General features: G+C 55.1%; 388 protein-coding genes, 1 tRNA gene, 6 pseudogenes and 3 riboswitches (2 of these 398 cut by a window edge). Of the genes and pseudogenes, 114 read left to right on the top strand and 281 right to left on the bottom strand.

Going from position 1 to position 461373, the window contains the following annotated elements; genetic code table 11:
• Nucleotides 1-40, bottom strand: partial view of a hypothetical protein gene (locus tag L6439_RS02770; protein WP_213470061.1) — the beginning only. The gene continues 494 nt to the left of window position 1, outside the view; 40 of the gene's 534 nt are visible here — the first part of the coding sequence; the start codon lies at nt 38-40; its stop codon lies beyond the left edge, outside the window.
• Nucleotides 41-322: 282 nt separating this feature from the next.
• On the opposite strand from L6439_RS02770, the gene L6439_RS02765 reads away from it, so the two are divergent.
• Complete coding sequence (locus tag L6439_RS02765; protein WP_213470060.1) at nt 323-1591, top strand: stalk domain-containing protein; 1269 nt, start codon at nt 323-325, stop codon at nt 1589-1591.
• Between the two features lie 38 nt (nt 1592-1629).
• Here the strand turns inward: L6439_RS02765 and L6439_RS02760 are convergent, their stop codons facing one another.
• The 5 genes from L6439_RS02760 to L6439_RS02740 all read right to left on the bottom strand — a co-directional run bounded on the left by L6439_RS02760 (nt 1630) and on the right by L6439_RS02740 (nt 6668).
• Nucleotides 1630-2832: an MFS transporter gene (locus tag L6439_RS02760; protein ID WP_213470058.1), complete on the bottom strand. Its 1203-nt coding sequence runs from the start codon at nt 2830-2832 to the stop codon at nt 1630-1632.
• Entirely contained in the window at nt 2829-3356 is a 528-nt protein-coding gene (locus L6439_RS02755; RefSeq protein ID WP_213470056.1) for a MarR family transcriptional regulator, read from the bottom strand. Before L6439_RS02755 ends, L6439_RS02760 begins: the two co-directional genes overlap by 4 nt.
• A gap of 125 nt (nt 3357-3481) precedes the next feature.
• On the bottom strand, nt 3482-4465 hold the full coding sequence (locus tag L6439_RS02750; RefSeq protein WP_237096726.1) for a GNAT family N-acetyltransferase: 984 nt from the start codon (nt 4463-4465) through the stop codon (nt 3482-3484).
• A gap of 65 nt (nt 4466-4530) precedes the next feature.
• Nucleotides 4531-5970 carry a sensor histidine kinase gene (locus tag L6439_RS02745; protein WP_213470054.1) on the bottom strand — a complete coding sequence of 480 codons (1440 nt, stop codon included), beginning with the start codon at nt 5968-5970 and terminating at the stop codon, nt 4531-4533.
• Nucleotides 5967-6668 carry a response regulator transcription factor gene (locus L6439_RS02740; RefSeq protein ID WP_213470052.1) on the bottom strand — a complete coding sequence of 234 codons (702 nt, stop codon included), beginning with the start codon at nt 6666-6668 and terminating at the stop codon, nt 5967-5969. Before L6439_RS02740 ends, L6439_RS02745 begins: the two co-directional genes overlap by 4 nt.
• Before the next feature lie 135 nt (nt 6669-6803).
• Here L6439_RS02740 and L6439_RS02735 point away from each other — a divergent pair, with 135 nt between their 5' ends.
• Entirely contained in the window at nt 6804-7685 is an 882-nt protein-coding gene (locus L6439_RS02735) for a CPBP family intramembrane glutamic endopeptidase (protein ID WP_213470050.1), read from the top strand.
• Between the two features lie 93 nt (nt 7686-7778).
• Here L6439_RS02735 and L6439_RS02730 read toward each other — a convergent pair whose 3' ends face one another.
• From L6439_RS02730 to L6439_RS02675, 12 genes are all read right to left on the bottom strand, one after another.
• The gene (locus L6439_RS02730; protein WP_213470048.1) at nt 7779-9062 is read right to left on the bottom strand and encodes an ACP S-malonyltransferase; all 1284 of its coding nucleotides are present in this window, start codon (nt 9060-9062) and stop codon (nt 7779-7781) included.
• Between the two features lie 143 nt (nt 9063-9205).
• The gene (locus tag L6439_RS02725; protein WP_168177879.1) at nt 9206-10375 is read right to left on the bottom strand and encodes an acyl-CoA dehydrogenase family protein; all 1170 of its coding nucleotides are present in this window, start codon (nt 10373-10375) and stop codon (nt 9206-9208) included.
• A 26-nt stretch (nt 10376-10401) separates the two neighbouring features.
• Complete coding sequence (locus L6439_RS02720) at nt 10402-10653, bottom strand: acyl carrier protein (protein WP_213470165.1); 252 nt, start codon at nt 10651-10653, stop codon at nt 10402-10404.
• A gap of 51 nt (nt 10654-10704) precedes the next feature.
• Nucleotides 10705-11550: a 3-hydroxyacyl-CoA dehydrogenase family protein gene (locus tag L6439_RS02715; RefSeq protein WP_168177881.1), complete on the bottom strand. Its 846-nt coding sequence runs from the start codon at nt 11548-11550 to the stop codon at nt 10705-10707.
• A 401-nt stretch (nt 11551-11951) separates the two neighbouring features.
• Nucleotides 11952-13568, bottom strand: coding sequence for a serine hydrolase domain-containing protein (locus L6439_RS02710; protein WP_213470047.1), 1617 nt, complete (start codon nt 13566-13568; stop codon nt 11952-11954).
• Nucleotides 13565-14287, bottom strand: a complete 723-nt coding sequence (locus L6439_RS02705) for a thioesterase II family protein (RefSeq protein ID WP_213470045.1) — start codon at nt 14285-14287, stop codon at nt 13565-13567. The genes L6439_RS02710 and L6439_RS02705 overlap by 4 nt, the downstream gene beginning before the upstream one ends.
• Nucleotides 14288-14322: 35 nt before the next feature.
• Complete coding sequence (locus L6439_RS02700; protein WP_213470044.1) at nt 14323-18843, bottom strand: non-ribosomal peptide synthetase; 4521 nt, start codon at nt 18841-18843, stop codon at nt 14323-14325.
• 4 nt (nt 18844-18847) lie between these two features.
• Nucleotides 18848-19561 carry a thioesterase II family protein gene (locus L6439_RS02695; RefSeq protein ID WP_213470043.1) on the bottom strand — a complete coding sequence of 238 codons (714 nt, stop codon included), beginning with the start codon at nt 19559-19561 and terminating at the stop codon, nt 18848-18850.
• Nucleotides 19554-29186, bottom strand: a complete 9633-nt coding sequence (locus L6439_RS02690; RefSeq protein WP_213470042.1) for a non-ribosomal peptide synthetase — start codon at nt 29184-29186, stop codon at nt 19554-19556. The genes L6439_RS02695 and L6439_RS02690 overlap by 8 nt, the downstream gene beginning before the upstream one ends.
• 31 nt (nt 29187-29217) lie before the next feature.
• Complete coding sequence (locus L6439_RS02685) at nt 29218-40506, bottom strand: non-ribosomal peptide synthetase (RefSeq protein WP_213470041.1); 11289 nt, start codon at nt 40504-40506, stop codon at nt 29218-29220.
• A 74-nt stretch (nt 40507-40580) separates the two neighbouring features.
• Complete coding sequence (locus L6439_RS02680) at nt 40581-49460, bottom strand: non-ribosomal peptide synthetase (RefSeq protein WP_213470040.1); 8880 nt, start codon at nt 49458-49460, stop codon at nt 40581-40583.
• 19 nt (nt 49461-49479) lie between these two features.
• The gene (locus L6439_RS02675; RefSeq protein WP_213470039.1) at nt 49480-53967 is read right to left on the bottom strand and encodes a non-ribosomal peptide synthetase; all 4488 of its coding nucleotides are present in this window, start codon (nt 53965-53967) and stop codon (nt 49480-49482) included.
• A 314-nt stretch (nt 53968-54281) separates the two neighbouring features.
• On the opposite strand from L6439_RS02675, the gene L6439_RS02670 reads away from it, so the two are divergent.
• The gene (locus tag L6439_RS02670; RefSeq protein WP_213470038.1) at nt 54282-55331 is read left to right on the top strand and encodes a phosphotransferase enzyme family protein; all 1050 of its coding nucleotides are present in this window, start codon (nt 54282-54284) and stop codon (nt 55329-55331) included.
• Between the two features lie 125 nt (nt 55332-55456).
• Here the strand turns inward: L6439_RS02670 and L6439_RS02665 are convergent, their stop codons facing one another.
• Nucleotides 55457-56122: an amino acid ABC transporter permease gene (locus L6439_RS02665; RefSeq protein WP_168179721.1), complete on the bottom strand. Its 666-nt coding sequence runs from the start codon at nt 56120-56122 to the stop codon at nt 55457-55459.
• Between the two features lie 14 nt (nt 56123-56136).
• Nucleotides 56137-56968 (bottom strand): annotated as a pseudogene (locus tag L6439_RS02660) (amino acid ABC transporter substrate-binding protein).
• A 299-nt stretch (nt 56969-57267) separates the two neighbouring features.
• Here L6439_RS02660 and L6439_RS02655 point away from each other — a divergent pair.
• From L6439_RS02655 to L6439_RS02645, 3 genes are all read left to right on the top strand, one after another.
• Entirely contained in the window at nt 57268-58128 is an 861-nt protein-coding gene (locus tag L6439_RS02655; RefSeq protein ID WP_213470036.1) for a helix-turn-helix domain-containing protein, read from the top strand.
• The gene (locus L6439_RS02650) at nt 58088-58795 is read left to right on the top strand and encodes a transglutaminase-like domain-containing protein (RefSeq protein ID WP_168179724.1); all 708 of its coding nucleotides are present in this window, start codon (nt 58088-58090) and stop codon (nt 58793-58795) included. The genes L6439_RS02655 and L6439_RS02650 overlap by 41 nt, the downstream gene beginning before the upstream one ends.
• Before the next feature lie 139 nt (nt 58796-58934).
• Nucleotides 58935-59774 (top strand): hypothetical protein, encoded by an 840-nt coding sequence (locus tag L6439_RS02645; protein ID WP_213470035.1) that lies wholly within the window; start codon nt 58935-58937, stop codon nt 59772-59774.
• An 87-nt stretch (nt 59775-59861) separates the two neighbouring features.
• Here L6439_RS02645 and L6439_RS02640 read toward each other — a convergent pair whose 3' ends face one another.
• The 3 genes from L6439_RS02640 to L6439_RS02630 form a co-directional block, all read right to left on the bottom strand.
• Nucleotides 59862-60464, bottom strand: a complete 603-nt coding sequence (locus L6439_RS02640; RefSeq protein WP_213470034.1) for an AAA family ATPase — start codon at nt 60462-60464, stop codon at nt 59862-59864.
• A 24-nt stretch (nt 60465-60488) separates the two neighbouring features.
• Complete coding sequence (locus tag L6439_RS02635; RefSeq protein ID WP_213470033.1) at nt 60489-60914, bottom strand: GNAT family N-acetyltransferase; 426 nt, start codon at nt 60912-60914, stop codon at nt 60489-60491.
• Between the two features lie 530 nt (nt 60915-61444).
• Nucleotides 61445-61729 (bottom strand): hypothetical protein, encoded by a 285-nt coding sequence (locus L6439_RS02630; RefSeq protein ID WP_213470032.1) that lies wholly within the window; start codon nt 61727-61729, stop codon nt 61445-61447.
• A 467-nt stretch (nt 61730-62196) separates the two neighbouring features.
• On the opposite strand from L6439_RS02630, the gene L6439_RS02625 reads away from it, so the two are divergent.
• The 5 genes from L6439_RS02625 (at nt 62197) to L6439_RS02605 (ending at nt 67826) form a co-directional block, all read left to right on the top strand.
• Nucleotides 62197-63204: an ABC transporter ATP-binding protein gene (locus L6439_RS02625; RefSeq protein ID WP_168179728.1), complete on the top strand. Its 1008-nt coding sequence runs from the start codon at nt 62197-62199 to the stop codon at nt 63202-63204.
• A complete protein-coding gene (locus L6439_RS02620; protein ID WP_168179729.1) occupies nt 63179-64168 on the top strand; it encodes an ABC transporter ATP-binding protein in 990 nt (329 codons plus the stop codon). The genes L6439_RS02625 and L6439_RS02620 overlap by 26 nt, the downstream gene beginning before the upstream one ends.
• Before the next feature lie 27 nt (nt 64169-64195).
• A complete protein-coding gene (locus tag L6439_RS02615; protein WP_213470031.1) occupies nt 64196-65791 on the top strand; it encodes an ABC transporter substrate-binding protein in 1596 nt (531 codons plus the stop codon).
• 115 nt (nt 65792-65906) lie between these two features.
• A complete protein-coding gene (locus tag L6439_RS02610) occupies nt 65907-66911 on the top strand; it encodes an ABC transporter permease (RefSeq protein ID WP_213470029.1) in 1005 nt (334 codons plus the stop codon).
• A 12-nt stretch (nt 66912-66923) separates the two neighbouring features.
• The gene (locus L6439_RS02605) at nt 66924-67826 is read left to right on the top strand and encodes an ABC transporter permease (RefSeq protein ID WP_213470027.1); all 903 of its coding nucleotides are present in this window, start codon (nt 66924-66926) and stop codon (nt 67824-67826) included.
• Between the two features lie 58 nt (nt 67827-67884).
• Here L6439_RS02605 and L6439_RS02600 read toward each other — a convergent pair whose 3' ends face one another.
• The 9 genes from L6439_RS02600 to L6439_RS02560 form a co-directional block, all read right to left on the bottom strand.
• Complete coding sequence (locus L6439_RS02600; protein WP_168179733.1) at nt 67885-68256, bottom strand: iron chaperone; 372 nt, start codon at nt 68254-68256, stop codon at nt 67885-67887.
• Nucleotides 68257-68366: 110 nt separating this feature from the next.
• On the bottom strand, nt 68367-68828 hold the full coding sequence (locus L6439_RS02595; protein ID WP_213470025.1) for an NUDIX hydrolase: 462 nt from the start codon (nt 68826-68828) through the stop codon (nt 68367-68369).
• Complete coding sequence (locus tag L6439_RS02590) at nt 68822-69700, bottom strand: phosphotransferase (protein ID WP_213470023.1); 879 nt, start codon at nt 69698-69700, stop codon at nt 68822-68824. The genes L6439_RS02595 and L6439_RS02590 overlap by 7 nt, the downstream gene beginning before the upstream one ends.
• Before the next feature lie 206 nt (nt 69701-69906).
• Entirely contained in the window at nt 69907-71373 is a 1467-nt protein-coding gene (locus L6439_RS02585; protein ID WP_168179736.1) for a PH domain-containing protein, read from the bottom strand.
• Nucleotides 71366-71842: a PH domain-containing protein gene (locus L6439_RS02580; RefSeq protein WP_168179737.1), complete on the bottom strand. Its 477-nt coding sequence runs from the start codon at nt 71840-71842 to the stop codon at nt 71366-71368. Before L6439_RS02580 ends, L6439_RS02585 begins: the two co-directional genes overlap by 8 nt.
• A 32-nt stretch (nt 71843-71874) precedes the next feature.
• Nucleotides 71875-72939 (bottom strand): LolA family protein, encoded by a 1065-nt coding sequence (locus tag L6439_RS02575; protein ID WP_168179738.1) that lies wholly within the window; start codon nt 72937-72939, stop codon nt 71875-71877.
• A 15-nt stretch (nt 72940-72954) separates the two neighbouring features.
• A complete protein-coding gene (locus L6439_RS02570) occupies nt 72955-74412 on the bottom strand; it encodes a sensor histidine kinase (protein ID WP_168179739.1) in 1458 nt (485 codons plus the stop codon).
• A complete protein-coding gene (locus L6439_RS02565) occupies nt 74409-75113 on the bottom strand; it encodes a response regulator transcription factor (protein WP_168179740.1) in 705 nt (234 codons plus the stop codon). The genes L6439_RS02570 and L6439_RS02565 overlap by 4 nt, the downstream gene beginning before the upstream one ends.
• A gap of 240 nt (nt 75114-75353) precedes the next feature.
• Nucleotides 75354-76304, bottom strand: a complete 951-nt coding sequence (locus L6439_RS02560) for a hypothetical protein (protein WP_168179741.1) — start codon at nt 76302-76304, stop codon at nt 75354-75356.
• A 236-nt stretch (nt 76305-76540) separates the two neighbouring features.
• Here L6439_RS02560 and L6439_RS02550 point away from each other — a divergent pair, with 236 nt between their 5' ends.
• The 4 genes from L6439_RS02550 (at nt 76541) to L6439_RS02535 (ending at nt 80717) form a co-directional block, all read left to right on the top strand.
• Entirely contained in the window at nt 76541-77242 is a 702-nt protein-coding gene (locus L6439_RS02550) for a GntR family transcriptional regulator (protein WP_168179742.1), read from the top strand.
• A gap of 141 nt (nt 77243-77383) precedes the next feature.
• On the top strand, nt 77384-78376 hold the full coding sequence (locus L6439_RS02545) for an ADP-ribosylglycohydrolase family protein (RefSeq protein ID WP_168179753.1): 993 nt from the start codon (nt 77384-77386) through the stop codon (nt 78374-78376).
• Nucleotides 78377-78431: 55 nt separating this feature from the next.
• Nucleotides 78432-79790, top strand: coding sequence for a purine-cytosine permease family protein (locus L6439_RS02540; protein ID WP_168179743.1), 1359 nt, complete (start codon nt 78432-78434; stop codon nt 79788-79790).
• Nucleotides 79791-79802: 12 nt separating this feature from the next.
• Nucleotides 79803-80717: a PfkB family carbohydrate kinase gene (locus tag L6439_RS02535; RefSeq protein WP_168179744.1), complete on the top strand. Its 915-nt coding sequence runs from the start codon at nt 79803-79805 to the stop codon at nt 80715-80717.
• Between the two features lie 459 nt (nt 80718-81176).
• On the opposite strand, the gene L6439_RS02530 is transcribed toward L6439_RS02535, so the two are convergent.
• From L6439_RS02530 to L6439_RS02480, 11 genes are all read right to left on the bottom strand, one after another.
• Nucleotides 81177-83516 carry a glycosyl hydrolase family 18 protein gene (locus L6439_RS02530; protein ID WP_168179745.1) on the bottom strand — a complete coding sequence of 780 codons (2340 nt, stop codon included), beginning with the start codon at nt 83514-83516 and terminating at the stop codon, nt 81177-81179.
• Nucleotides 83517-83953: 437 nt separating this feature from the next.
• On the bottom strand, nt 83954-85315 hold the full coding sequence (locus L6439_RS02525) for an MATE family efflux transporter (RefSeq protein WP_168179746.1): 1362 nt from the start codon (nt 85313-85315) through the stop codon (nt 83954-83956).
• Between the two features lie 205 nt (nt 85316-85520).
• Nucleotides 85521-86966 carry an N-acetylglucosamine-specific PTS transporter subunit IIBC gene (nagE, locus tag L6439_RS02520; RefSeq protein WP_168179747.1) on the bottom strand — a complete coding sequence of 482 codons (1446 nt, stop codon included), beginning with the start codon at nt 86964-86966 and terminating at the stop codon, nt 85521-85523.
• A 330-nt stretch (nt 86967-87296) separates the two neighbouring features.
• Entirely contained in the window at nt 87297-88862 is a 1566-nt protein-coding gene (ptsG, locus tag L6439_RS02515; RefSeq protein WP_213470021.1) for a glucose-specific PTS transporter subunit IIBC, read from the bottom strand.
• Between the two features lie 304 nt (nt 88863-89166).
• Complete coding sequence (gene glcT / locus L6439_RS02510) at nt 89167-90024, bottom strand: glucose PTS transporter transcription antiterminator GlcT (RefSeq protein ID WP_168179749.1); 858 nt, start codon at nt 90022-90024, stop codon at nt 89167-89169.
• A 217-nt stretch (nt 90025-90241) separates the two neighbouring features.
• Nucleotides 90242-91981: a phosphoenolpyruvate--protein phosphotransferase gene (ptsP, locus tag L6439_RS02505; protein WP_168179750.1), complete on the bottom strand. Its 1740-nt coding sequence runs from the start codon at nt 91979-91981 to the stop codon at nt 90242-90244.
• 108 nt (nt 91982-92089) lie between these two features.
• Nucleotides 92090-92350, bottom strand: a complete 261-nt coding sequence (locus L6439_RS02500) for an HPr family phosphocarrier protein (protein ID WP_168179751.1) — start codon at nt 92348-92350, stop codon at nt 92090-92092.
• Between the two features lie 23 nt (nt 92351-92373).
• A complete protein-coding gene (locus L6439_RS02495; protein ID WP_168179752.1) occupies nt 92374-92859 on the bottom strand; it encodes a PTS sugar transporter subunit IIA in 486 nt (161 codons plus the stop codon).
• A gap of 595 nt (nt 92860-93454) precedes the next feature.
• Nucleotides 93455-93910 (bottom strand): hypothetical protein, encoded by a 456-nt coding sequence (locus tag L6439_RS02490; protein ID WP_213470019.1) that lies wholly within the window; start codon nt 93908-93910, stop codon nt 93455-93457.
• A 302-nt stretch (nt 93911-94212) separates the two neighbouring features.
• Nucleotides 94213-95004 (bottom strand): DeoR/GlpR family DNA-binding transcription regulator, encoded by a 792-nt coding sequence (locus L6439_RS02485; protein WP_172878934.1) that lies wholly within the window; start codon nt 95002-95004, stop codon nt 94213-94215.
• Nucleotides 95005-95180: 176 nt separating this feature from the next.
• Entirely contained in the window at nt 95181-96239 is a 1059-nt protein-coding gene (locus L6439_RS02480; RefSeq protein ID WP_213470017.1) for an SIS domain-containing protein, read from the bottom strand.
• A gap of 90 nt (nt 96240-96329) precedes the next feature.
• Here L6439_RS02480 and L6439_RS02475 point away from each other — a divergent pair, with 90 nt between their 5' ends.
• On the top strand, nt 96330-97199 hold the full coding sequence (locus tag L6439_RS02475) for a class II fructose-bisphosphate aldolase (protein ID WP_168183069.1): 870 nt from the start codon (nt 96330-96332) through the stop codon (nt 97197-97199).
• Nucleotides 97200-97373: 174 nt separating this feature from the next.
• Complete coding sequence (gene pfkB / locus L6439_RS02470; protein WP_213470015.1) at nt 97374-98309, top strand: 1-phosphofructokinase; 936 nt, start codon at nt 97374-97376, stop codon at nt 98307-98309.
• Between the two features lie 65 nt (nt 98310-98374).
• On the opposite strand, the gene L6439_RS02465 is transcribed toward pfkB, so the two are convergent.
• From L6439_RS02465 to bioD, 5 genes are read right to left on the bottom strand one after another with little or no spacing between them, the layout of a single operon-like run.
• A complete protein-coding gene (locus L6439_RS02465) occupies nt 98375-99274 on the bottom strand; it encodes a methyltransferase domain-containing protein (protein ID WP_213470013.1) in 900 nt (299 codons plus the stop codon).
• Nucleotides 99234-100067 carry an alpha/beta fold hydrolase gene (locus L6439_RS02460; protein ID WP_213470011.1) on the bottom strand — a complete coding sequence of 278 codons (834 nt, stop codon included), beginning with the start codon at nt 100065-100067 and terminating at the stop codon, nt 99234-99236. Before L6439_RS02460 ends, L6439_RS02465 begins: the two co-directional genes overlap by 41 nt.
• Nucleotides 100064-101308, bottom strand: a complete 1245-nt coding sequence (locus tag L6439_RS02455; RefSeq protein ID WP_213470163.1) for an aminotransferase class I/II-fold pyridoxal phosphate-dependent enzyme — start codon at nt 101306-101308, stop codon at nt 100064-100066. The genes L6439_RS02460 and L6439_RS02455 overlap by 4 nt, the downstream gene beginning before the upstream one ends.
• A complete protein-coding gene (bioB, locus tag L6439_RS02450) occupies nt 101308-102318 on the bottom strand; it encodes a biotin synthase BioB (RefSeq protein ID WP_374043255.1) in 1011 nt (336 codons plus the stop codon). The genes L6439_RS02455 and bioB overlap by 1 nt, the downstream gene beginning before the upstream one ends.
• Nucleotides 102315-103109: a dethiobiotin synthase gene (gene bioD / locus L6439_RS02445; RefSeq protein ID WP_237096724.1), complete on the bottom strand. Its 795-nt coding sequence runs from the start codon at nt 103107-103109 to the stop codon at nt 102315-102317. Before bioD ends, bioB begins: the two co-directional genes overlap by 4 nt.
• 696 nt (nt 103110-103805) lie before the next feature.
• Here bioD and L6439_RS02440 point away from each other — a divergent pair.
• From L6439_RS02440 to L6439_RS02415, 6 genes are all read left to right on the top strand, one after another.
• Nucleotides 103806-105029: an MBOAT family O-acyltransferase gene (locus tag L6439_RS02440; protein ID WP_237096723.1), complete on the top strand. Its 1224-nt coding sequence runs from the start codon at nt 103806-103808 to the stop codon at nt 105027-105029.
• Between the two features lie 45 nt (nt 105030-105074).
• Nucleotides 105075-106235 (top strand): hypothetical protein, encoded by a 1161-nt coding sequence (locus tag L6439_RS02435; RefSeq protein WP_168182966.1) that lies wholly within the window; start codon nt 105075-105077, stop codon nt 106233-106235.
• On the top strand, nt 106216-106401 hold the full coding sequence (locus L6439_RS02430; RefSeq protein ID WP_168182967.1) for a hypothetical protein: 186 nt from the start codon (nt 106216-106218) through the stop codon (nt 106399-106401). Before L6439_RS02435 ends, L6439_RS02430 begins: the two co-directional genes overlap by 20 nt.
• Before the next feature lie 758 nt (nt 106402-107159).
• A complete protein-coding gene (locus L6439_RS02425) occupies nt 107160-107801 on the top strand; it encodes an SGNH/GDSL hydrolase family protein (RefSeq protein WP_213470009.1) in 642 nt (213 codons plus the stop codon).
• A gap of 359 nt (nt 107802-108160) precedes the next feature.
• A complete protein-coding gene (locus L6439_RS02420; protein ID WP_213470007.1) occupies nt 108161-108745 on the top strand; it encodes a TetR/AcrR family transcriptional regulator in 585 nt (194 codons plus the stop codon).
• Nucleotides 108746-108773: 28 nt separating this feature from the next.
• Nucleotides 108774-109976: an MFS transporter gene (locus tag L6439_RS02415; RefSeq protein WP_213470005.1), complete on the top strand. Its 1203-nt coding sequence runs from the start codon at nt 108774-108776 to the stop codon at nt 109974-109976.
• Nucleotides 109977-110128: 152 nt separating this feature from the next.
• On the opposite strand, the gene L6439_RS02410 is transcribed toward L6439_RS02415, so the two are convergent.
• The 7 genes and pseudogenes from L6439_RS02410 to L6439_RS02385 form a co-directional block, all read right to left on the bottom strand.
• A complete protein-coding gene (locus L6439_RS02410) occupies nt 110129-110650 on the bottom strand; it encodes a hypothetical protein (RefSeq protein WP_213470003.1) in 522 nt (173 codons plus the stop codon).
• 574 nt (nt 110651-111224) lie between these two features.
• Complete coding sequence (ptsG, locus tag L6439_RS02405; RefSeq protein ID WP_213470001.1) at nt 111225-112826, bottom strand: glucose-specific PTS transporter subunit IIBC; 1602 nt, start codon at nt 112824-112826, stop codon at nt 111225-111227.
• A gap of 125 nt (nt 112827-112951) precedes the next feature.
• Nucleotides 112952-113467 (bottom strand): zinc-binding dehydrogenase, encoded by a 516-nt coding sequence (locus L6439_RS02400; RefSeq protein ID WP_237096884.1) that lies wholly within the window; start codon nt 113465-113467, stop codon nt 112952-112954.
• Between the two features lie 150 nt (nt 113468-113617).
• Nucleotides 113618-113782, bottom strand: a pseudogene (locus L6439_RS29255) (hypothetical protein); the annotation flags it as partial.
• A gap of 7 nt (nt 113783-113789) precedes the next feature.
• A pseudogene (locus tag L6439_RS29420) lies at nt 113790-114329 on the bottom strand (hypothetical protein); the annotation flags it as partial.
• Nucleotides 114236-114868: a glycosyl hydrolase 2 galactose-binding domain-containing protein gene (locus tag L6439_RS02390; RefSeq protein WP_237096722.1), complete on the bottom strand. Its 633-nt coding sequence runs from the start codon at nt 114866-114868 to the stop codon at nt 114236-114238. The gene L6439_RS02390 and the pseudogene L6439_RS29420, both read right to left, overlap by 94 nt.
• On the bottom strand, nt 114801-115076 hold the full coding sequence (locus tag L6439_RS02385) for a glycosyl hydrolase 2 galactose-binding domain-containing protein (RefSeq protein ID WP_237096721.1): 276 nt from the start codon (nt 115074-115076) through the stop codon (nt 114801-114803). The genes L6439_RS02390 and L6439_RS02385 overlap by 68 nt, the downstream gene beginning before the upstream one ends.
• 31 nt (nt 115077-115107) lie before the next feature.
• Here L6439_RS02385 and L6439_RS29605 point away from each other — a divergent pair.
• A pseudogene (locus L6439_RS29605) lies at nt 115108-115808 on the top strand (substrate-binding domain-containing protein); the annotation flags it as partial.
• 144 nt (nt 115809-115952) lie between these two features.
• Here the strand turns inward: L6439_RS29605 and L6439_RS02370 are convergent.
• The 4 genes from L6439_RS02370 to L6439_RS02355 all read right to left on the bottom strand — a co-directional run bounded on the left by L6439_RS02370 (nt 115953) and on the right by L6439_RS02355 (nt 120956).
• Nucleotides 115953-117002 carry a P-loop NTPase family protein gene (locus L6439_RS02370; RefSeq protein ID WP_168181074.1) on the bottom strand — a complete coding sequence of 350 codons (1050 nt, stop codon included), beginning with the start codon at nt 117000-117002 and terminating at the stop codon, nt 115953-115955.
• A complete protein-coding gene (locus L6439_RS02365) occupies nt 116995-117759 on the bottom strand; it encodes an alpha/beta fold hydrolase (protein WP_213469996.1) in 765 nt (254 codons plus the stop codon). Before L6439_RS02365 ends, L6439_RS02370 begins: the two co-directional genes overlap by 8 nt.
• 41 nt (nt 117760-117800) lie before the next feature.
• Entirely contained in the window at nt 117801-118757 is a 957-nt protein-coding gene (locus tag L6439_RS02360; RefSeq protein WP_213469994.1) for an acetamidase/formamidase family protein, read from the bottom strand.
• Between the two features lie 1317 nt (nt 118758-120074).
• On the bottom strand, nt 120075-120956 hold the full coding sequence (locus L6439_RS02355) for an ROK family protein (protein WP_213469992.1): 882 nt from the start codon (nt 120954-120956) through the stop codon (nt 120075-120077).
• A 323-nt stretch (nt 120957-121279) separates the two neighbouring features.
• Between L6439_RS02355 and trpB the strand changes: the two genes are divergently transcribed.
• Nucleotides 121280-122422: a tryptophan synthase subunit beta gene (gene trpB / locus L6439_RS02350; protein WP_213470157.1), complete on the top strand. Its 1143-nt coding sequence runs from the start codon at nt 121280-121282 to the stop codon at nt 122420-122422.
• A 288-nt stretch (nt 122423-122710) separates the two neighbouring features.
• Here trpB and L6439_RS02345 read toward each other — a convergent pair whose 3' ends face one another.
• The 7 genes from L6439_RS02345 to L6439_RS02315 all read right to left on the bottom strand — a co-directional run bounded on the left by L6439_RS02345 (nt 122711) and on the right by L6439_RS02315 (nt 129427).
• The gene (locus L6439_RS02345) at nt 122711-122941 is read right to left on the bottom strand and encodes a hypothetical protein (RefSeq protein WP_168181076.1); all 231 of its coding nucleotides are present in this window, start codon (nt 122939-122941) and stop codon (nt 122711-122713) included.
• Nucleotides 122919-123095, bottom strand: a complete 177-nt coding sequence (locus L6439_RS02340) for a hypothetical protein (RefSeq protein WP_168181077.1) — start codon at nt 123093-123095, stop codon at nt 122919-122921. The genes L6439_RS02345 and L6439_RS02340 overlap by 23 nt, the downstream gene beginning before the upstream one ends.
• Before the next feature lie 86 nt (nt 123096-123181).
• Nucleotides 123182-124558, bottom strand: a complete 1377-nt coding sequence (locus L6439_RS02335) for an ABC transporter substrate-binding protein (protein WP_213469990.1) — start codon at nt 124556-124558, stop codon at nt 123182-123184.
• 136 nt (nt 124559-124694) lie between these two features.
• Nucleotides 124695-126065, bottom strand: a complete 1371-nt coding sequence (locus L6439_RS02330) for an ABC transporter substrate-binding protein (protein ID WP_213469988.1) — start codon at nt 126063-126065, stop codon at nt 124695-124697.
• Nucleotides 126066-126102: 37 nt separating this feature from the next.
• Nucleotides 126103-126900 (bottom strand): hypothetical protein, encoded by a 798-nt coding sequence (locus L6439_RS02325; protein ID WP_237096720.1) that lies wholly within the window; start codon nt 126898-126900, stop codon nt 126103-126105.
• 243 nt (nt 126901-127143) lie between these two features.
• Nucleotides 127144-128838 (bottom strand): DUF4179 domain-containing protein, encoded by a 1695-nt coding sequence (locus L6439_RS02320; RefSeq protein ID WP_213469986.1) that lies wholly within the window; start codon nt 128836-128838, stop codon nt 127144-127146.
• Nucleotides 128786-129427: an RNA polymerase sigma factor gene (locus L6439_RS02315; RefSeq protein WP_213469984.1), complete on the bottom strand. Its 642-nt coding sequence runs from the start codon at nt 129425-129427 to the stop codon at nt 128786-128788. Before L6439_RS02315 ends, L6439_RS02320 begins: the two co-directional genes overlap by 53 nt.
• Before the next feature lie 181 nt (nt 129428-129608).
• Here L6439_RS02315 and L6439_RS02310 point away from each other — a divergent pair, with 181 nt between their 5' ends.
• Entirely contained in the window at nt 129609-130961 is a 1353-nt protein-coding gene (locus L6439_RS02310; protein WP_213469982.1) for a C39 family peptidase, read from the top strand.
• Nucleotides 130962-131741: 780 nt separating this feature from the next.
• On the opposite strand, the gene L6439_RS02305 is transcribed toward L6439_RS02310, so the two are convergent.
• From L6439_RS02305 to L6439_RS02230, 16 genes are all read right to left on the bottom strand, one after another.
• A complete protein-coding gene (locus tag L6439_RS02305; RefSeq protein ID WP_213469980.1) occupies nt 131742-133160 on the bottom strand; it encodes a sulfatase family protein in 1419 nt (472 codons plus the stop codon).
• A 172-nt stretch (nt 133161-133332) separates the two neighbouring features.
• On the bottom strand, nt 133333-133587 hold the full coding sequence (locus L6439_RS02300; protein WP_168182543.1) for a hypothetical protein: 255 nt from the start codon (nt 133585-133587) through the stop codon (nt 133333-133335).
• A 160-nt stretch (nt 133588-133747) separates the two neighbouring features.
• Nucleotides 133748-134605: an inositol monophosphatase family protein gene (locus L6439_RS02295; RefSeq protein ID WP_213470153.1), complete on the bottom strand. Its 858-nt coding sequence runs from the start codon at nt 134603-134605 to the stop codon at nt 133748-133750.
• A 227-nt stretch (nt 134606-134832) separates the two neighbouring features.
• Nucleotides 134833-135603: an enoyl-ACP reductase FabI gene (fabI, locus tag L6439_RS02290; protein WP_168182544.1), complete on the bottom strand. Its 771-nt coding sequence runs from the start codon at nt 135601-135603 to the stop codon at nt 134833-134835.
• A 118-nt stretch (nt 135604-135721) separates the two neighbouring features.
• Nucleotides 135722-136723 carry a UV DNA damage repair endonuclease UvsE gene (gene uvsE, locus L6439_RS02285; RefSeq protein ID WP_168182545.1) on the bottom strand — a complete coding sequence of 334 codons (1002 nt, stop codon included), beginning with the start codon at nt 136721-136723 and terminating at the stop codon, nt 135722-135724.
• Nucleotides 136724-136914: 191 nt separating this feature from the next.
• Nucleotides 136915-137238 carry a hypothetical protein gene (locus L6439_RS02280; RefSeq protein WP_168182546.1) on the bottom strand — a complete coding sequence of 108 codons (324 nt, stop codon included), beginning with the start codon at nt 137236-137238 and terminating at the stop codon, nt 136915-136917.
• A 528-nt stretch (nt 137239-137766) separates the two neighbouring features.
• Nucleotides 137767-138714: an SGNH/GDSL hydrolase family protein gene (locus L6439_RS02275; RefSeq protein ID WP_213469979.1), complete on the bottom strand. Its 948-nt coding sequence runs from the start codon at nt 138712-138714 to the stop codon at nt 137767-137769.
• Complete coding sequence (locus tag L6439_RS02270; RefSeq protein ID WP_168182558.1) at nt 138701-140059, bottom strand: nucleotide sugar dehydrogenase; 1359 nt, start codon at nt 140057-140059, stop codon at nt 138701-138703. The genes L6439_RS02275 and L6439_RS02270 overlap by 14 nt, the downstream gene beginning before the upstream one ends.
• A 96-nt stretch (nt 140060-140155) precedes the next feature.
• The gene (locus L6439_RS02265) at nt 140156-140953 is read right to left on the bottom strand and encodes a response regulator (RefSeq protein ID WP_168182548.1); all 798 of its coding nucleotides are present in this window, start codon (nt 140951-140953) and stop codon (nt 140156-140158) included.
• A 33-nt stretch (nt 140954-140986) separates the two neighbouring features.
• Complete coding sequence (locus tag L6439_RS02260) at nt 140987-142375, bottom strand: glycosyltransferase family 2 protein (protein WP_168182549.1); 1389 nt, start codon at nt 142373-142375, stop codon at nt 140987-140989.
• Nucleotides 142376-142406: 31 nt separating this feature from the next.
• On the bottom strand, nt 142407-143600 hold the full coding sequence (locus L6439_RS02255) for a HEAT repeat domain-containing protein (RefSeq protein WP_168182550.1): 1194 nt from the start codon (nt 143598-143600) through the stop codon (nt 142407-142409).
• Between the two features lie 44 nt (nt 143601-143644).
• Nucleotides 143645-145855, bottom strand: a complete 2211-nt coding sequence (locus L6439_RS02250; RefSeq protein ID WP_213469978.1) for a hypothetical protein — start codon at nt 145853-145855, stop codon at nt 143645-143647.
• A 573-nt stretch (nt 145856-146428) separates the two neighbouring features.
• On the bottom strand, nt 146429-146758 hold the full coding sequence (locus L6439_RS02245) for an acetyl-CoA acetyltransferase (RefSeq protein ID WP_237096719.1): 330 nt from the start codon (nt 146756-146758) through the stop codon (nt 146429-146431).
• A 190-nt stretch (nt 146759-146948) separates the two neighbouring features.
• Nucleotides 146949-147455, bottom strand: a complete 507-nt coding sequence (locus L6439_RS02240) for a YfcE family phosphodiesterase (protein ID WP_213469977.1) — start codon at nt 147453-147455, stop codon at nt 146949-146951.
• 972 nt (nt 147456-148427) lie between these two features.
• Entirely contained in the window at nt 148428-149549 is a 1122-nt protein-coding gene (locus L6439_RS02235; RefSeq protein ID WP_213469976.1) for a D-alanine--D-alanine ligase, read from the bottom strand.
• Between the two features lie 121 nt (nt 149550-149670).
• Entirely contained in the window at nt 149671-150666 is a 996-nt protein-coding gene (locus tag L6439_RS02230; RefSeq protein ID WP_168182554.1) for an amidase domain-containing protein, read from the bottom strand.
• A 323-nt stretch (nt 150667-150989) separates the two neighbouring features.
• On the opposite strand from L6439_RS02230, the gene acnA reads away from it, so the two are divergent.
• The 3 genes from acnA (at nt 150990) to L6439_RS02215 (ending at nt 156356) form a co-directional block, all read left to right on the top strand.
• A complete protein-coding gene (gene acnA / locus L6439_RS02225) occupies nt 150990-153716 on the top strand; it encodes an aconitate hydratase AcnA (protein WP_213469975.1) in 2727 nt (908 codons plus the stop codon).
• A 216-nt stretch (nt 153717-153932) separates the two neighbouring features.
• Entirely contained in the window at nt 153933-155336 is a 1404-nt protein-coding gene (locus tag L6439_RS02220) for a hypothetical protein (protein WP_213469973.1), read from the top strand.
• A gap of 111 nt (nt 155337-155447) precedes the next feature.
• Nucleotides 155448-156356, top strand: coding sequence for a Gfo/Idh/MocA family protein (locus L6439_RS02215; protein ID WP_213469971.1), 909 nt, complete (start codon nt 155448-155450; stop codon nt 156354-156356).
• 134 nt (nt 156357-156490) lie between these two features.
• Here the strand turns inward: L6439_RS02215 and L6439_RS02210 are convergent, their stop codons facing one another.
• From L6439_RS02210 to L6439_RS02190, 5 genes are all read right to left on the bottom strand, one after another.
• A complete protein-coding gene (locus L6439_RS02210; RefSeq protein WP_213469969.1) occupies nt 156491-156670 on the bottom strand; it encodes a hypothetical protein in 180 nt (59 codons plus the stop codon).
• Between the two features lie 263 nt (nt 156671-156933).
• Nucleotides 156934-159981, bottom strand: coding sequence for a hybrid sensor histidine kinase/response regulator (locus L6439_RS02205; RefSeq protein WP_213469967.1), 3048 nt, complete (start codon nt 159979-159981; stop codon nt 156934-156936).
• Between the two features lie 77 nt (nt 159982-160058).
• The gene (locus L6439_RS02200; RefSeq protein ID WP_213469965.1) at nt 160059-161180 is read right to left on the bottom strand and encodes a response regulator; all 1122 of its coding nucleotides are present in this window, start codon (nt 161178-161180) and stop codon (nt 160059-160061) included.
• A gap of 320 nt (nt 161181-161500) precedes the next feature.
• Nucleotides 161501-167578 carry a 5'-nucleotidase C-terminal domain-containing protein gene (locus tag L6439_RS02195; RefSeq protein WP_213469963.1) on the bottom strand — a complete coding sequence of 2026 codons (6078 nt, stop codon included), beginning with the start codon at nt 167576-167578 and terminating at the stop codon, nt 161501-161503.
• Nucleotides 167579-168172: 594 nt separating this feature from the next.
• Nucleotides 168173-168727 (bottom strand): RNA 2'-phosphotransferase, encoded by a 555-nt coding sequence (locus tag L6439_RS02190; RefSeq protein ID WP_213469961.1) that lies wholly within the window; start codon nt 168725-168727, stop codon nt 168173-168175.
• Nucleotides 168728-169098: 371 nt separating this feature from the next.
• Here L6439_RS02190 and L6439_RS02185 point away from each other — a divergent pair, with 371 nt between their 5' ends.
• Both L6439_RS02185 and L6439_RS02180 read left to right on the top strand, forming a co-directional pair.
• Complete coding sequence (locus L6439_RS02185; protein ID WP_172879205.1) at nt 169099-169419, top strand: transposase; 321 nt, start codon at nt 169099-169101, stop codon at nt 169417-169419.
• Nucleotides 169416-170351 (top strand): IS3 family transposase, encoded by a 936-nt coding sequence (locus L6439_RS02180; protein WP_213471791.1) that lies wholly within the window; start codon nt 169416-169418, stop codon nt 170349-170351. Before L6439_RS02185 ends, L6439_RS02180 begins: the two co-directional genes overlap by 4 nt.
• Before the next feature lie 254 nt (nt 170352-170605).
• Here the strand turns inward: L6439_RS02180 and L6439_RS02175 are convergent, their stop codons facing one another.
• The 5 genes from L6439_RS02175 to L6439_RS02155 all read right to left on the bottom strand — a co-directional run bounded on the left by L6439_RS02175 (nt 170606) and on the right by L6439_RS02155 (nt 175627).
• The gene (locus L6439_RS02175; protein WP_213468754.1) at nt 170606-170743 is read right to left on the bottom strand and encodes a hypothetical protein; all 138 of its coding nucleotides are present in this window, start codon (nt 170741-170743) and stop codon (nt 170606-170608) included.
• Nucleotides 170744-170765: 22 nt separating this feature from the next.
• Complete coding sequence (locus tag L6439_RS02170) at nt 170766-172055, bottom strand: Gfo/Idh/MocA family protein (RefSeq protein ID WP_168182267.1); 1290 nt, start codon at nt 172053-172055, stop codon at nt 170766-170768.
• A gap of 69 nt (nt 172056-172124) precedes the next feature.
• Nucleotides 172125-173654: an extracellular solute-binding protein gene (locus L6439_RS02165; RefSeq protein ID WP_168182268.1), complete on the bottom strand. Its 1530-nt coding sequence runs from the start codon at nt 173652-173654 to the stop codon at nt 172125-172127.
• 55 nt (nt 173655-173709) lie between these two features.
• On the bottom strand, nt 173710-174591 hold the full coding sequence (locus L6439_RS02160; protein WP_168182269.1) for a carbohydrate ABC transporter permease: 882 nt from the start codon (nt 174589-174591) through the stop codon (nt 173710-173712).
• A 55-nt stretch (nt 174592-174646) separates the two neighbouring features.
• Nucleotides 174647-175627: an ABC transporter permease gene (locus L6439_RS02155; protein WP_168182270.1), complete on the bottom strand. Its 981-nt coding sequence runs from the start codon at nt 175625-175627 to the stop codon at nt 174647-174649.
• Between the two features lie 353 nt (nt 175628-175980).
• On the opposite strand from L6439_RS02155, the gene L6439_RS02150 reads away from it, so the two are divergent.
• Nucleotides 175981-178317, top strand: coding sequence for a helix-turn-helix domain-containing protein (locus tag L6439_RS02150; RefSeq protein ID WP_237096718.1), 2337 nt, complete (start codon nt 175981-175983; stop codon nt 178315-178317).
• Between the two features lie 1138 nt (nt 178318-179455).
• Here the strand turns inward: L6439_RS02150 and L6439_RS02145 are convergent.
• A complete protein-coding gene (locus L6439_RS02145) occupies nt 179456-180205 on the bottom strand; it encodes an IclR family transcriptional regulator (RefSeq protein ID WP_168182715.1) in 750 nt (249 codons plus the stop codon).
• Between the two features lie 371 nt (nt 180206-180576).
• Between L6439_RS02145 and L6439_RS02140 the strand changes: the two genes are divergently transcribed.
• From L6439_RS02140 to L6439_RS02125, 4 genes are all read left to right on the top strand, one after another.
• Nucleotides 180577-181599, top strand: coding sequence for an alpha/beta hydrolase (locus tag L6439_RS02140; RefSeq protein WP_168182714.1), 1023 nt, complete (start codon nt 180577-180579; stop codon nt 181597-181599).
• Between the two features lie 133 nt (nt 181600-181732).
• On the top strand, nt 181733-183253 hold the full coding sequence (locus tag L6439_RS02135; RefSeq protein WP_213468753.1) for a Fe-Mn family superoxide dismutase: 1521 nt from the start codon (nt 181733-181735) through the stop codon (nt 183251-183253).
• 208 nt (nt 183254-183461) lie between these two features.
• On the top strand, nt 183462-184301 hold the full coding sequence (locus L6439_RS02130; protein ID WP_168182712.1) for a DNA adenine methylase: 840 nt from the start codon (nt 183462-183464) through the stop codon (nt 184299-184301).
• 52 nt (nt 184302-184353) lie between these two features.
• Entirely contained in the window at nt 184354-185664 is a 1311-nt protein-coding gene (locus L6439_RS02125; protein WP_237096717.1) for a type II restriction enzyme, read from the top strand.
• 130 nt (nt 185665-185794) lie between these two features.
• Here the strand turns inward: L6439_RS02125 and L6439_RS29245 are convergent, their stop codons facing one another.
• From L6439_RS29245 to L6439_RS02080, 9 genes and pseudogenes are all read right to left on the bottom strand, one after another.
• The gene (locus L6439_RS29245) at nt 185795-185929 is read right to left on the bottom strand and encodes a hypothetical protein (protein ID WP_269155974.1); all 135 of its coding nucleotides are present in this window, start codon (nt 185927-185929) and stop codon (nt 185795-185797) included.
• A 133-nt stretch (nt 185930-186062) separates the two neighbouring features.
• Nucleotides 186063-188422, bottom strand: a pseudogene (helD, locus tag L6439_RS02120) (RNA polymerase recycling motor HelD).
• A 362-nt stretch (nt 188423-188784) separates the two neighbouring features.
• Nucleotides 188785-190557 (bottom strand): adenine deaminase, encoded by a 1773-nt coding sequence (gene ade, locus L6439_RS02115; RefSeq protein ID WP_213468752.1) that lies wholly within the window; start codon nt 190555-190557, stop codon nt 188785-188787.
• Nucleotides 190558-190691: 134 nt separating this feature from the next.
• A riboswitch (purine riboswitch) is annotated at nt 190692-190793 on the bottom strand.
• A gap of 158 nt (nt 190794-190951) precedes the next feature.
• Nucleotides 190952-192013 (bottom strand): DUF7309 domain-containing protein, encoded by a 1062-nt coding sequence (locus tag L6439_RS02110; protein ID WP_168182709.1) that lies wholly within the window; start codon nt 192011-192013, stop codon nt 190952-190954.
• Between the two features lie 166 nt (nt 192014-192179).
• On the bottom strand, nt 192180-192773 hold the full coding sequence (folE, locus tag L6439_RS02105) for a GTP cyclohydrolase I FolE (protein ID WP_172879179.1): 594 nt from the start codon (nt 192771-192773) through the stop codon (nt 192180-192182).
• A gap of 53 nt (nt 192774-192826) precedes the next feature.
• A complete protein-coding gene (locus tag L6439_RS02100; RefSeq protein WP_168180073.1) occupies nt 192827-193033 on the bottom strand; it encodes a YneF family protein in 207 nt (68 codons plus the stop codon).
• A gap of 201 nt (nt 193034-193234) precedes the next feature.
• Nucleotides 193235-194968, bottom strand: coding sequence for a tRNA epoxyqueuosine(34) reductase QueG (gene queG / locus L6439_RS29240; protein ID WP_213468751.1), 1734 nt, complete (start codon nt 194966-194968; stop codon nt 193235-193237).
• A gap of 188 nt (nt 194969-195156) precedes the next feature.
• Entirely contained in the window at nt 195157-195708 is a 552-nt protein-coding gene (locus tag L6439_RS02085; protein WP_168178493.1) for a DUF402 domain-containing protein, read from the bottom strand.
• A 128-nt stretch (nt 195709-195836) separates the two neighbouring features.
• A complete protein-coding gene (locus L6439_RS02080) occupies nt 195837-196274 on the bottom strand; it encodes a GNAT family N-acetyltransferase (protein WP_168178492.1) in 438 nt (145 codons plus the stop codon).
• A 452-nt stretch (nt 196275-196726) separates the two neighbouring features.
• On the opposite strand from L6439_RS02080, the gene L6439_RS02075 reads away from it, so the two are divergent.
• Nucleotides 196727-197341, top strand: coding sequence for a superoxide dismutase (locus L6439_RS02075; protein WP_168178491.1), 615 nt, complete (start codon nt 196727-196729; stop codon nt 197339-197341).
• A 69-nt stretch (nt 197342-197410) separates the two neighbouring features.
• On the opposite strand, the gene L6439_RS02070 is transcribed toward L6439_RS02075, so the two are convergent.
• Both L6439_RS02070 and L6439_RS02065 read right to left on the bottom strand, forming a co-directional pair.
• Nucleotides 197411-198061, bottom strand: a complete 651-nt coding sequence (locus tag L6439_RS02070) for a TVP38/TMEM64 family protein (protein ID WP_213468750.1) — start codon at nt 198059-198061, stop codon at nt 197411-197413.
• A 223-nt stretch (nt 198062-198284) separates the two neighbouring features.
• Nucleotides 198285-199187 carry a LysR family transcriptional regulator gene (locus L6439_RS02065; RefSeq protein WP_237096881.1) on the bottom strand — a complete coding sequence of 301 codons (903 nt, stop codon included), beginning with the start codon at nt 199185-199187 and terminating at the stop codon, nt 198285-198287.
• A 190-nt stretch (nt 199188-199377) separates the two neighbouring features.
• On the opposite strand from L6439_RS02065, the gene L6439_RS02060 reads away from it, so the two are divergent.
• The 5 genes from L6439_RS02060 to L6439_RS02040 are packed head-to-tail and all read left to right on the top strand — an operon-like array spanning nt 199378 to nt 205315.
• Entirely contained in the window at nt 199378-200361 is a 984-nt protein-coding gene (locus L6439_RS02060; protein WP_213468748.1) for an ABC transporter ATP-binding protein, read from the top strand.
• Nucleotides 200358-201428, top strand: a complete 1071-nt coding sequence (locus L6439_RS02055; RefSeq protein WP_213468747.1) for an ABC transporter substrate-binding protein — start codon at nt 200358-200360, stop codon at nt 201426-201428. Before L6439_RS02060 ends, L6439_RS02055 begins: the two co-directional genes overlap by 4 nt.
• 18 nt (nt 201429-201446) lie before the next feature.
• On the top strand, nt 201447-203108 hold the full coding sequence (locus tag L6439_RS02050) for an ABC transporter permease (RefSeq protein ID WP_213468746.1): 1662 nt from the start codon (nt 201447-201449) through the stop codon (nt 203106-203108).
• Between the two features lie 7 nt (nt 203109-203115).
• Nucleotides 203116-204405: an MBL fold metallo-hydrolase gene (locus L6439_RS02045; RefSeq protein WP_213468745.1), complete on the top strand. Its 1290-nt coding sequence runs from the start codon at nt 203116-203118 to the stop codon at nt 204403-204405.
• Nucleotides 204406-204430: 25 nt separating this feature from the next.
• A complete protein-coding gene (locus L6439_RS02040; RefSeq protein ID WP_213468744.1) occupies nt 204431-205315 on the top strand; it encodes a hypothetical protein in 885 nt (294 codons plus the stop codon).
• Nucleotides 205316-205357: 42 nt separating this feature from the next.
• On the opposite strand, the gene L6439_RS02035 is transcribed toward L6439_RS02040, so the two are convergent.
• On the bottom strand, nt 205358-206824 hold the full coding sequence (locus L6439_RS02035) for an arylsulfatase (RefSeq protein WP_213468743.1): 1467 nt from the start codon (nt 206822-206824) through the stop codon (nt 205358-205360).
• Nucleotides 206825-207074: 250 nt separating this feature from the next.
• On the opposite strand from L6439_RS02035, the gene L6439_RS02030 reads away from it, so the two are divergent.
• From L6439_RS02030 to L6439_RS02010, 5 genes are all read left to right on the top strand, one after another.
• The gene (locus L6439_RS02030; RefSeq protein WP_213468742.1) at nt 207075-207734 is read left to right on the top strand and encodes a chromate transporter; all 660 of its coding nucleotides are present in this window, start codon (nt 207075-207077) and stop codon (nt 207732-207734) included.
• Between the two features lie 38 nt (nt 207735-207772).
• A complete protein-coding gene (locus tag L6439_RS02025; RefSeq protein WP_168178481.1) occupies nt 207773-208309 on the top strand; it encodes a chromate transporter in 537 nt (178 codons plus the stop codon).
• Nucleotides 208302-209540 (top strand): ROK family protein, encoded by a 1239-nt coding sequence (locus tag L6439_RS02020; protein ID WP_213468741.1) that lies wholly within the window; start codon nt 208302-208304, stop codon nt 209538-209540. The genes L6439_RS02025 and L6439_RS02020 overlap by 8 nt, the downstream gene beginning before the upstream one ends.
• A 341-nt stretch (nt 209541-209881) precedes the next feature.
• Nucleotides 209882-211003, top strand: a complete 1122-nt coding sequence (locus L6439_RS02015; RefSeq protein ID WP_213468740.1) for a formylglycine-generating enzyme family protein — start codon at nt 209882-209884, stop codon at nt 211001-211003.
• A gap of 724 nt (nt 211004-211727) precedes the next feature.
• Complete coding sequence (locus tag L6439_RS02010; RefSeq protein WP_213468739.1) at nt 211728-212675, top strand: transposase; 948 nt, start codon at nt 211728-211730, stop codon at nt 212673-212675.
• A 901-nt stretch (nt 212676-213576) separates the two neighbouring features.
• On the opposite strand, the gene def is transcribed toward L6439_RS02010, so the two are convergent.
• Nucleotides 213577-214092, bottom strand: a complete 516-nt coding sequence (gene def / locus L6439_RS02005) for a peptide deformylase (protein WP_168178477.1) — start codon at nt 214090-214092, stop codon at nt 213577-213579.
• A gap of 104 nt (nt 214093-214196) precedes the next feature.
• Nucleotides 214197-215312, bottom strand: coding sequence for an A/G-specific adenine glycosylase (gene mutY / locus L6439_RS02000; RefSeq protein ID WP_168178476.1), 1116 nt, complete (start codon nt 215310-215312; stop codon nt 214197-214199).
• Between the two features lie 339 nt (nt 215313-215651).
• Here mutY and L6439_RS01995 point away from each other — a divergent pair, with 339 nt between their 5' ends.
• From L6439_RS01995 to L6439_RS01980, 4 genes are all read left to right on the top strand, one after another.
• Nucleotides 215652-216470, top strand: coding sequence for a sulfite exporter TauE/SafE family protein (locus tag L6439_RS01995; RefSeq protein ID WP_420540584.1), 819 nt, complete (start codon nt 215652-215654; stop codon nt 216468-216470).
• Nucleotides 216467-216841 (top strand): DUF1634 domain-containing protein, encoded by a 375-nt coding sequence (locus L6439_RS01990; protein WP_168178474.1) that lies wholly within the window; start codon nt 216467-216469, stop codon nt 216839-216841. Before L6439_RS01995 ends, L6439_RS01990 begins: the two co-directional genes overlap by 4 nt.
• 21 nt (nt 216842-216862) lie before the next feature.
• Nucleotides 216863-217339: a chromate efflux transcriptional regulator ChrS gene (locus L6439_RS01985; protein WP_168178473.1), complete on the top strand. Its 477-nt coding sequence runs from the start codon at nt 216863-216865 to the stop codon at nt 217337-217339.
• Nucleotides 217340-217456: 117 nt separating this feature from the next.
• Nucleotides 217457-217798 carry a c-type cytochrome gene (locus L6439_RS01980; RefSeq protein ID WP_168178472.1) on the top strand — a complete coding sequence of 114 codons (342 nt, stop codon included), beginning with the start codon at nt 217457-217459 and terminating at the stop codon, nt 217796-217798.
• Between the two features lie 107 nt (nt 217799-217905).
• Here the strand turns inward: L6439_RS01980 and L6439_RS01975 are convergent, their stop codons facing one another.
• The 4 genes from L6439_RS01975 to L6439_RS01960 form a co-directional block, all read right to left on the bottom strand.
• Nucleotides 217906-219651 (bottom strand): sensor histidine kinase, encoded by a 1746-nt coding sequence (locus L6439_RS01975; protein WP_168178471.1) that lies wholly within the window; start codon nt 219649-219651, stop codon nt 217906-217908.
• A gap of 208 nt (nt 219652-219859) precedes the next feature.
• Nucleotides 219860-220255, bottom strand: coding sequence for a holo-ACP synthase (acpS, locus tag L6439_RS01970; RefSeq protein WP_168178470.1), 396 nt, complete (start codon nt 220253-220255; stop codon nt 219860-219862).
• 202 nt (nt 220256-220457) lie between these two features.
• Nucleotides 220458-221264 (bottom strand): ABC transporter permease, encoded by an 807-nt coding sequence (locus L6439_RS01965; protein ID WP_168178469.1) that lies wholly within the window; start codon nt 221262-221264, stop codon nt 220458-220460.
• The gene (locus L6439_RS01960; RefSeq protein ID WP_213468737.1) at nt 221261-222214 is read right to left on the bottom strand and encodes an ABC transporter ATP-binding protein; all 954 of its coding nucleotides are present in this window, start codon (nt 222212-222214) and stop codon (nt 221261-221263) included. Before L6439_RS01960 ends, L6439_RS01965 begins: the two co-directional genes overlap by 4 nt.
• A 316-nt stretch (nt 222215-222530) precedes the next feature.
• Between L6439_RS01960 and bioA the strand changes: the two genes are divergently transcribed.
• On the top strand, nt 222531-223889 hold the full coding sequence (gene bioA / locus L6439_RS01955; protein WP_168178467.1) for an adenosylmethionine--8-amino-7-oxononanoate transaminase: 1359 nt from the start codon (nt 222531-222533) through the stop codon (nt 223887-223889).
• 57 nt (nt 223890-223946) lie between these two features.
• Here the strand turns inward: bioA and L6439_RS01950 are convergent, their stop codons facing one another.
• The 3 genes from L6439_RS01950 to L6439_RS01940 are packed head-to-tail and all read right to left on the bottom strand — an operon-like array spanning nt 223947 to nt 226196.
• A complete protein-coding gene (locus L6439_RS01950) occupies nt 223947-224948 on the bottom strand; it encodes an acetoin ABC transporter permease (RefSeq protein WP_213468736.1) in 1002 nt (333 codons plus the stop codon).
• Nucleotides 224938-225813 carry an ABC transporter ATP-binding protein gene (locus L6439_RS01945; RefSeq protein ID WP_168178465.1) on the bottom strand — a complete coding sequence of 292 codons (876 nt, stop codon included), beginning with the start codon at nt 225811-225813 and terminating at the stop codon, nt 224938-224940. Before L6439_RS01945 ends, L6439_RS01950 begins: the two co-directional genes overlap by 11 nt.
• A complete protein-coding gene (locus L6439_RS01940) occupies nt 225810-226196 on the bottom strand; it encodes a GntR family transcriptional regulator (protein WP_168178464.1) in 387 nt (128 codons plus the stop codon). Before L6439_RS01940 ends, L6439_RS01945 begins: the two co-directional genes overlap by 4 nt.
• Nucleotides 226197-226360: 164 nt before the next feature.
• Between L6439_RS01940 and L6439_RS01935 the strand changes: the two genes are divergently transcribed.
• Nucleotides 226361-227218: an alpha/beta hydrolase family protein gene (locus tag L6439_RS01935; protein WP_213468735.1), complete on the top strand. Its 858-nt coding sequence runs from the start codon at nt 226361-226363 to the stop codon at nt 227216-227218.
• A gap of 33 nt (nt 227219-227251) precedes the next feature.
• Nucleotides 227252-228607 (top strand): Na+/H+ antiporter NhaC family protein, encoded by a 1356-nt coding sequence (locus L6439_RS01930; protein ID WP_168178462.1) that lies wholly within the window; start codon nt 227252-227254, stop codon nt 228605-228607.
• Nucleotides 228608-229579: 972 nt separating this feature from the next.
• Here the strand turns inward: L6439_RS01930 and nadE are convergent.
• The 4 genes from nadE to L6439_RS01905 all read right to left on the bottom strand — a co-directional run bounded on the left by nadE (nt 229580) and on the right by L6439_RS01905 (nt 233786).
• On the bottom strand, nt 229580-230389 hold the full coding sequence (gene nadE, locus L6439_RS01925; protein WP_168178461.1) for an ammonia-dependent NAD(+) synthetase: 810 nt from the start codon (nt 230387-230389) through the stop codon (nt 229580-229582).
• Between the two features lie 92 nt (nt 230390-230481).
• Nucleotides 230482-230916, bottom strand: a complete 435-nt coding sequence (locus L6439_RS01920) for a BrxA/BrxB family bacilliredoxin (RefSeq protein ID WP_168178460.1) — start codon at nt 230914-230916, stop codon at nt 230482-230484.
• Nucleotides 230917-231245: 329 nt separating this feature from the next.
• Nucleotides 231246-232004 carry a hypothetical protein gene (locus tag L6439_RS01910; protein ID WP_213468734.1) on the bottom strand — a complete coding sequence of 253 codons (759 nt, stop codon included), beginning with the start codon at nt 232002-232004 and terminating at the stop codon, nt 231246-231248.
• A gap of 33 nt (nt 232005-232037) precedes the next feature.
• Entirely contained in the window at nt 232038-233786 is a 1749-nt protein-coding gene (locus L6439_RS01905) for an ATP-binding protein (RefSeq protein WP_213468733.1), read from the bottom strand.
• 145 nt (nt 233787-233931) lie between these two features.
• Between L6439_RS01905 and L6439_RS01900 the strand changes: the two genes are divergently transcribed.
• Nucleotides 233932-235194: a BaiN/RdsA family NAD(P)/FAD-dependent oxidoreductase gene (locus L6439_RS01900; RefSeq protein WP_168178457.1), complete on the top strand. Its 1263-nt coding sequence runs from the start codon at nt 233932-233934 to the stop codon at nt 235192-235194.
• Between the two features lie 60 nt (nt 235195-235254).
• Here the strand turns inward: L6439_RS01900 and L6439_RS01895 are convergent, their stop codons facing one another.
• The 5 genes from L6439_RS01895 to L6439_RS01875 form a co-directional block, all read right to left on the bottom strand.
• Entirely contained in the window at nt 235255-235659 is a 405-nt protein-coding gene (locus tag L6439_RS01895) for a DNA/RNA helicase (protein ID WP_168178456.1), read from the bottom strand.
• 71 nt (nt 235660-235730) lie between these two features.
• Complete coding sequence (locus L6439_RS01890; protein ID WP_213468732.1) at nt 235731-237032, bottom strand: ABC transporter permease; 1302 nt, start codon at nt 237030-237032, stop codon at nt 235731-235733.
• Complete coding sequence (locus L6439_RS01885) at nt 237029-237727, bottom strand: ABC transporter ATP-binding protein (RefSeq protein ID WP_213468731.1); 699 nt, start codon at nt 237725-237727, stop codon at nt 237029-237031. Before L6439_RS01885 ends, L6439_RS01890 begins: the two co-directional genes overlap by 4 nt.
• A 36-nt stretch (nt 237728-237763) precedes the next feature.
• Nucleotides 237764-238198 (bottom strand): zinc-binding dehydrogenase, encoded by a 435-nt coding sequence (locus tag L6439_RS01880; protein WP_237096716.1) that lies wholly within the window; start codon nt 238196-238198, stop codon nt 237764-237766.
• A 5-nt stretch (nt 238199-238203) separates the two neighbouring features.
• On the bottom strand, nt 238204-238752 hold the full coding sequence (locus L6439_RS01875) for an alcohol dehydrogenase catalytic domain-containing protein (protein WP_237096715.1): 549 nt from the start codon (nt 238750-238752) through the stop codon (nt 238204-238206).
• Between the two features lie 182 nt (nt 238753-238934).
• On the opposite strand from L6439_RS01875, the gene L6439_RS01870 reads away from it, so the two are divergent.
• On the top strand, nt 238935-239408 hold the full coding sequence (locus L6439_RS01870) for a MarR family winged helix-turn-helix transcriptional regulator (RefSeq protein ID WP_168178453.1): 474 nt from the start codon (nt 238935-238937) through the stop codon (nt 239406-239408).
• A 58-nt stretch (nt 239409-239466) separates the two neighbouring features.
• On the opposite strand, the gene L6439_RS01865 is transcribed toward L6439_RS01870, so the two are convergent.
• The 6 genes from L6439_RS01865 to L6439_RS01840 all read right to left on the bottom strand — a co-directional run bounded on the left by L6439_RS01865 (nt 239467) and on the right by L6439_RS01840 (nt 249338).
• On the bottom strand, nt 239467-242217 hold the full coding sequence (locus L6439_RS01865; protein WP_213468730.1) for an EAL domain-containing protein: 2751 nt from the start codon (nt 242215-242217) through the stop codon (nt 239467-239469).
• A gap of 298 nt (nt 242218-242515) precedes the next feature.
• Nucleotides 242516-244339: a S41 family peptidase gene (locus L6439_RS01860; protein WP_213468729.1), complete on the bottom strand. Its 1824-nt coding sequence runs from the start codon at nt 244337-244339 to the stop codon at nt 242516-242518.
• 247 nt (nt 244340-244586) lie between these two features.
• Nucleotides 244587-246089, bottom strand: coding sequence for an MDR family MFS transporter (locus tag L6439_RS01855; protein ID WP_213468728.1), 1503 nt, complete (start codon nt 246087-246089; stop codon nt 244587-244589).
• 127 nt (nt 246090-246216) lie between these two features.
• Complete coding sequence (locus tag L6439_RS01850; RefSeq protein WP_213468727.1) at nt 246217-247827, bottom strand: ABC transporter ATP-binding protein; 1611 nt, start codon at nt 247825-247827, stop codon at nt 246217-246219.
• Nucleotides 247828-247839: 12 nt separating this feature from the next.
• On the bottom strand, nt 247840-248442 hold the full coding sequence (locus tag L6439_RS01845) for an ECF transporter S component (protein ID WP_213468726.1): 603 nt from the start codon (nt 248440-248442) through the stop codon (nt 247840-247842).
• A gap of 164 nt (nt 248443-248606) precedes the next feature.
• Nucleotides 248607-249338, bottom strand: a complete 732-nt coding sequence (locus L6439_RS01840; protein ID WP_213468725.1) for an energy-coupling factor transporter transmembrane component T family protein — start codon at nt 249336-249338, stop codon at nt 248607-248609.
• 251 nt (nt 249339-249589) lie between these two features.
• Between L6439_RS01840 and L6439_RS01835 the strand changes: the two genes are divergently transcribed.
• Nucleotides 249590-251212, top strand: a complete 1623-nt coding sequence (locus L6439_RS01835; protein ID WP_168178446.1) for an MDR family MFS transporter — start codon at nt 249590-249592, stop codon at nt 251210-251212.
• Nucleotides 251213-251487: 275 nt separating this feature from the next.
• On the opposite strand, the gene asnB is transcribed toward L6439_RS01835, so the two are convergent.
• Nucleotides 251488-253338 carry an asparagine synthase (glutamine-hydrolyzing) gene (asnB, locus tag L6439_RS01830; RefSeq protein ID WP_168178495.1) on the bottom strand — a complete coding sequence of 617 codons (1851 nt, stop codon included), beginning with the start codon at nt 253336-253338 and terminating at the stop codon, nt 251488-251490.
• 148 nt (nt 253339-253486) lie between these two features.
• Nucleotides 253487-255019: a cobyrinic acid a,c-diamide synthase CobB gene (locus tag L6439_RS01825; RefSeq protein ID WP_213468724.1), complete on the bottom strand. Its 1533-nt coding sequence runs from the start codon at nt 255017-255019 to the stop codon at nt 253487-253489.
• A 177-nt stretch (nt 255020-255196) separates the two neighbouring features.
• Here L6439_RS01825 and L6439_RS01820 point away from each other — a divergent pair, with 177 nt between their 5' ends.
• Complete coding sequence (locus L6439_RS01820; RefSeq protein ID WP_237096714.1) at nt 255197-256207, top strand: alpha/beta hydrolase; 1011 nt, start codon at nt 255197-255199, stop codon at nt 256205-256207.
• A gap of 773 nt (nt 256208-256980) precedes the next feature.
• On the opposite strand, the gene L6439_RS01815 is transcribed toward L6439_RS01820, so the two are convergent.
• From L6439_RS01815 to L6439_RS01795, 5 genes are all read right to left on the bottom strand, one after another.
• Nucleotides 256981-258726, bottom strand: coding sequence for a DUF4091 domain-containing protein (locus L6439_RS01815; RefSeq protein WP_213468723.1), 1746 nt, complete (start codon nt 258724-258726; stop codon nt 256981-256983).
• A gap of 160 nt (nt 258727-258886) precedes the next feature.
• A complete protein-coding gene (locus L6439_RS01810; RefSeq protein ID WP_213468722.1) occupies nt 258887-260635 on the bottom strand; it encodes a glycoside hydrolase family 35 protein in 1749 nt (582 codons plus the stop codon).
• 209 nt (nt 260636-260844) lie between these two features.
• Nucleotides 260845-262116, bottom strand: coding sequence for a methyl-accepting chemotaxis protein (locus L6439_RS01805; RefSeq protein WP_213468721.1), 1272 nt, complete (start codon nt 262114-262116; stop codon nt 260845-260847).
• Nucleotides 262117-262157: 41 nt separating this feature from the next.
• The gene (locus L6439_RS01800) at nt 262158-262580 is read right to left on the bottom strand and encodes a disulfide oxidoreductase (RefSeq protein WP_168179923.1); all 423 of its coding nucleotides are present in this window, start codon (nt 262578-262580) and stop codon (nt 262158-262160) included.
• 20 nt (nt 262581-262600) lie between these two features.
• Complete coding sequence (locus L6439_RS01795; protein WP_237096713.1) at nt 262601-263329, bottom strand: thioredoxin domain-containing protein; 729 nt, start codon at nt 263327-263329, stop codon at nt 262601-262603.
• A 237-nt stretch (nt 263330-263566) separates the two neighbouring features.
• Here L6439_RS01795 and L6439_RS01790 point away from each other — a divergent pair, with 237 nt between their 5' ends.
• On the top strand, nt 263567-264346 hold the full coding sequence (locus L6439_RS01790) for a class I SAM-dependent methyltransferase (RefSeq protein WP_213468720.1): 780 nt from the start codon (nt 263567-263569) through the stop codon (nt 264344-264346).
• Nucleotides 264347-264423: 77 nt separating this feature from the next.
• Here L6439_RS01790 and L6439_RS01785 read toward each other — a convergent pair whose 3' ends face one another.
• From L6439_RS01785 to L6439_RS01705, 17 genes are all read right to left on the bottom strand, one after another.
• Nucleotides 264424-265740 carry a cell wall-binding repeat-containing protein gene (locus L6439_RS01785; RefSeq protein WP_213468719.1) on the bottom strand — a complete coding sequence of 439 codons (1317 nt, stop codon included), beginning with the start codon at nt 265738-265740 and terminating at the stop codon, nt 264424-264426.
• A gap of 227 nt (nt 265741-265967) precedes the next feature.
• On the bottom strand, nt 265968-268244 hold the full coding sequence (locus L6439_RS01780) for a heavy metal translocating P-type ATPase (RefSeq protein WP_213468718.1): 2277 nt from the start codon (nt 268242-268244) through the stop codon (nt 265968-265970).
• Nucleotides 268210-268656 carry an ArsR/SmtB family transcription factor gene (locus tag L6439_RS01775; RefSeq protein WP_213468717.1) on the bottom strand — a complete coding sequence of 149 codons (447 nt, stop codon included), beginning with the start codon at nt 268654-268656 and terminating at the stop codon, nt 268210-268212. The genes L6439_RS01780 and L6439_RS01775 overlap by 35 nt, the downstream gene beginning before the upstream one ends.
• Nucleotides 268657-269032: 376 nt before the next feature.
• Entirely contained in the window at nt 269033-269776 is a 744-nt protein-coding gene (locus L6439_RS01770) for a DNA-3-methyladenine glycosylase (RefSeq protein ID WP_213468716.1), read from the bottom strand.
• Nucleotides 269777-269968: 192 nt separating this feature from the next.
• Nucleotides 269969-270646 carry an SOS response-associated peptidase gene (locus tag L6439_RS01765; RefSeq protein WP_168179929.1) on the bottom strand — a complete coding sequence of 226 codons (678 nt, stop codon included), beginning with the start codon at nt 270644-270646 and terminating at the stop codon, nt 269969-269971.
• Between the two features lie 573 nt (nt 270647-271219).
• Nucleotides 271220-271390: a hypothetical protein gene (locus tag L6439_RS01760; protein ID WP_213468715.1), complete on the bottom strand. Its 171-nt coding sequence runs from the start codon at nt 271388-271390 to the stop codon at nt 271220-271222.
• Between the two features lie 41 nt (nt 271391-271431).
• On the bottom strand, nt 271432-274329 hold the full coding sequence (locus tag L6439_RS01755; RefSeq protein WP_213468714.1) for a DEAD/DEAH box helicase: 2898 nt from the start codon (nt 274327-274329) through the stop codon (nt 271432-271434).
• Nucleotides 274326-275978, bottom strand: a complete 1653-nt coding sequence (locus L6439_RS01750; protein WP_237096712.1) for an SWIM zinc finger family protein — start codon at nt 275976-275978, stop codon at nt 274326-274328. The genes L6439_RS01755 and L6439_RS01750 overlap by 4 nt, the downstream gene beginning before the upstream one ends.
• A 218-nt stretch (nt 275979-276196) precedes the next feature.
• Nucleotides 276197-277408 carry a Ger(x)C family spore germination protein gene (locus L6439_RS01745; protein ID WP_237096711.1) on the bottom strand — a complete coding sequence of 404 codons (1212 nt, stop codon included), beginning with the start codon at nt 277406-277408 and terminating at the stop codon, nt 276197-276199.
• Nucleotides 277392-278504, bottom strand: a complete 1113-nt coding sequence (locus L6439_RS01740) for a spore germination protein (RefSeq protein ID WP_237096710.1) — start codon at nt 278502-278504, stop codon at nt 277392-277394. The genes L6439_RS01745 and L6439_RS01740 overlap by 17 nt, the downstream gene beginning before the upstream one ends.
• Nucleotides 278501-280153: a spore germination protein gene (locus tag L6439_RS01735; RefSeq protein ID WP_213468712.1), complete on the bottom strand. Its 1653-nt coding sequence runs from the start codon at nt 280151-280153 to the stop codon at nt 278501-278503. Before L6439_RS01735 ends, L6439_RS01740 begins: the two co-directional genes overlap by 4 nt.
• 176 nt (nt 280154-280329) lie before the next feature.
• Nucleotides 280330-281352 (bottom strand): LacI family DNA-binding transcriptional regulator, encoded by a 1023-nt coding sequence (locus L6439_RS01730; protein ID WP_213468711.1) that lies wholly within the window; start codon nt 281350-281352, stop codon nt 280330-280332.
• Nucleotides 281353-281433: 81 nt separating this feature from the next.
• Nucleotides 281434-283131, bottom strand: a complete 1698-nt coding sequence (locus tag L6439_RS01725) for an alpha-amylase family glycosyl hydrolase (protein ID WP_237096709.1) — start codon at nt 283129-283131, stop codon at nt 281434-281436.
• Complete coding sequence (locus L6439_RS01720; protein ID WP_213468710.1) at nt 283128-283958, bottom strand: sugar ABC transporter permease; 831 nt, start codon at nt 283956-283958, stop codon at nt 283128-283130. The genes L6439_RS01725 and L6439_RS01720 overlap by 4 nt, the downstream gene beginning before the upstream one ends.
• Nucleotides 283955-285268, bottom strand: a complete 1314-nt coding sequence (locus L6439_RS01715; protein ID WP_213468709.1) for a carbohydrate ABC transporter permease — start codon at nt 285266-285268, stop codon at nt 283955-283957. The genes L6439_RS01720 and L6439_RS01715 overlap by 4 nt, the downstream gene beginning before the upstream one ends.
• 80 nt (nt 285269-285348) lie before the next feature.
• On the bottom strand, nt 285349-286674 hold the full coding sequence (locus L6439_RS01710) for a sugar ABC transporter substrate-binding protein (RefSeq protein ID WP_237096708.1): 1326 nt from the start codon (nt 286672-286674) through the stop codon (nt 285349-285351).
• Nucleotides 286675-287186: 512 nt separating this feature from the next.
• On the bottom strand, nt 287187-288962 hold the full coding sequence (locus tag L6439_RS01705; RefSeq protein ID WP_213468707.1) for a glycoside hydrolase family 13 protein: 1776 nt from the start codon (nt 288960-288962) through the stop codon (nt 287187-287189).
• Between the two features lie 251 nt (nt 288963-289213).
• Between L6439_RS01705 and L6439_RS01700 the strand changes: the two genes are divergently transcribed.
• Genes L6439_RS01700 through L6439_RS01690 form a run of 3 tightly spaced genes read left to right on the top strand, consistent with a single transcriptional unit; the run spans nt 289214 to nt 292975 of the window.
• Nucleotides 289214-290320, top strand: a complete 1107-nt coding sequence (locus tag L6439_RS01700; RefSeq protein ID WP_237096707.1) for a GerAB/ArcD/ProY family transporter — start codon at nt 289214-289216, stop codon at nt 290318-290320.
• A gap of 17 nt (nt 290321-290337) precedes the next feature.
• Nucleotides 290338-291816 (top strand): spore germination protein, encoded by a 1479-nt coding sequence (locus tag L6439_RS01695; protein ID WP_213468705.1) that lies wholly within the window; start codon nt 290338-290340, stop codon nt 291814-291816.
• Between the two features lies 1 nt (nt 291817).
• Nucleotides 291818-292975, top strand: a complete 1158-nt coding sequence (locus L6439_RS01690) for a Ger(x)C family spore germination protein (protein WP_213468704.1) — start codon at nt 291818-291820, stop codon at nt 292973-292975.
• A 63-nt stretch (nt 292976-293038) separates the two neighbouring features.
• Here L6439_RS01690 and L6439_RS01685 read toward each other — a convergent pair whose 3' ends face one another.
• The 13 genes from L6439_RS01685 to coxB form a co-directional block, all read right to left on the bottom strand.
• Nucleotides 293039-295282: a bifunctional 2',3'-cyclic-nucleotide 2'-phosphodiesterase/3'-nucleotidase gene (locus L6439_RS01685; RefSeq protein ID WP_213468703.1), complete on the bottom strand. Its 2244-nt coding sequence runs from the start codon at nt 295280-295282 to the stop codon at nt 293039-293041.
• 273 nt (nt 295283-295555) lie between these two features.
• On the bottom strand, nt 295556-295846 hold the full coding sequence (locus L6439_RS01680; protein WP_213468702.1) for a tyrosine-protein phosphatase: 291 nt from the start codon (nt 295844-295846) through the stop codon (nt 295556-295558).
• A 273-nt stretch (nt 295847-296119) separates the two neighbouring features.
• Nucleotides 296120-297391, bottom strand: coding sequence for an ABC transporter permease (locus L6439_RS01675; protein WP_213468701.1), 1272 nt, complete (start codon nt 297389-297391; stop codon nt 296120-296122).
• Entirely contained in the window at nt 297384-298289 is a 906-nt protein-coding gene (locus tag L6439_RS01670) for an ABC transporter ATP-binding protein (RefSeq protein WP_213468700.1), read from the bottom strand. The genes L6439_RS01675 and L6439_RS01670 overlap by 8 nt, the downstream gene beginning before the upstream one ends.
• On the bottom strand, nt 298286-299185 hold the full coding sequence (locus tag L6439_RS01665) for an ATP-binding cassette domain-containing protein (protein ID WP_213468699.1): 900 nt from the start codon (nt 299183-299185) through the stop codon (nt 298286-298288). The genes L6439_RS01670 and L6439_RS01665 overlap by 4 nt, the downstream gene beginning before the upstream one ends.
• 22 nt (nt 299186-299207) lie before the next feature.
• Entirely contained in the window at nt 299208-299597 is a 390-nt protein-coding gene (locus L6439_RS01660; protein WP_213468698.1) for a GntR family transcriptional regulator, read from the bottom strand.
• A 68-nt stretch (nt 299598-299665) separates the two neighbouring features.
• Nucleotides 299666-300397 carry a hypothetical protein gene (locus L6439_RS01655; protein ID WP_213468697.1) on the bottom strand — a complete coding sequence of 244 codons (732 nt, stop codon included), beginning with the start codon at nt 300395-300397 and terminating at the stop codon, nt 299666-299668.
• A gap of 320 nt (nt 300398-300717) precedes the next feature.
• The gene (locus L6439_RS01650) at nt 300718-301161 is read right to left on the bottom strand and encodes a DUF420 domain-containing protein (RefSeq protein WP_374043176.1); all 444 of its coding nucleotides are present in this window, start codon (nt 301159-301161) and stop codon (nt 300718-300720) included.
• A 76-nt stretch (nt 301162-301237) separates the two neighbouring features.
• On the bottom strand, nt 301238-302143 hold the full coding sequence (ctaG, locus tag L6439_RS01645; protein ID WP_213468695.1) for a cytochrome c oxidase assembly factor CtaG: 906 nt from the start codon (nt 302141-302143) through the stop codon (nt 301238-301240).
• A 110-nt stretch (nt 302144-302253) separates the two neighbouring features.
• Nucleotides 302254-302574, bottom strand: coding sequence for a cytochrome C oxidase subunit IV family protein (locus L6439_RS01640; RefSeq protein WP_119790334.1), 321 nt, complete (start codon nt 302572-302574; stop codon nt 302254-302256).
• A 3-nt stretch (nt 302575-302577) separates the two neighbouring features.
• On the bottom strand, nt 302578-303198 hold the full coding sequence (locus tag L6439_RS01635; RefSeq protein ID WP_168179945.1) for a cytochrome (ubi)quinol oxidase subunit III: 621 nt from the start codon (nt 303196-303198) through the stop codon (nt 302578-302580).
• The gene (ctaD, locus tag L6439_RS01630; protein WP_172878914.1) at nt 303195-305045 is read right to left on the bottom strand and encodes a cytochrome c oxidase subunit I; all 1851 of its coding nucleotides are present in this window, start codon (nt 305043-305045) and stop codon (nt 303195-303197) included. Before ctaD ends, L6439_RS01635 begins: the two co-directional genes overlap by 4 nt.
• Before the next feature lie 62 nt (nt 305046-305107).
• Nucleotides 305108-306181, bottom strand: a complete 1074-nt coding sequence (coxB, locus tag L6439_RS01625) for a cytochrome c oxidase subunit II (RefSeq protein WP_213468694.1) — start codon at nt 306179-306181, stop codon at nt 305108-305110.
• 543 nt (nt 306182-306724) lie between these two features.
• Between coxB and L6439_RS01620 the strand changes: the two genes are divergently transcribed.
• Complete coding sequence (locus L6439_RS01620; protein ID WP_213468693.1) at nt 306725-307480, top strand: hypothetical protein; 756 nt, start codon at nt 306725-306727, stop codon at nt 307478-307480.
• Between the two features lie 97 nt (nt 307481-307577).
• On the opposite strand, the gene L6439_RS01615 is transcribed toward L6439_RS01620, so the two are convergent.
• Complete coding sequence (locus L6439_RS01615) at nt 307578-307766, bottom strand: hypothetical protein (protein WP_006677863.1); 189 nt, start codon at nt 307764-307766, stop codon at nt 307578-307580.
• Nucleotides 307767-308085: 319 nt separating this feature from the next.
• Here L6439_RS01615 and L6439_RS01610 point away from each other — a divergent pair, with 319 nt between their 5' ends.
• Together L6439_RS01610 and L6439_RS01605 are read left to right on the top strand one after the other, a co-directional pair.
• Entirely contained in the window at nt 308086-309264 is a 1179-nt protein-coding gene (locus tag L6439_RS01610; RefSeq protein ID WP_213468692.1) for an MFS transporter, read from the top strand.
• A gap of 127 nt (nt 309265-309391) precedes the next feature.
• The gene (locus L6439_RS01605) at nt 309392-309679 is read left to right on the top strand and encodes a transposase (protein ID WP_213468691.1); all 288 of its coding nucleotides are present in this window, start codon (nt 309392-309394) and stop codon (nt 309677-309679) included.
• Nucleotides 309680-309718: 39 nt separating this feature from the next.
• Here the strand turns inward: L6439_RS01605 and L6439_RS01600 are convergent, their stop codons facing one another.
• Entirely contained in the window at nt 309719-310507 is a 789-nt protein-coding gene (locus tag L6439_RS01600) for a sporulation protein (RefSeq protein WP_213468690.1), read from the bottom strand.
• Nucleotides 310508-310725: 218 nt separating this feature from the next.
• On the opposite strand from L6439_RS01600, the gene L6439_RS01595 reads away from it, so the two are divergent.
• Both L6439_RS01595 and mscL read left to right on the top strand, forming a co-directional pair.
• Entirely contained in the window at nt 310726-311631 is a 906-nt protein-coding gene (locus L6439_RS01595) for a diacylglycerol/lipid kinase family protein (RefSeq protein ID WP_237096706.1), read from the top strand.
• A gap of 80 nt (nt 311632-311711) precedes the next feature.
• On the top strand, nt 311712-312221 hold the full coding sequence (mscL, locus tag L6439_RS01590) for a large conductance mechanosensitive channel protein MscL (protein ID WP_213468689.1): 510 nt from the start codon (nt 311712-311714) through the stop codon (nt 312219-312221).
• Nucleotides 312222-312336: 115 nt separating this feature from the next.
• Here the strand turns inward: mscL and L6439_RS01585 are convergent, their stop codons facing one another.
• The 3 genes from L6439_RS01585 to L6439_RS01575 all read right to left on the bottom strand — a co-directional run bounded on the left by L6439_RS01585 (nt 312337) and on the right by L6439_RS01575 (nt 314581).
• The gene (locus L6439_RS01585; protein WP_213468688.1) at nt 312337-312648 is read right to left on the bottom strand and encodes a dipeptidyl aminopeptidase; all 312 of its coding nucleotides are present in this window, start codon (nt 312646-312648) and stop codon (nt 312337-312339) included.
• A gap of 209 nt (nt 312649-312857) precedes the next feature.
• Nucleotides 312858-313631: a TrmB family transcriptional regulator gene (locus tag L6439_RS01580; RefSeq protein ID WP_213468687.1), complete on the bottom strand. Its 774-nt coding sequence runs from the start codon at nt 313629-313631 to the stop codon at nt 312858-312860.
• Between the two features lie 185 nt (nt 313632-313816).
• Nucleotides 313817-314581: a zinc ribbon domain-containing protein gene (locus L6439_RS01575; RefSeq protein ID WP_213468686.1), complete on the bottom strand. Its 765-nt coding sequence runs from the start codon at nt 314579-314581 to the stop codon at nt 313817-313819.
• Nucleotides 314582-315084: 503 nt separating this feature from the next.
• On the opposite strand from L6439_RS01575, the gene L6439_RS01570 reads away from it, so the two are divergent.
• A complete protein-coding gene (locus tag L6439_RS01570; RefSeq protein WP_213468685.1) occupies nt 315085-315777 on the top strand; it encodes a GTP pyrophosphokinase in 693 nt (230 codons plus the stop codon).
• Between the two features lie 224 nt (nt 315778-316001).
• Complete coding sequence (gene tlp, locus L6439_RS01565) at nt 316002-316226, top strand: small acid-soluble spore protein Tlp (protein ID WP_143798110.1); 225 nt, start codon at nt 316002-316004, stop codon at nt 316224-316226.
• Nucleotides 316227-316686: 460 nt separating this feature from the next.
• Here the strand turns inward: tlp and L6439_RS01560 are convergent, their stop codons facing one another.
• The gene (locus tag L6439_RS01560) at nt 316687-317532 is read right to left on the bottom strand and encodes a M15 family metallopeptidase (RefSeq protein WP_213468684.1); all 846 of its coding nucleotides are present in this window, start codon (nt 317530-317532) and stop codon (nt 316687-316689) included.
• 287 nt (nt 317533-317819) lie between these two features.
• Here L6439_RS01560 and L6439_RS01555 point away from each other — a divergent pair, with 287 nt between their 5' ends.
• Nucleotides 317820-319532, top strand: coding sequence for a YheC/YheD family endospore coat-associated protein (locus tag L6439_RS01555; protein ID WP_213468683.1), 1713 nt, complete (start codon nt 317820-317822; stop codon nt 319530-319532).
• 125 nt (nt 319533-319657) lie between these two features.
• Here L6439_RS01555 and L6439_RS01550 read toward each other — a convergent pair whose 3' ends face one another.
• From L6439_RS01550 to L6439_RS01535, 4 genes are all read right to left on the bottom strand, one after another.
• Nucleotides 319658-321049, bottom strand: a complete 1392-nt coding sequence (locus tag L6439_RS01550) for a dicarboxylate/amino acid:cation symporter (protein WP_213468682.1) — start codon at nt 321047-321049, stop codon at nt 319658-319660.
• A gap of 829 nt (nt 321050-321878) precedes the next feature.
• Nucleotides 321879-323177 (bottom strand): ABC transporter substrate-binding protein, encoded by a 1299-nt coding sequence (locus tag L6439_RS01545; RefSeq protein ID WP_213468681.1) that lies wholly within the window; start codon nt 323175-323177, stop codon nt 321879-321881.
• 361 nt (nt 323178-323538) lie between these two features.
• Entirely contained in the window at nt 323539-324375 is an 837-nt protein-coding gene (locus L6439_RS01540) for a carbohydrate ABC transporter permease (protein WP_168179957.1), read from the bottom strand.
• Complete coding sequence (locus tag L6439_RS01535) at nt 324375-325256, bottom strand: carbohydrate ABC transporter permease (protein ID WP_168179958.1); 882 nt, start codon at nt 325254-325256, stop codon at nt 324375-324377. Before L6439_RS01535 ends, L6439_RS01540 begins: the two co-directional genes overlap by 1 nt.
• Before the next feature lie 165 nt (nt 325257-325421).
• Here L6439_RS01535 and L6439_RS01530 point away from each other — a divergent pair, with 165 nt between their 5' ends.
• Together L6439_RS01530 and L6439_RS01525 are read left to right on the top strand one after the other, a co-directional pair.
• Nucleotides 325422-327281, top strand: coding sequence for a sensor histidine kinase (locus tag L6439_RS01530; protein ID WP_213468680.1), 1860 nt, complete (start codon nt 325422-325424; stop codon nt 327279-327281).
• Nucleotides 327262-328902, top strand: coding sequence for a response regulator (locus L6439_RS01525; protein ID WP_213468679.1), 1641 nt, complete (start codon nt 327262-327264; stop codon nt 328900-328902). Before L6439_RS01530 ends, L6439_RS01525 begins: the two co-directional genes overlap by 20 nt.
• A 329-nt stretch (nt 328903-329231) precedes the next feature.
• Here the strand turns inward: L6439_RS01525 and L6439_RS01520 are convergent, their stop codons facing one another.
• The 4 genes from L6439_RS01520 to L6439_RS01505 are packed head-to-tail and all read right to left on the bottom strand — an operon-like array spanning nt 329232 to nt 333376.
• On the bottom strand, nt 329232-330392 hold the full coding sequence (locus L6439_RS01520; RefSeq protein ID WP_213468678.1) for a GerAB/ArcD/ProY family transporter: 1161 nt from the start codon (nt 330390-330392) through the stop codon (nt 329232-329234).
• A gap of 3 nt (nt 330393-330395) precedes the next feature.
• Nucleotides 330396-330629 carry a hypothetical protein gene (locus tag L6439_RS01515; protein WP_168179962.1) on the bottom strand — a complete coding sequence of 78 codons (234 nt, stop codon included), beginning with the start codon at nt 330627-330629 and terminating at the stop codon, nt 330396-330398.
• Nucleotides 330630-331832: a Ger(x)C family spore germination protein gene (locus tag L6439_RS01510; RefSeq protein WP_213468677.1), complete on the bottom strand. Its 1203-nt coding sequence runs from the start codon at nt 331830-331832 to the stop codon at nt 330630-330632.
• A 38-nt stretch (nt 331833-331870) separates the two neighbouring features.
• Nucleotides 331871-333376 (bottom strand): spore germination protein, encoded by a 1506-nt coding sequence (locus L6439_RS01505; RefSeq protein WP_213468676.1) that lies wholly within the window; start codon nt 333374-333376, stop codon nt 331871-331873.
• A gap of 202 nt (nt 333377-333578) precedes the next feature.
• Here L6439_RS01505 and L6439_RS01500 point away from each other — a divergent pair, with 202 nt between their 5' ends.
• The 3 genes from L6439_RS01500 to L6439_RS01490 all read left to right on the top strand — a co-directional run bounded on the left by L6439_RS01500 (nt 333579) and on the right by L6439_RS01490 (nt 337392).
• Nucleotides 333579-334058, top strand: a complete 480-nt coding sequence (locus L6439_RS01500; RefSeq protein ID WP_168179965.1) for a MarR family winged helix-turn-helix transcriptional regulator — start codon at nt 333579-333581, stop codon at nt 334056-334058.
• A gap of 278 nt (nt 334059-334336) precedes the next feature.
• A complete protein-coding gene (locus L6439_RS01495) occupies nt 334337-336058 on the top strand; it encodes a phospho-sugar mutase (protein WP_213468675.1) in 1722 nt (573 codons plus the stop codon).
• Between the two features lie 254 nt (nt 336059-336312).
• Entirely contained in the window at nt 336313-337392 is a 1080-nt protein-coding gene (locus L6439_RS01490) for a M42 family metallopeptidase (RefSeq protein ID WP_168179967.1), read from the top strand.
• Nucleotides 337393-337568: 176 nt separating this feature from the next.
• On the opposite strand, the gene pdxR is transcribed toward L6439_RS01490, so the two are convergent.
• Nucleotides 337569-339008 carry a MocR-like pyridoxine biosynthesis transcription factor PdxR gene (gene pdxR / locus L6439_RS01485; protein ID WP_213468674.1) on the bottom strand — a complete coding sequence of 480 codons (1440 nt, stop codon included), beginning with the start codon at nt 339006-339008 and terminating at the stop codon, nt 337569-337571.
• A 330-nt stretch (nt 339009-339338) separates the two neighbouring features.
• Between pdxR and L6439_RS01480 the strand changes: the two genes are divergently transcribed.
• From L6439_RS01480 to msrA, 3 genes are all read left to right on the top strand, one after another.
• Nucleotides 339339-340742, top strand: coding sequence for a cytochrome ubiquinol oxidase subunit I (locus L6439_RS01480; protein WP_213468673.1), 1404 nt, complete (start codon nt 339339-339341; stop codon nt 340740-340742).
• Nucleotides 340726-341742, top strand: coding sequence for a cytochrome d ubiquinol oxidase subunit II (gene cydB / locus L6439_RS01475; protein WP_168179970.1), 1017 nt, complete (start codon nt 340726-340728; stop codon nt 341740-341742). Before L6439_RS01480 ends, cydB begins: the two co-directional genes overlap by 17 nt.
• A 104-nt stretch (nt 341743-341846) precedes the next feature.
• On the top strand, nt 341847-342425 hold the full coding sequence (msrA, locus tag L6439_RS01470) for a peptide-methionine (S)-S-oxide reductase MsrA (protein ID WP_213468672.1): 579 nt from the start codon (nt 341847-341849) through the stop codon (nt 342423-342425).
• 452 nt (nt 342426-342877) lie between these two features.
• On the opposite strand, the gene L6439_RS01465 is transcribed toward msrA, so the two are convergent.
• From L6439_RS01465 to L6439_RS29235, 6 genes and pseudogenes are all read right to left on the bottom strand, one after another.
• Nucleotides 342878-343852, bottom strand: a complete 975-nt coding sequence (locus tag L6439_RS01465) for a diaminopimelate dehydrogenase (protein ID WP_168179972.1) — start codon at nt 343850-343852, stop codon at nt 342878-342880.
• Between the two features lie 222 nt (nt 343853-344074).
• Complete coding sequence (locus tag L6439_RS01460; RefSeq protein ID WP_168179973.1) at nt 344075-344299, bottom strand: sulfurtransferase TusA family protein; 225 nt, start codon at nt 344297-344299, stop codon at nt 344075-344077.
• 27 nt (nt 344300-344326) lie between these two features.
• Complete coding sequence (locus L6439_RS01455; RefSeq protein ID WP_269155973.1) at nt 344327-345394, bottom strand: YeeE/YedE family protein; 1068 nt, start codon at nt 345392-345394, stop codon at nt 344327-344329.
• Nucleotides 345395-345569: 175 nt separating this feature from the next.
• A pseudogene (locus tag L6439_RS01450) lies at nt 345570-346345 on the bottom strand (class I SAM-dependent methyltransferase).
• A gap of 235 nt (nt 346346-346580) precedes the next feature.
• Nucleotides 346581-347255 carry a TerC family protein gene (locus tag L6439_RS01445; protein ID WP_213468671.1) on the bottom strand — a complete coding sequence of 225 codons (675 nt, stop codon included), beginning with the start codon at nt 347253-347255 and terminating at the stop codon, nt 346581-346583.
• Between the two features lie 294 nt (nt 347256-347549).
• Nucleotides 347550-347672: a hypothetical protein gene (locus tag L6439_RS29235; RefSeq protein WP_269155972.1), complete on the bottom strand. Its 123-nt coding sequence runs from the start codon at nt 347670-347672 to the stop codon at nt 347550-347552.
• Between the two features lie 437 nt (nt 347673-348109).
• On the opposite strand from L6439_RS29235, the gene L6439_RS01440 reads away from it, so the two are divergent.
• From L6439_RS01440 to L6439_RS01430, 3 genes are all read left to right on the top strand, one after another.
• Nucleotides 348110-349378 (top strand): esterase/lipase family protein, encoded by a 1269-nt coding sequence (locus tag L6439_RS01440; protein WP_213468669.1) that lies wholly within the window; start codon nt 348110-348112, stop codon nt 349376-349378.
• A gap of 99 nt (nt 349379-349477) precedes the next feature.
• Entirely contained in the window at nt 349478-350197 is a 720-nt protein-coding gene (locus L6439_RS01435) for a YiiX/YebB-like N1pC/P60 family cysteine hydrolase (RefSeq protein ID WP_237096705.1), read from the top strand.
• Nucleotides 350198-350213: 16 nt separating this feature from the next.
• Nucleotides 350214-351413 carry a hypothetical protein gene (locus L6439_RS01430; RefSeq protein WP_213468667.1) on the top strand — a complete coding sequence of 400 codons (1200 nt, stop codon included), beginning with the start codon at nt 350214-350216 and terminating at the stop codon, nt 351411-351413.
• A 164-nt stretch (nt 351414-351577) separates the two neighbouring features.
• Here L6439_RS01430 and L6439_RS01425 read toward each other — a convergent pair whose 3' ends face one another.
• The 4 genes from L6439_RS01425 to L6439_RS01410 all read right to left on the bottom strand — a co-directional run bounded on the left by L6439_RS01425 (nt 351578) and on the right by L6439_RS01410 (nt 355965).
• Nucleotides 351578-352639 (bottom strand): hypothetical protein, encoded by a 1062-nt coding sequence (locus L6439_RS01425; RefSeq protein WP_213468666.1) that lies wholly within the window; start codon nt 352637-352639, stop codon nt 351578-351580.
• 32 nt (nt 352640-352671) lie between these two features.
• A complete protein-coding gene (locus L6439_RS01420) occupies nt 352672-355068 on the bottom strand; it encodes a DUF4179 domain-containing protein (RefSeq protein ID WP_213468665.1) in 2397 nt (798 codons plus the stop codon).
• Nucleotides 355065-355589: a sigma-70 family RNA polymerase sigma factor gene (locus L6439_RS01415; protein WP_213468664.1), complete on the bottom strand. Its 525-nt coding sequence runs from the start codon at nt 355587-355589 to the stop codon at nt 355065-355067. The genes L6439_RS01420 and L6439_RS01415 overlap by 4 nt, the downstream gene beginning before the upstream one ends.
• A 208-nt stretch (nt 355590-355797) precedes the next feature.
• On the bottom strand, nt 355798-355965 hold the full coding sequence (locus L6439_RS01410) for a hypothetical protein (RefSeq protein WP_213468663.1): 168 nt from the start codon (nt 355963-355965) through the stop codon (nt 355798-355800).
• A gap of 491 nt (nt 355966-356456) precedes the next feature.
• Between L6439_RS01410 and L6439_RS01405 the strand changes: the two genes are divergently transcribed.
• From L6439_RS01405 to L6439_RS01385, 6 genes are all read left to right on the top strand, one after another.
• Nucleotides 356457-357374 (top strand): AraC family transcriptional regulator, encoded by a 918-nt coding sequence (locus L6439_RS01405; protein WP_213468662.1) that lies wholly within the window; start codon nt 356457-356459, stop codon nt 357372-357374.
• 273 nt (nt 357375-357647) lie between these two features.
• Nucleotides 357648-357761 (top strand): putative holin-like toxin, encoded by a 114-nt coding sequence (locus L6439_RS29600; RefSeq protein WP_366925985.1) that lies wholly within the window; start codon nt 357648-357650, stop codon nt 357759-357761.
• Between the two features lie 281 nt (nt 357762-358042).
• Nucleotides 358043-359059, top strand: a complete 1017-nt coding sequence (locus L6439_RS01400; protein ID WP_168179989.1) for an MBL fold metallo-hydrolase — start codon at nt 358043-358045, stop codon at nt 359057-359059.
• 5 nt (nt 359060-359064) lie between these two features.
• Nucleotides 359065-359280 carry a DUF3006 domain-containing protein gene (locus L6439_RS01395; protein WP_168179990.1) on the top strand — a complete coding sequence of 72 codons (216 nt, stop codon included), beginning with the start codon at nt 359065-359067 and terminating at the stop codon, nt 359278-359280.
• An 846-nt stretch (nt 359281-360126) separates the two neighbouring features.
• A complete protein-coding gene (locus L6439_RS01390) occupies nt 360127-361104 on the top strand; it encodes an EndoS/ChiA family endoglycosidase (protein WP_168179991.1) in 978 nt (325 codons plus the stop codon).
• 431 nt (nt 361105-361535) lie between these two features.
• Nucleotides 361536-361970, top strand: a complete 435-nt coding sequence (locus L6439_RS01385; RefSeq protein ID WP_237096704.1) for an Imm53 family immunity protein — start codon at nt 361536-361538, stop codon at nt 361968-361970.
• Nucleotides 361971-362266: 296 nt separating this feature from the next.
• On the opposite strand, the gene L6439_RS01380 is transcribed toward L6439_RS01385, so the two are convergent.
• On the bottom strand, nt 362267-362491 hold the full coding sequence (locus L6439_RS01380; protein ID WP_213468661.1) for a helix-turn-helix domain-containing protein: 225 nt from the start codon (nt 362489-362491) through the stop codon (nt 362267-362269).
• A gap of 175 nt (nt 362492-362666) precedes the next feature.
• Here L6439_RS01380 and L6439_RS01375 point away from each other — a divergent pair, with 175 nt between their 5' ends.
• From L6439_RS01375 to L6439_RS01345, 7 genes are all read left to right on the top strand, one after another.
• Nucleotides 362667-362867: a hypothetical protein gene (locus tag L6439_RS01375; protein WP_213468660.1), complete on the top strand. Its 201-nt coding sequence runs from the start codon at nt 362667-362669 to the stop codon at nt 362865-362867.
• Nucleotides 362868-363053: 186 nt separating this feature from the next.
• Nucleotides 363054-363209, top strand: coding sequence for a hypothetical protein (locus L6439_RS01370; protein WP_213468659.1), 156 nt, complete (start codon nt 363054-363056; stop codon nt 363207-363209).
• Between the two features lie 128 nt (nt 363210-363337).
• Nucleotides 363338-363490, top strand: coding sequence for a hypothetical protein (locus tag L6439_RS01365; RefSeq protein ID WP_213468658.1), 153 nt, complete (start codon nt 363338-363340; stop codon nt 363488-363490).
• Between the two features lie 5 nt (nt 363491-363495).
• Complete coding sequence (locus tag L6439_RS01360; RefSeq protein ID WP_213468657.1) at nt 363496-364158, top strand: DNA methyltransferase family protein; 663 nt, start codon at nt 363496-363498, stop codon at nt 364156-364158.
• 73 nt (nt 364159-364231) lie between these two features.
• Entirely contained in the window at nt 364232-365608 is a 1377-nt protein-coding gene (locus L6439_RS01355) for an ISL3 family transposase (RefSeq protein ID WP_213468656.1), read from the top strand.
• Complete coding sequence (locus L6439_RS01350) at nt 365608-365832, top strand: hypothetical protein (RefSeq protein ID WP_213468655.1); 225 nt, start codon at nt 365608-365610, stop codon at nt 365830-365832. Before L6439_RS01355 ends, L6439_RS01350 begins: the two co-directional genes overlap by 1 nt.
• A 338-nt stretch (nt 365833-366170) precedes the next feature.
• Nucleotides 366171-366464, top strand: coding sequence for a hypothetical protein (locus L6439_RS01345; protein ID WP_213468654.1), 294 nt, complete (start codon nt 366171-366173; stop codon nt 366462-366464).
• A gap of 194 nt (nt 366465-366658) precedes the next feature.
• Here the strand turns inward: L6439_RS01345 and L6439_RS01340 are convergent, their stop codons facing one another.
• From L6439_RS01340 to L6439_RS01330, 3 genes are all read right to left on the bottom strand, one after another.
• Entirely contained in the window at nt 366659-366994 is a 336-nt protein-coding gene (locus L6439_RS01340) for a YolD-like family protein (RefSeq protein WP_237096703.1), read from the bottom strand.
• Entirely contained in the window at nt 366991-367191 is a 201-nt protein-coding gene (locus L6439_RS01335; RefSeq protein ID WP_213468653.1) for a hypothetical protein, read from the bottom strand. The genes L6439_RS01340 and L6439_RS01335 overlap by 4 nt, the downstream gene beginning before the upstream one ends.
• Nucleotides 367192-367451: 260 nt before the next feature.
• Nucleotides 367452-368081, bottom strand: coding sequence for a DUF3800 domain-containing protein (locus L6439_RS01330; RefSeq protein ID WP_237096702.1), 630 nt, complete (start codon nt 368079-368081; stop codon nt 367452-367454).
• Nucleotides 368082-368330: 249 nt separating this feature from the next.
• On the opposite strand from L6439_RS01330, the gene L6439_RS01325 reads away from it, so the two are divergent.
• Nucleotides 368331-369191, top strand: coding sequence for an ATP-dependent DNA ligase (locus tag L6439_RS01325; RefSeq protein WP_213468652.1), 861 nt, complete (start codon nt 368331-368333; stop codon nt 369189-369191).
• Nucleotides 369192-369220: 29 nt separating this feature from the next.
• Here L6439_RS01325 and L6439_RS01320 read toward each other — a convergent pair whose 3' ends face one another.
• From L6439_RS01320 to L6439_RS01030, 60 genes are all read right to left on the bottom strand, one after another.
• Entirely contained in the window at nt 369221-369619 is a 399-nt protein-coding gene (locus L6439_RS01320; RefSeq protein ID WP_237096701.1) for a hydrogenase, read from the bottom strand.
• Nucleotides 369616-370254: a Panacea domain-containing protein gene (locus L6439_RS01315; protein WP_213468650.1), complete on the bottom strand. Its 639-nt coding sequence runs from the start codon at nt 370252-370254 to the stop codon at nt 369616-369618. Before L6439_RS01315 ends, L6439_RS01320 begins: the two co-directional genes overlap by 4 nt.
• A gap of 281 nt (nt 370255-370535) precedes the next feature.
• Nucleotides 370536-371198: an N-acetylmuramoyl-L-alanine amidase gene (locus L6439_RS01310; protein ID WP_213468649.1), complete on the bottom strand. Its 663-nt coding sequence runs from the start codon at nt 371196-371198 to the stop codon at nt 370536-370538.
• A complete protein-coding gene (locus L6439_RS01305) occupies nt 371182-371658 on the bottom strand; it encodes a phage holin family protein (protein ID WP_213468648.1) in 477 nt (158 codons plus the stop codon). The genes L6439_RS01310 and L6439_RS01305 overlap by 17 nt, the downstream gene beginning before the upstream one ends.
• 77 nt (nt 371659-371735) lie before the next feature.
• Nucleotides 371736-371843, bottom strand: a complete 108-nt coding sequence (locus L6439_RS29230; protein ID WP_269155971.1) for a CD1375 family protein — start codon at nt 371841-371843, stop codon at nt 371736-371738.
• On the bottom strand, nt 371843-372244 hold the full coding sequence (locus tag L6439_RS01300; RefSeq protein ID WP_213468647.1) for a hypothetical protein: 402 nt from the start codon (nt 372242-372244) through the stop codon (nt 371843-371845). Before L6439_RS01300 ends, L6439_RS29230 begins: the two co-directional genes overlap by 1 nt.
• 57 nt (nt 372245-372301) lie before the next feature.
• Nucleotides 372302-373681 (bottom strand): hypothetical protein, encoded by a 1380-nt coding sequence (locus tag L6439_RS01295; RefSeq protein ID WP_213468646.1) that lies wholly within the window; start codon nt 373679-373681, stop codon nt 372302-372304.
• 5 nt (nt 373682-373686) lie between these two features.
• A complete protein-coding gene (locus tag L6439_RS01290; protein ID WP_213468645.1) occupies nt 373687-374247 on the bottom strand; it encodes a YmfQ family protein in 561 nt (186 codons plus the stop codon).
• Nucleotides 374240-375358, bottom strand: coding sequence for a baseplate J/gp47 family protein (locus tag L6439_RS01285; RefSeq protein WP_213468644.1), 1119 nt, complete (start codon nt 375356-375358; stop codon nt 374240-374242). The genes L6439_RS01290 and L6439_RS01285 overlap by 8 nt, the downstream gene beginning before the upstream one ends.
• Nucleotides 375358-375813, bottom strand: a complete 456-nt coding sequence (locus L6439_RS01280; RefSeq protein WP_213468643.1) for a DUF2634 domain-containing protein — start codon at nt 375811-375813, stop codon at nt 375358-375360. Before L6439_RS01280 ends, L6439_RS01285 begins: the two co-directional genes overlap by 1 nt.
• Nucleotides 375806-376177 (bottom strand): hypothetical protein, encoded by a 372-nt coding sequence (locus L6439_RS01275; protein ID WP_420540583.1) that lies wholly within the window; start codon nt 376175-376177, stop codon nt 375806-375808. The genes L6439_RS01280 and L6439_RS01275 overlap by 8 nt, the downstream gene beginning before the upstream one ends.
• A 37-nt stretch (nt 376178-376214) precedes the next feature.
• The gene (locus L6439_RS01270) at nt 376215-377330 is read right to left on the bottom strand and encodes an XkdQ/YqbQ family protein (protein ID WP_213468641.1); all 1116 of its coding nucleotides are present in this window, start codon (nt 377328-377330) and stop codon (nt 376215-376217) included.
• The gene (locus L6439_RS01265; protein WP_213468640.1) at nt 377327-377986 is read right to left on the bottom strand and encodes a LysM peptidoglycan-binding domain-containing protein; all 660 of its coding nucleotides are present in this window, start codon (nt 377984-377986) and stop codon (nt 377327-377329) included. Before L6439_RS01265 ends, L6439_RS01270 begins: the two co-directional genes overlap by 4 nt.
• A gap of 10 nt (nt 377987-377996) precedes the next feature.
• The gene (locus tag L6439_RS01260; protein ID WP_213468639.1) at nt 377997-380399 is read right to left on the bottom strand and encodes a tape measure protein; all 2403 of its coding nucleotides are present in this window, start codon (nt 380397-380399) and stop codon (nt 377997-377999) included.
• Between the two features lie 162 nt (nt 380400-380561).
• Nucleotides 380562-380993, bottom strand: a complete 432-nt coding sequence (locus L6439_RS01255) for a phage tail assembly chaperone (protein WP_420540572.1) — start codon at nt 380991-380993, stop codon at nt 380562-380564.
• Between the two features lie 21 nt (nt 380994-381014).
• On the bottom strand, nt 381015-381434 hold the full coding sequence (locus tag L6439_RS01250) for a phage tail tube protein (protein WP_213468638.1): 420 nt from the start codon (nt 381432-381434) through the stop codon (nt 381015-381017).
• A 14-nt stretch (nt 381435-381448) separates the two neighbouring features.
• On the bottom strand, nt 381449-382900 hold the full coding sequence (locus L6439_RS01245) for a phage tail sheath family protein (RefSeq protein WP_213468637.1): 1452 nt from the start codon (nt 382898-382900) through the stop codon (nt 381449-381451).
• Nucleotides 382901-383104, bottom strand: coding sequence for a YqzN/YkzM domain-containing protein (locus L6439_RS01240; protein WP_213468636.1), 204 nt, complete (start codon nt 383102-383104; stop codon nt 382901-382903). It lies immediately after the preceding gene.
• Nucleotides 383105-383113: 9 nt separating this feature from the next.
• Nucleotides 383114-383950 (bottom strand): hypothetical protein, encoded by an 837-nt coding sequence (locus tag L6439_RS01235; RefSeq protein ID WP_213468635.1) that lies wholly within the window; start codon nt 383948-383950, stop codon nt 383114-383116.
• The gene (locus L6439_RS01230) at nt 383947-384363 is read right to left on the bottom strand and encodes a hypothetical protein (protein WP_213468634.1); all 417 of its coding nucleotides are present in this window, start codon (nt 384361-384363) and stop codon (nt 383947-383949) included. Before L6439_RS01230 ends, L6439_RS01235 begins: the two co-directional genes overlap by 4 nt.
• A 1-nt stretch (nt 384364) precedes the next feature.
• Nucleotides 384365-384745, bottom strand: coding sequence for a hypothetical protein (locus tag L6439_RS01225; protein WP_213468633.1), 381 nt, complete (start codon nt 384743-384745; stop codon nt 384365-384367).
• A gap of 1 nt (nt 384746) precedes the next feature.
• Nucleotides 384747-385046: a hypothetical protein gene (locus L6439_RS01220; protein ID WP_237096700.1), complete on the bottom strand. Its 300-nt coding sequence runs from the start codon at nt 385044-385046 to the stop codon at nt 384747-384749.
• Between the two features lie 64 nt (nt 385047-385110).
• Nucleotides 385111-386175, bottom strand: coding sequence for a hypothetical protein (locus tag L6439_RS01215; protein WP_213468631.1), 1065 nt, complete (start codon nt 386173-386175; stop codon nt 385111-385113).
• A gap of 14 nt (nt 386176-386189) precedes the next feature.
• The gene (locus L6439_RS01210; RefSeq protein WP_213468630.1) at nt 386190-386585 is read right to left on the bottom strand and encodes a DUF2190 family protein; all 396 of its coding nucleotides are present in this window, start codon (nt 386583-386585) and stop codon (nt 386190-386192) included.
• 15 nt (nt 386586-386600) lie between these two features.
• The gene (locus L6439_RS01205; RefSeq protein WP_213468629.1) at nt 386601-387785 is read right to left on the bottom strand and encodes a hypothetical protein; all 1185 of its coding nucleotides are present in this window, start codon (nt 387783-387785) and stop codon (nt 386601-386603) included.
• Entirely contained in the window at nt 387730-388170 is a 441-nt protein-coding gene (locus L6439_RS01200) for a hypothetical protein (protein WP_213468628.1), read from the bottom strand. The genes L6439_RS01205 and L6439_RS01200 overlap by 56 nt, the downstream gene beginning before the upstream one ends.
• 48 nt (nt 388171-388218) lie before the next feature.
• Nucleotides 388219-388356 (bottom strand): hypothetical protein, encoded by a 138-nt coding sequence (locus tag L6439_RS01195; protein ID WP_213468627.1) that lies wholly within the window; start codon nt 388354-388356, stop codon nt 388219-388221.
• Nucleotides 388357-388413: 57 nt separating this feature from the next.
• A complete protein-coding gene (locus L6439_RS01190; protein ID WP_213468626.1) occupies nt 388414-389433 on the bottom strand; it encodes a retron-type reverse transcriptase in 1020 nt (339 codons plus the stop codon).
• Entirely contained in the window at nt 389430-390908 is a 1479-nt protein-coding gene (locus L6439_RS01185; protein WP_213468625.1) for a phage portal protein, read from the bottom strand. Before L6439_RS01185 ends, L6439_RS01190 begins: the two co-directional genes overlap by 4 nt.
• Nucleotides 390901-392331, bottom strand: coding sequence for a phage terminase large subunit (locus L6439_RS01180; RefSeq protein ID WP_213468624.1), 1431 nt, complete (start codon nt 392329-392331; stop codon nt 390901-390903). The genes L6439_RS01185 and L6439_RS01180 overlap by 8 nt, the downstream gene beginning before the upstream one ends.
• Nucleotides 392324-393169 (bottom strand): phage terminase small subunit, encoded by an 846-nt coding sequence (gene terS / locus L6439_RS01175; protein ID WP_213468623.1) that lies wholly within the window; start codon nt 393167-393169, stop codon nt 392324-392326. The genes L6439_RS01180 and terS overlap by 8 nt, the downstream gene beginning before the upstream one ends.
• A gap of 80 nt (nt 393170-393249) precedes the next feature.
• Nucleotides 393250-393465, bottom strand: a complete 216-nt coding sequence (locus tag L6439_RS01170) for a hypothetical protein (RefSeq protein ID WP_213468622.1) — start codon at nt 393463-393465, stop codon at nt 393250-393252.
• Between the two features lie 392 nt (nt 393466-393857).
• Nucleotides 393858-395219: a ParB N-terminal domain-containing protein gene (locus L6439_RS01165; protein ID WP_213468621.1), complete on the bottom strand. Its 1362-nt coding sequence runs from the start codon at nt 395217-395219 to the stop codon at nt 393858-393860.
• 188 nt (nt 395220-395407) lie between these two features.
• Nucleotides 395408-395671 (bottom strand): hypothetical protein, encoded by a 264-nt coding sequence (locus L6439_RS01160; RefSeq protein WP_213468620.1) that lies wholly within the window; start codon nt 395669-395671, stop codon nt 395408-395410.
• Nucleotides 395672-396416: 745 nt separating this feature from the next.
• Nucleotides 396417-396908, bottom strand: a complete 492-nt coding sequence (locus tag L6439_RS01155; protein WP_213468619.1) for a hypothetical protein — start codon at nt 396906-396908, stop codon at nt 396417-396419.
• A 95-nt stretch (nt 396909-397003) separates the two neighbouring features.
• Nucleotides 397004-397270: a DUF3850 domain-containing protein gene (locus L6439_RS01150; RefSeq protein ID WP_213468618.1), complete on the bottom strand. Its 267-nt coding sequence runs from the start codon at nt 397268-397270 to the stop codon at nt 397004-397006.
• The gene (locus tag L6439_RS01145; protein ID WP_213468617.1) at nt 397261-397434 is read right to left on the bottom strand and encodes a hypothetical protein; all 174 of its coding nucleotides are present in this window, start codon (nt 397432-397434) and stop codon (nt 397261-397263) included. The genes L6439_RS01150 and L6439_RS01145 overlap by 10 nt, the downstream gene beginning before the upstream one ends.
• On the bottom strand, nt 397431-397616 hold the full coding sequence (locus L6439_RS01140; RefSeq protein WP_213468616.1) for a hypothetical protein: 186 nt from the start codon (nt 397614-397616) through the stop codon (nt 397431-397433). Before L6439_RS01140 ends, L6439_RS01145 begins: the two co-directional genes overlap by 4 nt.
• Nucleotides 397617-397752: 136 nt before the next feature.
• Complete coding sequence (locus tag L6439_RS01135; RefSeq protein ID WP_213468615.1) at nt 397753-398121, bottom strand: hypothetical protein; 369 nt, start codon at nt 398119-398121, stop codon at nt 397753-397755.
• Between the two features lie 31 nt (nt 398122-398152).
• Complete coding sequence (locus L6439_RS01130) at nt 398153-398515, bottom strand: hypothetical protein (protein WP_213468614.1); 363 nt, start codon at nt 398513-398515, stop codon at nt 398153-398155.
• Nucleotides 398516-398533: 18 nt separating this feature from the next.
• Entirely contained in the window at nt 398534-399010 is a 477-nt protein-coding gene (locus tag L6439_RS01125) for a hypothetical protein (protein ID WP_213468613.1), read from the bottom strand.
• 63 nt (nt 399011-399073) lie between these two features.
• Nucleotides 399074-399412 carry a hypothetical protein gene (locus tag L6439_RS01120; RefSeq protein WP_213468612.1) on the bottom strand — a complete coding sequence of 113 codons (339 nt, stop codon included), beginning with the start codon at nt 399410-399412 and terminating at the stop codon, nt 399074-399076.
• 2 nt (nt 399413-399414) lie between these two features.
• Complete coding sequence (locus L6439_RS01115) at nt 399415-399933, bottom strand: phage N-6-adenine-methyltransferase (RefSeq protein ID WP_237096699.1); 519 nt, start codon at nt 399931-399933, stop codon at nt 399415-399417.
• Nucleotides 399934-400019: 86 nt separating this feature from the next.
• A complete protein-coding gene (locus tag L6439_RS01110) occupies nt 400020-400988 on the bottom strand; it encodes a hypothetical protein (protein ID WP_213468611.1) in 969 nt (322 codons plus the stop codon).
• A gap of 1 nt (nt 400989) precedes the next feature.
• A complete protein-coding gene (locus L6439_RS01105; protein ID WP_213468610.1) occupies nt 400990-401523 on the bottom strand; it encodes a crossover junction endodeoxyribonuclease RuvC in 534 nt (177 codons plus the stop codon).
• Nucleotides 401520-401708: a hypothetical protein gene (locus L6439_RS01100; protein ID WP_213468781.1), complete on the bottom strand. Its 189-nt coding sequence runs from the start codon at nt 401706-401708 to the stop codon at nt 401520-401522. The genes L6439_RS01105 and L6439_RS01100 overlap by 4 nt, the downstream gene beginning before the upstream one ends.
• Complete coding sequence (locus L6439_RS01095) at nt 401705-401863, bottom strand: DUF6906 family protein (RefSeq protein WP_182914571.1); 159 nt, start codon at nt 401861-401863, stop codon at nt 401705-401707. Before L6439_RS01095 ends, L6439_RS01100 begins: the two co-directional genes overlap by 4 nt.
• 13 nt (nt 401864-401876) lie before the next feature.
• The gene (gene dnaB, locus L6439_RS01090) at nt 401877-403307 is read right to left on the bottom strand and encodes a replicative DNA helicase (RefSeq protein ID WP_213468609.1); all 1431 of its coding nucleotides are present in this window, start codon (nt 403305-403307) and stop codon (nt 401877-401879) included.
• Nucleotides 403304-403645 (bottom strand): hypothetical protein, encoded by a 342-nt coding sequence (locus L6439_RS01085; protein WP_213468608.1) that lies wholly within the window; start codon nt 403643-403645, stop codon nt 403304-403306. Before L6439_RS01085 ends, dnaB begins: the two co-directional genes overlap by 4 nt.
• A complete protein-coding gene (locus tag L6439_RS01080; protein WP_213468607.1) occupies nt 403623-404645 on the bottom strand; it encodes a replication protein in 1023 nt (340 codons plus the stop codon). The genes L6439_RS01085 and L6439_RS01080 overlap by 23 nt, the downstream gene beginning before the upstream one ends.
• 28 nt (nt 404646-404673) lie before the next feature.
• Nucleotides 404674-404865, bottom strand: coding sequence for a hypothetical protein (locus L6439_RS01075; RefSeq protein ID WP_237096879.1), 192 nt, complete (start codon nt 404863-404865; stop codon nt 404674-404676).
• A 200-nt stretch (nt 404866-405065) separates the two neighbouring features.
• The gene (locus L6439_RS01070) at nt 405066-405773 is read right to left on the bottom strand and encodes an MBL fold metallo-hydrolase (RefSeq protein ID WP_213468606.1); all 708 of its coding nucleotides are present in this window, start codon (nt 405771-405773) and stop codon (nt 405066-405068) included.
• Nucleotides 405773-406915, bottom strand: coding sequence for a hypothetical protein (locus L6439_RS01065; RefSeq protein ID WP_237096698.1), 1143 nt, complete (start codon nt 406913-406915; stop codon nt 405773-405775). The genes L6439_RS01070 and L6439_RS01065 overlap by 1 nt, the downstream gene beginning before the upstream one ends.
• The gene (locus L6439_RS01060) at nt 406916-408907 is read right to left on the bottom strand and encodes an AAA family ATPase (RefSeq protein ID WP_213468605.1); all 1992 of its coding nucleotides are present in this window, start codon (nt 408905-408907) and stop codon (nt 406916-406918) included.
• Nucleotides 408904-409104 carry a hypothetical protein gene (locus L6439_RS01055; RefSeq protein ID WP_213468604.1) on the bottom strand — a complete coding sequence of 67 codons (201 nt, stop codon included), beginning with the start codon at nt 409102-409104 and terminating at the stop codon, nt 408904-408906. Before L6439_RS01055 ends, L6439_RS01060 begins: the two co-directional genes overlap by 4 nt.
• Nucleotides 409105-409478: 374 nt before the next feature.
• Nucleotides 409479-409739, bottom strand: coding sequence for a hypothetical protein (locus tag L6439_RS01050; protein ID WP_213468603.1), 261 nt, complete (start codon nt 409737-409739; stop codon nt 409479-409481).
• Nucleotides 409736-410008, bottom strand: a complete 273-nt coding sequence (locus L6439_RS01045) for a hypothetical protein (RefSeq protein ID WP_213468602.1) — start codon at nt 410006-410008, stop codon at nt 409736-409738. The genes L6439_RS01050 and L6439_RS01045 overlap by 4 nt, the downstream gene beginning before the upstream one ends.
• Nucleotides 410009-410013: 5 nt before the next feature.
• The gene (locus L6439_RS01040; RefSeq protein ID WP_237096697.1) at nt 410014-410262 is read right to left on the bottom strand and encodes a helix-turn-helix domain-containing protein; all 249 of its coding nucleotides are present in this window, start codon (nt 410260-410262) and stop codon (nt 410014-410016) included.
• 337 nt (nt 410263-410599) lie between these two features.
• Nucleotides 410600-410890, bottom strand: coding sequence for a hypothetical protein (locus L6439_RS01035; protein WP_213468601.1), 291 nt, complete (start codon nt 410888-410890; stop codon nt 410600-410602).
• A 267-nt stretch (nt 410891-411157) separates the two neighbouring features.
• Entirely contained in the window at nt 411158-411358 is a 201-nt protein-coding gene (locus L6439_RS01030; protein WP_420540582.1) for a helix-turn-helix transcriptional regulator, read from the bottom strand.
• 194 nt (nt 411359-411552) lie between these two features.
• On the opposite strand from L6439_RS01030, the gene L6439_RS29225 reads away from it, so the two are divergent.
• From L6439_RS29225 to L6439_RS01010, 4 genes are all read left to right on the top strand, one after another.
• Complete coding sequence (locus tag L6439_RS29225; protein WP_213468599.1) at nt 411553-411936, top strand: helix-turn-helix domain-containing protein; 384 nt, start codon at nt 411553-411555, stop codon at nt 411934-411936.
• A gap of 50 nt (nt 411937-411986) precedes the next feature.
• Nucleotides 411987-412628 (top strand): hypothetical protein, encoded by a 642-nt coding sequence (locus L6439_RS01020; protein WP_213468598.1) that lies wholly within the window; start codon nt 411987-411989, stop codon nt 412626-412628.
• A gap of 77 nt (nt 412629-412705) precedes the next feature.
• Nucleotides 412706-413560 carry an ImmA/IrrE family metallo-endopeptidase gene (locus L6439_RS01015; RefSeq protein ID WP_213468597.1) on the top strand — a complete coding sequence of 285 codons (855 nt, stop codon included), beginning with the start codon at nt 412706-412708 and terminating at the stop codon, nt 413558-413560.
• A gap of 12 nt (nt 413561-413572) precedes the next feature.
• The gene (locus L6439_RS01010; protein WP_213468596.1) at nt 413573-414754 is read left to right on the top strand and encodes a tyrosine-type recombinase/integrase; all 1182 of its coding nucleotides are present in this window, start codon (nt 413573-413575) and stop codon (nt 414752-414754) included.
• A gap of 90 nt (nt 414755-414844) precedes the next feature.
• Here the strand turns inward: L6439_RS01010 and L6439_RS01005 are convergent.
• From L6439_RS01005 to L6439_RS00990, 4 genes are all read right to left on the bottom strand, one after another.
• A tRNA-Thr gene (locus L6439_RS01005) sits at nt 414845-414919 on the bottom strand.
• Between the two features lie 72 nt (nt 414920-414991).
• Complete coding sequence (locus tag L6439_RS01000; protein WP_213468595.1) at nt 414992-416764, bottom strand: B12-binding domain-containing radical SAM protein; 1773 nt, start codon at nt 416762-416764, stop codon at nt 414992-414994.
• Nucleotides 416765-417006: 242 nt separating this feature from the next.
• The gene (hcp, locus tag L6439_RS00995; RefSeq protein ID WP_213468594.1) at nt 417007-418299 is read right to left on the bottom strand and encodes a hydroxylamine reductase; all 1293 of its coding nucleotides are present in this window, start codon (nt 418297-418299) and stop codon (nt 417007-417009) included.
• Nucleotides 418300-418491: 192 nt separating this feature from the next.
• A complete protein-coding gene (locus L6439_RS00990; protein WP_213468593.1) occupies nt 418492-418983 on the bottom strand; it encodes a GAF domain-containing protein in 492 nt (163 codons plus the stop codon).
• Between the two features lie 722 nt (nt 418984-419705).
• Between L6439_RS00990 and L6439_RS00985 the strand changes: the two genes are divergently transcribed.
• The 6 genes from L6439_RS00985 (at nt 419706) to L6439_RS00960 (ending at nt 428335) form a co-directional block, all read left to right on the top strand.
• Nucleotides 419706-420635, top strand: a complete 930-nt coding sequence (locus L6439_RS00985; protein ID WP_168179996.1) for an alpha/beta hydrolase — start codon at nt 419706-419708, stop codon at nt 420633-420635.
• 117 nt (nt 420636-420752) lie between these two features.
• On the top strand, nt 420753-421763 hold the full coding sequence (gene namA / locus L6439_RS00980; RefSeq protein WP_168179997.1) for an NADPH dehydrogenase NamA: 1011 nt from the start codon (nt 420753-420755) through the stop codon (nt 421761-421763).
• A 425-nt stretch (nt 421764-422188) separates the two neighbouring features.
• A riboswitch (cobalamin riboswitch) is annotated at nt 422189-422460 on the top strand.
• A 43-nt stretch (nt 422461-422503) separates the two neighbouring features.
• On the top strand, nt 422504-422692 hold the full coding sequence (locus L6439_RS00975) for a hypothetical protein (RefSeq protein ID WP_168179998.1): 189 nt from the start codon (nt 422504-422506) through the stop codon (nt 422690-422692).
• On the top strand, nt 422686-425037 hold the full coding sequence (locus L6439_RS00970; protein WP_213468592.1) for a ribonucleoside-diphosphate reductase subunit alpha: 2352 nt from the start codon (nt 422686-422688) through the stop codon (nt 425035-425037). The genes L6439_RS00975 and L6439_RS00970 overlap by 7 nt, the downstream gene beginning before the upstream one ends.
• A 149-nt stretch (nt 425038-425186) precedes the next feature.
• A complete protein-coding gene (locus tag L6439_RS00965; RefSeq protein WP_172878916.1) occupies nt 425187-426218 on the top strand; it encodes a ribonucleotide-diphosphate reductase subunit beta in 1032 nt (343 codons plus the stop codon).
• A gap of 248 nt (nt 426219-426466) precedes the next feature.
• Entirely contained in the window at nt 426467-428335 is a 1869-nt protein-coding gene (locus L6439_RS00960) for a bifunctional metallophosphatase/5'-nucleotidase (protein ID WP_213468591.1), read from the top strand.
• A gap of 164 nt (nt 428336-428499) precedes the next feature.
• Here the strand turns inward: L6439_RS00960 and L6439_RS00955 are convergent, their stop codons facing one another.
• Complete coding sequence (locus L6439_RS00955) at nt 428500-429558, bottom strand: suppressor of fused domain protein (protein WP_168180001.1); 1059 nt, start codon at nt 429556-429558, stop codon at nt 428500-428502.
• Between the two features lie 92 nt (nt 429559-429650).
• A complete protein-coding gene (locus tag L6439_RS00950; RefSeq protein ID WP_168180002.1) occupies nt 429651-430613 on the bottom strand; it encodes an MraY family glycosyltransferase in 963 nt (320 codons plus the stop codon).
• A gap of 348 nt (nt 430614-430961) precedes the next feature.
• On the opposite strand from L6439_RS00950, the gene L6439_RS00945 reads away from it, so the two are divergent.
• From L6439_RS00945 to L6439_RS00915, 7 genes are all read left to right on the top strand, one after another.
• Nucleotides 430962-432911, top strand: a complete 1950-nt coding sequence (locus tag L6439_RS00945) for an asparagine synthase-related protein (protein ID WP_213468590.1) — start codon at nt 430962-430964, stop codon at nt 432909-432911.
• A 2-nt stretch (nt 432912-432913) separates the two neighbouring features.
• Entirely contained in the window at nt 432914-433051 is a 138-nt protein-coding gene (locus L6439_RS00940) for a paeninodin family lasso peptide (protein WP_213468589.1), read from the top strand.
• Nucleotides 433052-433153: 102 nt separating this feature from the next.
• Nucleotides 433154-434095: an aldolase gene (locus L6439_RS00935; protein WP_213468588.1), complete on the top strand. Its 942-nt coding sequence runs from the start codon at nt 433154-433156 to the stop codon at nt 434093-434095.
• A complete protein-coding gene (locus L6439_RS00930; RefSeq protein WP_213468587.1) occupies nt 434092-434391 on the top strand; it encodes a lasso peptide biosynthesis PqqD family chaperone in 300 nt (99 codons plus the stop codon). The genes L6439_RS00935 and L6439_RS00930 overlap by 4 nt, the downstream gene beginning before the upstream one ends.
• Nucleotides 434388-434849 (top strand): lasso peptide biosynthesis B2 protein, encoded by a 462-nt coding sequence (locus L6439_RS00925; protein WP_213468586.1) that lies wholly within the window; start codon nt 434388-434390, stop codon nt 434847-434849. Before L6439_RS00930 ends, L6439_RS00925 begins: the two co-directional genes overlap by 4 nt.
• Nucleotides 434846-436669: an ABC transporter ATP-binding protein gene (locus tag L6439_RS00920; RefSeq protein WP_213468585.1), complete on the top strand. Its 1824-nt coding sequence runs from the start codon at nt 434846-434848 to the stop codon at nt 436667-436669. Before L6439_RS00925 ends, L6439_RS00920 begins: the two co-directional genes overlap by 4 nt.
• Before the next feature lie 67 nt (nt 436670-436736).
• Entirely contained in the window at nt 436737-437072 is a 336-nt protein-coding gene (locus L6439_RS00915; RefSeq protein WP_006678401.1) for a helix-turn-helix domain-containing protein, read from the top strand.
• A 122-nt stretch (nt 437073-437194) separates the two neighbouring features.
• On the opposite strand, the gene L6439_RS00910 is transcribed toward L6439_RS00915, so the two are convergent.
• The 7 genes from L6439_RS00910 to L6439_RS00880 all read right to left on the bottom strand — a co-directional run bounded on the left by L6439_RS00910 (nt 437195) and on the right by L6439_RS00880 (nt 444818).
• Nucleotides 437195-437365, bottom strand: a complete 171-nt coding sequence (locus tag L6439_RS00910) for an anti-repressor SinI family protein (RefSeq protein ID WP_168180009.1) — start codon at nt 437363-437365, stop codon at nt 437195-437197.
• A gap of 17 nt (nt 437366-437382) precedes the next feature.
• A riboswitch (cyclic di-GMP riboswitch) is annotated at nt 437383-437465 on the bottom strand.
• A gap of 89 nt (nt 437466-437554) precedes the next feature.
• A complete protein-coding gene (gene galE / locus L6439_RS00905) occupies nt 437555-438583 on the bottom strand; it encodes a UDP-glucose 4-epimerase GalE (RefSeq protein WP_213468584.1) in 1029 nt (342 codons plus the stop codon).
• Nucleotides 438583-440145 (bottom strand): lipopolysaccharide biosynthesis protein, encoded by a 1563-nt coding sequence (locus L6439_RS00900; RefSeq protein WP_168180011.1) that lies wholly within the window; start codon nt 440143-440145, stop codon nt 438583-438585. The genes galE and L6439_RS00900 overlap by 1 nt, the downstream gene beginning before the upstream one ends.
• Before the next feature lie 16 nt (nt 440146-440161).
• Nucleotides 440162-441427, bottom strand: coding sequence for a peptidase (locus L6439_RS00895; RefSeq protein ID WP_168180012.1), 1266 nt, complete (start codon nt 441425-441427; stop codon nt 440162-440164).
• 24 nt (nt 441428-441451) lie between these two features.
• Nucleotides 441452-442423, bottom strand: a complete 972-nt coding sequence (locus L6439_RS00890; RefSeq protein ID WP_213468583.1) for a polysaccharide pyruvyl transferase family protein — start codon at nt 442421-442423, stop codon at nt 441452-441454.
• Nucleotides 442424-442434: 11 nt separating this feature from the next.
• Entirely contained in the window at nt 442435-443637 is a 1203-nt protein-coding gene (locus L6439_RS00885) for a glycosyltransferase (protein ID WP_168180014.1), read from the bottom strand.
• Nucleotides 443634-444818 (bottom strand): nucleotidyltransferase domain-containing protein, encoded by a 1185-nt coding sequence (locus L6439_RS00880; protein ID WP_213468582.1) that lies wholly within the window; start codon nt 444816-444818, stop codon nt 443634-443636. Before L6439_RS00880 ends, L6439_RS00885 begins: the two co-directional genes overlap by 4 nt.
• A gap of 129 nt (nt 444819-444947) precedes the next feature.
• Here L6439_RS00880 and L6439_RS00875 point away from each other — a divergent pair, with 129 nt between their 5' ends.
• Nucleotides 444948-445604: an acetyltransferase gene (locus L6439_RS00875; RefSeq protein ID WP_213468581.1), complete on the top strand. Its 657-nt coding sequence runs from the start codon at nt 444948-444950 to the stop codon at nt 445602-445604.
• Here L6439_RS00875 and L6439_RS00870 read toward each other — a convergent pair.
• The 12 genes from L6439_RS00870 to L6439_RS00815 form a co-directional block, all read right to left on the bottom strand.
• Complete coding sequence (locus tag L6439_RS00870; RefSeq protein ID WP_213468580.1) at nt 445595-446770, bottom strand: aminotransferase class I/II-fold pyridoxal phosphate-dependent enzyme; 1176 nt, start codon at nt 446768-446770, stop codon at nt 445595-445597. The genes L6439_RS00875 and L6439_RS00870 overlap by 10 nt on opposite strands.
• 12 nt (nt 446771-446782) lie before the next feature.
• Nucleotides 446783-447391, bottom strand: a complete 609-nt coding sequence (locus L6439_RS00865; protein WP_168180018.1) for a sugar transferase — start codon at nt 447389-447391, stop codon at nt 446783-446785.
• Nucleotides 447388-448143, bottom strand: a complete 756-nt coding sequence (locus tag L6439_RS00860; RefSeq protein WP_213468579.1) for a glycosyltransferase family 32 protein — start codon at nt 448141-448143, stop codon at nt 447388-447390. The genes L6439_RS00865 and L6439_RS00860 overlap by 4 nt, the downstream gene beginning before the upstream one ends.
• A gap of 13 nt (nt 448144-448156) precedes the next feature.
• On the bottom strand, nt 448157-449230 hold the full coding sequence (locus L6439_RS00855) for an EpsG family protein (protein ID WP_213468578.1): 1074 nt from the start codon (nt 449228-449230) through the stop codon (nt 448157-448159).
• Nucleotides 449231-449260: 30 nt separating this feature from the next.
• The gene (locus L6439_RS00850) at nt 449261-450136 is read right to left on the bottom strand and encodes a glycosyltransferase family 2 protein (RefSeq protein ID WP_213468577.1); all 876 of its coding nucleotides are present in this window, start codon (nt 450134-450136) and stop codon (nt 449261-449263) included.
• A 1-nt stretch (nt 450137) separates the two neighbouring features.
• Nucleotides 450138-451247 (bottom strand): glycosyltransferase family 1 protein, encoded by a 1110-nt coding sequence (locus L6439_RS00845; protein ID WP_213468576.1) that lies wholly within the window; start codon nt 451245-451247, stop codon nt 450138-450140.
• Nucleotides 451232-452392, bottom strand: coding sequence for a glycosyltransferase family 4 protein (locus tag L6439_RS00840; RefSeq protein WP_213468575.1), 1161 nt, complete (start codon nt 452390-452392; stop codon nt 451232-451234). The genes L6439_RS00845 and L6439_RS00840 overlap by 16 nt, the downstream gene beginning before the upstream one ends.
• Complete coding sequence (gene galU / locus L6439_RS00835) at nt 452382-453269, bottom strand: UTP--glucose-1-phosphate uridylyltransferase GalU (protein ID WP_213468763.1); 888 nt, start codon at nt 453267-453269, stop codon at nt 452382-452384. Before galU ends, L6439_RS00840 begins: the two co-directional genes overlap by 11 nt.
• A gap of 20 nt (nt 453270-453289) precedes the next feature.
• On the bottom strand, nt 453290-455122 hold the full coding sequence (locus L6439_RS00830; RefSeq protein WP_213468574.1) for a polysaccharide biosynthesis protein: 1833 nt from the start codon (nt 455120-455122) through the stop codon (nt 453290-453292).
• Nucleotides 455123-455247: 125 nt separating this feature from the next.
• A complete protein-coding gene (locus L6439_RS00825; protein ID WP_213468573.1) occupies nt 455248-455910 on the bottom strand; it encodes a CpsD/CapB family tyrosine-protein kinase in 663 nt (220 codons plus the stop codon).
• Nucleotides 455891-456631, bottom strand: a complete 741-nt coding sequence (locus L6439_RS00820; protein ID WP_168180026.1) for a YveK family protein — start codon at nt 456629-456631, stop codon at nt 455891-455893. Before L6439_RS00820 ends, L6439_RS00825 begins: the two co-directional genes overlap by 20 nt.
• 151 nt (nt 456632-456782) lie before the next feature.
• Complete coding sequence (locus tag L6439_RS00815; protein ID WP_168180027.1) at nt 456783-458918, bottom strand: right-handed parallel beta-helix repeat-containing protein; 2136 nt, start codon at nt 458916-458918, stop codon at nt 456783-456785.
• A gap of 269 nt (nt 458919-459187) precedes the next feature.
• On the opposite strand from L6439_RS00815, the gene L6439_RS00810 reads away from it, so the two are divergent.
• A complete protein-coding gene (locus L6439_RS00810) occupies nt 459188-460774 on the top strand; it encodes an FAD-dependent oxidoreductase (protein WP_213468572.1) in 1587 nt (528 codons plus the stop codon).
• A 592-nt stretch (nt 460775-461366) separates the two neighbouring features.
• Here the strand turns inward: L6439_RS00810 and L6439_RS00805 are convergent.
• Nucleotides 461367-461373: the 3' portion of an extracellular solute-binding protein gene (locus L6439_RS00805; protein ID WP_213468571.1), read on the bottom strand. Its footprint extends 1472 nt past the window's final position; the window shows 7 of its 1479 coding nt (coding positions 1473-1479); the start codon falls outside the window, past its right edge; its stop codon occupies nt 461367-461369.

Raw genomic sequence — 461373 nt, 5'->3', positions numbered from 1 at the left:
CGGCCAGCCCAAAGAATAACAAATAAATCCATTTCTTCATCTAATTTCAACCTCACAGCGTAGCCATAATTTCTATATGATACCACTTTTGCGTTGATAGTGTGAAAGTTTCCCCTTCCATTCCCGTTTTTGCCAAAATAGTCCGGCTCACGAGCCATGAATGCAACCCACGCCCATTCTACGAAAACATTTGGTGCGCTCCTTCCCTCTTGTCTATCATTTCTATGGCAACTCTCCCTGTTTTTGCGTAAAATAGAAACCGAAAAAAATAGAGTTGCAGATTCGCGTTTGCATCGATGCGCGATAGAAAGAGGGTAGTTCGATGAAAAAGAGTCGTTATATCTATTCTATGTTGGCGGTGCTATGTATAGCAGCGATGCTGTTCCCGCAGCAAGCCGCACAGGCCGCCGGAGAGCCGAAGCAGGCCGAAGGAACGAAGATTGTGCTGGACGGTTATCCGCTCGAATTCTCGGCGAAGCCGATGATTATACAAGGAACGACCATGGTTCCGTTCCGCGGCATTGCGGAAGCGCTGGGCATCGAGGTGACATGGAATCCGAAGACCAAGACCGTGGCCGCGAAGCAGGCGACGGCGGATGGGGAGAAGTCCGTGCTGCTGCAGTTGAACCAGAAGACAGCGAAGGTGGACGGGCAAGCTGTCGCGCTGTCCATGGCGCCGTTGGCCCGAGCGGGGACGACGTATATTCCGCTCAGCTTCTTCGGTAAGCAGTTCGGAGCGAAGGTATCCTGGAATGCCGCAGTGAAGACGGTCTCCATTCAATCGCCGCCGAAGAAGATGTACAGCATGACCTACTATGCCATCGCTTCCTTCAAGGAGCGCCATCTCCTGACGAAGTTCGACGCGGCGGCATTCGGCTGGGCGCGGCTGCAGGAGGATAGCACGATCACGACCAGCGGCAAAGACTTCTACTGGCCGGAGCCAGCGGGAGAGCTTACGCCGGAATCAATCGTGAACGGAGCGAAGCAGGACGGGACGAGCCCTTACCTGATGGTCTTCGCCTCGGATCGCAAGAACGAGCTTACCAATATGCTGGAGGATGAAGCGCTCGCGGCCAAGGCAAGGGAAGATATTATCGAGTTGGCCCAGGACAAGGGCTTCTCCGGCATAGCGCTTGATTTCGAAGGATTGGGACTGTCCGGCGACATCGCCAAGGCGAAGCAGGACTACAACCGCTTCGTTGCGCAGCTTGCCAAGCAAGCCGAAGCCGCCGATCTGAAGCTGACGCTCGTGCTCCATCCGCTGAACGGCGCTTATCAAGGATACGATTATAAGGCGCTCGCCTCCGAAGCGGACGATATCATTATTATGGCGTATGCGTACGAGGATGAAAAAGCCCCGGAACCGCTGCATAAAGTGGACGAGGCGATTCAGCTCGCGCTGAAGGAAGTGCCGCGGGATAAGCTGATCCTCGGCTTGTCGATGGGCAGCGAGAACAGCAAGTCCGTCTCTTCGGTGATCGGACTTGCCAAGCGCCACGATCTGAAAGGCACGGCCATCTGGAGACTGGGGCTCATCGGGGAAGACGCGATAGCGCAGGTAGAGAAGAGCATCGTGCCGTTGAAGCAATAACAGGAAGCAGCCGACCGTGAAGGTCGGCTTTTTTCCGTCTATTTTTCAACCCGCAAGGAGTCGGCCGTGCGCAGCCGCCCCAGCGCCAACCAGGCAACCGCTGCGACCAAGATGCCGAACAGGGCGAAGACGGCGGTACCGCTGAGCCAAGCGAGCAGCCATCCGCCTGCGAGCGGGCCTGCCGCCATGCCGACATAGCGAATGAAGTTGAACAGCCCCAGCGCACTCCCCCGCTGCGATTCGAACTCATTGCTGATCATCGTGGCGAACAAGGGCGTCAGCACGCCGCCGGATATCCCGTACAGGACCAAAGCCGCAGACAAGCCGATCAAGGAGACGGACTCGGTCGCCGCGAACAGCAGCATGCTGGCGGCAGCCAGGATACTGCCTCCGGCCGCCAGCGCGCGGTGCGGCAGCTTCGCCTGGATCGCTTTAAATGTCATCGTCCCCGCAATATTGCTCAGCGCCATCGGCAAATAAAGCAGACCGACGATTTGCAAGCTGACCTGATAGTGATCGGTCAGCAGCGCAGGCAGGTAGACAAGAATTTCAAAGTAAATGAAGAAATAGAGAAAAGCGAGCGCGAAAATCGCCTTCGATAATTTATTTTTCATAATCCCGGCATATTGAGCAATTCGTTCGCGCAGGCGAACCATCTTCTCATCTGCCCTCTTGTCCCGCGGAAAATACACTCCGTTCGCGGCCAGCAGGAGGATAGACACGCCTGCGAGGAACCAGAAAATACCCGGGTAGCTGTACCGCTCCCCGATCCATCCGCCCAGCACCGGAGCGGCCGCAGGAGCGACCGACAGTAGCATCTGATACGTCCCCATTGCGCTGCCGCGCTGACTGCCCTGGAACAAGCGGCCGATGGTCGTGGCCGCGATAAGCGGGATCGCTGCCGTTCCGAAGGCTTGCAGCGCCCTGCATACGAGGAATACGGCAAAATCGTCCGTAACCGCGCAGCCGATACTGGCCCCTATCGTGAGCACGAGGCCGGGAATCAACACCATCCGCGCTCCCTTCATGTCAATGACAGAGCCGATCACGATCTGCATTGCCGCCACGATAAAGATAAATAAGGACACGGACAGATTGACCATGGAAAGAGAAACGCCGAAGGAATCCCGCAGCAGGGGAAGGATGGGCGAATATATATTTTGCATCAGCGAGGCAAAGAAGGTGCTGATACAGACCAGATAGAGCAAAAACGCGGAGCGAACCTCCTTGCCTCCCCTCATGATTCCCTCTCCCCCATCGCTTGAGAGGAGCGAATGCGAAGCTCTCCCGCTTCCAAGGACGCGATCCCGTCCATCAGCACGCGCTTCAAGAAGCTCAATTGCTCCCCGTCATACCGATCGAGAAAACGAACGAACAATTCCCGCGCTCTCCCGTGCAGCTTCTCATGCAGCATAAAAGCCTTCTTCCCCGCCGCCGTCAGGCGAAAATAAATTTCTTTCTTGTTGTCGCTGAGCTGCGTCTTGCGAATCCAGTCCTCCTTCAGCAATTTGCTGCAAATTTTCGAGATATTTCCTTTGCTGATAGACATTTTCTCCGCGATGGCCGTCACATTGATCGGCTCATGCTGCCCGATACAGGAGATGACATGGATCTCCGTGAGATTGAGCGAAGCGCCTCCGGACAACGAATGCTGGATTTCGGCCAGAAGCGCCTCGCTTTCCAACTGTTCTTGCAGCTCCTGCTGATGCAGGAATTTCATGTAGATCTCGTGAAGTTGCATTTTTACAATATCGGTATTATCCATGTTACAAGCACCACCCATTATTTTGTTTCATATGAAACAATATTGCCAAAATAAAAGACTTAATCAGATAAAAAGTGATCACATTATCGTTTCCTAGGAAACTATATTGGCATCGTACCCCTTTTTCAGCAGATCGTCAACCCCCTGACTAGAAAAAAGAACACGCCCCGCGATGCAGCGGGTGACGTGTCCTTATTTTGCGGAAAAGGCGGCGAAGCGTCATAACTCATCCATTCCGGTTCACCCGAAAATTTGGGCAGCGATGCCATACAAGGTGCCGTTCCGCTCTGGCACATTCCGCCCACGGAGGACATAACAGGAGGCCGGGTGGCCCGTTCGAAGCCGCATTGCCGCAAGTAAGGAAGAAGAGCGCGCTGCTCGTCCGGCACATCGATGCGAAGCCTGCCGTCATGCCCGGCCGCCAGATGATGGATGAGACAGGCCGCAGCTTCGGGATTCGGCGCAATAATGGGACCGAGAACCAAGTGGACCGGTCCGGCCACGGCTAGGCCATATCCTGCAATCTGCTTCGCTTTATCCCGCAGCACCACGCGTTGCCTCGCTTGCCGGATCCGCGAATGGAGAAAAGTCTGCCGCTCCGCGCCTACCGCCATTCGATCAAGCCTATGAACTTGGTCCAGGCACACCCCATCGAATGGCTCGATCTCATAGTGTTCCGCTTCATGGACAGGGAGCTCCGCTGAATAACGATCGGCCACCATCTTATGCACGCATGTCACGGCACCGAACCCTAGCTTCGCATAGAGCGGCTCGCCTTCCTTCGTTGCAATCAGCATGACGGCGGCTTGATCGCCAACCGCCCCTGTACAAGCCTGTACCGCTGCTTTGCCCAGACCTCGCCCCCGATACGCCGGATGAACGATGACCATGCCAATGGAAGCCAGCTCGTCCCCATAAGACAGCACAGCCGAGCTGGATACGAGGCTTCCCTGCTCCGTCTTGTGGCCGAACACCTGCCCTGCCGACAGAATCGTCACGAGCTCGGGCTCGTCATAGTCCCATCCGACGGAATCGGATAGAGCGATCAGGCCGGGAATATCCTCCTGATGCAGTTCCACCAATCGAACTGCGGTACCGCACATCGTCATATCCCTTCATCCTTTCCGAAAAAAATGCCGTATCGCCTGTTCGCGAGGCAAAGTACATGCTCCTCCTATCCCGACCGAGGCAGCGTTACCGTCACGCATGCGCCTCCTTCCGGCCGGTTGGAGGCATCGATATGGCCCCCATGCTTCTCCACAATCAACTTCGCCATGTACAGGCCGAGTCCTGCATGGCCCTTATTGCCCGAGCGCGACGGATCCCCCTGCACGAACTTGTCGAACACCGCCTTCATCATATCGGGCGGGAATCCGGGGCCGGTGTCCGTTACCGTCAGGGTGACATCGTCTTGCGCGCATTCCGTCGTCCAGACGATCGCCCCGCCCGGCGGCGTATAGCGCAAGCTGTTGGACACGACATTGTCCAGCAGCTCTGATAATTTATCCGCATCCAGCATTGCGCGCTGATGCTCTGCTTTCCCGGCCAGGCTGCAGCGAAATTCAATGTTCCGCTCCCCGCATAATCGCTCAATCTCGGAAGCCTTCTCTTCTACGAAAACTCCCACATTCACTTCATAGAAATTCAGCCGGAATTGAGGCACTTCCATCTCCGCTACCCTGTTCATGTCTTGCACGAGACGAGCCGCGCGCTTCGTATTTTTATCGATGGTCCGCAAGTAGCGCTCCAACCGATCCGGGTTCTTCATCCCGCCTTCCAGCAATCCTTCGACATGCCCCTGCACGATCGCGAGCGGCGTGCGCAGATCATGCGCCAGCGCCGCCACCATGTCCCGCCGCTCCTGCTCGAGCTTCCATTCGCGCTGCAGGGACAAGGACAGCTCCCGCCGCATCTCGTCGATGGCCTTCATCAGCTGCGCGATCTCGGAGGTGCCTTCATACGAGAAGCTGAAATCCAGATCGCGCCTCTGCACCCTCCTCGTCCCCTCAATCAGCGCTTGGATCGGCTGGTTCAGCTTGCGCCCGAACCTACTCCCGAACAGCCAGGTGAACAGAATCACGATAAGGAAGGGCATGACCAGCACCATAAGGATGATAACGGCCGCGAATGAATTTTTCGCATGCGGCGAGACGCCCGCCTTCAAGATATACGAGACAATAACGGCGCCCTCGACTCCCCCTGCCTTGTCGATAATCGGCATGACCGTGTGCATCTGCCCGAGCTTCTGCGTGCCGGTGGAGTTAAGCAGCCGAATCAACTCCCGGCGCCCGTCAATCTGCGGATCGGTCAGCGTGCCATAGAGGTAACGGCCATGGCGATCCACGACGGCATAGGACATGCCGTTCTCATCGATAAGCCGTTCCATGGCCTGGGCGCCCTGCTTTTGCAGCAGACGCTCCCCTTCCTCCTCCACCATCCTCTGAATCGACGGGACTTTTTTCTCATAATGATTGGCGGGCCGGAGCCAGTCCAGCTTCCCCTGGTTCAGCATCCACAGGAACCCGCCCCATACCATCGCCGATACAAGCAGGCTGAACCCGATAACGCAACAAAAATAAACGATAAACTGGCGTTTGAACGGATAGATCTTCATTGGCTATCCTTCCACTTGTACCCGATGCCCCATACCGTTTCGATCCAGCGGGAGCCGGGTGCGGCCGCTGCCATTTTGGCGCGGATATTTTTCACATGCTCGGTCACCGTCGCATCATCGCCGACCGCGTCCAGTCCCCATACCTGCTCATAAATATGCTCGCGCGCGAAGACTTGGCCCGGATGCATCGCAAGCAGCTCCACGATAGCGAACTCTCGGCTCGTGAGCGCCAGCGCCTTCCCATGACAACTCAACTCATGCCCCCCGATACTGACGGTAAAAGGGCCGTACCTCAGCAAGCCGTGGTCCTTGCGCTGCGAACTGCGGCGTTCCCGGCGAAGATGCGCTTCAATGCGCGCCATCAGCTCCCGCAAGCTGAACGGCTTCACGAGATAATCATCGCCTCCTGCCGCCAAGCCGTAGATCCGATCCGCTTCGCTCACTCTGGCGCTGACGAAGACGATCGGACACGGTACCGCATCCCTCACCTGCTTGCAAAATTGAAACCCGTCCGTCCCCGGCATCATCACGTCCAGCACAATCAAGTCCGGCGTCTGCCTGCGGATTATCCGCTCCGCCTGCTCTGCGCGGTAAGCCGTCATCACCGTATAGCCCGCATCCTCCAGCGCATCCTGCACGAACACGGTCATCTCCTCTTCGTCATCGACGAGCAATATGGTCGCACTCGACATCGACATCCTTCCATCTCCTCCGCCCCATGATCTCCGCTATTCAGTGTAATCCAATCTTCTTCCACCGGGCAAATTTGCGCTTCTTTATACATTCTTGAGAATTGCGGTGTACACTGAGCGCGACTAGCGAGGAAGGGAAGGATGATTTTGATCGCAAGTTCAACAGCAACGGATCGTTCACCATGGAAAAAAGAAGCCGGACTATACATCGCTCTCGTGCTCGGCTTGACACTCGCCGCCAATCTGAGCGGCAGAATGGAGCTGATCGGCATCAGTCAAGCGACGCCGCTGATTGCCGTGCTGATCCTGCTTCTGCTCCGGCCCGGGCGGAAGGACACGCTGCGGGGAACAGGCATAACGCGACTCGGGAAGGCGCGCTGGCACATCGTCGCCCTGCTGACCGGACTGCCTGTGGCCGCGGGCTTCGCCGCCGCCTGGGCGCTCGGCTATGTTGCTTTGCCGTCAGCGCAGGAGCTGGGGGGCGGAATGACGGTAGCGGCCTATATTCAGCTCGTGACCCTGAACCTGTTCAAGCCGAACCTGTTTATTGTGATGACGCTGCTGTTCGCCTTCGGCGAGGAGATCGGCTGGCGCGGCTATTTGCAGCCGAAGCTGAGCGAAGCGCTGGGCGTGAGAAAAGCGGTTCTGATCACGGCCGCCGTCTGGGCCGTATTCCATTATCCGTTCTACTTGAACGGGTATAACGACGACGGCATGCCGCTCATCACGATCGCGCTGTTCACGGCCATGATTTTTCCGCTGTCGATCGTCATGGGATGGGTTCGCTACGCAAGCGGCAGTATATGGCCCGCCGTCCTGATTCATACCGTCATCAACCACAGCCGCTACTGGCTCGAGGTTCTGTTCTATCACAAGCAGAGCGGCTGGACCTATATTGCCGGAGAATCCGGCGCCGTCACGCTGCTGATCTGGTGCCTCGCCGCCCTGTTCATATGGAGGGCGCTGCCCGATTCGGATACGCTTCAAGCCAGTTCGGCACGGAAGAGAACCTCCGATCATTAAGGAAATTCTCGTTGGCCTCTAACACCCGAGCGGCGTACAGAACAGGGATAAGATTCTGACACTGTTCTGTACGCTTGCCGGCGAATAAGAATATCAGTGCAGGTGAACTTGTGCAGGTGAAGCCATTGTCACATCCTCTCTCCATTCGTAATGCATCCGGGTTTCATCGATGATTTGGCGCAGCCAACGCGTTTGCTCTTCTTCGGAAATCTTTTTTGCATTCAGTATTACTTTCAATAATTCAAGCGCTTCATTCATTTGCAATAGGGTTGGATTTTCTCCCGTTTCCTCCAGGATTGTCTGAATCTCCTGGATTTTTCTGTATGACTTCACTGCCTTCGTCAGGTACTCTTTGTCATCCTCATTTTGATTTGGCGTCGCTGCGGCAACCGCCAGACATTTGGCAATGACTGTTGGAGCTTGCTTTTTTATACCTGTAGAGGCAGACACAATCTGTTCAAGCTTCTGACGATCCTCCCATGCTCCATAACAGAGCGCTTCCATCCCGGATGCATTGGCAAGGACTATATTGGTTACTACGTTTTTAGCCCCCATCTCCACTGCCAGGTTTACTCCCCGGCGCTTTAGCGCATGGATTGTGCGTTCCCATTGCACCGGCTGGGTAAGATGAAGAAGCAAATGATTCGTCAGATGTTCGGAATGCGCCATCGGTTGGGCGTTCACATTGGTGATTACCGGATATGTAAAATAACCAAACGGAACATCAGCCAGCTTCGCTGCCAACTTATCTGCCGCTTGCTGCATGAGCGCCGAATGGAAGGGAGCGCTTCCCAACAATGGCGTAGCTTGCCCTCCCAACTCCGTCACCCGGTCCTCCAATTCCCATACAGCCCGGGCTTCACCTGATACTGCCGTTTGAAATGGCGTATTATAACAGGACACGGTAACGGCTTTTCCCTCCATCGCCAGTTTGTCGCATTCTTCTTCGACCCGTGTCCGATCGAGGCGGTCGATAATCGTCATGCTGCCTGAGCCCGATTGGGCAACCTCTTCTGTCAGGATTCCTCTGTAATGCACAAGCTTCAAGGCATCATCGAATCGAATGGCGCCCGCGCAGGTAAATGCCGCATATTCGCCCAGGCTATGCCCGGCAAGGAATTGGGGCATAATCCCCAACTCCTCTATGAATGCTCTAAAGCATACAACGCTGGAAACCAGAATAGCAGGGTGGGCATTCCTCGGTTTGCCTAATTCGCTCAAAGGCCCGTCGAAGCACAGGCTGGCGAGATCATACCCCAGAACATCGTTTGCTTCTTCGAAGGTTTGCTTGGCGATCGCGAAGCGATCATAGAACCCCTTGGACATTCCGACATAATGAGATCCTTGGCCCGGGAATAGACATGCGATTTTCACCATGTTACTTCTCTCCCTCTTCAAATTACTCCGGCGCTTCAATTATTGGCGGATGCCCCGAAGCTCTGCGGAACCCCAATGCTGCGGGCTCAATGCCATAAGCCATATCTTCAGGTATGGCCGCACCTGAAGGGGCCCTTGCCGTTTTACCCGCCTTCCCGCGTTTTTCTCCGCAGCGAGCGCCGAGCGGATACAAATTCCTGAGTAGCAATCAGGATTTCATGCATCTGGGTTGTTCCCTCAATAATTTCATTGATTTTCGCGTCCCTGAAATAGCGTTCCACGGGATAGCCGGCGTGGCAGCCATGGGCGCCATGGATCTGAACCGCGTCGCTGGCTGCTTTGTTTACGATAATCGACGCAAAATATTTGGCCGCCCACGTCTCCATGATGCTGTCCGGATCGCCTATGTCTTTCAAGTAACCGGCTCTATAGCATAGCAGTCTTGCCGCTTTCAATTGAACCGCCATTTCCGTAATCATCTTCTGAATGAGTTGATTCTCGCGCAGCGGCCTTCCGAACTGGGTTCTCGCGTTCGCATAATCAATGGATGCCTCAAGACAAGCTTGGGCCAGACCGACGCATCCGCAAGCGATTGTATATCTGCCGTAATCAAGGCTGGACAAGGCGACATGAGACAGCCCCGTACCGACTTGCCCCACCAGATTGGCGGCTGGAATACGGCAATTCTCAAAGCTTAGCTCGGCAAGCATAGAGGCCCTCGCTCCCAGGAGCCCGGACATCGGTCTAACCTCCAAACCTTCGCGGTTCCTCTCGACGATAAAGGCACTCGGCTTTCCTTCGCATTTGGCCAGAATGAGGAAGACATCGGCGATTTGCCCCATCGTAATCCATTTTTTACACCCGTTCAGCACATAGTGATCCTCAACAAGCGCGGCTGTGGTCTCGATGCTCTTGGCATCGCTGCCTACATTCGGCTCCGTCATCCCAAACGCGCCCACGGCCTCGCCGGAAGCCAATTGGGGCAGCCAGTCATCTTTTTGCGTCTCCGTTCCCCATCTGAAAATGGCCAAAGCAATCATTCCCTGGACAGTCAATAAGCTTCGGACCGAGGAACATCCGCGCCCTACTTCCTCATTCAAGATTCCCAGCGTGACGTTGTCCAGCTCCATTCCGCCATACTTCAGGGGCAGCATCGAGCCCAGAAAGCCTTGCTTCCTCACCTTCCTCAGCACATCCGGGCAGATCCGTTCCTCCTTGTCGTTCTGGCAAGCATAGGGAATGATTTCCGAATCGACAAAATCCTTGAATGTGCTTTGCCACTGCAATTGCTCTGACGTTAACTCCATTTTCATCCCGATCACCATCGCTTTACGGAATATTAGGATTGCTGCTCCACCGTTGTTTTAGCCGCAATCAAGCCGGCCATTCGATTGATCGTCCGGAAATGGTCCAAATCCATATCTTGGTTTTCAATCCGGATAGTGAATTCCTGCTCGAGGAACATCACCAATTGCATGGCAAACAATGAATTGGCAAATCCAAGCTCGAAAATGTCCTCGTCGTCCTGCAACTCCCGCTTACGGAAAAACCGGCATAAAAACTCTTTGATTTTCGCTTTGCTTTCTTCCATGCCCATACACTCCTTCCTGGATATCGAAGTTGATTGCCTATCAAGGAAACACTATTCATAGACGTAAAAACCCCGTCCGCTCTTTCTCCCGTATAATCCTGCATCCACCATCTTCCTTAACAGAGGGCAGCACCGGAATTTGGGGTCCTGGTAGCTTTCGTAGAGAACATTCAGGGAATGAACCACCGTATCGAGTCCGATTAAATCAGCGGTCTCCAGCGGTCCCATGGCGTGCCCGTAACATTTTTTAAAAATGTCATCCACTTCGGATGGGGACGCAACCTGATCCTGCACCACATAAGCCGCTTCATTCATGAACAGATGCGAAATCCGGTTGGATACAAAGCCCGGATAGTCGTTGACTACAATGATGTCCTTCCCCATCCTGCCCATCAGTTCTTCGACCGCTCGAACGCATTCGTCCGAGGTATAATACCCCCGAATGACCTCGACGGTTTTTTTGACAGGCACCGGGTTCATGAAATGAGTGCCGATTACGTTATGAGGGCGCGTAGTTACAGATGCTATCTTGGTGATAGAAATGCATGACGTATTGACCATAAAGATGCATTCCCGATTGCATATTCCGTCAATCGTCCCGTAAATTTCTTTCTTCACCTCCCAATCCTCTGTCGCATTTTCGATGACAAAACCGACGTCCTTCAGCACGCGGTTGTCCGTGCCGAATTCGATCCGGTTCATAATTTGCTCTGCATCTTCAAGGCCTTCGCCCGAACCGAACAAAGAGCGAAAACGAAGGTTATTCCTGATCTCCTTTTCCGCCCATTCCAGCTTATCCGCGCGCACATCCAGAAGAAGCGCTTGCAGCCCTGATTGGGCTAGGCTTTGCGCAACGCCGCTCCCCATGACGCCCGAACCGATAACACCGATTTTCATGACAACCCCTGCCTCACACCATATTTTGATTCCGTATCACTGGTCGTCGTAATCGCACCTCATAACCTTCTTTTCCCTCTCAGGCGGACTGCGATATAGGCGGCCCTGGCGCTCAGACAAAACTGTGCAGCGAGTCGCCAGGAATCTGTCTGACCGCCAGCGAGATGACCAATATATGAAAAAAAGCATTCTGTTATATCGCGCGTCTCTTCCCACAGTCTATTGACAAGCCGTCCCGCCACAACATAGGTCAGGGCCAGCACCCGCAATAACTCCCACAGAGATCAGCAGACCATATATATTAATGAAGCCCAGATAAATGAAACAGCAGATCAGGGTGACCAGACTGGTTCAACCCGAAAACAAGCACATTGACGACGCCGCTAATCGTCTCCGTATCGTTATTCACCACCGAATACAGCTTCTCTTTTGCAACTTTCTCCGGCAAACGGAAACATGGACTGCTTCCTCTGTCTCGGGAATAAGGCGTTAAGCAGCAAATAACCCGCAAACAGAACCAGGGCAATATACACGCTTAGAATCGCAGCGCGGAAGCTTGCAGGAGCCCATACCTCGACAAATTTCCAATCTACGCCATGAAACAAAACTTGCGGGATTTGCCAAAATGTGAGCGACAGGGTGCCGACAAATACGACAAAGCTCAAAAATCGAAGACCATTCCTCCTCCAGCCGTGTTGGAATCCTCTTCTCTTCCGGGCCACTTCCAAGATAGCGGCAGACCCATTCCACACGGTGAACGCCGCAAAAGGAATCGCCAGCCCCAACATCACAAGTGAAACCTGATCCACGCTGCGGTAAATATCCGTAATCTCCGTAACGGGATGTTTACGGATAAGAATATCCATAATACCTTGGCCGATGACTTCGGTATGAGCGGAATTCAGATTCGCCATGACCGCTACACCAAGCTTCTCCTCGGGACGAAAAACGACATAGGAAGAGAAGGAAGGATTGCTTCCGCCATGGGACAGTTCCCCTCCTCCGCTCTGATACACGTACCACCCTGCGGCATAGGAAGACCCGTCTTCCCCGGGAGGAACGGAGCGATCCGGCAGATGAGAATGGATAAGCGCTGTGTCCAATGCACCCGCAACCGATTGTGTGCCCATCTGAATTTTCAGCCACGCGGCCATGTCCCCGCTGTCTGTATAGATATATCCCGCCGGTGTATTGCCGCGGAATACGGGAGCGTCATAGGGTCTGGCCCGCAAATACCCAATCTTGTGTCCTTGTACCAGCTTGCGATGGTCCGCCCGCACTGCGGACACATACGTATGCCGCAGGCCGAGCGGTTCCAGTACGTTCTCTCGGATATAATTCTCATAGGAGACGCCAGCAACTTGCTGAATGATGTGCCCTAGAATGTCGTAATTCACCGTCGCGTATTGAAACCGCTCTCCCGGATAAAAGTCAAGAGCTTCATCTCCGAGAGCGCGGACCGTCTGTTCCAGCGCCCGGTCATCGCTTGAAGCGGGAATGCTGCTGATCGTTCGGAACGGAATCCCGCTCGTGTGGTACAGCAATTGCCGGATGGTGATAGCCGCCTTGCCATGGATGCGCTTCCCCTGGCGCTCTCCGGTATATGTCATATGGAGCCATGGCACATAGTCGGATACCAGAGCATCCAGTTTTAGCTGTCCCTCCTCTGCTAGCCGCAATATGCCAAGACCCGTAAAAGCCTTGCTGACCGACCCTAACTCAAACACGCTTTCGCTCGTGATGGGTTGCCCCGTTCTCAGATCGGAGAACCCGAAGCCTCGTTGATAGACCGTCTCTTCCCCTTTTACAATAACGACGGAGATGCCAGGGATCCTTCCTTTCTGCATTTGCGCGTGAATCAAGGCCTCGATCCTGGATAATTCCTCTTCCGTTAACGACGGCTCTGAAGACTTCGAAGCAAGGGCAGTTGCCGTCGGAACCACGCCGGATCCGATCCAGAGGCTGAGGAGGAGGACTGCGGCCATGAACGCTCTGTACGCTGCTCGACAGCTCTTCATACGCTGCTCCTTATTAGGGGCTTCATCAATTCATTGTTGATCAGATCAACGATCGCTTTCTCGTGGTCATGTATAAAAAAGTGCCCGCCATCGAATCGAGTAACGAAGCATGTGCCAGTCGTCAGTTCTCCCCAAGCAGCCAAGTGTTCTTCCTTGATCGCATCTCCCCGCCCTGTCAGGACATGGACGCCGCAATCCAGCTTCTCGCTCCTTTCTGTCGGATAGCAATATTCTTCAATCATTTTGAAGTCGGCCCGCAGGGCAGGCAGGAAGACATCGAACATGTCTTCGTCGCGCAAGATTTCGTCCGGCGTCCCGCCCAGCATTCTAATCTCTTCCTTGAATTGGTCATCGGGAAGGGCATGTATCTTTGGAGACTCGACTTTCACATGCGGAGCCCTTCTGCCCGATACGATCAATTGCGCAGGTTCAAGTCCCGTGCGCTGCTTGATTTTGATGGCCAATTCAAAGGCAAGCAAGCTTCCCATGCTATGCCCGAAAAGGGCAAACGGCCCTGCCAAATCCGGTGCAATCCTCGAGTAAATATCCTCTACCGCTTCCTCCAATCGGTCGCAATTCGCCTCGCGGAATCTTTTTCCCCTTCCCGGAAGCTCTACCGGACGCAATAGAATAGAAGAGTGAAGGCGCGAGCGCCAACTGCTGTAGATCATGGCCGTTCCTCCCGCATAAGGCAGACAAAATAGTATCATGCGGCTCATTATTCGCATTCTCCCTCCCCGTGCAAATGGTCCCGCTATGATGAAAAAATGCTGTCCAATTCCGACTGTGTCAGATCCGCGCCGTCAAAATCTGATGGCGTAAAGACGGACTCCGTCTGCTGGCTGCAAAATTGCACAACCTGCCTCAGCCGGGAATGGAACTCGTGCATGAACAGCTCCATCTCCGCTCGGGCGAACCTGGCTGAACGATAGCTTAACTGGAGAGATAGCCGGCGATGAAGAATTGCCCCATTGATCTCGATGCCGTACGAACTGCCGCTTCGGGAAGAAGCAATCGCCTCCGGATGACAAGCCAGTTCAAACATGTCATCCCTCCTCGCGCCAGTAAATTCCCCCAAATAATTGAAAAGCAATTCCCGTTCGCCGCTGTCCTTCCATTCTCCATTTAAATATTTAAGAATGCCGTATCCCGCTCCATTGGCAGGAATATTGCGCAATCGTTCCTTAACCTGCTTAATCGCGGACGCGAGATCCGTTCCCTCTAACACAATCGAAAAAGGAAATATATTCGTGAACCAGCCTACTGTACGGGACACATCCAGCCCTTCTTCCAGTTCATCGCGGCCATGGCTTTCCAGATCAAGGATAATTTCATGACGGCCGGTGTAAGTCCGGATGGCCAGCAGCAAGCTCGTCATGATCAACTCAAGCGGACGAGTGCGAGATGCGGCATTGGCCGCGGTCACTAATTGCTGCGTCTCCTCTTCCGACAGTTGAAAACTGAGGGAATCACGCGCATCCATACAGGGAGTGCTTCCCATTGGCGATTGGCAAGGGAATAAGAAGCGGCTCGACAGGACATGCTCCCAATAGCTGCCTTCCTCTTCCTTCACCCTCTGACCGTAACGCTCCAGCTTCTCAGCCCACTGCTGATAAGATAGCGTTTTGGCGGAAAATGCGATCTCCTCGCCCGCTTGCCACTGCCGTACGGCTTGGTTCAAATCCTCCAATAAAATCCTCCACGATACCCCGTCCACTACGAGGTGATGGGCCGTAAGGAGCAAATACGCCTCTTGGTCGCCATGGACGAACACCGCGGCCTGAATCAGCTTTTCCGTATACAGATTTTGTGCGCTTTCCATCGCATCGGCGATCCTCAGCATTTCTTCGTGCCTCTCCCGAGATGATAAACCGGACAGATCGTGCTCCTGAATGCGGAACGGAGCGGATAAATGGCGGTTATTATACTTGAGGCGCGTTCCCCCTGGCTCAAGATTCATTCGAAGTGTGTCATGATGGCGTAGAAGATGAGCCATCATCGACTCAAGCGTGTCTTTCGGAATGGGACGCTTCATTGTCAGCAGCACTCGTTGATGGTAATGCTGTGGCTGCTCCATCTCCTGCCCGAAGAACCAGGAGATGATCGGAGTGTGCGGAATGTTTCCCTCGCAGATTCGGTCATGCGTTTCGGCAGGGCCGGCAGCCTGGACGCGAGCTTCCATCTCTCCGATAATCGGATGCGTCAAAATATCATTTGCCGTGATACGAAGTCCTCTCGTCCGCAACAGAGACATAACTTGAATAGCTTTAATAGAATCGCCGCCCAATTGATAGAAATTGTCTCCTCTCCCGACACGCTCCAGCCCCAACACCTCTCCGATCGCCTCCCTGAGAATGGCCGCATCCTTGCTCTCGGGGAGAAAACCGCTCTCCTCCCATCCGCTCCCCTCGTGGATGGCGGACGGTTCGGGAAGCGCTGAGCGATTCAGCTTGCCATTGCGGGTGATCGGCATGCTCTCCAGCGTTACCATATGCAGCGGAATCATATAGTAGGGAAGCCGGGAAGCCAGAAACGCTTTGAGTTCCTTTATCGGTACGCTTTGTTTGGCGACAATATAAGCGCAGAGCTGCGGACTGCTTCCGTCTGTGGAACGGCTGACAACGGCTGCCTCGCGGATCGCCGGGTGAGCAAGCAGCGCATTTTCAATCTCGCCCGGTTCGATTCTATATCCCCGAATGCTGAGCTGCGCGTCCGCCCGGTCCTTATACTCCAATATCCCGTCTGGGCGGAATCGGCCGAGATCCCCTGTCCTGTACAATTTTTGATTCGGCAGATAAGGATGCCTCACAAAGCTCGCTTCCGTGGCATCGGGCCGGTTCAGATAGCCTTCGGCCAATCCGTCGCCCGATATATGAATCTCCCCTACACAACCTGTTGGAAGAAGCCGCAACTGCGAATCCAACACATAAATTTGCACATTGTCGGCCGGATGGCCGATCGGCAGCGAGCCCTCCGTATCCTTCTCTGGGTCATACTTATAGATCATGCAGCCAACGGTCGCTTCGGTAGGCCCGTATTCATTCCAAATTTCAACATTGCCGCCCCATGCGGCGTCGATTTCGGCGGCGAGACTCGACTTGAAGTCCTCCCCGCCGACAATCAGCCTTCTGACAGAGGATTGCCGGTAATCGCCCCCCTTCAGGAGCGACAAGTGGGATGGAGTCAGCTTCAATACAGTCGCCTTGTTCTCTTCCATTATTCGATACAGGACGTAGTCGTCCCCATCGTCCGGGTACACCGCAATCTGCCCTCCGCTTAGCAAAGGGGTGAATAGCGAGGTAACGGTAAGGTCAAAGGCCAGGGAGGAATACAGCGGAAATACTTCAACCTCCCCCCGCACATACATCTTGCAAGCCCAGCATATATAGTTGACCAACGCCTGCTGACGGATTAGCGTCCCCTTCGGCTTGCCCGTTGAGCCAGACGTATATATGACATACGCCAGATCCGACGGATTCAGGGAGACAGGAGCCGGCTCCGCCGGCCCTTGCTTCATATCCAGCTCGTCCAGCCTCAGGATGTCTCCGGCAAAGGAAAAAGAGTCGCTGACGTTAGTCAATACCAGCTTGACGGCAGCATCCTCCGCCATGAAAGCCAACCGCTCTTGCGGCAAGGAAGGATCAAGCGGAAGATAAGCTCCCCCGGCTTTGAACACGCCCAAAATGCCAATCACTGTCTCAAGAGAATGGATCATGTGTATCCCGACGACACTCTGATTGCAAATTCCCGAATGGCTCAGACGCGCAGCCAGACGATTAGCCCGTTCGTCAAGCTCACGATAAGTAAGGCTGGCTCCGCCGCAGGACACGGCGATCCGTTCCGGTGTTTTCCGAACCTGCTCTTCAAAAAGCCGGCTGATCGTTTTCTGCTTCGGGTATTCAGCCGTAAAGCGATTAAATCCGTGCAACTGCCACTCTTTCTCCTTCGAGGTAACCAAGCTGATCTCGCTTAGGGCCGCATTCGGCATGGCGAGAACCTGGTGCAATAACAGAATGATATGTTCATACATCTGCTCCACCTGCCGATCGGTATAGGCCCCGATCTGAACATCAATATCCAGTTGCAAGCAACCGGTGTCGGACCAATCCCGAATAATCCACTGCATAGCGTACAACTGCTCGCCGCTATAAAATTCCGTATTTGTCACCGGCGCCCCATTCACCTTGGTAATATGCGAGGTATTATAGTAATTCACGCAAAAGTCAAAGAGGGATTTTTGCTCCATTCCATTCGCATGTAAATCTTGAAGCAGCAAATTGTAAGGATATTTGTGATGCTTATAACAGAGCAGCATGTCCGCATGAAGATGTTCCAGCAACTCGCGGAATGTCCAATGTTCATCGAGCCGAAACCGGAATGGCATCGTACTGGTGAACATGCCGAAGATGCTTTTCTGAAGCACGCCGCTTCGGTTAAAGACGGGCGTTCCGATAACGGCTTCCTGCCGCCCTGTAACTTTGTTCAAATAAAGAAAATAGAGGGCGGTGAAATACGTATTCATCGAATACGAATGTTGAACCGCCGCCGCCTTCAATGCCGAGGATAGTCCGGCATCAAGGGGAAATGATATGCGGCGTCCTTGAACTCCCGCGGAATGGGTAAAGACAGATTCAGGCAAAGACTGGAATTTGTCCAGCCAGAAAGAGCGATCCTGCTCGAATCGGCGGGATGATAAATATTTTTCCTCTTGAGCAATGTATTCCGAATATGCGGGAGCCTCGTCAGGCACCGTCTCTTCGCCTTGAAGCAGCATCGTATAGATGCTCCATATTTGACGAGTCAGCATGGCCATGGACCATCCATCCGCGATAATATGATGGAGCTTGACAAAAAAGCCGTTATCCGATGTTGACAAGGTAAACAACGCAAAATAATACAGTCGTTGCCCTATTAACGGGAACGGTTCGGAAGATTTAGCCCGCACCCAGGCATCGAATGCCTGATTCGGGCTGGCCTCCTGCGAGAAATCGAACCTGTCCACGGGCTTCGCCTCCGCATCGCCGACGAATTGCTTGATTTCGCGGGAGTCATCGGAGTCATGGACAAGCGTCAATCGAATTCCGGCATGAGACTGAACAAACAACCGGATCGCTCGTTCCATCTTGTCGAAGTCGAGACGGCCCTGGACTCGGCTGACGCCGCCAATATTGTGCAAGGAGGAATGCGGAAATATATTTTCAACCGTCCATATTCTTTGCTGGGGGTGAGTGAGTCGGTGCAAGACGGTATGAGCAGGTCGCTCCAAATCGTTCATCGTATCATCCTTCTTTCTTCAAATTTTGCAAAATTTGGTCGATGACCTGCCGCTCTTCCTCATAAATAAAATAATGTCCGCCCCGGAAAAACTTGAATTCGCAGGCCTTTTCCGACAGTTGCCTCCATTCGCCAAGTTCTTCCCCCACCCAAGCATCCTGTTCTCCATTCATAATGACGAGCCGGCATGTAAGCTTGTCTCTCCCCGGCCGGAACCGGTAAGTCTCGCATACGCGCAAATCGCCCCGGAAAATCGGGAGATATACATCCCGGATCTCGGCATCATTGCGGTCCCATGCCCCATTGCCCAGCTCCAGCAGCAAATCCCATAGCTCATTGTCCGGCAATCGATGCAGGCCATGATGCACGGGGAACCGGTTGGGAGGCAATTGTCCCGCCAGAAATAACGCTTCCGGCGGGCGTACCCCCATGTTCTGCAACTGCCAGGCCAATTCATAAGCGAGCAGACTGCCCATGCTGTGTCCGAACAGCGCGTAAGGCTGATCCAGGGGATAACGAAGCATCAGCGCGCGCAGATCTTCCAGAGCATCGTCGAAGGACGGATACAATGCTTCGGCAAATCTTTTCCCCCTGCCTGCAAGCTCTAGAGGAATCAGATCGACCGAGGCGGGAACAAGCTCCTTCCAATGATGGAACAGAGAAGCGGAGCCTGCCGCATGCGGGATACAAAACAATTTACACCGGCTGCTTTTACTCATCTCCCGCTCTCTCCTCCAAGTACTGCGCTAATTGCTTGATCGTCTGGTACTGATACAATTCACGCAAAGAAATCGTTATCTGCATATCCCGCTCGATCTCCGCGATTAACTTGGTTGCTTTCAGAGACTGCCCGCCCAAATCAAAGAAATTATGGGCAATCCCAATAGGCGCAACCTTCAAATTTTTCTCCCACAAGGCAACCAGTTTCCGCTGCAAATCATTGGCGGGCTCTTCATATTCGGCTTCTCCCGCCACATCGATCGGCATGCTTTTGAGCTGCTTTTTGTCAATCTTTCCGTTGCTCGTTACAGGCAGCTTGTCCAGACGGACAAAGGCGGACGGGAGCATGTACACAGGTAAAACGTTGGCGAGAAAGTCCTTCAGCTCCTGGGCCGGGACTTGTTCCTGTTCCACGATAAATGCGCATAAGTAACCGTCTTGATTCCCATCGATTCGATGGATGACAGCGGCCTCCTTGATGGCGGCATGCTTCAAGAGCGCATGTTCGATTTCACCAATCTCAATGCGGTGGCCGCGTAGCTTGACCTGCTCATCGATTCGCCCGGCGTATTCGATGCTTCCATCAGGCAGCCACCTTCCCAAGTCCCCCGTTCGATACATGCGCTCACCGAGCCTGAACGGATTATCCAGGTAATGCTTGGCTGTAGTTGAAGGAAGCTGGATATAGCCTTGCGTGACTCCTTCGCCCCCCACATAAATTTCTCCAACGATTCCAATAGGCTGAAGAGAACCCGCCTGGTTCAAAATATAAATTTGCGTGTTCGGAAGGGGCTTGCCGATAGGAACCGATTGTTTAATCCGGGAACTGGAATCGGGTCTCCACATGGTTGTGATGATCGTCGTTTCCGTAGGACCGTACAGATTGACATACTCCAATCTGCTCCATCTTTCATAGTCATGGACGGATATAGCCTCCCCTGCGGTAATGAGCAAGCGCAAGGTACGGAAATCATCAGGTTCGAGATATGCGAGATACGATGGGGTTACCGTCATGATGGTAATCCGATTCTCGTTCATAAATTCGGCCAGGGAAGAGGGCCTCAGCACCGTTTCCTTGGGAACCAGGTACAAGGCTGCGCCCGTAAGCAAGGCTGTAAAGATTTCCAATAAGGCCATATCGAAGGCAAAGCTCGCCATTTGCGTGACCCGCTCCCCCTGCGCCGCATTCCAATCCAATGCGAAAAAATGGGTCAGGTTCGCAAGGCCGCGATGGGGAACGCGCACTCCTTTCGGATTTCCCGTCGAGCCCGACGTATAGATCACATAAGCGAGATGATGGAGTTGGACATCGTTTTCCGGGTTAGGGAAACAGGATTCTTCCAGCCGGCTCTTCTCGTGCTGGTAAGTCAGAACGGTCTGGCACGAGACCCGAGCGCAATGCGAAGCGTCGGCAATGACGATTTTCGCCCCGCTATTATCCACGGCATACTGCACTCTTTCCAGCGGGTATTCAGGATCAAGCGGCAAAAATGCCGCTCCGGCCTTAAGAATAGCCAGCATGGCAATAACCATATCAAGCGACTTATTCATATAGATGGCGATGACATCGTTCGCCGCCGTCCCCTTCGCCTGGAGGACATAGCATAACTCATTCGCGAGTTGATTTAACTCATGATAGGTCAACATCGTGTCCATCCATGCCACGGCAGGCGCATGAGGCGTCTTGGCAGCCCATCGCTCGAAGACATGATGAGCAAGCATGCGTTCATCAACAGGCGTGACAGGCTGGTTGAATGCGGTTAAGATCCGGTCCTGTTCCTCGTCCGGAACCATATTCAGCTCTTGAATCCGGGCATCAGGATTCACGAAGATGCGGCTTAACAGCGCCTCATAATGACGGAACAGGCGCTCAACCGTCTCTTGCTCGAAGAGAGAAGTCGCATATTCACAGTTGAAGCGGATACCTTCGCTATGTTCATGAACCGATACGGATAAATCGAACTTCGAGCTGATATGCTCGCTCCTCCAGACCGATATCGTCAAATCATCCAGACGGAGCTCGGGCACCCTCATATTTTGCATATCAAAAATAACAGTGAACAAAGGATTGCGGCTCGGGTCGAATTTCAAATTCAGCTTCTCGATCATTAGCTCCAGCGGGTAGTCTTGGTGTTCAAAGGCCAGAAGCAGTTCTTCTTTGACTTCGGCCATAAAATCATGAAACCTTTTCGCCGGTTCAGGCTTGCCTCTAAACGGAAGCGTGTTGACGAACATGCCTACCGCCCCTTCAACATCCTCATGGGATCTTCCTGCTACAGGAATGCCAATAAGAACATCCTCGCTTCCGGAATACTTATGAAGCAGAACCTGAAAAGCAGACAACAAAATCATATACAGCGTCGCCCCGGTCTTGTGCGACAGCTCCGTCAGCTTGACGGCAAGGGCTTTGTCCAGTTCGAACGGAAGCATCTTCCCTTCGAATCGCTGCTGAGGAGGGCGTGAATAATCGGTGGGCAATTGCAGCACCGGAAGCTCCCCGGCAAGCCGTTCCAACCAGAATCGTTCCTTCTCCGCCATCTCGGGCGCAAGCAATCGCCGCTTCTGCCAGACGGTAAAATCCTTATATGAGACGGGAAGCGGCGGCAACGATTCCCCTCTGTACAACCGCATGAACTCCTCGACCAGAATCCCGATCGATGTGCCATCCGCAACGATATGGTGCATGTCAATCAGGAAAAGATGCTTTTTCTCGTTCAGCCGAATCAGGCCGATTCGGAGCATCGGCGCTTCCTGCATCCGGAAAGGCCGAACAAATGCGGACACCAATTCTTGCAGTTCCGCTTCGCTTGAGTCCGGCGCCTCCTTGTACCAGATGGACCCCGTTGCCTGCTCAACCACTTGTTGTACAGGCTCTTCACCCTCCATAAAAAAGATCGTCCTCAAAATTTCATGCCGTCGCAGAAGTTGTTGATAGACATGCTCAACCTGCCGCACATTCAGCGAGCCCTCCACCAGCAGAGCGGAAGACAAGTTGTAACTCGTGCCGATTCCTTTATATTGTTCCAATATAAACAGCCGCTTCTGGGCTGAAGTCAGCGGGTATGTCCGCATGGCCTCGGCCGCAGGGATCGCCTGGAACGGCCGGGCTTCCTGTCCGTCCATGAACGATGCCAGCGTTCGAACGGAAGGATGAAGAAAAATATCCCGCAACGAAAGCTTCCGATTCAGCTTCTTTCCAATTTTGGACACGGCCCGCATCGCTCTTAACGAATGTCCGCCCTGTTCGAAAAAGTTGTCTTCTCTCCCGATATCCTTTATCTCTAGCACTTCCGCAAAAATCTCCGCCAGTTGCCGCTCCAATCCGGTAAGCGGGGCCGCAGATGCTGCCGGCATGGAAGGGGGCTGTGCTTTTTCCGCGCTCGGCAGGGCGCGGTAATCCACCTTGCCGTTCGCGCTGAACGGCATGGCCTTCAGCGGGACGATGTGAGATGGTATCATGAACGCCGGCAATTTTTCAGCCAGATAGGATCGAATGTAAGCGGGAGTCAATGGTGTCTCAGCGACATAGAACAGACACAGTTCCTTGCTGCCGTCTGCCTGTTCCTTGACGGTGGCAGCGGCTTCGCTCACCTCCTTGTGCCGCAACAAGATCGCTGTAATCTCTGCCGGCTCGATCCGGTATCCGCGAATTTTGACCTGGTGGTCGCTTCGCCCGATCAGCTCCACCTTGCCATCGGGCAGCCATCTTGCCAGATCCCCCGTGCGGTACATGATCGTCCCCTTGTCCACCGGATTCGGAACGAATGCCAAGCGGGTCAGCTCGGGCTGATTCAGATAACCCAAGCCCAGCGATTGTCCGGCGATGCACAGTTCTCCCACTACGCCTCTCGGAACGAGCCTGAGATGTTGGTCCACAATATAAAATTCGGTATTGGCGATCGGCTCTCCAATCGAAGGGCGCATCTGCAAATCGCTATCCCTGTTGATGGTCAGCGCGGAGACCACATGGGTTTCCGAAGGGCCATAATGATTGTGCAAAGATTTGCTGCTGCTTCTCAGCAAATCCATAAACCGCGAAGAAAGGATAAGAGCTTCTCCCGCGACCACGATATGTTTCACCGAAGAGGCAAACAAGGCATCGACCTCATCGTCCTCACGGATCAGAAAATTGAAATAGGCGGTCGGCAGAAACATGGTGTCTATTTGATTATCCGTTACATATTGAAGCAGCAAATGCGGCGTCTTTTTCACGTGATCATCAATAACGACAAGCTCGCCTCCGGACAGCAACGTTAACAGCATCTCTTGATAGCATACATCGAACCCGATCGCAGAAGCGTGCAGAACCCGCCCCGACAACGTAATATTGGATTGCCGCTGATGATGAACGAACAGATTATGAAGATTGCTATGGGAAATCTGCACGCCTTTGGGCGTCCCCGTCGTGCCGGACGTGTAAATGACATACAAGACATCCCTGCCGCCAGCTGTTGGTTCCAGATTAGCCGGATTTCCCTGGAACATGTCCTCATCCACAGTCAGCACTTCGCAGTCCTGCAGATCCACGCTTTCAACTCCTGCATTCAGAAGCAGCTTGGCTTTACTGTCTGCCGCCATATATTGAATGCGCGAAGGCGGAGACGCAGCATCTACCGGCATAAATGCCCCGCCGGCCTTGAGGACCGCCAGGATAGCCGCAGCATAGGCAAACGAGCGCTCTCCCCGGATCGCTATCATGCTGCCTCGGCCCACTCCTTTGCTCCGAAGCATCCTGGCGAGCTGATTGGCTTTGGCATTGAGTTCTTCATACGTGTATCCTTGATCGTCACTGCGAATCGCGATGCGATTTGGAGTTCGAAGCACCTGCGCTTCAAATAATTGCGCGATGCCCGCTTGCGCCGCAAAAGGCAGCCGTTCGCCCTTGCCTTGCCGCGTCAAATATTCCTTTTCCCGCTCTGACACGATATCCACGTCCTTGATTGGCTTGTCCGCATGCTCTGTCACCGTATCCAGGACGCGTATCAGACAATCGGCGAACCTTTCCATCGTCTCCCGCCGGAACAGCGATGCCGCATATTCCATGGTCAGACAAATATCGTCCTGGTCCTGCTCGGCTTGCAGCAGCAGATCAAACTTGGCCGATTTCCAGTCATACTCATAGGCGCGTGCCCGCAGGTTCGCGATATGCCAAGTGGTTGTGTCCATGTTCTGCAACGCAAACATCGTATCGAACAGCGGATTGCGGCTTGTGTCCCGCCCCGCGTTCAATTCCTGCACCAACTCCTCGAACGGGTAATCCGGATGCTCGAACGCATTCAGTGCCGCATTCTTCACTTCCTGCAAAAACTCCGAGAACGTTTTGTCTCCTTGCGGCCGGCTGCGGATGGCCAGCGTGTTCACGAACATTCCGAGCACGCCTTCCAGATCCGCATGTCCTCTCCCCGCGACGGGCGTCCCCACGATGATATCTTCCTGCCCCGTATATTTGTGCAGCAGCACTTGGTACGCGGCCAGCAGCAGCATATACAGCGTAACTCCGCTTTCCCGGCAGCAGGCCTCGATCTGTCCGGACAGCCTTCGGCCCAGCCGGAAGCTGTATTGGCTCCCTTGGAAATCCTGCACCGCAGGACGCGGATAGTCCGTCGGCAGTTGCAGCACGGGCACTTCTCCCGACAGCTCGTTCCGCCAAAATTCCTTCTGCCTCCGCATCGCCTCCCGGGTCATCTGTGCCTGCTGCCATACCGCGTAATCCTTGTACTGGATCGCCAGCGGCGCCAAACTGTCTCCCTTGTACAGCTTCATGAATTCATCGACCCAGATGTTAAGCGACGTGCCATCCGAGATAATATGGTGCATATCGAGCAGCAGGAGATGCTTCTCTGGCCCGATGCGGATGATTCCCATGCGAATCAGCGGCGCCTCGCTCAGCCGGAACGGGCGAATGAACGCTTCGATCCGCTTCGCCAGCTCGGCTTCCCCCGCTTCAGGCGCTTCTTCGCAGATCAGCTCCGCCTGTAGCCCCTCCATCTCTTCGATCCGTTGAACCGGCTCGTCATTCACGACATGGAACGAGGTTCGGAGGATCTCATGCCGATGGAGGAGCTGCCTGTAGCTGTCACGCACCCGCCCGATGTCCAGCGGTCCCTCCACCTGCAAGACGAACGGCATGTTATAGCTCGTGCCGATATCCTCGAATTGTTCCAGGATATACAGCCGCTTCTGCGCCGATGACAACGGGTAGTACTCCCTCTGTTCCGCCGGCTGTATCGGAACAAAGCGGCTGCTTGCCTCCTTGCTCCGCATGTGCTCCGCAAGTTCCTTAATCGTGGGGAACTGAAAAATATCCCGCAGAGCCAAGCCGCAGTGCAATCGTTTATGAAGATGCTGCACAAGTCTTGCCGCTTTTAACGAATGCCCTCCCAGATCGAAGAAGCTGTCATTTCGGCCCACGGCGTCAATGCCCAGGATGTCCCGAAAGATATCCGCAAGCTCCCGCTCCAACCCTTCGAGCGGCTCCTGCATCGTCCGATTGCTGCTTAACACTTCCAATGGATCGGGCAGCCTGCGCTTATCCAATTTTCCGTTGAGAGTCAAAGGCATCTTGTCCAATGCGACAAAATAGGACGGAACCATAAACTGCGGAAGCCGCTTGGACGTATACTCTTTCACTTCTTTGACGCTCAGCGGTTCATTTGCGACATAATAAACGCACAGTTCCTTGCTCCCATCCTCCATTTTCAACACCTGCACCGATGCTTGATGAATCTGTTTGTGCGTCAGCAAGCAGGTCGTAATTTCCCCCAATTCCATTCGGTATCCCCGAATCTTGACTTGATCGTCGATTCGCCCTATATATTCAAGCGTCCCGTCCATATTCCATCTGGCCAAATCACCCGTTTGATATAACCTTTCGCCATCATGGAAGGGGCTTGGCTTGAACTTTTGACTCGTGAGCTGTTCCTGGTTGAGGTATTCTCTGGCTACTCCGGTTCCGCCAACATACATTTCTCCCACCACCCCGGCAGGCACCCTTCGCAGCCACGGGTCTAATATATGGACTTGGTAAGAAGGAAGGGCTGTGCCAATATCCAGACTGTTATGCCGGATATCTGCATCCGTCAATTCCTTATAGGTGACGTGCACGGTCGTTTCCGTAATGCCGTACATATTCACTAATTTGACCCCAGGATAGGCGTCCTTCCACTTCTTCAATAAGACAGGCTGCAGCGGCTCCCCTCCGAATACAACCGTGCGCAGGCCCGGGAGCTGCGCACGGGAGCTTACCGCTTCGTGGGCGAATTGATAAAAAGCCGACGGCGTCTGGCTAAGTATCGTAATGTGCTGCTCCGCCGCGAGCCGCACGAAGGATTGCGGATCGGCCGCAAGACTTCTCGGAACAATAACAAGCTTGGCTCCATGGAGCAGCGCCCCGAATATCTCCCATACCGAGAAATCAAATGATGTCGAGTGGAAAAGCGACCATACATCACCCGCGTCAAACGAGAAGAGGGGCGCAGCCGTTCGGAACAGATGCACGACATTGCGATGCTCCACCACGACCCCCTTCGGCTTGCCCGTAGAGCCTGAAGTATATAGAACATATGCCGCGCCGTCGGATGGAACCGGAATCGCAACCCGTTCTGTCGCAAAAGACCGCAAACTGCGCACGTCATGCCGGCGCTTCCGCTTCTCGGCCGATATCCGTTCGCGGGAGCCGGTCTTATCCACTTGCAGGATCGCATCATAGCGGAACATCGTAAGTTCATTCGGAATCGTATAGATTTTGTCCGAAAATTCGATACCGCTTATGCTGTCGCACTCCAGTTGAAAATCGCGAAAAAAGCCGCGGGACAAAAACAACTCATTCTCGAATTCCTTCTTCGTCTTATATTCCGGATGAGCCTCGTTGAAGGCCGCAAGATCCCGTAAAAATTCATCCTTGGAATCTTGATCCATAATATCTCCAATGAACAATATGCCCCGGTCAGCCAAGAGTTCAATCGCTGCTCGCAGCACCTTGCGCAAATAATGATGGCCTTTGAACACCTGTACGACACTGTTAAGGATAATGACATCGAACTTATCTTCACCCAGTTGATCGATCTGATCCGCCGGAAGACATGCCAGCTTGACATGATGATGCCCCTCCTGCTGAACCCTTGCCTGGCAATTGCGAATCATGCTGGAGGACAGATCCGTTCCGTAATAGAATCCGGCGTAAGGAGCCAGCGCGAACATGCTGATCCCCGAAGCGCAACCAATTTCAAGCACTCTCGTTTTTTTATTTACATAAGGCAGCAGCTTTTGCTTAATGTTATTGGCATATTCATCCATTTCTTCGCGGGACAAATCTTCGCGGGTATAACTGTTCACCCACGCTCCGCCGGAAATATCATCTGTAGCCTGATCGGCAACAAAGTTCCATACGCCCTGGCTCATAAATTCGCTGTCTTGTTCTTCCTCTTCATCGATTTGCTCGGTGTCCAGACATAAATAAGCTTCGAAATGCTCTATCTCCCATTGCAGCTTATTCAATTGGCGAATGTAGTTTTTGGAGGAGATCACGGTTCGAATCCGCCCATCCTCCAAAATGGCCTTGATGCGCCGGATCGGGAATTCGGGATCAATCGGGACGTAGGTTCCCCCTGCCTTTAAAATGCCAAGCATGCTGATGACCGAGGAGGAGGAGTTGTCGAGCATGATTCCTACCCGCTCCTCATCCGTCAATCTCCGGGATTCGAGCAAATAACGCGCGATTTGATTAGCCTTGTGATCGATTTCCTCGTACGTGAATGTATCCTCCCGCTCGACGATAGCGATGGCCTCGGGATTCTTGTCTGCTTGTTCCTCAAAAGCGGCATGGATGGCCGCGCACTTCCGCGCTTCCCCGTTCTCCGGCCCTGGAGCATGTTCACGGTCGGCAGCTTCGATGGCCAAATCGTAGGATTGAAGCGGCTTCTCGGGACAGAATAGCAACTGTTCCATGATCTGCTCGTAATGAGCAAAGAGCTGGCTAATAAATACTTCATCATAAGCTTCGGGACGATAACGGATCTGTACGCTGACGCGGTCCGAGCTTCGCCGGAATTCAAAACGGCAGTCGTAAGCGATTCCATCGACAAGCCCCTCCTCATGGACTCCTTCCATCATCGCAATCACGTTGCAGTGCCGGCCTGAGCTCTGATCGATGCCAATCATATCGAGCAGCAGCTCGAACGGAAAGTTCTGATGCTTGTCGGCTTCAACCAGCTTCTCCTTGATGTGAGCAATGAACTCCTTGCTATGACGAGATGAAGTAACATCCGACTTCAACAGGATCAATGGATTTAGAAGATCATCGCCCGCCGTATGGCTGGTGATGACGGGTATGCCGCAAATAACCGAAGAATCGCCTGTATAGCGGTGAAGCACATAGCTAACCCCGGCAAGCAGCAGGATGAATAAGCCGTAGTCAGACGATCTGCTGACGGCAATAAGCCGGTCACTCAGCGGATCGTTCAAGTAAAATTGCTTGGTCCGGGAGTGCCCCTCCCGGCCAGACCTTAACGCCTGATAAGAAATACGAGTCATTGCCGAGCAATCTGCAAGCTGCTTCAACCAATATCGCTTCTCCTGCTCGAGTCTCGCGTCCGACAACAATATATTTTTTTCGAGCGTATCCATCCATTGTCCCCTTCCCTGCCTACTCTCGTGTTTAAAAGTCGAAAGAAATGGTTTCCAGCCATTTGTGTTGCTCCTGCATGACGTAACCGTGATCCAGCTCAATCGTATCCAGCCGGATCGAAGGATCGAGCGTAACGGCTTGCAAAATGTTCATAAAATGGTTCGCCATCTGCTCCATCGTTGCCGCCTTGAACAGGCTGGTGCAATAATCCATAGTAAAAAACAATGCTTCGTTCTCCTCCGTTACCTCGAATCGAATATCAAACATCGTGCTGGTTCTCGCGAAGTCCCGGGGCTCGAATTTCAGACCAGGTATAATGGAAGACACGCCATCCATGTTTTGCATGACAAACACGGTATCAAATAGTGGATTGCGGCTCAGATCCCGCTCGAAATTCAACAGCTCCACAAGATTATCGAACGGATAATCCTGATTATCATAAGCTTCAAGCGCAAGTTTCCTTACTTGGCGAAGAAGATCTGCAAATTCCATGTCGCCGCGAAGCCGGATTCGCAAAGGCAGCGTATTGACGAACATTCCCGGCATATGCTCAACCTGCTCGTGCCGCCTTCCCGCAATCGGACAACCGATGACGATATCTTCTTGTCGCGCATAACGGAACAACAGTGTATAGTAGCTCGCCAGGAGCACCATATATAGAGTCGCATCGGATTGCAGGGCTATCGCTCTTAACTTCCGGGTCATAGGCTGATCGGCTTCAAAAGAAAGGGAGTCGCCGGCAAAGCTCTGCAATGGGGGCCGTGGATAATCGTAAGGAAGCTGCAAGGCCGGAACTTCCTCAGCGAATTGCTTTAGCCAGAAGGCCTGCTGCTCCCGCATCTGCTTGCTGGCCAGAAAACGGTGCTGCCACGCCGCAAAATCTTTGTAATGCAAGGCTGCATCCGGCAATGCGGTCCCGTTATATAAGTGCATAAATTCCTGAATAAGAATCGACATCGACATTCCGTCCGAGATGATGTGGTGAATGTCGAACAACAATACCGAGGAGCTCTCAGACAATTTGATCAGCCCGGCGCGAAGCTGCGAAGCTTTCTCGAGCCGGAACGGTCTGATAAAAGAATGGATCAGCTCCTCCACTTGTTCGTCTGCCGCTTCCGCCTCGCTCCATTCCAATTCGATCTCCTCATGGATTTTCTGCACAGGCTCTCCGTCCACAAAGTGGAAGGACGTGCGTAAAATCTCGTGCCGGTTCACGATTTGCTGCAGAGCGCTTCTGCATAAAGCGGGATCAAGCTTGCCCGAAACTTTCAAGGCCATCGGCATGTTGTAGCTAAGCGAGCTTCCTTCCGCAACGCTTAGCAGCAGCATTCGCTTCTGAGCCGGGGAGATGGCATACATCTCGGCCTTCGCGACAGGCACGATGTCGTCGTAATGGGCCGAGGCCAGTTGATTGGATAGGTAAGCAGCCATGTCGCGCACCGTCTGATGCTGAAAAATATGCAGCAGCTTCAAATCGAAACCGAGCTGCTGGCGAATCTTTACGGTCAGGCTCGTGGCCTTCAGGGAGTGGCCCCCGCTTTCGAAAAAATTATCCTGAACCCCCAGGTCGGTCCGATCCAGCGCTTGCTTCCAGAGAGAGAGCAGTTGCACTTCCATGGCGGTAGCAGGTTCCCTCGAATTTTTTTCGCTCCGTAGGCTCTCGGACCACATTCGTTCCAACTGTCTGCGATCTACTTTGCCGTTAACGGTGAGCGGAATGCGATCCACTTGAATAAATTGATCCGGGATCATGTAGTCGGGAAGCTCAAGCTGCAGTTGTTCTCGTAAAGCGCCGGTCTCCTGCGGTTCGTCCGATACAATGAATGCGTAAAGCCGCTGAAATTGATTGATGTCCGCTCGTGCGATGGCGACGGCATCCTTGATCCCTTCCGCGCGTCCCAACACATTCTCTACCTCTTGCAGCTCGACCCGGTAGCCCCGAATTTTGATTTGCTGATCGATCCGCCCCAGAAAATAAAGATTGCCATGCCGATCCCACTTCGCCAAATCACCTGTTCGATACATCCATCCGGATTGTCCAAAAGGGTCCGGGACGAATCTCTCCGCCGTCAATTGCTGCTTGCCCCAATATCCTCGGGTTACGCCCGCTCCTGCGATGCACAGCTCGCCCGGAATGCCGGCCGGTTGAAGCTTCCCGTAACGGTCGACAATGTAGATGCGATAGTTGCGAATCGGCTTGCCGATCGGGATAGCTTCCTCGTCGCCGTCCCGGCATAAGTGATAGGCGGCGCATACCGTGGTCTCTGTCGGGCCGTACGAATTGAACACCCGGGATTGGCGCAGCAAGTTGCATATATGCTGCCTTCTGAGCACATCTCCCCCTGCAATAAACGCCCGCACCCGATGCTCGCTCAGCTTCCGGTTCAATTCACTCAGCAGCACAGGCGAGCAGGAAACAACCGTAACCAGCGGCGCAATACGCGCGGCTAGCTCCTCTGCTTGCCGGGATACCTCTTTTTCAACGATAAGAACAGAGGCCCCATGCACGAGAGCAGGATAGATTTCCTCTATAGAGGTGTCGAACGAGACGGAGGAATGGTGAAGCACGCAGTCTTCTTCCGTAATTTCGAAATAGCTTCCGAATGCGGCTATATAGTTCATTAAGTTGCTGTGGGCGATCGTGACGCCCTTGGGTTGGCCCGTTGTACCGGAGGTGTACAAAATATATGCCACGGCGTCAGGCCTGCTTAGATCGCTCTCCTCCTCTTGCCCCGGTTCCTCCCCCCAGCCGTCCTCCGGCCGCTCATCCTCAAGGAGCAAATCAGCGGCCGTGAGCCTCAAGGTCTCGCCTGACCATGAATGGGGAACGGATGCATCCGGCAAGGTTATAAGCACGGCGGCCTTCGCATCTCCTAGCATGTAGGCTATCCGGTTTTCCGGATAATCGGGATCAATCGGCACGCAGACCGCCCCGGCTTTTTGAACAGCCAGCAATGAAATAATCATGGCAATCGAGTTCGGCAAGAGGATGCCTGCCACGCTGCCTTCCCAGAGATTTCTCCGTCTCAGATGACGGGCGAGCCGATTGGCCATGCTGTTCAACTGTCGATAAGTTACGGTCTCCTCGTCCATCCTTAGCGCAATGTTGTCCGGAGCTTCCGCCGCTCTCTTCTCTATCATCTGCGATACGGTTGCCGTGCCGGCCTCGGACTGATACGGCTGGTTGAATGTATTGAGAACAAGCCATTTCTCTTCAGCCGGGACCCATTCCAATTCAGAAATAGGCATGTGGAACGATGAGACGGCGGATTCAAGGATATGGCGATAATGCCCGGCCATCCTTGCAATCGTGTCTTCTTCGAACAGGCTGGTGCTATATTCAACGGCAAAGACAATATCCCCCTCGATCTCCTGAGACTGAAAAGAAAGATCGAAGTTCGCTTGCGTATAGGAAAATGGATACGGAGCGCAAGTGAGCTCCTTGATGTCCAATGGTTTCATGCCCGTATTCTGGAGCGCAAACATCGTATCGAACAGCGGATTGCGGCTCATGTCCCGCCCCGCGTTCAATTCCTGCACCAACTCCTCAAACGGGTAATCCGGATGCTCGAACGCATTCAGTGCCGCATTCTTCACTTCCTGCAAAAACTCCGAGAACGTTTTGTCTCCTTGCGGCCGGCTGCGGATGGCCAGCGTGTTCACGAACATTCCGAGCACGCCTTCCAGATCCGCATGTCCTCTCCCCGCGACGGGCGTCCCCACGATGATATCTTCCTGCCCCGTATATTTGTGCAGCAGCACTTGGTACGCGGCCAGCAGCAGCATATACAGCGTAACTCCGCTTTCCCGGCAGCAGGCCTCGATCTGTCCAGACAGCCTTCGGCCCAGCCGGAAGCTGTATTGGCTCCCTTGGAAATCCTGCACCGCAGGACGCGGATAGTCCGTCGGCAGTTGCAGCACGGGCACTTCTCCCGACAGCTCGTTCCGCCAAAATTCCTTCTGCCTCCGCATCGCCTCCCGGGTCATCTGTGCCTGCTGCCATACCGCGTAATCCTTGTACTGGATCGCCAACGGCGCCAAACTGTCTCCCTTGTACAGCTTCATGAATTCATCGACCCAGATGTTCAGCGACGTGCCATCCGAGATAATATGGTGCATATCCAGCAGCAGGAGATGCTTCTCTGGCCCGATGCGGATGATTCCCATGCGAATCAGCGGCGCCTCGCTCAGCCGGAACGGGCGAATGAACGCTTCGATCCGCTTCGTCAGCTCGGCTTCCCCCGCTTCAGGAGCTTCTTCGCAGATCAGCTCCGCCTGCAGCCCGTCCATCTCTTCGATCCGTTGAACCGGCTCGTCATTCACGACATGGAACGAGGTTCGGAGGATCTCATGCCGATGGAGGAGCTGCCTGTAGCTGTCACGCACCCGCCCGATGTCCAGCGGTCCCTCCACCTGCAAGACGAACGGCATGTTATAGCTCGTGCCGATATCCTCGAATTGTTCCAGGATATACAGCCGCTTCTGCGCCGATGACAACGGGTAGTGCTCCTTCTGTTCCGCCGGCTGGATCGGACTGAATTGGACGCTCCCCTTATTGGTCAAGAACGCCGCCAGTTCCTGCAGAATCGGATAGCGGAATAAATCGCGCAGCGTCAACTCGGCATGCAGCTCTTTTTGCGCTTTGGCCACAAGCTGCATCGCTTTCAATGAATGGCCTCCCCACTCAAAAAAGTTACAGTCTCGTCCTATTGGTCCGATCTCCAGAACATCGGAGAACAATCGCGCCAGCTTCCGTTCCAACTCTGTCGACGGTTCCAGCGTCTCTCGGTGGCCAGTTACATATTCCTTGGGATCCGGCAACGCCCGCTTGTTCAATTTTCCGTTCGCAGTGAGCGGCAATTCCTTCATCCGCACGAAGAAGGACGGGATCATATACCGGGGCAGCTTCTCCGCCGCGTGCCTTCGCACCTCATCTTCCGGCAGCTGTTCATCAAGGGCTGTATAATAAGCGCAGAGCTCCTTATTTTGACCCGTGTCGTCGGCAACGGGGATAACGGCGGCTTCCGCAATCTGATCATGTTGCAGCAAGCAGGCCCTGATCTCCTCCAGTTCAATGCGATAACCCCTGATTTTGACTTGGTCGTCCATTCTGCCTCTAAATTCGATCATGCCATTCGGCAGCCATCTTGCCAGATCACCGGTACGATACATGACTGTGCCGGGTCGGAAAGGATTGGGCACAAATTTCTGGCCCGTCAGCTCGGGCTGATTCCGATACCCTCTGCCGATTCCGTCGCCGGCCACGCACAGTTCGCCTTCAACACCGATCGGCTGAAGCTGATCCGCTTGATCCGGGTTCACAATATATGCCTGGGACAAAAATAACGGATATCCGATCGGGATCGGACCGATGCAAGGCTCTTCGATCGAATGCACCGTTGAAAAGGTCGTATTCTCCGTTGGCCCATATCCATTGATGAGGCGAGTATCGGGACAGGATTGGCGGACGAGCCCCACATGGTATGGCGATGCAGCTTCTCCGCCAATCAGCACCGTCCGAACCGCAGAAAATAGGCCAGGCGCTTGCTGGGCCAATTGATTGAACAGCGAAGTAGTCAGGAACAAATCCGATATGTCATAGTCGGCAAGCGCCTTGCCCAGCGAACCGGCATCCAGCAAGATCCGGTCATCCAGCATGACAAGCGTGCCGCCATGGGTAAGCATGCCCCACAATTCGAGCGTAAAAGCGTCAAACATTACGGACGCCGTTTGCAGCATGCGATTGCCTTGAATCAGGATGCGGTAATTGTCGGACAAGACGAGCCGGGCGATATTTCGGTTCTCAATCATGACCGCCTTCGGCGTTCCTGTCGTTCCGGAAGTGTACATCACATAAGCAAGCTGTGCCGGGTGCGACAGTTCCACCGGATTTTCAACGTTGTCCATTAACTGTTCTTGATCCAAGAGGAGAAGCCCGGCATCTTCCCCGCTGAACCGTCCAGCGTATGTGGATTCCGTAATGACCGTGCTCACCTGGCTGTCGGCTAACATGAATCGGATGCGTTCGTCCGGCAGGTCAGGTTGAATAAGCAAATAAGCCGCGCCTGCTTTCACCGTTCCCAATACGGCGGCTACAAGCTTTTCCGATCGATCCAGCAGGATCGCCACGATAACTTCGCGGGCGATAGGTCTGGCAAGCAAGGAATGTGCAATCCGGTTCGCCATCCGATTGAGATCCTCATAAGTAATGCTGGAATGATCGGTGACTAACGCAACCCGGTTCGGGTGCTCAATCACGCGCGATTCGAACGATTTCTGAATCGGCTGCAGCGCAATCGGCCAGCATTGGCGCGGGTGGGCCAATATCAATATCCGCTCCCTCTCCTCGCGGGACAGCATCTCCAATTGCTTCAATGGCCGCTCCGGATGCGAGATACACTGCTCCGCCAGCCGCCGGAAATGCCGGGACATCTGCTGTACATATTCCTCGTCGAAGCAGAGGGTGCGATAATGGAATAAGCATAAGATTTCTCCGTCCACTTCCTTGGCTTCGAACATGAAATCATACTTGGATGTTGTGCTCGGCAAATCGAAGCTGGCGAACGTCAAATCTTCCGCTTCGATGTAAAAGTCGATATTTTGCCAAACGAACATGGTCTCTATGAGAGGCTGTCTCTGCAAATCGCGCTGGACATTCAACTTTTGGATCAACTCTTCAAAAGGATAATCCTGATGCTCGAAAGCTTGCAGCACGTTATCCTTGACTTCCTTCAGAAAATCGGCGAATCGCTTGTCTCCCTCTGGATAATTCCGTAACGGCAGCGTATTTACGAACATGCCGACAATGTGCTGCGCATGGTCATGCTGTCTTCCTGCCGAAGCGGTTCCAATTACGATGTCTCTCTGATTCGTGTACTTGGATAAGAACGCGTAGTAGACGGCCAACAAGACCATAAAGAGCGTGGCCTGATGCCGGGATGCGAGCGCGTGCAGCCGTTCCGTCAGCTCGCGATCCAACATGAACTGGACCTTGTCCGCATGTAAATCGGCATTCTCGTATGGAACTGGCTTCATTGGCAATTGCAGCACGGGCAGTTCATCTTGATATTGCGACAGCCAATAAGCCTCTTTCTTCTCGCTAGATTCTGGATCGCGCTGCTGCTGCCAGAGGACGAAATCTTTATATTGATAAGGCTGAGGCGCAAGCGGCCTGTCCTGATATAATTCGATAAACTCGGACATGATGATGCCGGTCGACACGCCGTCGGAAATAATATGGTGCATATCCATAAACAACAGGTGACACTCATCCTGAAGCTTAATGAGCTGTGCCCGCAGCAGCGGCGCTTGCTTCAGATCGAAAGGCCGGATCAACTCCTGGATGGACTCGCGGGCTTGCTCCGGCTCCTTCTCGGCATAATCCAGTCTGAACCGGATCGCAGACGGGTCGGCGACAATCTGCACAGGCTCCCCGTCCCGCATATCGAAGCTCGTCCGCAGCATGTCATGGCGAGCGATGAGCTTGCGGAAGACACGCTCAACCTTGTCCCGATCAAGCGGTCCCGTTATGGTTACCGCGGATGGAATGTTATAGTTGGTGTCATTCTCATAGAACTGGCTCATGAAATACATTCTGCGCTGCGCAGCCGACAATGGATAGAATGGCTGCGCCGGTGCCGCTGCAAAGGTATCATCGCCCTTAGACGCGGCATTCGCAACGATTTGGGCCATCTGCCGTATCGTCGAATACTGGAACAGATCGCCTATCGACAATTCGGCATGAAATGCTTTCTGTATGCCGGCAATAAGCGTTGCTCCTTTTAATGAGTCGCCTCCCAATTCAAAAAAGTTGTCATCCATCCCGATATCCTGGATGCCAAAAAACGTTTCCCATATTTCGGCAATCCTCTGCTGAATCTCATTCTCCGCAGCGGCATAACGGCTTGATAATGCTGGACGCGGCAGCTTATTGGCATGACGGCGGGAAACAGTTACAGACTGCTCCCTTAACCGCATGACCCACCGATCGAGACGTTCCTCGAAATCTCCTGTCGAGACAATGAGTTGTCCCCTATATCCCGAGAGAAGGATCCGCTCCAGGGCATCGAGCGCTTCCTCGGGAGCCATCAAATAAGCATCCGTGCTGGTTGGAATGGAGTCGCCGCTCTCGAAGCCGTCCACGTTCCAGCCGTCCCAATCCACGCTAATCCAGCGGCTTCCGGGCAGATTCCGCCGGTAGACATAGGCGTCCAAAAAACTGTTGGCGGCAGCATACGCTCCAAACGTGATGCCTCCCAAGACTGTGGATAATGATGAAAATAAGATGCAGAAATCCAGTTCCATTCCCTCCACGGCCTGTTCGAGCGCCAACAAGCCGTATACCTTCGCTTGAAATTGCTCTTCGAACCGCGCCCTGTCCAAGCTCGTAATCGAGTCGAACGTCTTGCCGTTGGTTACCCCCGCCGCATGCACGATCCCGTTAATTTGTCCAAAGCGTTCGATCGCCTTGCCCAAAGCCGCATGCAGTTCGGGATGCTCGGCTGTATCCGCCGTCAATAGCATAATCCCCGCTCCGCGTTCCTCCATGCGCAGCGCCCAACGAATGACGCCGGCAATGCCGGGCTCCGACTCCTGCGGAACCAAATATTCCTTCCAGGTCTCTCTTGAAGGAAGCGGCGTCCTGCCGATTAATACAACGTTCGCATTTCCCTTCGTCAAAATATATTCCGCGATAGTCAGCCCGATTTTGCCGAAGCCGCCGGTAATGCAATACACGCCGCCAGCTTGAAATGCGCTGCGTTCAGCCTGACGAACGGGCAGAGGCATCGGTTCATAACCTGGCTTCCACCGATAGCCGTTGCGGTAGCCTACAACGGGAATGAAGGCTTCCTGCACCGCTTCCCTAATAATCGCATAAGCATATGCTTCTGCCGAGCCGGCGGTTGGACTATAATCCAGATCAATCATCATGCATTGCAGATTCGGATGTTCCTGGGCAATAACCAGGCATGCCCCCTTCATCGAAGCCGACTCCGCCTGAATCCGCTCGTTGCCGGTAATCTCCTGCCCCAAGTTCGTCACGACACACAGACGTGCCATATCGGAGCGTTCGAGCTTGCTTAGAGCCCGAACTTGATCCAGCAGGCTGTACAATCCTTTTTCCTGAGCCTCTTGAAAAGCTTCCTTGTCCAGCCCGTCGCTCGCCGCTTCCTTCACGCTTCCCAGATGCAGGACAATCACGGGCTTGTCAGGCAGCTTCCCGAAATCGCAAGGGACTTCCTCTGTTACCACATAGACCTCTTCGGTGACCCGTCGAAGGATGCCCGCAATGGAATCGCCTATCCCGCCTTCATCGGCCACAATGACCCATGCGCTCTTCCGGATAGCCGCGTCGTCCGGCAGGGTGAAGCATACGTTGGATACTCTGGACCACGCCGGCGAATAGAACCAATCTGAGATGTCGGATGATTTGCCCGTATTTTTACGGGGCCGGGAAGGGGATTGAAGCGAGAGTGTCCGGCTTGGCCCCTGTTGGAGCAGTTCCCTGCATAACTCAATCTGCTGATTATAACGAACCCGTTCAAATGGATAAGTAGGCAAGTGCAATACCCGCCCTGCGGAAACATGGATTTTGGCAAAATCAATGTTCGCGCCAGCCATCCAGTATCGGCCTATATCTTCCAAGATACCGCGGATATGATCAGCTCTCGATTCCGTCGCTGCAGCTTCAAGAAGCAGCTCCAGCTTCTCGGCTTCAGCGGCGGTTGTATCCAGGCGCGCTGCATGAATGCGCGGGGATGGGTCTAATAATTGAGCCATTGCGTCTGTTCGATCCGCGCATACGAAGGCTTGTCTGCATTCCCACGCCGTGCGAGATGTCTGAAGCGTATAAGCGACATCGGCTAGTTGCGCGTTCGGATTCCGTACAAGATAATCTGCCAGTCTGTGCGCCGCTCGCTCTAGCGCAGGCTGGGTTCGGGCAGACAGAACAAGCAGGGAAGGCAGGCCTTCCTTGTTCGCTTCCTGCTCCGGGTTCATGTCCTGGGAAGGGATCGGGGCTTCTTCCAAAATGACGTGAGCATTGGTGCCTCCGATGCCGAACGAGCTGACTCCCGCGCGCAATGGTTCGTGATTAGCGCCGGTCCATTCCCTTGCTATGGAATTAATGTAAAAAGGACTGTCAATCCAATCGAATTGAGGATTCGGTTGAGCTACATGCAGCGTAGGCGGAATACATTTATGTTTTAACGCCTGCACCGTCTTGATGAGTCCGGCTATGCCGGCGGCACAATCGAGATGCCCGATATTGGATTTAACGGATCCGATCGCGCAGTACCCTTTTTTCGTCCCTGTGAACGCGAGACGCAAGCCTTCCAACTCCACCGGATCGCCGATATATGTTCCTGTTCCATGCGCCTCAAGATAAGAAATGCTCTCGGGAGACACCTCCGCCGTCAGCAGGGCGGCGCGGATGACATTGCTCTGTTCCTCGATGCTTGGAGCCGAGAATGCGGACTTATTCGCCCCGTCGTTGTTGATCGCCGAACCCTTAATGACCGCATGAATCGGATCCCCGTCCTGGATCGCATCCTCCAATCTCTTGAGCAGAACTGCGCCCGCTCCGCTTCCTCCCACCGTGCCGTTCGCACTCTTGTCGAAGGCCCGGCAGTGCCCGTCCGGCGACATAATCATGCCATCCTGGTACAAATATCCGCTTTCCTGCGGCAGCGCAATGGATACGCCTCCCGCCAGAGCCATATGGCATTCCCCGTTCAACAAGCCTTGACAAGCCATATGCACGGCTACAAGCGAAGTGGAACAGGCGGTATAGATGCTGACGCTGGGGCCTTTCAAATTCAGCTTGTATGAAACGCGCGAAGATAAAAAATCTTTATCCGTCAGTTGGCTGTCCGCGAATTGCTTCGATTCGGGGGCCGAATCAGACAGAGAAGCCGCCGCCTCCCATAACAAATTCGAAGAGGCTCCGGCATATACCCCAATGACGGCATCCGTATGCAGAGAACCATATCCCCCTTCCTCAAGCGCTTCCCATGCGCATTCATGGAATAACCGGATTTGCGGATCCATCAGTTCCGCATCGGCCGGAACGTAATCGAAAAACGATGCGTCAAAGCAATCGTAATCTTCCACTATCCCTTTCGATTTCACGTATTGGGGATCGCGAAGCACCTGCTCGTCGATTCCCGCTGCCTGAAGCTCTGCGTCCGTAAAAAAGGTGACAGAGTCCACTCCATTCTTCAAATTATTCCAAAACTCGTCCACATTGGCCGCTCCCGGAAATCTGCCCGACATGCCGATTATGGCGATCTCAAACCCGGTCAGTTTGTTGCTTTCCATGACACGTCTCCTTTGCCCTCTTACTTATCAGGAACGGCAAACCGCTGCCGGCAGCGGTTTGCCCATTTGCGAAGCTACCTCTTTCTTCTTCTTTGCAGGAGCTCCTTTTGGCGATGCTTCCCTTCCTGAATCAACGCCGCCTTATCCTTGCCCGCGCTCGCAAGCGCATCCTCCTGGCTCTGAAGCTGGCGGAGGAATGAACGAATGGTCGGGTATCGGAACAGAGTAGCCACCGTAAAGTCAAGTGACAGTTCTTCTTTAATTCGATTGTTGATCCGCAAAATATCCATGGAGTTCCCGCCCAAATCGAAAAAATTATCGTCAATTCCGATTTCCTCGATAGACAGGGTTGTCTTCCAAATGGTTACCAGCCTTCGCTCGAGCTCGGTTTCCGGCTCGCTGCGCCGTTCGTCTGATAGGCTCCGGATCGAATTCGGCGCAGGGAATTGCTTGTTGTCGATTTTTCCGTTTGCGCTCAGCGGCATTTTGTCCAATCTTACAAAATGCGCGGGAACCATATAATCAGGAAGGAACCCGGCTAGATAGTCTTTTAGCTCCAGACTGTCGATCTCGTCGCCGGATACATAATAGGCGCATAAATAAGGTTCCTTCTGATGATCCTGCCGTGCCATGACCACCGCTTCTTGAATCCGGGCATGCTTTCGCAAGCGGTTCTCGATCTCTCCGGTTTCTATTCGAAGACCCCTGATTTTCACTTGATGATCCATTCTTCCCAGGAACTCTGCCATGCCGTCAGCCAGCCATTTCGCTCGGTCTCCCGTGCGGTACATCCTCTCGCCCGGCAAATACGGATCCGGCAAAAATCTTTCCTGTGTCAGCCGGTCCTGTCCGTAATAACCTCGTCCGACACTCTTGCCGCCGATATACAGTTCTCCTGTCACGCCAACAGGAACCATGTTTTTCCGTTCATCCAAAATATAAAAACGTACGTTGGGAAGCGGACGGCCGATTGGCACGCTTGTTCCCGTCAACGGACTGCGGGCGTTCATCTCGAAATAACTGGCATCGACCGCCGCCTCCGTCACGCCATAACTGTTGATGATGCGCATCTGGCTGCCGAATCTGCGATACAAGGTGTCATAATCTTCAACCCGGCACACATCCGACCCGATAATAAGCAATTTCAGAAAAGAAATATCAAGCCGCTTGTCATAAATATAGTTCATTAACGGAACGATCATGGCCGCAGTCGACTCAAACATCGTAATCCTGTGCCGCTCCATCAGCCTGTACAACCGTTGAAAATCAAATTTATCTTCCTGCGAACAAATCACCAATTTCCCGCCGTGCAACAGAGTTCTGCCGAGATCGCCCGAGAATACGTCGAAGGAAATGCTCGCTATCTGCAGCACGCTGAAGTCCGGCGAATGCAGTCCGTATTCCTTCCGCCAGACGAGGCACATATTCATGAATTGATCATGCTGTATCATGACGCCTTTTGGCTTGCCCGTTGAGCCGGATGTATAGACGATATACAGCAAATCGGTTGGCTGGTTCGGTATGCGTCTTTGCAGCCCCTCTCCCGCAAATATGCCCGGGTCGTTGATATTTAGCCGCTGGCCCGCAAACGGAATGCTCTCCCCCGCCGTTCCCTGATGCAGCAAAATATCGGCCTCACAATCGCCAAGCATATAATGAATGCGTTCTGCAGGGTACATCGGATCAAGCGGGACATATGCCGCTCCTGTCTTCAGCGCGGCCAAAATCCCCACGAGCATGTCGATCGAGCGATCGATCAAAATGCAAACCTTGGTGTTTGGTCCCGCGCCCTTGTCATATAACGCCTGCGCCAGTTGAGACACCTTTCTGTCCAGTTCCAAGTAAGTCATCTCTTCTTGCTCGAACACAACGGCGGTTCGATGAGGATGTTGCTGTACGACAGTCTCAAAGACGGCATAAAAGCTTGTGTCCTCCGCATTGTCTGCCAGACTGCGGTGAAACTCGTGAAGCAATTGATGCTTCTCCGCATCGGCAAGGAAGATGATGTCGCCAAGCGTGGCTTCAGGGTTGTCCGCAAAGCCTTCCAGCATGCGAAGATAATGCCGGATCATTCTCTGTACCGTTGCCGGACGGAACAAATCCGCGCTGTATTCGAATTCCACTTGAAGCTGATCCGGTGTCTCCAGCACATTGACAGACAGATCGAACTTGGAGACCGGGAATTCAAAGGCAACAGGCTCTGCCTCGATATCCGCGCTCCACTGGCTATGCTTCGACTGAAAGCTGAACATCGTATCAAACAACGGGTTGCGGCTCAAATCTCTAGGCAAATTCAGGTTTTCAACCAGATTCTCAAACGGATATTGCTGATTCTCATAGGCTTGGAGCACGATTTCCTTCACTTCGGCTATATACTCCCGCACCGATGTGCCGGCGTGCGGAAATGAGCGAAGTGCCAGCGTATTGACGAACATGCCGATAATATGCTGCACCTCTTCCTGCTGCCGGTTGGCGGCAGGCACGCCGACGATAATGTCTTCTTGCCAGGTGTATCGGAACAGCAGCGCATAATAAGCGGACAACATCACCATATTCAGCGTCGCGTCGGAATCTGACGCAAACCGCTGAAGCTTCATCCGTAAAGGCTGCTCTACGCGGACAGAGACCGTGCTGCCCTCATATCCCTTTACCGCCGCTCTAGGAAAATCAACGGGCAAATCCAGCACCGGCAGTTCTCCTTGGAACGTCTTCAGCCAATAGGCCTCCTGATTCCGGTACAGCTCCGAATCCAGCAAGCTGTTCTGCCATACGCTGTAATCCTTATACGTTATCGCTGACGCCTGCGGGAGGCCTTCCCCGTTGTATAGGCGAAGCAAGTCTTCGATAAAAATATCAGAGCTGACTCCATCGGAAATAATATGATGCATATCGAGCATGAACACGGTATCGCCCGATTGCATCTCAACAGCGGCAACGCGCAGCAGCGGCGGCCGTGCCAAGGAAAAGGGCTTGATAAAGGAACCGATCCTGTCCTTCAGTTCCTGCAAGGATTGTGCTGTCGCGGTTGTAAGCGAAACCTTCGCGTATTCATGGACCTGTTGAACCGGCTGTCCATCCACAAGCGTAAAACTTGTCCTCAGCGACTCATGCCTGACGACAAGCTGATTCAGCGCTTGGGACAGGCGCTCCCGCTCAAGCTTCCCCTTAATCCTTACAACAAACGGCATATTGTAGGAAATCCCTGTGCCGTCAAGCTCTTGCAAGAAATAAATGCGTTTCTGCGCGGGCGATAGCGGATAATGCTTGGCCGCCTCCGCAGAAGGAATAACCAGCGCTTTCGCCGTCGCCGCCTCTTGTACCAGGCCGCTTAACGCCCGAATCGTCGGACGAAGAAAAAATTGCCGCAAGGACAATGCCGCACCTGTACGCTTTTGAACGGCCAGCAATATTTTACCGGCCTGGAGTGAATTCCCACCGTGATCAAAGAAATTGTCATTAACCCCGATGACATGTCCCGCGCCCAGCACTTCCGACCATATCGCCGCCAGCAGACGTTCCGTTGCGTTTTCTGGCGCGGCGATGCTCTCCGCCTCGTTGTCCACCGGCAATTCACCGATCCCGGGCAGCGACTTCCGGTCGATCTTCCCGTTCGGGGTTAAGGGGATCGCTTCTATCCGGGCGAATCGGCCAGGAATCATATAGGCGGGCAGCTTGTCCTGCAGGAAGCTCCTGATATCCTGGCTATCGAATCGTTGGCCCGCCGTATAATAGGCAACCAGGGATTGGCTGCTTCCTTCCCCCTGCTGAGCCGCAATGACGGCGTTCGTAATTCCGGGGTAAGAGGCAAGCGCCTCCTCTACTTCTTCGATATCGATTCGGTAGCCCCGAACTTTAATCTGATAATCCAACCGTCCCAGATACATAAGGCATCCGTCTTCCAACCATTTGACCAGATCTCCCGTCCGGTACATATATCCATGCCCTGCGAAGTGATCCGGCACGAACTTTTGCCCCGTTAACTCCTCATTAAAATAATAGCCTGAAGATACTCCGGCTCCCGCTATGTACAACTCCCCGGGCACGCCAATAGGAAGCAGTTGCCGGCTATGATCCACTACATACACAGAAGTATTGGCAAGCGGGCGTCCGATATCGATCCGGTTGGAAGCCGTCAGCTCCTGCAGAGTTGACCAGATCGTCGTTTCCGTAGGTCCATATAAGTTATAAATTCTCCCCTTCGCGACGCGCTGCAATTGTTGAAGAAGCGCAAGAGGGAACTGCTCGCCGCCGACCAATATTTGTTCCGCCTGTTCGAGTATTCCTCTGCCGTACGGATTGTCCAGGAACATGGAGACACGAGAAGGCGTAAGTTGCAGCATATGAATCGGCGTGCGCTTCAGGAAGGCATGCGCCAATTCCGGATCCTTCTGCTGCGCCTCGTCCGCCAGCAGAACGATCATGCCCTTGCATAGAGCCAGAAGCAACTCTACAAAGAAAATGTCAAACGAAATCGTCGTAAGCGCCAGTATCGACTTGCCCGGAGCAAATTCTATCCTGTCGCTCATCGCATGGATGAAATTCAGAACATTGTCATGGCGGATCATGACGCCTTTAGGCGATCCAGTGGTGCCTGATGTATACAGCACATAAGCGAGATCCGCCGGCTCCTCTTCATCCTCAAGATTCGATTCATCCTCGTCCAATCGGACTCCATCATCGACATAAACAATATCGCCATGATAATTGAGGGATGAAATGAATTCTGCCTGCTCTGGTTGCGCCAGCAGCATGCGGACGCGGCTGTTCCGCAGGATGGCTTGAATCCGGTCTCTCGGATAGTCCCCATCCAACGGCAAATAGGCGCCACCCGCCTTCAATACGGCGAGCAATCCCACTGGTAAATAAATGGTCCGATTCAACATCACGCCAACAACGCTCTGCCGGCCGACACCCGCCTGCCTCAGCTTCCTTGCCAGTCGGTTGGATTGAATATTCAATTCGCTAAAGGTATAGGAAGCTTGACCGGAGATAAGCGCCGTCTGATTCGAATATAATTCCGCCATCTGCTCGAACAAGCGGTGAATACGGCGAGGACCGCGATATTCAAGCGCCGTATCGTTGAATGTATGCAGGATGCGATGCTCCTCTTCCCCGGTTATTAACCTTATCTCATCCAGGGTCTGCCGAGGGTTATTCGCAATCTGCCTCAGCAACTGTTGAAAATGCGCCGACATGCGGGCAATGGTATCCCGCGCGAATAGCTTGGAGCGGTACTCCCACATAAATTCAAGGGCATTATCGTTCACGACCGCATACAAGCTGATATCGAATTTGGACACCCCCGCAGAGAACGGCTTCCACTTTATTCCGAAATGTTGGCATGCCGGTGGTTGAATGGTCTGTACAGAGAACCATGTGTCGAATAACGGATGATGGCCTGCGTCTCTCGACAGCTGCAGTCTGCCAACCAACTCCTCGAAAGGGTAACGCTGATGCTCGAGCGCCAACAACAGCCGTTCCTTCACTTCATCCACAAATTGAGCGAATGTCTTGGCCCCCGACGGTCTGCACCGCAGCGCAATCGTATTGACCAGAGCGCCTGCAAGCTGCTTCAAATCGAAATGATCCCGGCCATCCACAGGGGCGCCCACCACAATATCCTCTTGTCCGGAATATTTGTGAAGCAGAACAAAATAGGCTGCCAGCAAAAGTGCAAACAGCGTCGTGCCTTGCCTGTTTGCCAGCTCGGTAAGCTGACGGAAGAGAGCCTCGCCCCCGGAAGCGGTGTACACATCCCCGTCGACAGGCAAGTCGCCACTTCGTGCAAAATCGAGTGGCAGCGAGAGCAATGGAGCTTTTTCCCGGAATTCCTCCAGCCAATAATGTTCATGCGCAGCCATTCGTTCCGTGGACAGGAGCTGCTGCTGCCATACCGCATAATCTTTGTACTGGATTGGAATAGGCGCTAATGCTTCCCCAGCATATAGCGACAATAAATCCCGCAGCAAAATGTCCAGCGATGTCCCGTCCGCAATCAAATGATGCAGATCAAACAATAGTACATGCTTATCGCCAGGGCATAAGATAAGTTTCACCCGAAAAAGCGGCGCGGCGTCTAATCGAAATGGTTGCACAAACCCGGACAGGCAAGGTTCCAGATCCGATTGCTCCCGTCTCACCACTTCGACGCATTGACTCAAGTCCACTTCCGGGAGTATCCGCTGTACGGGCAAGCCATCCTTACGCTCAAAATAAGTCCGCAGCACACTATGCCTTGAGACGAGGCCCGACACGGCTTGCTTGAAGCGGTCGGGGTCGACTGGCCCGTCAAGTTCCAGCCTGATCGGCATATTGTAAAGCGTGCTCTCCCCTGCTAGCTCGTTATGTAAATACATTCTCGCCTGTACCGAGGAACAAGGATAAAAACGGCTTGTATCCGCCACGGGTATCGATTGATAGGATTGTCCCATCCGGCTGGACGCATATCTGCTCAACGATTTAATCGTCGGGTTTTCAAAAATCGCCCGTAAAGTAAAATCTGTTTTAAGCTCGCTGTTCAGTTCATTGATAATTAATGAAGCGATAAGCGAGTGCCCGCCTGAATGGAGGATATGGTCATTCACCCCGTAGTCTGTTCCAGATGGCATGTACTTCTTCCAAATCCGATAAATGAGCCATTCCATTTCATTTTCCGGCTGCTGGAATTGCGCTTGGGTCGCCAGCCTGCGGCTATTCATCGCCAGCGCCTGCCGGTCCAGCTTGCCATTAATCGTGAGAGGAATCGCGTCAATCTCATAGAAGTAGGCCGGGATCATATAAGAAGGCATGGATGTTTCCAGAAAAGCGCGTATATCCTCTACATAGGGCGCAGCCCTTGTCACCAGATACGCAACCAGTTCTTTATTTCCCGAATCGTCCGTTTGCGGCAGCACGACGGCCTCTTCGATATCGGGGTGGAGACGCAAAGTTTGTTCGATCTCACTGGTCTCAATTCGATAACCTCTAATTTTCACTTGCTGATCGATTCTGCCGATATACTCCATTTCCCCGTTGGCACAGATGCGCACGAGATCCCCCGAACGATAATATCGTTCCTCTCCCATTAGCGGATGCCGCAAAAAACGCTGGGCCGTCAGCTCGGGCTTGCCTAAATACCCTCTTGCAACACTCTCTCCGGAAATCCACAACTCCCCTGGCACGCCCCGAGGCACAAGATTCAGGTCTTTATCGACCACGATCGCGCGCAAATGAGGCAGCAAATAGCCGATATTGCTGGCGCCGGAATTCAAAGCGTGCTTGTCTAGTTTTTTGTAGGTAACATGAACGGTTGTTTCGGTAATGCCATACATATTGACAAGCTGCGTGTTCGGGTGCTTCCCGGTCCATTCCCGGAGCTTGTCGGCAGTCAAGGACTCGCCGCCGAAAATGACATAACGAAGGCTGTTATGGCTGCCCTTGCCAGACCGCTCTTCCCTAATAAGCTGATAGAAGGCGGATGGCGTCTGGTTCAAGACGGTTACTCTCTGCTCTTGCAGCAGGAGCAAAAAGGTCTGGGCGTTCTTGATCACCGGCTCCGGCACGATGATTAACGAGGCTCCCGTGGCCAATGCGCCGAACATCTCCCATACCGAAAAATCAAAACTGAATGAATGAAACAACGTCCAACGGTCCGACGCAGAGAATGAAAACAAAGGAAGCGTATTGCGCAGAAGACTTGTTATATGGTGATGTTGAATCACGGTTCCCTTGGGATTGCCCGAAGTCCCCGATGTATATATGATATATGCCGCAGCTTCAGGCGAAGCTTCATCCTGTGTTTTATCTGCCGATGGTTCCTCCTCGATCGTTTCCAGATAAATCGTCGACTCACAGAGCATGGAAGCCGCTTTATGTATGCTTTTGCTGGTTAACAAATATTTGGCACGACAATCTTCCAACATATAACGAATCCGTTCTTCAGGCAGGGACGGCTCAACCGGCAAATAAGCTCCCCCCGCCTTTAACACCCCAAGAATGCTGGCAACCATATCAAAAGAGCGCTCTGCCATGACCGCGACAATCGTTTCCCTGGTCACGCCTTTGTGGCGCAATGCGCCGGCAATTCGCTCGGCTCTCTCATTTAATTCGCGATAAGTCATGTGCTGGCTCCCGTATACAAGTGCCGTATGATCCGGCCTCGCCGCGGCTTGCCATTCAAACATGTGATGCAGGGTAACCTGACGATCCGGCCCGGCACATTCCCCTATCTGCCCAGGCGCTTGCATCTTCAGATCTGAATCGTCTGCCATAGCAAGTTGTGCGAGCGGAATATCCGGATGAGAGAGCGCCTGGTCGAACAGATAAATATAATGGTCCAAAAATCTCCGCGCCGCGGCTTCGTCATAGAGACGCGGCTGAAAATGCAATGTCAGTCTCAGACTATGCTCGTCGCGGCTTGCAGCCATAACGAAGGGCGACGGCACCTCTCTCATCCATGTTGGGTCATGAATGTTATTCATCATGACGGCAACATCAAAAAAAGGATTGTCGTCAGGCCCCCATGTCAATCCCAATTCAGTCGCAATCACTTCCAAGGGATAGTCTTTATATTCATGCGCGGCAGCCATGCGCTTCCGTGTGTCCAAAAGCAACTCCTTGAACGTCATCCCGCTTTGCAAGTGAATCCGCACGACGGTCGAAGGGATGCCGAGCAGAAAATCTTCACACCCGGAATATTTATAAACCAATAAAGCGGCGGCCGCCGTGGCCAGCGCATGCACGTTCATATCCGAGCCGTTGCTGACTCTAAGCGCCTGCCCTGCCACTCTGTCGGGAAGTAGGACGGCCAACGAGCGCACGGGCTCATTGGAAGCGGATTCCCCGGTTCGATGACTCCAAGTATAGGGGATGATCGGCTTGGGAATCTCGCCGGACACGGCATTGAGCAGCAGCGCCTTCTTGTCCTTCTGCTTGGCCGCTGCCAAGGCTTTTTCACTGTATGGCTGTATGGACATGCGCCAACCCCCTGTTAACTTAAAATTGAAAATCTACGTAGTCCGGTTGCACAGGCTCCGGTGCCGGTTCCTCCGATAAGGAAATATCGGATATCCGTATATCCGGCTGCCGTGCTACCTGTTCGAGAATCTTCACGTATCGTTCTATCCATCGGTCCGCGGTAATGGGCAAAAACAGATCGGCGGCATATTCCAACACAAGCTTCACGGGCACCTGCTCTTTCTCGATGACCGTGAACGTCAGGTCGAACTTCGCTTGTTGGCGGTCAATGGACTGCAGTTCAACCGCAGTGTTGCCTTGAAGCAGCACTCTCTCCTCCTCGGTCAGCATCGTGAATACCGTATTGAACAACGGTTGAGAAGGGTTCCTGCTCCCCCCTCCTGTCTTCCTGACCAGTTCAGCGAAGGGATAATATTGGTACTGCAGCCCGAATAACAAGGTACTCTTCACCTCAAAGAGCAAGTCATCGAATGTTCGGAACGCTCTTGGAAAATGACGGATTGGCATCGTGTTGACGAACATTCCGGTAAGTGGCTGCAGATCCGGATGCCATCTTCCGGAAAACGGCACGCCGACAATGATGTCCTCTTGTCCTGAATATTTGTGCAGCAAAATGTAGTACGATGCAAGCATTAGGGAGAACAGCGTCGTTCTCTTGCGAGAAGCCATTTCTTTCAGCTCTATGGCCAATACGGAAGAAATTTCCTCTTGTATGACCGAACCTGTTCTTTCTTGAGAGCGTTGGTGCGGAAAGTCCGACGGCAGCCGAAGGGAGCCGGGCGCGTCCTTCATTGCGGACAGCCAATATTCCTCGGCCTTGTTCCATGCTTCTGAGCCGCGGAGCTGATTCTCCCATACCGCATAATCCTTATATTGCAGATGCATCGCTTCAAGCGGTTTTTGCTGATAGATAGCAACAAAATCCTGGAGCAAATTCCGGACCGACTGCCCATCCGTAATCATATGATGAAGATCCCCTGCAAGGACATACGACTCCTTGGCTAGCCGCAACAGCTTTATGCGCAATAAAGGCGCTTGCTCCAAATGAAAAGGTGTAACAAAACGACGTAATGCATGAGGCAAATCATCGCATTTGATTTCTTCATATTCGAGTGAAAAGGAAGCATCGGAATGAACGCGCTGCACCACTTCCCCGCCTGCCGTATGGAAACTGGTTCGGAGAGATTCATGTCTCTCGATTAACAATTCAAACGTTCTCTCCACGCGCTTCTTATCCACCTGCCCGGCAATCTTCATATAGAAAGGCAAGTTGTAAGAAACTTGATCTCGCTCCCATTGACTGGATAAATACATCCCTTGCTGTGCCGATGACAGCGGATAATCCCCCTTTGCCGGCGCAGGCGTGATTCTCGAAAGGCCGCTTCTCTCTGCCGCCGATAGAAATCGGGCCAGCGCAGCAATGCTTGGATGCTGGAAAATATCCTGAATGGTGACGGTAATCCCCAATTCTTTTTCAATCGCGGTCACGAGATACATCGCTTGCAGGGAATGTCCTCCCAAATCCATAAAATGCGCATCCGCAGGAACCGCCGATTCCAATGATAAGGTCGCGGTCCATAGATGAAGCAATGCGTAATCCAATTCCGTAACAGGGCGAAACGTGCTGCCGTTATCCTCTTCATCCAACCGGGGAGCAGGAAGGAGCTTCGTATTCAACTTCCCGTTGTGGTTCACAGGCAGATGATCCAATTGGATAAAATAACCGGGAACCATATATTCCGGCAGACGCAACGCCATATGCTCACGAAGCCGCGAAGCCGGCAACTTGCCGTTCCCGACCACATACGCGCATAAATAGGGGTGGCCATGGGCATCCTCCCTGGCGACTACGGCTGCTCCGGTTACGGAATCAGCCGCAAGAAGCTGCGATTCCACTTCGGCAAGCTCTATGCGGTAGCCTCGTATTTTGACCTGCCGGTCCATTCTCCCCAGAAACTCCAATTCCCCATCCATCGTCCATCTGGCCAGATCCCCTGTGCGGTACATGAGGGATCCGCGCCGGAATGGATTGGGGACGAATTGCTTGGCCGTTAATTCGGGATTGTTCCAGTACCCTCTGCCAACCCCGCGCCCGCTAATGCACACCTCTCCGGGAGCCCCCAAGGGCTTGAGGCGATCGTCCCGATCCAGGATATAAATATCCACGTGGTCGATAGGCCGGCCGATTCGAACCGGATTCTGCCCGAATTGACGATTGACCGCAGACCATACGGTTGTTTCCGTAGGTCCGTAGAGGTTGTATACGTTGGCCTCAAATTCTTGCTGGAGCGTGTAAATTAAACGGTCTGACAATGGCTCCCCGCCAAGTAAAAAATCCGTTACGGACTGAAGGTTTGAAATATTTGCAGGATGGTTCAGCAACGTCTTCATTCTCGTGGGTGTGGTCTGCAGGATATTGACTTGATGTCGATTGACAAGTTCGCAGAGCTGCAAAGGATCTTTCTGCTGAAGACTGTTGGCCAAGACGATTCTCATGCCCAAGACAAGCGGCAGCAGAATCTCCACGACAAAAATATCGAATGAGAAAGTAGACAAACCGAGAATCGATTTGTTCCGGGAGAAAGCAATGGCCCTGGCAAAGGACTCAATAAAATGAACCAGGTTGCGGTTCTCGATCATCACTCCCTTAGGCTTGCCGCTCGTTCCCGACGTATACAAAATATAGGATAGATCGGTTCCCGTGCTCGATGTCGGCACATTCGCCACAGAACCTGCCGGCAGGGGAATATCAAACACATTAAGCACCTGTTGATGTTGAATCCAATCTATTGCGAGGGGATGCGTATGCTGGTCTGACATAATGAAGCGGGATTGGCTGTCATTGAATAAATCATGTATCCGTTCCTTCGGGTAATCCGGGTCCACAGGAACAAATACTCCGCCTGCTTTCATTACGGCAAGGACGGAAGCAATCAGATCGATGGAACGCGTCTGACAAATGCTCACGACACATCCCGGTTCGACCCCCATGTCGAGCAAGCGGCCTGCAAGTTGATTGGCTCGACGATTCAATGCTTCGTACGTCCACTCCTGTCCTTCATATACGAGGACGGGGAGCTCCGGCTCTCGCCGGACCTGTTCCTCGAACCACTCATGGTACAATCGGCCGTTGTCCGCTTCCGCAAACCTTGAGGCAGCCAGCGCCTTCTCTAACATGACCTGGTTGTACCGTTCGAGAATATAACCAATGCTCGCGCTCATATGCTCGGCAAGGGCAACAAGGAAAAATTCGAAATCATTAATTAATGCTTCAATAAATGCTTTACAGAATAACCGTTCGTTGTAGGATACGGAAATCGTGAGGCCGGAGAACGTCTGTATCCCAACGGATATGGGATAATTGGTATGCTCTCTCATGGAGTAGGAAGTGATTGCAAGAGATTGAGGCTGATTGTTCTCGCATGCGATGAGCGGGTAATTCTGAATGACCAATAAGGTATCGAACAAGGCATGGTGCGTGACTTCGCTGTTTTGAATGATTCGGACAAGAGGATAGGCGCTGTGACGTTCGCTTTCCCTCATCATAAGATGCGTCTGCCGCAACATTTCAAGCGTATTTTGGGCAGGGTTCAGATCGATTCGAACGGGAAGCGTACGAATGAATAGGCCCACCATGTCCATGATTCCGTCAAGATTATCATTTCTGCCGGACACCGTCGTTCCGAACACGACATCATTCCGGTTCGTATACACGCGCAACAACAGCCCCCACGCTGCGTAGCACAAATTCGCTGCCGTCATGTTATATTTCCGCGCTTGTTCCTCGACCAATCTTGCGTGTTCAGGTGAAATCGTATATCCATAATAGCCAATAAGAGGAACGGTAGATACCGCCGTCGGCTCGGTAGGCAGCAACGGGGAATGATTCATTTCAGCCAACAACTTCTTCCAATAGGCGGCATGTTCATCCATGTTTTCATTGTTAAGCTTCTTCAGATAAGGGAACGTTGTATTCTTCACGCGCTTGTCTACCGGCTTCCCTTGGCTGAGATGCTCATAATTATGTATAAACTCTTTTATAATAATGCCAGTGCTCCATCCGTCATACAGGATATGATGACTGCTAATGACCATCTCGCAGCGGTTCTCGCCGAGCTTGCAGAGCATCACTCGAAAGGGAACTTCTTGCTCCAGATGAAACCCCCGCCGTATATCCGCTTCCTTTGCTTCCCGGAGCTTGTCCGCGCGCTCCGCCGGGCTTGCGCCAGAAAGATCGTAATATTGAATTTGTACCGTATGTTTCTTTAAAATAATTTGTACCGGCTTTCTCAGTCCGGTCCAGCGAAAAAGAGAACGAAGCGCTCCGTTCGCGGCAACCACGTTATTCCACGCCCGCTCGAACGATTCGGTCTCTACCTTTCCGCTCAAAGAAAGCGATAATTGTTCGAAATACTGACTTTCATCCCGGTCATAGACATAATGAAATAAAATACCTTCTTGGGTTGGTGTTACAGTAATAATATCTTCGACATTGTTTTTATCCAAATACACTCCACCGCCTTAATTTGACATACAGCGGCTTGGTCTCTCTTGGTAAGGAGAGTGCCGCCTTTCTTATGCAGCGATTATATGGATGTCAACACACGATGTCGGAACCAACATCTACCGGGGTTACCATAGTGCCCCATGCAAGTCATTTTATAAGGTATATTTGAAAGATATGGTTATAATGCATTATAGCACTAAAATAAAGGTGTTGATAGATAAATTAAAAAATTATTCAGTTTATAACATTTTTTCCTTAGATGTACGTGCAGCATGATACAAAAAATAACGGCAACGGAGCGTGATCGCGTCTAATGATGACAAAGCGGCATATTGAACATATTTTGCAATCCTATGTCAAGGATTCGATCCAGTCCTATCACCTCATCGACAATAGCTATGAGGATGAATACCGGTATATTGCCATCGTGGAGACCGCGAAGCATGGGCGTCTTGTCTTCAAATGCTATAGCGATTCGCATACCACCGGCGATAAAATTGACGGCTGGGCAAGGCTGGCGCAGGCGTACCGGGAAGGCGGCATTCTCACGCCGCGCTTCTATCCCGCGGACAACGGCAGCTATAGCGCAGCCATAAGCGTGGAAGGCATTCCATTCCATGTGTGGGCGGAAGAGTATATGCCCTATCCGACCATGGATGATCGGGAGCTGGATATGGAAGACATGAGCGGCGGCTTTCTGGGACAATTGGGGAGCTGTATGGGGAAAATGCATACGATCGCGCTCCAGGAACGGATTGAGTATGACTGGAACAGTCCCTATGTGCTGCTTGATCCGGAGGAGGAGAACTACAGCGACGCCAAGCAATGGTATGAAACACTCAAGTATTCGGAAGCCGATTATGCTCTTATTGAAGAAATATGGGATGTCTACAACCGGAAGCGCAAGGAGCTGGAAGCGGCCTTCCCTGGACTGCCGGCCGGCGGAGTGCAGGGGGACTTGTCGCTGAACAACCTCCTGATCGATGACGATCGGAAGCTGGCGGGCATTATCGATTACAATCTGGCCGGCCAGGACAAATTCGTGAGCTATATGATGCAGGAGGGCATCTTCCTCTGCTTCGAATGCTGCCGGGAAGAGGGGCTTGATCGGGAGACATGCGCCGAGTTGGAGCGGCGCTTCAAGCATTTTTACGCGGGCTACGCCAAGCAATATCCGCTGTCCCAGGCGGAATGGGACGTCGTCAATGTGCTGTACAACATCATCCGGCCGTTCCGCTGGGATAGAGTGAACCATACGCTGCAGGCGGCGCAGGCCGGGGCCTGGCAGGAAGTGAACGAGCGCCTGCGCTGGATGCACCGCGAGTTGACGAGAGAGGATATCGTGGAGTATCTGGAATCGTAGCGGCTCGCCCTTCATCGCCCGGGAAGCGGCGGACGGGACATCCTTCATCCAATGGAGACGATGGAGAAATTGCCCCGTCTCCGATAGGTTTGCGCACATCTCTAATGTCAATCATAGACCTGCTTCTACCGAACGGCGTAGCGTTCAAAATATTTTTCCGTCCTCGTCTGCAGGGCGGACAAAATCGTGCTGAACAATAAATAAAGAAGCGCCACTTCGCAATAGATGAGCATATGCTCGTAGGTGGCCGCCGCAATCTGCTGCGCGCGCTGGAACATCTCCGTCACGGTAATGGTCGCGGCCAGCGAGGTATCCTTCACCAGGCTGATGAACGAATTCGACAGCGGGGGCACCGACACCCTGGCCGCTTGCGGAAGAATAATCCGGCGCAATATCTGCCTGCGCGTCATGCTGAGCGATTCCGCCGCTTCCCACTGTCCCTGCGGGATCGACTGAATGGCGGCCCGCAGCACTTCCGAGTTGTAGGCGCCGACGCTCAGCGAGAACCCGATTACCGCGGCCGGGAAGGCGCCAATCGTAATGCCGACGCTGGGGAGACCGTAGAAAATAATAAACAATTGCACAAGCAGCGGCGTCCCCCGAATGATCCAGACATAGAAGCGCGCGGCCCACACGAGCGGCCGGATATTCGACAAGCGGGCCAAGGCCGTCAATAAAGCGAGCGCCAGACCCAGCGCGAACGAGATCAGCGTAAGCGGAATCGCGAACAACAACCCCGATTTAAGCAAGGGCCATAGCGAATCGATAAAGATCTGTATGTTTTTATCCATAAGCAATCACCCGATTAGTTCGAAATGTCGGCATTAAAATATTTTTCGGAAATGGCCAAATACGTGCCGTCGGCCTTCATGTCCGCCAAGGCCTGATTCACCGCGTCGACCAGATCCGGATTCCCCTTGCGCAGCAGGATGCCGCTGCGGGACGCATTCGCATGCTCCGCCACGGCCTTCACCTTGGCGTCGGGACGGTGCTTTTTGAAATCGAGGAAGGACAGGCCGTCGTTGACGGTGACATCAATGCGCTTCGATACAAGCAGTTCGATCGCCTGGTTGAAGCCGTCCGTCTGCACGATGTCGGCGCCGTTCTCTTTCGCCAGCTCCGTCAAGTTGGAAGTGAGCGATTGGCCGGCTTTTTTGCCTTGAATATCCGCAAAAGCCTTCACGTCCTGATTATCTTCATGCACGATAAGCACGGCCTTCGACACGCTGTACGGCTCGGAAAAGTCATACTTCTGCTTGCGATCCTCGTTGATGGCCACCTGGTTCACCACGATGTCGAACCGCTTCGCGTCCAGACCCGCGAACATCCCGTCCCACTTCGCTTCGGCGAATTCCGGCGTCACCCCCCAGCCGCCTCGCGACCTCTTCGGCGATCTCGACGTCGAACCCGGTCAGCTTGCCGCTGTCGTCATGGTACGTGAATGGCGGATACGTCCCCTCGGTGCCGATGCGCAGCTTCCCGCTCGCCTTGATCTCTTCCAGCAAGCGGCCCGCTTCCGCCGATGCGGCCGCCCCTTGTCCGGACTTCGCCTTCGCGCCCTCGCTCTGGCTGCCGCAAGCCGCCAGCATCATGGCCGCAAGGGCAAGCAACAGGAATGTTACCGTTCTTCTCTTCATCGCGCACAACCCCCTGAACGTGAAATATCATTCGATGCCATCTTATGAATCCGATGATTGTTCCGATGATATCACGGTTCTTGGGGGGAAACAATATTTTTTTCGCATAATTCCCATCTACTAACTATGTTTTATGATGGAGCCGCCTCATTCCGGGCTGGACAGTCCTTCATCACGCGCCAATGACTGTGCGTCTCCGTCTTCCGTTCCGCTTGCCATTCCGGCATGGCGTGGCATACGATGAAGAGGACAACGGTCCTGCGGGCCAATGATATTGAGCGGGAGGGTATGACATTGCCATGATACGGACGCCATACGACTTAATCCTGTTTTCGTGCGAGGATCATATTTCTTTTCTGACCAAAAAGGTCGATGCCAGGGATCATGTCCATCACTATATTCAAGTAACCGTTGGGCTTGAACATGATTTTGATATCACCATCGCCAATCAGCCCTTGCGGGCTTCGGGGGTGATTCTTCCATCCAATACAAGACATAAGCTGTATGGGGGCGAAGAATGGCAATGGTATTTATTGGTCAATCCGGAATCGCTGTTCGGCGAGATGCTGAAGCGGACCTTTTTGCACAGGAACGACGCTTATGTTCTCGACCCGCACACGGTAAATCAATTGAGGTCTATCGCTACGGGGTCCTTGCTTGAATCTGCTTGTCCCGAAACGTATATGAAGGCGTTCGGCCGAACCAGGGAAGCGCTGGGGCTGCAAGCTTCCGGAATTCATCATGCGCTGGATGATCGGATTGCGGACGTGCTAAGCCGCATCGAGCGGTCCCCCTTGCATCGCTTGACCGTCAAGCTGCTCAGTGAACGCGTTTATTTATCGGAAAGCCGCCTGTCTCATCTCTTTAAGGAAGAGGTCGGCATTTCTTTATCCAGCTACATTCTTCTTCAAAAAATGGAGACGGCATTTCACTATATTTTTAGCGGACATACGATGACGGAGGCTGCCTTGGAGGCGGGATTCAACAGTTCTTCGCATTTTACCCGCACGGCGCGGGACAAGCTCGGCATGGCTCCGCGCGCCATCGTGCAGAATAGCAGATATATGAAAGTCAATTCGCTCCATCTCCCTTATAGTCAAGCTAGAAAGGGTGATGATCATGGAGCGCATTCCATATTTGCAGGCGACGAACCTTGTTGATTACAACCATCCATCCATTCGCAAGCTGGTGGAAGAACGCCAATGGGACCAACTCTCCGACTACGATAAAATTCGGGCAATCTATGATTTTGTGCGCAACGAGATTCCATTCGGCTACAACCGGAGCGACGATATTCCCGCTTCCGAAGTGCTGCGGGACGGCTGCGGGCAATGCAATACAAAAAGCATTCTTCTCATGGCTCTCCTGCGCAAAGCCGGCATTCCCTGCCGCATTCACGGATTTTACATCGATAAGCGCATGCAAAAAGGGGCGTTAACCGGCTTGGTTTACTTTTTTGCGCCGCAGAAAATCGTTCATGCCTGGACCGAAGTGTTTTACGATAACAAGTGGCTCGCTCTGGAGGGGGTTATTATCGACGATCCGTATCTGAGCCGGGTCAAGGATAGGTTGTGCAGCTCGGATGGAGGGTTTATCGGTTACGGGGTAGCCGTCAAGAACCGGGATCAGATCAACCTCTGCTGGCGCGGGGACAGCACGTATATTCAGAGCTTCTCCATTACCGAAGATTTGGGATATTACGACCATCCGGATGAGTTCTTTTCCGCGTACAACAATACGAAGAGTCCTATCAAAAAGATGCTGCTGAATCTATTGCGCAAGCGGGTGAACAAACAGGTGGATGCCATCCGCAAGGGAACCAGATAGCAGACGATGCCGGGCCAGCGGGTTGTCCCGCTGCTGCGGCAGGGTTCAACGGCGAAAAAAAGGAATTTATTAAAAATGGAGGAATATTAACATGTAAATAAAGGGTGGTGCGAGGCGACCCCGGAGGAGGAAGATGAACATGATTCATTTAACGAATAGCGGAGGTGATGGAATGCCACGCCTGCCTCTTTTTGCTTTGCTCGTTATCTCTATCATGTTTGCGGCTGGCTGCCATCGTGATCCGGGGATGGAAGAAGAAAATGTCGCGAAGGATGAATTCATACTATCCTATGGCAATCAATTTCGGTATGTGATCAAAGAGGAGCAGCTTGCCTCCCCCTTTGATCCTGACCATAGTTTTCGCGAGGCAAGCCCCTTCTTGAGGAAGGAATGGTCTTCTTTAGGCATTCAATCTACCCGGGCGATAGGGAAACAGTTCTATTTCTCCTATGATCCGGAACGTAATCAACTCATCCCTGTCGATAAAGAGCGATTTCATTCCCTTTCTACAGAGATAATGAACGAACTGTACCGGCTTTCATTATATCTGATCATCGAAGAAAACGACGGGCAAACCTATCCTACAGAAGCGCGGCTAATCGGTTCCTTTGAATGGTCGCGCCCGCTGCCTGACACGTTGATCCACCGGCCCTACGCTTTGTTAGGCGCCGATGGCCAACTGGCATATGCCGAAGATTACGCATCGTTTCAAGGCAATATCGAACCAACGCCTTTCTTTGAAGGAAAAGGGTTCGGTTGGCAAGGAGAGACTAGCGGACCTGTTCCCCTCTCTGGAACATTCAGCATGATTGCCTACCAGACTCGGGAGGCAACGATATCCAAAGAACAGTTTGTATATGTCGTCCCCTTTCACCTGGATGAGCATTCTGCCTATCAAGTTGCCCATGAAAAGGAGTATATCAAAGTTTATCAGCATAGGGATACTCCGGTTGGAAATCTGTATGTACAGTTCCTGTAATTTCTGACTCCTGATTCAGCCATCGTCCCCATCGTTGACAAAAAGCCATTATCGAGAAGTCTTCCTCTCGAAATGGCTTTCTTTCGTCTATTTCCGATTACCGTTCTTGGGGGCGACGCCAGTGAAGCCTGAACGAGTATGCTTCAGAACAAACTCCGCCCTCTGTTCAACCGGCAATTTGGGTACGACCATCAGTTCATATTCAAGCCGTTGATATGTTTCATACATGATTTCATACGTTGCCTGCGCCTCTTTAAAATCCTGCACTCTTTCGCGATCGGTCTGATAAATTTCTTCCCAGGGCGGCAAAATAAATACTTGATTGTTATACCTGTATTTGCGAGCAGCAGACTCCAGTTCCTCCGAAGCCGGAGCATCGATCAAATAGGAATATGCCAAAGTGTCGGGGATGCCTCTGTCAAAAAACAATAGGTGTCCAGGATCATTCGACTGCGCAGCGTGGTAACTTTCGACAGACTTCTCCAACATGATATCGCGATACTTGATTGCGTTTCGCCAAGGCAACGCATCGCCATGGGAAGACATCTCCGCTTGAATAATCTCCCGTGCGACTTCGGGAACATACGGGTAGCCTTGTCTTTGCATTTCCTGTAACAATGTCGTTTTCCCTGCGCCAGGGCCGCCTGTTATAATGACAAAATTATCCCTGAATAATGTACACTCTTTCATTTTCTTATTCCCCCATCAACCCGGTTATATCTTTTTTTGCAAAAGAAGCTCATCATCCTGTACATAGCCGCAGCGTTCATAGGTTTTAATGGCGGCGTCGTTGTCGCTGCCTGTTAATATCTTTATATTCTTCACCCCACAGGCTGCCAGCTTCTCCTCTAGTAATGTGATCATAGAGACGGCCAATCCCTTTCTCCGGGCCGAAAGTTCCACATACATTTCCGTAATTTCCCCTTGCGCTTCCCGGTAACAAAACGATGCAAAACGTTGCGCGCAGGCAAAGCCGACCACTTTCCCGTTCATGGCCGCCACCGCAATGAATTCGCCGCTCTTGTTCATACTCTCGATAATCTCTGATACGGGCCGCCGCTCCCCGCCGTTAAAGGCTTGATTCAATCTGGAGAGCGCCTCCGCGTCGTCCGTCGTGGCCAATCTTACTTCCGTCGTCATCCGTTGTTTCCTCCCATGAACTGTTTAACCTATGTACTTATATTACGGGAATCACATCTGGGTAACCTACTAGGTGGTTATGATAATTGCTACGAGGAAAAGGGGCATAAATGTTCTGCAACAATGCAAGCGAAGATTACAGTTGAAAGGTCTGCTCACTGCAATTGTTGTTACGAAGTTCCCGTTCCTCATAGATTAGAATGTGCTTGAAATAGAGTGTACTACATGCTTACCCCCTTGTATATCAAGGGTTCTTTCTTTTCTGCCTGGAATCGGATTCCCTTCATTCTATGTATTGGCGTTGAGTCTGTGCCCAATCTGTCCCCCAGAACTGCCATGTGGATAAGATGTGGATACATTGTGGGTAAACTGTGGATTAAAAAAACCTGCTGAAGGAGCAGGGCTTGTGGGATCCATGGGGCATGCGCAACTTTTATTGTCACGGCCTCCTCAACTTCATCATAAGAAAAGAGCCCCGCCAGCGGCCCGCCAGCGGAGCTCTTTTTCATCGGTTCTTCCGGTTATTTTATTTAACTTTCATGTTCATAATATACAGTTCCACTATAAGTCGCTTCCCAATGTCCTTTCGTTATCTCTACCGGAGGTTTGGCTAAGGTTAGTTTTCCATACCATCCATTTTCCGCATAAGTAATTTGGGTAGGGATTGCCTCCCCTTTTTTATAATATTTCTTAACAGTAACAAACTTCTGTTTTGCAAGTGTGGTAATTGGAGACTTTGGAAGAGATGAGGCAGCTAAAACAGTAGACGCACCAGAGAATGAAACAGCCAATAATGATAACGATAGTACTGACATAGCAACAATCTTCTTCACAGTCATAAAACAACGATCGATCCGGACAATTCAATTTAAAAATATCAAAAATAAAGATTGTCATTCTTTCAGAAAAATGCAATAATTACTGTTAATCATAGGATTCCTAATAAAAACCAGAAAACTTCGGCCTGCTTCAACATACCTCAAAGAATATGAGATCATGCTCCAGCCAACGGCTGGAATATCGCCTTGAGTAGAACTTCCTTGTCTGCTAAGGCGCTCCCGCGCATATTCACTCCCTTCAACCTTCGATTGGTAGCGCTGAACTTAGATAGTCATCCATGACCTGTAATGGGTTGGATTGGATAACGCTCTGTGCTCTGTAAAATCCATTTCCTTCCATGATTGCTCGGACCGCTCTTATTCGTCAAGATTGCCAATTACTCATGTCAACTGCATAGTCGTGCATATAATTGATCACCTGTTCAAGAGGAGGAGAGTGCTTGATGTCTCCAATTATTGAAGTGAAGAAGTTAAGTATAAGCTTTCAGACGGATGTCGGCGTCGTTCCCGTTGTCAATTCGGTTAGTTTTCATCTTGATCCCGGCGAGATATTGGGGATTGTCGGAGAGTCCGGATGCGGCAAGAGTGTAACGTCCTTATCGCTTATGGGACTTATCCCGGCAAGAACGGGAAAGGTTAGCGGAGAGATCGAGTTTAAAGGGGAAACGCTCCCCATATTCTCGGAAGCGAAGATGCGGAAAATCCGCGGCAACAACATTTCCATGATCTTTCAGGAGCCAATGACCAGCCTGAACCCTTTATTTACGATCGGGGATCAATTAACCGAATCGCTAAGAATTCATAAAAAAGCAGATAAAAAACGAGCGAAGGCCAGAGCGGTAGAAATAATGAAGCAGGTAGGGCTGGGAAGAGCAGAGGCCTTAATGAATGAATATCCTCATCAACTCTCTGGCGGCATGAGGCAGAGGGTCATGATCGCCATGGCCATGATGTGCGAACCCGAGCTGCTTATCGCGGATGAACCGACTACCGCGTTGGATGTGACGATTCAAGCCCAAATCCTTGAGCTGATGAAGAAATTAAATCAGGACACAAAGACGGCGATAATGATGATTACGCATGATTTAGGCGTTGTGGCGGACATGTGCCAGCGAATGGCCGTTATGTATGCCGGCAAGATTGTGGAAGAAGGCGAAGTTCGAACGATTTTTCAACATCCCAAGCATCCTTACACCATCGGTCTCATCCAATCGGTTCCGGACATGCGAGCGAAAAAGAAAAGACTCTATTCGATACCGGGGCAGGTTCCAAAGCCGGGCTCTCACAGACAGGGCTGCTCCTTTGCCCCGCGTTGCGCGCATGCAGCGGAACGATGCGTGAGTGAAGAGCCCTCATTACAGAGCTTCGATAACGGACAAAAGGTGAGTTGCTGGTTGTACGAAGACGGGAAAGGAGCCGGCCTCCATGACTCAGCCATTAGTTCAAGTTGAAAACTTGAAAATGCATTTTCCGATAAAAGGAGGTCCTCTGGGGAAAACCGTAGGCGCGGTAAAAGCCGTAGACGGATTATCCTTTCATATCAACAGAGGGGAGACTCTCGGGCTTGTCGGCGAGAGCGGCTGCGGGAAGTCCACGACGGGAAGAATGCTGCTCAGACTTCTTGAGCCGAGCGAAGGACGCATTTATTTCGAAGGACAGGATATTACCAAGCTGTCCGGCAATGAACTGAGGAAGATGCGACGTAACATGCAAATGGTCTTTCAAGACCCCTTCGCCTCATTAAACCCGCGTCATACGATCGGAAAAATCCTGGAGGAACCGCTCATTGTCCATGGCGTAAAGGACAAGTCAGAACGAAAACGAAGAGTAAACGAATTATTGGAAGCCGTTGGCCTGAACAGCTTCCACGCATCCCGTTACCCCCACCAGTTCAGCGGCGGACAACGGCAGCGAATCGGCATAGCAAGGGCGCTCGCCATTCACCCGAAGCTTATTATCGCCGATGAGCCGGTATCCGCTCTGGACGTATCGATCCAGTCGCAAGTATTGAATCTTCTTCAGGATCTGCAGCAAGAATATGAGCTCACCTATCTATTCATCGCGCATGACTTAGGCGTTGTTCGTCATATCAGCGATCGGGTAGGCGTTATGTACTTGGGTCAACTGGTCGAAATATCCGACGCGGAAGATTTATACGACAAGCCGCTTCATCCCTACACCCAAGCGTTATTATCAGCCGTTCCCATCGCGGATGTTACCTGCCGGAGGGAACCGATTATCTTGGAGGGTGATGTGCCAAGTCCGGTTAACCCGCCAGCGGGGTGTCCGTTTCATACGAGGTGTCCGAAGGCATTTGAACCGTGTTCGGCGGCCCGGCCGCAACTAAGTGAATGTGAACCCGGTCATTACGTGGCTTGTCATTTATACGAACAAGTCCGCGTAGACATAAATTGAAAACGATTACAATGATAGGGGGATTTTATGAAGAAAACCGGTTGGCTCTTATTGACTTGCCTGCTGATCCTGTCTGTTGCGCTCGCTGGATGCAACAACGGGACACAAAGCAAGACCAATGAATCGGAAAGCGGCGGAACACTTATCTATGGAAGAGGAGCGGATTCCACAGCGCTTGATCCGGCCATCACCACAGAAGGGGAATCCTTTATTGTCACCCAGCAAATTTATGAAACGCTTGTAAAGTATAAAACAGAAAATACGGAGATCGAACCAGGACTTGCGGAAAAGTGGGAAGTTGCCGAAGATGGCTTGACCTACACGTTTCACCTGCGGAAAGACGTAACGTTTCACGATGGTACGGACTTCAACGCGGAAGCGGTCGCAACCAACTTCCAACGCTGGGCCCGAAGTAAAGACGCAGCCAAATTTTCCTACTACTCTTCCATGTTCGGCGGATTTGAAGGGGATCCCGGTCATGTCATTAAAGAGGTAAAAGCGAAAGACGAGCATACCGTGGTGTTCACTTTGAATCGTCCGCAAGCTCCATTCTTGAAGAACCTGGCGATGAGCATGTTTGCGATCGCCAGCCCTAATGCGCTAGAGAAATACGGGGATGATTTTACGAAAAACCCGGTGGGAACAGGGCCGTTCAAATTTAAATCATGGAAAGCGAATGACACGATCGAGCTTGTCAAAAATGAAGATTACTGGCAAGCCGGCCTTCCCAAGCTAGACGGCGTAAAGTTCAAGGTCATTGCCGACAACTCGGCCCGGCTTAATGCCCTGATGAAAGGCGAGCTTGATTTGATGGATGGCCTAAACCCTAGCGATCTGGGTCAAGTAAAAGGAAACAGCAAATTGCAGCTATTCGAAAGACCGTCGATGAACGTAGGCTACTTTGGCTTCAATACGGAAAAGGCCCCTTTTGATAAAAAAGAAGTCCGTCAGGCAATCAGCCATCTCATTAACAAAGAAGCCTTGATCGCCAACTTTTACGAAGGAACGGCAGAGCCCGCCAAAAACCCGATGCCGCCATCCATCAGCGGTTATAATGACGACATCGTCGACTATGAATATAGCGTGGAGAAAGCCAAAGCATTACTGAAAGCGGCCGGATTGGAAAACGGCTTTGAAATGGACCTGTGGGCAATGCCTGTGGCGAGACCTTATATGCCGGATGGCCAAAAAATAGCAGTAGCGATTCAAGCTGCATTGAAGGAAGTCAATATTAAAGCAAACATCGTAACGTTTGACTGGGGCACTTACCTAGAGAAGGTGCAAGCCGGAGAAGCACCAACGTTTATGCTTGGCTGGACGGGAGATAATGGGGACGCCGATAACTTCTTATATACATTATTGGATAAAGACAACATCGGATCGAACAATTACTCGCGTTACAGCAATGACGAATTGCATGACATCCTGATCGAAGCGCAATCCAATCCTGATGAGAATAAACGCAATGAGCTGTACAAAAAAGCACAGGAAATGATTCATGAGGAAGCGCCTTGGGTTCCTCTGGCTCACTCGAAGCCTCAGCTTGCAGGCATCAAAGAAATTCAAGGATTTTTCCCGCATCCAACGGGATCTCAAGCCTTTACGAACGTATCGATCCAATAATCGCAGCGAGGGAGGCCCTGGATGCGGCTATCTGAAGAATAGCATGACAATGAGGAGTATGGCGGGATCATGCTCCTCCCTTTTTACAAGCAGGTTGAAAAAGAGGTGAGCAGATTTGTTCTCTTTCACAATGAAACGGCTGGGAGCCTTAATTCCGGTGCTTCTGGGAATGGCGTTCATCGTGTTCATGATGATTCGGGCCATTCCCGGCAACCCGGCACAGCTTATTCTTGGCCAGCAGGCCACAAAGGATGCCGTGGCGGCACTGACCAAGGAATTAGGATTAGACCAGCCATGGTATGTACAATTTTTTAAATACTTGGGCGGATTATTTACAGGGGATTTGGGCGTTTCCCTCAAAACAAGAACGCCAGTCGCCGAGGAAATTTGGCCTTACTTGGCAGCAACGATCGAACTTGCCGTCATTGCTATGATTATTGCGGTTGTCATTGGCGTAAATGCCGGGATTATTTCAGCATGGTTCCAAAATTCATGGTTCGATTATGTGGCCATGATTATCGCGCTTATCGGCGTATCGATGCCTATTTTTTGGCTTGGCCTGATGGAACAATACATCGTCGCGCTGAAATGGGATCTTTTACCGACGACCGGGCGCGATAATATACGGGATCCCGTGGAGGCGATCACGAATTTATATTTGATTGATTCGTTGCTGCACAGGAGATTCGATCAATTCATCGAGGTGATCCGTCATTTAATCTTGCCTGGCATTGCCTTGGCCACGATTCCAATGGCGATCATAGCCCGAATGACCAGATCCTCCATGCTCGAGGTGATGCGCTCCGATTTTATCCGCACAGCCCGCGCCAAAGGAATGCGCATGTTCTGGGTGGTGTACAAACATTCCTTGAAAAACGCGTTAATTCCGGTTGTGACCGTCATCGGTCTGCAGACAGGCATGCTGCTCGGAGGGGCGATATTAACGGAGACCATATTCGGGTGGCCGGGAATTGGCACTTATATTTACAATGCGATTAATTACCGCGATTATCCGGTGATTCAATCTGGAATTTTAGTCATTGCCTTCATCTTTATTATGATTAATCTGTTCGTCGATTTGCTGTATGCGGCAATCGATCCGAGAATTAAGTATAAGTAGGAGGGAAATGTCATGGCCCAAATCGTCAGCAATCCCCCGCCGATCGCGGCTCCCCCCGTGAACGAAGAACCCTCCATCTCGCCATGGAAGGATGGGTGGAGAAGTTTTAGGAAAAATAAAGCCGCCCTTGCCGGCGTAGGCATCGTCATCTTTTTTCTTTTTCTGGCTGTTTTTGCGGATTTATTGGCTCCCTATTCCTATGATTCTCAAAAATTGACTGACAAGCATTTAGCCCCGTCGTCAGCGCACTGGTTTGGAACGGATGAATACGGGCGGGATATCCTGAGCCGGATCATTTATGGCGCCCGGCTGTCTTTATGGGTGGGCTTCGTCTCTGTTGCGGGGTCCATCATTGCTGGATCGGTACTAGGCCTGATAGCAGGGTATTACGGAAGATGGCTAGACATGTTTATCTCTAGACTCTTTGAAATATTACTGGCCTTCCCAAGCATTTTGCTAGCGATTGCCATTGTGGCTACATTGGGACCATCCCTACAAAATGCATTGATCGCCATTGCCATCATCAATATCCCGACCTTTGGCAGGTTGGTCCGTTCAAGAGTGCTGGCTATCAAGGAAGAGGAATATATCGCAGCGGCGAAAGCCATTGGAATGAAAGACGGCAGAGTCATCTTCCACCACATTCTTCCGAACAGTCTGGCCCCTATCATCGTGCAGGGCACGCTGGCCATTGCGACGGCTATCCTTGAATGCGCGGCATTGGGATTTCTGGGCTTGGGCGCGCAGGCTCCGGCATCGGAGTGGGGAACCATGCTGGCTGAATCCCGGAACTACATTCTTCAAGCGCCATGGACCGTATTATTCCCTGGGTTATCCATCATGTTGACTGTCCTCGGGTTTAATTTGATGGGAGACGGCCTGCGGGACGCGCTGGATCCGAAAATGAAAAGCTAAAGCATAGTCATAAAACAGCATTGCAGCGAGTCAGCCAAAACAAGGCTGGCTTTTGAACTTATTTTCGCCAAAAAGTTGAACAATCTGCCTTATCCAGAATGTTAAACTCGATCATTTTCTCAAGCAATGAGAAATCAACCGGACTATCCCACGGGATACGTACCAACTGCTTGGTGTGATCATAGCCCGCCTGCACAATTTCATCAGAAAAATGAATAATCCCTGCCCTTTCGGGGGCAACAGCCAAATGGTGTCTGGCTACGCTAAAGCCAATAATAAATGTGCCGTGATCGGTAAACATAGGCTGATTCCACGCAATTTTGGGCATCAAATTTGGAAATCGCCTCGTTATCCAAGCCAAAACCTCTTCCGTTCGCGCCTGATGCTGCGGGTTATCAATCTGCGCTAGATAGTCTGCAAAAACTTCCATGTTGTTCCCTCCACAAATAAAAATGATGCCGTTGAGAAAAGTTACTCAGATCTATTCGCCGCTATAACTCCTCCCAGAATCGCTCGGACACGTTTCCAACTTCGGCCCGTTCAGACGGTTAGGCCATGTCTTCGCTTCAACTCTGCCACGATAGGCGCGACCGGCGGGCTAATCTCGGCCGGGAGATCGTTAATAGCAAAAAATTGATACGCCCGGCTTTCTTCATCAATCGTTAATTCTCCCCTAAATTGATTACTTGTATAAACGACATCGACAATATACACCTCGTCCCCATTCGGATAGACATAATGGAGCTCTTCTCCCGAAAACACTCCGAAAAGACGAAGCTCCCCGACCGTAAGCCCGGTCTCCTCCAGCAGTTCTCTCCGCACCGCTTCCTCCGTGGTCTCGCCCAGTTCAATGGCCCCGCCCGGGAAACACCAGCGTCCGTTATCCGATCGGTTGAGCATCAGCACTTGCCGCGACGCGTTATACAATATAATGCTTGCGCCGCATAACAGCAACGGGTCGTGGCCAATACGGCTCCGCATCCTTTTGATATACTCTAGCATTGACTAGTGCCTCCCCCCTGCGTCTCCCTCAAGCTTCTTCGAATCTCCTGAACTAATAGGCTCTTCTCTTCTTCCGAAATGGCATCCGCAGATAACTTTCGTGCAGCAACAGGCACAAGCCATGGATATACTTCTTCATAGGTCATTCCCGATAACTTCGTATACTCATCCATAAAGATATCGATAATCGCTTCTCTCATCGGATCCAAAAATTCCGAGATGCTGCCGGGTAGCTCAGATGGCAGGACCGCATACCTGATCATTATCATATATTCGGCCAGGTCGGCCTCCGGATTCCCGATCGACGCGTTCATCCAATCGATAACCGCAACTTGGCCATCCTCACGAATGAACATATTGTTCGGATTCGGATCGCCATGACATAATTGCTGCTTGAGAGGTAGCGCATCCAAGATCGCGATAACCGCCTCTTTCTCAGCCAAAGTTAAATAATCAACACTTTGAATGGAGTATATCATCGTGCTTCTCTGGGAGGATGGCAGCTGGATAGCCGCTTGGTGTATTTCATATAATGCGCGGGCAGTGAGACGGATATCTTCCCCGTCAGGAATGCCGATTTTTCCCGCTGGCTGAGTTGGCTTCAGCGCCTTCTTCACAAAGCGCTCCATAATCGATTCCCCATAGATCCGCTCACACACGATGCCGGGGCGGCCGCCGATCTCTACCAGCTCATAAGGCCGGGCCACGGGAAGCCCATGCTCCCATGCCATCCGGTTATTGTGAAATTCCCGTCTCATCGCTTCCATGTCCGTATTCGCCTTGGCTACCTTGACGAGTTTGCTGCCGTCCTCCCACGCGAACACCTCAGAGCATCCGCCCTCACCGATCTTGCCCCCAAGCTTGCTATCCATGCTCAACGCACTCCTTTGAAAATAGGATGAGATGCCACCCATGCAATCCTGCCATTACTTCACCGCACTCTATCTATCAATCTACCACACTTTTCCTGCGTATTGGGAGCACCAACATGAGCGCGAACAAAAGTGACAAGCGCCACGGCAAAAAGACCGGACGCATCCTTGAACCGCCCGGTCTCTGAAGAGCGGCGACCGCCCTCCTAACTTCTTCTCTTTCTGCGCTGATACCACGCCCAAATCTCTTGCACATCCTGTTCATCCAGACAGGAAACCGAGAAATCATTGCCGTTCAGCAGATGAGCCTTGAGCGACATCAGACGCTTCGTCTCCTGAAAATACGTCCGCCCCATCTGCAAGGCGACAATTTGCGGGCGCAGCACATAGCAGGTCTTGCGCGCGATAATCCGGTTCCGCACAATGAACTGCCGATCCCGCAGCCCGACGCCGGCATCGCGGAAGCCCAGCCAGCCGGTGAGCAGCAGCGGAGGCAGCAGCGCCAGCACCCAATAGGCCCAGGCCCCCAGGAACCAGTATACGCCAATGAAGGCAAGCGCGAGGAACAGCAGGCGGTAGCGGATATAATACCACCAGGCCCGACGCGGCGCGCCATGCTGCACCGAACCGAGCTCGAAGCCCGGCAGGCAGCGCGACAGCAGCTGCGGAATGTCGCGGACCGGGACGTACGGATGCAGCATCAGCGATGCGTCCATGTCCGACGAGACGACGCGGACCTCGATCTCGGCATAGCCCAGCGCTTGGCGGAGCAGTCCCTCCTTCACGACGATGGCCTGGACGCGCTCCGGCTTGATGGCATTCATCTTTTTCTCGAACAACCCGTAGGTGATGACGATGCTCCCGTCCCGCTCCTCCGCCGTGAACCCGTAATACTTGACGATATAGAGCAAGGAGGACAGCAGCCAGGCGCCAAGCAGCGCCCCGGCGCCCATGATCGCGAGCGACACCGGCCCGGACACGCTCGATTCGATGGCATGGAGCAGTTGGTCCGAGATTCGCTTCGGCACAATCCGCTTCACAATGTCATCGGCGAACGAGAACAGCCCGGCGAAGAACGCCAGCACCAGCCCGGGATTCACCGTGCTAAGCGCGCCGACGAACAGTTGGCCTGCCGGCATGCGGACGAGGGGAAGCGCCCGGACGCCCTCCGCTTCCGGCCGGCACCCGGCATCGCTGCCGTCCGCCGCGGCGTCCTCCGGCCATTCGCGCCCCTGGCTGCGCTGCATGAGCAGGCTGCGCAGCTCCTCCGCCCTCTCCTGCGACAGCGCGGGGAGGACGCCGTCCGACTCGCCGCTTCCGCCCGGCGTCTCAATCTTCAGCTGCGCCATACCGAAGAGGCGCTGCAGCAGAGGCTGCTCCACCTGCACCGAATGAATCCGGCTGTAATAGATCGTCTTCTCATCCCGGAAGAACAGCCCCTGGCGGATCAGAAGCTTATCGGCTTCCACCTGATAGCGGAACCGCCGCCACTTGATGATGTCCGCCGCGAGGAACACCAGCAAGGCGGCCCCTCCAATGACAAGATAACGCTGCGGCTGCTGAGCCCCTTTGAAGAACAAGATCAGCAGCAGCGGCCATAGATTCCTCAGTGTTTTAACCAACGAGAATACGATGAACAACGGATGAAGGCGATTCTCCTGCCCCCTATTCATCGTCTTCCACCCTGGCGAGGACGGCGATGCGCTGCTTCAACGCTTCGGCGTCCGCCGATTTCAACCCTTGAATCTCATGGGTCGTGGCCGCGGTCACGATGGAGATCCGGGCCAGATCGAACTTCCGCAGCACGGGGCCGCTCGCCTTCTCGACATGCTGCACGCGGGTCATCGGCACGAGCACATATTTCCGGAAAAAGATGCCCGAATGAATCTCCACTTCCTCTTCTCGAACATCATAGCTAAAATAACGGTAAGTCAGCACGGGCGAGAGGAAAATATACCATGTGCCCGTCGCCAAAAAGAGAACGAAAGCAATCCAGCCCGGATACTTCACCCATCCCTGAATATGAGCCGCGATGGCGTAGGCGACGACCGCCGCGAAGAGAATAACATGGGCCGCGCATGCGCGAATGCGGGCCGCCTTCATGAAGTCCGGATGCAGCCGTCTGGTCGGTGCCTCGTTCATAATCCCCCTCCTTATCCAAGCCTGTCATCTCATCATCGGAGCTGCCCGGCAATCGACAGCACCTGTTCCTTCGTCATGGAATCCAACTCCGGCATGATGGTGTACCGCAGGCCATCCTCATCCCACCAGAGCGAATGGAGGGAGTCGTCGTATATCGCCGTCTGGCCGCGAGCCTCGACCTTCTCCACCCCGTAATCCGATTCCATGCTCGCTCCTTCCGGAGCCGAAGAGACGCTAAGCGTCAGATACGGCTTATCGTCCTTCCAATAATTCAGCGCGATCTCCGTCCGATCGAAGTCTTTTTGAAGGTCATACATCTTGATTTCCATCAGCTTCACACCGTCCGCCCGCCACTGGAGGAAGGTGCGGCCAAGCGCCGTCTCCGCCTCCTCCAGCGTCACCTTCCTCGTCTCCATCGCCGGATCCAGATCAAGCACGGGGATGCCTTTCGGGATTTCCAACTTGAACGTGTCCTCGTCGAATTTCGGAGACAAATCCAGCTTCGTATAGGTCGACTCCGAACGGATCGGCCCGCTTTCGAACACGCTTCTCAGCATCATCCATGTCTTCGGGTCAATCCACAGCTCCATCCGCTGGAACAGATCATCCTTCTTTTTCGAGACCGCCTTGAAATGAACCGTGTTCCACTCGCCGACCTTCTCTTCGCCCACTGTCTCGAAATCATGGGTGGCTTGCAGCTTTTCCAGCATCTGCTTCATCTGCTCCCGCTGCGTCAGCGGCGGGCTGTCACCCCGCACCGACATGCGGAAGGCTTCCCCTCCCGTCTGATCCCATACGATGAACTGATGCCCGTCGTTCACCGTAACGGTGCTGTCCTTCGCCGACGACACCTCGAGGCGCATCCGATCGGTCTCGCCATCCAGCCATTCCTTCATCAGGTAGCTGTCTTTTTGCTTCCCGTTCTCATAGGTGATGTTCAGGCTCTCCCCATAATAGGAGAATGATTCCTTCCCGTTCTCCAGCACCTTGTCCACAATCTGCTCTCCCGACAGATTGAACCCCAGATTGCTCCTACACCCGCTCGCCAGGAAGCTGCAGACGAGCAATATGCATAATCCGGCGCGAATTATCCTCATCACGGAACCTCCTCATTATCGGAACCGGCAAGCCACAAGCGTGCCGAACGATGCCTCTGACCATATCCGAATATCTCCGTCATGCTTCTCCACGATCATCTTCGCGATGCTCAGCCCCAGCCCCGAGCTGCCGGCATGCGCCTTCGTCCGGGAGGAATCCGGCTGATAGAAGGGGGTGAACAGCCGTTCCAGCTGTTCGGCCGGAATGGCCGCCCCTTGATTCTGCACGAGCAGAATCAGGCGTTCCCCCCGCCAAGCCTGCACCTCGTCCACGATCGTCGGAAAAATCCAGTCCGGCAGCGGCTGAGACGGCGAGCAGGCTCCAAGCCAGATCGAGCGTCCGCCGTCCGTATAGCGGATGGCATTGCCCATCAGATTATCGACCAGCCGAATCATTTGCTGGGCGTTCATATAGTAAGAGCCCGAGACGGCGCAGTCGGTCACGAGCCGGATCCCGCGATGAGCGCACAGTCCGTCATAGCCCGAGAAAAGCATCTCGAACAGCTCATCCCCGTCGACCTCGACCCGCTCCTCCAGCTTCTCCGACGATTTCAGCGCCGTATACATCGTCAGATTGTCCAGCATGCGCCGCATATGCGCAATCTTGTCGAAGAGAACGGCATAATAGTCGCTTTTCTCCTCCTCCGACAGCTCCCCTTCCTGCTGCAAGGCCTCGGCATAGGCATGAAGCGAGGTCAGCGGCGTCTTCAGATCATGGGACAGCGCGGCGACCATATACTCCCGTTCACGCTGCTCTTCCGCAAGATGCTCGCGGGCGCACTCGATCTGGGCGCGCATCTCTTGGAAACGGCCGATAAGCTCTCCCACCTCATCCTTCGCCCGATGGACCGGATTCGGCACGGACTCGCCGTTCGCGAAGGCGGCCATCTGCCTCATGAGCCCCTGCATCGGACGAATCAGCTTGCGGTGGAGAGCGAAGATCGCGGCCGCATACAGCAGGAGGAAGAACAGCACCCAGCCGCCGGCCACGATCAGCGTCCGGTTCTGGAACGCCTCCAGCCATTGATCGCGGACGATCGTAATCTCGTAGAATCCGGCCAGGTTCTCCTGCTCGAATACCGGCTTCTTGAGCGTGTAGGCCCGATGGGATTTGCGCATCTCATACAAATGCTCGTACAGCACCTCCGGCCGGACCCGGTACAGCTTCGGCGTCAGACTGTCCGCCATCGATGAAAACACGGTGACGCCGTCTGCCCGGTAGAGCGTAATCTTGAGCGAATCGCTCGCCTCCCGCTGCAGCGCGGCGAACCGTTCGTCCGGCTGCACCCGGTACAGCGACACATCCTGCAGCATCGGCTCGATCTCGGCCAGGAGGCCGGTCATTTCGATATACTCCTTCAGTTCCTGACGTTCGTCATAAGTATGAATAAGCTGATAGAACACATATCCGGCCAAGACCGGGAGCAGCATGGCGACGAGGAAGCACAGCATAAGCCAATGCTTGATCTTCATGGCAGCATTTCACCGATGAAGCGGTACCCGGTTCCCCATACCGTCTGAATATACCGCGGATCGCGAATATCCTCGCCCAGCTTCGTGCGGAGGCTCTTGACGTGAACCGACACCGTGTTGTTGCCCTCGATATTGACCTGATGCCACACCTGCTCGTACAATTCCTTCTTGGAAAAGGCGCGCTGCGGATGCTGAGCCAGCAGCTGAAGCAATGCCCATTCCTTCGCCGTCAGCGAAATCGGCTCCTCCTCCAGCGTGACGAGCTGGCGATCCTCGTCGATGACGAGACCGCCCTCATACTTTTTGAGGCGGGGCAGCTCCCCTTCGCTCGAGTAGCGGCGGAACCGCCGCAGATGCGAGCTGATGCGGGCCGACAGCTCGGACAAGCTGAACGGCTTCGTAATATAATCGTCCGCTCCCAGCTCCAATCCCCGCACCTTGCTCTCATCCTCCTGGCGGGCGCTAATGATAAGCAGCGGCACATTGCTGCTGAGGCGGATATTGCGGCATAGCGTATAGCCGTCCATCTCCGGCAGCATCAGATCGACCAGGATCAGATCGAACGAACCGGTATGGAAGTCCTCCCACCCTTCCGCCCCGGTGGAGGACCACGTTATTTTATAGCCTTGTCTGCGCAAATGATCCTGAACGATGCGCGCGATCTCTTTATCATCTTCAACAAGCAGCAGGTGCGCTGGCATATCCATCTCTCCTTGCCTTCTTGCTTTACCGTAAGTATATCGTTCTTGCACGAACGGCTTCTTATTTTAAAAGATTCTTTATAATCATACCGCAAAAGGCCCTCATATTGGATGCGTAAGCTTGGATTTCGTTCCTGATTCCGGCAGCTTCCCCACCGGGACGCCAATGGCCGCCCGGACTCTTCGCCGGGCGGCCATTGCGCGATCAAGCTATCTTATTCCGCTTCACATCAAAACCTGTTAAATATCTTTCAAGCAGGTCTCCGTTCGGTATTGTTCGTCTAATGTCAAGAAAGAAAGACCTTCAAAAATCAATGCTTTTGTCGGTCTGCCCATGTCATCCCATACCGCACCGGCCCACAAATTATCTTTATACGCAACCTCGTTGCTTTCATCGCCCCGGAAAAATAAATCATGGATCGGAACCGTTAACGTCCGGACGGCTCCCGGAGCATCATTGGACAAAATATAAGAGAATTGAACATCTCCCGTAAAATAGCTTTGGCTCTTTATTTTATAAACAGCCGGGGATGCATAGACATGGGAAATCAGAGTCCCCTTGGACATCGGCGGCAATTTGGCCGATGCGGATGAGTTGGTGGAGAAAGTTACCGTTTTGGCATCAGACGTCCCGCTTTGATTGGAATTCGTATATTCATACGACAACTCGCCCCCAACCTCTGCTTCATTTCCGAAAAAACTGGTTTTTACTTTGAAAGTCGCTTTAGCGCCGGCTTTATGGCTATGGGTGATCGATTTCGTCAGCGTGGAAGCGTTGGACACGGTATGCGTAAAATTATGCGATACCGTCAGTTCCTTGTCGGAACTCGGATTAAAGGCATCATGCTGTAATGTCTGTATCAGTTTCTCCGGCCCTCTCTGCACCAGCTCAAGTTCAATCTTAAAGTCCGGAACAACGCCTTGTTCTTCCACGTTGATTAACTTCACGTCCAGCACGTCCACTCTCACGCTGGGATGCAGTCCGTTATGAATCCAACGGACATAATTGGGAATCACTTTTCTCGCCGATTGTTCGATATTCACAACCTGTACCGCTTGGTAGGCGGATGATCGGAATTGGTTAGTTGCGTTCATTGCTTCCGCGCCGGCTGCGGAAATATTCCCTGTCGGCATTAGAACGGAAACGCTTAAGATCATCATGGCGGTTAGAAGTTTTAGTCTGGCCTGCATCAAATCATCTCCCTATCTCTACAAAGTTGAGTTGTCCGGTGCAGCGGCTGCCGCTGCGGCTCCCCCGTGAACATAACTTCACGATAACATGAAGTTCCTTCCAATATGACATAAGGATTGTTATATTATGTTTCGATAATATGGCCGCCGGCATGGAGACAAATGTAACTGCCGGACCCGCTCCGCTATGATACACTGCTTGTACGTACAACCGGACAAGAGGAAAGGAGGCTTGCATGCTTAACCGCAATGACTATACTCCCCTATATGTGCAGTTGCAGCGGATCATCAGACAAGATATTATTCGCGGGAAATATAAGGAGGGGGACATGATTCCTTCCGAGACGCAAATGATGAAGCTGTACGGCGTCACAAGGACAACCATACGCAAAGCGATATCGGATCTGGTCCATGAGGGCCTGTTAAGGCAAGTGCAGGGAAAAGGAAACTTCGTATGCCTCCGGGAAGTGAAGCATAATATTTGGAACTTCAGCGGCTTTACCGATTATGTGACGAAGAAGAATGAGATTCCCGTCTCGAAAGTAGTCGAGAAACGCATCCTGACGCAGGATGGACGGGAATGGATGAAGCTGGTTCGCGTAAGAGGGATCCAGAACAAGCTGTCCACCCTGTGGCTAACGATCGATACGTCGCTGGTTCCGCTGTCCGTTTTCCCGGGCATTGATCAGTATGACTTCTCGCGGCAATCGCTCTATAGCATTATGAAGCAGGAATATAAGACGGTTCCCAAGCATGCGCTCCTCCAGATCGAACCGATTCGGGGAGACAAGAGCACGCAAGAACTGCTGGCCTATGAAGAGGACATCCCGCTGCTGCAAGCAAATGGAACCGTTATCAGCGAAGACGAGGCCGAGATCGAGCGGGTTCAGGTCATCTATGGGCCCCATATGAATTTTAAAATTGTCGCCAGCATTTGAACATGGACGGAGACCTTACGTCTGCTCTTTCCCCGAGTGCGAGGGACAAGCAGAACTCTTTTTTCGTTCCGGCTTGTACCGGCTTGTACGTATAACCGGATAAGGTGCAGGTGTGAATAGAGTGAGGTGGAGATCGTAATGATGAAGCAAAAAATTGCCGGGGCTCTATACGGATTGGCCATCGGCGATGCGATGGGCATGCCGTCGGAGCTGTGGGCAAGAAGCAAGGTCAAGGAGTACTTCGGCACAATTACCGATTTTCTCGACGGGCCGCCGGAAAACGAAGTGGCCTGCAATTTTACGAAAGGGCAGTATACGGATGATACGGCGCAGGCGTTATTGATTTTGGACGCGCTTATTGAAAACAAGTTTGTTCCCGACACCTCCATTATCGCCCGGCATCTGTTGGACTGGGCGGATCGAATCGGCGCCTTCGACAACAATATTCTCGGGCCGAGCTCCAAGGCGGCCTTGGGAGCGATCAAGGAAGGCCGGGACCCCGAGCCCTTCACGTCCAGGGCGGAGACGAACGGCGCGGCCATGCGCATCGCTCCGATCGGATGCCTGTTCAGCCGGGATCGGAAGGCCGAATTGGCTCAATATGTATACGACATCAGCCGAGTGACGCATACGACCGATGTCGCCGTGAGCGGCGCGGCGATGGTTGCCGCGGCAGTCAGCTCCGCCCTGGAGGATCAGGATTGGGATACGATGATGCGGGATGCGCTGGAAGCTTACGATATCGCGCGTCACCTCGGAGCCGCCACCTATAGCCCGTCGTTGGCCGAGCGTCTGAAGCTGGCGCTTCAATACGCGAAGCAGTACGAGCACGATGAAGAGCGGTTCTCCCAGAAAATATACGACGTGATCGGAAGCGGCGTCTTGACGAGCGAGTCGGTGCCTGCGGCGCTGGCGATAGCTTACTACGCCAAGGACCCTCATCGCTGCAGCCTGATATGCGCGAACCTGGGCGGAGATACCGATACAATCGGGGCGATGGCGACCGCCATTTGCGGGGCCAGGGCCGGACTCGATGCGATCGATCCGCTGTGGATTGGGCGGATCGACGAGAGCAATTCCGTCGATTTGCATCATTACGCGAAGCGGCTTCTTTCCCATAGACACCGGAACTGAAGGAAGTACGCGCATCCATGCTAGACTAACATCGCATACCATGGGAGGAATAGTAATGAACACGCCGGAATCTTCGGTATTTATCCCCGCTTCGGACAGAAAAGGAACCCCCAAGGAATTGTTTTTCATTTGGTTTGCCGGCAACATCGGAATTTTGGGCGTCGTCTATGGCGCGATGATTGTCGGGTTTCAATTAAGCTTCCTGCAATCTCTGCTGGCGGCGGCCGCAGGGGCGCTCTCCTTCGCCTTGGTAGGCTATCTAAGCTTGGCCGGAAGAGATGCGGGCACGACGACCTTCGTGCTGTCCAGAGCCGCCTTCGGCTTCCGAGGCAATTATATTCCGACATTTATGGGCTGGATTAACCTGGTCGGCTGGCTCGCGGTCGGCGTCGTGACCGGAACATTGACGCTCTTGGCGCTGTTCAGCGTGTTCGGCATCGGTTCCAATCCATTGTTGACGCTGATCTGTTTGCTGGCCTTCGCCGCGCTCATCATCGGCTCCAGCATGTTCGGCCAAGAAGCGCTCGTCAAAATCCAAACCTTTTTCACCTATGTCTTTGGCGGGTTGACGCTTCTCGTCCTGCTGATCCTGATTCCGAAAACAAATTGGACGGAATTGATGAATATGAGCAATGGCAACTGGTTAACAGGCTTCTTGCCCGCGGTATCGATCATTATGGCCGGCACCGGGATCAGCTGGTCGATCGCTTCCGCCGACTATAGCTGCTACCAGAAGCCGGATCAATCATCCCGCTCCATCGTCGCCCGCGTCACCTTCGGGGCATTCATTCCGCTGTTCGTCATCATGAGCGTCGGCGTGCTGATGAGCACATCGGTGCCGGACTTGGCGGTCTCGGCCAACCCGATCGAGGTCATCAGCCAGGCGCTGCCGCGCTGGATGACGGTGCTTTACTTTGTCACCGCTCTGGGCGGCTTGATTCCGCAATGCATTATCGGTTTGAAGTCGGCGCGGGTCAACCTGGAAACCTTAAACATTCGAGTGAAAGAGTCCACATCGATTATCATACATTCGTTGTTTCTGATTTTGATTCCGGTATACACGCTGTTCGTATCCGAGGATTTCATGGGCAACTTCCAGACATTCCTGGGCTTGCTCGGCATCGGCATGGCGGCGTGGGCGGCGATCTTCCTCATCGACTATGTCAAAATCAGAAAGACAGCAGGGTACGACCCGCGCCTGCTCACGGATCCGGACTACAACAAGGTTAATTATGGCGGGGTATCCAGTTGGCTGGCCGGGGTGCTCGCCGGGTTCCTGTTCACCAATTCCCCGTTTTTCGACGGGCCTTTTGCCAAAGGCATGTTCCAGGACAACAGTCTGGGCGTACTCCTGGCCTTCGCCGCAAGCGCGGTTGTCTATTCTGTTCTGTTAACCGTTACCACCCGGAAATAGGAGGGAATCGAAGTGGCTGATCGGATATCTCGACTGAAAAATACGCGGAGCGATGCAAAAGTGCTCGTGCTCGGCGCCGCCGTCATCGATGTGATTATTCAACTGGATTCGCTGCCCCGAACCGGAGACGATGCCGCGGCCGAGCACCGGGAGACCCTTGTCGGCGGATGCGCCTACAACGTGGCCCATATTTTGAAGCAATTGCGGGTCGATCATGATCTGTTCGTCCCCGTAGGGGCAGGCGCCTATGCGGATATGATCCGGAAGCAACTGCAGGCCGACGGCTATCCGCTGCTGATCGAAGAGGATAGCGGCGATAACGGCTGGAATCTGTCGATTGTCGAGCAGGATGGCGAACGAACGTTCATTACGATCCCCGGAATCGAGACGAAATGGAAGCCGGCGTGGTTCGAACGGCACGACCTGGGCCAGTATGATTATATCTACTTGAGCGGCTACGAACTGGAGGGGCCTTCCGGCCGCGTCATTCTGGACGCGTTGGCGGCCAGACAAGCAACCTGCCGTATCATATTCGATCCGAGCCCAAGAGTGGGGTATCTCGATCGGGAGACGCTGCGGCGCGTGCTCGGCATGAATACGATCCTGCATTTGAACCGCGCGGAGCTGAGCGGATTAACGGGTGTGCAGGAACTGCATGACGCCGTTCGGGAGGCGTGCCGGCAGACCGGCCAGCCCGTCGTGGTGACGCTGGGCCGGGACGGCACGCTGCTCTGCACGCCGGAAGGAAGCGAAGTATTGCCGGCCGGCCAAGTCACCGTCGTCGACACGATCGGAGCCGGCGACTCGCATACGGGCGCCTTCATCGCCGGCCTTGCCAGCGGCTGGCCGCTCCGGGAGGCCTGCCTGCTCGGCAACGACATTGCGGGGCAGGTCGTGCAGCAGCAAGGAGGGAGATGGAGCCTGTAGCTTGATGGAGCGGCGCCGGCCCGGCTCAATCCAGCAGGGGCACCAGCAGCCACCCTGGCAGCGGCACCAGCAGCGATGCCAGGAGCGACGCCAGGAGCGACCCTAGCAGCGGCACCAGCAGCGACGCCAGGAGCGACCCTGGCAGCGGCGGCGGCCAGCCGAGGCGGTGAATCCTGCATTTATACAGGATTTTGCATCGTTTCTACCCATTTCCGATGAAATTCCTGCAAAAGCGCATCATTTTCGCTGATATTGGCTTTCCATCCCTAGGAAGGGCTTCAATTGATGCTGTTTTGCAGGATTTCGATAACGGAGGAAATGTCGCAAGCAGAATACTGTAGTTTTGCAGCTTTTTCGGCAAGCTGCGCTGTCTGAAGCAGGAAGGGGCTGCCGCCACTGTACTTTCACACTAACAGATGGGACAGCCCCTGCCCCTTTCGTGACCGAAGGCGTATCCGCCTACTCCACGGTAAACTCAATCGTCGTCGTCACAGCCTTGCCGCTGCGGAGATGAACCGACGCGACGACGAGAACATAATAGCCCGGCTCCTGTATCAAGGTGCCGCGAACATAAGGCTCGCCGTTCAGCTTGCCGACGCGGAACGTCCCCGGTTCATCCGCCCAATCGGCGGCGGCCGGTCCGGTGTACGACTGCCCGTGATCGACTCCCGTGACGGCCGGGGCATCCGGCATGGTCGCGTCGGATTGGTAAGCGCCTCGGAGCGATTGGTAGAGGGCATCGACCAAAACCCCGGACGGATCGTGACTGTATTCCCACAGCATGACGCCGCCCAAGCCATGCTCCAGCGCATACTTGCCTTTGGCCGCGACGGAGTCCGGATCGTCATACGTCAGCCAGGTGCTGCCGTCGAACAGGTACGGCGCCTGGGCGGCTTCATCCCAGTACCGGGTGAAAGCGAGCTTCCCGTAGGTGCTGCTCGTGACAGTGTATTCCGTGAGGACTTCCCTATAGCTCGGCGTCAGCCAGCTCGGAGCAGCCCGCTGCCCGAGGCCGTTATTCTCCGCCGACTGCACATCGGTCCACATATGGGCGTAGAACGCCGCTCCGAGCACGAGCTTGGCGGCCGGCACCCCATTGGACAGATACAGCTTCACGGTCGCATCCCCGCTCAGCCCGCCGCCGTACAGATTCGTATGATGCGCCGTCGTGTTCATCCAGCCGCCGGAGTAGTCATACGTCATCAGCATGATACTGTCCACATGCGGATGAATCTTCTCGATCTCGACGCCGTTCAAATACGTCTGCGTCGAACCGACCGCAATGGCCAGCTCATAATATTTGCCGTCGGCCTCCCCCTTCGCGTCAAGCTGCTTCCGGAATTCTTCCAACAGCATAGTGAAGTTCTGCTTGTCTTCCGGCCGTGCCTTCACGATGCCGTCAGGGCTCTGCGTCGGATATTCCCAATCGAGGTCGACCCCGTCAAGCTGATACTGTTCCACCCAAGCCATGGCGCTCTCCGCGAGCGCGGCCCGCGATTCTTCCGTCAGGGCGGCATCGGAGAAGCCGTCCGCTCCCCAGCCCCCAATCGAGATCAGGACCCGCAAATGCGGATTCTCCGCCTTCAATCGGCTGAAGTACGCCAGATTCTCCTCGTCGTTCTGATCCGGGATATGAATGACTTTACCGTCTTTGATATGGGCGAAGGCATAATAGATATGCGTCAGCTTCGACGCATCGATCGGGTTCGCTTCCGACCAGTCTACCCACCCCGGCACGTAAGCGATCAACCGCTTCGCATGCTCGATCTTGAACCGGACGGTCGTGCTTGCCTGTTTGCCGTTCGTCGCTTTGGTCGCGGTTACGGTTAAGGCGTACTCGCCCTCCTCCTTGATTGCGGCGCCCTTCGCGTATGCCGCTCCGTTCAAGGTCGCGCTCACGCTCGTGCCGCTCTCCGCCTTCCAGGCCGGCACGACGCCGATCGTATAGGTCTTCCCTTCGCTTACGCCGGTCACGATCGGCGCGGCCGGTGCGCTGCTGTCCCCCGGGGGAGCGGTCCCCCCGCCGGAGGAGGAGCCTCCGCCCGAGGAAGAGCTGCCGCCGCTAGAGCTAGGGGCCCTGCTCACCGGATCCTGTTTATGATCTCCCTCCTTATCCTTGTCGTTTTCCTTATCCGTGCCCTTGCCTGATTCCGGCTGCTCCTCGCCTCCCCCGAGCTTGCTCTGCAATGCGCGATCCAGGAGGATGACCGCCTCCGCCCGCGTCATCTTCGCCTTAGGGCGAATCGTATCGTCAATATAGCCCTTGAGCCATCCGGCGGCGAGCAGCGCGCTCACGGCGTCCCTGGCCCATGACGCAATTTCCTTATGATCGGTGAAGGAGTTGAGCTCCCCCTTCGGCCCATCCGCCGGCAGCATCCGGTTAAGCATGACCGCCGCCTCCTGCCGGCTGACCGGAAGCGAGGGGCGGAATGTGCCGTCCGGGAAGCCTGCCGCGAATCCGGCTTTGACCGCCTTCCTCACTTCATCGTATTCCCAGGAGGAAGCGGCCACGTCCGTAAACGAAATGTCCTTCATGGCCGTGAGCTGGAAGGCCCGATTCATCAATGCGGCGAACTCCGCTCGCGACACGGCCCGGTTCGGCTGCAAGGAACCGTCGGCATAGCCGCGAAGCAGTCCCTTGTCTCTCCATTCCGTCATCGCCTTTTCCGCCCAATGGCCCCCGATGTCTTGAACGCGAGCCGGCGCAGCCGAAGCCGCGGCAGCCGAAGACAAGGCCAGGACAATGGTCAGCACGAGCGCCAGCATTTTTCGGGCGCGGTTCCATTTAAGCGTTTTCATTTTTTACACCCCCATAGCGTTGTGATTCCAGCATGCGGAATAGCCTGAACAATCACGAATGCGGGTTGAACATGATGGAAAATGGATGCGGCGGAACATCTGCGGTACAGCCAGTGCGGTACAGCTAGCGTGGTATAGCTTGTGCGGTATAGCTTGTGCGGTATGGCCGGTGCGGTATAGCTAGCGTGGTACAGCTAGAAGCTTGAACTGCCAGAATCTGCGGTATACAGCGGCGGTTATATCGGTGGTCTCACCTCCCTCATGGAACCTGCCGGGAAGCCCGGGATCATGGCGAGTCACGGCAATCCCATTATATTTCTTTCTTCCGCGTTTGGCAGGGATATTATTGTATAAAGGAGGGATAATTTCACACGATCAATAACCCGCAGCAGACAACGGCCGCCATCCCCATTCCAGGAGACGGCGGCAGCCATTCCTTACATTCCCGCGGAATGCTCGGCCGATGCGGACTTCCGGATCGTGATTCCGCTCCAATCGGTACGGTAGAACCGAACCATGAGCGAGAGGCCCAGCACCATCAAATACAGGTACAGCGACAGCCATGCGCCGATGCTGCCCCATTCGAACACATAAATGAACAAATAAGCCAGCGGCACGAAAATAAGCCAGCTCGTCACGAGCGACGCGCGCATCAGGAAGGTCGTGTCCCCGATTCCGCGCAGAGCGCCGGCGTAGAAATTGTACAGCGCATCGAACAACTGCAGGAACGCCGACGTCATAATCAGAATTCCGGCCAGATGGAACACTTCCGGTTCGGTGCTGTTGTACAGCCGGGCAATCGGCTCCGCGAAGACGAATTCCGCCGCGCCCAGCAGCAGGATGAAGATGGAGCCCATAATCGCGACGTCCGTTCCGGCGCGCCGGCCCTTGAGCGGCTCGCCGCGCCCGACCTCCTGCCCGACCATGATCGTCGCCGTCGCGCCGAAAGCGAACGCCGGCATGAAGCCGAAGGCCATCACATTCAAGGCAATCTCGTTGGCCGCCAGAGCGGTCGTGCCCAGCCGAGCGACGAACATCGTGAAGATGAACATGGAGAGGCTCATCGAGAATTCCTGCAGGCCGAGCTTGAAGCTCTCTCCGCCCAGCTCCTTCACCTCGGACGCGCGGGCGCGCACCCAGGTCCGCGTATGGAACTGCTTATGCTTCACGACGAAGAAGACGAACAGCGCCAGCACGAAGCCGACCGCTTCCCCGGCCAGAATCGCATAACCCGCTCCGTTCAGCCCCAATTCCGGCAGGCCGAAATGCCCAAACGTCAGCGCGTAGACGAGCGTTACAATCGTCACATTGCTGACGATGGACAGAATCATCGACGTGCGGGTGTCTCCGACGCCCCGCAGGAAGCCGTGCAGCGCGAACGAGACGACGCCGAAGGCCTGCGCGATAATCCGCAGCTGCAAATAATAAGTGCCCTGGTCCGCGATCTCCTTCGAGCCGGTCGTGAGCCACAAAATCTGATCGGAGAAAAAGATACCGCTCACAAGCAGCAGCAGTCCGACCAACGCGCTGATGTAGAGCGCGATATAGGTGCGCCGGATCCCGTTACGCATATCATTGGCGCCATAGTTCTGCGCGACGAGATAGTTAACCGTATGCCCGATGCCGGAGAACAGGGCGAACGCATTGTAAATGATAATATTGACCACCCCGACGATCGCAATGACAATCGCGCCGAGATGGCCAACCATAATCAGATTGATCGTGCCGACAACCGTCTGCGTCGCGAAGGAGAGCAGCGAGGGGATCGCCAGCAGCAATATATTTTTCCAGTTTTTCACGTGATGGACCACCTTTTGCTCATGACTGCGAAGTCCGATTCATGAGGACGAGTTCATCATCGGCAGGCTTCTGCCGGCCATGAAGGCTTGACTTCCAACCTGTCGCCTTTTCCATCAAGCGGATCTATGTTACCAGATTTCTCCCTTGCTTGGCTATAAAAAAATCAGGCCTCCCGTAAGCGGGAGACCTGACTCAATCGCAACTTTACAGCTTCTTCATTTCTTCCTTCAGCAGCTCGGACTGCGTGCCGAAGACGACCTGAACATTGCCTTTGCCCAGGCGCATGACGCCGGCGGCGCCTTGCCCCTTCAGCCCCTTCTCGTCGACGAGCGACTCATCCTTCAGCGTCAGCCGCAGGCGGGTGATGCAGGCATCGAGAGATGTGATGTTATCCTTGCCGCCGATCAGCTCCAGCACTTTGACGGCTTTGTCATGCAAGCTCGAATTCGCCGCTCCCTTCTCCTCTTCCTCGGAAGCCTCGGCGTCATCCTCCCGTCCCGGCGTCTTCAGGTTCAGCTTCACGATCATGAAGCGGAACAGGAAGTAGTAGACGGCGAAGTAGACGAGACCGATCGGAATGAGCAGCAGCGGCTTCGTCGCAAGGCCGAAGTTCAGCGCATAGTCGATAAAGCCGGCCGAGAAGCCGAACCCGTGCTTAATGCCAAGAACCGCCGTAATGACGCCGGACAAGCCGGCCAGCAGCGCATGCACGACATACAGCACCGGCGCCACGAACATGAAGGCGAATTCAATCGGCTCGGTAATCCCGGTCAGGAACGAAGCGACGGCGACGCTGACGAAGGCAGAAGACACGATCTTGCGCCGTTCCGGCTTCGCCGTATGAATAATCGCCAGCGCGGCCCCCGGCAGGGCGAACATCATAATCGGGAAGAACCCGGTCATGAACATGCCCGCCGTCGGATCGTGGTGGAAGAAGCGCGCAATATCGCCGCGGTACACCTCTCCCGCATACTCGAACGATCCGATCTGGAACCAGGCGACGTTATTGATAATATGATGCAAGCCTGTCGGAATGAGCAGCCGGTTGACGACCATGAAAATGCCGGAACCGATCGCTTCCAGACTGACGACCCAGTTCCCGAACGCGTCAATCGCTTGTTGAATCGGACCCCAGATAATAGCGACCGGAATCCCGAGCACGAGAATCGACAGAGAAGTAACGATCGGAACGAACCGTTTGCCCCCGAAGAAGCCAAGCCAATCCGGGAGCTTGATATTATGATACCGTTTGTACATGAACGCCGCGAGACAACCTGTCAAGATCCCGCCAAGCACGCCCATATCAAGCACCAATTCATCCGGAATAAATGCGAATACTTTCGGCGTCGTGGCCAACACCTGCTGCAGGATGACATGCGCGATGACGGCAGCCAACGCCGCAACCGCATCGCCGGCCAGACCGATCGCTACGCCTACCGCAAAGATCAGCGGCAGCTGCTTGAAGATCGTGTCGCCGCCCGCCAGCAAATACGGCGCGACGTACTGGTTCATAAAGCCGCCGACCGTAGCGCCAAAATGAAACTCATTGACATAATCGATCGCGCCGAAGCGCAGCAAGATGGCTGCTGCAGGCAGTGTTGCGACTGGCAGCATGAGGGCACGGCCAATTTTCTGCAAAAAGCCTAGCATGGAAGGTTCCTCCTTTAAAGAGTTAGTTAAAGTATGGATTAAAGGTGGAAGAAATATTCTCCAACCCGTCATCACCGCAAATCGCCACGCCGGCGGCCCGGCATCCAAAAAAGGCATGAGCCTGCAGCAAGACACACCCGCGCGAGCGGATGGTCCCGGGCAAGCTCATGCCTAGTCGAACTAGTAACACGCTTGAGACGCTATGATGTTCTATCCTATTCGGCATCCCGGCAGATTAGACGATTCACCCGCAGCGCGCTATGGGCCGCATTGGCTTCCGGGAGCACTCCGGACGAGGTTCCCTGGGCTCTTCTACGGTGTCAGGAGTTCTTAGGATTCTCCCATATATTCCTCGATTTCGTTTTTGATAATCGTGACCTGCGGCCCGTAAATGACCTGGACGCCGTTGCCTTTCACAATGACCGCCTTGGCTCCGGTTTCCTTCAGTTTATCCTCCTGAACGCCATCCACCTGGAATACCGAGACGCGAAGGCGGGTGGCGCAGCAATCCAAATCTTTAATATTGTCCTGTCCGCCAAGCGCCTGAACGACGGCCTTGGCTCTCGCCTCTCCGGCAGACGCTTCTTCCGCGGACGCATCCCCGCCCTTGGCTGCTCCGCCCTCCGCTTCTTCCTCGCGGCCCGGCGTTTTCAAGTTGAACTTGACAATCAAGAACCGGAACGTGAAATAGTACAGGCAGAACCAGACGACGCCGATGACCGGAACCATCAACCAGTTGGTCTTGGCTTGACCCTGCAGCATCCCGAAGAGAATAAAGTCAATCAAGCCTCCGGAGAAGGTCTGCCCGATCGTAATCTGGAAAATATGCGCCAGCATGAAAGCCAAGCCGTCAAAAAACGCATGAATGACATACAGGAACGGCGCGATGAACAAGAACGAAAATTCGAGCGGCTCCGTAATTCCTGTCAGGAATGACGTCAGCGCGGCGGACAGCATCAGACCGAAGACCACTTTCTTCTTCTCCGGCTTGGCGGTGTGATAGATCGCCAATGCGGCGCCCAGCAAGCCAAACATCATCGTAATAAAGCGGCCGGACATGAAGCGTGCCGTACCGATGAAAAATTTCTCTGTGCTCGGATCCGCCAACTGGGCGAAGAAAATTTTCTGCGTCCCTTCAACCAATTGCCCGCCGACTTCCATCGAGCCACCGAGACCCGTCGTCCAGAAAGGCATGTAGAAGATGTGGTGCAAGCCGAGCGGCCCAAGCAAACGCAGGATGAACCCGTAGAACAAGGTGCCGATATAGCCCGTCGCTTCCACCAGCCCGCCCGCCTGGAAAATAACGGACTGAATCAAGGGCCAGACGAAGTACATCACGACGCCGACGAAAATCGCGGCAAACGAGGTCACGATCGGGATAAAACGCGACCCTCCGAAAAATCCCAAAAACTGCGGCAATTGAATTTTATTATAACGATTATGAAGAATCGAGGTGACCAGACCGATAATGACGCCGCCGAACACGCCGGTTTCCAGCGTCTGGATGCCCAGAACCATGCCTTGGCCGACGGAAGCGAGATTATCCGCCGCCAGGTTGCCTGTAATGACGAGCATGGCGCTAATCGTCGCGTTCATGACCAGGTAGGCAAGCCCGGCCGCGAGACCTGCCGTTCCTTTGTCCGCCCGGGCCAGGCCGACGGCGACGCCGATGGCGAACAGCAGCGCCAGGTTGGCGAACACGATGCTTCCCGCGCTGCTCATAATCGTGAAGACATGCTGCAGCCAAGGCACATCCAGGAACGGATAGGTGCTCACCGTATTCGGATTGGACAGCGCCCCGCCGATACCCAGCAAAAGTCCTGCAGCAGGAAGGACCGCAATAGGGAGCATAAATGATTTGCCAAATCGCTGCGCTTTCTCAAAGAAGTTGTTCATCTTTATTTTCCCTCTTTCAACAAAATGTAGTTGCTTTCTTGGGAGTAGCGTGAAATTGCGATCAGGTTCCCGCTAATGAACCGCGTGACTCGAAAATATATCGTGTAAAATCAATACCAGTATGGATTAAAGGCGGAAGAAATATTCTCCAGCCTGTCGCCGCCTCGCTTCGCCGCCGCGACGGCCCGGACAGCGAAAAAAGGCATGAGCCTGCAGCAGAACGGCACCCGCGCACGGATGGTCCCGGCAAGCTCATGCCTAGTCGAACTAGTAACACGCTTGATTCGATATGATGCTGTCTATGTTATTCGGTCTCCCGATGGAATAGACGGTACAAGTGCATGGCAATATAGGCAGTCTCGTCCTCCGACACCGGCGCTTTCAACTGTGCGCTCATCAGCTTGGCGCATTCTCCGGCAACCTCGTATTCATAAGGAGCCATCTCCTGCATCCGGTCACGGAACGGATTGCGGGAATGCTGTCCTTGGCGGATGCGCTCTATCGCGAAGCGCAGATGGGTGACCAGCCGCAAATAATCGATGCTGTCCTTCGGAATCGGACTGCCCCGCCGTTCCTCGATGAGGCCGACCAGCTCCCGCAGCAGATGATTGTGCTGGACCACATTGTTCACAGGGACATGGGCGACGGCCGATTGGATATGGATCGTCAGGAACCCGATCTCATCCTCCGGCACCTCGACGCCGAATTGATGTCCAATGATCTCGGCAGCGCGGGAAGCGAGCTCGTATTCCTTCGGATTCAGCGTCCGGATTTCCCATAGAAAAGGATTTTCGATCTCGATCTGATGCCGCAGCCGGTACAGCGCATACTCGATATGGCTCGGCAGCGCCAGGTGAATATGCTCATTCAGATCGGGAGTCAATTCGGAAGCCACCAGGGAAATGATCTGTTCCGACACATCAATCACTTCTGGATCAATCTGCTCGAACAGCATCTGATATTGCGAGAGATTCTGCTTATCATCCAAATAAAACGTCTTCTCAATTCGCGTATCGCCAAAAAGCAGCGGCTGCCCGGGCTTCGCCCCGAAGCCGATCCCTTTTCCCATGAGAATGGTCTCCTTGTCCGTCGGCACTTCCTTCGCCAGCACAACATTGTTGCTCAAGGCGCGAATAATCTCAAAGCGGCGTTCGCTAGACAACGGTAAGCTCCTTTCTCATCAGATGGGTGATTGCGAGCAGGCAAGTGGAAACGGTTACGAAAATATCATGCAGCGATGTAAGTTTATTGTAAAATAAGGCGCAGCCATCATCAAGAAAAATTGAAAAAACGACATAGTTTTGACGAAAATTATCGAAAATTGTCAAGCTTGAGAGAGAATGCTCCCCGCTTTCTCCCTCAAGCCTAGACAAGTTTCGTTATATAGTAAGCTCCTGAATCGCCGGAATGCGTTCGACGACAAGATATTGGATCTCTTCGGCCGTGGTCAGCCGCAGCGCTTCCTCGGCCAACGGCTTCATCGCTTCCCGATCGAGCTTGCTCATCAGCACGCGGGCCGGAAGAACCGAACTGGCGCTCATGCTGAACTCATCCAGACCGAGGCCGAGCAGCAGCGGAATCGCCTTGAGATTGCCGGCCATCTCTCCGCACATGCCGGCCCATTTGCCGCGGCTGTGCGCCGCATCGATGACCATCTTAATCAACCGCAGGACGGACGGATGGAACGGCTGCGACAGATGCGACACCTGCTGGTTCATGCGATCGGCGGCCATCGTATATTGAACGAGGTCATTGGTGCCGATCGAGAAGAAATCGACTTCTTCGGCCAGCTGGTCGGCGGCAATCGCCGCGGCCGGCACCTCGATCATAATACCGACTTCCATCTCGCGGTTATATGCCACGCCTTCCGCATCCAGCTCCTGCCGCGCTTCGGCGAGCAGTTCGTTGGCTTCCCGCAGCTCGGTAATCGTCGCGATCATCGGGTACATCAGCTTGATGTTGCCGTGCGCGCTGGCGCGAAGAATGGCTCTCAACTGCGTCTTGAACAGATCCTTGCGGTCAAGACAGAGCCGAATCGCACGATAGCCAAGGAACGGGTTCATCTCCTTCGGCAGCTCCAGATAAGACAATTCCTTGTCTCCTCCGATATCGAGCGTCCGGATGACAATCGGCTTCTCCGGTCCCATCGTCTGGCAGACCGCCGTATAAGCGTGATACTGCTCCTCTTCCGATGGGAAGTTGTCGCGGCCCATATAGAGGAACTCCGTGCGGAACAGGCCGACGCCTTCCGCCCCGTGATTCCGGGCGCCGAGCGCATCCTGCGGGTTCCCGATATTCGCGACCAGCTCGACCCGATGGCCGTCCGCGGTCACCGAAGGCCGATCCTTGTACTGCTTCATCTCTTCCCGGCGCAGCTCGAATTTCTCCTTCTTCTCCCGGTAGGCAGCCAACGTGTCGGCATCGGGATCGATCAGCACGATGCCGCTGGAGCCGTCCACAATGACCATCTGGCCCGTGTTGACGCTGCTCATCGCATCCGTCAGCCCGACCACCGCCGGAATCTCCATCGAGCGGGCCATAATCGCGGAGTGCGACGTGCGTCCGCCCGTCTCCGTCACGAATCCGGCCACCTTGGACCGATCGAGCTGCGCCGTATCGGATGGCGTCAGATCATTGGCGAACAGGACGACCGCTTCGGCGAAATCGTTCAGCGAAGCCGCCTTGGCCCCGGATAGATGCCGCTGCACCCGCTTGCTGACATCCCGGAAGTCGGCTGCCCGCTCGCGCAAATATTCATCATCCATGCCGGCAAAGATCGCGACCAGCTGCTCGGTCACCTCATGCAGCGCATATTCGGCGTTCACGTTCATGGCGCGAATCTGCGCGATCGCCTGCCCGATGAATTCCTCATCCTCCAGCAAGAGCTGATGCGTAGCGAAGATCTCCGCCTCATGTTCTCCGAGCCGGGCCGCCGTGCTTGTCTTTATCTTCTCCAGTTCATCCTTCGACTGTGCAACCGCATTCTGAAGCCGCTTCACTTCTGCATCCGCTTCGCCGGGCGCGATGTCTATCCGCTCCACCGAAGCTTCCAACTCCTGCAGGACAAACGCTTGCCCGATAGCATAGCCGGAGGCGGCGGCAATCCCTTGTAGCAGCATGACGGTTCCTCCACTCCTTTTGTTCTCAATCCCGTCTGTATCGTGTCTATTCTGTCGTATCGGCATATCTAGGCCGTTCGTCATATCTATAACCGTATCTCGCGCGAATTAATCGAGAACCGATTCCAACACCGCGCCTACGGCATCAATCGCCTGCTCGGCCCGGTCGCCTTCGGCGGACACCGTAATGACGTCGCCGGCCTTCATGCCGAGCGTCAGGACGCCCGTGATGCTTTTCGCGCTTACTTTACGGCCTTTGAACTCCAACGACACTTGCGCGTCCGGGAACTCGGCCGCTTTTTTCATAATGGCGCCCGCCGGACGAGCGTGCACGCCTTGGGGATTTTTGATCGTGAATTGCTTCTCCATGATGGCCTCCTCTTTCAAAAAAACTATTTTTTCATGACGATTTCCATAATTTCGGTCTCATTCGCCTTGACCGGACCCAGCTTCGTCTTCAATTCTTCGACCGCATCGCCGTTCGCCACGACGACCGGCGTGATGACAGGAAGGCCGGCTGCGCGAATCTTCTCCATATCGAACTCGATCAAGACATCGCCCTGCTTCACTTTGTCTCCCGACTTCACATGCGGGGTGAACGGTTCGCCCTTCAGAGACACCGTATTCACTCCGATATGGAACAGCAGCTCGAGCCCCGATTCATGCCCCAGCACGAGCGAATGATGGGAATCAATCAGATGGATGACGTGTCCGTCGAACGGAGCGACCAGCACTCCTTGCTCCGGCTCAATCGCCACGCCGTCTCCGATAATTTTTTGGGCGAATGCCGGATCCTCCACTTGTTCGAGAGAGACGGCTTTGCCTGTTATAGGTGCAACGACCGATATCGTTTTCTTCTTCTTGCCAAATCCAAACATGTGAATTCCTCCTCGTAGTAAGCACTGATGATGCCCTGCCGCGCCTAAGCAGCCAAGCACGGAATAGGACCGAATAACGGGAATCCCTGCAATGTCGTTATCTCTCGTACATAACAAAAAAGGCATGGGCTAAAGCATGCAGTTCACGCTGTGAACGGCCGCTTAGCTCATGCCTAGTCGTACTAGTAACACGCTGCTTGCAGTGTAAAAGTCAACACTATTCTAACATGAGCGCATAACCGGATGCAAGCGTGCGTAACGTCTGTTACCAAAATGACATATTCGCCAAGAGCTGTAAATCGGCGGTTATCCATTAAGATGCGCGTTCCGGAATAAAATCATACCGATGATCTGAACGGCCCGCTCCGAAACCGGGAAAACGGGGCGCAACGATGCGGCGGCCGCGGCCCAGTTCCCGCTTTGTGCATAGTGGGAGGATCCGCGTCTCTAACTTCCGTTTGATGTAAATCAAGAGGGATTCGCGTCTTCCCGCCGCTTACGGCCTTCCCCTGACGGCCTTGCTGCGCCTTTGCAGGCGGCGGGGTCCGCCAATGCTTAAAGTATGCGGCAATTTTGATCGGCACCGGGCTGAGGCTTAGGAAATCCTGCAAATATCAGGCTGTTGAGAAAATGGATATTTCCACCATCCTGAAAACTGCACCATTTCCTTAGACACGCCCATCCGGCAGGCGAAATCCGCAAACTCCACGATTTTTCCAGGCACGCCGATTCGGTAAGCGAAATCCTGCAGAAATACAGCAATTCGATAGGGACGACTTTTCCAGAAACGGAATCCTGCAAAATTACAGGAATTTCCCCCGTTTCGCTTCGGTTTGAAGCAAAAGGGCCTAAAATGATGTAGATTTGCAGCAATTCCTCGGGATGGGGACTCATTAAGCCGAAATTCCTGTAAAATAGCAGCAATTTCCTCCACACGTCCAAGCCCCGGGAGGCAACGATGCTTCCAGCAGGCCGATAGTGCTTCCAGTAGGCCGGATAATGCTTCCAGCAGGCCGATAATGCTTCCTGAAGGCGATGATGTCCCCAGCATCCGACGCGGTCGCTTGGATCCCGTAAAATCAGGGCATTGAGCAGTTTATGGGACTTTTCACCTGTGATGTGGATCTCTTCTCCCGGTAGAAAAAAATCGATTTAAAACGCTCTAAGAGCCAAAGTTTGGATGAGGAAAATGGACCTTCTCCACCCCTTCACAAAAAACAGGGGTTTTCCAACAGCCTGAGATCTGCAGCATTTTCGCGAAGAAACGCCTTTGCGCGGGAAAATGCTGCACTGGTGCAGCTTTGGTCCGGATTGCACTTGAAAACATTCCGCAAAAGAAAAAAAAACCGCCTCTCAATCCGGAAGCTGGGCATAATAACAAGCGATTCCTGCCTGCTCGAGAGCAGAAGCCATCTCTTCGGGCAGTTCGTGATCCGTAATGCAGGCCGTCAACTCCTCGATGGAAGCGACCGAAAACAGTGAGGCCTTCCCGACCTTCGTATGATCGAATACGGCGATCGTCTGCTGGGCCTGCCGCATCAACATCTGTGCGGTTTGCGCTTCCAGCTCGGAGTATGTCGTAATGCCCTTCGCCGGGGAAAAACCGTCAATCCCCATGAAGAGCTTCTCGATGTTCAGATGCTCGATCGTGCGCTCCGCCAGCGGGCCGCACAGCTCGAAGCTGTTGCTCCGCATGACGCCGCCGATGACGACGACCTGAATGCCGTCGCAGTCCGACAGCTCCATCGCGATGTTCACGGCGTTGGTGACGACGGTAATGCCTTGCCGTTCCTTCAACAGCTTCGCGATCAGGAAGGTGGTCGTGCCGCCGGTCAGACAGATGCTGTCGCCTTCTTCAATGAAATCAAGCGCCCGCTTGGCGATGGCCTCCTTCTCCAGCCACAACAACTGCCGCTTCTCGACGAACGGGACCTCGCGGATCGCGCCCGCCCCTTCGAATATCGCTCCCCCGATCGTGCGAATCAGCTCGCCCTTCCGCTCCAATACGTCCAAATCCCGGCGCGCCGTCGCCTCCGAGCAATCGAAATGCTCGATAATCTCCGGAATCGTAATGCGGCCATTCTGCTTCAACCGCTGTAAAATCTGCCTGCGGCGCTGCTCGCCTTTGGATAACGTCTCACTCATCATCATTACACTCCTATCATGACTCCCCAGCCTCAGGGTCAGGGACGGGCTTCGCCAAGAAACAACGGAAGCCCTCTCCCACGCGAAATCCGCCCTTCCCGCCTGCCGGAGGGGAACCCAACGCGACAGGGCCGGCGGGCGATAATTGCCCTCTCGGAGCCGGCACCATGACGCTTCTATTCAATGGCTACGAACTGGGTCAAGTTGCGCGGATCGTCCGGGTTCAAGCCGCGGGTAACCGCCGTATAATAACCATTATATTGTACAAATGGCAAATACAAAACCGCCCGGGCTTCATCGCTTGCATCGGCATGCCCCACCTCGAAGACGAGATCGGCAAATGCGGTGTCTTCTCCCCCTTGGGAGGTAATAATGACGACCGTCGCGCCGTACTGCTTCATCTCTTCCGCCACCTTCAGCTCGTAGGAACGGGCTTGCTCGGACAGCAGCAGCACGATCTGGGTATTCGCATCGACGATCGATTTCGGGCCGTGGCGGAATTCCAGCGTGCCGTAGGCTTCGGTCCATGTATACGTCATTTCCTTCAGCTTCAGGCAGGCTTCCAGCGCCAAGCCGTACAGCGCGCCCATCCCAAGGTAGATCGTCTTGTCGAATCGATGCGTTTCGACCCATGCCCTCACCTTGTCATCCGCCATTGTAACCAACGCCGCATTCGATTGCAATACGGCTTCGAGCTCGCGGCAAGCCGCATCGCTGCCGGACGCAAGCGCGATTCCCGCCTGCATGAGGAACGTCATGCTGCTGAGCGATTTGGTCATGACCGTGCTCTTCTCCGCTCCCGACGGAGAGACGAGGCATTCCGTCATCTTCGCCATCTTGCTCTCCGGATGACATGTGATGCCGCAGGTCGTCCAGTTCGGCAAATCGGCGACCGATTCAAGCGCCAAAATGACTTCATGCGATTCACCGGAACGGGATACGCCGACCAGCAGCGTCTTCTTGGATGGTGTCACGGTCTGATTGCGGAACAGAAACAGCTCCGAGGAAGGAATGGCGGACGCGCTCTTGCCCGTCCATGCCCGGTATGTGGCCGCCATCGTCATCGCCTGGTACCAGGACGAGCCGGATCCGATAAATACAATCTCCTCGAACTGCGCGTTCCCCACATATTTATCTACCCATCCGCGCTGGCGCTGAAGTTGATTCCACGCGTCTTGAAGCGCGGCAGCCTGCTCGCTGATTTCCCGGTACGTATGCGTATCTTGAATTGACATCTCCCAAATTCCTCCCTTATAATCACCTTAAATGAAATTATAAATCAAAATTTTGATTGAATCAATCATCAACTGCTGGAGGTTACAATTATGGGACATCTCATCAGCTCCACTTCAATGCTGCAGGCCGCCCGCGAGCAAGGCTTCGGAATTACCGCATTCAATGTCCACACCCTGGAAATGCTGCAAGCGGTAACGGAAGCGGCCGAAGACACCCAATCTCCGCTCATTTTACAGACAACGGTCGGCACCGTGAAGCATCTCGGTCCGGAATATATCGTGGCCGCGGCGGCGACCGCGGCGAAGCTCTCTTCGGTTCCGATCGCGCTCCATCTGGATCATTGCACCGACTACGATCTGATTGTCCGCTGCATCCGGGCAGGCTACACCTCGGTGATGATCGATGCTTCCATGCATCCTTATGACGACAATGTGCGGATGACGCGGGAGGTCGTGCGCGTCGCCCTGGCGGCCGGGGTCAACGTCGAAGCCGAGCTGGGCAAGGTCGGCGGCGTGGAGGATGATATCGTCGTCGAGGAGGAGGACGCCCGTCTGGCGGTGCCGGAGGAATGCGCCGCCTTCGTCGCCGCGACCGGCGTGCCGACGCTGGCGCCTGCGATCGGAACGGCGCACGGCATCTATAAGGGCGAGCCGAAGATCGCATTTGATAGGCTGGAGCAGATCGCGAAGCAAGTGGCAGTCCCTCTCGTCCTGCACGGCGGCTCCGGCATTCCGGAGGATCAGGTGAAGCGCTGCGTGAAGCTCGGCATGGCGAAGATGAATGTTGCGACCGAGCTCCGCATCGCCTTCTCCGATGCGATCAAGGCCGTATTTGCGGCCAATCCGGATGAGAATGATCCGCGCAAATATATGGTTCCCGCCAAGCAAGCCGTCAAGGCCCTGGCGATTCAAAAAATGGAGATGGCCGGCTGTCTCGGCCAGGCGAACGCCGTCCGCTAATCTCGCGTGCCAACTCGCGGGAACCTCGCAGCGGCGGTAACCGACGCCGTATCTTTCTGTTAGAATTGACGTACCGTCCACTTGAGCCGCTGCAGCCGAGAAGTACCCGCCGTGTCTGACCTGTGGTGAGAACGCGATTCCCTGCGCAGCGGAATTGTTGAAAGGAGAAGCGACATGATTACGACCGTGACGCTGAACGCGGCGATAGACAAAACCTATCTCGTCCCCGGCTTCGCGCTCGATAAGCTGTATCGGGTGGAGCAAATGACCGCCACCGCAGGCGGCAAAGGGATCAATGTCGCCCGCGTCATTCACGCGCTGGGCGAAGAGGTGACCGCCTCCGGGTTCGCCGCCGGCTTCCACGGACAGATGATTCTGCACAAGCTGGGCGAAGAAGGAATTCCCGCCGACTTCGTTCTCGTGGAAGGCGAATCCCGGGTGTGTCTCAACATTTTGGATCCGGGACGCGGCACGCAGACCGAGCTGCTGGAACAAGGCCCTTCCGTCTCTCCGGACGATATTGACGCGATGCGGGACAAAGTGACGGCCCTAGCCGCCCGCTCCTCTCACATCGTGTTCTCCGGGAGCCTGCCGCGGGGCTGTGCCCCCACGCTGTACGCCGAATTGATCGAGATTGCGCGCCGCGCGGGCGCGCTCCCGATTCTCGACACGAGCGGCACGGCGCTGGAGGAAGGCGTGAAGAGCGCGCCCGCGCTGATCAAGCCGAATGAGCATGAGGTCAGCAGGCTGACCGGCGGAGGAGCCGATGCCTCTGAAGACGAGGTGGTCCCGGCCATCCGTCAGCTGATGGCCTCCGGCATCGGGCGGGTCGTCGTCTCGCTCGGCGCCCGGGGCGCGTTGGCCGGTGTCGGCGGCGCGCTCTACCGCGTCTCCCTTCCTGCGGTCAAGGCCATCAATCCCGTCGGCAGCGGCGATTCCATGGTCGCCGGGCTTGTCGTGGCCGATAAACGCGGCCTGTCTGCCGAAGACGGCCTTATTCTCGGCGCCGCTTGCGGCACCGCCAACGCCCTGATGCCGTCCGCCGGGCAAGTGCGGCTGGACGATGTCGAGTCGCTTCGCAACCAAATTCAAGTCGAACGAATCGGCTAAAACCGCAACAGGCGGCCTGTCGTGCAAGATGCACCGCAGGCCGCCTGTTCGCTTCCGGCTGCTATTCATTCCTTCTCTCTTCGCATCAGCGCATAGACGAAAGCATAGGTGGCCGGAATTCGCCCGCCCGGGCCGCCGAAGCGCTCTCGATACACCTGGGCCATGCGGCGGTACAGGGAGGGGCTCATGCCGGAGGCGCCGGCCTCCAGCGCGTTGCCGGCCCCGATGCGGCGGACCTGGGCCAGCATCTCCGGCACGCTGGCGTACTCGCAGCGGCAGCTCGCCTCTTCCCAGAGCAGGAAGGTCCCGGCCGCAGCCCGCGCCCAGCCGTGCCAAGCCGCCGCGGACGGATACGCCTGTCCGCGCGGACGGGGCGCCCGGCCCTGCTCGGCGTCCGCCTGCCGGAACGCGGCATGCAGCTCGCGCAGCGTGCCCGGCAGGAACGTGGCGAAGGCCAGCAGCCCGCCGGGCCGGAGCAGTTGCACGAGCCGCCGCAGCGTCGCGGCCGGCGTGTTGAACCATTGGAAGGCGGCGCTCGACACGATCAGGTCGTAGCCGCCTTCCGGCTGATCGGCCGCCCAGGCCTCGGCGTCGGCGGCGACCGCACGCAGCTGGCTGCCGGGGCAGCCGTGGCGGCGCAGCTTCTGCTCCGCCTGGCGAAGCATGGCCGGCGCCAGATCGAGCAGCGTGAGCTCTGCCGCAGGATAATGCGGCCAGAGGCTCGCAGCCAAGCCGCCCGTGCCGCAGCCAATGTCGAGGATACGCCCCGCGAGCCCCTGGTGATGCCTTCGCACCCGCTCCGTCAAGCCGGCGGCCATCAGCGGCTGCACCTCCGCGTAGACGTCATACTCCGCCGCATGTCTGCCGAAGCGGCGGGCGACCAGTTGCTTATCAACCCGCGCGCCCGCACCGCTAAGCATCTGGTCATTCGCCCGCCCGGCTCCTATCGTCTGCGATTGCTCCATACCATGCGCTCACCTCCTCTCGCCAGTCCTCCGGATGCGACAGGAACGGCGCATGCCCCGCATCCGGGAGCACCACGGTTCGCAGCCCCGGACCGAATGATGCCCTTGCCCGCTCCATCGCGGCCCGCGGGCATACGAGATCGTTCCCGCCATGCAGCCACAGCAGGCACGGGCGTTCCTCCGCAGCGGCGAGGCGTGCCCACTCCGTGGCCAGATCCGCCGCCTCCAAGTAGGCAAGCCCCGCATCAAGCCCGGCCGGCGTATAGCCGGGAGCGGCGGCCAGCTGTCGCCACAGCTTCTCCGCCAGCGGCGGCCCGCCGGGGCTGGCCGGGCCCGTATCCAGTTGGCCAAGGAACGCCAGCAGCGTCTCCTCCGGCGCCTGTGCCAGACGGCGCCGCATGCGGGCCAGCACGCGCGGCGGCCAGCCCGCCTGCCCGGTGCTGTCGGCGAAGCGCAGTGTCGTGCCGATGAGCAGGGTGCTCTCGATGCGCGGCAGCCCCGCCCATTCGCCGTTCCCTGCGGCGCGCCCGGCCAGCATCTCGATCGCCAGCATGCCGCCAAGCGACCACCCGGCGACATGCCACGGACCGTCCGGCTCCCGCCGGAGCGGAGCGCGCACCGCCTCCCGCAGATCAGCCGCCGTCTCGCATGCGGCGAAGGACACATACCGGTGCGCGAACATCGGCAAGTCCTGCGCGAGCGGACGCCACACCTCGTCGCTCAAGCCCCAGCCGTGAATCCACAGCAGCTTCGCCTGCTGCGGCGGCCGGGGCCGCGGGAACGCCCCGCTCACGGCCGCGCCTCCGCGGCCAGGCGCGCGACCGCATCCGCCGCCTGCAGCAGGTCGGCGTCGCGGTGCGCGGGAGTCGGCGCGAAGCGAATGCGCGCCGTCCCCTCGGGCACCGTCGGCGGGCGAATGGCCACGCCGGCGACGCCCGCCTCCGCGAGCGCGGCGCTAAGCGCGACCGCCCGTCGATCCGTGCCGCACAGGACCGGCACGATATGGCTGTCGCCGGGACCCGTGTCCAGCCCCCCGGCTCGCAGCCGCGCGCGGAACAGGGCCGCCTTGCGCATCAGTTCGGCGCGCGCGATATCGGCAGCGCATACGTCGCGCAGCCGCCGCCGGATGAACGCGGCCACCAGCGGCGGCAGCCCCGTATTATAAATGAGCGTCCGCGCCCGGTTGATCAGGTAGCGGACGACGATGCCGTCTGCGGCAATATAAGCGCCGACCGCGCCAAAGGCTTTCCCGAAGGTACCCATGATGATATCCACCTTCTGATGCAATCCGAGCGCATGGCACAGCCCGCGCCCGCCAGGTCCATACACGCCGCCGCTGTGTGCCTCGTCGACCATCAGCATCGCCCCGTAACGCTCTTTCAGCGTCACGAGATCGGCGAGCGGCGCCACCGTCCCGTCCATGCTGAACACGGCGTCGGTCACGATCAACAGCCGCGTCCGCCGCGACGGGACGCCCGGTCCTCCGGCGTGCCACTGCTTCAACGCCTTTTCGAGCCGATCCATATCCCGGTGAGGATAACGGATATGCCGGGCCCGGCTCAGCAAGATGCCGTCCGTAATGCTCGCATGATTCAGCCGGTCGCTGAAGATGACGCCACTCCGGCCGACCAGGGCCGGAATGACGCCGGCATTCGCCATGTAGCCGCTGCTGAACACGAGCGCCGCCTCCGTTTCCTTAAAAGCGGCCATTTCCCGCTCCAGCGCATCATGCTGCGGATCATGACCCGTGATGAGCCGGGAAGCCCCGGCGCCGATGCGTACGCCCGGCTCGCCGAGGCGGCGGCACTCCGCCGCAAGCCCTGCCCAGCCATCGTCATCGAGCCATGGCTCGAAGCCAAGATAATGGTTCGAAGCGAGATGAAGCAGCCGCTTGCCGCTCCGCTCGATCCATCCATGCTCCAGCCATATCGCTGGCTCCAGCTTGCGGAGCCGGCCCGCCTCCTCCAAGGCGTCCAGCTCGGCACGCATCCAATGCCAACGCTCTGAATTGGCCGCAGCCATCATCGGCTCCATCACAAGGCGCACCGCTCGACTTCGAACCCGAGATCGGCGATCATCTGGTGATCGGCGTTCGCCTCTTGCCCATCCGTCGTCAAATAATCGCCGACGAACACGGAATTGGCCGCATAGAGCGCCAGCGGCTGCAAGGACCCGAGATTGACCTCCCGCCCGCCGGAGGCGCGGATCTCCTTCGATGGGCAGACGAAGCGGAACATCGCCAGCGCCTTCAAGCAGCGGCGCGGGTCCAGATCATGCAGATGGCCGAGCGGCGTTCCCGGAATCGGATTCAGGAAATTGACCGGAATCGAGTCCGCATCCAGTTCCCGCAGCGAAAAGGCGACGTCCACCAACTGCTCATCCGTCTCTCCCATTCCCATAATCACACCGGAGCAAGGCGACATCCCTGCTTGCTTCGATGTATTCACCGTATGTACCCGTTCGCCGTACGTGTGAGTCGAGGTGATATGAGAATAATGATCCTCGCTCGTATTCAAGTTGTGGTTATAGCGATCGACGCCGGCCTGCTTCAGCCGGTTCGCCTGCTCCTGCGACAAAATGCCGAGGCAGGCGCAGATTTTCATCGGCATCGTCGCCTTGATCTCCTCCACGGCGGCGACCACCTGCTCGAGCTCCCGCGGCGTCGGCCCTCGCCCGCTGGCCACGATGCAGTATGTTCCGGCTTGCATCTCCATCGCCTTGCGCGCTCCGTCCACCAGCACCTCCTTTTCCAGCATCGTATACTTCTCTATCGGAGCATCGGATACCCGGGACTGCGAGCAATAGCCGCAATCTTCCGGACAGTGTCCGCTTTTTGCATTAATAATCAGATTCAGTTTCACCTTATTTCCATAGAAATGCCGCCGCACCCGGTAAGCCGCATCCATGATCGCCAGCAATTCGTCATCGTCTGCCCGCAGCACCGCCAGCGCTTCTTCCCGGCTTATTCCTTCGCCGGCTAACGCCTTATCCGCCAGCTTCCGCCAATCCGTCTGCCGCTCTTGCATTGTTTCGCTCATCATCATCGCTCCTTCGCTTTTCCCCATTCCCGGTCTGCCAGCCACTCCGTCAGCCGGGACAGGCGCATTGTGCATTGCAGCCATCGCCCCCGCCATGCCGCCCAAGCGGACGGATCAGCCGCCTGTATCCCTTCCGGCTGCGGCAGCCATGGCATTGCCCCCAATACGGGCACATTCGTCATCGCTTCGATCATGCGGCCGTTCTCTTCCCTCTCTCTCTCCGTTGCCGCCTCCGGCGGACCGCTGAACACGACACCGATATCAGCGATGCCTCGTTGACGGGCATAAGAGATGGCCGTCACGGTGTGACTGACGGTTCCCAAGCCGGGGGCAGCCACGAGCAGCACGGGAAGACCCAGCCCCTGCGCCAGATCCGCCATCGTCATCTCCCGCGTGAACGGAACGGCAATCCCGCCCGCTCCTTCCGCGAGCAGGAACTCGTCCGACTCCATCCGCCGGCGGCCTTCTTCCAGCAGGGCTTCCACAGACAAGCGAACCCCTTCCCGTTCGGATGCCATCCAGGGCGCCAACGGCTCGCGCAGCGTCCACGTCGCAATCCCCTCCTCGGCGAGCTCGGACATTCCGCTGCCCATCCGCAGCCGGTAGCTGTCCGCATCCGGAGCTCCTAATGCCACGCCGCTCTGGACCGGCTTCCAGAGACTGAGCTTGCGCCTCCGAACCGAGTGGAGGTAAGCCGCAATCCCTGAAGCCACGATCGTCTTCCCCGTCTCCGTCCCCGTCGAGGACACGAATAAGCCTGCCGCCTTCACCGGTTTAGGCTGTGTTTCTGGCATCATAGCGTTCCCTCTTTTCTGTCAACTAAAATAAATCTATATCGAGTTAACGTTACAACGATTTATTTTACAAGAATGGAAGGGTGACGACAAGACTTTGTAAACTTTTTTATTCTATTGTTAGGTTAACATATGTCGCAGGCCGGGCATAAATTCGCTCTTCTCTTCCGAGCGCCGCCACTAACCAAATCCCTTTCCAACCTTTATGCCAATATCCCCTTGAATCAGAAATGCCCTGCCCGCCATTTTCCTCGCGAATTCGATGAATGGCAACCATTGGACAATCGTGCTGATACGTTAGGTGCCCCACTCTCCCTGCCTGACTCGTTGGGATAACGATCAAAAGGGACAGCAACACCTCCCCCAATCCGCCAACCTGTTAACGTACCTACAACCCCCTCCTGACTCGATGGGATAACGAACATAAGAGATACGGGAGAAGGCCCCCTAGGCCAAGAAACGTTCATGCCCCTCCTATCCAATTTAGGAGAGCTTGGGCGATAGAAGCGGTTAATTGTTCTACGCAATTCAAAACTTTCGGCCGTTTCATGCATCTAATCATAGGGAAGGTAAAAAAGGCTTGCTGGCGGGGCTTTTCATGTCGTTTTTTAAGAAAAAAATAATAGTTCTTTATGAAGTTTCCATATGATTTAACTGCTAGTTGTTGTAAGATGGACAAAGGTTTAAGAGATAGTTAGTTTGGCAACTTGGATGGTGGAAACGGAAATTATGATTTATACGGATTGGTTTTATTGGCTGTTCGTGCTCGTGGCTGTCGTCACGTATCACCTTATGCCGCATCGTGTCAGACCCTGGGTGCTCTTTGCCTCGGGTGTCGCATTTTACTACTATTATGCGGGTTCTTACCTGTTCCTGTTGCTGGCGGAGGTTATCGTTGCCCTTGTTGTCGTGATGGCCGCGGCGAAGCGGGCCAAGAGGTGGATTTATCCCGCCGGCATTATCGGCGCCATTCTCGTGCTTGGTTATTTCAAGTACACGAATATGATGCTGGATACGTTAAATGAGTTGTTTGCTTTTTTGCATCAGCCCTTCTTGCCTAAGGCAGAGCAGATTGTGCTCCCGCTCGGCATTTCCTATTTTACGTTCGAGCTGATTCATTACTTGGTCGAGCGCAAACGCGGAACTTTGCCGGATCATCGGCCGGAAGGTCTGTTGTCGTTTATATTCTTCTTCCCGACGATGGTGGCTGGGCCGATTAAGCAGTTTCAGATGTTTTATCCGCAGCTTACATCGAGATTTCACATTGACCATATGCTGATCGGAGTCACCCGGATTGGGTTCGGCCTGTTCAAAAAGCTTGTCCTCGCCGGATCCATTGATTTGCTTGCACAGCCCGTCTACTCGGCGGCCGGCATAGCGGAGGCGGATACCGCCAGACTCTGGATTTCGCTTGTCGCCTATACGTTCGTCATTTATTTTGATTTCTCGGGCTATTCCGACATCGCCATCGGAACGGCTCGCTTGTTCGGCATCGTCATCCCGGAGAACTTCCGCTTCCCGTATCTGGCCCGCAGCATAGCCGAGTTCTGGAATCGCTGGCACATCTCGCTCGGTTCTTGGCTGACCCGCTATGTGTATTTCCCGCTCGGGGGAAGCCGAGTCCCTGCTCACCGGGTCTATTTGAATTTGATGGCGACGATGACCGTGTCCGGTCTCTGGCACGGAGCCGCGTGGAATTTCGTTGTCTGGGGCATGTTCCATGGCGTGATGCTATGTATTCACCGGTTCTATGTGAAGCAGATCAAGCCTTCATTAAAACCCGTTCCGAAATGGCTGAAGCCGGGAACGACAACCATCGCGATTTTGATTACGTTCTTCGGAGTGACAATCAGCCGGGTGTTTTTCATTCTGCCGATTGCAGACGGATGGGATTTGATGCTCCGGCTGCTCGGATTGCGATAGGTTAACCGATTTTCGATTATTGATGGAATGGAAGTGTGAGGTATAATGGCTAATTTATTTCTGAACAAGACCGTGTCCGTCATGCTTATCTCGTTCGCCTTGGTCGGATTGCTGGGACTAGGCAACGGAGCCGATCGGGTGGTCGAACAAATGAGACAAGAAGTCGTGACCCATGCAAAAAAGGAACTTCGCGTTCCGACCTATGATTCAATCGTCTATACGCCGTTATGGGTGGAATATTTGAAGGAGCAGCCGAATGACGGCAAAAAGGTCATCGGCATGTTCGGGCCTTCCACCGTATTTGGCACGACCGTAAAAAAGGGGGAGAACACCTCGGCCGGCGTCCTTCAGGTCCATTTGAAAGACAGCCGCGTGATTAACCTCGGGATTGCCGGCGGAAGATTTACGGAGACTTATGCCCTGCTCGCCTCGATGATAGACAAGGTCGATTATGTCGTCTATGAGATTAACTACGGCATCGCCGTCGTCTCGGATAATGAGCCGAATGTTGTCGTCTATCCGTCCCTGGTCGAGAAGCTGGATCAAAATATCCCGCGCAGCTGGCTGGATGAATTCCCGGACAAGAACCGCCAGTCGCTTCCGAGCGACACTCACAATTGGTTGACGTCCCATTTCCTGAATAAGTGGACCCTCTACCATGATCGCGACGCGATCAGCTACCGTCTGTTCAAGACCCGTACGCCAATGGAGAAAATCCGCCGGGAAATCCAAAAGAAAGAAAATGAGAAAAAGGGGATAAAAGAAAGCTATACCCCGATGTATACGGCCTACGACAAATTGAAGGACGCTCAAAAGGAAGGCATCGACAAGCACTACAAAGAGCTGTATCGCTGGAATAAGCCTTTTGATAAAGATAACAGCTTCGGATTGTTCATGATCGAAAAAACGCTTGATCTGCTGCAGGAGCATGACAAGAAAGCCGTATTCTATTCGGCTCCGCTGGATAAAGAGCATATCGCGAAGAAAAAGCTCTTCAACTGGAACGAGTATACCAAGGTAATGGGGGCTTATCAGAAGCTGATAGAGTCGAGAGGCTACCCATATATCGAATTCAATAAAGAAAAGAACAATACGATCCCGCATGAGTATTATCGCGACCCGGCTCATCTTATCGACAAAGGCAACAAAATGTTTGGCGAAATTTTGTATAAGAGGTTGAAGGATTATGGAATTACAACCCCGTAGCGCCAGATTGGCCGAAACGAAAGCCCGCCGTCTTACTCATCGCATCGGACGGGCGCTGATGATGGTGGGGGCGGCGCTCGGCGGAGCCATCGTCCTGATCGCCATCGTGCTCGGTATTTTATTCTTCTCCGGTGAAACGCAGGAATTTATTTATATGAACTTCTAGCGTATAAAAAAAAACGGCATGCCATGACTGAGTCCCGGTCCCGCATGCCGTTTTTTTTGCCTGCATGAGACTGCGGAGATCAAATGGAGTCTCGGCAGCCGGATTGGCTTTTTCTCTGCACGCCGCCGTCCGGGGCCCCCCCTGGGGGCAAGCCTCCATCACTGGGTCCCGATCCGGAACCAGAGCCAGAACCCCCACATCCGCAGCGCAAGTGAGAACCCGGCGGGAGGGAACGATCTCTTTCATGCCTGCTTGCCATTTCCGACGATTTTGCCTGCACTATCCGCCCGATTTCTTTTACGGGTTCCAGGCTCATTAACAGTTTGTCGCAACCGCGATCTCTCAGGTGTTGTGCCAACTCTTCCCAGAGGTCATGCTCTCCAATGAACTTGAGAAATCGATGAAGCTGATTCACAGGTATTTCAACCAGCTTGTCGACGCTCAATCGTTCGTCAGTCATGTTGATTCCTCCCAAAATATAGCTGTTTTTTGGCTTCGCTGCTGCCTAACCGTTCTGACGATAGAGCCGGTACGCAACACCCTTTTAGTGTGACCGCTTCGGATGACTGCTATGCCCCTTTGGGTCTATGAACAAAAAAGAGGAACGCAGTTTGCGCCCATTAAGTCCCTATACGCCGTTTTCTTTTCCGTTCTCCGGGTGATAAACGTCCACACAACCGGTGGATATTCGCCATAACATGCCTTTAAGTGCGATTGCGGATCTTCTGCATAATTAGGGGTAGGTGGGGAATTTTCCTATGATCTATACAGCTCTTGGTGATTCCATTACATTCGGGGAGAATGCAACTTCGGCGGCACGGGCTTATCCCCGACTGGCCGGATCGATGTCCCGCCCTTACCGGGTATATATTCTGGCGCGTCCCGGCTGGAGCGCCTATGATCTATTGGATGCCGCGATATGGCAAGGGTCCTCCCTGATTCGCCGTTCCGCTGCGGTCTCCGTATGGATTGGAGGCGTGGATCTGGCGAACGCCGCGCTGTCCGCGCTTCGAATTCGCCAGCCTCTGGCTGCCAAAGTGATTTTAAGCCGTTATAAACGAACCTTGCATGCACTCCTGACCCACATCAAAGACATCAGCCATGCCCGGATCATTTGCTGCACGCAATATAATCCGTTTCCGAACAGCCCGCTATCCATCATGTCGATAGACCGGTTAAATAACGCGACCAAGGAAGTGGCGAAAAGCTGCGGCGCCGCGGTCGCGCCTGTGCATTCGTGGTTTGAAGGCAAACAAGCCGATCTGATTTACGGATATCGAAAAGGAAAGCTGGAAGACGCTTTGACCGGGTTCCTGCCCATCCATCCCAATGATCAGGGGCATCGGCTTATTGCCAAAGGGCTGGCCCCCTATCTTGCCGCGTCCAGGCCAACTTCCTGATCACTCTTCCTCTGCTTCGGCAATAAAAGAGAGCGGAACGAATCTGTTCCGCTCTCTTTCTCTTGTCCCCGGTGCCCGCGCGTCATGCCGTGCGCCTCTGTGCCGATCATGCCGTCCCGTATCTTTCTTGGGTTGACTTCCAAGTCGGATTGAAGTGGGGACTGACATAGATAAGCACGGCCTCTCCGTCCTTCAGCAGCGTATCCTCCAGCTCAAAGATTTCTCTGAAAGCGTTCTCTTTCTTCCGAATGTGACAGTGAATTCTAAAAGTGATGTAAAATTTTCAGATCGTGCTTGCTTCGTTTAACTATATTTGTTACTATAACTGACGAACGTTCGTTAATACTGAGGTGATTTGATTGAAAAGCGAAGAAATTAAGGATGCGGCTTTGAAATATTTCACCATGCATGGTTACGAAGGAGCATCCCTGTCTCTCATTGCGGAAGATGTCGGCATGAAAAAGCAATCGTTATACGCCCATTTTAAAGGAAAGGACGATCTTTTTCTGCAAGTGCTGCGCGATGCGAAGGAGACGGAGCTCTCTACCAAGCTTCAATATTTTAGCAGCATAGGCTCTCTGCATCCCGAGAAAGCTTTATATGGATTTCTGCAACTGATCATCGATCTTTTCCAAAAAAATGAGCAGCTCACGTTTTGGCTGCGCATGTCTTTTTTTCCGCCTGCCCATCTCGCCAAAGCGATCGAACAGGAAGTGATCGATATCGAAGAAAAGGTGCAGGCGATGCTAAGACGCAAGTTCCAGGATTGGATCGACGAGAAAGCCATCATCGAAGAGGCGGCCAAGACGCCGACCCTCGCCTTCCTGGGCGTCGTCGATTCCATTATGCTGGAGCTTGTGTACGGCGGGAACGACGAGAAACGGCTGAAGGATAAAGTGGAGGCCTCCTGGACCGTCTTTTGGCGAGGAATTGCACATCCTTGATGTAGACAGACAGAAAGTGGTTGATGATATGAAGAAAACAATCAAAGAACAAAAAGCGGTCTTGCTTATTCTCCTTAGCAATGTATTCATTGCCTTTCTGGGCATTGGCCTGGTCATCCCCGTCATGCCGTCTTTCATGAACATGATGCACTTGTCAGGCAAAACGATGGGCTATCTCGTCGCCGTATTCGCCGTGGCCCAATTGCTGATGTCCCCGCTTGCGGGACGCTGGGTTGACCGTTACGGCCGCAAGAAGATCATCATCATCGGCTTATTCCTGTTTAGCGTGTCCGAGCTTGTCTTCGGCTTGGCCGGAAATGCGGCGATGCTTTATTTCGCCAGACTTCTGGGAGGAGTTAGCGCGGCCTTCATTACGCCGGGGGTTACGGCTTATGTAGCGGATATCACCTCCATTCAGGAACGGCCGAAGGCAATGGGCTATGTGTCGGCCGCCATTAGCACCGGCTTTATTATCGGCCCCGGCATCGGCGGCTTTATCGCGGAATACGGCATACGCATGCCTTTCTACTTTGCGGCGGGAATCGCCTTTTTCGCCTGCATTTTATCCGTGTTTATTTTGAAAGAGCAGCTCACGAAGGAGCAGCTGGCGGAAATATCCGCGAACGCAAAGCAAAGCAGCTTTCTGGCCGATATGAAAAAATCGCTTCACCCGCTCTACTGTATCGCATTTATTATCGTCTTCGTGCTCGCTTTCGGTTTATCGGCATACGAAACGGTGTTCAGCCTCTTTTCCGATCGTAAATTCGGCTTTACGCCCAAGGATATTGCAGTCATTATTACGGTAAGCTCCATTTTCGGCGTCGTCGTGCAAATCTTTATGTTCGGAAAAATGGTAGAAATACTCGGCGAAAAGAAGCTGATCCAATTATGCTTGATTACCGGGGCCATCTTGGCGGTGGTGTCCACCGTCATCTCCGGCTTTTGGATCGTGCTGGCGGTAACGTGCTTCATCTTCCTCGCCTTTGATCTGCTGCGGCCGGCCTTGACGACATTTCTGTCCAAAGCGGCCGGGAAAGAACAGGGCTTCGTCGCCGGAATGAACTCCACCTATACAAGCTTGGGGAATATCGCCGGACCGGCGATGGCCGGAATGCTGTTCGACGTTAACATTCACTATCCTTTCCTCTTCTCCGCCGTCATTATGGTCATCGGCCTCGGCATTACCGTCATGTGGAAAGAGAAGCAATTTGCAGAACACGAAGCTGAATAGCTTGATCATCGTCCGATTGATTTAAAGGAGTGTCTCACAGGGGCTCCATCATGATGGAGATGACGACTTAACAGAGAATGCGGATGCGGGAAAAACGGCGGCGCGCAAACCGGTGGAAGAGGGATGAAGCAGTGAAATGCTGCGTGGATGCATCAATTTCTGCTCTTTAACCCGCTATTTGCTGAAATTCCTGCAAAAGTCAGGCTGTTGAGAAAGAAGTTTTGAGTAGGAAAATGGATATTTCCACCATCCTGAAAACTGCACCATTTCCCTAGACACGCCCATCCGGCAGGCGAAATCCGCAAACTCCACGATTTTTCCAGGCACGCCGATTCGGTAAGCGAAATCCTGCAGAAATACAGCAATTCGATATGGACGACGATTCCAGAAAGGGAATCCTGCAAAATTACAGGAATTTCCCCCGTTTCGCTTCGGTTTGAAGCAAAAGGGCCTAAAATGATGTAGATTTGCAGCAATTCCTCGGGATGGGGACTCATTAAGCCGAAATTCCTGTAAAAGAGCAGCAATTTCCTCCGCACGTCCAAGCCCCAGGAGGCAGCGATGCTTCCAGCAGGCCGGATAATGCTTCCAGCAGGCCGATAGTGCTTCCAGCAGGCTGATAATGCTTCCAGCAGGCTGATAATGCTTCCTGAAGGCGATGATGCCCCCAGCATCCGACGCGGTCGGTTGGATCCCGTAAAATCAGGCCATTGAGTAGTCTATGGGACTTTTCACCTGTGATGTGGATCTCTTCTCCCGGTAGAAAAAAATCGATTTAAAACGCTCTAAGAGCCAAAGTTTGGATGAGGAAAATGGACCTTCTCCACCCCTTCACAAAAAACAGGGGTTTTCCAACAGCCTGAAAAGTACATGATGTTCATCGATTTTGTCTTTTATCGATTAGACAGTCAGAAATTGATGCCATTTTGCAGGATTCCCTGTAACGAAGTACGCGTCCTAAAGGAAAAGTGTATTTTTGCAGTTTTTCGGCGAATCGAGCTTTGAGAATCAGGGGGGTTGTCTCCCTGTAGTGAAATACTACTTTCGGGACACCCATTTTCCTCTTTTCATTCGATTCGGTTTCCTTTATCACCAGGCAAAAGCTCTTCGCCTCGACATTCCCCCCGCGCGCCCTTAGCTCTGACACGGCAGTGGAGAATGATTGACGTTGAATCGGATGACGGTTGGATTTTCCGCTCGTCCATAAAAAAGAGCGGGTGAAAAACGCCCGCTCTCCATATGCCCGTTCTATTCATTTTTATTTTGGCTGCCGTCCGGACGCTTCCCGGACTCCTTGTCCTCCTCCGGCTCGGCTCGTTCCAGTTCCATGTCCTCCCGGCCGATCAGTTCATGAATCTGATGCTTAATCGTCTCGGATCGGGTCCCGAATATCGCCTGCACATTGTTGCCGACCTCCAGCACGCCCGAGGCGCCCAGTTCCTTCAGGCGCTCCTTGTCCACATTGCCCCTATCCTTGACCTGCACGCGCAGGCGCGTAATGCAGGCATCCAGGGAGGCAATGTTGGCCTTGCCTCCAAGCGCCGTCAGGATGCCGCGCGGCAATTCTTCTCCCGCCGCCGCTTCCGTCTTGGCCGCGGCCGCCGGCGCGGCCGCTTCCCTTCCCGGCGTTCGCAGGTTGAAGGTGCGGATGGCGAAGCGGAAGCCGAAGTAGTAAATCAGCGCCAGCACCAATCCGACCGGGATGACGAGCCAGTACGGCGTCCGGTTCTGCAGCACGCCGAACAGCAAATAATCGATCACGCCGCCGGAGAACGTCATTCCGATTTTGATGCCGAGCAGATGCATTGTCAGGAACGACAGGCCCGCGAACAGGACGTGCACGGCAAAGAGAAGCGGCGCCACGAACAGGAAGGAGAATTCGAGCGGCTCCGTAATGCCGGTCAGGAAGGACGTCAATGCGGCCGACCCCATCAGCCCGGCCACAAGCTTCTTGTTCTCCGGGCGCGCTTCATGGTAGATGGCGAGGGCAGCTGCCGGCAGGCCGAACATCATGAACGGATATTTTCCGGTCATGAAGGTGCCCGCCGTCAACTCAACGCCGTCTTTCAGCTGGGCGAAGAAGATTTTCTGATCCCCCCGGACGAGATCGCCCGCTTTGCTCACATATTCCCCGAATTCGAACCAGAAAGGCGCATAAAAGATATGATGCAGCCCGAAGGGAATGAGCGCTCGCTCGCAAATGCCGAAGATGAAGGCCGCCAACGCGCGGTTCGAATCGATAAGCGAATGGGAAAATGCATTCAGCCCGCTCTGGATCGGCGGCCAGATGAACACCATCACAATGCCGATAACAAGCGACGTGACGGCCGTAATAATCGGAACAAAGCGCTTGCCCGCGAAGAAACCGAGGTACGAGGGCATCTCGATCTTGAAAAAGCGCTTATAGAGCACGGCCGCCGTGATGCCGATAATGATGCCGCCGAAGACGCCCGTCTGCAGCGTTGGCACGCCTTGCACGATAGCGTAGGCGAAGTTGCTCTCCACCATCTCCGGCGTCACATTCATAATGACTTTCATCGTCACGTTCATGACGAAATAGCCGACGATGGCGGCAAGCCCCGCTACCCCGTCCCCGCCCGCGAGACCGATGGCCACACCGACCGCGAACAGCAAGGACAGGTTGTCGAATACGATGCCTCCGGCTTGCTCCATCACGCTGGAGATCAGGCTGACAGCGCCGGTGCCCAGCACCGGAATACGAGCGATCAGATCCGGATTGCGCAGGGCGTTGCCGATGCCGAGCAGGATGCCCGCCGCCGGCAGAATGGCGACCGGCAGCATGAGCGCCTTGCCAACCTTTTGCAGAACGCCGAATATCGATTTGAACATGGAACTCAACTCCTCACGATATGCCGCTAAGCGGAATGGAAAAGAACCCTGTTGTTACCATTTCCAATCCGTTATGGCGCTATGCATGCGAGTGAGTTCGGATTTCTGGCCCGCTCCCCTTACCGCTATTCCTCCATGACGACCGCTTTGGTCACATTCATCTCGCCATACCGGGCCATGACGTCGGGCAGTTCATCCATGCGGAAGTGATGGCTGATCAGTGGTTCAATATTTACGATATGTTGCGCGAGCAAAGCGATCGACTCCTCGTGCGTATACGGATTGATGAACGAGCCCATGATGCGCAGCTCCTTGCTGAACACCTCGAATGGCGACAGGCTGGCTCGCGCCTCCGGAGAAGCGACGCCGAAGAGCAGAACCTGCCCGCCTTTGCGGGCCGCCTTCATGGCTAGCTCGACGGATTCCGGAAGTCCGGCGCACTCGATCACGACATCGGCTGTGCTGCGAAGTTCATCCGCTGCGCCTGGTTCCCGCGGCGAGACGACGGCTTCGGCGCCCAGTTCACGCAATAATCTGTGCTTGCGCTCGGCCGGCTCGCATACGGTAATGCGCGCGACGCCCGCGGCCGCGGCGAGCTGCAGGAACAACTGGCCGATGAAGCCGCCCCCGATAATCAACACATGCTGATTCGCACGCAGCTCCAGCTTCTTGAAGCCATGCAGCACGCAGCCAAGCGGCTCGGCCATCGCTCCCTCGGCCCAGCTCACCTGGTCGGGCAGCTTGTAGCAGTTGGCCGCCGGCGCCACGCAGGATTCGCCCATCCCGCCGTCTCTCGTCACGCCGACGGCCTCCAGCCGATCGCACAAGTGAGCGCGGCCGCTCCGGCAATATTCGCACGCCCCGCAATAGATATTGGGGTCGACGGACAACCCGGTCGCCCGGGCCCAGATCCGTGACCGCCTCCCCCACGGCGTCGACGATGCCGGCCAGCTCATGGCCAAGCACGATCGGCGGCTTCACCTCCGCCGAGCCCGGATGGCCATGATAAATATGCTGGTCTGTGCCGCAAATGCCGCAGCAGACGACGCGCAGCCGCACCTCATCCTTGCCGGGCCGGCGCTCGCCCCATTCCGTTACCTCCATCATTTTCGTTCCGCGCAGAACTGCCGCTTTCATGCTCCTCATCCCTTTTCCCGCATGATTGTTCTCCTTCTCCATCCCCGGGCCGCTCGCGGCAATCCACGCTTCATCCAGCTCGATCTTGACCATGCGGGCCGCCCGGTCGGTCTCGATGCGGATGATGCCGGCCTCCTCATCCACGACGATCTGCAGGTTGGCCGGTTCGAAGCGCATCTCCTTATAGTCGCGCAAGTAGACATAGTTATCTTCCGTGAGGCCGCTTCCGGACGAGATGACGCACACCGCCTCTGCCGGATCCGCCCCGTTCGTCAGCTCCGCTTCGGACAGCGCATCCAGCTCCCTTTTGCCATTCGGCTCCAGATATACCTCATAGTCGCGCTCATACAGCTTCGTTCCATCCATCCGGTACACGGCCAGCCGGACCTGGTCTTCGTACGGCTCCAGCGGTCGTTGAGCGCCCACAGATGAAGATCCCGGCCGGCATCGTGATCCGCCGTCAGCAGCACCGGTGCATAGAACTTGCGCGCGTAATGATACGCCGCCTTCGGCAGCCCGTAATAGTCGATGACCGACCAGCCCGTGCCGGGCCAGCAGTCATTTAACTGCCAGAACAACGCGCCGAGCCGCGGCCCCCAGTCCCATCCGTAGTGGCTTTGGGCCTTGCGCGTCCATATCCTTTTTTTGCTGAAGCCGGACCAATAATATTGCATCTTGCTCTGTACATGGAGGTGAACCGGATCCAGCTTGACCGCGAGGACATTCTTGCCCTTGTTCAGCTCCCGCGTCACCTCGAACGAATGGCGGATGAACATATTGTCCGTCGATCCCAATTTCACCCCGTTCAAATACACCGTCGCGAACGTATCGAGCCCTTCAAACACAAGCTCCATCCGCTCCATGTCCTCCAACGTCCGTCCCAATGGAACGTCGTCCGGTACCACCACACCTTCTCCTCGACCCAGCGGCATTTCTGAAATGCCCGTAGAACGGATCCTCGATAATGCCCTTCTCGATCAGCGTCGTATGCACATCCCCCGGCACCTTCGCCGTCATCCAGAAATAATCGATATACTCGGGGGAAGCCGCCTCCAAATCGCGCGCCTCGCCGATATTGAAATGGCGCAGCTTCCAGTTCTCGTTCAGTCTCATATCGCGCTCCTATCCAGAAGACACCAAGACTGAATCGGAGCTTGAGCTGGCCCTGCCGTCTTTTCTGAAGAATCAAGACGTGAACGGGATTCTGATTCTGTCCCACTTGAGCACGGATTTTACGAATGCGGTGATCGGTACCGGAATACCGACCGTGCTCATTGATCACCATCATCCGGCCATTCATGCGGACTGCATCTTGACGAACAATCGGTTCAGTGCCTATGAGACCGTTCGGCACCTGTGCGACTTGGGGCACCGGAGCATCGGTTATATCGGCAATATCGATTTCTCGCCGAGCTATTATGAGCGGCTGGAAGGATTCCGGCTTGCCTCCGCGATATGGGAATAGAAGCCCATCCGCAATGGGTCGTGACCGATGCCGTTGAACAGGCCGATTATGTCATGGAGACGCTGAAAGGGATGAGCGCTCAACCGACTGCCTGGTTCTGCGTGAACGACGGACTCGGGTTTCTCGTCAATTCCACGCTCCACCAGTTAGGGTTTCAGGTGCCGGACGACGTCTCGGTATGCAGCTTCGATTACGGGCAGTTGTCCCGCTTGGCCACGCCGATGACGACAACGATGGCCGTCGTTCTCAACCTGTTCGGCCGCAAAGCCGTCGAGCAGCTCTTCTGGCGCATGGAGCATAAGGATGAGCCGTTCACCGAACTGCTGCTGCCGACCAAAATTATTATCGTACGCGAATCTACGGCTCCCCCGCGGAAGTAAGGATGGCAGCCCATCATGCCGAACGGACAAGCGCTTCCGCTTGTCCGTTCTTCCCGGGCGTCTGGCCGCAGATGCCCGCCGCTGCATGCAGACCTGGCCGTTAGGCCGGGTCTCTTTTCGTCTTGTCGTTATGAACTTTTCCCTTTAGGACGGAAGCCGCCCAATATACAGCAGACTCTCGGCAGGAAGATGGTCCGCGCTGCCATTCAGTATCGCCTGCACGTCCTGCAGCATGTCGTGCAGGCCGACTTCCGCGCCAGGCCGGCCCGTATAAGCCTCGGCGACATGGAACGGCTGAGTGAGATAGGCTTCCAGCCGCTCGCCTCGATCATAAGTATGCCGCTCCGAGCCCGGAATGCCGTTCAGGCCCTTCACCTGGACGAGGGAACGCAGCTCCCGGTATCGCCGCAGCAGCTTCTGGGCCCGCTGCTGGACGGCAAGATGGTTCTGGTCGAGATGCACCCCCTCCAGAATGGAGGAGGTCGAGTAGAGCGGATTCACCGCCGGGAACTTCAGTCTGGCCGCGAGGTCGGCATCGAAATACCACAGCGTCTCTAACGGCCCGTACGGGAGATCCTCGTCGACGGCAAGCCCCTTCAGGTCGACCAGAAATGTCGTGGCCCCGGTAATCCCCGCTTGCAGCAGCCGTTCCTGCAAGTCATAGATGCCGCCTGTCAGCACATGCTCCCGGTCCGCGGCGAACACGATCTCCCGGTCCGGGCCGGCATCGGCCATCAGCCGATACGTCTCCTCAATCGAATAGCTTACCTGATCGACGCCGTCCAGCAAATCGCTCAGCTCCGGATACTCTCCCTCCGGCTTGAGCAGGATCGTACCGTACCCTTCCTTCCCCAGGTTGTGGAACAGCTCGCCCAGCAGAACGAGCTGCCCCATCCCCGGACGGGCCACCAAACCAACCGTTCCGCCCTTGGCCAGCGGGGCGAACAAATCGAGCGGCTTAATGCGCGTCTCGATCATGTCCACCGCCTCCCCGCGCAAAATCAATTCATCCAGACTGCATTTCGCCAGCTCGGCGAGCGCCGCGATCGTCCGGACCTCCGCCCGGCCGACCGGAATTTTCCCTGTACATAGATTGGAGACCGTAGCCGGCCGCAATCCAACCGTCCGGGCCGCGCTCGTCAGATTCGGAACCCGCTGTCTCAGCAATGATACGTTCAGCTTCAGATTATCCAACATCTACACCCTTCTTATCGTTAATGTGCGGCCGTATCCCGTTCATGAAGCGCTCGGCCGCTTGAATGAATACATTCGGATCCGGCTCGAAAATATTATGATCGCTCTCCTCGAATACGACAATCTCGGCTTGCGGCAGCTTCTCCCGGTATTGTTCGGCCGCCTCCGCCGACAAGGCGGCGCCTTCCGTTCCGCCACGGATGATCAGGGCGGGACAATGCAGCGACGGCAATCGCTCCCACAGCATGACCGGGTCGGACTCCTGCTGCAGGGCATGCAGCGCCTCGGTGCTCATTCGCTCGGACAGCGGCTTGCCCCGCCAAGGCGGAAGCGAGGAGAAAAACTCGACCCAGCCCGGCTTCAATCGCGTATGGACCGCCGGGTAATCTCCGATAATGAGCCCCTGGATTCTATCCGGATGCTGTACCGCATACCCAAGAGTATAGGCCACCCCTCTGGAGAAGCCCATGAGCACGAACTTCCGCAGCTCCAGTTCTTCGATGGCCGCCTCGATATCGCTGACATGATATTTCAGCGTATACCCGCTTGCCGGGGCATCGCTGCGGCCGCGTCCCCGCAGCGTAATGACCACGCAATGTCTTGGATATAGCTTCTCCACGACCTCCCGATAATCCTCCGCCGCTTCCGCTAATCCGGGAATGATGACAAGCGGCCAGCCGTCCTTCGTCCCGCGGTTCGCTTCCATGACATGAATGTTCACGCCCCGGTTGTTCACATAACGTTCTTCCACGTTCATTGTAACATCCTCCCTGTGCCGGCTCTCCCGGTGATATAGGCTTACCGCAGTGCGTTGTACGGCAGCAGCGCATGGACGCCTTTGACTGAATTCACGATCTGCGTAATGCGAAGATCGACGGTCAATGAGGCGTAAGCATACGCTTCTGTACGCGAAATCCGATAGAGTGATGACATCCAGTCGATCATATCATGCAGGGCCATCCACATCGCTTCCTCCAGATCCTCATGGAATCCCATCGTCAGCCACCCTGCATCGGTCTTGGCCCTCGGCATCGCCAACGGCAGGTCATCCTTTACCGTCAACGTGCAGCTCACTCTCTCCATCGGGCACTCCAGCGCAGGGCCGCCCACTTCTCCGTCGCCCTGGACCGCATGACCGTCTCCGATGGAGAACAGCCCCCCTTCCACCGGGATCGGCAAATACAGCGTGCTGCCGGCCTGCAGCTCCTTGCAGTCGATATTCCCCCCGGAAGCCCGGGGCACGAAGGTCGTATGCTGGCCCGGCTCCGGCGGCGGCATGCCCATAATGCCCATGAATGGCTTTAGTCCGACAGCGTAGTCGAAATTGCCGAACTGGCTTCGCCCCACCATCCGGTCGGCGTCCAAAGCAAAATCAAGGTAAACCTCGGGCTCTTCGGTCATTCCCAGCTTCTCATTCCAGTAGCTCGGAAATCCTCCCGCCGATGTCCATCCCCATGAACCGGGTACAATCTCATGCAGTTTGATCTCCAGCGTCTGCCCCGGCCGGGCTCCCCGGATAAATACCGGACCGACCAGCGCGTGTCCAAAGTGCGGACATTGGCGGCTCGGCTTCCGTTCCGTGAACTTCTTTCTCGGCTCCCCCGGCACAGAGCGCTTTTCCAAGCCCCATCCGGCGTCCAACGTGCGAAAAATAACCGTATCCCCGGAATCGATCGTTAACGCCGGCTCCAAATCTTTGCTAAAAAAGCCGTGAAGCGTGTCTGCATCCGGCTTCAATTCATGAATCTTCGGCATAGCTTCCTCCTCAGCCCGTCATGCAAGACGGCGAAGGGACAGCTGCCGCCTTGTTACTTTATAAGGTAATCTTAATTACTTTTTAAGTCAATCATTATTTTCTCCTTGACGTAAAAATAATTACCCTATAAAAAAACAACCACCGCTAGAGATAACTCCAACGGTGGTTGTTCTATCTAGCCGCACCAGGCGGAACGCAATCAAGCCGATTTCCCTTGTCCGTGCTCGTACCCAAACGATACCTCATCCGATCTCGCAAATCCCGCAAATGCCCCAGTGTAGAGACGCCTTGCACATCTTCGTACATTGTCTCGCTCAAGGTCCCGCCCATGGTCCCAAGCTTCCGGAAGTTGCCGAACCGCCCCAAGCACATCAAGGGGGCTGTCCCATAAGCAGGTTTTCGCTGCCATGAGCCCCCCCTGATTCTCAACGCTCGACTTGCCGAAAAACTGCAAGAATGCAGTTTTCCCTTATAACGTTTGCTTCGTTACAGGAATTCCTGCAAAACCGCATCAATTTCAGCATATGAAACCGATAGAAAGCAAAAATCGGCGGAAATAATGTACTTTTGCAGGAATTGAATAAAATATCGGCTCAAAGGGCGTAAATTCCTGTATTAACCAGGCTGTTGAGAAAGTCCAGAGGATTTTTGGGCACTTCATCAGGACTTCTCTCTCAGTAGAAAAATTTTATCTGATCGAGTGCCTGAAAACTGCACAATGAAATGTCTATCCGATAGGCGAAGTCCTCAAAACTGCACGGTTTCTCAAGGCACGTTGATTCAGTAGGCAAAATCCTGTACAAATACAGTAATTCTGTAGGGACGACTTCACCAGAATGGGAATCCTGTAAAACTGCAGCAATTTCACCCGTTTCTCTTCAACTTAGCTCAAAAGGGCCTAAAATGATGTAGCTGTGCAGCAATTCCTCGAAATTTGGACTCATTGAGCCGAAATTCCTGTAAAATAGCAGCAATTCCCTCACACGTTAAAACCCAGGAGATTATGATGTCTCCAGAAGGCGATGACGCTCTGAATGCCAAGTTTCGATTAGGTAATCACCCCTCCGAAAAAAACAGGGGTTTTCCAACAGCCTGATTAACGCGGGATTTCACTGCAACATCCAGCTTCGGCCGCTATCTTCCCGCCTCTACATTCTCTGCTGTCCCTTCCTAATCTCTGCTTCACGTCATATTTCACTGCTGTCCCGTCTTTCCCGTCTCCTTGTGCACACCTATCTATGGCCAACCTCTCTTCACTCGCAAGGTCGTGCTCGCCACGGCGCTGGCCGAGACGAGGTTGACGGTGGAAGATTCGGTTATTGCTGCTTCAGCGCCTGCATCCCTAACGCCAGCGCTCCGGTAATTCCCGCGCGGTCCTCCAGACCTGGCGGCACGATATAGCCGCTGTCCGTGTCCAATACGGCCGGATGCTGCACATAGCCGTTCAGCAGCCGCTTCACTTCCTCACGAATGCGCGGGAACAGATGAAGCTGCTTCGATACCCCGCCGCCCAGAATGATTTTCTCCGGGGACATGGTCAAAATATAATTCATCAACGCCTGAGCCAGATAATACGTCTGGAACCCCCAAGCCTTGTGATCTTCGCCCAGTTCATACGCCTTGACGCCCCAGCGCGCTTCAATCGCCGGTCCGGCCGCCAAGCCCTCCAGACAATCCTGATGGTACGGGCACTTGCCCGCATACGTATCCTCCGGATGGCGCTTCACGAAAATATGACCCATCTCCGGATGAGTCAGCCCGTGAACGAGCTTGCCTTCCACGACCGCCCCTGCCCCGATGCCGGTGCCGACGGTAATATAGAGGCAGCTGCTCAGCCCTTTGGCCGCCCCGTAGGTCGCTTCGCCCAGCGCGGCTCCGTTCACGTCCGTATCGAATCCGATCGGCACGTTAATATGGCGCTTCAAATGGCCCACGACATCATACCCGCTCCAATGCGGCTTCGGTGTCTTCGCAATATGGCCATAGGTGGCGCTCGCCGGGTTCAGATCCACCGGTCCGAACGAGCCGAAGCCGATGGCGTCAACTCCCTTATCCTTAAAAAACTGCACCGTACGGTCCATCGTCTCTTCCGGCGTTGTCGTAGGGAATGTCTCCGTCTCTCCTACCTGTCCGTCCGGCGTGCCGACGGCGACGACAAATTTGGTGCCTCCGCCTTCAATCGCTCCTATACGTGTCATCACTTTCTCCCTCACCTTCTCCATGCCTGGTACGGCTGCGCCCTGTCTGTCTATCGGTGCCGCGCAGCCCGCAGCGGCCGCCTTGCAAGCGGTAACGCTTCCATCGGTCTCATTATACCATTCGTCTCGACACGTTCCAACACGAATCGAGCCGCATCTAAGATTATGACACATTTGTCGAATTTTTTACCCTTCCCCGCGGTAGAATCGGAACAAGTTTTCGTGGACGTCGGTCCGGTAATGCGTTAAAATATCAAATTAAATAGAAGCGCTGGGCGCACAGGGAGGCGTTATCATTGAGCACACAGACATCACAGCGAGGCATGTTCGGCGAATTCGGCGGCAGCTACGTTCCGCCGCAGCTTCAAGGCGTATTGGATCGGTTGGCGGAAGCCTTCGACCGCTATAAGGACGACCCGGAATTCATCGATGAATTCAAAACGTATCTGCGCGAATACGTCGGGCGGGAGAGTCCGTTGACGTATGCGAAGCATCTGAGCGAGAAGCTCGGCGGTGCCAAGATTTATCTGAAAAGGGAAGATCTCAATCATACCGGATCGCATAAAATCAATAATGTGATGGGGCAGATTCTGCTCGCGAAGCGCATGGGCGCGCATCGCGTCATCGCCGAGACCGGCGCGGGCCAGCATGGCGTCGCCACGGCCACCGTCTGCGCCATGTTCGACATGGAGTGCATTATCTATATGGGCGCCGAGGATATTCGCCGCCAGGCGCTGAACGTGTTCCGCATGGAGCTGCTCGGCGCGAAGGTCGTCTCGGTCGCGAAGGGGCAGGGCCGCTTGAAAGATGCCGTCGACGAGGCGCTGAACGATCTCGTGGAAAATTATGAGTCCACGTTCTACCTGCTCGGCTCGGCGGTAGGCCCGCATCCGTTCCCGTCGATGGTCAAGCATTTCCAGGCGATCATCAGCGAAGAGTCGAAGCGCCAGATTATGGACAAGGAAGGCCGCTTGCCGGACGCGGTACTGGCCTGTGTCGGGGGCGGCAGCAACGCAATCGGGGCATTCGCCCATTATGTGGACGAACCGTCCGTCCGCCTGATCGGCGTGGAGCCCAATCAAGCCGCCACCTTGAACCGCGGCGTCCCGGGCGTCCTTCACGGCTTCCGCTGTCTCGTGCTGCTCGACGAGGAAGGCAACCCGGCGCCAACGTACTCCATCGCTGCCGGCCTCGATTACCCAGGCATCGGACCGGAGCACAGCCACTTGAAGGTGAGCGGGCGGGCCGAATATGTCACCGTCACGAACGAGGAGGTGCTGGAAGCGTTCCAGGTGCTGTCGAAGACGGAGGGCATTATCCCGGCGCTGGAGAGCGCGCATGCCGTTGCCCATGCCTTGAAGCTGGCGCCGCAGCTTCGCCGCGATCAGATCATCATCGTCAATCTGTCGGGACGCGGAGACAAAGACGTGCAGCAGGTGTTCGAGATGCTTCAATCGGGCAATTGATTGAGAAGAGAGGGGCTGTCCGCTAGGGATCGTTTTTTAGCCGAAGCGAGACCGCCCCTCCTGCTTCTCGCACCTCAGCTAGCCGAAAAACTGTAAAAATACAGTTTTCCTTGATGACGCGTGTTCCGTTACACGAGTTCCTGCAAAACTGCATCATTTTCGGACTATTCATTCGATCAACGACAAAAATTGTTGAAAATAATGTACTTTTGCAGGAATTTCATCAAAATGCGCCCTAAAAAGCGAAAATTGCTGCATCCACGCAGGATTTCATAGTCTCTTTCCCACTTACGCCACTGGTGCCATCGAAGCGGCCATCGCCGGAGAATAGCCATGTACCCGACTCGGCTGGCACGCATCGAACGAGATGACAGGCGGGCTATGCCGCGTCGGCGGAACCGCCGCTTTGGCCGGGCGGGCGCTGCCCTGGTCTTTTTTTGAACTCCAGCCCGCTTCGCCCGCTTCCGCCTTCATTTCCCGCTTGTACTTCAGACCGTTAGGCAGGATTGGCTGCCTCAATCCGCTTTTGCCTGCTCTCGTTGGAAGCAGCGGCCGGCTTCGCCGCGGCTTTGTTCGTGGATTGCGAAACCGCTTCGGCAACCGCGTTCATCGCACCGAACAGCAGCAGCATGCAGAAGGCCGCGATTGCCGCTTCTTTGAAATTATTTTTCATCGTATCCCTTATCCTTCTATCTCTCTTCCACAGGGCAGCTTCCGACACACCAGGTTTTCTTCCGGCCGGCGAGGTCGGCGAGGTCATCATCTGCCTTGATGTTCCTCCTGCGCCTTGCTCCGGGCCGACTCCAGCATGGCCTGCGCCTTCTGCTCCAGTTCGGCCAGCGCCTCATCCACCGGCTTCCCGTTATCGATCACGGATTGCAGCGCTTCATTCGCCAGCGAAGAATACGCCTGATAGAAGCTGTCCGGAACCCGCTTCATTACGCGTTCGTTATGATGAGGCGCCGGCTTCAGCATATAGAACACCTCCGTATCGGCGCGATCTCCGCCGGAGACATAATCGGCTATCGCCGGCAGGTCGCTCCCGGCCGTGCGCGATCTGGCCTTGGCCACCTCCGGTCCGTTGATGAAGCGGATAAGGTTCCAAGCCGCCTGCTTGCGGGGAGAATCCGCGGCGATAGCCAGAATCTGGGGCACGTAGACCGAAGTCGATTCATCGGGCCGCGCCGGGTTGATCGGAACCGTGACCATGCCCCAGTCGAAGGTCTTCGCTTTGCTGCGGAGCTGGGAAGCAAAGTGATGATCACTGATCAACATCGCCGCTTCCCCGTTCAGGAACTTGTTGATGGCGAGAAAATAACCGTAACCCTCCGGGCCCTCGCCCGATTCCTTCGGGGAACGGACCGAGATCGCCTTGCTTCGGATCGCCTCGGCCGCGATCTGGAAGGCCTGCTTCCATCCTTCCGATTGCAGCACGACGTTCCCGCCTTTCGCATCGAATAATTGCAGATCCAAGGTCAACGCAACCTGGGACAGCACATCGTGAGCTTCATTGCCAATCAGGCCATAGACGGGGGCGTCCTCTGTCCCGGTATTCGGGAACCGTGCCGCCAGCGCGAACATGTCAGGCCATTGCATCTTGTTGGAGGGAGGATCGATACTGTTCTCATTGAACAAATCTGCATTGTAATACATGACCCGCGGCCGGATGAATGGAGCCAGCCCATAGAGTGAACCGTCCCCCTTCTCCCGCAGCATGTCGATCATGCCCGGCATATATCCGCTCAGATCGAATTGGTCCTGCATGATTGCCGGATCCAGATTATACAGCTTGCCCGCCCGGGCCAGCACTTCATATTCATCCTGGTCCAGCAGCAGCACATCCGGCTTATGCAAATCGATGAGCTTTTTGAGTTCCTCCTCGTAATCCCCTTGCCGCGCCTCTTCTATCCATTCTCGCGCCTGCAGCACGTCCACCTGGATGCCGGGGAACTTGGCGGCGAACATTTGCCCATATTTGGTATGGAACGGCTCCACATCCGGGTACCAAATTTTCAGACTGCCGGGGGCGTCCTCCCCCAGCTCGTCCTGTACGGACTTGCCTGCCATGCAACCATTCAACAGAACCGCAATACTAAGCAGCAGCCCCGTCATCTTCCATTTCCTTGATAACCTCATCTCTTCTTCCTTTCCCCTTAGCTGACGGTCTCGCCTTTACCGGCAGAGGCCCGCCTGCCGCAAGCTTCCCTATGTATGGCGACAGGCGAACGCAAGCCCGCCCGTCCACATTCGTTGCGCGTGTGATCCCCGCTCCCTACTGGTCGCTGCGGGCCGCCTGAAGCGCCGCTTGCGCCTGCTGCTGCAGATTCGCCAACGCCTCGTCCACCGAACTCGTCTGATCGATTACGGCTTGCAGCGCTTCGTTCACCAGGGACGCATAAACGTCGTCAAAAGACTTGGGAATCTTCTTGCCGGTACGTTCATATTTCCGATCCATCGGCTTCAGCGCGTATAACGGTTCCGCGCTTTTCCCGTTGAGGTCCTTGACGTAGCCGATGCGAGTCGGCAGCTGATACAATATGCCTTGCGCATCCGCGCTTGCTCTCTCCGGCCCGGCGACATACTTGATGAATTCCCAAGCCGCCCGCTTGTTCGCGGACTCCGCCGATATGGCGAACGTCTCTCGATAAGATGCAAATGGCGATTCTCCGGGATTCGCGGGGTCTACAGGGACCGGCGCTATGCCCCATTCGAACTTCTTCGCCTTCTTGCTGTACGATGGATCGTTAATGTTGTAGGCCAAGCCTGAACCCGCGATGACCATGGCGGCCTGCCCGTTCATGAAGAGATCATCGGACGGGAGATAGCTCGGGGCCTCGCCCGCCCCAAGCACCTTCACCGTACGGCTGCGGACCGCATCCGCAGTCATGCGGAACGCCTGCTTCCATCCCTCCGATTCCAGCAGCACGCTCTCCCCTTGCGCATCGAACCTCTGCAGCTTCAGCGTCCGGGCGATGCTCTCCAGCAGTTCCGCCGCATCGCCATCGCCAGCGTCCAATCCATACACGGGTTCGTCGGCCGTGCCGGCACCCTTGAAGCGAGCGGCCAGATCGAACAGCTCTTGCCAGGAGAGGCCGCTGCGGGGCAGCTCGATGCCGTGCTCGGCGAACAGGTCGGCATTATAAAAGATGACGCTGGTGAAAAAATTCGGCGTCAGCCCATAAAGCGAGCCTCCCCCCTTCTCCCGCAGCGAGTCAATCAAGCCGGGCATGTACCCGTCCACATCGAACTGCTCCTGCTTGATGATCGGCTCCAGGTTGAACAGCTTGCCCGCCTGTGCATACTCTTCATACTCGTCCCCGCCAAGCAGCAGCACGTCTGGCTTATGGAGATCCACCCATTTCGCCAGCTCGCTCCGGTAATCGAAATCCTCGCCGCTTCTCCTTTTGTCCATAAGCTCCTTCGTGCTCACAATATCGAACTCGATATTGGGGAACTTGACGTTGAACGCATTTCCGTATTCCCGGTAAAAATCATCTTCGTTATAATAAAGAATCTTTATCGTTCCCTTGCCCTCCTCGCCAAGCTCTTCCAAGGCGGGCTTCGACCCGAAGCAGCCGCTGAGCAAGACGACGACCCCAAGCAGAAGCAGGCCTTTGTGGGCAATGGCGGATAGTCGCATCATCGTTTTCATTCTCCTTTGCTGGCGCCACGCGGAAACGTTACTTGGCTTTCGCTCCGCCCGGCAGCTGGACAGCGCTTTCCGCAAGCTCGATCAGTTCTTCTTTCGTCAATGGATTTTCCGGATTCGTCGAAATGTTAAATTGATATTGGTTGTCTGTCCAGCTCAGTATATTTTTAACGGATTGAGGGGATTTTTTCTTCGTCTCTTCATCCCATTCGTCGGCCGCCGTAAAGTGGTAACCTTTCTGCTGGCCGCGCTTCTTCGCGATCTCTGCGCTCATCAGGCTAAATTGGAGCTTCACGACATCTTTTCCGTTCTTGAATTCGAGATCGGCCTGGCCCGCTTCCGTCCATTTGATGAGCTTCAAGTAAGCGGCTTTGTCTTTGGCCTCCGCTTTCACTTCTTTCCGATACTTGTCGCCATAGGCCAGAATCGGCGGCTCGATGTTGGCTTTGGTGAACTTATACCCTTCCGGCAAGCCGTCCGGACGCTTCAATACGGGAGTCTTCAGCTTGGATGCTACTTTCATGTAATCTTCATAGCCTTTGAAATTGTACATATTCAGATAGTTGGAAAAGTGATCGCCGCCATTAAGCGACTTATCGCTTACATACAATATGTAATAGTCACCCGGATTTTTTTTCATTTTGGCATACTTCGCTTTTTCCGCTTCCACCGCCTTTTTCTTCTCCGCGGCGGAAGGCGCCTTCGCTGCGGCCAGTACCGTCACTTCCTTGGCCGTGTTGGCCGGCGCCGCCTCCGCGGCGATGTGCATCGAATGGAACAGCAGCAGGCAGCTCGTCACGGCAATCGCCGCTTTAGTCCTATTTTTCATGTTCTATTTCCCCTCTCCAGCGTTTCGTTTTTGATCGATCTTCGGTTCAAGGCCAGGCCGCAATGCATTGCTTTGGGATCCCTTAGGCGCAAGCCTCTATGTTATAAACACAGCCAGGCGAAAATTGGTTCACTTTTTTTGAAGATAGTTCAAAAAAATAGACCAACCAGAAATTCTGGCCGGTCCGGCGCTGCGGCAAGCTCTCCGCAATCGCTGCCGCAGCGCGGAAGGAAGAACGTCCCTTTATTGAAGCTTCACTGTTAACTCCCGTTCCGGATGTCTGACCAAATACATAAAGATATACATCTCCGCTTCCGTTTCTTCAAAACCGGGATAGACGTCCACCCGCTTGTTGAGGCTGTCGTTAAGCCCGGCGCCTGGTATCCAATCGAACAGGATATGTCCGGGGATGCGCCGATCTTCCTGGCGAATGAACGTCTGATTGATTCCGCCGAATCGTTCGTCCGGGCTTTCGCTTTCTACATACAGATCACCGTTCTGCTTGTAGTAGGTCCACTTCACCGGATATTCTCCCACGTCCACCGTCAACGTCTGTTTTTCGTCCGAAATATTTGACAAAAGGAGCGGCTGTCTGTAATCCCATCTTTCCTCCACTTCATATTGCAGCAGCAGCTCCATCGGCAATTCCGCTGTCAGGCGGAGATCAGGCGTAGCCTCGAACAGATACGTCTGCACGTAATGAGATCCTTCGCGCGTATTGTCCGTTAACCATTCTTCCCCTTCCAGCTTCCGGCCGCCAACCGACAAATAGACGCCCTTATAAGGCAACCGCGAGTATGGACTGCCATGCTCAATCTCGACCCGAATGCCTGTCGGACGAATGAACAGCTTGCGGACGACGGCCTCTCCCTCCGTCGTTCGCACCGGCACGTCCAGGGTGCGGATCGCCGATGCATGCAACGCCTTCTCCTTGTTCAGCCGCAGCCCTCCGAGATTCCATTCGCCGTCTATCTTCTTGCCCGGCGTCATGTAGGCGAGCTCGAACGTGATATTTTGCTGATGAATGTCGTCCAACTGATAAATCTCTTGCTCGGCCCACTTGCCATTATCGAGGCCAACCCGCATACCGGATCGCTTCATGAGCTTCCCGTCCTTTTTCACCAGAATCTCGGGAAGATTCGTATTCGCGGTCCGCTCATCCCAATACGTATAGAGGGATTTGAGCACCATTTTCCCTTCCGCTTCCCGCGAAATCTGAATGCTTGCGGATTCAATGCCGCCATCCTGAACCGGGAACGTCTGCACGCCAGTCTCGGACAGATCGAGAGCCAGCGGCAACCGCTTGGTGTTATACTCCTGCAGTCCCCGCACGCGAAGCTGCAGTTCCGTCTCCTTGCCGTCGAAGGTCCATGGCGTTTCCAAAAAACCGTTATATCGTTTATTTTCCTTATCCCAAATATGTGAGTAGTACCCCTTTTTCCAGTTCATTCGCATCGATTGAACATCATTCACCTTCACGACGGGTTCCCCGTCAGCCGTGCGCAATTCCACCTCGGAGAATTTCCATTCCAGCGGCTCCTCGTCCCCCGGATCGAAGCTGTATAACAGCGTGGTCCCGTTGTCATCGGACATGGCCGCATCGACCGTAAATGTAACGCCGCTGTTCGTAACCGACTTGTCAATCTTCTGCCCGAATCCGTGGTTCAGCGCCGACTTCACGCCCGGCCGGAACGTAAAATCCCAATGTCCCGACATGGAGGCCAGCACCGGCGTCGCGATCAGCACCAGCGCGACCGCCGATAAGACCGCCAAGCGGCGCCCGCGCAGGAACATCGTCCGGCCTGAGGATTCCGCCCCGGACTCTTGTCTGGCCGCATCGATCCTTGCCCACATCGCATCGAAATCGGGATAGTCGTGTCCCTCCTTATCGCCGAGCCGCCGGGCAAGGTCCGTCTCCACGCGTGTCTCCTTGCTCATTATTCGCACCTTCCTTCCTGCCTCCTGCCTGCTTATGTACGCTCCTATTCCCCGGCCTGCTCCTCTCATCCGGCTCCATCTGGCCCGACTCCTCCAGCATAGCCTTCATCAGCTTCAGGCCCCGATTCAGGCGCGACTTCACCGTGCCAACCGGGATATCCAAGATGTCGGCAATCTCCTTAAGCGCCAAATCATTCGTATAGCGAAGGGTCACGACTACCCTGATTTTATCCGGCAACCGCGCCATGCGGCGCCGCCATTCATCCTCCGTCTCCCGCTGCTCCACCTCGGCGAGCACCGGAGGCTCCGCCTGTTCCCGTTGGAACAAGAGCAGCAGCTTCTCCTTCATTCGTCTCGTCTTGCTCCGCCGCAGATGGTTCAAGCAGTGGTTGACGGCGATGCGCATAAGCCACGTTTTGAGGTGCTCCACCTGCCGCCATCCCGAGGTGAACGCCTTCATGAACACCTCTTGGCATATATCCTCCGCGTCTGACGCATCGCGCAGCATATAGTAGCAGGTCCTGTACACTTCCTTGTTGTACCGCTCGAAAAATTCCCTGTCCGTCAACAGGCCCTCCACCTTTCCCATGCTCACTCTACTAAGTTAACAACTTAACGGGAGAAAAGGTTCATTATTATCAAATTTTTTCGTAACAAAGCCGCCACAACGTGGAAATCCCCCGTCCCCGTCTGAAAAATCGGGGCCGCTAATGAAATGCGGACCACTTGCCGATATACATAAGGGAGTATGTCTGAGGAGGATATTGAAATTGCCACAATTCGTTCGGCGGCTCAATCGCTGGCTGCTGTTCCTGATATTACTTGCGCTCTGCGCCTTTCCGATACAATTCCTGCTCGCCTCCAAATTCAAAGAGGGCGGGCTGTCCTTCTCGTTCGGCATGCCTGCGGACGATATCGTCCTCATGCTGCACAGCAATACCGCCTACGTCGGCCGCTACCTCGTTCCGATCGATGAGCGGGAGAACAAGGCATCGCCATATCAGCAGTCGGGCGAGACGCTGGTTCCCGCCCGCTTCCTCGCTTCGAAGCTGGAGGCCGAGCTGGCCTATGACCAAGCCAAAGGAACGATCACCTTCACCAAAGACGACGCGCGGGTGACCTATCGGCTGAACAAACCGGAGGTCAAAATTGCGGGAGCCACGTCCCCGGTCAACACGGCTCCGCATGTCAAGGACGGGCTGACGTACGTGCCGCTTCGCCCGGTCAGCGAGGCGCTAGGACGCAGCATTTATGCTCGGGACGGCGTGATCGCGCTCAGGAATCGCGATGATGCGCCAAATGAGACGCAGTGGAATGATTGGCGGAAGGAATTGTCCCAGTATATCGACTATGATACGTTCGGGCCGTATGGCGTCCAGCTTGGCGGGCGCTTCGAGCGCGTCTTCCGCCGGTGGGAGGATGCCGTCGCTTACGCCCGGCAGGCGCCCGGAAGAAGGGTCACCTATCGCGGGAAGCATGTCATGTGGGATCCGGAGAAGCCGGCGCCGAAGTCGTTCCGCTACAACGGGGCGCCGCTCATCCTGCAGCTGCCGGAGCTGCCGCGCGGCTGCGAAGTGACTGCCCTGGCGATGCTGCTGAAGACGGCCGATGTCGACGTGGACAAGATGGAGCTCGCCCGGGAAATCCGCCGGGACCCGACGCCATATAAGAAAGCAGGCGGCAAAGTACACTTCGGCAATCCGCATAAAGGATTCGTCGGCGACATGTACACCTTCGCCAACCCGGGACTCGGCGTCTACCATGAGCCGATTGCCGAGCTGGCCGAACGCTATCTGCCGGGCCGCATTGCCGACTTGACCGGCACGTCGGTCGAGCACCTGCTGTGGATCGTCGGGCAGGGCACCCCGGTCTGGGTCATTCACACGACGATGTATGATGAGGTGCCGGATAAATATTGGGTGACATGGCAGACCCCGGACGGCCCGGTGCGCGTCACCTACTTCGAGCATTCGTTCATCGTCACGGGCTATGACGAGAAATATGTCTATATCAATGACCCGCTTGGCCGCCGCGATCGCATCGAACGTTCCGCCTTCCAGAGAGGCTGGGAGCAGATGGGGAGCCAAGCCATCACCTATTTGCCGCCGGAAGAGTCTATATAGAATGTTGCGGCTCCAAGCAAAAGCCCGAAGCTTCCCTGTCCTGTGACAAGGCAAGCCTCGGGCTTCTTTTGCAGCCGTTGATATAATGTCAGCGTTGCTATACATTTTCTTCGTCTTGATGGTTCGATACCCGGCTATTGAAATACCATAACGCATAGAGCACGGCGCCAACCAAAATGAACAATCCGACCATCCAAGGAATCAGTTCACCCATTCCATCCACCTCCCCTGTCAAATCCATGCGGAGCCCGACGGTCACCGGGCCGCACATAGTCCTGCGGTATGAAGCAGCGAATCTGGTTGTCTGTGTCTACATGATATACCCTTGTTGCCATTGTCTGAACCTCAATCCGTCGGCGATCGCCTGTCCGCCGCCGACCGGCCAAGCCTCTCCCGCGCCCCCTTCCCATCCATGTACAAGTTGGAGCAGTCAGTCGCTCGCTCTCCTCTCCATCATGCCATAAAAGGAAATAAATTCAAACCCGATTCATTCAAAATGGATGCCTTTGGCGTCAGAAACCCATTCGTCACCCTTGGCCTTCTGCTTGTTATATATTATCCAGCGGCCTTTTTCATCACTATCCCGTTGACTCATAAGCTTGCATGGCGTGCTCCTTTTACGTCCACTATCCCATTGCCTCATAACAGTTCAAAGACCTGCTGCTCTCCGCTGTTCTTTTGATCGCAACATCCTCCTTGATGCCCCTATAGGCAGTCATCGGCGGCCAACCGAAAAAACGGAGCCCGCAGCAACGCGGAACTCCGTTCGCAATCTATCGGTTAGGATACTTCCTCAACTGGCGTATCGAGCACTTCCGCCTGCAGCCGGTGAAGCTCTGCCTTCAATTCGCTGACAACCGACCCATAGCCCGGTTCACCGTATACGTTGCGCATTTCACAGGGATCTTGCTCCAGATCGAACAGCTCCCACTCCGGAGGCCGATCCTCGTCGACCGACCCCGGCGTGCCCAACGCCTGCGCATAATAATAAATCAGCTTGTAACGGTGCGTTCGGATGCCATAATGCGAATAGACGTTATGATGCTCGTCCAGGTGCATCCAATAGCGGTAATACATCGAGGTTCGCCAATCCGCAGGCGTCACGCCCTCCCATATCGGCCGGAGGGAACGTCCCTGCATGTCCGCAGGCGCCTCGATCTGCGCATAGTCCAGGAAGGTCTGCGCGAAATCGACATTCAGGGCCATCGCATCGGTCACGCTGCCCGGAGCAATCGCCTTCGGATAACGGACGACGAACGGCATGCGCAGCGACTCCTCGTACATGAACCGCTTGTCGAACCAGCCGTGATCGCCGAGGAAAAAGCCTTGGTCGGAAGTATAAATGACGATGGTGTCCTCCGCAATACCTTCCTCGTCCAAATAATCGAGCAGCCGCCCCACATTGTCATCAATGGACGCGACGCAGCGCAAATAGTCCTTAATATAGCGCTGGTACTTCCATCGCTTCGCTTCCTCCTCCGACATCCCTTCCGGCGGATCTCCCTTCGTATCGGTCGTGACCATATCGCGCCCAATCCGCATTTTCGCTTCGGCGGCAGCTTGCGAGCGATTGGCATAATCGTCATCGAACGTCTCCGGATACGGGATTTCCACGTCCTCGTACATGCGGCTGTGACGCTCATCCGGCTGCCAAGGACGATGCGGCGCCTTATGATGGCACATCAGCATGAACGGCTTGTCTGGATCCCGCTTCCGCAGCCAATCCAATGACAGATCCGTAATGACATCGGTTACATATCCTTCGATACGGCGGCCTTCATTTTCCTCCAGGAACTCGGAATTGAAATATTCGCCCTGCCCGTCCAGAACGCTCCAATAATCAAATCCTGTCGGATTGGCATGTCCGCCGTGTCCGAGATGCCATTTGCCGACAATGGCGGTCTGGTAACCGTGCTGTTGAAGCAGCTTCGGGAACGTCTGCTGCCTTCCGTCGAAGGGATCGTCGATCGATTTCACTCCGTTGAGATGGTTGTAAGTCCCCGTCAAGATAGAAGCGCGGCTCGGCGAGCAGATCGAATTCGTGCAAAAACAGTTGTCGAAGCGGATGCCTTCATTCGCAATCCGGTCGATCTGAGGCGTCGCGTTGATGCGGCTGCCATAACAGCTCATGGCGTGGGAAGCATGGTCATCTGACATCACAAATAAAATGTTCGGTCTTCGGTATGATGCGGTCGTCATCGGTGTCCACTCCTTCAGTGAGCGAAGGCGGCTCCTGCCCAGACAATCCTTAAATCATAACATTGATGCAGCGGAGAGCCTGTCCTTCGTTAAAATATGATAAATGTTAACGGTAACCCTCGTGGCATGACAAGGAGAACCCTGCGGAACAGCACAGGGCCCCGTCATGCTATCATGAATCCTTCGGCTTGTCTTCCTTGACTCGCTTCAAATACTCATCGTACCGGCCGTCGATTTCCTTCGCCATGCTTCGATACTGCTTCGTCTCCTCGACAATCGGGTCGAGGGCCGTCTGAATCCGGATCTCGGTGCGGGGCGGAAGGCGTCTTCGCACCGCCTCCTCCTGCTCCTCCGTCTCCATGTCTCCTTCGGTCAGATATTCGCTGAGCCGGGCTTCCAGGCGCCGGCGCTCTTCTGATTCGGGCATCAGCGATCCCCCCCTTCATATCGTAGTATACCCAATTCATAGGCTTGTTCGAGAAAACACGCTCCTGCTGATGATGAAGCAGCCTGCCCGCATCCGGACAACCGGTGCCGAGCGAAGCCGCAGCCGCCGGTTCGAAGGCCCGCGATGTGAAGCCGGGTTGTTACCCTTGCGCTCCCGCCGCCTCCAACGCTCCGATGAAGGCGTCATGGATGGCGCCGTTGCTCGCGACGACATCGCGCACGCCCAGATGATACGGCTGTCCGTACGTATCGGTAATCTGTCCGCCGGATTCGCGAATGAGCAGACTGCCTGCGGCCAAATCCCATGCATTCAGATTCAGCTCCCAGAATCCGGTCAGCCTGCCGGCTGCGACATAAGCCATGTGCAGCGCAGCCGAGCCCGCCGTGCGGATATTCCGCACCTGCGGCGCCAGCGCCTGAATGCCCGCCAGGTTGGCGGGCAGGGCGCGGGTACGCTCGGTCGGGAAGCCGCTCGCTATCAGACTGCCGGACAATTCCTTCTCCGGAGCGACCTGCATGCGGCGGCCGTGCACGTAGGCGCCTTTGCCCTTCTCCGCGACGAACAACTCGTCGCGCATCGGGTCATAGACGACGCCGACGATAACTTCGCCCTGATGGGCCAGCGCGATCGAGACGGAATAGAACGGGAAGCCGTGGACGTAGTTCGTCGTGCCGTCCAGCGGATCGATAACCCATACATACTCCTCGTTCTTCACCTGTTCCCAGGCTTGCTTGGAAGCGTCGCTGCCTGGCTCCACCCCTTCTTCGCCCAGAATGGCATGGTCCGGAAAATGGGTCAATATCAGCTTGCGGATCATTTGCTCCGCGCCTTTGTCCACTTCCGTAACAAGGTCATGCATGGATGACTTTATATGAAGCGACTTGAACTGCCCAAGCTTGCTCTTGATCCATTCGCCCGCCTTCGCCGCGCAATTGACCGCTACCGCGGTGTGGCTTTTGCTGGACACGATGTATGGAACTTTTTCCTTCGTATTCAAAACAATCACGCTACTTTCTGTAAAAAATGGAACGGACTACCCCTACCTATTCTACGTTCCTGCAACCGCCGGGTTTCATCGAATTGCGACTGGCCCAATCATCGGATCGCGCATCCCGTTCCTGCCTTTACACCGGAAGATACAGAAAATCCGCCTTGAGGAACCGGCCTCGAATGAGATCGATCCCGCAAGGCGGACGCCTGCTGCAGCGTCCCGTAACTATCGTGTTATACTCCGATAATATGGAAACCGCCGTCTACATAAATTACTTCTCCCGTGATGCCTCGCGACAGATGGCTCATCAGGAACATCGCGGTATCGCCCACCTCTGCGGCGTCCGTCGTGCGGCGGAGCGGCGCCTTCTCTTCCACTTCCTTGAGGATGGAGTTGAAATCGCTGATGCCCTTCGCAGCCAATGTGCGGATCGGTCCGGCCGAGATCGCGTTGACGCGAATGTTATGTTGTCCGAGATCATTCGCCAAATAGCGTACCGACGCCTCTAGCGCCGCCTTCGCCACGCCCATGACGTTGTAATTCTTCATCGCGCGCTCAGCGCCCAGATACGTCATCGTCATGATGCTGCCGCCTTCCGTCATCAGCGGATGCAGGCGCTGAGCCACCGCGACGAGCGAATAAGCGCTGATGTCATGCGCCAAGGCGAAGCCTGCGCGGGACGTGTCGACGTACATCCCTTGCAGTTCCTCCGTCTTCGCGAAGGCAATGCTGTGCACCAGTCCGTGCAGCGTGCCGAATTCTTCCCGCAGCCGGCTTGCCAGCGCCTCAATGTCTTCATCGACAGTCACGTTGCAAGGGAGAACGAGCGAATTCGGAATCGTCTCCGCCAGCTTCCGCACGCGGCCTTCCACCCGTTCGCTCTCATATGTAAATGCCAATCTTGCGCCCTGGGCGGCCAAAGACTGCGCAATCGCCCAGGCGATGCTGCGATCGTTCGCGACGCCCATGACGACGATATTTTTACCTGCCAATAATTGAGTCATTGCTTCAACCTTCCTCCTCTCGCCCACTCGCTTCATCGCGGATCATAGCCGCAATCAAGCAGTAAACGTTCTGTGTCCAACGTATCGTATTTTCGCCACATTTTCAAGTGGAAGTCCATTACGGCTCGATTCGAACGCTGGCCTGATCCGCGATCGCCACCCCTTCTCCCTCGCATGCCGCGAGATCGTCCATCAGCTTGAACAGGGCCTTGTCTTTGTGCTTCGCCTCAATCATCACGTCCAGCCGCTGCGTATGGGCGGCAGCCACCCGCAGAAAATCAAGCAGCGGCCCAACATCGACTTCATCGGCATGACCGCGGATATCCTTCTCGCTCTTCGGGCTGGAGACATGAATCTTCGGCGGAAGCGGATCGTCCGGCGGGGCGTCGGCCTGGGCATACGGCGTCTGCCAAGTCTTGGCGATGCGGGGCCACAGCTCTTCCAGCGGTTCGCCTTCATTATTTACCTGATGATGATGAATGTCGAGGACCATTGGCAATCCAACCCGCTCACAGACGGCCAGCGTCTCCGCCGCCGTGAAGGTCTTGTCGTCATTTTCCAGCGTCAGACGCCGCAGCAGATCTTCCGGCAGTGCCTCCGCGTGGCGAACGAACCGTTCTCCGGCCGCTCGCTTGTTGCCGTAGGCTCCGCCGATATGGATATTGTTCTTCGCCCGGGCGTCAAGCCCCATCGCCTGCAGCATCCGCAGATGGAAGCCCAGATCGCGCTTCGAGCTCTCCAGCACCTCCTTCCGCGTCGTGCTGAGGACCGTGAAGTGATCGGGATGGAATGACAGGCGCATGCCGTGCCGCTTCGCATAATCGCCGACAGCCGCGAAACCGTCCCGCAGCGCCGGGAACGGATCCCAATCGGCCAGCGCCTCGTGGGTCGCCAGCGGAATGAGCTTCGAGGACATCCGGTACAGCCGGATATCATGCGCGCGGTTATGCTTCAACAGCCGAAGGGTATTATGCAGATTCTCCGCCGCAATTCGCTCCAGCTTGCGCAGCGCTGCCTCGCGATCGGGCAGCGCCTGGAAGCGCTTAAACGTCATTGTGCGCGACGGGGATGCGTTCGCCACCACCATCGACATGGCCACGTACCCGAATCGGACAAGCATGGAATCAGACTCCTTTTCCTCTGCGTCGCAAGAGGCGCGCAGGCATTCTTATTCCTAGAATGCCCTATTTCCCCCAACCGGAACCGTGGCGCTCCATCGGCTTCCCTTTTCTCGCCCCGGATCAAAAATAGAAGCCCTTCGTCCCGGATAACCGGCATGAGGCGCTTCTATTCCAGGACGCGCTTGCGGAGCTAGGCGCGCTTCGGATTGCCGAAGAACATCTCGTGGGCCAGAGCGGTCTGGACCCGGGACTCTTCTTCGTTCAATCTGCGGACGAGCTCCATCTCGACCGCCGTCACTTCCTCGCCCTGAAAATTAATCTCGGCGATGGAGGCGCTGATCTTCACAATCGCAACCGCCGTATTGTCCGGCGAATAAGCGATGACCATCTGGCCGGTCGGATAGATCCGGAAGCCTTCCTTGGTCATTTTGCAGCGTCCATATTCCAGCAGTTCATATAATTCCTGCTCCTTCTTGAACTTGCATACGGAATTGAACTCGGTCTGAAATCCCATCCGTCCCCGCTCCTTTGCGTTATATTCTCTCTTATTGAACCATGACGGAAGGGGTTGCGGCAACCGGGCAACACGAGGCTTGTAAAGGCTAAAGCAGCTAAAGGGGATAGGGGAGCACCGACGTTTCATGCTGGCTTTGGAATGATGAGAGCAGTGATTACAGGTACTTTATCCTTTGCTGGATATCATGATAGATATAAGTCAGATGTTTTTGGATAGGGTCATGTAACTAACATTCTAAAGGACCTGAATTTGGATGGTGTAAATAGTTACAATTAAAAATTCAGTGAGCTTCAGTCGTTAATGAATAGGGAGCTGGATTAGAAGTGTGAAAAATAAATTATTACCGTATCGAGGGGCTGGCTTACTCAGCCCCTCATCTTATTTTCAATAACCGCAATTCAAGTAACATTCTCAAACGAGATATTTGAAGCTGCGGATTTTGTCATTCAATGAAGAAGGGTGTATACGGGAAGACCTTATTAAAACTCCAACAAAGGGCATGGATAAGGCTCCTATAGATCCAGTTCACTCCGCTCCATACACCATTTCGTACCATGCCCGCAGATGATGGATGGCGACGCCGGCAAAGGACGGATGACGCCCTCCCTGCCGCTCCAATGCCCGCAGATGGTAATCAAAATAATGCTCGGACTGGCCATGGAACGATACGCTCTCGCCTTCGTCGGTCCGGCCCAGCTCGACGCCGACGAAGACCGGACGGTTCAGCCGCTCCCCGACGCTCAGATCGGCGGCGGCCACGTCATAGATCGCATTGACGTGGTTGCGGTACGCCATAATCGTGATGGCGTCGAACCGTTCCTGCACCCAGACGCTCATCGAGGCGTCCTCCCCTGGCGCCGGAATCTTGTCCAGCCAGAAGGGCACATCGGCCGCGATGAACAGTCCCGCCTCCCGGGCCTCGCGAATCCAGCGGTCCATGCTGTCCGTCCATTCCTCCACAATACGAGCCTGCTCCTCCTTCCAGCCCGGCAGGAGATAAGGCTCGACATCGAAATGGACGCCGCTGAACCGCTCCTCCTCCGGCACGGCCGCATTGTAATCGCGGACCCAGCGGATAAAGCCGACGCCCTCCTCGCGGCGATCGGGGATGGCCCACTCGGGCTTCCCTTCCAGGGCGTGCACCTGGATGCCGGCCTCGCGGGCCATGCGAATGAAGCGGCGGTAAGACTCGGCTTCCTGCTCCTGATCAATCTGAAGATAGATCAGATTGATTCGCTGCGCCTGCGCGAAGGAGACGATATCGGCCGGCGCTTCCGCCATCCACCGCGTCTCCCACACCCAGGTCGCCCGCGTATTTTCCGTTCCGGCCTGGCTGAGCAGCAGAGAAGCGACCACCAAATAGCAGAGCAACACGGCCATCTTCAGCCCGTGCTGCCCGGTAAGGAACGAGGGCCGCCAACCGCCTTCCTCGCTCCGGCGGAACCACCACAGCAGCGGTCTAGACCAAAACAACCTGATCCCACTCGCTCTGAATTTGCTGCACCGAATTGCCCAGCTTGAAAATGTTCGGCCGCTCAATGCCCTTGAAGGCGTTGCGGGTATCCAGAATCGGAAGCCCGAGATCCGCCAGCTGCTCATAGTCGAACGACTGATGATTCGTGATCAGCACCATGCAGTCATAATTCGCGAACTCGGCCAGACTGTAGTCGATGGTGCGCACCATTTTGCCCGACTTGCTGACGAAGTGAGTGGCGTGCGGATCGTAGTAATCGACATTGGCGCCGCTCGCCTTGAACAGCTCGTACACTTCCAGTCCCGGCGATTCCCGCAGATCGTCGATATCGGGCTTGTATGCCATCCCAAGGATAAGGATTTTGGAATGATTGAGCGATTTGGCGCTCTGATTCAAAATCCGCCCGGTCTTCTCGACGACATAATACGGCATGTTCGCGTTAATTGATTGGGCAATATCGATGAATTTGCTGTAGAAGCGGAAGCCCTTCGCCTTCCAGGACAGATACATCGGATCGAGCGGGATGCAATGGCCGCCGATGCCCGGTCCCGGGTAGAACGGCATGAATCCGAACGGCTTCGTCGAAGCGGCCTCGATGACTTCCCAGATGTCGATGCTCATCCGGTCGCACATCATCGCCATCTCGTTGATGAAGGCAATATTGATGCTGCGGAACGTGTTCTCCAGCAGCTTCGACATTTCGGCCACCTTCGTGGACGAGACCGGCACGACTTGCATGACGACGCGGCTGTAGAGCGCGGTCCCCAGCTCCAGGCAGGCCGGGGTGGCCCCGCCGATGACCTTCGGCGTATTGAACGTATTGTATTTCGTATTGGAAGGATCGACCCGTTCCGGCGAGAAGCAGAGGAAGAAATCCTCTCCCGCGCGGTAGCCGAGCTTCTCGATCTCCCGTTGAATGAGCTCCTCCGTCGTGCCGGGATACGTCGTGCTCTCCAGCGTAATGAGGGTCCCCTTCTTCATATACTGCTTCAATTGATCCACGACTTGCGTAATGTACGACGTGTCCGGATCCTGATTCTCGCTCAGCGGCGTCGGAACGCAAATGCTGACCGCATCCATCTCGCGGATCTGCTCGAACTCGTTCGTAGCCATGAACCGTCCTGTGTCCATGCATTGTTGCAGCGTCTCATCGCTGACGTCTTTAATGTAGGAGTGCCCTTTGCGGATGCTGGCGATCTTGGAAGGATTCAGGTCAATTCCGATGACGCGGAACCCTTGCTTGCACATCTCGACTGCAAGCGGCAGACCGACATATCCGAGACCGATGACTCCGACGACAGACGATTGGTTTTCGATGTTGTGTTTCAAATTGGCGGCATACATGTTCACAGGCTTCACCTTCCATAGAAGAATTGGGTTATAGAGGTTGTCCCCGCCGACCAGTTGGCGGCCTGCGGGAACGCGCACTTATCTATCTATTTACAAACAGCTTCTGATTCTGGCGTCCAAATCCGCCGGCGAGAACGGCTTCGTAATATAATCGCTGACGCCCTGCTGGAAGCAGTGCTCAATGGTGCTTCCTACGCGCTGCTCCGACAAAATGACGATTTTGGGCTCCTTGGCGAGGTCCATCTTCTGAATCTGGGAAATGAACGGCAAGCCGTTCAACCCGTACAAATTCAGCTCGGTGACGATGAGGTCGTAGCCTTCCTTCCGAATCATGTCCAGGGCGGTGATCGCGTCGGTCGCCGCGTGCACCTCATATCCCTGGAGCTTCAGCTGGATCTGCAGGAACTCGCGCACGCTGTCGTCATGGTCGACGATAAGAATTTTCTTCGCGTCAGGCGCCTCCAGTTCATCGTGCAGGATCCAGATGCCTGCGGTTCCGTCCATCGTCTTCAGCTCCGACCAGCGGTCGAAGAGGAGCGCTTCCGCTTCCGCCGGGTTGTCCGGCGCGGCTATCGCGCATACGATCGGCTTGCCGACATGACTCTGCTCGAGCAGCATCTTCAGCTGCAGCGCATGATAGTGGGTCATGTCGAGCGCGCAATCCGGCAGCAGGACGGCCAGAATGTCATGGGCCGCATCCCGCATCAGCTCGAAGCGGAGATTACGGTCAGCCGAGAGCCACTCCCGCGCCTGCGCTTCCCAGTTCGAACCGAACGGCTGGGCGTGCAGAAGAATCACCCCCAGACAGCCGCTGTCCTTGGCGCACAAGCGATGGACCTTTTCTTTGACAGACGATGCAGCTTCCGGTTTCATTACCGAGTTCAGCATTTTCGGAAATACCACCTTTCCCAACGGTTATCGTCAAGCCGACTTGACCGGCTTGCTCTCCTCTTGCCAGCTCTGGCGGGTCATCGCCCCCCACGAGTTGTTGTTCTGGAAATATTGAATATGGCCTTGAATCCGCCATAGACCTCCCAACTGGCGATAGCCGAAGAACATGAGCACGCTGAATGCGAGCATACGGAACAGATCGCTAATCCGCGGATATCGCTTGAAGGCGATCTCCTCCAGCAGCAGCGAACCGATGGCAAGCAGCATGCCGGACAGGAAGTTAATCAGCATGAAGATAAGCACGATCGGCCACTGCGTCATATCCAGGAAGGCATAGCCGATCAAGGCGAGCAAGCCCGTGACCTTGAAATACGGATTCAGCGCCTCGAACAAAATCGTATACGGCATCGAGAGCAAGCCGAATACTTTGTACTTCGGACGGAACGCCATGTCGTAGTTCTCGATCATGTTTTTCAGATTGCCGCGTCCCCAGCGCTTGCGCTGATTGGACAAAATATGATACGTATCCGGCGCCTGCGTCCAGCAGACCGCTTCCGGGCAGAACGCGACGCGGTACGGCAGTTTATTTTCCAGCATATAGCGGTGCAGCTTGATAATGATGTTCATGTCCTCGCCCGGATACCCTTCGCGGTACCCGCCAACCTTGATGACATAATCCTTGCGGAACAGGCCAAACGCGCCCGAGACGATAATCAGCCCGTTGATTGCGCCCCAGCCGATCCGGCCGCCGAGGAACGCCTTCAAATACTCCAGCGTCTGGAACATCGGCCACCACTTCTTCGGCAGTCTCACCTCGGTGACGGTGCCGTTCTCGATTTTGCAGCCATTGGCGATCCGCACATTGCCTCCGATGGCGACATACTCCTCCGGATTGGACATGTACAGGTTCGCCATTTGAATAAGCGAGTCTTTCTCCAGCAGCGAGTCGGCGTCGATCGACGAGATGAGCGGATAGTGGGAGAAGTTGATCCCCGCGTTGAGCGAGTCGGCCTTCCCGCCATTCGCCTTGTCGATAAGATACAGATTCGGATATTCCGGATTGTAATAGACGCCCCGGAACTTCGTGCAATTGACCGCGTAGCGCACGGCCAGATTGTCCATGCGGTACATCCCGAACTCCTCGATCATCACCTGCAGCGTATTGTCGCTGGAGCCGTCATTGACGACGATGATCTCATAGGTCGGATAGTTAAGCGTCATAAGCGACTTCACATTTTCGATAATCGTCAATTCTTCGTTATAGGCCGGCACGAGCAGCGATACCGGCGGTACATGCTCCGAGCCCGCCAGATTGCTGCGCAGCGCATAGCGCTTGCGGCGAACAATCGAGAAAATGCTCTTAAAAGAAAACAGCATTATGCCGAAATAAATAGAGTTGACAATAATGACGTAGTACATGACGACGACGCCATAGGCAAGCAGCAGATCTCTAAGCAGAATAATCGCCTCCTACCCTGCCAAGTAGCGGAGCGATTGCGGCCTCGCCGAAATACTGCTCATAGATGATCCGCTTCGGCTGATATCCGGCACCCTGCTCTCGCCGGCTAGCAAAAAAGTGTTCGCGCAGAAGCTCCTTGTGTATGCGATCCTTCGCCATGTCCGACTTGAAGTGATCGTCAGTCTCCAGCGCTGCTTCGCACAGCGCATGGAAGCCCTCATCCTCCATATTGGCCAAGCTGTTCGCGCTGTAGTAGCGAACCCACCAATTGGAATCGGTCAATGCTTGCTTGAGCACCGGGATTCGATCCGTGTTCTTGGAATGTCCGAGCGCTTCTGCCACAGCGGCTCGGATCTCCCATTCCGGATCCTTCATCCATTCCCGGATGTTGTTCTCGGTCAGCGCATGTCCGGCGCGAACGAGCATTTTGACCGCGAGGGCCCGGATCTCTTTGTCATGACTGTCAACGAGCGGAAGCAGGGCGGGCGTCAGCGCGACGTCTGTCTGTCCGCTTAACGCGAGCAATGCCGCCTTGACCATATTGTCCGACTCGTCTTTGAGACAGCGGACAAGCATCGGGGTCGCGTTCACCCGCGTCTCTTCCAGCACCTCCGCTGCCAGCAAATAATGGCTTTGACGGTGGCGCGTCAACTGCTGAAGCATCGTATATAGCTGCTCCGCATCATTAGCGCATTTCGCCACGGAACGCGCCAGCACTTGCAGGAGCGGACCGTCCTTCTCCTGCATCATCGCCTTCGTCAGATGGGGAACCGCCCGCTCGGAGCGCATTCCGCCCAGGCGGAACGCCGCCTTCATCTGCTTGGAATAGAACAGGCTGCCCAACTCCTTAATGTCGCGGTCGACCAGACCCATCTCTTCACAGAGCGCCGTCAGCTTCTGCTGCTGCTCCCCGCTGAATTTGTCCATCCATTCCATCAGCTTATCCTGAATCACCCGCATCTCCAACGGGCGAAGAGGCCCTTTGGGGGGCTGGAACGGATCCGGGTCCAGCATATGCCGTTGCAAATACACGAAATAAGGCTGATGCTTCTCCAAATAAATCTCTTGATGCTTGGCTAGCCGGTTATTGCGTGCTTTCATCAATAACAAAATGAGTACACCGATTCCAATCAAGCCAAGACAAACGTAAATGAAGCCGAGAGCGACTCCCAAACTGGAAAACATGTACGCGTGCCTCCTTTGTCGGTCTCAAGCGCAGCTATGGGCCTTTACTCCGCACCCAGCTGCTCGAATATCGTTTTCATGTCGGTATAGCTTTGCTTTAATCGCTCGGTATAGCCAACCTGCTCCCACTCATCCCATTGGTATACTGGGATATTTAGGAAAGCGTAAGGTTCGGCCTTCTTTCCGGCGGAAGCCTGTCCCCGTTCCGAGAGCCAAGGCAGGAACCGGATGCCTTCCGTCTTCACGGTCGTGAACGTCCGCTTGTCCTTGACCGCATCGTAGCTGATGACCTGCTTCGAGCTCGGGTCGGCGAAGCCGAGCAGCATCCAAGGGATGCGCATCTCGATGAAGTCCCCTTTGTACTGCCAGGAGGCAAGCGATTGATATTGTTCATCCCGCGGGTTGTTCGTTCCGCGGATCAGCTTGCCTACCGTCACATCCTGGAACGGATGCGCCGTTCGCGTATCCGGCGGCTCCATCTTCAGGCTGACCGCCAATTTCCACGGATTGAAGATCCCTGAATTATCTTGAAGCTCTTTCTTGTCCGGCTCCACCATCCAATAGCCGGACGGACCATACAACCGATTGTTGAAATCATAGTTGGACGCGATCCGAATCTCGCTCTCCTGATCCGTGCCGAGCGTGATGAGGGTCTCCAGCCCTTCATCCAGCTTCAGGCCCGGGAGCTCCGGCATGGTGCGGTTGCCCCCCTCCAGCACGCTGGAGCCGATATGCAGCTTCTGCGTCTTCGGATCGAACGGCTTGTCCAGCATGAGCGCGAGATAGACGTAAGCTTCATCATGGGTCGCCCACATCTCCCGGATGCCCGGAAGCTCGGTCTTCAATTGAACCTTGTCCTCCATGGCCTCCCAGTCGCTCCAATCGCCGTCGAGCACGATCTGCTCTTCCTTGCTAGGATACATGCCGAGGACGCCGAACAGTTGCTCATTCGTCAGCACGTTCAGCCAGTAAGAGCGGCGGTCGTCCGGAATTTCGAAGCGCATCGTATTCCAGGTCTTCTTGAACCATTCGTCCTGCCACATGAACAGGATGGCGCCGGCGAACCGCTCGTCGTAAATGTCCTTCGTCAAGGAGGCATTGATGCGGCCCTGCTCCCGCTCGTCATGTCCTCCCTGATTGCGGCCGCCCATGCCCAGATGGGAGATGCCGACCGAGGCTGGCACCCCGTATTCGGTAATCATGACCGGCATATCGGGATACTCCGCCTTCAACTTGCGTAAATACGCCTTATACGTATTGAATTGGCCATTCTCGTCCTTGATCGTCTGCAGCGTCTTGTCGAGATGGAAAAAGTCCGGGTAGTACGGATACACATGATATGCCGCGAAGTATCCGGCCTTCCAATCCACCGGCTGAATATGGCGCGCGTCGACGCTGGCCATATCTTCCTGGAACAGCGGTTCGCCGGGATGCGTCAGCACGTCGGTCGTCACCCAGTTGGTGAACGTCATCGGGTGCTGCCATCCGTAGCGGCGCTCCAGCTCTGCGGCATGATCAATCATTTCTGCCAGCCAGCTCTCGAATGGCGATGCCTTCTCCGTCGCCTGGAACCGGCTTCCTTGGTAGGGCTTCACATCCTTGTGCAGACGGTTCGTATTATCGACCATCGCCGGGTCCCACTCGGTCCCCAGATGCCAGGCCATCAAATACTGTCCCGCATTCTGCTTATACTCTCCCCCTGCTGTTCCCGGCTTGACCGGGATATCCAGATCCCCGTAGACGGCCTTGACCGCCTTCTCGATTTCCTGCTTGAACTCCTGTTGGATCTCCGGAAGATACGCATCCTGCTTCTCGATGAGCTGCTCCTCCGGGGACCAGATTCCTTGTATAAAATAAAGCGGGCGCTCCGCTTCCTCCCGATTGAACTTCACTAACGCCTTGTAGAAGACCGGCTGGTGCACTGTATAGACGCGGATGACATTGGCGCCCATATCATGAATTTGGCGGAACCAGCGCAAATACGTCTCCTCATCGACCGGAAATTCACCCGGGAAGTGTCCCGGAACAGTAGCCCCAAGATTGACTCCTTTCACAAATAACGGTTCGAACTGCTCATTCCTGTACTCTAGGAACTGATCTCCTTCCGTCTTGAACTTCAGCTTGATGCCGCTCGGATCGGCATAGGCTGTCTGCTTCGGGTACAGCAGACCGGGTAAATAATACCCCGCCAGCCCGCCGGCAGCGAGAAGCAAGACAACAACCGTGATGAGATTCCACTTCGTTCTCCGGCTCATGGATCGTAGTATTGTTCACCCTTTCCTGCACAACGTATTTCTTATGACTCATCTAGTGCCGCGTAGTGCCGCGGGAATCAACCGCAACACCTAACAATAACTATAACCAAGAAAACCGATGGTTTAACATGGTTATTTAGACTCTTTTTATTCAGGACCCTTGAGTCAAAAAAATGGTTCTATGCGGGCGGAAGGCAGTGGCCCGTGATTAGACGGTCTACTCGGTTAGGTCCGTCCATCAGTGAGGAGAAAAGCAGGAGTCAGGTTCTGGTTTTCTTTTATTTGTCATGGTTAGACGCATTCCTCCTTTAAAAGTTTCGGTATTGTAACCATTTTACCAATAATACCTAGTTTTTTCGTTCTTTAGTCATATTTATATTAACATTCATTGCATCGAAATGTTTTTAACAATTTCTAGTTAATTTCTACTAACTTCATACCAAATTAATCCTAAAAATGGATAAACCAAAATGGAGAAAAAAGGACTACTTCTCCTTGCTATCCCCAAAAAAAGAAAAATCCTTGCATTTTGCATGCAAGGATTGGAAACAGATCCGCTCCACTTCAGCGGCCTTACGTAGAAAGCAGCGTGATAACCAGCAACTCGTACAGAACAAGCGGGAGAATGACATTGTTGTAGTACGCCCCTCCCAATGCCCGCTGATCTGTCAGCATCCTCGTGTACAAATAAAGGTGACATCTGTCAACATTAACGATAATGCCCTCATAGACTTGGCCATCTATCGTCTGAACCCGCACATGCCGATCCTTATACATACGCCCCATATGTTGAACCCGATCCCGTAAAGAATACAGGGCTTGAACCGTTCCCGGCTCCATCTGATAGATAACTTGATGTTGCTGCGGATACGGGCAATGATGAGCGGAATATGGCTGATGCAAGGGCCTGAACCTCCGTTCGCATTGAAATAGGTACATTTCACCTTATGCGCATTCTTCAGCCATCAGCACCGGAAATTACCGTTGCTCGTCCGCCGCCCGCCGGCAACCCGCTCCACTATATAACAGAAACGGCCCAGCCTTCGTTGGCCAGCCCGCCCGGCGATGATAGGAGTGGAGATTATTCAATCGATTACGCCTTGCTGCGGTAATAGACATGGCGAAGCCGGAGGGACAGATCCTCTTCGATATCCAGCAGGCCGTACGAATACTTCGGTTGAGACCGTTTGTCCGTCGGAGATCCGGGATTGAAGAGCAAAATCCCCTCTCTTTCTTCCACATGCGGGATGTGCGAATGGCCGAAGACAATGATATCGACGCCTTGGTTACGGAAAGTATGGAAGGCGACATCCTTCGTCGTCGATCGGCCTGCCCCGTCCCCATGAACGAGGCCGATTCGGATACCGCCAGCCTCAATGATTTTACGGCGGCCGAAGCGCTTCACAATATCGGCGCCGTCATTATTCCCGGCGACACTGTCAACCGGGGCCAACGACTCGAACATCGGGATAACGCTTGCCGAAGTCCAATCTCCCGCGTGGAGGATAAGGTCAACGCCGCGCAGTCCCTTGATCAGAGCGCGAGGCAGCTTTTGTCCCCGATGAGGCATATGGGTATCCGACACGATTCCGATGCGCATAGGTCTCCTTCCTCCTTTTTTTCCTAAAATGGGTTGCTCGCTCGCAGCCTTCTTCTTGTTTAATATCTATTGTGGCACAACTCCCGCTCCCCGTCGATCTCTTTGCCCCGTCGATGTCCACTCGCAACAGTTCGGGAGCGGCCGGGACGCCGGGCCCTTACGGTCACTATCCCTTCCCCTCAGCAAGGGATAGGTCGCGGGCTACAGGCCCTTACGGTCACTATCCCTTCCCCTCAGCGCGGGATAGGTCCCGGCCTATAGGGCCTTACGGTCACTATCCCTTCCCCTCAGCGCGGGACGGGTCGTGGGCTACAGGACCCTTACGGTCACTATCCCTTCCCCTCAGCGCGGGATAGGTCGTGGCCTACAGGACCCTTACGGTCACTATCCCTTCCCCTCAGCGCGGGGATGGGTCGTGGCCTATAGGGCCTTACGGTCACTATCCCTTACGCTCAGCGCGGGATAGGTCGCGGAGTCAGGCCCGGGGAATAGGACTCAGGCCGCCTGAACAGTCCGGGTTCGCGGGCAGCAGCCAGGTACATGCTCATCCGTAGAGCGACAACCGAACAGGGTCTCGGGTATCGTCCCCTATAACGTTCATGTTGTTCGACAGGCGCGTTCTTTTTTCTCTTTTATGAAGCAAGGGGATAGTGCCCGAAAGAGGTTCGAAAGGCATATCCCTCATTCGACATGTCCTTTCCACCGATTTCACCGCATGCCAGTGTTCTCCTCGACGGGTGTCATTTTCCGTTTTTCTTCCTATTATATGCATTGTTCTCCTGCAACACGCCCAGAAGAAAAAGAAACCCGAAGTCTTAGCAAAGACCGGGTTTCTCGACAAGCCGCCCGATACATGATATCCATGTCCGAGGCCGCAGGCCCTATACGATTGTTTTCGTTCCGCCTTAGCCTGCCAGCATCCCCTCCCCGACCAAGGGAACACGGGAAGCAAGCTGTGAAGGCTAGATGATGCTATACGTTCTCATAGTGCAGCTTCCGCTTCGTCTCGAAGCGCTCCAGAGCGAGCTGAATCAGGCGATCGAGCAGAGCCGGATACGTGATGCCCATCTCCTGCCACAGGATCGGGTACATGCTGATCGGAGTAAAGCCAGGCATCGTATTGACTTCATTAATCAGGACAGCCATGTCGGAACGGCGGACGAAGAAATCCACGCGCGACAGGCCTGAGCCGTCGATGGCACGGTAGGCCTGCAGCGCCATCTCGCGGATACGCTCCAGCAATTCCTCGTCCAATGGCGCGGGGATGGCGATTTGTGATTTGCCGTCGATATATTTTGCCTTATAATCATAGAATTCGTTGGATGAGATTATCTCGCCCGGTATGGATGCTTGCGGCTCGTCATTGCCCAGAACGCTTACTTCCACTTCCCGCGCGTCAACGAACTCCTCTACAATTATCTTCCGATCGTATTGCAGCGCGAGTTCGATCGCCTGCTTCAATTCCGCTGCATTGCGCGCTTTGGAGATGCCGACCGAGGAGCCGAGGTTCGCCGGCTTGACGAAGCAAGGATAGCCCAATTCGGTCTGCACCCGATCCAGAATCTCCGCTTGATTCTGATCCCATTCCCAACGGAGAAAGTGCTCATATTTGCACTGCGGCAAGCCGGCGTGAGCAAAGACTTGCTTCATGACGGCTTTGTCCATTCCGACGGAAGAGGCGAGCACCCCCGCACCGACATACGGGATAGCGGCCATCTCGAGAAGTCCCTGGATGGTGCCGTCTTCTCCGTTCGTGCCGTGGAGCAGCGGGAAGGCCACATCGATCTGGCGCGTATTCATGGCTTCCTCCGATATGCCTTCCGCGCTGTCCAGGCCGGCGAACAGCATCTCCATCGCGGTTACGGTTCCCCCTCTGAACGACTCCAGCGTCAGCTCCTCTTGGTTCGTGAACGGCCGGTCCCGCCACGTTCCGACCCGCCACTCTCCCCTTTTCGTAATATAAAAAGGAAGGATCTCATACTTGCCGTAATCCATCGCTCCCATCACCGCAAAAGCCGTAGACAACGATACTTCGTGTTCCCCTGATTTGCCGCCGTAGATGAGACCGACGCGCAATTTGCGTTCTTGTTCCATGTTCCCCTCCGGTTAGCGCCTGATGCGCCTGTTGTCTTCTCCCAGAATGCCCGTCACGCCTCGCACATCGGGCCACGCCGCAATAAGCGGGAACGGATTGTCTCCTTCCCCGCCTGGCAACCTAAAATGCATCGACAATATGGAAGAAGCGGTACTTCGTCGCTTCCGTCCATGCATACGAGTCCTGGTAATCCCAGTACCGGTGGCGGCTGCTTACCGTGTGAGCGTTCACCAGCGGCATGCCGTTCGCATCGAATGCGGTGACCATCGTCGTATGCTGGTAATGACCGTTCCCGTCCCAATCATACGCAATCACGTCGCCAAGCTGCAGATCGCCGGGATGATCGACCAGCTCGGCCCGCAGACCGTGCGTGCTGTTCGTCAAATGCCGCTCCAAGCTGTTCGCTACCGCCCAGCTGTAGCTCCACGCTTCCTGGCCGTTAACCATGCCTTTATACCACCAGCCCGAATCTCTTCTACCAGTATAGTTCATCGGTGCGCCCCCTGCAAAGAGACATTGCGAGATATAATTGGTGCAATCCACCTCGAAGCTGAGGAAGCGCGGGTTCGGTTCATTCCACCATTGGTCTGCGTAAGCGACCGCTTTATCGCGGCGGTACGGAATGGCCCGGAGGGAGCCTGACGGTCCCAGCACATCTCGATTCAACAGCGGCTGCGAGCGGCACGAACGCGATGCCCGCTCCTGCTCAGCCCCGTCGAACTGCATGCCTCGGCGCTCCGGCACCGGAATTTCCACTTTGGCCACGACCCAACCGCTTCCTTCCTTGAGCAAGGTCAGCCGTTCTCTCTCAATTCTCTCATCCTTCAGAGGCAGCCCCTTCTGCTCATAGCCTCTCCGAATATGGAACTCGAGGTCTACCGTTACCTCCTGCTCGGCCTCGTGGGCGCGCAGGAGCTTCGCCTGCGTCTCGCACTTGGTCGGGCTTGCCCCCCTGCTCTCATACCACGAAGCCAGCCTCTGTGCCCGATCGCTCGCGAGAAGCGCATGCTCCATGTCGGTCACCGGGGCCTGGATAGCCCGGGGCCGATCGTCAATTTCGGAACGATTATGCTGATCCACGTACAAATAAAGGGTCGTCTTCCAATCATGACGCATTCCCCTCTCCACCTCCTTTACTCATGTATTGCGGCGTAAGCCGCGGATAGAGCCTGTCGCTCTTTTTTCTCCGCCGGCCCGGTATTTTGCTATCCATTGTATGCAGAAAATCCGCTCGGCATGTCGAGGTGGTAGATTTAGGCATGTTTGTACGGGAAAAGCTCTTTACGGTGTCCCCCGAACACGATATACTAAAGATGTGAAGCAATTATGAAATCGAGTTCCATTAGATGAAACGAACAATGAGAAGCAAACGAAGCATGACAGCGTGAAGCTCCTTGAGGAGCTTCGGATGTACAGAATCTAGAGGGAGGTAATTTTCAATGGCAAGAACAGATGCTTTCTCTACGGCCCGCGAACTGAAGGTCGGCGGCAAGTCATACCGCTACTACAGCCTGGAAGCATTAGGCGCGCAAGGCTACGAAGGAATTGATCGCCTTCCGTTCTCGATCAAAGTCCTGCTTGAGGCTGCCGTCCGCCAATTCGACGGCCGCGCGATTACGAAGGATCACGTGACTCAAATTGCAAAATGGGCGGAAGGTCAAGATGAGAACAAGGAAATTCCGTTCATTCCCTCCCGCATCGTCCTGCAGGACTTCACCGGCGTTCCGGTAGTCGTCGACCTGGCGGCTATGCGCGATACGGTGAAAAAAGCGGGCGGCGACCCGAAGCGCATCAATCCGCTCGTTCCGGTCGATCTCGTTATCGACCACTCGGTAATGGTCGACGCTTTCGGTTCGGAGCAAGCTTTGGAATATAACATGAACGTGGAGTTCGAGCGCAACGAAGAACGCTACCGTTTCCTGCGCTGGGCTCAGACGGCATTCGATAATTTCCGGGCGGTGCCGCCGGCTACCGGCATCGTTCACCAGGTGAACCTGGAATATCTGGCTTCCGTGGCCGCAACCAAGGAAGTCGACGGCGTAACCGAAGTCTTCCCTGATTCCCTCGTTGGCACCGATTCTCACACGACGATGATCAACGGTCTCGGCGTCGTTGGCTGGGGCGTTGGCGGGATCGAGGCGGAAGCGGGCATGCTTGGTCAGCCGCTCTATTTCATTACGCCGGAAGTCATCGGCTTCAAACTAACGGGAACGCTTGCAGAGGGCGCGACCGCAACCGACCTGGCGCTGACCGTTACGCAAATGCTGCGTAAAAAAGGCGTCGTCGGCAAATTCGTCGAGTTCTTCGGTCCGGGTCTCGAATCGATCAGCCTGGCGGACCGGGCGACCGTCGCCAACATGGCTCCGGAATACGGCGCGACGATCGGGTTTTTCCCGGTAGACCATGAGACGCTGAACTATCTTCGCCTTACCGGCCGCACCGAGGAGCAAGTCGCTCTCGTGGAAGCCTACTACAAGGCGCAAGGCATGTTCCGCCATGCGGATACGCCGGACCCTGTATTTACCGACATCATTGAGCTTGACCTGAACTCGGTCGTGCCGAGCCTGGCCGGACCGAAACGCCCGCAAGACCGCGTGGAGCTGTCGAATATGAAGCAGTCCTTCCTCGATGTCGTCCGCACGCCGGTCGACAAAGGCGGATACGGCTTGAGCGACAGCAAAATCGAACAGAAAGTGCCGGTGGTGCATCCGAACGGCGAGACAAGCCAATTGTCGACGGGCGCTGTCGTCATCGCGGCGATTACGAGCTGCACGAACACCTCCAACCCAAGCGTAATGCTCGGTGCGGGCCTCGTGGCGAAGAAGGCGGTCGAGCGCGGATTGCGCAAGCCGGCTTACGTGAAGAGCAGCTTGACGCCAGGTTCTCTGGTCGTGACGGAATATTTGAAAAAATCCGGACTGATGGCGTCGCTGGAGCAGCTCGGCTTCCATGTAGCCGGCTACGGCTGCGCGACTTGCATCGGGAACTCCGGTCCGCTGCCGGATGAAGTGAGCCAGGCGATTGCCGATCACGACATGACGGTCGCGGCGGTCCTGTCCGGGAACCGGAACTTCGAAGGCCGCATTCACGCGCAGGTGAAAGCGAACTACCTGGCTTCGCCTCCGCTCGTCGTCGCCTACGCGCTCGCGGGCACGGTCAATATCGACCTCGAGAACGAGCCGATCGGATACGACAAGAACAACCAGCCTGTATATTTGAAAGATATCTGGCCTTCTTCGGAAGAGATCAAGCAGGCGATGGCGCAAGCGATCAACGCTTCGATGTTCCGCGAAAAATATGAGCATGTCTTCACGCAGAACGAACGCTGGAATGCGATTCCGGTTCCGGAAGGCGAGCTGTATGAATGGGATGCGAAGTCAACCTACATCCAGAACCCGCCGTTCTTCGAGAATCTGGGCACTCAGCTCGGAGACATCGCCGATATCGAGAATGCCCGCGTCCTGGCGCTGCTTGGCGATTCCGTGACCACGGACCACATCTCGCCGGCGGGCAACATCAAGGTGGACAGCCCGGCAGGGGAATACCTGATCGCGAATGGCGTTCAGCGCAAAGACTTCAACTCTTACGGTTCTCGCCGCGGCAACCACGAGGTCATGATGCGCGGAACGTTCGCGAACATCCGCATCCGCAACCAGGTGGCTCCGGGCACCGAGGGCGGCGTGACGAAGTATTTGCCGAAGGACGAGGTGATGTCCATCTACGATGCGTCCATGAAGTATCAAGACGAGCACACGAACCTGGTTGTCATTGCCGGCAAAGAATACGGCACAGGCAGCTCCCGCGACTGGGCGGCGAAGGGAACGTATCTCCTCGGCGTCAAAGCGGTCATCGCCGAAAGCTTTGAGCGCATCCACCGCAGCAATCTGGTCGGCATGGGCGTGCTTCCGCTGCAATTCCAGGAAGGCCACGGCTGGAAGACCCTCGGCATCGACGGGACCGAAGTGTTCAGCATCAACGGCTTGTCGAACGACATTCAACCGGGACAGACGCTGCAAGTCACAGCGGCCCGCCAGGACGGGACGACGTTCGAATTCCCGGTTACGGTCCGTCTGGACAGCATGGTCGACGTAGACTACTACCGCAACGGCGGCATTCTCCAAACCGTATTGCGGCAAATGATCGCCAGTGAAAAGGCAAACGCGTAAACGATCCGTCTGACTGCGTAACGATGATTAATGAATAACAGGGCTGTTCCCAAGGTCCACGATGACCGGGAGCAGCCCTTTTTGCGTCCTCGGCCCCCGGGATTTGTCCTGATTATTTTCCTCCTGCCCCCGATTCCAACCGCTTCCCAACAGCTAGGCTTCCGCATAGGATGAACTATCGTGAGACCAAGGCATATCCAACGGAGGCGATTCTGTATGACAGTCGCATTAACCGGCATTCACGCCGTCTATTTGCTGTTCGTCGCCCTCATCATTCTGTGCCTCGTCCTGCGGCGGGACACCACGGTCGTCTGCTTGATCGGCATCTTTGCGTTAGGCTTGCTCGCCACCTCATCGGCCAGCTCGGCGGTAAGCGGCATGTTCACAAGCTTCATCTATGCGCTGGAGCAGTTGCTGGGGACGATACTCATCATCTCCATCATTGTCGCGATGAGCCGCGTAATGCTCGCGTCCGGCGTGAACGAGACCATGATCTCCCCGTTCACGCGGCTCATGCGGGGGCCAGGGCCGGCCTATTGGACGGTCGGGCTTCTGATGTTCCTCATCAGCCTCTTCTTCTGGCCTTCCCCGGCCGTCGCTCTTATCGGCGCCGTCCTGCTGCCGGCTGCGGTCCGCGTCGGCCTTCCGCCGCTGGCGGTCGCCATGGCCATGAATCTGTTCGGCCATGGGATCGCGCTGTCCGGCGACTTCGTCATCCAGGGCGCGCCGAAGCTGACCGCCGACGCGGCGGGTCTGCCTGTACAGCAGGTATTGCAGGCCAGCGTGCCGCTCGTCCTCGTCATGGGCGCGGTCACGATCGCCGTCTCCTACTGGATGATGCGCCGCGATATGCGGCTCGGCCGGCTGACGATGGCGACCGGCTTGGCGAAGAATGCGGCAGGCAGCGAGCCGACGCGCCTGCCTCTGTCCGGCTGGGCGAAGGCGGCGATAGCGCTGCTTATTCCGCTGCTGTTCGCCGTCGATGTCATTCTCCTGTTCCGCCTCGATCTTCAAGGCGGTGAGGCGACCGCCCTTATCGGCGGCACGGCGATCGCGATTCTCGTGCTCCTGGCCGGGCTTACCCATCGGAAGCAGGCGCTGGAGGCGACGACCTCCTACCTCATCGAAGGCCTCCAGTTCGGCTTCAAGGTGTTCGGCCCGGTCATTCCGATCGCCGCCTTTTTCTATCTCGGCGATGCGGCCTTTCTCGAACTGTTCCATCAGGGACTGCCGAAGGGATCCCAAGGGATCGTCAATGATCTGGGCGTCGCGCTGGCCCATAGCGTGCCGCTCCATCCGGCTGCCGGAGCCGGGACGCTGGCGGTGGTCGGAGCCATTACGGGCCTGGACGGCTCCGGCTTCTCCGGCATCTCGCTCGCCGGCTCGATCGCCTCCCTGTTCGGAACCGCCAGCGGCGGCGGCACGGCGACCTTGACCGCGCTCGGCCAGATCGCGGGCATCTGGGTCGGGGGCGGCACGCTTATTCCGTGGGCGCTTATCCCCGCGGCCGCCATCTGCGGCGTCAGCCCGTTCGAATTGGCCCGCCGCAATCTGATTCCCGTCGTCATCGGGCTGGCGGCAACCACGCTCGCCGCCATTCTTCTCTTGGCGCTTCACTGAGAACGACGGGCGAAGGCATGCGGCCGCAGGGCGAGAAATGACTGGCGCCTCCGTAATAATGCGAGTACGATAGAAGGAGCAATGATCCAAAAGAAGCTAGGAGGTAGCATCATGCTCCGAATCGGAATCATCGGACTCGATACATCCCACGTCACGGCCTTCACCGCGCTGCTGAATGACAGCACTCATCCCTACCATGTGCCGGGCGGGAAGGTCGTCGCCGCCTATCAAGGCGGAACGCCCGGGCTGGAGCTAAGCATGTCCCGCATGAAAGCGTATACAAACGAACTTGTCGGTCAATACGGCATCACCCTCGTGCCAGAGCTTCCGTCATTGGCGGAGCAATGCGATGTCCTGCTGCTGGAATCGGTGGACGGCGGGGTGCATGAAGCGCAGTTCGCGGCGGTGGCGCCCTTCGCCAAGCCCGTCTTCATCGATAAGCCGCTGGCGCTCTCCGCCGCCTCAGCCAACCGCATCGCGGACCTGGCAGCCCGATACGGCACGCCGGTCATGAGCAGCTCCGCGCTGCGCTATGCGGAAGCGCTTACTTCGGCGGTGAAGGAAGTGACGTCCGAAGCGGAGGGCGCGCCTTACGCGCAAGGCGTGGATGCGTTCGGCCCGACGCCGCGGGGAGATGGCGCGCCGGGACTGTTCTATTACGGCATCCACTGCGCGGAGATGCTCTACGCGGCCATGGGGCCCGGCTGCCGGGAAGTCCGGGCAGAACCGGTTCCCGGCGGTGAGTGCATTGCCGCCCGCTGGGAGGACGGGCGCATGGCGACGATCCGCGGCCGCCAAGGCGGATCGTTCGGCGCGCTCGTTCATGGCGAGCGTCAATCGCGCTATGCGGATGTGGCGGCCGATGCCAAACCGTTCTACGCGAGCCTGCTGGAACGGGTCATGGCCTTCTTCCAGACCCGGGAGCCGGACGTCCCGCTCGCGGAGACGCTGGAGCTTATCGCCTTCCTGGAAGCGGCGAACGCGAGCCTCGCCGGGAATCGTACCGTACGGCTGTCTTAACCGAGACAATATGAAAAAGCCCCGATGCGTTCCCCTACCCAAGGGAGCAACCAGGAGGCGGCGACGGCCGTAGGTTCTCGGCGACAGGGCGAGGCAAGCGGAGCCTGGCATCGGCTCCTCTTCGCCCGCCGCCGTTACCTTCTCTGAGGCTCGATGCCCCGATCCGGCGTGCCGCCGTTCCCCTCCCTGTCGTTCTGCGGAGCATGCACGCGGCTCCGTCTTCTTCGCGCATATACGACCACGCCGATGATAACCAAGACAGCTAGCAGCATGAGAACGAGGGCGACGATCATATTTTCCCATACAAAACTCAAGGTGAACCCTCCTTTCCAGACATGCCGGGGGATACGAGAAACCTCTCTCTTCCCTGGCAGCTCTATACCAGACTCTACGTATATTTCCTTGCATGCGTTGCACTAAATTAAAAAAGACAGCTTCTCCGTTGGAGAGCGGCTGCCTGAAGGATGGAAAGATGGACGCGGAAGCCTCCGCTTCGGGATCCGCATCCGAATCGAGAATACCCGCAAGCCGCTTTCCACGAGGGGCCTGCGGGTCTCCGTCTGCTAGTGCCGGCTCGCTACCGCTTATCCGGAATATGGAAGGAGACCGTGGTCCCCTCCCCCTCCGCGCTCTGAATGCTCAAGCCTTGGCCATACTGCTTCCGCAGCCGCTTGTCTGTGTTGATCAGACCGATTCCGCCGTGCGGGCGCTGGCCGCGATCCAGCAACCGCTCCACCGTCTGCGCGTCCATACCGGTCCCGTCATCCGTCACGGCGATCCGGATGCCGCCGGCCTCCGCTTCGATTCGAATATGAATGAGTCCTCCTTGGGAACGGCTCAGAATGCCGTGACGGAGCGCATTCTCTACGAGCGGTTGAATCGTTAGCGGCGGGATCTCGGTGTGCAGCCCGGCATTCACCGTCCAGATCACATCCAGCCTGTCGCCGAAGCGGGTCTTCTCGATCGTCAAGTAAGCGCGCACGAGATCCAGCTCATGCTCCAGCGGGACAAGATGCTCCGCATTCCACAGATCGAAGCTCAGCCGCAAATATTTGCTGAACGATTCAATCAGCGCACGCATTTTATCCGTGTCGAATTTGCTCAACGCCACGATGGAATTCAACGTATTGAACAGGAAGTGCGGCTTGATCTGAGCCTGCAAATAGGCGGCTTCCATGCGGAGCAGTTCCCCGACAGAGCTTCTCAGATCGGTCAACGCCCGGACCCGCGACTTCAGCTCCACGGCTTCAACGGGCTTGGTCACGTAATCGTTCGCTCCGGCCCGGAAGCCGGAATATATATCTTCCGCCCGGCTGCGGGCCGTCAGCAGCAGCACCGGAAGCTCCGACATGGAGAAGCGCTCGCGGATGGCGCGGGTCAGCTCATAGCCGGACATATGCGGCATCATGACATCGGCAATAACCAGATCCCAGCGCCTCTGATCCAGCATGGAGGCGGCCTCCTTGCCGTTCATGGCGGTCGCGACATTATATCCCTCCGCGAACAGCAGATTGGACAGGATGTTCAGATTGACCGGGTCATCATCGACAGCCAAGATGTTCATGCCGTCTGCCGCAGCGGCTATTTCCGGCGAGCCGCTCGGCACGCCCGGAACAGGCAGAGCACTGCTCCGGTGTCGAAGCAAGGCCGCTTCCGTCTTCCCTCGACTCCAGCCCGGGCTTCCCGACTGCGCGAGCGGAAGCGTGAAGGTGAACACGGAACCGGCTCCTTCCTCCGATTCCGCCTTCAGCGTTCCGCCATGCAGCTCGACCAGCTGCTTCGTAATGCTTAAGCCGAGGCCGATGCCTCCGACGCCCGCGCTCGCTTCCCCCTGTTCGTACGCCTGGAAGGCTCTTCGCTTCGTGGCCTCGTCCATCCCGCGGCCGGTATCGGAGACGCGAATATGGGCGTACCCCTTCCGAACGTCGGCATCAACGACGACGATGCCCTCATCCGTGTATTTAATGGCGTTGTGAACCAGGTTGAAGAGGATCTGAATCAGCCGTTCCTCGTCGGCAATGACGGGAGGAAGGTCATCCGCCATGTTCATCTCCAGCCGAACCGGCTTGCCTTCGGTCATGAAAGACAGCATGTCGATCACGCCGAGCGCCACCGGCGGGACGGACACGCGCTGCAGTTGAAGCCGCAGCTTCTCCTGCTTCAACTGGGAGGAATCGAGCAGATCGTTCAGCAAATGCGACATGCGGCGCCCGACCGCCACGATCAACTCCAAATTTTTGCGGTTCGCTTCGGTCAGCGAGCGCCGCTCGTCCTCCAGCACGCTCTGGGCCATGTTGATGATGCCGTGCAGCGGAGTCCGCAATTCATGCGAAGTGTTCGCCAGGAAATCATCCTTCACCTTGTCGGCCTTGATCAATTGAACGTTCAGATCCGCCATCAGGGCCGAAGTCCGGAAGAATCGTTTGAACCAGAACGTGGCGAAGGCGAGAAAGGCAATAATCAAATCGATCGGGTAATAGGTCAATTCAAACCAAACTCTCGTCTTGATGCTTCCCCATATAATATTTACTGTCACAGCTATCGCCGAAATCAATAAGTAAATGGCGTCACGCTCCCTTTTCAAGGCCGCGCGCAGCATAATAACGGGAACAGTAAGATAGGAGAAGATAATAATCACGCTGTACAAAATATCAATGCTTAACGTAACCCGGGCGGGCGCGCAGAGAATGAAGAAGGACACAGCCAAGCAAGCGGCTCCATGCCATCGAAATGCCGGGATTGGTCTGTACTCCGGAAATAAATGCTTGGCGAACTGCAGCAAGAAGCCCGAAACGCCGAACATCGATATAAAAATAAGCTTGATGTACCATTCATAGTCAAGCTGCAGCCATTCCAACAGCAGCTTGTCATCATCCACCAGAGTCATCACGGTGGCGCTGGTCACCATAAGCGAAAAATAGATGAGCGCTTGTTGCCGCCCGCCAATGAAATACAAAATAATCGCGTACACAACATGCATGAGCAGGACGATGCTGACCATTAATTGCGACCCAATGCTCAGCCAAGTCGCATTGGTTACGGCTTCCGCCGTACCGAATAACAGCGGACGCGCGATGCCGCCGATGCGCTTGTTCATGAAGTTGGCGGCATGAATGACAATCTCGACCTCGCCGCCGTCCGGAACGAAGAAGGCGGAATATGGAATGTTCTGGGCTATGTTATGCGCCTCATCTGCAGCCGGCCGGCCGGAATGCGCCAGCAGACGCCCGTTCACGTATAACTCGGACGAGTTCTGAATATTGGGAACCCGAATGGCCAACGACTTTTCTTCGGCCGGATCAATCAAAATACGGAGCCGGTACGTCCCGAATCCATAGCCCTCCTCAAATATATCCCCCTTCCAGTTGCCGGGCACCTGAATTAGATGCGGCTGGTCAGCAGGGGGGTGATCTCCCTCCCGCAAAAATACCCCGGGATAGAATTCCCATTCTCCATTTAGCGTAAAAGAGCGCCCGGCGGAAATATCCCAGCCGCGCAAATCCAAGACGCCATGCTCGGCTGGCGGGGACTCGAACACCATAAACTTTGCTATCCACAGCAGGCGGATCATCGTCAAAACGACCAAGACCAGCCCGGCCGTTATCATAATTTTTCGTATGGACATCGGATCTACAACTTTCTTTTTCTCACTGCGGCCGTTCCGGCCTTGCCTGCGATTATGTACATTGTCTATCCTCTCTTCTAGCTGCCGCTCCATCTCTCATACCATGATTGATAGGCCGCCTGCGGCGGAATCCCGAACTCGTTCTGCGTCATGTCGCACAGCTTGGCGTAGGTCGCATCCACCGCATTCCGATCCCCCAGCTCCGCATATAACCGCATCAGCATATAGTAGCCGGATTCAATTCGCGGGTATACATTGACCTGCCGGTGGTACACCTCGAGCGCAGCCGGAAAATCGTTCTCCGCCACATAATAGTCGGCAACCTCGTTCACGAGATGAAGCCACAAGGAACGAAGGCGCTGCCGTTCTCCCTCCGCCCACAAGTAGCTGCAATCGGCCAAATAGTCGCCGCTGTACTGCTGCAGCAGCTCACGGTAGGCCAGAATCGTATCCTGTCCGACAGGGGGCAGCGCCTCGGTCTCCTGCTCCCACTGCACGCAGTCGATGACCGCGTCTTGAAGGACGAGCATATAACTGTCCTCGCAGTTGATAATTTTCAACTGGTCGAGGTAAGGCTCCAACGTTTTGCGCACTTGATAAATGGCGGTATAGAGCTGGGCGTACCCTTTTTTGGCATTCATGTCCGGCCACAGCAGCTCGAGTAGAATTTCTTTGCGGACCTGCCTTCCTCTATGATGCAGCAGGTAAGCGAACAGTTCCTGGGCCTTGGACGTTCGCCAGCGAATCGGCTTCTGCGACGGATTCTCGAACTCGATATGCAGGTTCTGGAAGCAACGGATCATGCGGATGGACGCCTGCTTCTTGGCTTGCGCCGTCATGGACGCCCGCTCCGCCAGCCGCTCCAGCGTCGCTGCCAACCGTTCGACCTCGACCGGCTTCAGCAAATAGTCGATGGCATTGAGTTCAAACGCCTTGACGGCATAATGATCATAGGCGGTAATGAACACGATCTGTACGGCCGGGAGCGAAGACTGAATTCGCTCCGCCAGTTCTATCCCCGTCATCTCCGGCATGTCGATATCCAAAAACACGACATCCGGCGCGAGATCTTCGATTTCCTTCAGGGCCCGCTTCGGATCCTGATAGGTTCCTTCAATTGCAATTTTCCCTGTCTCGGCCAACAGGTCATTCAAATAAGCAAGCGCCAAATATTCATCATCAATCAATATGGCTCTCATCGGCCTTCCCTCCGCAGGTTATATAGTTGATACCCCTTCGTTCGGCAGCCAGGCTCATGAAAGATATCGATATCTAACTATGACACGCCCCGAAATCAAACTTGCCCGAAGGAATGTGCCCCATTTCACTTGGGCATGCCTCGGTTGTTTCTATTATATACTACTGCAGTCTATGTCCTTTACTAGATTATACAACAATGACTGTTAAATTGTTCCTCTCGGCGGCAATAATGATTCCAAGGGCCTGCTTGCCTATTTACAAAAAAACAGGGCAGAAGCAGATATTCCTCTGCCTGCCCTGTTCCTTGCGTCCCGGATGATTAATCCGTCAGTACATTGTAAATCGCTTGCGCGGCTTCCGCTCGGGTCGCGGCCGCTTCGGGAACGAAGCGCCCGGCTGCCCGCCCCTTCATCAGGCCAAGTCTGGCCGCGGCGTTCACATAATCGGCCGCCCAGCTCGAGATCCGCCCCGCGTCGCTGAACGTCCCCTTCGTGTTGGCGGCAAGCTTCTTGCCTGTCTTCGCTTTATAAGCTTTGACCAGCATAACCGCCATCTCTTCCCGGGTAACCAAGCCTGCGGGATCGAAGCGGTTCGCGCTCTTGCCGCTGACGATGCCCGCCTCATAAGCCGCCGCTATCGGCCCGGCGTACCAGGCATCCGCGTCGACGTCGGCAAATGCCTTGCCGCCCGCGCCGGCCAGCTTCAAGGCCTGCGCCAGCAGCGCGGTGAATTCCGCCCGGGTAATGGCCCGCGCCGGCTCGAACTTCGCGGCGCTCGTGCCGCTTATGATTCGCTTCAGCGCCAGTTCTTGAATGACGGCATAGGCCCAATGCCCGGAAGGCAGATCGGCGAACGGCTTCGTCAGTTCCAGCACCGCATAGGTGCCGGACTGGCGGATCATCGCAGCCATCTCGCGATGAGCGTACTCTCCTTCCGCCTGCGCCACCGCTCCGCTGCCGGCGATCGCATATATCCCCGCGAAGTTGAGGCAGATATCCGAGTCGGCGGCGAGCCGGAGCAGAACGGGCTGTGTGAAGGAAGTCAGCTTCTCCGTCTTCCCGTTCGCGAGCCTGATCAGCAGGTCAAGTTCGTACATCTCGCCGGACAGCCTCACCTTCATGCCGGAGACCCTTTCGGCCTTGGCGATCATCTCGCTCGCCGCCTTCTTCGCGAGCGGGGCCAGCTTCAAGGAGATGGCGGAGCCTTGCTTCTCGCTGTCCGTCCAGGCATTGAGCCACTGCTTCATGAATTCGGAAGGGATCTCGAGCGCAATATGCTCCGCTCTCACTTCCAGCTTGTTCTGAAGCAGCAGCCCGTACGTATTGGACGGGAACTTCACTTCGCTCGTTCCGGCCGGCATCTCGAAGACGATGGCGCCCCGTCCGTTAGGGGCCAGCTTTTCCGGGGTCGCCGTTACGGTTCCCGGCTTATCTTCGGCAGGCTTCAGTGTTGGCTTCGGACTTGGAGTGGAGCGCGAATCCGGGCTGGAGCTTGATCCGGAGCCTGACCCTGTCCCCGGGCCCGGGTTCGGATTGGGATTCGGACCGGGCTCTTCCGGCAGCTTGCCGCCCTTCAGATCGGTAATGCGGCCTTCCACGCCGGCGTCGATGGTTCCGATACGATGAAGATGCTCGATGAAGACTTCATAATCGACAATGTTCAGTTCATAGAATCGGCCGTCGTTTTTCGCCTGCTTCATCGAACGGTAGAAGTCTCCCCCGTCCGCCATGAACGAGTTCGTAGCCACGATATAAAAGCCTCGCGGATCGATATCGGTATAGGTGCCATCGTCATTCTTGACCTGCACCTTGACGATCCGCTCGCCCTTCTGCGTGACCTCGCCGGTCACGGCGTCGATCGTCTCGCCCTTCTTCGCGGAGTCGTAATAGAAGCGCATGCCCGACACCTGCGGGAAGCGTCCCTGCCCCGTCTCCACGCCGCTGACGCCGTTCTCCAGAGCAGCGATAATTTCCTCGCCCGTCATCTTCACGGCGGACAGATTGTTGCCGAACGGCATGACCGTCAGCAGATCGCCCAGCGTAATATCGCCTGCCTGGATCGATCCCCGAATGCCGCCGCCGTTTTGAATCGTTACGCAGCCCTTGACGTCGGTCTCGTTCAATAGGCGCTGCACCTTCGCGCGCATGCTGTCGGCAATCAGATTGCCCAGATTGGTCTCCTGCTTGCGCACGCTGCCGCGCTCGCCGTCCAGGAATACCTTCGTCTTGCCGATGACCTGCTTCTTGAACTCCTCCAGCGGCCCGGCGTACCCGGCCAGCTTCGCCGCGGCCTCCTTATCGTCGGCAAAGATATATTGGCCCGAGGCATCCTTCGCATCGATATCGGTCAGCTTGCCGCTCCATTCCGTCAATGTCCCGTTGCGGTCGAAGGTGACATCCAGCTCGCCGAGGTAGCGGCCATATTCCCCGGTCTGAACGATCAGAGTCCGTTGGCCGTCTGCCCGCTCGACGACGACCGGCTCCGTCAATATCGTATGCGAATGCCCGCCTATGATGATGTCGATGCCTTCCACGCTCTCCGCCAGCGCCCGGTCGACTTCATACCCGAGATGGGTGAGCGCAATAATTTTGTCGATTCCTTCTTCGCGCAGCATGGCGACCGTTGCCCGGGCGCTGTCCGCGTAATTGCGGAAGTCGATATGCTCGCCCGGCGAAGCCAGAAATGCCGTATCCTCCGTAGTCAACCCGAATACGCCGACCTTTTCGCCGGCTACATCCAGGATAATCGCCGGATAAATGCTCGCTTCCGCTCCCGGATGGCCGATCTCATGATGGAACAGGCCCTGCAATTCCGGCACCTTATCGACATCGATATTGGCGCTGACGAACGGGAACTTCGCCTGCTTGATGAAGTTCGCCAGCTTCGCCGGCCCGGCATCGAATTCATGGTTGCCGAAGGTCATCGCATCGTAGCCGATCAGGTTCATGAAGTCCAGATCCGCCAGGCCTTCGTACTTGTTGAAATACAGCGTGCCGGAGAAGACATCGCCCGCATCGAGCAGGAGGGAATGATCCGCGCCTGCGCGCGCTTCCTTGATCGCCGTAATGCGGCGCGGCACGCTGTCCAGATGGGCATGCGTATCATTCGTATGAAGCAGCCTCAACGGGAACTGATCGTCATCCGGCTTGCCGAACTGAAGCTGAGCGAGCAGCGGGTCGTGGTCGCTCACCCGTCCATGCGCTTCCATGAAATCGGCATTGAGATGCACGATGTCCAGCTTTGCGCGCTTCGCCAGCTTTTTATCCACCAGGATATGATCCAGCGTCTGCGAATTGCCTTCATAGATATAAGAGTAACGTTCGGCTTCCGGCAGGCCGTCCACCAGATTAACCAGCTCATTCCCCGCGGCAATCCGCAATGTGTCGGAGAATTGGAAATCGTTCAAATCCCCAATCAGCACGACGTTCGTCCGCGGATTCTGGGTCAGCGCTTCACCCACGAAGCCGTGCACGATCGCCGCTTGCTTCGCCCGCTGCACTTCGCTCTGGCGCTGCGGCGGCTGAATTCCTCCATACGGAGCATGATCTCCGCCCTTCGAGTTGAAGTGGTTGGCGATGACCAGCACCCGCTCGCCCCGGAACAGGAACTCGGCGGCCAACGGCTTCCGCGAGCTGTTGAACGCTTCGTTCGCCGGCTCAATCCGTCCCGGATTGAATGACAATCCGTCCGGACCGTAACGAACGGCGGTCTTCGCGTCGCCCTTCGCGTTCTGCTGGCTCCCGGCGAGCGAGACCCGCTCCGGATTGTACAGGAACCCGACGCGAATATTGCCTCCCGGTGCGCCTCCATCCCTTTTGTCCTCCGGAGCGATATCCGTATAGTGATAGACCGGCCCGCCGGCCGCTTGAATCGCACCGGTAATCGCTTCATAGTTGCGGCTTGCATCGACGACGCCATTATCCGTGCCCCCGTTATTGTCCTGCACTTCCATCAAGCCGATAATATCCGGGGATTTCAGGTTGCGTACAATGATTTCTCCGATTTTGCGGGTTTTCTCCTTCCCCTTCGCACTCGGATCGTTCCAATAATTTTCGACATTGAAGGAAGCAATGGTCAGCTTCCCGCTGTCCGCCGCGATGTTCGTCACGGCAGGCTCCCCCTTGCCGCTCTCCGTCTCCGGCAGCCGTTCCGGCAGCAGCTTATAATTGCTGAAGGAGTAAGCGATGACGCCGGTAAGCGGTTCGGCAAAGCGATCGCCCGTCTTGACGGCCGGATTCGGCTTCGGAGTCAGATAATCAAGGGATACCAGCACGCGCTGCGGATTGAGGCTGTCCTCGGTCAGGACGAGGCCGCCCGCCGGAGATACGACGGGACGGCTGCCTTCCTGCCGCACGCTGACCGGAATCTCATATTTATAAGGACCGATAATATCCGGGTTCTCGATCATGACGCGCATCCCTTCCAGACTCTCGTACAGATCGAGCGCGTTGCGCTCCGGATCGTAATACGCATCCGTCAATTGATAACCGTCCGTAATGATCGCCGGCGGAATCATCCGATCCTTCCCCAGCACCACGGGAGGAGGCAGATCCTGATCATGCGAAATTATATCCACGCTCGTCGCCGCGATTTCCGTCGTCGTCAGATCGACCGGGTTGCTGGAATACGTCTTTTCCTTATATTCCTTGACGATGCCGGATACCTTCACTTTATCCCCGACCTTCACCGGGCTGTCCTTGTGATAGACGAGAATGGCGTCCGATGCGCGGCCATCCTTGCTGTACCGGTCCGGAGCGCTCTCCTGGATATAGAAATTGCTCTTATCCCGCTTGAATGTCACGATGCCCTCCACGCCGGTCACGGCTTGATCCGTGTAGGGAGAGCGATGGCCTTCCCCTTGAATATCGTGGATCAGGAGATGGCCGGTATCCTTCAGCACCTTGTACGTGAACGCATACACCCCGCTGGCCGTGCCGTCCTTCACGACAATGGCCTTAATCGTCGTATCCTCCTGGATCGCGATCGGCGCTGCGTAGCGATAGCTCGCCTGCGTCGGCTCCGTGCCGTCCAGCGTATAATAGATGATACCGCCGGAAGCCGGCGTGCCGAGCGCAATCTCGCTTCCCTTGGGGACATTCCCGGATGGGATGCTTGCCGTTACGGACAGCTCGGTCTCCACCACATCCGCGTACGCTCGCGGAATCAGCTGGTGCCCGTACGAGCTATGATAGGACAAGACGCCGGCAATCCTCTCGTAGGTGCGGTTGACCGCGAACGCTGCGGGAACATTTTTGGCGTAAATGACAATGCCTGCGCCAAGCTTGTCAGCGGCATAGTAGGTAGATCCGCTGCTGCGGTCTATCGTTGCCCCGGCGACCTCCACCAACTGGCCTTCGTATTTCTTCCCGGCATCCTGGGCAAAATCAGCCGAAGCGATCGGCTTCGCCGCCGGCAGAGGCAGGCCCGGCTCCACGATCCGGAGGCTGCCGCCCGGCTCCTTGTTCAATTGCAGCAGACCGTTGTACAGCTCCAGCTTGCCCTGCACCTCGATCTTATCCCCTTGCTGTGCCGTTATATTTTGGCCGCGGACGACAATGCCCGCCGTATCGTCCTGAATATACAGATTGGAGAAGCCGCTGCCCGTGTCTTCCCTATAGGTCACGATGCCTTGCACCAATGCGGATTCGCCTGCATTCAGCCCTCTGGCCGCTCCAATGCTGGAGGCCGTTACAACCGAATAGGCGAATTCGGATATATCGCTGTCCTTCAGCTCATCCTGCTTCGCATAGGCCCTGATGATAGTCGGTCCCGCAATCTCGATCGGCTCCGTATACGGAATGAACTCGGACTTGTCCGAGCTGCCGTTCAGATTGTAGTAGACCGAGGCAGTCACCGTGGGCGACGAGAGACTCACCCGCGTCCCCGCTTGCACCGCTCCGGAAGGCGGAGCGGCGGTTACGGAAGCCGCTTGGTCCGGAGGGGTGACGCTGACCTTCTCCATGGAGGTGGTTGATTTGACGCCGCGATGAGGCTTGAAATACTCTTCCAGCGTTCCGGCGACCCGAATCCGGGAGCCGATCAGTCCCGGATTCGATTGCAATCCGAACTCTTGTCTGAACGAAGACGCGATCTGGACGTACAGCGTCCTGTCCTCTGCCGTCTCCTCGGCGCGGTCTGCGATGACCAGATTCGTATCGGAGTTGAATTTCCCGCTGTCCCTCGTAAATGCGGTGCTGCTGATAGCAAAGCCGACAACATACCCTTCCACCGTGTAGGACTTGCCGTCATTATTCTTCGCGATCGCATCGGCGACGGTGAGCACCGCCTCCGCCGCAGCGGCCGAACCCGCGGTCCAGCCCGCAGGGACGATTGAAGACAACAGCAATACGGCCGCCACAATGACACGGATTGACTTGGTCCACATCCGATTTATCATTTTGTCGCTCCCTTCCCAATATGGGTTATCATTACAAATCGTAGCTTGTCTGTATAACCTTGGTGTTAGAGGACTGTAAAGAATATATGAATCAGATCGGCCCATTCATGCCGCAACCGCCTTACCCCCCCTTTCTATATAGGCTTCCCGCAAAAAAACCTTGAAAAGACATGGCGTCCATCAAGGCGAGCAATGCGGTGCTATTCTTATTTTCTCTCGCTTATTGCCGCTCTCCCCTTACCGCCTGTAAAGTCAGCATTTTACTCCTCCATACTCGCTGATTCCGTATTCAGCAGCTTATCTCGTCAACGTTGCTGCAGCCCCGCCGCACGTCCTCTTTTTGTGCCGAAAATACAAAGAATTGTCTTTCACACAGTGGACAATTTTCTGCGGAAAAGAAAGATGCTTCCCAACCGTTCAAACCTGATAGATGGGACTATGGCATGGATTGTATTGATACACGATATATAGGCGCATCTCTGTTCATTAGCAATATTCGCCTTGTGTCCACTTATATGTGGACAGTGCCGCAATCCGTCTCCCCAGAGAGAACGACGTTCACCCATCCGCATCCTGCTCATCCCATCCTTCGCCTCATTCTATGGAGATATACTTGGGCGGAATAAAGTCCGCCAGCCATATCGTGTGATTGCCGGGATAAAACATAACCCCTTCGTTCCGGGCCATCCCGGCATCCACCTTCAACAACACCGGGGCAGCGTCTCTTCGTCTCCCGACCAGCATGGCCGTCTCTTTGTCGGCGGATAAATGAACATATTGCCTTCCCATCGGCCGCAGTCCCTCCTTCAAGATTTGCGCCGCAAAGCGCCTCGCCGTTCCATGATACACGACGGGAGGAGGAGTCTCCGCCTGCTTGACGATTTTGCGGGGCACGGAATGCCCGTATAAGGCTCTGATTTTCCCGTCCGCGACCTCAAACCGCTGCTTGTCCGCGCCCTGCATCATATTGCGGATATCCTGCTCAGCGACGGCTTCCCATCGTTGGTCGAGGCGAAGCGCCGCCAGCAACTGATCCAGGCTTACCCAGCCTTCCTCATCCAATTCTAATTCGTACTCCCATGGCGCATGCCTCAGCGCATAAGATATTTCCTTGCTTAATTTGAACACATCTATACTCTGTCTCATCATCAAAAGCACCCTCCGTAACATCATATCTACTCTTCCTATACGATTCTGCCCCGGCAATCGATTCATTGAGCCGCGGCGAACGGGAAGACCGCTTCGATAATATGTTGTATTCGCTCCCGTTGCGGGCCGCTCCTCGCAGAAGGGAACACACTTTTTCTATGCCGCAGCTCCCAAAAGATGCATAAATGCAGTATTTTGATCGACGCCAAAATGCAAAAAAGGGAATCCTGCAAAATTACAGGAATTTCATCTATTATAGGCTGAATTAGAGATAACTTGAGCAAAAAGATGCATATTCTCCTAGGCCCCCTAATTAAACTGGAGCTTCCGGCTCCAATATTATAAGCTGTTATCAGAGGGGGACAACTAGTATGGGAAAGCACTTTAGCAAGGAAAAACGCCTGCAAATTGTAAAGGAAGCAATGGCCGGCATTAAGGTGGGAACACTTGCCCGAATGTACGGTGTCCATCCGGAGACGGTACGTGTTTGGGTTAGAGACCACCGTGACGAAATTAGCCAAGAGGAGATACCCGCAGCAGACGAGCATCTGCAAGAACTCCGTCGACTTCAAGAGGTAGAGGCAAAGTTCGAGCAGGCAAAAAAGCTCCTGGGTGAAAAAGAGCTTGAGATCGAGATCCTACGAGAAGTCGTAAAAAAGAAGAACCCCGCTTATCTGAAAGACTTGAAATAGCAGAACCGTTTATTAAGCGGGGGCATGCAGCAGCTAAAGTTCTGCGTATCCTGAAAGTTCGCGAATCGACGTACTATGGCCGGAAGAAACGAGAGGCATCCAGTACCGAAGAACAGGCTTCATGCGCTCTAAAAGGGCGTCCTGTGCCTGGATTTTCCTCTACGAATACGGGCCGGAAAGTTTCAGATGAACAGATTAAAGAATGGATGCTCGAACTCCTGGAAGGAGAAGAGCACATTTATGGGTATAAGAATTTGGCGCTGTGCCTCCGCAGACAACGTGGATTGATTCTAAACAAGAAAAAGGCGTACCGCATTTGCAAAGAGTTAGGAATTCTTCAGAAACAACGGAAGAAAACAAGCAAACATCCTCGAAGAGTACCGAGAAACCGGACGGTAACCGGGGTGAACCAGCTATGGCAAATTGATATTAAATATGGGTACGTGATTGGGCGCCAGCGTTTCTTTTTCGTGCTCAGTATCATCGATGTATTTGACCGCGTCGTCGTCGGACAATACCGGGGTTCCGTGTGTGAGGCCAAGCACGTCGTACAGACACTATGCCGGGCGCTACAAGAACGCCTGAATCCCGGCGATGAGTTGCCCACCGTCCGCACCGACAACGGGCCTCAGTTTGTCAGCAAGTTGTTTGGTGATACGTGCGAGAGTCTGGAGATCGTCCATGAACGCATCCCGCCACGCAGTCCGAATATGAATGCCTACATTGAGTCATTTCATAGCTTACTCGAACGTGATCTGTTCAGCCTGACGGAATTTATGACATTTGAAGAGGCCTATGAAGCACTTGATCGTTACATGGATTTCTACAACAACCGCAGAATGCATGGTAGCCTAAAGAGCATGTCACCATCGGAATACTCAAAGTGGGTCATGACGCTGGAGGACCGATCAAAATATCATCGGGCCGTGTAACCACGCGAAATAGGAAGCAATTCTAAGAACGCATCTTTTTTGGTGGACATGACTCCAGATATAGGGGGCCTAGCCGTATTTGCAGGAATTCAAACAAATATATCCTCTATCGGCACAAAATGATGTATTTTTGCAGGATTGCGGTCGGTGTCGGTAGCTCAAGCGGGGAAAAACAAAAAACGATCACCCCCGTACCATCTCCAAAGGGTGATCGCCTATTCACAAGCGTTCGTCTCGCTCTCGCTGTACTAATTCTAATTCACGCTCGCTTGCGCGGCGGCCAGCATAGCGCCCGCAAGCCCGTCCATGCAGCGCTCGCATCTGCCGGCGGCCGCCCTGCACGATTCCTGCCGGGACCGCGCCTGCCAGGTCCCCGCGCTCGGGGCGTGCATCCGCCTGCCCGCTTGCGCGGCCTTACGCCTTCCCGGCCGGGACCGCGCCCGCCAGCTCGTCGTACATCGCTTGAAGGTCGATGACCCGGCCGCCCTGGAGGCGGGACTGCTCGGCCGCGAAGGCCATCAGATGGCTGCGCACGGATACCGAGGCGGAGGACAGGCTCTCCGCGCCGGAGCTGGAGCCGAAGCCGCGCACTTCCTTCAGGAACGAGCGCACGATGCCCGAATCGCCGCCGCCGTGGCCCGTGATGGACGGAGCGAGCTGCACGACGCGCTTCTCCTTCGTCACGAAGTCGGTGATCGTGAACGAGTCCTCCTCCATATTGCCGCGGATGTCGCCCTTCGTGCCCATCACCTGCACGATGCGCGTGTTGTCGTGCGTGAAGCCGCACATGCTGAACATCGCGGTCGCTCCGCTCGCGAATTCAAGATTGACGACCTGGTGGTCGACGACGTTATTGTCCGTCTGATAGACGCAGCGCCCGTACGGGCCTTCCCAGAGCGCCTTGAGGATGCCTTCCTTCGTGTAGTCGTCCGTAATCTTGCGCGCCCAGTCAATGCCCTCGCCAAGATAATAACGCGGCGCATGGTACTGGCAGGTCTGCTCCGCCGGACAGCCCTCGATGCAGCGGGCCGGCGCCCCTTCCGGCTTATTCCCTTCATGAAAATGCATCAGCGAGCCGAAAGAGCTGACCCGCATGCAGGGCTCATTCATGAGATACGCCAAAATATCCATGTCGTGGCATGATTTCTGCAAAATCATCGGGCTCGATTCGCCGCTGTTGCGCCAATTGCCCCGCACGAAGCTGTGCGACATATGCATATTGCCCACATTCTCGTTCAATTGAATGGATACGATATCGCCGATCGCCCCGCGATCGATCTCCCGCTTCATCGCCGACCAGAACGACGTGTAGCGCAGCACATGGCATATCGTCAGCAGCCGGTTATGCTTCTTCGCCGCCAGTTCCATCTCGACGCATTCCCGCGGCTCCGGCGACATCGGCTTCTCAAGCAGCACATGATAGCCTAGCTCCAGCGCCCGCAGCGTCGGTTCATAATGCATGCGGTCCATCGTGCAGATGATGGCCACATCGGCACGCCGGCCCCCTTCCAGGATCGCTTCCCATGTCTCGAACTGCTGCGCTTCGCTGAGGCCGAACTGCTCGGCGAAGGCTTGCCGCCGATCGGCATTCGGATCGGCAACGCCGACAAGCTGCAGCTCGTGCGGGTTATCCAGGGCATACGGCGAATAAGCGCGCGCGCCCCGGTCGCCTGCTCCAATGACAATGGCTGTAATCGGATTCATATGACATCTCTCCTTTGGACGACGCAGAGAAACGCCAGCACAAAGCGGCGTTCCTCCGGCATACTCTGCTTATTTTGCTTGGGCGGCTTGGTAAGCCTGATTCATTTCGTCAATAACTTTGAGCAAATCTTTATCTTTTTTGATTGTTTCGATAAATTTATCATACTCCTCAATCGTCTCTTTGCCAATAATTACTTTTGTACGCATATCGTCAACTTTTTTCTTGATCTCCGGAAAATAGCGATTATACGCATCCGAGTAGAGGCCGCGCTCCGGTTCCGGCACGACATGTTTCTTCCGCTCGTTCACGATCTCGACGTTGCGCTCGTACAGATCGTCCGGCATGCCGACGGCCCCGATCGCCATATCGTCGCTGATCAGATGGAAGAGGCTCGACATGTTGCCGTCTCCCGTCAAATCCTTTTTCGCCTGCTCCGTAGGCACGATTTTCCCGTTCTCTTCCTTATAATGGATGTCCTTGAGGCCGTAATAGGTCAAAATATTCCCTTCCGGACTATTTCCGTAATCGAACAGCTCGAGGATTTTCTTCATTTTGTCTTCCGGCACCTTCTTCGGAATCAGATATACGCCGTAGTACGAGGCCCCGGATGGCGTATATTTATAGCCGTTCGGATTTTCCAAATAGGGCAGCGGGTAGAGATCCGCCTTCGGGTCGATGTCGCGCAGCATCTTGCCGGTTACCCAGACATGGTTCATGGACAGGCCGGTGCCGCCGACCTTGCCGCTGCGGAACGAATCCAGTATTTGCGAAAATTTCAAGATGGCGAAATCTCTCGGGAACAAGCCCGCATCATATGCTTCCTTAATCCACAGCAGCGCGTCGCGCGAGGCGTCTTCCGTAATTATCGGCACGAGCTTGCCGTCCTTCAGCTTCCAATTGCCCTGCGTCTCGTTGAAAATATTGTAAACGAAGCCCATCGAGCTCGGGGAGGCCGCATACGGAATCTCATCCGCCTGCCCGTTGCCGTTCGGATCCTTCTCTTTGAACGCCTTCAGCACATCGAACAGGGAGTCGAGCGACGTCGGCGCCTCCAGGTTCAGCGCATCGAGCCAGTCTTTGCGGAGCATCGCGAAGGCGCCGCCTCCGAAGCTGGGATAATAGCGCGGAATGACGTAATTTTTGCCATCCACCTTCGTCTCGTCCCACATCGACGCCTTGACCCCGTCCGTCAGGTTCGGATAATCCTTGATGAATGGCGTCAAATCCCAGAAGACCCCCTGCTTGATCATTTTTTGCAGCTGAGCGTTGTTGAGCGTCTCGACGAAGACGACATCCGGCATATCTCCGGAGGCGAGCATGACATTGACCTTGTCCTCGATCGTCGTCGGCGTCAGCCAAGTGATGTCCAGTTCCGTATTGGTGCGCTTCTCGAGCTCTTTCCAGATCGGGCTGCTGCTGTTGACCATGTCTGTCGCATAGTTCAGCGTCTGAATCGAGATCTTCGTCGGACCGTCTCCTTCGGACGAAGCGCTCTTGCCTCCGCCGCCGCATGCCGTCAACAGCAGCGAGCAGGCGAGCAGAATGAGCATCGATGTTTTCAACGCGGAAGCCAGCTTGCGTGGTTGCTTGTAAATCATCGTGGACCCTCCTTTTTTACGTGAACATGCTTCTTTTTTGTGCATCCTTATCTCGTCATTCTTTGACAGAGCCGACCATCGCTCCCTTGGCGAAATGCTTCTGCAAGAATGGATACACCATCATAATCGGCAGTGTCGCAATGACGACCGCGGCCATTTTGAGCGTCTCGGTCGGCATCTGGCGATTCACATGGAAGTCCATGCCGCCCCCCGTGCCGCCGCCCATCGCGGTCGGATCGACCAGCATGTTCTGCAGGAGCACCTGCAGCGGCCATTTGCTCTGGTCGTTGATGAACATGAGCGCGTTGAAGTACGTGTTCCAGTAGCCAACCGCGAAGAACAGGCCGAAGGCGACCAGCGCCGGAAGGGACAGCGGAAGCATAATGCGCCAGAACACCCCGATCTCGTTGCAGCCGTCGATGCGGCCGGCTTCCTCCAGACTGTCCGGGATACTGTCGAAGAATCCCTTCATCAACAGCACATACCAGGCGCTCGTCAAGCTTGGCAAAATAAGCGACCACACGCTGTCGATCAGGCCGAGATTGCGGACGACCAGGTACAGCGGCACCAGCCCCGGCTGGAACAGGAACGTAATCAAAATCATCATCATAATGGCTTTGCGGAAGCGCAGCCGCTTGCGGGACAGCGCATAAGCGAGTCCTCCCGACACGATGAGGCTGCAAGCCGTGCCCACGGTTGCCAGGAAGGCGCTGATTCCGAGCGAGCTCATGAACAGCCCGTTGGCCAGCAAATATTTATAGGCATCCAGCGTCCATTGCTGCGGGAACAGAATCAACGGCCGCGTGTAATATTCCGTCGGATCCGTGAATGACAGCACGATCGTATAGTAAATGGGAAATACGGCGGCGATACTGAATAGAATCAGCACCGTCACGTTGGCCGCCTGGAACAACCGATCCCGCCACTGCTCTCTCATGGCATTCGACCCCTTTCCTGCTTGTCTCATAGAGATGCTAGAGGATGCGAAGAAGTCAGTACAGACTGTCCTGACCGAACCGCTTCGCCACCTTGTTCGCCGTCACGACTAGAATGACGCCGACGACCGACTTGAACAGCCCGATGGCTGTGCTGTAGCTGAATTCGCCCTGCTTGATCCCGATGCGGTACACATACGTATCGAACACATCGGCGACATGGGTTACCGCCGAATTCATCATCAGATAAATCTGCTCGAAGCCGGTATCCATAATCGTGCCCAGGCGAAGAATGAACAGAATCAGAATGACGTTGCGCATGCCCGGCAGCGTAATATGCCAGATGCGGCGCATCCGCCCCGCTCCGTCCATGACGGCCGCTTCATACAGCTGCGGATCGATGCCGGCGATCGCCGCGAGGAAGATAATCGTGCCCCACCCGACTTCCTTCCAGATCGATTGCGCGGTCAGCAAGCCCCAGAAATAATTCGGGTTGGACAAAATGTCGACCGTCTCCTTGCCCATCGAGAGGAGGAGCTTGTTCATGAGCCCCTCCGACTGCGAAAACATAAGGAAGGTCAAGCCGTAAATGAGCACCCAGGACAGAAAATGCGGAATATAAATCAGCGACTGCACCGTGCGCTTCAAAATCGAGTTCCGCACCTCGTTCAGCATGAGGGACAGTATGATCGGCGCCGGAAAAAAGAAGAGAAGATTCAGGAAGCTGATCGCCAGCGTATTTCGCAGCAGCAGATAGAAATCTTCATTGGCGAAAAAGCGGCTGAAGTGCTCGAACCCGACCCAGGGACTGCCCGTGACGCCGAAATACGGAGAGTAATCCTGGAAGGCAATGACCAGATTCGTAATCGGAATGTACTTGAAAATCAGGAAAAACAGCAGTCCCGGCAGGGCTAACAAATATAAATACTTGTCGCGCTTCAGATCGGACCATAGCTTACGCTTGCCGGTGCGGGCACCGGCACGGGGCGGAGGATCTGCTGTTCGCTCGGCGGCGATATTCGTTGGCTGTGAGCTCATCGGTCACCCTCGCTTTCTATTCGAATCGAAGCTTCATGGCTTGGTAGTGCTAATGTAAACGCTGTCATCATTCCGTGCAATTTGACTTTTTTTCCAGCTTGACTTTAGCCCTTTACCGGTATGACAGGCAAGGCCGCGAAGCCCCGTCCTGCCTGACGGAGCGTCTTTTCGGATCGGTGCGGTTTCCTGCCGTTGCACTTTTTTTCCGGTCCTCGCCGATGCCTTCTCCTCCTCTATTCCAACCGGCCATTTTAATTGGAAGCCTTTTCAACACGAATGTCATTCAGTATGATGAAAATAACGGCATCCGGACTTCCGCGATCCGAATCCGCTGCATGATGGGAGGATAACCGTTGAGACAGCAATGGATAAGCCTGGTGTCTTCGAAAGGCGTGTTTTATTGGAAGACCATCGCGATGGCTGTGCTGCTGACCTGTCTTCCGCTGACGGTCATCAGCGCGGCTTATTTATATATCGGGAACCAGCATATGGTGAACCAGTTCCAACAGAAGAACGAGGATGCGCTTCAGGATGCGGCCAAGCAGATTGACGAGCAATTCTCCCAGCTTGTCCAATATGCGCTGAACATGGTCGTGAAGCCGCATTTCAAGCCGTCCGTGTCCGACATGGATTTCGGGCGCCAATTCGAGGAGACGCTCCAGTTGCTTGATACGCTGACCTTGATCGAAAATGCCGATCCGCTGATCGACCAAGTGTACCTGTACATCCAAAAGCAAAATAAAGTGCTGCAGCCTTCGCTCGGTCTTCGCACGCTGGAGGATCCGCAGGATGCCGAGCGCTGGGGCCGGCTCCTGCAGGAGGAGAAGGGCATCTACTGGGCGCATGATCTCGTGCGCCCGTTCGCCAAGGGCGGCACGCCGCACGCGATTGTGCTCAAGCTCCCGTTCAACGGGTCGGCATCCTTCGGCGCGATCGTCATCTACATCAATCCGTCGAAGCTGCACATCTTCGCCAATACGGACAACCTCTCGTATGTGTTGGACGCCGGGGGGCATGTGATCGGCCATTCCGCGAAGACCGCGGAGCATCCGGAGGCGCTGCCGCTCATTCTTGAGCACCTGCAGGAGGAGCCCGCCCCGGCCGAGCCGGGACGCCTCCCTCCGCCGCGAACATGGCAGATGGCAATCGAAGGCGGGGACTCGCTGCTCGTCAATACCGTCTCCTTCGAGAAAATGGGCGAAACGTGGACCTATATCGCGGGAACCCCGCTGTCGGTCATTACGGCCCCTACCCGGCCCTATACCCATGTCGTGCTCGTCCTGTGGGGCTGCGCCCTGCTGGCCGCGCTCGCGCTGAGCTGGTTCGCTTCGCGCCGGATGTACCGGCCGATTCGCCGGGTCGTCACGATGCTCGGCGGCTGGCGGACGCCGGAGTCGGCGGTCCACAATGAACTCGACTATATCGAGAAGGAATGGAAGCAGTACCGGTTCGCGAACGAGACGCTGCAGAGCCGCCTCGATCAATCCGTCCCTTCCGTGCGCGAAGCGTTCATCAACCAGTTCGTGACCGGCCAGGCTTCGCACCTGAGCGAGCGGGAGATACGCGAGAAGCTGAAGCTGCTGAAGGTGAATATCGAGGGGAAGCGCTTCGCGGCCGTCGTCGTGCAGCCGCATGCGTTCGGGGAAGGCCGGGAGCCGTTATCCGGCCGGGATGAGCATCTGATGGCGTACGCGGCCATCAACATCGTGCAGGAGCTGTCCGAACTGGCGGCCGATTATGTCCACCTGATCAACTTCCTCGACGGCTCCTTCGGCGCCGTGCTTATCCTGCCGGGACCAGGGACGGAGACCGACGAATCCCGCCGCCGGATCGGGCAGCTCTGCGATCAATGTCTCCGCGCCCTGCGCGATGTGCTCCGTCTGGAGGCGACGATCGTCGTCAGCGGGCCGACTTCGTCCTGGCTTGACGTGCCGTATTCGGTCGAGCAGGCGCGGCGGGCCCTGCGGCACCGCACCTTCGATTCCGGCAGTCAGCTGCTGGAGGCGGAGCAGGTCCTGTCCCGGGCGGCAGGCAGCGTCGAATTCCCGCTGGAGCTGGAGCAGGACATCATCCACGCCCTCAATCTGGGGCTGGAAGAGGAAGCCGTGCAAGGGGTGGAGCAGTTCGTCACCGCTCTCCATGCCGGCGGAGCGGCCGAATGGCTCATCCATCAGGCCTTGATGCGGCTCGTCGGCAACATCCACCGGGCCATGCTTCAGGCCGGGCACAACCCGTATGCCGTGTTCGATGCGGCGGGGCTGCAAGAGGAGCTGAACGGGCTGCGCGACACGCGCGCCTGCCTGGCCTGGTTCCATGCCCGCATCATCAAGCCGTACATCGGCTCGCTGAACAAGAGCTATAGCGCGGCCATGAAGCGGCTGGTCGAGGAGATGCTGGAGCGCATCGGCCAAGATTATATGAGCGACCTCTCCCTCGACACCGTCGCCGCGGAGGCTGGCGTAAGCGCATCCCAGCTCAGCAAGGCCTTCAAGCAGATGACCGGCTCCAACTATGTCGATTACTTGACGTCGCTCAAGATGAACAAATGCAAAGAGCTGCTCCTGACCACCGATATGAAAATTAACGAAATCGCGGAATCGGTCGGCTACCAGCCGTCTTACTTCAACCGGATGTTCAAGAAGCTGGAAGGGATGACGCCTGGCCAATACCGGCAGCAGCATGCCGGATAAGCTCATCCCCGCGGGGAGAAGAGGCTGCTGCCCCCACTCGTGGTTCCCGGCGCGGGGAGCCGGGCAGTGCCTGACTTCGGATTCATAGACAAAAACGGGGCTGTCCCACAAGTCGTTTTTTACTACTGTGAGACAGCCCCCGATTATTAAAGCTCGACTCTCCGAAAAACTCCAAAAGTGCACTTTTTCTTTATGACGTATACTCCGTTACAAGGAATCCTGCAGAACGGCATCAACTTCGGACTATCCAATCGAGAAAAGAAAAAAATCGATGAACATATGTACTTTTGCAGGAATTTCAACAAATAGCGGCTTAAAGAGCACAAATTGCATCCATCAGGCTGTTGAGAAAGAAGTGTTGAGCAGGAAAATGGATATTTCCACCATTCTGAAAACTGCACCATTTCCCTGGACACGCCCATCCGGCAGTCGAAATCCGCAAAACTCCACGATTTCTCCAGACGCTCCTATTCAGTAAGCGAAATCCTGCATAAATACAGCAATTCGATATGGACGACGATTCCAGAAAGGGAATCCTGCAAAATTACAGGAATTTCCCCCGTTTCGCTTCGGCTTGAAGCAAAAGGGCCTAAAATGATGTAGATTTGCAGCAATTCCTCGGGATGTGGACTCATTAAGCCGAAATTCCTGTAAAATAGCAGCAATTTCCTCCGCACGTCCAAGCCCCGGGAGGCAACGATGCTTCGAGCAGGCCGATAATGCTTCCAGCAGGCCGGATAATGCGATGATGCCCCCAGCATCCGACGCGGTCGCTTGGATCCCGTAAAATCAGGCCATTGAGTAGTCTATGGGGCTTTTTACTTGTGATTGATCTCTTCTCCCGGTAGAGAAAATCGATTTAAAACGCTCTAAGAGCCAAAGTTTGGATGAGGAAAATGGACCATCTCCACCCCTTCACAAAAAACAGGGGTTTTCCAACAGCCTGATCCATGCAGCATTTCACTGCTTCATCCATCTTCCCCCGGTTTGCAAGCGCCGCTGTTTTTCCCGGATCCGCATTCTAATGTTAACTCGTTATCTCCATCACTTGCAGTGCCTGTGAGACATCTCCATGCGCTTGTGCAGCCGCCGCAGCAAGTAAACGCCACATCGCCATTTGTTGAAATCATTTAGCAGGTTATCCGATCGAGCGCAGCATCGTCGCCATTCGGCTGGCCGCCTCCGTCAGCTGCGGCGCATACGCCTCCAGCGTCTCGAGCGACATCCGGCTGACCGGGCCGGAGACCGACAAGGCCGCCGCCAGCTTGCCGTGGCGGTCGAATATCGGCACCGAGACCGCGGCCGCGCCCGGCTCGCGCTCCTCGATGCTGACCGCGTACCCTTTGCGGCGCACCTCATCGAGCTGCCGCATACACGCTTCGCTGTCCACACTTGGCGGCCAGAAGGCATCCCGAAGCGCCGCTTCGCGCTCGGCCGGATCGGCGAAGGCGAGCAGCACTTTGCTCGATGCGCCGACGAACAACGGCAGCCGCGCCCCGACCGGGGCCACCCGCCGAATCGCCTGATTGCTCTGGACCGCCTGAATGCGAATCCGATCCGAGCCGTCGCGCACATACAGACTGACCGTCTCGCCTAGCCGGTCGCGCAGCGCCTCCATCTCGGGAAGCAGCAATTGGGCGGCATCGCCGACCTGCGTCAGATGCGCGGACAGCTCCCACACCCGGTAGCCGAGGCGGTACTTGTCGCCGTTGCGCAGCACGAAGCCGCGATCCTCAAGCGTCGTGAGCAGCCGGTGCACGGTGCTCTTATTCAAGTTGACCCGCGCGGCCAGCTCGGTCAAGCTCATCTCATACTGCTCCGTGAAGCACATCAAAATATCGAGCGCCCGTTCCACGGCACGGACGGTTAATTTCCCTCGTTCCTCCACGTCATCTCCCTCTTTCGTTCCATTGGATGAAACTGCGTTACATCTAGTATAACCCGCTTTTCCAATGCCGTAAAGGGACGGACCGCCGATCGTCTCCCCGACCAACGTCCCTGATTTCGACATTTTTTACACCCGGATTGCAATGTTACGGGATGATTACAAACACCTTACAAGTCTCGCACTTTTATTGACGTTATGCGGCTCGCGGCATACGATAGTAGTACATTTCGGAGGAAATGAAACGCTTTCACTATGAAGCTCTCAATTGATCCTATCCAAGACTTTCGTTCTAGTTAATGTCAGTTTATGTCGATACCTCGCTTTGCGAGTTTTTCTCCCTTTTCCCGCACATCCAGAAGGAGGTCATGCCCATGAGCACACCTGTCGTCACATCGCCCGCGCTTCAACCGGAATGGATCGGGTCCTCGGGTCTGGCGCCTGCGGCCGCACGCCGCATTCGCCTGAAGCATATCGTGATCGCCCTGTCCTTATCGACAGTGTTCGCCGCATCGGTCATCTTCCTCGCCCTGCACGGCTTTATCGCCTGGATGTTCGCCAATCCTCAGGTGCCTCCGCTCTTCTCCAACCCGATGGAGGCCAAGGGAATGCCGTACGAGACGGTGACCTTTCCGGCGGCGGACGGCCATACGCTCGTCGACGGCTGGTATATTCCTTCGGACTCCGCTTCCACGCGCACGATCATTTTCAGCCACGGCTATGGCGCGAACCGCGAGGAATATTGGGTGCCGATGTACGATCTGGCCCAGTTCGCCCATCGGCTTGACTATAACGTCATCATGTTCGATTACGGCTTCGCCTCGGAGCAGCACAAGACCACCGCCACCGGGGGCAAGCTGGAGAAGGAGCAGCTGCTCGGGGCCGTGAACCTGGCCAAGGAACGAGGAGCCTCCCATATCGTCGTCTGGGGCTTCTCGATGGGAGCCGGCACCGCCCTCCAGGCCGCGCTCTTGACCGAGGACATCGACGCGATGATTTTGGACAGCACCTTCCTGCTGGAGCCGGATACGCTGTACCACAATCTGAAGCAGTACGTGCCGCTGCCGAAGCATCCGTCGCTCGATCTGCTGCGGTTCTTCTTCCCGGCGCTGAACGGCACCAGCCTGGCGCAGATCCCGTACAACGAGGTCAAGGCCACCAGCTACGAGATGCCGACGCTCATCATTCACGGAACCGCGGATACGAAGGCGCCGTACGAGATTGCCGAGCAGATCGCGGCTCATCAGAGCAACAAGCTGTCCGAATCCTGGATCGTGCCGAATGTGCAGCATGAGCTGATCTACCGCACGCACCGCAAAGACTACCTCGGCAAGGCCGCCGCATTTCTGAGCGCAGCCTACCGCGCGGATGCCGCATCGATCATCGCCCGCCCGTAAGCCTTATGGCTTGCGGGTTTTTTGCGCTTCGCCGGGCCGCCGGAGAAGCATAGGCCAACCTGTCGGCGGAATAGATTAGATACAAGAGGTTATGGATTCGAGTCTGCATTGATATGTAAAGGAGGGACGTTCGTTGGAGTACATATATGGGTCGCTGATGCCCGTCCGCGTGCTCGAAGAGATCGTTTTTTGGAAAAAACAAGAGCGCGAGCACATCGAGGTCATTCTCGCCATCGTGCCGCAGCTTGAGCCGGAATATGTTCAAGTGTTGCGGGAATGGCAGCCGGTCTTCACCAAGACCGAGGAAGCGGCCTCGGCCTGGCTCCAGTTCATTCTGTCGCAAGGAGGAAGCACTCCTGCCGATACGATGCACAAGATCGAGCTGCTGCTCAAGGCGTCCGTCTATCAATCCGAGCAGTTCGTGAAGCATCTGGAGACGATGAAGCAGTACAGCCGCGCGGTGAAGAGCGTGCCGCTCGCCCCGATCGTATTCGATCATATCGCCGATGAATCCGTCTACTTCCTGAACGTCGTGCACGCCTTGAAAGAGAAACCGCTGTCTTCCTTCACTTCACCGGACGTTCCGGGGGCGCATGCCGCGCAGTCCGGCCACGCCGTGCAGCCGAAGGCGTTCATCCACGAAGCCCCCTATTCCGAGGACGGCAGCAGCTTCGAGCCGCAGTCGGAAGCGGAATATCCATTGACAGCCGATGAGAGAGAAGATGAGGAGGGCTCCCCTGTTCCGGAGCCAACCGCAGCGCCATCGCCTGCTTCGGGCATTTTGGCTTACATCGGTTCGGCACAGACGCCCCAGACGCCCCAGACGGCCCAGACACCGCAAGCGGCCCAAGCGACACAAGAGGCGGAGCCGATGCCGGAGCATGGCGAAGCCCGGAGCGCGCCGCGAGACGCCTCCTTCGGCAGCATAACGTACCGCGAGTGGCCGTACGCCCCGAGGGGATGGCCGCCCGGCCACCCTGAGCACCAGCCGCCGGTGCCGGAGTACTATCTGCGGGCGGAGCCGGACTCCGTGCCGATCGGCGGCCACACGCTGCCGCCATTGCCGTATTCGTACGACGCGTTGGAGCCGTATATCGACGAGACGACGATGCGGGTGCATCACGACAAGCACCATCAGAGCTATGTCGACGGCTTGAACCAGGCCGAACGCGCCTTGGCGGAAGCGCGGCGCACCGGCCGCTTCGATCTGGTGAAGCACTGGGAAAATGAGCTTGCCTTTCACGGAGCGGGCCACTATTTGCACACGATTTTCTGGAATACGATGAATCCGGTAGGCGGGGGACAGCCGACCGGAGATCTGCTCGACCAGATTACGCGGGATTTCGGAAGCTTCAAAGCGTTCAAAATGCATTTCTCCAAGGCCGCGGAGAAGGTGGAGGGCGGCGGCTGGACGATTCTGGTCTGGAGCCCGCGCAGCCGCCGCTTGGAGATTTTGCAGGCGGAGAAGCATCAGAATCTGTCGCAGTGGGACGTCATCCCGCTCCTTCCGATCGATGTATGGGAGCACGCCTACTACTTGAAGCACAAGAACGAACGGGCCAAATACATCGAGGATTGGTGGCATGTCGTCAATTGGCCGGAGGTCGACGAACGGTTCCAGGCGGCGCGCACCCTGGCATGGAAACCGTATTAAGGCCGCTGCGATCGCCCGATTCCGCGGGCAAGCGGTCTGCCGCCGATTTTCGATATTGCGTCTTCTCCCCCCCGTTGAGTACAATAGAAGAGGATACGCGAACTTACGTGCGGCCTTCAGGCCGCCTTTTTTTTGCGTGAGGAGAGACTGACCCGCCTGCGGGCGAGCAAGTCCTCACGACGCAGATAACCGACAGGGGTGAAGGGCAATGTTGAAACCGATACTCAAATGGGCGGGAGGCAAGCGCCAACTGCTCCCCGACATCCGCCGCCGTCTGCCGCGCCTCGACTGGACGCAGGCGGCCTATTACGAGCCGTTCATCGGGGGCGCCGCGCTGCTGTTCGATCTGATGCCGCCGCGCGCCTTCATCAACGACGTGAACGGCGAGCTGATTAATCTGTACGAGACGATCCGCCGCGAGCCGGAAGCGCTTATCGACGCGCTGCGCGTCCACCGGAACGAAGAGAGCTATTATTATGAAGTCCGCTCCTGGGACCGGAAGCCGGAGGAATACGCCCAGATGGACGCCGTTACCCGGGCGGCCCGTCTCGTCTATTTGAACCGGACATGCTATAACGGCCTCTACCGGGTCAATGCGAAGGGGCAGAATAACGTTCCCTTCGGGCGCTACAAGCAGCCGGATATCGTCCAGGAGGAGACGATCCGCGCCCTGGCCTCTTATTTCCAATCGGCGGATATCGCCATGACCGTCGGCGACTTCGAACAGGCCGTGGAACCGGCGCAGGCGGGAGACTTCGTCTACTTCGATCCGCCGTACGACGTCTTGACCAAGACCGCTGCCTTCACTTCCTATGCGAAGGACGGCTTCGGACGGGACGAGCAGCTGCGGCTGGCCAACCTGTTCCGGGAGCTGGACAGGCGCGGCGTCTATGTGATGCTGTCGAACCATGCGACAGATTATATACGCGAACTGTATGACGGCTTCCCGCTCCATATCGTGCAGGCCCGCCGCAATATCAACTCCAAGGCGACCGCCCGCGGCGCGGTGGACGAGGTGCTGGTCATGAACTATCAGCCCGAAGAATAAGCCCGGAACGGGGACGCTTCCGGAGTCAGGGGGATCAAGGGGGAATGAAGGTATGGCGGCGAGCCGGCTGCGGAAAAAAGATGTTATCTGGGAGAAACTGTTTGACCGCTACGATATTTTGCAGCAAGTGAACGCCAACGGGTATTTCGACATTACGAGCCAGCAGATTAACGGGTTGGAGCCCGGGGTGCAGGCACGAATCCAGTGCAAATTCGATACTTCCGGGGAGCTGTCCCCCTGCTTCGCCCGTCACGGGCTCGGCATTCTGCCCGTATCGAACGGACACTATACGATCGCCCGCTTCCCGATCTTCCATCCGCTAGAGGACATTGAGAAGCTTCCGGTTCACCGGGCCTACTGGCGCTTCCCGTCCTTCGAGACGGTGCAGGCGGACGGCAGCAGCTCCACGAGCGAAGCCAATGCACTGCATACAGCCCATATGAGCGACATGCTCCACCGCTTCCGCGGACTCGACCCGGCAGAGCCGCTCGAGCTGACCTTCAGCGGGCGAATGCGTTCCCCCGCCTTCTCGTTCCATGTGGGGAGCTATCCGCGTCCGCTTCAGGTAGAACGCAGCCAGCAGATGGAGATTGACGCCGGCTTCGAATCGAACCGCGAGATTCTGATATTCGAGGCGAAGAACAGCATTCCGCACGATTTCTGCGTGCGCCAGCTGTACTATCCATACCGCGCCTTGCGTTCGCGTCCGCAGCTGACGAAGCCGGTCGTTCCGATTTATTTCTTGTATTCGGACGGCGTCTATTATTTATTCGAATACCGCTTCCAGGAGCCGATGCGCTATGATTCCCTCGTCTTGGTGCGCGCAGCCGCCTATCGCATTGAAGGCGGGCTGTCGAAGGACAGAGTGCTCGCCATCGCGGAGGCCACCCCGGCCGGCGCCGAGCCGGCCGGAGTCCCGTTCCCGCAGGCGAACTCGTTCGAGCGCATCATCAATCTGCTGGAGCTGCTGGCGGAAGAGGATATGCTCAAGTCCGACATCGAACGGCTGTACCGGTTCGATAAGAGACAATCGGACTATTACGCCAATGCCGGCGTCTATCTCGATCTGGCGGAGACCTGCCGCACGCCCGAAGGAACGGCCGTCCGCCTTACCGGGGAAGGCCGGGCCCTGATGCAGCTTACGGTGCAGGAGCGCCATGAGGCGCTTCTGCGCAAGCTGTTCGCCAGACCGGCCATCCGCGACATTCTGCTCGCCTGCCTGGCGCGGGGCGAAGCGATTCCCGAAGCGGACGCGATGAACCGGATGCGCCGGCATGGCGTCGAATTGAACCCATCGACCCAGCGCAGGCGCGCCCAGTCAATACTGGCCTGGTACGGCTGGCTTGCACGTCTGATAGGGTGAGGACCCTTGTGCCCTTCGGTGAGGCAGGGGCTTCGCCTCCGCCTCCTCGGCATGGCCCATTCCTGCCGGGAGGCGCATCCCTATCCCCCCTGGCGTTCTCTCTGCCCAGGAGCCGATGTCCCCCTCTCCCTTAATCCAGATTGTACCGTTCCTTGGCCCGCTTGACCGCTTCCTCTACCCGGTCCCTCCGTGGCAGCTTCGAGTTGATCCGCAGCAGAAGCAGCAGATTGCACACCAGCAGCACGATGATGATCAGCCCCACCACTAGCCTTCACCCCTTCCTCCCCTATATGCAGAAAGCCTGCCGGCCGCGCCGCATGGACCAATGGCGGCGATCCCATGCAGCGCAAGACAGCTTATATTTTGCTTCCGTTCGATTCATCAAACCGACTCCCGACTCAGGCCTGTGCCTGCCCTTCGTCTGCTCCCGCAATCGCGGCTTCCAGCCAAGGACTCGGCTTCCCCGTATAGTAGATATGGAGCTCATGCATCGCCCGCGTGCAGGCCACATACAGCAGCTTGCGCTCGCTCTCCCGGCCGTAGCCTTCGTCAGATGCATTATACAGCACGACGGCATCGAACTCGACGCCCTTGGCCAGGTAAGACGGAATGACGAGCGCGCCGGCTTCGAAGGTGACCGTCTCCTGATGAACGAGCCGCAGCGGCACAAGATCCTTCAAGGCCTCGTACGCCTCGCGGCTCTCCCGGGCGGTCGTGCAGAGCAGCGCGACATTGCGGTGTCCGGCGGCGAGCAGCTCGCGCATACGCTCGGCAACCCGGGCATGCAATTCCTCCCTGTCCTGCAATCCCGTCAGCGTCGGCGCCGGACCTTCGCGCTCGAATGTATCGATTCGCTCCCCGCCAGGAATGATGCGGCGGGCCAGTTCCATGATCGGCCGGGTCGAACGATAGCTTCGGGTCAATTGGAAGGCTTCCGTCTCCTCGGCCGGAAACACCTCCGCCAGCGCCGGCAGCGGCACCGCCGCGGCTCCTTCGGCATGCGGGTAAATCGCCTGATCCTCGTCCCCAAGCACCGTGAACCGGGCCCGCGGGAACAGGCGCTTGAGGAAATGAAGCTGAAAGACCCCGTAGTCCTGGCCTTCATCCACGAAGACATGCCGGATTGACGTATTCGTATGGAAGCCTTCCAGACATTCATTCAAATACAAGTATGGGGTGGCATCCTCCACGGACATCTCGCCCCGGCTCACCCGATCGGCCGTCAGGGCGCAGATGCCGGCCCAGCGCTCAGGCAGCCCCTCTTCTCCGGCCAGGCTGGCCGCGAAGTCCGGACTGGCGAACAATTGCGTGTAGATGGCCGCATATCGACGAAGCGGAATCGCTTGATGTCCGCGCGCAGCGGCTTGAAGCGCTCATTCACGAGTTGGCGGGCCAGCCATTCGCGTTCGCGATCGAAGTCATCGAACGTCTCCTCCGTATATCTTTCCCGGCGCTGCAGTTCCTGGAACGCCCTCACATAATCCTCATTGTCGAGCAGCTCGATTTCTTCCTCCACCCAGGCCGCTTTCCGTTCCCGGCGGGCGGCGGCGGCCAGCTCGCCCCGGAGCCATTCCGCCAGCTGGCTCAGCCTGTTCGGGATCGGCAGGGACGAATCCAGTTCATAAAATTGCCGCAGCATCGCTTCTCCCGATATAAGCGTCCGCTCCTGGAAGCGAAGATCGCGGAACCGCATGCCTTCCTGCCCGAGCCGCTCCACGTAGCGCCCGATCAGCCGGAAGAAAGCCGTCCCCGCTTTATAGCGAATCCCTTCCATTCGCGCCGCGTATTCCGGTTGCTCCCCGGCGCTAAGCGCATATTCCATCTGCTCGGCCGGGTGCTCCAGGCGGAAGGAATCGGCCAATCGATGCTCGACGTACTCCTGATATGTCGTCTGCCGCATATTCCGTTCCCCCAATTCCGGCAGGACGGTCGAGACATAGCGGTTGAACATCGGATTCGGCGAGAACAGCACGATCTCATCGGCCTGCAGCGTATCCCGATACCGGTACAGCAAATACGCAATCCGCTGCAGAGCGGTCGACGTCTTGCCGCTGCCCGCCGGGCCGGTGACGATCATAAGCCGCTTCTGCTCGTTGCGGATGATGCGGTTCTGTTCGCGTTGAATCGTGGCGACGATGCTTTTCAGATGGGCGCTGGACGGCCGGCTGAGGATTTCCCGCAGCAGCTCGTCGCCAATGGTAAGCCCCGTATCGAACATGCCCCGGAACCGGCCGTCCGTGATGATGAATTGGCGCTTGAGCCCCATCTCCCCCGACAGGCGGCCAACCGGGGTCTCATAGTGGGCCGGCCCCGGAGAATAGTCATAATACAGGCTGGACACGGGGGCACGCCAATCATAGACGAGGAAGTTGTCGTCTTTATCCCGGAAGGAGCCGATCCCGATATACACCCGCTCCGCCTCCGCTTCCCCCTCTTCCCGGAAATCAATCCGCGCAAAATAAGGGGACTTCGCCATTCGTCTCCACACATCAAGCTGCTGGGCTGCATGAAGATGCCTGCGCTCGCGCTCCGCCAATACCTCCGCCTGCTGCTTCAAGCTGGCATGCGTCTCGATGGCTTCATTCGCGTCATCCAGATTGACCTTGACGTCGTCCCAGAATTCGCGGCGAATATCCACGACTTCGCGCTTGACCGCGCCCATCTCTTCCTGCAGCGGAAGGATGCGCCGCTCAATTTTCTCCATTACCTCGACAGCCCGCGCTTCCTCCAACTGCCATTCCCGATGTTTCGGGTCCATACAATCACCCGCTTTATATAGATTCCGATTTGCGGCACCGGGTTGCCGAACCAGTTGACAACGCCCCGTGCGTTATGATATTATATATTTGGATAGATATATATTGGTTCATCACAACCTTATGCCGCACCTGATATCGTACCATAGGATGGATGCGGCTGCAAGCGTTGGACAAGATATGAAGCACGCTTGATATTACATAGACAGCCTGTTTCTGGCGATGTTTCCATGAAACGAACGACCGGAGGAGTGAATCTCCCCCGGTCTTTTTTATTGCGGCGATTTCCAACCTTCCGAGCTTCCGAACTTAGTGCGAAGTTTTTCTTACGAATCGGATGAGAAGGGGTTCGTCTGCCGTATTGTCACCGCGCTGCGGATTCCGCGGCGCAGCTCTCCGCCGAGACCGGAATATGCTTGAAAGCCGCGAAATCGAACAAGCCCATATCCGTCAGCTTCAGTTCAGGGATGACGGGCAAGCATAGGAACGACAGCGTAACAAAAGGATTGAACCCGCTGGAAGCGCCAATCCGCCCCAAAGCCTGGTGGAGCCGTTCCATATGATGGAGCACCTCGGCATAATCCCCCGCCGACATTAAGCCTGCCACCCGCAGCTCGATCGCCGCGAGTACTTCGCCACCGCTTGCGACGGCCAATCCGCCCTCCATGCCGCGCAGCGCTTGGATGGCCGTCAGCATATCCCGGTCGTTGCTGCCGGCCACGACGAGGTTGTGGGAATCATGCGCCACGGTGGAGGCGATCGCTCCGCGCTGAATGCCGAATCCCTTGACGATGCCCAGTCCGATGCATCCGGTATGATGATGCCGCTCCAACACGGCAATCTTCAATTGATCCTTCTCCACGGAAGGGCGGAAGCAGCCATCCTCCACATCGACCTCCTCCACGAGACGCGTCGTGATGAGGCTGTTCGGATTGATGCCGATAATATGGCAGCGGGGCTCCCCCTGCAGACGGATTTGCAGCTCCCGCTCCGTTATCTGGGGCAGGTTGACCGTCTTCAACAGCCTGTCCGGGATAACGGCCGTTTGCGGCTGCGGTCCGGCATATTGACCTTGCTCCCCCACCAGCTTGCCCGCTTTGTACACCTGGGCAATCGCCAGGCGCTCCAGATCGTCGAGCAGCAAGAAGTCGGCCTCGTACCCGGGGGCGATCGCGCCTTTGGTCTGTAGTCCGTAGCATTCGGCCGCATTCAGGGAAGCGATCTGGATCGCCTGCAGCGGATCAAGCCCGCAGCGGATGGCAAGACGCGCATTATGATCGACGCTGCCCTCCCGCACCAGCTCGTCCAAATGCTTGTCGTCGGTGCAGAACACGCAGCGGCGCGCGTTGCTGGCGGTCACGGCCGGGATGAGCGCTTCGACGTCCTTGGCCACCGAGCCTTCGCGAATCATGACATACATGCCGCGCCGCAGGCGCGCCTTGGCTTCCTCAGCCGTGACGCACTCATGATCGTTGCGAATGCCGACTGCCCGGTACACGTTGATGGCCTCTTCATCCAGTCCGGCGCCGTGACCGTCAATCCGCCCGCCATGCCGATGCGAGGACACCAATTTGTCCAGCATGCCGTCATCGCCGCGCCTCACAGAGGGATAATCCATCACCTCGGCCAATCCCAATACCCGAGGGTGGGCGTAGAATGGATCCAGGCTGGCTGCATCGAGAACGGCTCCGGCATGCTCGAACGGCGTGCAAGGAACGCAGGACGGCAGCATGATATATACATCGAGCGGCAGATTCTCGGAAGCGTCCAGCATATATTGAATGCCGTCCGTCCCGGCCACATTCGCGATTTCATGCGGATCGGCTATGACGGACGTGACGCCGTGAGGCAAGACGACGCGAGCGAATTCGGCCGGCGTGACCATGGCGGATTCAATATGAACATGCGTGTCGATGAAGGACGGGGCGATGTAGCGTCCCTCTGCATCAATGACGCGGGCGCCTTCATAGCTGCCGCCGATGCCTATGATCATGCCGTCCACAATCGCGACATCCCCTTCGATAATCTCGAGATTGAAGACATCGACGATTTTTCCATTCGTAATGACGAGGTCGGCAGGCGCCGTTCCGGCGGCTGCGGCAATCCGTTTGCTCCAATGTTGCTTGTTCCAATTCATGCGATTTTCACATTCCTTTGCTTTTGGTAGGATAATTGCAGAGTTCCGGGTACAACAAAAAAACTCTAGTCCAGCAACTAGAGTTTGACGGCAAGGAGCAAGACAGCCTGTCCCAGCGGGGAGCCATCCTCCGCGGCAGGCATTCTCTTCCTCGTAGTCAAACTATTTACGGTAGTTTGGTAGAAACGAATGGACCATATTTCCAAAATTATACGAAGACTATCCTATTCAATTCCCTACATTGTATCGGCCGGCCCTGTTTCCGTCAATGGATGCATAGGAAGCAAACGAATGCCTGCCCCAAAAACCCGCCTTCCTCGAAAAAAGGGCCAGTTAAAGAGGTTCCTTAACCGGCCCGGTGGCTCATGCGCGTCCTGCAAGCTCCCGCTTGGAATCAAGCTTCGTGTTGCGCGAAATAGTCGAACAGATCCGCCTGCGCCTCCTCCAGATAGACGAGGCGCGGCTCGCGTTCAATTTTGATTTTCAGGCGCTGCGCCGTCTTCTCGAACAGATCGAGGCCTTCGTTCGACCGGATAATGAGCTTTTGCGGGCGCGCCCCCTTCTCCTCGATTAATTTAATCATATGATCAATGAATTCCTGCTCGAAATTTCCTTCATAAGCGACATGGAAGCCGACCGCGCTGCGGGTCTGCCGATCCACCCACAGGCAGAGCCGCGGGTAATACGGCCGCTCGGCCTCGCCCTGCACCGCGACGGGAGCGAAGAAATAATCGGTCTCCCACTGCCCCCGCTTCTCCGGAATGCGGCGCACAAGGTCCGTCAGCTTCGCGTCGTCGCTGTATTCATACTTGGCCGGACGCTTCAGGACGAATTCGGGATCGCGCCAGCCTTCGCTCCATTCCCCGTTCTCCTGCGCGCGGACCAACAGTTGGCCGGAGACCGGCGGCACGAGCAGCCGATCGTCCTTCTTGCATCGGGCGGCCAGGTCCACCGCTTGCTCCAAGGCGTTCGTCAGGAAGCGGACCTGCTTCCGGTCAAGCGTCCATGGTACAAGCCCCGGGTCATAGGCCCGGAACAGCGGCCAAGCGTTGCGGCCGCGAAAGCGGAAGCCAAGCTCTTTGATTTGCGCCAAATCCTGCTTGTCCAGATCGGTCCGATCCTCGAATGTCACCATCATGCACTTTTGCCGGTTCAGCCAAGCATATTGATCATCCTGCTCCAGCATCATGTCCTGCAGGCTCTCCAGCCCCTCGGCGCCGCGGAAAACGGCCAGGCCGAACAGCTCTTCGTTCGATCCCATAATGGTGCAGTAGCCGACCTCTCCATCCTCCGGGTTGCATACGCCGAAGATCTCGGAGTCGGACACCCACTTCCAGCTTCCTTGTTTTTTGAAGGCTGCCGCCGCTTCATAGAGGCGATGCCATTCCGCCTGCTCTTCGGTTAACTCCACCGCTTCTTCATTGCGTTCCGTCTGTTCTACATCCGTTTTTGCCATAGAATTTCCTTCGTCCTCCTCTTCCTTGCTGCGCTCTGCCGCAAGCGCGCATCAATCCCCACAACGCCGCGCCTCTCTCAACCCATTGCCGGCAAGCCAAGCAAAAAACCCGCCCCTTTGCCCGGAACGGGTTCCATTGGTTCTGCTCAAACCCTAAAGCACCAATTTACTGCTTAATCAGTGACAAAAATTCCGCGCGCTGCGCCGCATCGTCCTTGAAGCTGCCCCGCGTCGACATTGTAACCGTCTTGCTGCCGGGCTTCTTGACGCCGCGGGAACACATGCATAAATGCTCGCCCTCCACGACCACCATCACGCCGTGCGGCTTCAACGCTTCTTCCATAATATCCGCGATTTCCGACGTGACCCGTTCCTGCACCTGCAGACGGCGCGTGACCGCTTCGACCAGCCGCGCCAGCTTGCTCAGGCCGGCAACCTGTCCGCTTGGAATATAGCCGATATGCACCTTGCCGAAGAAAGGCGCCATATGATGCTCGCACAAGCTGTAGTACGTAATGTCCTTCACGATGACGAGCTCCTCATGGGCTTCGTCGAAGGTGACCCCGAGCACGTCGCGCGGGTCGACCTCATACCCGCCGAAGATCTCTTCGTACATGCGGGTGACACGCGCCGGCGTCTCCTTCAGGCCTTCCCGATCGACGTCCTCGCCGATCAGCCTTAAAATTTCTTTTACGTGATGTTCGATCTTCTCGCGGTTCTCACCGACTTTGGAATTGACATAGTCTTTCAAGCCAGCCATAATTGTGCCTCCTCCCGCCTAACGTGCCCATGGACGCGGGCCGTTCCGTTATTTCATTTTCTCTTGTTTTTTTGCATCATTTTCTGAGCTTGCTGCATCTGCTTGGCATTCAAATTATAGCCCATTTGTTTGGCCATTTTTTGCAGCATTTGCGGATCCGATTGCATCTTCTCCATCTGCTTGCGCAGGTAGAACACCCCGCCGGCAAAGCCGATAATGACACCCACGATGAGTGCGATAATCCCTACAACCCAAATCATCTGCTTATGGTCACCCCAACAAAAAATTAGTTAGATGAGGTTATTCAAAACGCCGTCTTTTCGAGGAATCCCGGCTTTTGAACACTCACTTCGATCTATCCGTGAGAAGGCATGGCTTCGCGGAACTCGTCCGCCATTATGATAGCATGTCCCTTCCAATATGACAAACGAATGGAATCTGTCCTGGATTCGTCCTGCGGCTCATTGCCCGCAAGGATTGCCCTCGAGACGGAGCAGGGTGATTTTCTTGTCCATGCCGCCGCCATAACCGACCAGCTTGCCGTCGGCTCCGATGACGCGGTGGCAGGGCACGATAATGGAGAGCGGATTGCGATTATTCGCTCCCCCGACAGCCCGCACCGCCCCCGGATTGCCGATCGCTTCCGCGATCTGCTTGTAGGACCGGGTCTCCCCGTAAGGGATGCCGGTCAATGCTTGCCATACCCGCCGCTGGAACGGCGTCCCTTGGATATCGAGCGTCAGATCGAACTCGCGGCGCGTTCCCGCAAAATACTCCTCCAGCTGCCGCTTGGCCTCCTGCAGCCGCTCCGGATGGCGCTGCAGCGCGACGCGGCCGTAGCTGCGGGCCGCCCGCCGCTGGAGCCCTTCCGCCGCCGACAACGCGTCTCCGAACTCGATCGCGAACAATCCGGTCGCGGTCGCAGCCAACGTCAGCGGACCGAGCGGGCTCTCCATCTCCTGCACATACAACGGCTCTTGCTGAGCTTCGGCGCGCTCCCGCGCTTGCATCACAGCTTCCTTCACCTTCGGTTCCTCCTCGCGGCTTAGCGCCGCTTCTAATATGCGCTTGGCGTCCGGCCCCCCGATCTGGCCGAGCGCCCAGGCCGCGGCGGCGCGGATATCCGGCCGCTCATCCGTGCGCAGCAGTCCTTCCAGGGCCGGGACGGCCTGGCGGTCGCGGAAATTGCCGAGCGCCGCGATCGCGTTGCGCTGGATCGGCTTCTTCCCGCGCCACGCCGCCGCGCTGCTGCCGAACTGGGACTTGAATTCCCGGTTCGACAGCGACAGCAGCGGCACGAGCAGCGGCTTCGCCTGCTCCGGATCGGGCTGCATCTCGGCATGATGGGTCCAATTCAGCCCGCGGTTCTTCGGGCATACGATCTGGCAAGTATCGCAGCCATACAGCCGATTGCCTATCTTGACCATCATCTCATGCGGAAGCATCTCCTTCGACTGCGTCTGGAACGAGATGCAGCGCTGCGCATTGAGCTGCCCGGGACCGGCGAAGGCTCCCGTCGGACAGGCATCGAGGCAGCGCGTGCATTCCCCGCAATCCTCGGTCAGCGGGTGATCCGGCGGCAGCGGCAGATTCGTAATCATTTCCCCCAAGTAGATCCACGATCCCCACTTCGGAGAAATAATCGAGCAGTTCTTGCCGCTGAAGCCGATGCCGGATCGCTCGGCGACCGCCCGGTCGCACAGCTCGCCCGTGTCTACCATGCTCTTCACCCGTACCTCCGGCACCCGCTCGCGCAGGAACTGCTCCAGCCGCTGCAGCCGGTCCCTCAGCACCTGGTGGTAGTCCAATCCCCAGGCGGTCCGGGCGAACATTCCGCGGTACGCGCCCGGCTCCGACTTCGGACCGCCCTCCAGCTTGGACGGATAAGCAACCGCAATCGCGATAATGGAACGCGCCCCGTCCAGCAGCAGCGCAGGCTGCGTCCGCTTGTCCAGGTCCGGCTCCTCGAACCCGGACGCATACCCTTGATCGATGGAATGCTGCAGGCGCGCCTTCAATTCGGTGAACGGGTCTGCCGTCGTGAAGCCGACCTGGTCGATGCCCAGGGAAGGCGCCGCGTCAATAATCTCCTGCTTGAGCCGCTGCCACCGTTCCGCTTCCCGGCTCGCCTCGGCCCCGGCCGCTTGATTGGTTCCGTATGGGGTCCATCGTGTCATGTGCTTCTGTTCCGCCATCCCGTTCACCTCCTTCTTTGATGTCGCTCCTGCGGATCGCCGCGCTCTAAATGCAGAACGGCCCCCTAGCTCCGGGTATCGGATTCCCCAGAGCAGGCGCCGCTCCTGTTACGGTCTGACTTCCCTGCTTTTCCATTGATCCCCCGACATTCCTTGCTCCCCGGCCTCCGGCCCGCACCGGAAGGCTCTCATTCCGGCTGGACCGACTGCTTCCAGTCGTCGTAATACCGGCGCACCTCATCGTCCCAGAACGGAGGCCGGCGATGCCCAATCCGTTCCAACACCGCGTCGAGGCCGGCGGTAATCTTGCGCTCCACCAGATCAGGATAATGGTATACATGCCGGTTCTGCTCGTACTCGTCCTGATCCACCACATTCACCTGGCCGCCAGGCATCTGAATGACGTCCAGATCGTAATCGATATAGGTGAAAATGTTGTCCGTACGGTACGGCGGCGAGGCAATATTGCAGTAGTAGCGTATGCCATGATCCTCGATTAGCGCCACCACATTGAACCACTGCTTCGGAATGAGGAACGTAACGGCGGGAATTTTGCTGTTCCATTGCTTCCCGTCCGCTTCCCTGATCGGAGTCTGGCTGTTAATCAGCACGAACATTCCTTCAGCGGCATGCTCGGGATGCACGAGCGAGGAGGGCACGATCCAGTTCTCCAGCCACATCCGGTGCAAATGGCCATCGTGTTTGAAACTTTTCACAAGGGCTTTCTCATAACGTTCCATGCGTTTTCCTCGGCTTTACTTCATTTCTCTTCACTTATTATTAATAGAAAAGCATATCTTCACCCCGATTGCAACGGTTGTAAAGATATGCCTTCCCATTCGGCGACAAATGTTCAATTCAGAGACAGCTAGCCGGTAACAATCCGAAGCTGCTTCAATGAACGCAAGACATGCTGGGCCCCGTATCCCAATGCCTCGAACCAAGGCAGCACGAATTCCGTATGCTCATCCGCAGCAATCATAATGTTGCGGACCTTGCGCTGCTGGAATTTCTGTTCCATTCCGGCGACAAGCGCCTTGCCTACGCCTTGGTTGCGGAATTCCGGGTGCACGGCCAGACGATAGTAGTACCCGTTGTTGCGATCGATGGTGCCGATAGCCAATCCGACCATGATCGTCTCCCCGTCCGGGTTCTCCTGTTCCGCGATGAGCACAAGCTCTCCGTCCAAGGACAACTGGCGCGCGAAGGCATCCAGCGTCTTCTCGCAACATTCCTCGGACAGCGATTCCTTCAATAACTGAGTAGCCGGCAAATAATCCGCCAAACGAAAGGATCGAACGTTCATGTCTTACTCTCCCTCATCCTGAGCTTGGTGTAAAATTCGGTTCTCTTCTCTATCTGTGAACAAACAGTCTACGCCAACGGACATCCATTAAGCTCTCATTCCATTATATATAGTATTTACAAATACGACAAAAATCGCGAAATTCCTTCTTTATCATTCAGATTCGCGTAAAAACGCCGAAAAAACACGGTTTTTCTCGTGTAAGCGTTTTAAATAAAGCGTTTACATTACTTTCGGGTCCATAGGTATAAATAATTGGCACTTGTGCCAATTTTGTGACGAACCCTGCGAATGCGGCGCTACGTTTGAAAGCATTCTATAATGGGTAATCATATAAAGTCAGGCCCTATGACAAAGCTCTGACTTTTGAAACATTTATGTTGATTTATTAGCCCGACTCATGGTTAAATGAGTATATACATCACTTACATATTTTTTGGGAGGAATGAACGATGGCACATCAATTACCAGCTCTTCCGTACGCGAACAACGCATTGGAGCCTCACATCGACGAGACGACGATGATGATTCACCATGACCGTCACCACAACACATATGTGACGAACCTGAATGCGGCGTTGGAATCTGCCCCTGAATTGCAGTCCAAATCCGTAGAGGACCTCATCTCCGATCTGAACAGCGTTCCCGAGAGCATCCGCACGGCAGTCCGCAACAACGGCGGCGGCCATGCGAACCACTCCCTGTTCTGGGAGACCATCGGACCGAACGGCGGCGGACAACCGTCCGGCAAGCTGGCGGAAGCAATCGACAAGGAGCTTGGCGGATTCGACAAGTTCAAGGAAGATTTCGCCAAAGCGGCTGCGACTCGCTTCGGCTCCGGCTGGGCTTGGCTGGCAGTCGACAAAGACGGCAAGCTGTCCGTATCCAGCACGCCGAACCAAGACAGCCCGCTGATGGAAGGCAAGACTCCGATTCTCGGCCTGGACGTATGGGAGCATGCCTACTACCTGAAATATCAGAACAAGCGCCCAGACTACATCGCTGCGTTCTGGAACGTCGTCAACTGGCCAGCGGTTGAAAAGAAATACGAAGAAGCTGCAAAATAAGGAATGAAAAAAGGGACTGTTCCCCGGGTCTTTCCAGACTTGGAGACGGTCCCTTTTCGCATGCTCCCGTCAGCCGCGTTCCGCATGCTCCTTCCAGCGCCGGCCCGATCGATAACGGTATACCGCATAGAAGCCGCCCGTCAGCGCCGCATAGAGAACCAGCACGGCCGGAATCTTCAGGCCGTCCTCCAGCAGCTGCTCCCCGATGAAGGCAAAGACTAGCATCACCGGGAGCTTGCCTGCCGCCGTAGCGAGCACAAAAGAAACGAACGGCACCGACACGAGCGCCGCATACACATTGATCGCGATAGCGGGAAGCACCGGAATCGTTCGGGCGATGAAGATCGATGTAACCGGATGACGTTCCATCGCGGCGTTCAGCTTGTGCAGCAGGGCGACCCGCTCCAGGTATCGTCTGCCCTGCTCCTGCCATCCGTGCCGGATCGCCAGGAACATGACGGCCGCCCCCAGCGTGGAAGCGGCTGTATTCATCAACCCGCCCAGCCATAATCCATACGCGGCTCCCAGTACGCCCCCGACGACCCCGAACGGGATGACGGGAAAGAGGGAAGCGAGCGCCGCCAGGATGAACATTTGCGCGGCGGTGGCCGCATCGCGGGAGGACTTCAAGCTCTCTATCCAATGAAGAATCTCCTCCCGGCCGAACCAGACCCCGGCCATAGCCAGCATATAGATGGCTGCGGTGACCCATTTCCCCATGCCTTCACCTCGTTTTCCTCGAACGGTACAAGCCTTTGTTCATTCTATTGCAAAATCTCCGCACAATCTATTTCTCCCAGCCTTTCTGATTACCCGCAGCATGAATAACTTATGACGGAAATCCCTAGTCGCTGTCTCATGCCCCGTTCACCCTCTTACAGCCGCTATCCCCTTCGCTCCTCCGCCCTCATTCGCTTGCGGTCTTGCACATTGCGTCTGCCCGCTACGCCTGCCTCTCCGGCTTGCCCAGCGTCCCGTATTGCTGCAGCAGGTCCCACATCGCCTTCACCGGGGGAGACATCCACCGTTCCTTGTGATGACAGCGGTAAATGAACCGCTTCAGCCTCTCCTCCGGGAGGCGGATTGCGATCAGCGTTCCGTTCGCCGCCTCCTGGCTCACGGCCCGTTCCGACAGCAGCGTCACGCCCTGTCCGTGGATAACGGCCCGCTTAATCGCCTCGTTCGAGTTCATGTGCAGCCGCGAGGTCAGCTTGATCCGGTGAGCGTCCGCCCATTCGAGCATGATACGCCGCGTCGCCGATTGGGTATCGTGGAAAATAAACGGCTCCTGTCCGATCCGTTCAGCCGTCGGCACTTCTTCCCCCGCCAGCGGATGCCCGGGCGGCACGACGAGCACCAGCTCGTCCTCCAGCCAGACCTGCTGATGAAAATCGTCGGCCTCGAACGGCTGCGACGAGATAATGCCGATATCCAGCTCATGCTGGCGCAGCCGCTCCTCGATCGCCGGGGCCGTCTGAATCTCGAGATGCACCGTAACGTCGGGGTACCGCGTAGCGAAGGCGTGGAGCACATCCGGCAGCAAATACGCCCCCGGCACATGGCTGGCGCCGATCCGCACCGTGCCCCGGCCGCCCTCCGTGAACTCTCCCATGACATGATAGGTCTCCTCCATCAAGGCATGGATGCGGCGCGCATAATGATGCAACGCCTCGCCCGCTTCCGTCAGCACCAGCTTTCCGCTCCGCGGCTCGAACAGGGGCATCCCGAATTCGTCCTCCAGGCTTTTCAGATGGAACGTGACCGTCGGCTGCTTGACGCCCAATATATCGGCTACCGCCGTAATCTTTTGATATTTGGCCAGCAGGGCCACGATCTGCAGCTTCATTATGTTCACGGAACCGCTCCTCCCTCAGTCAAGTCAACGCCATGCCCCCATCATAGAGAAAATCTATACAAAGCGATAGAGATTAACAAAAACTTTAACCATACCTTTACATCACGAAAACATTAGCATGAACTTCCGCCCGTACAATGTGGCTAATCGAAGGCAAGAGAACGCAAGGAGGCACCATCTCATGGATGTTCATATCGAGAGCTTGACCAAATCATTCGGCAACGCGCCGGCCCTCCGGAACGTATCGCTCACGATCCGGTCCGGCGAGTTCACGACGCTCCTCGGCCCGTCCGGCTGCGGCAAGACGACGCTGCTCCGCCTGATCGCCGGCCTCGAGACCCCGGACAGCGGGGAGATCCGCTTCGGGGAGGAGACGATCTTCTCGGCAGCGAAGCGGATTCACAAGCCGGTTCACAAGCGGGGGCTCGGCATGGTGTTTCAAGATTTCGCCCTGTGGCCGCATATGACCGTATTCGAAAATGTCGCCTTCGGGCTGCGGGCGGCCGGACGCGCCGCCGGCTTGAAGGAAAAGGTGCAGGAGGCGATTCGCTCGGTCCGCCTCGCCGGCTTCGAGCAGCGTCGCCCGTCCCAGTTGTCCGGCGGGCAGCAGCAGCGGGTCGCCTTTGCCCGCGCGATCGTGACCGAGCCGCAGCTCATTCTGTTCGACGAGCCGCTCAGCGCGCTCGACGCCGTGCTGCGGGAAGAGATGAAGGCGGAGCTGATGGCTCTGGTCCGCGCTCTCGGCATGACCGCCCTGTATGTGACGCATGACCAGTCCGAGGCGATGTCGATGTCCGAGCGGATTATCGTCATGCAGGGCGGGAAGATCCTGCAGGCGGCCGCGCCTGAGCATATTTACCGCGCTCCCGCCAATCCGTTCGTCGCCCGCTTCGTCGGCCGTTCGAACTGGATTGACGGAGAGCTGGAGATGTTCCGTCCGGAGCATATCCGCTGGACGGGGACCGCGCACGATCGCTCCTGGAAGGGCAGAGTGATTCACACCGGCTATATGGGAGAACGGTACGAGCTTCAGATTGAAGTGGAAGCCCACGGCGTGTGGACGGCCTATCATCACGAACGGCTGCCTGTCGGAACCCCTGTCACCGTATACGTCTCCCCGCAGCATATCCATGGCATGAACATGAAGGAGGACATTGCAGTATGAAAAAGAACGAACGTTTCTCCCTGCGCATGATGTCGTTGTTGACCGTGCTGATGCTGGCCTGGCTGACCGCCGCCTGCGGCTCGGCCGCGCCGTCCGGTCAATCCGGCGAAGCCGCGCCCGCCGCGCCGCAGGCGGCGAAGACAGATTCCGGCGACAGCGGCAAGCTGGTCATTTACACCGCCGGGCCCAAAAATTTATCCGAAGCGATCAAGCAGGGCTTCGAAGCGAAGACCGGCATCGCGATCGAGCAGTTCGAAGGCACGACCGGCAAGGTGCTGGCGCGGCTGGAAGCGGAAAAGAGGAATCCAGTTGCCGATATCGTCATCCTCGCATCCTGGCCGTCGGCGATGGGAATGAAGTCGGCCGGGTGGACGCAGAGCTACAAGGAGGCCGACGGCGCCGACAAGCTGTATAAAGATTGGATGGACCCGGATTATCATTTCTTCGGCTACAGCGCGTCCGCCCTTGGCATTACGTATAACACGAAGCTCGTACAGGAGCCGCCGAAGGACTGGTCCGACTTCACGGCCCCCGAATGGAAGGGAGCCGTCACGATCCCGGATCCTTCGCTGTCCGGCTCGGCACTCGACTTCATTGCCGGCTACCTGAATGACAAGGGCGAAGACAGCTGGTCCCTGTTCGAGCAGCTGCAGGCCAACGGGGTCGAGATGGCGGGCGCGAACAAGGAAGCGCTTGATCCGGTTATTACCGGGGCCAAAAGCGCCGTGCTCGCCGGGGTCGATTATATGGCCTACAGCGCCAAGGCCAAGGGCGAGCCGGTCGAGATGGTCTATCCCGCGAGCGGAACCGTCATCAATGTTCGCCCGGCCTTGATTTTGAAGGATGCGCCGCATGCGGACAACGCGAAGCGGTTCATCGATTACTTGCTGTCCAATGAAGCCCAGAACCTGGTCGCCGACGCCTACCTCCTGCCCGGCCGCCAGGACATTCCGGCCAAGGATCGCGCAGGCGTGGCCGATATTCCGGTGCTGAATATCGATTGGGACTGGATGAATGCGAACAGCGACGCGATCAGCGCGCGCTTCCTCGACTTGTACAAACCATAAGGAAACGGAGACGCCGAGATGGCAACGACACGATGGAACTATAAAACGCTCGGAGCGGTCCTCGCCCTTGTCTTGCTGGCGGCGCTCATCGCCGCTCCGCTCTGGATGATCCTGCTGACGGGCGTCCGGAACGGAACGGCCCTCGATCTCGGGGCGCCGTTCCGTATCCTGGCTAACCCGCAGCTGGCGCAGGTGATGTGGAATACGATCCAGCTCGGCGCATGGGTCGTGCTCGGCGCTACCCTGCTGGCCCTGCCGATGGCGATCCTGTCGGCCAAAACCTCGATCGGGCGCCACGGCTGGCTCGATGTCGTGCTTATTATCCCGTTCATGACCCCGCCCTACATCGGGTCGATGGGGTGGATTTTATTCATGCAGCGCCGGGGCTTCCTCGAGCAGCTGCTCCCGTCCGCCGAAGCGGTCACCCCGCTATTCTTCAGCCTGTTCGGCATGGTCGCCGTCATGAGCCTGCATCTGTTCCCGTTCCTGTACTTGATTCTGCGGAACGCGCTGCAGCGCATCGGCACCGGCTGCGAGGAAGCCGCGGCGCTGCATGGCGCAGGCTGCGGCTATCGGCTGCGGCGCGTCGTCCTGCCGCTGCTGCTGTCCAGCTACGCCATGGGAGCGCTGCTCGTCTTCGTCAAGACGATAGCCGAATTCGGAACGCCGGCCACCTTCGGCCGCAGGATCGGCTTCTATGTCATGACGAGCGAAATTCACAACTACATCTCCAGTTGGCCGATCGATTTCGGCAAGGCGGCATCCCTGGCTTCGCTGCTGCTCGGCGGCTGTCTCCTGTTCTGGTACGCCCAGAGCGTCATTACCCGCCGCTTCCATTACCCGGTCATCGGCGGCCGAGGCGGACGCGAGACGGAGCGCCGCTTGACCGGCTGGAGGAAGGGAGCCGCCTGGGGCTTTGTGGCCGCCTTGCTCGCCGCGTCCATCGGCGTGCCCTATTTTTCTATCATTGCCGCATCGCTGCAGAAGCTGCGCGGCCACGGGCTGGCCTGGGACAATTTTACCCCGGCCCACTATGCGGAGCTGCTGCGCCCCGGCTCCCCCGGCATGCAGGCGCTGGAGAACAGCGTCGGCCTGGCGCTGCTCTCCGCCTCCATCGGCACGCTTCTCGGCCTGTTCCTGGCCTTGATCATCGGCTCGGCCAAGACGGCCGCGCAGCGCGTGACCGATGCCTTCAGCCTGCTGCCGAACATGGTTCCCGGCATCGTCCTCGTCGTCGGGCTCATTCTGTTCTGGAATTCGCCCTGGATGCCATTGCCGCTGTACAACACCTACGGCATGGTCGTCCTCACCTACTCGGTGCTGTTCCTGCCCTATTCGGTGCAATATATCAAGTCCGGCCTCGGACAGATCGACCGCTCGCTCCTTCAGGCCGGCCGGGTATTCGGCGGCACGGGAGCGTACGCCTTCCGGCGCATTCTGCTGCCCCTGCTCGTGCCGGGCATGCTGGCCGGCTGGATGATGAGCTTCACCATCTCCATCCGGGAGCTGGTCGCTTCGCTCCTGATTCTGCCGCCTTCGATGCAGGTGTCGGCGACCTATATTTTCGCCCAATTCGAGCAGGGCGAAGTCTCGCTGGGCATGGCGATGGCCGTCGTCTCGGTCGGGCTGACGACGATTCTGCTGCTTGTTGTGAACTACTTCGGGGCGGACAGGAAGTGATGGACCGATGTTGAATGTGACAGTATGGGGAGGAGCGGGCGAACATGGCCGTTCCTGCTATTACATACAACATGACGAATGCGCCGTGCTGCTCGACTGCGGCGGCAAAAAGGAGGAAGGAGGTGTCTATCCCCTGCTTGACCCGGATCGGATTCGCGCCATCGAGGCCGTGTTCCTGTCGCATGCCCATGAGGATCACTCGATGGCCCTCCCCCTGCTGTACCGATCCGGCTATGCCGGGGAAGTATGGACGTCCCGGGCGACCGCGTCGCAGCTGCCCGCCTATTTCCAGGCCTGGCGCAGCTATGCGCAGGGCGCCGGCTCGATCGTCCCGTACGGGGAAGACGATGTGCGGCTCATCCGCTTCCGCTACGTGGAAGAGGAAGCCCCGCCGGGACGATGGTTCGCCGCTTCGCCCCAGGTGCGGGCCTGCTGGGGCCCTAGCGGCCACGCGCTCGGGGCCATCTGGCTCCTGCTCGACATCCGGGGCCAGCGGGTATTTTATTCCGGCGATTATTGCGCCGAATCGCTGCTGCTGAAGGCGGAACCGCCGGGGTATTCCCGCTGCGTCGGCGCGCCGCCTGGGGCCGAGAAGGTGGACGTCTCGATTATCGACGCCGCCTACGGCGAAGATGCGAGGCGGCAGCAGGAGTTGCTGTCCCGGCTGGGCGCCAAGATCGAAGAAGTGCTCCGGCGGGGCGGACACGTGCTGCTGCCCGTTCCGCTGTTCGGCCGCAGCCAGGAGCTGCTGCTCTGGCTGCACGAGCGCTTCCCCGGGCAGCCGCTGGCCGCCGAGTCCGCCATCGCGGACGCGGCCGCTATGTACCGGCAATGGCCGCAATGGTTCCAGGCCGACGCCGTGGAACGCCTGCAGCGCTGCTTGCTCTCTCCGCGGCTCTCCCTCGTCGGCAGCGATGGCGAGCGGATGCGGGTGCTGGAGGGACCGCCGCGGGTCATCCTCGTCACCGACGGCATGATGCATACACCCGCAGCCCGTTTCTATTACGAGCAGCTCAATACCCGGAAGCGCAACGCCGTGCTGTTCACCGGACACCTCGGCCGAGACAGCTTCGGAGCGGCCGTCGCGGCCAGCTCCACCTGCGAGGTGCGCCGGTTCCGCTACAAAATCCATCAAGGCCTGCCCGATGTGCAGCAGATGATGGACGCCATGCCGTCTGCCGCGACGATATTGGCGCATGCGCCCAAGGAGATGACCGACCGGCTGCAGCAGAAGCTTCGCCAGCTCGGTTACCAGGGGCTGCATTCCTTGCGTCCCGGATGCTCCATCCGGATATAACATGGAACGGAAAGGTGGAATACCGATGTCCAACCGAATTTCCCTTCATTACCGCACTTGGATCGGAATCTTCGCGCTCCTCATCGCGTTGGCTTCCTTCGCAGCATCCGCGGCCCCCGCTTCCTCGTCAGCGGCGCCGCAGCCGATGACGCCCGATTACGAAGTCAAACTGTTCCTGGATCCGAGCCTTGTGCTCGATGCCAATCACGGGCTGGCTCCCGCTGTCCGGACCTATTTCCAGACAGGGGCCGCCGAGAAGATCCGGGTCCAGTTCCTGGACACGAATGATCAGCGTATCAATCAGGAAGGCTGGTATGTCCGGCTCCGCAAAAAAGAGAACGACGCCAGCAATAAATTCGAGATTGTGTACAAGAAGCGTTATCCTGTCGAGAATGGCAATCTGAATGCGGCGCTCGCCAAGGCGGCCCGGGACGGCTTTACCGCGAACGACACGAATTACGAAGCCCAGGTCGATTGGGGGTACGCCAAGCAGACGCTGAGCATCTCACGCAAGAAAAAAGTGAAAAAAGACGGCTTCAGCGGCATGGCCCTGCCTGATCTGGCGGCCTCCCGCACCTGGGCGATCGACGAAGCGCCCGGCAAATTCGTCAATTGGAGCGCGCCGCAATGGGGCGTGAACCAGCTTCAAGCCGTTCAGAAGCTGTACGGCCCCGTGAACGCCACCCGCTCCAGCGGGCTGTGGGACGGGGGCAAAATCGACATTGAAGTATGGGAGATCAAAAATGAAGCCGGCACCGGCTTTGAGTACATCGTCGAGGCCTCCTTCAAGGAGGCGGACGGAGCGGCGGCCGCCGCCAAAAAAGCGGAGCTGGAAGCCGACCTGACCCAAGCGGGCTGGCTGCTCCCGGTCGACCAATTGAAGACCCAGCTTATTTTGCAGCGCTATTAAGCCGCAAGGCCAGCCCGATTTCCTTGAGGCTGGCCTTGTTCCTTATAAAATATGAGACAGACACGCGACCGGCGTACATCCGGTAATCAGCTTTTCCCCGTCGCTGTAACCTTCTTCCCTGTCCTTCAGCTCCCGCACGAGCACCTGCCGCCAATATGCCACCCGCTCCTGGACGGCGGCATCGCCGATCGCATTGTGAAGCTCCTGCGGATCATGAACGAGATCAAAATATTGCTCCACGCCGGTCTGAGAATACCAGATAAACTTCTCCTTGCCGTTCGTCACCCAATGCGTCGAAGCCATTCCCTGTGCGTGCTCCCCGTGCAAATAGTCGCGCCATTCCCGTTCCCGGCCGCGCGCCGCCGCAAGCACGCTCTTCCCGTCCACGCCCGCCGGGATCGGCACGCCCGCGGCATCGAGCAGCGTCGGCATAATATCCCGCATCTCGACGAGATCCTCGACGACGCTGCCCCGCTTCAAGCCGAGCCGGTTGCCCGGATCGTTCACGATGAACGGCACGCGGGCGCTTCCTTCATACGGCAGCGATTTGCGGAACAGATTGTGGTCGCCCAGCAGTTCCCCGTGATCCGACGTGAACAGGATGACCGTATTCCGCAGCTCTCCGTATTCGTCCAGCATTTGCAGGAAGCGGCCGATCTGATGATCGAGATGCGTAATCAGCGCATAGTAGGCGGCCCTCGCCTGCTTCAGCCTCCGCTTCGGCACAATGCTGCGGGACGTAACCGGGCTGAGCCCTTCCCGTGCTTCATCCTCCGTGTCCGCCCAATCTCCGACCGGCGGATCCGGGATCTCCTCGTCCTTATACATATCGAGATACGCTTGCGGCGGATCGAAGGGCGGATGCGGGCGCACGAACGACATCCAGAGGAAGAACGGTTTGCCCGGATCTCGGCGCCGCAAAAAATCAATGGACTGCGTAACTGTCCAATTCGTCGGATGCAGCATCTCTGGCAGATGCCATGGACGGGCCACCGTCGACGCGTTGCAATCCAGGCCAAGGTCGGTTAGATCTGCGCCGGGGACGCGTTCTCTAAGCCAGATCACATAATCATCTGCTTCATCAAAATGAGCCTGCGATGGCGTATTGCGGTTCCGGTTATGATGCAAATAGCCGTCATGCAGCACGACGTTATGGAATCCGAGCAGATTCCGTGCCGGATAGACATGCATTTTTCCGACACACTGGGTATGGTATCCTGCGCCCGCCAATTCGCCCGGAAGCGTCGTCTCATAATTCCAGGGTACACAATCCCGGTAGCCAACTCGCCCATGGGAGGTCTGGGACTGCCCTGTAAAAATCGCCGCCCGCGCCGGAACGCACGACGGAGTCGCCGTATAGGCGCGATCGAACCGAACCCCTGTTCGGGCCAACTCATCCAGGTTCGGGGTCTCAACCAGCGGATGACCGGCGATGCTCAGGCAATCGAAGCGCATTTGATCCACCGTGATTAGAAGAACGTTGGGACGCGCCGTCTCGTTGGCTGTCATCGTTCCATCTCCTTTGCTTCTAAAAGATAAGTTCAATTGAAAGCCCTATCATTCTGCAACCATTTTATCATAACGAACGAAAGATTGGTTGGTTTTCTCCAAACCCCACTCACATTCCACGGGAATACAAGCTTTTTTCAGAAAACAAACGCCTTCCCCTTTTAACTTTCTTCCATTTTGGTTGAAAGTCAGTTATACTAGCAGAAGAGGCACCGCAAAGCATATCAGTCACAAGAATGGGGATGAAGCGATGAGCGACACTCCGAACGCCAGAAAATTACCGGGTTATCCCGCTATTCTTTTGCAATTATTTCTTACGTTCCTCAAGATCGGCCCGACGACCTTCGGCGGCGGGTATGCGATTCTGCCAATCATCGACCGGGAAGTGACGCAGAAGCGCCAATGGCTCGGCGAACAGGAAATGGCGGAAATCACCGCCTTGTCCGGCGCCGCCCCGGGAGGGATCGGCCTCAATGTTGCCGCTCTTGTCGGCTACCGGATTGCAGGCCTTCCCGGCCTGATCGCGGCCATTACGGGGATTGCCTTGCCCACCGTCCTCATCATGCTTGCGCTCGGGATCGCAGCCGGCTGGTTCCGCAGCAATTCTTACGTGCAGGGAGCGCTTGCGGGCATGAAGCCGACGGTCATCGCCCTGATCGTATACGCCGCCTTCCGCATGGGTAGAGATGCCTTGCGTCACGTTTTCGGCTGGACCGTATCCTTATTGTCCGTAGCCTTGCTGCTGTGGACCCCGTTCAATCCAATTGCCGTGCTTGCCATCGGAGCGGCGGCCGGCCTTGTGGCGGAATGGTTCCGGCACCGCAGATTGCGTCGCCATGAGGGCGCCTATGCCGCCTCTTCGCTCCACCCTCCTTCCTCCTCCCGTCAGATAAAGAAGGAACAAGGCTAGACGATGAATCCCGAATCGCCCAGAAAGAAGGATGCAGCATGCTTTGGGACTTATTTTGGACGTTTTTCAAACTGGGCTTCGTCTCGTTCGGCGGCGGCTATGCCATGCTGCCGGTCATTGAGCATGAAGCGTTGAGACATCAATGGCTGACCGCCTCGCAATATCCCGAAGCCGTCGCACTGGCCGGCATGGCTCCCGGACCTATCGCGATGAACAGCGCCGTATACGTCGGCTATACCGCGGCGGGCTGGCCGGGCAGCCTCATGGCCGCGTTCGGCATCGCGCTGCCGTCGGCCATCATCATGTTCGCCGTTGCCACATTTTTCTATCGCGTGTATGATAATCATTGGGTGCAGTCCGCATTGGACGGAATGAAGCCTGCCGTCGTGGCGCTGATTGCCTTGGCGGCGGTCAACATGACGCGCCACGCAGGCTATCTGGACGGCTGGACGATCAGCTCGGCCTGGCCGGCCCTTTTGTTTATCGCCGCCTTGTTCGCACTGATTGGGCTTCGATTGCATCCAATCACGGTCATCATATTGTCTGGAATAGCGGGGATGGTAATCTATGGGTAATACATTGGAGCAACGCATCCCTTCCAAAAAGGGAAAAGAACTGTTTCAACGAATCCGCCGCGCGCCGGAAATATCGAAAACTGATCTGGTCAGCGAGAGCGGGCTTACCGTAAGCACGCTGACCCGTGTACTCGAGGAATTGACGGCGCTCGGCCTTATCGCAGAGAGCGGCTTCGGCGCCTCCACGGGCGGACGGCGTCCGATTCTGTACCGTGTCCGCGCGGAATACGGCCATGCCTTCGGGCTTGATATCTCCCGAACTTCATCCCGGCTCGTCCTGCTGGACACGGCAGGACAGATGAAGGCGGCCCACGTCATCGAGATGAACGGCCAGATGACGCCGGAACGGCTCATGGAACGCGTAACGGACCATATTCATACATGGATGGACGAGTACCGGCTGAATTCGGACACGGCACTCGGTCTTGGCATTGGCGCTGTCGGACCGCTGGACCGGTTTGACGGCGTTATTTTACAGCCGGAATATTTCCCTGCTCCCGGGTGGGAGAACGTGCCTATCGTCGCCGAACTGGAGCGGCGGCTGCGGCTTCCCGTTCTGCTGGACAACGGCGCGAATACCGCCATCCGGGCCGAGGCTTGGGCGAACCGCTCCATGGACGTGCGCCACATGCTGTACGTTCATGTCGGGATCGGTCTTCGCTCGGCGATGATGTCCGATGGCAAGCTTATCTACGGAGCCGTCGACATGGAAGGCGCGCTCGGCCAAATGATCATTCAGGCCGACGGCATCCCTAACCGCTCCGCGAACGGCAACTACGGCTGCCTTGACTCCTATGCGACCATCTACGCGCTGGAGCGCGAAGCGAACGCGATGCTGCGCATTGGCCGGCGCAGCCTGCTGGAGCATATCGTGCCGCGCGGGGAGCCTGCCGCATTCCCGCATATTATCGAGGCGCTGAAGAAGCACGATCCGCTCGTCACCGAGCTGGTCACCCAAGCGGCAACCTACTTTGGCGTCGGACTTGCCAACCTGCTTAATGTGCTCCATCCGGAGCGCGTCGTGCTGGGCGGACCGTTCATGAACATTAACGATCTCTATTTCTATACCGCGACGCAGACAGCGATTCGCAAAACCTATCATTACCCGCAATATCAGGTCGTCTTCAGCAAGGGCAGCTACGGCGAAGACGCCCTGGCGGTCGGCGGAGCGCTCATGGTGCTGGATCAGCTGACGGCCCCTGTCCCGCCTTCCCCGGCGATGCACATGTAGTGCAATACCCTTAAGCACAAGAAACACTGCCTGCCGAGACTCGGCAGAGAGGCCGCTGCAGCACGATATCGGGACAGCCACAGAACGATAGAGCCCATGGCCGCAAACGAAAAAAGCATGCCGCTACAGACGAGATAGCTCACGGCCGCAGACGATACATCATACCGCCACAGAACGTTAAATTAAAGCACTTAAGCACAACAACCTTTAAGCCTTGAGCGCAACATCGCATACACGAAGCCCGCAGCAGCGTACAATTCTGAACACGATAGATGTGCGTTTAATATCATCTACAATCGTATTGTCCGAGCGATTCTATCTGAGCCAAGGAGGCGATCACGATGACTTACATCAACCAACAACCGGACGATCCGCCGCGGCCTTGCTGCGCCGCAGCGCGCGGCACCTCCCTCTCGGCAGAACCGGCAGCCGAAGATCGCCTAAGCGGGCCAGCCGGCCCCGATGGCTCCGGACTCCAGGCATCCACTTCTTCGAAGGGCCTGGACAATACTGCGGCTCCCGTCCCGCCGGACGAGTCTATCCAAGCCCAGGCCGCACGGCAGCTGCTGGCCAACCTAGACGGAGGCGCTCCGTCTCGCCCGTCCCTTGACAGCTTCATCCTCCTGGAAGGCGGGACTTTCGCCATGGGCTCGGAGGATGCCGAAGCATTTCCGGCAGACGGAGAAGGGCCGATCCGGGAAGTCACGGTTGGCCCCTTCCGGATTGCTCCTTACGCCGTCACCAATGAAGAATTCGCCCGCTTCGTCGCGGCGACGGGTTATATAACCGAAGCGGAGCGCTTCGGCTGGTCCTACGTCTTCCATCTGCTTGCTCCCGATCTGGAAGAGGACCACATTATCGGCCGCCCGCAGGGAACGCCCTGGTGGCTTGGCGTCCGACAGGCCTGCTGGCACCGCCCGGAAGGCCCCGGCAGCAGCGTCGCCGAACGGATGGACCACCCCGTCATCCACGTGTCATGGCATGATGCCCAGGCCTACTGCGAATGGGCTGGCACACGCCTCCCCACCGAGAGCGAGTGGGAGTTCGCCGCCCGCGGCGGACTGGAGCGCAGACGCTACCCTTGGGGCGACCTGCTGAAGCCGGACGGAAAGCATCGCTGTAACATATGGCAGGGCAAATTCCCCGTCAAAAACAACGCCAGCGACGGATACATCGGCACCGCTCCCGTCGACGCCTTCGAGCCGAACGGCTACGGACTGTACAACGTCGCCGGCAACGTATGGGAATGGTGCGCGGATTGGTTCACCGCCAACCCGGACGAGCGCGGCCCGGCCGTTCAGCCCCGCGGACCGCAGACAGGTACGGAACGCGTGATGAAAGGCGGTTCCTACCTATGCCACAAATCATACTGCAACCGCTACCGCGTCGGCGCACGGAGCAAAAACACTCCCGACAGCTCCACCGGCAACCTCGGCTTCCGCTGCGCAGCCGACGCCAACTAGCCAACGCTACCCAATGCCTTTCCGCCCAAGAGATCTTGCCATCACGGAGAGGCAGACCAGACCCAATACCCAATAGCCAAGACCCGGAGGCCTCATTACCTCCGGTTTTTTACGCCGCTTTCTCGGGAGCCTTCTTTCCTCGGGACCGCTTGCTCCCGTCATCCTGCCATTGCTCATTTTCCACTACTGTCCTGTTCTCACCTCGGCTAGCAAGACTAATACGCACCTTCGCTCTCCTGTCTAGTGCCCATCCCTGCTGCCCAGATGATTCCCCGCTTCCACTATCCTGTCTAGTACTCACTTCGCTATCCTCACTCTTGCTCGCTACCATTCTCAAGCTTGCTCACTTCCGGGTCTTCTCCTTGTGCCCATTATTGACAGAGTCATCTCTTGTCGAAGCAAGCAGCCACTATGATTAGGTCCTTTTCATCATTATCCCATCCGCTCAAGCTGACTCAATGGGATATTGGCCCAAAGGTAATAGAAAGCCATTGCTTCAAAAAAGCAGGTTTGTTGTCCAAAAAAGTACCGTACACCTTTTGATCTGAGAAAGACTTTTATTTACTGTTTTAAATCCTTCGCAAAATTCTGAGGATATAGTATGAGCGGGCAAAGAAAAGTTATTGGATTAATTTTCAAATAAACACTTGAAATAAGAACATTAGTTCGATATACTAAAAGCAGAATATACGTTCCTATATTTCTTTTGGAGGAGGGAAGCGGTATGAGGGCCTGGGAGTCGATCGAGAACGTGGAAGAACTGCTGCAGCTGTTACATAATGAAGCCGAGTGCCACTCTTTTTTGTTTCGTATGAAATGGCCTAATGGCTATACTTGCCCCCGCTGCCATCATGGCGAGGCTTATGTTATCAAGACGCGGCGGCTGCCATTGTATGACTGTCGGGCCTGTCGTCATCAAACCTCGCTTATAGCAGGAACGATAATTGAGGGAAGCCGTACGCCGCTGTGGAAGTGGCTGACGGCAATCTGGCTCGTCTCCCGTACCGACTTAACTTTCAATGCGGTTGAACTCCGTGCGCTCATTCAAGTGACATATAAGACGGCTTGGTCCATGCTCCATAAGATTCGAAAAGCCATTAACCGTGCCGATACCGCCGAGCCGTTGTCAGGAGAGGTTCATGGCATCGTGGCTTTCTATGGCCGTCCCTATTCTTCCCCTATTCTTCTCCATGAACGAGAGTGCCCGATCATTGTCGCTGAATCTAGCCGGACGGGGCCCGCCGGTTCAGATGCCTACACCAATCCGGCTTCTGGTACCGAAATGGAAGAAGAGAGCGCCTTGAACCGGAGGCTCAAGATGAAGATCGTTGACCGATCGCATTGCTCTGGCAAGTCACTTTTGCGCATAGCTTCTGACGAATTCGCTAAGGTTCATACTCAAAGCGATTCTTCCGTCTCGATTATTCGCTATTACTTTCAAGCCAAGCGGAACAGATATCTGTGCCAGACCTTCAAGCGTGCCTGGCAGTGGATGAATCGTACGTATCACGGAATCGGGTCTTCATACCTTCAATTGTATCTGGATGAGTTCTGTTTCCGCCATAATGCCGCAGCTTGCGGATCATCGCCGTGGGTCTATTTATTGCGCTCATGTTTGTCGTTCCGGGACGCGAGCGCTTCGAATACTTCTTATGTAATTTCTGCTGCATAGACAGATGACGACGTAATGAAACTAGGCACATGAGTGTAACGCCCGTCTATTATTCACTCAGAATAAGACCTTTTACAGGGATGAACATCTTCAACTATCGGACAGCCTCACGCGCCCCTTGCCTGATATATTTTGCGTCTCTGCGCAGCGGGGAGTTCTTCCATGACTAATACTCACTGTGTTGACCTGGCCGGACTACTTTTCGAGTCTAATCAACACTCGACTCTACCGTCACCTCTGGTCTGGTCGCTTGACGTGCTAAGGGAGATCGGTTGTCGGTGTTGAATCTTCGGTGTGAATAATGGCGTGTTTTCTTTTAAAAACTATCTGTTATTTAGGGTGGACCTATTTTTTCGGGCGTTACGAAATTGTGCATCGCGGCGACTGCATGCATCTTGTGTAGCCCGATTTGACGGTGCCTGCAAGCACCGTGCGGCGCTCGTATGGCGGTGACTGGTTCCATCGGGTCGCACACGGATAACGTGACTGGTTCCATCGGGTGGCACGCGGTTAACGTGTCTAGTTGCATCAAGTGGCACGCGGTTAATGTGACTGGTTGCATCAAGTGGCACGCGGTTAACGTGACTGGTTGCATCAAGTGGCACGCGGTTAACGTGACTGGTTGCATCAAGTGGCACGCGGTTAACGTGACTGGTTGCATCGTTGTGACTGGCGTAGTTGTGAGGGAGTAGGAACTGCGGTGTCGCTGTTGTGCCCTTTTTTATGAGCGAATGGGATAATGACCAAAAGGACTTGAACCCCTTGGCCCCTGTACGGCGTCCTTCCATTCAGGTTCTACCACTATCCCCAACCTTTAACTCCACTATCCGCTACATTATCATACTGGTAAGGTTACTATTTCTACACTTGCTGTTAGTCCATAGTGCCCTCCGTGCAGTTATTATTGGCCGTTCGAGAGGCGAATCACGTCGAGCAGCGGGACATATTGGCGGGTAGCTTCATGGACAAGATGGCTGTCGGTCACGCGGTCGATGAACAGCTTGCCGTCCAGATGGTCCATCTCATGCTGAATGCAGCGGGCAAGGAGGTTTTCTCCTTCCAGCGTGAATGTATCTCCGTTGCGATCCATGCTGCTGATTTTCACGTATTGGTAGCGCTTGACGCGGCCGTAATATCCCGGATAGGATAGGCACGCTTCCATTCCGTCTGCTTCCCCCTCGGCCTCCAGCAGGTGGGGGTTAATTAATTCTATCAGGCCTTCGCCGCAATCCATGACGAGTACGCGCCGCAGCACGCCGATTTGCGGCGCGGCCAGTCCGGCTCTGCCGGGGCGTGCATAGAGGGTATCTTTCAAATCATCGAGCAAGGCCAAAATCCGATTATTCACTTCAGTAACAGGACGGCATCTTTTTCGCAGTATCGGATCCCCAAAAGGAAGGATTTCTCGTTGAGCCATGAATACACTTCCCTCATTTCAAATCGAAAAGGCAGGATGACGTCTGCCGTCGGCCTGCCTTTTCATAATGGTGTCTATTATATCATAGGTACGCCGCAGAAGTGTTATCCGTGCTGTCTTTGCTCGGCGAAATAAGCATGCAATAGCCGTAAAAATAAGTTCGGAAATGCCAGCCGCTCCATCTCTTCCGGCCCGATCCAGGCATATTTGCCGCCGGCAATCGCCGGGGAGGCATCCTCTATTCCGCAGCGGTACACGCGCATCTGCCAGTGGATATGGCTGAACGTATGCTCGGCATCGGTCCAATGCTGGAGCGGCTTCAACCGTACACCCTCCGACTGCATCCCTTGCCGAAGCGCCTCCATCGCTTCTTCCTCGCGCAGGTCAAGCAGTCCTCCGGTCTTTGGCGCCAGCAAATGGGGCAGTTCCCACATGCGCGCCAATAATCCGGCATCCGGGCGCTGGCGGGCCAGCACCTTGCCCGCATGCTCCCCTGCGCCTTCCACGAGAGCCGCATAGCGGAGCTCCGGCTTCGGCGGCTTCGCTTTCGTCTTCACCGGCAGCATCAGCTCCTCGCCGGCAATCCGCCCGGCACAATGCTCCATGACCGGGCATGGCAGGCACGCCGGGGATTTCGGCGTGCATACGAGCGCGCCGAGCTCCATCAGGGCCTGGTTGAATTCCGAGGCACAGCCCTCCGGAATCAATTCCTGCGCCAGATGCTCCATATGCGCGCGGGTGCCGGCCTTGGCGATGTCGTCATGCAGGCGGAAGTAGCGCGACAGCACTCGCATGACATTGCCATCGACGGCCGGCTCGGGCCGGTTGAACGCGATGCTCATAATCGCGCCCGCCGTATACGGCCCGATGCCTTTCAAGGCCGAGACCTTGGCCTTGTCGTCCGGGATGCTGCCGCCGTATTGCTCTTTGACTTCACGCGCGGCAGCTTGGAGATTGCGGGCTCGCGAGTAGTAACCGAGCCCTTCCCACGCCTTGAGCACCTCTTCTTCCGGTGCCTCGGCCAGCGCCTCGACTGTCGGGAAAAGAGCAATGAAGCGCTCGAAGTAAGGCTTGACGGTCTCGACGCGAGTCTGCTGGAGCATAATTTCCGATACCCATGTATAATACGGATTCGAATGGCGCCGCCAAGGCAAATCCCGCCGGTTCGCCCGGTACCAATTCAGCAGCTCCCGGCTGAAATAACGCTTTTGTTCGTTCATGACGGCCTCCCGTTCTCGTTCTTTAAAATTAAGGAGATTACTTTTTAACGATCTTAACGATAAACAACCTTACGTATTTGTTCAATCCCTTCCCCCGCTTTTTTGCCGCTTCCGGCTGGAACCGCGAACAAGACTCTGCCAAAATAGAAAGTTGTTTTTCGATATTACCAACAAATCGAAGCCATTATATGATATATTTGTACACATCGAAACCTATCCAAGGGGTTATTATTTCGAAATGATGAAATAATTCTAGTTATTAAACAAAATAATTCTCCTTGGCCTCCGTTTCTACTATTTTAGAAAGGAGATGCGTTCGTGACTCTCTTTGCTTTTGAAATGCTGCTGATTTCCGTCCTGGCCGGCATCGTCGGATCCGTGCTTGGGCTCGGCGGCGGCATTATCGTCACTCCCGCATTGACGCTGCTCTTCGGCGTCGACATCAATCATGCCATCGGAGCCAGCATTATTTCCGTCATCGCGACGTCCAGCGGCTCTGCCATCGCTTATATCAGGGACCGGATTACGAACCTCCGCGTCGGCATGTTCCTTGAAATTGCGACAACGGTAGGCGCTATTACCGGAGCTTTTCTGGGAGCGATTATTGCTCCTGACTGGCTCTATGTTATCTTCGGCTTGCTGCTGCTGTACTCTGCCCTGGCCATGCTGAAAAAGGCCAAATCCGACCTTCCGACTGAAGTCGAACCCCATCCGTTGGCGACGAGGCTGAATCTGCACAGCCATTATTACGACAAGGCGATTCAGCAGGAAGTCCACTATACCGTGGCCAACCCTTACGGCGGCTTCGGCGTCATGTACGGCGCAGGCGTCATCTCGGGCCTGCTTGGCATCGGCAGCGGGAGCTTCAAGGTGATGGCCATGGATCTGTTCATGAAGCTGCCGCTGAAAGTATCCAGCGCGACGAGCAATCTGATGATGGGTGTAACGGCGGCGGCCAGTGCCGGCGTCTACCTGTTCCGCGGCGACATCGATCCGGTCATCTCCGCACCGGTCGCACTCGGCGTCTTGATCGGAGCCACCCTGGGCACGCGCATTATGCAGCGTTTGAAAAACAAAACGATTCGCAAGCTGTTCGTACCGATACTGGCCTACGTCGCCATCCAAATGATTATACAAGGGATAGGTGGTCAAGGATGAACGAACCAAAGGATAAAGAGAAGGAAATGCTTGATGTCGAAGCCGCGGTCAGCTCGTTTTTGCGAATCGGCGTCCTGACGAGCGCGGCTGTTATTGTCACCGGACTTGTCATGTTCCTTGTGACGGGAGTGAGCGGCTATCCGGAGGGCGAATATCCGACCACCGTCACGGCGATTATACAAGGTATCGCCGCCGGCAGAGCCTGTGCGATTATGATGGGCGGCTTGCTGCTTCTCATTATGACCCCGGTCGTGCGGGTTTTTATTTCGATTTTCGTCTTTGCCAAAGAGAAAGACTATCTGTACGTCGCTATCACATCGCTCGTCTTCGTCATTCTGATGATAAGCCTGGCGTTGGGCAGAGCTGGTTAACGAACTTCAGGAGGTGTTCGCATGTTCTCTTTCGACGATATCCCCGCTTCATCGCTTGATGAGATTGATAAGATGATTTTGTCGGCGCTGCACAGCAACAGCCGGCTCTCGTATACCGACCTGGCCAAGAAGGTCAATCTGTCCCGCGTGGCCGTCCAAGCCCGGGTACAGGCGATGATGGAAGACGGTCTGCTGGAGAAGTTCACGATCGTCATTAATCCGGAAAAATTGGGCATCCGGGTATCGGCGTTTTTCAATGTCGAGGTGGAGCCCCAGCATTTGATGAAGGTCGCAGAACAATTAGCGAATGAGCCCTCCGTGACGAGCCTGTATCATATGACGGGCCCGAGCAAGCTTCATATGCATGGATTGTTCGCTTCGAACCGGGAGATGGAGCAATTTCTGCAGGAAAAGCTGTATCCTCTTCCCGGCATTATGAGCGTGGAGACGCAAATTTTGATCAAGCGCTACAAGAGCCGGATGGGCATGAAGCTGTAGGCCAGTTGTGAACCTTCTGCAACATTGCGGCGGAAAGCTTGATTTTCGAGGAATTTCTTTCCTATACTGAGTACAAGATCATAGACAATTCGGAAAGCACGGGAAAGGAAGGGTTCCATGCGCACACGCAAATTATCAGCGCGCGCCGCGGCAGGCGGAGCGCTGCTGCTCGCAATCAGCATGCTGCTCGCCGCTTGCGGCGGATCATCGTCTGCCTCGACGCTGGAAGGGCCAGAGGAAGCCGTCGCCGTCTACAAGCAGCGCTGCATGCAATGTCACGGCGATCAGCTGCAGGGCTTGATGGGGCCGGAATCGAACCTGCAAAAGGTCGGGGAACGGCTGTCGAAGGAAGACATCGTAAATACGATCAAGAACGGGGGCACTCGCATGCCTGCGCAGCGCAACATCGATCAGGACGACATTGACAAGGTCGCCGAGTGGCTCGCCGGCAAGAAGTAGCCGGGCATGGCTCAAGCCGAGGTCGAGGCACGGCTGCCGGCCGGACAGGCAGAACGCAGACGGAAGCGTAGAAGTACGCTCCGGTCTGCGTTTTGTGTTGATGGCGGTCACGAGGTTGGCGCGACCGGCAATGTAAAGGTCAGCATAACGCCGCCATCGATATTGGCAATGGAATACCGGCTCTGATGCCGGTCAAGCAGATGCTTGACAATCGACAGGCCGATGCCGTTGCCGCCCCCCTGGCGGCTGCTTGCCGCATCCGCGCGATAGAATGCATCCCACACGTGGGGAAGATGCTCCTCCGCAATCGGCTGGCCTTCATTCCGAACTTCAATCCGAACGACGCCGGACTCAGCGCCGCGCTCCACCCGGATGTCGATCCGCCCTCCCTCCGGGGTGTGGCGAATCGCGTTCGTCAGCACATTGGTCACGATCTGCTCCAGCCGCTGCGGATCGGAGCGCACCATAACCTCCTCCTCCGGCAGCCAGTCCAACCGCAGCACCCTCCCTGTTGCAAACGGTTCCACCAATTGCAGCACGTACGCAAGCGTAGAGCGCAGCGGTACATTACTCCACCACAGATCGAAGTGACCGCTCTCCAGTTGGGACAGATCCAGCAGATCCTTCACAAGGCGGGACATCCGCTCCGCTTCGTTCACGATGACCGAGGCGTACTTGTGCCGCTTCGCCCCTTGGCCCACATTGTCGCGGAGCGCTTCCGCGTAGCCTTGGATCAGACTGACCGGCGTCTTCAGCTCGTGAGATACGTTGGCGACGAACCGCTTCCGCAGCAGTTCCAGCTGCTTCTCCTTCTCGATATCCCGCTGCAGCTGCTCATTGGCCGCCTGCAGCTCTCCCATCATGCCGTTCAGTTCGTTCGCCAAATAGTCGAAGGTCGCGGCCAATTCTCCAATCTCATCCTGGCGCCTCATCTCGGTCCGCACGGAGAAATCATGCCGGGCCAGCCGCTTCGCCATCTCGTTCAGCTTGACAAGGGGGTGGGAGATCAGGCGCGTGAACAGAAAAGCGAAGCCAAGCAGCAGCACGATCGCAGCCAGGAAGAAGTAACGGTAGAACCCGCTGAGCAGCGAGGACGCGTCCGAGACGGGCTGCAGCGTAGATACCGTTATCATATATTGCTGCTTGCCTTCGTCGTCGGGCATGGGCGCCATGGCGGCCCACACCCGTTCATTCCGGTTTCCGTCGATCCCCCGATCGTAGAGCTCGACGGCAATCCCCTGGCGCAGCGGCTTGCGCAGCATGTCCTCCAGCTTCTCGTGCAGCACCGATTTCAGCCGCAGCGTCTCCGGACCGAACCACCTCGCAGGCTGGACCGGCATAGCCGGAAGCGTTCCATCGCCTGCATGCGGCACCTTCCCGTCCGGCTTCTTGCCTGGAATCTTCCCATCCGGCACCTTCCCGCCCAGCGCATTGCCGGCAAAGGAGGACGGCCTCGCCGGCGCCGGAGGCGTAATCTCGGAGCCCGGCAAGGTAGGATACAGCATAATACGATAATCGCTGTCGTCACGCATCGGAGCGGCAGCTTGGGGCCGGCTGCCCAGGAACACATTGACCGTTCGCCCATCCTTCACGACAACTCCGGTTAGGGAATAATGCTCCATGTCGAACGATGCGATGCGCTTCATCCACGCGGCATCGACCTTGTCATCCCCCAGCTCTTCGTACATGCTGCGGAATTCCTTCTCCAGTTCATGTGCCCGTACCTTCAACGAATACGGCTCGAAGAATATCAATTGCATGATCATGAACAATGCCGTGAATAAGAAAAAACCGACCGCCGTCGTCCAGTACACCTTTTTCGCGAGGCTCCAAGTCCGTTTTTGTTTTGTCATCGGTATTTGTATTCATTTCCTCCCACGGTGATATCCGTCGCCACGCATTGGAATTTACCCCCATTATGTAGGAAGCCCCCCGAGATTGCAATATACGCCTGTTTACATCAAAGCAGCCCCGCCCCCAGAATCGGGGAACAGGGCTTTATTGGGCGGATCATAAGTTATACCACAATCGGACAGGCCGCCCAAGGCGGTTCAGCGGCCCTTATTCCGGCAGGCGCTCCACGATCGCCTGCGCCGAAGCAAGGCTTGGCTGATGCGAGATGCTGACGTGAATGCGGCAGGAAGCGCCGGACAGGCCGAGCCGGCTCCAGGCTGCCTCGCTGAGACGGGCATGCGGCTTGCCAAGCGCATCGGACAGCACTTCGATATCGTGGAAGCCAATTATCGGCCCGAATCCGGTGCCGAACGCCTTCACCACGGCTTCCTTGGCCGCGAATCGCCCGGCGACCCATTCCGTCCGGCGCGCTTCCCGCTGCGCAAGCGCCTCCCTCTCGCTGGCAGTCAAGATCCGCTGCAGGAAACGCTCTCCGCTTGAACCATTCAACAAGCGGGCAACCCGCTCCATCTCCAATATGTCATGCCCGATACCGTAGATCACGAACCTCTTTCCCTTCTTTACGGTGACGCTTGAATTATATATATAGAGAATACAACTGAGAAGCCATAACAAGCAAGCTTGTCTCCAGCATAGCGGACCGGCGGTGTTGCATGCGATTCCGCATGGCCTGTTCGCCTCCCGTGAGGGTAGGGTTCACGTCAAATCGCTTCCCTGCGAGGCAGCCTCCCCGCGTGCTGCCGTCTTACTCGCTCACCCGCCATTTCACCAGCTTGTTAATGACGAACAAGGTGACGATGCTGTAGGCGAGCAGGACGACACAGTTCCACATGACGCCGTCGGTCCAGCCAATCAGCAGGACGGTGCGCATCGCATCCGCCGCATAGGTGGTCGGGAACAGATACGAGACCCACTGCAGAGGCTGCGGAAGCTGTTGAATGTCCATCATGACCGGGGACAAGAAGGTAATGAACATCATGAGCACCTGGCAGATCATGTTCGTCAGCTGGTGATTCGGCGACCAGAAGCCGATGCACACCCCGATGCCGACGACGCTGGCCAGCGACAAAATAATGACGACCGGCAGTCCCCAAGACACCTGGAAGGCGATCCCGTAGCCAACGCTTCCAATCACGGTCAAAATGACCGTAGACGGCAGCGTGCTCATCAAGCCGCGCAGCAGATTGGCGATGACAAAGCTCATTTTGGAGATCGGGAGCGAGGCGTAGTACGTAAAGTGTCCTTGGTGCTTTTGCCATGAAATCTCCTGGCCCATGCTGTTCATCCCCATCACGATGACCCCGAAAATCAGGTTGCCCGCAATGATGCGGGTAATCATCTCTTCGCTCGGATTCTCCGTGAAGAAGGTCATGAACATCATCGTCGTCAACGGAAACATCGTCGCCATCAGCAGCACCCACGCCCAACTGTCCCGGATGATGGCGAATTGGATGCGGAACAGAATGGACAGCTCGGTCATCGCGCGTCCCGGACCTTGCAGCGGAGCGGATGACGCTTCCGGATTCGGATGTGGAGCGATCGCCTGATTCATGCTCCCGCCACCTCCTTTTCTACCTCTTGATCAATATGAAAATAGACATCTTCCAGGCTTGGCGGCTTCACGGCGTACTCCTCAATCGGCAGTTCCGGAGAATGGACGATAAAATCGAGCACCTCACTGGCGTCCTCCTTGTTCACCAGCAAAATGAGCCGGTTCTCTCCGTTAGCGTGAAGCTGCCCCCAGCGCTCCATCGCCCGCACCGTATCCTCGCGGTGTCCGAATTCTGTCGTCAGCTCGAACTTAAGGCGCTGATCGACCTTCTGCTTCAGCTTCGCGACCGTATCATTCGCCAGCAGCCGGCCGTGATTGATCACCGCCACCCGATCGACAACCTGCTCCGCCTCCAGCACATTATGCGTGACAAGAATGACGGTAGCGCCCTGCTTATTGCGCTCCTTGATCAGATTCCAGACCAGGCGCCGATTGGCCGGGTCGAGTTCATTCGTCGGTTCATCCAATATGAGCACCGGCAGCCGGCCGATCATCACCGTCCCGATGCCGACCAGCCGCCGCTGGCCGCCCGATAAATGCCGCAGCAGCTTCCGTCCCTTATCGGCCAGCCCCATCAGCTCCAGCAGTTCCTCGGCCTGCCGCTCGGCTTCCGCTTTGGCCATCCCTCGCAGCCGCCCGGTAAATACGAGCGCTTCACGCGCCCGGAGCGAGGACAGCGCATGCGGCTCCTGCGAATAATAGGCAACCTGCTGCGCAACCCGCTTCGACTGCTGGCTGACGTCGATTCCTTCGTACCGCACGCAGCCGGATGTCGGCTTCAAATGCCCGATCATTTGCTTAATCAAGGTCGATTTGCCTGCGCCATTCGGGCCGAGGACGCCCAAAATCTCGCCCTCCTGCACCTGGAGCGAAATGTCGATATTCGCCTTGACCTTTCCCTTCTTATAGAGCTGGCTCACTTGTTCGACCTCATATACGATCCGATTCACCCGCTTCTCCCTCCTCCTTCTTCTACTTATGAGCATACATGGCGCTCCTCTCCCCCTGAAGCGTCCGCCGCCTGAAATCGGATTCATGCTGAAGAAGAATTTATATCTCGGTCTGGAGACCGAGGAGCGGAGCCGGCCAAGAAGGCCCGGTTCCACGGTGCCTAAACCAATCCGCCGCGGGAGCTGCCCCCAGCCCAATGGACGATAGGTATTGTCTCCGCCTTTATCATTTGTTAACCTTATATTTAGATAACTTGGTTTACATTTTAATGCGGAGAAGTTTACGCATTACCGAACACGAAGGAGATGGAGTTCCATGGAAGTGAACCGGAAGCGGGAATTGCTTGAAAAGGATCGGGCTTATGTGTGGCATCCGTTTACGCAAATGAAGGATTACGCCAATCGGGATCATGTGCTGATTGAACAGGCCGACGGCCTCTTCCTCTATGACGCGGACGGACGGCGGTATTATGATACGGTGTCCTCTTGGTGGTGCAATCTGCATGGACATGGCCATCCGCGCATCAAGGCGGCGATTCGCGATCAGCTTGACGCGTTCGACCACGTCATGTTCAGCGGGCTGACGCATGCGCCGGGCATCGAGCTGGCCGAGCAGCTCGTGCGATTAACCCCCGAAGGGTTGACGCGGGTGTTCTATTCCGACAACGGTTCGACGGCCGTCGAGGTGGCGCTTAAAATGTCGTTCCAATATTGGCAGCATCGCGGGCGAACGGAGAAGACGACGTTCGCTTACCTGGATGGGAGCTATCATGGCGACACGTTGGGCGCGGTGAGCGTGGGCGGGGTCGATCGCTACCACGCGCTGTTCCGGCCGCTGCTGTTCCACGGCCACCGCCTGCCGGCGCCCGATCTGCGGCAGGCGCGCACCGCGGGAGCCGAGGGCGAACGCGAGACGGCGGATCAGGCGCTCGCCGCGGTGCGCGAGCTGTTCGAGCGGAAGGGCGACACGATCGCGGGCTTAATCGTGGAGCCGATGCTGCAGGGAGCCGGCGGCATGATTATGACGCCGGCCGCCTATTTGCAGGGCGTGCGCGAGCTCTGCAGCCGTTACGGCGTCCACCTCATCGCCGACGAGGTGGCGACGGGCTTCGGGCGAACGGGCGTCATGTTCGCCTGCGAGCATGCCGGGGTCAGCCCGGATATCCTGTGCCTCAGCAAAGGACTGACCGCCGGCATCATGCCCCTCGCGGCGACGCTGTGCCGCGAAGAGCTGTACGCCGCGTTCTATGACGAGGACGCGGCGAAGACCTTTTTCCACGGCCACAGCTTCACCGGCAATCCGGTGGCGTGCGCCGTGGCGTTGGCTTCACTGCGCCTGTTCGAGGAGGAACGCGTCCTCGAACGGGCGCAGGACACCATTGCCGCGCTGGCGGACGCCCTGCGCGGCCTGGCCCGCCTGCCGCATGTCGCCCATGCGCGGCAGCTTGGGCTCGTGGCGGCGTTCGACCTGTACCTGGATGCCGAACGCCGCCAGCCCTTCCCGCCCGAACGTCGCATCGGGGCGGCCATGTACGAGGCGGGCTTCGAGGAAGGACTGATCCTCCGCCCGCTCGGGGACACCCTCTACTATTGGCTTCCATTGTCCGCCACGCCGGACGATGTCCGCGACATCGCCGCCCGCACCGAGCGGGCGCTCCGCCGCGTCCTCGGCTAAACGCACGGCGGGCGGGAGCTTATACATCCGCTCCCGCCCGCTTTATCATCCGCCTCGCTACAGCCTGATCCGCGCCAGCTTGCGGATACTCAGATACCCGGCTATAATACAGAACCCGGCTCCAATCAAATACCCCAACCCGCCCGGGTAAACGAGAGTATAACAGATGTCGCCCCCGAACAGAGCCGCGCAGAACACGCCGATACCGATCAGCACCTTCTCTCCCGCGGGAAACAGGATCAGCTTCCCGTTGTTCTCCAGCGGGTTCCGATTATAAAGGACAAGACCCGCGACAAAGAGCAGCAAAGCGGACGCGCCGACGAATCCGTACGGATACCGATTGATGCTTTCCGTAATCCAGCTCAGGATGTTCAAGTTTTCCCATACGGTCCCGCGCAATTCCATGTGCTGGTAGACTGGAGCCGGAAAGAAAACAGAGATAAGCTTCCGAACCATCGAAGTTATAAATTCATAAATGCAGAAAAGAATGAAGGTCAGCACCGCCTGGGCCGTCCAGCTGCCTGTGAAGGAGCCCATGAACAGCATCAGCGTATACGCCGACAGGACGGCGAAAATAACATGAAACGCATACTTGATAAAAACCATGACGGTAAAATGCGAGCCGATCGGAGAAGCCCACAGCATGGCGGCGTACATCGCCGTGATGACAAGGACGGACGAGATGATGTAGGCCGCGCCAACCATCCATTTCGTGCCATAAATCAGCCAGCGCGGATACGGCAAGGCGAACCCCAGCTCGCTGACGTGGTTCCGCCGTTCATAGCCCATTTGCCACAGAGCCAGCAAAAAACAGATCAGCGCAAGCCCGAACTGAAAAATAGCGTATTTCTCGGAAAACGCCCAGTTCACCGCATTATTCGGGTCGCGGTCGAATATCGAGGCGTTATGCCCGATATATTCCGGCGACGGGAACCACCATTGCTGCATATGCATAAACAAGACGGCCAAAAAACCGACCAGCGGCATCAACGCGAATAATCCCCATGTCTGGCGAATCTCCTTCCGCCATAGCGGCCGGATAAACCAATTATGCAGCACCCCCGTCACCTCCCGACTTCCATGTGAACCAATCTTCCAGCGAGAGCGGGATCTCGTCGACCAGCATCGGTTCCTCCCTCTCCAACGCATGCAAGGCCGCTTCCGATTCCACAATCACCGTATACACGCGGCCAACCTGCTGAAGGACGAACACCCCCGGCTCGTAGAGCCAGGCTGGCGGCTCCGGCTTGCCGAACACGATCTGCAGCTTCTTGATCTGCTGCCGGAGCTGCTCCAGCTCCCACACTTCCTCGGTCCGTCCTTCCCGCAGCAGGACGACCGTATCCGCGATGCGGTCCAACTCGTGCAGCATATGCGATGAGATGAGGATGGAAGACTCTTCATCGAGCGATCCGACGATCAGGCTTAACAGCTGCTTCTTCGCTATCGCGTCTATCCCGTTCGTCGGTTCATCGAACAGAATCAGCCGCGCTCTCGTAGCCAGCCCGAGGGCCGCACTGAACAGCATCTTCATCCCCTTCGACAGCGACCGCACCCGCTTGTGAAGCGGAAGCTTGAAGTTTTCCATGGCCTCCGTAAAATAAAAAAGATCAAAATTCGGGTAAATTTGCGCGTACCAGCTGGCGCATTCCCGAATCGTATACGCTTCCAGCGCCGTCGGCGCATCCGGGACAAAGACAATATCCCGCTTCAGCTCCGGATAGCGGTGCACGCTAATGCCGTCAAAAGCGACGCTGCCCTGATCCGGGCTATAAATGCCGACCATCGTCCGCATCAGCGTCGTCTTGCCGGTGCCGTTCCGGCCCACGAGCCCGACGATCCGCCCCGGCTCGATGCCGAAAGTGACGCCTTGCAGGACGGGCTTGCCGTCAATCGATTTATGTACAGCCTCCACTTGCATCATGATTCTTCCCTCCACCATTCATGACATGCCTGCTCGACCATGTCCAGCAGACCGGACGGTTCCAGTCCGAGATGCTTCGCTTCCAGGGCGACGCGCTTGATGTCCTCTCTCAGCTTCTTCATCCGTTCCTCCGCCATGCCGGGAGACGCTGCTTCCGCGACAAACGTGCCTTTGCCCCGCATCGTCACAATCACCCCTTGCCGTTCGAGCTCCTGATAAGCCTTGCTGACCGTATTCGGGTTAACCAGCAGCATCGCGGACAGCTCGCGCACCGAGGGTACCTTCTCTCCCGCTTCCAGCGCTCCCGTGGCGACGAGCGCTTTCATCTGGTCCACGATCTGCTCATATATCGGCGAAGCGCTCTGCTCTTGCAGACGAAACATGGAAACCCTCCTTTCTGCTGATCGAACCAAATAGTGTATTATTAGAACTAGTACACATGGTACATAAGAATAGACAATCCTGTCAAGATGAAAGGAGACATTCTGCTTCAGGGGTGTGGTACAATGAGTGAAAATAAGCTGGAAGGCAAGGAGGTTGGCTTAGATTGAAATATGCATTCACCTATTCAGGGCGGGATGGCCGCATCCTGCGCGGGGACGTGTGTCTGCCTGCCAAGCCGCTGCGCCCGGCGGTGCTCCTCATTGCGCACGGGTACAAAGGGTTCAAGGATTGGGGAATGTTCCCTTATGCGGCGGAGCAAATCGCACACCGCGGCGGACTGCTTACAATGACGTTTAATTTTTCGCATAATGGCGTCGGCCCCTCGCTTGACCGCTTCGATCAGCCGGAGCGATTCGCAATCAATACGTACGGAGAGGAGCAGACTGACCTTGCCACGCTGCTCGATTGGTTGCGCTCCTCCGAATTCCCGCAATGGCTGGCTGCCCAGGGAGGAAGCTTCCCTTGGTCGGAGGAGATGCCCCTGTACCTGCTCGGCCACAGCCGGGGCGGGGCAAGCTGCCTGCTGTATGCGCTGGAACTTCCGGAGCGCATCGCTGGCGTGCTTACGTGGAATGGCGTGACGAATATGGATTTATTCTCCGAGGAACAGAAGCAGGAAATGCGGGACAAGGGCCAATCCAAGGTGATCAATGCCCGGACGGGCGAAGCGCTACCGTTGTCCCGTCTGCTGCTGGACGATCTGGAAGCCAATCGCGAGAAATATGACCTGATTCACCGCGTCCGCGATGCCCGCTTCCCTCTCGCGCTAATTCAAGGCTCGGACGATCTGCCGGGTTTTCGCGACGGTTCGGCCCGTCTGGTGGCCAACTATCCCGAAGCGGAGTGGATTACGATCGAAGGGGGCGGCCATACGTTCAACACGGTTCACCCGTTCCAAGGCACGACACCGGAGCTGGAGGCCGCCATTGAAGCAACCGTTCAGTGGCTGCAGGCCCGCTAATTTTTACGCATAGACAGGAGTTGCAGTGTACGAATGTTGACCCCGCGCCAGCTCGCTGTATCGGTTCTGACGACGATAGGCGGCCTTACCGCCGCCTATCTGCTCGGTCTGCCGCATATTGCCGGCTTTGCTGCCGGCTTCCTTGTGCTTGCCCTCTTCTCGCGCAAGCAGGGCCATCCCTGGCCCGACCTGCTTCGTTATATGCGAGCGGGGGCCCTCCACACGATGGAAGTCGTCTGGATTCTGCTCTTGGTCGGCCTGATGATTCCTGCCTGGACGCTCAGCGGAACGATCCCTTACTTAATCGAGCAGGGGCTGTCCTGGATCCATCCGGCATGGATGACCACGCTCACCTTCTGGTTGTCCGCTCTATTTTCCATGCTGCTGGGCACCTCGACGGGAACATTGAGCGCGGTAGGCATCCCGATGATGGGTGTCGCGGCGATGGCCGGCGTGCCGCTGCCTCTCATGGCAGGCGCCCTCGTATCCGGCGCGTTCGTCGGCGATCGCACCTCACCCTTTTCAAGCGCCCACCGCTTGGTCGCCGATTCCACGGGAACCTCCGTCAGACTTCAAGCCCGGGCGATGCGGCCCACAACTCTGCTCGGCCTCGGCGCGGCTACGGCCGTCTTTGCCTTATTCGACTGGGCGGGGGCTTGGGTCGTTCCGGCCAAGGCATTGCAGATGGAAGCCTATCGCGACGCCTTTGCATTTCACCCGCTGCTGATCCTGCCCGCTCTCGTTCTGGTCGCGGCGATCCTGTTCCGGGTCAAAACGCGTTACGCCTTCCTGCTCTCCATCGTAACGTCAATCATTCTCGGAACCTGGCTCCAAGGCGCCGGCACGATAACATGGTGGAATGGCCTGTTGTGGGGCTATGACCATGCCTCGCTGCCCTCGCTGCATACAAAGGGCGTGATGAATATGGTCGACCTCGTCCTGCTGATAGCGATGGCCGGCGCCTTCAACGGCATACTGGAGTCGACGCGCACCCTGGAGCCGTATATGGCCTCCTTTTTGGGCGCGAAGCCGTCCCTGCCCGGAGCCACCGCGCGCATCGGCTTATTCGGCTTCATCCTGGCGCTGGTCTCCTGCACGCAGACCCTGCCCATCATGATGTCCGGGCGGAGCGTGCTGCCGCTGTGGACTACCCGCTTCCCGCCGGAGCAGCTATCCCGCGTCGTCGCCGACACGGCGCTTGTCTTCGCTGCCCTGATCCCGTGGAATATGCTGGCCGTCCTCTGCGCCGCCATTCTAAATGTGCCCGTGCATCAATACGCGCCCTTCGCCGTATTTCTATGGGTACTCCCGCTGTGCACATGGCTCATCTCCTTCCTAGTCGGGCGGAAGCAAAGTGCCGGGAAGTACAGCAATACATTATCAGGCTGAATGAGGAAAAATGGCTGCGACGGGACATCACGGCTTGACTGCCGCCAGAGCATGCCCCTACCTATAGAGACCGAATCCTTTTTATGGTCGGGCTGCTCTGGTTTCGGCCGTTCGGTTCATCCCCTTCCTGTCACGGCTTACCCCAAACTCCTTTTTGCCGCTATCCCCTATGCTCATATTTTATGCCTGTTTGCCGGTTCGCCAGCTTTCCGGGGGATATGTTCGGGGGTATTCTCCCGACGTAATCTTCCGAGGTCTTCTTCCGAAAGTATTCTCCCGAACCTATTATCCCGCAGTACTCTCAGGCGATCTCCTCGAAGGCATTGGACGGCATCTCCTTTTGCGCCTTTCTGTCACTATCCCCATAGCTCATAAAAGCAAGGACTCTTCCCCAAGATTGTGAGGTTCCCCGGTTCGATTTAGCCACTTCTGTGACTTGCCGTTGGAAGATATAAGCAAGCCGTGTCGCCTCTCACTTCTGGTTTATGAGTCAAGGGGATATTGATCAAAAGGCCTTGGATAGATACTTTCCTCGCGGCGCGAAAGAGAGGTAATCCCGTTCATAGCATACAGAAGCACGCAATCCGTCAAATAAGGCAGAATTCGTCGATCAGCACCAGATTCATTCAACTAACATGAGGTTCGCCAGTTGACGCGAAAATCGTCAGTTCCAACAGGGAATTAACTCAAGAGTCTTGAACCAACACCTGTCGAAAAAACGCTGCATTTCTCTCCCCCGTGCCGGATAAGTTTCACATCTGCTGCCGAGTTGTTGGAATAGTTGCGCACTGAACGGAGCCGCCAATTGCAGATGAATGCAGATGTCCTTCATCAAGGGCAAGGCATGCGCTCACCATAACTGGGATAAGCATGGTTGTTAGGCATCAAAAAAGACAAGCACGGTTCATGTGCTTGTCTTCCTCGAAGAAAGAGAATAGCGCCGGCGCAGGCCTCCCCTGTTTCGCATACCGCTCAGATGCCGGGAATCGGGGCGCGCTTGTGCTCGGTTTTGCGGTAGTGCTGTTCGAGCTTCGCCTGAACGTCGGCGGGAACCGGCTTGCCCTCCAGGTAATCGCTGTTGTGCTCGTAGGAGACACCCAGTTCTTTCTCGTCGGTCTGCCCCTCCCACAGGCCGGCGGTCGGCACTTTGTCGATGACGCTGCGCGGCACGCCAAGCCGTTCGGCAAGCTGGCGAATCTGGCGCTTGTTCAGGGAGGACAGCGGAGTAACGTCAACGGCTCCGTCGCCCCATTTCGTGTAGAAGCCGGTCAACGCTTCGGATGCATGGTCCGTGCCGACCACGATTAGGTTGAGGTCGAACGCCAGCGCATATTGAGCGACCATCCGGATTCGCGCTTTGATGTTCCCTTTTCCGGGAACGCTTAAATGGCGCGGTTGACCAAGCCTTTTGAAGCCTTGCTCGACTTCAAGCGCCACCTCATTCACCGCCTCTTCGATGTTGGTCTCGACGGTATGCTTCAACTTGAACGCTTCGGCGACGGCATAGCTGTCGGCAATATCAACCTGCTCCCCATAGGGCTGGAACACGCCGAGCGTCATGTATTCCTGGCCGGATTCCGCAGCTAGCTCGTCGGTGGCCTGCTTGCATAAGCCGGCGGCGACAGCGCTGTCGATCCCCCCGCTAATGGCGATCAGCAGCCCTTTCGCGCCTGCGTTGGTCACATACTGCTTCAAAAAATCAACACGTTTGCGGATTTCGGCATCTACATCGATTTGGGGCTTGACTCCGAACCGACTGATGATTTCCTCTTGTAGGCTCATCTGGATATCTCCCTTCGATCCATCCTGTTCACGATCTGGTCGTATTTATGCAAACATCCCCGCATCGGACAAACGCGGGGATGAGCTTCTCCTTAGCGGCAGTAGCGATCAAACGCTGCTGTCAGATCCGCCGCAATCTGCTCGGCAGAGCGGTCTTCTACGCTATGGCGTTCAATAAAATGCACCAATTTGCCATCCTTCATCAAGGCGATGGACGGGGAAGACGGCGGATACGGCGCGAAGTATTCGCGCGCTTGTGCCGTTGCTTCTTTGTCCTGGCCTGCAAAGACGGTGAATAAATGATCCGGCGTCACTTCATGCTCCAGCGCTTTGCGCACGCCTGGACGGCATTGCCCCGCCGCACAGCCGCAGACGGAGTTCACGACCACGAGCGCGGTTCCCTTCGCGGTTGGCAGCTTCGCTTCCACCTCTTCCGGCGTCCGCAATTCTTCGAATCCGATCGATGTCAATTCATTGCGCATCGGCTGGACCATATCGCGCATATATTGCTCAAAAGACATAGACATTCTTCACTTCACTCCTAACCCGTTAAATAATTACCCCGATAGACGTCACCAGATAGTGCTATCGTTAATATTTTAACCATTTGCACAGGAGTAAAGCAAGGGAAAGCCGTTCCTTCCGGAAGCGGCTTTCCCTTATCTTGCGCCGTAAGGCGCTTATGTGGAAGGACGGTTTGGTCCTTCCAGTTTTTTGTCAACCGGTATTTTGCCGCGCGTGTCGGCTGTTCGGTTGGCTTCTTCCTGCTGCTTTTGCTCCTTGGAATGGCTTTCTTGCATCTCCATAGGCCTCCTTCATGCAGTCTCGCGTCTAGTATGCGCACCTGCAGAAGCGGCTATCCTTCCCCTATGTCCGGGGAGCGTTCCGATGGGGAATCCGTCCGTGTCTCCGTCTTTTCCCGGTGCCGGACAACCATATATCCCGCAGCCAGCAGCACAACGCACATCCATTGCTCCGGGGCGAGTCCCATCCATACGGTCTCATGGGACTTCAGGAAGCTGGCAAGCATGCCGAAGGCCCCTACGGGAACGAAGGTCCACTGCGCATCCGACAGCTTCCCCAATGGACGCCGTCTCATCCAGATTCCCGCCAGCCATAGCAGAGCGAGCATCGACTCGACAGGCGGCAGGCCTCTTGGGGAGATGCCGCTGGGCATCGGCAGCGCCGTATATCCCGGCGCCGCGCTATCCTGTACCGCGTACAGCCACCCATAAGCGGCGAGGAATGCCAGCAGCCCGTAGGCGAGCAAGTCGGACAGCACCGGATATGACAGGCTGTGTCGCCTCATGTATACGGATGTCCACACGATGAGGGCGAGTACGAGCAGCACATTGCCGTCCATGGACGTCCCGCTCAAAAACAAGAGCGTGCGCGGCTGTTCCCACAAAATCGACGGCGCGTCCCACAGGAAGCCGAACTTCGCATTCAGCATGCAGAGGAAGGCAACCCCGTAGGCCCAGTCGGCATAGCGGCGATTCAATCCCTTGTCCATGCGGGCCCGAAGCGAGATGATGAGCGCCGCGATCAGGAAGGACGCGAAGCTTGCCAGTAAATCGCCGTTGATGGTCAAACTGCCAATCTGGATGACGTTCACACGCTCACCTCCCTCATCTATGATAGCGGACGTCTAGAGCGCATTCAACGCTTCGAGCGGATTATGTTCCTGCCCCTGATGCGGTTCCCCCCGCCGCTTCGGATCGATATGGAAGGTGACGATGAACGTGGTCCCCCGCTCCGATGTCTCGATCTCGATCGTTCCTTCATGCCGTTCGACGATGCTCAAGCAGAGCGGCAATCCAAGTCCTGTCCCTTTGGACTTGGTCGTATAGAACGGCTCGAACAGCTTTTCCATGACAGCGTTCGGTATACCTGACCCGGTATCGCTTACAAGGAGCTGAACGCCTTGCGGCACGGCACGCGTAGTGAGCGTCAATGTCCCCCGCTTCTCCATCGACTCCATCGATTCCAGCGCATTGCGCGACAGGTTCAGAATAAGCTGCTTCATTTCCTTCGTATCCAGGCACAGCTCCGGAATATTCTCGCCCAACTGATAGATGATCTCCTGGCCGCGCAGATTCGCATCCGCCCACAGCAGCGGCGACAGCTGTTTCATTATATCGTGAAGATGGACCATTTCCTTCTCTACGATGCGGTTCTGCGCCAGCGCCAGGAAATCGTTGATAATTCCGTTGGCACGGTCGATCTCGTCCATTACAATCCGGTAATAGTCCTTCATATTGTCGGGACTCTTCTCCTGGATCAATTGCATGAACCCGCGAATGACCGCCATCGGGTTGCGTATCTCGTGCGTAATGCTGGCCGCCATCTGGCCGACCAGATGGAGCCGCTCCATGTTGCCGATCTCGGCGCGCAGCTTGGACAGCTCGGTCACATCATGCGCCATGCCGACCGCGCCGACAATCTCCCCGGTCTCTTGGCTGTAGATAGACTTCGCCAGAATGTAATAATCCCGTTCGCCGAGACGGGCCACTTCGCCTTCGACAGCCCCTTTTTGAAGAGCCCATTGCAGGATGATGAACTTATTCGGCTCATCTCCCATCTTCTGCAGCAGATCCCGCAGAGGACGCCCCATTAATTGCGCCCTCGTCACGCCGGGAACCTGCATTTGAATCCCTTCGATCATCATATCGTTGAGGGCGGTAATGCGAGTCTCGGCATCGATGGCAATGACGCAGAGCGGAGCCGTGTTGAGAATCTGCTTGAGCTTCTCGACCTCCTCCCGGTATTGGCGGGAGACAATCCGGTAGCCCTGCTGGAGAAACGTCTTCTCCCTCGTGCCTTCCATCATATACAGCACCAAGCATGCGGTAAGCAGGAACACGAGGACGAACAAGACGATAAAGGGAGAGCCAAGGGCGCCGACAGCGGTCTCCACCGGAGCCGTCCAAAGATACGCGGCATAGACAATGCTGTAGACGAGCATGCCGAGTAGCGAGAAGGAAATAATGATGACTAGCCGCATTCGCAAGCCGGACTGACGGAACTTGTTAATGCTAATAAACAATAGCGGGGTTAAATAAATCAGGGCATCTCCCCATTGGTTCCCCGCCGGTTGATATAGTGGGAAAGCGATAATAAAAACGGTATAGAGGGCCACCATAACCAATCCGATGCGGTATCCGCCGTACAGCACGCCCAGCATAAAAGGGATCAGCCGGAAATCAAATGGCTGCGAAGCCTCCGCATGATGAAAGGAGAACAGGATGCACAGAAACACGGAAATCACGGAAGCCGCTCCAACAGCAAGCCGAGTCAGCAGCGGCCGGGCCGACCGAATGGAACATAGCTGGCAGGAGAACGCCGGTATACAAGCAATCAGGACTTGCAGAAGGGTTTCCTTCAAAGCGATGTACATGATTTCTCTCCTCTGGCATGTTGTGGAATGCATTGATTAAAACATAAATGCCCAAGTTTGACAATGGAGCAAACCAACCTTTTAGGCATTTTTCTACATAATGCGATACAATAAGGGACGAAACGACGGTGAAGGAGCATATGACATGAAAGAGACCGATATTATAGTTATCGGCGGCGGACCGTCAGGATTGATGGCCTGTATTGCTGCTGCGGGGGAAGGCGCGAACGTGCTGCTGATCGACAAAGGGGACAAACTGGGCCGCAAGCTCGGCATTTCGGGCGGCGGGCGCTGCAACGTAACGAATAATAAAGAGTTGGATGAACTGATTCGTCATATTCCGGGAAACGGGAGATTTTTATACAGCGCGTTGTCACATTTCAATAATCGGGATATTATCCGCTTCTTCGAGGGACTTGGCATCGCGCTGAAGGAGGAGGACAACGGCCGGATGTTCCCCGTGTCGGACAAGGCAAAAACCGTGGTCGAAGCGCTTATCGGGGAAGTCCGCCAGCGGGGCGTCACGATCATGACCAACCGGCCCGTGTCCGAGGTGCTCTACGCTGATGGCGCCGTGGAAGGCGTCCGCCTGCCGGATGGCACGATCATCCGCGCAAAAGCGGTTATCGTCGCGACGGGAGGCAAGTCCGTTCCCCGCACAGGCTCTACCGGCGATGGCTATCCTTGGGCCGAGGCTGCCGGGCATACGATAACCGAGCTGTATCCGACGGAGGTCCCGCTGACCTCGCAGGCCTATTTTATCCGCGAAAAGCTGCTGCAGGGCTTATCGCTTCAAGATATCCGTCTTACCGTGTGGAACGCCAGGGGCAAAAAGATCATTGAGCATGAGGGAGATCTCCTCTTTACGCATTTCGGACTGTCCGGGCCAGCCGCGCTTCGCTGCAGCCAGTTCGTCGTCAAGGAGCGAAAGCGAACCGGGCAAGAGACGGTGCTGCTGACTATCAACATGAAGCCGGGGCTCAGTCTGGAGGAGCTCGAGCGGCAGCTAATGGAACGGTGGAGCCAGGAACCGAAGAAGGCGATCAAAAATGTGCTTAGACATCTCGTCCCCGATCGGATGGTTCCCATCCTGCTCGGGCAGGCCGGCATCGAGGAGAGCGTGACCCGCGATCATATTCGCAAGCAGCCGCTCCAAGAGCTGTGCCGGCTGATCACGTCCTTCCCCGTCAAGGTGAACGGAACCTTGTCTCTGGAGGACGCGTTCGTCACGGGAGGCGGCGTCAATTTGAAGGAGATCGACCCGCGCACGATGGAGTCGAAGCTGATGCGGGGGCTCTTTTTCTGCGGGGAAATTCTTGATGTGCACGGGTATACGGGCGGCTATAACATTACGGCCGCATTCGCTACCGGATATACGGCCGGGATGCATGCCGCCGCCCTCCAATAAGCAGCAAAGCGGCTTCCCACCCTGTGGCCGCCAGGGAGTGAAGCCGCTTCTTGCGTTGCCCTAGATATGAATTCCTCCAGGGAACTGGTTCGTATCGTCATTCCAGCCCATCGCGTCCTCTTCCCGCGCCGCGAGATCGTCATGACTCGATGCGGCCAGTGCATACCGGTCGTCGTCTGCCCAATCCTCATTGATCACATGCGCCGGAATCGGAATGAGATCGATATTATAGGCATCATTCACGATCGCGGATTCGGTCATATCTCCCTCTTCCACAAGCGTGCCGCCGTGAGCCTCGGCAATCTCCATCGCTGAGGTCAGATCTCGCTTCTCCACATGAATATGAAGCTCCGTGCGGTGATCGCCGTCATACACCGGCTCATAGCCGAGCTCTTCCAAGGTGTCGAAGGCCAATCGGGCACTCGCGGCTTCCGGGAACCGGAACCGGATAGCGGCTGCTTCCATGTCTTGCCCTCCTCTTTCTCCGCTTTGGACATAATATGCCCGCAAGACCGGAATCTCATCCGTTCATCGTTTCACGCGCCGAATTGACTCCCCTTTCCTTCCTGCTCTTCCTTCGTCTTCTGCTTCCAGCCCTTGATCTGCACGATGACGGTTCCAATCGCGCCGGCCGCCAGTCCGCCTGCAAGCCCCATGCCGACTGCCAACAGCGGCGGCGCAATGAACAGTCCGCCTGCCAGCGCCCACAGGAAGCCGGGAACAGCCGCCAGCACCTGAACCATATGCGCCGCCGCATTCTGGAGGTGAGAGGATCGGAACGAGAACATCGAAGGCACGTCTCCCTCAATGAATTCCCTCCAATATGAGCTTAGCCAGAAACTTAGCACGCCGCACAGGACAGGAACGATTAAATAGTACAAGGTTGACAGGGACATGACGGAGGCAACGACCCCGGACAAGCCAACCCCAATGAACTGAAGATAAAACATAACATGATTGCGGCTGCGGAGGAGCGACTTGACGGCCAAAGAGCCGATGATCTGCCCGCCGTTCTTCCGCTTCATAAAATAGCCTGACCGCGGGAATAGCAAGCCCCGCTTCCGCTTGCGCCGCACGGGCTTGTCCATGCTCTGCGACAGCAGCAGCGCGGTCAGTCTCATCCGTGCCTGGCTCTCCAGCTCGACATCGCGCTCGAAGGCATGGGGGACACGCAGGCGATACCGCACAGAGGGCACGGCAACGGCACACAGCAGCAGCGTCCCGGCCAACGGCAGCGCAGGATAAATGGACAAGAGACAGGTCAGGCCGCGGAAAGCGGCAATCGCCGCAAGGCCGGTCAATATGCCGAGACCGCCGCGCCGCCAGCCATGCCATTCCGTCTGCACGCGGTTGCGAACGCAGGCCGTTAATACGGCCAAGGAGGCGATCCCGGCGCCCAAAGCGGCCAGCTCCCCTGCAGTCAGGCCGTATCCCTTGATCAGCCAGGGGGCTGCCACAACGGCGATAAGTCCCGTCATCAAGATGCTGCGCACCGTATACGTGAGCACTCCGAAGGCGGCCAGCCGGCTCCACCACGCTTTCTTCTGCCTGAGGAACAGAACGTCGCCCGCTTCGCTCCACGTATGAAGCGTGCCGGACAGCACCGGGAGGAGGAAGGGCAGCAGCCATATTTCTCTCGGTACCGCAATCCAGGCCGCCGGTAACGGCAGCGTCCACGAATCATAGTAGAATTTAATCCCGAGCAGCAGCGCCGGAATGGCGATATAGAGCCATACGGTCCAATCCAGCGCAGACCGCAGCGCCTTCCATTGATAGGCGGCATTCGTCGACCATCGGTACAGAGCGAGACTCCACGGCCCGGAATACGGCCGCTTCACGTCAGCACCTCGAAGCAGTCGAACAGCGTCCCTTCCGGGAGCCCGCTCGCTGCGCGTACTTGATCCAAGGTTCCGGAAGCGACGATGCGCCCTTCATGGATCAGCACGAACGAGTCGCATACCCGCTCCGCCGTATCCAGCACATGCGTGCTCATGAGGACGCCGGCTCCCCGCTTCCGCTCCTCCTCCAGCATCCGGAGGAAGCGCCGGGTGGCCCGCGGATCAAGGCCGACGAACGGCTCGTCCACGATATATAAGGAAGGCTTGAGCAGGAAGGCGATAATTAACATCAGCTTCTGCTGCATGCCTTTGGAGAAGCTGGCCGGCAAATGATGCTTCACTTCGGTTAATTGAAAGATGCCCAGCAGCTCCTCCGCCCGCTCCCGGAACTCGGCTTCCGGGAGCTCATGGGCGGCGGCGGCCAGCTCCAGATGCTCCCACAGCGTCATCGAGTCATACAGGACGGGCTGCTCCGGCACATAGGCATATGTCCCCGTTCCGTCCCCGATGCGAATGGCCCCCTTGACCTCGCGCATAATGCCGAGGATGGACTTGATGGTCGTGCTCTTGCCGGCCCCGTTCGGCCCGATAAGTCCGACAAGCTCCCCAGCGTTCACTTGAAAGGAAATGTTGCGAATCGTTGGCTCGCCTTTGTCATAGCCCGCCTCTTCGATTCGTGTATCCAATACGATCATACCGACACCTTCTTCTAGCTTGCTCTCCCTTATGGCTTAAGGCACCAAGAGAACGATTTTTCCTACATTTTCATTACGTTCCATCCGCTGATGCGCTTCATTTATTTGTTCGGGCCGCCATACCGAATCGATGACGGGCAGACACTCGCCGCGCTCCAGCCATTCCCCGGCGAAGCTCCGGAACGCCTTCGTCAGTTCGCTCTTGCGCTTTGGAGGCAAGCCGCGCAGCGTGCTCCCGATGACATGCAAGCGGCGCAGCATGACGGACATGAAGTCCACCTCCGCCTTCGAGCCGCCCAGCGTTCCGATCAAGATCAGCCTGCCGTCCATCGCCATGCAGCGCATATGATCATTCCAATACGTGGCGCATACCGGATCCAATACGACATTCACGCCCGCTCCCTCCGTCCAGGACAGCACTGTCTCGGCCAAAGGCTCGGTCTTATAGTTCAAGACGAGCTCTGCTCCCAACGCCTTCAGCCGCTCGCATTTCTCCTTCGTGCCGGCCGTGGCGGCGACTCTCGCCCCCGAGCCCGCGCGAGCTGAATCGCGGCCGTCCCCACGCCGCTTGCCCCGGCATGGATGAGGACCGATTCCCCGGCTCCCAGCGTCCCAAGTTGGAACAGGTTCAAATAGGCGGTCAAATAAGCCTCCGGCAGGGCCGCCGCCTGCTCCAAAGTGAGACCCGCGGGGACGGGCATCGCCATATCGGCCGGGATAACCGCATACTGGGCATAGCCTCCTCCCGGAAGGAGCGCCGCCACCCGGTCTCCCTCCTTCCATCCTGTCACTCCCGGGCCTACGGCCTCCACTGTCCCCGCCATTTCGAGGCCAAGGACGGGAGACGCTCCTTCCGGCACCGGATATTTGCCGCGCTTCTGCAGCAGATCGGCCCGGTTCAGCGCCGTGGCATGCACCCGGACAAGCAATACCCCCTCGCCCCAATGCGGCACCTCCACCTCTTTCCAGGTCAATTGAAGATCCGGTTCCACATGACAAGCCAGCATGTTTTTCGCATAGGTCATTCTTATTCCGCCTCCTTACGATCTCTCTCCATTATTGACGAATGGAGCGGAAAGATCGCGATCAAATTTAATATTCAAAATTTTCTGCACTTTTTCGCCGAAAGTGTGATCTATGACATGTTGGACATCATCTTAAGCTTATACGATGAAGATGTAACCAGTAAAGCGAGGTGGAAAGGACTATGTCTGAACGGGCGCAACGCGACACCGACGAAGCCCTGCATTTGTTCCGCGTATTCTCCAAAGCTTTCAAGAGCGTCTCCGATCATGCCGCTGCAGGCTGCAAAAAACAAGGCTACAACCCGACCGACTTTGCCGTACTCGAAATGCTCTATCATAAAGGACCACAGCCGATACAACAAATTGGGGCGAAGCTGCTGCTGCAGAGCGGCAACGTAACCTATGTCATCGACAAGCTCGTGCGCAACGGCCTGGTGCAGCGCCACCCTTGCTCCAAGGATCGGCGCGTCATTTTCGCCGAATTGACGGAACAGGGCCGGACAGAGATGCACAATATTTTGCCGAAGCAGGCTCAGACCCTGCGCCGGGCATTAAGCGGACTGAGCTTGGAAGAGAAGGCGCAAGCGATCATTCTGCTCAAAAAGCTGGGCATCCAGGCGGAAAAGCTCAGCCTTGTCACAAAAAAAGAGGGGTAACACGAGAAAGAAACGGCCGCGGTTGCGAATGCCGTTTCTTTGCTTTTTGACCCGTATATTACGCCTGTCCTCCCGCCGCTTCCGCGATGGCTCTCCCGTCCGCATAGTGGGAGAATTGACGGAAGCGCGCCGCGAATTCCTCCGCAGGCAGCGGATGGCTGATATAGTAGCCTTGGAAATGATGGCAGCCCAACGACTCCAAGTAATGGAACTCCTCCGCCGTCTCCACTCCTTCCGCTATGACGGTGAGATTCAAGCTGTGGCCGAGCTGAATGACGGCCTGCACGATCGAGGCGTTGACCGGATCCGCGGAGAGATGCCGGACGAAGGAACGATCGATCTTTAGCGTATGAACCGGCAATGTCTTCAATCGCTCCAGCGAGGAATAGCCGGTCCCGAAATCGTCGATGGCGATATTCATCCCGCGCCGCTTCAGCTGCCGCAGGACATGGTTGGCTTGTCCGACATGCTTGTGCACATAACCTTCCGTAATCTCCAGCACCAATTGCTCCGGTTCGAACTGGGCCTCCTGCACGATACGCTCCACCATCGCCACGAAATCTTGATTCAAAAACTGTCTCAGCGACACGTTCACCGACAGGCGAAGCGGCGGCATGCCCTGCTCCCTCCATTGGCGATGCTGCATACAGGCGCTGCGCAGCACCCATTCGCCAATCGGGATGATTAAACCGGTTTCTTCAGCGACCGGAATGAACTGCGAAGGCGATATATAACCCTGCTGCGGGTGCCGCCAGCGCAGCAGCACCTCGGCGGCGACGACCTTCCCCGCCCGATCGACAATCGGCTGATAATGAAGCGTCAGCTCCTCCCGCTCCATGGCCTTGTACAGCAAGCTTTCCAGCAGCATGCGGCCGGAAGCCAGATCCGGATGAATCTGATCGAAGAACATATAGGACTGCCCGCCCCGCTCCTTCGCCGCATACATCGCCGTATCGGCCTGCTTGAACAGGGCGGTCAGCGTACTCCCGTCATCGGGATAGAGCGCGATCCCGATCGATGCCGAGACGAAGAGTTCATGCGCTTGAATGCAGAAGCGCTCTCGGAAATGCTGAAGGATCCGCTGCGCCAATTTTTTGGCCTCCTCGCGTGTTCCCTTTTCCAGCAATATGACGAATTCATCGCCGCCCAGCCTGGCGCACAGATGCGCTCCCTCCTGCTTCGACAGACAATGGAGCAGGCGCTGCCCGGCTCGAACGAGCAGCATGTCGCCGATCTTATGGCCGAGCGAATCATTAATGTATTTGAATCGATCGAGATCGATGAACAGCAGCGCCAGTGACGAGGTGTCTACCTCAGCCCGCTCCAGCGACTTGTCCATCTCAATCGTAAAATAATGGCGGTTCGGCAGCTTGGTAAGCGGATCATAATAGGCCAGCCGCTGCAGGTGCTCTTCCGATTTTTCCAGCAGCTTCGTCTGCTGCACGAGATGCTCGTTCATGCGGTTAAGCTCGCGGAATTGCGCGGCAAGCCTCCCGGCCATGGCGCGGAAATTCAACATCAGGGAGCGAATTTCTCTGATCCGGCTATGCGGGCATGCCTGCCTCTCCCAATCCGCTGCCATCGGATCAACGCTCGTCATCCGGTTCAACCCGTCAAGGGAACGAACGAGAGAACGGCTGACCACAACCGCGATCCCCGCTACGATGCCCCACACGGCCAGCATCAGAGCAAGCTCCCCCACATAAAAATGAAAGATCGTCGGCAGGAACGCATCATTCGGGAGAAAGGCGGTAACCGCCCCCGCTCTTCCGGCCTCGCCATAGCGTTCCAGCACATAGTAGCCGTCTTTCCAGCGGCAGGTTCCATAAGGGTAGTGTGCCGCCCCTGGCAGCACGCGGTAGAAGCCGGCCACCCGGCTCCGCTCTACTCCATCTCCCGAGATTAACGTTTTGGGCAGAGGGAGGTCGGTTCGCACCGCACCCGCTCCTGCGAGCAACTTCTGCCGGGATTCCGCCCACATCCGGTCGCTCCACGCGATCCTATCGCCGCGCTCGTCCGTCAACGCGAACTTAAGCACGCCGTCCAGCGACTCCTCCTTCAGCACACTCTCCGCCAGCGGTACGTTCGCCCATACGCCGGGCCCGTTCTCCAGGAACCGCCGGCTCGATCCTTCCAGAGCACGCAGCGCTTCCTCGGCGCGGATCGACTGCTCCTCCAAATGGGCATACGCCTCGCGCTCCACTTCCATCAATACGCTGGCACTGCCCAGCCTCATCTGCGCGAGGAAGGAGAACAAGACGACGCCCAGCGCCAGATGAACGATAACGCGATGGAGAGAGAGCGGCCGGTCCGCGCTGCGTGCGAGAAGCCGCTGCCATGGCACATAGGCAAGCAGCATATCGGCGAGAAGCGCGTTGGCGATCCCATTGACAGCGAACGTGAAATATTGGAGCATGGCCTCTGTCCCGAACACGCCGGTTCGCGCCAAAAACAGCAGGGCGAAGGCCGGAGCTCCGACCGCAAGCCAGAACAAGCTGTCCCACAACAACAGCCTCCGTCTCCGGCGGTAGAGGAAGCCGACGACGGCGAGCTCCAATCCAATAAACGCCAGCATATCGATAGGATATCCGGCGAGATAGAACACCAATGCGGCCAGGATGGCGAACGCCATCGTTCGGACGGCACCGAACAGGACCAAAGCCACAAGGAAGAAAGCCCCACTCAGTGCAAATTCCACACCGAACGGGAACTTGATTTCGATTTGGGAGCCGATGACCCCCAGCAGAATAAGCGAGATGTAAGCAAGCCCCGTACGGCTTGAGTTCGGCAGTACCGAGGTATACGGCATAGAGGACGACTCCTTTGGCTGAAGGTAGTTCGACAATTCCCCTATTACCATTCGACACAAATCCATATTTTCCTACTTTATGCATAAAAAAACCGCCCCGCACGCAGGGAGCAGTGAAATACGCCCGTTTTTTTATTTTGGCGAATGGATTATAGTCGTATTTTCCCATTATGAAAATAAACCGGCACATCCAGTTTTGCGATGATCGTTGGCCGAGGTTTTCGAATGCCACCCTATTAAAATTTCTTGTACATAGGATATGGTTCGGACCGGAGTAAAACGGATGCGATCGCATCCGTTATCGTCGAGGACAACTCTGGGCAGCATTAATGACTTCGATTGCTTTCTCCATATAGATGTCGCGCCCTTCACGAAGCTCTTTAATGGTTCGCTTCACCGGTACGGTAGGCTGAATGCCGACGAGATGATGCTGGCTTCCGTCATGTTTCAATACTCTCATTCCTGTCCATCGAACATCAATGCCGCCCGGCAAATTCATATTGTTAATGTTCCCGTTTACGCCTGCCGTCGTTTCTCCGACGATTTCTCCTAATCGATAATGTTCAACGACACCCATTGTCGCTTCTACTGCGCTAAGGGAGGCGCCATAGGCAAGAAATACGATCTTCCCTTTGAATGTTGGTTGCAAAGGTTCAATTGTCGATTGCAGGTTGAGGTAAGAGTCGTTTCTTTGGTCGTGGTCCGGGTATACAAATATAGGTATATCGAATTTTGGCGATGTCATCTGCCGATCGCTTAAATAGGACAACATTTGAAGGTGAATAATTTCGCTCTGAGCGGGATATCCTCTTAAATCGAAGATAACTCCTTTTGCATTGGCCAGCTCATTCAGCTTCTCCTTAAATAGGTCAGGCGTTACCTGTGCTGTATTAACGTAATATATTTCGTCTCCGACTTTTTCAATAGAGACAGGACGAATAAATTCATCGACCACTTTATCTTTGCCCGAGAAAGGAATAGAGATGTTAAATCTATTTTCTTCGCGTTGAACCGTCAGTGTTGCTTTCTTTCCGATCTTCCCGGCCACAAATTGTTCGGCCGCTCTCCACCGTTTCAACTGCGTTGTGCCGGAAATATATTTTTCCAGTTGCTTAAAATAGGTTGTGGCGCTTTTCCCGTCAATATTTACGATGATATCTCCCGGTTTCAGATCGATGCCTTCTCTCACGTTCGATATGACCACTTGCTCTTCAATCCATTGAACGCTTAAAGGAAGGTAAGCCTGCTCACGGGTCTGATTTATTTGTTGAACCAAGCTATGCCCATCTTGGGTTTTCTCTAACATTTTTCTGATGGTTTGAAAAAACTGATCTGCTGTGCTGTCTATCAAGCTTTGCTCCAGCGTCTTTGTTAACGCTTGCTCCCAATCGACCTTGACTACATCGAAATAAGGATAAAAATGCTGAAGAACATTCCAAGTGATAACGATGTTTGCCAAGCGGACATTTTTATCATCTATTGAAGCTTTGGATAGATCGATGCTCGCCAGTTGCTGTTGAAGCTGCTTCATAGCGTGTGCCGATTTCGGTGTGGCGCCGATCGTTCCCTTATCGTCCCGGTATAACACCAGAGGAATGTGTGCATATACATCCGGAGTAATCTGCTTGGCAACCGTTTCCCCTGCCTGCAGAACCTGATCCGTAAGCTTCAATTCACCGATGATGAAAGCAAGCTTGCTAGAATCGTCAGATTGCAGCCGTAAACTCTTGTATACAGGATTGTTCAATCCGACGCCAATGTGTAGCCAAGCAGTCAAATTTTGGGCTTGTGCAGGCGGGCTGAGCCGACTTGCGTTGTCTTGCTTCGTAAGTTTCATCGTCGGAGCGATCGGATAGAAAAGCTCCTGCAATGTTGTTGTTAATTCATCTTTTGTTTTGGCAGCCCTTACTTGGATTACTCCATGAATGGCAAAACGATTCCAGTCGATCATCTCATTTTCATCGCTCGGGTGGAAGAATCTGACATATCCATATAGCTTGGCAAACGCCCGAACGTTCTCCAGCTCTTGATTAGCGGCTTTCTCCGTTTCCTTTGCAAAAGCGGGTACCGCTGACATAAGAAATAGGATTGCGGTTAAAACGATAAGGCTTGCCTTTTTCACTTTCCATTCTCCTTATCCACTGTTTTTATCGGCCGGCTATGTCTCCGTTGCATTTATTTAGCCGACGATTTGTTCATTCCGTAACCTCCTCTTTTCCTCATTATAGGGAGCTATATTATTCCAAGTAATGACCGCCAGGCCAGTCTATTATTAGACTCTAGCCCAGTATCTGGGCTAGACCTGTACCCATAAATCCGCTATTTAGGCACAAAAAAAACCGCCCCTTTAAGGGACGGTCCAATCTGTTCTATTTGTTGTTCAGCTTGCCCTTCGGCATCAGCAAGGTGCAACCGAGGCAGATGATGGAGACCGCGGCCATCGCGAGGAAGACGTTCTCGAGCCCCGTCTCCAGGAACGTGCGCAGGCTGTTCATGACATCCGGAGCCAGTTGGCTGGCGCTCTCCGGGTTCAACAGCTTGTTCAGATCATCGTCCGAAATGCGCGAAGCGACATCCGGTCCGGCTTGTCTGACCATCGACGCAATGCGTTCATTGAGGAAGGTGCCGAGCGCCGCGATTCCGATGGTCTGTCCGAGCGTGCGCACGAACGTGTTCAGCGCCGTGGAAGCTCCGCGCATATTCCAATCGACCGAGGACTGGACGATAATCGTGAACACGGTAATCGAGAACCCGAAGCCGAGCCCCGATACCGTCATCAGCGCGACGATGACCCACATCGACGTGGCGCCCGTAATGAAAGCCAGCCATATCGATCCGGCGGCAATGAGCGTCATGCCGATAGAGGAGGTCAGCCGCGGGCCGCTCTTGATCAGCATGCGGCCTCCGATAATCGAGCCGATAAGCCAGCCGATGGACATCGGCGTCAGCGCCATGCCGGAGCTGGTTGCGCTATGTCCCATGACGCCCTGAATCCAGAGCGGCATGTACGAATTGATGCCAATCAGCACGCTGCTGACCAGGAAACCGACGAGATTGGAGATGGCGATGTCCCTAATGCGGAACAGCTGGAACGGAACCATCGGTTCCTGCGCCGTTTTTTCGATACGGTAGAACCAGATGAGGAACACCGCAGACAAGCCGAGCAGAGCGAACATCCAAGGGGAGGTCCAGGCAATGTTCTGCCCGCCTGTGATGATGGCGAACAATAAGGCCGTCATCCCGATCGAGAAGGTCGCCGCTCCGGCGTAATCAATCGGCTTGTCCTTCTTCTCCACCTTCTCATGGAACAGCTTGGCGATCATCCATACGGAGACAATGCCGAAGGGGACGTTGAAGAAAAAGATCCAGTGCCAGGACAGGGAATCGACAAAAAATCCGCCGACCAACGGGCCGACCAGACCGGCTATGCCCCAGATGGAGCTGAAGAGCCCCTGGATTTTGGCGCGTTCCTCCAGAGTGAAGATGTCCGCCACGATGGTGAAGGTGGCGGGCATAACCGCGCCGGCACCGATCCCCTGAATAGCCCGGAACAGAATCATTTGCGTCATATTGGAGGATAAGCCGCACAGCATGGAGCCGCCGACAAATAAAATAGAGCCGAAAATAAAGATCTTTTTGCGGCCGAACAGATCGGCCAGCTTCCCGAACAAGGGCGTCGAGATGGCCGTCGTCAGCAAATAGGCGGAATAGACCCAGCTGATGAGCTTGAGTCCGCCCAGATCGGAGACGATCTGCGGCATCGCGGTGCTGACGACCGTAACCTCAATCGCCGCCAAAAACGTAGACAATAACAAGGCCAGGGTCACGAGCTTCCGTTCGCGCCCGGCCTGCATCGTTGCAGTGCTTCCCATTGCTTCATTCCCCTTCTCTGTCGCTTGCTCTCCGCTTCCAATGAAATTGGTGCTGTATATTGCAGCGCATGCTGCCGCTATTGTCTATCTTATCATGCCCTGTCCGGGCTGCGAACCGCGCGGCTCCTTAATGTTGGTCCGCTCCTGCGATCCGCCGCACGTCCGCGCCAAGCCAGCGTCCCGCCTCCAGAGAAGCCACGACCAACCGCGGATGGGCGGCCCCCTCCCATATCTCATCATGGGTGATAACCATCAAGCCGCAGCCCCGCCCTGCCTGCCCAAAGCACCAGTCGCGTATCAAGGCGGCGCTCCGGGCATCAAGCCCCGCTGTCGGCTCATCCAACAGCAGCACGGCGGGCCGGTGCAGGCCGGCCAGCGCCACGCAGAGCAGCCGCATAGCGCCGGCAGGCAGATCGTGAGGATGACGGCGGCGGTAACGGGACAGGCCCGTGGCACGAAGCAGATCCTCTGCCATCGCCGCAACCGCATCCTCCCGCTTGGCCTGCGCCGGCGGGACCGGAACGGTCAAGCGGCCGCTCCGCCAAGCCATAGCGGCCGCTTCGAGCGCTTCCTCTTCCACGGTGCGGGCGAGCAGCCCGGCTTCCGGCTGCTGCGGCACATACCCGATCAAGCGGGCCAGTTCATAGACGGAGAAGCGCGGCAGCGGCTGCCCGGCCAGCCGAATCTCTCCGGACATGCGTCCCGTTGGCCGCGGCATGCCCTTCGTCAGCAGCTTGAACAAGGTGGACTTGCCTGCTCCGTTCGGTCCGCGGAGAAGCAGGCACTGGCCCGGATACAGCGCGAACGATACGTCGTCAAGCGCTCGTTCCCGGCCGTTCGAGCCGGCGTTGTCCTTCCGTCTTTTCCCATACCGGAACGACAGGTTCTTCACTTCCAGCACAGGCGGCTCCTCTCGATGCTCTCCAGACAGAGGCTCCGCCCTGTTTACTTCATCCGCTCTTTCATTCGGCGCATTCGGCAGGGCGGGGAATGGCGGCGCGGACGGGAGGGCCGCGTTGGGCGTCTCCAACTTGTCCAGAGCCGCCGCCGCTTCCGGTTCCTCGAGTCCGCCATCATAGATGATGCGTCCTTCCTCGAGCAGAAGCAGCCGCACACCGGGCAACTTCCTAATCCAATCCTCCACCCGGGCTCCGGCGAGCACCGCCGTTCGCCCGGCGTGCCGCCCTGCGCGAAGCGTCTGCAGGAGCCGCTCCCGGGAAGCCGCATCCAGATGGCTCCATGCCTGATCCAGGATGAGCACCTCCGGCTCCATCGCCATCACCGCCGCCATAGCCGTCCGCTGCTTCTCTCCCCCAGACAGCTCCGTGATCGGCGCCTCCCGGAGCGGTTCAAGCCCGAACGCTTCCAGCTGCTCCTCGACCCGGCGCATGACCTCATCTGCAGGCAGCCCCATATTTTCCGGGGAGAAGGCAAGCTCGTCCTCTACCGTGCCGAGGATAAGCTGGGAATCGGCATCCTGCAAGGCCAAGCCGGCCGAGGCGGGCGGCTGGCCCTCCGGCGTCGCCGTCTTCCCTTGAAGCGCGCCTTCATGGGGCTGCATGACGCCGGCCAGCAGCTTGCACAGCGTAGTCTTGCCGCTCCCATTCGCTCCGGCGATATAGACGATATCGCCCCGGCGCAGCGTGAAGCTGCAATGGCGAAGGGCCGGCTCGTCCGCGCCCAAATAGGTAAAGGTCACGCGCTCGATGCGCATGACCTCTTCACGCAGAAATCCCATCGTGAAAGCCTCCTATTCCCGCGGCTCGCGGCTGGCCTTCCCCAGAGCGAACGGGCGAAGCGCCCGCGCGGACGCCAGCCGATCGCCGATCAGCTTCGTCAATGCCCCGCAGAGCAGAAGGCCGCTGAGGCAGCGGACCGCAAGCGTCGCGATCAATACCCACGTCTCATAATAAATGTACCCGAACATGAAGGCCGAGACGACGAACCAAATCGGAACCGCCGCCAAACCGATAAAGCTCATGGCTCCCCAGTCGTAGCGCCGGTACCGGAACAGATACAGCAGCGGCTCGATGGCGATGCCGTAGCAGAGCGCGGCCGCAATCGCCGCCCAAGCTCCGTAGGCGGTGCCAACAAGAATCTGCACGACGGCGCCAAGCGCGTAGGTGAAGATCGCCGCGCCCGGCTTGCGAATAATATAGGCGGCCAGCAGGCCGTAAATCATATATAACCCGACGATGGATGACGTCAGCATCGGTCCGCCCAACGAGTGCAGCAGCTTGTTCAGCCAGGACAAGCCGCTCGTCAGCACCCCGTTCGCCGCGGCCAGCAGCGCCATGAGCACCCATTCGCTCAAGGTCAACGAATGCCAAATTCGCGTGTTGGATGATGTCATCTGTGATCAACTCTCCCTTACGTTCTCCCTTTTGCGGAAGGGCGGATGGTGCGGCATCCTTTTCCTCTATACACGTTACAAGCCATGCGCTGGAAATGCAAGTAAAAAAGCGGCCCTGCCGGCGCCCGGTGTGCAGCCCCTGGGCCGCAAGGATGGCGGCCCGCTTAGCCGAACCACCATGTGGCGGAGGCTCCCAGCGCCGAGGCCAAGGCCAGTCCGATACCCGGGACCGGGAAGACGAGACGGCGCCGATACGTGCGCGGAGCGGCGCCGAACCGCTTCGCCTCCATCGCCGTGGCAATGTCCTGCACGCGGCGGAGCGTGTGCGCCGCCGCTCCCGCGATAACGCGCTGCAGCCGCTCAAGACGTTCCTCCGGGCTATGCGGCGGAACGAGGCGGCGCAGGCGCTCGGCGTGCCGGATGCGGGCCGTCTCGGCCAGCAGAATCGGCACGAAGCGCAGCGCAATCGCGGCCGCGTACGCGAAGCGGTCCGGCAGCCGCAAGTAGCGGGACATGGCGAGGACGACATCGCGCGGCGCCGTCGTCCCCGCATAGACGAGCGATGACAGGAACAACGTCATCGCCCTGAGCGTCAGCGCGGCCGACTGGAGGCCGGCCTCCCTCGTCAAGGCCAGCTTCCCAACGGTGACCCACGGCGTGTCGCCCGGGAGGACCAGCCACTGGAACAGCAGAAGCGGCAGGGCGAATCCGCCGATCGCTAACAGGACCAGCTTCCAACGCTGGGCCGTCCACCCGCTTCCGGTCAGGGCGATAACCAGAACGGCAAGGAACCACACGGCCTGCCACTCCACTTTCATGCTGATCATCACGGCCAATCCGGTGCTAAGCAGCCAGACACCCTTCGTCAAGGGGTCGATGCGAAGCAGCCAGCTCATAAGTCCTCCCCCTTTCTCTTGCCAGCGCCCGCCGAACAAGCTTCCCGGCTTTCGAACCGGCAACGGACGCATAAATTCTCAAGGCCCAAACCAACTTAATACAGATCGGGAAGAGCAGCGGGGCTTTCGTTGCCCGCACATCGAAAAATTCAATAAGCATCATACCGCTTAACCCGAAGAAAGTAAAGACGGAGCAAGCGCGGCGCAGCCCTCTTCAAAGACGCCGCCGCGTCATGGAAAGGAGCCCAGTCATGGCGGTAGAAGATATAGGGAAATCCCGGCGCAGCATGGTTCTCATCGGTCTCATTATGGGTATGTTTTTCAGCTCGCTCGAACAGACCGTCGTCGGCACGGCCATGCCGACCATTATTAAGGAACTTAGCGGCTTCGCCATCTTCGCCTGGGTGACGACGGCGTACATGATCTGTTCGACCACCGTCATCCCGCTCTCCGGCAAGCTGGCGGATCTGTTCGGAAGCCGGTTTATTTATTTGGCCGGATGGATTATTTTCGTCATCGGTTCATTTCTGTGCGCTACGGCGGTCAACATGGGACAGCTGATTGGTTACCGCGCTATTCAAGGGATCGGGGGCGGGCTGCTGATGCCGATGTCCCAGACGATTATCGGGATGATGTTCACCCCCGCCCAGCGGGCGAAATGGCAGGGGGTATTCGGGGCCATTTTCGGGCTCAGCTCCATCGTCGGACCCTTTCTCGGCGGCTTGATCGTCGATCATATCAGCTGGCACTGGATCTTTCTCATCAACGTCCCCTTCGGCCTCGTCTCGACCGCGCTCATTTTCATCGGGATGAAATCGATGAGCAGCCCGCGCGACAAAAACAAAAAGGTGCATATCGACTGGCTCGGCATCTTCACGCTCATTCCGGGAATCGTGCTGCTGCTGTACGGCCTGTCGCTCGATCACGCGAAATATGCCTGGACCTCCCCTTACAGCCTGTTTATTTTCGGCACGGCCCTGGGGCTCTTCCTCGTCTTCATTCCGATCGAGCACCGCGCGGCCGATCCGATTATCGACATGTCGCTGTTCCGCAGCCGCGTCTTCAATGTCGCGGTCGGGCTCGGCTTCCTGGTCGGACTCGGAATGTTCGGCGCGATTATGTTCGTGCCCATGTTCATGCAGGGCGTCCTCGGGGTGACGCCGACTCAGGCGGGCTCCACCATGACGCCGATGATGATTGCCCTCATCATCGCCAGCGTGCTCGGCGGCCGGCTTGTGCTCAAGCTCCCTTACCGCGCCGTCATGGCTTCCGGGATGGTGATCAGCGCCCTGGGCTTCCTGCTCATGTCCACCATGGGCATTCATACGACTCCGTTTACGGCCTACGGGTTCATGATGGTGCTCGGCTTCGGCATGGGCCTGGTCATGCCGCTCATTACCATCGTCGTCCAGAACGCGTTCCCCCGGGAGAAGCTCGGAACCGTCACCTCGGCGACGACCTTCTTCCGTTCCATCGGGAGCACCATCGGCACCACGCTCTTCAACGTCATCATGAACGCTGATATCGCAAGAAATATGACCGCAGCCATGCAGACCGCCGATCCGACAACGCAGGCGGTCCTTGAGCGGATCGGGACGGATTCGAACACGCTCTATCAGCTTCTGATCAACCCGGCGATGCTGCCGCTCGAAGGCGAAGCCAAAGCCGCCGTGCTCGACACGCTCAAGGAAGCGTGGTCGGCTTCCTTTTCGTCCGTCTTTTTGACGGGACTCGGGTTCATTATCGCCGGCATCGTGATCTCCTTGCTCATCGGCAACGGCCGCATCTCCCGCGACGGCCCAGGCCCAGGCCGGAGACGCCAACCGGACCCTGCCCAGGAAGGGGCGGACCGAAATTCCGCTCAGCCCGCCTAGAGACAACAAGCTGCAAGCCATATCTCCGAGGAAAGACCGGCCTGCAGCTTGCATTTTTTATACGACGATGCACTGGCTTCATGCCATGCATCTTGTGTGCTCGTGACTTCGGGTCAACTTCGACAACGGCAAGCTGAAAGCCGTCCATTGCGCACCATACGGCTTCAATGCCAGAAACATGGAGCCCTGACGCATACGGCGGCTCACCAAGAAAGGGCGCCTCTCCAAGGAGAAACGCCCTTTTCAATTCATCATATTCTTTACGCCAGTCCGGACTATTGCTTGCGCATATACGTCCGATACCAGAGTCCGAACACGTACAGCACCCAAATTTTGCGGGAATAGTCGCCTTGGCCGTTCCGGTGGCGGCGGAACATTTCTTCCACCGCGCTCAGATTGACGAGCGGATCGATGCCGCTGGCGGCCAGTTCCTCCCACATGATGCCGGCCCGCTCCGTGCGCAGCCAATCGCGCATCGGGACAGGGAAGCCGAGCTTCGGCCGGTGAAGCACCGAATCCGGAATAATGCCCTCCATCGCTTTGCGCAGCGCATACTTCGTCGTCTTCTCGGCAATCCGGTAGGAAGCAGGGATCGTGCGGGCGACGTCAAATACTTTGCGATCCAGGAACGGGACGCGCAGCTCCAGCGAATGCGCCATCGTCAGCTTGTCCGCCTTCATCAAAATGTCGCCCGGCATCCACAGATTCATATCGATATATTGCATCCGCGATACCGGATCGAGATGGCGGGTGCGATCATAATAGCGGCGAGCGATATCGAACGGCTTCTGGTAGGCCGCTATCTCTTCGGCGCCGACGCGCAGCAGTTCCGCCTTCGCATCGTCGGTCATGATATTGGCATTGCCCAGGAAGCGCTCCTCCAGCGGAGTCGTTCCCCGCAGCAAGTAATTTTTCCCGTAGAAAGAGAATGGTACGGCGCGCACCATCTTGTTCACGACGCGCTGCATTCCTTCCGGCATCCAGGACAGATAGCGCAAGGAATGCGGCTCGCGGTAGATGCGATAGCCGCCGAACAGCTCGTCCGCGCCTTCCCCGGACAACACGACCGTAACATGCTCCTTCGCCAGCCGCGCGACCTCGTACAGCGCGATCGCGGACGGATCGGCTACAGGCTCGTCCAGATGCCAGATCGCGCGCGGCACGGCGTCGAAATACATCTCCTGCGTAATGATCCGATCATAGTGCTCGGTACCGATCTGCCGAGCCGTATCGCGGGCGATAATCGTCTCATTGTTCGGCCCCTCGAAGCCGACGCTGAACGTCTTGATCGGTTCGATGGAACGCATGAGCGTGGACGTAATCGTCGAGTCGATGCCGCTCGAGAGGAAGCAGCCCCGCTGCACCTCGCTGTGCAGATGATGCTCTACCGAATCGCGCATGACATGGCGAATCTCGTCGATAACCTGAGCAAGCGGTCGATCGACCGGTTCGAACATCGGATCCCAGTATTTCTCGATCACCGGCTGCCCGCCCAGCGAAATCGTCATCGAATGAGCCGGCGGCAGCTTGTAGATTCCGGCGTACATCGTCTCCGGATCGGGAACGTATTGGAAGGTCAAATAGTTGTAAAAACCATTCATATTGACCTGACGGGCCACGCCCGGAACGGCCAAAATGCTCTTGATCTCCGATCCGAAGACGAGCATCTCGTCGTTCATGTAATAATACAGCGGCTTGATGCCGAAATGATCGCGGGCCAGGAACAGCTCCTGCTTGTTCCGATCCCAGATCGCGAAGCCGAACATCCCCCGGAGATGGTTGACGCACTTCGTTCCGTATTCTTCATACAGGTGCAGAATACATTCCGTATCTGTATTGGTTTTGAACTGATGGCCGCGGCCGAGCAGATCCTCGCGCAGCTCCAAATAATTATAAATCTCGCCATTAAAAATAATCCATACCGAATCATCCTCGTTGCTCAGCGGCTGCGCGCCTTCCGCCACGTCAATGATGGACAGCCGGCGGAAGCCCAGGCCGACCCTGTCGCCGATCCACAGCTTCGCATCGTCGGGTCCCCGATGATGGATCAAATCCATCATGCTGCGAATGAGATGTTCGGATGGTTGTTGATCATGAAAATGATAGATTCCGGCAATGCCACACATCGGTTCCAAATCCTTTCGCTCATTGCATACGTACATGCATGAAGTATGTCAACATATAGTTGGCGCTAGTCGGCACTTGCCGCAATCGCGGCATAGCTAGCTGGATATCGTATACCGGCCTTGACATTTTTAGACCCGTACTGATTCATTATATACGTTTTTGACGAAATGCGACACAGGCCTCGCGCCAATTCGCCACAATCTCCGGATTGGACGCGAAATGAAGATGCGTATACCCGGCAACGAGCGGAAGTCCTGCCGGATGAACCGCTCCTTCCGGCTTCTCCCCGGCTCTCCCCCGGGACAGATAGGCCGGAGGATAAGCTTGCTTCGGCCCGTCCTCAGGCTCCTCGATCGTCGAATAATGGAACTCATGTCCTCTCGCCGTGCCGCCCCGCAGCAGGAAGTTGGCATCCGTCCCGGTTACCTCCCGGTAGCCAAGCGCCGCCAGCTTCGTGCCCATCCGCGTCTCGCCCGGAAGCAGACCGGCCAGCGACCGGACTTCGCCATCGACGGTGACAAGCCGTTCCATCAGCAGCATGTACCCGCCGCATTCCGCGAACGTCGGCATGCCCGCCTCTACGGCTTCCCGGATGGAACCAAGCGTCCGGCCGCATCGCGCCAACTGCTCGGCAAAGGCCTCCGGGAAGCCTCCCCCGATATAGAGCCCGTCGGCATCCTCGGGCACCGGCTCGTCCAGCAGCGGCGAGAACCGCACCAGCTCGAAGCCTGCCTCTTCGAGCATCTCGAGATTATCCGCGTAATAGAAATGAAAGGCGGCATCATAAGCGAGCGCCAGCCGGAGCCGTCGCTCCGTTCCGCCGCCCGGCGCCCCCGTTCCGGCGCCTCCCGCCTCGTCCCCTTCACCCGCGGGCTGGGGCATCCCGCTCGCCTGCTCCATGGCGCCGCCGCAGATGGCCGTGTCCACCCTATTGGCCGCCCCGGCCGTCGCGATCCGAAGCAGCGTCTCCATATCCGTATGCGCTGCGACGGCGTCGGCCATCCGGTCGAACAGCGTCTCCAGCCCGCTCCGCTCCACGGCCGGGACGAGGCCGAGATGCCGCTCCGGCACCTGCAATCCGTCTTCCCGCAGCACATAGCCCACCAGCGGGACGCCGCACACCTGCTCTACCGCTTCGCGAATCAGCTTGCCGTGGCCTTCGCTGCCGACCCGGTTCGCGATGACGCCCGCCAGGCGAACCTCGGGATCAAGCTGCTGGAAGCCAAGCACGATCGCCGCGGCGCTCCGCCCCATGCCTGACGCATCAATGACGAGAAGCACCGGGCAGTCGAGATGTTTCGCAATCGAAGCCGCGCTCCCCTCATCGCTGTCGGCGCGGCGCCCGTCGTACATCCCCATCACGCCCTCGATAAGCGCGATATCCGCCGCGGCGGAATGGCGAAGGAAGGTCGCCCGCATCGCTTCCGTTCCGCACATCCATTCGTCCAGATTGCGGGAGCTTGCTCCGCACACGGCGGTATGATAAGTCGGGTCGATATAGTCCGGGCCGCATTTGAACGGTTGGACCCTCCAGCCTTGACGGGTAAGCGCCCGCATTAATCCAAGGGTGACAGTCGTCTTTCCGGTCCCGCTTCCGGTTCCGGCGATAAGCAGCCGGCGCGGCCCCTTTTTTGGATTACGATCGATAAATGTCGATTGAGTTGAGTGAAGTTCGGACATGGTGTCTTATCCTTTCGCGTCTCTTTTTCCCCATTGTACAGAACCTCTGCCGCGAACGCCAATCAGACCGCGTAGACGAACGGCAGCATCCTGACCGGAGGGATGTGTAAATTGCCATTTCCCTGCACAACCTAATCGTATCGTATCGACATTAACCGACAAGGGGAACTCGCGGATATGATCTACATCTTCCTGGCCTGCACGCTTATCATTCTCTTCGTTCTAATCGCATGGATTGTTCCGAGATATGCCGTCTACCAGATGACCCGCAAAAAACCGGCCACCTACGACAATTGCTTCGAGCTGTTGGAGCAATATCGCGTCTTCAGCAAAAAGGAATTCGACGATTGCGACAAAGAAGAAATTTTTATTCGCAGCCGCGACGGATTGAAGCTTCACGGCACCTACATTGAAAAGCATCCCTATTCCGATCGCATTGTCATTATCGTGCACGGATACACATCCGCCCTTCCCTGGTCGGCCCAATTCATGAACATGTTCTTCAAGCTCGGGTACAATGCCCTTCTGATCGATCAGCGGCGGCACGGACAGAGCGAGGGAATCCGCACCACCTTCGGATTCAAGGAAAAGGGCGACATTGAAGACTGGGTAGACTGGATTATCGAAAAGAAAGGAACGGACTGCACCATTGGGCTGCATGGCCAGTCTTTTGGCGGGGGCACCGTGCTGGAGTACGCGGCGAATCCTCATCCGCGCGTGAAATTCATCGTCGCCGATTGTCCTTATTCCGATCTGACCGAGCTCATACACCATCAGGTCGCCGTACTGAATCGCCTTCCGGCCTGGCCCTTCATGAAATTGATCGATATCCTGCTGGAAAGCAAAGCCGGCTTCCGGTTGAACGATGTCAGCCCAATCAGGGTGATGCGGACCTGCAAGCTTCCGATCCTGTTCATCCACGGGGCGGCGGATATATTCGTTCCGACCCAAATGAGCATCGATATGTACGAAGCCAAGCCCGAGCCCAAGGAACTGCTGCTGGTAGACGAAGCTACCCATGGGGTTGCCTATTGCTACGACAAAGAACGGTATGCCGACACAGTGATCCAATTCGTCATCGAACATACCGGCCTTCCAACCGCCCGCGAAATGGAGGAGATCCATCCGGGCAAGCACAAAGACTCGGCCCCGGTCGAGCAGCCGTACCGCCTGCCAGGCGCACCATGAATCCCATGCGTCCATACACCGTACTACGTGACATGGCACGGCCAAGCAAGCCGGCGAGTGCATGCTCGACATGCACTCGTCCCCGGAAGCGGTAGCCTCGGGGATCCCCTAACCAAGTAGACGACCCGGGCCTGCGCTTCAAACGGGCTATTTGTTCCTCAACCGCCAGCAAGTCGCTCATAAGCACCTTCTCTACGTTTACTTCTCTATCAACGGTCTACGCTTCCACGGACCTTCTCAGTCATACCCTCCCGAGTCCTTTGGGTCAATATCCCATTAACTCATAATTTGGCGAAGCCGTTACATCCAACATTATATCTCCATGGCTGTTTGGTTCTTTCCAAATAACTCATCTATCGCCGCCACACGTCCTTAACAACATTCGTTCGAAGGCCCGGCTTCACGAAAACGAGGCGATTAAGAATAGGCTGCAATTGCATCTGTGCCGGACAAGTCATTGCTGAGCCATAGGGAGATTGCTCGTAAGCGCGGCACACCCGCTTCTCTTATGAGCCAAGGGGATAATGTCCATAAGTGTCGCGCCCACTACCGCCCTCTCTTTCTGAACCATAGGGATAATGTCCGTAAGTGTCGCACGACCCAGCTTCTTTCCTGACCCACAGGGAGATTGACCATAATTTTCCCATACCTGTTCTCTTTATGAGCCATGGGAGATTGACCAAAAGCATCGGACGCACCTGCTCTATTCGCCCCTCCTCCCCCAAATCAAAAGCGGCACCCGCAAGTCCGGGTGCCGCTGCATATTGAATCGGTTACGCCTGAGCCAGGCCTGATCCAAGCTGGAACAGCAGGCTGTCGTAATCTTCGGCCTTGAGGCTGTACAGGGCTTCGGGAGCAGCTCCGCGCTCCGGATCGCATTCCCTTATGTCTCCAAACCGGAAGACGCGATCGAGGGAAGCCTGCACCTGGGCGTATTTGCCTTCCTCCTTCAAAAGCTGCATCAGTTCATAGTCGCGGATGCCGCGCTGCAGCCATTTGTAACGCAGGGACAATAGCGGCTTGCCCAGCGGGCCCGGATAGACGAAGTTCGTATCGCCGGCCTTCCATATTTCAGAGCGGTAGGCGATCCGCTTCAGCGGCTTATCGGGCCAGACGGTATAGTTCCAGCGCAAGAAGCCATCCGTGCCGAGGCGCTCCGCGAACCAAGCGATGAGCCGGCTCTCCAGCGGCGGGGAAGCCAGGAACGTATTCGGGCGGGCCGGGTTGCAGCAGACGTAATAGAGCAGCTTGCCCTCGATCGACGGACGCTGGTCCATCAGCCGCTGATGCTCCTTCACGACGCAATTGAACAAGGGCACATAATCGGATACGCCCCCCAAGCCTTTTTCCACAAACTCTACGTGGTTGATCGCAACCTTGTAACGGAAGGAAGGAGCCGTGCTGCGCAGCCAGGTCAGGCGGCGATGGAACAGATCATATTCAGCCGGCTCGTCTGCCAGAATCCGAACGCGATCGATCCGGCCGGCGGCCACAAAATGCTTCTCCAACGCCTGAACATACGCCTTCAAGTCCCCCTCTCCCCGCATAAAGCGGTACGTTCCGCTAGCTTCGTCGTAGTATCGGATACGCATCCCGTCGGGAGCACCCTCGACAATCGCCCCGTACCCCGCATCGGCTTCCTGCCAAATGTTCAACAGCCCGAAGACCTCGATCTCCTCGCAAATGCCATGCTTCTCTCCCAACGCAATGTATCGGTCCAGCGCGGAAAAATCATAGTGGAAGGCGCCGTCCGCGCTTCTGCGGACGCCGACGATGCTGTACTCGAACAGATCGGACGGCTCGCGGTCGTTATGGGAGAATTGTCCGGACCACGGAATCTCGGATGCGATGACGGTCAATGCCTTTTGCCCCAGCCGGGCCATGCTCTCCAGGTAGGCGTCCAGTACGGAGAAATGCTCTTCCGTCCAGTAGCCGGTATGATATTTGCGCGCAATATTGGAGCTATGCTGCCACAAATCGAGATAGAATCGATAAGCTCGCGGCTCGGGCAGCGTCTGCGGCAATACGGTCCAGCGGAAGCTGCATTCTCCTGCCAGTTGTTCATCCTCGAACAACGTATGCGTGTAGATGCGCACCTTCCCTTCGTATGTTCCCGGCTCCATCTTCTCGTCCGCATGCCATTCCACCCATACCGGCTGCACCTGCCGGGCTTGCACATGAAAATGGGCATCCTCAAGCAGCAGATCAGCCTTCGGCGTGCCGTCGTCATCTTCGATGAAGCCGACAAGCTTGATCTCCGGCCGCACGCGTACGCCCTCGGCCGACACTTCGATGCGGGCGATGCGAAGCGGGCCCCCCTTCCAGAACAGCGCATCCGGCCGTGTCGTCAGCAGGAAAGGCTGATCGTCCGCCACAAGCACCTGGAACGCGGCGCTGTCCCGCCGGCAGCTGATTATCTCACAAGGGGCACTGCCTTCCGCCGCATGTTGGGTATAATGGGCCCATTCCTTCCAAGTGCGCGTTTCCCTATGAAACATATTTGTCAAGCCAATATACATCGAGATCTCACTCCTCTGCCGCTCGCATGGTTCACGGCGCTGGCGAACCGATGCTGCTGGAACTGGAATTGCAGGCGAACATCTGCGCGAATCCCGTCATAGCGATTCTGGTGGAAATGAATATCCACTATTTTCGTTATCCAGATGAACGAAAACGAAGTTATTTCGATAAAGAAGGGGCTGCTTCAAACCGCAGCGGCTCCCCTTCCCGATGGAGCTCGAAGACGATGATTTTATTCTCGCCCTGGCGTAGCAGCGGCCCCGGAACATACAGAGTTTGCTGCGGGCCTGCAACCCAATATCGTCCCAGATTGAAGCCGTTCACGAAGACAACGCCCTTCGTCCAACCGTCCAGACGGAGAAATGTATCCTTCGGTTCTTCCTCAATAACGAGCTTCGCTTCATAGAATCCGGGCTGTTCCTCTTCCCATGCCGCAGTGCCTGCATCGAAGCTCAATCCGGCAAGCGTCTCGAGCTCCAACGAGCGTACCTGCCAGTGGAACAGGAACTGTCCGTTCAGGCGCACGCCGTGCGTAATGCCTTTGCGATCGTACAGTTGAGGCCCGTAATTGACCCGGCCCATATTTTCGACCAGGATGTCCAACTGGGCTCCGCCTTCCGGAATCGTGACCGGAATCGATTGCGGATTCCATCGCTCCACGACGCCGGCCAGCTTGCGATCAAGAAAGACGAGCGCCCGATCCCGCACATCCTGAATCGTCAACCGGCTCTCCGGACGCGGACCGCTGACGCGAGTCGAATAGACGATGAAGCCGTTGTTCTGCCCATACTTCTCCATCGGTTCCGGGCAGATGCTGTCCCGGGCCTCCGTCATCGGTTCCAGGGTATCGAACAGTCTTACGCGGCGAGTGATCGGGGCCGAGCCATAGTCCGCCTTCGGCGTATTCGCGGGCAGTTCCTCCTCTGGAAGGGAGGCATATTTGCCGATAACTTCTCGGAAGGCATGGAACTTCGGCGTCAAATCCCCGGACTCGCTAATCGCGGCGTCATAATCATAGCTTGTAACGGTCGGCTCATATTTCTCGCCGTGGTTGGCGCCGCTGCCGAACCCGAAGTTCGTCCCCCCGTGCGCCATATAGAAATTGACGGAGGCGCCCATGCCGAGCATGTCGTCAAGCACCCGGACGGCATCCTCCGCATCGCGGGTATGGTGCTGTTCGAACCAATGGTCGAACCAGCCGTTCCAATACTCCATGCACATGAGCGGCCCATCGGGCTGGTACTCCCGCAGCTTGTCGAACGCTTCCTTCGGGCGGGAACCGAAGTTGACGGTCGCGAGCACCCCTTCCGCCATGCCTCCCTGCAGCATATCGTCCTGTGGGCCGTCCGAGGTGAACAGCAGCACGTCGATTCCGCGCTCTATCAGCATCGTGCGCTGCGCTTGCAGATATGCCTGGTCGTTGCCGTAGCTTCCATATTCGTTCTCGATCTGAACGGCAATAATCGGACCTCCCTTGGTGGCCAACAGCGGCGTCAATTGAGGAAGCAGCGCATCATAATAAGCGGCCACCTTCTTCAAAAACCGCGGATCGCTGCAGCGCAATCTTATGTCATCCTTCAACAGCCAGGCCGGGAGGCCGCCGAATTCCCACTCGGCGCAAATGTACGGGCTTGGGCGGACAATCACATACAATCCAAGCTCGCCCGCGAGGCGGATGAAGTTCGCCACATCCGCCATGCCTTCGAAATGAAACTCGCCCTCGCGCGGCTCATGCACATTCCAGGCTACGTACGTTTCGATGCAGTTGCAGCCCATCGCCTTGATTTTACGCAGACGATCCTCCCAATAGGCCGGCACTACGCGAAAATAATGTATCGCGCCGGAAATAAGCTGAATGGGACGGTCTCCCATCGTAAATTGCCCTTTGTTATAAGAAAGCGTTGTCATTGGCTTCTCTCCTTCGCCGATATCATCCTGTATCCTGCCTGCTCCTTCGATCTCCAGCAGATCTTACCTTGATGATAGCGGTTTTCGAGCAAATGAACATGCAGTTTTTTTACCATCTGCATGCACAAATGTTGCAAAAAAAGACTTGCCCCGCTCACGGCGGATGCAAGTCTCGTTCGATCTTCATGTTCTTCCATGCGGCTTGCGGCTCAGCCCCGGAACACTTCGGTCTGCTTCTTCAAGCGCGCTGCCTGCTCCCGCAGCACCTCCGAGGATGCGGCGATCTCCTGCATCATCGCGGTCTGCTCCTGCGTGGCGCTCGCCACCTGCCTTGTGCCTGACGCCATCTCTCCCACGACGACGGCCATCTGCTTCGTCTGTCCCAGGGTAGCGGCAAATTGCTCGGTCTGCCGTCCGACCGCCGATGCGATATCGCGCATCGAAGAGGATGCCCGCCGCGTCACTTCCGCAATCGTGTGAAGCGCTTCCGCGGCATCGTCTTTTTTACCCGCTTCGACGCTGACCATCTCCACTTGGGCGGTAATGAGCCGAACCGCTTCTTCAACCTGGGCCTGCATATGTACGATGCGCTCGTTAATGCTGCCGACGGCTTCGGCGCTCTGTTCGGCCAGCTTGCGAACCTGGGAGGCGATAACCGCGAAGCCGGCGCCCTGCTCCCCGGCACGGGCCGCTTCGATTGACGCATTCAAGGCCAGAAGATGCGTCTGATCCGCGATCTCGCGTACGGCAATGGAAATATCCCCAATCTGGGCAGCCTGATCATTCAGTCGCTCCACGGTCTGAATGGAGGCTTGGCCGGATTCGGCGGCATGAAGCATGCCGTCGATGATCGACTTGAGCATCTCCTCGCTGGCGGCCAGCGCTCCCAGCATATCAGAGGTCATCCGCTCGGTATTGCCTGCCTGGCGCTGCACGTCCAGCGCGGACTCGTGGATCCGTTCCACCGTCGCCGCCGATTCGGCCGTCCATTCGGCCTGCTGCTCGGCCCCACGGTTCATTTCCTCCGCCGTTCTTGAAATATGCTCAATCTGCGCGGCTGCCGACGCCATCGCATCCCCGAGCATTTCCGTATTCCGCGTCGTAATCTCCACGCTCTGCTTAATCTCCGCAATCATGCTCCGCAGGTTGCGGATCATCGTTCCGAACGATTCGGCGAGAACGCGAATCTCATCATGGAAGCGATAGTCCGGAATGTCGACGTTCAGATTGCCCTGCGCCGCTTCGTCAGCCGCCTTCGCCAACTGGGTCAGCGGGTTGACGACGTAGCGGGCGGCCAGCCACCCGAGAAAGCATGTCCAGAAGATGCCAAGCGCAAAAATAATGGCATCATAGACAACGGCGTTCATATCCGGCGCCAAGACCGGCTTCAAAATAAAGATGAAAAAACCGCTGGTCGCATACGTGACCGCCGATACGATCAGCAACCCCAACACCATTTTCGTCTGAAATCCGAATTTCATCTTGTCATCTCCCCATGATTGATGAACGGTATGGTTTGTCTCTACTCTTCGGATTCGTCCTTACTCGCGGTGAACAACAGGATCGTAATCAAGACAAAAGCAACGAGAGCCAGCAACGGAATGGTAACCCAGCCAAATAGATCAAGGTAATCGGAGCCGCAAGGCACGCCGGTCCGGCAAGGCGAGATCTCCTCCATGCCAGGAACTTTCTGCACCATGTAATGATAAATGGACACCGAGCCTCCGATGATCGACAGCGGCAAGGCGTAGCGGAAAATCCCCCGATCGCCGCGGTAAGCGGCAATCCCCAGCAGCAGAACAAGCGGATACATGAAGATACGCTGTACCCAGCACAGCTTGCATGGTTCCCAGAGCAGGACTTCACTCATATATAAGCTGCCGCCCGTCGCGATGACGGCGACGAGCCAAGCAAGATGCACAGCATATCGTCGAATGCTCGACATAACGGTTCCCCCAGTTCCGCTTATTTCGCCTTCTCCAAAGCTTTATCGATCATTGCTTTGAGGCCTTCATAGTCAAGATAATCGCCGTTGAACTCCACGCCGTCCACGAACACCGTCGGCGTGCCGTGGACCTGGGCTTGAGCCGCTTGCTGCTCGTCCTTCATCACTTCATCCCGCATCGTGCGATCCTGAAGCGCCTTTTCCAGCTGGGCCGAATCGAGATCCGGCACCGTGCGCTGGGCGAAATCGACCAGGAACGGCGCGGTCGCCCAGTCCTTCCTCTCGTCCTGCTGCGCGCGGTACAGCTCGTGATGGAAAGACCAGAATGCTTCCGGCTGCTGGCGATAGACCTCTTCGGCCGCCTCGGCCGCCAATTCGGAGCGTGGAATCACGAGCTTATTCAAAAACGTGAATTTCACTTTGCCGGTATCGATATAGTCCGCTTTCACTTGAGGGTATATGGTATCATTCCAAATTTTGCAGGCCGGGCATTTGTAATCGCCGAATTCCACAATCGTTACGGGAGCATCGGCATTTCCAAGCGTAGGCTGTCCCTCAAGATTGAACTCAACCGGAGGCTGGTTCGCCATCTCTTCCCGCTTCATTTTCTCCCCTTGCTGATTCAAGACATAAATAAGAACGCCCAAGACGACAATCGCAATGGGGATCATTAACAAAAAGGCGCGATCATTCCCTTTTTTTCCTTTGCGCGAGCTTGAAGCCGTGCGTGGTTTCGTAGTTTTTGCCAATGGATTCACCCTTTTCTACTTGTTTCTTCCTTTCTTAACTGTAATAGATATACGGGCAATTTTCCATTTGTTTTAAAAAATTTCTCTTTAAATCTGTGAGGTATGTCACTGTTTGTTAACATAATAATTTAAGTTATCATATTCAGTTATAAAGATAATAGGTTTTATATATTTTATCAATAAAAAAGGTCTGTGCCATAATCAAGCATACCGAAACCGAAAAGGAGTGTGCGAGTAATGGCAGACGAGTGGCGTCCTGAACTATATGACAGCAAGTTGGGGTTCGTGTCCGGCCATGGAGAACATGTGATTGGGCTGCTCCAGCCACAAGCAGGGGAAGCGGTGCTGGATCTCGGCTGCGGCACCGGCGAGCTTACGGCTCGCATCCGGGAGAGCGGCGCTCATGCGGTCGGCATCGGCAAGTCGGAGGCGATGGTTGCCCGGGCGCGCAGCAAGTACCCGGAGCTGCGGTTCATTGTCGCGGATGCCGAAAGTCCGCTGCCTGAAGCGATGGTTGAAGCGTTCGATGCGGTCTTCTCGAACGCGGCGCTGCATTGGATGAAGGCGGCGGATCAGGTACTCGCCGAGGTATGGCGATGCTTGAGGCCGGAAGGGCGCTTCGTCGGGGAGTTCGGCGGCCGTGGAAATATCCGGACGGTAGAGGCAGCTATCGAGGAGGTGCTGCTGGCCGAATACGAAATCGAGGCTTCCGCCTTCCATCCGTGGTATTTCTATTCTTTGGGGGAATACGCCGCGCGGTTGGAGGCGGCTGGCTTCCACGCCGATGCGGCCGTTCATTTCCAGCGGCCCACCGCGCTTCCGGATGGCGATGCCGGAATGGATTACTGGCTGGAGAGCTTCGCCAAGCCCTTCGCCCATGCCGTGGGGGAGAAGGAGTCGGGCCGCCTGTTCCGCCTCGTTAAGGAACGGTGCCGGCCTTCGTTGTACAGGGACGGCAGATGGACCCTGGACTACGTCAGGCTGCGGTTCGCGGCGCATAAGCCGCAGCGCGGGTGAAGGATAAGAGCGCGAGCGGATTGTCCGCGCCGCGCTCTTATCCTGGCGTGCAGCTTGGAGCGGCAACGAGCCGAGGCTTAATGGCCGTGGCTGCCATGTCCCGCGCCGGACTGGGCCTCGATTTCCAGAAGCGCGTCCAGGGCGCTCTGCACGCTTGGCATCACTGTCTCCGCCGCTCCGGTAAGCCAGGCCGCATTGAACGGACCTTCCACAGGGGTCTGCTTATAGCGGGGACGAACGGCTTCGAGATACTCCTCTACCTGCGGCGGGACCTTGCCTCCGCTCGTCCAGAGCAGCGGAGCGTGCTTGCCCAGATGGGCGAACGGAGCCTGAATGACCGCCAGTTCCTTATCTCCTTCACGCACGAAGGAGAAATTGTGCCCGGGCGCCGTCATTCCCCATCCGAAGCCAGTCTTCGGATCATGGTACTTGGCGAACGCGATCGCCAGATCGATCGGATGGTCGGCTTCGATCCGCTCCACTCTGCCGAATGCTTTCAATTGCTCCACGACTTCCTCCGGAACGACCTCCTTCGGGCCGAGCACATACATGACGGCCCGCTGCCGCCGCTTGGCGAGGGCGTCGGCGGTCGCCTGCGGAATGCCTCGCTTGGACACATAGAGCACCGGCTCCGGCATATGGGCAATCCAGTTGACCGCCGGCATCGCGTAGGCTGACTCCTCGCTGGAAGCGATAATGACCGAAGACGGCTGCTCCTTGCTTACGCGCGTGTAGTAGGCGTCGATAGCCGAGGCCACACGGGCCGGATCGTCGCCCGGAATCGCATCGACCTTCAGGCCCAGCCCCCGAAGCTCCTTCAGGATATCATCACTCACCTTGCCGACGACAATGACCTGAATGCCATTGTTATCAGGTGAGCCGACAGGCTTCAGCCGCTTGAGCTCGGCCAGCGTGTCCTCGGGAATGCCTTCGGCATCGAGATAGAGCAAGGGCCCGTTATTGGGGAAGTGGATTAAATCCGCTGCCGCCATCGCAACGGCCCAGTCCTCCTTCGGGGCCAGCACGACGGCGTTCGGCCGCTGATCATCCGTGCCGGCCGGCCACACCGTACGCGATACGTAGACCGCGGCCTTCACCGGATCGTTTGTATTGATGCGAACCATATTTTTCATGGCAATCCAAGGCGCATCATGCGCCCGCTCCTCCGCCAGAGGCTCCCCGGCATGAAACGCGGCCTCTCCCGATACTGGCTCGCTCTTCTCGCAGCCGGGAGCAAGCAGCAGGACGCCGGCGACTAGGACGCCGGCCCGCAGGAGGCGGACAGGCTGCCTGAAGGGCTGCCCCTGTCCCCGCATCGCCAGAAGCATCCGGCTCCATGCCGATCCCCGGGCCCTGCGGCGGCTCGAGCGATCGCCTTGTTCGATTGTCTTCATTCCAAAGCCACTCCTTCCATCATTCATTCTGTAAAGTTATTTCCATACTTGTTGCCATTTACACGACCCGCCTCCGCCTGCTTGTTCGCTCGCAATCCGCCTGTCCTTCCTTACCCTGGCGCTCCGCAATTCCAACCACGTGCGCCCTAACGGCAAAAAAGACCTCCCCTCGCGTCTCCTCCGGAGACATCAAGGGAAGGTCTGATATGCGAAAAGCGAGCCCGGTTTTATTTGGCGCCGGCCGCGTCTTTATCTTTGCCGAGCAAAATGGTCAAGCCCAACAGCGTGACAAGGATGGTTGCTCCCATATCCGATAATATCGCAATCCACAGCGTGAGCAGCCCTGGAATGGTGAGCAGCAGCGCGGCAATCTTCAAGCCAAGCGCGATGCCGATATTCCAGCGGATAATCCGGTTGACGTGCTTCGAGATCCGGATCGCGTTCGGCAGCTTGCCGAGGTGATCCTGCATCAGCACGATATCGGCGGTCTCGACGGCGCTGTCCGTCCCTTTGCCCATGGCTATGCCGAGTTGGGCCGAGGCAAGCGCAGGCGCATCGTTGATGCCGTCGCCGACCATGGCGACCTTGTACTTCGCGGCCAGCTCCTTAATCTTGCCGACCTTCTGCTGCGGCAGCAGCTGCGCGAACCAGTCGGTCACGCCGACCGCATCCGCGACCTGCTTCGCCGATTGGGCGTGGTCGCCCGTAAGCATCACCGTATGCTTCACGCCGGCTTCATGCAGCGCGGCCACGGTAGCGCGGCTCTCCGGACGAATCTCGTCCGCGAGCCCGAACAAGCCCAACGGCTCCCCGTCCTGCTCGGAGACGACGGCGACCAGGGTCAAGCCCTTCGCCTTCATCCGTTCCGCTTCGTCCCGGGCCTGCCGGATGCGATCGGCAGCCGATCCGCTCGCCTGGACAAGGTCCAGCACGCGCTCGCTGCCTACCCAGTACGCGGAACCGCCAACGACCGCCCGGATGCCTTCCCCGGGCACGGTCTCGCTCTCCGACGGCTCTTCGAACTCCGTCTCTCGCTTCCCTTCGAGATGGCGAATAATCGCCTTCGCCAGCGGGTGAAGCGAAGCCTGTTCGACCGCACCGGCAATCCGGTAGAAGCGGACGGCATCATAGACAGCTTCCTCGTGAACCGCCGGTTCGCCTTTGGTCAGCGTACCGGTCTTGTCGAAGGCCAACGCCTCGATTTTGCCGAGCTGCTCCAGATGAACGCCGCCTTTGACAAGAATCCCGTTGCGGGCGTTCCGGGTGATGCCGCTGACAATGGCGATCGGCGACGACAGCACCAGGGCGCACGGACAGCCGACAATCAGCACCGCCAAGCCTTGATAGAGCCATTTATACCAATCCCCGTCGAAAAACAGGGGCGGGATGACGATGACAAGCGCCGCGACCGCCATAATAATCGGGGTATACACCTTGGCGAAGCGATCGATGAACAGCTCCGTCGGCGTCTTCGTGTCCTGCGCCTCCTGCACGAGGTGCAAAATTTTGGCGAGCGACGAATCCTCGTATGCCTTGTCGATCCGCACCTTCAGTACCCCGTCCGTATTCACGCTGCCCCCGAAGACGGCGTCCTGGACTTCCTTGGCGACCGGAAGCGACTCCCCCGTAATCGCCGCTTCATCGACAGCGCTGCGCCCTTCCATAACCGTCCCGTCGGACGGAATCTTCTCGCCCGGGCGGACGAGGACGATATCGCCAACGGTCAACTGCTCAATCGGAATCGATACCGTCTGCCCATTCCGGATGACGGTGGCTTCCTTCGGAGCGACGGCAAGCAGCGACTCCATGGAACGGCGGGCCCGTTCCATGCCGTAGCCTTCCAGCATCTCATTTAGACCGAACAGAATCGCGACCAGCGTCGCTTCCTTCCATTCTCCGATGAGCACCGCCCCGGTCAGCGCGACCGTCATCAGCGTATCCATCGTAAAGCGCAACCGCAGCAGATTGCGGGCGCCCTTCAAAAACGTAACATAGCCGCTGAGCGCCATCGCAGCCAGATAGATGACAATGAGGACGGGGTCCGGCAGCCGGCCGTCCAGTACAAAGGTCGATAAGTACAAGACGCCGGAAATGCCGAGAAACCATTTCATCCGGTTCATATTGCCATGGCTGTGATCATGTCCATGGCCATGTCCTTCCGCATCGTGATGCCCGTGATCATGGCTGTCCGCTCCCTCGGAGCAGCAGCCGCTTCCATGCGAATGGCCGTGGGCATGGCCGCCTGCGGCCGCCGCTCCGCCTCCGTGCGATGCTTCCACCAATCGCGCCCCGTCTGAGCGGAGTATGCGCCGCACCTTATCCATATCGATTTGGCGGTGCATTTTCAAGGTTGAACTGTTGTAGCTGAGCACGGTATCCTCCCCGAACTCCAGCTTGCGGATTTCCTCCTGAAGCCCGGCCGCGCAATTGGCGCAGGACAGTCCTTGCACTTTATAGACAACGCGTTCGTCAACTTCTGTTCTCTCCCGCTCCTGTGTCTTCATGGCAATGCTCCTCCCTCATATGCTCCAATGTCATGCGAATCAAGGTCCGAATATGGTGGTCGGCCAGGGAATAGAAGACATTCTTCCCTTCCTTGCGCGAGGTCGCGATCCCCAGCGATTTCATCAACCGCAAATGATGCGACGTCGTCGCAATCGACTGCTTCGTCAGAATGGACATGTCGCATACGCACAGCTCGCCTCCCTCGTCCAGCAGCCATGCCATCTTCATTCGGGTCGGATCGGACAGCGCCTTGAACATCTGCGCCATCCCTTGAACCTCTTCTTCCTCCACGCGTCCTTGCAGCTTCCGAATCTTCTCCGCGTCATAGCATACAATATCGCACACGTCGTCTTTGCTTGTACTGGAGCCATTCATAGCGGCCTGCTGCCGTTTCTCTTCCAACAAGGTCATCACTCCATTCCATTTCGTTATGCGGGCACCCAATATAGAACATGAAATCGTAAAAGGATAAGTAAAATGGAGCACTCTTCAAACAATCAAACGAATGATTGAATATGTCCTTATCTGTACTATATCCGATCTCCCTCTAATATTCAAGCGATTGTTTGACTATAATTTTATTTGTATGCGGGCTGCTGTACATCCGCACCAAGCCGGGCATGTCTTCATTATCTCCCAGTTTCCCGTTTATCTTGTTATACAGCACAAAACCGCCAGGTACGAGGGACGCCCTCCTGACGGTTCTCTTCCCTATGTTCCTGACGCCCCCAGCGCCTTCGTCCGGGGGAAGGAACCTCCGATCCCGGTCGCCTGCCCGGCGAGCGGCTTATTCCCGCAGGCCCTGCCGCTCCGCCCGCATCGCCTTCCACAGCGGCACGGCCTCCTTGTCATCGACGGAGACATAGGGATCGCCTTGTATGTAATAACGCCACAGCTTGTCTACGAACTCTTCCGCATACGGAATATTGATGCGCGGGGCGGCGACGATCCGATCCGGGCCCGGATCTGCTCCCGCTTCCAGCCACAGCTCCTCGCTGACCGTCAAATCCAGGGCATTGCACCGCTTGTCGATATCCAGAGCCAGACAGAGCTTCCCGGGGCCGTTGCACAGGTCGGCCGGCTTGCGGGAGCGGATTGCGCGGAACGAGCGCATCCTCGCTTCATCTTCGGGCGTGCAGGGGGCCACGGCCCGAATGAGGACGGCCTCCGGCTTGTCCTTCTGCTCTGCGACCACATTCAGGCAGTGATACATGCCATAAATAAAATAGACATACGAAGTTCCGCCATCCGCGAACATCGGCTCCGTCCGGGCCGTGCGCAGCCCGCCGTAAGCATGGCAGCCCTTGTCCTCGGGGCCCACGTAGGCCTCCGTCTCCACGATCCGGCTGCGGATGATGCCCGACGCCGTGCGCCGGACGAGCACCATGCCGAGCAAGGACTGCGCCAGCGACACGGCGCCCATCCTATAGAGGGGCCGAGGCAGCCGTTCCCCCGGCTCGAGCGGGCGTAATATCGCTGACCCGCTCTTGCCCGCCTCGTCCTGACTTTTGATGTCCTTTTCCCTCTTCATCCTGCCGCTCCTCTCCTGCTCTTTTCCTGACGCTATGATGATAGCATATTTCTTCCCGCCGGGCAGGGAGTCAGTCACCCGGAAGCGCGCTTCCATTGTGCAACGGCGGGGAAGCGGACGGCGAGCGGCCGAGCGGTTCCGGCTCTGTATCGTCAGCGCAACTCCTCACGCTTAGCTGCTCCGGCTCTGAAGCTACGGCTTGACGTAGGCGTATCTCAAATCAGTCGCTTCCTTAATGCAATCCGATGTATCATACTCATCGTTATTGACGAGGGCGGTGACCGGATAAGCTCTCATACGCGCGGGATCATGCGGCACGAGGAGCCGGGCCAGCGCCTCGACCTCGGTTATCGCCGGATCGAGCCACGCATTGATCGCCTCCCGCTCCAGAATCGCCGGCATCCGCCCGTCGAACTCCGCCACCAGATCGTTCGCCCGGGTCATGACGAGCGTACAGGTGGAATGGGCCCGGCCCTGTGCGTCCTTCCATTGCTCATACAGCCCGGCGACGCCGAAAATGTCCCTTCCCCCGACCACCATCCGGACAGGGTGGGTTTTCTTCCCTTGGCGTCGCCAATAATAGAAACCGCTGCACGGGATAATACAGCGTTGGCGTTCGACAACCTTCCAATAGGCCGGATTGCCTTGCACGGAATAAATATCCGCATTCAGGGCGTCTTTGCCCCAGAACGGAACCATTCCCCAGCGGTATTCGTCCAGCAACCGAATTCCATTGCGCTGCAGCACGACGGGAATGGTCTGGGTGGGGCTAATGTTATAGCGGTGACGATAATGAATCATGACCTTGTCGACCTCAAAATGCTGAATGATATCCGGCAAATCGGCCGTGAGCGAGAACCTTCTGCACATCCTGCATCCTCCTTTTGCTTGTCCCTCTCCTACCTGCCCCCTTGATGCTTATCCCCTAGGGGCGTTCACAAGCCGTTTCCCTTGGGGCGCCGGTATCGGCATCGGCAACCCTTGGGGCCTCCGGCATCCGCGGCCATAGCAGGGCCGCATCGACGGCCCTGGCGCTGCCGGCATTGCCGGCCCTACCGGGGCCGGGCTCGGCACCCCTGGGGCCTTCGGCATCGGCAACCCTGGCGGGTCCGGCATCGGCAACCCTGGCGGCTCCGGCGGCCCTAGCATCGCCAGCAGTCCGGCATCGGGTGCTCCGGGATCGTGAACAAGAACTCTGCTTAGGTTTTGTAAAAAAAGGAAAGTTATGCAGACCAACACCGGATAACAACACTTTGCTCTATACCGCTAAGTCAGGCAGCCATCATCATGAACGGTCCGTATACAAAAACATCCGCGTTTGTCCCTTGCCTTCGGACTTGGAGAACGCCCCTTTCCGTTCCGCCCCCGCCAATGCTGCACAAGTGCAGCAATTTATCAGCGACCAAAATCCCCGAAAGGAAATCCTGCAAAACTACATCAATTTCAGCCCGCTTCACCTCCGGCCACGCTAAAATAGGCGAAATCCTGCAATCCAGCAGGAATTTCCGTGAAAAGGCCCGACGTGGACATAAAATACTGTAAATTTGCAGGATTGGCACCGATGGCCACTCCACTATAGGAAGTATGGAGAGCAAGGCCATCCGCAGCAAGCATGCCAAAAAGGCGCCCCCCATCCTAAAGCGGGGACGCCTCCTTTATTCCATCCAATGACTCCGCAGGGCGAACAGCTCGCGCAGCTCCGTCGTGGACATTTCCGTAATCCATTTATCGCCGCTGCTCATCACCTGCTCGCTCAGCTGGAGCTTCTGCTCGATCATATCATCGATCCGCTCCTCCAGCGTGCCAAGCGCAATGAGCTTGTGCACCTGAACGTTGCGGGTCTGGCCGATGCGGTATGCCCGGTCGGACGCCTGATTCTCGACCGCCGGATTCCACCAGCGATCATAGTGGAACACATGATTCGCCGCCGTCAGATTCAAGCCGGTTCCCCCGGCCTTCAGCGAGAGGATGAAGGCCGATGCGCGCCCGGCGTCTACGGGGCTCTCCCCCTGGAACTGCTCCACCATCCGGTCCCTCTCCTTCTTCGGCACGCCGCCGTGAAGGAATGGCACCCGTTCGCCGGTCTCCCGCTCCAGCACCGCCTGCAGGAGGCGCCCCGTCTCCGCATACTGAGTGAAGATGAGGCAGCGTTCGCCTTCCGAGCGAAGCTCCTCCAGCATCTCGAGCAGGCGGACCAGCTTGCCCGAGCGTTCCGGCCTCCATCCGGCCGGCCCTTCCTTGCGCAGCATCGCGGGATGATTGCACACCTGCTTCAGCTTCGTGAGGGCGGCGAGAATATGAGCGCGCCGCTCCAACATCTCCATCCGCTCGATCGGCGCGAACAGATCCTGCAGCGTCTGCTCGTACAAGGACGCCTGCTCCGCCGTCAACGGAACATACACCTTCGCCTCATGCTTCTCCGGCAGATTGAGCTGGATGTCCGGGTCGCTCTTCATGCGCCGCAGCAGGAACGGCTGCACCAGCCGCTGCACCAGCTGCATCCATTCCTTGTCGCGGGTGCGCTCGATTGGCAGGATGTAGGTCTGGCGGAAATGGGAGAGCGACCCCAGATAGCCCGGGTTCAAGAAATCGAAGATGGACCACAGCTCGGTCAAATGATTCTCGATCGGCGTCCCCGTCAAGGCGATCCGGTGTCTGGCCTGCAGCTTGCGAATGGCCACCGATTGCTTCGCATAGGGGTTCTTGATATTTTGCGCTTCGTCGAGACAGAGCGAGCTCCAGACGATCTGCCGCAGTTCCTCCCGATCCTTGAGCGCGAGTGTATACGTCGTAATCACGACATCCGCCTGACGGGCCGCAGCGGCAAAGCCTTTTCCCTTGGCCCGATCAAGCCCATAGTGCAAATGCACCTTCAAGCTCGGCGCAAAGCGCTCCAGCTCCTTCTGCCAATTCCCCATCAGCGAGGTGGGGCAGATGAGAAGGGACGGAGCCTTCTCCGGCTCCTCCTCTTGAATGCGGAGCATATAAGCAATCCATTGAATCGTCTTCCCCAGCCCCATGTCGTCGGCAAGACAGGCGCCCAGCCCGAACCGCCGCATGAAGGCAAGCCAGGAGAACCCCTGGAGCTGATAGCTGCGCAGCTGGCCGCGCAGGCCCGCAGGCGGTTCGCACAGCGGAATGGAATCGTGATGCTTCAGCTTATCGATGAACGTCTGAAGATAGCTGTTCAGTTCCAGCTCAAGCCGAAGCGCATCCTTCCGCTGCAGCGGATCCTCGTCTTCCAGCGTCTCCTTGTCGGCGGTGAGCTGCAGCTCCAGCACTTCGCCCAGCGACAAGCCTTCCCGCTCGGCCTTCATCATAATGCGCCGTATCCGCGCCGCTTCCTCCGGATTCAGCGCCACCCATTGTCCATTCTGATAAATTAACCGCCGGTCCTCTTCAAGCAGGGCGCGGAACTGCTCCTCCGTGAACTGGGAGTCGCCGATAGCGAGCTTCCAATCGAACTGCATCATCTGCTCCAGTCCGATATAGGACGTCCCGGCGAAGCCGTTCCCGGTGAGCTTCGCCTTCAGCCGCGTCTGCAAGCGGCGCGCGCGCTGCCACCAGGCCGGCACGGCGACCAGAATGCCCGCATCGGTCAGAATAAGACTGCCCTCCGCCAGGAACTGCCATGCCTCCGCCTCGGTGAGCAGGGTCTTCAGCCCGCCGCCCTCCTCCGGAGCGAGCCAGGGGAGGAGACGGACGATTTTGTCCGTCTCATGGTGTACCCGGCTGTCGACATAAGGCTGCCACGCCTCCGGGAACGCGCCTTCCGCGGCGTCAGCCCGGTAACCCCGGCCTTCGGGCATATACGCGCAGGCCAACTGGACGGCCGGCTGCTCCTTGTCTTGGAGCAGCACGCGGAGCCTCCACGGGCCGCGATCCTCCTCCGGCTCGTCCAGCCGCAGCATAAGGCGGAACGGCGTCTCGTCCCTTACCCAGCCGATCGCCTCCAGCCAGTCGGCCTCCTCCCACCAGGCCGCAGCCCGTTCGGGAAGGCGCAGCGTCTCGATGCCCGGCCGAACCGACGCGATCATCCGCCATACGTCCGGATGATCGTCACGGCGAGCCTGAGCGTCCGCCATCAGGACGTCGAACCAGCCGGACAAGCCCGGATCCCCGAGAGAGACCGCCTCTTGCTCCAACGATTCCAGAGCCAGACGCTCTTCCATCGTCAGCTGCAGATCCCAGCCGCGCTTGCCCTGCTTCCACAAGTCGAATGACGGCCGGTAGCGGCCGTCCCGCAGCACTTCCGCATAGATATGGGCGGCCGACGCCGCGATGCGGAAGCTGTCTCCCCATGCAATCCCCGCCCAGCGGACGGAGATCGGCTCTTCCGCCAGCTCCAGGAGCATGACGGGAGAGACGGCAATGCCCAGGACGCGGCCTTCCTCCGCCTCGTCCAGCATCGTGCCGTAAAAGGAAGGCCGGTGCCAGCCGAACAGCGTATGCTTGAACGTCCGCAGAGTCCGTCTGAACTCCCCGTGATGAAGCAGAAATCCGCCCTGGCGGCGAGAGAGGCATTCCACCTTCCAAGCTCCCTGTTCCTTCATGTCAAGAGCGCTCCTTCTCGTAACTCTTTGTGCAGCGCCCGCAAGCGGGCGTAGCGGGCCGCGAACCGCACCATGAACAGCTCCCATGTCCCGGCCGAGCCGCAGGCTTCATAGAGCGGCTTCAACCGTTGAAGCAAGCGGGCCGCCTCGCGGTAATGCTCCTTCGTCCGTTCCTCGATATGGCGCTCAATCGCCTGGTGGAACAACGGCAGCAGCAGCTCCGGAGCGGCCCGTTCCACCGCTTCCAGTTCGCCGGACGCGATATCTGCGGGCGAGACCCGCTGAAGCAATTGAATTTCCGCCCAATCGCGGTACCGCCCCTGTTCCAGCAAAAAGGAAGACAAGTGCGGAGAAATGCCGGGCAGCAAAGAAAGGACGAGCGCTTCCAGACCGTCCTTGTCCGGCATCCGTTCATAGACCCGCTTCCAAAATTCCCAGTATTGCTCCAAATCGGAGCCCTGGCCGGACTGGCGGATCAACGGAGCGAGGGCGCCGAGCCAACAGACAATCCGATCGTAGCGTCCGGAACGCTCATGCTCGCGCAAATAACCCCAGTACCGTCCGGGATCGTTGTGGTAGGTCAGTTCGCTCAGCCGCTTCACCGCCTCGGCTTCGCGACCAAGCAGCACCTCCAAATGAACCAGCGCCACCCGGATCGCGTCCCGGCGCCGCGGACGGAGCGACGAGACGGGAACGAGCATCCGTTCCAGCCTGCGGTGCCCCTCCTCCATCCAGTCCGGCCGGTTCAACACGGTCGACCAGAGCAGGGCGAGCACGTCCAGTCCGTCGACCGCAGATTCCTCCTCGGATAAGGCCACCGCTTCCGCGATCTCGCCCAGGGCGGCGACATGAGGCTCATAAGCGGCAGGGGTAGCGCAGGGATCGTAAGACTCCGCCAGCCGCCGCAGCTCCTCCATATAGGGCCGGACCGTCTCCGCAGCCGGAGCGTCCCGGCCCGGATAGCCCCGGGAGCTGCCTTGGCCGTATCGGATGGACAGCTGCCGCAGCAAGAAGAGCAGGACATGCATGCGGTATAACGGAACAACCTGACCGGGAAAGCGTTCTCCCTCGCGGTATAATTCATTTTGAGCCCAGGCCGCGATATCGGTCACCGGAGAATGGTAATCGGTGAAGGGCTTGCTATATTTTCGATGGAAAAAATCATGCCATTCCTGAGCCGGAGCCGACGGAGACAGACTCATCTGCCAAGCCTTCTTGCGCCGTTCGAGCTCCGCCTTATGCTCGGCCCGCTTGCGCAGCACCATGCGTTGGCGTTCCTCTTCGATATAAACCTGGCGGAATTCAGCCAGATACAATTCCGGCTTCTTCCCCAGCTCGTCACACAGCTGAAAATAGACGGCGGCCATATGCTTGCAGCCGCCCTCCTCCGGACAGGTGCACTGGCTACGCTTGACGGCGGTGCAGTTGAACCGGACGCGGTAACGCTTCGTCTCATACACTTCGGCCGCTATCCACTGATCCGGCTCTTCCCCGCCGCCGGCCTGTTCCTCGGCCGCCATACCCAACACGGCCCGCTTGCGGTAATAGCGCCAGCCCTGTTCCAAAGTCGCGTAGCGAAAACGGCGCTTCATCTGCTCGGTTACACGGTTGAATGTCTTAACGGATAATCCCAGTTGTGACAAGCGCACGTACCTCCACTTTCACGGCTTCTCAAGGAGAAGGCCGCATTCTGTATCCTTTCAGTTTACACAAAATCAACGAAAGATAGAAGAAAAGCGAACAAAAAATGGCCCATGCAGCGCAGCAAAGTTCGCTCCGAATCGGCGGGAACAGCCGAAGGACGCGCCAAAAAGAGGGCGTGGAAACTTTTCCGATCCGCCCTCATGCGCCATGCCGGCCTATCCTCTTATTTGGCCTTGATGCTCGTCGTGCCGAACTCCTTCACCTTCAGCCTCACATTGCACCGGATCTCGGCATCCGCGAAGATTTCATCCCAATCCTTCTTCCACTTCGTCCACAAGCGGGGATAATGAATGCGGACATGATCGCCCAGGCGAAGGACATCCGCCCGGTACTCCTTCTGCACCTTATGCAGCATGTCGGCGATGCGGGCTTCCATCTGCTTCGCCGCGTCCGCCTCGACCTGCTGGAGATACCGGGAGTCGAAATCGTCCCGCTCGCTCGACCACTGCTCGGCAAGCCTGCCCTCCGACTCGATCCGGATATCGAACGCAATCCTGCCCCTCTCGATACGTGAGCGAATATCGCTCTTGAGGGAAGTTATCTCATAGACGAAGATGTCCCCGGTCCTCTTGTCATGGGACTTGACAACACCGCCTTTGATGTCTCCGGTGATCCAGTTGACGGCCTCCAACTGCTCCTCATCGAGAAATCCGATTAGCTTCCCGGTCTTGCCATAGATGACCGAAGCCCCGGCCAGCTTCACTTCTCCCTCCGCCGTAATGAGGTTCTGAAGCAGGAAGCTGGACGATGCATTGATCTCGTGAAGCACCTTCGTTAACGGCATCGGCGGCAGCAGCCGGCTGTTCCGGTACTGGTTGTCGCTGATCCCGGTCAGCCGCATGGCGGGGAACACGGTTTGGTCCTTGAGCTCCAATGTCTTGCGTGCCTCTCCCTTGCTGATGAACAGGCGGCAGCTCGGCCGAAATTCCTGCTCCCGCATGAATAAATCAAGCAGCTGGCGCAAACTGTGCGTCCGAGCCAGCTTGTCGCTGAGGACGATGACTTTATGATGCTGGCCGAAAATAGGGCGGGCGCGGCTCAAGGCGATTTCCCGCGTCAGTTCATGGAGTGAATCCCCCGTTACCGAAATATTGCGGTATTTTTTCTGAGTGCCCGGCTGTCCTTTTCCCGCCCCTGCGCCGCCCCCGGGCTCGACGACTTGGTAGGTCATCGTCAGCATGTTTTTTTTCGAATAATCGCCGCCCTCTTCCTCCAGACTTTGCTGGAGTTTCGTCTCCTTGCCGATATCGACCGCGGTCCCGATCGCGATTCCCAGATCCTCGATCTCCCTGGCGCTCCAGCACCCTGCGGTCAGGAAGAGCAGCGCAACCATTGCACATGACAGCGCCCGCCTCCATTTATGTCTTTTGCCCATTTCTTACACCCCGCAGCTTCACAATCCCGAGCAGTACGACAGGCAGCGCGCCGAACAGCACGATTCCGGTATTCCCGATAGTATTGGCGAACTGGAAAAGATCATTAATATTTTTCGGAAGCATCGCGACAATGAACACGATCGGAATCATCGCGTACTGAAACGGGCGAAGCTCTGTGTTGAACATGATGGCCAACCCCTGAGCTGCCGCGTAATGCGTGATGACGTACGTTGCAAAAATTTGCATAATCCAGATGACAAGCATCAGCGACTCATACCGTTCGAAAAAAATGCCCGGAAATTCAAAGCTCCGGATTAAGGTGATCATGGGCCAAGCGCGGCTAATCACGCCTTCCACCGATAGCGCTCCGATCACCATGACGACCGTCGTGACATAGAAGAGAAGCGGAATCGATACCCCGAACACCACCGCATGGGCCGCTTGCCGGGGGCGAAGCATATACGCCTGCAAAATGAGCATGATCTCATATCCGGTGAACGACAGTCCTGTCGTTCTGACGCCCTTCAATACAGGCATGATACCCAGTCCAAGCACTGGGCGCAGGTTGCCCAGATCGAAGATTTTGAAGCTCATCGCGGCAATGACGACAAAGATAATCACCGTAATGGGAAAAATGATCGCGAACAATCGGCCGATAGCGGAAAGCCCCCCCAGTATCAGGTAAAGCCCGACCCACATAAAGGACAGAATGATGGCCCACCGCGGGGTCCCTTCCAGCAGGAACAAGACCGTCACTTCAGCCAGCGAGCGTACCACATGTCCGGACGTGGCGATAAAATAAGCAATCACGGCGAGGTTGAGGATTGGGGAGAGCCATTTGCCCACAATCGATTCGCTGTATTCATAGAAGGTTCGCCCCGGAAAATACTCTCCGAGCTTGACGAGAATGATGCCGGCCAGCATCGCCAGCAGCCCGCCGAGAATGACGGAAAGCCAAATATCCGGCGTCTGCACCTTCTCGGCCGCTTGCCGGGGCAGCGTCAGGATGCCGACCCCCAGGATGAAGTTGCCGACGAATACGGCCGCTTGCTGCGTCGTGATCCCCTGTTCTCCGCCCATCTTCACGCTTTTCATTCCTCCTGCTCCTTTTTGCGTACCGGATCCTGGACATGCAGCATCTTCGGCCGGCGGGTCATCCAGCGCAGCGGCGCCCGCACGAAGTAATCTTTCCAATCCCGGAGACGGTAAGGGGCCGCCGGGCTCACGTAAGGGAGGCCGAAGCTCTTCAGCTTCACCAGATGGCTGCAGAGCGCCAGGAAGAACAGCACGACGCCATACAGGCCGAGTACGGCGGCAAAGAACATGGCGCCAAAGCGGAGCATCCTCAATGAGATGCCGGCGTTGTACTGCGGAATCGCGAAGGAAGATATCGCGGTCACGGCCACGACGATAATCATGATCGGGCTCACGATCCCGGCTTGGACCGCCGCTTCGCCTATGACCAGGCCGCCGACAATGCCGATCGTCTGACCGATTGGCTTCGGCAGGCGGAGACCGGCTTCCCGCAATATTTCGAGGGCCACTTCCATAATCAACACTTCGATCAGCGACGGGAACGGCACCCCCGCCCGCGTCTCGGCGATCGACAGCGCCAGCTTCGTCGGAATCAATCCTTGGTGGAAGGAAATGAAAGAAATATATAACGATGGGCCGAACATCGAAATAAATGCCGCAAAATAACGAAGGATGCGAAGCAGCGTGACGGGCATCCAGCGTTCATAATAATCCTCCGGGGTCTGCAGCAGCATATTAAAGGTGACCGGAACAATCAGGGCGAACGGGGTTCCGTCCAAGATGAGCGCCACTCGCCCTTCCAGCAAGGCGGCGAGGACGCGGTCGACCCGCTCCGTGCTCTGCACCTGCGGGAACGGAGACAGGAAGTTATCCTCCACGATTTGCTCGATATACCCGGTATCCTGAACGTCGTCCAGATCGAGGCGCTTGATTCTTGCCATGACCTCCCGGACAAGATTGGGATCGGCGATATCGGCAACATAGGTAATCAGCAGTTCCCTTTTGACCCGCCTGCCGACGGGCACACAGTCAAGAACCAGGTTATCGTTGTTGCCATGCTGCCGCAGCAAGGCAAGATTCTGCTCGAGGCTCTCATTGAAGCCGAGACGCGGCCCTCGTACCAATAATTCCGACGGCGGTTCCTCCACACTTCGCCCATATACTTTTCGCGTCGAGAGAACAAGCGCCCCAGGACACTGATCAAGTAACAGCACGGTGTTGCCCCGCTGCATCTCCGATACGGCCTTGTCCAACGTGTTCACTTCCTCCACCCCGCTGACCGTTAACGCATGCCGCACGATGAATTGCTTGGAATACGGAGGCTTGGGGGCTTCCGGACGGCCCTCCGTCAGCGCCAAATCGGTCATGAGTGATTTCAAGACATGCGTCTCAATCAATTCCTTATCCGAGATGCACTTGATGAAAAAGATTGCTGCCTGCTGATCCGACTTCCCCAGGCAAAACATGCGCAAATCAAAGTCGCTTTGGTGTTGAAAATAAGTTTGGATCCGGGCACTGTCGGCATGCAGATCACCCGCAAAATTCAAATCCGGATTGTCTTCTGCTCCGCCCTCCTGCTCTGATCCCTCCTGTTCCGGATGCTTGGTCTTGCTTAGGGCCAGGGAGATTCCATAGGGCACGCACAGCCCGATCGCCGCCTGGAGCCATATTTCCCAGCCTGGAAAATAGGATATTATCGCATTCCACATTTGTGATCACCTGTAAGTACTATGCATCGTTGCCAATCATCCTATTCATCTGCCCGGCATGAGTCCGCATGTCTTCCATATAAAAAAGCCGACTCCGGCAATACGCCGGGGTCAGCCTTCCATGCGTGTTTTCATTTGGTCATCGCCAAGCCGAGCTCGGGTCTTTTCAACGGATCTCATTCCTTGATCATTCGCAAAGAGGATTCGCGCACAATCAGCCGATGAGGGATGATGAGCCGATTCTGCATCGGCTCGCCTTTGATCGACCGGATCAAGGTCTGGGATGCGGTATAGCCCAGTTGATAGATGCCAATATCGACCGAGCTAATCGGCGGCGTCGCCAGCTCAGACAGCGGAACGTTGTTGAAGCTGACGAGGCTCAGATCATGAGGCACCCGGTAGCCGAGCTCGACCAAGCCCCGCAGCACGCCGAAAGCGACCGCATCGTCGATAGCGACCAGCGCGGTCGGGCGCTCCGGCAGGCTCATGAAGAACGACATGGCCCGGTAGCCGCTCTCCTGCAGGAACTCGCCTTCCACAATCCATTCCGGCCGGCCTTCAATGCCCGCCTCCCTGAGCGCGGACTGATATCCCTCCATTCGATCCTTCGAGATCGTGAGATTCGAAGGACCGCTTACGAAGCCGATGCGGCGGTGCCCCTGATCGATTAGATGGCAGGTCGCGTCATAGGCGGCCTGCCGATTATCATTATTGACGGATAAAATATCCGGATGCTCCTCGCTGCGGCCAATAAGCACGAACGGAAATTGCTGCTCCTTCAGGAACGCTACGATCGGGTCGTTGCGCCGGGAATAGAGCAGGATGACCCCGTCAACCCGCTTGCCCTTGACCAGCCGGGTGACAGCCTCAAGCTCCTCCTGCTCCGTCGAGCCCGTCGTCATCAGCAGATCGAAGCCCGCGCGGCTCGCTTGCGTGACCAAGCCGCGCATCACTTCGGAGAAGAACAGGTTCAGAAATAATTCCTCCGCCGGGCGGTGAAGCAGCACGGCAATCGTATTGCTTACTTTGGAGACCAGGCTCTTCGCCATCACGTTCGGATGATAGCCGAGATCGGCCATCACTTCGCGGACCCGCTGCGCGGTCTTGGCACTGATCCGAGGGTGGTTGGATAAGACTCGCGATACCGTCGAAGGAGAGACTCCCGCTCGCTTGGCGACATCGATGATCGTTACGGACATAACAGCTTCCTCCTTCGTCTTGCATCCACAATCCTTCCATTCCCTTCTTTAATAATATCGGGGTTCTTCAAAATGTCCGCTTTATTTCAACAATACGGAGCTGTACGGGGGCAGCGTCAAGACGCCGCCGCGCAGCGCTGCCTCCTCCTTCGTCGAGCGGACGATCTCCCGGAACGGCAGATCCGGGCGGGCACCGAGGTCGACGGTCTGCTCGCGGGCGGACAAGTTATGAAGGACGAGCACTTGATCATCCTCATTGAGGCGAATGAAGGCCAGCACTTCATTCGGCACGCCCGCATACGGCAGGATCGCGCCATCGGCCAGCAGCGGCTCCTCGTTGCGCCACGCGATCATCGTCTGGTAATGCCGCAGCAGCGAGGATGGATCCTTCCGCTGCTCCTCGACTGGCACGACGCCGTTCGCATGCTTCGACGGCTGCCAGCGGGTCTGTCCCTGCGCCTTGCTGTCGGAGGACCATAGCAGCGGCTCGCGAATCTGCTCATCCGGCTTCACCCCGCGCATCCCGATCTCTTCTCCATAGTAGATGAACGGATTCCCTGGCATCGTCAACAAGAGCGAGGCCTCCATCTTCGCCCGCTCCGCATGGCCGTCCAGCTCGCTCATGACCCGGTTCTGATCGTGATTGGTCAGGAACGGGGCATCGACGAAAACGCCGTCCGATTGCTTGCTATAGAAGGAATACGTCTTGCTTAGCACGGACGGAATCGTGGAGGCGCGCTCCAGCTTGGCGGCGTTGACCAGCATCTTCGCCAGATCGAAGTTGAAGCCCGAATCGAGCGCGTGATCCAGATACGGCCCGACAACGCTGGCGGCATCCCATATCTCCCCGATCAGATACGCCTCGGGATCGGCCTCGTCGAGACCGCGGCGGAATTCCTGCCACCACGCCTGATTCTTCTTCACCACATCGGGATTGTTGACCGACGATTGGAAGTCTTCGTAGATATGCTTCGCCGCATCGAGACGGAATCCGTCCGCGCCCTGCTTCAGCCAGAATTGTCCGATCTTGATCATCTCGGCGCGCACATCGGGATGATCCAGGTTCAGATCCGGCATCCCTTCCCAGAAAATCCCCAAATATTTGTTCTCCCCCGTTCCATGCCACGCCTGCTGCCCCCAGGCCCCCAATTGGGACTCCCCCGGGCGGGAGCCGTCTGCAAAAGTATACCATTCCCGGTAGGGGCTGTTCTTGTCCTCCCGTGCGGACTTGAACCACGGGTGCTCGCTGCTCGAATGATTGACGACCAGATCGATAATCACTTCAATGCCGCGCTCATGCGCCGCTTCCGTCAGCGTCCGGAAATCGTCCAGCGTTCCGTACTCCGGATTCACTTCATAGTAGTCCGTGACATCATATCCGTGATAGCTCGGCGACGGATGGATCGGCATCAGCCAGATGCCCTTAATGCCGAGTTCTTGCAGATAATCGAGCCGTTCAATGACGCCGCGCAAATCGCCGATGCCGTCGCCATCGGAATCATGGAAGGATCGGACGAAGATCTCGTAAAAGACGCCCCGGCTCTTTCCCATCGCCGGCTGGGCGCGGTCCAGGACGAAGACGGATGTGCCTCCTGCGCTATCCCCAGGCTGGACCGCCGCTCTGTCAACCGGCGGATCGCGTTCCGGTTCCGGCTCCGTGGACGCGCAGCCCGCAGCCAGCGCCGCAGCCAGACAGATCCCAACCAAAGCGCCCAGCGTCCGCCGGAGGAAGCCGGCCGTGTCCCGGCGATGCCCGCATGGTCTGCTCCCCGGCCTCATCCCTTATCCGCTCCCGCCGTCAGACCTTCGACCAGGAAGCGCTGCATCGACATGAACAGGATCGTGATTGGCAGCGCCACGAGCACGCAGCCCGCGGCAAAGACGGTGAACTGCGTCGCGAACTGATCGCTGACCATGCTGTAGAGCCCGACGGCCAGCGTCTGCTTCTCCTTCGTGCGCAGCACCATCTGCGCGAAGATGAAGTCATTGAAGGCGCCGGCGAACGAGGTCACGCTGAGGAAAACGATCAGCGGGCGCGACAGCGGAAGGAAAATGCGGAAGAACACGGTAAGATGGTTGGCGCCATCGATCCGCGCCGCTTCTTCCAAGCTTTTCGGAATGGTATCGAAGTAGCCCTTGACCAGCAGATACCCCATCGCTGCGCCCGCAGAATAGACGAGCATCAAGGCCGAGTGCTTGTTCAGCAGGTTCATGTTCAACAACAAAATGTACACGGCAATCATGCTCATAAAAGAAGGGAACATGCCGAGTATGAACAGGAAGCTCATGATTCCTTTGCGTCCATAGAAGCGGAAGCGCGAGAAAGCATAACCGGTCAGCAGGACGAACAAGGTGCTGAATACCATCGAGACGACCGCGATTTTGATCGTGTTCACATACCAGTCGGCGAACGGGAACTTAATGAACAGCTGGCGGTAGTGCTCGAACGTGAGCCGATCCGGGATCAGCGATTCGCTGAACAGGGATGTCCCCGGCCGGAAGGAGGACAGAATTACCCAGATCACCGGATATAGGGCGAACAGAGCGATAAGAACAAGCAGGATATGAGTGATGACGGACCAGGTCTTTTTTTTCCATCGGTTCATCGGTAAACATCCTCCTCTCGGAACGAGCGCGTGCGCCGGAAATTCCATAACGAGATCGAAGCGAGAATGACGAAGATGATAATGCTGACGACCGCGGCGAAATTATATTTGCCGTTGTTAATCGACAGATTGTACAGCCACGTAATCAAAATATCGGTCTCGCCGGCAAATTGGTAGTCGCTATTGGCCGGCCGCCCGTTCGTCATCAAATAGATGACGTTAAAGTTGTTGAAATTCCCGGCGAACTGGCCGATCAGAATCGGCGCAAGCGAGAACATGACGCTCGGGAACGTAATCTTCCGGAACTTCTGGAACGGCGATGCCCCGTCGACTTCTGCGGCCTCGTAAAGATCGCGCGGAATCGTCGTCAATATCCCGATAATGAGCAGCATCGACACCGGGAAGCCAAGCCAGAGATTGACGAGCAGAATCGTCACCTTCGCCCAGACCGGATCGGAGAGCCAATTCGGCCCCTCCAGTCCGAGCCAGCGCAAATACTGGTTCACCGGCCCGAACTGCGCATTGAACATATTGCGCATGATGAGCAGGGAGACGAAGCCCGGAATCGCGAACGGCAGCATATACAGCGTGCGCCACATCGCCTTGAAGCGCGTAATCGGCTGCTGCACGAGCAAGGCGACCGCGAAGCCGCCGAAGAAGGTCGTCACGGTGGACAGGATGGCCCATACCACGGTCCAGGAGAACACGCCATAAAACGTTTTGGCCCAGGCGCTCAGCGCGAACAAGTCTTTGAAGGTGGACAACCCGACCCAATCCACCAGATTCGCGGGCGGAAGATTTTTCGGCGAAGAGTAGTTCGTGAATGCAATCAAGATATTGAATATGAGCGGCAGCACGCTGAAGAAAAACACGAATAAGAGCGGCGGAAACAGAATAAGCTGGGCGAAATTTTTCTCGAATACATGCTTCAATGATTGCGCGAACGTATGCGGCCGTCCGCCGGCTTCCCGCAGCGCTCCGTTCCGGTACGCGTCCCGAATATTGTAGATGTAGAGCATGATGAAGACGATGACGACAAATACGACAATGAGCCCCTCAATGAGCAGAAAGATGGAATGATCCCCGGCAACCCGCTGATATACCTTGCCGACCAGCTTCAACTCCTGCTTCCGTTCCCCGAGCGTAGCCAGGCCCCATAACGCATGCCCTAGATTCCGGAAAGCAAAATATAGTCCCCCGGCGTACATAGCCAACAGAACGAGGCCCTTGCCCAACTGCCGATTGTAGATCTGACCAGCGCCCATGATAAGGGCGGATAGCACGGCGGCAAGGCCGCGGTGTCTGTTCATGAGTCAATCCCCCCGATGAATGAGACCGTCACCCGCCCGCAAGCGGGAGGTGACGGCGCTCGAAGTGATGATCGATCTTATCAGCCCTGTTGGGCAATCGCGGTCTTGACATCCTCCACCGCTTTTTTCAGAATGGCCTCGACATTGCCGCCATCCCAGATCGGCTCCAGCGTAGCGGTCAACGGTCCCCATACCGAGCGCATTTCAATAATGTATGGCATGGCCTCGACGTTTTTGAACTGCTCCAGGAACGCCAGCGCATTCGGATTCGCCTGGATGACCGGTTCGTTCTCCATGCCGTTGCGCGCCGGGATGATGCCTGAGAGCTCGTAGTTCTTCACCATCGCTTCCTGCGAGGTCACATGATGGATGAACAGTTTCGCCGCATTCGGATACGGGGAGAAGGTGCTTACGAAGTAGGCTTTGACCCCGAGGAACGGCTTCGGCGCCTTCCCGTTCGGCATCGGAGGCAGCGGCGCCGCGCCGACCTCGAAGCCGAGCTTCTCCTTCGTGAAGTTGCCCAACTGCCAGATGCCGTCCATATTGATCGGCAGCTTGCCGGTCTGGAACAGACTTGTCTTGACGTCTCCGCTCGCGTCTGCCGCCTTAATCGGAATCGCTTCGCGCAAGCTCTGGAAGAACTGGAACGCTTCCACCGCAGCCGGCGTATCCAGACCGATATCGGCGGGATCGGTGCCGTTCTTGCCGAAGACATAAGCGCCGTTGCCGGCCATAAAGGCGTAGTTGTAGTAGAAGTTGTTGACTTCATATAAGAATCCGAACTTATTGGCCTTCACATCGTTGTAGTTTTTCGCGAACTCGATAATGCTGTCCCACGAGGCCAGATCTTCTTCCTTCACCAAATCTTTGTTATAGTAGAGCAAATAGGTCTCCATATTGCGCGGATAGCCGTAGATGATGCCGTCCAATGAGACCGCTTCCACCGCGGCCGGCGCGAAATTCTTCATCGTGTCTTCCGCGTAGAAATCATTCGGCATGACGAGCCCCGCAGCTACCGCTTCTCCCAGATGATCATGCGGCAGCACCATAATATCGGCTCCGAGTCCGGCTGGACCGTCTGTTTTCGCCTTTGCCATCTGATCGCCGGATCCAATCTCCTGGATCTCGACCGGAATGTCATACTTCTCCGTGAACTCCTTGGCCATCGTCTCCAGGAACTCCTTCTGCTCCGGCCCTTCCCAGATGACCAGCTTCGCTCCGGGCTCGGGAACAAGTTCCTCCTCGCCAGCCGCACCGCCGCCAGGACCGGTATCATTGGCCTCGCCCTGTGCAGCCGGCTCCTCTGCCGCTGGCGTCCCGCTATCCGGCCGCGGTCCGCACGCCGAAATCATCAACAACATCATGAGCATTACGATGAACAAGCTGCCAAGCTTTTTCCCCTTCATGTCCATACCCCTCTCCGTAATTGGTTCCGATGAAGTCGTGCTTTCGTGCAAACGTTTGTTTTTTTCGACGCATCATCTCTTCTTTTTTGTTTTCATGCTTAAAATTCCATATAAGATCCATTTTAAGAAAAAAATGAAAGATCTGTAGAGATGAACATTTGCACAAATGATGAAAATGACAAAACCCGCTTTGCAATCATAAAAATTACCTTGTGAAAACAACCGATTTTATATCTTGTGCACATCATCCGCTTCGTTGTTAGTTAAGACAGCGAGCCGCATCGGCCTGCCTCATTGCCCGATTCATTCAAACGATTGCACAAATGGACGAAGGACCCCTTCCCGTTCACATCATCCCCTTAACCGGCACTGCCTCCCCTGGGACATCGTTAAACAAAATAACCCCGGCATCTCTTCACTCAAGCTCAAAGAGAATACCGGGGTTGTTCGGCTAAGCCGCCGAAAGCATTGCCCTTAAATTGTCGTCTGTCTTAGTTGCATTGTATACGTTTTCATTGGCCATTGTCAATATTGCTTTTCATGCGAAGGACCGCAAAACCGTAGCCATCCAAGGCCAACTCCGGCGTGTCCGGCTTGGCGGCGATGCGGCAGCCTTCTCCGTATTCCAGCGACCATGATCCCTCTGCTCCCGTTCCCGTCTCCAGCCGAAGCCCGGCCGGAGCCTCTCCTGCATTCATCGCGATCAGGAAGGCAGCATCGGAGCCCGTTAATTCATACATCAACGTTCTTCCTTCCGCTTCGGCATGCCGGAAGCGAATGCGCGCGGATCGCAAGGCCTCATGCTGGCGGCGGAGCGCGATAATGCGCTGGTAGAAAGCGAACAGATCGCGGTCTTGCTCCGCTTCATCCCATGCCATGCAGCGGCGGCAGCCCGGATCCGCTCCTCCAGCGAGGCCGATCTCGTCTCCATAGTAGATGCAAGGCGTACCCGGATAAGTGAACTGGAACAGCGCCGCCAGCTTCATCGGGCGGACATCTCCCTCGCAGAGCGTCAGCAGGCGCGGCGTATCATGACTGCCGAGCAGATTGAATGACACTTCCGTCACCGGCTGCGGGTAGCTGGCCAGAATCGATCCGATGGAATCCGCGAACTCGCGGGCGTCCGTCGTCTGCCGGGCGAAGAAGTTCAGCACCGCATCCGTGAACGGGTAATTCATGACGGCATCGAACTGATCCCCCTGCAGCCACATCATCGAATCATGCCATATTTCCCCCAAAATATACGCGTCCGGATTCGCCTGCTTGACGACTTGCCGGAATTCGCGCCAGAATTGATGATCGACCTCATTGGCCACATCGAGCCGCCAGCCGTCAATGCCGATCTCCTCTACCCAATATCTCGCCACCTCCAGCAAATACCGCTTTACCTCCGGATGGCTCGTATTGAGCTTCGGCATCAACGGCTCGAAGGCGAACGTCTCATAGGTCGGCTTGCCGTCGACGACGCGCAGCGGGTAGTCTTTGACATAGAACCAGTCCGCATACGGGGAGTCGCTCCCCTTCTCCATCACGTCGACGAACGGAGGGAACGTGCGGCCGGCATGGTTGAACACGGCGTCCAGCAGCACCCGGATTCCCCGCTTATGGCACGCTTCGACCAATTCCTTCAGCTTGTCATTCGTGCCGAAGTGCCTGTCCACCTTCAAATAATCCCGTGTGTCGTACTTATGGTTCGTGGTCGCTTCGAAGATAGGCGTAAAGTAAATGGCATTAATTCCTAACTCCGTTAAATAATCGAGATGGTTCAGAACCCCTTGCAGATCGCCGCCGAAGAAATTGCCGGGCTTCGGTTCGCCGCCCCATGCTTCGGTCTTCTCCGGATCGTTGGCGGGATCGCCGTTCGCGAACCGCTCCGGGAAGATCTGATAGAATACGGCCTCCTTCACCCAGGCGGGGGCCTCGAACATATCATTCGGATGGAGAAACGGATACTCGAACGATTCGAAGTAGTCCCAAGGCAAGTCGTCGAAAAAACCGCGTTCCGTCAAATACGCCTGCTCGTCTTTCCCCTGAATCCGGAACGCGTAGCGCAACCGCCGGTACGGCGGACGGTATGCCGCCTCCCAATAGTCGAACAACGCATCCGACGCAAAAATATGCATCGGTATAAACTCGGTCGAATCTTTGAACGCATATTTGTCCACCACGATCGCTTCCGCCTTCACCACATCATCCCGCTTCGTGCGGAGCCGGAGATGGATCGTCTCGCGATCGTAGGCATACGACCAATTCAGCTTGGATCGATGATAGACCGCTTCCTTCTGCATGTGCCCACTCCCTTGTGCATTCATCTCAATCTGCCATAACCGAAGGCATGGCCCAGACAACAAAAAAAGGCACAGCCAGCGCGAAAAAATCACGAGGTTGTACCTGTCCGGTAGCATTGCCTTTAAGTTATTTAGCTGTATTATAGCCGGAACCGTCTCTTTTGGCTATATCTTTTACCGTTTTATGATTAATTTTTTCCTGGCCGGCTCATTCTAAGGATGTCAATCAGACCCAAAAAAGGATGATCTTCATGAACCGCGGCTCGGAGTTTATCACCTATCTTCAATTATGCTTCATCATGATGCTGTCAACCGGGCTCCTCAATCATGTCATCATTATTCCGATCCTGCTTCAGCAAGCGGGCCGTGACGGATGGTTGAGCGTTATTATGCTGATGCTTATCGTTCTGAGCTGGATACCGTTGCTCCAGAGGCTGCTGAAGGCCAAGGGGCAGCAAGCGTTGTTCCCTTGGATGAAGGAGAGGTTCGGCCCTGCAGTTGCCTGGTCCGTTACGGCCGTTCTCGGGCTGTACTTGTGGATCAGCGCGTTCGTTACGGTGAAGGATACCGTGAACTGGACCAAAACATCGTATTTGCCGCAAACCCCGTTATTCGTGGTGACGCTGGCGCTTCTGCTTCTCTGTATTTTCGGGGCGCTGGCCGGCCTGCGATCCATTGCCGTTTGTTCGGGGATCCTTCTTCCGTTCGTCCTCCTGTTCGGCTACTTCATCATGTTCGCCAACGCTAAATATAAAGACTACACCTTAATGTTCCCGCTGTTCGAGCACGGATATATGCCGGCGGTACGCGGAACGCTGTACATCGGAGCGGGCCTGGCTGAACTGTTCCTCCTGGTGCTTATCCAGCACCGGATTTCCAAGACGCCACGCTTCTGGGGTATCGCCGCGCTCGCTTTGATTTTAGGCGGATTGACGATCGGGCCGCTGATCGGATCGATTACGAACTTCGGCATCAAAGAAGCTGTCAATATCCGATACCCGGCATTCGAGCAGTGGAGATTGGTTACCGTCACCAAATATATTGAGCATGTCGATTTCTTGTCCATTTATCAATGGATGTCGGGCGCGTTTATACGCATTTCATTCATGCTCTTTTTGATCGTGGAACTGCTTCCGCTCCATTCGCTTTACCATCGGCTGCTGATGTGCGTATTTTCGGGAGTGACCTTGCTGATTGCCGTCAATTTGCATCTAAGCGATATGTTGTTTTTCAAAGCTCTTGAATTATTCGTGTTGCCCGGAACAACCGCAGGCTTCACCCTGTTATCCCTGTTCCTGGCACTGCTGAACTGGTTCCGTTCCCGGCGCGGCACGAAGCCGCGCCCCAAAGACTTATAAGCAAGGAGGCTGCAGACATGAGCGCCAATTCGTCACCTTCTTCTCCGCTTACGCTCAAAGTCATTCGCGATTATTTCGCGGAATGCTCCGATATCAAGTCAGAGAATTACGAATTCGGTCCGGCTGCAAAGCCGTTCAAACTCACCTTATTCTACTGCTCCGGAATGACCGATATGAAGCAGTTGAATCAGGCTGTCGTGCCGGCGTTGCAGCGCATGCTGCAGGAGGCCTCGTCCGTATCTCGGGCGATCGCGCGCAACCGGTTCATCCCCCTGCTTCCCATGCCCCCGGGAGCGAGCCTGACAGAGATGGAACGGAAGCTGTTCACCGGGGAGCTGCTCGTCTATGTGCATGGCGACAATGAAGTCTACTTTATCGATATTTCCGAGCGGCCGGAACGGCAGCCGGAAGAATCCAATACAGAAGTCTCCATCAAAGGCCCGAAGGATGGATTTACGGAAAATCTGGCAACGAATGTGGCGCTCGTCCGCAAGCGTCTTCGCACCCAGTCCGTGAACTATGAGACGTTTATTATCGGGAGGCGCTCGCAGACCGAGGTCGGCCTGCTCTACATGCAGGATGTCATTCGGCCGGATCTGGTCGATATCGTAAGGAAGCAGCTTCATGCGATTGATACCGATATAATCGTCGGCAGCTCCCAACTGGGCGAATTGATGCTGAACTCCAATTATTCCATGTTCCCGCTGATGGATTACATTGGACGCCCCGATTATGTGGTGGAGTCGCTGAGCCGCGGAAGATTCGTCATCCTCGTCGACGGCTCGCCTATGGCGCTCATCGGGCCTTCCAGCCTGTGGCTGCTCCTGAAGTCGCCGGAGGATGTTCATTTTCCGACTTTTTTCGTCGGCTTCCAGCGCATCATCCGCTTGTTCGGGCTTGTTATCTCCATCTTCATGCCTGGCTTCTGGCTCGCTCTTATCGCCTACAATGTGGAGCAGATCCCGTTCCCGCTCCTGGCCACTGTGTCGACGGCCCGAATGGGCCTGCCGATGTCTGCCACAATGGAATTGCTGTTCATGCTGGGGATGTTCGAACTGTTCCGGGAGGCCGGCATTCGGCTGCCTAAGGCCGTAGGGCAGACGCTGGCCGTCGTCGGCGGCTTGATTGTGGGAGACGCCTCGATCCGTGCGGGGCTCGCTTCTCCGACTACGCTGGTGGTCGCCGCCGTCACGGCCGTCGCTACCTTCACCCTGATCAATCAATCTCTGAGCGGAACGGTTAGCGTGCTGCGGCTTGGCGTGCTGCTGGCCAGCTCGCTGCTGGGGATGTTCGGCTTCTTCTTGTCGGTGATGGCCATTTTACTCTATTTGTCATCGATTATGTCTTACGGCATTCCGTACCTCTCTCCCGTCTCGCCGCCCAATTGGAGAGATATGTGGAAGGCGCTGCTTCGCGTGCCGCTCAATATCGACAAATACCGTTCCTATGACTTGACCCGAGGCCAGGACAATTCGAGAAAGGGGGAGGATTCTTGAGATGAATGCCGTATGGAATCGGTTGATTATTCTTCCGCTCGCGGCTATGCTGCTTCTCGTTCTGTCCGGCTGCTGGGACTCCAAAAATATTCAGGACATTAACTATATTGCGGCTCTCGGCATCGATTACGAGGGCGGCAAATACGTCATCTACACGCAATCCCTCGACTTCACGAACGTCGCCAAGCAGGAGACCAAAGCCAACAAGCCTGCTCCAATCTGGGTCGGACGGGGCACAGGCTTTACGCTGGACATGGCGATTAACGATATCTATAACATTTCCCCGCTGCGCGTACTGTTCGAGCATACATCCGCTCTTATCATTACGGAGAGAGCGATGAAGCATAATATCAATCATATGATGGACGCGCTTCGCAGATACCGTGAGGTTCGTTATACGCCATGGGTGTTCGGCACGAAGGAGCCCTTGGACAAGCTGCTCTCAGTCACGAATGTGTTCAATATATCGCCAATCACATCTCTGCTTCATCACCCGGAGGAGGTGTATCAGCAGAGTTCCTTCATCGCCCCGGTTCCGCTGCAGAAAGTGACGTCGGAGCTGGGAGAGCCGACTTCGTCCATTCTCCTTCCGTCACTGGTCACGCAGGATACGCAATGGGTTCAGAATGGAAAGCCGAGCGGACAGTACCTCATCAACGGAGCTTATATTATCGTGAACGGGGAAAATAAAAAGTGGATGTCATGGCGAGATCTGATGGGCCTGCGCTGGCTGACACGGAAAACGGCGCGGGCGCCCGTCGTCATCGGCCCGGAAAAAAAGCCGGTGGCCATCCTGTCCATGTATTACCCGGTGAGTTCGGTTCAAGTCACCATGAAGAACAACCAGCCCGTCTTTCGCATCAAGCTGAAAGTGTCCGGACACCTGGATGAAATGCTGGAAAATGTGAAGGTGGCCGAACTTCGCCGCCTGCTCAACGAAAAAATCGAGAAGGATATCCGCCAGACGTTCGAGAAGGGGTTAGAGTATGGCCTTGATATTTACAACTTGAAAAACGAAGTCTACCGCAAGAAGCTGAAGCTGTGGAAAGCGCTCGGCAACGGAAAAGAGATCCGCCTTACCCCCGAGTCCATCGCCTCCATCGAAATCAATGCGGACATTCGCCATAGCGGCGCCTACAAGTTCGTCAATCCAAAATAATCTTCCGAAAAGGGAAAGACCCTGTCAGACAAGACAGGGTCTGTTCCGCTTCCGGTGTCCGCCTTAGCTTGCCGCCGGAGCGGACGCGCTTAATGATTGCAGGATCGATTCCGGCAGCCACAGCCGGTTGTCCGTCAGCTTCGATTGCACCGGCTGCTTCTGGCCATTCACCTGAATCTCGCGCGAATTCAAGATATAAATCACGGTGGCATCGCCTTTGGTCAAGGTTACCGTCTTCGTCTTGTTGTTATAGACGATGTCGATGCCTGCCTCCTCCGCCTTCGTCCGCACCGGAACAAGAGCATCCGAAGCGGATGGCTTCTCCGGCGCCGTCTGCTGCCCCTCGCCCGCCGACAGGTCCAGCGAGAACTTGGCGAAGCCGTCGCTCTCCAGCCCGATGAATCGCATGCCTCCGGCCTGAGCCGCCGCTTCTTGAGCCTTCGGAGACGTACGGAACGTAACGTTGGCCTCCCCTTCAACCGGCACGAAGGTCCAGTTGTTATCCGCGGTCGGATTGATTTTTTTGTTCTTCGCGATGTAATCGATCAAGATCTGGCGCGTCTCATCCGGCGAAGAGATCACGATATTGGACCCGTCCAGATTCGGGAAGTTGCCTCCGCCGCTCGCACGGTAATTGTTCGTCGCCACCAGGAATTTCTGTTCCTTCGTGACCGGCTTCCCGTTATATTGCAGATTGACGATCCGGTGCGAATCCGGAGCCGCCAATTGGCCCTGCCGATTGTAGCGGACAGGCTGCGTCACGTCGATCTGATACGTCACGCCGTCAATGACATCGAACAGATAGGTCGGGAACTCATCATTGATAAGCGGCTGCTCTCCCGCCTTGCCCGGCACAATCTGGTTGAATTGCCCTGCCGCATGCTCCAGCCATTCTTTTACTTCATCCCCATTAAGCAGGACGACATTCACCGTATTCGGATACACGTACAGATCGGCAGCGCTCTTCACGGCCAGCGTCCCTGCCGGGATATCGGTGAAATAGCTCGGGCCCCAGCGTCCGCCTGCCTTGAACGGAGCAGCGGCTGAGAGAACCGGAATTCCTTCATACGAAGTGCCTTGAATATATTTTTCCGTATACCATTTCTGGGCGTTGGAGACGATCTGAACGGATGGATCGTCGCGCACGACGGAGAAGAAGCTGTTGATCGGCGCCGTCGTCTCCCCAATCGGCTGGCGAACATATTCGATCGTGCCTTGGTGATCCGCCTTCACGGCATCCACGATGCGCTGATCGGCATCGACAAGCGGCTTCTTATTCGCTTTGTCGTAGATCGGCCGGGCTTCGGACTGGCTGTCGACGACCGTCCATTTCCCGCCGGTCTTCTCCAAGGTCAGATCGATGATGCCGAGATGATCACCCCAGAATCCCGGCATGACTGCAGGAGTCCCGTGAATGGTTCCTTTCTTCACATCGACCCCATCGATGTTCTCGAAGTCCGGACTCGGGAAGACATTATGGTCATGCCCGAACATGACCGCGTCGATTCCTTTGACCTGGGTCAAATAGTAGACCGTGTTGTCGTCATTGCCCTTCCGCGGGCTGCTGTCGAAGCCGGAGTGAGGAATCGCGACGATGAGATCGGCGCCTTCCTGCTTCATCTTCGGAACGAACTTCTCCGCGGTCTCGATAATGTCCTTGACGACGACCTTGCCGTCCAGGTTCGCCTTGTCCCACTCCATCACCTTCGGCGGCACCAATCCGATGACCCCGATTTTCAGCGTAACGTCTTGGCCGGCTTCATCCTTGAATGTTCTCGTCAAGATTTCATATGGTTTGAAATAGTTTTTATCGTTATCCGGATTGTTGTCGCCATCATCGATGTAGACATTCGCATTCACATAAGGGAACGCGGAGCCCTTCAAGCTGCGATCGAGGAACTCCAGACCATAGTTGAACTCATGATTCCCGATTCCGGCCGCATCGTATTTCAGCAGATTCATTGCTTTGAATACCGGATGGACCTGGCCATCCTGAAGCGGCTTGATTTTGGCCGCGTAGTCTCCCAGCGGATTGCCCTGAATCAGGTCGCCATTGTCGAACAGCATGCTGTTCGCGGCCTCTTGACGCGCCTTCGCGATGAGCGAAGCCGTCTTCGCCAAGCCAAACTCGTCGGTTTCCTTATCCTGGTAGTAATCATGATTCACAATATGCGTATGAATGTCGGTCGTCTCCATCAACCGCAGCTTCAGCCTCGCCCCCTGCGAATCCGCCGAGGCCGCCATGGAGAATGCGCTGCTCAGCAGCATGACGGCAAGAAAACATGTTAACGCTTTCAATTTCTTCATTCCAGCAACCCTCTCCCGTTGTATTTAATCCCATTCCGGCAATCAAATGATACGAGCGCCTTTACAATATTTCATAACAATGCCGCTTCACCTATGTAAAACAATACTCTATCTCTTCCCTCCTTACGAAATACGATAGATTAGAGTCACATCATGAACGACTTGCTTTATTACTGTAACCTTTGTTCACGAATTTAGCAATATCCTGCTTCTCATTTTACAAAATAAAAAAATCTCTCTCTGCGACAGGTTATGAATGAAGCAAACGGTCTTTCATTTTATGAATTCGCTGATGCCGCAGCCTTCGTTTAAATAAGCCTCTACCGATCCATATTGGCCGAGGAGCTCATCCAGCACTTCTTCCAAATAATCGCGGCGAACTTGAAGCAAAGCCTTCAACCGATCGTGCGTGAGCCGGAAAAGACTTGTATACCGCAGAAAAGCCGCCGCTCTCTTCATACGGGTTTCCGTCAATGAATTGGACAGCATATAATGCAGCATGATCAATTCGCGGATTTGCGGCATACTCTCAAATGCGATTCTTCGATAGAAATCCTTCATCATCTTTTCGAGATCTATCGTTTCATCATCATCAACTCGAACCGCGTGTAATCCTCCTCGTGTTGAGAAATGGGGATGTTGACGATACCTCCAACATATAGAACGAAAGGTATCACCTTACCATAGCATAGCCGGCTTCCATTTGGGACGGAAGATAATATCTTCGTGACGCAGAAAATCCCCGATAAACCAAAGCGCAGTTCATCAGGGAATTTCAACGATGATTATGATTTGCCTGGCCGATAACGCGTCCCCACAAGGTGTGTCAGCGGCACCTTAAATCTTGTAAGCCTTCATCGCCTTGCGGATCTCTTTCCACGACGGGCGCTTGCCGTACATCAGCACGCCGGTGCGGTAGATCTTCGCCGCCAGCCAGCCGAACACGAAGACCGAGGCGAGGAGGATGACAATTGATATCCCGAATTCCCACCAGGCCACCTCGCCTGCGCCGAGGCGCAGCAGCATCGAGGTTGGCGTGAAGAATGGAATATACGATGATATTCGGACCAGCAGCGAATTTGGCGTCGAGATGCTGAAGATGGCAATATAGAACGCCGCCAACGTCAGCATCGTAATCGGCATAATCGCTTGGCCGAGATCTTCTGTCCGGCTCACGATCGAGCCGACCGCCGCGAACAAGGTCGCGTACAGGAAGTAGCCCAGCACATAGAGCAGCAAGCCGCCGCCTACGACACCCCAATCGATCATCGAGATATCGAAGTTAATGGCCTTCAGCGGCGCATTGTTATGCGGCAGCATCAGATTCCCGATCATGACGAGGAAGAAGAGCACAATCTGCATCAACCCGAGGATGAACATGCCGATAATCTTCCCGAACATCTGGGCGAGCGGCGAGACGCTCGTAATGAGAATTTCCATAATGCGCGAGCTTTTCTCCTGCGTAACCTCGGACGCGATCATATTCCCCGTCATCGTATTTGTCATGAAGAACAAGATGATGAGCACAGTGACGACCGCAACCGAGACCCCCTTCTTGGCAGGGTTCTTCTCTTCGCCGGCCTGACCGCCTTCCTTCAGGATCGTCTTGTTCTCGACTTGAACCGGCTCGTTCAATTGGGCGATCTGTTCCGGAGTCAGCGAATCCTTGACCAGCCACTCCGTCTTAATCAAGGTGAGCGTGCCCGTCAGCTTCGATTCCTTTTCCATGCCGAGCTCATCTTTCCCGGAATAGACGACAAGCGGAAATACTCCCTGCGCCTTGTCCTCGAACGTAATATACCCATCGATTTTGCCCGCCTGCACATCCTTCTTCAACTGCCCATCCGTCGCATCCGTATACGGAACGAAGCGGAAATCCGCCTTCTCCTGCTTGGCGTAATGATCGGTGAGCGACTTCGCGATGTCCGGATGCGGCCCGGAGACGACGCCGATCGTCGTCGGTTCGTTATTCGAGAACAAAGAGATAAAGTACGGGACGTTGGCCCCTATGCTAAGCAGCAGCGCGAGAATCAACGTCGAGATAAGAAACGATTTGGTCATAAGCTTGGTCCGCAGCGTAAATCCGATGACCGTCCATACATTATTCATTCGAACCACCTCCTACCGCCTTGATAAAGATTTCGTTCAAGGTCGGCTCCTTCACTTCGAAGTGCTGAATCGGACCTTGGGCGAGCGCCTTCTGCAAAATTTCCTGCGCCGCAGCCTCGTCGCTGATCCGGATGCGGTATCCCTCCTCCGTCCGGTTCACGTCGGCCACCCCCGGAATCGAGGCCAGCCCTTCCACTTCCCCGGCGGTCCGAAGGATCACCTGCTCCCGCGGGTAACGGGACTTCAGCTCCCGCAGCGATCCTTGGACGACCGCATTGCCCTTCTGCAAAATCGTCACATTGCGGCACAGCTCCTCGACATGCTCCATCCGGTGGGTCGAGAACAGAATGCTCGTCCCTTGGTCGCGAAGCTCCTTGACGGTCTCCTTCAGCAGCTCGACATTGACCGGATCCAGCCCGCTGAACGCCTCATCGAGAATGAGCAGCTTCGGCTTATGCACGATGGCCGCGATGAACCCGATTTTTTGCTGATTCCCTTTGGACAGCTCCTCAATCTTCTTGTTATAGTTCTCCGGCACATTGAAGCGTTCCAGCCAATATTTAAGGTTCCGGTCCGCTTCCTTGCGCGGCATTCCGCGCAATTGCGCCAAATAGGTCACCTGATCGCTTACCCGAATCTTCGGATACATGCCCCGCTCTTCCGGCAAGTACCCCAGCGTCCGCTGCAGCTCCGTATGGAACGGCCGGCCTTGATAGCGAATCTCTCCTCCATCCGGGTAAATAAGGCCAAGCACCATGCGCATCGTCGTTGTTTTCCCCGCGCCGTTCGCCCCGAGAAGACCGTAAATTTCCCCCTCTTCCACGTTCAGACTCAAGCCGTTGACGGCTGTCTTGTCCGCATATTGCTTCACGACTTGCTTCAACTCCAATGGCTTCATTCGCATCCAACCCCCTGATTCAACTCGATTATATACGACAAAATGTCATCCAGCTCGATGCCGGCCGTCTGCATCGGTATAATGCCGTTCTCCGCCAGGAACGCATCGGCCCGATCCGCCTGGCTGGCAATCAGCCGCACCCCATGCCGCTCCTGAAATACCTTGATTACGCCCGGAACGCCGGCATACTCCTCGGCCTCCCCTTCCACCCAGAATTCCTTCCAGGCATCGAACAGCGCATCCTTCTCAATGGCGAGCAGCACCTGCCCCTTATGCAGGAACAGAACATAGTCGGCCAGCCGCTTTACTTCCTCGATAATATGCGTCGCAATGACAATGGAACGTCGGCCTTCTTCCAAAAACGAATTCAAATCGTCGATCATCAACCGCCAGGATAGCGGATCGAAGCCGGAAGACGGCTCATCCAGCAGCAGAAGATCCGGCCGCGGGCAGATAGCCAGGATGAGATCGAGCTTGCGGCGCATCCCTTTGGACAGCTTCTTGAGCTTCGTCTTCGGGGGGATGTCATACCGGGCCATCAGATGATGATACAACTTCCAATCCCATCGCTCATGCCAGTAGGCGGAGAAGGCGGCCGCCGCTTCCGCGGTAAGATCGTCATCTTCGGAATTGGGGCTGTCTGCCACATAACCGATGCGGGCCTTGACAGACGTGTCCGGCTCCGGTTGATTAACCTGCTGAAAGAGCGCAACGGTGCCGCTGTCCGGCTTAATGAAGCCCATGAACATCCCCATCAGCGTCGACTTCCCGGCCCCGTTCGTCCCCACAATCGCGGTGACGCAGCCCTGGGGAATCTGTATGTTCAACGGTCCAATTTGCAGCTGTTCCCTGCCCTTCACCACGTCCTTCAATACTATGACCGGTTCGGTATTCATCGCATTCTCTCCTTATTCCGGATTACTTCATCTTCTTCTGCCGGATCAGATCCTCCAGCATATGCGATAGCTCGGCCGCGGGCATTTCTACCCGCATGGCGGCCTCGACCGCTGTCATGAGCGCTTCTTCCACGGCCCGCTTGCGGTAGCTCTCCCGTTCGCCGCTACCGACCGGCGCAACGAACGTCCCCGTTCCCTGCTTCGTCCGCAGCAGCCCTTCCGCTTCCAAATCCTGATATACTCTCCGAACGGTAATCACACTGCACCGCAACTGGTGGGATAATTCACGGATGGACGGCAGCAGCATCCCTTCATCGAGATAACCGCTCAAAATCAACCCGCGCAGCTGATTCGTAATCTGCGCATATAACGGTTCCGAGCTGTTCTCATTAATGTCAATCGGTATGAACACCGCCTGCCCACCCCCTGACTCTTCATATTGATATCATCACATTCTCCCCGTGCAGAGGCTATGAACGTCTAGCCGAGATCCCGATTGCGAATCGTATTCCGGGTGACGGCTATGCCGATAACGAATGTCTGGACAGTGACGCCCGCGGCGATCAAGCCGCTTATCCACGGATAGTGCTTGGCGATATAGAGGACGGCCAGCATCATGCTTCCCCCGGACAAAGCCACGATAACAGAGAGGGCAAGTATGACGAATATTACAATAAAGACGAGTCGGAGGTAGCCCCCGGCATGCCTGCCCAGTTCAAACTGGATGTAAATCGTCTGAACCACGATGGAGTACGCGGTCAGAACGAGCACATAGGCGATGAGCGACAGCGGGGAGAAGGCCGATCGCAGACTGTCGCTGAGCATCAGCTGGAAGGTGAAGAACACCGTCATATTCAGAACGAAGGCAACCGCCAGCATCATATAGCGTGATAAGGCGATCGTACCCGCATCAATCGGGAGTATGCGCAGCTTCCTGATCCATTTCGTATAAGAATCCTCCTGCAAATAGCGCGTGCTGCGCCGGGAGAAAAAGAAGCCTAAATTCGGCAAGGCGATAAGGTAGACAAGATCAAAAACGACCCGCAGAACTAAAGTATCGCCCTCCTGATTCGGTTTCAACAAGCCATTCAGCATCAGCGTCGAAATAGCCCCCATATAACCACTGAACAACAGCGTGAACAAGACCCCCCATTTAAAGCGAATCAGGTCCGTCTTGACCAGCATCCACGCATCCTTCCACTGCTTATTCACCGGTATCCCCTCACTTCTCGAATCCATCGATGGAGACTCAGCATCACCCGTGTCCTGCATCATGAAGGCGCAGGCTCCATGATCACTGTGCTCACTGTGTATATCTTTATACACAGTATACTCACTTCGTCATTTTAATGTCAATACTCATTTCTGGCGGTATGCGTTTTCCGGTTGACATCCATAAAAAAAGCATTCGGGCAAGGAATCGTCCTTCGTCCGGAATGCTTGATCATGATGGAAGACGGCACGAGGAAAAGGCCCTTATGCCAGGCTCCCTTAACGGAAGCAAGCATAAGGGCCTTGAATGGAAGGCGCAGCTAGCCGAAGATGGCTTCGATGACCGGCTTCGTGTGGCCGCCAGGGTACAGTATATAAAGAAGTACATATACGGTCACGCCCGTGATCGCTGTAATGAACCAGATGATCGAGGTGATTTTTCCGATTTTGCGATGAAGCTTAAATTTGGACCGGAATCCGCTAATCAGTGTCGTAATGCCGAATACCGCCGCCACGGTAGCGAGCACAATATGGAACAGCAGGAAAATGAGATAGATCGTCTTCAATCCTTCAGGGCCGCCCCAGGATGTATTGCCGACAAATATGGTCCGTGACACGTAAATGATAAAGAACAGAAGGGCGGCTACGGCTGCCGCGATCATCGTCTTCTTGTGCGCCTCGCGCTTGCCCTTGATGATAAGCGCCCAGCCGATCGCGACCAGAATCGCGCTTATGACGATAAATGTCGTGCTTACCGTAGGCATAATATTATACAAATCCACGAATGGTATGCCTCCTCTACCTCAACTCAGACTTGCCTTTCATTATAAACCAATTCTATCAATGGAGCTGCCCTTCCGGAAGAGTGTCCACAATATCGTCATCCTCTTTGCTTTCTCTGCGGTACCAATGAATGAAGACATAATAGAGAATGCAGCCGAACATAATCTCTTGCACCAGCTTCATCACGATTCCGCCCAACTGCTGATCCTCCTGCGGCGAGAACCAGTTGAAGAATTCAGGACCGTCAAAAGCGGCCAGCAGCTTGCTCGGATCGCCGGTTAGACAGTAGCCCATCGCTTGAATCCACGTTTCCTTGTCCACATAAGTCGCGTACAACGGCTCGCCCGCAAAAATAATAAGCGCGCACGCCGGCGTAATCAGGACGCCGTTCAAGAAGATATAGCCCATCTTCTTGACGTCCGCCAGCATAACCCACTCCGGGACCGGCACGACAATCGGCCACCACATGATCATCGCTGCTGCGAACAGGACAATATAATACACGATATGAACCGCATAATGCGTCATCACATAATCATGAATCGCAGGCACATGGTAGAACGAGAACAAGGCATTGAACAGCAGGGCCATGAGGATCGGGTGCATGAATCCTTTCAGCCGCCGCAGCGGTTTGCGATCGAGCAAGTACTTCCATAGCCAGGCCGGGATGCCTAATAGTATCAATGGCGGGACAATAATGTAGGTGATGGCCATCATCAGCATATGGAACGTCAGCATCATATGGCTCATGATGTTCAGCGGCCCCCCTTGGGCCAGATATAACAGCAGCACGCCGATGATGAACATCGACTTCTTGGATGCAGGCACCGGCTCAACCTGGGCGAACACTCGTCTATACGGGCCCGTAATTCCCAGATAGAGAATGATAACAAGCACCGAAGAGACAAGAAACAACGGACTCCATACATCATACGGGCTAAAGTATTTCGTTAATTCAAACAATCTCGTTCATCTCCTTCTCTTGCGGATGCCATCATTTCGCCACATTTTGCTCTATTACGGAAAAAGAGGCGACGCCTGTGCGTCCCCTCTTTCTAAATATCCGATTCGGCTTACCACCAGACCCAATATACGGCCATAATTATCGCCAGGAATGCGACGAAAGCTCCACCTATCATAAAGACAATGGGCAGCATATGGCCTTTGTCCTTCATATGCATCCAGTAGGCCATTTGAATGATCACCTGCAGAACCGCCATGACAAGAAGCAGAATATAGGTGAACGTTTTGTTCACGATACCGGCGGAAGCTACCATTACAAAGGCGATAAGCGTCAGTACGATGGAGAAGATAAAAGCAATAATATGCTTTTGCTTTCCTTCATGCTTATGACGGCGATTCGACGAGTTGGATGCCACGTTTTGAGCTGCCATCGCTTACCCCACCTTTCCCATCAAGTAGACAACCGTAAAGATGAAGACCCATACGACGTCAATGAAGTGCCAGTAAATCGCCGACACATACACTTTCGGCGCCGTGACCAGGTTGAGCCCTTTCTTGAAGAGCTGGCCAATCAGGATGGCAATCCAGACGACGCCGAAGGCAACGTGCGCGCCGTGGAACCCGACCAGCGTATAGAACGACGTACTAAAGGCGCTTGTCGTGAACGTATGGCCTTCGTGGACGTACTCGACGAACTCGTATATCTCCAATCCGAGGAAGCAGAAGCCGAGAACAACAGTAACGATGAGCCACGTAATCAAAGACTTGATATCCTTGCGGTGCAACGCTTGAACCGCGAACACGCTCGTCAAGGAACTCACCAGGAGGATGGCCGTGGCCGCCGCAATCATCGGAAGCTGGAACAGCTCGCTGGCCGCCGGCCCGTCGCCTATCTGATCGCGGAGCGCAAGGAACGTCGCGAACAGCGTGCCGAACAACACCGCTTCGCCGCCAAGGAAAAGCCAGAAGCCAATCACTTTATTGCGGCCGTCTAACGTCGCTTTTTCCGGTTCGTGAGGCCATTGGCCGTCAGCGTGGTGTGCAGGTGCGCTCATGCTTTTACCCCCTTTTGCTCCAACTCTTCCGGTTCAATATGATAGCCGTGATCGTCCTTGACGGAACGAATGACCATGCAGGCGAACGTAATCACCAATCCAAGAATCGCAACGAGATGGTTGTTGAACAGGAAATTCAAGGCTCCGTTATTAAAATCGTCCTTGGCGAACATGAAGCCGAAGCCGGCGATGAACAGGCCGACGGACATCATGAACGGCAAGATGGAAGGTGAAGGCATATGGATCGCTCCAACCGGTTCGGCCGGCGTCATCTCCGTACGGCCTTCCATCTTTTCTTTCCACCAAGCGTCATATCCGCGCACAAGCGGAGTCTGCTTGAAGTTATACTCCGGCGGCGGAGAAGGAATCGTCCACTCCAGCGTGCGTCCGTCTTCCCAAGGATCGTTGCCCACAACCTGCTTCTGACGGTGCGAGACAATGACGTTGGTCAGGAAAAGCAATACCCCAACCCCCATCATCAGCGCCCCGATTGTACTGATGAGGTTCATCGTATCGAAGCCCTGGTTCGGCAAATACGTAAAGATGCGCCGCTGCATCCCGATCAAACCGAGGAAGTGTTGAACGAAGAACGTCAGTTGGAAGCCGATCCAGAACATCCAGAACGTGGCCTTCCCTATTTTCTCGTTCAGCATCCGGCCGAACATCTTCGGCCACCAGTAATGGAAGCCCGCGAACAGACCAAGAATCAGCCCGCCTACAATCGTATAGTGGAAGTGGGCTACGACGAAATAGGTGTCATGGAACTGGAAGTCTGCCGGCGCCGCGGCCAGCATGACCCCGGTTACGCCCCCCATAACGAACGTAGGGATAAAGCCTACCGCAAATAGATTGGCGGTGGTGAACTTAATTGACCCGCCCCATAACGTAAATACCCAGTTAAATATTTTGATCCCCGTCGGAACGGCAATCAGCATCGTCGCTACCGAGAAGAGCGCGTTCGCAACCGGTCCCAGACCAACCGTGAACATATGGTGCGCCCAGACCATGAAGCCCAGGAATCCGATAAGCACGGTGGCGAAAACCATCGAGCTGTACCCGAACAGACGCTTCCGCGAGAATGTGCTCACGACATCCGAGATAATACCGAACGCCGGAAGAATCAAAATATATACTTCAGGGTGGCCGAACAACCAGAAAATATGCTGCCATAGAACGACGTTGCCGCCGTTCGGCGTATAGAAAAAGTTCCCTCCGAAGAGACGGTCGAACATGAGCAATACGAGACCTACCGTAACGGCAGGGAAAGCGAACAAAATGAGCGCGGACGTAATGAACGCCGTCCAGGTAAACATCGGCATCCGCATAAATGACATGCCCGGCGCACGCATGTTAATAATCGTAGCCAGAAAGTTAATCCCGCCGATCAGCGTCCCGAGACCGGAAATCTGAAGCCCGAGAACATAAAAGTCGACCCCGTGGTGAGGGCTGTAGTCGGTGCTGGACAATGGGACGTAGGAAGTCCAGCCTGCATCAGGCACTCCGCCCAGCAGCCAGCTCAGATTCAGAAGCACTCCTCCGAAGAAGAATGTCCAGAAGCCGAGCGCGTTCAGGAACGGGAACGCCACGTCGCGCGCCCCGATTTGCAGCGGCACGATCGCATTCATTAGGGCGAATATCAGTGGCATGGCGCCAAGGAAGATCATGGTCGTTCCATGCATCGTAATCAATTCGTTGAATGTCTGCGCATCCACGAATTCGAAATTCGGTTTGATCAACTGTATACGTATCAAGATGGCCTCAATACCGCCGATACCGAAGAAGAAGCCTCCGGCAATAAGGTAAAGAATACCTATCTTCTTATGGTCGACCGTCGTCAGCCAATCCATTAAGCCGCGATGACGCTTCACCGTGTGAGCCAAGGTCGTTACCTCCCCTAGAAGATGCTTTTCTATTGCTTATTGATTTCCTTCAGAGAATCAAGTTTGTATTCCGCCAGATATTTCACAATGCCGTCCAGTTCTTTCTCTGACAATACGCCCTCGAATTTAGGCATCGTATTCCCTGGCTTCACCTTCTGCGGATTCAGAATCCACTGGCGCAAATGATCTTCAATCACTTGCTGCTCAAGCGGCTCGTCGATCGTATCCCGGTTGAGCATGATGCCGGCGACAGCTTCGCGGCTTCCCGTTCCCTTCAAATTCGGGCCGAGGGAAGGCGCATTATCGATGGCGTGGCAGGTCAGGCAGTTCTGCTTGAAGCTCTCGGCGACTTGCGCATCGCCTTCGAACGGCTTCGGCTCTGCCTTCATCTCGTTAACCCAAGCGTTAAATGTCTCTTCGCTTACCGATTTGACCTTGAACTCCATCAAGGCATGGGACTGTCCGCACAACTCGGCGCACTTGCCCCGGTATACCCCAACCTCGTTCGCGCTGAAGTACATTTTATTCACGTTGCCCGACGGGTTGGTGTCCATCTTCCCTGCGAGAGCAGGCACCCAGAACGAGTGGAGAACGTCGGCCGTCCGCAACTCGACCGCCACATTTTTCCCTGTCGGGATGACTAGATCCTGTGCTGTATGTACGCCCAGCTCCGGGTATTCAAATTCCCACCAGAATTGGTGCGCGGTTACCTTGACCTTGATCGCGTCCGGATCCTTGCTGTAATCTTCAGCGAAGGCGAAGACGTACTTCACGGTCGGCACGGCCAGAATAATCAAGAGGAGAATCGGAATAACCGTCCAAATAACCTCCATCTTGTGATTGCCCTCTACTTGCTTCGGAATCGATTGGTCACCCGGCCGTCTGCGGAAGCGGATGACGGCATAAATGGAAAGCGCGAATACGGCAACGACTACGAGCGTCATAATCGAAATCGCAATCTTCATCAGACCGAACTGACCCTCTGCTATCGGACCCTGTGGATTGAGAGCGGACAAATCCGCGCGGCCACAAGCGCTGAGCAGCAAGACGAGCCCGGCTAACAGAGGAAGGAGTCGCTTCACTGCATGCCACCGTTTCATCATTGATCAACCCCACTTTGTACGTTTTCGCTGATTACCGCATCTCATGCCCCTTCACTTGCCTTCCTGTCCGAAAGCTTCAGCATACATTCATGCGAACGTATACATTATGCTCCACGCGCGGATTTCCAATCCTCTCACACGCTTCGTCTCGCTACGGAAGAAAGGCTTCGACCGTGTCAGGCAGCGGCATGTTGCATGCGCTTACGCATGCACATAGCTATCCAACCGGTCCCCATGGAGTCACCGGATCTAGCACGGATGTCGTAATCCTGTCAATTAATACAATCACTTACCTAAATATAATTACCAATATTTTATTTGTCAATGTTTCGGAGGGAGTTCACAAAGTGTTCAGAAAGTCATTTTGGCCCGTTATATCAACAAATGCAAACGCTTACAAAATGAATTCACCCCCCTCGAAATGTGTCGAAAACAAGAATATGTTGTCAAAATTTCCGACTCTCAAACATTGACGGAGGTGCTCCCTGCATACTTATACCCGTTTTTCAGAAAAATAAAGTAACTCTTGAAGGAGGGATGCTTATGTCGTCAAAAAATGGTCACAATCACAAACGGAATGTTCACTCAATTGTCACTTATACCGCCTGTGTGCTCAGCATTGCCGTCGGCTTGACCGGCTGCATCGGCTATCGCTCCGAGAAAACAAGATCCTATGACGGAAATACAACCGCCAATTACGCGAACCGGAAGACGGTGCAGCCCCTGGAAAAAAGGCCGTCGACCCCGACCGATTCCGATATCGCCACGCCCGATTATAGCGCCAAAGGCAACAGCCTGGAGCGAAAACGGTTCGACCGCCCGGAATTGCACCGCCCCAATACACTGTATGTGGATCGTCCGCTGAGCGCGCTGGTCAGCAACATTGAAGGCGTGGCGGCCGGATATGTTCTGAGATGGAACGACACCGCCTATGTCGCTCTGACGTTCGAAGGCACAGCCAACGGCGTGAAGGGCCGGGGCGGGAACGATACCCGCGAGCAATACGGGATGGGACGGATCGAGACCAGCTGGAAGTTCGACAGCAAGAATCCCCAGGCGGTAACGAAGCACAGCCCGATGCGCACCCTGGAGCGGATGAACGATCTGTCGGATGAATTCCTTCATACGGTAAATACGGCCATTCGGCGCCATGATCCGAGCATCGCCAAAGTATACACGAGCGCCAATAAGGATCTGTTCAATTCGGTATCGATTCACGCGCTGAGAGCCTATCCGGGGGAGTCGCTGGAATCGGTCCAGGACATTATAAGGGAAGACCTGCGCCGCTACATGCGGTGAGCCCCGTGCCTCGCCGCAGGGCGCAAAAAAAGCGCTCCGACCTGTTCGGAGCGCTTATATCTCTATATCTAAGAAATGACGGCTTTGACCGCGTGAATTAGGACACGCTGCTGTCGATCTTGCCAAGCTCAAGCTCTACAAGATGAGTTAGTTCGTCTTCATAGCCTCCCATAATCCGGTACTTCCGGATATACTCCCTCACAAACTTCCGCGGATTCTTCGGACGGAAAATGCGAGTCATCTCCAACAGACTTTCTTTCACCTCGTTGTGACCTTTCGTTGCCATGAAAATTCCCTCCCAAAAGCGTTGTAGAACATGCTCCGCATTGGAGTATAGCCTGGACGTATCGCTTCTCTTTCTGGAAATTCGCAACCGTTTCTCTATTATAACATATTCGAAAGCGCAGCAAAAACACACCGCTCTTGTTCGCCGGCCAATGAATCGGGCGTTCTAGGAAATGAATCGCGGTTCCGCTCTTTCGGGAATGGGCTCCCGGTTCCCCCGGGCCCGCATGCGAAGCAGCTCCCGCCGCCTTGTGCCGCTTGCTGGCAAGCCGTTGGCGAACACGTTATAATGGGATAATTAGGAAAGGGGCGTTACTTGCTTGAAGGGATTACGGGGACTTGGATTAGGGAAAGACATCGCGTTGCTGGCTCTTATTTTATTTTTGGTGGAGTTCGTTCGGGGAGCGGCCCTGATTTCGTTTATTCCGATTTACGGAAAAAATACATTGCAGATCAGTCTGGCCATTATCGGAACCGCGATTACGGCTCATTATTTAACGGATACGATTTTGAAAATGGGGATTGGCTATTTGCTTGACCGGCTCTCCCCCCGGCTCATCATCAATGCAGGCTTATTGATTTCATTCGCGGGCATCGGACTGTTCTATTACGGGTCAAGCGACTGGCTGTTCATCGCGGCAGCGGCCCTGTATGGCGTCGGCATCTCCCCGGTGTGGATCGTATGCCTCACCAAGGTGAAGGAAGAGAACCGGGCCGCGCAGATGGGCTTCCTCTATATGATCTGGCTTGTCGGGATGGGGGCGGGCCCGGTCGTGCTCAACCTGATCGTGGACAAGCATCCGCAGACCGCCTTTCTGCTGCTGTTCGCCCTGTCGGGGATCGCATGGGCCCTCAGCTTCTTCATCGGCGGCGGCAGACAGCGCTTGGCCGAGGCCGCTCCCGTTCCGTTCAGGCAGCAGTGGGATGCCCTGCTGGTGAAGATGAAGGCGATGAAGCCGCTTCTCCCGGGCATGATTCTGCAGACGCTAGGCGCAAGCATGCTCGTCCCGATTCTGCCGACCTTCGCCGCGGAGGCGCTCTCCTTCTCGAGCCAGCAGTACTCGGTGCTGCTCGTTCTTGGCGGCGGCTTCACTGTGCTCGGGCTTGTTCCGATGGGCAAATGGTCGGACCGTGTCGGGCGCAAGCCGTTCCTGATTATCGGCTTCGGAATCTTCGGCCTGGCGCTCGCTTCGCTGTCTCTCTACCCGTCCGTCATCTTCGCTTACGGATTGGCCGTGCTGCTCGGAATATCCTATTCCGCGGTGCTCCCGGCCTGGAACGCGCTGCTGGCGCTGTATGTCCCGCCGGGGAATAAAGGTCTGGGCTGGAGCCTGCTCTCCACCGTGGAAGGGATCGGGGTGCTGCTCGGCCCCGTGATCGGCGGCGTCATCGCGAGCGCATCGTCCGCCGGCACGGTCATCTGGATCAGCGCCGGCCTGTTCGCCGCGATTTCCATTATTTATTTGCTGTTCCCGTCCCGCTGGTTCGCGGAAAGGTAACGTCCGCGGCCGGACAGCGGCCGGACCCGGATACAATTCGTTGGCCGGGGGCATCTATAATAGAGAGCCTGCGCGACGGCACCGCCCTCGCGTCAGACGGATGCTGAAGAAAAGGAGCGGCGCACCGATGACAAAAGAACAGGAGCATAATGAATATAAGATGAATCCCATGTCCCGCGATCGGGTCGAGGTGGACGGCATATACGCGAATGAATGGGGACGGGAAGAAGTGCTTCACCGCGGCCAGCATTTTCCCTCGGATCCGCAATTGGGCGCGTCCGAGTGGGAGCTGAAGGAGTTCATGTTCGACAATCACCATGAAGGCCGGACCGATTCCCGGCTCGTGCCCAAGGCGGAGGAAGAACCGCCGAAGCAGACGCATCCGCGCAAGCATACCGATCGGGGCGATAAATAAGAGGAACGTATCCGGGGCCTGCGGGCCCCTCTCTTATTTTCAGGTCACATATCTATATTGTGTTCGAATCCATTCGGCCAGCTCCTCTGCCAGTTCCTCCGCGCCAAGCAGCCGCCATTCCATATCCGACAGACTGTAATGCTTTATTCTATGATCGTCTTCGAGCGGAGCGGCGAGCGGCTTCAGTCTCATTTCCTCCCATGCCTGCTCCGTATACACGTACAGTTCCATTCCTTCCGGCCCTCGCCAAAAGACAAGCCGCAGACCGGAGATCAATTCTTGGAAGGAAGACGCCGCGACGAATTCGAAGGGCTGCATAAACGAAACGAAACCGCTTCCATCCCAGGGGAGGCAGTGAACGCTTCGCAGCCGAAAGCCCAGCCGGTTCACCGCATCGATGACGATGCTCTGCTCCACGCTCGGGATCACTTCAATCCGATCCTCATCCGAAGGCTCCCTCGCCTCCCCGGTCTCCATTACCGTCTGCAGCCAGACGGAGGTCTCGCCGATAGTCAAGGGCAAATGGGCCGGAAGCCGGAAACAAAAAGGGATCTCCTTCGTCTCCAGCGGCTCCACGCTTACATAGGAACAGATAGGATAACGCATCAGCGTGCAGCCCCTCGGCATGCCTTGAGGAAGGTCCGGCACGGCATAATCGGTCTGCAAAATCAGGTAAATCCCTTCGATTCTTCGGGACAAGGGGCCGCCGCGAAGCTTCACGACGCCGCGCATCTGCTCGCCCGGCGCATAGCGCCCCCGTTCCAGCAAGGTATCAATCTGGCTTCCTCCGTACATCGCGCTTGCCAAGAAACGATTGAACATGGACATGCGGCAGCAGCCTCCCTGAAATCCTTATTGGCGATACCGGTCCATTCGAACGATGGCCCATTCGATCCATTCGACGGATCCCTTATTTTTCCTGCCCGTTGCCGGGATCTTCCTTGCAAAAAGTTCACGCAAACCACCGCTGTTTTGCTATGATAATAGAATCATAGATGACCCTGGTCCAGCCATCGCGTTGGACTCGATACGACATAGGAGAGAGCATGATGCTGTTTGTGGTGAACCGCAATGCGGGGAACGGAAGAGGAATAGGGATCTGGCGCAGCGTAGAGGATTGCCTGCGGCGATTCGACATCCCTTACGACTCCAGTCTTACGCGGACGTCAGAAGAAGCGGAGGAGGCGGTTCGGAACTATGTAGAGCGCAATCCCGGCGCTCTCATTGTCGTGATCGGGGGAGACGGGACCATTCACCGCCTGCTTCCGCTGCTGGTCGGCACGGAAGCGACCCTGGGCATTATCCCCGCAGGTTCAGGCAACGATACGGCGCGCGGCTTTTCCCTCCCGAGGGATCCGCTGGAGGCGCTGCATACGATTCTCCATGGAGAGCGGTCCATCGTCGATCTGATTTATGCGAACGGCCAATGGACGCTGACCGCGCTCGCGACCGGATTCGATGCGGACGTGGCGCAATATGTCAATGCGAGTCCCTACAAAAGGTGGTTCAACCGGCTTGGCATCGGATCGCTCGCGTATGTATACGGCATGCTGCGAACCTTGTTCCGCTTCCGGCCTGCAGACGCCGACATCATCGTGGATGGCGCGGCCCGCTCCTTCAAGGACGTCTGGCTCGCCGCCATTACCAACGTCCCCTATTACGGGGGCGGCATCCCCATCTGTCCTGATGCGGAAGCCGGAGACGGACTATTGGATGTCTGCGTCGTACACGGCTGCACCCGCTGGGAACTGCTCCGGCTCTTCCCGACCGTCTATTCGGGACGCCATCGCATGCTTCCGTATGTTACCATGCTGCGCGGCCGGCAGATAGGCGTCCGCTCCGCGGTCCGCCGCTGGACATACGGGGACGGAGAGCGCGTCTCGGCGACCCCGCTGCACGCCGCTGCCGCTCCGGGCAAGCTGCAGTTGATGATTCCGCAGCGCTCACGCTGACCGGGGCGCTGCTGCGCCCGGCTGGCCGTATAGCATCATTAGGGACAGCCAGTTCATATCGGAAAGGAGAATAATTACGGATGGCCAAATCAAAAGTAGGCTCTTTTTTTGAAGAGTTCAAACAATTCGCCGTTCGGGGCAACGTTATCGATCTCGCCGTCGGGGTGATTATCGGAGGCGCCTTCAACAAAATCGTCACCTCCATCGTCAACGATCTCGTCATGCCGCCAATCGGCAAGCTGTTGGGCGGAATGAACTTCAAGGATCTGTTCATTCCGCTTGATCCGGATCTGGTCGTGAATGGACAACCCGTCTCTTCCTTGTCGCTGGCCCAAGCGCAAGAAGCCGGGGTCGCCGTCATTGCCTACGGCCAATTCATCAATGTCATCATCGATTTCCTCATTGTCGCTTTCTGCGTCTTCCTGATCGTGAAGGGCGCCAATATGCTGCACCGCCGGAAGAAGGCAGAGGAGACGCCGGCGGAGCCGACAACGAAGGAATGCCCGTACTGCCTCTCGGACATTCCGAAGGAGGCCGTACGCTGCGCACATTGCACGTCCATGCTGGACGAGTCCGGCGCACGCGCCTAGCCGGCCGGAATGAAGCAAGGCCTTCTTCTCCGCATGCGTGTCACCGCATGTCGGGGAAGAAGGCCTTGCTTCTATTATTCGAATGCACCGCCGGACAAATCCTCTTCTGCCCCCGCTACATCGGCCGGTTCGGCTTGTTCATCAATTGTTCGGCAATAGCGCGCAGCTGCATGTCCGGGGTGTAAGACTCCTCCCCGATATCCAGCTTCTTGACGCGAATCTCTTCAATATCGCCCTCGCTCGTATTCGGCGCGAAAATCAGACTGTCTTTATCCGTGCAGCGCACGTTATATCCCATCATCCCGAACATCTCCTCCAGTTCCGGCGGCGTCGGCTTCTTCCCTTCCTCCGTCATGATCAGTCCGCGCAGCTTCGCAATCTCTCCCGCTCCACGATGTACAGCTTCAAAATGAACTATGCACTCCATCTGACTTCCTCCTCTATGCTGTCGCCCGGCTTGGTTCCATCCAGATGGTAGACTGCCCGTCGCGCCACGCCCGATGCACCGCGCATCACGCTCGCTTGAATTGCTTGGCCTGGCAGAGCGACGCATCACATTTCTTCCTATATTGATCAATACGCAATGAGTTGATTCACGTTTCAGGAATTTGTTTCATTTTTCACAAAGTTCGAAATTTAGTCAAAATATTTGGCCATAATCTCCTCAATCCGTTCGCTGAAGCGCCGCTGGCCGTGCGGGTCCATCTCCCGCTCCAGTTCATAGAGCACCGCCTCTTGGAGGAAATGGCTTAGAACGAGACGCGTCACGGCCGGGTGCTCCGTCAACAGCGCTTTGGTCGCCTGGCCGTGGCCCCGGGCCCCAATCAGCGTCTCCCGCCGGTCGACCACAAAAGCGAAATGCCGCGGCTCGCTCTCCACCGTCCCCGACATCGGCCAAATCCGTTCGGTCATCCGGCCTTCATGCCCGGCGATCGACCACAGCACCTTCACTCCCCGCGCTTCCGCCAGGAGCAGCTCCTCTCGCAGCTCGGCCGCTTCATCGGGCCATACATCGACGATAATCTCCCGTTCGGCCTCATGAAGTGTGCGCTTGATCGTATCCGATACGGCCCGTTCCCCTTCGACACTGTAGAAGGAGCTGCCGTCCGCTTCCGCCGTTGGCATATGCTCCTCCACATAACGCAGCGATGTCTCCAGACGGGCCGCGAGAAGCTTCGTCAGTTCCTCCGCCGGCAGAGCCGCATAATGAGACGGATCTCCCTTGCGGTGAAGGATGACGCCCTGAACGACAAGGCGCTGCAGCGCGGCATAGACGTTGGAACGGGATACCCCCAGCTTTTTGGCGATTTCATATCCGGTCATTGCGCCCTGCTCCGACAAACTGACAACAATCTTTGCTTCCATTTCCGTGAACCCGAGCGCTCGCAAATGCGATACGAGTCCTTCCATCAGGCCAGCCTCCCACTCTACGAATACATCTGTCACATACCAAGGCTGTTCACCTGGCGTTCTATGTTGTCATTGTAACTCAATCCGGAGTTTTTTTCATCGAAGAACGTCGCTATTTGTCGACAGTCCGCATAAAAAAGAGAACCGTCAGGTTCTCTCCAAATCGTTCCGCGGCTCTTCACCGTTCATATAAATGGCGTGCCGCAGCGCTCGCACCACTTCGCCTCCGGCTCTGCGGCGGAGTTGCAGTTCGGGCAGCGGCGAACGGAAGGCTCCTCCCGCTTCCTCGCGACCGGTCTGCCGCCGACGGTAATATTCATCTCCCGACCGGATCGGCTGGACTCCAGCGGCGGGATGGAGAATTCCTCCTTCTGCCTTGTCAGGCCGTCGTGAGACGAGAGACGGTCCGGATGGTACGTGTAACGCGCCTCCGCCTCTCGATCCTCGTTATCCTCCGGCTGCGGAGGCTCCCATCGGCCGCCATCTTCCGCCATAGGAGCCGATTCGGATACAGAGGACGGCTGATGCGTATAGACTCTGGTCTCCTCTTCCTCTTTGCCCCAATCCTCGTCCTCTTCGAACAGCTCCTCCGGCGCCTCCGGCAGCTTGCGGCCGCAGGAAGCGCAATAATTCGAAGTTATCGGCGCCACTTCTCCGCATTCGCACCGCTTCTCATGGCGAAGCTCGCTCACCTTCCACTCCAGCTGCTTGATCTCCTCTTCCAGCAGCAGGTTGGCGTCTCCAAGCGCCATGACCTCATCTTCCGCCAGCGTCAAATCCTTCTTTTTATAGGCATCATAGACCCGTTCGCCGATCAAATACACATTCTGCTCGATCTCTTTGCGCCGGGCCGCAATCTGTGATTGCAAACGATTGATTTCAATGACATTTTGCGCCTTCTCCGATGCTTTGCTGGCGCCTTCCTTTAACTTTTGCAATATTCGGTTCATAAGCAATCCTCCCTTTCCATGCCCACCGTTGAACATGGCCCCATATCCCTATACACAGGACGGCGCGGATCGAAACAGACCCTTCACACAATCGGGGTAATGCTCCCTCCGTTCTTCCATGGCGGGCATGCCATCCGTTGCCGTGCAGAGCCGGTTCCAGAACCAAGCCTCTTGTTCAACGTATGCGCAACTGATACAGAACATGTACAACAACTGCTTCACAAATCGGGCGCCCCTCAAGCCCGCTCAGCCATGATGTATCGGGGGTGATTTATTATACTACGAAGGAACCCGCGATTACTATGGGAAAGGAGATGCCTTTTTTGTCCCAGCATGCGGCCTCCGCAGCTCTGTATTCCGCAGCGGCCGGGCATGAACCGACGGATAAGCGTGCTTTGATATTCTGCCCTCGAATCCGTTACAATAGAAGAAGCATACGGGCAATCCGGTAATCCATTTGCCGATGTCTCTTGCATACTACGCAATTACACGAGGAGATTCGTATGTCACAGACCGATATCATTATGAAGCAGTACGAAGAAGTGAAGCAGCTGCCGACATTGTATCAGTTGGCTCTCGAAGAGCTGGAGACCAAGATCAAGGTCATCCAAGCGGAGTGGAAGCTTCGCAACGGCTATGAGCCCATCGAGCATATCAAGACACGTCTCAAGGAGCCAAGCAGCATTTTCAATAAGCTGCAGCGCAAGGGCCTTCCGCTCACCCTCGAGTCGATTGTGAACAAGATCTATGACGTGGCCGGGATGCGGATCGTATGCGCGTTCGTCAAAGACATCTACCTGATACTCGATCATTTGAAGACCCGCGACGATATTCGCATTACCGAAATCAAAGACTATATCGCCAATCCGAAGGCGAACGGCTATCAGAGCCTTCATATTATTGTCCAGGTGCCGCTGGTCCTGTTCGAGGATACGCGCTGGATTTATGTAGAGATTCAGCTGCGGACGCTGGCCATGGATTTCTGGGCGAGCCTGGAGCACATTATCTATTATAAATTCGAGCAGCAGGTGCCTTCCCACGTCATTAAGGAATTGACGGAAGCGGCCAAAGCCGTAGACGAGCTGGATCGGAAAATGCTTGATTTGCGCAAAGAGATACTGTCTTACAATCAGGAGGACTGGCTCAAAGGAATCCAGAATGGCCTGTCTCTTCGCGACATTGCGTCCGCGCCATAGAATCCGGCCAATCGCGCGTTCCTGTTCTCCCGCCGGGCAGTCCGGAAGCTTGGCCAGCCTGGTGCTTCTCCGAGACGCGGCAGCCACCCGGCATAAAAAGCGGGCGGCTGATGCACCTTATCAAATGACGCCACGAACGCGGACATGATCAGGCGGACCTTCGGGGCCGCCTGTCTTGTCGCGCCGCGTCCACTATACTCGGGAAGGCAAAGGAGGCCTTGCATATGCCAAAGCCGGACAACCGCGCGGACAATGCAGCGCATATTCAGAATGCAATCGACAATACCGTAGAGAACCTGCGGGAGAGCGAACAGTATTTGTCGGCGCATGCCGATGAAATTAGCGAAGGCGAGCAAGCGCAGCTGAAGGCGAAGAACGAACGCCGGCGCGACAGCATCGAATCGCTGGCGGACGAGCGCCGTGACGAGCAGCCGTACGCCAAAGAGTAATCCGCATGCATAGAGAACCGGGGGAAGGGGAGCTTCCTCCGGTTCTTATGATCATCCTTCCTGACAGTCATATCTGTTGGCTTTGCCCCATTATCCCCTTCTTGGCGCTCCTATGCGCTCGTCATGTCCGCCGACGTTCCGGCGAGGTTTTTATACCGCCCATACCGTCGTTTTCGCTTCCTTTACTCCATTATCCCATTCGCTCATAAGCTTGCGCCGTTCCGGCAACCGCTCGTCTGGTCCTGTTTTGGGCCGCATGATCGATTATCCCATACGCTCATATACATAAACTTTACAACTATTTCCTTCGATTATCCTTGCTCTTTTTCTCCGCCGGCCGATGCCGCCGTGCGGAGCGGCAGACACCCCAACGGATGGACCGGACCCGCCCGGGAGACAGCGCAAGCCGGAGACGGCCATCCCGTCTCCGGCTTGCTTTGCCGAATCATGATTAAGAAGTCTATTGCAAAAATTGCTCCAGTGTCGTTCCTTCGCTATATATCGCGCCGGCGGCTTCCTTGCCGACATAGCGGATATGCCATGGCTCGTACACATAGCCGGTAATGGATTCGCCATCCTTCGGGTATCGGATGATGAAGCCATATTCATGGGCGTGCTCCGCCAGCCATTTGCCTTCTTCCGAATCGCCGAATACTTCTTCCAGCACGTTGCCAACGCTGGGGCTGGATACGTCAATCGCCAACCCGGTCTGGTGCTCGCTCGTTCCCGGGACGGCGCTGACGCGGGAAGCGTACTCTTGCCCTTGCGTCTCGACATAATGATTGAACAGCGATTGCTGGCGCTGATACGAGCGGTAGCCCGAGACGGCGTTCAGCGTGATGCCATCCTGTTCCGCGCCGGCGAACAGCGCTTCAAGCGCTTCCGCCGCTTCCTTGCGCATATGGCGTTTTTCATGCGGCTCATCGAACGAGAACTTGACATTCGGCTCTACCAAATCCGGAGGCTCATATCCATCCGGCAAATACCGCTCCTTATTGACGACAACCATAATTGATTCTTCATTCGTTACGACGGCTCGTCCGTCCGCTTCCTGCACGGTGTTCGCCAAAGCGAATTCCGACTTCATTCGTGCCATGGCGTCGACGGCCCCTTCATTGTCCGTATCGCTCCCGGGATCCGCCGAATGTTCGGGATCGGGGGATGGCGTCAGGGCCGGATCAACCTCGGTCTGGCCCGATTGCGGCGTTCCCGCCTGACTGCTGCTCGATGCCTGGCAACCGCTTAGCAAGAGGGCTGCACCCAATGCTGCGATTAGACACCGGACGGCCATACGGTTCTGGTTCATTCGAGTATCCCCTCTCTCAATCTCGACTCGCAGCTTGCTGCTAGATTGAGAGTCTATTATATCGCATTCTATCAGCGATTTCGAATAGTAAGAGATTTGCCGCTAGACAGTCACACTTCTCCGGTTCAGGCGATATGCTATAGTACGATCGCTTACGGAAGGAACCGCCGTGCCATCAACTTGGACAGCCCGCCCATGGGCTGTACCTGCAGCGGAATCAGTTGTGCCGCATTGAACCGCATTCACAATCCCGGCCGCCGCTTACTCGGCCAAGGAGGTGATATCAGATGAAGCAGAGACATCCGGTAATCGGAATTTTCACATACCGCAAGGGCACCCGGTTCACCGAATCCTTCGTATTCCGCCAATGGGTGGAGATCGGCAGGAAGCTGGGAGCCAATGTGTACGTATTCAATGAATCAGACATCCGCCTCCGCCAAAAGAAGATTCGCGGGTTCAAGTTCACCCGTTCCGGCTGGACCGCCGCAGTGGAGCCTTGGCCCGATATCGTCATCGACCGGAGACGCAGCAATTGGAATGCGGCCTTCCGCATCATGCGGAACCGTTCGCTTTTCCCCTATGCCAACGATAAATTCGTGCTCAAGTCCAGGGCGCTTGAAATGTTCTCCAAAGATGAAAGAACGGCCCGCTGGCTTCCGAAAACATTGCCTTATTCCGAACGCAACCTGAGAAGCATGCTGGCCCATTATCCGCTTATCTATGCGAAGCCCGGCAATGGAACGGGCGGAATGGGCGTCGTCCGCATCCAGGCGAAGCAGGGCAGGTATGAAGTCTGGGGACGGGAGCGAAACTTCGGATTGCGCAATGTCCGGCTGCGCCATCGGGGCGAGGTCATTCGCTGGCTCGCGCATTGGACCCGATCGCAGCGCATTCGCAACGGCTCATTCGTCCTTCAGCAGGGCATTGATACGGAGCTTCTCCCCGAAAGAACAGCCGATGCCCGCGTCCTTCATCAAAAAAACGGAGAAGGCGAATGGGTGACGACAGGGATGGCAATCCGCGTCGGCACGCCGCGCAGCCCGAATTCCAATCTGGCGGGCCAACGGGGCAGTGCAGCGCTGCCGTTCCTCCCGTTCATGGAGAAGCACTTCGGGACCGAGCAGGCGAAGGCCATCGAAGAGGAATGCCGTTGTCTGGCGCAGCGCCTGACCGAAGTGATCGAAGACAAGATCGGCTCCCTGTTCGAGATCGGGATCGATCTGGCTGTAGATAAGGCCGGCAAGATATGGGTGCTGGAGGTCAATCCGAAGCCGAGCCGGGATCTGTTCCGCAAGATTGGCGATAAGGAAGCGTATCAAAATGCATTAACGTACCCGATCGCCTATGCGATGTATCTGGCGCGGCAGCGATATGAGAAAGCAGAGCACAAGATCGTCAAAATTCATGATCAGCACAAAGAAGAGAAAGCCGTCCTGGAGCAGGAAGAAAAACAAGGACAGCAAGTACAACAAGTTCAGCAACTACAAGAATCACAGGAAGTGCAGCAAGTACAACAAGTTCAGCCAATACAACAAATCCTAGAATTACAGGAAGTGCAGCAAGTACAGCTAGTTCAGGAAGCGCAACAAGTGGAACAAGTTCAGCAAGTGCAACCATTCCAATATGTGCAACATGCAGAACAAATGCAACATGAGCAACAAACGGTACAAGATGCGCGACAGGTACAGGAGATACTAAAAGTACAAGAAATTCAACAGGTGGAACGGATACAAGAAGTTCAAGTAGCTCAACAGACAGAACAAATACAAGAAGCACAAGGAGAAAGAAAAGCGCAACAAGACGAACCGCAATCGGCGCAAGAAGAGCAACACCTGCAACAAGAACAACAACAGCCGGAACCGGTACAGGAGCAAGAGCCGGCGCTGAAGCATGAGGAAGAACAGGAGCGCCTTGTCCAGGTCCACGGGCACAGCCCGAATTCGGAACGTGAAGAGACTCGCCCATTCACGCACCGTTCTGCCGATGACCCAGCCTCCTGATTCAGCATAAGAACCCGCCAGGCCGATCGGCTTGGCGGGTTCTTCGTCGGGACCTGATCCCCTGCAATTCGCATAGGCTAACCATAAATAAAAGCACTGTTGTCGTGATCTTCTGTAGTCCGAGGTTACACGGATACGGTACCTTGGCTTGGCGCCGATTCCGTATTGAAGTCAATCTCCCCGTCAGGCTCCTGATGGAACGCTTCACGATCGAATTCGCCCTCGCTGCTTGCGACTAACAGGGAAGCGACCGTCGTTCCTGTCGCGTTCACCGCGGTGCGGGCCATATCGACGATCGCATCGACGCCGAGCACCAGCGCGAAGCCTTCGAGCGGCAGACCGGCCTGCACCAGCACGACCGTCGTCGAGATCGAGGCCGGGCCTGGCACGCCGGCGACGCCGACGGAAGCCAATGTCGCAGCCCCGATGATGAGGAGATAATCGGCGATATTGAGATCAATGCCGTAGACCCGGGCGATGAACACGGCGACGATGGCCGGGTAAATCCCGCCGCAGCCGTTCATGTTGATTGTCGCCCCGAGCGGCGCCACGAAGCTGGCAATCCGATCCGAGACCTTCATTCGCTTCGTTATCACTTCCAGGTTGACGGGCAGCGTCGCGTAGCTGCTGCGCGTCGTGAAGGCGACCGCCATCGTCGGGTACGCCTTCTTGAAAAACCGGATCGGATTGACGCGGGCGCCGAATGCGACAAGCGATCCGAACGTAATGATCATATGGATGAGGCACGCCGCATAGACAGCAATAATGAACCAGGCCAATTCCTTCAGGGTGGACAGCCCGTATTTCGCGGACATCGATGTCATCAGTCCCAGCACGCCGTAAGGCGTCAGCCGGATAACGAATTTGGTGACGCGGAACATAATATGAGAGAATGATTGGAAGAACGAACGGACCGGCTGCACCCGCTCCGGGTTCCGCGTCCCTTCGTATATGATCGCGACAGCGATAAAGGCCGCGAATATAATGACCGGCACCACTTTGCCTTCAGCCATCTCGTTAATCGGGTTCGACGGGACGAGGTCAAGCACCACCTGGCGGAAGCCCGGAATCTCGCGCGCCTGGAAATCTTGCGCCGCATCGCCGTTCTGGGCGATGCCGGAACCGGGATCGATGACGAGCGCCGTCCCCAGGCCGATAACCGCCGCGATCGCGGTCGTAGCCAGAAAGAGCGCAATGGTCTTCGTCCCGAGCTTTTTCAAGACGGCCGGATCTTTAACGGACGTGATGCTTGTAATGATCGCGGCGAAGACGAGCGGCATGACCACCATTTTGATGAGGCTGACATACAGCGAGCCCAGAATGCTGATATCTGAAGCCGCCGGACCGAACAGCCCCCCCAATGTCAGCCCGAGCGCCATCGCCAACAGGACGCGCAAGCCGAAGCCGACCTTGTTCTTCGCCAGCCACCACAGCAGAATGACGAGCAGCAGGGCAACGCCCCAGCTTGCGTAGACATTCCAGTCCCGCAATGTAAGCCAAGATTGTTGTTCGTTCATAATCCGTCCTCCTGATAACTCATAATTCCAACGTGTTTAATGGGTATTATAAGAATAGGAAGGGTGATCGTCAATTGTTTTTTGCCCGGAGCCTTGTCCGGCATTACGGAAATCTTCCTTTGCCAGCTAACGGAAGCCGCGTCGAACGGGATGCGCTTTTCCCCATCATATGTGGCGACCTCGTCCTTAATCTTGCGGCTGCCCCACTCTCAGTGATGGGCCGTAATGACCGGCTCACTTACTATTTAGGCGTTAATGGCGACCGCTTTCCAAAATGCTGCAAAAGTGCATGTTTCTAGCTCAAGCCGATTGGCGATAAGTGGAATGCTGCAAATATGCATCAATTTGGAGCAATTCGGCCTCTAATTTCGAGTTAAAAGGGAAAATGCTGCTCTTTTGCAGGAATTTGGTGGAAATGTGCTTCTTACTCAAAGAAAAACTGTATTTTTGCATCAATTTTCCGGAGAGCCGCTTCAGTAGCGGATCAGAGACACCCTAGAGCTACCTTTAGAGCACCTTAGAGCTACATCAGAGCACATAGGGCCACATTAGAGATACCTTAGAGCAACCTTAGAGAAATCTAAAGAGCTACCTTAGAGCACCTTAGAGACATCTTAGAGCACATTAGAGCTACATTAGAGCTACCTCAGAGCGCATTAGAGCTACATTAGAGCGTATTAGAGCTACATTAGAGCTACCTATCGATTGACGCGACGCAATGGAGCGGGGCAAGCCGCTTAAGCAGCCAAGGCCTCCACGTACCATGAACAAAGGGCCGCTCCCTTCACGGGAACAGCCCTGATGCGGTATATCCGGTTGGCGGTGCAGGCTACTTTTTCAGATTGTCCCAAGCCTTTTGGAATTCATCGAACATTTTATCCTTGTCGGATTTGCCCGCGACATAGGCCTGGATCGAGTTCCCGAATTCCTGCGTGGCGCCGTCCGGGTATTTGAACCAGTTCCAGCTGAGGACGCGGTTGTCCTGGCTGTACGTCATCACATCGGCCGCGATGTCGCCAAGATCCTCCGCCGTCGCGTCGATCGTCGACATCGCCGGGATGAACTTGAACTCCTTGGCAATATACTGCTTGCCGATATCGGAGGTAACCATCCAGTTCAGGAACGTCTTCGCTTCTTCCTTCACCTTGGAATTCTTGTTGACGACCCAGTTGTTCGGCACGCCGACGAGCAGCTTGTCATTTTTGGCGGCGTCATTGTCTATCGGCATCGGAAGGACGCCGAGATTCAAGCTCGGATCGATTCCGTCGATCTGCACTTGGGTCCAGTTGCCCTGCTGCATCATGGCGGCTTCGCCCTTGGCGAACAGCGTCACCTGCGTATTATAGTCGGTCGTCAGCGGGTTTTTGTTGCCGTACTTCACCGTCAGGTCAAGCAGGTTCACCCAATTCTCGAACTCGGGATTGCCCTTGAACTTCGCGCTGCCGTCGCTCAGCCCCTGAATAAAGACATTCGTATCCGGCTGCTGCGCGAAAGCGACATTCAAGTTATGAATTCCGAGAATCCACCATTCCTGATAGCCGTTGGCGAACGGCGTAATTCCGGCGGCCTGCAGCTTCTTCGCGGCTTCTTCCAGCTCGGCCAGCGTCTTCGGCAATTCAGTAATCCCCGCCTTGGCGAACAGGTCCTTGTTATAGATGAAGCCGTAGCCCTCCAGGTTCATCGGCATGCCGTACAGCTTGCCGTCCTGGGTCATCGGTTCCTTCGCCAGCGGGAGCACATCCCCCACCCACGGCTGATCCGACAGATCCTCCAGATGCTCGAACCACGTCGTCAATTCCTGGAAGCCGCCGTTATTGAAAATATCCGGCGCGTCATTGCCCGCGAATTTGGCCTTCAGCGCGGCCCCGTAGTCGGCTCCGCCGCCGACCGTCTGAATATCGAGCTTGATATTCGGATGCTCCTTCTCGAATTCCCCCTTCAGCCGGTTCAGCGCCTCCGCGATTTCCACCTTGAATTGGAAAATCTTCACTGTCTTTACATCCTGCTTGGCGCCCTCCGAGCCGGATGCGGAAGATGCGTCTCCGCCCCCGTCCTTCGCTCCGCAGCCCGCGAGCATTACCGATACTGCCAGAAGCATGACCAACGACCATTGTGCCATTCGTCTCATTTGCTAGACCTCCCCTTATGTGTATACCTGATTTTGATGCTGTTGTGCAGCTTAACTGTTGCCTAACTTCATGGTTGTGCGGCTTAACTGTTCCGTAACTTCATGGTTGTGCGGCTTAATGGCTGTGTAGCTTAATGGTGGGCAGCTTCACTGTGTCATAAAGGTTATAAAAGCCGACGGTCCGCCGTCTGCGGCAGGGACAGCCGCTTGATTCCTCTCCAGTATAGGCCTCATCTGCAAGCGGTTACACCGAGAGAATTGACCGAAGAGGTGCAATTCATTGACCATTGAATACAGGGTCCTCCAGGCCAGAGGATCCCTGGAGCCGATAGATCATGATGTGCCGATTGAAGCATATCGCTTACCCTTTAACCGATCCGGCCGTAATCCCTTCGATAATATAGCGCTGCATCGCCAGGAAGAAGATGACGATCGGCGTAATCCCCAGCACGAGCGCCGGCAGCGCCAGATCCCACTGCTTCGTATACTGCCCGAAGAAGGCATAGGTCGCCAGCGGAATGGTGCGCAGCTCCGCGCTCTGCAGCATCAGGGACGGAAGCAGATAGTCGTTCCAGATCCACAGGCTGTTCAAAATCGCCACGGTCACGAACATCGGCTTCAGCAGCGGCAGCACGATTCGCCAGAAAACCGCATATGGGGAACAGCCGTCGACGACCGCCGCCTCTTCAATTTCCGCCGGAACCGATTTGACGAAGCCATGGAACAGGAAGATCGAGAGGGGCGCCCCGAAGCCGAGATAACAGATAAGCAGCCCCCAGATGCTGTCCATCAGATGCAAAGTCCCCGTCACCTTGACCAGCGGGATCATGATGGACTGGAACGGAATGACCATCGCCGCCACGAAGACCATGAACAGGAACCGGTTGAACCGGGAATTATGCCGCACCATCCGGTAAGCGGCCATGGCGCTGAAAAGGCCGATGAGCAGAATGCCGGCGGCCGTGACCAGCAGCGAATTGCCGAATGCCTGCGGGAACTTCGTGATCTCCCACGCCTTGCGGTAGTTCTCCCATTCGAAGGAGACGGGCCAGCTTGCGGCATTGCTCAGCAGATCGCCGAAAGATTTGACGGAGTTCACCAGCAAAAAATAGAACGGAACGAGAAAGACAAGTCCGGCCAGCATCATCAGTCCTTCGGTCAGGAACAGGCGGACGCCGTATTTGCGCGCGGATTCCATCAGCTCTCCACCTCCTTGCTCTTGGTGATTTTCACCTGAATCAGGGTAATGACGGCGACGATAACGAAGAACAGGAGCGCTTTGGCCGTCCCGAGACCGTAGCGGTTATTTTGGAACGCCTCCAGATAAATGTTCAGCGCGACCGATTCCGTCGATTTGAACGGGCCGCCCTTCGTGAGCGACAGGTTGAGGTCGAACATTTTGAACGACCAGGAGATGGCGAGGAACAAGCAGACCGTCACCGCCGGCATGACGAGCGGCACGATGACGTGGCGCAGCACCTGCCCGCGGGAAGCGCCGTCAATCTCGGCCGCTTCGAGCACATCTTTCGGAATATTCGTCATCGCCGCGATGTAGATCACCATCAAGTAACCGGCCGTCTGCCAGACAAAGACGATAATGATGCCCCAGAATGCCGTCGTCTCGTCGCCGAGCCACGGCAGATTGAAGAATCCGATGCCCGTCAGCTCGCCGATCGCGGCGAAGCCCTTGACGAAGATGAACTGCCAGATGAAGCCGAGCAGCAGGCCGCCGATGACGTTCGGCATGAAGAAAACGGTGCGCAGCGCATTGCGCAGCTTGAGCGGCTTCGTCAGCACGTAAGCGAACAGGAAGCCGATCAGGTTCGTCAAGACGATGCCGGCCACCGTGAACCGCAGCGTGAACCAGAAGGCCGGGAAGAAATCCGAGTCCTTCGCGAAAATTTGTCTGAAATTATCGAGTCCTACCCAGGTTACCGACCCCGACACTCCATTCCAATCGGTGAAGGAATAGTACATGCCGAGCAGGAACGGAAAGACGACAATAACGGTAAAAAAGAATGCCGCCGGGCCGATGAAAAAAAACTGTTGTCCGACTTGAGACCATGTTTTGCGCGACATTCGCCTCTCTCCTTTTCATGTCATAAGTTTCATTCTTGTTCAGGAATACCTCTAGTATGACGCGCGATGAAAGCGGTTGCCACCGCTGCTGGTGAACGAAAAGGTGCAATATATTGACCGCCCCGGGCCGAACGGGTACACTGTGACCGGAGGAGTTGAACATCCATGCGCTGGAACAGCATCCGCACCAAGCTTATTCTGTTCATGCTGATTGCGACGATCGTGCCGACGGTCGCGACGATGGTCGTGTCTTACAGCTATACGACCGACTCATTGAAGCGGCGGGCCATCGAAGAGAACCGGCAGCTTATGTTTCAGGGAAAGACCAATCTCGGCAACCTGCTGGACAATTTGAACCGGACCTCATTGGCGGTCTATACGGATCATGAATTTTTCCGGCAGCTCGAATTGGGCTATGACGACTACACCGCGGAAGCGAATACCTATGTCTCCTTGCAAAATATCGCCGCCGCGATGGGCGACATCTGGCAGGTCTATTTGTACCGCAACAAGCAGCAGCGGGCGACGCTCGTCATCCAGAGCCTGCCGCGGCGCATGCATGACGTTGCGCTCGACGAGAACGTCCGGCGCTATGCGCAGGATGGCATCAGCATGCAGCCGACCCATCTGAGCGGCACGTACGGCTTCAACGCGTCGCCTTATTATTTCCCGAGCATTCAAGTATTCACGTTCCATCGTCCCATCTACCGCATGCCATCCAGCGAGCGGCTGGGCTATCTGTCCATTGACGTCAAATTGGAAGCGCTGTCGCGGATTGCGGATCAGCTCTATGTCCGGGACAAGGAGCAGTTCTATCTGGTCGATGACGAAGGCATCATTTTCTATTCGGGAGATCGGGAGGCGATCGGGCGCCCGTTCCGGGAGACCGGACACGATCTGGCCCCGTTCCTCGCATCGCCCAGCGGCAGCATCGAGGCGGACGGCTCTCTCTTCGTTCATGAGCGGGTCGAGACGCCGCTGGTCAATATGACGCTGATCAAAATCATTCCGAAGCATGTGCTGCTGGAGGAAGCGAACCGGGCCGCCGTGGTCAACATGTTGCTGATCGCGCTCTCGCTCGTCGTCATCATTATTGCGACAATTATCGTATCGTTCCGGATTACCCGGCCGATCCGCCAGCTCGTCCGTTATATTAGCCAGGTGCAGACCGGCAATCTGCACGTCGATATCCAGCCTGCCGGCAACGACGAGATCGGCGTCGTATCCAAGCGCTTCCGCAATATGGTGGACAGGCTCAACAATCTCATCGTGCGCGAGTACCAGCTGGAGATCGCGAACAAGACCAATCAGTTGAAGGCGCTGCAGGCCCAGATCAATCCGCATTTCATGAATAATGCGCTGCAATCGATCGGCACGCTGGCGCTGCAGCACAAGGCGCCCCGGATTTATAAGCTCGTCACGGCGCTCGCCCGCATGATGCGCTACAGCATGTATACGGACGAAAGCACGGTAACGCTGCGGGAGGAGATCGAGCATGCCAGAGCCTACCTGCAATTGCAGGCCCAGCGGTTCGAGAACGCCTTCGACGCGCATTTCGAGCTCGATCCGGCCACGCACGATCTGTCCGTGCCGAAGATGACGCTCCAGCCGCTGATCGAGAATTATTTCAAGCACGGGCTCGAGCAGGAGCGCTCCGGCGGCTGGCTGCGGATTGCCAGCCGGATCGTCGGTCGGGAGGCCAATGGCGAAGAGGCGGGAATGATCGAGATTACCGTCGAGGACAACGGCCGCGGCATGCCGCTGCAGCGGCGAATCGAACTGAACGAGCGGTTGGAGGAGGTCCATCCGGAGCGGCTCGGCATCCGCACGAGCCACGATCTGTGGCGGGACGCGGCAGCCGACGAGACCTCGTCGGGCATCGGTCTCGTCAATGTGCTGACCCGGCTTCAGTTGTTCAGCAACGGGCAGGCGAAGCTGCGGATCGAGGCCGTCGAGCCGCACGGCACCCGCATCACGATACTCATCAAGGGGGAGCTAGACTCGAATGGAAGCGTTAATCATTGATGATGAAAAACATGTCCGCGAGGCGATTCGGCTGCTGGTGGACTGGGAGCATCACGGGATCACGGCGATCCGCGAGGCGCAGGACGGCAAGCAGGCCATCGAGCTGCTGGCCGCCCGCAAGCCCCAGATCGTCATGACGGACATGATGATGCCCCGGCTCGACGGAACCGGGGTGATGGAGTGGATCAGCCGCCATGCCCCCGCCTGCAAGGTGATCGCCATCAGCGGCCACGACGACTTCGCGCTCGTGCGCCATACGCTGCAGCATGGCGGCATCGATTATATTCTGAAGCCGATCGATCCGGAGGCGATCAATGAAGCCGTCGCCAAGGCCGTGGCGGCGTGGCGGCACGAGGAGGCGGAGCGGCAGGCCAGCCATATGCGGCGCATGCAGGTGAACGAGTTCAAGCCGCTCGTGTCGGAGAAGCTCTGGTCCTGCCTGCTGGATGATCCGGCGGTGTATGAAGCCAACGTCCGCCGGCTGGCGTCGGAATTCGGCCTCCCGGCCGGCGTCTCCCGCATCCGGCTCGCGATCGCCTGCGTGCCGGCGGGAAGCCGCGAATTCCGCGGCAAATTCGGCGATGATGTCCAGCTGCTGTTCTACACGCTGGTCAACATCGCCGCCGATTTCGTGAACCCGCCCGGGCGCGTGCGGGGCGCGGCGTTCCGCTACTGGAGCGCCGGAAGCGAGCTGGCGATCGTCCTCTGGGAGGACGCCGCCGATCTGGAGGGTGTGCTCCAGGGCATCAATGCCGGCTTGGCGCAGACGGTGCAGCGGAAGCTGCACTTCGGGACAAGCGGCAGCGAGCCCTTCCCCGCCGGCCTGAACGCGGCCTACGCGCAGGCCAAGGAAGCCCTGGCGCGGCGCAACCTGATGGAGCCCGGCATCGAGGTGCATCCGTTCCGGGGCGGAACGGAGCCGGGGGAAGCGTCCGCGGCCCCCATCCGGCTGTCCGCAGCCGCGGACGATTGGGCGCTGGCCGCACAGAGCGGCCAGGCCGATCAGCTCGCGGCCGCCGTCCGGCGCTGGAGCGAGCCGCTGCGCAGCCGCGGCGCGCTGACGCCCGTGATGATGGCGCAGTGCCTGAAGGAATGGGAGGCGCTTCGCACCCGCCTCGTGCAGGAGGCCGCCCCGGACAGCGCGACGGCCTCCGGCCTGCTGAAGCGGCTGGAGGCCGAGGATCCGCTCCGTCAATTGGCGGAGCGGGACTGGCTGACCTGGGAGGAATGGGAGCGGCTCTGGCTGGAGGCGCTGCAGCGGGTAGCGGATGCCCTGTCCGTCTACCAGGGCCGGGAGCAGCATATTATTTTCGACATCGCCCGCTATGTGGAGCGGCATTATAACGAGGATCTGTCGCTGCAGGATATGGCCCAGCGATTCTATGTCAGCCGCGAATATATTTCCCGGAAGTTCAAGCAGCAGTTCGGCATCAATCTGTCCGACTATTGGACTGGCATCCGCATCGAGAAGGCGAAGCGGCTTCTGCTGAATCCCCATCTCCGCATTGCCCAGGTCGGAGAGATGGTCGGCTACCAGGACGAGAAATATTTCAGCAAAGTGTTCAAAAAAGCGGAGGGCGTCTCGCCCAACATGTACCGCAAGCAGCATGGGGGAACGTAATACGCAACAGATAGAACAAGACCCTGAATCTGTGCCGCCAGGCGGGCGTACGCCGCACTAGCCGTGAAGCAACAGTCAGCCCCGTCTATTATCTGCGCCTCTCTCGGATTGGCCGTGCCGCTCGCCCTGCTTGCCTTATCGCTGGCCTTTGCCCGCCGTGGCCCTTCGCCCCACCCCGTCCCATAGCGGCATCGCTGCTGCCGGCTGGCCATTTTTGAGGCTGCCCCCTCCCTTGTTGGAAGTCCGGCTCCGCGCCGGAAGTCGGCAGGGAGGGGCCGATTGGCCGCCCTCCGCTGACGGGTCCTGCTCCGGTTCCGTTCCGGGAGCATTCACCGGCCTTTGACGCCGGCTGCTGCAGCCCGGCGCTCCGGCTTCGGCCCGTTCCCGCCGCTCCGTCCCTCGCGCTTGCCCTTCCCCTTCTGCCTCAACCAGGCCAGAGCGAGCAGCAGCGCAGGATAGACAACCTGCACCGTGGCTGAGAGGAGCGGCTCGGTCGTCATGAACAAGTCGATCATATCCGGCATATTATCCGTAATCCAAAAGGTCATAATCACCATGAGCAGGCCGATCGGGAACACGATCGGGCGGTAGTCTTCCAGCTTAAGCCATTGCGCAGTTCCGATGACCAGGATATAGTACCACGTAATCACCTGCACGAAGCCGCTCAACACCCACAGCACCATAATGATGGCTTCCATATGCTCGAAAAAATCCCCCAAGCTGATATAGCGGGAAGCGGCAAAGATAGGAAACGTGAACATGGAGGACAGCGTCCCGAAAAACCAGAGACAGGTCAAATTCGTGACGACCATCGTGAACAGCATCAGCGCTACGGCCGACATGCCCCATTTCCACTTGCTCCGGTTCCCTTTGACGAAGGGAAGGATGAGACCGGCCAGCGCGAACTCCATGAACCAGGTCAGCGGCAAAATCGATCCTTTCCAGACCGGCTTCCACCCATGCTCCAGCACGGGGAACGTCTGCATCACATCCAGGTTCGGAATCAGCATAAGAGGGACGACGACGATAAATCCCAGGAACACCGGCGCAATCAGCATGGAAAATCGCCCAATCACCTCGATGCCGCCCCGAATCGCCACCGCGCAAATAAAGATGAAACAGACCACAACCACCGGCTGGGGCGTTCGGATCAAGACCGAACCGACGATGAACTCTCCGTATTCGCGCGTAATCAAGCCGGTGCCGTGCCAGATGAAAAGCAGGACGATAACGTTTGCCGCTCCGCCAAGCCACCTCCCGAGCAGAAGCTCCGCCTGCTGCACCATTGTCAGATCCGGATAATAAGAATGCAGCTTCAGCACCACCGCCAAGGTGAAGAAGCCGGTCAACGAGCCGATGAAGGGGGAGATCCACATATCATGCCTCGCGAACTGCGCGGATATGGTAGGAAGCGCCAGCACCGAAGTGGCCCCGACCATCAAATACAACAGCATGCTTAATTGCGGCCATGTAATCCTGCCCCGTTCCACCCCTCATCCTCCCCCCTTCATCCACAACAGGATCGGCAAATAGATCCAGTCGATCACCTGCCGCGGCAGATTCTGATGGGAAATGAGAGAAATCGTAAGGCCGCACCCCCATGCGAGCGCGGTCAAGGCGAGGAACGCCTTTTTCTCCCGCTTGCCGGTATTTTTGCGCCGCAGCCATTCGAACGCCAGCATCAGCAAAATGATTAAGCTGATGCCTGAAAAAAACATCATTCCCATTCAGTCTTCCCCCACCTTTTTCTTCATTGGGCTGGTCGCGCTGCCCGGGCGGGCGATATTCAGGGATACGCTCGTCTCCAGCACCATCTTGCTGTAAATGCGGCTCCACTCCTTTTCCATGAAGGCATTCCATTCCTTCGGGTATTTGCGGTGGACCTTCTCGGCGAAATCGAAAATATCAGTCTGCCACTTCTCCTGCGTCGCGCGAACGGCTTGCTGAACCGTCTCGATAATCTGCTTCTCCAGTTCTCTCTCCGCCTTCTCATTCTGCGGCATGTCCATAATGTCGAAGCGGGAATTGTTCTGGACGACGTCCGCGTTCGCGGTTATGCGAATTCGCATCGTCAGCTTCTTCCCGTCCCAGTACGGCGTCGTGTCTACCAGATTGCGCCTTACCCGAAGTGACAAGCATTCCTTCGGCGCATCGCAATAGGAGACGTAGAGGCGCTTATTTTCTCCTCGAAGCCACATCAGGCCCTCGGTCTCCTTCTCGGACAGTCTGCCGACATAACGATCCTTGGAAAGGACCCCCATGCCGACGACGGAAGGTACCTCGCCGCCCAAGTGATTCGGGCTCCAGGCCACAAGCGGCGCGTAGGCCGCCTTCGATTCCCCGTACAGCCGCTGCGCCGCCTCCAGCATCGAGACGCCCAGCGCGCGCCGCGATCGGGCCAGATCCTTGAACATCGCGGCCACGTTCTCATGGAGCATCGTCTTGAACTGCAAAAAGTCGCTCGCCTTCCCCTCCGTCAGAAAAACGAAAGCATGCAGCCGCGGCGTCTGAAAGCGAAGCAGAAAGTCGATATGCTCGAGCAGCCCTTCCCTGGCCAAGTCCTGGCTGATGAAATAAATCTCCGCATGCCCCCAGAAAATATAGCGGGGCACATTGTTCTGAAGATTGTACAGCGCTTCGCCGACGGTCGATCCGCTCGCGGAGAAGTGCGTCGTGTCTCCCCCCTTCTCGCCGCCGGAACCGGTAGAAGCTTGATCCTCTCCGCCTCCGCTCTTGGGGACGAAGACTTCCAAGCTGACTTGAACGCCTCCCTCCTTGGCCTTGTCGAAGGCCGCGGACAAGATGATCGTCAAATCTTCGATCTCGGTCCGATCCCAGCAGCCGGCAAGCAGCGCTCCCATCAGGACGGCCAGCGCGCCAAGGAAGGCATGGCGGACGAGGCGCGGGAGGTTCGGCATCTTCTTCGGCATGACCATGCCTCCTTTCTCCAGATCAGGCGAATCCCGCTTCAAGGATGCGGATCGCCCTCCTCCCTCCGGTTCGGCTGCTGTCTGGACGCGGCCCGCTCCATCGGCAGATCCTCGACCCATACCGGAAGCCGCAGCAAGGTATCCTTCAATTGCCGCAGGCGGATCGGAGAGAAGCCGGTCAAGTAAGGCGTCCCGAACGACTTGAGCGTCAATAAATGCGTCATCAGCAAAATGACGCCCATCATGAGTCCGAGCAAACCGAGGAAGCCCGACAGCAGCATGATCGGGAAGCGAAGCAGGCGGATGGCGATCCCCATCGTATAATGAGGAACGAGGAAGGAAGAAATGCCCGTGATGGCCACGACCATGACCATCGGCGCCGACACGAGTCCGGCCGAGATCGCCGCTTGGCCGATGACGAGCGCGCCGACAATGCTGACCGCCGAACCAATCTGCTTCGGCAGGCGTGCCCCGGCTTCGCGCAGCGCTTCGAACATGACCTCCATCAGCAGCGCCTCGATCAAGGCGGGAAAAGGAACATGCGCGCGGGCCTTGGCCATCGTCAGCAGCAGATTAGTCGGAATCATTTCCTGGTGAAAGGTAATGACCGATACGTACAGGGACGGTCCCAGCAGGGAGACGAACAGGGAGACATAGCGCAGCAGGCGAAGCGCGGTCCCGAAGATAGCCCGTTCGTAGAAATCCTCGGCCGCTTGCACGAAGGAGGCGAACAAGGCCGGCACAATGAGCGCGACCGGAGAGCCTTGAACCAGGATGACGACCCGGCCTTCCAGCAGGTGCGAGGCGGCGACATCCGGCCGCTCGGTGGTGACCGCCTGCGGGAACGGGGAGTACGGATTATCTTCAACGCTTTGCTCGACATAGCCGCTGTCGATCACGCTGTTGAGGGAGATGCTGTTCAAGCGCCGCCTTACCTCTTCGATAAGCCCGTCGTTCGTCACGCCCTCGATATAGGCGAACGTGATCGCGGTCTTCGTCATCTGCCCCTTCTTCAGGGTCTCCATCTTGAGGCTCGGCGTTCGGATGCGAAGGCGAAGCAGCGACGTGTTCGTCTGCAGATTTTCCACAAATCCTTCGCGCGGCCCCCGAACGACCGATTCCGCATCCGGCTCCTGTATCTGCCGCTTGTCCCACTGCATCGCCTCGATCGCGATGACGAACGAGGTCTGATGCGTAATGAGCAGCGTGTAGGCGGACAGCAGCAGCTCCAGCGCTTCATCCATCGATTCGATGGCCTCCGCCTTCGAGGTGTAGAGGGCACCGATAATGTCGCCAGCCCTGGGCGGACGTCCTTCCGGCTCCCGGTACCGGGTGGCGAGCGGTTGGACGACATGATCATCGAGGCTTTGATCGTCGATCAGCCCATCGATATATACGAGCGTTGCTTCCTCGCCATTTTGGAGCTCGATCCGCGAGAAGACGACGTCGGAACACCGCTCGAACAATTGCTGCATAATTTGAATATTTTCCATGCCATCGTCGGACCATTGGACCTTCTTGGCGCGTCCTGTCAGCTGTTCCAAGGCGGTTCCCTCCTGTACCGGACAAGATTTCCTTACCCGTTAGATTGTGGAGGACCCGGACGTTTTATGCGTTGACATGTGCGCTTCGGCATGATATATTCATCTCGATTTCAAGATATTAATAGACATTATCGTTATCCACGTGAATCTGTTACTATAGGTGGAGGATGACATTCATTTTGGAGGAAAGGAACGATTCCAAGTGACCGAAAAGGAAAGCTCCGCGCGCGGCGGAGCGGCAACTGTCGATCAGTCCTTGAAATTATTCGTCGTCCTGTCGCGGGCGTCGAAGTCGCTGATGGATTTCGCGCAGCAGGACATGAAGCGCTATCAACTGAACCCTTCTGAATTTGCGGTTCTGGAGCTTCTTCATCATAAAGGACCTACCCCGATTCAGCAGATTGGCGGCAGAGTGCTGCTCGCCAGCGGGACGATGACCTACGTCGTCGATAAGCTGGAGAAGAAAGGCTATTTGAAGCGGTGCCCGTGCGAGCAGGATCGGCGCGTCATTTACGCCGAGCTGACGGAGCAGGGAGCCGCCTTGATGCAGGAGATTTTCCCCAAACACGCCCAGGCGCTCCACCAGCTCATGGAAGTTCTCCCCGCGGAGGAGCAAGAGCAGCTAACCTCGCTCTTGAAGAAGCTGGGACGGCATATCGCCCAAGCGAATGCGACTCACTAGCCCTCGGATCGATCCGGGGGCTTCTTTGCTTGCACGCTTCCGAACCGGATGCGCTCCGCGGCGACTGGGCTGCGCGGCGGCCGGTTTTTTGACTTGTCCCGTTTTTTTTTACATGCAGAACGCGGTTGAATCCAGTACAATAGATCAATGCGGCATCCATGGTTCATGCCCAGGCCGGTGTCATTGCCGCTTGCGGCTGCCGCATCATCCCGACACATCTTATCTCGATAATCAATGTCTTCAACAAATATAGGGTATTGAAGGAGGATATGAACGCAATGACTATGAACACGATGGCCCAAGAGCGGTATGAAGCCTGGCTGAACGACGCGTCGATCGATGCGGCGACCAAGGCCGAGCTCGCCGGACTTGCGGGCAATGAACAGGAGATTACCGATCGCTTCTACAAGGAATTGGAATTCGGCACCGGGGGTCTGCGCGGCGTCATCGGCGCAGGCAGCAACCGGATGAACATATATACGGTAGGCAAAGCGACTCAAGGGCTGGCTCAATATTTGAAAGGCTCTTCCTCCTCTCCGTCGGTGGCGATCGCGTATGATTCCCGCCATTTCTCCCCGGAATTCGCGCTGGAGGCCGCCCTGGTCCTCGCGGGCAACGGGATTAAGGCCTATGTTTTCCCTGAGCTGCGCCCGACGCCGGAGCTCTCCTTCGCCGTGCGCCATCTGCAAGCGAGCGCCGGGATCGTGATTACGGCCAGCCATAACCCGCCGGAATACAACGGGTACAAAGTCTACGGCAGCGACGGCGGGCAGATTACGAAGGATACGGCGGGCCGCGTCATCGCCGAGATCCGCGGCATTCACAGCTTCGCCGACATCCGCAAGGCGGATCGGGCCGAAGCGGAAGCGGCCGGGCTGATCGTCTGGCTGGACTCGGCTATGGACGATGCGTACATATCGGCCGTCACCGGGGTCAGCCGCAATCCGGAGACGATTCGCCAGACGAGCGATCGCTTCCGCGTGCTGTACACCCCGCTGCACGGAACGGGCAATAAGCCCGTGCGCGCCGTCTTGGATCGCCTCGGCTTCCAGCAAGTGCGCGTCGTCCCGGAGCAGGAGCTGCCGGATCCGAATTTCTCCACGGTCAAGTCGCCGAACCCGGAGGAGCGGGACGCTTTCTCCATCGCGATTGCGCAAGCGCAGGAATGGGATGCGGACATCATTATGGGAACGGACCCGGATGCGGATCGGATGGGCGCCGTCGTGAAGAATGCGCAGGGCGAATACGTCGTCTTGACCGGCAACCAGTCCGGCGCGCTGATGGTCCACTATTTACTGGACGCCATGAAGGCGCAAGGCGCCCTGCCGGCCAACGGCGCCGTCATCAAAACGATCGTGACGAGCGAGTTGGGGGCGGCCATCGCCAAATCATACGGCATGACGGTCTTCAATACGCTGACCGGATTCAAATATATCGGCGAGAAAATGACTGAGTTCGACCGGACGGGAACGCACACGTTCCTGTTCGGGTATGAAGAGAGCTACGGCTATCTCGCAGGCAATTACGCCCGCGACAAGGACGCCGTCATCGCCGCGATGCTGATCTGCGAGGCGGGCGCCTACTACAAGGCCCAGGGCAAGACCTTGTACGAAGTGCTGCAGGGCCTGTACGAACAGCACGGCTATTATTTGGAGGCGCTCGAGACGCGCACGCTCAAGGGAGTCGAGGGCGTGGCCATTATCGGCGGCATCATGGACGAATGGCGGGCCGCTGCGCCAACCTCCGCAGGCGGAACCGCCGTGGCCCGCATGGAAGATTATGCCGAAGGCCTCTATGGATTGCCGAAGGAGAACGTGCTCAAGTTCCATCTGGCGGACGGGAGCTGGTTCTGCCTGCGCCCTTCCGGGACGGAGCCGAAGATCAAGATGTACTTCGCCGTGCAGGGCACGTCGGCCGCCGATGCCGAGCAGCGCCTGACGGCGCTTCGCCAAGACGTGATGGCCCGGATTGACGCCTTCATCGCCTCGAAGCAAGCCTAGCCGCGGTCTCCCGCTGCCGAACCGGGAGCCAGACCGGGCACCCGCGGCCCCGAGCAAGGCGCCTCCGCCGCGGGGACGATCTCCGCGGCGCCAGCCCCGACCGGGCCGCCGCCTCCGTACGATGACGGAGGCGGCTTTTTTTGAAGTTCGAGGTTGCAACGGGACGCCAACCCGTCCATACTGAGGATTAGGCAGAATCCACCCGAAATCGATGCAGGCTGCTTATCAGGCCTGGAAGGAAGGAGCTCGTAATCATGCAGCAAGAAACATTAGACTTATTCCGTACCTTGACCGAATTCCCGTCTGCCCCCGGCTTTGAACGGGAGCTTCGCGCCCTGGTGAAGCAAGAATTGTCCAAATATACGGATGAATTTGTCCACGATGCCCTCGGCAGCGTATTCGGGGTCATGCGCGGGGACGAGCAAGGCCCGCGCGTCATGGTCGCCGGCCACCTCGATGAGGTCGGCTTCATTACGACCCAGATTACGGCGAACGGCATGATCAAGTTCCAGCCGCTCGGCGGATGGTGGGGCCAAGTCGTGCTCGCCCAGCAAGTCGAAGTCATTACGCCGAACGGGCCAATCCCTGGCGTCGTCGGATCGATTCCGAAGCATCTGCTGGATGAAGCGACGGCCAACAAGCCGGTCGACGTGAAGCATATGTATATCGACGTCGGCGCGGACAGCCGCGAGGAGGCGGAGAAGGCAGGCATCCGTCCGGGACTTCAGATCGTTCCGGTCTGTCCGTTCACGCCGCTGCTCAATCCGAAGAAAATTATGGCCAAGGCTTGGGATAACCGTTATGGCGTCGGGCTGGCCATCGAGCTGATGAAGGAGCTGCACCGCGAGCGATTCGCCCTGCCGAACATCCTCTACTGCGGAGCGACGGTGCAGGAAGAGGTTGGCCTTCGCGGCGCGCGGACGGCGGCGAATCTCATTCAGCCGGATATTTTCTATGCGCTCGACTGCAGCGCCGCCAACGATATGACCGGGGACCCGAACTCCTTCGGGCAGCTTGGCAAAGGCGCGCTGCTCCGCATCTATGACCCGACGATGATTACGCATCGCGGCCTGCTTGAATTCGTCCAGGATATCGCGGATACGCACCGCATTCCGTACCAGTATTTCGTATCTCCGGGCGGCACCGATGCCGGACAGGTTCACCTGAGCGGCAAAGGCGTGCCGGCGACCGTCATCGGCGTGTGCGGACGCTATATCCATACGCCGGCTTCGATCGTTCACACCGACGATATCGATGCGGCGAGAGAACTGCTTGTCCAACTCGTGAAGCATACCGACCGCACCACCTATAATACGATCGTCGAACGCTCCTAGCGTTGGCGCCGACGATAGAAGAGCGTGCTCCCGGCCCGGCCGGACGAGCACGCTCTTTTGTCGGTTGCGGGCGGGCCGACACGAAGGCCCCAGGGGCCCATGCCGGCCGCCTTTTCCATCCGAAGCGCACAAAAAAAGCCTATGATCTCGCTTGAAATCATAAGCTTATCCTCATCTTATCCTCCTGCCGCACGCAGCGCTTCCGCGAATAACGCGATGCCGGGGCCGATCTCGCCGGTCTGCGGACGCGCGAACGTGAACCGGACATAGCCCCGCTCCGATCCGTAGACGCTTCCCGGAACGAAGGCGACGCCCCGCCGCAGACTCTCCTCCAGCAGTCTGCCATCGTCGACAGGCTGTCTCATCCGGCACCACAGATGCAACCCGCCTTGCGGCAGCGTATAGGACAGCTTGCCCGGCAGCTCCCGCTGAAGAGCGTCAAGCAGCAGGTTCCGCTTGTGCGACAGCTCTCTCCGCAGACGGACCAGATGCCCTTCAAAATGGGCCGAAGACAGCAATTCCGCCGCAATGCGCTGCGGCAGGACGCTTAGGCCGAAATCCATCTGCTGCTTCTCGTCCGTCAGCCGGCTCACCACGGATTGGGGAGCGACCATCCAGCCGATGCGCAAACCCGAAGCGACGATTTTGGAGAGCGATCCGATGTACAGCACGGTGCTGCCGGAATCGCTTGATTTGAGCGAAGGCGGCGGATTGCCCGTGAATGAGGTCAAGCTGAACGGATCGTCTTCGACAATGGGAATGCCCAGACGCCCGCAAATCTCGAGCAGCCGTTCCCGGCGCGACGGATCCAGCAAGCGGCCGGTCGGATTATGATAATTCGGGTTCACAAATATCATGCGTATCTGATGCTCCCGGTGCAGCGACAGGATCCCTTCGGGACAGACGCCCTTCTCATCTACGGGCAGGCGGAATAACCGCAGGCCTGCCGTATGGAACATCGGGAGCGAATAGTAATAAGACGGGTCTTCGATCGCCACGGCATCGCCCGGGCTTAACAGACGCTTCGTAATCAGATAAAGCGACTGATGCGATCCCGAAGTGACCAGTATCGAGGCTTCCGTGGCCCGAATGCCGCGGTACTGCTTCAAATACGAGGCCAGCTCCTGCCGCAGCGGAACATAGCCCTGAGGATGGTCATATCCCAGGTCTTCATGCAGCGCATGCTCGCTCAGCAGCAGGCGGATGGCCTCACTGGGCGACAAATCCGGGGACAGCTCGCCGCTGGCGAAGTCGATGAGCGGACGTCCCGAATCCAGTTGGTTGCGAATCAGCTGCATGTAAGATTGGCGCGGCTGCATGGCCGCCCCATCATCCACATATTGTAGCCAATCCGGCGTTTGCTTCGGAGCGGCGCCCCAACGTGATTTGCTTACCCGCGTTCCGCTCCCGACCATGCTCTCAATCATTCCGGAGGCGCGCAATTCCTCATAGGCCTGCACGACGGTGCTGCGATTGACGTTGATTTGCCCGGCCAATTTGCGCTCTGAAGGGAGAAGGCTTCCCGGCGGGAATTCCCCATAGATGATTCTCCGTTCTATATATGCGGCAATCTGCTGATATAACGGCTGCTTGCTCGAACGATCCGGTTGCCACATCCCCATCCACCTCTTGTTGACCTTTGTATGTGATTTTTATCACACAATATAAGTATAGCATTATGTTTATTTCCCCGGCACAGACCGATTTCATCGAAACATTGTCAACTATGTGGCAGTGTGTTGAACATGGATGAGTTGGCCCGGTAAAAGTGGATGGCGACACGCAGCGCCGTCTGGACTATGATCATGCATAAGCGATCGCCTGGCCATCGCCCGCCCTCCACGGACAGCGCATCACGTGCCGTCTTTTACGTGAAGCCATTCACAAAATAGGGCGCCCGGCAGGCCATTTTCAACCAGAACATGAATCAGCTAAAGGAGGCCGTTATGGATCAGGTCATTCTTGCACGCATCCAATTCGCTTCGACGACGCTATTCCACTACATTTTCGTCCCGATGACGATTGGCCTGGCATTCCTAATCGCCCTGTTGGAGACGTTCTACGTCCGAACAGGCAGAGACATTTATAAGCAGTCCGCCCAGTTTTGGAGCAAATTATTTCTGATCAATTTCGCGGTCGGTGTCGTCACCGGCATTCTGCAGGAGTTTCAGTTCGGGATGAACTGGTCCAATTATTCCCGCTTCGTCGGCGACGTGTTCGGCCCTTCGCTGGCGATCGAGGGCCTGCTCGCTTTTTTTATGGAGTCTACGTTTATCGGCTTATGGGTGTTCGGCTGGGATCGCTTGTCGAAGCGCGTCCATCTGGCATGCATCTGGCTCGTCTCGATCGGCACGATGCTGTCGGCCTTCTGGATATTGACGGCCAACGCCTTCATGCATGCCCCGGTCGGATACGTGTTCCAAAACGGAAGAGCGGAGATGAGCGATTTCTGGGCGATCATCCGCAATCCGCAGCTGTGGCTGCAATTTCCGCATACGTTATTCGCCGCCCTCGCGACCGGCGCGTTCTTCATGGCCGGCGTCAGCGCATGGAAGCTGCTGAAGCGGCACAAACCCGAGATGTTCCGGATCTCATTCCGCGTCTCCATTACAGTCGCCCTCGTCTCGGCCCTACTCATCGCCTTCATCGGCCATGAGCAAGCCCAGCATCTGATCAAGTCGCAGCCGATGAAGATGGCCGCCGCGGAAGCGTTATGGGACACCAGCGAGGATCCGGCCCCGTTCACGCTGTTCGCCCGCATCGATACGGAGAACCAGGACACGACATCCAAGCTGCAAGTCCCGTATATGCTGAGCATTCTGGCGCACAGCAAGCTGAGCGGCAGCGTGGAGGGAATGAACCAGATCCAGGCGGAGTACGAGGAAAAATACGGACCCGGGAATTACATTCCTTCGGTCAAAATGACCTTCTGGAGTTTCCGCACGATGGTCTTCGCCGGGGGCCTGATGTGTCTGATCGCCATCTATGGCTTTATGCTGGCCCGCAGACGCAAGCTGGAGCAGCGGCCCTGGTTCTTGAAGCTGATGGTCGGCGCGATCGCCTTCCCGTTCCTGGCCAATTCAACCGGATGGCTCATGGCGGAGATGGGGCGCCAGCCGTGGGTCGTCTTCGGCGTCATGCGCACCGAGGACGCGATCTCGCCTACCGTAACCGCGGGCGAGCTTCTGTTCTCGCTGATTGCGTTTACCACCATCTACGCGATCCTGGCCGTTATCGACGCGTGTCTGTTCGTGAAGGTTATTCGCCAGGACGGGGACGCTAAGCCGGACGAGCCGTCCCGCACCTACGATCCGTTTGGCAAGGAGGATGCACATGCTATCGCTAAATGAATTTTGGTTTATTCTCGTAGCCGTGCTGTTTGTCGGTTTCTTCTTCCTGGAAGGCTTTGATTTCGGCGTCGGCATCACGGCGCGGTTCCTCGGCCGGACCGACCGGGAGCGCCGCATTCTCATCAATACGATCGGTCCGTACTGGGATGCGAACGAAGTATGGCTGATTACGGCCGGCGGCGCCATGTTCGCCGCTTTTCCGGACTGGTACGCCACATTGTTCAGCGGCTTCTATATCCCGTTCGTGGTGCTGCTGCTCGCGTTGATCGCCCGCGGCGTGGCCTTCGAATTTCGGGGCAAGCTGGACCATGGCGCATGGAAAAGGGCATGGGACGCCGCGATCCTCATCGGCAGCCTGCTTCCGCCCTTCCTGCTCGGCGTCGTATTCGCCAACCTGATTCGCGGCGTTCCGATCGATGGCGGCAAGGAAATGCTGGGCAGCCTGTTCGACCTGCTGAACGGCTACGCGCTTGCCGGAGGGGTCGCGGCCGTACTGGCGTGCATTCTTCACGGCCTCGTCTTCCTTACGCTGCGGACCACCGGCGAACTGCGGGACCGGGCGCGCAAGACGGCGCGCGACCTGGGGCCTGCCATCGCCGCCTTCCTGCTCTTGTTCGCGGTCATGACCTATGTCAGCACCGACATTTATACCGTCCATGGACCGCAATGGATCGCCCTCCCGCTTCTGGCCGGGGCGGCGCTCGTCATGGCTGGACGGTTCATCAAGCGGCAGCGGGACGGCTGGGCCTTCGTCATGACGGGGGCGGTCATTATTTTGTCCATGACCAGCGTGTTCATCGGCTTGTTCCCGCGGGTGATGATCAGCTCGATCAGTCCCGATTATCATCTCACCGTATTCAATGCCGCTTCCGGGGCGTATTCGCTGCAGGTGATGACGTATGTCTCCCTTACGATTCTTCCGTTCGTACTGGGGTATCAGATTTGGAGCTACTATGTCTTTCGCAAGCGAATCGACGACAAGGAGCATCTGGAATATTGACGGGGAGCCGCGTTCCCCCTCATCCCCCCTTGGCAGCCTGTCCGCTTCGGGTTACACTGTGAACAGATCAACTATCTGCTACTCTGTGAAAAAGGGGAATCGAGATGCCAACATACGTTTCAGACGCCTCTGCATGCCAACAGGGGACGCCGCGCCAGGACGGGCTCCAACTGGCCACCTTCGCCGGCGGCTGCTTCTGGTGCATGGTGAAGCCCTTCGATCAATGGGATGGCGTGCATGCCGTCGTATCCGGCTATACCGGCGGCCATATTCCGCATCCAACCTATGAGCAGGTTAAATCCCAGACGACGGGACATCTCGAGGCCGTCCAGATCACATTCGATCCGGCGATCATTCCGTACAGCCAGCTGCTCGAGCTGTATTGGGCGCAGATCGATCCGACCGATGACGGCGGTCAATTCCAGGATCGGGGCGAATCGTATACGACCGCTATCTTCGTTCATAACGAAGAGCAGCGCCGCCTGGCCGAAGCTTCTCGGACGGAGTTGGCGGCAAGCGGCCGGTTCGATCGGCCTATCGTCACGCCCATTCGCGATGCCGGCCCTTTCTATCCGGCCGAGGACTATCACCAGGACTACTACCGCAAAGAGCCTGAGCATTACGCGGCCGACCGAGCCCAATCCGGCCGCGACGATTTTCTGGAGAAGCATTGGGAGAAGTAAACCGCAAAGTGGGAGGCGCCTTTCTCCGGCCTTTTTGGGGCAGGAGACGGGCGTTTTTCTTTTTGCGCCTTATAACTGGTTTTCCCTTCTGTGAGGTTGCCCGGCCTCCGCTTCGCTATCCCAATCTGTCAGGTAACAAGTCAGGCGGACAGAGTCCTTTTTCCCCTCTATCCCGTTCTGTCAGGTCTTCCGCATCTTTTGATCGTTATCCCATCGACTCAGAGGCGGCGAGCCGCTGCGGCCTGCAGCGCCTGCCCAGGGGAACACGGGATGTGCGGCAAGCGCACAAATTCAATTCCATAAGGAAAGAGGCGGCAATGACAGGAAGCGGAAGGGGCCCTGAGCCGTTGGGAGATTGATCAAAAGGGCGCGGAAGGGACGCAACCCCGAGACGACAAAAAACGCAAGCCGCAGCGGGCTTGCGTTGATGTCCATTGAGGATGGCGCCGATTTTACAGCATTTCCTTGCGAAGCTGTTCAGGCGATTTCGGCGACAGAAGGCCGAACGGAATGTCGAATACGGTGCGTGCGCCGGCTTCTCCGCGTGCCGCCAGCTTGTGTACCGCCCTCGCATAGGCGACGAGCACGCTCGCCGTGAACTCCGGATTGCTTCCCAGCTTCAGACTGAATTCCATCAATTGCGTCGTGCCCTCCCCTGTCACGCCGCTGCGGAGCACATAGCCGCCGTGGGGCATGGCCGAGTGATTCGCCTTCAGCTCTTCATCGCTGATGAAGTTCACTATCGTCTCATAGTCGGAGAAGTAGTTCGGCATGTTTTTGATTTCCGCTTCGATGCGGGCCTTGTCCGCGCCTTCCTCGGCCACGACGAAGCATTCGCGCAAATGTTTGTCGCGCGTCGACAGCTGCGGCTGCTCTCCGCTGCGGACGGCAGCTACCGCTTCCTCGGAAGGAATGGTGTACTGTACGCCGTTTTTGACGCCTTCGACGCGGCGAATCGCATCCGAATGGCCTTGGCTGACGCCGCGTCCCCAGAAGGTATATTCCGCGCCTTGCGGCAGCACGGATTCGAACAGCAGGCGGTTCAGGGAGAACAAGCCCGGATCCCATCCCGTGGAGATGACGGATACATGTCCCGACGCTTCTGCCGCCCCGTTAACGGCTTCGAAGTATTCCGGAATGCGCGCGTGCGTATCGAAGCTGTCCACCGTATGGAACAAGCGTGCCAATTCAGGCCCCTGCTCCGGAAGATCCGTAGCCGAGCCGCCGCACAAGATCATGACATCGACTTTGTCTGTATAGGATTCTACGTCCTGTAACGATACAACCGGAACGCTTGCTTGCACCGAGCCCGGATCTCTGCGGGTAAATACAGCGACAAGCTCCATATCCGGATTTTGCTGAATCGACTTTTCGACCCCTCTTCCAAGGTTGCCGTAACCTACAATACCGATACGTATAGCTGACATCGTATGTTCATCTCCTTCAACTTTTCTAACATAAGTATAATATGGACAAAAGATTACCGACATAGATTATTCGGAGAACATATTGCACTTCATGTACTCTAAGCGTACGCCCGGCTCAGCCCGGCTCTTCTGACCAACGGCCTGGACGCCATGCCGCCGCAAGGAACACTCAAAAAAAGGAAATGCCGCAAAGGCATTCCCTTCAAGTAAGACGATATGCACTTATTTCTTCTGCACGGTAATCGTCCAGGACGCATCATCGATCTGCTCGAACCGGGTGACGCGGTGGCCGGCCTCGGCAGCCCAGCGCGGAATGCTCTCGGTTGCCTGAGTGCAATCGAATTCGATGACCAGCTCGTCGCCGCTGCCTATCGTCTCGATCGCTTCTTTGGCCTCAATCAAAGGAAACGGACATACCATGCCGAGCACGGACAGTTTTTTTCCCATATCATTACTCCTCCTTATGCTATCGGCTTACGCCGTCGTTGTCTGATAAGCTGCAGCCTGATTTTTGCGCGCCTTCGCACGAGGGCGAACATAGACGAAGTAAGAAGCGGTCCACGTTCCCAATAAAATAAAGAGAAGCGAAATCCACCCTTGCCAGGTCATCATGGCGGTCATGACCAGGCCGTTCCCGATCGAGCAGCCCCCGGCCCAGCTCGCTCCGAATCCCATCAGCAGACCGCCGCCGAAGCTGGATAGCGCCGTCTTGGCGTCTGGCGCCCGGAAGCGGAACTCACGGCTCGCCTTCGCGGCGAGGAAGGAGCCGGCCAGGATGCCAAGCACCAGGAAGACGCCCCAATTCACATATTTCCCGCTGTCCCCCGTCACCAAATATTGAAGCAAATTCGCGGAAGGGGTCGTAATGCCGAGACCCGACATTCTTCCCGTCGCCTCGCTTAGCGGCCAGGCCAGAATCGCAATCAGGCCGACGAGCACCGCCGTAACGAAGGGATGCCATCGCTTCTCGAACAAAATATGGTTCAGCCCCGCGCGCTTCGCCGGCAAGGACGGAACCGCCACGGCAGGCTTGCGCAGCTGCCTGACGACCAGCCATAGCGTCAACAGCGCCAGGATGAGGATAAACGGCCACACCGACAGACCGAATGTGTCCGGAATGGAGTTCGTCGGCGCATTGTAGCCTTTTAGGCTGTTATTGACCGGCAGCAGGACGCCCGACTTCATGATCGCGCTCATCGCCATATATCCGAACAGGGCGATCCAGCTTCCGATCAGCCCCTCCCCGGCCCGGTACCACGTCCCTGTGGCACAGCCCCCGGCCAAAATAATCCCGATACCGAACAAAAACGAGCCGGCCATCGTCGCCAGCCAATGGAACGAACCGGCGGAAAACTCGACCAAGCCCAATTGGATAAGGGCAAACACGCCAATGCTCTGCACCGTGATGGCAATGAGCAGCGCGTAGAACATCCGGTTGTCCTTCGTCAGGTACATATCCCGGAAACCGCCGGTCAGGCAAAATCGTCCACGCTGCATGACGAACCCAAGCAGCGCCCCGCATAGCAATCCCGTAATCAACATGAGTACAATGATGCCTCCTCCCGGATTTAAACCGAGTAATTCAATGAGATTTATAAGTAATACTGATTTTATCACATCTTCCGAATGTGTCAATATACAGGATCATCCAGGCTGTAAAAAAGAGAGGGGCTTTCCCCTCTCTCATTAGCAAAACATATGCGATGCGGCTTGCTCCTTATGCCTGCTGTACTTCATCTTGCACTTCTCCCCAATATAATTCAGTCTCATATTCAAAGGAGACGACGCCATTCTGTTCGTTCCGTGCAAATATGCTCTTTAATTCGGCCATCATCGGCTCAAAGTTGGGATGGCCGGCCTGCGGCGCATAGGATGAGGACTGCAGCCGCCCGCCCAGCTCTTCCAGATTGAGCAGCTGGCGCATCGAAAACCGGGCGACCCGGAGCCCCCCTGGCTTGAAGAAGGAAGCGAGGGCGTCCGATGAAATGTTTTTATGCCTTAGCTTTTCATAATCCGTACCATATGCTAGCAGCAACTGCTCATATTCCTCAGGAACGGGGTCCCCTTCAGCAAGCGAGTGTTCCAGATCAGCACGGCCTTGCCGCCCGGCTTCAATATACGGCTAAATTCCGACCGCGCGGCGCCCCGATCGAACCAATGGAAGGATTGCGCACAGACGATGTGATTGACGGAGCGGTCCGGCAGCCCTGTCGCTTCGGCGGAACCGGATACAGCGCGGTAATGCGCATGATGGCCAAGGTCTAGCACAGCCGCTTCCCGCATCGCCTGATTCGGTTCAACGGCAATGACGCTGCTCCCGCGTGCCAGCAGCAGCTTCGAAAAGATTCCCGTCCCCGCCCCGATATCGGCAATCTCATCCTCCGCACCGAAACCTACCGTGTCATACAAATACGAGATCGCTTCCGGCGGATAGCTGGGCCGATACTTCACATAGGCGTCGACTCGGCTTGAAAATCGCTCCTTACTGTCCATTCCATTTCCTCTCCTTCGGCAAATAAATAAATATGTCAGATCCAACCGACCGCCGTTAAATTCTACCTAGTGAAATCAAGTTCCATTATCCCCATGTCTATTATATTACGTCAGGCAACCCTAATCACCTAGGAAGAGGGGGCTGCGTATAATAAAAAAGCACCCTAAGGTGCTTCCTAAAAAATGTAATGTTTTCTCCCCAATGATGGCATGCCTGCAGGAAGGAGGCTGGCTCTTAAGCGGCTTGCTTCACTTCCTTCTGCTTTTTCAGTCTGCCCATGACCAACACGCCGGCAATGGTTACAATGATAAGTCCCCACTTCAATATCGGATTTTCCGTAAAAAAGCCCTTTACTAACGGCTCATCGGTGATCATTTTAGCCGCCGTCCAGGCCAGCACCCCGGATCCAATATAGATAATGACGGGGAATCGCTCCACCCATTTCAAAATCAGCGTGCTTCCCCATACGACAATCGGCACGCTAATCAGCAGACCCATCACGACCAAAATGAAATCGCCATGAGCGGCGCCGGCCACGGCGAGCACATTATCGAGCCCCATGACCGTATCCGCGATAACGATCGTCTTGATGGCCGCCCACATGCTGGCCGCCGACGCCACATCATGCTTCTTCTCCTCAACGAGCAGCTTATATGCAATCCAGATGAGCATAGCCCCGCCGAGCAGCAGCAGACCCGGAATTTTCAACAACCATACTACGGCAAGCGTAAGCAGCGAGCGAATGGCAATCGCTCCGAACGTTCCCCAAAAAATAATCTTTTTCTGCTGTTCCTTCGGCAAGTTCCTCGCTGACAGCCCAATGACAATCGCATTGTCTCCCGCCAGTACCAGATCGATGATGACGATCGCCAGAAGCCCAGACCAGAAGTCTGCTGTAAAAAAATCCATCGTATCCTCTCCTATCTCGAATGTCGTATATATCCTTTCTTCAATCACTCACATTTATGAACATGCCCGGGCAACACCCCTTAAAAACAAAAATGGCCTCTACCGATCACGGTAAAGGCCATAAATAAAGACCTTTACCGCAATGGTAAAGGTCTCGCCAGCAATCATCGTTGCCAACAAAGCCGGAGGCGTTATCCCTCGTAATGACGACTTTATTGAACAGCTACTCCCCTTTATGCTCTCTATGTTAATGGAAAAGGATACATAGGGTCAAGATAAAAATATCCCGCTTGTTCAATTTGGTTGTCGGCTTGCCCATTGATCCCCGTAGACAAGGGCTATTCCGTTATCATCCACTTCGAGCCGCGCCGTATAACCGCTGGCGATCGAACGGTAGACATACGTCTTCTCTTCCAACCATGCGCCTCCTCATAACGAACATATACATCCCTGGCGCACCCAATTGAATCACAATTCATTATATATTCGACGAATGACTGGTTGTCCGGTCCGGCACAGATGACTTTCCCTTCTATTCGGGTCGCCGCTCCAAAGGAATGGCTGCAATATTCCATTCCGTCTCCTTGAATTCGCTCCCATATGATCGTTTTTCCCACTACGATTCCTCCTATAACAGGCCAGTACAGCCGTTCATCTCCTCGCTCGCCATCGGCGAAAATCGCCATTTACCGCGGTATGCGGGTATGTTCATGTATCAATATCGTGCCACACCTATAAATTGCTTCCTGAGCAACTCCATTGCAACCGCGTTCCGGTATTGTGATCGTGATGTGCCGCGAGGCCCTTATGACCAATTACGCTGCGTGAATGCAGCTGACGAAAGGGAGGATGACATGCCGAAGCGATGGATGTCTGCCATGATCCTCATGGCGCTGTTAGTCTGCGCCATCCTGACAGCCGCCGAATCCGCACAAGCGGGCGAAGCTTCACGAACCAACCTCATATTGGAACAAACGTACACCGTTGTCGCCAATGGATGGAGCAAAGCGGAACGCTGGAAAGACAACAACCCAATGTTCGCGCCGGAACATTATCCCCAAGATGGACGGGGGGATCAGATTGGCCAGCGCCTGCTCTTCTTCGACGGCGTAAAGCAGCCGCATTCCAGCCGCTTTCTCCTCTACTATGCGCCGCAGTACCAGACCAATCCTAACCCAACCCCGGTTCTGCTTGTTCATGGAGCCAATGATAATGCGGATCGGGCCTGGGCCAATCCGAACGAGTTCGGTCCGAATACATGCGGGGCTTCCTCCTGCCCGGACACGGGACTGATGCAGTTCCTGGTCAGCCAGGGATATAAAGTATTCGCCATTAATTTCGCACATAAGCACGGGGACAACTATTATGCCGCAGAGCTCATCCACGATGCCATCCAGATCATGAAAAATGTGACCGGCGAGAGCAAGGTCGACGTCATCGGCTGGAGCAAAGGCGCGTTCGCTTCACGCATGTACGCATCATCCATCCGCAAGCCGGGCGGCACGGCCTATGCGGGGGATATCCGCAAGCTGATTCTGATCGCCAATCCGAATAAGGGGACGGATCTTATCTTCCGGCACGGCTGGACATTCAATTACGGCATCATCCCCGAATGCGGGGGCAGCATGAACGCCCCTTCGCCGCATACGCGCATGATGTGCTACGGCGTATGGCGCACTCACCCCGAGCTGTCCATCTACCGAACAGCGACGGGTGATTTCTTCCCCGGTCAGAAGCAAATGCTGGCCAAATGGGCCAATGTCCATCCGCTTCCTCCCACCGAACAGGACTGGTATACGACCTACTATGGCGGGCAAGGTTTTTTCACGGCAGGCGACGGGATCGATGCCGCCATACAGCAAGGATCATTGGTCGACGAGATCTTGACGGCCGGCATTCCAGCCAGCATCTCAACGTATCTGTTAACCGGCAATCAGAACGATATCCCGAACATGCATAACGAACATACGGGACCGAGCGATGGCGTCGTGTTCGTGCGAAGCGCAGCCGCCGTACAAGGGATTGGCCGCGTCGCGGGCAATGTCACGCTGCCGCTCAATCACCTGGAACTATCATGGGCAGGTCAAGCTCAGAGCCAGATCGATCAGTGGCTGAGGCAGTAAAGCCGGCATATGCCATATAAATAAGTAAATTTTTTGAATATTTTTCCACACCGCCTATATACTATCCTTGAAAGTATACTTTACATGCTAGGAGGGATTATGATGAAAAAGGTTGTGCTTGCTATTCTCGTGCTTGTGCTGTTGGTTCCAGCGACGGTTAGCGCCCGCGGGCAGGACGGCGATGTCCTGGAACGTATTCTGGACGTGTATCCGCATGTGACCAAGGAGCAGCTTGTATCCGAAATTGAATACGCTTCCCAAATCACCAAGCTCCCGGGCGATGTCATCGCCAGCCAAATGTACGACGAACTGCGCGCGAAGATGCCCGAACTGCAGAACAAAATTGCGGTGCTTGGCGGCAAAGGCGACGGCGCCTATCAGCTTGCGTCCAGCAGCAAAGGCAATGTCTTCTTCGAAACGGCTTCCACCGCAGGGATTCCGCACGGGCATGTCGGCATCTACTACACCCCCGACTACATCGTGGAATCGGTACCCGGCTCGGGCGTGCGCAAGGTGAAGCTTATCGACAAGCGCGTCGATGCAGGCTCCAAGATCTTGACTCCGAAGCCGCAATATGCAAGCGCTTCCGCGAGAGAGCAAGCCGCCGACTGGGCGCACGGCCGCATTGGCGAGAGCTACTCCTACAACTTCGCCACGAATCGCGCGACTTCATGCGTCGGGGATAAAAACTGCTCCAAGCTCGTATGGTGCGCCTTCAAAGAAAAAGTGAACATCGACATCGACAAGGATGGCGGCCTCGGCGTCTATCCGGTCGATATCAGGGATTCCCCGATGTTTCTCACCTTAAAAAGCTATTGAATAAGGCTGAACCACGATGATGCCCAATCCTGCGAAGCCGCCCGGAGCCGTTAAGCGAATGTCTCTGCTGCTCTGCCTGCTCATCCTCTCCAGTACCTTGCTCTCATGCAGCCACCCAGCTTCTCTTCCTTCATCTCAGGCCGATGTGCGGCTCGACGACACCGTCGCCCTTGTCTATTATTCCACCTCACTGCCGAAGGAGTATTACAATAAAGGGACATCCTATCTTGTTCGCATGAATGTGGAAGGTTCCATTCAGACCCTTCTCGGAGAAGGCTTGGAATGGGGCTCTCCGGTCAAGCTTCCCGAGGAAGACAGCCTGATCATCCAGCGCAAGCGCCATATCGAGGTGCAGACGAATGAGGCGGGGTCCGCTTCTTACGTCTCCCCGTGTTCAGTAAGCGCCGGATATCGGCAAATGTCAGGATATCTGACCGGCAGCAAGCAATATTATTCCTTGTTCAATCAAGGCGTCGCTCCGAATGACGACTATGTATCCATCCTTCGATGGGGAGACAGCAACCACCACTATTGCCGGGAAATCCGCGAATTCGTCGAAGCCCAGGGCAGCGACGGGCACATGATATACGCCTTAACCTCCGATCATGCATCGCTTCAAGGACTGAGCCTGATCGCCATGGAGCCTCGTCAGGATAACCTGATATCGGCCACATACCCGCTGCTGGACATGGATACCGGGTCTTTGATCGTACAGACGGACATCGTATCCGTTCAAGGGAAGCTGTATGCCGTCTTCTCCACGCGCACCCCGGACAATCGCGTCAAGCTGCAGCTGATGGAAATCGACACCGCATCGCGGACAGCCTGCGTCTACCCGCTGCATACGTATGGAGAAGAGTTGGATAATCGTTATTTCTCGCTCAGCGCGAACAGTCTCGGCGTGACAGAGGGGAAGCTGTACTACGTGGATGGCTATGGGACCGTCTTCCCCTTCGCGCTTGACACGCGCACGGCCGGATCGACGTATCCTCTTGCCGGCTTCGAGCCGTCATCCGATCGAAATCATGAGATGGGATATGCGCGGGGGAACTATTTTTATCTGTTCCGCTATGATGCCGTTCATCAAGCACATAAGGTGGAGCAGTACCGCTTGGCGGACGGTTCCTTGCAGCAGGAGCTGCGCATTCCGAAGGTGAAGGATGCCATCTCGCCGGAAGTGTATTTATATGATTTTCAGATGTTATCCGACCTCTGAATGCAAACAGCTGTCTTCTTGGTCCAACTGGGCCTGAAGGCAGCTGTTCTATGCTGTCAGCTTATTAAGGTTAAACTTTCCGGGCGCCTCTACGGCGCCCCCCTCGGCCAATCTTATGCCCGTTGACCGGAACCCTTGCTTTGTTTGCGCTCCGAATATCTCTCTTATTTCTTCACTTTGCGCTCGATGCGAACAAGTTCGCCGGCTTGGTTGATTTTGGCAACGATCGTCTCTTTGCCCTTGCTGCTGAATTTATAGTCTCCCCAGTCTTTATCGATTTTCGATGTATAGGAGGACAAGTCTGCGTCGAATAACTTTTGCGCAATCGGCTTCACCAGCTTGATGCCGTCCTCCTTGGTCAGCGTCTTCGTCTTCTTGCCAGCTTCGTTCGACGGGATCGTTACGGACACCGGCTTGCCTGTCTTTGCTTCGATAATGACCGACTCTTTCACGACGAACGCTCTGCCTTGCCCATCGGTCATGAATGATTTCTTTTTGCTCTTATCGCCGTTCACGTCGACGGTCCGCTTCAGCTCCCAGACTTCGCCGGCCGCTTCGCCGTCTACTTGGCGGTGCTCAATCTCGGTAAATGGCTGCACCTTGGCCACTCCCATGCTCTTGACCGCCTGTTCGGCCGCCGCGACGATGCTGCGATCCACATCCGCCGCTGTATGCTTCAAAATATAGTTCCCCGGCTTGCCCGTCTTCATGTCGATAGCAACGAACTGTCCGTCTTCCGTCTGGAAGGACAGCGTCTCGCTTTCACGCCCTTTGTTATTGTCTTTAAAAAAATGTGCGCGGACAAAGGACAGCTCTCCCTTGCCGTTCAATTCCTTCACAGCCGCCTGTGCCGACTTCAGCTTCGCCTCGTACTCTCCGGATAATTCGTCCATATCATAAGTAAGCGATACGGTCAGCACTTCGCCGGACACTTCATCAAGCGATACCACGGCGCTCCGATCCTTGGCCGAGATATACCAGATCCCTCTTTTTGTTTTCTCGTCTACAAAATATTCACCTTTTAGCGCTTCTTCCAGTTGAAATGTTTTTCCGTTGCCGTATTGCGCAATGGCTTTTTCCGCCGCGTCGGCATGCTGGCGATCCATATCCGCGAACTGAACCGTCTGCGGTCCTTCATTGTTCATAGCGGCTTGCGCAGCGATAACAGGGGTAGCGGCGAACAGACTGCATGCCAGCGTTACCGCCAGTAGTTTATTCATTTTCATGGAAAAACTCCTCCTTCATCTCATAACGATTGTTATTGCCGGCTGTCCTCTGCCGACATCTGCTCCAGCTTCCAGAACTCGCCCTTGGCATTCACGGTCCCTCTCACTGTCGCGGCGCCTTGGCGCGTGAACGTATATTCGTTCAACCGGATGCTCACTTCATAGCCTTCCAGGTTGATGCCGAACACTTCCTTTACGGCTGGACTCGCCTTCGCTATGGCCTGCTCTGCAGTATAGCGCGGTTCGGCATACTTTTTGCCGGCCGCTGTGTCATCGCCAGGATGGTCATTCTTGAAGCTCTGTTCGACCGACCGCACCTGGTTCGTCTTCACGTCGACAGCGGCCAATCGGCTCATATCCCGGTAGAACTCCCATACATGGCGCGTCGGCGTTACTCTCTGTACCATATGCGTCATTTCCAATGCTTTGTCTTGCACAAAAGAAGAGTACGCGGTGTCCGCAACGGCCTTCGCATCGGCATCGAAACGCCCTGGCTCATAGCTTAGTGAAGCTTCCATCAATTTGCCCGTTAGCGCATCGATGATGATGTCGGCGTGCTCGTTGTGTAGCACCCAACGGTTATTCGCCTCGGACTTCTCTCGCACCGCTTCCTCGAACACGACCGGCTGATCCGGGTTCATCCGGCGCAAGGTGTCTTCCACGGTCTTCCGCAGCTTCCCGTCCAGTTCGCCATAGGGAATGGCGCGTTGTACGGCGATTGGCTCCATCGTCGACTTCTCCACAATCACGATGCTTCTGCTGTTATCCTTCGCGTAGAGGAACCAACGATCCGAATACTCCGCGACGCCGTACAGCTCTGCCGCCATGCCCGGAGCGAGCTCTCGCAGCGCCTGCTCCGCTTGGCGCACCATGCCGGGCTTCAGTTCGTCCACGGTCATCTCGTATATTGGAACCTCGTCCAGCGGCGTAAGCTCCTCTGACGATGGAACGAGCGGAATGCTCCAGTTCACAGGTATCTTCTTCGTCCAGCTGTCCACGTACATGGTGAGACGGTCATACGCCGGAGTCTGTCCCTCGAAGAAGAATAAAGTGCGATTGCGGTAATTCCCCTGCTCGTCTTGTTCCAGCTCGGTCACGCTTTGTGCCTGTATCGGCTTCCCTTGCCCGTCCTCCATGCGCCATTGCAGATCAAGCGTATCCGAACCAAGCTGTTGATCGGCTTCCAATATCCATCCCTTGCCTGCAAAGACGCTGCGGCCATCCTTCATCTGTTCCGGATCCTCGTCCTCTTTCACCCGCATCTTGAATGTAACGCTCTTCCCATTCACCTCCTTCAGAAGCGGCTTCTTCCGCAACGACTTCGGCTCGATCGCGACGGCCAGCTCCTTGTCCGCCCGTTCCTCCGTATAGATCGCCGTCAATTCCAGCGTCAACTCCTTCGCATCCGGGAAAGGCAGGAAGGCATGCCGGTATTTCATATGTCCGATGCTGCCCTGGCCGTTCAGAAAACGCTTGAGCACATTCCTGCTTCCGATGCCCAACTCCCCGCGCCGCAGGCCGTCCATGGCCGCGACGATATTCCCTTCGCCATCCGTAATCTCATACCGGAACATCGGCTCCATCTTCTTCGCGCTTCTCCAGGCCTGCGTCTCGTCGACCTGCAGCAGCAATTCCGACTTGCTTGGACTGTGCCGCAGCTGCTTGAAGTCGATGCTGAAGCCAAGCGGCGAGATGTAGCGTTGGCTGAGCGGCACGAGAGCGGACGATGCCTTCGCCGCGGACAGATCGATCGGCACCTCGAGATGCCATTTCCCTCGGGTCTTGCCGATCTGATTGATATCGAAGCGGACCGTAATCCGATCCGGCAGATCGGACAGAGACTGAACCTCATGTCCGGGAACGAGGTCATCCAGCCCTAGCGTCAATATCCGGTCATTCTCGGATTTAACCAGCTGCGGAGACAGCGGCAGTACCTTCCCCTCGTCATCGACAATCTCATACCGGTTCACGTACGGGTCATCATCGATGCCGTCCGGAATGAACGTCTCGAACAGCAGATCGGAGTTCAGCGGCCTGCCGTCCTGTTCCAGCCCGAACAGAATCGAGATGCGAAAGACATCGTGAATCGCCTCCTTCACCCGGAGCGTAATCCCTTGATCGGTGACTTGCTTATTCACCGCTTCGGCATAGCCGTCGTCGGCCGCTTGCTTCAAGCCGCCGTCCGCCTTCTGCAGCGAGAACCAGGACTTCATCACCTCTGCAAATGTAGGGGATGTCGCCGCGCCGATTGCGGCCGCTAACAGGAGGCCTGCCGCGGTGGCTGCCGCCGCTTTCACCGCTTTGCGCGTCCGGCTCGAAGGAGCAAGCTCCCGCTTCGCCCGGTCGGTTCCCTGTTTGCTGTATTGATGCAGCTCTTCAGGCAGCTCGATTTTCTCCATTTCCTCGACAATGCGTTGATGACGACTCACGAGATTTCACCTCTCTTTACGCTTTTTCGCAGCTTGCTTAAGCCCCGGTACAATATCGTCTTGGCCGAGCCTAACGGCAGCTCCAATATTTCAGCGATCGCATTGAATGTATACCCCTGGTAGTACTTCAGCATAATGACGCTTTTCTCATGAGTATCCAGCTCATCGAGCAGATCCTGCAGCGTTAAGGAGAGGGGAATGTCATCCTCGCTGGAGCTGCCGATTTGTTCGGCGAACTCCGGGGGGAACGGAATCACTTTATTGCGCTGCTTGAGCATGTAAATGGCGCGGTGGATCGCAATTTTGAGGATCCATGTTTTGAAATATTGCGGCTCTCGCAAGCTCCCTATCGATTTGAAGGACTGATAGGCCGTCTCTTGAACGACATCGAGCGCGTCCTGCTTGTTCTTCAAGTACAGATAGGCGGTCCTGTAAATCTCTGCCTCATGCTGCTGATACAGCAGCAGGAATGCTTTATCGTCGCCCTTTTGGGCTTTCCTCACCAGTTTCTCTATATCCATGCGGCATCCTTATCTCCCTTCCCTCTCACCTATATAGAGCATATAGAAGAGGATTTAGCTTTCCTTTTTTGGAAAATGGCAAAAAAATTGCGAAGAAAACACGAATAACCCGGAGATTCCAGGCTGTTGAGAAAGTCCAAGGGTTTTTGTGGCACTTCTTTTTGATGTATTGGATTGCGAAATCCGCAAAACGGCACGATTTCTACGCCTATTCGGTAAGCGAAATCCTGCGAAAATACAGCAATTCGGGAGGGAAAACTTTCCCAGAAAGGGAATCCTGCAAAACGGCAGGAATTTCACCCGTTTCGCTTCGACTTGAAGCAAAAGGGCCTAAAATGATGTAGCTGTGCAGCAATTCCTCGCGATGTGGACTCATTGAGCCGAAATTCCTGTAAAATAGCAGCAATTCCCTCCACACGTTCAATCCCCTGAGGCAATAATGCCTCCTGAAGGCAATGGCGCCTCCTCAATGCAATGATGCCTCCTGAAGGCAATGGCGCCTACTTAACGCGATGATGCCCCCTTGAAACGCTCTGAGTGCCAAGTTTTGATTAGGTAGATGGACATCTCCACCCCTTCGTAAAAACAGGGGTTTTCCACCAGCCTGAGATTCCGCGGTTTATCATGTATATATTTCACTTTATTACTTATTTAGGATGTTAAGAAAATGTTATCCGAATAAGTTTTTACATCGCTGCGAAGCTTCTCGATCTCCTTCTCATATTGTACCGACAAGGCAGCCTACCGCAGCCAGCGGATTATCGATATAATTGCCGATATATCCTTCATCGGACAAATCGGCGCACGCAAGGACAGGAAGAACCGTTTCCTCTCCGCTACACTGAAGGCGAAAGGAGAGGATATTCAATGGAGGCGCTTCACCTGCTTCGCCAGGCTATCGATTATATCGAGGAGCATCTGACCGGCACGCTTGAGATCGAGGATATCTCGCAGGCGGCGTTGTCCTCCCGCTATCATTTCCAGCGCATGTTCCATGTCCTGACCGGCTTCACGGTCACCGAGTATATCCGGAACCGGCGGCTGACGCTTGCCGCGGAAGAACTGGCGGGAACGGACTGCAAGGTCATCGATGCCGCGCTCAAGTACGGCTACGAGAGCCCGGAGGCGTTCGCGAAGGCGTTCCAACGTCTGCATGGCGTGACGCCGTCCGCTGCCAAGAAGCGGGATGTGAAGCTCAAGGCGTTCTCACGAATCTCCTTCCATATCGAGATCAAAGGAGAATGCGAATTGAACTATCGTCTAGTGGAAGAGCTGGAATCCACCGTCATCGGCAAAAGCATCGTCATTCATGCGGATCCCTACAAGGAGATTCCCCCGTTCGGCGATCAAATCTGGAATGACGGCACTCACGACCGGATTAACGAGATTGCCGGCCGACCGGCCCGCACCCTGCTCTACGGCTATCTGTATGATTTTCAGGAGAATGGAACCAAGCGTTATCTGATGGGATTCGATCTGCCTGCAGGAGTAGAGGCTCCTCCTGGATTCGACCTTCTTCACGTGCCTGCCCGTACGTACGCGGTATTCGAGAGCCGGGAGACGCTGACCGAAGAGCCCGACAGCGGCCTCGGAATTCAGAATGTATGGCGGCGCATCTATTCCGAATGGTTCCCTTCAACGAACTTCGAGCAAGCGGAAGGCCCGTGCATCGAAAAATATTACTGGGTGAACAAACAGATGACCGAGTCGATCTGCGAAGTATGGATTCCGGTAAGAAGAAAAGCGGAGCATGCTGCCAATAGCATGAAGCCGCACGGAATATAGAAGGGAGACGGGGCTGGACAATCCAGCCCCTGTTCGTCGTCGAACGAGTGACATGCTTGAGAACGGCTTGATGTGGAGCGGGCCCCAGCCGCCTTTTGATCGCTCTCCCGTTTGCTCAGGGTATTCACATTTCCGGGCGCAACAAATAATGCAGCCCCGTTATCCGGAGGCTGCGCTGTTATCGGCATGGAAGTCCTCAGGAAAAATATAGTATAATAAATAGGCAATAGAATGGCTTTATGGGCGGTCGGCTAATCTCCCGGAAGGGAGGCGATGCCTGTGAGCATATATGAAGCACTATCCATCATGTTCCAATTTGGGCTGTGGATATTCGCGTTATTTACGTTTGTGGTGACGCTGCTAATATACCTGCACACAAAGAAATAGACCGCCCCCGGCAAAGGTAGCGATCTATTTCTGGACCTTTGAACTAGCCACCGCCTTTGAAGCGGCTATTGCCCTGGAGTCGTGTTCCCGCACGGCTCCTCTTCTATTTATATCTTAGCATGCGTGAATTTATACGTCCAGCTGTTCCACGCCCAGAGGAAGGCAGAGCACGGAATGCTTTTTTCTCTAAGCGCTTCTGTACTCATCTTGCTCTCGGAGGGATGATATGATAGATATATCTTAATCCTTCGATGAGAAAAGGATCGGAAAGAGGAGGCACCATGAGAAAAGCATACGTATCGATAGCGCTCGTGTTTTCACTGCTGTGCGCACTATTTTCCCCTGCCCTGCTGGCGCATCCCGGCAAGACCGATGCGAACGGCGGCCATACCTGCCGCACGAACTGCGCGCAATGGGGCTTGAAAGACGGGGAATACCATTATCATAACAAGGATGGAAGCATAAGAAAGGCCGATAAGCAGAAATCGACTCAAAAAGAAGCCGGCACGTCACTGATTCTCCCTCAAAAGCAAAAGGCCGGCACGCTGCAAGTCTACTATTTGGATGTCGGACAGGGAGATTCCACATACATAAGAACGCCGCAGGGTCAACATATTCTAATCGACGGCGGAGACAATGACAAGGGACAGGATGTCGTGAAGTATCTCAAGCATCTCGGCGTCAAGCAGCTCGATGTCGTCATCGCGACACATCCGGATGCCGATCATATCGGCGGTCTGGACGATGTGATCAACGCCTTCAAGGTCACAGCCGTCTACGCCCCCAAAGTATCCCATACAACGCAAACCTACGAGGACTTCTTGAAAGCCGTCAAAAAGCAAAAACTGGGGATCAAGACGGCCAAGAGCGGAGTCGCCATCCCGCTTAAAGGCATTACGGCTGAATTTGTCGCCCCCGTTAAGGAATACGGCAAGGATTTAAACGAATGGAGCTCCGTGTTACACTTGAAGTATAAAGACACTTCTTTCCTTTTTACCGGTGATGCGGAAGCCAACAGCGAGGCGGATATGCTGGAGCATCCAAAAAAGCTGCGCGCTGATGTGCTGAAGGTGGGCCATCACGGGTCGGACACATCGACGTCGCAGAAGTTCCTGTCCGCGGTCCAACCAGACTACGCGGTGATTAGCGCGGGAACGGACAATAAGTATGGCCATCCCAAAAAAGAAACGATGGACAAGCTCAAAAAAGCGAACGCGAAAACATTCCGGACCGACACGCAAGGAACGATAACCGCTATCAGCGATGGCAAAAAAATAAAATTCGAGACAGTGAGGTAATCCATATGATTAAAGGGATAATCGACAGATTCGAATGCGATCTCGCCGTGATTGAAGTGGATGGCCACACCGTGGAGTATCCGAAATATTTGCTGCCGGCAGAAGCTGAGGCAGGAGACGTCGTGATCATTAACGGCAATCAGTTCACCCTCGATAAAGTAGAGACCAAGAAACGAAAACAAGAAATCGATGACCTGATGGATGACCTGTTCGAGGATTGACGCGCAAGCTTACAATGTCTTTGTTACAAACCGAGCCGTGGAATCTTATCCTCCACAGCTCGGTTTGGTTGAATAGTTACTTAATACGCTCTAACAGCAGAATTGAATCCATAATCCCAGCCGCCAGACCCATCGTCTGACACGATTTTTATGGTGCAGGTGCCCTCTTTCGTCGGTTTTGTCTCTAGCAGGACCCGATAGTTGTTGCTGGATAAGGTATGTCCCTTCACATATTCTTTGTTGTCCGGATCATATACTACAATTTGCATGCCTCTTTTATTTTCGTCTTCCAGCCAAAACCTCATGTTTGCACCGAATTCCTTTTGTATTCGAACTCATATTCATACTTACCGCTGCTTGGTATAAACGAATCGACACTCTCATAGTCATCATCATATCTAGCGATGAAGCCTGCTGAAATCATGCTATGTGGGGCTTTACTCTGTGCAAACACATCTTTTCGCTAAATATCCCAATATAAAATGTACTCACACAGAATCCAACGGCAACTACTTCGTAAAGTTCTACGGTCTATTCATTTTTTTATATTTCTATTCGATATTATAAATGACTCCACTTTTGCAAAAGCGGCGCTCCTTTGATGTATTTGACTCATAAGGGCTGCTGGAGACTCCTCGCGAAACAAGTAAACGACTAGCATTGAAGCGCTTCTAGAGTTTTGCAAAAGGAAGGAATTTACGCCAAGCAAATCGGGAGTCAAAAAGTAAGACTTGATTACTTATTTGGGGAGGTTAGAGCAAGGAGAACAGGAATTCCCCCCCTGAAATGTAACCGCTTACTTTGATGCCTCAAATATTATCATTTTAAGGAAGGGAGTTATCTTTTATGAAGAAAACATCAATGTTGCTCATCTTGTCGACCGTTTTAATTTTATCTTTAATGAGCGGCTCAACGATTACAGCCAGTCCTTCAACTTCTTTAGGAAACGAGTTAACTGAAGCCCAAAAAGCTCCTGTAATGATGGCATACTATAGAACATGGCGTGATGTCACCATGCCTCATGATGCAAATTCAACTCTGCCATACCCTAATGTGACAGCTATGACGGACATTCCTGAAGAAATCGATATCGTTTCCGTCTTCCACTATGTAAAACCAGGTACAGATGAACAACGATTTTGGGACACGCTTCGTGATACGTATGTGCCTGTCTTGCACGAACGTCAAACCAAAGTGATACGCACTATTGATATAAGGGAACTATATAACGTGCCTAGTGTTGGTACAATGCCCACAGCCACAGAATATGATGATCATGCGCAATCCTTAATAGATAAATACGTAACTCCCTACAATTTAGATGGCTTAGATATTGATATGGAGGAAACGTTAACGCAAGAAAAAGAAACAAAAGCTTTCGGTGTTTTTAAAGCTCTGTCTCAACGGTTAGGACCAATGTCGAATAGCGGCAAACTGCTTATTTATGATACAAATAAAGACAATCATAGTCTGTTCAGAAAAGTAGCTCCATTTTGTGATTACTTGTTTCTGCAAGCTTATGGCAGAGACCCTGGTAGATTAGATAGTACATGGGCAACTTATAAAAATACGATCCTCCCTGATCAGTTTCTTCCGGGGATCTCTTTTCAGGAAGAATTAGGTGCAAACTGGGGGGATGCACAGGAACCATTTGAAACAAGCAGAGCTTACAAATATGCTGTTTGGCAACCGGAAGATGGTCCTAAGGGAGGAATGTTTATCTATGCCATCGATAGAGATGGAAAAAAATATGGAGATAATACCATTACGAAAACAGACTTTAGTTGGACAAAAAAATTAATTGATGTCTTGAAAAACAACTAAGGGACCAGTTAGCAAACGAACAGATTCTGTCATCTTCCCCAACATCCTCACCTTTGAAGTAAATGAGTACACAGTAAAATAAGCCGGATCAGAGCCACGGGATTTATCCCCTGGCTCTTTTATTTGCTTGCAAGACATACTCAAAAACGTCATTTTTTGATAAATGCAGATTCCATCCGTCTTCCAGCACCATATGTAGACAATTTTGCTGTGTGACGAGATAAGCCGCCGCCTCGCCCTGCAGGCGCCCTCATCGAGATATTTCTCATTCCCCCGGCTCCGCAATTATGCGTCCATATTTCGATGGACATTTTAACAAAGTAACTGGGCAAAAGATTAAAGAACCACACGTCCATGATCCTAAGACTCCAGGAGGAATTAGAGAACCTAGAAAATCAGGGAAAGAAACCCCTATGAAGTGGTGATTAAAAATGGATATATTAATTTGGTTGGAGAATTGGTTTTTACAGAACTGCGATAATGACTGGGAGCATAGTTATGGTTTCAGGATTGCTACATTGGATAACCCCGGTTGGTCTGCAGAAATTAGTTTAAATGAAACGAATCTGGAGGAAAAGGAATATCCAAAAACAATTATAGAACGTAGCAACAATGATTGGATTCAAACACTTTTAAGGGGTACGGTGGACCAAACAATCTTAGCGCGATACTGGAAATATTTAAAAAATGGGCATCAATTCATGCTTAGTCTAAATGACCTTGAGTGGCTTCGTGCTTTCAAGGTCTTTTTTGCGGTCATATGCATACCACGTTCTATTTGCTGTCGTTCGCAATGTCGGGGATTCAATCACTGGACAGCAAAATTGAGGAGAAAAAGCCGCTTTATCTGGATAAAGGGTAGATGATCGGTAGATGAGCATGCAAAACAAGAAAAATAGCGCGGCCCCCGGAAGCCCGGAAGCCGCGCCGTTATCGACATGTAAGTGGTGCTGGTGAAGGGAATTGAACCCCCGACCTACGCATTACGAGTGCGTTACCTCTCGGTACGGGAAGGTTTTATATCGACTCGTTCGCTGAATTATGAACATTCATATAAAAATAAGGTTCCGGAAGGTTTCGCAAGGTTTTGCATGTTGTTAGAAGAATGGTTAGAAGTTTGTTAGAAGCATTGGAATGTATATAGTAGCCCCGGCCCCGGTAATTATTCCCGGGGCTCTTGTTCGTTGTCTGGAACGTATTCCAATATGTCCTCTAAGTTGCATTCCAAAGCAGTGCACAACCTATTCAGCGTTTCAAAATTTGCTTGTGATGATCTGCCGTAGTACAGATCGGCTACGGTGTTTCGGGCCAGTCCGGTCATTCTAACTACGTCCGCTACTTTCAGTCGTTTCCGGCCCATCAATTCGCTTAACTTGTTGACGATCATTTGGTACTCCCCTTTCCGTTTTTCCTAACATCATAATAACAATCCTAATAAAAACAATCAACAACCTGACTAAAATGATTGACATCATAATCATTATGTTGTATATTATGTATAGGAAGGTGATTATATTAGTCACGATGTTAATCAAATAGACTTCCGGAAAGGGGTGAAATACATGGCAAAAAGCAAGCGAAAGAACAGGAACAAAAAGGTTCGGCCGCCGCAGCAAGAAAAGCAACAAGAGCAGCAAACCGAACCACAGCAAAAAGACGACCGGGTCTCGGCAAAGGAAATGGTTGGGCTTCTCACGGCAATCATCCAACTCCTAGCCGCCACCGTCACGCTAGTCCTACTCCTCATAAAAGGAGGTAAGTGATTAGCAAGCTACTCGCCCTTCGGGGCGGGTAGTGATTCGGTCGTCGAGAACAGTATACCATAAAAAATCTGGAGGGATACGATGAAAAAGATGCAGAATGTCACTGTAGTAGTCATGGTTGCCAATACCCTCATCAATTTGGTGATTCTGGGGATCGTTATCTTCAAATAAATGGGGGTTATCAATATGTACGAACCGATGGATATAATCGCAGCAATACAACGGGTAATAGCCGCTCGAAAATCACGCGGCGCCACGCCGGAAGCAATCGAGCGGTACAAGTCGCAAGTACTGACAATCTGGAAAGAACCTACAATGCAAGCTGCAATCAAGCAGATGTAACGCCAGGGGCTTCGGCCCCCCCTCTAAGGAGGATAAACGGGGTATGCAACTTTCAGGGTGAAGTGATCACCAATCGATAGAGTAGTAACACAAAACTTTCTTGAACAATCGAGGTGAAAAGTACCGCAATGAAAATAATCATCGAACGAAATGAAACTGGTTTGAATATCGAATTAGGAACTTCCGATTGGGATCACTACGAAGTGATCGGCATGTTGGAAATGGCTAAATTAACCGTCCAAAAGGAAATCGAAAAATTAATTAAAGAACGGTCGAGGTGATTGAAATGAAAAATATCAATAAATTGCTTGGAATAAGCGACTCCTACCAAGCACCAGCGAAAATAATGGAAATTCTGTATGACCGCAAAAAACGGGAAGAGTTGTTTATGAACTTTCTTGAAGCCTTCGATTTCGACGTTTCATATGATTGGTTTCATGACTACTTTCAAGATGAGCACGCTGACCGTAAAAACAAGAAGCAAGACTTCACTCCTGTATGTGTAGCAGATTTGCTTGTGTCACTGGTTGGTAGCGAAGGTACTGGTTACGATTGTGCGGCAGGTACGGGAGGCATCACAATTCGCAAATGGCAAGCAGATCGAATGCAGACTTCTCCGTTTGATTACAGACCATCTGAATATCTATACGTGTGCGAAGAATTAAGTGATAGAGCCATACCGTTCTTACTATTCAATGCCCTAATAAGAGGCATGAACGCCATTATTATTCATTGCGATGTCCTATCACGAAATACTTATGGCGTGTTCTTTGTGCAAAACGATAAGGACGATCATATGCAGTTCTCAAGCCTTAACGTAATGCCGTACTCCAAGGATGTTTCTGACTTTCTGGCTGTGAAGTTTGTGGAAGAACGTTATGAGAAATTGATTGAATCTACAGAATTCCCGTCACACTTAGGTGACTTAAGCATCAGGCAGGCGGTATAAAACCACCCTGAAAGTTCACCAATAGCCTTGTTAGTTGTATAATATTACCTATTAGACAACTTTCGAGGTGAAAATGATGCTAAATCTATCAGAATTCAATGTAATCGCAAAAGAACAAAACGAGCACTTCTATAAATTTACCGTAGAAAAGAACGAAACGCCTTACTTCTGCACTCAATGCGGTTGGATGAAGCCGATGTTCGGTGAATCAAACCTGTTCCCTGAAGACAACGGCAAGGACTTTAAACCCCATCAGATCAAGGAACGTGTCGTCTCAGACACATCAATGCACAACAAGGCTGTGAAGCTCGTAATACGCCACAGACGGTACAGATGCCCTGCTTGCGGGGGTACGTTCTACGAGATACTGGACAGCGTAGATAAGGGCGGGAAGGTCACTAAGCGGCTCGTAGAACACATGAAGCTAATGGCATTAAAGAAGCCATTCACCCACATCGCAGATGAGTACGGAGTATCTCACACGACTGTAAAACGGTACTTCGACGAGTATGTGGCAGACCAAGAGAAACACCGTTCCTTGGTTGCTCCAAGGGTCTTGGGGATAGACGAGGCACACCTTAACAAGGTTATGCGTGGTGTATTTACCGACAACGAGAATAACATGATCCTGGAGATTACAGCCGACAACCTGAAACGCACCGTCAAAGAGACGATCCAACGTATGGAAGGCTGGCAGAACATCGAAGTCGCTACGATCGACATGTGGACTGGATACAAGTACGCCGTTAAGGAGCTGGTTCCCAATGCGTTTGTGGTCATCGATAGGTTTCACGTCATCAAGTACGCCAACGGTGCTTTAGACAGTATCCGTATCGCAATTAAGAAAGGCTTATCGAAGCAGGAGCAACACGTTCTTACTCGTGATCGGTACGTTCTACTAAAGAACAAAGAGGACTTGAAGCCAGAAGAAATAATTAAGCGTGACTACTGGTTTAAGTGCTTCCCAATGCTTGCTACAGCGTACTGGCTCAAAGAGGATATGCGTGACATCTACAGACTATCAAAAGACCGCTATGAGGCGTTCCAACGCTTCTACAAATGGGAGCAAAGCATACCTACCGAGTTTAAGCAGTTCAAGGAGATCCAGAAGACATTCAACAACTTCAAGCAGGAGATATTCAATTACTTCCTGCATCCATTTACAAACGCCTATACCGAAAGCGTGAATAACATCATCAAGACGGTAGAAAAGGCAGGAAAGGGGTATTCATACGACGTGCTGAGAGCAAAGGTTTTATACGGTACGAGAGCAACTGTACGCAAACCGAAGTTCGATAAGGATATGAGTTTCGAACGCTTCGACAACATCCATTACCGTCCAGATGGTTCGATGGAGCCGATCACTATTTACAGCGATGAACCGAAACTCGTCACCGTTGGGACGGACATCACCACACTTTCTGACATTTTTGAGAGGGGTGAATTTTAGTGCGAATCATTTATGCAAGCATCAAAGAAGGCGACCGATTGATTTGTAATGTCATGAGTAATGGGAAGATCATCCCAGTCGATCATGTGGTTACAAAAAGCGGCTTGGATATGCATGGTGTAAGGCTCGACCTCAACAAAGAGGTTGTGATACTGGGTGCGAGCATTTTGGAGCACACACCACACAATTTCGATAAAAAAGAAGAGATGAATTTTAGTGGCTAACCCCACTATTTTCACCTCGAAAGTTCAATACCCGATAAACGTTTTGGAAACTATACACGGAGGATGTATCCATGAATCCTTACGAGAAAGTGTTCACTGAATTCGTACAGCATTTGAGCCCGGAAAGAGCGGCCTCTGAATCACGTATATTTTATACCGGGCAGGTCCGAAGAATTTTGAGTTGGACGGATCTGACGGATGCAAAACAGTTAGCGGAGATCCGAGCGCTTGATCACGCGTTTAGGACGATTGTTAAGCCGGCGGAAAACTGAGTCGCGGCCACTCAATATAGTGTAGTAATATACAGACATAGAGTAAATCATAAGGGAGGTGTTTGCATGAGCACATGGCAAGGCCGTGATCTGGTCGTGAAAGAAATGACGCTAGATGAACTAAAGGATGTAATGTCTAAGGAGGACGTCCGCAGTCTCGAAATGAGGCTGCACCAAAGCGAGATCCTAAAATCAAATATCAAAAAAATAGAGGACTTCTACTCGTTCGAATTTTTTGCAGAAACAAAACATGCACGGAAACTGATTGCAGGCCACTATATAAATAAGAGCGGAATATATTATACTTGCGACATGAGCCTGGACCACGCCCAAGCCCTGTTTGATTGGGCAAGGTCATAATAATATAGCCCTGGATCGCTCCGGGGCTTATCTTCTTCCAAATGAGTCATATACAGGCTTTTCGCAGCGCACGCATGTGTATACGCCGTCGATCCATTTCCCTTTCATGGCCGCCATACAGTTGCAAAGATTAGGATCATTTAGCTTCGCTGCTACCGGCTTCTCTGTCCGTTCTAATTTCTCTCTCCAATCCTTCATAAATCATTCACCCCCAGTATGTCATGAACTGAAATCCAGCGTTTCTCATCCCCTTCCCGCAGCCGGACACGCTGCCCAATCATATCAATGTCCACTACGACGCCGACAACCTCCCGCCGATCAAACGGATCATAAAGCTGCAAGGTAATAGGCTCCCGGTTTTCCATGGACCATTGAAGGCGTCGTGAAAGCTCTTCAACCACCTGATCGTCGAGGTTCGGCCGCTCCTGGCGATGCTGCTCGCGTTGGTGCCGGAGTAACGCCTCTTTGTGCTGCGGGATGATCATACGGCTGGACTCCCAAATACCATTGCCACCAAGTTTCTTTCTCAAGCGGTACGCCCCCTGACCGGCTGCCAGGACAAAATACGTTCGATCCTAAACGGGCGCCACGCCCCCGCTGTCAGGCATGTTGCGTGTAGCACGCCGTCCCGAATGCTGCGGACGACGATCCGCCGCTGCGTAATGCTGCCATTTCGGTCCTCATAGATAATCTCAACTTGTCGGCCGACATATTGATCCAGCCTCATTCCCATCATCTCCGTATAGAACGTTTGTTCTTATTATATGCGAATGTGCGTTCTTGTTTCAATAACAAAAAAACTCCCATAAAGGGAGTTGGGTGATTTTCTTCATGCATGCGCGCTACCAATAATACGACTACCACACAGGCAGTTTATGTGTTTAAGTATTGTCACACGTATTTATTGGGTTTACACGCGCATGTTTTAGGTAACTTTAGGATACACCAGAACAAGAAAAAAGTAAAGATTTAACTGAGAAAAATTGTTTATCTGTTGATTGTTAAAACTTTACTGGTTCCAAAATATGCTCTTGGAAATAACTCACGCTGTACAACTTTATTTTCAAATAATGAATAATAATATCCATAATCATATTGATATTTTGTTTGAACAGCATTAGCAATAAAGTCCGCAGCCTGAATACCGTAAGAGTTTTGGGACTCCATGTATTTCACGTTTATTGAATACCTGCACTGAAATTCATATTGCATTTTTATTTTTATATAATCTGCAAAAGAATTAACTGATTGCACCCTTATAGTCCGGTTATCCAGGACAATATTAAGATGGTTAACATTGGGGATTCTTGCGTATGGCGTAATAAGAAAATGGAGCATATAGTTATACAAAAGATTTGAATCTTCTTTTAGTCTGCTTTTTACATTTTCTAAATCCGCCACTATATATCTTATTTCCACTTCTTTAGACGCTATCTTTCTTAGATAATAATCTTTGATGACGGGATTTGAATCACTAGCCTTTACTTCCTGAAACCTCTTAAAATAAGGAAATTGTCTTTTTGTTTTTAATTCCGCCCTACTTAAAGCGTTATTTAATTGTTTATCATTTTTACAAGCCACACAAGCAATTGTAAAGTATCTTCCGTCTCGTCCCATGTTACCCGATTCGTCAAAAAAGAGATTCACATCATCACCCAGGAATATAGTAATAGTCTAGCATGTCTATATAATAGGATCATTATACTATATCTTTTGGAAAATATACACTTTTGGCAACGCGTAATCAAATCTTCATCTTTGTGAATAAGTGCGACAAGACATTTCCCTTATCCGAATTTTCTCCCTTACATTACTTTCCACCTCCATAATATAAAATCTATTGGTACAATTACCGAAGGTGATGACATGTTTATACCTCCAATGCTTCTCGAGACGGCCGAGGCAGCATTCAACGACGACAACTATATATTTGAACCTAAATTTGACGGCCATAGAGCGATTCTTTCGATTATCGGCGGCCGCATCCGGATATACACACGGCACCATAATGAATGTACCCAACAATACCCGGAGCTGTTATCCACGCCGTTCGGCGAGGATATGATCCTTGACGGCGAGATCGTATGCATCGATCCCGCTGGGGTCGTTGATTTTGAGGCCGTCATGACGCGGTTCCAGGCGCGCCGCTCAGACAGTATCAACCGGCTTATGGGGCAGTTGCCGGCCACCTACGTTGTATTTGATATCTTGAGTTATCGCGGCGTGGACCTGCGTGGGTTACCACTCATGCAGCGCAAGGAAATACTTACGACAGCCTCTCTCCCGCCCAATGGACACATAGCCATTTGCCCATTTATCGAAGGCGCCGGAGAAGCGTTATACGCCGATATCTGCTCTCGAAGCATGGAAGGCATCGTGTGCAAGCGGAAGGATAGTACGTATGTCAGCCGGCGATCAACGTCATGGCAGAAAGTAATTAACTGGACTTATACGGACGTGTGGATCGGCCGGTATAGGAAGGACGAGTTTGGTTGGATTGCGGCTATCGATGATGGGGCCGGGAGATTGCGGCCGGCGGGGGCTATAGAGTTTGGCGTGACTCCAGATCACAAACGTGCATTTTATGGAGTACGTCACTCCCTTATTACTGGCGAGGATAAGAATAATGTTTACTTGCAGCCGACGGTAAGGGCGAAGGTGAAAACGCGGAATTGGACGAAGGCGGGCATGTTACGTGATCCGGTATTCGTGGAGTTTTTAATATAAAAAGCCTCGGAGAAATCCGGGGCTTTTCTTTAATCCAGTTCAGTTCCTGTGAGTAGAATTTGAAGCGCTGTTAATTGGAGTAATTGCGTTTCAGTTAATACCCCCACCGGCCCTTCCAAATCAATTTTTAAAAGTGGCTGGGCACAACCTAACCTAATTAGCGAGGTCCGATCTATGTAATTACCTTTTTGGGGTGTAATCTCCAAATCATTATCACGCTTCATTTCAATGCAACTTGATAATGGAGCTACGTTTATTACCCAGGCTCGCGGGTCGGAATTTGCCTCACAGTGATGGATTATACATACCAACCGTGATTCATGCTGTGTTCTAGTTACATACTTTTCTTCTGGAAAAACAACATATTCATCTTTTACTTTATATATTTCCCCATACTGAAATACCCGATCATCGAACGGGTATTTCACTCGTTTTCTCTTTCCCATGCACCAGCTGCCCTTTCTCGAAGAACTTTAAATTGTTCTAGTTCTGCCTGAATTGCATCGAAATACTCCTCATCAGTACCACGTGATGATAAATCGATCGTCTTGGCTGCTTGTTTTATCTGGCTGAGTTTAAACAAGGGCTTTAACGGCTTTCTTTCCTTCATGCCAATCAGTCCCTTATAATAGTCTCGCATTACATTTATGTCGATAATATTTGTACATTTTTCACCATAAGGCGTAGCCCCGCGAGCTTGCCTCCAAGGTATTTCCATATGCGTTTGCTTCTCTAACCATTTTGGGTCTTTATCCCAAAATTTATTCCATACTGTATCCATTACCTCCATCATGCAGGAGGTAAATTTATTTATATTCACAGAAGTAGGAAATGGTAACGGCTGATAGCCCGCTGATCGGTATCTGGAATAGAGGGCGGGACTCACTGGACCATGCGCCCAAGCCTCAAATATAGATGTAAACATTTCTTCCCCGTACTCTGCCGAATAATACGCCTGGGCATAATAACACATCTTTTGTAACTGTAAGTGTGTAACCGCACGCCCTTCACGCTTGTATCTATCCAAGAAGTAGTCGGCAACATCAAATACAGTGGGTTCCATTCTTCTCCCCCCTTTATTTAACCACTTGTTGACTAAATAGTAACACATATTTTCCCATATGGCTAAGAAAATTTTCCCACCCCTTGTTTTCGTCCATCCCCTTGTCATCCCAAGCACCCCAAAAATCGCATTTTTCGTTCGCTATCTTGATTCTAATCTCTGTAATCGGTTACTTCCCGGCCATCTTCCGGCCAATTTTAGCGCAAAAAAAGGAGCCCCACCAGCACAATGCCAGCAGAGCTCCTTTTCACCGGTGCCTCCGGATTTTATTCCAGTATATGCTATTTCCCCGAGGACTTCAACATACGATCCACGACAACAGCAATTTCTGCCCGCGTAATCGGCTCGTTCGGCGCGAAGCCGTTTCCGCGCCCGGACATAATGCCCGCATTCATGACTCTTCGGATCGAAGCCTCTGCCCAATGGCCGGCATAGTCCGGCTGCTTTGGTTTGTCCAATGTCCCCAACTCCTTCTCCACCATTTTCTCAAACTCTCCCCAACGCGGCAGTATCCGGCTCGGACAAGCCTTCCCGCTCCAATGGCGATGCGGTACAACACGGCTGACCGGTATTGCGTGCCGCTTGCACAGCAGAGCGATCAGCCCCGCCGCCCGCTGCCACGCTTTCGGCTCGTCCATGCCCTGGTACATGCAGACCTCGATGCCGATGGATGACGCGTTTCCGGGGCCGCTGCCGTCGCCGGCATGCCATCCCTGCTCGTCGTCCCGCAGGTGCTGATAGACTTCTCTGTCATCAACCGTGTAATGCCAGCTTTTCTGCGCTCCCGCGCTCCCGTTCAAGATATACCGGCTATGTGCTTCGGCTGTAGCTCCCGGAGCGCTATTGTCTGTATTGTGGATCGTGATATATTGCGGTTTCATCGACCGGCTCGGCTTGTTGGGCCGCCCGTCTGGAAGCAATCGCTGCTTAATTTCGATGGTCATGATCATCTACTTCCTTTCCTTTTTCGTTCAACTGCTCCAGAAAAGAAACTAACTTCGGAGGCAAGTCCACGCCGTAAACTCCCAAGTTTTCAACGACGGATAGCCCCTCCCGCCCAGCGTAAAAGAATATCGCGATGGTCCGGAAGAGGAGCGAACCGGGTTGAATCCATGAATCAATCAGAGCGGCGAGGCCAATCACGAACAGAATCGTCATCTTTCGAATACCGCCCCAGAACATAACCTCACTGTTGACTGTTTTAGTTTTAAATGCTCCGAGAAGGCCCGTAATGTAATCCGCAGCCATGAGAACCAGCAAAAATATTAATGGCTGATCCCAGCCGCCGAGCAATGATCCCAACGTCCCGATAAACGCCGTACCGGCACCCCATGTCGCCTCTTTGGCATTGGCTCCAGCGGCAGCCGTCCAGACGGTGAGCCCTAATTCTTTCAAATGATTCATACTTGAACCCCCTCAAATGAAATAGCCCCCACGCTGCCGTGAGGGCATAAAATAGCGCCATACCATAGGGCAGGCGCTTACGCTTCTTGTTCCAACAACGCTTCTACAGCAGATCTCCAACGCAGTGGTACATCTTCGATTTTCTTGAGACTCTTGCGAATCAAATCCCAATAAATGAGTGCCATTACTTCTCACCTCCTTCTACGCTCATCTCGGCAAGCTCAGTAAGACCCAACTGCGTATTGGTAATGTCTTTCTCCTGAGTTTCTGCCAGCTCAGTAATAGCTAATTGGGTATTCGTATTATCTTTCTCTTGGGCCTCCGCAAGCTCGGCGAGGGCGAATTTGATTTCGACGTTTTCCTTCATCAGTTCCAGCAGCTTTGACTCCAAGGTATCCGGGCGCTCATAGTCATAATAAAGCCGAGCCTTTTCCACGTCGATTTTCAGCACCGCCCGCAGACCAAGAATATGTTCCGGTTGCGGTATTTCGCCTTCGACGTGTATCCCCGGTTCTGACATCTGCTCCTCTGTAGGATTGTGGTAGATGGTTTCTACCCTATAATTTCGGTCGTAAATAACATACATGCTATCCCTCCTAATATTGGACTAATCTCGTTGCCAAGCCCCGCTTTCGTGGAACTATTATGCAAAGATGTATTCCCAATTTACAGATGCCGAAGCACTACCCCACGTGTTTCCAGTGACGCCTCGTTCGTACAGTTCGCCCATACCCCTGATTTGAAGCCCACCACTCACATTAAGCGAGGTTATGGCGACTTCTATTTGTATTTCGCTGCTTGAGCTTGTGCCTGTATTTCGCTTAACACCACGGTACAAAATATTTTGTCTTTCGAGGTCAATAATCATCCACAGGATGTCGTAAGAGTCCCCGTACAATGCAAGCGAGCCTTCAGTGTTTGATGTTTCTGAATAGGCGATGTCGACCTCCCTGCCATTTGTATCTCTAATATATAGTCTTGCTCGTGTACTACAACCACGCGCATGAGAGCTTACATATGTGCCGACCCCGCCGTCCCGCACAGTAAAGAACGATGCCGTCTTTGCTCCGGCGGGTATATCAATGATGGCATCATCTGATTTACCAACGAAGGAGTCAGATGGGGTTGTAATTCTCTTGTATGGTAATCTCGCTCTTGTAACTTGTACCCCTGTCTGTATTCGGTTGACTCCAGCGGCCAGTTCGGGAAACGTACTGTAAGCGGAGACTGGCCCGCCGCCTTTGCCGTTGATGGCCTCCGCTATTACCCCTTTGCCATCAACGACAGATTGCTTTACCAATAAAAGCTCATCGTACACTTGTTTAACAGCCACGGGGGATGCAGCCGAGTAATTAGGAGCGAGCCCGTCTACCCCGTCATAAAGCCGCACGACTCCATGCCCCGTAGTGGTCGCGGCAGGCAGACGTGCAGCCGCCATTGTGCCGGTTGTGATATCGGATGCATCATGTTTATGTTCTTTTGGTGCAGCCCCCACATCCGCGGCAGTCAGAGCTACATCACCTGTCTTACCGTTTACCGATTTGACCGGAGCGTCGGATGCCTTCTCGTCGGTGTATGCCTTCGCCTCCTTCAACGCCTGCGCTACCTTTTCCGCCGATCCGGCCGTGGTTTCTTGCTCGAGAAATGCTGACCAAGCCTTTTGAGTACTTGACCACCTACGCGTCCAGATGCGCTGTGTGGCTATGTTCGTTTCAAAAACCATTTGCGACACTCTGTTTTTTCCTGTCACAAAAGTGATAACCTGCCCGTTGTTAACCGGCCACCCCAAATCCATGCCGTCGTAGTCCAAGTAAAACATGGATACACCCTTGGGGTACCCGCCCCCCTCGTCTTCGGCCTTAAAAGCTTTCGCGGGCAAGATTTTTGCAGTGCCCCAGTCAGCAGCTGCCCGGTCTATCTTGTCCCAGTTCTCATTTAACATCGTCGTGACGTTAAACGTCTTATCCCCATCCGTTATGGGGTCTACCTTGTATAGCTCCAAATTAGGTGTATTATTGGCCAAATTGCTCACCCCCCTGCAAATTTGCTTAACTTGGTTTCTTGGAGTTGATTGATTGTCATCACGTTGTGGATGTCCCGGATAAGCAAATAACTGAATTCATATTCAACCTTCAAATGCGCCGGCTTAATCTCCTCGATGACCATCTTCAGATCATCCAGGTTAGGTGGGACGCCGATGGTGTCCACAAACTTAATCGTGAAACTCCACTCAGTTGGTTGAAATGATACGTCAACTGTTCCGCCGTCGTACGCCTCAGCCACACTCTTCACGAGGCGACCAGAGAATTTCCCTGCCCCGCGCAGCTTCGATTCAACAACCGCTCGCCGTTGCTCGATCGGTTTACCTTTCTCCGTCGGGATACCCAACTCCATCTCCCAACGGTCCAGCCCCCAGGTCGCTGTCCGGACGAAGAACTGCTCCAGAGTCTCGTCCATGGCCCGCAAAAGCATGTCCAGTTCCGCTCCCTTTGCCTGCATATCGGACTGCATAACTCGGGACGTCTCGTAGTAGGCAGGAAGAAAGGAGAACATCTCTCTGCCCTGTGGGCTCGCTATAAGGTCACTCATAAACATCCACCGTCCCCAATACCGCTACCTGGCCGGGGCCGATCTCGATATTAGCGTCGTTAAGGCCATTGATAGACAAACTCGTAAAATCAATGATCGGCGGGATGTCTAGGAGTACCGCGGCGATCCGCGTGTAGCGGACAAGCGGATCAACAAAGGCCAGCTGCTTCAGGTACTGACGGGTGCCGTTCTGTATCAGCGTCCTCACCTCTTCCAATGAAGCCCCACTGGCCAGAGTGAGTTTCACCCGGACGCTGATCGGTACTTCCTCGGCTGCCATCACCGTCACGATCGGCCCCGCTGGCGCCATCCCCTCTCCCTGCCCGTCCATCGTTGGGTCAATGTACTCTTGGGCTGCCTGGACAATCTCGTCAGATGCAGCGCGCTTCTCGACGTCCAACAAATAGACGCCAACCGTCCCCGGGCCGTCCCAAAGAGGATGAACCTGAACGCCCCCCACGCCCGGCACTTCTCCGGCCCACTGGATGTACTGAGCCTTGTTACCGCTCGTACCCTGATTCCTGACCCTGGCGTAAAAGCGTTCAAGAAGCGATTCGTCCGATTCTGTGTCCGCCCCGCCGATTGTCTCTTTAGTATTCGTCACGGACGTCACGCCGGCTATTGGGGTGGACATGACCTCGATGACGCCAGCGGGCACATTCCCATTTCGGCCAGGGATGAGGGCACGAATCGCTGCAATACCTTCCCCATTGACATCCAGCGTCACGGCTGCAGTCGTCTCATATTCGATAGATGACTCGCCCGATATCTCGTCCGCTGGCGTCGCGACAATGGTCTGAGCTGGTATCACCTTTCCGGCCGTGCCGCTGAATTTGACCTCCCCCACGGCTGCCACCGCCGCCCGCCGGACTACGCCGTGCTCCGCCGTCCTAAGGTCCAGATACTCCCCGAAAGTCGTACTGGCAAAGCCGCGTTCCAGAACTTGCTGCGCCCACACCGCAGCCTCAGACAACACGAAGGCAACCGGTGCCTGGGCATCCCAAATAAAAGAACCCTCGGAAACGTCGATATCCGAGGGCACACGGTCCAGCATGCGCTGCATAATTTCATCTTCGGTTTGCTCTTGCAGATAGAGCGGTAAATTCGCCATCAGGTCTCCACCCGCCCTTCAATAGCCTCCGTCTCTTCTCGCACATTTTGAATACGGCACGAGAAATGACAGCCGTCACCGGACCAGGAAAACGTAAACCCGTCGACGCTGGCCGTTCGCGGGTCGACCATCAGCGTTTCGGTCACAATACGCTGGATCTCGCTCTCGATGACAGCCCGGCTGTACCCCTTTCCGATCAGACTGTCGAATTCTTCGCCATGCTCCCGTGAGTATATCAGGTGCCGGTACCGCGGCGTCCGGATCGCTTTCTCGCACCACATGATCCAGGCTTCCGTTTCGTTTGCGGCGGCGACTTTCCGTGTCGGGGTCATGACGAAGTCGCCCTTCTCGAAATCAAAACGCCAGCTTCTGCCGAATGCGACATCCGGCTCCGTAGCCTCTTCCGTCTCCTCCGTCCAATCGTTTTCAATATCCACTGGGAACAGGTTAGGCATTGTTATTGTTCACCACCCTGCACATCACCACAAAATCAGCTCCGCCGTTAGTCGGCAGCACCAGAACACGCTCGCCAGGCAGCAGCCCAGCGGCCAGATTGACACGTACTTGCTCAATCAGGGTCGGTTCAAACTCAAACAACGCCCGCTGCGATTTCGGCCCGCTGGCGCCCCCTTCCTCGTCCACAGGCGATGCAGTGGTCCCGATCATCGAAAAGGCCGGAAGGTGCAGCGTAACTAGGAAGTCGGCCACAAGGTAGTCCTGGACCTCATGCTTGAAGTTGTCGAGCTTGAGGCCAGTCTCCGTGATCGTCCCCAGCTCGGCCGGGACGCCGGAAAGCATCTCATCTGCCTGCATCTGCATTCCTCCACGCAGGGTCCGCGCGATAATATCAAACGGATCAGTACTCAAGAAAATACCTCCTCTTTACGTAGTCGGTCGAGCCAAGTTCAAGCGTCATGTGACCGGGCTCCCCCAGCTCATGGACCACGGACATGACTATCAGAGTCATCCCGTTAAGCTTCACGGCGTCACCAGCCCGAATTGTGTTCAAGTCAAGGGTCGTGACGCTGAAAGTCTGCTGAATCCCTGTAAGCATGGATTCAGCCAGTTTCTTGGCCGCCGCTGGTGTTTTGACGTCCTCATCTTGGACCATCCGCTGCAGCGTTCCCAGCTTGGCCGTCTGGCCCGTTGCAATTGCGAGGATCTTGGACGGCAGCTCAACCTTTGATGCTTTGACCTTGGGCTTCTTGCCACCCCTGCCCTTTTGAACCTTTGCCCCATATAGGCGCCCATACTCTTCCAACGTCATGCCCTCTGGTATCTCCGGGGTGGCCTTCCCACTCGACTTGGATTTTGTTTTTTCTTTCCGGTCTTCTGTCCCGATCACCTTTACCTTGGTGATGGTGCCTTCCAAGGTTCTCGTTTGCGTCAGCTCTTCAATCGATTGGAGCTCCCACACCGTCTTGTTGCTGCCCACCTTGAATAGTTCCAAGCCTGTTGTTGTCATCCGTGGAATGTACATATCCCCGCCGGATTTGACCGTTTCTTGCAAGTCGGCAGTAATCATTTTGTATAGCGGTCTCGGGCGGTACACGGCTTTTTTTAGCTTTGTCTTGGTGTCCGGAACTGTCGAAAGCTTGATCCCCCAATCCGCCGCATACTTCCGCAGCCGCTGGGTCGCGGTTTGTCCGGCCGGGAATAGATATTCATCCTCTGACCTCGCCAAGTATATGGTGCGATCGTATATGAGCACGTCCATGTGCTTTGATTCTTTGGTTTTGCTTGTGCATTCCCAAACGACGCCGGGATTCAAGAGGTAAACCATCTTTTCGGCCCCATATGGGACGCCACTCACACGGATCTCTTGCCCGGGCTCGATGTTCAGACCCGTGGCCGGGATCTTGAGCTTTATTTCTGCTTGATACGATATTTGATCGAGAGCATCCTTAAGCGTGATGCTTTCGATCAACTCCCGCAAATAATACTTGTTCTGCAGCACCACTTCATAACTCATGTCGGCATCACCAACTTCGTTCCGGGCTTAATTTTGTTCGGGTCTTGACCTATCGCCTTTTTATTCAACTCGTAAAGTGCCTTCCACTTGCTACTGCTGCCGAGCTCCATTTTCGCAATTTTTGATAGGGTATCCCCTTTCCGCACGACATACGTCTTGGGCGTCGGCTTCGTATCCGGTCGAGTGGTCTTCCCGCTTTGCGAAGGGGCCTTATTTGCTGCCGGCTTCTTTGTCGGTACTTTCGTATGCACCCTTGCACGCCGCCAAGTTCTCAAGGTGAGCTCAAAGTAGATGTCGCCCGGCTCCCCACCCTTGAACGTGGTGGTATGGCCAGACACCAGAACCAGTACATTAACGGGCGTGCCAGTGATGATGAAACGGACTGGCTGCTTGTCCTGGATCATCTTGTTCAGCCAGTTCATGGCCGTGTGCGGTTCCGGGATATTTTCATAATTGCAATACCCGGAATCGTACACCTGTGGAAAAAAAGAAGAGAAGGCGATTTCCTTCACCTTCTCCCCGCTGGGAAAGTCAAATTCCCCGTATGACATGACGTTGACGGTCTCAATTCCCTTTTCCCTCCGGATGGTCACTTCCTCGGGATTGACGGGGAAATATAGGTTTTTCCCCTTCGCATCAATGAGATGAAACTCCATATTCCCCGCCTCATTTCGTGTTTTGTAACGTTGTTTCTATTGCTCTGGCGATTCCCTGGCCCACGACATTCTTGATCAAATCGTAATCAACTTCTTCTTTTGGCATGTTGATCTGGATGGCACCGGGAGCAAGGTTAATCCCAAAATCATTATTGACTTCTTTTTTGAAATCCTTCAGGAACGACATCATCTGATCTACTTGCTGCTCAGATATCTTGACGGTCTCAGAGGATTTCTTTTGTTTCTCTTGTTCCATGATTGCCTTTATTGCAGCGGCGGTGCCCGAACCTGTGCCGGAAACTCCCCCAAGAATAGGAGCGACTTTCCGCGGAACCTCTGGGTTCTCCATCACATATTCCCCAATTCTGCTGCCACCCATGGCACCGAATCCCATACCGATCAGGCCGCCCACTACATTTCCGTAACCGGGTACGATGGAACCAGCAGCGGCGCCGAGCTTCATTCCAGCTATCGCCCCGAGCCAACCACCGGCATTTGAGCCGACAGCCTTCGCTCGTTCTTGTCCCGGCTCCGCCGTAGCGATGTCGTAGACGCTCAGCCCAGCGGCAACATACGGCAGTCCCTTGACCATCGTTTTCGCAAATGGAGGGAGTTTTACCGGCACTGCGGGTGATTTTGGGGCAACAGGCGGATGCGTGGTTGGCGTTCTGGGATACCAGCCACGTTGATATGGACCTGGGGCCCTTTGCAAAGGCTTTTTAGAAGAACCTGCCGGGTTAACATAACCGCCTCCGCCGACTCCCGGTGAGACTTTGCTGCCTTTACCGAACAATCCCTTGCCCCAGTTCCAAGCTTTTTTCCCAGAAGTGAACGGCTTCTTGAATAGCTTGTAAGCTTTCGTTAGCAACCAAGCATCAAAACCAAGTGCAAGAACATTCCCGATCCAACCGCTTGATTCCCCACCCAACCATGTAGGTTGAATGTTTTGGAAAGCTTCAACGGCTTTTTGCGCAATTTCACTAGCATCAAAAGCGTCTACGAAAGATTGAAAAAACGCCTGCCCAGCCGCAACCCCTGCCGATGTGAATGTTCCGTCATCATTGAGTGTATTCTCAGTGGTGAAGAGTCCTAGAGCTCCCATGAGTATGCCTTTTAAACCTCCACCGAGTGCTCCACCTATTTTTCCGGAAATATCGGCAATCATTGCCTTACCATCTGAAGACCACCAGTCAGAAAAGGGCTTCGCGATTAGATCATCCCACGCTATTTTAATCTTCCCGAAAAAATCAGCGTTCTGAAAATCTGGATTTTTAGCCAACTCGCTTATTTTGGAAGATATCTTTTCAATACCTCCAATTGCAAAGTCAGCAGCCTTTTTTCCAAGATCCTCAAAGGTCTGCCCAATTAAAACAACGGTCTCCTTATTTTCGGATCTCCATTGTCGAAACTTTTTCAAGGCGGGACCAAGAACACTTTCGATCCCCATCCCCCAGCGTTTGAAGACATTCTGGGTGAAGAAAGACTTGGTTCCGAGCAGCAGGTTCTGTAGGTTGCCGCTCATTTCCTCCATCATGCCGTCAAATTTGTCGAATGCTTGGGTAACAATCGGCCAAGTTTTCGAAATGTCCATCCCCGATTCCGCGAGCGCTTCAATACCGGCCCTGGCCTCTCCGTTAATCGCCCCCATCTCTTGGAGGCGGGAAGTCATTTCACCGACTGGCCGCCCAGACTTCATGGCATCATATAGTCGGCCCATCCAGAGAGCAACATCACCGAACGGCTGCTTCGTCCCCGCCGCGATGTCCCCTATCCGCTTGAGTTCATTTCCGGTGGATAGAGCATTCCCCGTGAATACCTGCAAAATCCGCGAGGCCTCGTAGATTTCCTCGCGTTTGTAAGGCGTTTGCCCTGCGAATGTGGTCAATTCTTCAACACGCTTTTGCGCGGCATCCTCGCTGCCCAGCAGGACCTTGAAGGCTGACCGAATACCTTGCTCTTCCATGACCATGTTCAGGCCGACCGTAGTCACCCCGGCCATGCCGCCCCCTACGCCAAGCAATGTCAGAGGACTACTCAGAACGTTCATGATTTTATGAATGGTTGCGGATGCGAAGTCTCTTGCGTAAATGAACACGGTGTATGGTTTACGGGCCAAACTTGTCAGAGTGGAGGAGACTTTGTTCGCTGCGCCGGAAACTTTATCCGAGAGCCGCGCTTCCGGCCTCGCTACAGTCCGATTTATCTTCTCCATCCTGCCCTCAATCTTCTGTGCAGGCGAAGATAATCGGTCTTCCAATCGGGCGGTTGGAGTGATTTTAGTTTTCCCCAGCACGGAAGCCCGCCGAGTCGTCTGCTCAAGCATCTTGTCTATTGCTTTGACTTGCTTCTCGGCATCTTCCACCCCGTCCGTACCGATGACGAGATCCAGGCGGTAGAATTCCTTCTCAGCCAAGCTTATCACCCCGCTTTGGCTTTGGTACGGATTCAATCTCCATTAGCGTGAAGGCAAGCAAAAGCTTCCTCTCCCCCGCTGGAAGAGACCAAAAGGCCCCGGGTGTCAGATCGTGCCGTACCCACATGTGGTACAGCATCGTCGTCATTCCCCCGGAGCCTATTAGTTTTTTACATCTGCAATGTCTACCCCGAAACCGGAGATTTCGAGAACCTTGTCTCCAACCGCATCCAACTCCCCAGCCAGCAGCATTCGGCGGATCACTTCTTCGCCGCCCGACAGCTTCAAGCGACTGGTCAAACGTTCGTCGCCCCACCCACTCAATTTAAGCCCCTGGACTTCAAGGGAAGATGTAGCCTCCTTGATCAACGCTGCATTAAATTGCTCAGTATCTACTTTTTCAGTAGTCTGGCCTTTAATCGTCTTCCGTACCGTGCAGCGCTCTCGAATCGCGTCCACCTTGCTTGATGTCAGTCCTCGCAGCACGGCCCGCATACCGAGTCGTTTGATGAAAACAGTCTCTTCGGGTAAATTGGACGCCGTTTCGAATAGACTGTCCAGGATCTCCTGTTCGTTCAATTGTTGATTTGCCATTATATATTCATCCTCTCAATTTTAGATTTCAATAGGGTCGAGCAGCTCATAATCTTCAAACGTGAATGGCGTTTCCTCCGTCACTTCTTCGCCAGCCGTCCAGTTGGCGAGTTGTACGCTGTCTGGCATACAACGGATCAAACGTATACGTTCAAAACCGTAGGCCTCTGGATCATCCAATTTGGAAATGATGTCAAATTTGCTGAAATCCCTCTGAATCATCTTTGATGTGGTTTTGTATCCGCTAATGGTGCCAGTGCCCTTCTTGGCACCGATTTTGAATTGCACCCAGTTATGGCCTACTAGGTTGAGCTCTCGTTTATCGATTTCCACCTTAGCCTCCAGATGGTTTATATTCGTCTGCCATTCGCCATCGATAAACGCTTGAGCGAATGTCCCAAGTATCGCTCTTGTTGGGTCCATTCCTGCTCCTTGTGCCATATTTCATTCCCCCTTTACGAAACGAAGAACGTGCCAAAAATTTGTTCCATCACATCTGTCAGTCTAGCGTTCCACTGCAAGAATACCTGGTCAGGTTCCGGCTTTTTAGCAGGCGAAGAACCATAATAATCTGGATCAAGGATAACGTCATACCCTGCCCCTTCAATGACATTGCTCTGAGCCAACGTTCTCATATATTCCTTGCAGGCACCGATCAGAGCCAAACGCCCCTCTTCGGTGTTGTTTACCTTACCTATATAGGTATCTTCAGCAGTCCGCTGAAGGTCGGAATTGATTTGATCCATGACGCGGATTGTCCGGATTTTCTTCCAGGAGTTGTTCTTCCCCTCCTGCAGCGTGACAAGCGTATTGACGCCCCGCAGAACCTTGACTTGACGTCCATCGTGAATCAGTAGGAACACGCCCCCACGTACGGCTTGCTCTTGATCCGAACGGGTCCATCGCCGGGTCACGTCATCAAAAGGCGACTCGGCATATGTTGTGGCTTGACTGAGGGACTGCCCCGCTATCAAACCAGCAGCCCATGCTGCAATCTGCGCGGAACTGTATTCCTTGTCGCCGAGAATAGCCCCCGAGCCGACATTTACAATGCCTTCGTGGTTACACGCAGCGCTCCGGGCAATTGCCTTTGTCACCGCATCGTGGCCTTTGTCATCCGACGTCGGCCCCCCGAGTGTGGCAATAATGCCCTTTCCTTCGCCGCGAACACGCTTGACCCACGCCGTGATGCTTGCCCGAAGCGCCGGATCGGTGACTCCATCAAGCGTCAGGACGTGGAAGTCCTGTCCCTCGAAGGCTTCCGTCGCGGCGATGTAATCGGCATTCGTGATGCCGGAAATGCCGCTCTTTCCTCCATTGAGGGCGGCGCCGGATGTGTCCGCCACAGTTCCGTCGGCCACCTTCTCTGCAACGATCCAGTTGTTATCCGCGTCTTCATTGATGGCCGCAGCAGCCGCTGTGCCGTCCCCAATCGAAAACGTCCGCAAAAGAGTCGTGCCCTCGTACAATCTCAGCTCTTTTTTTGTAGCATCAACAAGGCTGGCCTGTACTGTCACATTAAAGCCGTTTCCGCGCTCTCCTGGATACTTCGCTGTCAGAGTCAAGCAGTCAGTGTCTGTGGTATCCTTGAGCGTGACCTTGGCGGCCGCCGCCGACGAATCGGCCAGACGATAGGCGAGCAGCTTTTTCGGCCCACCAAGCAGGGCCAAAAACAATGTTGTGTATGCCGTGGCTCCGCCCGTCTCATCCGACGAAAAGTTATCCTTAATCGCCTTCTCGTCCGCAACTTCAACAAACTCACCGACCGGCCCCCAATGTGCCTTCACGGGGGCAACGACGATGCCGCGCGCGCCCGGTTGAATGGCGGCGCCCGCCACGGCTACGAAATTCATGTAAAGTCCAGGCAGCACCGGCATATCCGTCGGACTCCAATTTCCTCCTGCCATTTAGATCGCCTTCCTTTTCAAAAACTGATCGACTGCTTTTTTTACCTCATCAATCGTCAGTTCGCGTTGGTTAACTCCATGTAGAGCGCCGACCAAAACCTCTGGCCGAACATTAAAAAGAGCCTCGGCATGTGCCGAAAGCTCATCAATGGGATACTTTGATTCATTTGTCGCTTCCGCCTTTTTTTCAGGCTTCTCCGCCATCGATCTCACCTACCTGATACTTGATTTGTAATTTACACTGCGGATTAACGGGACATCGGCCTGTGGCCGCGATACGCGTCGCGAAAGTGTGACCGTGATTTGGCCCTCCTGTAACGCATCGGCTCCAATATTGGCTTTCGGATCCATAATCGTCAGGTATCTCCGGTCCTTAAGGTCAAAAGGGATTTTAATTTCGCTCCCTAACCGTTCGACAAGTGCGGCCACCCCTGCATTCTCCGGATGTTCCTTATTTCCAGCCACATGCACCGTAAAGCGCTTTGTTATTCGATATAAGCCCAAGCTTATCGGTGTTACGTCAATCCCTGTCACCCGCCACATGACCGCAGGACGCGCGTACCCGAGCGGCCAGAAACCGTTATAAACGGCCCAATCTTGTCCCATGATGTTGGTCGTCCAGGACGCCAGAGCCGGAACCCATGGGTCACTTGTGATTTGGCCGTCTGTACCAACCGGCTGCAGCGCCATAACAGCAAACTGCATGCCTCGAGTAATCGCGTCCCATTCTTCGTCAACAACGTCCTGCCCCGATGACCCAAGGTAAATGCACGAAAAGACCTCTCCGGCCTCGGTTGTCAGCAGCTGCTTGTCCAGAGCGGCGATGATTTTTCCCGCCAAGGCGTCCACCTTTTCAAAAGTCGACCGAGACACATACGGCCAGACCTCGACGATCCGGCGGAAGCCGGTCCAAGGTGACTCGTCGCTATCCTGCCCTTGCAGGACAACGACATACGGCTTTTCGCTCTTGGCCTCGGCAGCATGTGGCTCATAGACGTCCTTTAGCTCGGGAATTGCAGCAATCAACCTTTCTCTGATCGCGTTCCTCATTCAGCACCCCACCATTTCAGTAAAGCGTCCCGGAGCTTCCCCTTGTATTTGACCGCTGTAGGCTGGACAATCGCTCGTGGCTTCGTACCTGGATGCTTTACAGCCCGTACCGGGTGCTTCGCGCCACTCCAGTACAATGCCTTCTTGTCTTTAGGCCGTATGATATGGGGTTTGGAGCCCTCCTCCAGGATGCCGCCATACCGAACGCCGTGAGAAAGATACATAGTAACCTTGTCTTTTGATTCTTCTACACCTGCATGCAACGCTCTATGTGCAGTGTGTGTTCTTGGTTTCCAGGGAAAGCTCATTCTCATGTCGCCCTCGGCTTTTCGAGCTAAATTTTCAACAACAGAATATGTGCCGGCTTTCTTCCGCCTGATGTATTCGATCGCATTTTCGCCAAAATCGCCCATATCACTTCACCCTTTCAAGATCGGCCTGATACCCAACGATCACACCCTGCACAACCTGTGGTTGGACAGAAACAACTTCGAACGTCTCGCCTAAAGCTTCGAAACGATCGGTTACGTTCGGACCTGCTTTGATGTCCGCGTACCCGTCGGCAAGTAGGCTATACATCTTATCCGTCTGTTTCGTGCCGGCTAAATTGGAAACGGTCTGCGGTATCTGAGAGCGCGAAACAAAAATCCGGACGGTAACGGGCGGAAGGTCCTTTTCAATCTCATCGTGCCCGCCACCCTTCCGGACTTTCTCCTTGCGGTGGATAGCGATCTCAGTAGGGTTCTGCGATATATTCCAAGCAATATGCCGCCGGCGCAATTCTACAAAGTCCATGTCAAAGCACCCGCGGTGCCTGCACGCGGAGCATGAAGCTCCCCCCGTTCGCAGCCGATTCCGCCATTTGGCTGTACTGCTGAGCCATCAACAAAGCGTGATTGAGCTTGTCTTTCAGGGGTGTGAGGTCGTACTTTTCCGTACCAGCCGAATAGCTCTCGATGTCACCCTGCAGCAGCCCCGCCTTCTCCATCCACCCCACGGAGGCGGCGACATAAATGCTATCCGCCTCCTGTAGCAGCAAGTCGATTTCCGCATCGGTGAAATTCGTATCCGCTTCGGAACCGCCCCTCGGAATCACCTCGTTTAAGAGTCTCCGAAGCTTGGTCCTAAGCAATGGACTAGTTTCCATTTAGATCACCGCCTTAGGCTTTGCCCGGGAAACTAATCTCCTGGACATTTTCGTCGATTGCCGCAAATACACCACGCCATACGTCGCCGACCACTTGTGCTTCTACCAGACGCGTCAAGTCCCCCATGGTCGCCTGGATTTGCAGGGCCTGCTTGACGAGCTCCTTAAATCCGCGTTTCGGACGGATAAGGTAAGCCTTTCCTGCAGGAACACCCGGATATGTGTATGTCTTTTTGCTTACGGTGGCTTCCCATCCATCGTAGTAAATGATGTCCGTGATGCCGTCCAATGCCCGATAAGGCGTCGCCTGAATTGTAAAACTGGACAGTGCATCGTCGATATCCTCTTTGTCGGCCGGATTTGCCAAGAGAATGTTCCCCGGGCGCTTGGCCGTTCGGGCATCCCGCAGTGCAGCTCGCAGCGTCTCCCGCATACTCAAGATGAAGTGAGCTCCTGTTGCACTCGTGAGCGTTTTGCCTAACTGGTCCACGTATACAGGCGCCGTCTTGTTTCCTGCCTTATAGCTGTGCTTGATGATCGGCCCGAGATGAAGATGATTTAGCAGCGCATTGTGGGCTTCCCCGAACGCCTTGTTAAGCAACTCAAAGTTAAATGTTTGGTTAAAAAGCTCTATTTCTTTTGTGTACTCAAATCCCGCTGTAAACCCCTCGATTCTAGCTGTTGGACCTTGTTCTGCTTGCAAACTACCAAACTTGACTTCCTCGCCTTCAAGGTGTTTGAAGAAAACAACGGTTCCGTATTGTGCCCACTTTGCGTCGAATACTTCTGGAAAATTAGGATCATTCATTGTGTCATAAATGGGACCGTACAGGGTCGGGACTTCTTCTTTCCCCAGCTCAACGTCAAGGACAACCTTCTGCAGCAGTTCCTTCCTGCTGTTTTCACTCGTCAACATCTCGCCAATCGGCTTATCGAGCTCATAGGTCTCCATCTCGCCGTTTACGATCTTCTTGGTGACTACTTCCTGACGTCCATTCAACAAAAAAGGAACCGTTGTTTGAACGGTCCCCTGCCGGCGCTTTTCTTTCAGTGTCTCAATACTGTGTACTCTTGCCATTGATTATCAGCCTCCTATACTTGTGGTCCCAGCAGGAACCAGATTACGTTATTGGCGTCTTTCGCCGCCGTTACTCGCCCTACAAGACGGTTGTCGGTGGCAGTCTCTGTAAGTTGGTTTTTTGTGGCATCCCAGTAGATTGATGTTCCAACAGCAAACGCCTGAGTTTTATCGATTTGGTCAGTTTCAAATTCCGCCTGTTCGATGTTCAGGACAACTTCATCCGTTTGTCCTGTACCCGTTGTGACAGATTCCGTGGCAGCGCCAAAGAAACCGTCCAACAGGTAAAATTTTTGGGCCTCAATGGTTGTCTTCGCCGGAACAGTGACTCGGACAGACTTCCCGTCGCTGACTTTTGCTCGATACGACTGATACGTGGTGCTTGGCACCGGTTGACCTTTGTATGGCATTGACATTCAACCTCCTTAAATGCTTGTCCGTTTGGTTTTTAGGTTCTGCGGCCCCCCAGCTTGCCCGCCGCCCGTTCCGGCACGGCCAGCTCCGGCAGGGGGATCGGTATGGTACCGATCAACGATACCCTTCACTACTGGGTCGGCAAGAAAAGTATCCATTTCTCCGGCAATGTGTTCCTTAGTGGCATCCGCTGCAATTCCGCGGAGATGGTACGACCACATTTTTCCGAGCGGTGTCTCCGGGTTCGTGAGGTCCTTCCGGACGGCCACCGAGGTAACCTTCGACTCCATCATTTCGCCAATGATTTGATCCCGGCTGGCGGAAGCTTCCTTGTCGGCTGCAGCTTTCAACGTTTTGAATAATTCTTCGACATCCATTTCCCCGCTCACGCCCAGGATGCTCTCAGCTTTGCCCAACACATCGAGCGCCCGCTGGACCTGCTGCGCAAACTCTGGTGTCAGCTCCGCGACTACCTGTTCATCTGTGAGTCCCATTTCCCCGGCCAGCGTGCCGATCGTAAATCCCTTCATGCCGTGTTTCTTCTTCACTTCGGTTAAAACCTGCGCCCATTCCACCTGTTCGTCATCTCCTTTCGATTCTTCGGGGCCTGCCCCATCTAAGTCCCACATCTCGCCCGACATGGCGACGATGCGGGTATTCATCCCTGCGCGGTCAAGTGGAGTCCAGTCGATGGATAAAGGATTGTAGCCAACTACGTCAGTTTCTCCCTTTGCTCGTTGCAGCTTCGGCATGCCGTAAATGGACACCTGATTGATTCGGTTGGAACGAATCCACCGTTTCAGATCCTTCGCCGCTGCATCGACCACACCGCGGAAGTAAGCCGTCTCGCCGACCATCTTCGCCCCAACCCAATGCGTGACTGGGGGCAGAAACTGATTATTGACGTCCTCCGGTTTTTGGTGGCCCAGGAAACCGTTCAGCGTCTTGGTCATGACCGCATCGACAATATCCTTCAACGATTGGCTTCTGTAGTTCCAGCCCCGCTTGGAACGGCTGGCTGGGATCTCAACTACGACTTCCAGCGGATCGTCGTCGCCTTTCTTTAGCTCATCAATCCGCACACCCGGGGCGAGCGGTACATCGTTGACGCTCATCTCTCCCGAAAGATTCCCGAACAGCCTAAACGGCTGCGTTGTCTGCTCCGCCATCTCCCCGTAAATCAGTCCGTTCCGCATTCTCTTGTTCACCCCCTCTCCGTGCCAACGCAATTAAGCCGCGGCTAATTGCTTCGATAGCCTGTTCCTCTGCGACCAATCGCATTTCATCCTCCCGATCTGCAAAGAGCGGAAATAGATGGATGTGTAATAACTCATGCACCAAGGAAAGCTCCATGTCTTGAGGTTCGGCAGAATTAGGAGGATAGTCGACCGGAGCTAGGATGCGGATCGACGCCATTCTTTTCGGGAGCACTGCATCAATCTCAGCATTGCGATTTTGCTCATGCATTTCCCTCTCTCGACATATCTCAAGGCCAACAATCCAATCCTGCAACCTTAGGATCTTCTGCCATTCCGCGCACTTAGCACGGAGTTCGTCGGCTGTAAAAATCACTTCATGCAAGGGGTTCACTCCTCTACAGGAAAAATAAAAAGCGCCTTTTCAGGGCGCTTATTCTTCATCGTCTATGTTGTTATCCTTACCTCCATCCAGCACTTGAAGCTTATCCTTCGTCTGTTCCTTCCGCATTTGCCTAAGCTCTTCCTCGGTCGGAATCAACGGGATTTCAAACTCAATTCCTCCTGACATGTTCAACCCTCCTATACGCTTCTATGAATCCATCATACCGCGCATATGGAAAGGATACTATGCCACCTTGGAATATACCTCCTGATACCATTTCTCAAGATCCGGCTGGGATGCAGGATTCGTCATCCAGGCATTCAGGCGGTCGATAAAGGCGTCCGTATCCTCATGCACCGAAACAAGCGTGCACATATCATTGGGATGGGCCGGAAAAGGTGGCTCTTCACCGGGTGGCCAGACGCCCCTACCGAGGCCGTGGTCAACTTCCGCGAATTTCTTGCATACTTGGCATGGGTCAGAATGATTCGACAATAACCACTTCATTCCGGTATAAGATGGAGAGACGCTGGCCGCGGCGATCGTACCTTCCCCGAATGCTGCTGCCGTCTCCGTCCGGACGAGGCGCAGCGCCTCATAGCTAATGTCCTGCGGTATCCGGCTGCCCATTCGTTCCATCATGTTTGGATATTCATAGGCAAGCGTCTTTTTCCCACGCCGGACATATTTTTCAAGAGCCCGCGCCGTCTCCAGGGGGTCCTCGCCGGTTGCAACCGCATCCTGGATGATTTCGGTGATTGCAGTTCGGGCTTTCTCCCCATGCCGCCATATCCGGTCAGATAGATGCAACCCTCCCTGGGTCCTTGCCCAGCAGGCCTCGACCGCCTGCGTATTGGCTCTGAAAAACGCCCTCTTTACCGGTCCCTTCGAGAGCTCCGTCCGTGATATCTGTGAGAGTGTGACTTCATAGGAATAGCTTGTGCCTGCTTCCACGGCCTTCTCGATGCTGCTGCTTACAATCCCCTGCAAGGCCTCCGTGATGCTGTTCTGGCGCAGTGAGAGCTCAAGAGCGGTCAAATACCGGACGTTCATCTGATTGCCGTAGCCTTGCTGCCTCATGCGACGTATTTCCCTTGCTACTTTGTCCGCAGCGCGGATATAAATTCGACGGACTTCTTGATCCTGGCCGAGCCGGAGGTCGATATACTTCTTCCGGGCTGCAAGCGCCCATTGCAGGTATGGACCAGTCGTCCGCATAAGCTGCCGCAGCGTCTCTTCAACAGATTTGACGATCCGACTCATGAGGCAGCCTTCCTTTCTTCATCAAGGTATGCCGCGTCGAATAACCGGGCGCGGAAGATGGATGTCTGCAATATTCGATCCTTTTCGCCAGCCACGTCCGGGTCATCGCTTTCATAGTCACGGATCGTATCTACCCAGTATTTGAGATACTGGACAGCAGCCTCCAAGGACATCATTTGGCCAGATACTGCCGTGTCCAATGCTTCTACAATGGACTTCAGTTCCTCGGCAGCATCTTTGCTGTCGCGTGGGTCGATATTCTCCCAGACCAGCTCCGTCTCGTAGGTGCTAAAGCTGATATTCTCGGCCTGTGAAATCATAGCCAGCACCATCCGTGCAAGCAGCTTCCATGAATCGGTGAACTCCTGACGCTTGCGTTCAATCTTCTGGATGAACACAGGCATCTGTTCTTTTGTCGAAGCCAGCGATGACGGCATGTGAACGCCGAAGACAAATTCAGGCGTTTCTGACGATGAAGTGATGCAATAGAAAATGAATTTTAGCAATGCGGTTGCATCACCGCTCGCTGACTTAGCTTCGATGAAATCTGCATCTTCTTCGCCCTGGAATATCAACATTTCATGTCCGCTCAGGTCAATTTTTCCGCCCTTCTTAGCAAATTCAGCCGGGTCATTGATGCCGAAGTTGTTACGCAGGAAGCCTGCCACGTCTTTCAGTTTCAGTTTCAAGCGTGGCGTGCTGTGCATCTTCGAACCCTGTACCGCATGCATGAATACGTCATGGTACACCTTCAAAAAAGGCTCCACCGATTCAAGGTCACTTTTCCCAAATTCCATGGTCTCGTCGCCCTCATTTTTGAAATGAACAATGGGGATGAATCCCCACGGGTTCGGTGTTTCCCCAACTTCTATGCCTGGAGGGATGTCTCCCTCAATTTCAATCAAGCGCCTCTCAGCGCTGATACGTTGCTTGATCGTCGCTCGGCGGTTCGCCCCGGATTCATCCATCCAGGTATGCGTCGATTCAAGGATGTACTCAATTGCCTCCCCTGTGATTGGGTTACGGTTGATTTTCTGCACCTGATCGGGTGGAAGGATATTGTAAACCAGTCGCTTCCTCTCTTCTGGAAAAAGCGGTGAATCAGTGTCCTCCCGTGTGAGCCAAACAAAGCAGTCGCCTTCCTTGATGGCGTTCAACTGCGTCCGCTGGACCCTTGAGTGATTCTGCTTAAAAAACTCCTGCAGCCTCTCTTGGGCATCTTCATCGGCACTTTTTATTTCAGGCACGCCCATAAATCCGACAGTCGAGTTGACTATCTTTTTGGCAAAGCCAGCACCGAGCTTGTAGTTCTCTTCTGTGTTGTCATAAAGCGCCCGGGCTTTTGTGTAATTTACTCGAGTCGAGTCAAGCTTATACGCACCGCCTATGCCGCTTGTTACAAGCCCCCAAAGGCCGGATAAGCCTTGCCGAAGCTTTGACATTTCCCCAACCGCTCGCTGCCACCAACTAGCCATATACTCTCCCTCCTCTCAGTAAACCGGCCGCAGCCGGATCAATAACCATGCCGGATTTTGCGAAGGCCAAAACAAGCGCGTCCGCCCGGTCAGGTGATCGGAGGCCCCGCTTTTTCATTTCTTTTTTCGATTCTAGAATGATACGCCCTTTGCTGGTAACGGTATACTTTCGGGTGGAAAGCTGCCCAATCAGGTCCTCGTCGTTCGGAATCTGAATATCTCCCGCCTGCAGCAGATCCCGGACATTTGCCCAGGCTTCCGTACCCCAGTTATCATAGTGATCGGGGTCGTCCGCCTTTCCGCCGTTGTGGCAGTCGATCACATCGATGTACAGCCCCTCTTCTCGGACAACTTCCCTAACCCGGTCGGTTACTCCGCCGCCGACGCCATCATCGTCAATTTTGACGGTGCAGCGCGGGCGCCCGTATTTCAGCATCAATTCCTTTGCCAAGTTGATGACCCATCCGGCCGTCTCCATGGTGTCCTTCTTGGTATACGTCTTGATGAGCGGAACCAGTAAGCCGACTCGCGGCACAATGACCGTTTCGTCGTCACCAAAGCGAGCAACGTCAACGCCGATTTCAAGAGGCTCCGCATCCGGTATGTCGAGTGCCCCGTCTTCCCGGAAGTACACTTCCCGCATGGCGGCCGCCTCGGCCAGTTCTAACGCTATGAAGGTGTCCGGCTCAGCACGGGGGAACTCCCCATCCACCCGAACGCGAACCACATCGCTATCCCGGCCATACTTTCTCTCCAGCATTTCGATGTTTTTCTTGTTGGTGCGCCGGCTGTCCCGGCTGGAAACCTTATGCGCCCGATAGTCGCCCCGATCCTTGTGATGGGAATCGTAGAAGGTGCCACTAGTCCGCGTCGGGTTCCCGCACATAACCAACTTGTTCTCATCCCCGGAAAGTGTCCCGAGGATGGCTTCCATGATGTCATCCTTTACGCCGGAAGCTTCGTCCACAATGAACAGCATGTAATCTTCGTGAAAGCCCTGCATATTCTCCGGCTTCGTGGCCGTCCGCGCAGTCGCGAACCACCGCTGTTCGTGGCCCACCATGTAGACCTTCGTCTTCGTCCATTTGAGCAAGTTTTTGACCATTGAGCGTTCCAACCATTTGGCCACTTCGGCCCAAAGGACGTCGTGGAGCTGCTGCCGGGTCGGAGCTGTACAAACGACCTTCGGATTCGGGCGGCAACAAAGGAACCATATGATTAGGGCCGCCTCAAACGCTGTCTTGCCGACACCTTGTCCGGAACGAATGCTCACCCGCGGATGGATGGCCACGTCGGCCATCGCTGCCCGCTGCCAGTCGTCCGGGTCGAATTCGAGCATATCCTCTGCGAAGGCGACCGGATCATCCCAATACAGGTCAATGAGGGTAACGAGGTCGGAAACCACGTTATACGGCTTACCCATCCGCCTTCACCTTCCGCCGTTTCTCTGCAATCTCCCTCAGCGCATCCGTCCAGCTCGCCGTTGCTCCCTCAGCACCTTGAAGCTTCTGCAACTCAATTTGCAAGATGGCCGTCCGGACTTGCTTTTCCTCGTCAATTGCGATCAGTTTGTTCATCAGCTCGATGGCCTTGAGTTTCTTGTCCTGGACTCGGGTCAACGCCTCTTCAAGCTTGATGATATCGTCAATGGCTCTGTATTCCGTTTCCTCAATCTCAGATTCGACCATCTCCGTCCGGGTAATGGGCACCGTCTTAGTGACGCCCGTTTTTTCGTCGTGAACGGTCATGACGTCTTTGATTGCCTTCAACTCGCTCAGCACTCGCCGCTGCGTTTCAGATAGGCCGTTCATCAACTTCCCGATCCGCTGCAGCATGCGGCGCTCCCGTATGGTAAGGAGTTTGATCGCCTCGTCTGCCTGCTGGACAGGATCGGTGTCAACCTGCTCGACGAGCTCCTGTTCGTCCTCTTCGAGTGCATCCATCCAGATTGTTTCATATTCCCCGGTCGTGACCGCCTTCTTATTGCCATACGGCCCGCCGGTGCCGCCTTTATTGCCGACAGCATTCTGATTTCCCTTGGGTGCGCCGCCGCGGTTACCGACTGCGTTCTTGTTCCCTTTCGGGGCGCCGGGACCCCGCCGTCGATTGGTAACGTTACTATTGGATTCATTGGTAACGTTACTATTCAAAGCATCGGCCCAACGGTCGACGCTCTTCCACTTTCGGACCTGCGTCTCCCCGAGCCCGAGGGCGGCAGCAATGTCCTTCAGCTTCATTTTGCCGCCGCTGTCCAGCCACATCTTCCTGGCTTCGTCTCGCTGCGGGCTTCGTTCCCTTGCCACTACATATCACCCCACCCCCACGAAAAAAACGACACCTGTCAGATGTCGTCCTTCTGCAACTCGATATCTATTTCGATGAGCTTTTTCAGGTCGTCAACGGTTTTGATTTCGATCCGGCCGTCTTGAAAGTCCTTTACCCAGCGAGCGATTCCGGCTTTTACGATCTTCCGGTACTGCTCCTTGCTTTCAAGAATCCCCTCCATGACGGCAAGCTCATGCTGCAACAACACATCATGTTCACAATTTGTTCCCATTGCCGTTCCCCTCGACTTCCATTACAATGATGTCGAGATAGTGGCTTGCGCTTCCGTGGCCACGGGTTTCCACTATCTCAGCCGGGGGAACCTGGCTGCGTAGGAGGGCGTTGACGCGCCCTCTTTTTACCGTAAATAGGATGAAACATTCACTAACTTCGGGCGGAGGTTATATTTCTTCGCTAGCGATACGGATTTTTGATTTACCGCATCGATATATGGTGTAACGCTCTCCAAAGCCTCCTGTCGACTTACCATATTTCGTTTGTATAGGGCCCGGTAAGTCTCAGCCTGTTCCTTTAAATATGAAATCTCCTTGTCCATGCTTTCATCGCTCCTCGTTAATTGATTATCCAGATGATATAACAGGACTTAGGTCGAATCGAGGAGATTTACGCATATTTCTCGAAAATATCTGTATCCACTTCGATATAGGAAAATTCTCCTTTTATCATCTTCGGATTGCCTTTGAAGAAAAACAACACGTTTTGATGACACTTCCCTAATTTTCTCATCGTGGTAAATTGCCTGCCCACTCTTAGCGCTACGGTCCCAACCGAATTGAGTAATACACCCTCATTGTACAAGTGCATGCCGGCATCTGTGAAAGCTTGAATCGTATGGGATACAAAATTACGATATAGCCCGCGCTTATCGCGGACATCACCGACGACAAAGCAGGCAAACCTATTTTCTTTGAGCTGGGAGACCGCATCCGCAATAATTTGTCGATATGCTGTAAGAAAGTCTTCGTATTCCATATTCGACAGGTCCGCGGGGTCATCCGAATAAACTTCCAAATCAGCATATGGTGGACATGAGAAAATAAGGTCTGCCTGCACATGGCCTGCCAACTTTTTGATGTTAATTGAATCTCCCTGAATCCATTCAGGAGTGGATCTCAATACCCCCTCAGCAAGCATTTTGTCCGCCTGCTTCCTATTCGCCTCAACCTGTTCCGGGCGCAGGTCAATGCCGGTATACGAGTATCCCAGATAGTGAGCTACAATCCCCCTGACCGACCCACCCGCGAACGGGTCTAAGATTCGACCATCCTGCGGGCAAAACCATCGGTATACAATTTCGCAGAGGACTGGGTCGAAAACGCTAGTCCCACCGCCGCAAGCTTCCATCGCCTTCCTCACATACTCGGATTGTTTGTCCAAGTTGTAGAGAAGGGTGTCTTTTCTCCCGTCTTCACTCTTAATTCCAAGTCCTAACCACGCACGTTTCCGATCTTGCCAGTATCCTTGGCGAGCATCAAATACGGTGAATGGCGGAACCCCAAAGCGTTCCACCAGAGACGACGGCTCATTTTCTAGTTCTTCCTCAAAAATTTCGTCCAAGGCATATTCAGTCTTTAGATTATCAACCTCGTCCAGGTCAAAACCGGATAGGGATAGATCCGCTCCATCGGACTCCAACTCGTCGATCAGCTTCATAAGAGCCTCGTCATCCCAGCGGCCAGAAACCCTGTTCAAGGCCAGATTCAACAGCCGCTCCTGCGTCTCGTCAAGGTCGACGGCGGATACCTCTACCTCCGTGCGACCCTGCTCGTTGACAAGGATCTTGTATCTCTGGTGCCCGCCGACCATGTTCCCGGTTCGCTCGTTCCAGACGATCGGCTCGACGTAGCCAAATTCCTCAATGCTACGGCGCAGCTTCTGGTATTCCGGATCGTCCGGCTGCAGGTCAACGCGGGGATTGTACGCTGCCGCATTGATCCTCTCGATTGAGATAGTTCTGATGTCCACGACCACACCTCCATTGTGTTGTGTTGGTTTCTCGCGGGTGCATGCGTAATACGTCCGCACGGCGATTCTACGGCCCCGCCCTGCCGTTTTCTGTTCTTGTCCCGGTACTTGGAAGTATTAGAACATGCGTTCCTCAAATCGCCTCTTATTTCGTCGTTTCGAGGCAAAAGAAAAAGCACCCGAAGGTGCTAATTATCTAATTCTATCAATTTACCATCACCTAGAAGTGTGTTAGGTGAATCCGTCACAGCAACACCTTCATATTTTTTACCATCAACACTAACCATGTCTAACTTATTCGTTTTAGAAACACTCAATTCGAAGTAATGTCCGCTGACCCATAACTCCCAACTCTTCGAATAGCCTTCTTCAGTCACGATTATTTGCGCATCTTCAAAATGAATTGGGTTGCCATTCAAGTATAACTCTTTCAAATGTATAGTATTAACCATGATTTACTCCCTCCCTATAATTCAAATTTTAACACAAGGACGCCTGCCACAAAATTGTTTTGTTCCTGTCCATTCTCCCCAAAAACAGCCTTTACAAAGAGCTGGCTGCTTCGGCGGATCTTTGATTCGCTTCTTTTTCTTCTTCACAATACATTCCCCCAATAAAAAAAGCCGCCCCATTGAAGGAACGACTTCGTATTATTTATAAAGTTAATTTGAGCAAAGAGGCTTGTTTGAACAGTGGCGCCCGCAAACGTCCGCCGCAAAATCGCTGCGCTTTTTGCTTTAAAATCATTTTGTACTTTGTAACTATATACGTGGATCTAAGAGCATTTTAACGAACCGTTAAAATCGATGTCAAAATCTCTAATTATCGGTTTTCATTACTTTAAGGAATACGGCCCTGCAATTCTTCGAATTCCTCACTATTTTGATATTGTCCTTCAACTGGTATATTCTAGTAGTAAGTAAAGAAAGGGGTGAGACATATTGCGGATTTTTGAATTACTTTGGGATGAGATCGTTTTACAACGTCTATACCCGCTAGTTGTTGCCTTTGGTTTGCTGGCGATCTTCGTTAAGCTCATCTCATAGATTCAAAAAGGCGAGAAGAGGTACGCCCCGGTAATGCGCCGCCTGCTGGACGGCCGTGCGTGTCATTCTCGCCTCATTTCCACACTGCCATAGTAACACGGTTCTTTCCTCACGTGTTCGTCAAGATTCCCCAGAATGTCCCACGTTTTCGTCAAAATTTCATCTCGTCCCGTTCGAAGAACCCTAGCAGCTTCAATGTGTTTGCGATCGAGGTGGTACCTTCCTCGATCCGTCTGTCTATTGTGCTGTCCGACAAGCCGCGGCGGAAGAAAAGGATCGTCTCCTTGCGGCTGTAACCCTGAAAGAACCGATACTCGACCGCCCGCTTCGCATCTTCGTCTTGGATCAAGCCAGCAGCCCGGCGCAGCATGGTCGTGTAGAATCGATATTGCTCATACACCCATTTCTGCTTTTCGGTCAGAATGACGGCGTTCGCCGTCTTGTCTGCATGCAGATCATCTTGGTCTATCCGCCGGCCCGTCTCCCCATCGACGGCCACTTGCGCCAGTTCCTGTTCGAATGCTTCAAAATCGCGCATCAGCGCGACCATGTGTATATATTTTTCGAGCAGGAATTTCGCTCGTTGGATCTCTGCATCTGTCGCCTTTGAAAAGAGTTCACCCTGTGCCCACTCCATCGCCATTCCCCTCATTCCCCTTTGTGTGGTATATTTGGAAAGAAGGAAATACGTTTTTGACCGCCCCCGCAGCCCGGCCAAGGATTCGCGGAGGCCGTCTTTTATTTTTCCAGAAGTATTGACATCGCTACGTACCCAGCAGGCAGCCACGGGGCGCCCCGTAAAATATGCGTTACAAGGACTTTTGCATCCCAACCGCTGTACGTCTCGGTTCGGGGGTCCCATTCTTTCAGGTGAAGCGTGTCGCCCACCTCGTAGCCTCGATCATCCAGCCGAATTTCAACCGTCTTGCGCCAGCAAGGGTCCGGCTCCGTTACAGCCTCGAAATGCTCTGGCCACACTTTCAATGTGTGAAGGCTCAAAACCATTCCCCGCCCTTCTTCATGTACTTACCGTTATGGCTCATCTGGGAGGCAAGTATTGCAGTCTGTCCCTTATATTTCCGCGGTTTCAGCGCATCCAGACGTTCACGTTCAGCCTTCAACTGCTCTGGATTCAATGTATATGAGGTCACTTTCTTATAGTCGGTCATCTTTCTACACTAACTCCTTCCTCGTCATCTGCTTGGGTGAATGCGCGTTTGAACATGGTTTCAAGTAGGCTCAAATACAATTCCAGTTCATCATCAGTTTTCGCATCTATATCTGGCCCATGCCCCGGAACAGCCTTGAAATTTTCAAGTCGCTTCAGAAGTTCTTTGCGTCTTTCGGTCATGACTGCTTCCCCTCCTCAACCTTTACATAACCTGCGCCGCTGCACACCGGGCAATCAGGATGATTTTCCGAGGATGTGTATCCTCTTCCATTGCAGGCCCCACACTTTTCAACTTGTCCACTCAGATAATAGTCGCTCATTCTGCTATCCCCTCCTGTATGCGCTGTATGGCTGCCTTGGCTCTTGCACCGCCATCATCCACTGCCCAGGAGATGAATGATCCACCTTCATATCGGCCGTGGATCCAAGTTGTCCAATTTGCGTACCATTCAAGCTCGCGCAATGTTTCGGAAAGAAGCGACTGGAAACGAGCAGCAAGCATTTCATATTCGAAACATTCTTCTTTCAACCGTTCTACTTCTTCCCATGCTGTAATACCGTCTGCGCGAAATAGTTCCGCTGCTTTGATCAGCGCCCGTTCCTTATGTAGATCGTTTATATATGCATCCTTCGCTTCATCAATAGCTTTAAGTCCGGCAGCGCGCTGTTCAACTGTTAGTATCATCCCGTTACCTCCCTTAGAGGGCCCGAAGGCCCTATATCGTTTCTGGGAACAATTCCGGCTCCAATGCTTTCAAGAGCCGACATGCATCACTAGGAGTGCCCTCGCCATTTATCACTCGATGACGTAGACTGTTGTCTATCGGCCCCCAAATAACGAACCGCCCTTTTTCGTAGTTATCTGCAATAAAGTTGTTGATAGCAAGAGCGAGTAGGTCAATATATTCGCCTCTATCCCCTGATTCATCCATCTGTTCATCCGTGACGCCTGCCGCCCGAAGCATACTCCGTACTCGATCGGTATCATGGACCAAGATATATGCGTCTTCTCCGCCGTTCCGTTCGAAGGCCTCGGTGTTCAAAATATTAAGAATTGTTACGGCATTTTTTCTATCCATCGTTTTACACTCTCCCCTTCATTTTTTTCGTTCTTGCGTATATATCAATTTTCCATCTTGGTACAGTTCCGTCATGTGGTACCCAATTAATCCCTGGGGTATCGGTAGTGGACCATGCTGGCACTCATCACAGCAAGTAAATTTCACGTCTACAAAACTTCGTTTCCATTCAGCGGTTGGTTGTTTGGGTCTAACAAAGAACCAGTAAACGCTATGGTAGTGTACAAGCTCTACGTTGTTGGATACGATGCTCCCGCAATAATCGCACATAAGAGGGAGGAATCCATCGAACAAATCGCCTTGCCCATCTATCGGGTGATCCTGCCGATACCAACGCATTCGTTCATGGTCAACGACTTCATAGACGTTTCCGTACATCCCACGGACAAATTCCCAACGCTCGCCAGATGCAACTTTTTCGGCTGATCGTCTCTTCGCTCGTTGATCCGCACGAATATTACGTTTTATATCCGGGTTCATGCATACATAAGGCATGTTTCTTCTCTCCTCTGGTCTGCTCCCACTTCGAACCGGGATAGTGTAAAATTCTTGGGATGCTCAAGTTCTCCCCTCCCCAGCTAGCAGGCCCAACATGGAGAACGCGTGCAGCAACTTCTCAAAGGCCCGGCTTCGAATCTTCATGTATGTGACCGCACTGATCGACGGTTCGAAAGCGAATGAATATACCTGTGTGTCGGTGATTCGTTCTCTCTTCATGTACCTCTCTCTGATAATCAACTGCTCGTCCGGATCGAGGTTGGCTACAACCTCATCAATGGCTTGACACCAGCGGGCCTCTTCCGGAGTCTCGGCCAGCTTGATATTATTCATGAAGTTATAGAACCTGTATGTTTTGAAGACTCCCTCTATCGCCGTTTTCATTGCCTTAGGATCCATGGCTATCCTCCTAATCCCATCGACTGGGCGGTATATCTGTGATCCATGCATATCTGCGATATCCCTGCAGGATTGGCCGGGACGTAGAACGAGCCCCGCATGCTGCAGCCGGGATACCAGACCACAATTGCCGACGGGAAGGGAGCTCCGTCCTCGGCTCCTTCGAACTTCAACCGCCCCTTGAGGTAATAGATCCGGCCAAGAAGTGCGTTATCTTGGAACCAAATCGTATCAGTGCGAGCTGCAACCAAGCCTACCACCGTCACACCTTTATGGGCTTCCTCGACCGCTTTCCGCATCCAACGGCTCACAGCTCTACCGTATGGCGGATTCATCCAACAGACGCCTGTCCAATCTTGGGCAAGGCCGTTCTTTTCGATGTCGAAGTAATTCGGGTGCTTTTGGTTTTGTTCATTCGCGCATACGTCGACCGTGAAGCAGAACGCCTCATGAAGTTGGTCATATAGCCATTGAGGAGTTCCCCAATCGTCTCGCTTACTAGTGCGCAGTGCTTCATCCAAGAGTTCCCCCACCTTTTTCAAGAATGTATGTTCGGTTTGACGGCCGCAAAGTGCTGCTGCAGCCGTCAACCTCTCCCCTATTTGATTTACGCGGCGCCGCCGTTCTCTTTCATTTGCTTCGCGACGCGCTTCTTATACGCGGTCCACCGTGTCGAGAATTGTCCGCTTGTCAGGCCGATCTTATTGGCGATTTCCCGCCACGTGGTATTCGAGCTGAGGCGTTCCTCCAACAGCGACGGGAAGTCGATTGGAAGGTCGTCATAGGACGGGCGGTGTTCCAGAATGAACTTTTCAAGCTCTTCCTTGTCCACTTCTTCGGCAGCCGCGCCCTGGTCTTCCTCCGCAGCAGGTTCTTGATCGGAGCTCTGGTCGTCATCTTCGAACTCTACCGTTCCCGGCACTCCATCCTCTTCGTCACCTCCGGTATCCGCTGGCTGAGCATCTTCTTGCGCAGCCTTATCCGCTACTGGTTCAGGCTCGTCCTGCACTTTGCCTTTTCTCCACTCGTCCCACTTGGCAGCCAGCGGCGCAACCCGCGCCCGGTATTCGTCAAAGATTTCAGCAACTTTCCCGCTGCTCATTTCCAGCTCATTCGCAATTTTGAGGTACGTTTCCCCACTCCGAATGCGCTGAATATATGTGGGGAAGTCGTAAGGCAAATCCTCGTATGACGGCGCCAGGCGAGCAATGATGAAGTCATCAACGATGTCCTTGTCAGATTCCTTCGCTTCGTGTTTGACTGGTACTTCCTCTTTCGGAACTCCTTCCAGTTCCATTTCTACCTGTTCACCATCTGGCTTCACCTCGGAAACAAGCCCTTTTTCGTCAACCCGGTAATGCTTGATTGGCTTCTCTGTTCGTGCATTGACCTCGACGTTATACTGTACAACTTGGCTTTCCAGAGCGAACCTGACGTTTTTCTCGATCATCTTCCGCAAGTGGTAGTAATCTTCGCGGCTCTCTAGATCCTGCGTAACTTCGATTTGCAGAACCAGCTTCCCGCCTTTCTTCATGTTTGCTCCAATCAATGTTCCCTCGGACTCGATGTAACCCATGTCAAGCAGCTCCTTTTTTGATTTTTTGATGACAAGCCCAGCAGAGCGCAATGGCGTCTGACGGGTCATATAAACGTTCCTTGATGTCGCCCTTCTTGTACTTTCCTTTCGGGTCGTCTCTCTGGTAGAAAAGAGGAACGGCGATGTCGTCGTAATCCAATCCGAAAAGCATCTGCATTTCGACCGCGACGGTCTCCTTGTCCGCATTCCCCTTCCCCGTATGCATCTTGAGTTCCGTTGGCCGAATCTCTGCAATTCTGATTCCCAGATGTAATGCCGCGAGCGTCACCATGGAGTAAGCCCCCACAAGTGCCAAGACGCTATTGGCATTCTTGAAATGGACTGGACGCTCCAAGACGACGACATCCGGGCGTTCCCGTTTCAAAAGCCCATACGTGTCTTGATAAATCGCATCGAGTACAGCCGGCATTTTGATTTCAGTGTAATCCCTAAGCCCAAAATTTCGCGGCCGTCCGGCCACCATAGTCGCCCATCCGGCATAATTGGTCCCGTGATCAATTCCCATGATTTTCATGATAAGTCCTCCCTGCTTACCATCAGCCTCATCTCAAACTCGCGTATTCCCTCGTCGAGCTCGTCCGGATTGATGTCAGCGAATTCCGTTTCGAGTTCTTCCCGGGCGGGCACCTCGTATGTTCGCTCGAATCGGTGCTTCATGTATTCATACACGCTCCACCGGCTCCAAGGTCTTCCGCTCATGCTCCCCACCGGAGCCGCCGCACCTGTCCTTTTTCCCTGCTCACAATCACCATCTGCTGGCCGTCATCCCGCTCCACAAACCAGTTATCCGGGAGCAGTTTTTGCCGACGAAGCTCCATCTTCTGCCGTCTTGTCGGTTTTCGTAGCTTCTTCATGTCCAATCCCACCTCATTTCGCCCAGCGGCGTTTGTTAATGTCACTCACTTTTGCCGGAGGCTGAGGCTTATCCCGCTCCCGGTCGTAGCTTACGAATTTATTGAATTGTTTCAGGAAAACCAGCTCGACGGTCCCGACCGGGCCGTTCCGCTGCTTGGCGATAATGATTTCGATGATGTTCTTTTTCTCAGTTTCTTTGTCGTAATAGTCATCCCGGTACAAGAAAGCGACAATGTCGGCATCCTGCTCAATCGAACCGGATTCCCGCAGGTCGGACATCATCGGGCGCTTGTCCTGGCGCTGCTCCACGCCCCGGCTCAGCTGCGATAGGGCAATGACAGGGACGTCCAGCTCGCGGGCCAGTTGCTTCAACATCCGTGATATCTCGGATACTTCCTGCTGCCGGTTCTCTCCCGGCTTGCCGCGGCCAGCGATAAGCTGCAGGTAATCAATGATGATCATCCCCAAGCCCCGCTCTTTTTTGAGGCGGCGGCATCGAGCGCGGATCTCGTAGACATTCAGCCCTGGCGTGTCGTCGATGTAGACATTAGTCTCGGCAAGCTTGGCAATCCCGTTCGTCAGCTTCTCCCAATCGCCGTCCTCGAAATATCCGGTCCTCATCCTGCTGGCATCAACCCGCGCTTCCGCACACAACATACGCTGCGCAAGCTGCTGTTCGGACATCTCAAGGCTGAAAATCGCAACCGTCTCTTTCGTCCGTACACCGACGTTCTGGGCGATGTTGAGCGCGAATGCGGTCTTTCCGACCGATGGCCGGGCCGCAACGATGATGAGGTCGCTGCGCTGGAAGCCTGCCGTCATCTTGTCCAAGTCGGGGAATCCGGAAGGCAATCCTGTGATCCCGCGGTCTTCGTCACGAGTCATATACCGCTTCTCGGCCTCTTCGTACACGGATAGCAGCACAGGGCCAAGCTGGCTAAAGTCCTTCTTCGGCGCCGCAATATCTCCGAGCCGCGTCGCTGTTTCTTGCAGGCCGGATATGATCTTGGTCGGGTCCCCCGATGTCACCGCCTGCTCCACTAGGGCCATGCTCGCCTCGATGCTCTGGCGCAACAGGTACTTTTCGAGAACGATGCCGGCATAATGCTCTGTGTTTGCCGTGGTCGGGACGCTGCTTGACAGTCGCGATAGGTAACTGACTCCACCGACCACCGCAGCCTCGTCATGCTCCGAGAGCTTGTTGGCCAGCGTCAACATGTCGATCGGGCTTCCTTCGTTGGCCAGCTCCACCATACGCCGAAAAATCTTCTGGTGTTTCGTAGCGTAGAAAGCGGATGGCGTCAGTCGTTCCTGCAGCATGTCCATAAGCTGCGAGTCGATCAGCACCGCGCCGAGTACCGCCTGCTCTGCCGCGAGATCCTGCGGTGGTTCCGTCCCAAGGATATCGGCCAGCGATGGTTGCTGCTGTTTCTGCTGACTCATGCGCCTTCCCCCTTCACAAGAGCCCGAACCCGTTCAAGGTTGCCCGGCGGCGGCGGGGCCGCGTTTTGGCGCCATGCGTCCAGCTGGTGGAAATATTCGTTCGTCTCAAGTTTCATGCGGTTGCGTTCAATCTGCTCTCCTAGTCGCCCGCGGATGTCTGCAATCGTCGGCGGGAACCGCTCTGTCATGATATGCTTGTCCACGTTTTCCAAAGCAATTTCAAAGGGAAAATCTTTCAGGTATCTGAAATTGTCTTTCACGTTCTGAACACTCCCGTCGAAGCTTGGATAATGGCGCTTGATGATTTTGAACAACTCAGCCGCTTCGTCGATCTTCACGTCTTCTCTCCTCCTCGATGAACCTATCGAGTTCGTCAATTTGGTCTTGCTTCCGGCTACGAAACCCTTTTTGTTGAGTAACCTGCTCCTGCGGTCCGCCTCGCTCTTGGTATCCCTTTAGAATGCCCCTCACGTAAGCCAGCGTCTTTACATTGTGTCGTGCTGCCTCTCGCATTGCGTTCAACAGCCATTCGCCTCCGTAATCGTCATAAAGGTATCCAAGGTCTTCGGCTTCGAACTCAGTGACATTCCCGTTCTCCGTGAAATTTTTTTCGTAGGCACGGTATATGTATCCGAATGTGTATTCATGGTTGTTGCTGCTGCTGGATGACCCCGTACCTTTTTCAGTTACAGTATCTTTACTACTACTGCAGTTATTCTTTTTTATTATTGCTTTAATAATTGCTTTCGGGGCCCCGTGAGCCTTGATATGACGGGAAAAATCGCGTTTTTCGTTTCCCTTTTTGGGAAATGAGGACTTCCCTATTTGGGAAATGGTCGCTTCCCCTTTCGGGAAGTCATTTCCCGATTCGGGAAACAAGTTCCCTTTTTGGGAATCGTTTTTCGTTTCCCGATTTGGGAAGTCGCTTCCCTTTTCGGGAACTTTTTTCGCCAAGTTTGGAGACCGATTCTCGATATTTAACTTGATTAATTCTTTCATTCTCCCTGAGTTAAAACTTCCAACTGCGTCTATCGTCCACTGGTCATAGTGCTTGTTAATTTGAAAAGCATTCAAACTTCGCTCCCAAAAAATCACTTTATTTTCGACCAGCGTTTCAAGAGCATTCCGTATGTGATTACTCCCGACTCCACATAATCCAAAGTCCTTCAATTGAGGAATGATCGCCGATGGCTTCCCGCACCCCCAGCTCAGCGTCAATATGAAATTGATTATGTCATGCTGCCGCTGATTAAACTTCCGGCGGATCATCTCTCGGTGTATTTCATGCGCAATTCGGATATGCGGGTCGTCTGGTTGGGGATTTACGCTGGAATCCACCGACTCTCACCCCCTACTGCTTGCCATATTAAATGGCGCGCTCCTGCTTCGTTTTCTTTTGCCATGCTTTATCAAAAGGACACCGCTTGGCGGGAATCTCATAGTGCCTCCGACCAAGCACGAACGATACAAATCGATCCGTGCTGCGCTCGTAGTACATGCCGTTCAGTGGCGGCTGCGGCGCCAACGCTTCAAAATCAAACAGGTCCATCTGAACCACGCTCAATGCCTTCTCCCCCTATCGTCCTGGAGATATATGAACGGATATTTCGCACGGACGACTCTCCAGCCAGGATATCCCCGCTCGAAGTAGGCCCGGACCTCCCGTTTGAATGCTTCTGGATCTGAGTCTTTCAAACTCCAGATCCGGTTGCCAATCATGCTTTTCATAAGTGGCTGTAATTCGTTCATCCCGCTCGCCTACCTTCCGGCCACCCGGACGACTTTTCCGGTCAGCGCCTGGATCTCACTCTTGAACAGTTCCTCGTCGCTGTTGTTGTCGCTGAGGTGCAAAAGCCAAATTTCCTCCACGCGCTGCAGGTCATTCGCCCGCAGGAACTCCTTGACGTTCTCCAGGCTGAAATGGGACCTCAGCAGCCGACTTTTCATGACTGCTGGCACGCGGCCGGCGGCGATATTCTCCCGCAGTATCCGGATCGAGTAATTACACTCGACCATGATATGAGTGAGGCCCCTAAACCTATAGCGGATGTAATAGGTATCCGTGGCGAACAGCAGCTTGTCCCCTGCCCGATTCGTTAGCAGGAATCCCAGCGGCTCTGCAGCGTCGTGTTCGGCCTCAAAGGGCAGAATAGTCCATGTGCCGATGGTAAACTGCTGCCGGGCCGCTACAGGCCTCAGGCGGTGGCTAGAAAGCCCCAAGGCTTCCGCCGTGCCCTGCCCGGTATACACATTGATTCCGGCCTTCATCACATCCTTGGCGGCCTTGCTGTGGTCGCCATGGTCGTGAGAGACCAAGCAACCCGCAATATCCGACAACCGGAACTCCAGGGCTCGCTGAATGTCTTTGAATCGGAGCCCGGCTTCCAGCAGGAGAGCCGTATGCCCATCCGTGATCCGGTAAGCATTGCCCGCGCTGCTGGAGCCAAGCGGCATAATGTCGATCATCAGAAGCCAGGTCCTTCGTCGAGGGTTTTTTCAAAATCCTCGAAGTCTATAGCTGCCTGGCCCGGAGGTTGGGCTGCTTCCGGAGTTTCTTGCGGCCGCTCCTCTTCGGGCGGATACGGAGGTTGAGCCGACTTCTCAGGCTGCGGCTGTTGTTGCGACTCCGACGGTTGCTGTAGAATTGGCTCTACATCGATAACTTCACCGTTTGCCCGCTCCGCGATTTCCACCTGCACAGCGGAGTAGGCTTCGTCGGAAGTCTCCGAATATGCCATTTCCACCAATGCGTTCCCGAAGTCCTTCGGGATTTTTTTTACAATGTTATTTCGCATTTTACGGATAATCATGGACTCCCGGCTCTGATAATCTGTCCATGCTGGGCTAATGTACTGCTGCAATTCCGGATCGTCGAGCGCGCCAAGCCCAAGCTGTTTCGCTTTCTTGAGGACCTCCGCTTTCTTCGCACCAATCTGCTTTTTCTGCTCCGCATTTGCATTGAAACGATCTTTACAGATGCCGAAGGTTTCATTCATCATGTTATTGTTCATGTGGGCTATCAGATTTCTGGCCACGTCTTCACGCTCTGCAATGTGGAATTCAACGGTTCCATCTTTCTTCATAATGGGATAGACAACCCGGATGACATCCCCCTTCCCCTTCGGAATCCACTTGGGGGGGATTACGTCAAAGCCGGTATATTGCGGGTACGTAAATTCGTCGCCTTCCCGAACGAGCCAGAACTGCCCGACCTTCGCCACATCACGACCAAACCGGGCCAGAATGGCGTCGTTCCCATCCCCTTCGATCCCCATCTCGATCTGCTTCTTCCAAATGTCCTTTCCGTCAGGCCCTTTCGTCTTGATATTGCGGACTTGGAAAAATACTTCGCGCGGGCTTGCCGCAGCGTTGAGCTTCAGTGATGCGACCGAGAGCAAAGTTTGCGTAACGTTGCTCTTGTCCAGTTGGGGATCATTCCAATCGATCCCCTTGGCATCCAATGCGGTATTAATAGATGAAATGGCTGACATGACGCATTGTTTGGAATACTGATCCATGTTGATTCCATGCCCAGTGAGTTGAGATTCGATCATGGGCAGGAAGATGTCATTTACCTTGGTTAGAGCTGTTGAAAATGGTGCACTCAATCAGATCGCCTCCTGCATGCTGTTGTTTTCTGTCTCTACACGAAGCTGCTTGTCCGCTTCGGACACGACTAGACGGATTACCTGGGCGTTCGTGTCGATTAACTTCGTGACGGCTTCGGCGTTGTCGACGAATATCGGCGCCGAGAAGCCGTAATGCTCAGATAAGGCATTGATGATGTCCAACCCAACGTTGATCCGGGCGGCGTTGTTAAGCCCACCGTCGTATGGCACACCTTTGAAGGTGGTCATGCAAACCTCTTTTAGGCCGCCGTTGACCTGCTGGTCGAACAACTTGAACCGAGCATAGCGGAACTTGGAATTGATTTTCGATTCAAGCATGCTGACCTTAGTTCGGATGAACTCCTCCGTGAGGAAGAGCTCCTGTTCGAGTTGTTCGAACTCTGCAGCCAGTGCTTTCTCTTGCTTCTCCAGCTCGACAATACGCTGTTCGATTGCTCTGGCCTGACCGATTTTTGCCTTCTCTGCCTCGAGTAATTCGAGCTCCGCGCGGAGCTCGGCTATCTGATGCTGGACTGCTCCTGCTGCGGCAATGGTGCACGAACGAAGTTTTTCAATTTCTTGCCGTACATTTAGGGCTTCACCCTGCAATTGCTGATATCTTGGATCGGCAGTCGGGTCCTGCATACCAGCGCGGAGAGTGGCCAGTTCAGCCTCAGCAGCGGCAAGTAGTTCCCGTTTCCCTGCCAGAGCCCGCTGATTTTCTTCACGAGCGAAAGCAAAGCGATCAGCTTCCTGTTGGAGGCGTTCGGCTTCCGCCATTGCTTCTTTGCCTTGGGCAGAGATCTGTTCCAGCCGCTTTGACTTTGTTTTGTTGAAATCGGCCAGTACCTTGTCATGTGCTGCCTTAAGCTGTTCATCCGGGAGAACCTGCCCGCACGTTGGGCAGTTCTCATCATGATGATGATCCGGCATCGGTTGACTGTTTACTGTTACCCATTCTTCACGCAAGCGCTTCGCCTCTACCTCACGGTTCTGCGCCTTGCGCTTATTCAGTTCAATGCGTTGTTCTGCGTCATCAATGCGCCGGCGTAGCTCGTCTACTTCCCGGTGGAGAGCATCGACTCCCGCCCGCTTGCTCGCTATCAGATTTAGAGTCTCTTGCTGCAGGTCATTTTTGATCCCAATCAAATCGGTCTCAATCTCCCGCAGCCGCTTCTCCTTAACCGCGATTTCACCGCCGGATTGTATCCGGGACAATTCTTCCTGTTTTGCCGCAATGCGACTGCGCAGGGTCTGGATGTCTTCCTGCAACAGGTCCTCGTCCATCTCCGCAATGTCCGGGGCGCTCCGGCGTGCCTCATCGATGCGAACCGGTATCTTCTCCAGCTCCTTGTTGATGTCGGATCGCCGGGCCGCAACCACTTTGCGGTGATCCTCGATGCTGCGGCCGTTCAGGATGTGGGGCAGCCGTTCCAGAGCCTTGTTGCTCTGAATGACTTCCGCATCTGTGATGTCTCCGCAGACTTCAAGAAGTATGCGGCGGCGTTGCTCCCATTTCAGCTGCTCGTTGAAAAATGCCGGATTGGTCAGAAGCTTGAATACGTCCTCCTTGATCACCGCATCCACTGCTGCAGCGTACTCGCCTTGCTTCACCGGCACACCATCCACAAAGTAAGATGTGGTATGTCCGGTGAACTCCGCTCTGGCAGCGCCACGCTTTTTCGTCCATTTCTCGGCGTATACGCGGCGGAACGTCTTTCGTCGACCGTCAAGACTTAAAACCAATTCGACCTCATGGTCAAGGCCGTGCTGCAGGACGTTTCCCGCTCCATCCAACTCCTTAATCTCGAAGTCGGTGCGGTTGCTACTGTCCTTCCCGAATAACCCCCACATGAAAGCATCAAAAATCGACGTTTTTCCGGTTCCGTTGTCGCCGTACACATCGACGTTCCCATCGTGTGTGATCAGCTCAAAGTTGCGGAATCCCTTGAAATTACGGGACGTCAGGCGTTCCAAGACAATTCGCTTCATGCGATTTCCTCCTTCGCGGTTTGAAGATGCTCATTAATAGCGGTCATGATTTCCGCCAGCTGCTCCTCATCGGCATGCAGTTCGACCGTACCCGTCTGGCCCCGGATGGATAGAATCGTCGGCGTATATCTGAGCTTCGGGCGAATAGCAACTTCAATCCGCTCCTTAGTAACGTCAAACGACATTGCAACTCCCATCGGTACTCCTCCTTGTGTTTGAACGGCCATCCGTGGTAGAATGGCCGTATCAATTGAATTATCAATGAGCAGGAATGACCCGGTGCGAACGGGTCATTTTTCTTTTTTCGAGCAATGACATTTACAATTGCATTCTTTTCTCGGTAGCAATGGGATGATTTCTCCCGATTGCGGCGGCTTTTCGCTCAACCTCACAACCACGCCGCGTTTATCCCGCTTAACCCACATCAATTCTTGCTGCCAAGCTCCAGCATTTGACATCCAATGTCACCTACCTTACCTATGTATTGATGCGTCAGCCGCATCTTTCGACGCCAGTCAGAGGAATGAGACGACTGACCGGCGCCGAAAGACAAAGCCGAAGCTTTGCCTTGCTATTTTGTTGTGTACTGCTCATACTCTTTCTGAAATAATTGCATGATCTCAATCGGTAGATCGTTTATCACATCGTTAAATAGCATCCACCTCGCGTACGCTCGTTCGGCTATAATACGGGCTGTTTGAAATTTTTCTGCAGGTGTATTCGCTACATCCATTATTAGAAAATGCCGAGTGGTTAACGTGTACTCTTCTTTTACGTGAAAGTACCGAGCTGCTAATGCAGCTGCAAATTCTTTCATGTCTTGTTCCGTCATACCGTTCCCTCCTTGCGCTTACCGCGAGAAGGCGATACAATGGACGAAACGAGATACTTTAACCGAGTTCTCAGTGATGACGTCCGGCCTGCCCGCCGGGCGTTTTCTATTTCTTCTTCCGAGAAACGAATCATTTTGTTCAGGTAAGCCATAGCATCCTCGTGCTTCCCTGGGTGAATCTTTTCTGGGTTTTCCTGAATGATTTTCAGGTTCCGCTGGGCATTCTTTCCCGCTTCAAGCGCTTGCTCGACAAGAACCTCTCTGTTCAAGCCTCTCAACCTCCCATAAATGTGGTTAAATGTTGCATAATGCTCAGGCCGTCCATGCCATAAAGGAAAGCAATTAGCACTTCTTTTGCGCCTGTAGCCTCTACCCACTGCATCATCGTGGGCATGTCCGGCACCTTATGATCCTGCTCAAACTTACTTATGCAGCTCTGCGTCCGGTGCAGGCGAGCAGCCATTTCTTCCTGGCTAAGCCCCGCCCGCTCCCGGCAGGCCCGCATAATTGCTCCGAATTTCAACCATTCTCACCCCTTTCCCCGAGTATTCCGAATCGGAATAGTAACCGGAGGGGACGGAGAGTAATATGTAATTAAGAGCTTCACCCCCCCACTCATCCCCTCCCGCTGGCGCAGGTACCGCGCTGGCGGGTTTCTTCTATCCTCTTGAGTGCCGCGGTTACTTCCCGACGTAATGAGCGCAATTCCTTTTGTGATATGGCTTCTGGATTTTTCGCGTGCCCCTTGGCTAACGTTAGCTCAAGAGCTGATTCGATATCCATCCCTTGAACCTTCACCCGAGCAACCGCCATCGTAATGCAGGCTGCCCGGGAAGATGCTTGGTTCCAGCGGAATCTCATTAGGCACCTCTTTGTTTCGCCCATTGAACAAATTCACTCCAAATGACTCTCCGTTGCCGTGGCCCCCCTAGCGTGAATACCGGACAATCAGGTTCTGCAAGGATGTCGGACATTGATTCTTTACTAATGCCCAAGCGTTTTCTGAGCTTAGGAATGGTCAAGACTTCATCTTCTTGAAATTTACTTGATACAGTTATTTCTTTTGGTTGATGTTTTAGAGATTCGACAATCTGGAGTGCTTTTGTCAGCGTCTCTTGCATGCTCTCTAATTCTTGAACTGGTAAGCTCACGGGTTCATCTCCTTTCTATGAGTTCCCTTTATTCAAGGCTCATCAACATGATCGCAACTGGTCCATTACCCGAGGCGTGAAATTCTTTGCCCTGCTTGTTAGCAGTAAAAACGAGTCACTTTGTCCAACCTCTAAGATGCTCACTTTTGGGATTATTGTTGGTTTTGGATTCACTAATGTTTGAACGACATCTTTGAGGAAATTATCAGAAGACTGGCCACCATTAATCTTACCGTTTTGGCAGCGTGGGCAACTTTTTTCGGACATTTAGACAACCTCCTTTGATCGGGACTCACCCAGAGGAAACATTTCGTTTCCTTTGTGTTTAAAAAAAAGGGTCCAATCAAATCCCAAGACCGTACCAATACGTTTCGCAAGGGACACGCCTGGATCCCTTACCTCTGACTCAATCATCCCATAGTATTGTCTACTAATTTTAACTAAAGTAGCGACTTCTTCATGAGTCATGTCTTTTTCATTTCGTATTTTTCGTAACCAATCTCTCCCCATATTCACCACCCCAAGCAACATTTCGTTTCCTTATATCATTCATTATACGCAACATTTTGTTTCTGTCAACGTTATTTAGAAACTTTTTGTTGCGTATATGTTTGGCAACAAAAAGTTGCGTTATACTTACCTTATAAGGTGAGGTGAATTGAGTGTTATCAGAAAGACTTACTCATAAACGGTTAGAAAAAAAACTTACACATCAAAACATGGCTGACAAGCTAGGAATCACTAGACAGGCTTACGGAAATTACGAATCAGGGAAAAGAGATTTGGATACCGAGACCCTTTCAAAAATCGCAGATATACTTGACACTACAACAGATTATTTATTAGGACGTACAGACAATCCCTCACCAAAGAACACGATTGAAGAAGCCCAAATTGATGAACTTCTCAAGAATGAAGTGCACGGTGCCTTTTTTAAAGATTACCTTTCGGCTCCGGAAGAAAAAAAAGAAGAAATGCGCCAGTTTTTAAAGTTCATTTTGCAACAGGAGAAGAACCGAAAACCGGGGCAGCGACAGGGTGACTAAGAACCACCACAACAAAATCCCCTACTTATGGGAATTAGGAAGGGAGACACATGAAAATCCTAAGAACGCTATTATTAGCATTAATTTGCTTAGCAATGGTTACTGCATGCAATAAATCCAGCGAGTCAAAGCAAAAGAATGATCAAGAAGTAGCTGAAGAAGCAACTACAATGCCAAAAGGAAATGAACAAAATGCTCAGGAGCAACAAGAAGCTGATGTTCCCGTAAAAATACCAACTCCTTCATTAGAAGAACAGAAAGAGTATTATTTGAAAGAAACTAAACCTGCGATTGAAGCTATCAATGAAGATTATGATTTTGCTTGGGAAACACTGTGGACATATACGTTCAACGGCCTAAGTGACGGCTCTATTAGCTTTACCGACGGAATAAAAAAATTGGAGACTGCTGAAAAAAGATACGATCGGCTCTATAAGAAAGCACAAGAGATCCCGACCGAGGGCCTAGACAAAGAAAACACTAACAAGGTTGGATCGTATGTTGTCGAGATACAGGATGCGATATCTTTTCGTTTAGAGGCAATTAATGAGGCAATAAAAATGCTCAAAGATGAAGACTTGTCACAATCCAATATTGAGGGGATATATACCATTGTAAATGATGCTAATAGCTTTATGATGCAAGCCGTCGCCTATTTTACGGATATAGAAAAAACTTTAAATGATAAATAGCAGCTTTTATAGCCAGAAATGGCTTTTTCTTTTAACCCAAAACCGAACATACATTCTCATAATTGGAGGGATACATCATGTTAGAACACTACATAATGACACAGATTGAGGAGTTTCAAGAAAGCTTGTACAGACGTATTGGGGTGCGTCACCCAAGCCATCTTACGATCGAGGAAATGGCGGCCCGCTTGAACGTCTGGCTATATTTTGGACCCGTCGGAAGTAAAGCGCTCGAAGTGAGGCCCGGTATGTATTCAGTGAACATCGATTCACGCCTCGATCCTCGACAGCAGTGGCTCGATTTTCTACACGAGCTTTGTCACTTGCTCCGCCATGCTGGCGATCAAAGCATGATGCCGGAGCAATTTACTCGGGCTCAAGAATGTGAGGCGAATGCTTTCATGTTGTATGCTGCCATGCCGATATCCATGATTCAACGGCTTCACCTTCCACAATCGTTTGACGGATGCGTCGAGACGCTTACCAACGAATTCCGCGTTCCGGTGGGCGTAGCAGCTCGGCGGATGGAGCAAATAAAGCGGCGCTGCATTCAAGGAATGTTGCAGCAAGCAACATCATCGTATATGGCGACAAAAGCACCCGTAGAGAGTGGTAGCGAGCGCACCGAGGTCTACGCCTATTATGACCCAGAAGGAGAACTCGACGAACCTTCACAACTCATTGTGAGTGTTGATCAGCAAGACGTTCACAAAGACGAACTACTAATTCCGCTCGACGGCCCTTATGAGCGAATCAACCCCGATAACCCACCTGAAATGTCATGTGTGCCAGTGCGTCCCGAAGATATTGCCTGTAGAAACGGGCACATCGTCTTAAAAATAAAGCGCTTGGCTGAAAGGCATGGACTCGCGGCCAAAAATGTTGTGCTGCAGATGCGAGATATAGAAGAAGCTCAAAAATTTGCTTGGTAGGAGGTCTGTACGATGCGAGGACATATAGCGAAGAAAGGGAACAAATACTACATCGTTATTGATATGGATAGAGATGAGGTGACAGGGAAAAGAAAGCAAAAGTGGTTATCTGGCTACGATAAAAAGAGAGAGGCTGAAAGGGCTCTCCCTAGTATTTTGTCCGCTTTTATAGATGGTAGTTATGTGGAGCCGACCAAGAAAACATTCGGCGAGATCATGGGGAAGTGGCTTCAGGACAAAAAAACATCCGTAAAACACGGGACTTGGAAATCTTACAAATGGCTGGTAGAAACACATATCACCCCAAAATTAGGTCGGGTCCAAATGACAAAACTCAAGCCAGAACACCTTCATACCTTTTACCACGAAACACTGTTGCAAAAAGAAAAGCTATCAGTTGGCACCATCAAAAAAGCTCATGTCTTGATCATGGACGCCTTAAACCGCGCCGTCACTTGGGGGGAAATAAGTCGAAATGTTGCAGAAACCGTTGAATTGCCGCAAGGGAAGAAGGCCAAGTTTGAAGTGTGGAATGAGCAGCAGCTCAAAATCTTTCTCGAGACCGCCAAGAATGATCAATATTACATGGCTTTCGAACTTGCTGCCTCTACTGGAATGCGCCAAAGCGAGATATTAGCATTACGCCGAGTAGATGTTGATTTACGCACAAAGACTGCATCAGTACGTCAAGCCTATACAATAGCTGAGGAAGGCCATGATTTTGATGATACCAAGAATGACAGCAGCATTCGTTCAATAGCACTTTTCGCGAACACAGTTCTACTTTTGAAAACACATTTCCAAAGGCAAGAAAATGAAATGTCCGAGAACAAATTATACAAGGACTCTGGCCTGGTGATACAGACGAGTGTAGGTACTCCCCTAAGCCCCCGTAATTTAATGCGAAATTATTATCGTATTCTTGATAAAATCACCGAAAAATATTCAGACTTTCCTAAGATAAGATTCCACGATCTTCGGCACACTCATGCAACACTGTTATTGAAGGCTGGGATACACCCCAAAATTGTACAGGAACGTCTTGGGCATTCATCCATTAACGTCACATTGGATACTTACTCGCATGTCCTTCCCAACTTACAGGAAGCAGTGCTAAAAAATATTGGAGATTCGATCCTTGGAGATGCACTTGAACCGCCCAAAGAAGCCGAAAATAACACTTTACTTGAGTAAAGGTTAGAAAAATGTTAGAAGTCCGTGTTCCTTTATACAAATAGCGCGGCCCCCGGAACCCCGGAAGCCGCGCCGTTATCGACATGTAAGTGGTGCTGGTGAAGGGAATTGAACCCCCGACCTACGCATTACGAGTGCGTTGCTCTACCCCTGAGCTACACCAGCAGTTTAACAACGAATATTATTATAAATAAATCGGCCAAAAGTTGCAACACCTTTTTTGTATTTTTCCATAAATTACATGTTCTCCATCAACGTTTGGCAAGCATACCAGCGGGGCAACTGCTGCCGTTCCGCCGCAGCGGCCGCCTCCCCAAAGAGGACGAGCATGACGCTCGGGACGGAACGATCCGCTTCTCCCGTTTCCACCAGGCGGACCGCGTCGCATGGCCACAGGTCAACCATGGCATGCTTGTGCAGCCCCTGCTCGGTCAGCTTCAGGCTGCCGAAGCCGGCATGGAGCAGCTCGGGCGCACCCGCCAGTCGCTTCAGCCAGGCCCCTACCTCCGCCTTCGGCGGCGAGGTCCACCAGAGGGTGCGCGGCTTGTGGCGATGCTGCAGCATATAATCCAGCCGCATCAGACTTCGAATGACGTCCAGATCCGGCAACTGCGCCCGCTCCAGAAATTGCTCCAGACGGAGGAACAGATCATGAAGCTGATGTCCGATACGATCCCAACCCTGCTCCGCCCAATCATCTCCGAATTGTTGAAAAAAATCATACGGCGTCGCAAAAGAGCGATGCGTCAAATAATCGACGGTATAATCGGCTCGATGCGAATTCCAGTACTTTTCCAAAATATCCTCAACCCGCTTGATGCGGATGACATCCGAAAACGGAAGAACATCGTTCTCCAGCATTTCATAAGGGGCGTGCTCCATAAATTTATACCCGTACCGGCCGGCCTCCGCCCGAAGGCCCGTGCCGCGGAGCAGCTTCAGGAAGCCGAGCTGCAGTTCCTCCGGCCGGAGCGCGAAGACGTCGTTGAACGTCTTCTTGAACGAGGCGTAGTCCTCTCCCGGAAGCCCGGCGATCAAATCGAGATGCTGATCGATTTTGCCGCCCTCTTTGATAAGGCGCACGGTGCGGCACAGTTTGTCCCAATTTTGCCGGCGCTTGACGAGCCGGTTCGTCTCCTCGTTCGTGGATTGGATGCCGATCTCGAAGCGGAAGATGCCGGGCGGCGCTTCCTTGTTCAGGAACTCGAGCACCTCCGGCCGCATAATGTCGGCGGTAATCTCGAATTGAAATACGCAGCCGTCATGATGATCGATCAGGAACCGGAAAATATCGAGCGCATAGTCGCGGTTAATATTGAACGTGCGATCGAGGAACTTGATGGTGCGCGCCCCCGCCTGAATCAAATACTTCAAATCGGCCTTCACCCGCTCCTTGTCGAAAAAGCGGACTCCCGTCTCCGTGCTGGACAGGCAGAACTGGCAGTTGAACGGGCACCCGCGGCTCGTCTCAAAATATACGATGCGCTTGCCGATCTCGGCCCGATCCGCCTCGAACCGGTAGGGAGACGGCAATTGCTCCAGGTTCAGTTTGTCCTGAGGCGGATTGACGCGGATGTCCGTCTCCTCCCGCCAAGCGATGCCCGCCACTGCATCGACCGGAAGGCCATTGGCGAAGCAGCCGAGCAGCGCTTTGAATACCGCCTCGCCTTCGCCCATCACGACAATATCGACAGCGGGCTCCCGCCGGAGAAAATAGGCCGGGTCGAAGGACACCTCCGGCCCCCCGAGGACGATGCGGACATCAGGCAGCACCCGCTTCAAGATCCGGGAGACAGCCAGCGTCGCTTCGATATTCCATATATAACAGGAGAAGCCGACCACATCCGGCTTCCGGTTATACAAATCGGCGGCAATCTGAAGCACCGGGTCCTTGATGGTATACTCCGCCATATCTATGTCGAATTTATCCTCTGCATATGCCTTCAACAGGCGCAGCGACAGCGCGGTATGAATATATTTTGCATTGATCGCAGCGACAATCGTCTTCATCCTTGCAGCTCCTTCGGCTGATTGCATGTGCGTGCCGGCTTCGGTCCGGCACGCCATTGCTTACCGTATCGGAAGCCTCGCCGGGAGTCTATAGCGGATATCACATCAGGCGCACAAAGACGCTTCGGCATGCTCGCCATACCGAAGCCTGCGGCCAAAGCGGCGGAAACAAACAAACGCGGCCCCTTCAGGGACCGCGCGCCAAACGATTAACTCCATAAATCATTTACCCCGTTCATCATCTAGGCGAGACGGAGCATCGCTTTCATATCCTCCTGCGCATCGCCGATCAGCTTCAGGCCGAACAGATCGGTGAGCACGTTCATGACGCCTTCCGAGATGAATTCCGGCGGCTTCGGCCCGATCCGAATATCACGGATTCCCAGACTGAACAAGCCGAGCAAAATCGCCACCGCCTTCTGCTCGAACCACGAGAGCACGATCGATACCGGCAGTTCATTGACGCTGCAGCCGAAGGCGTCCGCAAGCGCGGCCGCGATTTTGACCGTGGATCCGGAATTGTTGCATTGTCCCAGATCGATATAACGCGGGATGCCCGTGTCCGCCACCGAACCGTAATCGACATCATTGAACCGGAACTTCCCGCACGATGTCGTCAAAATGACGGTATCGTTCGGCAGCGATGTCGCCAGCTCGCGATAATATTCGCCGCCCTTGCCCGGCGCGTCGCAGCCGGCAATGACGAAGAACCGCTTGATTTTGCCATCCTTGACGGCCTCAATAATTTCCGGCGCCAGCCCGAGCACCATCTCATGATGATATCCCGTCGTCAATGTCTGCTCGCTGTCCACGTCCGCCGCAGGCAGCGCCAGCGCACGCTCGATGAGCGGCGTGAAATCGTCATTCACGATTTTGGTCACGCCCTCGAGCCCGGCCACATCATAGGAGAAGAAGCGATCGGCATAGGTCCCCTTAATCGGCATGACGCAGTTCGTCGTCGCGAGGATGGCGCCCGGATATTGCTCGAACAGACGGCGCTGATCATACCAGGCTTTGCCGATATTGCCTTTCAAATGCGGATATTTCTTCAATGCCGGGTAGCCATGCGCCGGAAGCATCTCGGAATGGGTGTAGATATTAATTCCCTTGCCCTCCGTCTGCTTCAGCAATTCCTCCAGCGCATACAAGTTATGCCCCGTCACGACGATGGACTTGCCTTCTATTTTGTTCTGCGGGACGGTAACCGGCACGGGAACGCCGAAATGCTCCGTATGCGCCCGATCCAGCACATCCATAATACGGATCGCCGCGCCCCCTACCTTCATCGCCATGTCCAGATGCTCCTGCAAGTTGAAATTGGAGTTGGTCAACGTCATATAAAGAGCTTCATGCGTAATCGCGTCTACTTCTTCATCGACATAGCCCAACTGCCGCGCATGCGTCGCGTACGCCGCGATGCCTTTCAGCGCAAACACGATCGTATCCTGAAGACTGGCTATCGTCTCGTCCTTGCCGCACACTCCGACAACCTTGCAGCCGCCCGTCGGCGTTTGCTCGCATTGATGACAGAACATTCGCGCTTCCCCCTGTCAAAATGGATTTCTGTCTTCAACATACTAGACGGGAAAGCAAGGCCGAGTGCGTACGATCACAACAAATATTTCAAAATCATGAATATCGCGTCAAATTCACAATCTCGCCTCATGTCACAAAAAACAGCGCGTCCATTCCGGATCGCGCTGTCCATATGCGACGACAATCTGAGATTACAGAATCGCTTCCTTCATCAAGGCCTCGACCATCTTCTCCAATGCCTCCCGATCCGGCTCCTGGAACCGGTCCGTAACCGGACTGTCGATATCCAGCACGCCCACAAACCGTCCATCCTTCATCATCGGGATGACGATCTCGGAACGGGATGCCGCGTCGCAGGCAATATGACCCGGGAACGCATGAACATCCGGGACGACGAGAGTCCGCTGCTCCCGGGCGGCGGTTCCGCACACGCCGCGTCCCAATGGAATGCGGATACACGCCGGCAAACCCTGGAACGGGCCGAGCACCAGCTCTTTCTTGGATTCGTCCATTAAATAGAACCCGGCCCAGTTAATATCCTTCAAGCCTTGCCAGAGCAAGGCCGACGCATTGGCCAGATTGGCGATGAGATTCGGCTCGCCCTCGATTAAGGCGAGAAGCTGCTTATGCAGCAGCGGATAATCCTGATCCGGCTGACCGGAATATTGGCTCAGTGTGAACATCGGGCACGCCTCCTGATTGCACAGTATTTCTTGTCACGATTCTGTACCATCGTACCACATCTGGAGGCCGCCGCGAAGAGGCGGTCAGCACCGCAACGCCTCGCCCCCCTTCCGTCTTCCCTCCATCCTGCTCATTTACTTCTTATGGCCAATATTCCCGTTGCTCAGGAAAGGGAGACAAACCTCTCCACTGCCTCTTATGATTGCTATCCCCGTTGTTCAGGAAGGCCTGTCCTTCACATTTATCCCCAGTATTCAGGACAACCAGCAACCATATTAGCCCTCTTATGACGGATATCCCCATAGTTCAGAAACCAACGATATCAGGTCAAGCGGATAAATTTAGATTCTTCCCGTTCGAGTGACAGACTCATCGCAAGGTACTTGGTAAGTTATATATATTACCTGAACGACAGGGATACTGAGCAAAAGAAGAAGGAGCACGATAAGAAGTGAAGACTGAGCGGATGGGATATTGGGCAAAAGGATACGAAAAGAACCTTTGGCGGCATCAAGAGGGCCTACCGGTTAAGCAGGAAAGCAAGGAACAAAGAGAAGGAGCAGAATCATGGATTTCCCTCCCTGTCTGAAGATATAATGGAAGGTAACAATAGAGGGTCCCTTGAACGCAGTGAGAGAAGCGGACCTGACGAACCGGCAATAGGCTGCCGCCCGCTCCTCTGCCGCAGCGTATCGCCGATCCATTACGGGAGGCGTTCTATATGTTATCCAATACGTTCACGTTTACCGACCCGGAGGGCGTTCGCGTCCACGTGTACCGCTGGGATCCGGGAGAAGGGCAGCCTGTGCGCGGGGTCGTCCAGATTGCGCATGGCATGACCGAGACGGCCCGGCGGTACAGCCGCTTCGCCGAAGCCTTGACGGAGGCGGGTTATGTTGTCTATGGCAACGACCACCGCGGGCATGGCCGGACCGCCGGGCGGCCCGAAGACCTCGGGTATGTCGGCGAAGACGGCTTTACATGGATGGTCCGCAATATGGCGCAGTTGACCGAGATCATCCATGCGGAACAGTCCGGGCTGCCCGTATTTCTGTTTGCGCACAGCATGGGATCCTTTTTGGCCCAGAAATATATAACAGAGCATGGCGGCAAAATAAACGGTGTCATTCTGTGCGGCACCAACGGGCCGAGGGGGCCCGAATTGTACGCCGGCGCCGCGCTGACGAAGGTGATTGCCGCCGCTCGCGGCTCCCGCCACCGCAGCAAAATGATTGACAACATGGCATTCGGCGGCTTCAACCGCACGTTCCGCCCGAGCCGCACCTCCTTTGACTGGTTGAGCCGGGACGAGCAGGAAGTCGATAAATATGTGGCCGATCCGGAATGCGGATTTTTGAGCACGATCGGCTTTTACCGGGACTTGTTCGGACTGCTCCGGGAGATTCATCGCCCCGAGACGATGCAGGCCATTCCGAAGGATTTGCCGGTGATGCTCATTGCCGGCGACCGCGATCCGGTCGGCCAATATGGCAAGGGCGTGCGGCGACTGGCCGAGATGTATCGAGAGCTCGGGCTCCGCGAGGTCGAATGCATTCTGTACCCGGAGGCGAGACATGAGCTCCTGAATGAGAAAAACCGGGATGAGGTTACGTCAGACTGCCTCTCCTGGCTGCGGAAGCACACGCCGTAACCGTTGCTGCATCAAGGCCCGCCTTCGGTGTGGAGGGGCTATTTGTTTCCTGTATACTTGTAGGGGTATAATGGGATTGGGAAGTACAATCTCGAACATGATTTTGGAGGGATAGCCATGCCCCAATTATTTGAACCGCTAACGTTACGCGAGGTGACGATACCCAATCGTATCGTAATGTCGCCGATGTGCATGTACTCTTGCCACAATGAGGACGGGATGGTCAACGATTGGCATCTGGTCCATTATACGTCCCGCGCCGTCGGACAAGTCGGCCTGATCATGATCGAGGCGACCGCCGTCACCCCTGGTGGACGCATCAGCGCCAAGGATCTGGGCATTTGGAGCGATGAGCACGTTGAAGGCCTTCGCCGCCTGACCGACATGGTGCATGCGCACGGCAGCAAGATCGGTATTCAGTTGGCCCACGCCGGGCGCAAAGCAACCGTTCCCGGAATTATCGCCCCTTCGGCGCTGCGCTTCAGCGAGGCCTATGAGACGCCGGAGGAGATGATGCTGGAGGACATCCGCAAGACGATCAAGGCATTCGCCGACGCCGCGCGGCGGGCAGAGGAAGCCGGGTTCGACGTGATCGAGATTCACGGCGCGCACGGGTATTTGATCAACCAGTTCCTGTCCCCGCTGACGAACCGGCGGACCGACAGCTACGGCGGCAGCGCCGACGCCCGCTACCGCTTCTTGAGCGAAGTGATTGAGGCGGTGCGTCTCACATGGTCCAAGCCGCTGTTCGTTCGCATCTCGGCCAATGAATATGCCGAAGGCGGGAACGAGATCGAGGCATATATTGACTATGCGCGGCGCATGAAGGATCAGAGCGTCGACCTGATCGACTGCAGCTCGGGCGGGGTCGTCCCTCACCCGGTCGAATCGTATCCGGGGTACCAGGTCCAATATGCGCACGCGATCCGTCAATCTGCCGGCATCGCCACCGGGGCCGTCGGGCTGATTGCCGAACCCGCCTTGGCCGAAGAGATTGTGCGCAACGCCCGGGCCGATCTCGTCTTCCTCGGCCGCGAGCTGCTGCGGGATCCGTACTGGCCGCGTCTGGCCGCGAAGCAATTGCGCCAGGAGCTCGCTCCGCCGAAGCAATACGAGCGCGGCTGGTAATCTATTGATGAGAATCATTGCATCATGAACACGAGATATTATAGGCGGGGCCGCATCAGCGGCTCCGCCTTCTTATGCTGTCTTCGCCCCAATGCCGCTGTGCGCTACAAACAAGCAGCCTGACGACAATCGCCGTCATGAACGGGGGCGAGGTGCAGAAGCCAATCCTTGCAGTCAAGGCATCCGCTTGAAGTCGGTGGTGCGCTGCAGATGCTCTTCAATGCGGTTCAGGCGCTTATTGTAACGTCCATCCCTGCCTCCTTCAAATTTCCCGAAATATGTCTCGCAGCTTCTCATCTCCTCTGCTCTGAGGCAGAAAAACAGCACGCGGAGCTGTCTCAAATCCTGTCGTTTTCCTATGAGGAATATCACCTCTAACCTATTTACATCCCCAATATGTTGTAGTATATTGGCATAAGTACAACAACATATTGAACGATACAGGTGCTGCGGTTCGACAAAGCGATGCGCGTCGGGCCCCGGCTTAATAGGGAAGACGGTGCGAATCCGTCGCGGTCCCGCCACTGTTAGAAGCGCTTCCGGAACATCGATCATCTCCGTTCCGGGGCAAGTACCCGGCAGAACAGGCGCTCTATAGAGAGCCGCCTTTTCTATGTCCACTGGGACGAATGTCCCGGGAAGGCCGCCGAGGTATTCGGCTTCGAGCCAGGAGACCTGCCTGTATCGCAGCACATTGATGTCCCTACGCGGAATAGGGAACGTGTTCAGGCCGCGCTGCGATGCGTACCGCCTTCGGCGGCGAACGCAGCTGCGTGGTTGCGGGGGAGCTGCGCCTTGTCCTGTTGATGCGCAGCCGCCATCATAAGAAGCCCCCGGATACATACGGCTTTGCCATGCCGTTCCTGAGCTGTTCTCGCGAAGGAACGGCTATTTTTATTGTTCTGTTCGAGGAGGAATACGGATGCTAACCACCAATCATACCGTTCAGACCGTACACAAACCGAATAATCGCTCGCTCGCGTTCGACGCGGAGCGCATCCTGCGTTACGGCGAGCGCATCATGGGCGAATACCCGAGGCTGGATCGCGAACGCTGGCACCGGGGCGTCCTGGCCAAGCTCCGTCACAGCCAGGTTCAGGCATCCGACATCACGCAGGCTTGCATCATGACCGCATTGGAGCTGGTATCCGTCGAGGAACCGCAATGGAAGTTCGTCGCGGCTCGCGCCCTGCTGACGAAGCTGTATAAGGAAGCGGCCCTGCACCGCAGCTACAAGGCATATGCCGACCGTCCGTACGGCGACTTCTACAAGCTGGTTAAGCAGTTGGCCGATATCGGCATTTACCGCCAGGAGCTGCTGGAGGCCTACACGCCCGATCAGATTCGGGAGCTGGGCCAGGCCATCGTTCCGGCCTGCGACGAGCTGTTCGACTATATCGGGCTGCTGACCCTCGCGGAACGGTATTTGGCGGTTGATTTCGAAGGGCGCACGATGGAGCTGCCGCAGGAGCGCTATATGATCATCGCCATGTACCTGATGCATCAAGAACCGGAGGAGCGCCGGGTCGAGCTGGCCAAGGAAGCCTATTGGGCGATGAGCAATCTCTATATGACCGCCGCGACGCCGACGATGGCGAACGCGGGCAAGAAGGTCGCCGGACAGCTGTCGAGCTGCTTCATCGATACGGTGGACGACTCGCTGGAAGGCATCTTCGATTCGAATACCGATGTGGCCCGGCTGAGCAAGATGGGCGGCGGCATCGGCGTCTATCTCGGCAAGGTGCGGGCGCGCGGCTCCGACATTCGCGGCCACAAAAATACGAGCTCCGGCGTCATCCCCTGGATTCGCCAGCTGAACAATACCGCCGTGAGCGTCGACCAGCTCGGCACGCGCAAAGGCGCCATTGCCGTCTATCTGGACGTGTTCCATAAGGACATTCTGTCCTTCCTCGATCTCAAATTAAATAACGGCGACGAGCGCATGCGCGCGCATGATATTTTCCATGGCGTCTGCATTCCGGATCTGTTCATGGAGGCGGTCGAGAAGCGCGAAGACTGGCATCTGTTCTGCCCGCATGAAGTGAAGAAGACGATGGGGTGGGCCGACGGGAACGGACGGCCGCTCGGACTGGAAGATTTCTATGACGAACAGGCGGGGCAGGGACAGTTCCGCGAGAAGTATGCCGAGGCGGTGGCGAACCCGCGGCTGTCGCGCATTACGCTGCCGGCCATCGACATCATGAAGCGCATCCTGAAGTCTCAGCTGGAGACCGGAACGCCTTATATGTTCTACAAGGATACCGCCAACCGGGCCAATCCGAACAAGGCGCATGGCACCATTTACTGCTCCAATCTCTGTACCGAGATTATGCAGAACATGTCTCCGACCACAATCGAACAGGAAGAGCTGGTCCTGGAAGACGGGCGCGCCCGCATCATCATCAGCAAGATTCCGGGCGACTTCGTCGTCTGCAACCTGAACTCGATTCATCTGGCGCGCGCCGTGCGGGCCGGCGTGCTCGAACGCCTCGTCCCGATTCAGGTGCGGATGCTCGATAACGTCATCGACATCAACAATATCGAGGTGCTGCAAGCCCAGCATACGAACCGGCGCTATCGCGCGATCGGCCTCGGTACCTTCGGCCTGCATCATCTGCTTGCGCTGGAAGGCATCGCCTGGGAATCGGATGAGGCCGTGGAATACAACGATCATCTCTATGAACGGATTCATTATCTGGCGGTGCGGGCGAGCATGGAGCTGGCGAAGGAAAAAGGCGCTTATCCGCTGTTCGCCCAATCCGAATGGGAGAACGGCCGTTACTTCGAGCAGCGCGAATATACGACCGGAACGCGCCCCGGCCGCTTCGTGACGACCGATCAGTGGAAGGAGCTTGCGGCCGAGGTCAAGGCGAACGGGATGCGCAACGCCTGGCTGATGGCGGTCGCGCCGAATGGCTCCACCTCGATCATTGCCGGCTCGACGGCCAGCATCGATCCGGTATACGAGCTGCTCAGCTATGAAGAGAAGACCACGTACAAAATCGCCAATCCGGCGCCGGACTTATCCGACAAGACGATGTGGTATTACAAGACGGCATTCCGCCTCGATCAAAATTGGTCGATCCGCATGGCGGGCGCCCGCCAGCGCCATATCGACCAGGGCCAGAGCTTCAACCTGTATGTCCGTCCCGATATCCGGGCCGTCGATTTCCTTAACCTGCATCTGCATGCCTGGAAGGCCGGCTTGAAATCGACCTATTACGTGCGCAGCCAGGCGTTGACCGTCGAGGAATGCGAAGCATGCAGCTCGTAAAGCGAATGCAGGACTGCCCGCCTCCGGGGGCGGCTTCGCATCTCCGGAAGCAATCCCGCTTCTTCGGGAACGGCTTCCTCCCCCTGCGGCAGATAGAATGATGATAACGTGAGGAAAGGAAGAAAATGATGACTTTACTCGATCACGAACTGAAACTGCAAAAAATATTCAATACCGAGGCGCCGAATCAATCGACCCGCATTATTCTGGGCGAATGCTCCGGTATTCTGAACTGGGACGATATCCGAATGCCGCATATGTACAAGCTGTACAAGGTGCTTCTGCTGAACCATTGGATCGCCGATGAGATTCCGATGTCCAAGGATGCCCAGCAATTTCCGAATCTGACGCCCGACGAGCAGCGCGCCTTCAAGATTAATATCTCGCTGCTGGCGGTGCTCGATTCGATGCAGACGATGTTCGTAGGCGATGTGAAGCGGTTTTTCACCGATTCCTCCCTGGAGGCCATTTCGGCCATTATCGCCCAGCAGGAAGTGGTTCACAATCAATCTTATTCTTATGTGCTGTCCTCGCTCGTGTCGGAGCAGGAGCAGAAGGACATTTTCGAATATTGGAAGCATGATGCCGTGCTCCTGGAGCGCAACCGCTTCATTGCGGACATTTACCAGACGTTCCGGGACAATCCGACGCCGCAGACATTCTTCGAAGCGCTCGTCGCGGATCTGATTCTCGAAGGCGTATTTTTCTACAGCACGTTCGCCTTCTTCTATAACCTGGCGCGCGACCAGAAGATGATGGCCACGAGCCAAATGATCTCGTACATCCAGCGCGACGAGAACCAGCACTGCTACTTCTTCGGCGAAGTGTTCAAGCAGCTGCTGCGCGACTTCCCGGAACTGAATACCGACGAGAACCGCCGGTTCGTCTACGAGACCATCGACCGGGCCGTTCAGCTGGAGACGAACTGGGCGCATTACACGCTTAGCAATATTCGCGGCATCGATCTGCGCGAGCTGAGCGATTACATTAAATATATCGCGAACCGCCGCCTCGCCATGATGGGCATGGAAAAGGCCTATGAAGGCGTCGACGTGAATTGCATGCCATGGATTAAGCCCTTCTCCGACGAGGCGCTCAATTCGACGAAGACCGATTTCTTCGAAGCGAAATCGCGCACCTACGGCAAGGTCGGCGACGACAACGGCTTCGACGAGCTGTAAGCCGCGTGCTGCCGGGCACCCGCCCGCGCATGCAACCCTGCGGCCAGCCCACAATATCATCGGTATGCGGCAAGGCCGTCCTGTCATCTGCGACCGGAACGGCCTTGCTTTTTATATCCCCCGACACCCGCCTTTACAAAAACGATAACTTCCGTTAACAATCCCCTCATTCGCTTGCCCTAAGTTAAATATATATCATATCAAGCTCTCTTGATTCCCACGATTTCTTCTTGCGACGGAGGTTATGTATGAACAAAAAGAAGCTTGGCACAGCCGCGGTCCTGACGACGCTGATAAGCGCCTTGTTCGCCGGCTCCCTATTTGCGGCGCCAATCCGCCCTATCGATCACATCCAATGGATGCAGGATAAGAACTACATATTCGGAACCAAGGACGGGCTCGCGCTGGATCGCCCGATCACCCTCGTGGAAGCGATCGCGATGCTCGCGCGCGTGCAGGGCGCGGCGGAGTCCGTGAAGACCGCCGATCCGGCGTTCAAGCATTGGGCCGCCACATCGCTAACGTGGGCGAAGCAGGAGGGGATCGTCGATGCGGAGCAATGGAAAGAGCTCCATCATCCGGCTCCGGCGGCGACGCTCCAGAGCGTGGCGGAAAGAGCAGGGTTGCGTCTCGAGCTGGCCGGAGACACGGTGACCCGCGATCAGTTCTTCAAGGCGCTCGGCGGCGCGGTTACGACGCATGTCACCATCGGGCATACGAACGATCTGCATGGCCACGTTCTCGAAGATGCCAAAGCGAAAGAAATGGGCTACGCGAAGCTCGCCACCTTGATGAAGGATCTGCGCGAGGAAAATCCGAATACGATGCTGCTGGATGCCGGAGATATGATTCAAGGCACCATTTACGTGAATCTATCCAAAGGAGAAACGGCGACGAAGCTGGCCAATGCCCTCGGGTACGACTTCATGGCGTCGGGCAACCACGAATATGACTTCGGCCATGAGCAGCTTGCGAGGCTGACGAAGATGTTCGAGTTCCCTGTGCTGGCCGCCAACGTCTTCGACGCGGAAGGCAAGCCTATGCTTCAGCCTTATGTCACAAAGCAGGTGGGCGGCAAGACCTTCGCCATCCTCGGCTTGGTCACGAAGGACACGCCGATTGTTACCCATCCTGACAATGTGAAGGGCCTGACGTTCCGGGACCCGATCGAGGTCGCGAAGGAATGGGTGCCGAAGCTCCGCCAAGTGGCCGATCATGTCATCGTGCTCTGCCATACCGGCCTGGAGTATGATCGCGAGATGGCGAAGCAGGTGCCGGGCATCGACATCATCGTCGGCGGCCACACCCATACCCCGGTCGATGAGCCGGAGCTGGTCAATAGCACCTACATCGTGCAGGATTGGGAATACGCCAAGTCGCTGGGCCGGGTCGATCTGTACTATCATGGCGAAGATTTGGTTCATTTCTCCGGCGGACTGCTCAAATATGACGAAACGACGAAGCCCGACCCGGACGTAGCCGCCATCGTCGAGTCGCTGAAAAAAGAGACCGATGCGCTCTTGAATGAAAAAATCGCGACGGCGAGCGTCGATCTGGACGGGGACCGATCGAGAGTGCAGAAGCAGGAGACGATCATGGGCAATCTGGTCGCGGACGCGATGCTGGAGCGCACCCGGACGATGCCCGGCTTGGAAGCCGATCTGGCCATCACGAACTCGGGCGGCATCCGCACGACCATTATGAAGGGTGATGTGACGAAGCGGAATTTGTACGACGTGCTGCCGTTCCCGAACACGCTCGCTGTCGTTGAAGTGAAGGGCAGCGACCTGAAGGCCGCTCTCGAAAACGGAGTCAGCGAAATCGAGTCCGGCTCCGGGCGCTTCCCCCAAATTGCGGGCATGTCCTTCGACTTCGACTTGAAGCAGCCGAAGGGCAGCCGCGTGACCGACGTCAAAGTGGGCGGCAAGGCGCTGGAAGAAGACAGAACGTATCATGTCGCGACCAACGACTTCCTGATCGCGGGCGGAGACGGATATTCCATGTTCATGAACAAAAAATCGCTTGACACCGGCGTCACGCTCTATGAAGTGGTCGAACAGTACATGAAGGCGAAGAAAGAGATTACGGGCAAGATCGAGCAGCGCATTCGCCAGTAACGGTCCCGCCCCTTCCTTAGTGAACTTCTTTTTAACCAAGCCCCTCTTCGAAGGGCCCGTACAGTACACGCAGTTCCCCGTGCTGGCGCGGCCCTTTTTTTGATGAAAAAGCCCCTATCTTCTCAGAGAAGACAGAGGGCAAATGAGCGCCATATTCCTTCCAGTTAACCGATCGTCTTGACGACTTCGCCGTCTTGGTTCCGGATCTCGGTCTTGACGATGTGAAATTGCACCTTCGGCAGGGAAGCAATCGTGAACGTTCCTTGACGCGGCACGAGCCGCGAAGCCAGCTCCTCCAGCGCCTGCTCGTTCAGATGCAGCTCGAGAGCGTCGTCCTGCACGACGGCCTGAGGCTCGTCGCCGGGAAGGCAGGCGATAGGCCGGTTCGGGCCGATTAAATACAGCGCCTCCCGGTACGGGATACGGCCGCGCAGTATTTGAGCAATCGAAGGTGCCTGCTTCGCTCCGATCTCAATCGTATATACCGCCCCCCGCATGAACTTCTTCTCCTCCTGCCAGGCCAGACTATCGATGAACAGGCTGCCTGTCCCGGAGCCGTCCCTCCGCATCCCCTCTTCCGCTCTGGCGGCGGTATCCGGATCGCGAAGCACCGAGGTCCGCTTCAGATCGGTGATGCCCAGCGGCAGAACCTCCTCCATCATTGGCAGGAAGCCGCTGCTTCTCCATGACTGCATCATGTCGAGCTCGTCCAGCGTAATGCCGGCCACCTGCAGGAATTGTACGCTCCCGTTCGGCGTATCCATCTCGCCCAGTTGGCTGTCCCGCATGAAGAAAAGCGCCCTCATCTCCGTATCCGAGTCAAGCGCGATCGGACCGTTCGCATCCAAATAATGCCCTGCCGCGAACACATTGCCTGACCGGAATACATACCGGGCCAGATTCTGCAGCATGTTCATCGGCCATGCCGGAGGTTCCTCTTCCCCCTCCCGCTTCAGCCGCATCGTCAGTTCGAAGCCATAGCCGCTGATCTCCGGGTCGTCCCCTTCCTTCTCGTACAACTCCGAGAAGCCGTATGTGACATAATGCCAATGCGGCTCCGGCTCGGCCTGCGCAAAGACGCTGATCCCGTCCAGCGGATCCTCGCCGCCCAGCATATAGGGCAAGACGGTGCCATAATGAAGCGGCTCCGTGTCCCCGTACACTTCCTTCAATTTCGCATCAATCGCGTCCCACCCAAGGGCCTGCGCTTCTTCTTCCGTCATCCGCGTTCACCTGATTTCATATGGTTTAGAGGTTATTCGTTGTTCGCACGATGTGAGAGGGTGTTACATCCACCCATGCTGCATTTCACCCGTCAGACGGGCAGCAGCGATAAAATAATGGAAGTCAGCCCGAAGCAAAGATTCAGCAAACACAAGAAGATGACAACCTGCTTCTGGTTCAATCCGACCGCCAGCAGACGGTAATGCGCCTGGGTCGCATCCGCTTTGTAGATCGGCTGCCCGTTAAGCATCCGCCGGAAGACGACCAAAATATTGTCGAATATCGGCACGCCCACCGCGAGAATCGGAATGAAAAGCGATAAGAGCGTTGCTTGCTTGAACGCGCCGTCGAGCGCCACCACCCCCAGCATGAAGCCGAGAAACGTCGCCCCGGCGTCGCCCATAAAGACATTGGCCGGCGGCTTGTTGTAACGCAAATACCCTATTGCCGCTCCGACCAGGATCAAAGCCATCATCGCCGGAGTTCCCTGCCCGTGCGAGATGCCGACGATGAACAACGTCCCCGCCGAGATCGCGGTCAGTCCCCCTGCCAGACCGTCCATCCCGTCCGAAAAGTTAATGACCGTCGTGACGCCGAATATCCAGGTTACCGTCAGGAGGAACTGAAGCCATTCCGGCAAATAGATGAATTGCCCCGTGAACGGGTTGTTGAAGCCGATGAAAGCGATACCGGAAGCGTAGACCAAGGCGGCGGCCCCTACCTGCACGATAAGCTTCGGCAGCGCAGGAAAATCCTTGCGCCGGGTCTTGTACCAATCATCCACCATGCCGATGGACAGGATGAGCAGCCCCCCGCCGAGAATGCCTGCCATCTTCGTCAAGGAATGCGGGACGAACGACACATAGGTGATGCAAAAGCCGATAAAAATCGCAGCCCCTGCCAACAAGGGAATGGGCTGCCTATGTATTTTCCGTTCATTATCCGCCTGCGGCTGATCGACGAAGCCGATGCGAAAGGCCAATTTCTTGAAGGGAGGAATCAGAAAAAGGACGATACAAGCAGAAAGAAGGAAGGCGAAAACGTAAGAAAACATATCATTACCTCCGCTGCATAACTGTTTAGGTTCATTATAAAGCATATATGAACATGATCAACCACAAGGCGACAGATTTTGGCACGCCAGATGAGTTGAATTATACGGACCGTCAAGGCATAACCGGCAAATTCCGGCCGGCTCTCTCAGCATTTGGTGCGGAGTCTCGTTGTCAGAATGTCCACGTTCCCATCCAGTTCTATTTTTGCAGTCCCGCCCTTTCTTTGACCCAGGGTTGACAATCCTTAAAGAGGGATGTTACTCTTTATTCGAGTTCTTTATTAAGAACGATTTTAGTTTCATTGTTCTTCGGCAAGAACGAGGATGTGTATCCGGAGGAGAACGACGATGGGTGCAATAGCAGGCCTTTATCACCTTCAACACGATAAGTTGGAACCCGGACTTGGGAGAGAAATGATCGATGCCTTGCGGCGCTTTCCCGCTGATTACATAAGCAGTTGGAGTAACGGTTCCCTCTTTCTGGGATGCCTCCAGCAGTGCATTACGCCCCAATCCATCAACGAGGTCCTGCCCTGCTATGATCCGGTTACATCGCTCGCCATTACTTCGGATGCGATGATTGATAATCGGGACGAATTAGCAGACCAGCTTCAGCTATCCAAGCAGGCTCTTCAGACCATAACGGACAGCCAGCTTATTCTCCAAGCATATATGAAATGGGGCCATGATATGCCCAAACATCTCGTAGGGGATTTCGCTTTCATCATTTGGGATGGCAGGGATCGCACGATGTTTGGCGCAAGGGATTTTTCCGGAACACGGACCCTTTACTTTCATCAATCCCCGGAACTGCTCTCATTCTGCACAGTCATGGAACCGCTTCTAAAGCTCCCGCACGTGAAAAGAGACTTGAACGAACGCTGGATTTCCCAATTCCTTGCTATCCCGATCACGACAGACGCCGTAGATTCATTTTCTACCGTGTATCAATCCATTAAGCAGGTTCCCCCTTCCCATTCCATTTTCGTTGCCAACGGGAAAGTAATCTTTCAACAATACTGCCGGCTGCGGCATAGTGACAAGCTTGTGCTTGCAAGCAACGAGGAATATGAGGAAGCGTTCCGGGATGTTTTTCAGACTGCCGTTCATGCCCGTCTAAGAACATGCCGCCATGTCGGAGCACACCTAAGCGGCGGACTTGATTCCGGTTCGGTGGTTAGCTTTGCCGCTCCGATGTTGAGAGCCATCAACAAGCCTCTCTATACCTTCAGCTATTATCCGGTCGAGGGCTTTTCCGATTTCACTTCAGGCAGCCGTTTTGCGGATGAAAGAGAATACATACGGTCCACGGCGGAGCATGCAGGCAATATCGAGATGAATGTATCCAGTTATCCGGCAAGCAACCCTTACTCCGTCATTGACGAATGGCTTGATACGCTGGAGATGCCGTATAAATTTTTTGAGAACTCCTTTTGGCTTAAGGGAATCTATGAACAAGCCTCTGCCCAGGGCATCGGGATTATGCTTACCGGACAGAGGGGGAACTGGACCATATCCTGGGGGCCCGCCATGGATTACCAGGCCAGTCTGCTAAGGAAAGGACGTCTCGTCTCGTTCTTCTGGGAGTACAGACGTTATTGCCAATCGCTTGGGGCGAATCCCTGGAAAGTGCTTCAAATCGTCGGCAAAAAGAGCTTTCCTTGGCTCGCCCCGCTGATTGCTCCGGGAAGCGACCCTGCGCTGCCGGTCTTGATTAACCCGGAGTTCGCCAGCAAAACCAATGTAACGGACTGCATGAAGGCCTGCGGCATGGACGTCTGGGGATCATCGACTCAGAATGCGTATGACATTCGCAAAGACCACTTTAATCAACTGTACTTTTGGAATATTAACGGAACGATCGGCACGAAGCTTTCCCTTAAGCATAAAATCTGGGACAGGGATCCCACCAATGATTTGCGGGTCGTCCGCTTCTGTCTGTCGGTACCTGATGAACAGTTCGTTCAGCAAGGCGTCGACCGTTCGCTCATACGCAGGGCAACCGCCCGCTACCTGCCCGACAAGGTGAGATTAAATCGAAAAAGACGCGGCGTGCAGGGCGCTTACGGCGTGTTCAGACTCATGCCCGAGTGGAGTGGATTGATCCGGGAGTTTGAACAGATGATTGGCGATCCGCGAACTTCTTATTATCTGAATGCCCCCCTGCTTCAGGAGCTGCTGGACGATATCCGGGATTATCCGCGGCCGGAGCTTGCCTTCGATCTCAAGTTCCGCGTGCTGATGCGCGGGTTCATCTTCCATAAATTCCTGTCAAGAATCTCTGGAAAGGAGGTGTAACCATGAAAAAGCCGTACAGCAAGCCGTCCCTTGAAGTGTTGGATGTTCATCAGACCATGGCTGGGCCGGGTACCTCTACGCCGGATGCTTTCCAGCCGGACCCGGATGAAGACGTGCATTACGATCCGATGGATAGCTAGACAACAGGCTTAATGAATGCGGTTATGATGCGGTACCCTTATACTTCTCAGCGGGTATAAGGGTTCCCCTGTTCTCATTTAAAAAACCTTGGAGAGATGAGCATGACCGAACGAGCAGCGGTAAGGACTGACCATTATAAAGCTTTTGGCTTCCGTATTGAGAGCGACTTTGCATTACCGGAACTGCCTCAGGCTAGCGAGCGCGAGCCTATGGACAACATTACGGTACGGCGGACAGACTTGCAGCCTCTCTGGAACAGCACCATTCATTCCTATGGCAACTTGGCTATTCTGGATCACGGCCGTACGGTTATGTTTCGGGTACCTGGGGCAGCTATATATGCGGTACAGGATGGCTCCTCCATTCTGGTCTCTCCGTTCGATCAGGCGGAAGAGGATTGGGTTCGGCTTTTTATTCTGGGGACTTGCATGGGCATTCTATTGCTGCAGCGCAAAATTATGCCTTTGCACGGCAGCGCCGTGGCTATTGACGGGAAGGCCTATGCCATTATCGGCGACTCCGGGGCGGGCAAATCCACCTTGGCCTTGCACCTGATGTCCGAAGGATATCCGCTGCTTAGCGATGATGTTATTCCCGTCGTGATGACTCAAGGCTCTCCCTGGGTTGTTCCATCTTATCCTCAGCAAAAATTATGGGCGGACACATTGAAGCACATGGGAATGGACAATGCCAGTTACACCCCGCTTTATGAGCGTAATACGAAATTTGCCGTGCCCGCGGGGTCCAACTTTCATGATGAACCTCTTCCTTTGGCAAGCATCTTTGAGTTGGTTCCCTGGGATGCAGCGACTCATAGTGCGCCGATCCAGGGGTTGGATCGCTTACGAGTCCTCTTCCACCATACGTACCGTAATTTGTTGGTGCAGCCGCTGGGATTGATGGAATGGCACTTCAAGACCCTGACATCCTTCGTTCACCAGATCGGGATGTACCGTCTGCACCGCCCCATGGTTGGATTCAGCGCGCTTGATCTGACATCTGTCATCTTAAACATAACCCGGCAAGGAGAGAATGACCAATGAGCAACCTTCATTCGATCGCCCCTGTCGATACGCTTGTTCAATGCGAGGGCCATATCGTTAGCGATATGGCCGGCGAAAAAGTGATGTTAAGCGTCCAGAAGGGAAAATACTATAATCTCGGTACGCTTGGCGGCGAGATCTGGGACATGCTTGTCACGCCCGTGAAGGCGGAACATATTATTCGATCCATTTTATCCGACTATGAGGTAGAGCCGCCGGAATGCGAGGAAGACATTCTCCTGTTCCTCTCGGATTTGGAACGTGAAGGGTTGATAAGGCTTGTGAAGCGGCTATGAACCGGTTGAGAAGATGGATATGGTTATGCTTGTTCGACCGGAAGACATTCCTTTTATTTGCGGAAGCTTATCTTTATTTGGGGTGGGCGCGCATTCTTTTGTATTTTCCGTTCGCGAAGATCTCGCCGCTGCTGGGGAGACGATCCATGGAAACGCCGGAAGTCCATGATCCGTCGGATACAAAAACCATGAAGCATATTCGGAGCGCGATCCATATCGCGAGCCGGCACACGTTCTGGGAGAGCAAATGCTTGGTAAGAGCGATAGCAGGCATGAAAATGCTTGAGAAAAGAAACCTGAACAGCACTTTATATTTGGGGACCGGGAAAAATAAAAACGGCGAACTGATCGCACACGCCTGGCTCCGCAGCGGCTCGATATACATTACCGGCGCCGAGATGATGAAGCAGTTCGTCGTGGTGGAGAAATTCGCGAAAAGCGCAGGGACAGACTTATGAACTCGATTACGCTTTACATGAAGCGGCTTCATAAAACGGCAGGGTTACGATTAAGCATCAACATTATTGGCATGGTGATCAGCAGTCTCCTGGAAGGCATGACATTTCTTCTGCTCATCCCCATGCTTACGGTTGGCGGCGTTCTGTTGTCAGAGCCGGCTTGGGAGAACAGGCTGCAGTTTTTGAACATCCTGCACAGCTTGCCGCAGGCTTCTTCCCTAGCCATTATTCTCACGGTCTACCTGCTGATTGTCGTCATTCAAAACCTCATTCATCGGGCCGTTACGATCCGCAATGCCGAGATAGAGCAACATTTCAGCCGACAGCTGCGTTACGAGAATTACAGCGCTCTTCTAAGAGCGCAATGGTCTTTTTTCCTACACCGCAGAACTTCCGATCTGGTGAATGCCCTTACGATCGAGACCGCCAGAGTCTTGGGGGGAATCAGTCTGCTCCTCCAATTCATTACATCTGCCTTGTTTACCCTCGTTCAGATTATTTTCGCCTTCTGGATCTCACCGACGATAACGCTGTTCGTGATTGCCTGCGGAGCCATGCTTGCCTTTCTTTCCCGCGGATTTATTCGCAAATCCAAGCAGCTCGGCAGCCATACGTCCAAGCTCGCCCAAGCTTATCTGGCGGGAATCACTGACCAGCTTCAGGGAATGAAAGATATAAAGAGCAACAACCTGGAACCCTCCCGCTTGGAGTGGCACCAGCAGCTTACCGAAGGAACCATGCAAGAGCAGCTGGATTATGTGCGGCTAAGGCTGAATTCCCAGCTGTTGTATAAAATATCGTCCTCACTGCTTATTGCCGGATTTATCTTTGTGTCATTTCGCTTTTTTCCGGCTGAGGGACCGTCTTTGTTGATCGTTATTCTGGTCTTTGCCAGGTTGTGGCCGCGATTTACCAGCCTCCAGTCCAAGCTGGAACAATTGGCTTCGACCATCCCCGCCTTCAAGGCTCTTCAGCAATTGCAGCATGACTGCCAGTTGGCCGCAGATCAGGCGATCGCGCTTACCGAATCGCCCGCTCAGGGACCTGGCCCTTGGTTCGTTATGCAAGGAATCGAAGTCAGAAATCTTTCGTTTCGTTATCAGCCGCAGCGGCCTGTGTATGCTTTGCAAAATATCAGCGTTCATATTCCTGCCCAAGGGATGACCGCTATCGTTGGCAAATCAGGGGCCGGCAAGAGCACGTTGATCGACCTCCTTATGGGCCTGATGCAGCCTGAATCCGGTCAAATCCTCGTGGATGGCATGGCGATCACGAATGAAAATCTGCTCGCGTACAGACGCTCCATCGGGTATGTGGCGCAGGATCCGTTTCTCTATAATGCGAGCATAAGAGAAAACCTGTTGATGGTTAAACCGAGCGCCACGGAGAACGATCTGTGGGAAGCGCTCGATTTCTCCTCGGCAGCTGAATTTGTACGCAAGCTTCCTCACCAATTGGAGACGCTCATTGGAGATCGGGGCATTCGTCTGTCAGGAGGGGAACGGCAGCGGCTGGTGCTGGCAAGAGCCATCATCCGCCAGCCTTCGATCCTTGTCCTGGATGAGGCGACAAGCGCACTGGATACGGAGAATGAAAAAAAGATTCTGACCGCTTTGCACCGGTTGAAGGAGCGCATTACGGTCATTGTGGTTGCCCATAGGCTGTCCACCATCCAAAACGCGGAACAAATTTTAGTTATGCATGACGGGAAATTGGTTGAACAGGGAACCTTTTTGTCATTATTCTCAGAAAAAAAGAGTATATTTGTTAATCTCTTACAAAATCAGGAGGTGAATCCTGTTTCCGTCTATCCGTTGTAGCCGCTTTCGGAGGTGGCACAAATCGGATATAATAGGGACAAGCAGATGTATACACGGAGGTTAAATCATGATCGGAGAACGGATTCAAATCCTTCGAAGGAAGAAAAATTACTCACTGTCAGAACTCTCCGAAAGAGCCGGTGTCGCAAAATCCTATTTAAGCTCAATTGAAAGAGGAATTCAGCAGAATCCTTCCATTCAATTTCTGGAGAAGATTAGCGTTATTCTTGGGGTCTCGGTTGAAGAGCTGCTGCAAGATAAAGAAGCCTCGAATGAAGCTGAGGCGTTAGACGAAGAATGGACTAATCTTGTAAAAGAAGCGATGGCTTCTGGCGTAAGCAAAGAGCAATTCAAAGAATTTTTGGAATATAATAAGTGGAAGCTAACACGCGAAGAGTCGTGATGCCCACTAGCGTTGAGGCAGCCAGGAATAAAGAAATCTCCGATTGTTGAGTCCACCGCGCATTATCTGTAAACACGCCTCAACAAAGGAGATTTCTTTTCGCTAATGTCAACGCTCGCGAGTTATGCTTCTGAATTGACATGGAGCGGCCATTCGGGATTAGATTGTGCCTGAAAATCGCGAAGAAGTTTACGAATGTCCTCAATGGAAAGGCCCATTTGTCGTGCAGTTAAGATAATAGCTACCCAATCCTTGTCCAATTGTTCATTGTTACCTGGAACCGCTTCAACCATGATTGCATTGCCTCCCGAATTTACTCGGCCGGTTGCACCACTAACTCCACGCGCCTAAAGTGCCCAGACAAAAGCGCATTTCATCGTTTCCTAATATATACTTATTAAGTAGCATTATACACGACATTTGACGTTTCATGGTGTCATAGTATGTCGTCTCTGGAGCACTAGTTTTGTCGAATTCGGTGATTACCCGGCCGTGATCCTCTCGCAATACCCTTGCGGATTATGAACCTGCCAATTCCAGCTATCCTCACACATGTCGATGATGCCGTATTTCGGGAACCATCCCAGGTTCAATAGGTACTTGGTCGGATCGGCATAGCAAATCGCGACATCCCCCGGTCTTCGCCCCACGATTTCATAGGGAATCTGAACCCCCGACACCTTCTCGAAGGAATGGATCATCTCCAGCACCGTAACCCCCTGGCCCGTACCCAGGTTATAACATTCGACCCCATTTGTATGATCCAAATGCTCCAATGCTTTCAGATGGCCTTGCGCCAAATCCACGACATGAATATAATCTCGGATTCCCGTTCCGTCTTTTGTAGGGTAATCGGAGCCGTATATTTTGAGCGACGGCAATCTCCCTACGGCGACTTGCGTAATAAACGGCATTAAATTGTTAGGCGTCCCATTGGGGCTCTCTCCGATCTTTCCGCTTTTATGTGCACCGACGGGATTGAAATATCTGAGAATGGAAATTCCCCATCTCGGGTCAGAAGAAGCCAGATCCTGCAGTACTTGCTCAATCATTTGTTTGGTTCTTCCATAGGGACTCACCGCCCCAAGGCTGGCTTCCTCCGAAATGGGAACACAGTCCGGTGCCCCATATACCGAGGCGGATGAGCTGAATACCAGCTTATACACGCCATGCCTGGCCATCGCCCTGCACAGAACCAGCGTGCTGGTAAGATTCGTATGGTAGTAATCAAGCGGCACCTGAACCGATTCCCCAACCGCTTTCAGGCCGGCAAAATGGATCACGGCATCGATGCGATGTCCCTCGAATATCCGATTCAAGCGTTGCTCGTCGAGGAGATCCGCTTCATAAAAAGCAAATCCTTTGCCTGTAATATCCGAGATCCGGCGAATCGCTTCCGGATGGCTGTTGGAGAAATTGTCAAGAACGACGATTTCATATCCCGCCTCCAGCATTTCTACGCAAGTATGGCTTCCGATATAACCGGCGCCACCCGTGATCATAATGGCCATTACCTTGTCTCCTCTCTCCGTATGACCGGATTGAATTTAGTAAGGATCGACAGCTTTCCCAGATTCGCCTTGGCTATGTTCGTTAAGTAGATAAACTCCCTCGATTTGCGAAAGCACGCATAGAAGATCAGGTTCGTTACGGTCAGGCACAGCAGGACCCTGACGGCGATATCCCATAACAGCGGCAGCGTGAACAAGCCTGCAATCCAGCCGCAGAAGGATGCCGCCAGAAGAACTAACGCGGCATGCAGTGCGTAACGGGTAAAATAAGGGCGCAGCGGTTGAAAGAATACGTGCTTATGAAGCAAATAAGGATCAACCCAAAAATAGGTTAGCAACCGGCTAATGACCGTTCCGAGGAACACTCCCGGCATCCCGATGAAGCGTGCAAGCGTAATCGATAATGCGATGTTCATTGCCGCTGCGATCAACGGGCTGTACCTTCCCCTTCGGAACATGCCTGTCGTATCCCGGAACATGGTCGAAGCATTTTGCATCCCCGTCGTATAAAAATTGAGCAGGATCGCAAGCAAGGTCTCCTTGCCGAGGACAAAAGAACCTCCGAGCCATAAAATAATCACGGGATCGAGCAAGTTCCACAAACAGACGGCACAAAGCCCGAACACCCAAAAGTTGGCCAAGCGTAACACACAGTAGAAGAAAAACTTCTTCTCCTTATCCTCCGTAGCGTTCAAATTCCCTACGCTGGCCGTTAGAGAATAGAAGAAATAGCTGAGAAACGTAGTTAAGGTTGTCAGAATCAAATAATAATTGGAATACAGTCCGACCCATATGACGCCAAACAGGTTCGCAATAATCAGATTATCCGTCCCATTGATGACAACGCCGCTCACTTTGTACATAAGCAGGGAGCGCAGATTTTGAAAAAAGGTCTTCTTCTCTCCTTTGTCCAGAGGAGTACTGAGCGGCTCCCTCAGGAATTCGTACTTTCGGTCGGCCACGCGGGAAATATACTTGTTTCTGAGAACGCTCATTCCAATCTGGATCACAAGGAATAGAATGTAGTTTTTCGTACAGAGAAGCACGATGATTTGGATCGTGTTCATGGCAATGACATACACACTATGGATTCGCGATATCACATGCTGCTGCTGGTCGGCCACAATAATGGCCTGTTTATAAGCGAAGAAGTAGGTGGACACGGAATGGAGCAGAAATAACACATAGATGAGTTCGAGATGAGAAACCGTCGTTTCCCCCTGAATGAAAACATCGAGAAAGGGAATCAGGGAAAGCCCCAGCAAGAGCACAATCATACCTATGAACAGATAGGCTTTTCGAAATAAATGCATAAAAGCTTTTATCCTGGCCTCGTCCCGATCGGCAAGAGGTTGGTACAAGCTGTAAATAATCGCGGTCTCAAAACCGAGATTGGCAAGAGACAGGAGCATGAGCACATCGGAGAACAGGCCGCTCACTCCCAGATACTCAACGCCAAGCGTCCATATAAAAACCGTTCTAACGATAAAACCCATTATGGTGCTAATGGCTTGCCCCAGCAGACCAAAAAAAATGTTATAAAGCGAATTGCGAATTCTCATCCCTGTACCTGCTCTTTTACCTGGTTTCACGGATTTGCTGCAAACCCGTTCTCACTTTCCTTCTGATGATCGGGAAAAATTGCGTCACACGGTAGCGGAACCGTTCTTTTCTTCGATGGGCCACGAAATCGTAATCCGGAAACCAAGACAGCAGATCCGGATCCTTCACGTTGTCAGGATTCTCCCGCATGCGCTCCTGGATCGGCTTCCATAACCGTTCGATTTGGATATTCGTGAAAAACTTGACCTCCCGCTTCAAAAACCGCTTCAAAAAACCGGAGAGCTCATCAGGAACCGGAAAACCGTAGTCATTCGGGTCATGGCCCTCTGCCGCAATCCCCATGATCGTTCTGACGCACTTCTCGCATTGACAGCAATTTTCTGTGTTGCGATAGCATACCCGGACGGCGGTCTTGTCATTGGCAGCGGCATAATGATCGACAACCACTTTGACTTTATCCTGCCGGGACAGCTCATATCCGTCATGGAACACATCGCCCGTTCCGTAACGAATCAGATTGTCCGTCGACGGGTCGGAAGCGCATGAATACGTGTTGCCGATCGTATGCGAGCTCGCAATGTAAATCGTCTTCACCTGTAACAAGCAGGCTGCAGGAACCGCTGCCGATATAATCGCCAGACCGTGATGCAGTCCATGCCACCAGGTGTCGCCCAGCGAGCGCCGGAAATCCCGGTCGATTCGCTGAGGATAGACGAAGGTGCCGTAGTTGGACTCCACCAGGATATTGGAGAGCCCTTCCTTGCGGGCAAAAGCTTCCGCATGCTCACGGTCTGCGGTCCATACCTCGCTGTCTGTACAGTCCCCTTCATGCCATCCGTACTCCGTAATGAGAAAAGGCTTCTTCTCCCGGTGGCGGATATAAGTCGTCAAGGCGTCCAAGCCCCCGCTAAATAGCACGGCAGCTTCATGCTCCGGTTGATAATCATAGGAAGACACCTGCCCGACCTTGATTTGCCCCTTGAGCGGAAAATGGGGGAACATCTCCTGATATGCCTGCTTCAGTTCCGCAAGACAGTCATAGAAGGAACGATCCAGTTCGTCGACGTACAGCGTCGCATCCGTAAGCCACGCGAGCGGCATCATGTTCGCTGCAAACGGAATCGACAATATGCTTGCGGGAAGACCCGAGATATCATAGTTATATTTCATAAATAAATGATTGCTTGCTCTGAAGTATTTTTGAAGCCTGGGGTCCACCTGAAAAAAATAGTCCACACGGTTTTGATTTACTTTGATTTGTTCCCGCGTCAGTTGTATCATGGGCTTCCTCCTTCAAGACCGGTATTACCGCTGCTTGAACTGATCCAGCCACGCTTGGATGGCCTCCAGGTTGATCCGGACATTCGTCGCAAATTCCGAATGGATCATGGCTTCAAGGCCGGCGAGATCCGTACGGTCCACGGTATTCAGGGCGTATGTCTCACTCATTCCTCTGGCCCGTTCGTCAACCGCAATAATGATGGAACGTTTCTTGTGACGCATCGCATAGATTCCGGCATGCAGGCGCGTGCCTACAAAGTCGACATCCGTGCTGAGCACAGCTTCATATTCTTCCAGCGAAGGAGGAATGACGTGAATGCCTTCGGTATTCGATAACGTATGAAAATACGCATAATCATCGGCTCCCTGAACCCAGAAATATACTTTCCTGTAGCTTCTAATCAGAAGATCGATCAGGAGCTGATCTTGACGGGGCGCTCTTGCGTAATCTGTCAACGTAAACACGACGGCATCCGATTTCCCCCTGGGAATATCCCGGCAATGCTCGGGCGTTAACGCCCACATCGTCGGACATCCCGTATTTAACGCCTTGAGCCCTAAATCCGTGACGAATCTCCAGGTTCGTTCATCCCGAACGCTATGCACATATTCATGGGACAACACCTTGCGGTAGAGCATTTTCGTGTACCGTTTTATTTTTTCTCCTTTGCCCGCCCCCACCCCCAAGAGAATGCTGCCTTGTAACGGACGATAATTAAACACATTAATATTCCATTGCGGGAAATGGGTGAACATGTCCATGGTCAATAGATTCGTTCCGCCGACGAACTTGTATTTGGCTCTTGTATAGAATTGAACACGTAATGAATCTCGCATCACCTGGAACCAGCCGAAGGGGGAAAGATGCGTAGGCACGGTAAACACATTGGCCTGGCGCGTAATGCCGGACAATTGGCGCCTCACGCATTTCATGATGATTTCATCCCCTTTATTCAAGGAACCGACTGAGGTGTCGAGCAGCAGGATGTTATCCATAGCCTCGCCTCCTATCCATTGTCATCCAACAATGCGTATAGTTTATTGAGTTCGCCCGCATTGCCATACTGAGTCCTGCTGCACATGTCCGCGAGCCGGCATCTTAGCTGCCGATCTCGATATAAATGCTCGATCCCTTCCGCCAAGCCCTCGACCGATAAGTCCGTAATATATCCGTCCAAGCCGTCGGCAACCTGACTCTGTGCCGTAGGATAACGGGTAATCAGAACAGGTTTGCCCAAAATCTGGGCTTCGGTTACGGTCACGGCTTTCCCCTCGTAACGGGAAGGCTGTACATAGAGATCGGCTTGCTTGATGAAAGGATAGGGATTGTACTGCTTGCCCAGCAAAATGAAATCATCCTGCAGCCGATTCTTCGCAATGAGACCGCGAATCATCTCCTCGTCCCCGCCATAACCCACAACGTACCAGGCAATGTCCTCAAGCCCCTTCTCTCTCAGCTTCTTCAAGGCCATGACAGCCTGGTCGATCCCCTTGGCGTGCGACAAACGGGCGACGGTGACCAATTTGAAGCGCGGATCCGCTGCCATCGGTGAATCGACAGACTCCCCGGACATCATCTTGATGTAGTCCGGAGAGATAATGTTTTCGATTACGGTCACCTTGTCTCTCAGCGTTTCGTACTTTGCCAAGAAGGCTTCCCTGCATGAAGGAGAGACGGCGATGATATGATCGAACTTGCTCCACAGCTTCAAATCAGAGCGCACATTCGTAGCTACGGTAGAATAATCCGTATGAATCCAGGCTATTTTCGTGCGGGCATCGACTTTCTCGGCAACGTAGTAATGGGGCCATAAGAAGCTTACAGCCGCATCGTAGAGCTGTGTGTTCCGGGGCAGGAAGGGAAGGGTATATCTCCACATCAGCTGCATCTGATGATATCCCGTTTCTGCAAGCCCTCTCGCTTTCCCGGCCATATCGGCATGCACTTTTGCGGTCAGCCTTCCGAGCCCGATCAACAGCTGCCGGCTCTTGAGAATGTCGCCGATGGACTTGCGGAAGGTGGCATAGGCTCGTTGCTCCTCCAGCAACCGGACTTGTTCGGGGAGCAAAGCCATAAAATCGCCTTGATGGCGGTATAGCATCACCTCCGCCTGATAGCGTTCATAATCAAAATGCTCCAGCAAACCGGCCAGGCTTCTCTCGACTCCTCCAACCTCCATATCGAAGGATGCGAACAGTACTCTTTTCATTTCTGTACACCTGCGCTTTTTCTCCATGCCCACAAGAAGGGCCTTAAGGGAATGTAGATATAATGAAGCATTCTCGGCAATCGAATGACTTTGACATCCTCGGGATAAGGCAGCATGAAGCTTAGAATGAACAAGCATTTATGCCGCAGCGGCATTAACGCGAACAGATGGCGCTTATGGTAGGCTCCGACTTCTTCAGGCACCGGCTCCTTATGGAGATGAACCATCTGCGACAGATAGAACATGGCGTCCTGGGCCAGCCGCACCGATCTCCGCCTGCTTGCAAGCCGATGCAGTTCCGGCGCCAACGGCGCTTGAAGCAGCGATGAGGCCAGCACGACAGATTGTCCCCCGGCACGCACACATCGGCGCCGCCTCAATCTATTCATGATCTGGCCGTGATCCGGCTGTTGGTTAAGAAGCTGCTTGATATCGAGCAGCCAGCGCAATCTCGACCAGCCGTGGCGGGCGCCGTGGGTCACGAGAAAGACGAACAAATCCTCTCTGCCCAAATAATAGATGGGGCTGCCGAACAGCGTGCTTCTTCGCCTCCTGAGCCACAGCTCGTTAAAGCTCGGTTCCTTGGACGGGAACGGGTTCAGCCGCCAATGAAGCTCAACCTTGATGCCCTTGACCGGGTGCAAAAAGGTCAGATGGTGGTGCCGCCATTTCCAGTCCCCCAGTACGGACTCAATGTAATCATCTTTCTCGTACCCTAACGTGATAAGTATCGTTTCCGCCCTGACTAATTCGGCGAAGGGGACGAGGAGATCCAGATCCGAGCAGGCGCGAAGCGAGACGCTTCCATACAACTCCTGACCAAGCACAGGTCCCTTCAAAAATAAACAACGCAGGCCTCCTCCGGCCAATTCCTTGCCGATATGTTCGATCTCGCTGCTCAGATGAAGCATTCGGAGCGTATTGGCGCTATATTGGCGGTACAGACGTTGAATGACCGCCGGAGGCACCATATCATCGCCCATATCCTTCATCTGCATATACAGCACGGAATAGACTCGGTGATGCATCGCAAGGCGCAAAAATGCTTCCCACTTGCAATCCTGAAAGAGCCCGGCTTTGTCCTTGCGCAAATCCTCGGGACGATCACTTGAGATAATCTCCAGAATCAGCTTCATTTCGTTCGTCAGCATGTCTGTGTCCAAGATAAGGGACTTCTCCATGAACTTACTCCTTCAGTCAGATATCGCTCGCTTTAACGAACAAAATATTTTATAATTGTTCTTATTAAAGAACAATACCCCAACTGCCATTCTTCCCCGTTCACCTTAACTAGAGGAGGGACTAAGTTAATGCCCGATATCATTGTTTTTGGTGCCGGCGGGCACGCCAAAGCCGTCATTGACGTGATTGAGAAGGCCGGGGAATACCGAATCGTTGGTATCCTCGACAGCCATCAACCGCCTGGTACCGAGTGCTATGGATACGAAATTGTTGGCGGCCTGGATTACTTGTCCGCGCATCGGCAACAAATTCAGGGAGGAACCGTGGCCATTGGAGACAACTGGACCCGGTATCGCATCACGCAAAGCATAAGACAGGTCATGCCTGACTTTCGCTTCATTCGGGCCGTACACCCGCAAGCTTCTGTCGCCAGAGGAGCCCGAATCGGCGAAGGTTCCGTTATCATGGCCGGCGCCGTAATCGGCAGCGATGCCGTCGTCGGAGACCATTGCGTCATGTACACCCGCTCCTCGCTCGATCATGACTCGCGGCTCGGACATTATGCGACGCTCGCCCCCAATGCCGCGACCGGCGGCCAAGTCCGGATTGGCGACTACAGCGTGATCTCTATCGGCGCAAGCGTGATCCATGGCGTGATCATAGGCGAGCATTGCGTGATCGGTGCCGGTGCCGCCGTGCTTCATGATATTCCCGATTGCTCCGTCGCTTACGGCATACCCGCCGCAATCGCGAGAACCCGGCAGCCCGGAGAGCGTTATCTGTAGACTTGGGCATTCGCGGACCGAAGGGACAAGAACTCTTGGACGCAGTCAATGACTCTTTGCTGGTCCGCCTCGCTCATTCCCGAACCGGAAGGCAGACAAATCCCGGTCTCGAACAGCTGCTCCGATACCGGCTTCCCTTCGCCATGAGCATAGAACGGACAATCGCGGAACAGCGGCTGCAGATGCAGCGGCTTCCATACCGGGCGACTCTCGATGTTGACGGCTTCAAGCGCATGGATCAACTCGGCAGGAGCCACGCCGGTTATCCGCTCATCCATAGTTAAGGCGGTTAACCATCGGTTCGAGCGGGTGTTTTCCAGTTCAGGCATGAATTGAATTCCGTCTATTCCTTCCAGCGCCTTTCGGTACCTTTCAAAAATGCTCCGCCTCGCCTCAATCCGTTCATTCAGCGCCTGAAGCTGGGCACGCCCTATTCCCGCCAACACATTGCTCATTCGGTAGTTGAAGCCCGTCACTTGATGCTGGTAATGCAACGCCGGTTCCCTTGCCTGCGTGGCAAGAAAACGCGCCCGGCGCAATTCGTCCGGATGGTTGGATATAAGCATTCCGCCGCCTGAAGTGGTAATGATTTTATTTCCGTTGAATGAATAAATGCCAAAGCGTCCCATAGACCCGCTTGCATTGCCGTAATAGAGTGAACCGAGCGATTCTGCCGCGTCCTCAATGACCGGAACCTCATAACGTCCGCACGCCTCCATAATTTCGTTCATCTTGGCGCTCTGGCCATATAAATGAACGACGATGACCGCTTTGGGGAGGTTTCCGGCCCGTGCCGCTTCATTCAGCGCTCTATCCAGGGCCGAAGGAGACATGTTCCAGGTATCCGGCTCCGAATCAATAAACACCGGCTTCGCGCCTGTATATGATATTGGATTCGCACTGGCTACAAACGTCAGACTGGAGCAAAATACAAGGTCGCCCTTCCCTGCGCCAAGCAAGGTCAAAGCCAGATGAATCGCTGCGGTGCCCGAGCTGACAGCAGCCGCGCCCTCGACTTGGGCATAAGCCGCGATTTCCGCCTCGAACGCATCGACATGGGGCCCGAGCGGAGCAATCCAATTCGTCGTGAAGGCTTCATTAATAAAGTCTTGTTCCCTTCCACTCGTATGTGGGGGCGATAGCCATATTCTCCGGTTCGCTGTCATCTGCCGACTCCTCTACCTTTCCTGTTCATAGTTCACGGTACCCTTAAATACCGGCATCGTAACATGGTTGCCATGTTGAATGTTTCCGGGCTTCAAGACGTGGAAGAACGTCATCCACAAAATTTTCATATCCAGCCAGAAACTTTGGTGTTCCACATACCAGACATCGTACTTGAACTTCTCCTCCCAAGAGATCGCATTGCGTCCGTTCACTTGGGCCCAGCCCGTGATGCCCGGCTTCACGCAGTGTCTCTTGGCCTGCTCTTCGGTATACAGCGGCAGATATTCCATAAGAAGGGGTCTTGGCCCCACGAGGCTAATATCTCCTTTGACCACATTCCATATCTGGGGAAGCTCGTCAAGACTATATTTCCGGAGGAACTGGCCGAACGGAACCAGCCTTTCATGATCCGGAAGCGGCTGGCCCGAACTGTCTGTCTTATCCGTCATCGTCCGGAACTTCAACAAATAAAACGGGACCCCATGTTTCCCCGGCCGAATCTGGCGGAACATAACGGGCGAACCGATTCGCATTCGTACCAAGAACGCAATCACGGCCAGCAGCGGCAGCAATAACATCAACAGCACAATCGCAATAACAAAATCAAATATGCGTTTCATGACTGCGCACCTTTTTGCGATAATATCCTTCTAAGCCTTGCAATGTTCTCCGCACCGATCAAGCGGCTTGCTTTGCGCTTGATGTAGCTCTTGACGCGGACATGGGCAGGAAGCCACGATTGGGCAAAATGGTGGATCGTGTAACTGTCGTCGTTGATGTAATTGCCTCCATTGATATAATCGTAAGGACTGAAGAACCGTCTGGGATAAAAAACAACCCCGCTCGGGAGCGTCTGGTGCTGTCCGTTAAGCTTCAATCCATGCTTCTGGCTGATCCGGCTCATGATGGCCGTATTCGTCGTCAGATCGAACAGATCCCCGCCCGGAAGCCGAAAAGGCCTGTCGGCATAATATTCAAGCAGCTCTTCGATCCAGGGATGATGCTTAACGGCCCCCATCGTTCCTGATTGCAAATATTGATGGTCCTCAAATCCCGAGAAGGCTTCATGCACCAGGAAGCGATGCAGCGGCTTGATCACCTCCACATCCGTATCCATGTACACCCCGCCTTGATGATACAAGGCATGGAGTCTGACATAATCGCTAACGAACGCAAATTTGCGCGCCTCGTAAGCTTCCCTTACGTAAAGATTGGAGGTGACGTCAAAGTTATCTTCATTCCATTCGACCATCTCGTAATCCGGGAGATGCTTCTGCCAGCTTTGAATGCACTTTTTAATCAGCTTCGGTTTTTCGCCGCGTCCGAACCAGCAGTAATGCACAACCCGGGGAATTTTCTCCGCCTCGTCCAAGCCCTTTGCCCCCTTAATGAAACCAGTTTAAAAAATCACTGCGGTACGTAATGCCGAGAACAAACATATTTTCATAAGTAAAGTAGATGCCGTAAATAACCAGAATGCACAAATAAATAAGCTTCTGGTCCTTCTTGCGGAAAGCCAGGACGATCCATGATGTCAGAAGAATCTGATACAAGTTAAAATAAATGGCCAGTCTGGCAAAAATCCAGTTTTGCGTAGAAATCAGCATAAAAAAGGACCCGATCAACGACAAATTGACAATGACATCAATGTCGGAAAACAACATTCGCAGCTTCTCCCTGCCCCAATAGGCAACCAGCAGCGGCATCATATAGAAGCCGACCCGAATGATGTTCGCTCCCCCTTCATTAAACTCCTTATATTCCCCATACTGCGTCTCGCTGAGAGCCGAGAACAGCAAATCGGAAAATTGGTTGAACAGACCGACGATGAGAACGCCGGCAGCCAGCAAGCCAAAAGTCATGCCGGTCCAAGCTTCCCTGCGGACGATAAAAAATAAAGGAATAAGGATAAGCGCACTCATATGGAACACGGAGGCAAACGCCACCACAACCATGTATTTCTTCCAACTGCCGTTCAGCAAGTAAGCGGTCGCGGCAAAGAGTAAAGCCGCCGCCATATATTGCCGGATGCCGTTCATGGAAACGATGAATGCGCCGGACGTGATGTATACGTACATCGCCAGTTCAAACAATCTCGCATAGCGGTGCATCACAACCACAATCAAAACATTCGTTATCAGCGCCGTCACAAAAATGAGGATTTGCGGGTCTTCCGAAATTTGTTTCAGAAGCATTTGGAAGAGATTGAAGCCAACATCCTTCTCTGTTGCGATCGTCGCCCATGTGAAATTTTTTAGCGCATAAGCATGCATGTAGAAAAACGTATCCCCGATATTCTTCCTTAGCCCCGCAACCATGACGATGACGAAGCATACCGCGGCAACCAGCAGCCGGTTCGGCCGGACAGGGATTGGGTTATGGGGAAGGGGTACCGCAAAATACCGGGCTGTATAGGAAAAAATGAAAACCATCAGAAGCGTAAGCCATATGATCGTCATCGCAGGGTTCCTCTCCCATCCAATTACACGCTACGTCTTTGCTACGATAAATACATAAAGCGCAAATCCGGGCAGCAGCGCCAATAAGGTGAGCAGCTTTGCGGGCGATTCCAGGAGCATTCCCGGGCTGCGGGCCAGACAGCAGCTCGAGACATGATGCACCGCCTGTCTGAATTTAAAGGAGAGTCCCGCGAAAGGCAGCTTCATAAGCTGAACGCGATAAAATGCGAATCCCCTGGGGTTATTGCGGTAATGGCGCAGCATATTCATGGAAGCCCCATCCGGCATGTACTCTACATAGCAGAGGACTTCATTCATCAGCAGCAGCTCATAATCGCGGTCAATCATGTAATACTTGTAGGCCAATCCAACGTACTTTTCTCCTTCAAACAGGGGATAGCGGTACATTTTCGCAAGCTTCGTGCGGTACACCAGCTTTTTATCGCCCGTCACGCCATGCTTGTAATACAGATCGAACAGCGTGGACCTTGCCTTGCCCTCCGGAAGCCGGGTCCCAATCACGCTTCCGTCCAGTGCGCAATCCAGGCCAACGATGCCGGCTACCTGATCACTGCCGTATCTGCGCCAGAAATCAATAATTTTCTCCACCGCGCCGTCAGGCATATAATCATCGGAGTCGATACATACATTCAGCTCGGTCTCAATCTGGTCATAAGCCGTGTTATGCGCTCCATGCATGCCTTGATTCTCCTGACGGACATAACGTATGGGAATCCGGTTGTCCGCAATCCAGGCCCGTACCAGGTCCGGTGTCTCATCGGTAGATCCGTCATCAATCACAAGCCACTCAAAATCGCTGCTGTTCTGTCTGACGAGGCTGTCATACAAACGCGTCAAGCAGTAAGCACGGTTATATGCAGGGGTAAATACCGTTAATGTTCGCATCCTACCTCACCATCGATAAATAATAATTCTCGAGCCAGCGTGCGGTGTCGCGGATATCATACCCTTGCATCCGCAGAGCATCCGCCGGAACCTCCCTGCCGGCGCCGTTGCGGGCAGCATCAAGCACCCGTTCCACCCACGTCTGCTGATGCTTTAAGGATAGGGACTGAATGAGCCCCAGCCCCAGATCGACTTCCCGCGTGACGTTATCCGAGATGATGCAGGGAAGTCCCGCCCCCTGAGCCTCGACCAACGTTAACGGGAGACCCTCATGACGCGAGGGAAAAACAAACAGATCGAATCCCTGAAGCAATCTGTCGATATCGCCGCGCACACCCAGAAAACGCACGCTATTCTCCAGCTTCAACCGTTCCGCCTGGCGCCGCAATTCATCGCGCAGCGGACCGTCGCCCGCCAGAAGGAGCACGGAGTCGTTCAGCATGGGCCTCGCCCTGGCATACACATCGAGCAGATACGCATGATTCTTCTGATGCTGGAAACGCCCGACATGCCCCAGAACAAAGGCGGTCTCGCCAATCCCCAACTCCTTTCTCACGGCATGCCTTACTTCGGAACGGAAGAAAAAACGCTCTTGCTCTATTCCGTTCTTCACGATGCCTGCCGTGTCTGAACGTTGCTTGAAGAGCCAACGGGCAGCGGCATGCGAACAAGCCAACAGATGCGTCGCCGAGGAAGATATGCTTTGGCCCGCGTACCATTTGAATGCCTTGGCGGCCAAGCCCCCTTCGCTCCTCGTATTATGGCTGTGCGCAATGCGGCAGGGAATGCCTGCCTGACGCGCCGCCTTCAGAACCCAGCCGCTCATCTTGTCCATATGCGCGTGAATGAGCCTGTAGCCGGCATGCTCCTGGAAGAAGCTGCTCAATGCCTGCCGATACCCTATGACGCCAGCGCCTGAAATATACGGGATCCGGTATATCTTGCCGCCCATCTCTTCAATTTGACGGTCGTATACCCCCGGCTTGCAGGTGAGGAAATCGAACTGAACCTTGCTTCGGTCCAGGTTCCGGTACAAATTCATGATCAGGGTCTCGGCCCCGCCCCGGTTCATATTGACGACCGCATGGAGCACTCTTACAGGACCTGACATGCTCTGTCCTCCCCTTCCGTCAAGTTGTGCATATGGGATTCATAGATCTCCCCCAGCTCATGGAGGACCGCCTTCTGCTCATATTTCCGGAACATCTGAAGACTTTCCCTCCCCATGCTCTCCCGCAGGTCAGGGGAAGCCGCAAGGGTTGCGATTCGTTCCGCAAATTGCTCGGCAGCCTGAGGAGGAACAAGATAACCGTTCCGTCCGTCGCATACCAGCTCCAGATGCCCCCGGTTCCGGGTGGCGATGACCGGAAGCCCGCAGGCCATCGCCTCCATCATCTGAACCGGCAGTCCTTCCCGCAAGCTGCCGGAGACGGCAATGTCACTCATACGCAGCAGATCGGGAATATCGTCGCGATACCCGAGAAAGTGAACATGCCGATCCACGCCCAATTTCACGGATACACTTTGGCAGGCTTCCAGCAATGCGCCCTCTCCCGCCAAGAGCAGTCTTACTTGCGGGGCCCGCTCCCGTATTCGGGCCAAAGCATGGATAAGCAGCTGATGATTCTTGTTGCGGTTGAACTCGGCCGCATAGAATAACAAAATATCATTCCGATCGAATGATGTCCGCTCCCTCAGGCTTGCCTTGTCTTCCGGAAGCGCCGGATAGAAACGTTCGCCACTCACGCCAACCCCATGCACATGCTCAATGCGCTTCGCCTTAAAGCGTCGGCGAACGGCCAACCGGTAGTCCTCTTGGTTGATCGTAATGAGGCAATCGGTCGAACGGGCCAGCAGCTTTTCCACCGGGTAATAAAGCATCCAATTGATTAGCGGCGCGCCTCGACAGAAATGAAACCCGTGCGCCGTATAAATGACCCGTGTCCCCTGTCTCCGGGCACGTCTTGAGGCCAGACGCGCCAGAACGCCGCCCACCGGGGTATGGCAATGCACAATCTGATAACCATGACGCTCGATCAGCCGCTTTACCTCCCGGTAGGCTTCACGATTCCGCCAGCGAAAGGGAGAACGTTCAAAGGGGATGTTGAACTTTCGGTCTGCATACGGAAGCTCCAGCTCGCCTTTCGCCGCGATATGAATCTCCCATCCCCGTTGTTTGAACCATTGAAGCACGGGCAAATGGAACGAGCTTATATGATAATCGACCGTGGCACAGAACAGTATTTTATTCGGCATTCACGGTCTCCCTCGCCAGGACATGGGACAAATAGTTCAACAGATCGCCGCGAAGATCGTCGCGTTTTAAGCCAAATTCAATCGTTGTCTGAATAAATCCCATTTTCTCGCCCACGTCATAGCGGGTTCCGGCAAATTGGTATGCATACACCGCTTCCGCCTGATTCAGGGTGTCTAATGCGTCCGTTAACTGAATCTCGCCGCCGGCGCCGGGCGCCTGCCGGGCCAAAATACCGAAAATCTCCGGGGTCAGTATGTATCTTCCCATAATGGCCAGATTGGACAGCGTCGTGCCCTGCTTCGGCTTTTCCACCAGATGCTTCACCTGATACAGCGCTTCCTCCACTTGGATGCCCTCCACGATTCCATAACGTGACACCTCTTCATCTCGTACGCGCTGAACCCCGATAATCGAAGAATGATACCTGTCGTACTTTTCCATCATCTGTTGCAGGCAAGGCTTCTCCGCGGTAATGATATCGTCGCCAAGCAGGACGGCGAACGGCTCATTCCCTATAAACTTGCGCGCGCACCATATCGCATGCCCAAGTCCTTTCGGTTCTTTTTGCCGGATGTAGTGAATATCCACCATCTGAGCCGGCTTCTGCACTTCGCTCAATAAATCCAGCTTTTGTTTTTGGAACAGCACCTGCTCCAGCTCCAGGGAATTATCAAAATGATCTTCAATAGCGCGCTTTCCTTTCCCCGTCACGATAATAATGTCCTCGATTCCGGATTCCACGGCCTCCTCCACGATATATTGAATGGTTGGTTTATCCACGACGGGAAGCATTTCTTTAGGCATTGCCTTCGTAGCCGGCAGAAAACGCGTACCCAGGCCGGCCGCCGGTATGATAGCTTTTTTCACCTTGCTCATTGCCATGATCACCTCCCGGTTTAACTCGTCTTGACCAGCTCCCGCGGTTCCACTTTTTTATTGGCCATATCAAGGAGCATTTTTTTCAGTTCCTCCGCGGGAAGCTTGTCGAATACTTGCAGCAGATACTCGATTTCCTTGAAGTTGACCTGCGAAGACTTCCCGATATAAATTTTGGGATATGCCCGATGCTCATGTACTTCGCCTTCTGTCAAAAGCTCCTCATACAGCTTCTCGCCCGGGCGAATTCCCGTAAATTCAATTCCGATTTCCTCAACGGAATATCCCGACAGACGAATCACATTTTTGGCCAAATCCACGATTTTCACCGGGTCGCCCATGTCCAGCACGAAAATCTCGCCGCCCCGGGCCAAAGCTCCTGCCTGAATCACGAGACGCGAGGCTTCCGGAATCGTCATAAAATAACGCACCATATCCGGATGGGTGACCGTGACCGGCCCCCCGCTCTCGATTTGCTTTTTGAACAGCGGGATGACGCTCCCCCGGCTTCCCAGGACATTTCCGAAGCGCACAGCTACAAATTTGGTAGAGCTTATTTCATCCATGTACTGAATGATCATCTCCGCGATCCGCTTCGTTGCGCCCATGACGTTAGTCGGATTGACGGCTTTGTCGGTAGAGATCATGACAAATGTCGAAACGCCCGCATGACTAGAGGCCTTGGCCGCATTCAAAGTGCCGATAACATTGTTTTTCACCGCTTCCTCCGGGTGCCGCTGCATCAGAGGAACATGCTTATGGGCTGCGGCATGATAGACGACATCCGGTCTGTGCTTGTTCAACACGCGGAGAATTTTGCTCTCGTCCTGCAAATCCGCAATCTCCGTATAGAACTGAATGCTTTTATCCTTGAAAAGGTTTTGGAGTTCCATCTCAATGGAATAAATGCTGTTCTCTCCGTGCCCGAGAAGGATCAGCTTGCGAGGATTGAAGTTCGATAATTGCCTGCATATTTCCGAGCCGACAGAGCCGCCGGCTCCCGTCACCAGGATTACTTTGCCTGTTGCATAATCGCTGATGCTTTCCAGATCAAGCTGCACAGGTTCCCTCCCCAACAGGTCTTCCACCTGCACGTCCCTGAACTGGCTGACGGATACCTTGCCGCTGGCGAGATCCTCAATCATGGGGATAATTTGGGTTTTGGCCTTGGTCTTGGCACACTCATCGAAAATAGCTTTCAGCCCGGGTTTGTTAAGAGAGGGGATGGCGATGACAATAAGTTCAATCTGATAGTCCCTGGCAATCCGTTCGATGGCACGCGTGCCGCCAACGACGGGAACCCCCAGCACATCCAAGCCATGTTTGTGCGGGTTATCGTCGACAAAAGCCACCGGCCTCATATCCTGATCCGGGGAATGAAGCAACTGCCTTGCCACCATCGTTCCCGCCGAGCCGGCGCCCACGATCATAGTGCGTCTGTAAAGGCTTCGCTGCTCCTGCTTCGGGGGAACATTGCGCATGAAGCGCCAGCAGAACCTCGAACCCCCAATCAGGATCATCATGATCATCCAGGTCACGGCCATTAACCTCACATGAAATTCCTGAACAGCTATGTACTGCACCGCTACACCCGTTAGACTAGACAGCGTTACCGCTTTGACGATGCCGACAAGCTCACCTATGCTGGCATATTCCCACGCCTTCTTGTACAAGTTGTACACAAAAGCAAACAGATGATATCCAAGCAGCAGCGCGACGGAAGAAGTTACGATCAACGGGTCCGCGAATACCATGACGGTCGCGGATACGAGGAAATAACTGATGTAAATCGATATCAGGACGATAAGCGAATCCAACATGGCGAGCAGCGGCAGCCTTTGCTTGTAAGTCAATGCGTTCACTCCCCCTTTCCCATTGTTTTTGTGCGGCCTGGCCTTCACTCCAGATAAATATTCTGCGGTATGTTCTCAATAACGAACAATACGATATGCAGAACCTGCTGTTACCATGTCTCTAATCACTTTTTATTGAAAAACGTGCCCGCAATTCGGACATGTCCAAACTCCAGCAGCCTCTTGGCCTCAAGAGCATCCCCGGCGGACGTCCTGCCGTTCTCAATCACGAGCAAGGCCGCCCTGCATCCGCTGGCCAGCAGACTGGCCTCACTGGCCGACAGCACGGGCGGGCAATCCACCAGAACGATATCAAAATCCTGTGTGAGCTCAAGCTGCTCCATGACCGCTGAATCGCGTAAATCCAGCAGCTCCGTAACCGCTAAGCCGCTGGATATCACACACAGGTTCCCGATCGGAGTCTCTTGGATGACTTCCTCAATAACCGCCCGCTGTCCCACAGCCTCTGCCAGCCCCGGGCCAGCCTTCACATTCAGAATCCGGTGAAGGGCCGGACGCCGAACATTGGCATCAATCAACAACACCCGATCGCCGCGCTGGGCGAAAGCAATGGAGAGATTGACGGCCACCGTCGTCGTCCCGTTTCCCGGCCGGGGCGAGGTAACCGCCAACGAAGCAAACGGAGCGTCCGTAACCGCAAATCGAATATTGTTGCGCAGAACGCGAAATTGGTCCGCTTGGGCTGAAGAGGCATGATGATACGTTATCGTGCTGTAATCCGCCAGTATAGGGTTGGAACGATTCCGCTCATGTGCCAAGGGATTCACCACTTCCCCCATGACCTATGGTCTCGCTCTTTATCGTGCGAAGGATCTCCCTCTTGGGCACATAATCCGCTTGCCCCAGCACCGGCAAGTTCAGCAATCTCTCCAATTCGCGCGCCGAACGTATGGAGCCGTCCAGCGAATCCATCACAAAGATAAGACCCACGCCTGCAATGGCCCCTCCAAGCAGGGCAACATACAGCCCTGCATAGCTCGGCTTATTCACGGGAACGGGATTGGGATCCTCCTTGGCGCCGCTAAGCAGGATCACGCCATGAAACTTTAAACTTTCGGCCGCTACCTGTTTAAAAGCCTCGACAACCGCATTCGAGATGCGCGCAGCCAGCCCGGGATGTTCATGGTACGCCGTTACCAGCGTAACGAGTGAGTTGTCGACGCTGGTAACGGCAATCTGCTTTCGCAAGCTTTCAGGCGACTGCTTCAACCCCAGTTCCTTGATCACGCGCTCCATCACGACCGGTTCACGGATCATGACCAGCATAGTCCCTCTCATGTTAATTTCACTGGAAGACAGGATAATACGTGCTGAAGATGCATACACGTCCGGCTTCGGCCTGGAAACATAAAGACCGCCCAACAAGCCGCAAATGATGATGGATACGACAATGATCCACCATCGCCGTTGAAGGACACCGAATGTTTCCTTCAAGTTAATTTCTCTGACCGCCATCTTGCCGTCGGATGTGAATGATTCATCGTTCATCACGAAGTTCACCTGCCTAATCACCGATTTAACTTTATTAAGAACGATATCACCTATTTTAGTTCTCAATAAAGAACATGTCAATATTATACAGCTCCTTACTTGTGACAAAATCGGATCCTTGGACAGGCTGCAGCACCGCATCCGGCATTTATTCAAGCTGATTGTTCCGGGACTTATCGTTCGGTTTTAAAGCCAGCTTCGCGGTATGAAGGGTATTGTTCTCCACCGTATACACAGGCGCTCCGATCCCTGCGTTGATTGTCGATATTCCCGCCGCCGGCATGTTGCTCCGAATCGTGTTCCCCCGAATCGCCGCGCTCCGCACAGTCGCTTTTAATTGGCGTTTGCTATAATCACTAATCTTAATCAATTCAATATCGCTGTTATCCAGATAAAAGGCGTTGATCAGGTTATCTTCGAACACAAATTTTTTGACGGCCTGGACACGGATCGCCGGGGCATTTCCCTGAACCTCGAAGATTGAATTTTTAATGGACAAATCGAGCTCTGCATGGTTCGCTATCACATTATTCGTTGCCATCGAAGCGGAGACAAAGGTACAGTTGTTAAACGCGTATTTCCCGGCCGTATTGATGAAGACCGCTCCCAATGTTCCGGTGTCGGCAGTCTCGAACCGGCAATCCGTATACGTTCCAGGGGGCAGGCTCAAGCCGAACGTGGAATTATATCCGAGCACCTGCAGATTATGAAACACACTGCCTCCCGGGGCGTTGCCTGTTATCACCCGGAGGGTGGACTCCCCGATGATTTTCACGTTCCTGAACTCGCTGGGCATGCCGTTAACGATCAACCCGGATTCCCTCTTCTTGTTATTGTAAATCGTAAGTTCGGACACCTTCACCCCGAATTTCTCCTTGCCGTCCACCCGGAATACGGCATCTGTCAGCGTCATGCCGTTCACCTGAATGTTCGGCCCCAGAAAGCTGGCAATGGAATCATTCATCTTGTTCCCTGTAAATACGGCGTCATTCTCCGCTACAATCTTGGAACCGTCAAAATGATTGTTGACAATGACCGCGTCCGCAAAAGGAGCGGAGACGGCAAGACCGAACTTGTCGGTGGAACCAAAGTAATTGTCCTCGACACGGGCCCCTTGCCCATCGTACAAAATAAGATCATAAGCGGCGTTGTTGTAGAAACGGTTTCGCTTGATCGTGACGTCCGAGTTCCAGTTTCCATTCTCGAAAAAGCCCCCCTCCACATCAATCCCTGATTGGGGAGCCGTTCCTTTCATGTCATGCAGAAGGTTATCCATAATGGTTACGTTTCGGGTTCCGCCCACCGTAATCCCCTGTCTTCGATTGAAGGCAAATTCGGAGTTTTTGACAACGGAATCCGACGTGGGAACCCGGTTCCACACCTGTAAATAAGCGCCGGCCGCGGATGGTTGCTGAAACACCACATGATAAAAGGCGGCTCCTTGGGGAATGACCATGTTCTCTCTCATCTTTGACGAGCGCTTTTCCAAAAAGCCCCCGCTGGACTCATAGAAATAGATGTCAAAGTTACGGGGTAATCCCCGGAAATTGGCCAGTTCAAAATAACCTTCCTTCTGAAATATCTCATGGGAGAGGGGTTGCATCGACTTGGTTCTGATTTTTTTCCAATCTCTGATCGGCTTGCCTTTGCTGTCGATGCCGCCCCTGACAAAGGATTTGGCGTCCAGCACTCCGGTATTGGTTCCGTGAGCACTCAGCATAAGCCCGTCTCCCGTGAAGTTAACCGCTTTTACCCCATCGATCGTTACGCGTTCGGCTCCTTCTAGCAGGATGCCATATCCCCCTTCATGCGTCCCTTTACTATCCGGATGATCCTTTTTGGAGTAATCATGCCTGTCTTTATCGCCCTGATACGTGCCGCCGAGCAGGGTCACATCGTGAACACCGTACCCGATATACATCAGATCATATCTTTCTTTATCATTGGGCTCCTTCTGCAAAATAACATCAGGCGTAAGTTGAAAAGTCATATTGCTGACCATGTTAATCCGGCTGTTTTTATCGATAGTGTACGTTCCTGGAGGCAGCGACACGGCCGTTATGCCCGCTTTGCCCGCCCATGCCAGCGCATCGTTAATCCCCTTTGTCGTCTGCGCCGGTTGCGTTCCGTCATTGCGAATTCCCCATCTTGCCAGATCAATGCGATGCACCGGCTGCACCGCACTCTTCCGAGCATCTTCCGCTTTGGCGGACACCAGCTGCTCATAAGGAACAACCGAGCATAATAACAACAGCAGCAGTGCCATCGCTCCGAGTTTGTACATAAAATCCTCCCTTTACATCATAATCAACCCCAAGATTACCATATTTTCCTGCAAAGAAATAGTTTCATCCAACCCGGATTCGTTCACGATATTCCATCGCTAAACTCCATCGCCGACCATACGGATAACCGCCCGATGATGCGAGAAGACAACAGAAACGTATTCCATTTACCATTAATAGCAACGAAAGTCTATATTCCTTCGCCGTAGAGCTCTCTATACTGGAGATAGGCAATGTATGGAAATCAGGACACAAGGGAGGACATCGAATGACACAGCGACAGCTGGAATGGGAAGCCGATCTCGTCATCATCGGCGGCGGGATGGGAGGATGCGCCGCGGCGCTGGCCGCCTGCCGCTTGGGCAAGACGGTGCTGCTGACGGAAGAGACCGCCCGCATCGGCGGCCAACTGACCAGCCAGCTCGTCCCGCCGGACGAGCATCCCTGGATTGAGCGATTCGGATCCACGGATACCTACCGTCAGTTCCGCCATGCGGTCAGACAGTACTACCGGGATCACTTGCCGCTGAACGCGAGAGCGCGTTCCGACGAACGGCTGAACCCCGGCAACGGCATCGTAAGCCGCCTCTGTCACGATCCGCGCGTCGGGCTGCATGTGCTAGAAGCGATGCTGTTCCCGTATGTGCACAGCGGGCATCTGGCCATTCGCACCGGCTGCCGCCCGATCGGCGCCGAGGTCGAGGGCGACCGCATTCGCGCAGTCACGGTGCGGGATGCTCAGGGCGATGACTATGTGTGCACGGGAGCCTATTTTCTCGACGCGACCGAGTGCGGAGATCTGCTTGCCCTGTCCGGGACCGAATACGTCACCGGCGCGGAGTCCCAGCGCGAGACCGGGGAGCCGCATGCCGTTCCCGGGCCGGCCGAGCCGCAAAATATGCAGGGCATTACGTACTGCTTCGCCGCCGAGTACGCCGAAGGCGAAGACCATACGATCGAGAAGCCCGAACGCTACGAATTCTGGCGCCGGTATCAGCCATCGTTCTGGCCCGATCGCCTGCTGAGCTGGACCGGCGTTCAACCGGCCACCTTGAAGCCGGTTCGATATTCGCTCTTTGGCGAGCCGGGAGCCTTCCCGCTGTTCCATTACCGCCAGATCACCGATCCGGCCCTGTACGATCCGGCGTCTGGCGCCGTTCCGAACCCCGTCACGATCATCAACTGGCCGGAGAACGACTATTGGCTCGGCTCCGTCATCGATGTTAGCGAGGCGGAACGAGAACGCCATCTGCGGGATGCGAAGCAGCTCAGCCTCTCGCTGCTGTACTGGCTTCAGACGGAAGCGCCGCGGAGCGACGGCGGCTGCGGTTATCCGGGCTTGCGGCTGCGGCATGATATCGCGGGAACGGCGGACGGCCTGGCGATGTATCCGTATATTCGGGAATCGCGGCGCATCCGGGCCGAGTTCACTGTCCTGGAGCAGCATGTCTCCACCGAATACCGCGCGGGCCGCCCGGCCGAACCGTTCGCGGACTCGGTCGGCGTCGGCTGCTACCGCATCGATCTTCATCCTTCGACAGGCGGGAACAATTATATCGACATATCGTCCTTGCCGTTCCAGATTCCGCTGGGCAGCCTCCTGCCTGTCCGGATGGACAATCTGCTGCCGGCGTGCAAGAACATCGGCACCACCCATATCACCAACGGCTGCTACCGCCTGCACCCAGTGGAGTGGAATATCGGGGAAGCGGCCGGCGCGCTGGCATCGTATGCCCTCGACCACGGGATTGCTCCGCGCGCGGTGCGAAGCGGCCCGGATCATCTGGCGGCGTTCCAGCGCCAGCTCCAGCAGCTCGGGGTGGAGCTGCAGTGGCCGTCCATCTATCCGGTGTAAGCGGTTCTATCTCTTCTCCTTTGCAGGTTTAGGGCCCGCAACGGCTGCCGCTCCAGCCGCGGCCTCCCCGTCCGCGCTTCCGCGGTCGGGGAGGCCGCTTGTTTGTCTGCACCTAACTGCCCTTTACGCTGCTCTCCCCTTCCATCAGGTTCTCTTCCCTTCCCGGCCGGTACGATCTCCCTCGTTCCCATGCCGCCGCTTTCTAAGCGAAAGTGACTGTCCATCAAAAAGCGCGTTAGAGGTGTCACAAAATCGGGACTTCCCTTGTCTTAAGGAGTGAACGAATAAAATTGAGGTGATTGGAATGGAAGTGCGGTTGAACTATCGCTCCGTCAATCCGGGAGCTTACCAGGCCATGCTTTTCTCCATGTCTATATGATGCTGAACCCGGATAAGCTGGACCATATCGCCGTTGAAGCAAGGAAGTGAATAGGACGCGCAACAAAGACCTGTCCAGGCCGGGGGAAGAGAATCATGATCAGAGTCGGAACGCCGCGGCGGGACGGGAGAAGGAGATTACGGGGCGGGAGCAGAAAGAGACCGCTGCCGGCAGGCGGCGCAGTCTCCTTCCTGTCATCTATGAACGAATCGATCAGCCC

This window comes from Paenibacillus dendritiformis, from assembly GCF_021654795.1.
In the GTDB taxonomy this organism is placed as follows: domain Bacteria; phylum Bacillota; class Bacilli; order Paenibacillales; family Paenibacillaceae; genus Paenibacillus_B.
The sequence above is the reverse complement of the archived record's forward strand: the minus strand, read 5'-3'. Positions and strand labels throughout refer to the sequence as shown.

Bases quoted from the DNA above. Each gene is read 5' to 3' on its own strand.
- L6439_RS02765 (WP_213470060.1), top strand. From the start codon at position 323: ATGAAAAAGAGTCGTTATATCTATTCTATGTTGGCGGTGCTATGTATA.
- L6439_RS02760 (WP_213470058.1), bottom strand. From the start codon at position 2,832: ATGAGGGGAGGCAAGGAGGTTCGCTCCGCGTTTTTGCTCTATCTGGTC.
- L6439_RS02755 (WP_213470056.1), bottom strand. From the start codon at position 3,356: ATGGATAATACCGATATTGTAAAAATGCAACTTCACGAGATCTACATG.
- L6439_RS02750 (WP_237096726.1), bottom strand. From the start codon at position 4,465: ATGACGATGTGCGGTACCGCAGTTCGATTGGTGGAACTGCATCAGGAG.
- L6439_RS02745 (WP_213470054.1), bottom strand. From the start codon at position 5,970: ATGAAGATCTATCCGTTCAAACGCCAGTTTATCGTTTATTTTTGTTGC.
- L6439_RS02740 (WP_213470052.1), bottom strand. From the start codon at position 6,668: ATGTCGATGTCGAGTGCGACCATATTGCTCGTCGATGACGAAGAGGAG.
- L6439_RS02735 (WP_213470050.1), top strand. From the start codon at position 6,804: ATGATTTTGATCGCAAGTTCAACAGCAACGGATCGTTCACCATGGAAA.
- L6439_RS02730 (WP_213470048.1), bottom strand. From the start codon at position 9,062: ATGGTGAAAATCGCATGTCTATTCCCGGGCCAAGGATCTCATTATGTC.
- L6439_RS02725 (WP_168177879.1), bottom strand. From the start codon at position 10,375: ATGAAAATGGAGTTAACGTCAGAGCAATTGCAGTGGCAAAGCACATTC.
- L6439_RS02720 (WP_213470165.1), bottom strand. From the start codon at position 10,653: ATGGAAGAAAGCAAAGCGAAAATCAAAGAGTTTTTATGCCGGTTTTTC.
- L6439_RS02715 (WP_168177881.1), bottom strand. From the start codon at position 11,550: ATGAAAATCGGTGTTATCGGTTCGGGCGTCATGGGGAGCGGCGTTGCG.
- L6439_RS02710 (WP_213470047.1), bottom strand. From the start codon at position 13,568: ATGAAGAGCTGTCGAGCAGCGTACAGAGCGTTCATGGCCGCAGTCCTC.
- L6439_RS02705 (WP_213470045.1), bottom strand. From the start codon at position 14,287: ATGAGCCGCATGATACTATTTTGTCTGCCTTATGCGGGAGGAACGGCC.
- L6439_RS02700 (WP_213470044.1), bottom strand. From the start codon at position 18,843: ATGAACGATTTGGAGCGACCTGCTCATACCGTCTTGCACCGACTCACT.
- L6439_RS02695 (WP_213470043.1), bottom strand. From the start codon at position 19,561: ATGAGTAAAAGCAGCCGGTGTAAATTGTTTTGTATCCCGCATGCGGCA.
- L6439_RS02690 (WP_213470042.1), bottom strand. From the start codon at position 29,186: ATGGATACGCTCGAAAAAAATATATTGTTGTCGGACGCGAGACTCGAG.
- L6439_RS02685 (WP_213470041.1), bottom strand. From the start codon at position 40,506: ATGGAAAGCAACAAACTGACCGGGTTTGAGATCGCCATAATCGGCATG.
- L6439_RS02680 (WP_213470040.1), bottom strand. From the start codon at position 49,460: ATGTCCATACAGCCATACAGTGAAAAAGCCTTGGCAGCGGCCAAGCAG.
- L6439_RS02670 (WP_213470038.1), top strand. From the start codon at position 54,282: ATGATGACAAAGCGGCATATTGAACATATTTTGCAATCCTATGTCAAG.
- L6439_RS02665 (WP_168179721.1), bottom strand. From the start codon at position 56,122: ATGGATAAAAACATACAGATCTTTATCGATTCGCTATGGCCCTTGCTT.
- L6439_RS02655 (WP_213470036.1), top strand. From the start codon at position 57,268: ATGATACGGACGCCATACGACTTAATCCTGTTTTCGTGCGAGGATCAT.
- L6439_RS02650 (WP_168179724.1), top strand. From the start codon at position 58,088: ATGGAGCGCATTCCATATTTGCAGGCGACGAACCTTGTTGATTACAAC.
- L6439_RS02645 (WP_213470035.1), top strand. From the start codon at position 58,935: ATGATTCATTTAACGAATAGCGGAGGTGATGGAATGCCACGCCTGCCT.
- L6439_RS02640 (WP_213470034.1), bottom strand. From the start codon at position 60,464: ATGAAAGAGTGTACATTATTCAGGGATAATTTTGTCATTATAACAGGC.
- L6439_RS02635 (WP_213470033.1), bottom strand. From the start codon at position 60,914: ATGACGACGGAAGTAAGATTGGCCACGACGGACGACGCGGAGGCGCTC.
- L6439_RS02630 (WP_213470032.1), bottom strand. From the start codon at position 61,729: ATGTCAGTACTATCGTTATCATTATTGGCTGTTTCATTCTCTGGTGCG.
- L6439_RS02625 (WP_168179728.1), top strand. From the start codon at position 62,197: ATGTCTCCAATTATTGAAGTGAAGAAGTTAAGTATAAGCTTTCAGACG.
- L6439_RS02620 (WP_168179729.1), top strand. From the start codon at position 63,179: ATGACTCAGCCATTAGTTCAAGTTGAAAACTTGAAAATGCATTTTCCG.
- L6439_RS02615 (WP_213470031.1), top strand. From the start codon at position 64,196: ATGAAGAAAACCGGTTGGCTCTTATTGACTTGCCTGCTGATCCTGTCT.
- L6439_RS02605 (WP_213470027.1), top strand. From the start codon at position 66,924: ATGGCCCAAATCGTCAGCAATCCCCCGCCGATCGCGGCTCCCCCCGTG.
- L6439_RS02600 (WP_168179733.1), bottom strand. From the start codon at position 68,256: ATGGAAGTTTTTGCAGACTATCTAGCGCAGATTGATAACCCGCAGCAT.
- L6439_RS02595 (WP_213470025.1), bottom strand. From the start codon at position 68,828: ATGCTAGAGTATATCAAAAGGATGCGGAGCCGTATTGGCCACGACCCG.
- L6439_RS02590 (WP_213470023.1), bottom strand. From the start codon at position 69,700: ATGGATAGCAAGCTTGGGGGCAAGATCGGTGAGGGCGGATGCTCTGAG.
- L6439_RS02585 (WP_168179736.1), bottom strand. From the start codon at position 71,373: ATGAATAGGGGGCAGGAGAATCGCCTTCATCCGTTGTTCATCGTATTC.
- L6439_RS02580 (WP_168179737.1), bottom strand. From the start codon at position 71,842: ATGAACGAGGCACCGACCAGACGGCTGCATCCGGACTTCATGAAGGCG.
- L6439_RS02575 (WP_168179738.1), bottom strand. From the start codon at position 72,939: ATGAGGATAATTCGCGCCGGATTATGCATATTGCTCGTCTGCAGCTTC.
- L6439_RS02570 (WP_168179739.1), bottom strand. From the start codon at position 74,412: ATGAAGATCAAGCATTGGCTTATGCTGTGCTTCCTCGTCGCCATGCTG.
- L6439_RS02565 (WP_168179740.1), bottom strand. From the start codon at position 75,113: ATGCCAGCGCACCTGCTGCTTGTTGAAGATGATAAAGAGATCGCGCGC.
- L6439_RS02560 (WP_168179741.1), bottom strand. From the start codon at position 76,304: ATGCAGGCCAGACTAAAACTTCTAACCGCCATGATGATCTTAAGCGTT.
- L6439_RS02550 (WP_168179742.1), top strand. From the start codon at position 76,541: ATGCTTAACCGCAATGACTATACTCCCCTATATGTGCAGTTGCAGCGG.
- L6439_RS02545 (WP_168179753.1), top strand. From the start codon at position 77,384: ATGAAGCAAAAAATTGCCGGGGCTCTATACGGATTGGCCATCGGCGAT.
- L6439_RS02540 (WP_168179743.1), top strand. From the start codon at position 78,432: ATGAACACGCCGGAATCTTCGGTATTTATCCCCGCTTCGGACAGAAAA.
- L6439_RS02530 (WP_168179745.1), bottom strand. From the start codon at position 83,516: ATGAAAACGCTTAAATGGAACCGCGCCCGAAAAATGCTGGCGCTCGTG.
- nagE (WP_168179747.1), bottom strand. From the start codon at position 86,966: ATGCTAGGCTTTTTGCAGAAAATTGGCCGTGCCCTCATGCTGCCAGTC.
- ptsG (WP_213470021.1), bottom strand. From the start codon at position 88,862: ATGAACAACTTCTTTGAGAAAGCGCAGCGATTTGGCAAATCATTTATG.
- ptsP (WP_168179750.1), bottom strand. From the start codon at position 91,981: ATGCTGCTACAAGGGATTGCCGCCGCCTCCGGCTATGCTATCGGGCAA.
- L6439_RS02500 (WP_168179751.1), bottom strand. From the start codon at position 92,350: ATGGAGAAGCAATTCACGATCAAAAATCCCCAAGGCGTGCACGCTCGT.
- L6439_RS02495 (WP_168179752.1), bottom strand. From the start codon at position 92,859: ATGTTTGGATTTGGCAAGAAGAAGAAAACGATATCGGTCGTTGCACCT.
- L6439_RS02490 (WP_213470019.1), bottom strand. From the start codon at position 93,910: ATGCTGGGGACATCATCGCCTTCAGGAAGCATTATCGGCCTGCTGGAA.
- L6439_RS02485 (WP_172878934.1), bottom strand. From the start codon at position 95,004: ATGAGTGAGACGTTATCCAAAGGCGAGCAGCGCCGCAGGCAGATTTTA.
- L6439_RS02480 (WP_213470017.1), bottom strand. From the start codon at position 96,239: ATGTCAATTCAAGATACGCATACGTACCGGGAAATCAGCGAGCAGGCT.
- L6439_RS02475 (WP_168183069.1), top strand. From the start codon at position 96,330: ATGGGACATCTCATCAGCTCCACTTCAATGCTGCAGGCCGCCCGCGAG.
- pfkB (WP_213470015.1), top strand. From the start codon at position 97,374: ATGATTACGACCGTGACGCTGAACGCGGCGATAGACAAAACCTATCTC.
- L6439_RS02465 (WP_213470013.1), bottom strand. From the start codon at position 99,274: ATGGAGCAATCGCAGACGATAGGAGCCGGGCGGGCGAATGACCAGATG.
- L6439_RS02455 (WP_213470163.1), bottom strand. From the start codon at position 101,308: ATGGAGCCGATGATGGCTGCGGCCAATTCAGAGCGTTGGCATTGGATG.
- bioB (WP_374043255.1), bottom strand. From the start codon at position 102,318: ATGATGATGAGCGAAACAATGCAAGAGCGGCAGACGGATTGGCGGAAG.
- bioD (WP_237096724.1), bottom strand. From the start codon at position 103,109: ATGATGCCAGAAACACAGCCTAAACCGGTGAAGGCGGCAGGCTTATTC.
- L6439_RS02435 (WP_168182966.1), top strand. From the start codon at position 105,075: ATGGCTAATTTATTTCTGAACAAGACCGTGTCCGTCATGCTTATCTCG.
- L6439_RS02430 (WP_168182967.1), top strand. From the start codon at position 106,216: ATGGAATTACAACCCCGTAGCGCCAGATTGGCCGAAACGAAAGCCCGC.
- L6439_RS02425 (WP_213470009.1), top strand. From the start codon at position 107,160: ATGATCTATACAGCTCTTGGTGATTCCATTACATTCGGGGAGAATGCA.
- L6439_RS02415 (WP_213470005.1), top strand. From the start codon at position 108,774: ATGAAGAAAACAATCAAAGAACAAAAAGCGGTCTTGCTTATTCTCCTT.
- L6439_RS02410 (WP_213470003.1), bottom strand. From the start codon at position 110,650: ATGCTGGGGGCATCATCGCCTTCAGGAAGCATTATCAGCCTGCTGGAA.
- ptsG (WP_213470001.1), bottom strand. From the start codon at position 112,826: ATGTTCAAATCGATATTCGGCGTTCTGCAAAAGGTTGGCAAGGCGCTC.
- L6439_RS02385 (WP_237096721.1), bottom strand. From the start codon at position 115,076: ATGAGACTGAACGAGAACTGGAAGCTGCGCCATTTCAATATCGGCGAG.
- L6439_RS02365 (WP_213469996.1), bottom strand. From the start codon at position 117,759: ATGAACGTGGAAGAACGTTATGTGAACAACCGGGGCGTGAACATTCAT.
- L6439_RS02360 (WP_213469994.1), bottom strand. From the start codon at position 118,757: ATGCCGAAGATTCATGAATTGAAGCCGGATGCAGACACGCTTCACGGC.
- L6439_RS02355 (WP_213469992.1), bottom strand. From the start codon at position 120,956: ATGACACGTATAGGAGCGATTGAAGGCGGAGGCACCAAATTTGTCGTC.
- trpB (WP_213470157.1), top strand. From the start codon at position 121,280: ATGTTCGGCGAATTCGGCGGCAGCTACGTTCCGCCGCAGCTTCAAGGC.
- L6439_RS02340 (WP_168181077.1), bottom strand. From the start codon at position 123,095: ATGAAAAATAATTTCAAAGAAGCGGCAATCGCGGCCTTCTGCATGCTG.
- L6439_RS02335 (WP_213469990.1), bottom strand. From the start codon at position 124,558: ATGAGGTTATCAAGGAAATGGAAGATGACGGGGCTGCTGCTTAGTATT.
- L6439_RS02330 (WP_213469988.1), bottom strand. From the start codon at position 126,065: ATGATGCGACTATCCGCCATTGCCCACAAAGGCCTGCTTCTGCTTGGG.
- L6439_RS02325 (WP_237096720.1), bottom strand. From the start codon at position 126,900: ATGAAAAATAGGACTAAAGCGGCGATTGCCGTGACGAGCTGCCTGCTG.
- L6439_RS02320 (WP_213469986.1), bottom strand. From the start codon at position 128,838: ATGAGCAAGGAGACACGCGTGGAGACGGACCTTGCCCGGCGGCTCGGC.
- L6439_RS02315 (WP_213469984.1), bottom strand. From the start codon at position 129,427: ATGGGAAAGGTGGAGGGCCTGTTGACGGACAGGGAATTTTTCGAGCGG.
- L6439_RS02305 (WP_213469980.1), bottom strand. From the start codon at position 133,160: ATGACGACCGCATCATACCGAAGACCGAACATTTTATTTGTGATGTCA.
- L6439_RS02300 (WP_168182543.1), bottom strand. From the start codon at position 133,587: ATGCCCGAATCAGAAGAGCGCCGGCGCCTGGAAGCCCGGCTCAGCGAA.
- fabI (WP_168182544.1), bottom strand. From the start codon at position 135,603: ATGACTCAATTATTGGCAGGTAAAAATATCGTCGTCATGGGCGTCGCG.
- uvsE (WP_168182545.1), bottom strand. From the start codon at position 136,723: ATGCTTGTCCGATTCGGGTACGTGGCCATGTCGATGGTGGTGGCGAAC.
- L6439_RS02280 (WP_168182546.1), bottom strand. From the start codon at position 137,238: ATGGGATTTCAGACCGAGTTCAATTCCGTATGCAAGTTCAAGAAGGAG.
- L6439_RS02270 (WP_168182558.1), bottom strand. From the start codon at position 140,059: ATGTATGCCGCCAATTTGAAACACAACATCGAAAACCAATCGTCTGTC.
- L6439_RS02265 (WP_168182548.1), bottom strand. From the start codon at position 140,953: ATGCTGAACTCGGTAATGAAACCGGAAGCTGCATCGTCTGTCAAAGAA.
- L6439_RS02260 (WP_168182549.1), bottom strand. From the start codon at position 142,375: ATGTACTACGTCATTATTGTCAACTCTATTTATTTCGGCATAATGCTG.
- L6439_RS02255 (WP_168182550.1), bottom strand. From the start codon at position 143,600: ATGTTTTCCAGTTTGGGAGTCGCTCTCGGCTTCATTTACGTTTGTCTT.
- L6439_RS02250 (WP_213469978.1), bottom strand. From the start codon at position 145,855: ATGAGCCGGAGAACGAAGTGGAATCTCATCACGGTTGTTGTCTTGCTT.
- L6439_RS02240 (WP_213469977.1), bottom strand. From the start codon at position 147,455: ATGCGCATCGGAATCGTGTCGGATACCCATATGCCTCATCGGGGACAA.
- L6439_RS02235 (WP_213469976.1), bottom strand. From the start codon at position 149,549: ATGGAACAAGAACGCAAATTGCGCGTCGGTCTCATCTACGGCGGCAAA.
- L6439_RS02230 (WP_168182554.1), bottom strand. From the start codon at position 150,666: ATGCGTCATGATTGGAAGACGACCCTTTATTTGTACGTGGATCAGCAT.
- acnA (WP_213469975.1), top strand. From the start codon at position 150,990: ATGGCAAGAACAGATGCTTTCTCTACGGCCCGCGAACTGAAGGTCGGC.
- L6439_RS02220 (WP_213469973.1), top strand. From the start codon at position 153,933: ATGACAGTCGCATTAACCGGCATTCACGCCGTCTATTTGCTGTTCGTC.
- L6439_RS02215 (WP_213469971.1), top strand. From the start codon at position 155,448: ATGCTCCGAATCGGAATCATCGGACTCGATACATCCCACGTCACGGCC.
- L6439_RS02205 (WP_213469967.1), bottom strand. From the start codon at position 159,981: ATGTCCATACGAAAAATTATGATAACGGCCGGGCTGGTCTTGGTCGTT.
- L6439_RS02200 (WP_213469965.1), bottom strand. From the start codon at position 161,180: ATGAGAGCCATATTGATTGATGATGAATATTTGGCGCTTGCTTATTTG.
- L6439_RS02195 (WP_213469963.1), bottom strand. From the start codon at position 167,578: ATGATAAATCGGATGTGGACCAAGTCAATCCGTGTCATTGTGGCGGCC.
- L6439_RS02190 (WP_213469961.1), bottom strand. From the start codon at position 168,727: ATGATGAGACAGAGTATAGATGTGTTCAAATTAAGCAAGGAAATATCT.
- L6439_RS02185 (WP_172879205.1), top strand. From the start codon at position 169,099: ATGGGAAAGCACTTTAGCAAGGAAAAACGCCTGCAAATTGTAAAGGAA.
- L6439_RS02175 (WP_213468754.1), bottom strand. From the start codon at position 170,743: ATGCACGCCCCGAGCGCGGGGACCTGGCAGGCGCGGTCCCGGCAGGAA.
- L6439_RS02170 (WP_168182267.1), bottom strand. From the start codon at position 172,055: ATGAATCCGATTACAGCCATTGTCATTGGAGCAGGCGACCGGGGCGCG.
- L6439_RS02165 (WP_168182268.1), bottom strand. From the start codon at position 173,654: ATGATTTACAAGCAACCACGCAAGCTGGCTTCCGCGTTGAAAACATCG.
- L6439_RS02160 (WP_168182269.1), bottom strand. From the start codon at position 174,591: ATGAGAGAGCAGTGGCGGGATCGGTTGTTCCAGGCGGCCAACGTGACG.
- L6439_RS02155 (WP_168182270.1), bottom strand. From the start codon at position 175,627: ATGAGCTCACAGCCAACGAATATCGCCGCCGAGCGAACAGCAGATCCT.
- L6439_RS02140 (WP_168182714.1), top strand. From the start codon at position 180,577: ATGAGCACACCTGTCGTCACATCGCCCGCGCTTCAACCGGAATGGATC.
- L6439_RS02130 (WP_168182712.1), top strand. From the start codon at position 183,462: ATGTTGAAACCGATACTCAAATGGGCGGGAGGCAAGCGCCAACTGCTC.
- L6439_RS02125 (WP_237096717.1), top strand. From the start codon at position 184,354: ATGGCGGCGAGCCGGCTGCGGAAAAAAGATGTTATCTGGGAGAAACTG.
- ade (WP_213468752.1), bottom strand. From the start codon at position 190,557: ATGAATTGGAACAAGCAACATTGGAGCAAACGGATTGCCGCAGCCGCC.
- L6439_RS02110 (WP_168182709.1), bottom strand. From the start codon at position 192,013: ATGGCAAAAACGGATGTAGAACAGACGGAACGCAATGAAGAAGCGGTG.
- folE (WP_172879179.1), bottom strand. From the start codon at position 192,773: ATGGCTGGCTTGAAAGACTATGTCAATTCCAAAGTCGGTGAGAACCGC.
- L6439_RS02100 (WP_168180073.1), bottom strand. From the start codon at position 193,033: ATGATTTGGGTTGTAGGGATTATCGCACTCATCGTGGGTGTCATTATC.
- queG (WP_213468751.1), bottom strand. From the start codon at position 194,968: ATGGCGGAACAGAAGCACATGACACGATGGACCCCATACGGAACCAAT.
- L6439_RS02085 (WP_168178493.1), bottom strand. From the start codon at position 195,708: ATGGAACGTTATGAGAAAGCCCTTGTGAAAAGTTTCAAACACGATGGC.
- L6439_RS02080 (WP_168178492.1), bottom strand. From the start codon at position 196,274: ATGAACGTTCGATCCTTTCGTTTGGCGGATTATTTGCCGGCTACTCAG.
- L6439_RS02075 (WP_168178491.1), top strand. From the start codon at position 196,727: ATGGCACATCAATTACCAGCTCTTCCGTACGCGAACAACGCATTGGAG.
- L6439_RS02070 (WP_213468750.1), bottom strand. From the start codon at position 198,061: ATGGGGAAATGGGTCACCGCAGCCATCTATATGCTGGCTATGGCCGGG.
- L6439_RS02065 (WP_237096881.1), bottom strand. From the start codon at position 199,187: ATGAAGCTGCAGATCGTGGCCCTGCTGGCCAAATATCAAAAGATTACG.
- L6439_RS02060 (WP_213468748.1), top strand. From the start codon at position 199,378: ATGGATGTTCATATCGAGAGCTTGACCAAATCATTCGGCAACGCGCCG.
- L6439_RS02055 (WP_213468747.1), top strand. From the start codon at position 200,358: ATGAAAAAGAACGAACGTTTCTCCCTGCGCATGATGTCGTTGTTGACC.
- L6439_RS02050 (WP_213468746.1), top strand. From the start codon at position 201,447: ATGGCAACGACACGATGGAACTATAAAACGCTCGGAGCGGTCCTCGCC.
- L6439_RS02045 (WP_213468745.1), top strand. From the start codon at position 203,116: ATGTTGAATGTGACAGTATGGGGAGGAGCGGGCGAACATGGCCGTTCC.
- L6439_RS02040 (WP_213468744.1), top strand. From the start codon at position 204,431: ATGTCCAACCGAATTTCCCTTCATTACCGCACTTGGATCGGAATCTTC.
- L6439_RS02035 (WP_213468743.1), bottom strand. From the start codon at position 206,824: ATGACAGCCAACGAGACGGCGCGTCCCAACGTTCTTCTAATCACGGTG.
- L6439_RS02030 (WP_213468742.1), top strand. From the start codon at position 207,075: ATGAGCGACACTCCGAACGCCAGAAAATTACCGGGTTATCCCGCTATT.
- L6439_RS02025 (WP_168178481.1), top strand. From the start codon at position 207,773: ATGCTTTGGGACTTATTTTGGACGTTTTTCAAACTGGGCTTCGTCTCG.
- L6439_RS02020 (WP_213468741.1), top strand. From the start codon at position 208,302: ATGGGTAATACATTGGAGCAACGCATCCCTTCCAAAAAGGGAAAAGAA.
- L6439_RS02015 (WP_213468740.1), top strand. From the start codon at position 209,882: ATGACTTACATCAACCAACAACCGGACGATCCGCCGCGGCCTTGCTGC.
- L6439_RS02010 (WP_213468739.1), top strand. From the start codon at position 211,728: ATGAGGGCCTGGGAGTCGATCGAGAACGTGGAAGAACTGCTGCAGCTG.
- def (WP_168178477.1), bottom strand. From the start codon at position 214,092: ATGGCTCAACGAGAAATCCTTCCTTTTGGGGATCCGATACTGCGAAAA.
- mutY (WP_168178476.1), bottom strand. From the start codon at position 215,312: ATGAACGAACAAAAGCGTTATTTCAGCCGGGAGCTGCTGAATTGGTAC.
- L6439_RS01995 (WP_420540584.1), top strand. From the start codon at position 215,652: ATGCTGCTGATTTCCGTCCTGGCCGGCATCGTCGGATCCGTGCTTGGG.
- L6439_RS01990 (WP_168178474.1), top strand. From the start codon at position 216,467: ATGAACGAACCAAAGGATAAAGAGAAGGAAATGCTTGATGTCGAAGCC.
- L6439_RS01985 (WP_168178473.1), top strand. From the start codon at position 216,863: ATGTTCTCTTTCGACGATATCCCCGCTTCATCGCTTGATGAGATTGAT.
- L6439_RS01980 (WP_168178472.1), top strand. From the start codon at position 217,457: ATGCGCACACGCAAATTATCAGCGCGCGCCGCGGCAGGCGGAGCGCTG.
- L6439_RS01975 (WP_168178471.1), bottom strand. From the start codon at position 219,651: ATGACAAAACAAAAACGGACTTGGAGCCTCGCGAAAAAGGTGTACTGG.
- L6439_RS01965 (WP_168178469.1), bottom strand. From the start codon at position 221,264: ATGAATCAGGCGATCGCTCCACATCCGAATCCGGAAGCGTCATCCGCT.
- bioA (WP_168178467.1), top strand. From the start codon at position 222,531: ATGGAAGTGAACCGGAAGCGGGAATTGCTTGAAAAGGATCGGGCTTAT.
- L6439_RS01945 (WP_168178465.1), bottom strand. From the start codon at position 225,813: ATGATGCAAGTGGAGGCTGTACATAAATCGATTGACGGCAAGCCCGTC.
- L6439_RS01940 (WP_168178464.1), bottom strand. From the start codon at position 226,196: ATGTTTCGTCTGCAAGAGCAGAGCGCTTCGCCGATATATGAGCAGATC.
- L6439_RS01930 (WP_168178462.1), top strand. From the start codon at position 227,252: ATGTTGACCCCGCGCCAGCTCGCTGTATCGGTTCTGACGACGATAGGC.
- nadE (WP_168178461.1), bottom strand. From the start codon at position 230,389: ATGAGCCTACAAGAGGAAATCATCAGTCGGTTCGGAGTCAAGCCCCAA.
- L6439_RS01920 (WP_168178460.1), bottom strand. From the start codon at position 230,916: ATGTCTATGTCTTTTGAGCAATATATGCGCGATATGGTCCAGCCGATG.
- L6439_RS01905 (WP_213468733.1), bottom strand. From the start codon at position 233,786: ATGTACATCGCTTTGAAGGAAACCCTTCTGCAAGTCCTGATTGCTTGT.
- L6439_RS01900 (WP_168178457.1), top strand. From the start codon at position 233,932: ATGAAAGAGACCGATATTATAGTTATCGGCGGCGGACCGTCAGGATTG.
- L6439_RS01895 (WP_168178456.1), bottom strand. From the start codon at position 235,659: ATGGAAGCAGCCGCTATCCGGTTCCGGTTCCCGGAAGCCGCGAGTGCC.
- L6439_RS01885 (WP_213468731.1), bottom strand. From the start codon at position 237,727: ATGATCGTATTGGATACACGAATCGAAGAGGCGGGCTATGACAAAGGC.
- L6439_RS01875 (WP_237096715.1), bottom strand. From the start codon at position 238,752: ATGACCTATGCGAAAAACATGCTGGCTTGTCATGTGGAACCGGATCTT.
- L6439_RS01870 (WP_168178453.1), top strand. From the start codon at position 238,935: ATGTCTGAACGGGCGCAACGCGACACCGACGAAGCCCTGCATTTGTTC.
- L6439_RS01865 (WP_213468730.1), bottom strand. From the start codon at position 242,217: ATGCCGTATACCTCGGTACTGCCGAACTCAAGCCGTACGGGGCTTGCT.
- L6439_RS01855 (WP_213468728.1), bottom strand. From the start codon at position 246,089: ATGGGAAGCACTGCAACGATGCAGGCCGGGCGCGAACGGAAGCTCGTG.
- L6439_RS01850 (WP_213468727.1), bottom strand. From the start codon at position 247,827: ATGGGATTTCTGCGTGAAGAGGTCATGCGCATCGAGCGCGTGACCTTT.
- L6439_RS01845 (WP_213468726.1), bottom strand. From the start codon at position 248,442: ATGACATCATCCAACACGCGAATTTGGCATTCGTTGACCTTGAGCGAA.
- L6439_RS01840 (WP_213468725.1), bottom strand. From the start codon at position 249,338: ATGAGCTGGCTGCTTCGCATCGACCCCTTGACGAAGGGTGTCTGGCTG.
- L6439_RS01835 (WP_168178446.1), top strand. From the start codon at position 249,590: ATGGCGGTAGAAGATATAGGGAAATCCCGGCGCAGCATGGTTCTCATC.
- asnB (WP_168178495.1), bottom strand. From the start codon at position 253,338: ATGTGTGGCATTGCCGGAATCTATCATTTTCATGATCAACAACCATCC.
- L6439_RS01825 (WP_213468724.1), bottom strand. From the start codon at position 255,019: ATGTCCGAACTTCACTCAACTCAATCGACATTTATCGATCGTAATCCA.
- L6439_RS01820 (WP_237096714.1), top strand. From the start codon at position 255,197: ATGATCTACATCTTCCTGGCCTGCACGCTTATCATTCTCTTCGTTCTA.
- L6439_RS01815 (WP_213468723.1), bottom strand. From the start codon at position 258,726: ATGTATATTGGCTTGACAAATATGTTTCATAGGGAAACGCGCACTTGG.
- L6439_RS01810 (WP_213468722.1), bottom strand. From the start codon at position 260,635: ATGACAACGCTTTCTTATAACAAAGGGCAATTTACGATGGGAGACCGT.
- L6439_RS01805 (WP_213468721.1), bottom strand. From the start codon at position 262,116: ATGAAATTCGGATTTCAGACGAAAATGGTGTTGGGGTTGCTGATCGTA.
- L6439_RS01800 (WP_168179923.1), bottom strand. From the start codon at position 262,580: ATGTCGAGCATTCGACGATATGCTGTGCATCTTGCTTGGCTCGTCGCC.
- L6439_RS01790 (WP_213468720.1), top strand. From the start codon at position 263,567: ATGGCAGACGAGTGGCGTCCTGAACTATATGACAGCAAGTTGGGGTTC.
- L6439_RS01785 (WP_213468719.1), bottom strand. From the start codon at position 265,740: ATGAAGACAATCGAACAAGGCGATCGCTCGAGCCGCCGCAGGGCCCGG.
- L6439_RS01780 (WP_213468718.1), bottom strand. From the start codon at position 268,244: ATGAAGACACAGGAGCGGGAGAGAACAGAAGTTGACGAACGCGTTGTC.
- L6439_RS01775 (WP_213468717.1), bottom strand. From the start codon at position 268,656: ATGACCTTGTTGGAAGAGAAACGGCAGCAGGCCGCTATGAATGGCTCC.
- L6439_RS01770 (WP_213468716.1), bottom strand. From the start codon at position 269,776: ATGAAGAGGGAAAAGGACATCAAAAGTCAGGACGAGGCGGGCAAGAGC.
- L6439_RS01765 (WP_168179929.1), bottom strand. From the start codon at position 270,646: ATGTGCAGAAGGTTCTCGCTCACGGCCGATTTGCCGGATATCATTCAG.
- L6439_RS01760 (WP_213468715.1), bottom strand. From the start codon at position 271,390: ATGCTTGCTGCGGATGGCCTTGCTCTCCATACTTCCTATAGTGGAGTG.
- L6439_RS01755 (WP_213468714.1), bottom strand. From the start codon at position 274,329: ATGAAGGAACAGGGAGCTTGGAAGGTGGAATGCCTCTCTCGCCGCCAG.
- L6439_RS01745 (WP_237096711.1), bottom strand. From the start codon at position 277,408: ATGGGCAAAAGACATAAATGGAGGCGGGCGCTGTCATGTGCAATGGTT.
- L6439_RS01740 (WP_237096710.1), bottom strand. From the start codon at position 278,504: ATGAAAAGCGTGAAGATGGGCGGAGAACAGGGGATCACGACGCAGCAA.
- L6439_RS01735 (WP_213468712.1), bottom strand. From the start codon at position 280,153: ATGTGGAATGCGATAATATCCTATTTTCCAGGCTGGGAAATATGGCTC.
- L6439_RS01730 (WP_213468711.1), bottom strand. From the start codon at position 281,352: ATGTCCGTAACGATCATCGATGTCGCCAAGCGAGCGGGAGTCTCTCCT.
- L6439_RS01725 (WP_237096709.1), bottom strand. From the start codon at position 283,131: ATGAGGCCGGGGAGCAGACCATGCGGGCATCGCCGGGACACGGCCGGC.
- L6439_RS01720 (WP_213468710.1), bottom strand. From the start codon at position 283,958: ATGAACCGATGGAAAAAAAAGACCTGGTCCGTCATCACTCATATCCTG.
- L6439_RS01715 (WP_213468709.1), bottom strand. From the start codon at position 285,268: ATGAACAGACACCGCGGCCTTGCCGCCGTGCTATCCGCCCTTATCATG.
- L6439_RS01710 (WP_237096708.1), bottom strand. From the start codon at position 286,674: ATGAAGGGGAAAAAGCTTGGCAGCTTGTTCATCGTAATGCTCATGATG.
- L6439_RS01705 (WP_213468707.1), bottom strand. From the start codon at position 288,962: ATGCAGAAGGAAGCGGTCTATCATCGATCCAAGCTGAATTGGTCGTAT.
- L6439_RS01700 (WP_237096707.1), top strand. From the start codon at position 289,214: ATGAACCGCGGCTCGGAGTTTATCACCTATCTTCAATTATGCTTCATC.
- L6439_RS01695 (WP_213468705.1), top strand. From the start codon at position 290,338: ATGAGCGCCAATTCGTCACCTTCTTCTCCGCTTACGCTCAAAGTCATT.
- L6439_RS01690 (WP_213468704.1), top strand. From the start codon at position 291,818: ATGAATGCCGTATGGAATCGGTTGATTATTCTTCCGCTCGCGGCTATG.
- L6439_RS01685 (WP_213468703.1), bottom strand. From the start codon at position 295,282: ATGAAGAAATTGAAAGCGTTAACATGTTTTCTTGCCGTCATGCTGCTG.
- L6439_RS01680 (WP_213468702.1), bottom strand. From the start codon at position 295,846: ATGATGAAGGATTTCTATCGAAGAATCGCATTTGAGAGTATGCCGCAA.
- L6439_RS01675 (WP_213468701.1), bottom strand. From the start codon at position 297,391: ATGAATAATGTATGGACGGTCATCGGATTTACGCTGCGGACCAAGCTT.
- L6439_RS01670 (WP_213468700.1), bottom strand. From the start codon at position 298,289: ATGAAGCCATTGGAGTTGAAGCAAGTCGTGAAGCAATATGCGGACAAG.
- L6439_RS01665 (WP_213468699.1), bottom strand. From the start codon at position 299,185: ATGAATACCGAACCGGTCATAGTATTGAAGGACGTGGTGAAGGGCAGG.
- L6439_RS01650 (WP_374043176.1), bottom strand. From the start codon at position 301,161: ATGCCTACGGTAAGCACGACATTTATCGTCATAAGCGCGATTCTGGTC.
- L6439_RS01640 (WP_119790334.1), bottom strand. From the start codon at position 302,574: ATGGCAGCTCAAAACGTGGCATCCAACTCGTCGAATCGCCGTCATAAG.
- L6439_RS01635 (WP_168179945.1), bottom strand. From the start codon at position 303,198: ATGAGCGCACCTGCACACCACGCTGACGGCCAATGGCCTCACGAACCG.
- ctaD (WP_172878914.1), bottom strand. From the start codon at position 305,045: ATGGATTGGCTGACGACGGTCGACCATAAGAAGATAGGTATTCTTTAC.
- coxB (WP_213468694.1), bottom strand. From the start codon at position 306,181: ATGATGAAACGGTGGCATGCAGTGAAGCGACTCCTTCCTCTGTTAGCC.
- L6439_RS01620 (WP_213468693.1), top strand. From the start codon at position 306,725: ATGTCGTCAAAAAATGGTCACAATCACAAACGGAATGTTCACTCAATT.
- L6439_RS01615 (WP_006677863.1), bottom strand. From the start codon at position 307,766: ATGGCAACGAAAGGTCACAACGAGGTGAAAGAAAGTCTGTTGGAGATG.
- L6439_RS01605 (WP_213468691.1), top strand. From the start codon at position 309,392: ATGACAAAAGAACAGGAGCATAATGAATATAAGATGAATCCCATGTCC.
- L6439_RS01600 (WP_213468690.1), bottom strand. From the start codon at position 310,507: ATGTCCATGTTCAATCGTTTCTTGGCAAGCGCGATGTACGGAGGAAGC.
- L6439_RS01595 (WP_237096706.1), top strand. From the start codon at position 310,726: ATGATGCTGTTTGTGGTGAACCGCAATGCGGGGAACGGAAGAGGAATA.
- mscL (WP_213468689.1), top strand. From the start codon at position 311,712: ATGGCCAAATCAAAAGTAGGCTCTTTTTTTGAAGAGTTCAAACAATTC.
- L6439_RS01585 (WP_213468688.1), bottom strand. From the start codon at position 312,648: ATGGAGTGCATAGTTCATTTTGAAGCTGTACATCGTGGAGCGGGAGAG.
- L6439_RS01580 (WP_213468687.1), bottom strand. From the start codon at position 313,631: ATGGAAGGACTCGTATCGCATTTGCGAGCGCTCGGGTTCACGGAAATG.
- L6439_RS01575 (WP_213468686.1), bottom strand. From the start codon at position 314,581: ATGAACCGAATATTGCAAAAGTTAAAGGAAGGCGCCAGCAAAGCATCG.
- L6439_RS01570 (WP_213468685.1), top strand. From the start codon at position 315,085: ATGTCACAGACCGATATCATTATGAAGCAGTACGAAGAAGTGAAGCAG.
- tlp (WP_143798110.1), top strand. From the start codon at position 316,002: ATGCCAAAGCCGGACAACCGCGCGGACAATGCAGCGCATATTCAGAAT.
- L6439_RS01560 (WP_213468684.1), bottom strand. From the start codon at position 317,532: ATGAACCAGAACCGTATGGCCGTCCGGTGTCTAATCGCAGCATTGGGT.
- L6439_RS01555 (WP_213468683.1), top strand. From the start codon at position 317,820: ATGAAGCAGAGACATCCGGTAATCGGAATTTTCACATACCGCAAGGGC.
- L6439_RS01550 (WP_213468682.1), bottom strand. From the start codon at position 321,049: ATGAACGAACAACAATCTTGGCTTACATTGCGGGACTGGAATGTCTAC.
- L6439_RS01545 (WP_213468681.1), bottom strand. From the start codon at position 323,177: ATGAGACGAATGGCACAATGGTCGTTGGTCATGCTTCTGGCAGTATCG.
- L6439_RS01540 (WP_168179957.1), bottom strand. From the start codon at position 324,375: ATGGAATCCGCGCGCAAATACGGCGTCCGCCTGTTCCTGACCGAAGGA.
- L6439_RS01535 (WP_168179958.1), bottom strand. From the start codon at position 325,256: ATGTCGCGCAAAACATGGTCTCAAGTCGGACAACAGTTTTTTTTCATC.
- L6439_RS01530 (WP_213468680.1), top strand. From the start codon at position 325,422: ATGCGCTGGAACAGCATCCGCACCAAGCTTATTCTGTTCATGCTGATT.
- L6439_RS01525 (WP_213468679.1), top strand. From the start codon at position 327,262: ATGGAAGCGTTAATCATTGATGATGAAAAACATGTCCGCGAGGCGATT.
- L6439_RS01515 (WP_168179962.1), bottom strand. From the start codon at position 330,629: ATGGGAATGATGTTTTTTTCAGGCATCAGCTTAATCATTTTGCTGATG.
- L6439_RS01510 (WP_213468677.1), bottom strand. From the start codon at position 331,832: ATGCCGAAGAAGATGCCGAACCTCCCGCGCCTCGTCCGCCATGCCTTC.
- L6439_RS01495 (WP_213468675.1), top strand. From the start codon at position 334,337: ATGACTATGAACACGATGGCCCAAGAGCGGTATGAAGCCTGGCTGAAC.
- L6439_RS01490 (WP_168179967.1), top strand. From the start codon at position 336,313: ATGCAGCAAGAAACATTAGACTTATTCCGTACCTTGACCGAATTCCCG.
- pdxR (WP_213468674.1), bottom strand. From the start codon at position 339,008: ATGTGGCAACCGGATCGTTCGAGCAAGCAGCCGTTATATCAGCAGATT.
- L6439_RS01480 (WP_213468673.1), top strand. From the start codon at position 339,339: ATGGATCAGGTCATTCTTGCACGCATCCAATTCGCTTCGACGACGCTA.
- cydB (WP_168179970.1), top strand. From the start codon at position 340,726: ATGCTATCGCTAAATGAATTTTGGTTTATTCTCGTAGCCGTGCTGTTT.
- msrA (WP_213468672.1), top strand. From the start codon at position 341,847: ATGCCAACATACGTTTCAGACGCCTCTGCATGCCAACAGGGGACGCCG.
- L6439_RS01465 (WP_168179972.1), bottom strand. From the start codon at position 343,852: ATGTCAGCTATACGTATCGGTATTGTAGGTTACGGCAACCTTGGAAGA.
- L6439_RS01460 (WP_168179973.1), bottom strand. From the start codon at position 344,299: ATGGGAAAAAAACTGTCCGTGCTCGGCATGGTATGTCCGTTTCCTTTG.
- L6439_RS01455 (WP_269155973.1), bottom strand. From the start codon at position 345,394: ATGTTGATTACGGGATTGCTATGCGGGGCGCTGCTTGGGTTCGTCATG.
- L6439_RS01445 (WP_213468671.1), bottom strand. From the start codon at position 347,255: ATGGATTTTTTTACAGCAGACTTCTGGTCTGGGCTTCTGGCGATCGTC.
- L6439_RS01440 (WP_213468669.1), top strand. From the start codon at position 348,110: ATGCCGAAGCGATGGATGTCTGCCATGATCCTCATGGCGCTGTTAGTC.
- L6439_RS01435 (WP_237096705.1), top strand. From the start codon at position 349,478: ATGATGAAAAAGGTTGTGCTTGCTATTCTCGTGCTTGTGCTGTTGGTT.
- L6439_RS01430 (WP_213468667.1), top strand. From the start codon at position 350,214: ATGATGCCCAATCCTGCGAAGCCGCCCGGAGCCGTTAAGCGAATGTCT.
- L6439_RS01425 (WP_213468666.1), bottom strand. From the start codon at position 352,639: ATGAAAATGAATAAACTACTGGCGGTAACGCTGGCATGCAGTCTGTTC.
- L6439_RS01415 (WP_213468664.1), bottom strand. From the start codon at position 355,589: ATGGATATAGAGAAACTGGTGAGGAAAGCCCAAAAGGGCGACGATAAA.
- L6439_RS01410 (WP_213468663.1), bottom strand. From the start codon at position 355,965: ATGAGTCCACATCGCGAGGAATTGCTGCACAGCTACATCATTTTAGGC.
- L6439_RS01405 (WP_213468662.1), top strand. From the start codon at position 356,457: ATGGAGGCGCTTCACCTGCTTCGCCAGGCTATCGATTATATCGAGGAG.
- L6439_RS29600 (WP_366925985.1), top strand. From the start codon at position 357,648: ATGCCTGTGAGCATATATGAAGCACTATCCATCATGTTCCAATTTGGG.
- L6439_RS01400 (WP_168179989.1), top strand. From the start codon at position 358,043: ATGAGAAAAGCATACGTATCGATAGCGCTCGTGTTTTCACTGCTGTGC.
- L6439_RS01395 (WP_168179990.1), top strand. From the start codon at position 359,065: ATGATTAAAGGGATAATCGACAGATTCGAATGCGATCTCGCCGTGATT.
- L6439_RS01390 (WP_168179991.1), top strand. From the start codon at position 360,127: ATGAAGAAAACATCAATGTTGCTCATCTTGTCGACCGTTTTAATTTTA.
- L6439_RS01385 (WP_237096704.1), top strand. From the start codon at position 361,536: ATGGATATATTAATTTGGTTGGAGAATTGGTTTTTACAGAACTGCGAT.
- L6439_RS01380 (WP_213468661.1), bottom strand. From the start codon at position 362,491: ATGATCGTCAACAAGTTAAGCGAATTGATGGGCCGGAAACGACTGAAA.
- L6439_RS01375 (WP_213468660.1), top strand. From the start codon at position 362,667: ATGGCAAAAAGCAAGCGAAAGAACAGGAACAAAAAGGTTCGGCCGCCG.
- L6439_RS01370 (WP_213468659.1), top strand. From the start codon at position 363,054: ATGTACGAACCGATGGATATAATCGCAGCAATACAACGGGTAATAGCC.
- L6439_RS01365 (WP_213468658.1), top strand. From the start codon at position 363,338: ATGAAAATAATCATCGAACGAAATGAAACTGGTTTGAATATCGAATTA.
- L6439_RS01360 (WP_213468657.1), top strand. From the start codon at position 363,496: ATGAAAAATATCAATAAATTGCTTGGAATAAGCGACTCCTACCAAGCA.
- L6439_RS01355 (WP_213468656.1), top strand. From the start codon at position 364,232: ATGATGCTAAATCTATCAGAATTCAATGTAATCGCAAAAGAACAAAAC.
- L6439_RS01345 (WP_213468654.1), top strand. From the start codon at position 366,171: ATGAGCACATGGCAAGGCCGTGATCTGGTCGTGAAAGAAATGACGCTA.
- L6439_RS01335 (WP_213468653.1), bottom strand. From the start codon at position 367,191: ATGAGGCTGGATCAATATGTCGGCCGACAAGTTGAGATTATCTATGAG.
- L6439_RS01330 (WP_237096702.1), bottom strand. From the start codon at position 368,081: ATGGGACGAGACGGAAGATACTTTACAATTGCTTGTGTGGCTTGTAAA.
- L6439_RS01325 (WP_213468652.1), top strand. From the start codon at position 368,331: ATGTTTATACCTCCAATGCTTCTCGAGACGGCCGAGGCAGCATTCAAC.
- L6439_RS01315 (WP_213468650.1), bottom strand. From the start codon at position 370,254: ATGGAACCCACTGTATTTGATGTTGCCGACTACTTCTTGGATAGATAC.
- L6439_RS01310 (WP_213468649.1), bottom strand. From the start codon at position 371,198: ATGACCATCGAAATTAAGCAGCGATTGCTTCCAGACGGGCGGCCCAAC.
- L6439_RS01305 (WP_213468648.1), bottom strand. From the start codon at position 371,658: ATGAATCATTTGAAAGAATTAGGGCTCACCGTCTGGACGGCTGCCGCT.
- L6439_RS29230 (WP_269155971.1), bottom strand. From the start codon at position 371,843: ATGGCACTCATTTATTGGGATTTGATTCGCAAGAGTCTCAAGAAAATC.
- L6439_RS01300 (WP_213468647.1), bottom strand. From the start codon at position 372,244: ATGTATGTTATTTACGACCGAAATTATAGGGTAGAAACCATCTACCAC.
- L6439_RS01290 (WP_213468645.1), bottom strand. From the start codon at position 374,247: ATGAGTGACCTTATAGCGAGCCCACAGGGCAGAGAGATGTTCTCCTTT.
- L6439_RS01285 (WP_213468644.1), bottom strand. From the start codon at position 375,358: ATGGCGAATTTACCGCTCTATCTGCAAGAGCAAACCGAAGATGAAATT.
- L6439_RS01280 (WP_213468643.1), bottom strand. From the start codon at position 375,813: ATGCCTAACCTGTTCCCAGTGGATATTGAAAACGATTGGACGGAGGAG.
- L6439_RS01275 (WP_420540583.1), bottom strand. From the start codon at position 376,177: ATGCAGATGCAGGCAGATGAGATGCTTTCCGGCGTCCCGGCCGAGCTG.
- L6439_RS01270 (WP_213468641.1), bottom strand. From the start codon at position 377,330: ATGAGTTATGAAGTGGTGCTGCAGAACAAGTATTATTTGCGGGAGTTG.
- L6439_RS01265 (WP_213468640.1), bottom strand. From the start codon at position 377,986: ATGGAGTTTCATCTCATTGATGCGAAGGGGAAAAACCTATATTTCCCC.
- L6439_RS01255 (WP_420540572.1), bottom strand. From the start codon at position 380,993: ATGGCAAATCAACAATTGAACGAACAGGAGATCCTGGACAGTCTATTC.
- L6439_RS01250 (WP_213468638.1), bottom strand. From the start codon at position 381,434: ATGGCACAAGGAGCAGGAATGGACCCAACAAGAGCGATACTTGGGACA.
- L6439_RS01245 (WP_213468637.1), bottom strand. From the start codon at position 382,900: ATGGCAGGAGGAAATTGGAGTCCGACGGATATGCCGGTGCTGCCTGGA.
- L6439_RS01240 (WP_213468636.1), bottom strand. From the start codon at position 383,104: ATGGCGGAGAAGCCTGAAAAAAAGGCGGAAGCGACAAATGAATCAAAG.
- L6439_RS01235 (WP_213468635.1), bottom strand. From the start codon at position 383,950: ATGAGGAACGCGATCAGAGAAAGGTTGATTGCTGCAATTCCCGAGCTA.
- L6439_RS01230 (WP_213468634.1), bottom strand. From the start codon at position 384,363: ATGGGCGATTTTGGCGAAAATGCGATCGAATACATCAGGCGGAAGAAA.
- L6439_RS01225 (WP_213468633.1), bottom strand. From the start codon at position 384,745: ATGGACTTTGTAGAATTGCGCCGGCGGCATATTGCTTGGAATATATCG.
- L6439_RS01215 (WP_213468631.1), bottom strand. From the start codon at position 386,175: ATGGCAAGAGTACACAGTATTGAGACACTGAAAGAAAAGCGCCGGCAG.
- L6439_RS01210 (WP_213468630.1), bottom strand. From the start codon at position 386,585: ATGCCATACAAAGGTCAACCGGTGCCAAGCACCACGTATCAGTCGTAT.
- L6439_RS01205 (WP_213468629.1), bottom strand. From the start codon at position 387,785: ATGCGGAACGGACTGATTTACGGGGAGATGGCGGAGCAGACAACGCAG.
- L6439_RS01195 (WP_213468627.1), bottom strand. From the start codon at position 388,356: ATGTCAGGAGGAATTGAGTTTGAAATCCCGTTGATTCCGACCGAGGAA.
- L6439_RS01190 (WP_213468626.1), bottom strand. From the start codon at position 389,433: ATGAGTCGGATCGTCAAATCTGTTGAAGAGACGCTGCGGCAGCTTATG.
- L6439_RS01185 (WP_213468625.1), bottom strand. From the start codon at position 390,908: ATGGCTAGTTGGTGGCAGCGAGCGGTTGGGGAAATGTCAAAGCTTCGG.
- L6439_RS01180 (WP_213468624.1), bottom strand. From the start codon at position 392,331: ATGGGTAAGCCGTATAACGTGGTTTCCGACCTCGTTACCCTCATTGAC.
- terS (WP_213468623.1), bottom strand. From the start codon at position 393,169: ATGTGGCTGGACAGCGGCGGCAAAATGAAGCTGAAGGACATTGCTGCC.
- L6439_RS01170 (WP_213468622.1), bottom strand. From the start codon at position 393,465: ATGGGAACAAATTGTGAACATGATGTGTTGTTGCAGCATGAGCTTGCC.
- L6439_RS01160 (WP_213468620.1), bottom strand. From the start codon at position 395,671: ATGGTTAATACTATACATTTGAAAGAGTTATACTTGAATGGCAACCCA.
- L6439_RS01155 (WP_213468619.1), bottom strand. From the start codon at position 396,908: ATGGCGATGGAGTGGGCACAGGGTGAACTCTTTTCAAAGGCGACAGAT.
- L6439_RS01150 (WP_213468618.1), bottom strand. From the start codon at position 397,270: ATGGTTTTGAGCCTTCACACATTGAAAGTGTGGCCAGAGCATTTCGAG.
- L6439_RS01145 (WP_213468617.1), bottom strand. From the start codon at position 397,434: ATGACCGACTATAAGAAAGTGACCTCATATACATTGAATCCAGAGCAG.
- L6439_RS01140 (WP_213468616.1), bottom strand. From the start codon at position 397,616: ATGACCGAAAGACGCAAAGAACTTCTGAAGCGACTTGAAAATTTCAAG.
- L6439_RS01135 (WP_213468615.1), bottom strand. From the start codon at position 398,121: ATGATACTAACAGTTGAACAGCGCGCTGCCGGACTTAAAGCTATTGAT.
- L6439_RS01130 (WP_213468614.1), bottom strand. From the start codon at position 398,515: ATGGATAGAAAAAATGCCGTAACAATTCTTAATATTTTGAACACCGAG.
- L6439_RS01125 (WP_213468613.1), bottom strand. From the start codon at position 399,010: ATGCCTTATGTATGCATGAACCCGGATATAAAACGTAATATTCGTGCG.
- L6439_RS01120 (WP_213468612.1), bottom strand. From the start codon at position 399,412: ATGGATCCTAAGGCAATGAAAACGGCGATAGAGGGAGTCTTCAAAACA.
- L6439_RS01110 (WP_213468611.1), bottom strand. From the start codon at position 400,988: ATGGGTTACATCGAGTCCGAGGGAACATTGATTGGAGCAAACATGAAG.
- L6439_RS01105 (WP_213468610.1), bottom strand. From the start codon at position 401,523: ATGAAAATCATGGGAATTGATCACGGGACCAATTATGCCGGATGGGCG.
- L6439_RS01100 (WP_213468781.1), bottom strand. From the start codon at position 401,708: ATGAGCGGAAGACCTTGGAGCCGGTGGAGCGTGTATGAATACATGAAG.
- L6439_RS01095 (WP_182914571.1), bottom strand. From the start codon at position 401,863: ATGAAGAAGCTACGAAAACCGACAAGACGGCAGAAGATGGAGCTTCGT.
- dnaB (WP_213468609.1), bottom strand. From the start codon at position 403,307: ATGAGTCAGCAGAAACAGCAGCAACCATCGCTGGCCGATATCCTTGGG.
- L6439_RS01070 (WP_213468606.1), bottom strand. From the start codon at position 405,773: ATGATCGACATTATGCCGCTTGGCTCCAGCAGCGCGGGCAATGCTTAC.
- L6439_RS01060 (WP_213468605.1), bottom strand. From the start codon at position 408,907: ATGAAGCGAATTGTCTTGGAACGCCTGACGTCCCGTAATTTCAAGGGA.
- L6439_RS01055 (WP_213468604.1), bottom strand. From the start codon at position 409,104: ATGGGAGTTGCAATGTCGTTTGACGTTACTAAGGAGCGGATTGAAGTT.
- L6439_RS01050 (WP_213468603.1), bottom strand. From the start codon at position 409,739: ATGACGGAACAAGACATGAAAGAATTTGCAGCTGCATTAGCAGCTCGG.
- L6439_RS01030 (WP_420540582.1), bottom strand. From the start codon at position 411,358: ATGACTCATGAAGAAGTCGCTACTTTAGTTAAAATTAGTAGACAATAC.
- L6439_RS01020 (WP_213468598.1), top strand. From the start codon at position 411,987: ATGAAAATCCTAAGAACGCTATTATTAGCATTAATTTGCTTAGCAATG.
- L6439_RS01015 (WP_213468597.1), top strand. From the start codon at position 412,706: ATGTTAGAACACTACATAATGACACAGATTGAGGAGTTTCAAGAAAGC.
- L6439_RS01010 (WP_213468596.1), top strand. From the start codon at position 413,573: ATGCGAGGACATATAGCGAAGAAAGGGAACAAATACTACATCGTTATT.
- L6439_RS01000 (WP_213468595.1), bottom strand. From the start codon at position 416,764: ATGAAGACGATTGTCGCTGCGATCAATGCAAAATATATTCATACCGCG.
- hcp (WP_213468594.1), bottom strand. From the start codon at position 418,299: ATGTTCTGTCATCAATGCGAGCAAACGCCGACGGGCGGCTGCAAGGTT.
- L6439_RS00990 (WP_213468593.1), bottom strand. From the start codon at position 418,983: ATGTTCACACTGAGCCAATATTCCGGTCAGCCGGATCAGGATTATCCG.
- L6439_RS00985 (WP_168179996.1), top strand. From the start codon at position 419,706: ATGTTATCCAATACGTTCACGTTTACCGACCCGGAGGGCGTTCGCGTC.
- namA (WP_168179997.1), top strand. From the start codon at position 420,753: ATGCCCCAATTATTTGAACCGCTAACGTTACGCGAGGTGACGATACCC.
- L6439_RS00975 (WP_168179998.1), top strand. From the start codon at position 422,504: ATGCGTACCGCCTTCGGCGGCGAACGCAGCTGCGTGGTTGCGGGGGAG.
- L6439_RS00970 (WP_213468592.1), top strand. From the start codon at position 422,686: ATGCTAACCACCAATCATACCGTTCAGACCGTACACAAACCGAATAAT.
- L6439_RS00960 (WP_213468591.1), top strand. From the start codon at position 426,467: ATGAACAAAAAGAAGCTTGGCACAGCCGCGGTCCTGACGACGCTGATA.
- L6439_RS00955 (WP_168180001.1), bottom strand. From the start codon at position 429,558: ATGACGGAAGAAGAAGCGCAGGCCCTTGGGTGGGACGCGATTGATGCG.
- L6439_RS00950 (WP_168180002.1), bottom strand. From the start codon at position 430,613: ATGTTTTCTTACGTTTTCGCCTTCCTTCTTTCTGCTTGTATCGTCCTT.
- L6439_RS00945 (WP_213468590.1), top strand. From the start codon at position 430,962: ATGGGTGCAATAGCAGGCCTTTATCACCTTCAACACGATAAGTTGGAA.
- L6439_RS00940 (WP_213468589.1), top strand. From the start codon at position 432,914: ATGAAAAAGCCGTACAGCAAGCCGTCCCTTGAAGTGTTGGATGTTCAT.
- L6439_RS00935 (WP_213468588.1), top strand. From the start codon at position 433,154: ATGACCGAACGAGCAGCGGTAAGGACTGACCATTATAAAGCTTTTGGC.
- L6439_RS00930 (WP_213468587.1), top strand. From the start codon at position 434,092: ATGAGCAACCTTCATTCGATCGCCCCTGTCGATACGCTTGTTCAATGC.
- L6439_RS00925 (WP_213468586.1), top strand. From the start codon at position 434,388: ATGAACCGGTTGAGAAGATGGATATGGTTATGCTTGTTCGACCGGAAG.
- L6439_RS00920 (WP_213468585.1), top strand. From the start codon at position 434,846: ATGAACTCGATTACGCTTTACATGAAGCGGCTTCATAAAACGGCAGGG.
- L6439_RS00915 (WP_006678401.1), top strand. From the start codon at position 436,737: ATGATCGGAGAACGGATTCAAATCCTTCGAAGGAAGAAAAATTACTCA.
- L6439_RS00910 (WP_168180009.1), bottom strand. From the start codon at position 437,365: ATGGTTGAAGCGGTTCCAGGTAACAATGAACAATTGGACAAGGATTGG.
- galE (WP_213468584.1), bottom strand. From the start codon at position 438,583: ATGGCCATTATGATCACGGGTGGCGCCGGTTATATCGGAAGCCATACT.
- L6439_RS00900 (WP_168180011.1), bottom strand. From the start codon at position 440,145: ATGAGAATTCGCAATTCGCTTTATAACATTTTTTTTGGTCTGCTGGGG.
- L6439_RS00895 (WP_168180012.1), bottom strand. From the start codon at position 441,427: ATGATACAACTGACGCGGGAACAAATCAAAGTAAATCAAAACCGTGTG.
- L6439_RS00890 (WP_213468583.1), bottom strand. From the start codon at position 442,423: ATGGATAACATCCTGCTGCTCGACACCTCAGTCGGTTCCTTGAATAAA.
- L6439_RS00885 (WP_168180014.1), bottom strand. From the start codon at position 443,637: ATGAAAAGAGTACTGTTCGCATCCTTCGATATGGAGGTTGGAGGAGTC.
- L6439_RS00880 (WP_213468582.1), bottom strand. From the start codon at position 444,818: ATGGAGAAGTCCCTTATCTTGGACACAGACATGCTGACGAACGAAATG.
- L6439_RS00875 (WP_213468581.1), top strand. From the start codon at position 444,948: ATGCCCGATATCATTGTTTTTGGTGCCGGCGGGCACGCCAAAGCCGTC.
- L6439_RS00870 (WP_213468580.1), bottom strand. From the start codon at position 446,770: ATGACAGCGAACCGGAGAATATGGCTATCGCCCCCACATACGAGTGGA.
- L6439_RS00865 (WP_168180018.1), bottom strand. From the start codon at position 447,391: ATGAAACGCATATTTGATTTTGTTATTGCGATTGTGCTGTTGATGTTA.
- L6439_RS00855 (WP_213468578.1), bottom strand. From the start codon at position 449,230: ATGACGATCATATGGCTTACGCTTCTGATGGTTTTCATTTTTTCCTAT.
- L6439_RS00850 (WP_213468577.1), bottom strand. From the start codon at position 450,136: ATGCGAACATTAACGGTATTTACCCCTGCATATAACCGTGCTTACTGC.
- L6439_RS00845 (WP_213468576.1), bottom strand. From the start codon at position 451,247: ATGTCAGGTCCTGTAAGAGTGCTCCATGCGGTCGTCAATATGAACCGG.
- L6439_RS00840 (WP_213468575.1), bottom strand. From the start codon at position 452,392: ATGCCGAATAAAATACTGTTCTGTGCCACGGTCGATTATCATATAAGC.
- galU (WP_213468763.1), bottom strand. From the start codon at position 453,269: ATGAGCAAGGTGAAAAAAGCTATCATACCGGCGGCCGGCCTGGGTACG.
- L6439_RS00820 (WP_168180026.1), bottom strand. From the start codon at position 456,631: ATGAACGATGAATCATTCACATCCGACGGCAAGATGGCGGTCAGAGAA.
- L6439_RS00815 (WP_168180027.1), bottom strand. From the start codon at position 458,918: ATGTACAAACTCGGAGCGATGGCACTGCTGCTGTTGTTATTATGCTCG.
- L6439_RS00810 (WP_213468572.1), top strand. From the start codon at position 459,188: ATGACACAGCGACAGCTGGAATGGGAAGCCGATCTCGTCATCATCGGC.